The organism is Tunturibacter psychrotolerans (assembly GCF_040359615.1).
Taxonomy (GTDB): domain Bacteria; phylum Acidobacteriota; class Terriglobia; order Terriglobales; family Acidobacteriaceae; genus Edaphobacter; species Edaphobacter psychrotolerans.
In genome coordinates this window covers 921,632-1,383,004 of record NZ_CP132942.1, presented here as the reverse complement: position 1 = coordinate 1,383,004, position 461,373 = coordinate 921,632, and the positions used below count along the sequence as shown (strand labels likewise).

Below are 461,373 nucleotides of genomic sequence, written 5' to 3'. Positions count from 1 at the left end.
CACATCAAGCGCAGCCGCCGCCTCGAAGAACGGCAGAAACCGCGCATCGTCGAAGAACCGCCCTTCCACCGTCCCATTCACCATCACCCCACGAAACCCGAGGACACTAACACACCGCTCCAGCTCCTTTACCGCCGCGCCAACATCCTTCATCCCCAACGTAGCGAACCCAGCCAGCCTCGTCGGATTCGCCTTCACCGCCGCAGCCAGCTCATCATTCACCGCCCGAGCCACAGCCGTCCCATCCGCCGCACTCAACCCCTCCAGCCCAAACGCAACCAGCGACATTACCTGCAGATCGATCCCAGCCTCATCCATCGCTGCGATCCGCCCCGCACCCAGGTCCAGCAGCTTCGCCTGCAAGTCAGGAAACTGCATCCCCGTCTTCACGGAATACTCCGCCGTCGCCCGCATATAAGTCTCAGTCAAAAAATGTTCTTCCAGCGTGATCGTCTTCATCCCGCGTTAGATGCCACCCACCCACCAGAGTTTCACTAGCTCAAATCACACCACCAACCCCGGCACCCAGGTCTGCCCCTCCATGCGAAACACCTCATCCTCCGTCTTCTTCAACGCAGCAAACTCCGCCCGATGCTCCGTCATCACCATCGCGGTCACCAACGCATCAAACGCATCCTCCGAAGCCCGCGCCTTCGCCATCACCAATCTCGAAAGCCCCGCATACATCGCACTCTCCTTCCGCTTCTTCGCAAGATAATCCGTCCGCGCCACCTCCGAACTCTTATTCACCGCCCCCGTCATCAGCCGCGTATAAATCTCCACCACCGTCGGCGCCCGCTTCACATCCGGCTCATCGTACGGCCAGATCCGAAACCCAGCCGCCCGCAACACCAGTAACCCCGGCATCCCGCGCAACGAAGCCGTCCCCACCGCCCCCGCCCCGCCAATCTGAAACACCGACTTCGGCGCAATCCCCGCAATCTTCGCCACCTGCAGCGGGTCCGTCATCTCCGCCCGCACCTTCAACACCGTCTCCGCCCTTCGCAACATCCTGTGTGCATGCTCCCCGGAAAACTCCGCAGGCTTCTTCCCATGCCGTTGCGAACCCGGCACGCCCCAAAACCGCACATCCTCACAGTCCCGATGCAGCCACTTTTCTCCCTGCCCATCCGCAACCAATCGCCAAAACTCCGGCGCCGACCCAATTCCCAACTCCTTCAAAAACCAAGCCGGATAGCTAAACGTAAAGTCAAACCCCACGACCATCCGGGGAGTCTCCTCGCCCATCTCAATCAGCCACGCAATCAACTCTTCCCGCGTTCTCCCACCCTCCAGCGTCACCCGCCCCGTAGAAGCCGTCCAAACTCCCGCCCAGATCTTCCTCCTCTGCCCCGACCCCTTGTCGCCCGACCAGTCCACCCCCACCACCCGCTGCAACCCGCGCTCAACCATCTTCCTATCATCCACCCGAGGGAACTTTTCCCCCAACCTAACCGTTTAACCTCAGTAGGAGAGAAACACGAATGCTCAATCTTTTGCTCTTCCTGATCCTCATGGTCGTCTGTTGGCCCCTCGCTCTCGCAGGGCTTCTCCTCTATCCGTTCATCTGGCTCATCCTTCTTCCGTTCCGGCTCGTCGGAATCGTTGTAGGAGGCACCTTCGAACTCATCGGCGCACTCTTCATGCTGCCCGACCGTCTCCTCCGCTCTGTCTAGGCATTTTCAAATCATCCGCATCAGCAGAAAATAGACTCATGACCGGCACGCGCATCGACAAGTGGCTCTGGGCAGCCCGCTTCTTCAAAACCCGCGAGCAAGCCTCCAAAGCCTGCGACATGAACCGCATCACCTCGAACAACGTCGCCGCCAAGCCTGCACGCGAAGTCCGCATAGGCGACATGCTGCACATCAAAAACGAAGGCGGTGAGTTTGAAATCGAAGTGCTGACCTTAAGCCAACAGCGCGGCTCCGCAGCCATCGCGCAAACTCTCTACCGCGAGACCGAGTCCAGCAAGGAAGCCCGCCGCAAAGCCGCCGAAGAGCGCAGACTCCTCGGCCCCATCGCCTTCACCGCTCCCTCTAAGCGGCCTAGCAAACGCGACCGGCGCCTCATCCACAGCTTCCGCGGGGACTATTAGATCATCGACACATGGCCTTCCGTTGGTCGGCGCCATCTCCCTTTCCGAGCATCGCGAGGACCACGCGAAGCAATCACGAGTCACGAAGTGACCGCCCTCCGCGTAGGAGGCCCGTCCGGCAGGACACCCAATCACTCATCCTCATTCTGCCGCGCATAACCATCCGAATCCCCAGCCCGCTCGTCCGGTTCCGCATAAGAATCCGAATCAACCCCACCCTCTTCCACCCCAGTCAACGCCTCCTCCGGCAGGTCCCAAGCCTTCAGCACCTTGAAGATCGCATTCGAAGAGAACCCAGCCCGCATCAGCCGATTCATCGTCCGCACGGTCTCCTTCTGCGCATTCTCCCCACTCGGTTTCTTCATCCGCTTCCGCGCAATATATTGCCGAGCCAGCGCCACCTCATCCACATCCTCATACGCCGTCTCCAGCGTCGAAGCCACCAGCTCTTTCCCCACGCCCTTCATCATCAAATCCTGCTGCACGCGTCTGCGCCCAAACTTCTCATGCTCCTTCCGCACCCGCGTGTAGTCTTCGGCAAACCGCGTATCGCTCAAATAATTCAACTCCTTCAAGCGCACAATCACCGCATCCATCGCGCGCTCTCCCGCATCACCCTCCTCCGCGCGAGCCTTCATCAACCGCCGCAGATCCCGCACCGTCCGCATCCTTCGCGCCAGCGTCCCCACCGCATACTCAAACAACCCAGCCTCACCCACCGGCTCCCGCTTCTTCGGCCGTGCAAACGCCATCACAATGTGCCCTCAATCCATTCTCACCCAAGGCCTGCGCCTCTGCTTCTCACACCCGTCCCGACTCAAACAAAAACAAGACCCACGCAACCCCCTCACGCTCGAAAGCAACTGCGTGACTCTCCTCACCCGTGAACAATGAAATCGCTTCCTGCCAAAATCGCCGCGCTGCATCGTTTTTCTGCATCACGCGAACCTCCCATCGCCCCGGAAACCGCCGCCACACCTCATGTGCCACCTGCATCCCAATCCTGCGTCTCCGGTATCCGCGAACCACAAAAAACTCTGCCATATCCCACACCGCTTCCTCTCCAGAGATCCCCAAGCCTCTCCGCACCAGGACTAGCCCCGCAAGCCTGCCACCCACCCTGACTAGAAATGGAAATCTTCCTGGCTCCGTCCAATAAAGCGGTAGAGCTCCATAGCCGAACCTTCCATCTTCACCAATATCCAGATCTCGCAGTTCACTGAAGTCGTGGGCATACAGCTCCAGCAAATTCGCCAAAATGGGCTCCTGCTCTCGCGCAGCCAACAGAACTTCGACCCGCGAATCTGTCTCCCAACGAGGTTGGCTCATCATCTACGTCCAGGACGACTCTGGCCTCTAGCATTCACGGCACACTTCACGCGATCACTAAGGCACGACATTTATCGTAAGCTCATTCGACCGGACCACCTTGCCCGTCTTCGGATCCTTTCGAAACACTCGCACCGTGTACCGCCCAGGCCGATTCAAACTCACCAACTTCGCCACATGCGCCGTCTGCAGCGCGGCCTTCCCCGGCTGCACATACTCCACCATCCGGCTCTCCTCCTGCTGATGCTGTAGCGCCTCACGTCCATACGCAGTCGACTCCATCACATGCCCTGCCGCATCCTTCACTTCGATCCTGTACGAGAACTCAGGATTATTCGCACCCGGCCGATGCGCAAACGCAATCTGGTGATCCGACACATTCCTCAAGGCAATGGTCACCTTTGCATCGCCTCCCACGCGCACCTCATCCTCCGGCGCACTAATCGCAATCGTAAAGTCCTCTTCTCCCACAGCCTCTTGCGGTGTCTCCTCCACATTCTGCGGAGCACCCACGTTCGATGGCGCAACCGGCGACGACACCACCGGAGATGGAGCCGCGACCCCCGAAGCAGCAGCAGGAGCAACTGGCCGCTTAGCCTTCGTCGATGCTTTCGGTTCACCCGCACCCGGCGCCGTCTTATTCACCGCTACCGCCGCATACAGATTCGTCTTCGTCCACCGGTCGCACCAATCCCCCACCGTCTCATACCAGAGCTTGGAGTTCTGCGGCTTCAAAACCCAATGTCCTTCATCCGGAAAATAGAGCATCTTGCTCGGCACATTCAGCCGCTGCAACGCCGTAAAAAGTTGAAACCCCTCCGACACATCCAGCCGATAGTCCTTCTGCGAATGCACCACCAGCGTAGGCGTCTTCGCATTCTGTATCGAAAGCATCGGCGACCACTTCCTGAACGGATCATTCGCAACCGGCCCTGCTTCATACCTCCACGGCTGCCCCGGCGCTACGTCCCCACTCCGCCGAAACTCCCACTCGTTAAACCAAATCTCCTCAGTCGTTCCATACGCGCTCGCAGGATTGAACATCCCATCATGCGTCACAATGCAGGCAAAACGATCCGTATGCGTCAGAATCCAGTTCGCCATAAACCCACCGTAGCTCGCTCCCAGCGCACACTCCCGCCTCTTGTCGATGAACGGAAATTTCGTCTCCGCAAAATCCAAGCCCTTCATCAGATCGACATAAGCCTTCCCGCCCCAGTCGCCATTCACACCATCAATAAACGCCTGCCCGTACCCCGTCGACCCACGCGGATTCACCATCACCACCACATATCCACTCGCCGCCATCAGCTCCGCGTTCCACCGATAGCTCCACGCATTACCCCAGGCCCCTTGTGGCCCACCGTGAATCAAAAACTTCAGCGGATACTTCTTCGCGCTATCGAACTTCGGCGGCGGAATCATAAAGCCCTGTACCTGTGCACCTTCTGCACCACTGAACGTGAAGCTGGTCATCTTCGGCAAGTCGAGATGCTGCTCCAGATCATCGTTCAAATGCGTCAACCTCACCTCGCTCGTCAGAATATGGCTTGAGACCGTTCCAATGTCCCCGGCGCGAAACAGCGCTACCACCGCAGCTGGCGACTCAGCCGTCATCTTTGTCGCCACCAACTCATAACCAACATCCTTCAACGCCGCAAACTGTAGCTCTCCATACTCTCCTGTCCACGGCAGCGTAGACAGCGAATCGGCAATATTTGGATTGGTGCAGAAGATCCGCTCCTCGCCATCATCCGCTGTCGTCAAACAGATCTCCGGATTCACCGGGTTCCATACAAACTCATCCACCCAACGATCCATCTTCGGCAGCAACTCCTTGGTCGTACCCGCAAGCCGATCGAACAGCATCAACCGAAAACGATCGCTCTCATACCCGGCCCGCGCCTGCGAACGAAACGCAAGATATTTTCCATCAGGCGAGTAAGCCGGGGCATCGTCGCTCCCCATCGACGTCGAAACCTTGCGCGGCTTCGCCCCCGAATCATCCAGCAGCAGCGTAAACACATCGTTATTCGTGCTCGCCGCAGCAACAAGATCAACATTGGTTACAAATGCAATCTCCTCCGACCCCGGCGCCCACGCATACCCCACCGGACCACCCAGCGTAAACGTCGGGGCCTCCGAATCCCCAATATCTCTCCTAGGAGTCAGGTCCCGCACCGCATTTCCATCCGTCGCCGACACCACCAGTACATGACTCCGCTTCGGCCCGATATAGCTGTTCCAGTGTCGGTACAGCAGATGTTCAAACACCTGCGCCTTCACCGGATTCGCCGCAGCCGCATCATCCTTCTTCTTGTTGCAAAGATCCTCATCCGTCCAGGAGGCTTCATCGCTGCACTCCGGGTAGATCCGCGACGCAAACAGAATCCGCTTTGAGTTCGGTGACCACACCGCCCCATCGGCCTCCGTACTCACATTCGTCAACCGCTTCGGAGTCCCCATCGTCCCCGCGCCATCGTCCCACGCCGCAAGAAAGATCTGCGACAGCTCCGTCGCGCTATCGGTCGCCACAAACGCAACCTGCTTCCCATCCGGCGAGAACCGTCCCCCCGACTCGCCGTCCTTCCAGAACGTCAACTGTCGTTCCTTCACACTCGAAGCCGTCCCCGGTGCAGCACTTTGCCCAGCCACTAACGGCGGAGTCGCCATCGGCACCACCCAAAGATGATTCACCTTCGAGTTCTTCTCAAGATCAACATCGGTCGCTGAAAACATCACCCATTTGCCACTCGGCGAAACCTGCGGGTCGCTCACCCTCTTCATCCGCTGGAGATCGGCAAACGTCATCGGCCGTCTTCCCGCCGCGCCGCCAGACAAAGCATCCGAATCAGGACCGAACTCCTGCGCCCGCATGCTGCTGGCCGCTCCGCCCCAAACACCGGCCGCCACCAGCGCCAGCACACCTGCCCGAATCGCGCAGTTCTTCATCGCGCCAGTCTAACTCCGCAACTCGAAGATCGAACCGGAATAGGAATCAGACAAGAAAATGGCTGCCAAAGCTTTTCACGGCCCGCTGCGCGCGGAGCGGTCACTTCGTGACGGGTATACCGGCTTCGCCCTGGGCCTCCCGATGGTCGGCGGAAAGATTTTTGATCGCGACCAACGGGAGCGCCAACCGAAGGGGTATACCCGTCACGAAGTGACCGCCGCCCGCGCAGGGCACACCAAGGCAACTAAAAAAGGAGCTCTTTCCCAACCACAAAAATTCACCACGCAAAAAACCACGATTACCACGCATCCCACCACGTTCAACACCACAAAAAACTGCAGAAGACAACCCATCCTCAAACAGTTACGCGACGCCCCGACCCCTCCACCCCAGGAGAATTTTTTTCTGCAGCACGCATCACCGGCAACTCCACCGCCACCGCCGCCCCATGCGGATGCAGGTTGAATGCACTGATCTCTCCCCCATGCTCCTGCACAATCGAATAACAAAGACTCAGCCCCATCCCCACGCTATCGCCCGAATCCTGCAGCGTATGAAACGGATCGAACATCCTCCCCGGCTCACGAAAACCCGGCCCCGTATCGCTCACAATCAAGTGAACTCTCCGCCCATCTCTACCCCATGCGCCATCCGACCCACTCCCCAAACTACTCAGCGACATCCGAATCACCATCTCCTCCGCAGTCTTCACCCCACGCACTCCTGTCAACGCCTGCGCCGCATTATTCAGTAGATGCTCCAGCAACTGCCGAAGCCTATGCCTATTCCCACTCACCCCGGGCACTTCGCCATCGGTCTGCACCACCAGCCGAATCCCGCGACCCTCCAACTTCTCCCCACACTCCACCGCCAGCTCGCGCACCATATCAACTAAATCGACAAACCCATCGCCCTGCCCCACGGGCCTCCGGAACTCCAGCAGCGTCTCCACCGTCTGCCGCATCCTCAACGCCTCTCGCACAATAATCTCCGCATCCGCCTTCACCCGCGGCTCGCCCGTCGAGCCGGCAATCAACTCCGCGAATCCAAGCACTGCCGTCAGCGGATTACTCAACGCATGCGCCATCCCTCCAGCCAGCATTCCCAGCCCCGCAAGCCTCTCGGCCCGCATCAGCCGCTCCGCCAGAGCAGCATTTTCCATCGCCCGCGCCACCTTTACCCCCAGCGCCTCCAGCGGCCACAAAGCCTCTTCAAGCTCCCTCTGCCGTACGCTCAGCAACCCATCCGCGCCCACCGCCAGAGCCCCCATCATTCGCCCTGCGGTCGTCCACAGCGGAATCACAATCGCCCCCCGCGGCTCATCGTCTAGCCGCGTCCTCCCGAACACTACCGCAAACGCGTTGTTCTTCACCCTTCGCCCCAGGCCGCCCTCGTTCCGCCGCGTCCCAATCCCACCCTTCCGCTCGGCCTCAACAACCCCCACCGCCCATTGATTCAACGACTGCACCGTGATCTCTTCCATCCCCGCGCTGGCCGCTACCGAGAGCTCTCCGCCGGCATCCCGCACCAGCATCGCCGTTCTGCGAAACACGCTTTTCTCGGCCATCAACTGGCTCACCTGCCCCGCCAGCTCGACGACCTCAGCATCCGCCGCCAGCTTCACATCCAGCCCCGCATAGGCCCGCAGCTCCTCCTGTTCCCGCCTCTCCCGCCGACCCTCCGCCACACCCACCTGCACCCGGCACCAGATCGCCCACAGGCCTCCGCCCGCCAGCGACAACTCCAGCCAGCGCAGCCCGATCAACCCGCTCATCTCCCTCGCTCCAGGCCACATCACCAAACCTCCCCAAATCGCGTCTATTCTTAGTAGCGTGCGGGGCATTCGCAGCAACACAGCCCCGCCCATGGAGTTCTCCCAATGAAGCTCAGCCGCGCCTCTGCCTCCGCGACCGTCCTCGGACTATTCCTCCTGCTATCGGCCCCCGTCCCCCCAGCCATCGCCGCTGTCGCAAATCCAGACGGTGCCCCCGCGCAGGATCCCGCCGGCTTCGGCCCACTCGACTCCGCGCCCCCCGCCAACATGACCCCCCAGCAGATCATCGAAAAGTTCGCCGCCCGCGAGACCGTCTTCAACCTCGCCCGCCAGAACTACACCTTCCGCCAGACCGTCAAAGTGGACACCCTCGTCGAAGACACCAACCGCATCGACGGCGAGTACCAGCAGGTCACCGACATCACCTTCAACCGCGACGGCAAGCGCGAAGAGCACGTCGTCTTCGCCCCCCAGAACACCCTCGAGCGCGTCCAGATGACCCCCGCCGACTTCGACGAGATCGAGCACCGCCTCCCCTTTATCCTCACCACCGAAGACCTGCCCAAATACGACATCACCTACCTCGGCCGTCAGCACATCGACGAGCTCGACACCTACGTCTTCTCCGCCGCCCCCAAGACCTTCGAAAAAGGCAAGCGCTACTTCCAGGGCAAGGTTTGGGTCGACCAGCAGGACTTCCAGATTGTTCTCGTCAACGGCATCACCGTCCCCCAGGACAAGCGCAAAGGCCACGAAGACCTCTCTCCACCCTTCACCACCTACTACGAGCAGATTGACGGCAAGTACTGGTTCCCCACCTACACCAAAGCCGAAGGCAACCTCCACTTCGTCGCCCAGGAGGGCGCCCTCTCGCAGGACGTCCACATGCGCAACATCGTCAAATATTCCGACTACAAGCAGTACCACGCCACCGCGCGCATCATCTACAACGGCGAAGACATCACAGACAAGAAGGACACCACCCAGCCCCCATCTAACCCACCCCAAAACCCCAAACCATAGCACCGACCAACGGGAGGGCCCAGGGTGAAGCCGGTACACATGTCACGAAGTGACCGCCGCCCGCGCAGGACGCGCCGTCCGGCAGGATGGTATCTCCCAACCAGCCTCATCTTCGCGCAAGAATTTATCAAAGTTACCGAAGATTCGCTTGCCTGCGCCCACCCGCGAGTTTAGGATGACTTTGTTCCCGGTTCCACGGAATCACGGGCCCCTCAAGCGGAAGATCGTCGGGAACGATCGCACTCTCGGGAGGCCGCCGTGCTCACCAAATCTCTCTTTAAAGCTACTTGTCTCACCACCCTTACCCTTGGCTATGCCCTGGCCCAAGCCCCTGCGCCCGCGCCGGCTCCTGCGCCCGCAGCAGGTCCCGCCGACGGCATCACCATGGACATGATGCCCATCACCCAGGATCAACTCACCCAGTGCCGCCAGCAAGCCTCCGGCCAGCTCACCGACGAGCAGAAAGCCCTGCACGATCGCGAGCACGGCCAGGATAAAGACAAGATGGCCCAGGGCGGCATCACCGGAGCCACTGGAGTCGCCACCAGCGCCCTATCCCGCAAGAACAACTGGGGTTGGTGGGGCGGCGGCAACAATAACGGAGCCCAGACCGCAGCCGCCACCGGCGCCACCCAGCGCACAAACCGCAACAGTGCCGACGTCGCCAGCACCACCGCCACCAGCCAGACCGTCGGCGTCGACGCCTACCAGCAGTGCGTCAATGGCATCAAGGGACCCGAGTACGTCCACTTCCGCCAGACCGGCCAGATGACCGCCTTCACCGGCGCACCGCTCGCCAGCTCCGCCGCCGCTCCCGCGCCAGCCCCCGGTCCCGCACCCGTAGCCACCGTGGCCCCCGCACCGATGCCGACCAAGTCCCCCGTACAGGATGAAGGCGACGGCAAACACTTCGTCCTCACCGCACCCGGCCAGACCGACGCCCGAGAGGTCACCCTCGTCCCCGGCAGCAAGAACTCCTACATCGAGGACGCCACCGGAGACAAATACATCGTCATGCCCGACGGCTCGGTCAACCGCATCCCGCACGTCAAAAAGACCGCAACCAAATAACTCAGGCTCTCTGGCTCAACACGCTATCGCTTCAAAGGCACTTGTCCCACGTCCCGGAGGTCTGCACGTGAGTCCTATGTGCGCTCCGGGTCACTGTTGTCATCCTTCGCCGCAGGCGGAATCTTCTGTTGCCTTATCTCTCGCAAAAAATCCGAGCCTCTAAAACCGTCGCGGAGCTGTCGAGTTTGGCAGTTCCGCGAAGTCGCATCTGAGACTATGCTTCCCCCACAGGAGTTCTCCATGAACCGATCGAACGCAAGCTCCGTCTCGTACGCCTTCAAGAGCGCCTTCCTTTCTACAGCGCTGTTCACCTGTGCCTTCCTCACACCCCCCCGTGCCAGCGGTCAGGCAGGAGGCGATCTGCAGGCAAAAGTAGCTGCCCTCAAACAATCAGTCGCCGCAAACCAGCAGAAACTGCACCAGTACCGCTGGCTCGAGACCACCCAACTCACCCTCAACGGCAACGCCAAACCCGGCACCGAATTCATGTGTCAGTACGGTCCCGACGGAAAAGTGCAAAAAACGCCAATGGGCGCTCCACAGGCGCAGCAGGCCCCCAGTGGCGGCCGCTTCAAACAAAGGATCATCGAGAAAAAGAAAGAAGAGGTGAAGGACTACATGGGTCAGGTCAAAACCCTGCTAGCCCTGTACGTGCCGCCGAATCCCCAGCGCATGCAAGAGGCCTTCCAGCAACACAAAGTCTCTATCACCCCAGGCGGTGATTCAGGCGTCGCACAGATCGTATTCAAGGACTACGCTCAACCCGGCGACCAGATGACCATCTCCTTCAACAGCGCCGAAAAAAAGATCAGCGCGTTAAACGTCAACACCTACATGGACAATCCCCAGGACGTCGTCACCCTCGCCGTCCACTTTGCCAGCCTGCCCGACTCCACCAACTACGTCAACGACTCCGTACTCAACGCCACAGCGAAAAAGCTCGTAGTCAACACCACCAACTCCAACTACCAGCCAATAGCCCAGTAGCCGGCTTCGCTTTTTGTAGTTGACCTTGTCTTTCTCGTTGCCATCCCCAAGGGATTTGCTGTCGTCTTTGTCGCCGCCGTTGTCTTCTCTTTTGTCGTCATGCTGACACTGAGCGTAGTCGAAGGGGAAGGATCCCTGTATTTCGCCCTTGCTTTTTGGCTTTTCATTCACCGCGAAACTGCCAAAGCCTAAGTCAACTCAGCCGAGAAAGCACACCATTACTTCGTCTCGCAGTGCGAATCCGGCTCCGCATGCTGCTGTGTCATCCACCGATCCATCAACGTCCCTGCACATCGGGCGCCACAGAGATGCTTCACTCCAGCCGAGTGCGCATGATGATGCTGCCATCGCGTCAATTTGATCAGAGGCTGATCCTCCTCCGGCTTCTCCCCCGGAAAACAATCCACCCAGGCCAGCCACCAATCCCCGCCTTCGCCCTTCTTATCGCCGCACACGTCGCACTGGTAACTCTCGATATAAGACATTCGATCTCCTGCCGCTGAAAATATCACATTCGAGTTTCAACTTGCAGCCCTCAAGGAGAAGAATACGCGGCCTTTGTCTTTGTTGTTGTCATCCCCGAAGAGAATCTGCTGTCGTCTTTGTCTCTGCCGCTGTCTGTTCTTTTTGTCGTCATTCCGCAGCGCAACGAAGGACTCCCGCATTTCGCTTTTGCAGTTGCCTTCGTCTTTCTTGTTGGCATCCCCGAAGGGGATCTGCTGTCGTCTTTCTCTTCCGCCAACAACAAGATCATCATTTCGACCTGGCTCCGCACAACCGCCTTGGATCGGGGCAATCACTGGTAACCGGGCGCCTCCAAGTGATAGCTCATCACCGCATTCATGGAGTACACTGCCAAGCCAACCGATTAATTTCTTAAAATCGGGCAATCTGGATCTTGTTGCAGCACGTTCCTCTCGTAAGGAGGACACGCAATGGACAAAAAGTCCGCTCCATTTTTCCCGCACCGGCGCATGGCGGATGGCAGCCTGCAATCGATATGCCTGACATGTTTGAGAACCGTCGGCGTGAGCACCTCCGAGGCAGAGCTGAGTGAACGGGATAAAGCCCACAAGTGCAAGGCAGTACCGTACTCCGCGCGCGTCCCGCGCCACAACCGAATCGGAAATCATCCCGATTGGACAGACGCACAGGAGTAAAAACGAAACCGCTTCACCCTTTCGAACCGCAGAAAACTCCAACGAACAAAGCTGTCAAGCCCTAAAATCCTGCAACTCGTTACAAAAAAACCACTTCTGCGTGGCGTATCAGTTACCTCCAAACCGCTACACTGGAATCAAGAGATAAAAAGCCTCCGACCACACCCCGGGGCTCAAGTACGTTCTGCGACATAAATAATTTAGTTTCAATATTTTATCCGTAAACCACCTATTATCAATATTTTACAGACACTCACCCTCTGTAAGTCACTGATTATAAGTATTTTACGTACAAAATACCCCCACCGGGGGGAGGGGGTATCGCACCATAAGCGTTCTCGGACAGAAAATATCAGGCCGCCGGTTCAGCCTCGAAGTAAAGATACTTCCGCCAGGCCGCATCCGCGCTCCCGATCATCCGCATGATGTGCCGGGATGTATGCAAAGAAAACGGCCTCGGCTCCCGCTGCAGTTTCATATCGGTCAACTCGTGCAGCATCTGGTTGCCCTTGCGCCGATTGCAGTTATGGCAGCAGGCGACGAGATTCTCCCACGTCGACAGCCCGCCACGAGACCGCGGAATGACATGATCCAGCGTCAGCTCCCCCGCGGTCAGGATGACGCTGCAGTACTGGCACGAGTTTCGATCGCGCAAAAGAATGTTTTTACGGCTCAGCGCCCGAGTCTGATGCGGAATCCTGCGGTACTCGAGCAGCCGGATCACACTCGGCATCGCCACCCGCATCCGCGCCGCATGCAGCACCGCGCCCTGCTCCTCCTCGGTCCGGGCGACACCCTTCAGCACCAGCACCAGCGCTCGCCTCGCACCGCAGATGTTGATCGGCTCATACGACGCATTCAGCACAAGCACCGGAGTCTGCATCGCCGGCTGCCGAAACACGCCTACCCGGACTTCGCGCTCCGTCGTTACACGGCCCGCGCCATGTCCCCCATGCCCCGCGTGTCTCTTTCCACTCAGCCCTTGCTTCCGCATCTTCCCCGATTGCATCTCAAAGCCCTCCGGTTCCAACCACTGTTAGCACTCCGCGCCAAGCTCTTCCATCACTCCAAACTCACTAACCAGCATCCCAGGCAGCAACACGCGAGCCAGCATCACGCAACGCCGAATCATCCCAGGCCGCGATCATCTCCGGCTGAGCCCGCGAAGCCGTCGCCACCCAAACCTTCGCCGCCCCGGCCCGTCGCAACACCTGCGCACAAGCGCGAGCCGTAGCCCCCGTCGTATAAATGTCATCCACCAACAAAATTTCGCGCCCAGGCAGCGCCGCGCGATCACTGACAGCAAATGCACCCTGCAGGTTCCGTCGACGTCCCTTAGGAGTCAGCTCAAACTGACTCCGCGTATCCTTCACCCGGCGAATCACTCCATGCGCCGCCGTCAGCTTCCACTCCGGACGACTCCGCTTCAACTCCGCCAAAGCAGCATCCGACAGCAGCACCGCCTGGTTATAGCCGCGCTCTCGCTCCTTCGACGGAAACAGCGGCACCGCAACCACCAGCAGATCTCCACCAGCCTCACCCTCAAGCATCCGGATCGCCCGCGCCAGAAATCTCCCCAGCGGCTTCGCCACCGAGCGCATCCGCTCATACTTCAGCAGGTGGATCATCTCCCGCAGCTCATCCTGATACACCGCATAGGCCACAGCCCGCTCGAACTCCGGAGGAGCCATCCTGCAAGGCGAACATACCAGCCCGTCCACCGGAAACTGCCCCGCGAACCGCACGCCTTCCATATCCAGCGCCTCACCACAACGCACGCACAGCGTCATGGACTGCTCCACAACTCCATCCACACAGCTGTCACATACAGGAGAGAGCCCAGCTCTCAGCAGCGGCCCACCACAAGCCCTGCAATCAGTCGGATAAAACGTAGTAACCAGGTCATCCAGAGCAGCCCGAACAACCCGTCCCGGTCCCTGCCACCAGCGGGACATCGCAGACCCGTCGCCCACCCCACCAGGCGGAGCACCGGGTGGCCCCCCGGAATCAATACCGAGCGAATTGTCATTCAAGCAATCGCTGAAGACTCACCTCACTCGCTGGCGCTCCAGGTCGGTCGGACCGCGCCATTTCCCGCAGTATAGCCCCTTAGCCACTCCCGCCACAAACAATTCTGCACCAAAAAAGATGCGCCTATGCTACATCTAGGCCATGCTGAGAGTTATCACCTGGTGCGCCAAGTGCCTGTTTCTGTACTGCCTCGTCGCGGTCGCCGCAATCCGATTCTCGTGGGTTTTCACGACGCCTGTGTGGCAGCTCGCAACAAGAATGCACTGGACGAACCTGAATCGCATCAGCTACGTCCTCAGTTACTTCCTGCCGATCTACGCAGTTGCCGGATTTCTCCTTGGCCTGATTCCCTTCGGCAAACTAGGCGAAGCAATCAGAGACCTGCTTCGATCGCTCTCTAACTCCCCATCTACCGAACTTGTATCGGAGTCCGATGCCGTACCCCCTATCCTGTGGGCCTGGCTGCCCGTCACTCTCGCTTTCCTGATTCGCTTTGTGAGTTGGAGGTCTACAACGTCGAGCGTCTTCGACGCGCATCGATCAACCGGCCGTTTAGAACGCTTCTTCGGCCCTCTCTACGGACAAAACGCGGGCCTACTCGACGACAAGTGGATCACCGACCGCTTCCTCTTCACCGGCCCCATGCTCTTCCTCATCGCCTGCGCCGTTGCAGCCCTTCTCCGCTCCAAACTCACTGCCCCGCGCAAATCGCATCAGGAGCCCTTCACCCCCGACTCAGAGTGATACCTTGGAAAACACTTCCAAACAGGTCCTCTCATGCGCCAACCCAAAATCCTGATATCGCTCCTCGCGCTCATCTCCTCAGCTGCGTACGCGCAACTACCGGCAGGCATGCCCGACCCCACACGCCAGCAGACCTACACGCTCCATCGCTCCTCAAGCCGCGAATCCACCGGCGCCAACGCCGACGCACGCACCGTCACTCCAGGCCAGACCCTCACCATCCTCGACGTCGATGGCCCCGGCATGATCTCGCACATCTGGTTCACCCTCGACGACGCCGAACCATATGCTCTCAAACGCATCGTCCTCCGCATGTACTGGGATGGCGAGACCACACCTAGCGTTGAAACTCCCATCGGCGATTTCTTCGGCCTCGGCAACGGGATCTACTACCACTGGGAGTCGCTCATGCTCTCCGCCGGTGCCGACAAGGCACTCAACAGCTACTTCCCCATGCCCTACGCGCATCATGCCCGCATCACCATCACCGACGAAGGCAAGATGTCCGTCAATCATCTCTACTGGAACATTGACTATCGCGTGAACGCTCAGCCTCTGCCCGAAGACACCCTCTACTTCCATGCGGAGTACCGTCAGGCGCAACCCAACAAAGGCTGGACCGGAGATTGGTACGAGAACGGCGACCCCATCGTGAATTATCACCGCAACCTCGACGGCAAAGACAACTACGAGTGGTTCGAAGCCAAAGGCCACGGCCAGTTCGTCGGCGTTACCTTCTCCATCCTCCAGAATCAGGACGGCTGGTGGGGTGAAGGCAACGACATGTTTCAGATCGACGGCGACACCCCAACCATAGTAGGCACAGGCGGAGAAGACTACTTCCTCGGCGCCTGGGCCTACGGCGGCCCACAGGACTATATGCTTCACGGCGCACCCGTAGTCGGCAAAGAGCTCGCAGGCGAGCGCTCCAGCATGTATCGCTTCCACTTCGACTCGCCCATTCCGTTCACCAAATCCATGCGTGCGAGCATCGAGCACGGCCACGCCAATCACCGCTCCGACAACTTTTACTCTGTCGCCTACTGGTATCAGTCCGAACCGCATCTGCCGTTCCTACCTCTACCCGATGTCGATCAGCGAATCCCAACTCTGCAGTTCGTAGGCGGACCCGGCAACGCCAAAGGCCCATACGATCCCAACAGTCTCCACCCGCGCTGATCGCTCGGTAGACTGACCCCACATCCCCGCTGATACACTCCATCGAAGCCGAAACACAGCTCGACCAAGCGGGAGACGCACCACCATGGCAACATCCACACCGACCAAACCAACCTTCAAATCCTTTGTCCCCGCCACCGAGACCCGCCCCGAGCTCTCCGCCCGAGCTCTCATCCTCGGGGCAATCTTCGGTGTCCTATTCGGTGCAGTGACTGTCTATGTAGGTCTCCGTGCTGGTCTCACGGTTGCCGCGTCCATTCCAATCTCAGTCCTTTCCATCTCCATCCTGCGAGCCTTCGGCAAAGCCAGCATCCTCGAAAACAACATCGTTCAAAGCACCGGCAACGCTGGCCAATCCATCGCGTCCGGTGTCATCTTCACACTTCCCGCTCTTATCTTCCTCGGCTTCGATCTTGAAGCGTCCCGCATCTTCGCACTCGCTCTCTTCGGCGGATGGCTCGGCGTTCTCTTCATGATCCCGCTTCGCCGCCAACTCATCGTCGAAGAGCATGACAACCTCATCTACCCCGAAGGCACCGCCTGCGCCGATGTCCTCATCGCTGGCGAACGCGGCGGCTCATTCGCCTCACGCGTCTTCCTTGGTCTCGGCCTCGGCGGCATCTACACCCTCTTCCAGAACGACAACCTCTTCGCCCTCTGGCCCAGCCAACCCGACTACCAGCCCGACCTCGGCACGCAACATCTCCTCAAAGGCTCTGCCATCCGCGCCGACTGTACCCCGGAGTATCTCGGCGTCGGCTACATCATCGGCATTCGCGTCGCCGCCATCATGCTCGCTGGTGGCGTCTTCTCATGGCTGGTCCTTATGCCTGCCATTTACTTCTTCGGCTCGCATCTCTCCAGCCCCCTCTACCCTGGCACCGTCCTCATCACGCAGATGTCGCCGTCCGACCTCTGGCGAACCTACGTCCGTCCAATGGGCGCAGGTGGAGTCGCAGCCGCCGGTCTCATCACCTTGCTCCGCACGCTTCCCACCATCGTCGGTGCACTCACACAGGGCTTCAAGAAGACTGGCTCTGGCAAATCGGCCGCGACACAAGTCTCGCGTACGGAAAATGATCTTCCCCCCATCGTCGTCTTTGGCGGCTCTCTTCTTCTCATCCTGCTGATGTTCCTCTTCCTTCAGTTCAAGCCGATCCCCGGAGCGCAGGTCGGTCCACTCGCCAACATCGCCGCTGCTCTTCTCGTCGTCGTCTTCGGCTTTCTCTTCGTCACCGTCAGCGCGCGCATCGTCGGTATAGTCGGCTCCTCCGCCTCGCCCGTCTCAGGCATGACCATCGCAACTCTGATGGCAACCGCCGCCATCTTCCTCGTCAAAGGCTGGACAGCACCTGCCTTCGGTGCGCTCGCCATCACCATTGGCGGAGTCGTCTGCATCGCTGCTTCAAACGCAGGAGACACCTCACAAGATCTCAAAACCGGCTACCTCATCGGCGCAACTCCATGGAAGCAGCAGATCGCCATCATGATCGGCGTCATCATCTCGATCTTCTCGATCGGCGCCACGCTCAACGCAATGAACAAAGGCCTCGAAACCTTTCAGCGCCTTCCCAAACCAATCACCTTCTCTCTCGACAAGCTTCCCGACGGCGTTCAGAACAACGGCCACTTCACGGGCAACGACAGGATCACCCTCACCTCTCACAACGCTGACCACGCCAAAGAAGAACTCTCCAACGCCCGCCAGTATGTGTTGTTGAATGCCATCGGATCCACCACGCTCGATGACGGCAAATACCTATACAACACCACTACCGGCGAGATTGAAGTGCAGTGGATTCAGGGAATCGGCAGCGAAAAAGCCGCAGCCCCTCAAGGCCGGCTCATGGCCACTGTCATCAACGGAATCCTCAGCCGAAAACTTCCGTGGGCACTCGTACTGCTCGGTGTCGCAATCGTGGTGGTTGTGGAACTGCTCGGTGTTCGCTCCCTGACCTTCGCTGTCGGAGCCTACCTCAGCATCGCCACCACCCTCGCAATCTTCGTCGGAGGCGTCATGCGCTGGATGGTCGACCGCGCCTTACATCGTCAGGCATTGAAGAACATCCACCTCGAACACGAAGCTTCGTTGGCACTGTGGCACTCCGACCGCAGTGCCTGGCTCGCGCAGCATCCTGACTTCGACCCCACCGATCCTACTCATGCCGACTCCACTGGAATTCCGCTTCCCAACACTATTACTGCTCGCGACGCTACGATCGAATCGGAGGTATCGCCTGGCTCGCTCTATGCTTCGGGACTTATCGCCGCGGGTGGTATCGTCGGCCTGCTGGGCGTCTGCGTCAAGCTCTACGAGGCCGCCACCGACCGCTCCATCCCACGATTCAGCGAACACAACCCGCTTCATCACGACCCGGTGAGTGTCGTTATGTTTGCCCTGCTTGCCTTCTCGCTCTACTACTTCGCGAGGAAACCTCTGAAGAGCGAAGGTTGATTTTTCTAAGTTTTGCAAAAAAAATGCCGGCGTGATGGGAGGTGCGTTTTTCTGGGGGTTTTTGCGATTTTAGGGGTGTTTGTTGATGGTAAATCGTGGTGAAGTTGTGGTGATTTGTGTGGCTAGCGTGGTGTTTTAGCCGTCACTTTTTCGGGCGCTAAAAATGCGCCAGGTTTTTGAAGTTTATTTTTAGTCGAGTGCCGTCAGTTCGATTTTTTTCGGGTTCGAGAAGGAGTTGGAGCAGTTGATGGTGTTTCTGATGGCGCTGGTGGCGGCTATTGCGATCGCTAAGGAGATTTCAGATGAGTCACGTGCTGGTTGTCTTTCAGGCCGATACGGAGCAGACCGAACAGTTGGCTCTCGCTGCGGGAGTGGGTGCGGTTGAGTCGGAGGCGGGCATTCGATTGCGCCGTCTGAGGGTACCCGGGGCTGTGGAGGTTGGACACAAGGGTTATGGAACGCTGAGGGAGGCAGATCTGCTCTGGGCCGATACCGTGATTGTTGGGCTGGAGGGTGAAAGGGCAGGAACCGAGGAGCTGGATGGGCTCCTTACTGTTCTGAAAGAGTTGGATCCGATCCAAATGAAGGGGAAGAGGGCCTGGACGTTTGGTCCGGAGGGTACTGCTTCGGGAAAAACAGAGGCTCAGAAGATTGTGGAGGAGTCTTTGCTGGCGGCTGGAATAACACCTTTGCCTTCGGTGGCCTCAGATGCGAGCGATGCCACAGAAAGAATGAAAGATGTTGGACGCCAGCTTGGACGGGAGCGGATTTGAGGACTGGCTAAGGTTGTGACGGTGGGAGCAGCCTGACAACCTGTGTACCCTCCGGGACTGTCGCTGGAACCAAGATGGCGCGGGTCATACTGCCGCGAAGCATATCGATTTGCCTGGTGTAGTCCGAGTCTTGAGCGAGATTGATTCCGTAGACCGTAAAGGTCTGGAACCCTGGCGACTGAACGCTCAGCGAGTAGGTTCCAACGGGAAGCTGGCGAAACTCGTAGCTTCCTTTGCAGTTGGTGCGTGTTCGGAAGATAGCCTCCGTCCCTTGGTTGGTGAGGACAACTTTGGCTCCGTTGATTATTGATCCCTCGGGGTTGTCGACCGTTCCCCGGATGGATGGGGAGAGATTTTGTGCACTTGTAGACGGGGCAGCGCCGAGCGAAAGGAGGAACGCGAGAGCCGGAAAACCCAAGATAATCCACAGGTTGTACCGTCTTTTGATCGTCGGGGAGGGGATCGACACGAGGATAGCGAGAGCCACGCAGAGGCGATAGAGAGACGCGTGAATGGAGTGCGAGGAAGCAAGATGAGGAACGACGGATTCCTCTGCAGCACTGCGGAAGGACAAGAAGAGAGCGCACCAAGGCAAGGATGGTACCAACGGCAGTAGCAGGGCCGACGATAACAGAACGAGTATAGGCACCGGCAAAGCGAGCAGCGACAGGAACGGTGAATGCAACGGTGAGCCTCCCCTGGCGGCTTCAGGGAGTACCTGAGACTGCCGCCTCGATAGATCCTTGAGTGACGCTAAGGCCCACCCGGCTTAAATCCAAGGGCCACCCTAAAGAACCTTCATATAGCCACACCAAATCGCAGATGTTCGTCCCCGGGCATTGGTACCGTGTCATGAGGCCAGAACAGGTAAAAGCCAAATAACTGGAAAATAATGGGATAGCAGAAGGTCTGAAGGTTTTGAATCTTATCTCGGTGTCGAGATATCTTATGTCGTAGGAGTTGGGAGGGTTGAGATGGCAGATGAGCAAAATATCATTTCGGCGCCCCGGCTCTGGTTGGTCCTGGCTCGGGCCCACGGTTCGATGGTGGATTTCATTGAGCGTTCCATCAATGCGCAGGGACTGGGAATCAGCGACTTCATGGTGCTGGAGGTTTTGCTGCACAAAGGGCCGCTGACGATCTCGGTGATCGGGGAGAAGGTGCTGTTGGCCAGCGCTTCGATGACTTCGGCGATCGACCGGTTGGAGAAGCGGGGGCTGGTGCTGCGAAGGAGTTGCAACTCGGACCGGCGGATTCGTCTGGTAGAGCTGACGGCCGAGGGAAACGGCTTTATTGAAGAGATCTACGCGCGGCATGAGAAGGATCTGGAGTTTCTGATGGCCGGGCTCCCCGAGGATCAACGCAAGACGATGTACGAGGGTTTGAAGAAGATCGGGCTGGCGGCGAAGGTCGCGGTTCCGACGGAGAAGTGTAAGACCGCTTGACGCAGCAAGTTTGAGGAAGGACACGCGGCCCTAAGCAATGAGCCGGTGAGGCAGTAAGAGAGGACGCATTATGTTGACTGTTCGCAAGAGTAACGAGAGAGGCCATGCCGACCATGGATGGCTGGATTCGCACCATACGTTCTCGTTTGCCAACTATCATGATCCGAAGCACATGGGATATCGTTCGCTGCGCGTGATCAATGAAGACCGTGTGGCGGAAGGGCGTGGGTTTGGAGCGCATGCGCACCGCGATATGGAGATTCTGAGTTACGTGCTGAAAGGCAAGCTTGCCCATAAGGACAGCATGGGCCACGTAGAGGTCTTGGGGCCGAACGAGATTCAGAAGATGTCGGCCGGCACGGGCGTGGTGCATAGCGAGTTCAATGGGTCAGAGACGGAGCCGGTTCACTTTCTGCAGATCTGGATTGAGCCGAAGAGCCGGGGCACGACACCGAGCTACGAGCAGTTGAAGTTCGAGGCGGAGGAGAAGCTGGACCGCTTCAAGCTGCTGGCTTCACCGACACAGACGGCCGGAGCGGCAACGATCAACCAGGACACGAAGGTGTCGGTTGCAGAGTTGACACCGGGAAAACAGATTACCTATCCACTGGGCGACAAGCGCCATGCGTGGCTGCATGTGATTCACGGAGAGGTGACAGTGAACGGCAAAGCGCTGGAGACGGGGGATGCTGTCGCAGTCGATGACGAGCAGGCGCTTGAAGTGAGCGCGCAAGGAAAGACGAATAGCGAAATACTGTTGTTCGATCTTGCCTGAACCAACTTTACCGCTGTAGTAATGGGCTCTACGAGTTTTCACACAATTGCAACGGTGACCGGCACATATTTTGAGTCGGTCACTACACGAACGACATCTCACAGCAGACCCAAAAATTTCCGAGGAGAACGAACTATGAACCGTCGCATCTTTACCGCATCACTCTCTGCTCTGCTCCTAACCGGAGTAAGTGCATTCGCCCAGAGCTCGGCATCAACTTGGACGATCGACCCTAACCACTCGCAGGTGAACTTCGCGATCAAGCATATCCAGGTGAGCACGGTGCGTGGTTCGATCAGTGGCGTAACCGGGAATGTGATCTGGGACGATAAGGATCCCACCAAGTCCAGCGTGGAAGCCACGATTAATACGACGACGGTTACGACAAATAATGAAAAGCGCGATGGTCACCTGAAGTCGCCTGATTTTTTCAACGTTGAGAAATTTCCGACGATGACGTTCAAGTCGACTGCAGTGACGGGTGTGAGCGGCAAGCTACAGGTTGTAGGCGACCTGACGTTGGGTGGCGTGACCAAGAGTGTGACGCTGGATGTGGACGGCCCGACGCCTCCGCAGAAGAGTATGGGCGGCAAGCTGGCTTCGGGCTTCTCTGCGACTGGCAAACTGAAGCGCAGCGACTTCAACTTCGGTCAGAAGTTTACCGAGCCTTCGCTAGGCGATGAGGTTCAGTTCACGCTCGACATCGAAGCGTTGAAATAAACGGGAAGTAACATGGCCCTCCCTTACGCGAAAGATCGCGGAGAGGAGGGCCTTTTGTTTTGGTCGAATCAGGAGAGCTTTTCGCGGCTGAGTTGTTCGTTGCGCTTTTCAATTTCGGCAGACGCTTCTGGCTTAATGCTGCGGAGGATTTCGAGAAGCTTTGCCGGGTCGAAGGATTCGAGCTGGTAATCGGCGGCAGGACAGCCCCCGAAGCCCGGAGTGGTGATTACGATGATTGGAACCATCGGTTGAAGAAGTTTTATTTTCTCGGCGACTTCGCCGCAGGGAACATCGTCGAGACCACCGTCGAGGACGATGCCGCTGACGGCCGGGAAGCGGGTGAAGATTTCGATCGCCTCCTTGCCGCTGTACGCTGTGATGACGTTGAACTTAGCAGTTTCAATCACGAGCTTGCGGGTGGAGATACTGCCGGGGAATTCCCGGTCGATGACTAGAAAGCAGGGCCTGATCATGGCAGCATTAGACACTAAAAGTGCTGCGCGGGGCGATCCTGCGGGGTTTTGCAAGCCTGGGGTCGGGGCTAGTTGCCGTGGGCGCGCTTGATGCGATCCTTGTTATCGCGAACGAGGCGAAGGAAGTTCTGCTGGATTGGATCTTCGTTCTGCGGGTTCCATGCGACGGCCAACCCCATGTGAAGGTTTTGCGGCACAAGTGGGGAGAATATGACTCCGGTTGGGCGGAGGTAACGGACTCCTGAGGGAACCAGGGCTACGCCTTCTCCGGATTCGACCAGAGTGAGGACGCTGGACCAGGTTGCGGCGGTGTTGACGATGTTTGGGGAGAAGCCTGCCGCGGAGCAGAGAGCCACGATGCCGTCGTAGAGCGCGGGCGTCATCTGGCGATCGCAGAGAACGAGGCGCTCGGTGACGAGGGAGTCGATTGAGACGGGCTTGCCGGCGAGTGGGTGGTCGCGGGGAAAGACGGCGACTACAGGATCCTGGTAGAGAAGCTCGGCTCGGAGGGTCTGGTCGAAGGGTGGCTCGAGGGGACGGGCGAAGGCGATGTCGATCTTGCCGGCGGTGAGCGCCTCCATCTGTTCGGGAGTGCGCATCTCGTAGAGGGAGAGCTTGATGCCGGGGAAGAGCTTCCGGTAGTCGCGGATGATGCGGGCGAAGAAGCCACCAGCGCCCCAGAGGAAGAAGCCGATACTGAGAGAGCCGACCTGGCCGAGGAGGGAGCGCTGGGTGACTTCGAGGGCGCGGTCGGCGGCTGCGAGGGTCTTGCGCGCCTCGGCGAGAAAGAGCTGGCCTTGTGGTGTGAGGCGGGTTCGGCCTGAGTTGCGGTAGAGAAGCGGGCCACCGACTTCGCGCTCGAGATCGGCGATCTGCTCGCTGATGGCGGACTGCGAGATGTGGAGGCGGCGACCGGCTTCGCTGAAGGTGGTGTGCTCGGCAACGGCGCAGAGGTAGCGCAGGTGTCTTAATTCCATGAAGATTCCATATGTTTTAGGATATCGGTTTTTCCGATGGCGCCTCGCGGAAATAACTGTAGATACCTTCACGAGGCAAGAATGTCTTACTCTATAGAAAGATTTACCCGAAGCGGAAGAGGGTTCTTCGTATGTGGATCGTAAAAGTAGCTCTGAGCCGACCGTATACCTTCATCGTGCTGGCAATCCTGATTTTGATTGCTGCGCCTGTGGTCATCTCGAGCACGCCGACCGATATTTTTCCGAATATCAACATTCCAGTGGTGTCGGTTGCGTGGCAATATACGGGATTGAATCCGGAGGAGCTCGAAGGACGCCTGACGACGCCGTACGAGAAGGCGCTGACGGTGCTTGTGGACAACATTCAGCACGTCGAGTCGACCACGTTTGCGGGGCAGGTGATTGTGAAAATTTACCTGCAGCCGGGAGCGAGTCTGGATACGGCGAACTCGCAGGTGTCGGCTGCGTCGGAGTTTCAGCTACGAAGTCTTCCGCCTGGGATTCTGCCGCCGCAGATTATCAACTTCAGTGCGTCAAGCGTGCCGATTATTCAACTCGGGTTGTCAGGCGAGGGGTTGAGCGAGCAGCAACTCAATGACCTCGGTGCGAATTTCGTTCGGCCACAACTGATCTCGGTGCCGGGCGCTGTGATTCCGAATATCTATGGGGGCAAGCAACGGTCGATCATGCTGAATATCGACCCGAAGCTGATGCAGGCCAAAGGGCTGTCGCCGGTCGATGTGCTGAACGCGGTGTCGCAACAGAACGTGGTGCAGCCGGGCGGAACGGCGAAGATCGGTGAGGACGAGTATGACATTCACATCAACTCGTCTCCAGTGACGCTTGAGGGCATCAGCAATCTCCCAATTAAGCAGGTGAACGGCACTACGATTTATTTGCGTGACGTTGCGAGTGTGGCTGACGGGAGCATTCCGCAGACGAATATTGTGCGACAGGACGGCCGTCGTGGTGCGCTGATGGTGATTTTGAAGTCCGGAACCGCGTCGACGTTGAACGTCGTGAGTGGTATACGGAATATCCTGCCGAGGGTGAAACTGACGGTGCCACCGGAGCTGAAGATCACGCCGATCGGCGACCAGTCTGTTTTCGTTCGGGGATCGGTGCAGGGGGTGATCCGTGAAGCCGTGATTGCGGCGATGCTGACGGGGCTGATGATCCTTTTGTTCCTTGGAAGCTGGCGCAGCACCATCATCATCGCGGTTTCAATTCCGCTGTCGATCCTGAGCTCGATTATTATCCTCGGGCTCCTTGGAGAGACGATCAACATCATGACGCTGGGCGGACTGGCGTTGGCGGTCGGCATCCTGGTGGATGATGCAACGGTGACGATTGAGAATATCGAGCGGTACCTCGAGGAGGGGAGAGAGCTGCACGACGCCATCCTCGAAGGCGCAGCGCAGATCTCGGTGCCGGCGCTGGTATCGACTCTTTGTATCTGCATCGTATTTCTTCCGATGTTCTTTTTGAGTGGAGTTGCTCGTTATCTTTTTGTACCGCTCGCTGAAGCTGTGGTCTTCGCGATGTTGGCCTCGTACGTCCTTTCTCGTACCTTGGTGCCGACGCTCGCGATGTACCTGCTCAAGGCAAAGGATCATCATGCTGCTCCCTCAAGGAATATTCTTGCGAGATTTCAACGCGGGTTCGAGCGGCTCTTCGAGAAGCTACGCACCGGCTACCAGGATTTACTCGGCCGGCTTGTGGCAGCGCGAATCTTCTTCGTTCCCATTTTTTTGCTTCTCTGTTTGTGTGCCTTCGCGCTCGTGCCCTTTCTCGGACAGAACTTCTTTCCGAGCACAGATAACGGATCCTTCATTCTTCACGTTCGCGGCAAGAGCGGTATACGTATCGAGGAGACCGCGAAGCTGTGCGATCTGATCGAACAGGATATTCGGAAGACGGTGCCGGCCGCTGAGATGGATAATATCCTGGACAACATTGGACTGCCGTACAGCACGCTGAATACACAGCATGCAACCTCGGGGTTAATCGGTGCGGGAGACGCGGATATTCTGGTTTCCCTGAAGGAAGACCACCATCCGACCGCCAACTATGTCGAGAAGCTGCGAAAGGATCTTCCGCGCGCGTTTCCTGAAGCCACGTTTTACTTTCTGCCGTCCGATATCGTTACGCAGATTTTGAACTTCGGACTGCCTGCGCCAATCGATATACAGTTTGAGGGATCGGATATTGCAGCGAACCGCAAAGTCGCGAACCAGGTATTGAGCGAGCTGCACCATGTTCCGGGTCTGGTGGACCTACGCATCCAGCAACCCGATGACTATCCCGTATTGGACGTTACCGTGGATCGCACGAAAGCGGCGCAGGGCGGCTATACCGAGCGCGATGTGGGTAGCAGCCTGCTGAACATACTCGGCGGTAGTACACAGTTGAATCCACTGTTCTACCTGAACTGGAAGAATGGCAATACGTACAACATTGTGGAGCAGACGCCGCAGTATCAGATCAGCTCTTTGAACTCGCTCGAGAATATTCCGATTTCGTCTGCAACTGCCAAACAACCCGAAATTTTGACGGACGTCGCGAAGATCACCCGCAGTAGCGAGATGGAAGTGGTGACGCACTACAACGTCCGACGGACGCTCGATATCTATGGAAACGTTCAGGGACGTGATCTTGGTTCTGTGGGAAGAGACATCAACGAGATTGTGGCGAGGAATGAAAAGTCCCTGGTACGCGGCAGCTTTGTAAGAGTTCGCGGACAGATAGAGACGATGAACAGCTCATACTTCGGACTGCTTGCAGGACTGGCGTTCGCAATCGTGCTGGTCTACCTGTTGATCGTTGTCAACTTCCAATCGTGGCTCGATCCCTTCATCATCATTACGGCTCTACCTGCTGCACTGGCGGGTATTGTGCTCTTCCTGTTTACGACGAGGACAACGCTGAGCGTTCCGGCGCTGATGGGCGCGATTATGTGCATGGGAGTTGCTACGGCAAACAGCATTCTGGTGGTGTCCTTTGCGAAAGAACGGTTGTTGCACCATGGGGATGCAATTGAGGCAGCGATCGAAGCGGGAGCGACCCGGTTCCGACCTGTGATGATGACGGCTCTAGCGATGATCATCGGCATGATTCCAATGGCGCTGGGTGCGGGTGAGGGCGGAGAGCAGAATGCTCCGCTGGGTCGGGCGGTAATCGGCGGACTATGCTGCGCGACGGTCGCAACCCTCATCTTCGTTCCCTCTGTATTCGCTCTGCTACACAGTTCGAATAAGAAGAAATCGCCCGCCCCCAGTGTGAGCCCCGAGCATCGATTGACGGCCGGAGCTAGAGAGGTTTTATGAAAATTGAAGGAGAACCAATGACGAGTGGGACAAAGGTCGAGACCAGGACGGATGAGGATAAGACCACGGCTTCCGGAGAGTTCTCAGAGGGCGAGACAGAGGTTCGGGAGCCCCGACTGACGAAGGGTACGTGGATCGGACTAGCGGTGATTGCGGTGATCGTGGCACTGGTGGTGATCTTCGGGATTGCTGCGCGTCGCAAGTCGGAGAGCACGCTTGAGACTGATACAAAGGCTGCATCGATTCCATCTGTAAATGTGATTCATCCTGTCAGCTCTGTCTTGTCTTCAGGACTGGCGTTGCCGGGAAACACGCAGGCGTATGTCGACACACCGATCTATGCCCGTACGAGCGGTTATCTGAAGAGCTGGCACTTCGACATAGGCGCGCATGTTCGTAAAGGACAGCTGATGGCTGTCATCGAGACGCCAGAGCTGGATGAACAGCTGCAGGTGGCGCAGGCTGATCTGAAGAGTGCTGAGGCTAATCTCAACCTGGCGAATACGACCTCGGCGCGTTACCAGAATCTACTGACGACTAACTCGGTGTCGAAGCAGGAGACCGATGTTGCGGTGAGCGATGCGGCCGCAAAGAAGGCGGCGGTAGATGCGTCCAATGCCGCTGTACGCAGGCTGCAACAGTTGCAGTCGTTCGAGAAGATTTACGCGCCCTTCGATGGAATTGTGACGGCGCGCAATATCGATATCGGCGGGCTGATTCAGGCTGGGGAGAATCTAACGCCGAAAGAGCTGTTCCATCTGGCAGCTATTCAAAAGATTCGCGTGTTCGTTTCGGTTCCGGAGGCTTACTCAACTTCTATTAAGTCAGGCGGAAAGGCGACCTTGACTCTAGATGAGTATCCGGACAGGGAGTTTGAAGGCACGATTGCGCGGAACTCGAACGCAATCGATTCTGCAACGCGCACGCTGAACGTCGAAGTTGACGTTGACAATCCGAAGGGCGAGTTGCTTCCGGGGGCTTATGTCTTCGTTCACTTCAAGGTTCCGCAACGCTCGTCGAATTTGATGATTCCATCGAATACGCTTCTGTTCCGCGCGCAAGGCCTGCAGGTGGGAGTTGTACGTGATGGCCGTGTGCAACTGGTGCCAGTGACGATCAGTAAAGATCTTGGCGCCAATGTTGAGGTTGCTTCGGGCCTGACTGCTAACGATGCCGTGGTTCTCGATCCGTCCGACTCGCTTGCCAATGGGCAGGAGGTGCAGGTGAAGAGCCATCTGAGTGAGACCGCCAAGCAGATGCAGAAGAAAGAAGGGGATCAGTGACGCTACGACCTGCGGTTCTGGCTGGCGCAACAGTGTTTCTGCTTTGCGGGTGCATGGTGGGGCCGAAGTATGTGAAGCCATCGGTCCCCATGGCTCCTGGATATAAGGAAGCAGGTCCGGACGCCTACAAGGAGAACTCAAATTGGCAGGTCGCTCAGCCGTCCGATGCGGCGCAACGCGGGGATTGGTGGACGATCTTCGGCGATACGGAGCTGAACATTCTTGAGCCGCAGGTTGCGGAGAATAATCAGAATCTAAAGGCAGCGGATGCTCGTTTCCGCGAAGCACGTGCTTTGATTCGGTTCAATCACGCGTCGCTCTTCCCGACCGTAGGAGTAGCTCCGTTTGCAGGGGGCGAACGCGAATCGTCAAACCAGCCCTACTTCAATCTGAACAATGCCCAGGGGAACGGTACTGGGGTGATTCAGCTGCCTGTGGATTTGAACTACGAGATTGATGTGTGGGGACGAGTTCGCCGCACCGTGAGTGCTGCGCGCGAGGAGGCACAGGCGAGCGCGGGGGATAGACAGACGGTGCTGCTGAGCTTGCAGGCTGAGCTTGCGATCGACTACTTCGAAGCTCGCAGCGCAGATGCCCAGGAGAAGCTACTGAACGATACAGTGAAAGACTTCGAAGAGGCCTTTCGGATCACGACGAATCGCTTTGAAGGAGGGGTCGCACCGAAGTCGGACGTCGACCAGGCGCAGACACAGCTTGAAGCAGCGAAGGTGCTGGCGCGTGATATTACCTTGCAACGAGCGCAGTTTGAGCATGCAATAGCAATTCTTCTTGGTAAACCTCCAGCGTCGTTCGCTCTGCTAACCGCTCCTCTTGATGCGCGTCCGCCGATGATTCCGACCGGGCTGCCGTCGGAGTTGCTGGAACGACGCCCGGACATTGCGGCTGCGGAACGGCGGGTTGCGGAGGCGAACGACCGCATCGGCATTGCGCGGGCTGCTTTTTATCCGACGATTTCGTTGAGCGGATCCATCGGGGTAGAGGGAACCTCGTTTGCGAATCTGTTCGATCCGGCCAGCCTGCTGTGGTCGCTTGGACCCACGCTATCGCAGACGGTGTTCGATGCGGGACGACGAGCCTCTGTGTCAGAACAAGCCAATGCCAGCTACGACGAGACTGTTGCCAACTATAGACAGACTACTTTGACTGCGTTTCAACAGGTCGAAGACAATCTTGTCGCTCTCCGCGTTCTCGATCAGGAGGCTGGGCATCAGCATCAGGCTACGATGGCAGCGCAGTCGGCAGAGCAGATATTCAACAACAGATATGTGGGCGGCCTCGACACCTATCTTCAAGTTGTAACTGCGCAGACGACCGAGCTGAATAACGAACGCAACGATATCGACATTATGCGCCGGCAGATGGATGCGAGCGTTCTTTTGATCAAAGCGCTGGGTGGTGGATGGAACGTGGCCAACCTGCCGAAGCTGTAGTCTTAACGGCCCGAAAGGTTGAGGGGCAGGTAGAACGAGAAGACCGACCCCTGCGACGGCTGGCTGGTTACGTCGATGGAGCCGCCGTGGGCTTCGACGATTGCCTTCGCAATGGCAAGTCCCATGCCTGTGCCCTGCACGCGATAACGTTGTCCCTGACCCCGATAAAACTTGTCGAAGATCATCATCTTCTCGAGGTCGTCGACCCCGGCGCCACGATCGGCAACACTGGTGACGAGTTGATCTTTGGAGACCTCAGCGCTGACGAAGATAGGGCTTCCCTCCGGGGAATATTTTGCGGCGTTCTCCAATAGATGCTGGAGGACCTTGGCGATGCGCTCCAGGTCTATTAGTACTGGAGGTAGCGTGTCGGGCAGACGAAGTTCGAGAGGATGATTCTTGAGCGGCCCCTGTACGGCTTCAAGCGCTAAATCAACGGCCTCTCGCATCGAATGAAGGCGGAGGTCAAGTTTGATGTCGTTCGCATCGAGCTCCGCCATCTCCATGGCTTGGCCTACGAGCCGATCTAGCCGGGCGGCCTCCTCCTCGATCACCTGGAGCATCTCTCCGCTTTGCTCTGCGTCGAGAGAGGGTTCGCTACGCAGGGTAGTGACAGCGGCAGTGATGGAGGTCAAAGGCGTTCGCAGCTCGTGCGCGACGGAATCGAGGAGAGCGTTGCGCAGACGTTCGCTTTCGCGCGAGGCCTGGACGCGGGTCAGGGTTTCCACTGCGCCGGCGCGCTCTATGGCGATGGCGGCCAGGCCGCAGACGGCATCGAGCGCCTCGGGCGAAGTCCTGTTGCCAGTGATACCAACTGCGCCGATGGGCCGGGTTCCGAGGAGGATGGGGACTAGAGTGACGGCGCGAGCTTCGTCATAATGATGATCGCGGGTGAATGCGGCATCGCGCAGCTCGGCAGCGGTCACGTCCATGTAGTTTGGGCTTGAACGATAGATGCGATCTCTTTCGCGAAGGTAAACAGCGGCCCCGGTCAGATTGAAGGTCACCGCAATCATCTGCGGCAGGACGTTGAGAAGGTCGATCACATTTCCGGTGACCAGCATCTGCTGGCTGAACTCGTACAGCCTTTCCGCCTCGAGCTGGCGGCGGCGCGAGATCTTTGCTTCGCGGCGTGCACGCTCTGCGAGTTGGCTGGCGACGATACCTGTCACGAGGAATGCCAGTAGTGCGACCCAGTTGCGGCCATCCCCGACAGTGAAGGTGAGGACCGGGGGAAGGAAGAAGAAGTTGAACGCTGCGGCTGAGAGGATGGACAGGTAAATCGAGTGGCGGAGACCCCAGTTTGCCGCTACGAGAAGGATGCCTATCAGGAACGTTAAGGCTACGGTGGTTTCGTTGACATGCAGCCGGAGAAAGTAGACGGCTACAATGACAGCTGCGCTCGCTGTAGAGATACTGTAGCGGACGATACTGCGTATAAGCTTTCGCTGCACTCCTTTATCTTATCCTTATGGGCACTCGCGATAACTCGAATCCGACGCTGAAGAGCCCGGAAGAATGGCTGGAAAAGGTCGCACCAGAGAAGATGCGAGGAACCTTCAAGCTTTTCCTCGGCTACGCACCCGGCGTTGGCAAGACGTACAACATGTTGAGTGAGGCGATCCGCCGGCATCAGCGCGGTGAGGATATTGTGATCGGGGTAGTCGAGACCCACGGCAGACCGCGTACTGCGGAGTTGGCCGGGCAACTGGAGCAGATTCCGCGAAAGAAAATTGAATATAAGGGCGTCGTATTCGAGGAGATGGACCTCGATGGAATACTTACGCGGCGGCCCCAGATCGTCCTTATCGATGAGCTGGCGCACAGCAACATTGAAGGGAGCAAACATCGCAAACGCTTCGAGGATGTTCTCGACGTTCTGGCAGCGAATATCGACGTGCTGGCCACGATGAATGTGCAGCACATCGAGAGCGTCGCGCCAACTGTGCAGAGTGTCACTGGCGTGATCATTCGCGAAACAGTTCCCGACTGGCTGGTGCAGCGCGCGGACGAGATCGTAATGGCCGATCTAACCCCGGAAGCACTGCAAACACGAATGCGGCGCGGAGATATCTACGGAACTGACCGCGCTGAGAAGGCTCTGGCAAACTTCTTTCGCCGGGGAAACCTGATTGCGCTCCGTGAACTGGCGTTGCAGCATGTAACCAAGGCGGTCGATCGTACGCTGACCGCCTACATGGATGCGAAACGCATCGAGGCGCATTGGGCCGTACGCGAGCGGATTGCCGTCTGTATCAGCTCCAGCAGTTCCTCGCAGATGCTGATCGCACGCGGTGCGCGGGTAGCGGAAGGCGTCGGAGGCGAGTTATTCGTTCTGCATGTCGACGCCGATGAAGACTTGCCTGAAGAAGAAAAAAGCACGCTCGCAGCCAACATACAGTTTGCACGCAATCTCGGTGCGCAGGTCTTCACCGTGAAAGGAAAAAGCATTGCGCACGCCGCAGCCAGCTTCGTTCGCGAAAAACGCATCACTCACATCGTCTTCGGCCGCGCCGCGGTTCACGGCTTTCGCAAATACCTTTACTACTGGGCGATTCAGCACTTTCTCAAGGAGTCGCCGAATGTGGACGTACACATCGTTACGCAACATCCGGAGCGCGAATGAAGCAGACCCTGCACGACCACCAACAGGCGAAGATACTTATCGTCGATGACGAACCTCAGATTACTCGCGTGCTTCGCACGGCACTTTCAACCCAGGGTTATTCGTTGCGTATCGCTGCGAATGGCGTTGAGGGAATGGAGGCTGTACACGCGTGGAAGCCGGATCTCGTCGTCACGGATGTTTCCATGCCAGAGATGAATGGGATTGAGCTTTGCCGTGAGATTCGTGCCGTATCCGAGGTACCGATCATCGTTCTTTCGGTCCGCAATCAAGAGGCTATGAAGATCGAGGCGCTGGACGCCGGGGCGGACGATTATGTGACGAAACCGTTCAGTATTCAGGAGCTGCAGGCTCGCGTCCGCGCCCAACTGCGCCGTAGTTTGTCGGCCGAGTCCGAGACTCCGCAGATTATCTCAGCCGGTGATTTCTATATCGACATTCCACAACATCGTGTCGTGGTTCGAGGGCAAGATACACACCTGACACCGAAACAATTCGACCTACTCGTCTGCCTGGCGCAGCACCCGGGACAGGTCCTCACGCATCGAGCGTTGCTCCATGCGGTGTGGGGGACCAACGCCGACCAGCCAGAGTACCTGCGAGTCAACATTGGACAGTTGCGCAAGAAGATCGAACTCACAGATGAGCCAGCGTATATCGTTACCGAGCCGTGGATTGGCTACCGCTTTCGACCGACCGGCAACGATGATTTTTAACTGGGGGCACGATTCTGACGAGATGGAATGCCTAGGTCATTCTCTCTGCCAAGTTGTTTTTCGGCATTAATAACAAAACTGCTTGAGGTATGAGCCGGACCGACATCGGCAGATTCCCAACCCACTCCCCGTCGAGTTCGGCGTGAGTGCGATGATTCGTCTCGATAGGCGTGCAGAGAAACTCGGAGACACGAACCTCCTCCAGCCATGGATTTTGCGAGTTCAATCCAATGCGACTGAGTGCAAACCAGGCAGGTAAACCGACTCTTGCCGGGGGCTTTACGATGGACAAGAGGAGGTCGCTCTCGAGCGGGGAACTCCCGCTTCCCAGCCGACTGAATATGCCCCCGAGACTTACGACACGAGAACACATAACGCTGACACCGCGCTGCTCCACCCACTTGCCGGAGTCGCTTGTTCGATATTTCACCTGAAACGCCGGAAATTTTCGCATGAGGAAGAGCCTTAGAGCATGGGCATAGTAGGCGCTTCGACCGAGCTTTGATCTCTTGCCTGCAAGCAGCCGATAGACGAGCGCGCCGTCGGGGCCGGCTCCTGCCATGACGGTGAAATACCTGGTCACTTCGGATTCTCCGGTGATATATCGCGCCTCGCCTACTGAAATCGCGCGTGGTTCAAAGTTGAGCTGCTGTTCAAGAGCTTTTATTGGGTTGAGCGACAAATGCAGGTTACGCGCAAAGACGTTTGCCGTGCCGAGCGGCACGACTCCGAGCGCGGCCGTTGTGCCCACAAGGCCTTGCAGAACCTCGTGAACGGTGCCGTCGCCACCGCAGGCAAAGACTGCATCACTTTTGTTGGCGGCAGCGGCGGCAATCGATTGCGCCTCTCCGGCCGCTGTCGTTAACACTGCGGTCGCCTGCACGCCGCTTTGTTCAAGAGCCTGCGTCAAGGCATGGACCAGCATCTGCAGATCTTTCCTTCGCCCTGCTGACGCGTTTACGACCAAAGTGGCTCGATGCACACTGCAAGACTCTCATATTCTGAATCCAAGGGAACAGAATCGCGACATCGGGCCGGGCCTCCGAATCTGATTGTGTGAAACTGCCAGTCCATGATTTGATCGAGTCTGCAGTGCGTTGCAGTCCTCTAACCTTAGGAGCTTTGCATGACCTACCAGGTTTCACGCAATGGGCAGATGTACGGACCGTATACCGTCGAAGATCTCCAGCGCTATGTGGCGTCGGGAAACGTTCTGCTGACCGACATGGCCAAGAGTGACACGATGCCCGATTGGGTCCCCGTCGCTCAAGTTCTCGGATCGACTGGCGTCCCGGCAACACCGGCCTACGCGGCTCCTGTTGCGTATCCGCAGGCAGGCGGGATCTATCCTGATCCACCCAATTTGAACTGGGTCCTCGAGCTGCTGCTGGGCTTTCTGACCTGTACGCTCTTCGTGGTGGTTTGGAATCTGGTCATTGCCGGATGGGCAAACCGAGTGCAGCCGGCGAGCAAGGCCTTGATGTTTTACATCATCGCCACTGTGCTGGTTGTGCTCAACCTCGGCAGCTCCTGGGGAGTGGTGATCTCGATGAGCCATCATCAACAGCCGCATCAAAACTTCGTCGGAGGATTTATCGGCATCGCCTCCTGGGTAGCTCGGCTCATCGCTCGCTTTACACTGCGAGACACGCTTGAACAACATTTCAATGGTCCCGAGCCGCTCGGCCTGCGCCTGAATCCCGTCATGACATTCTTCTTCGGCGGCATTTATTTTCAGTACAAACTCAACGAGATCAACCAACTGAAGCAGAACCTTCGCTACCAGAACGTAGCGCGATGATTTCGATGGCCCGCGGCCGCTTCGCGGAGATCGTGCGCATGGCTGCGCCACCGACATTGGTCGTGACGAGTACTTGTGTTCTGTTGCGCTTTCCGCCAGCAGAAAACAGCTTCTATCCGGAATGTCCCATTTACAGATTGCTTCATCTGCTATGCCCGGGGTGCGGAGCGACACGTGCTCTCGCAGCACTGCTGCATGGGCACTTCAGTGAAGCAATGTACCTCAACGGCCTTACCACGGTCTTGCTCCCAATTGCGGTGATCGGTGGTGTCCGTTGGTATTGCCGTTATGTGAGGCGGGAACCCGGTCACTGGCCGCAACTGTCAAGCGCGGCGATCTATGCCACACTTGCTGCCGCCATGATTTTTGCAGTGGTTCGCAATCTTCCGCTTGGCCCGTTCAGATAAAAAGCAAAACGGTCCCCATGATTAGCAGGACCGTTTTGATCAGAAGCGAACGGAGTTGAAGAAGAGTTATGCCTCGACCGCAACTGGCTCGGCTGCTGCGGGGGTTGCACTACCGCCCTTCAGGTCGGTGCCACCCGGCTTGCGGATATCGATGCCACCCTTAAAGAACGCGCCATCTTCAATCGAGATACGTGCTGCGATCACATCGCCGGTGAGCGATCCTTCGCTGCGAATATCCACGCGATCGCTGGCCTGGCAGTTACCGCGAACTTTACCCAGCACAACGATCTCGCGTGCAACGATATTTGCTGCGACCTGCCCGTTGCGACCAACAGTGACGCGGTTGCCAGGGAGGTTGATTGCGCCTTCGACTTTGCCATCGATATACAGTGACTCAGAGCCTGTCAGCTCACCCTTGACGATCAGGGACTTGCCGATGGTGGCCTGCTCGCCGGTTGGTACAGCGGCTGCTGCATTGCCAGCGCCAACGGTCGCGGGACGGGTGGGGCTCGCCTCGAAGTTCGTCGCTGGAGTCGACGGACGCACCGGTTCTGGAGTCGAGGGAGTGTTGCTTCCAGTCTGATTCGGTTTCCACATGTTCGTTTGTATCCTTTCGTACTGCTTCAAAATGATCCGCCGCGGTCTGTCGCACGCGCTACCACGACGGCAGCACGCATACTTTCCACGATACTACTCTGCAAAGGCCCACGGATTGCCCAGTATTCACAATCTATTCCACAACGTCTGAACCTTTTCCGTTACCTATGGAGTTCTTACCGGCTTTACTGAAGTTTCTTCCGTATCTCCTCCTTTTCTACCACCCCAAAAGTGTTATGTGTCCCAGAGCCCGTACCGCATAGAAAAGACTGTGCGTCAGGTAGCATGACAACAACTGAAAATCCCCTGTGAGAGCCCTATCCCTTGAGTTCGACTCCCCGTACGACACGCGTCAGGCGGCAAATAGTTCCTCTTCTGCCGACCTTCTTTTTTTTGGCTTTGCCGGCGATTTTTTTGGGAAATTCGTTGCTTGCGGCCGGTCCAAAGGTTCATACGGTGACGCTTGGGCCGTATCACAAGGTCCCCTACACCCAGCCTGACGCCACTCCAGACACAAAAGTGGATGAGACCAGCAGCCTGAAGGTGCGTCCTCTCTTTGTCGACGACCGCCAGAAGGAGTGGACGACTGGCGAGATTCATGACGTCACCGACCGCACTTTCACTGTCCGTCGCGCGCTTCGACTCAACGACGCTCTGCCCAACGATGCTGCACCACATTGGATCTGGCAGCCTGGTCCATGGCTCTCGGTTGATCGCGTCACCGGCCACATTACAGTGCTTCATCTGCCTGACTTCGACTTCACCGTCTCGGATGTGGTCTGGTTCCGCGATTATGCGGCCTACTGCGGCATCTCCACGACAGCCAAGGGCGGCCTCTTTGCCGTCGTGGCCCAGCTGGGAGCGCGTAGGCCTGTGGTCCAGAAGCAGATCGGCAAATGGCCGGAGGCAGACCACTTCATTCCCGTCTGTCAGCCTGCCCAGTGGCAGCGATTGCCTACGCGGGTCACGTTGAAGCCGACTGGCGGCGAGTCCGCCACTTACGATGTGGTCGGCACCGTTTCCCTGTTGGAAGAGGGCGATAGCTCGGACGAACAGTAGTGTGGGCGAGCAGGGATAGCCTGACAATGGCTCCTGAGAAGATTCTGGTTGCTTCGCTGATCGTTCGTCCCGGTCAAAATCCGGTATTTGGTTTAGCATCAACGTCTACTTGCAATTCGACAGCTGCGAAGCTGTAAATTTGCACTGCTTGCCGTGCAGGAGTCTTCGATTTGCTGAATCTGTTCCAAGGCATCAGGCCGTTGAAGCGAGGTGGCGCCTTACGAGACGCGTTCGCCGGGGTCGCATTTGCGGCGATGAACATTCCCCAAGCGCTCGGATACACACGGATCGCGGGGATGCCGGTCGTAACCGGCCTCTACTCCCTTCTACTGCCGATGCTTGCATTTGCGACCTTCGGTTCGTCGCGGTTTCTGGTCGTCGCTGCCGACTCGGCGACGGCAGCGATTCTTCGCGGCGGGCTAGTCGGTATGGCGCCAACAGCAAGCACGCGGTACGTTGCTCTGGCAGGCCTGGTTGCGTTGCTCACGGCTGCTTTCCTGCTACTCGGACGTTTGCTTAAATTGGGCTTCGTCTCAGACTTTCTCTCGCAGACGGTGCTTGTCGGCTTCCTGACGGGAATCGGGTTTCAGGTCGGCATCGCGGTTCTGGGCCAAATGCTTGGCATTCAGGTCACCTCGCATCGATCGATTCTCCAGCTCGCGGAGATCGGCCGCGGCCTCCCCAAGGTTCATCTGCCAACGCTGGCGGTGACCCTCGCGGTGCTTGCGTTTGTCTTTGCTCTCCGTTGGTCTGCACCTAAAGTGCCGGGTCCAATGCTGGCCGTCATTCTGGCCATTGCAGCCAGCGCGTTTTGGAACTTTGCCGGACACGGCATTGCCATCATTGGCCCGGTCGTGGGCGGCCTGCCGCACTTTGCGATGCCCGACATCAGCTGGAGGGACATTTCTCCGCTACTCTCTATCGCAGCGTCGTGCGCGGTTATGATTCTCACCCAGAGCGCTGCGACCTCTCGTGTCTATGCAGCGCGTCATCACCAGCGACTGGATGAGAATCAGGACCTGGTCGGCCTCTCCGCGGCCAATGCCGCCGCTGCCTTCAGCGGGACCTTCGTCGTCAACGGCAGCCCCACGCAGACCGCGATGGTCGAAGGCGCGGGAAGTCAGAGTCAGGTCGCTCAGGTCACCACGGCTGTCGTGGTCGCCCTCGTCCTGCTGTTTCTAACCAAACCGCTCCAGTTTCTTCCTCAATGTGTACTCGGTACCCTGGTTTTTCTGGTGGCGATCCGCCTGATCAAACTGCGCAGCCTCGCCAGCATCCGCCGCGAGAGCCCGGGCGAGTTTGCGCTCGCGGTGACCACCACCATCGTTGTGATTGCGGCGGGGGTGGAGCAGGGCATCATTCTGGCGATGGTCCTTTCTTTGCTTCGCATCGTGCACCACATCTATCATCCGCGCACCGGCGTCATGGTCCCGGATGAGACCAGCATATGGAAGCTGATTCCCCCCGATCCGGGCGCCGCTACCGCGCCGGGACTTGTGATGTATCGATTTGGAGCCGCAATTTTTTACGCAAACGCAAGCCGTTTTTGCGACGAAATTCTCAGGCTGGTGGGCCCGTCCCCGACGACCGTGCGCTGGGTCATTATCGATGGCGAGGCGATCACAAATGTGGACTTCAGTGCGGCGCGCGCGGTTGAAGAGTTGAAGAAAAATTTGGCGAGCATGGGCGTCCAGTTCGGATTCGCTCGGCTACCGTGGAACACACGGGCCGACTTCGACCGCCATCATCTCACCGTGGCCATCGGTCCTTCGTGGATCTTCAACCGGCTTCACGACGCGGTCGATGCCTTTGAAGCGCTAGGGCCAGCCGCATCTATCCCGATAGTGCAATCATTCCCTACGTCGTAGCCGCGCCCGAAATGTAGGCTTCGAGATGCCGGATCGTCATCTCCTGATCGCTGATGACCGAGTTCACCAGGTCGCCGATCGAGACGACGCCGACGACGGCGTTGCCTTCCACCACCGGCAGGTGCCGGATGCGATTCTTTGTGATGATTCGCATGCACTCGCCAACCGTGTGCTTTGGCGAAACGGAGATCACCGGACTGCTCATGATCTCTGCAACCTGGGTCTCTTTTGACGAGCGCCCTTGCAGGATGACCTTCCGCGCGTAGTCGCGTTCGGAGATGATCCCCAGCAGCGATTGATGCTCCATCACCAGCAGTGCGCCAACCTGCCGATCGGCCATCATTTCGACTGCCTGATACACGGAGGCGTCGGGCGCGATCGCCGCAACTGCCCCGGACTTCTGCTTGAGTACCATACCGATTGTCGTTGCAAATTCAGCCATGGAGCACCTCGGGCCTCGAATAGTACCCCGGGGGCACAACTACGTGCAAATGCAAAAAAACAGCCGTCCTTCGCTAGCAGTATCATCAAGATATGCAATCTTTTGACGCTCTTCTTCACGAAGCCGAGATCGCCCACGGCCACCTATGCGCCGGGCAGATTCTCGGGGTCCGACTGGCGATGCTTGGTTGCGAACGGCTCGGCATCGAAGATCCCAAGGGGGCCGACCGCAAGCGCTTGGTGACCTTCATCGAGATCGACCGTTGCGCCACCGACGCTATTGGAGTCGTGACCGGCTGCCGCCTGGGCAAGCGCGCCATAAAATTTCGCGACTGGGGGAAAATGGCCGCTACCTTCGTCGACCTCAACTCGCCTCTCGCACCGCAAGACAGTACTCCCGTCTTCAAAGCCGTTCGCATTGCTGCGCTTGAATCTTCCAAACAACGTGCTCGTGAACTCTTTCCGCATATCGAGAATAAAAATCAACAGCAGATGCTTGCTTATCGCGAGCTTCCGAATGGTGACCTCTTCCATGAAGAGTGGGTGGCAGTCCCGATTCATCCTCGCGAGATGCCTGGCTACAAGTCGGCACGCATCACCTGCGCACAGTGCGGCGAAGGCATCAACTATGATCGGGAGCACCTCAGCGATGAACGAACACTTTGCCAAGCTTGTGCCTTTCCGGAGACCCGATATTACAGGCCGCTCACAGAAAGGGAGTTTGGGACCAACAGCGAGGCCGGCGCGGAAACCTCTCCGCAACCGGCCTGCGAACATTGTTAGTTAGGCGCTACCAGAAGCAGCATCTCGCGTTGATTACCAGCGTCCGCGATGGTCGTAGTGATAGCGCTGATATTCGTGGGCTCGTACCCACTCCGCGTGCCGACGCTCCCGCTCGAAGCGCAGCCTAGCGTAGTAGTCCGGTCCATAGTAGCCGTAGTAGCCCGGATAGCCGACCCGGACGCCCACGGCAAGCTGCTGTGCGTCAGCCTTCGCCGGTGCAGCCAACGCGACCGCACCTGCGAGTAGAGTAACCGTTACAGCCTTTGCAACCATCGCTTTTACGTTTGTAATCTTCATAACAACCTCCTGCCTACACCAAATGAAACACGCCTTCGTAATAGCGGTTGCGCGCAACTATCATGGTGATCCGGTGTCGCGAAACCCGAGTCGGAAGATTCTGCATCTGTAAAACAAGGTGTCCTAATGCCGCGACCAGTCGTCACATTTCTCCGTCACTCTCTGGCTTTGAAGGCCGCAATGGCCGATTGCCTCGACGATCCGAAGCCAGAAGCCGTTCACAAACTTCGTTCCAGCACTCGCCGCCTGGAAGCCGTGCTCGAAGTATTGATTTCCTCTGCCGATCTGCCCACACTGCCGAAGAGATCCGAGGCCTTCAGGCGTTCCCTCCGCCAGATTCGCAGGAGCTCCGGAGGAGTACGCGATGTGGATGTTCACCGTGAACTTCTCAGCTCTTACCAGGCGATAAGTGGTGCGGCTGAGTTAGACAAGGAGCTACAAGCGCTGAGAAAGAAGAAGGTGAAAAAACTGCATCGGCAGATCCTCGCGGATGAAGATGAAATCCGCCTTACCCTCGACAGGCTCGAAGCAACTGTTGCGGGACTCACCGATCTCAACCTCAGCGGAGGAAACCTGGTCGACGCAGCGCGAAGCTGGCTGACCCCGGCGTTGCGCGGTCTTAATCCTCATGAGGATGAAGACCTCCACTCGATCCGCAAGGCCTGCAAGACAGCACGGTACATCGCAGAGATCGGCGGGGAATCCTCTAAACTTGCAGCGAAGTTTGCAAAGCGTCTGGAAAACGTCCAGCAAACTACGGGAGAATGGCACGATTGTCTCCTTTTGTTGCACCAGGCCCATGCCAGCCTTCCGGGCAAAAGTCCCTTCACTGAGAGGCTTTACGCAAAGACGGGACTACTGCGGCGCCGGGCTGAGTCCAAAGCGGCTCATCTGCTGAGGGCCTGAGTCAGGAATCGCTCGGCCGAATGGTGTACACTTCATCTCAACATGACGGTCCTCCGCCAATTCGCGACCCTGCACCTCATGCCTACTCGCTGTTGTTGTAGCTAGTCCCGTCTACGTACCATCCCCTTTCTAAAAAATTGATGTTGTAGCTCACGTCTTTTGTCGGCCACAACGCTTCTTCCAAGGAGATCTCTCCATGTCCACCCCTCGCACCCGTCTCTCTTTTTCTACTGATACCTGGGCAATTGTGCTGTCTCTTGCTCTCGCCGTCATCGTTCGCTTAGGGCTGCTCAAAACCGTCGTCTGGTAAGCATCGAAGTCCGCGCCCCCAACAAATTCTGCACCAAGGAGAACTTATGGCCGCTTCAGTCGATCTACCCGATCTTCGCAGAGAATACCCTCCGCACGCCCCGGACCGCGTTCCCGCTGAGCGCTCCTCGCTTCTCGGCTTGCTTCCGGGCATTGCGCTTCTGGCGGTCGTCGGCTACGCGGGCAAGTTCGTCGAGCACTTCATCAATACCTATGGGAAGGCCCACCACTACGTGCTCCCTAACATCGAGTATGTCCTCTGGGCCATACTCTTTGGCATTCTAATCGCCAATACCGTCGGCCTTCCCCGAATCTTCCGGGCTGGCGTTGCTACCTACGAGTTCTGGCTGAAGGCAGGCATTATCCTGCTCGGCGCACGATTCATTCTCGGGGATATCCTTAAACTCGGCGGAATCTCGCTGGCGCTGGTCTTTGTGGCGTTCGCCTTCTCGCTGACATTTATGACCTGGCTAGGCCGTACCTTCAAACTCGGTCCCCAACTCACCACGCTTCTGGCCGTTGGCTCCAGTGTCTGCGGTGTTTCTGCCATAATCGCCACTCAGGGCGCAATCGACGCAGACGAAGAGGACTCCTCCACTGCTATCGCTGCGATCCTGGCACTCGGCGCAATCTCGCTGTTCACCTTCCCCCTTATCGGTCATGCACTGCACATGAGCGACCGCGCCTATGGTCTTTGGGCTGGTCTCGCCGTCGACAATACTGCCGAAGCCACTGCCGCCGGAGCCCTCTATTCCGATGCTGCAGGCAAGTTCGCGGTGCTTGCTAAGACCTGCCGCAACGCTCTTATTGGCTTCGTTGTGCTGGGCTACGCGATCCAGTGGGCGCGCAAAGGCCTCGCCAGCCGGGCAGCCACGGCACAACTGGAGAACAAGGCGGCGTTTCTATGGAAAAAGTTCCCCAAGTTCGTCCTCGGTTTTCTCTTTATCTCGCTTCTTGCGACGCTCGGGTCTTCGACGAACCCACATATCGCCGCGTTGGGCTTTTCGAAGCCTCAACTTGCAGTACTGGGAAACCTGAGCCGTTGGGCCTTTCTGCTTACCTTTGCCGGCGTAGGACTGCGTACGAACCTGAAGGACCTATTCAAACAAGGAGCCAGGCCTTTCATCGTCGGAGCCCTCGGCGAGGTCGCTATCGCCGCAATTACCCTGTTGCTGGTTTTAGGGGCTAACCACTTCTTCCATCTCTAAACCGACGGATCCGGGAGGGTGCCGCTTCGACTCTTTGCAGCGCGGGTCAAACGTCAAATGAAGGTCGAAAGTTGTCACCCTTTCGTCATCGCCTTATGACAGGGGGGCGGGCTATGGTAGCCTCCTGCAAGGGGTTGCATTATTGAAGTTCCGCAGCCCTGAACCGTCACCGATGCCTGTAATCCACTCAAAGTCTGGTCGATCTCTCTTTTTCGCAGTGTTGCTCCTGCTTGGGATCGGTCAGTCGCACGCACAAAGTGCCCCAATACAACCGGACTCGCCGAACGCGGTTACGGCAGGCAGCTCTAGTTCCCTGCCCGATGCACCGTCACCACAGGCCAGCTCCGGATCTTCCTCCGGCGCAGCCGTCGACCCGACCGACCGGCCGGACGTCACCTTTACCGGCACCCCGAAGCGGCTTCTGCTCGATCAAAAGGCCATCTGGACCAGCCCGCTACACGTGCGGCCGAGCGATGCAGTCTGGCTGCTGCCGCTAGGCACGGCAACGGGCTTGTTGATAGGCAGCGATCAACACACCATGACATCGTTGATCAACATCAACGCAAACGATAGAAGCACGTTTAATACCCTGTCGGACGCTGGTGTTATTACGCTTGGCGCGGTGCCTGCGAGCATGTACCTATGGAGTCTATTCAACTATGCTCCACAGGCCCGCGAGACGGGCCTGCTGGCCGGCGAAGCAGTGGCAGACAGCCTGGCCGTTAGCGAAGTGGGCAAATTTGTCTCCCTGCGTGATCGTCCACTCGTAAACAACGCCAAAGGCGACTTCTTCAGTTCGAGCCCCACCGAGTCGTCGTTTCCTTCGAATCACGCGACCGCGGCATGGGCCCTGGCGGCAGTAATCGGAGATGAATATCCTGGCTGGATTACACGCACTGCGGTCTATGGGCTGGCGACCGGGGTGAGCGCAAGTCGTGTGCTTTCGGAACAACACTTCCCGTCGGATGTCCTGATCGGAAGCGTGACTGGATGGCTGATCGGGCACTACGTCTATCGGGCGCACCACAACTTTAGCTTGAACCCCTTCGATTCCACGCCAATGCCAGGAGATTTCGGGGTTCCACGGACACACAAGACACAGCAGGCAGGCGCGCCATCGCAGCCGGTGCCCGTCGCTCATCATCCCCCGCGGCTTTTTACGGAAGAGGATGATCCAGACACCATCGGATCAACGAATGTACCAATGGATAGCTGGGTTTATCCTGCTCTTGAAAGACTCGCTGCGATGGGGTTCATTCCCGGCCAAAGCGTCTCGATCCGCCCATGGACAAGGCAGGAGTGCCTGCGACAACTGAGAGTGGCAGAGGATTTGGCCGATCGGGAGGACTACAGCAGTCCGAGCCTACTTAGAGAAGCTCGACTGCTTATCGCGGATCTTCACGCTGAATTCGAAACCGGACCGACCTACTACGAGGTGGCGAGTCTTGAATCGGTCTACGGGCGATTCGGAACGATTGCGGGCCCAGCACTGGCAGACAGTTTCCACTTTGGCCAGACTTGGTGGAACGATTTCGGCCGCCCGCTCGGCCGTGGCAGCAGCGCAATACTCGGGTATTCGGTGCGCGCGCGTTACGGGCGACTGTTCTTCTACGACCGTCAGGAACTGCAGCATGGTCCGGGCAATCCGGCGGAATCGGAGGAGAGGAATCAACTGATCAACGAACTGGATCAGATACAGCCCGAATTCGATCCACACATAGAGCCGATACCTGAGAGATCGGCCTACACCCGCCAGCGCCCAATCGAACTTTATGGAGGAATCGCGTTCGCGGGCAATGAGGTTTCGTTCGGCAAACAGGAGCTCTACTGGGGACCGACAAATATCGGGCCGCTTGCTTTTTCCAGCAACGCGGAGCCGACTTACAACCTGCGCTTTGTATCGACGAGGCCCCACCCCTTCCCGTTGGTTCCATCCCTCGGCACGTATCGTTTCGATGTCGTGCTGGGAAAGCTGTCCGGACATAGTTATCCAGCACGTCCCTGGTATAACGGGCAAAAGATGGATCTCAACTTCGGGGATAACCTTGAAATGAGCTTCACACGCTGGTCTATCTTTTGGGGAGTCGGACATCCGATCACATTCCACAGTTTTAAAGATAATGTCTTCAGCTTCAACTCAACTGGTACCGGCGCGTATGGAGATCGGACTGATCCAGGCGATCGTAAGAGCAACTTCGACTTCAGCTACCGACTTCCTTTTTTGAGTCGGATCGTCACGCTTTACGCGGACGCATACTCCGACGACGATCCTAGCCCGATTGCCGCGCCGCGTAGAGCCGTCTGGAGTCCGGGCATTTACTTTGCACGGTTGCCCTTCCTACCGCACATGGATCTGCGCGTGGAGGCCGTAAGCTCCACCGGGCTCGCCACCAACTTCGGCGGCCAGCACTACTTCATCAACAATCAATATCTGGACGGAAATACAAACAAGGGCTTCCTGCTGGGCAATGCCGTGGGTCGCGACGGGCGCGCGATCGAAGGTCGCAGCGGCTACTGGTTTTCAGCGCGAACAAGACTTGAACTGGGCTATCGCCAGAACAAGATAGGAAACGACTACCTACCCAACGGCGGTACGATAACGGACGGCTTCCTAAACGGCTCCTATGCATTCAACCGCCATTGGCAAGCGCAAATCTTCACACAGTACGAGCGATTCCTGGTTCCCTCTTACATGCATGGATCGCAGCACAACACAAGCGGATGGCTGCAGATTGCGTGGACTCCAGAGCTTCATCTCCACAAATAGCACCCGGCGTTCGCGCTGACATTCTTTGGCGCTTACAGGAACAATATGGTCAAAATCGGAAAGGAGCGCCCTTTCGGCTGGCGTCCCTTTCCGATCGCTCTAGTCTGTTCGGGCTCGTTAGTCTTTCTTATAGACGTGCTTGTTCTCAACAATTCCCTTCTTGAACACGGTTCGAACCGCTTGGCGGAGAGCGATATCACCCTGCAAGACGAGGTCGCGCACTGGCTGCTCCGGACGACCGCGAAAAGAGGTGACATGAAAGTATTCGTGATCCTCAAGAGGCTTCGCAGAGAAGTAATAGTTCGACACGCAACAACGCGAACGATCTACCACTACCTGGCTCACCGAGTGCCACGATTTTTCGTGCGTCGCCATGATCGCAAGCCGATTGAACAGCGCTGCAATTACCCGTTGCGGCTCTTTGGGCCCGTTGTCCCATAGTTCCAGATTGCCGCCATATTCCTCGCGCCAGTCTGGCGTCACGTAATAGAGGAGATTTATTACTCGATACATCTGACGGTTCTTGTCGTGAGAGTTGTCCAAGTGAGGATTTAGAAAATTATCCTTGGCCATCAAACTGATTCCGCCAGCATAAAGATTCTCGTCTGGAACCATCCCCTGGATACCGGTTATCTCTTCGATTACTTTTAGAACCCTTGGGTCCTGGAACGCGTAAACGATTTCCTCGAGGGCAGAAGAGTATTTGTTCATCTGCGCAGCGACATACTTATTTTCACGAAGGCTCTTCTTGAGCATCATCGTGTCTTTATCAGGGAACGCTTTGAAAATATTGACGACCTCTTCTTCCGGCAAGAGGTGATCGATCGCGCAACTCTGAACGATATGCTCCTGAAAATCGCTGCGCATACGTTCACGTTCTTCAATAAGTCTCTTTTCAATAATCGCTGCGTATTGGCTGCGATCCATATCCTATACCTCTGTCATTCCTGTTTTGTACTCTCAAACTACTTCCCTCGGCGATCTGAAATTGAGGGCTCAAAACGATAAGGCTTCGCATTAATTAGTAATCGTCACTTCCAGAATCCCGAATTCATACTGAGTCTGCGTTTCCATTCCAGACTCAGTTTCCTTTCCAAACGGCCAAGCCTATAGCCCAACAGCTTGAGTGCGGTCCGACCGAGTGCTGAGGGAATGAACAGTTTCGATGATGGCCAAAGATATTTGAACTCCGATCGCACATAACGGCCGCCTTCGCCGGACGCACCTCCGAATTCGTCCAACATCCAACTCTCCTTCGCGTGCAACACTCCAATATCGAAGTAGCGTTTGAACTCCTGTATCCAAGTATAACTATGGGAGTGGTAGACCTGTGCATCCGCCACATAAGCTATCTTCCATCCCGCCAGCAGCAGTCTGGCGGCTGTAATCGTATCTTCTCCGAAGATGACGTCGCATGGAAAGCCACCAACGGCTATGAGCGCGTCTCGCCGATAAGCCGCAAAGGCATTTGAGATGAAGATAGCTTTAAACCCGAGTTGCTCTCGGCTAGCCAGCGTGCGAGTACTGGACTGCGCAGGGTAGTTGTAGAAGCGAGCATGCGATTCAATGTGGGTCGCGTTCAAACGCGGGAGCTGACGCCCATAGGCAGCGGCAACCATTGGATCGACAAACGCCCTGAGCAAACAACTCATAGCGTCTGGTCCCGTCACTTCTATATCTTGTGTTAGAAACACGAGTATTTCAGCATCGGGCAATAGCTTCAGCGCAAGCTGTCTTGTTCCGCCGTGATTGAAATCCGATCGAGGAATTACATGCAACCGGAAGCCAGCAGTCGTCGCCAGAGTCGCTGTTCCATCGACGGAAGACGAATCAAGTATTAGTACCCGGTCCGCTGGAATACATGCCAAAAGCGGTGTCGTAAGGCGAGGCCAGTCTTTGGCGGCATTCAGAGTCGGTACAACGACGAAAAAATTCACCGTTTAGAGCGTATCACTATCGAACAGCCTCTCTGACGCGAGTGGTTTCGGTCAATCTGGTTGGCAATCGAGAATATTGAAGCATCTTCTCAACCTAACGCTTTTCTAGAAGACAACGTTAGCCGCCGCAATTGCGAGTCCGAACTGACCGACGATCTGTGCAATATCAACGATCAGCCGTATCGTATTGCCCCTTGTCAGATTCAGAGGAACTACAACCGTGTCGCCCGGGTACAAGTGCAACGAATCGAAGTTGTTCCCTCGCAGCGACGAACTATATTGCTTACTGATCACAGATCCGCTCGCACGGATAACATAAGCCCGGCTCTTGTCGGCATCTCGGTTTGATCCGCCGGCCAGTCTTATGTAACCTCCGAGCCGACGCTCCTGATCATAAGCAAAGGAATTCTGGTTATATACGGCTCCATCCACACTTACGGTGGATGGAACACGTGGCACGATGAAACGATCTCCATCTTCAAGCGGAAGATCAGGCAACTGACTCAAGTCGTGGCTATCGGGTTTCAAATCCAGAACAATACGGCCGGTCGCCCGCGCTTGCCGCAGGCTATTGACGATGTTTTGGTTCTGCTCCTGAGCAGCGGCCGCAGCGGCACTGTCCTGAGCGCTTATCGATCGGCCTGCGTTATTCGATGCGTTTGTACTTACCTGAAGTGCGATCTCATCGACATATTGATTGAGACGCTGTTGTTGAACTCGGCGTGTAGACTCCCGCGTAAACTCGGAACCGTATAGGTACGCTTCCGAAGTGAAACCACCGGCACGCTCCACTAACTGCCGTAGGGTCTCTCCGGGCAGCACGCTATAAACGCCCGAAGAAACGAACTCTCCCTCGAGTCGTACAAAGCGAGTCTGCTGCTCTTGCGGAACACGAATATCTGCCTTCGAGAAGATCGTAACCACGTCTCCCGGTAGCAGCTCAAAATCCTGCGTGGTATCTCCCCCTAAGACAACTTTTCCAAGGTTGAATGGAAGAAGAGACGTCGTGAGGTTCACTTTACTCTGCCGCTCGATGACGGCGTAGCTCCAATCGATATCCGGTTCACTCAGCTTGACGTTGTTCCGCGGGCGAAATTCACCTGCCGACGCGCTTGCCGCGGTTAAACCCAAACTTGCACTTGCAGCGCTCACCCGATTTTGCGGTGGAGGATTCGATTGAGAGCCATTTTGCAACAACCCAGAGGCATTCGAGTTGCCGTTCGTGTTGGCGTTTTGATTATTTGTGGAATTTGAAGAATTGGCCGCATTTGCTGCCGCAGATGGTGTGTATCGATCGTTGATTCCACTCAAAGCCGTCTGAGATGCAGAGATTTTGGCACAATCGAGTCCGCCGTCTGTCGCAGCCTCTGTCTCGGCGTCCCTGTCGCCGGTCGGGATTTGATAGTTGCTTCCCTCTTCGCTTCCAAAAGCTAGCCCAATCAGATTTGGGTTTCTCGTAGACGAGTATCTCCAGTTGGGATTCAATCCTTCCTCTCCAACCGGAATTCCGTATCTCAAGTTTGGAATCCCGAAGGGAGTCTGCGGCGGACATGTCGGAATATAGGTCAACGTCGGCTGACCGAGCTGACTTCGCTTCAGCCAGTACTCTCGGGTGATCAACGCGTCCTTATCTGGCAGCAGGTCATGAACGCGCATCCCTGGCTTCCAGGTGTAACGTCCTGGGTTAGCCACATTACCGCGAAGCGTAACTGCATCTTTGTACTGACTGACCACGGCCTTCAATTCCAACAGGTCGCCATCCTGCATCACCGTCGCTCGTCCCTGCGCGTCCAGAGTTATCTCAATCATGCTGCGTCTGCGGCGCTCGTCTACTCGCTCTAGGCGAACCCTCTGGCCCGAAGCAACACTTGTCAAACCTGCAGCCAACTCAAGAACTTCACCGACGGTCGTATCGCCTTGAGACCTAAGCTCGTAAATCGCGGGCTCGTTGACGCTGCCTGCAACAGCCACCTGCGGACCAACAGGCGGAATATAGATGACATCGCCCGGCAGCAGCTGCTCGTCCTTCGACTTATCGCCTCGTTGTAACAGGTCATATAAATCGAAATCAACGACAACTTTCCCTCCTCGTTTCAACTGGATATGCCGCAGACTACCCTGTGGAGTTGGGCCTCCCGTTGCGAACAGAGCGTTCGTCAATGTGCTCAATGAGCTAATCGTATAGCTGCCGGGCCTCCGTGCCTGCCCGACCACAAAAACCTGGATTGAACGTAGTTGCCCCAAATTCACGTTGAGGTCAAAGTTGCGGAAAATTCTGCCAACTTGACCCTTCAAAAAGTCGTGCATCTGCTCAAACTTCACTCCGGCAACGTGAACTGAGCCCACCTGTGGAACGAAGATGCTTCCTGATCGATCCACCAGAAAGCGACCATTTAAATTGACCTGGCCCCACATCTGGATAAGCAACTCATCTCCCGGACCGACAACATAATCCGGCGTCACTGGAACCAGGTTGAGGGGTGCAAAGGTCGACGGCAGGTTGCGAAATAGGTCTACTCCGTAGAGAGGCAGCATCTTGCCGATAGAATTCGCAACCAACTGTTGAAATTCGGTCGGCGAATTCAACGGAAGAGGAATTTGCAGATTGGGGTTCTGCAATTGATTCCGGTTGTTATTCTGCGGGTTGGTCTGAGTCTCCGGTTGCCCGGGCAGGATGATCTGTTGACTTAGTGGTTGTTGTTGTTGCTGGTTGACCGAGGGAGCGCGTACCTGAGGGTTGGTCTGATCGCTTGACGATTGGCAGGTTGGATCATTCGGGTCACAGGATTGCTGCTGTCCAAGTTGTCCTCCCAGCGCCTGACCTAATTGATCAAACTGAGCCGATGACGTAAGCGTACCGAACACGGTGAACAGAAGCACATATCCAAACCTGCATACTCTGGGGGAACTACCAAACTGCATCTGCTCTAATCCTCGTAACCTTATTTGCCTGTACCGTTCATCATACAATCAGCGCCCGATAACTCGTTGAAATGAGTTATCGAACAGTTAACGCTGGCTTGGCTGTCGCAACGAACAATCTCATTGACTTCTGCATTCGCGATGCATCCGGCGCGATCTTCAAACGAACCCATCAGAGCACTGCACTGACGAGCACGCGTTAGTTGCCCAACCTATTGCGCATGCTGCTTTTCGACGGCCTGCCCGACGCGCAGCATAGTAGCTTCATCGAAGTGCTTGGCCATGATCTGCACCCCTATCGGCAAACCTTCCTTCGTTCGCCCACACGGTACGGAGACACCGCAGATTCCCGCCAGACTCGCCGCCACCGAGTAAATGTCTTCCAAATACATCTGGACGGGATCGTCTGTTTTTTCGCCAAGTTTGAACGCCGGGGTCGGAGTTATTGGAGCTACCAGCACATCCACATCAGCAAATGCCGTCACAAAGTCGCGCGTGAGTAGAGTTCGAACCTGCTGCGCTTTTCGGTAGTAGGCATCGTAATAGCCTGCGCTGAGTGCATAGGTGCCCAGCAGGATCCGTCGCTTCACTTCGGCGCCGAAACCCTGGTCTCGGGTCTTCCTGAACATTGCTGACAGAGTGTTCGCCTCTTCCGCCCTCAGCCCAAACCTAACCCCATCGAACCGGGAAAGGTTTGATGAAGCCTCAGCCGTAGCGATGACGTAGTAGGTAGAAATCGCATATCTAGTGTGGGGTAAACTCACCGGCTTTACCACGCACCCCACCATCTTCAGACCATCAATTGTGGCATCAATCGCACGCCGAATCTCCGAATCCAATCCCTCACCGAAGTACTCCTTCGGCACCCCGATCCGTAGCCCCTCTACCGGTTTCATCAGGTCGCCGACATAGTCGTCAACTGGCCTGCCCGATGAAGTCGCGTCCATAACATCTTTGCCTGCAATCACCTGCAGCACTCTCGCAGCGTCTTTCACGGTCTTCGTCAACGGTCCAACACGGTCCAAAGAGGAGGCGAATGCAATCAGTCCATATCGGCTGACCCTTCCGTAGGTCGGCAAGACGCCTACGACTCCGCAGAAGGCCGCTGGCTGCCGAATCGACCCACCGGTATCGGTACCCAGTGTCGCCGTGGCGAAATCAGCCGCAACAGCCGCCGCAGAACCGCCACTCGAGCCGCCCGGAACCCTACTCAAGTCCTTTGGATTCAGCACCGGTCCGTATGCAGAGTTTTCATTCGACGATCCCATCGCGAACTCGTCGCAGTTCAGCTTCCCCAGGAGTATCGCTCCAGCCGCTTCCAGCTTTGAGACTACTGTTGCGTCATACGGTGGCCGGTACCCCTTCAAGATCAGTGAGCCAGCCGTTGCCGGAGCACCCTGCATTACCAGGACATCTTTGATCCCCACCGGCACTCCGGCCAATGGCGGCAACGCTTCACCCTTCGCGGCCATCTCGTCAATCTTCTGAGCCTGCGTCATCGCTCGCACCCGACTTAGCGCCAGAAAACTATTGATCTCGCCATCCCGAGTGGCGATGCGGTCGTAATGCAGCTCCGTAAGCGCTGTTGCCGTCGTCTCTCGCGAAGCTACCGCCTCCCGCGCTACGTCGATTGTCAGATTTTTCAAGTCCACTACCTTTACACTCACCTTTCAATAACCTTCGGAACCTTGAAAAACCGACCATCGGTCTCCGGGGCCGCTGACATCACCTCAGAGCGATCCAGCGACGGGCGTACTTCGTCCATCCGCAATACCTCTCCGCGACCGAGCAAAGTGCCGCCCAACATCTCACCTACTTGGGTCATCGGGGGAACTCCAGTGGTATCTAGCTCATTTAGTTGATCAATATGGCCGAGGATGGCGTTCAGGTCTCTCTGCATCCTCGGCTCTTCCGCCGCTGTTAGCTCCAAATTTGCCAACTCTGCCACCCGCCGAACATCGTCCAAGGTTACGCCCGCATGTTCGTTCATCGCTTGTAGTTCCTCTTCTCAAAGTGTATCTCTCTCACAGTCACCCCTGAAATTCGAGCCAACTCTCCGGCGAGTTGTCGACGCGTACTGAACATCTGCTGCAGCCATATACCGTCTTCCACCTCCACTCGAACTACACCGTTTTCAAATCCCACGATTTGTCCCCGCTCAGCCATTGCCTTGCCGCATGCCACCGGCCATGCCGCCGACAATCTGTCCTCCGCCTGCAGCGCTTGCAGGCTTCTCCCTAAGGACCCTCTCAGCATGTCTCGCATTCCTTCTAAAGACATCAGAAAAAACTCCAATAAAGTTGTCACTCAGGAGATCACGGGCCTAGTTCTAAGGATTTTCTGTGCCGGATCCGCCAGATGCCAATCGAACGCCAGTCAGTTTGAATCTCGGCAGACCATGGAAGAGGTTTTTGCCCTAGATGAAGAACTCGCGGACGCGAAGTCAAGAGACGACCTTTTTGGACGAAGAAATCGCATCGTTAGTCAATAATGTCCATGCAATTTCTGATCACAGCGCTGCCTGTCCTACGATGAATCGTCAGCCTAATAGGCTCCGTCCTGGTTCACAACTGACGCAAAGGTCTTCGTCAGAATCCAAATATCTCGCATCAGAGACCATCTCTCGACGTATTCACAATCAAGAGCGACACGTCTTTCGTAACTCAATGCACTTCGTCCTGATACTTGCCACAGACCAGTCAACCCGGGCTTGACGCGGCAGTAGCAGTCGAAGCATTCACCGTACTTCTCGACTTCTGCGGCTACAATCGGCCGTGGCCCTACAAGGCTCATCTGTCCAGCGAGCACATTCCAAAGTTGCGGCAGCTCGTCGAGACTGTATCTCCGGAGAAAAAGCCCCAGAGGAGTAATTCGCGGATCGTTTCGAAGTTTGTGGGTTCTGTTCCATTCCGCGCGGGCCTTTGGATATCGCGCCAGATGCGCCTCCAGAACTTCAGCTGAGTTAATACACATCGTGCGAAACTTCCACATCGAGAAAAAAGACCCGCTCTTACGAATCCGCCGATGCGAATAAAAGATGGGTCCTGGCGAACTTAGTTTTACAGTCGCCGCTACTAGGCCCAACAAGAGGAGAACCACTGGCATCGAAATCAGAACCAACGCAATGTCGACACAGCGTTTGATCACCCGATATCGGAAAAACTGAGACGGAGTTTCGTATGCTCGATGTGAGCTATCCAACGAGCTGCCGACTGACTCCGGATACGAATAAGAACCTTCAATAGCCGCTGTCCGCGACTCGGGAGATTGATATTCAGCCTGCATTCGAATCCTGTATCTGTCCGACTCGTATGTTCGCATCTTCTGCATCACATCAGTCGGACTGGTTCCTGTTACACGCCTTGTGTCGCGGTACTTTCTCTAAATCCGCTTCCGAAATTAAGCCCGGAGACGACCGCGCTTCCAAATCACTTCCACCTGATTGCTTCATGCTACCCGCTCATGGACCTTACGATGGTCTCTCTGCTAAACCGGGTTGGACCAAGCCGACGACTGGGAATCAAAGCGCATTTGTGCAACTGCTCCATTCTACCCGACCGCATTCTGAAAGCGGAGCTTACGTTTACCAGATTCGCCTTTTATTCGTTCCACTTTGGGACGATCGGGCAAGACTGTTTTCCTGTACGCTTTATGGCCACTACACTACACGAATGCAAGTTCTGGAAACACCTCTACGTGACGTTAAGCTAATTCAACCCCAACGCTTCGGAGATAGTCGCGGTTGGTTTGCAGAGGTATTCAATCAATCAACTTTTGCGGCTGCCGGATTATCGGCGCACTTCGTACAAGACAACCAGTCTTTTTCGGTAAAAGGAGTGCTTCGGGGCCTCCACTATCAACTCGGAAAACCCCAGGGCAAGCTTGTCCGTGTTCTCTCCGGTCATATCTGGGACGTCGCGGTCGATCTGCGGCGTGAATCTCCCGACTTCGGCAAATGGGCTGGATTCTACCTAAAAACCGAATCCTCGGCCGACCATCTTCAGCTGCTCTGGATTCCCGAACGGTTTGCGCACGGCTTTCTTGTTCTCTCAGACACCGCGGAAGTCCTGTACAAGACCACGAACATCTATCACCCGCAGGGAGAGCGCTCCATTCTCTGGAACGACTCCACCCTCGCCATTGATTGGCCTTTGGAAGCGCTTAATGGTATCCCACCCTCTGTCAGCGCCAAGGATGCTTTGGGCAGGCACTTCCTCGAAGCCGAACTCCCGCCCGTTGAGGTACCCCATTTGGTTTAGAGATTTCCGTCGCGGTTCACAGGTGGACCATCCTGGTGAGAGTCATTGTTCAGCAGATTTTGGATCGCGCCGCAGTACAGCCTTGAGCGAGGTTGACAGTTACCCCTGTGCGAGCAGCCAACGTTCTACTTCGGCCAAGGAATCCACCTTCAGATGTTCGCCATCACACCCGGCTGTCTCAGTTCCACAGACCAAAAAAGCTTGCCGCAATCCAGCCGCATTGGCAGCCGCTATATCCGAGCACCGGTCCCCAACCATCACACTTTCGCTTAGCTCTACCCCAAATTCAGCAACTCCTCGTCGCAGCATCCCAGTGCCGGGCTTTCGATCCTCGTGCTCACGCTTGTATACCCCTACCCCGTGCACGGGATGGTAAGGGCAAAAATAAACGGCATCGAGCTCAACGCTTTGCGTACGGAGTTCTGCTCGCATGAAAGTCATCAGCGCGTGAAAATCGGCCTCGGAATAATAGCCACGCGCGATTCCCGCCTGATTCGTGACAACGATCAGCCGATATCCGAGCCCCACCGCGGTCCTACAAAGCGAAAAAATTCCATCGACAAACCGCACTTCCTCAGATCGATGCAGATATCCCACCTCTTCATTTACTACCCCATCCCGATCGAGAAATAACGCTCTCTGCTTCATAACTCTGACAGTACCTCGCGCAACGAGTCCCGCCAATCCATCATGGTCCACCCAAATCGTTCCGTCAGCTTGCTGCAGTTCAACCGTGAGTTTGATGGCCGCTTCGCAGGGGTCGGATATTGAGCGGTCTGTATCGCTTCGACCGCGGCAAACCGCACTCCGGCTTCTCTTTTACGCTGCAATTGAACCGCTTCTGTAGCAAATCCAAACCAGGTAGTCTCCCCACTTCCAGCTGCATGGTAGATCCCACCTGCATCCGAAAGCGCGGCCTTCAATCCTTTGTCTCGTGCCGCCGTCTCACAATCTTGAATTACCTGCGTAGTCATTCTCGCTAAGTCACGGCTCCAAGTTGGTGCACCGTGCTGATCGGCCACTATTTTCAGGGTCTCGCGTTCCTGCGCCAGTTTTAGAATCGTCAACAGGAAATTCTTCCCTTTTGCTCCGTAGACCCAACTGGTGCGGAAGATCATGTTCCCTGCGTCGCTCTCAGAAAGCGCCTTCTCGCCCGCGAGTTTGCTCGCGCCGTAGACGCTCACAGGTCCAACCGCATCAGTCTCAGAGTAAGGTTCATTCCCAGAACCATCAAAAACATAGTCCGTAGAGAAGTGGATGACGCCAGCACCAAGGGCATGCGCCTCTTCTCCAATTGTCTTTACAGCCTCAGCATTAATCGCATAAGCCAGCTGCGGCTCACTCTCTGCTTTATCAACCGCTGTATAAGCACCGGAATTCACGATCCACCTCGGCCGTATTGCGCGAATCGTCTCCCGAATCGAGTCCGAATTCGCGAGATCCATCGTCACGCGATCCGGAGCGACCACGTCCCCCACCAACTTCAGAGTTTTCGATAACTCGCCCCCGACCTGGCCCGTAGCCCCCGTCAGCAGGATCTTCTCCCCCAACGGCAACTTCCCAACCATCATCAGTACACCGTCTCTTCCAGCACCCGCAGTAGGTATTGCCCATAGGTGCCCTTTGCGATCTTCGATGCCAGTGTTCGCAGCTGATCAGCATTTATGTAACCGAGTCGATACACAATCTCTTCGGGGCAAGCTACCTTCAGGCCTTGCCGCTTCTCAATCGTATGGATAAATGTCGCCGCCTCGAGCAGCGAATCGTGTGTACCGGTATCGAGCCACGCGATTCCCCGTCCCAGTACCTGCGTCCGCAATTTCCCATGTTCCAGATACCAACGATTCACATCGGTGATCTCAAGTTCACCGCGCTGCGATGGCTTTAGACCCTCCGCAATGCCGACAACCTGCGCGTCATAAAAGTAGATTCCCGTCACTGCATAGCGTGACTTTGGCTTCAACGGCTTCTCTTCAATCGAGATCGCACGTCGGTGTTCGTCGAACTCAACGACTCCATATCTCTCAGGATCAAGGACAGGGTAAGCAAAAACCGTCGCTCCTGGACCGCCTTCGGCAGCATCGCGTAATGTCTTCGCGAAATCATGCCCGTAGAAGATATTGTCCCCAAGCACCAGGCAACAACCCTCTCCCGCGAGGAAATCCTTCCCAATTAAGAACGCCTGCGCCAGACCGCCTGGAGACGGTTGTACAGCATACTTCAGAGCGATACCCCATTGCTCACCAGTCCCAAGCAGTTGCTCGAAGCGCGGCGTGTCCTCTGGCGTCGAAATTACCAAGATGTCGCGAACACCAGCCAACAATAACGCCGAAAGCGGGTAGTAGATCATTGGTTTGTCGTAAACCGGAAGCAGTTGTTTCGAAATTACCTGCGTCACTGGGTGAAGTCTGGTCCCAGAGCCCCCGGCGAGAATAATTCCCTTCATCGAGTCCTCTCGCCAGCTGCAACTTTTTCTCCGCGCCCAGAGTAGTTCTGCGTCATCCACTGGTGATACGCTCCGCTAGTCACGTTCTCCACCCACGATGCGTTCCTCAAGTACCACACCACCGTCTTCCTCAATCCGGTCTCGAAGCTCTCCTGCGCTCGCCATCCGAGTTCTGCCTCGAGTTTGCGGGCGTCGATCGCATATCGACGATCATGTCCCGGCCGGTCTGTCACATATTTCACCAGTTGCAGATGCGGTTTGAACTTTGACTCAGGGACCAATTCGTCGAGTAGCGCACAAACCGTCTTCACCACTTCGAGATTGCTCCGTTGGTTGCCTCCGCCGACGTTGTAGGTCTCACCCACACGTCCCCGCTCAAGGACTGTGCGCAGCGCACTCGCATGGTCTCCGACATATAGCCAGTCTCTAACCTGTTGTCCGTCTCCGTACACCGGCAGGGACTTGCCTTGCAAAGCATTCGCAATCATCAGCGGAATCAGCTTTTCCGGGAACTGATACGGTCCATAGTTGTTCGAACAGTTAGTAATGATGGCGGGCAGACCGTACGTGTGCAGCCACGCCCTCACCAGATGATCTGACGCTGCCTTCGATGCCGCGTAAGGACTATTCGGGGCATAGGGCGTCTCTTCATGGAAAGCCGGCGCTTCCGGCGTCAACGTACCATACACCTCATCGGTCGACACGTGGAGAAACCGAAACCTTTCCTGATCTGCGCTTGCCAGACTGCCGTAATATGCGCGTGCCGCCTGCAGCAAGGTAAACGTGCCATCTATATTAGTTCGCAGAAATGCTTCGGGGCCTACAATAGAACGGTCAACGTGGCTTTCCGCGGCGAAGTGAACAATTGCACGTGGCTTGTGCTTTTGCAGAAGACTGGTAACTAGTTCTGCATCGCAGATATCACCCTGCACAAATCTATAGGCCGCGCTGTTCTCGACAGATGCCAGATTCTCTGGATTCCCCGCATACGTCAACTTGTCTAAATTGACTATTGCCCCACAACCAGCAGCCAACCAATCCAGCACGAAGTTGCTTCCTATAAATCCAGCTCCACCAGTCACCAGAATGGAGTCGCTGCATGTAATTTCTTCTGTCGTCCCCGCTAATCTCATGTTGCTGCCGGATCCTCCGCTTACTGCTTCCAATCATTAATATAGGCCAAATACAGTTGCATTCATGCTGCGCATCGGAAACAGAGCCTCCGAAGACTGTTGCAGCTTAGGTGTCTGCCGTCCGGTCTCAACTTCACGTGGAAGCAGGCAACTTCAATCGCCATCCCTTCTCTCCAATGACCATTGAGAATCGAAAGGTGACCACATGTCCACGAATGATCAACAATCGAATCAAATCCGCTACCAGAATCCTCGGATTGACGCAAAACACGCAGTTGAACCCTCGGGCCCGAAGGGGGATGACCCTTCCACCGCTGGCCCAGGACCTACGAAGGTTAGCTCCAACACTCCTGAAAACAACCTGGGTCACATCAATCCGTCTGCTCCTGAAGATGCCAACACAACCCCCGGCAGCACAGGCAAGAAATAAGATTGTTCTGTTCAATGTGTTCCATCCGTGATATCTCCTGAAAGGGCTTAAGACGTCACTCTCTCGACTGACCTAGTGTCAATCGGGTTTCCGCTTCCCCACGTCGCGACGCGGTAGGGTCCTACATGGGATAACAACAGGAGCGAGCCACTTCGCTGGTCATACGCAGCAAACGGTCGAGAGCTTATTGCCGTCCGAGCAGCCAATTGAAGGAGCAGTTCCATGGAAATCGAAAGCAGTCTCCATCTGCAACAGCAAATCGCGCGGCTACAGGCCCTGCTCGACACGACCCACAGAATCCATAGCACCATCGAATTGGACAGTGTTCTCCGCAGTGTTCTGCAGATCACAGTGCGCGAACTTGAGATGGCGGGTGCGTTTTTCACGACCTTTCCCTTTTCTTATGGAGATATTCCGCCGCGATTCCTCTTACATCCGCCATCCTCCGATCCGAGGCGCGGCTGTTACCGCTTCCCTTTGTTGGACCGCCACGGTTCGACCCTGACCGAGATGGTCGTCATCACGCGTGATGGAGCGCCACTATCCCTCTACGAGCAGGACTTTCTAGAGCATCTAGCGATCCAAGCCGCGGTCGCCATCGAAAATGCCCGATATCACGAACAAACGCTGGATATGGAGCGGGTGAAGCAGGATCTCTCGTGCGCCCGTGACATCCAACGAAGCCTACTTCCGCAGGTCTTTCCAGACATCCCGGGTTACAGTATCGACGGGCGTTCGCAGACTTGCTATGAAGTTGGCGGCGATTATCTCGATCTCATTAAACTTCCATCGGGAGAGCTGATGGTCGTAGTGGCCGATGTCGCCGGCAAAGGCCTCGCCTCAGCGTTGGTCGGCAGCTCGTTTCGGGCAGCGTTGCGAGCCATGGCAAACTCCGAGATGCCGCTCGTCGACATGGCAACAAACATGAACCTTCTTCATTACAAAGAGGGTGAAGAGTCGCGTCGCCGTTATGTCACGGCTATGTTTCTAAGGCTCGACCCAAAGACGCATACTGTCGAAGTAGTAAACGCCGGACACAATCCAGCCTTTCTCCTCAATGGCAGCGATGTGCCTGAGTTGATTGAAGCCAGTGGCACGCCGGTTGGGATGTTGCCTTTCTCTAGCTACACCGCAGAAAATTATGTACTGTCCGACAAGGCGAAGCTGCTAATCTACACCGACGGAATGACTGAGGTGTTTCAAGGTGACGAAGAATTCGGTCAGGACCGCCTCATGGAGGCATTCCGTGCCTCCCGCCACACTGACGCGACTGGAACACTGAACTCGATCTGGCGGACCCTGGATGCCTTCTCCAACCAGGAAAATCAGTCAGACGATATGACCGCACTTGTAATTGGACGGAAGCCGTAGGAGGGGAATTGGAAGGTAAGAACAACATTATCGAACTTCGGCTCCCTTCGCGTCTCGGCTTTGAAAAGATTGCAATGAGTACAGCGTCCAGCGTCGCGAAGCTGATGGGATTCGCTCCGGATCGCGTGGAAGACCTCAAAACCGCCGTCGCCGAGGCCTGTATCAATGCGATGGAGCATGGGAATAAACTCGACGAGTCCCTCATCGTAGGTGTCATTCTCTCCATGGATGAGACTTCATTGGAAGTTAAGGTACTCGATACCGGTACTGGCCCCCCCAGCGGTGTCCACACCCCGGATATGGATAAGAAGATGCACGGAGAAGAGGCCAGTCGCGGTATGGGAATGTTTCTGATTCAGTCCTTGGTGGACGAGGCAGAGTGGGTCAGTTCACCTCCCGCTGGCAGTTACGCGCGACTCGTCATACGCTTAAACAAGACAGAGGATTGAAGGAGACACCATGGCGGAGTTTAGTACTAAGGTCAAAATGGAGCAGGTCAAGTGCGCCTCAGGCGATCCCATCACAGTGCTCCGTTTCGCCGGCGATATTACAAGTTCGTCTGAGCCTGCAGTCTTGGGAACCTACAACGGCCTGTCACCCGAAACGTCGAAACGCATCCTGCTCGACTTCTCCAAGGTGGAGTATCTCAACTCCAGCGGTATCGCGTTGATCATTCAACTGCTCTACGCCGCCAGCCAGAAGGGACAGAAGGTGCAGACGTTCGGCCTAACCCCGCACTTCCAAAAGGTCTTCACCATGGTAGGTATTACGAAGTACACGAAGCTCTACCCCGACGAAGCCGCCGCCTGCGCGGGCTTCGAATAAATCCTCTTACCTCTCCATAACTGTCAAATTTCTTGCTGAATCAGCTCGTTAAGTCACCGCAAGAACGACTTTCTCATCAGGAACATTTCCAGGCGTTTGCAGACGCTGAATTCGTAGTACAAGAATGTCATCCTCCTGACCAAAATCCTGGGCAGCGGACGCCAACTCTGCCGCCGAAATCGGCCGTTGCAGCATCTGCTGAATGCGTTCAAACCCAAACAGCTGCTTCTGTTGATCCTGTGCCTCTGCGACTCCGTCGGACATTAGCATCAACGTGTCTCCAGGCGCCAACGTGAAATGCGAGACAAAGAACTCTGCGCCGGGCACGACACCAATGGGAAGCGAGCCTCCCATCTCGATCTCTACGCCATTCCGGTAAGGTGGCAGATGTCCGGCGTTTGCCAGAGTCACGTGCCCGTCGGGGCAGATCTGGAGGATGAGGCAAGTAGCACTTGCCCGTCCCCGACCCCACAGCCGATCGTTCAGGCTGTTCATCAGGACTAAAGGATCGGAATCGTATTGCACTGCGGTCCGTATCGCACCGACGATCAGCGCGACAAGCATTCCAGCCTGCAGGCCCTTCCCAGTGACGTCACCAACCACAATCAATACGTTGCCATCCTCCTGCACGGGGAGGATCTGGAAGAAGTCTCCCCCAACCTCACGTGCCGGACGATATTCACTCTCGATAGCAAGGCCAGGTATTTTGGGTAGCTGTTCTGGAATCAGCACGTGTTGAATCTGTCGCGCCTGCTCGATCTCCGCCTTCCACTGCTCGCGTATCCGCTGAGTGTGCAGAAATCGCCGAACCAACATGACCGTAATCAGGAAGAGGGAAAAAATCGTCGAGATGGTTCCCAACCCCACGGCGAATCCGAGTACGTCAAACGCTGTCTTTATATGGAGAATACGGAGCTGGGACTGAAAGAGAGCAATCGCAACTAAAAGCACTGCCGAGAAAGCCAGCCAGCCCTCGGTCTTTTGCTTCCGGATGCCTTGAACGGTGATTGCGCATAAGAGCATTCCAAAGCTTAGTCTCAGCGCAAGCAAAATAGGCGTCAGATAAACGGCCGCATGCACAGGAACATGCTCGCCGTAGATCGGAGCACTAATCATGGCGGTTCCGACTATCGTAAGAGCAACCAATCCCCACACTATGCGGTGAATCCATTGCATCTGGCCAATCCGAAACCAGTAACCCCAGAAGATGACCCAAAGCCCGATTCGGATCGGACTAATGATGACGAACTGTAAAACTATCCCGGCCGTCAGGGCAATCCACGGCACGAAGCTGACGATCAGAACGACGCCATTCTCCAAAATTGTGACCGCACAGACGAGGCTTAGCCACAGATACGAAGGCTCCGTGCGGTCCATCGAGAGAAGGCTAACCGCCACCATCCACGCAAGGAGCAGAATCAGCATCTCGAGAAAACCGCTGCCGACAACATGCGCCGTGTCGTCCCAGTCCAGCTGAATCAGTGTTCCAATCACACCGGCGTGACCAAGAACCGGAGGTTCGTGCATCCCTCCGGCGTCAGGTGCAAGGAAAATCGACGCACTATCCATCCACGTCCGAACTGCAATGGTGATTGGCCCATTGCGAAGCTCTCTTGGTAGCTTGAACGCTCGGGGAAGCGTACTGAAAGCCGTTGCCTTGTGCTCGCCAAACCTGCCGAGCTCCCCAAGTAGTTGACCATTTACGTAGAGCTGATACGCATCGTCAACTTGGTTCGGCATCTTGATGGCAAGCCTGCCGTGGGAACTCTGAACGTTAACTCGGAGCCGATACCATGCGAAGCCTGTATGTTTAGGATAACCGTTCGCTGTCCAGCCAGGAATGTACCCACTGCTGCCCAGCTCAGGATTTGCGGATCCGGCGGGTGGCGTCAGATCTTGAGTTCCCCAATTCGAGTCGTCGAAGTCCTGCCCCGCCCAGGCCATATCATCGCCGATATGAAACTTCCAGAGGCCGGAAAGCTCAACAGTGCCATCGCCCAGCGTAGCCTCAAGCTGCGCTCTTGGCGCAGGAGGGACCGCCAAGGGCTTCTGTCCCCGCAGTCCGGTCGCAAAACCAAAGAGCAGCAACAACACAACCGAAGTTCCCGCGTAGCGCATAGATGCAACTCTCAAGATCTGGTAATGAAATCCATCAGCTGGTCACTTCGTCTTATTAATGGCAGAGCGTGAAGTTGAAATTGCTTAAAGCCACAAATTCTCGCCGTCTTATTCGTTTGAAGACAGATACGCGGCTCACTACTTCGGGCTGCACCACAATTCCCCATGATCGCCCTCACGGCCAACTTCTTATTCTGAGTGACGTCTGTTGGGGCTTTGTGGAAGCCTCTCTCAATGAACGCCAAGCAGAGAAATTCTGGGTGAGGGGGTTGGAGCCCAAGGGGATGCCTGATCCGCAGGTTACGCAAATCGACGCCCTACTGTCAACGTCATCCTTCTGACACGATGAGACTTTTGGGCAGACAATTGTTGAATCCCCGCAGGTTCACGGCGCGCTCATTCCGGCGCGAGAGCAGCGGTCAATCCAGACTTTCGGGCTCTCTTCCGACAAGAAAGCCCGGACATAGTCCGGGCTTCTCCGATTGTCCTGTTCAAAGTTTCTCCGATTCGACTCCGCTTGCTTCAGCGGGTCTCGCCGGCCGACTTTCTGGTCGTCCAGATCCGGCGTGACATGTACATGCCAGCCATCATGACGCCAGTCGAGAAAAGCAGCAGAGAGTCAGGTTCGGGGGTAACGCCGATCGTGGCGGAGCCTCCCTGAAAATCGTTGGGATTTTCTCCCTGTTCAAAGACGATAAGAGCGTTCCCAGGAGCAACACCCGCGCCACCCGCAAAATTCAGAGCGTAGTCCAGAGGGCTACTGGGATCCGGTGCACAGCTCACAACGTTTAGTGCGCTCGCGATAAAGTTGCCCTGATTACCAGTCTGACCACCATTGTCACAACTTGGAGTGGTAACAAGAGATGCAATAAGGAAGCCAAGCTCGATCGAGTCGATAGTTGAACCCGATTCATTGTCCACAACAAAGCATCCGTAGGTGCCTGGAGTGAGGCCCGAGGGGCCGATTCCGGCCCCGTTGCAAGCAGCCTGCGAAACGTTAACAGGGGAGATATCTCCACCAGTGAAGATTGTGCAATTAGTATTGCCCGGAGATCCAGCGGGAACTCCAGCAGGATTGCAAACGGCTTCCGCCGGAGGGTCAAGGACTGTCATGCGAAAGTCGATGCCGTCTGCATGGGCCAAGCTTGAACCGCCGCAGAGCAGGGCTACGACAAAAAGGACGCGAAGAAGATATTTCATTTTCTGTATTCCTCCAGAAAAAACTCTCTAACTGATCTGCAATCTCGTTGAATCAAGAAACTGCGCCGGAAGCCCTTGTACTGACTTTTGTGACTCTTAGCTGCAAGGCAAATAAGCACGCGTGGTGCCAAAGGAAAACTTCAAAGATTCAGGCGAATCATCGATCTGGCGCCTCGCAATGCGCAAAAAAATGCACATCAAACGGAAGTATTAGTACCCCCGAGGAACATCGCGAAGAGTGTTGTAAACCATAGAAAGGCCGGGTCATGGAGAGTCAGCGAGTTTGGGTGCGTGACTTGGGCGAGGCGACTGCCGATGCGTTTACAATCATGAAGCTGGCCGGTCATATCCAGCGTGAAAGTCATTCAGCGTCAAATGCTTTGTGACGCCAAAGTCTGAGGAGACGCTGAATCGTAGACACTGGACGGTCGAGTGGCACACAAATTCACCGCACACACCGTCTCATTTGTGTCGAAGGGGCCTGTAGCTCAACGGTTAGAGCAGGGGACTCATAATCCCTTGGTTGGGGGTTCAAATCCCTCCGGGCCCACCAGATTTCCTGATCTTGGAATCGGAATTAGTCTTTTATATGTATGAGTTACAACACATAGCTGTTTCGGCTGACCAACCGTCCCACCGTAGAGCAAACTGTACCGTCGGTCTCGTCGTTTTTACGGAGATTCGCAGAAGGATGCCTTTGGAGTAATGAGAACGCCCTCAATTATCCGTGAATCACCTAGAGAATCGATATTCCGGCCTTCGACTCAGCGAAATCAGAAATCCAGCACTAACCGCATAAGAGCTCGCCGACTAATCCGGATCGTGTTGGCACCGGGAGTTTAGGGCGCCCATTCCCATACAATCATCTCCCCATTCTGGCCAAATGTGCGGGTATTCATGTGAAAGTTTCAAACCGAAGTTCGCCGTCTGGAGCGCTGGTGTCCAGGTGAAGGCTAAGAGAAACCTAACAAGTGGACGAGTTCTAATTAGGGCTTTTGACCAAATTTCCGATCACGGCTATCGGCATTGGTATTCCGATAGCCGTCTATGAGAGAAACTCCAAATCGCAAGCAAGCTTAGTCAACTTCGCATAAGTGAGTCGTAAAAGGTTATTAACCTCAGGATATGGTGATCAAACCCTGGAAGCGATTGGTCTTCGACTTCAATCCACAGTTTCTAGCTCTTTCGCGAAACCCATAGGCGCTGCCGCATACTGAGAAGGAAAGAGAGGCGCGAGGAGAAATCTCCTCGCCTCCCCGAAAGCGGGCAATCGAATCAAAAGTCGATTCTGAGCGCCGCCTGTCCCGTACGATTTCCCGCGTTCTCCGCTGTTTGCGGTCCAGTCAGCTGCCCGAATAGCGAGTTGTCGATCGCCGTCACGGGAGGCGCAAAGTTGGTGTGGTTCAGAACGTTCGTGAAGGTCGTCTCGAACCGCGCATGGACCTTCTCGGTGATTGCGAACCGCTTTGCCACACCAAGGCTCACCGTTGCCGTGCCAGGGCCCTGAATGATGCCAACTCCTGCATTCCCGAAGCGACCTGCTCCCGCCGGGGTCGCTAGGAATGACAGATTGTTGTAGGTCACATCTCCGGCAGTACCCTTCGGCACCCTATCCGGACGTAGCACAGCGCTACGATTGACGACGTTCGTGTTCGACTGATCGGCAGAACCGCTGATGCTGGGCGTTAGCCAGGGGCCGGTCTCAAGCAGGGTGACGGTTGTCAGATCCCAGCCACCGAGAAATATGTCTTTGGCTGTGCTGGTACTCATGTATTGTCGGCCCTTGCCAAAAGGCAGCTGATACATCCCCGTGAGCAGCATACGGTTGCGACGAGTGCCAGAAACATTGCCGAGGTTCTGTTTGATATGAAAGCGATCGGCAATGGGAAGTCCGTAATTGACCTCACCGGCGAACGCGCTTGGCGCATCACCCTGATTGTCAGCCTCACTTTTTGCATAGGTGTAGTTTGCATCCACATAGAGTCCACGCTCCAAACGATGCGTCGCCTGCAGTTCGAACGCGTGATAGTTTGCCTCACCTGCATTGAACGTGCTGAGCAGCGTCGTCCAATTCTGATACGGCGCCCGGGAATCCACGAAAGCCCCGGCCGTTGCTCCCGTGTTGTACGGAGTCGTGCTGGAGGGAATCTGGTTAAGATCCTCGGTGATGCTCAACCGGTAGGTATGCATGCCGACGTAGCTCGCACGAAGTGATGTTGCGTCGGTTAGTTGGCGTTCTACGGTCACGTTCCATTGGTTTGACTGGGGGTCGCGGAAGTTGGGATCAACGCCTTGGTCTAGCCCGCCACCGCCATAGGTTGGGCCCCCGGAGCTCGCAGGAGCGGTATTCGGAAAGACAATCTGTGGCGTATTAGGTCCGGCACTGTTGGTGTTGGAATACGTGTGCAGATTCGAGGTTGGGTTGCCACTGTTGTTGAACGAAAGCGGTCCAAGGTTGGTCATCGTATAGATGCCAAATCCGGCACGCACCACCGTCTTGGTGTCGTTGAACGGACGATAGGCAATCGCGATGCGTGGTTGGAAGTCTCCTTTATAGGTCTGGCGCAGACTCTGCGGCAATCCATCCTGACTGGCCGTAATATATCCGGTGCACGGTATCCCGTGAACAGCCGATCCGGCAGTCGTGCCGGACGGGCACGCATTAAAGGACTGCTGGAAAGCGACATTGGAAGAGGTGATGTTCTGACTGGTGAGGTATCCTGCCAAAGCATCAGGAACGACAATCGAGTTATTCCGTTGATCGAAGTTTGCCAGATTGCCGCCGTCCTCCTGGAAGCCGGGGAGAATCTGCCAGCGAAGACCGTAGCTGAGCGTCAGGCGACTGTTAACCTGGAATTCGTCCTGCGCGAAGAAACTATATTGCGTGGCGGTTCCTCCAACATCTGGGCTGGAGACAGCGAAGTAAAGTGTGGTTGGCGCCCCTTCGAGGAAGTCGCCAAAGGCATTACCCGTAAATTGATCACCGGGGGCGTTTCCATACGATGGTTGAAATATGAAAGCCCCAAAGTCATCTGAGGCGAACTGTGGGGCAAAGCTCTCCAGATCGAAGTACCGAACGCGACGGATATCGATCCCACCCTTAACAGTGTGCCTGCTGAAGCTATAAGTCAGGTTATCGCTGAACTGGGTCGTCTTCGACTGCGTGACCCCTGCCTTGTCTCTTCCAATCACTGGAAACGGAGTGCCCGCGCTGAAATTGAAGGTCGGGAATGCGTGGGTCAGCGGATGCTGACTGATATCTACACCAGTCAGATCCAACTGACTCAACGCAGTGGAACCTTGAATCGGGAAGTTGACGCTGGTCGTGACATTCGTGAAGCCGTAGCGAAACTCATTCAGCAGCTTTGGGGTAATCGTGTAGGTGTGCGAAATCAACAAGCTCCGATTGTGAATGGAATCCGAATCATCCGGCAGAAAGAGATTCGCGAAGTCCGAAGTGATGTTCTTGCGGCTAAAGCGCGCGTAAATCGATTGCTTGGACGAGATCGTCTGATCGACCCGGACGTCCGCACCGTCAGTGCGTGCCGGAGTCGCTTGAAAATTTTGATAGTTTATGGTTTGCGTCTGGTTAAGGGCGCCAGCAACATTCGGCAATGGATAATAGGCGAGCAGCGCCTTTGCTGTCTGGCTGATATGGGTAGATGGGATCGTAGGCCCACCTATATCTGAGAGGTTACCGTTCCTGTCCGCTACGGTCGGAACTACATATTGCTGGAACACAGCAGTGCTACGCCGGTTGCCCTCATAGTCCGCAAAGAAAAACGTCTTGCTGTGCCCGTCATACAGGTGCGGAATCACGATCGGCCCGCTCAACGAGAAGCCAAACGTATTGAACTTCTTGGGCGCTTTTCCGCCGGAGCCATACGGGTCGGCATCGAGCGCCTGATTTTGCAGATACTCGAAGACACTCCCGTGATACTGGCTTGTCCCATTCTTGGTTGTAAATGTCACATCGCCAACCTGGGAAAATTCCGCACTGTTGTTGAATGCGGTCACTTTGACTGCTGCGATTCCCTCCTGCGAAGGATAGGCGTCTTGCAGCGCTCCATTCTGCCTCACGTTGGCAGTTGAAATGCCATCAACGGAGAAATTCACCATCGAGGAACTCGCCCCGCCCAGGGCAATATTTCCGGAACTATCCGTCTGAACGTTGGGAGATAGGCCAAGTGCGCCTAACGGACTCGTAGTGGTCGCGCGGTTATTTAGGGGCAACTGTGTCATTTCGATATTCGTCTTCGAATCGCTGATCGTTCCATTTTCCGTATTGATCTGGTCGGCTGATCCCGATACCTCCACGGTTGTCATCTGTGCCGCAACATTGAGCGTGGTTTCAAGTCTCAAGTCCTGTCGCGCTTCGACTGAGATTCCCGACACAACAGTGTCTGCAAAGCCATCGCGATGTGCACGCAATGAGTATTTACCTGCCTTTACATTCTCAAAGATGAAGCCGCCTGAACTATCGGTATCGACTGTGCGCTCTGTATTTTCATCTGTACTATGCAGCACAATCTGCGCGTTTGGAATCGCCGAGCCGCTAGCGTCCTGTACATTGCCCCTGACACTCCCAAACGTCGACTGCGCATGCGCCAGCGGCTCCGCGGCAGACAACAGACCACAAATAATCAGGGAGACGATGCCACATGAAACGCGTCTCAGAACGCTTTGCCCCCCCCACCTGTGAGTGTGCTGAACCTCGTTCTGCTGTTGAAGGGACACGACCATATCCTCTATAAGGGACGTTTGTGCTGCTCTGTCTAGTGAAAGAAGGCCTCTAAATAAGTTCATGTCGAATCACCTCATATGTCGGAAAAGAGCGACACTTTCAGTGAACCGTGTACACCGTTAGCAATGCATAAGCTTCTTCTTAACGGTTTGTTTATGCCTCAATCGCTATAGTTCCGGCAGGGGCGACGGAATGATTGCCAGACCAATCCAGGTGGTCCTACGCAGGATTGCGGGCGGCTGTGCCGCTGGAATGCTGTTGACGCTTCTCTCCTACCGCCTTCACTTTAATCTCTCCGCAGCCACCTCCGTACACCTTTTTCTGGTGGTGGTCATTGCGCTTCGTTGGGGTTTATTTGAAGCGAGCGTCGTTTCAATTCTGTCCGTTGCCTGCCTCGACTACTTCTTCACCCAACCTTTGTTCCACTTCTACATCACAGATTCGCACGATTGGATCGCTCTCCTCGTCTTTGAAGCAACGGCCCTGATCGTCAGCAGCCTCTCCGACCGAGTGGGCCACCACGCTCGAGAGTTAGAGCGGCGTCAAGTTCAACAGCAGAAGCTTTACGAACTCAGCCAGCATATTCTGCTCCTCAATCGGGAAGCGGCGGTCGATCAACAACTCGTCGACCTCTTACGCTCAAGCCTAGGGGTGAAAGGAATAGCCCTTTGGAAGGCCCATGAGATGCATCAGTGGCAGAGTGGAGATTGTGATATCTCCGATGACGAGATACGCTCCGCTTGCTTGCTCGAAACAAATGAGGATGACTCGGGCACTGGTATTTCCAAGCGCGTCCTTCGGCTAGGAACCCGGCCTATAGGATCTCTCTTCCTCTGCGAGCACTCGCTCGACCCAGCCTCAATTGACGCAGCCTCTTCGCTTGCCGCGGTTGCAATCGAAAGGGCGCGCTCGTTCTCAATCGAAGCAAATGCAGTAGCGGCAAAACAAAGTGAGCAACTGCGCTCGGCCATATTGGACGGCCTAGCACATGCGTTCAAGAGCCCGCTTACGACGATCAGAGCCTCAAGCTCCGGTCTTCTCGCGATGAACACCCTGTCGGGCACTGAAGAAAAACTAGTCGCCTTGATTGACCGCCATGCGGGACACCTTAGCGACCTCGCCAATCATCTTCTCCTTACTGCGAAGCTGGATGGTGGCGATCTGAAGGTCAAGCGTGAGCAAGTCGACCTGGCTCAGTTGATAGAACGCACCATCACGGGATCATCACATGAACTGGATGGGCATTCCATTGACTTCCAGATGAGCTCGGGCCACAACGCCATATTTGGAGATGGAAAGCTTCTTCAAATGGCCCTTTTCCAGGTCCTCGACAATGCTGCAAAGTATGGTCGTCCCAACTCTCAGGTGGCCATCGCGATTCAGGAAGAAGAAGCGGAACTGGTCATCAGGATTAAAAACGAGGGCTCGTTTATTCCGGATGACGAAAAAGAGAAGGTATTTCAACGCTTTTATCGTTGCTCGGGTTCGGTGAAGACGATTTCCGGCACCGGGATCGGTCTCTCCGTAGTTAGGCGCATCGCTGAAGCGCACAGCGGGCGAACTTGGGTTGAAAGCGATCCAGTGAATGGAACGACATTCGCTATCGCACTACCCCGCATGGCAAAGGAGAAAGCGTGAATCACAAAAGCAAGGTGCTCGTCGTTGAAGACGATGCGGGAATACGCCAGAGCCTATTCGAGACATTGGGAGCGCTAGGATTTGCGGTCGGGGAGGCTCATAACGGGGAGGAGGCCCTCGTGCAATTGCGCATGGTCAGCTATGACGCGGTCCTCCTCGATATCAACATGCCAGGTATGGGAGGCAAGGAGACGTGCCGAAGAATTTGTCAGACCTTTCCCGGTCTGCCGATTATTATGCTCACTGTTCGTGACGATGAAGAGGATATCGTCGAGTCGTTGGACTCGGGCGCATTTGACTATGTCACGAAGCCGTTTCAGATTCGTGAGCTCACCGCAAGGGTACGATCAGTTATCCGGCGTCGTCACGCCCCGATGGGCGAACCAGATCTGATCAGCATAGTAGGCGACATCACGCTCGATGCGAATCGCCGCCTCGTGGAGAAAAAGGGGGAACAGATTCACCTCGCTCCAAAAGAATACGAGACCCTCCGTTGTTTGATGGAGCATTCCGGCAGACCTGTCAAACACGAGAATCTGCTGCGATCCATTTGGGGTCCGTCCTACAGCAACGAGCGCGAATATCTGCGAGTTGTCATCAATCAACTGCGAAAAAAAATTGAAGACGACCCTGCTCACCCAGTTTATATATTGACCGAGAGCCATATCGGCTATCGCTTCCGTGAAGAATAAAGGACCGCGATTGCTACGTGCGTGCTCAGACACGAGATGACAGAGCAGCGAATCGTCAGGTTCTGTCATTGCAACCAGACAATAGAGCGAACTCGAACATGCGGTTTCTAAGGACCATGATGAATCAACTTACCCAGATTGTCTCCACCCCTGCCGGTACATTCGCCGTTCTTGTCCTCGCAGCGTATCTCGAGGTCCAAGGCGATGCTTGTTTTCAATCTGGTCTTTACCATGCCTCAGGAATGAGACGCGCCATGTGGTTTCTTGCAGGCGTGGCAGTGTTCGTGTGCTACAGCTTATTCCTGAACTCCTCGAAAGTTGATTTCGGGAAGCTCCTTGGCATCTATGTTGTGCTGTTCTTTCTTGTCGCTCAAATCATGGCGAAGCTGCAATTTCATCAATCACCGACGAAGCCGATTTATCTTGGCGGAGCCTTTATCGTCGTTGGCGGATTGATCATGACTCTCTGGAAACCCTAACGACAGATTTTTGCTGGTCGGCCCCGCTGAAGCAGAACCCAATAACGCGACAATCAAGCTCCGCAACCTTAGAGCGCTATCAGGACCGGTGTCAAAGAAGTCATCAGAAGTGCACATCCGTTTAGAGGTTGAGGAGATCGTTTCCCGCGAGTTCCGGGTCGATTTTTTAACAGAAAGGAATGAGGCTATGTCCCTGTACACGAGGCATCTTTCACGACCCCTGCATCAAAGGTGAAAGGCGGCAGCAAGGAACTTTGTTTCCTGTGACGCTTGATGATTTTGTTCCTGCAGATCATGTATGCCGCGTGATTGACGCATTTGTCGAAATGCTTGCGATGTCTGATCTGGCTTCGGCCGCGCTCAGGCCGCGGAGATTGGACGACCTGGTTACGATCCACGTGATTTGTTGAAGCTTTATCTGCATGGCTATCAACTGTACTCGGATGGGTTTCTAGATTGAGCTCACCACGCAGGCCGCTGGCGTCGAGATAGTTCTTCCTTAGAGATAGGAACGAGGCACAAATATCTCGAGGAGTTAGCGAAGTTGTACAACCGTTAGGCCTAGCGGAGCGACGTTCGCGCTGATTGAATGCGAAGATATTTGGACTGAATGTTTGTCGCCGAGCAGCAGCTTACTTCTAGTGCAATCTTCCATTGCAGTTTCGTTCATATCGATAGTTAGCTTCCTGGTGGTATCGGACTTGTTTGCAAGAACAAGAACTCTGTCTTGGCCTGCGGCACATCCGTGTTCCAGGTTTAGCCCGCGCACATAAGCAATCGTATCCTCATCGGACTGAACCAATTGTTGCTTTCCTAGCTGCAACGCTTTAACGCTATTTCGCACTGCCAAAAGCCGCTTGACGGCGTTGTGAACGTTCGCCTCGTCGGTGCTCCTTCGAGCGGAAAGGAATGCGTTGGCCGAGGATTCTTCTGGTTCAAAACCACCGGGGAAGTCCCTCCGATTATCGGGGTCTTCGCCGCCGGCCATGCCAATCTCGTCTCCCGAATATATGACGGGGGTGCCACGGGCGGTAAGAAGAATGCCGAACGCCAACAATAGTTTTTCGGGCGTCGCTCCCGGTTCGCTCATGAACCGTTTCGTGTCGTGACTGCCTAGGAGAGTTACTAACCGGTCAGGATGAGGGTACATGCTGTCTTGCCGGAACAAATTTGCCAGACCTGTCATCGGCGCGTTCCGAACAGTGACATCTCGTATGACTGAAAAAAATGGGTAGTCGAAAGGGGTGTAGAGACCTGTGTCGATATCAGTCGTGCCACCGCTGCGGACAGCGCCTCCAGCAAAGAAAGAGTTGAGCATGGGAGGCATGGCAAATGTTCCGTTGAATACCTCGCCTACGGTTGTCAGATGTGGAAAGATCGTGATAAGTTTTGCGTGAAAATCATGCCAGAATTGACGTCCCACATACGGGAAAGTATCCAATCTGAGGCCATCGGCTGAGGTCTCCTGTACCCACCATATTGTGTTTTGTATCAAATATTGAGCCACAAGCGGATTCTCCTGATTCATATCCGGCAGGAGATCGACGAACCAGCCATCGAGAACGTCTTTTCGATCGCGCGAGGAAGCATTAGGATCCATGAGAGCGCGGAAGTTGCCTTGAGCGAGTCGATGTTGCGCTTTCGTTCCGTGGAACCAATCGGGAGTGGGCGAATCCTCCACCCACGGATGGGCCGGACCGACGTGGTTCGGAACGATATCCAAGACCAGCTTCATGCCTCGAGCGTGGAGGTCGTTGGCAAGTGCGGTGAGATCGGCGAGCGTACCAAAGTGTTCATCCACTTTGTACATATCGGTCGTACCGTAGCCGTGATAGCTGTCTGTCTCGCGATTCTGATCGACTGGGGTGATCCAAACGGTAGTTACACCCAGGTCCTGAAGGTAGTCGAGGTGCTGTTGAATCCCACGAAGATCGCCGCCATGCCAAGCGTGAGGATCATTGCGGTCATATGTCATGCCTGGTTGACGATTGTTGTCAGGATCGCCGTCTGCAAAACGGTCGGTCATGATGAGGTACATCGCGTCTTGCGATGAAAATCCTCGTGGGTCTGCGGCGGGCTTCTCGCGGGTGGTGAGGGCGTAGGGAATTGACGTGGCCCCCGCGGAGTTTCGTGCTTCGAGGAGGAATGAGCCCGGTTTTGCCGACTTGATGTCAAGCTTTAGGAACGCCCAATGACCATTGGGAGAAGTACGTACGAGATCGATGGTTGTGTCTGAATTTTTGATGGAAAACTGTGTGCCTTGCAGATGTTCTCCCTGGACCAACAGCACCGGATCTGGCAACTCTGTCCACCAATTGGGAGGATCTATTTTTGAAAAGACTGGCGCCTGGGAAAATCCGGATGGTCCCACGGCACAGAACAAAAAGATCAGCGCGAGTGAGAGCATGTAATTCGACGTAAGATGCTTTCCTCCAATCGATGAATCGTCGATTTCGCTTGCGATATGACGTGAACAATCCATCTACGATCTCCTTCAGAAGGCGACATCTATTTCGAGCCTGTGAGTCGGGTTGCCTAATCGAGGTCTGAAATTACCGCTGCATTGGCTGCGAGATGGACTGTAAGTGTGCCGGTCTTTATAGAGATTGAGCCGGGCGAGCCTAAGAGGACCGTGCTTCTCTGCGCGTTCTGAATCTCTGTCTCGTCGGTCTTGATAACCACATCTGACGCTTCGCTGCTTTTGTTTACGGCAACTAGAGTTCGCTCGATTCCGTGGGTTGAGGTGGTAAGTGTGCGAACGAACACGAGAGTGTTTTTGTCGGCGTGGAGCAGTTGCTCGGTTCCAGTCTGAAGGGCCGGGTGCGAGCTGCGAAGAGCGAGAAGCGTCTGAAGTGATGAGAATGCTCTTTGTTGATCGGGAGAGCGTCCTGCTGAGTTGAAGGCACCATCTTGCGTGGAACCAAAGCCTCCGGGAAAATCGTGGCGGTTGTCTGGGTCTGCTCCTCCGCGCATGGCGATTTCGTCGCCAGAGTATATCTGTGGCAATCCTCGCATGGTGGTGAGAACTGTAAAGGCCAGCTCAAGAGTATTCAGTGAAGTGGCGCCGTCGAAAAAACGGGTGGTGTCGTGGTTTCCAAGGAAAGGAACGAGGCGCTCAGGGTGGGGATATAGATTGTCGAGCCGGAGAACGTCGGCGAGTCTGGTCATCGGCGCATCTTTGAGGAAGACATCGCGCAGAGCAAAGTACGTGGGAAAGTCGAAGGGTGTGTCGAGACCTGTGTCTACTCCAGTGCGGGTGACCCCGCCGGCGAAGGTAGAAGTAATAGTGGCGTCGCTGTTGAATACTTCTCCCACGGTGGTGAAGTGCGGGTAGAGCGAGTGGAGCTGCGCGTGGAAGCTCTGCCAGAAGGCGCGACCGACGTAAGGGAATGTGTCAATGCGCAGACCGTCGAGACCAGCCTGTTCCGTCCACCAGACCGCATTTTGAATCAGGTAGCAGGAGACGGCGGGATCCTCCTGGTTGAGATCGGGAAGAGTATTAGCGAACCACCCCTGAGTCACATTGCTTTGGTCGCGCCAAGGGGCGTGGGGATCTGTGAGCGGAGCGAAGTCTCCCTGCGCGATAGTGTGATTTTCAAGCGTGCCGTGGAACCATGTGGGATCAGGACTGTCGCGGACCCATGGGTGGTTTGGGCCGACGTGGTTTGGAACCGTGTCAAGAACGAGCTTCATGTGTCGAGCATGAAGTGCGGTGGAGAGATCTTTCAAATCGGTAAGATCGCCGAAGTGTTCGTCGACGGCGTACATGTCGGTTGCTCCGTAGCCGTGATAGCTCTGGTTGCCGTGATTTTGATAGACAGGCGTGATCCAGATGGTCGTGATGCCGAGCTGCTGAAGGTAGTCGAGGTGCTGAGTAATGCCGCGGAGATCGCCGCCGTGCCAACCGCGGGGTTTGGCCAGTTCGGCATCGTGATCAGGTCCATCGTTGGAAGGGTCACCATCGGCGAATCGATCGATCATGATGAGATACATCACGTCTTTAGAGGAAAACCCGGCGAAGCCGTCGGATGATCTTCGGCGGAGGGCGAACGTGTAGGGGATGGTGGTTGTGCCCTTCGAGTTTCGGGCGGTAATTCGGATTGTTTCCATTCGGGTGGGCGACGCCGTTAACCAGATTTGGGCGTAGCGGCCGTTATCAGAGATGACCGTTTTTTTGATGTGTAAGGTGGCATCGCTCAAGGTGAAGCGTGCGTCGCTCAGGTTCTCCCCCTTTGCGAGGAGCATGGGGGCAGGCATCGCGGCCCACCAGTTTGGAGGATCTACTTTGTCGATTTGAGGAGACTGCGCGAGCGCGGAGATGGAGCACGCGAAGACAAGAAGTAGGCGGCGCATGGAAACAGATCCTCAGGAAAATTCGCGACGGTGCGATGATTGAATTTAATGAAGACAAGCGGCACCAGAGAGACGTGCTCACAGGTGCCGCTTTAATGGAAGCAGTTAGAAGTTGATGTGAGCCGCGAGCTCTAACTGGCGTTCGGTGTTGAGGCGAATGCTGTTAATGCTCCCAAACCCGTTGTCTGCTCCACTGCCGTTAGCACCGGTGGTAAAGACGGTGTTAGATCCGGGGATGTTGGTCCCGTCGTGGAGGTTGGTGTCCGGATTTCCGAATTGTGGGGTGTTGAACAGGTTGTAGGCTTGAGCGCGGAACTCAGCGTTGACCCGTTCGGTAATGTGGAATCCCTTGAAGATTCCAAGGTCCACCGTTTTATAGCCTGGGCCGGAAAATGCATTGCGTTGCAGATTTCCAGGACGGGTGAAGATGCCGGACGAGTTGATAGGGGGAAGGCCGAAGACGCCGGTAAAGAACGTGCGGTTATTGGAGTTGTTCGATCCGCCAACGAGCTGACGCTTCACTTTGCTAAAGCTGATGAGGTCCGGCCGGTTGTCGATCGTTCCGGGACTTCCTGTGGTGCTGAAGTCGATTGGCGTGCCGCTGTCGAGTGTGACGATGGTGTTGAGCTGCCACCCACCGAGGAGTTCATCGAGGCCGCGATTCATGTTTGCGCCAAACGTCTTGCCGCGACCGACGGGAAGCGAGTAGACGGCGCTTGCGACAAAGACGTTTCGCTGGTCCTGATCGGAGTTGCCGTAGTTGGCGTTCAGGTCCGGACCGTCCGGGGTGATGAAGATACGTCCGCTTGAGCTTGCCCCGGTGCCTGAGCTGAAGGCCCCGTTTGAATTGTCGCGCGAATGCGACCAGGTGTACGCGACGGTCGCGAGCAGGCTCGACCCAACACTGCGGTTGAGATAGACCTGCAAGCCGTCATACTTGGAGGAGCCGCCCGCGAGACCTTCCGTGATCGTTCCGCGATTCGGATAGAGGCCGGCGGTGGTGCCGTCGAGAACGGGTGAGTTGGCATTGAACCAGGTCATGAGGTGATCCGACTTGTTGCCAACATACGCGACGTTCACCGAAGTAGCGTGGTCGAGTTGTTGTTGAATTTGCAGGTTGTACTGCGTGACTGCACCGTTCTGATTGTTTACCGGCACAGAGATGACGGTCGCGTTAGCGAGGTTGATTGTGTTGACGGCTCCGGGCCCGAATGCGGGTATGGGAAGAGCAGCGGTGGCAGTGGCAGCATTGTTCGGAGTGGTGGGGCTTTGGCCAGTGAACGTAATGCGGTAGCCATTGGTGGCGGTGTACTGATTGACACCGTTAAAACCTGGTTGGTTGGACAGCTGGTTGCCCACGCCACCCCGGTCGAGGAAGTAGAAGATGCCATAGCCGCCGCGGAGTGAAGTCTTTCCGTTTCCGTAGAGGTCATATGCGAAACCGACGCGAGGTGCGAAGTTGTTCTTATCGGTGTTGATGAGCGAGCGCGAGTTTCCATTGACCCCGGCGACCTGGAGGGTACCGGTCGAGATGTCGTAGTTCGCCTGATTATTGTTCTGCTCGTAGGGGTAGGTGTAAAGGTCGTAGCGGATACCCAGGTTGAGAGTCAGGCGACGATTTACTTTCCAGTCGTCCTGTACAAAGTAACCAGTCTCGTAGTTGAACGTCTTGAAGAAGGTGCTTGACGCTCCAATCTCGTAGTCCGAGAAACCGGCAAGGACCTCTGAGGTTTCGTAGCCGGTGAAGCGTCCAGTCCCAGGAAAATTGACGCCACCAAGGACAAAGTAGCCCTTCGAGTCATTTCCCTGGAAGAAGTCGACTTCACGGCGGATGATATTCGCGCCAGCTTTCATGGTGTGTTTGCCATGAGTGTAGCTAACACTGTCAAGGTACTGAAATGTCTTTTCAGGAACAGAGTACGGGCCGCCGTCGCCCGTGTACTCGATTTGGGTGTTGCTTCCGCCAATTAGAGCGCCGCCCCCCAAGAGCGAGTTGCGATTGGCGTTGACGATGCCCAGATTGGCAGAGATCGGTATGCCCTGGTCGGGATTCACATATGCGAACTCAGGACGAATATAGCCGAAGCGGAACTCGTTGACGAGGTTCGAGGTGAAGACGTGGGTGTAACCAGCCGCTCCGCCTCGTGGGTGATTTACGTTTCCACCCGAAGCAAAGCCTGCTGGCAGGTGCGTAAAGAGACTATTGACGTCGAGGTTGTCCTGACCATAGCTGTAGCGTACGAAGACCGAGTCCTTTTGCGAGACATGGTAGTCGAGGCGGACGTCGAAGTCGTTGAAGTTCTGGATGGCCTTTCGCACAGCAAAGTAGTTATTCAGGACGCCCGGCCGGGTGGGTGCGTCGAAGGCATTCAGATAGTTCAGCCCCGCCGAATTGATGCGATCCTTAGGAATGATGTTGCCTGCGAATGGCTGGCACGTGGTCGGATCATAGATCGCCCCAACGACAAGCGTGGCTCCAGCGGCAGGCTCCGGGCAGCCGGTAGCCGAGGCGAAGGCTCCGGGATTGCTGGTCACGTTCTGACCAAGAAGCTCGGAGAAGTTCCCTTGACGCATAAGAGGAGTCGGCACGGTGTAAAAGCCCGTGTCCTTCGGTTGTTTCTGACGTAGAGCCTGGTAGTCACCGAAGATAAAGATCTTGTCTTTCCAGAGCGGACCACCGACCGCGCCGCCGAACTGCTTCCGCTGGAATGCGGGAGCAGGGTTGCCGGGGTTGAAATAAAGAGGGTTTGCATCGAAGATCTGATCGCGGAAGTATCCGAACGCCGAACCGTGGATACTATTGGTCCCCGACTTTACGGAGTTTTGCAGTATGGCTCCTCCGGCACGGCCGAACTCGGCAGGAGCGACCGAGGTCGTAACGCGGAACTCTTGAATTGCCTCGGGAGGCGTAAAGAATACGATGGAGTTGACGAGGGATTCATTGTTATCGACGCCATCGAGGATGAAGTTGTTGGACTGCTGACGAAGTCCGTTCACCGCAAGCGCACCGCCACCTGAGTCGGAGTAGCGAAAGGTTTCGACGTTGCCATTTCGGCCGCTTGCGTCTGAGTTGAACGCTCCACGTGTGACGCCGGGGATGAGATTCGCGAGTGATGTGAAGTTGCGACCATTGAGCGGCAGGTCAGTGACCTGCTTTCCTTCGATGACCGAGCCGGTGGAAGAAGTCGAGAGGTCTACCACCGGTGCCGCGTCATTAACCTCGACGGTCTCGCTGGAGGCACCCACGGGCATCTTGAACTCGACCGTCTGGACTTGGGAGACCTGAAGCACGAAGGCCTGATTCACACTCTGAAAGCCGGCATGGCTGGCTTCAACCTTATAGTTGCCTCGAGGCACGGCGGAAAAGGTGAAGTTGCCGTCGCTGCCCGCGGTAAGAATCTGGGTTGCTCCGGTATCTGTGTTGGTGAGCTTCACCGTGGTGTCTGGCACCACTGCGCCGGTTGGATCCGTGACAATCCCGGTGACGCGTCCGGTGTCGGTCTGCGCTCGTAAGCTCAAGCCTGAGACTAGGAGTAAGCAGACTATAGATAGCAACAGATTTTTAATGAGAGATCGATAACCCGAGGTGTGTGTGTTCACGGTGAAGCCTCCTGAAAGACAACTCAACTGAAATAGTTCTTTGAACTGTTCATGTTGCGGCTAGAACATTGTCGGTTCGCTGCCGATCAACGCCATCGCCCGGACGTCTTTTATGAGCCATCTTTTCGTCAACAGATAAGTTGTTGATTCTTAGACGATTAAATTTGCGCGATCAACAGCCAAAACGGAACCTCACCTGCTCTACGTGCTAGACTTAGGCTTTAGGGCCGTGTGATGCCGTCTCCCAGCGATACAATCTCGAAGGTCAGTTTTGGAGTATTTGAGGCCGATCTGCAAACGGGAGAGCTTTGGAAGGCGGGTCGCAGGGTCAAGCTGCAAAGCCAGCCGTTTAGGGTGCTTACTTGCCTTATCGAGCGGGCCGGCGAGGTCGTTAGCCGGGACGAACTTCAGCAACGAGTGTGGGGCCCTGACACCGTCGTCGATTTCGATCATTCCATCGGCACAGCTATCAACAAGATCAGGGATGCACTGGGCGACACCGCGGACAATCCACGGTTTGTGGAAACACTAGCCAAGCGCGGTTATAGATTTATTGCGCCAGTCGCGATTCGGACAGCGGCACTTGAAACAAGCACCTCTGGGGAAGGCTATGTGTCGGATAGCGTCGATGTCCATGTTGTTCCGGGAGTGCCCACGACAGGCGACGCAGAATCAACTTCTACGCATCAAGACTTGCCGGTTCGGGGTTCGGCTCTGGCTCCGCCGAAGAGTGGAGTCTGGGTGGCAGCGGCCTGTCTGGCGGCTCTTCTGGCTGGTATCGGCGGTTTTTTTGCTGGGTCAAGGCGAACCGGCCCGCTGCCACGCATCGAACGGCTTACGAGGACTGACTGGATAGCTCCGGGTACGCCGGCAACTGAGAGTTTGCCCGCATCAGCGACGGATGGACTAAGAATTTTTATCCCCGTAATCTCGGGCGGCAGGTCAGTCTTGGCACAGGTAGACGTACGTACAGGTGAGGTTCAAAAGCTCCCCCTGCCAAGCGAGATCTCCTCACCTACTCTTGGTGATCTGTCGCCCGATGGCTCAACGCTGCTTCTACGCAACCACCTGTCTCCTGAATCTGAGCAACCGCTATGGACATTTTCGACGGGTGGGGGCACCGCGCTGCGACTGGCCAATGTCATAGCGCACGACGCTACCTGGATGCCTGACGGTAAAAGAGTTCTGTATGCGGCGGGGAATCGATTGTTCATCAGCAGACTGGAGGATGGGGTATCTACACCCTTTGCCACGCTCCCAGGTCGAGCCTTCTGGCTGCGCTGGTCACCCGATGGACAGATCCTCCGATTTACCTTGATGGATCCCGTGGACCACACTCTTGGTCTCTGGGAGACCAGCAGGGACGGTCGGTCGTTGCGGCCTATCCTGAGTAATTGGACAAAGCCCTCTTCTGAGTGCTGCGGTATCTGGACGGGTGACGGTAAATACTTCGTCTTCCAATCTGATAGAGGTGGCAGCAGTGATCTGTGGCGGCTTGACGGAAAGCAGATCGTGAACCCTGCGCGCGTGACGAACGGTCCGTTGAGTTTTGCTGGTCCTGTCACCTCGCGCATTGGGCACCAGATCTATTTTCAAGGCGTTGAAACCCAGTCTTTGCTGCAACGTTATGATGCGGGACGGCGTGAGTTCGTGCCCGCCCCCGGCTTTTTGTCCGACGCCAACAGGATCGAATACTCACGTGACCGCCAATGGGTTACTTGGACTGATCTTCAGGGACGCCAGTGGAGGGCAAAGTCCGACGGCACCGAGCTCATCCAGGTCACACCAGACTCGCTTCAGGTGTTCCATGCACACTGGTCACCCGACGGCAAAAAGCTCGCTTTGATGGCTCGCGAACCCGGCAAGGCATGGCAGATCTACACGGTCGCTGCAGATGGCGGAACTCTTGAGCAACCCCTTCACGAGAACCGGAACGCCGCCGACCCATCTTGGTCCGACGATGGGCAGTCGATCGTCTTTGGGCGGATACCAGACATCATGGGCAAGGAAGACGGTCCCAGAGCTTTGCAGATCCTTGACCTTCGAACGCACAAACAAACACAACTTCCAGGCTCTGAAGGGCTCTTCAGTCCGCGATGGTCTCCCGATGGACGATATATCGCCGCGATCTCACTGGACCAGCGCAGGCTCCTGCTCTTCGACGTAGCAACACGTAGTTGGCGGACGTTAGCAGATACGACCGCTGCGGACCCGGTATGGGCCTCGGACAGCAAGGCCATCTTCTTTCATGCCTCTTCCGCGGACATGCAGCCCATCTATCGAGCCTCAATCTCTGATGGCCGGCTTGAACAAATTGCGAATCTTTCCGACTTCAGCGGAGGTGACACAGAAGACTACTTTTTCTGTGGCCTCACAATCGACAACGTCCCTATTGTGCGATCAAGAACCGGAACAGGAAATCTCTACTCGGTCAATCTCGACAGCCAATAGCAATTTGGTCTCTATGATATGAAGCGATCGCCGAAGGCACCGAACTGGGAGCGTCCTTTGAACGCCCACCATGTGCCCGATCATGTGGATAGGAGTTGCGATGTAAGTAAGGAAAGGCTGATCATCGGATTTCTCCAGGTACTTCAGCGCTTCTTCAGATTAGCGAGGGTGAACTCATTGCGATCCGTATCTGGTTCTATATTGCGGTATCGCGAATCAATGGCAGCGGCTGCATGTCGTCGCTCCATGGCACGCACAGGTAGGTATCAAAGCCGCGATATGTTGGAAGATATCCCGCCTCATCTCCAAGGTGCCATTTACCGATAGCCTCCCTCAAGCGCGGCGCGGCGTCGAAGCAAGGGGTAACGCATATGGATGGCAACCTGAACTTCAACCATGTGCGAATTGCGATTATGCCCAACTTCGAAAGGGCTGGCCGTGTCATTCTTATCGGAGCTACGAGTGCAGAGGCGCTGGAGGCAGCTGGTGGGTATCTTCTCTTGGATAAAGCAGTTCGTGAACTACTAAATAAGTTTCATGTCGAGATCTGTGGCTGAGTTGCCACCGCTGGAGTTTCTTCTGAAAGTACGCGGACTCGACTCCGTCTTTAGAAGTCATCGTCTCGCCGCGGGACTAACTGTCCAGCAGTAGCGCAACTGCGTTGCCATTGGCGAGAGTCTGTATGTGCCTTTAAGCCCGGCCATATGAATCATTCTCTTCCAAAATTGACGTGGCCGGCAGCGCCAAATGCCATGTCTAGAACATCTCGAATGCCGTTCTCGCGTTTCAAAATCTTGTTCGAGAGGTCTTCAGTCACCGCGAGCGCCCTCCTCCCTCTTGACGATTGTCCCGATAGGCCAGTTTCCAACCACCTCCTGATCTCCAGCTTCTAGCGCAAAATTCAATCGAGCTCGCCATTCAAGATGAGACGTCAGGCTCAACAAGGACCCACACAACCGCATCTCGATGTTCTTCTGTCGATCCTTCCCGTCCGTCGATTTCTCTTCTTCAATTTGCACGCGGGCACGGAGTTCTTCAGCATGCAAATTCCACGACGAGAGCTGTTCAGCCACTTCCCCTTCGATCGCATTGGCTAAACTGCGGAGCACACTGGAAGCTTGCTCTTCCACTTCTCGAACAAACGCGTCTGGTTCCTTCGCTGTCAGATTTCTGTGCTGCAGAAGTCCAGTCTTCACGAATAGAAAAGCTCGCAATTCTGGCGAGAGCGTCCGAATGCTACGGTTCACAAGGCTTTCGTACGGCTTTTTGGGGAAAGACTCAAAAGCGTACATATCCGCCAGATCCCGCAGTTTGTCGAAATCGCGGTTGATCCTGGAACTCGCCGCGGCCAACCGTTGATTAGCCTCTTGAGGAGTCTCCGCCGCGACCGCCTTGAAGTCCGCCAGGTTCCGCAGCGTGCCCAGGAGCAAGCCACGGACAGATGCGCTGGAGTTCTCTGCCCAGAGATGATCAAACACAAGCCACATTGCTACAACGCCCAGCATGATACCCAGAAGCGCGTCGCGAGAGGGCACGAGGGAGGTATTGATCGTGAACCTATTGAGGTTGACTAGGTTGTAGGCCAGCACAATCTGAAACCCAGCGTATGCAATCCGCGGGCCGGAGGTCGCTACCCATGACCCAACTGCAACGACCGACGCGAAGAGAAAAGCGTATTGCATGAGACTGTTTATTTGAGGAAGAATCAATGCCTCAGTTCCTAGTCCAATGACGCCAGCTCCCACAATGAACCCGGCAAATCGGAGACTTTGTCGATGGCGGCTGGCACCAGTAAATCGACGAGCCGTAAGAGTACACGTTATGATCGACGCGCCCAAACCCATCCAGCCCGTGCTCATATAGAACACATAGCAGAGTAGAGCGGAGAGAGTGCCGCGCACCGCAAATCTGTAATGCTCCTTGTTTCGAAGAGCATCAACAGCAAATGCACCTATCGACACTGTTGGTTCCGCTGCAGGTAGGAGCCGGTGGACCGCAAGGTTTTCATCAGAAAAACTCTGAGCAATCAGATCCACTGTGCGTTCAATTTCTACCAATATTGGATTCACGGTGCGATTTGCCAGTGGTAGATCGATCCAGTTCGTAATGCTTTTGCATAAGAGGCAATACCGAATAGCAGATAGGTTCCGCGCAATCGCTAGACAACGCTCCCGGTCATCAATGGATAAGATTCGGTCGGATTCGGAGAGATTCGACCCGAGCTCTACCAGTTGTCTAGTGAGGGCGATCACAGTAGCGAGCAAATCGCGAAAGCCCGGTTCATAGGGAGAGTGCGCGAGTAACTCCGACAGATCGTCCATACCTTTGGCAGCAGAGCGACTGAGTTGGATCCTCAACGCCGAGGGAGGAAACTCTTCCGTTTGCGCTTGACTCAATAGTGTCTCAATCAAACCTAAGCGATGATTGATTCCGTCCAGAATTGCGTCAGGCGATTGCTTTTTCGCGAATAAGCTCTCAATCAGCGCAGTGATTGCACACGCTATCAGAATCGCAAGCAATGTGTAGAGCGTACGCTCAACGCGTACTTCCGTACGGACTGGCAAGTCCCATACTTGAATCGCAACCGCGATTGTAACGCTGGCGGTGAGGGACGGATTTATAAAGTTCAAGCTACTGATTGCAAAAAATGCAACGAAGAGAATTGCAATCACCCAGATCACATGAAGAAATGGAGAGCCGCTCGTCAGTACTCCTCCCAGAATTACTGCCGCAGTTGCGATTGAGCACGCCAAGCCAATGTTAAACGCGGATTTCCTCGCCGCCTTGGGACTTTCGCGCGAGATCAATATCGGGAAACCGGCGCCCAATGCCGCACCAGGAATCCGAAAGATGAACGCGAGCAACATCACACTCGTACACGCCAGTACGATTCTTCCCACCAGCGCAGTCCGCCCCGGATGCCACGCCAGCTCGGCGCGCAGCATCTCGACGGGCTTCCAGACTGGCGGTTTGTATTCCCCGTATATTGGCATGACTGACCTCAACCCTGACGATGGGGAGGTCGCATCACGACGATTGCGACCTGACCAACACGAAATATCCCCGGGGGCGGATCGACAATTTTGATGCGTACCGGATATCGCGACGCTAGACGCACCCAATTTAGTGTTCGCTGCACCTCCGGCAAACCCTCTGAAAGCTTTCCCACGACATCCGGGTCAGGAGTCACACCAAAGCTCGCGCTTTCGACAACGCCGCGATATTTTGTAGTTCTATCGGACATGATAAAGACGTCTACCAGCGTTCCGGGTTGAACATGTCCGATTTGCGTTTCTCTGAAATTCGCGAGCACCCACCAATTTCTATTGTCAATAAGGGTGAACAATTGCTTGCCCACCTTGGCGTATTCGCCTTCGGATATCGTGAGGTTTGTAACGCGGGCATCGAATGGCGCCAGCACGCTGCATTGCTCATAATTGTATTGAGCCAGCCGAACTGCCGAAGCGCGGCTCTCACGCTGCGCAAGCAAGGGTGCTAGAACCAGAACAGAGTGTGCCGATTCTTTGACCTGAGCCTGGCTTTGTGAAATCTCTGCGACGGCTTGCTGTTTTTGAGCGGAAGCAGAGAGCAAACTCGCTTTCGCCAATAGCAACTGAGACTGCGCCTGTTCCACCGCTGCCGCCTTCGCCTCGGATGTCGAGCGCGCCTTGTGAACATCGTCCTCCGTGACGAAGCCCTTGGCCAAAAGAGGCTGGATGCGATGAAAATTTGCTGTGGCGTAGTTTTCGTCAGCCTGCGCCTGTTTTAGCGCAGCTTCCGATCGCGCAACTGCAGCTTTCGCAATTTCAATTTCATCAGTCGCTCTTGTCTCGTTCGCCAGTGCGCTCTGCTCGCCCGCATGCGCCACGTCGATCCCGTTGACCTGGGATGAAATTCGACGGGATTCATTCTCGATCTCGCCCTCCAGTGCCGCCTGGGCAGCGAGTGCACTCTGCAAGGCATAGAGGTAAGGCCGATCATCAATTTTGTAGAGGAGAGTCCCCTTTTTGATGAATTCGTTGTCATGAATTGGCAACTCCATCACTGGGCCTTCAACCACGGGAGCGATGCCGATGAAGTTCGCTGTCACTTCCGCATCGTCAGTACGCGGATACAACACCACCTCGCGGACTACTAAACCTGCGGAGACAAGGGCACCCGCGACGATGCACGCGCTAATGATCGATCCTTTGCGCAATATCGCCGATTGTGAGTTCGTTATCTGCAAGATGTTTTCCTCTCTACCGGAACAAAATCAGCCATAGCGTGCAACTGAAAAGACAAAGGAGCGCCGAGTAGACAATTGGTAATGGCCAAAGTTGCTCCGTAAGTTTTTTCTTGGTGGCGTACACGTGAGCCAAAAACGTCAACGCAATCGCAATTGCGAGACATACAAGCCATGACGGAAAGTACGATCCCAGGATGTTGAACTCTGGTGATCCCGAGCACCCGACAGTTGCCAGCAAGAGCGGGCTGATTGCAAAGCTTATCCAGCTCTGACGTTTGTTCGTCGGGCGCCAAAGATGCTGGTGATTAGGGCTCATGGATTGTTACCCTTCGGATGATTTGCCAGCAGATCCCCTGTCCGGAAGTCAAGATCGGTGAAGGTCCTGAGCACTTGGGTGCGAGCCGTAACGTCGATAGCGCGGGCCTGTGCCAAGGCATCTTCCGCCGCCAGCACATCAAGGAAATTGCGGACACCTTCTTTGTACGACTCCAACGCCGCTGAATAGGACTCCTGAGCAGCAGTTAGTAAGGCCGTCGCCGCCTGCCTTTGTTGCAGGGCTGTCGCCGCATTTGAGTAGGATGTCCACACTTGATTTGTAATTTCGTCCTGACGGTTGTGAACCTCATCAGTCGCTACCTTCTCTTCTGCCTTCGCCTCCGCTATCCGATTCTCCCGAAGGAGTCCGTCAAATACCGTCCATTTCAACTCGAGCGTGGCGTCATAGACGGGGGCCTGGGCATAGAAGCCGGGCGATCCTTGTTGCTCTCCGAAGGCACGAAGCCAGCCTTTTGAACCTTCAAATGTTAGCGATGGGTAGTAAGCCGAGGTAGCATGCTTCACCTCAGCATGCGCGGCGCTTACGTGCGCTTCGTCAGCTTGCAGGTCGGGCCGAGCCGTGAACGCCATTTCTACGGCGTGTTGAACTGATTGGTCCAGCTTGTCTGGAATTCTCAGCTGATCCAGCGCTTCCACTTTCAGTGGTTTCAGTGGGCTGGCGGTAATTGCCGTGGCCAGATCTCCGATTTCCACTTGCTCAGCCCCAAGCGCACTCTGCAATTGGTAGTTTGCTCTTGCGGTCGCGGCCTTAGCCTCCAGCACTTCCGGCACTGTAGCGAGTCCGTTATTACGTCGTTCTTGGGCCGCGGCCTCTGACGTCTTGGCGTCGTTGAGGGAGACCTCCGCCGCTTCCCGCAGCCCTTTCGCTTCGAGCAAACCGAAATACGATTGACTGACTTGCCGGATAAGGACCAGATGTTCATTGTTGAATGAAAGGTTTGTAGCAACGAGCCGCGCTTGAGCCGCCGTAATCTCTGTTCGACGCGCACCGAAGTCCACGAGGGTATAGGCCAGATGAACAGCGGTATCGAAGTAGCCGATGTCCTGTACAGCCCAGGTCATACTGTAGAGCTGTGCGTTGACATAGGTTCTTCCAGCCGCTATCGCAATAATTGTCGGATACAGTTCGCTCTTCGCAATCCCAACGGTAGCGGCTGTCACCTTGGCTCGATTCCACGCCGCTTGTGTCGCGGGACTGTTCGACTCAGCAATGTCGATTAGTTCACCCAGACTGTAGACGTGGGCATCATCCAATGCCGCTTCATGAACAGGAACTGCAGTTGAGTGGCGCTCCAACGTGTGATGGTCGGGAAGCCACGGCTGATTCGGCGTAGTCGGAGGCTTTTGACCGAATGCACCAATCGACAGAAACGATATCATCGTCACTGTAGCCGCGAGCAGCTTTAAGACGGTTGCGCCCGGCTGAGTGTCTTTGGCTTGATAACCCGATCTCATATCGAGAAACTTTCCATCATTCGCTCGCCCCACGGCTTGTACAAGTTCGCTATGCCTGGTGCTCCATCGAGATGCCTGCTAGGACCGCACATGCAACCCCTTACTAAACGAAGAGTACCACCCTACAACCCTGAGGCTAAGGACCGCTGTCCGCGATCCGCGTGGGCAGGTCCACCGTTCTTGCCCGAACATATCGAATGGCGTCACGCAACTCCTTTTCTCGTGCAATGAGCAATTTGAATGCGGGGCTTTATTGATCAGGAATCGACTAATGCGAGTGGTTCAGATCCAAACACACACAGCTGCGATTAAGCCAGAAGAAGGAACTAGGATGTATTGGACGAAGGTATTGATCGATACCTTATTAACAGACCGCAGGAGCAAATAGTGGGCCAGGAATCTATGGAGCGACATGCCTTCCTGCAACTGCAGGGTCCGGCATTCATCAGGAACACTACGCGCTTTTCAAATGGATTACAACGCTGCCGGAGCCCCCGCCCGCATCGAACGTCCACTGTTTGAGCGGGGCGCTGATGCCAGAGCGGCTGCTCATCAGCAGCGTCGGGACCGTCACGTGCTCTGGAACTCGGGGCAGACACTTCCTCAATGATACCAGCTCAATTGACCAGATAGTCAGTTATCCGTATAGTTCATACGGAAACAAACATGAAATCCATCAAACCTATCGTAAAAGTGCCCCCTCGTACCCAAAAACGAGACAGAGACGTGACCATACCAGCCATTCTGGCAGCAGCCGAGATTGAGTTTGCCGCAAATGGTTTTGCCGCAGCGCGCACTGAGAGTATTGCGGCGCGGGCAAATGTAGTAAAGGGTCTGATCTTTCACTATTTCAAGAGCAAAGAAGGGCTCTATGAGGCGGTTCTGGTGCAGGCCTACCAGCCAGTCAGCGAAGCGCTCGATGAGTCTCTCGATCAAAACCTCAGCGCCACGGACGCTTTGCTGACCTTTGTCGAGAGATTGCTCGCCACATGGACGGAGCACCCCTTGTCGCCCGTTATCTTTATCTTGGAGAGCATTCAAGGCGGGGGTGAGCACGTCCGCAAGTTGGGAATGCCTTCGCTCTATAGCCAGGTCGAAGTCTTGCTGAAGAACGGGATTGCGTCGGGAGAGTTCAGGCAAATGGACCCCGGACATGGCGCCATCAACATCATTGGCCTGTGCGGCTTCTATTTTTGTGCTGCTAACAACATCTCTCATATTCCAGGCAGAAGCCGTAATTCCTTGAGCAAACAGTCGTTGGCCAGACACACCGCAGAAGTGATCGCATTTGTGAAAAAAGCCACCGCCCCGACCCGCTAAAAATGTGGGTCTTTGTCGACGTTAAAGCATCTTTATTATTGACTGACTGAATAGTCAATTAGCAATCATAAGAAGACCGCCACGATTTTACGAACCCTGAAAATCGGACAAACAAGAAATAGGAGAATCTATGACAGCCACAGTAGCAACAATGAAAGCCGCCCAGGCTACCGCGGCTGGAGCTAGACTCACGATCGTTGAGTTGCCGATCCCCGAGCCAGGCCCAGGACAGGTGCGAATCAAAGTTCAGGCGTGTGGTGTGTGCTACAGCGACTCAATCGTCGTCGAAGGCCGTCGGCCAGGAATCGCCTATCCGCGCGTTCCGGGGCATGAAGTGGCCGGCGTAGTGGATGCGCTCGGGACCGGAGTGACTGAATGGCGAACAGGTCAGCGTGTTGGCGTTGGCTGGCATGGCGGCCATTGCGGCACCTGCCCCGAGTGTCGGCGGGGAGATTTTAGAAACTGCCGCAATGAGAAGAATCCCGGTCTCAGTTATGACGGCGGCTATCAGGAGTATATGTTGGCGCCGGTCGAAGCATTGGTTTCAATCCCGGACAGTCTCGACGATGTCGAAGCGGCGCCGTTGCTTTGCGCTGGAGTTGCCACCTTCGACTCCCTGCGGCATGCGGGCGCACTGCCAGGCGACCTTGTCGCGGTGCAGGGGATCGGTGGACTCGGCCACCTCGGAATTCAATTTGCCAACAAGTTTGGCTACAAGGTGGCTGCAATCGGGCGCGGCTCTCAAATCGAATCGTTGGCAATGAAACTCGGTGCCGATGTGTATATCGACAGCAAAGTGAAGAACGCTGCCGAGGAACTACAAAAGCTGGGCGGTGCGAAAGTCATTGTCGCGACAGCACCAGACTCCAAGGCAATGACCGAACTGATTGGAGGTTTGGGTCCGAACGGCAAGCTTCTGCTGATCGGCGTAACCTCCGATCCGATGGAGGTGTCTCCGGTTCAAATCATCAGGGGTAGCAAGACAATTGAAGGGTGGGGAGGGGTAACGCCGGCAGATTCGGATGACACACTCCGCTTCGCCGAACTACGCGGTGTCCGCGCCATGGTCGAAACCTATCCTCTGGAGAAGGCCGCTGAAGCCTATGACCGCATGATGAGCGGTGACGCAGAGTTTCGCGTTGTGCTGACGATGTGATTGCGGCCTCTTGCGACGAAGAGAGGCCGCATCTAAGAATAGATAATTCTGCTCATTCACACACGCGCGTTGAACAGATCAATCGCCCAGTCACTACGAGGAGGCGCCTGCAGCGAGTAAAGGAAGAGTCGATAAAATTCAACGATTTCCCCGGGGATTCTGCGGAATGACTCCGCTCGAATCTTTGCACTTGCTGCGTTCATCCAAACAGACGTGGTAATTGTGGAGATGAGATAGCGTGGCTGCTTTTTGCGGATGCTGTGGATCAGAGATCACTTTGAAAGCCGAGGCGTGCCCTGTATGTGGCACTCCTAAACACGGAATGGCACAACCTAATTTACTGCTTACATTAGATGAAAGCACGGAATCGCCTCAAGAGGACATCAGGACTAGTCCCAAGCTGAGTAGGTGGCTAACTCGGAAGCGGGGGTGAATGAGCATCAAGTCGTTTAAGTCTCCTGATTTGAACTCACCTTGCAACTCGTACTTCCAAAGAACGTGTCACAGAGCAGCATTTCAAGATCTTCCAAAGAGTGGTACATATGTCTTCAATCGCAAACATCCTCTATCCAGCGGATTTCTCGCACTCCTGCGTTTCGATGGCTACTTACGTGAAGAGAGCAGCGGCATTGCTTGGCGCGAGGATTTCACTCATTCATACTGCCGATCCCGGCGGCTGCAACGGCTTGCAACTTTTACGTGAGACGGATCACCGAGGTTTTAGAGGAGCATCTGAGCATTTGCCGGGAGAGCTTCAATTTTTTCCTGACGGGAGAGTTCCCGATGGCGGAGTGTCCCAGAATTCTGATTTCGCAGGATGCAGCGACCGAGATCGCTCGAGTCGCGAGAGAAGATAGATTCGATCTCATCATCATGCCCACACGGCAAATTCCGGGAGATGCTGCTTGGCTCAACAACTGCCAAGGTGATTAACGATGCGGACTATCCGGTATTTGACGAGCCGGCATGCTGAGACAATCGCTCCCAGGTCTTTGGAGCTTCGTTATGCCAGCCAAATGGCGGTACAAACGCACAGCAATCTCTCGATTATTCAGGCGGTCCAAGCCAGAGATACGGACCTGACGATTCATCTCGACTTGCGAAAGAGATCCATTCTGCCGATTCGCAGGAGGCGAGACGGCGCATCGCAGAGCTTCAGCAGATGGTTGGTACGGATGTTCCGGTGCGTGTTCAAGTCGCCTCAGTTAAAGAGGCGCTCCTTGCTGCTGCTCTGGAGTCTGATGCCGACGTGCTCACCTGATGCTCGCGAATGTCGCTTGTTCTGTTCTTCAGGACGAGCGGAGATTGCGCGCATTCGGATTTTAGTGATCAACGCTTCTGAATTCGCCTTCGATTGTTGGAACCCTTCCCTGTCGGGTTAATACCGTTGTGCATATCGGCAACCCGTCGCTGCTCGCGTTGGACGATTGAAGTGGGTGGCGTGTAATCTTTCTCCAGCAGAAGGAGAGTCTATGTTGCGTCGTGACTTTGTGCGCGCTGTCGTGTCGGTAGGACTACTACCAAAGGCACTCCTTGCCCAGCAGACAGCAAGTCCCGCCCCGCCTCCGCCGGCTCCCGTGCCATGGACACTGGGACTAAATCCTAAGACGCCTTTGCCTGTTACTGAAGCGGCCGAGGGTATTGCGGAGACAGAGGCGAGTTTTTTTACCTCGACCCAACTTGCGACGTTTACGCGACTCTGCGATTTACTGCTGCCATCGCTCGATGGCAAGCCAAGCGCGCTCCAGGCAGGGACACCCTTGTTCCTCGACTTTCTGATCGGCAGTTCGCCCGCGGCGCGCAAGAAGGTATATAGCGGCGGTCTGGATTGGCTCGACGCAGAAGCAAAGACCAAATATAAGCTGCCGTTCGCTCAGTTAAACGCAACTCAGGCAGATGCGGTCGTCAAGCCCTGGCTGCGCACCTGGATGACGGATCATCCCCCGAACGAACAGCACGCTGACTTCATCAACATTGCGCACGAAGACATCCGAATTGCGACGATGAACTCGAAGGCCTGGGACGATGCCGGCGTGGCCGCTGGGCAGGACCGGGTAACGGGCGGACTCTACTGGTCTCCGATCGAGCCGGACATGGCAGGCCTGGGCGCGACCTCCACGCATCTACCACCGCACGTGATGGCTGTTCCTAAGGCCCCACATACCATCCCATCCTACCCACGCTAGAAGTGAGCGACTCCCCACAGATAATGACAGAGACAACCTACGATGTACTGATTATTGGGTCGGGCCATGCCGGTGGAATGGCTGCGAAGATTTTGACCGAAAAGGGCATCCACTGCCTGATGTTAAACGCGGGCCCGGTAGCCGATGTAGCCAGAGACGCGCAACGCAAACCGGCGTACGAGCTTCCCTATCGCGGCTTCAAACCACCAGGGCGTCTCGAGCACGTCTTCCAGGCCAGCGAGTTCAACGCAAACGTTTGGGTGGATGAGGAGGAGGTTCCGTATACCTTCGATCCTTCCACTCCGTATAACTGGGTGCGGGTCCGTCTGTTCGGAGGCCGATCGCTGTTCTGGTCGCGGCAGTCGTTCCGTTTGAGCGACTACGAGTTCAAAGGTAAATCGCATGATGGGTTCGGCGAAGACTGGCCCATCAGCCTCTCGGATCTGGCGCCTTATTATTCACGAGTGGAAGAGATCTTCCAGGTGGAGGGCGCGCAGGACGGTCCGCCGCAGATGCCGAATGGTAACTTCGTTCCCGTCAACGAGGTGTGGTCGGAGTCGATGCGGCGGTTTATCACGGCTTCACAGCCATACAACATGGCAGTCTGCAAGCAGCGCCGCGCGCTGGGCCGCGATGGCCTGGCGAGTTCGGTGAATCTTCTGCTGCCGGATGCGGAGCGAACCGGCAAGTTGACTTCAATTGCCAATGCAGTGGTGCGACAGATTACGGTCGATAAGAACACCGGCCAGCCGGATGGATGCCTCTTCGTCGATCGGCTGTCCCGGCGAGAGATGCATGTGAAGGCCCGCGTGGTGGTATTGGCCGCGGGGACGCTTGAGAGCACGCGCCTACTGTTGAACTCCAACCTCGGCAACTCGAGCGGCATGATAGGTCACTATCTGATGGACCAGATCTACGGGCCAGGGGTCACCTGCTCAGTGCCTGAGGCGCGCAATGGTAACGCAACAGAACAGTTGATGGGTGGCGGGGCAATTGTGCCGCGCTTTCGGAACATTACGACGAAGTATGACAAGTTCCTGCGCGGCTACGCGTTGAATGTAACCAGCCGCATGGGTGCGATCGAACCGCGAAATTTTGCGGCATATGGCGCGGAGTTGCAGCAGAAGTTGCACGAATACAACGGGAGCGCCTTCCACGTCACCGTGATGGGAGAGGTGCTCGGGCGCTACGAAAACCACGTCCGCATCGACAAGGAGAAGGTGGACGCATGGAATATTCCTGTGCTTAACATCCAGACCAGGTATACCGACAACGAATTCAATATGGCGAAAGACGCCGTGGAAGTTGGTTGTGCTGTGGCGGACGCGGCTGGATTCGAAGGGCTCTCGAAGAATGATGTTCCCAATCCTCCGGGCTATAGTATTCATGAAGTCGGAACTTGCCGTATGGGCGATGATCCCAAGAAGAGTGTGCTAAATAAGTGGTGCCAGAGCCACGATCATAAGAATCTGTTCGTTGTCGATGGAGCGAGCTTTGTGAGTGCCGGTTGGCAAAATCCAACGATGACCATCCTGGCGCTCTCGATGCGCGCTTCCGAATATCTCGCCGGCGAGATGAGCAAACAAAATGTCTGACAGGGACACGTTGATAAAGATTTCCCGCAGAGAAGCGGTAATTTGTAAGAATAAAAATGCGCTGACGCGGCCAACCAAATTTAGAGCAGTGATGATCCCCTAACAGGAGTTGTCCGCAGAACGGGTTATCGGCACACATAACCGGGCAAAGATCGAGAGTACGTGCGGTCAAGTGTCCGATCTTGGGGCGTTGGGTGGAGAATGACGGGGTCGCGCCAGCTTTAAAGCTGATGGATACGGTCACCCAGGCGAGGGTGACGAAGACCTTCTCCATCGATATTCCGGGCGCAATAGAAGCGAGCCAAGCGTGGGTTGGGCTCACGGCCGGCCCTGGAAGGCTGTCCGCGGTGCAGAGCATCCTGGGATGGAACTGTTCGTACTAAGAATCCTTTGATCGAAGCAAGCGTCTGACATGCTCTTACATCTCCGCCCAGCGCCGCAGCAGGTTGTGATATACCCCAGTCAACTGGATTCCAGCAGTATTTTCGGGAGCCTCTTTAGCCAGCCGCTGGATTGTTGTATCCAGGTCGTACAGTAAGGTGCGATCCGCATCGTTGCGAATTATGCTTTGTATCCAGAAGAATGAAGCCACCCGTGCGCCCGCGTAACCGGATTCACTCGATGCAGACTTGTCGCCGGATACAACACCATCTGCCCAGCCGGTAGCTTCACACTATGCATTCCATAGGTATCTTCGACCAATAGTTCTCCGCCTTCATACTCCTCAGGGGCCGATAGAAATAGAGTCGCGGAGACGTCTGTTCTAATCCTCTGTCCCGTGTTGGAGTTGGCACGGATCGCAGTATCCACATGCGTTCCGAAGTGTCCGCCCCCTGTGTAACGATTGAACATCGGTGGAAATACACGCAACGGCAGTGCAGCCGTCATAAACAACGGTGACCGCGCTAGTGCTGCCAGCACCATCTCTCCCAGCTTCACCGCCACCGGATGTCCCTCGGGCAATTGAAGATTCTCTTTTACGCTTTGGGCTTGGCAGCCAGCGGTGACCTTGCCGTCCACCCATTGCGCCGGATCGAGCAGTGCACGTGATTCTGCAACTTCAACCACACTTAGAACATCTGCAATCGTAATCAACATTAAAGTACTCCTAAGGTTACAAATAAGATTTGCCCGGTCGAAACGCCGGGAAAATCGCTAAACGTCCTTTGTTAGAACCGGAAGTTCATACCGATCAGTGCGCTCGCACCAGCTCCCGGAACCAGGTGGCTCGGATGCGGCAGATCGATGTAGTAGCGGTTTAGCACGTTATATACGTTTGCCTGCAGTTCCAGTCTGTCTGTCAGGGTCGTTTGACCATCGCGTTGAACACCCAATAACCCGGTACCTGTTTCATCGCCACACTCGTCACGACGAAGCCTGGTCCGTTTGGATTCACGGCGTATCCTGTCGGTACATAGGGTACGGTCGAACTCGCTGTTCTGCTTGCCACATAATTCCCCCCAGACCTGCATTTAGCCGCCAGGCCAACCGGTGTGTCACGAAGAGATTGAATGTCTGCTTGGGCACATTAGCCAGCTGATATCCCACCGACGCGGGAAAGAACTTCGAAAAGATGACGTCACTATCCAGGTATGCGTAGCCCGAAACTACGTCCATTCCCTGCGGCAAGCGTCCCACTACGCTGAATTGGACTCCTTTCACGAACTGGTTTCCAGCCGCCACGATGTTGTTAGAGTTCGTCGGGTCGGTCTCTCGTGCATTATCTTTCTCTGTGCGGAACCACGATCCTTCCAGAAGCAGGCGCTCGTTTCATAGGATTCATTCTCTTCGGGTGCGGCTGAGCCATTTGCCAATCCGATGCTCAAACTCAAAGATTCTGCCGCCGGGTTGAAGCTAGTTCCATAGTCGAAGTACACGCTGCCATGGCTCGAAGGCTTGAAGACCAGGGCTGCTCGATAGGTCGGTTGCTCATCTATTCTGCTGATCGGAGCGACTGGAGCGGTTACGGTCCCTCCCGCCGGCGGAGTCGGCTGGTAGAGGTTGTATCCAGTATCGAAGCGGTCCCAACGCACGCCGCCGCTTAGTTCAAACAGTCTGCCCAGCTTCAAGGTGTCCACGAAGTAGAGCCCAACGCTCTCGACTTGGTGTGAACGATCGAAGTGATATAACCCGTCCCAGCCGAATGGCTGATCTACATTCGGGTCCAACAGATTCGCCGAGGGCACCGTGTTGATCTTACTAATTGTGTAACTGGTTCTGATCGGATTTGAAATCTCCTGGCCACCTTCGACTCCGGCTGCAGGTGCGTGCCTCACGCCGAAGGTTTTGAATCTAGCCACTATCTCAGTCTGATCCCAGAGATCACCCTCCACACTCTTTACCTGGATCTGGTTCCGGTTCGCGACCATGGTGCTGGGATCAGTCCCGGCTGTATACGCACAGGGGAGCGCAGTATTTACAGCAGAGGTCGGCAGGTTAGCTACGATGCCGCCACCCGCACACTTGCCGGGGCATTCGAGCAGATCTGCGGTTCGGTAATCTGCGCGCTACGAGGATAATTTGCCGCTCGGGCGAGCGTACGCAGATTCACTTCCGGCGAGAACTCGTGATCGGCTCTCAGCGTCATAATATCGTCGTTTGTCTTCAGATAGTTCTCTTCGGGAAATCCGTAGTAATTATGACGGATCGATCCTGACGCTACCGAATTGTTAAACCATGGCAGTCCGTAGTCCGGAGTGTCGTTCTCGGTGAGGTGCAAATAACTCAGGGTCGCGTGGGTTTTGGTATCCAGGCCGATCGAGACTGACGGAGCTATCCCAAAGCGCCTTATCTCCGCATTCGGACGGCCTGCAACGCCTCCTTCCTGCGCCATTATGTTCGTCCGGAAGGCTGTTCCACCCACTACATCATCCACAGGCTCATTGACGTCTGCTGTGATCCTTCGCGTCAATTCTGTGCCGAACTGAGCCTGTACATTCACAAACTGCCTCATCTCCGGGACCTTGCTCTCCTGGCTGATGACTCCGCCTGTCGACCCGCGACCGAACTGGATTCCTGCCGGTCCCTCAAGTGCGTCAACCTGTTCGTAATTAAACGAGTCGCGGTAGTAGCTTCCGAAGTCCCGTATACCATCCAGGAAGATGTCGTTGCGCGCCGTGAAGCCTCGGATTGTCAGATTGTCACCCTGTGCTCCTGCTTCACCAGCCGCTAAGCTGATTCCTGGAACGTTTCGCAGCGCATCCCGCAGCGTGGACACTCCTTGATCTTGCAATACAAACTGGGGAACAACATCGATACTTTGCGGGGTGTCGAGCAGCGGCTCTGTAAACTTCGCCATCGAAACTGAGTCAATCGCCAGAGCCTCCACGGACACAGTGTCCTTCGCCTGCACCCCGACTACCATTGTTGTTGCGTCTTCCACGCGATAGTTTAGCCCTGTGCCATCGAGCAGCTGACGCAAAGCCTCATCCTCACGGTAGAGCCCGGTTACCCCATTAGAGTTGAATCCGGCAACAGTTCCAGACGGCAGCACTATATTTACTGTCAGACCAGTCGTCTTCTCGTAGGCCTTGAGGGCCGCATCCAGTGGGCCTGCCGGGATGTCGAAGCGTTTGAGAGGAAGCGTTGCATCCCCGCCGGAGGCTCCCGTTAGCGCCGTCTCCTTCACGGCTGCCAAAGTCTGTCTACCGCTACCCACCACGGCGTACGCTGCCAGAGTGCCTGCAGCAAGCCATCCTCGTGTCCCCCGGAACATCGCCCCGCCGCTCGCCTTTTTATTCCTCGCCTATGACTTCAGACCGTTGCGGGTATGCTTTGTCCACTTCATAATCTCTCCTTGCTTTCATGTCTTTTTCCGGCCTTCCGAAGCACAACACCTGTGCCTGCGGCCTGCGTCATCGCGCCAAAAGGCACACGGAAACCCGAAGCCCACCGGGCGGTTAGCCAGCGGCAGAGCTGCGTGATCTACGAACATCGGTCAAAATGAGTTTGGAATCAGCGAGACGCGCGCCTCAGATTCAATGGCTTGGAACGACCACGCGCTAATCTCGAGCCGGGCATTTACAATGCAGACACCTGCAGTCCTTACCGGCTGTAGCCCCAGACTCTCGCGAACTTGTTCGCGAATTCAATCAAGTGCTAACCGGTGTCCCAGGAATTAGGCGCGATCAGTAGCGCCCGGGGCTTTCTGGCGGTTGCTCATAGTGTCCAGTGGAAGATGTCATAGTTACTCTGTACGCAGCGCTTTCATCGGATCTATGCGTGTTGCCCGTCGCGCCGGAAGATAGCATGAGGATAGAGCGACTGCCATCATCAACGCAGTCACCCCAATGAACGTCCATGGATCATAGGCCCGCACGCCATAGACCAACGACGAGCCAGCGATTGCTTGACTTAGAACCAGCGCAGCTAACAACCCACAGCCGGCACCGATCAACGCAAGCCTGCTGCCACGCCTTAGCACCCACCTGAGCACCTCTCCACGGTTCGCGCCCAACGCCATCCGTATCCCTATGTCGCGGGCGCGTTGCCCCACGATATAAGAGATGACGCCATACATTCCAATGCTGGCTAGAACTAGTGCGGTGCAGGCAAACACGGCCAGCAGTATCATGGCAAAACGCCGAGACGAGAGCGTCTCCGAGACAACGTCATCCATCGCCTCGGGGTTATAGACTACTTGCTCGTGATTCATTTTAGTTACCGAACTCTCGATACTCTTGAAGCTCGGCACAGCTCCAGACTTTGAACGAGCGAGCGCGTCCATGCCAAAGGCGACCAGACTCAACTGTTGCTCCGGCAACTGCATCAGAGATTGATAAGTCTCAGCGCGCAACGGATTAACCGCGTCATTATCAAGCCCCCATTGGTTCACATGCCCGACGACACCTATGACCATCGCTGCATCGTCAAACTGGTCCAGATGGATACGTTTGCCAATCGGGTCAGCATCGCCGAAGAACTTCTTAGCAAATACTTCATCGGTCACAATCACTCGCGGCGCGTGGTCATCATCGGTCTCCGACAGGAATCTTCCCTTGAGCAGTGGAATGCCCATGACTCGCAGATAGTCTGCTCCGACCAGATAGCGTATCGACGATCGCATAGCATTTTGGTTGCCGGGCTTAGGTTCTCCGTCGAGCCAGAATGATTGCTCGTCGTCTGACATCATCGGCAGGGCGGCCCATGAAAAGCAGACCGCATCAATATCGGGAGCCATCGCGATTTTTCGTTGCGCCTCGCGTAGATAGGCTCTGATCGCATCGGGGCCTGCGCCACTCATCGCCGGAGGCGCTTCCAGACCGAACGTCAGTACACCTTTTGAGTGGAAACCCGGATCAACGTTCGATAGCTTGACCATGCTTCGAATCATCAACCCCGCACCGATCAACAAGACCAGTGCCAAAGCCATCTGAAAGACGACCAACGAATCCTGCGTGCGATTGTTCGCACTGCCGATGCTACGGCCTCCCGATCTCAGGGTGCTCTGGACATCTCGCTTGAACATTTTCAGTGCGGGAGCAAAGCCGAAGAAGATTCCTGACGCAAGCGAGATGAGGGTGGTGAAGCAAAGTACTAACGAGTCGATATGAATCCCAGTCGCTCGCGGCAGGTCCGGCGGCAACATCTTGACGATGATGCGCGTTCCCAACGCAGCCAACGTTAGGCCTAATACGCCACCGAGCACAGACAGAGTCAGACTTTCAGTCAGCAACTGCCGCAGCAAACGAGCACGACTGGCTCCCAAAGCTGACCGCACTGCAAACTCCTGCGTGCGGGCATTCGCCCTCGCCAGTAGCAAATTCGCAACATTGATACACGCAATCAGAAGCACAAAGCCGACTGCACCCATCAGCACCAACAGAAGTGGACGGGCATCGCGCACCAACGATTCCTTGAACGGCACGAGCCTGGCGTGAATTCCTTGATCATCTGCCGGGAACGTCGTCTCAAGATTTCGAGAGACTCTTTCCATATCTGCCTGTGCCTGCTTGAGCGTCACTCCAGGCCGGAGTCGGGCGATACCGTGAATCCCCAACCCCGCGCTACGATCATTTAGAGCGGGATTTTGAAATTGACCAATTGGCACATAAATATCACTCGCGCGAAAGTTGCTGATCGCAAGATTGAAGGTCGCAGGCAGCACGCCGACGACCGTGTAGTCGTGTCCATCGAGCGTGAGAGGCTTTCCGATTACATCGGGTCGCGCTCCGAATTTCCGCTTCCAGAACCCCGAGCTGATCATCGCTACGGGCTCCTCGCCAATCTCATCCTCATGGGAGGCGAATAACCGCCCCTCTACAGGCTTCACCCCAAGGAGAGGAAAAAAATCCGAAGAAACGAGTTCTCCTCGCACCTCTTCCGAAGCCCCTGTTCCAGTCAGGATGTATCCAGTGCCTCGCGAGACGGCGAGCGCAGCCAGAGCCTTGTTATCCCGCTGCCAATCGCGAAAATTCAGATAGGAGATTGAGCCTTCATTGAAGTTCTGCTTAGCCGCATGAACTGTTATTAGCTCCTCCGCATGAGGATAAGGAAGCGGGTTCAGAAGAACTGCATTGAGGACAGAAAACAGAGCGGTATTTGCACCGATGCCAAGCCCTAGCGTGAGCACGGCCACAACAGTAAATCCTCGACTCTTCAGTAGCATTCGGAGTCCGAACCGAACGTCCTGACACAACGTCTCCAGGCCAGGAAGCCCCTGTCGCTCGCGATAGGCCTCTCTGGTTTGTTCCAGACCGCCGAGGTGAATCAACGCATGTCGTCGCGCCTCAGCTTCGGGCATCCCCGAACGGACGTTGTCTTCAATATGCATCAGGAGATGACTTTCAAGTTCCTCGTCCAGCTCCATAGCTTCTCGTTTGTTGCCGAAAGTTCCGCAGATCCGAATCCAAAGCGCACGCAAGCTTCGCATCAAGCCTCCTGCCTGGGAGCGAAAAAGCGCGCGAGGATCGCAGTCGTCTGCTCCCAATCCTGGGTTTCTCTCTCCAACTGCTTCTTGCCGAAGCGACTCAGCTTGTAGAACTTTGCCCGTCGGTTATTCTCCGATACGCCCCATTCAGAGACTATGGCTCCCTCCTGCTCCAACTTCAGCAGTGCAGGATAGAGAGTTCCATAGTTCAACGACAAAAGATCGCCGCTCGTTTGCTCTATACGCCGGGCGATGCCATAGCCATGAAGCGATCCCATTGATTCCAGAGTCTTAAGTGCCATCAACGCCAAGGTGCCTTGCCAAATGTCCGTCTTACTGCCCACGCCGCTCTCCTATTGCCATCCAATACATACTCACATAGCTACGTATGGGATCGCAATAGGTATTTTAGATATTGATCCCATATTGAAACCCCAGGGCGTATTAAACACGAGCTTTGGACCCTATCTTTCTCGAACAATCCAAGAGGGTTTGATTGCCGGGAAGTCGATTTCAGGTAGTCGGGCAAGTGCAGACCGTTCGCGACCAACTACATCTTTGCTCGCCGGCTCGTTCTCGATGGTCAGATGATCAAGATTCGCAATGATCATGGTCTCTCGTTCACACCCGTTCCCACGAACGCATGCAGCCGTTCCGCGGTCCAACTCTTAGGCGCTTCAGTACTAACCCTATCTTTATTGGCCTGTAGCGGCGGTAGCAGCTCGGGTCCAAACCCGCCGCCGTCAAACCAGATCACAGTATCTCTGCTTAACCCGCCTCCTTCATCTCTCAACGTCAGCACCAGTATGGGTCTGATAGCTTCCGTGACGAATGACAGCAGCAATGCCGGAGTAACATGGAGGGCCACATGCAGAAGCGCTTGTTGAAGCCGACTGGCCTTACTTCAGTCGACTTCTCTGCGGGCGGAGGTTTCGGTTACAACCCTATCGACAGCAACAAGAGTATTGGCCATCGAAGTCTCACATAAATATCCCGGATACGAAGACAATGCGACAGTTCGGTGACTTATATGACGCGCAATCGCCCATTTGTCCAACGACATCCATGAGTGCGAGGACGGAGCGGACGCCTTGAAAAAGCTTATTCGGAATTTCAACCGATCTTGTATTCCCGGATAACAATTGGTGCGCAAATGCTCTTTGCCCTATGGGTTCAATCTTCGGAGTGGAGCGCAGCGACAGCCGAGGTTAGGCCCAGAATCGTCCCGGAATGAAGGATTTCATCTGCATATAAAAGATCGGTCTTGTCCGAGCGCTGAAGACATTAGCGAATACCCCCGAGATCGCATATGAAACGACTGTAGCGATTGCGGCTCCCATGGCAGAATATTTCGGTATCAAATAGAGGTTCATCAGCACATTGATCACGGCACCCGCGACGGTTCGATAAAGCGAGAGCGTTAAAAGGTTCTTGGTTATATCCCAAGGGGACTGCGCGACCCCAAGGAAGACAAAGACGGAAGCCCAGATGTGCACCATCAATACTGGAGCAGCTCCGCTGAAGTCGTTTGAATACAGAGTTCGGATGATCACGTGCGAGGCGAGTGCGACGATGGAGCCAATGGCGCAGGCTAAAAGAGTCATCAGCGAGAACAACTTGCGAAGCCGGCTATGTAGAAGCTCCGGGTCATCCTTTGCTTTCATAATGGCAGGCGATACGGAGGACGCGATGGCCATAGGAACGAAATACCAGACCTCCGATACCTTAGTAGCCGCGGAATATAGGCCGACCGCAAAGTCACCCTGCATCAGCTTTAGCATCACCATGTCCAAACGCATATATACCATGATGGCCATTCCCGAAAAGAGCGCCGGCCAGCTTTGCTGAAGCAACTGCACCGCTCTCTTTTTGCTGCTTTTCCAAGAGATCATCCTGCCGCCCGACAGCTGATAGCCGAGCACCAGACCGGCAGCTCCGAGCGCAAACTCCCCGGTATTGGCCGCGGCAAACGTCCAAAGGGGCGCTTTAATGTTGATCAGCGAAACACGGATGACAGCGAAGACTAAGAAGGCACCGTTCTTCGCCCACACTGTGAACTTCGAGCGCACCTGCGACTGAAAGAGATAGTCGATGGCGTCGAACGCCTGAAAGATCAACGTCAGAGAGATAATGCTCACCAAAATCAGAGCTTCCCTGTCGTGGGGTTGAATCAACCTTAGAGTAGCAATAGACAGACATACTGCTATCAGACTACCGGCGCTCCGGAGCGCGAGCGAAGTCCCGAGAATCTCGTGGGTATCCTCAGGATGGTGCAGAAGTTCGCGGATAACAATGCCGTCCAGCCCAAGCGTCGTCATCGTCGCGAATAGAGCGACGAACGCCAACGCGAAGTTCAGGCTGCCAAACTGCACCGGGCCTAGATACCGTGCGACCCACACCCCGACGAACAGGCCCGTACCCATGCGGACGACGCGGTCGACCATCAACCAGCCCAGGTTTCCCACAATCTTGCGGAGGCCGGGCCCAATCTTGTCTAACTCTCCTGCTATCAGTATCCCAAGCGCTGACTGCTTCAAAGTTCCGTTCCTTTGCCTAACCTGCAGATGGAAGGGACAACTGCAGATCTTCGATTCTCCCTGTGCGACGACGCTCTTGCCTTAGACACGGCTTCCTCATCCAAAGATCCCTCCGATCGTCGCAACGGCCTGCCATGTCCAATCTGTAGACTATAGCAAGCGGTAACGGACAAGGAGGCTCGCCTGATCCGGCATCATTCGGTTCAGGCAGGTAGATCACATTCATGCAGACAGAGGCATTGCAAACGCCCGTGGCGTTGTTCGTTTTCAAGAGGCCCGAGACCACACGCCGCGTGTTTGAGGTAATCTCCAAGGTCCAGCCTGCAAAGTTGCTGCTCGTCGCAGATGGACCGCGACGAGATCATGACGGCGAAGCTGAAGCGTGCCAGGAGGTGCGTGACATCGTTACCCGGATCGACTGGCCGTGCGACGTCTCCACGAACTTCGCCACGAGCAACCTGGGCTGCCAAGAAAGGGTAATCAGCGGATTGGATTGGGTCTTTAGCTTGGTCGAAGAGGCCATTATTTTGGAGGACGACTGTCTACCAGACTCGTCCTTTTTCCCGTTTTGCCAGGAATTGCTTGAAAGATACCGCGGAGATAGCAGAATCTCGTCGATAGCGGGGACCAACTTAACGCAGAGATACGTGAACACCAAGTCCAGCTATTATTTCTCGGAGCTTGGCGGCATTTGGGGATGGGCAACATGGAGAGCGGAATGGCAAAAATATGACAGACACCTCACGGACTGGCCGAAGCTGAAGAACGAAAAAATGCTATCTGAAATTTTTGATCATCCGAAGGCCGTCGCCTACTGGACAGCGATCTTTGATGCCGTGCACATAAACCAAGCCCCGACCACGTGGGATTATCAATGGCTGTATACGCGTCTCAAAAATAATGCCTTGACGGTTGTTCCTCGGAGCAATCTAATCGCGAACATCGGCTTTGGATGTGATGCAACGAACACTTCTGTCGCGGACGCGAGGTTCACTCCCCCTTTGACTACGATGAAGTTTCCGCTTCAGCACCCTTCCAGTTTCGTTCCTTCACGAAGCATCGATGTGCGCCTCCAAGGTCTATTTACAACGTCGCTTGCACATCGAATTCCACGAAAGCTACGCCGGATCTCTACGAGGTTGTTCAAAGATCGATCACTGAGAGAAATACCGGCCATTACGAACAACGACTAAACGAAAGAGCGTAGATGAGCACTCTTTTTAAGTTAGCTCACAAGGTTTATGGGGCATTCTCTCGGCTAATAGAGAAAGCGGAATTTCTTCACAAAAAAGAGAGTTGCATTCTTGAACAGGGCGCACATTTATACCCCTCAAGCCGGATCGAGAACAATCAAGCGAAAAGGGAGTCCATAGTGATCGCCGCTCACTCTCAGATATTGGGGCAACTTCTCGTGCTCGGCCACGGTGGAACAATCAAAATTGGGGAGTCCTGTTTTGTTGGAGAAAATTCCAGAATCTGGTCTGCGGAGTCAATCGCGATCGGGAACAGGGTGCTAATCTCCCACAATGTAAACATCCATGACCACAATGCTCATTCGTTATCCGCCGAAAGGCGAAGTCTGCATATCAAGAAGATTTTCTCAACAGGCCATCCTACCCACCTCGAAGATGTTGCTTCTGCCCCCATCGTGATCGAAGACGACGCTTGGATCGGTTTCAACTCCTCAATTCTCAAGGGAGTGAGAATTGGCCGGGGCGCTATAGTGGGAGCAGCAACCGTCGTGACAAAAGACGTTCCCGCCTATGCGATTGTCGCCGGTAATCCGGCAAAAATAATCGGCAATGCGACCCCCTGATTGTCATCAAGTAGTTCAACAAGCTATCGGCCACTTTCGGAAGCAGAGGAATAAGGCGCTCCGGTACAATCGTAAGTGACTTCCGCTCGACGATTCCGAAGTAATCTAGATTTTTCGTTACGGCCGGAGATCATCCTGAGCGCTTCTTTAGATTTATAAATGAAGGTATATTGAATGTTTTTTTCCGCTTTGAAATCCTTCACGGGGCGCCTTCGCTCCATTGAAGACCGCAACAAAAAGATACAGGAAGCGCTGGGAAGGATCGAGACGAGGCAACTACAGGATCTCCCAGTCCGGGACATTCAGGGAGCCGAATTCAGGACATATTCTCAGTGGGGTGAAGATGGCATCTTGCAGCATCTTCTGCGACACATCGCAGTCTCGAGGAAGGTTTTTGTCGAGTTCGGGGTAGAGAATTACACGGAATCGAACACGCGTTTTCTACTGACCAACCACAACTGGGCCGGATTAGTGATAGACGGGAGCGCCAAGCACGTTGATTACATAAAGAGCGACGACATCTATTGGCGTTTCAATCTCAAAGCAGAAAACTCATTCATCACTAAAGACAACATCAACAGTCTTATTCGCCGTAACGGTATTGAAGGTCCGATCGGGCTGTTGTCAGTCGACCTTGATGGCAATGACTACTGGGTCTGGGAAGCCATCGATGTCGTCACCCCGAGCGTGGTGGTATTGGAATATAACTCGCGCTTCGGTCCCGAGAGATCCGTGACCGTACCATACGATCCTAGTTTTGTAAGAACCACCGCACACCCTTCAAACATCTACTATGGCGCGTCGCTCACCGCCCTATGCTCGCTGAGCAAGCGCAAGGGATATTCATTCGTTGGGTGTAATACGGCTGGCAACAATGCCTTCTTCGTGCGGAGTGAGTTGAAACCGCCAAACCTTCGAGAGCTTATACCAATGGAGGGCTTTGTGAGGTCCCAATTCCGTGAGTCTCGTGATCCCGACGGCACGATTGTTGCCCTTAGCGACTCAGAGGAGCTTGCTATTATCGATCAACTCCCGTTAGTCGAGGTGTCCTGAGATGGGCGAGCACAAAGTGCTCGTTACCGGGGCGAACGGATTCCTCGGCCGCCATGTGGCTCGCTTCTTCGCGCGGAACGGTCACACTGTGGTCGGGATGGGTCATGGTAGTTGGTCGCCGGATGAGTGGAGATCATGGGGACTAAGCGAGTGGAGACGCGCCGACGTGAGTCTCGCCACCCTTAAGGAGTACTCCGAAGTTCCATCGGCAATCATTCATTGTGCCGGCGGCGGATCTGTCGCCTTTTCCATTGAGGACCCAATCGCTGACTTCGTGCGTACAGTAGAAACAACCGCACACGTGCTTGAATATATCCGCACAGTTGCACCCTCGTGTCGCATAGTCTATCCCTCCAGCGCAAGCGTCTACGGCACAGTGGACCGGCTTCCCATTACGGAAGACTGCCGCACGGCCCCCATCTCCCAGTATGGCGTGCATAAGCTGATGGCCGAACTGATGGTCGCCTCCTATGCTCGTCAGTTTGGAACCTCTGCAACCATTGTGCGGCTCTTCTCTGTCTATGGCTGCGGTCTGCAAAAACAGTTGTTGTGGGATGCATGCCGCAAGTTCAGTAAGAACGACGCTACTTTCATGGGCACAGGAGATGAATTGCGAGACTGGTTGCACGTGGAGGATGCTGCCGAGCTGATGTTTGCTGCAGTAGAAAACGCCTCGATCGAATGTCCTGTCGTCAACGGAGCGAGTGGCGAAGGGACCACCGTGCGGGAGATCCTCATCCACCTCATCAGTAGCCTCTCCCGAACAGATACAAAGCTGACTTTCACTGGTACGCAGCGAAGTGGCGATCCGAGCCGTTACGTAGCGGACATCGAGAACGCGAAGCGATGGGGTTGGAGTCCCAAGCGCCGATGGAGAGAAGGCGTCGAGGAATATGCGACGTGGTGGAGAAATACTTCACTGTGAACACCGGAAAAAACATTCGGGTTGCCTTCCTGCTTCTTCCCGGTCACTGGCTCGGCGGCAAGAACTATCTGAGAAATCTGTTCACCGCCATCCGCAGCGTACCTGGCAGTACGGTCACCCCCGTGATCTTCACTGGCGAGCGGCAAGCCGGCGAGTTGTCTAACTTCCCCGGCATGGAAGTAGTGACGGACCCGATGTTCGATCCCAGAACTCCATCTTGGTTCGCCCGCAGAGTCGCAATGAAGTCCATCTCCCAGGATCTTCTCTTGCGAAGACTTCTCCGAAGACACAAAATCTCTGTCCTCTCACACTCGTTTCACCTAGGCCGGCAAGATGAGATCAAAACCATCGGTTGGATTCCTGATTTTCAGCACATCCATCTTCCGGAGTTCTTCACACAGGAAGAGCGTGCCCATCGCAGTCGCGAGTTCATGAACATCTGCAGAAACTCTGACACGTTGGTCGTGAGCAGTGAATGCGCCCGTAACGACCTCGTGTCCTTTGCCCCGCAATACGCTCACAAAGCACAATTGCTTCGATTTGTCGCCAGTCCGATGCCTTTGGCCGATGCCGCGAGCCTGCCGGACCTGATGCAGCTCTACGACTTCACTGGACCTTATTTTTTGCTGCCCAATCAATTCTGGGCCCACAAAAATCACCGCATCGTCATCAAGGCTTTGCAAAAGCTGAAACTGCAAAACAGAAAGATTCAGGTTCTCGCCACAGGTTCATCGAAGGACTACCGTAACCCGTCCTTTTTTCCCTCGCTGATGCAGTATGCAGCCGATTCCGAGGTGCTAGACAGTTTTCGCGTCCTTGGCGAAATTCCCTTCAACCACCTTTCTGGCCTGATGCAACATGCGACAGCCTTTCTCAATCCCTCACTGTTCGAAGGATGGAGTACTAGTGTCGAGGAGGGGAAGTCGATGGGAAAGCAGATCGTTCTTTCTGACATTCCCGTGCATAGAGAACAGGCGCCGAAGCGGGGGATCTTTTTTAACCCGGAAGATTCGGATGGCTTGGCTGAAGCGATGGCTACCGCGTTTGACGGATTTGACGGACACCAAGACGCCGCGATGCAGGAGAGAGCCCTCGCTGACTTTCCATTGCGGCAACGAGAGTTCGGCGAGGTCTATCAAGCGATTGTGAGGAAGACGGTAGTGGTCTAATTGACCACGCTGACGGCCTCTATAGCTAAAAGAGCCCCAGCCTTGCCTTGAGGCCACGCCATTTGCACAGAAACCACGCTACGGGGAGATAGTGTCGTCCGTAATTTTTCTCGATCACGCCGAAGAACTCAGAATCGATAACCGGATCGGATATGGCGGAGATCCCTCCTCTTGTGTGGAGAGCCACCACTTGATCGAACACTTCCATCTCCGCTCCGCGAATAGCAAGGCGCTGATTTACATCGAAGTCCCCAAATACCTTGTACTTCGGGTCATAAGCAGGAAATGTTTCTCTTCGAAAGAATGTCCCTTGGTGGTGCAGAGTGTTGTTCAACCTGAGCGCGATACCCCGAGACGGTTCAAATTCGAAGTGTCCGTCGATGGATACGCGGAAAGCGACAACCTCAATATTCTTCAATGCTGCCTGTTCAAGCTCCCGATGAGGAATAGAGAGAAGCCTGTCCCCGGCATTGAGATGTAGCAGGAACGTTCCTCGTGCGGCCGCGACACCTTTGTTCATTGCGTCGTAGATGCCGCCATCCGGTTCGCTAACCCAGTAGTCGATCTGGGAGTCATATTCGCGTAGCAGCTCGCATGTTCCGTCGGCAGAGCCGCCATCCACAACGATCAACTCCACGCTGTCGTCCTTGAGCCTGATGATGCTGTCAAGCAGCCCGGGAAGATCCTGTCGGGCTCGAAACACTACGGTAATAATGGAAACCAGGGGATGTGAAGTCTGATCGGTTTGCTTCAGCCGACGGCCGCCCTTCGATCCTGTAATCATAAAAAAAATAGCCTTTAGAATCTTTGCAAAACAAAAGTCCGTTTCGAATCAAATCCAACCTCCATGATACCTGCATAGGGATAGGCAACAGCTATCCCCGACCTCAGGGACCTGTCAGAGGGGGGTTGACTGGACAGGAAGTAACGGAGTCGCCTGTGATCTCCGGGGGACGGGTCGAAGCGCAACCAGAGAAGTTGCAGCCAACCTGAGTAGATACCGACATCTCGGTCGCGCCCGGGGCAGTACTCTGGTTGTTGGACAACATGCATTTGTTTCCATTGTTCAAGTCTGTTACGTCCGACACAACCTTGTTGTCCACGATGCTAGTCGACGTGCACTGCTGAACTAGAGTGATCCCAATATGCGCTCCTGAAGAGCTATCCGGAATCGTATTGTTGGCAATGTGGTTGTTGTTTGGAATTGTGCTCGTCGCACCGTTAATCAGAATATTGTATTTTTTGTTGTCCCAGAGCACATTTTGATCGACCTGGAAGCCGCTACTGCCATTGTCTATCCCCAGGCCAGACAGCGGGAAGGAATCGCCCTGACCACCGATTAGCGCCTGAGTATCGTGCAGCCAATTATGGTGGATCCTGGTGCCAGCAGCAACTTGATTACAACATGCGTAAATCTCTCCGCCGTCTCTGCTCAGTAGCATCCCATTGAAGATATTGTTGTAGCTTATGTCCTCATTCATGACGCCCTGGATGTAAATACCCTGTCGGCCAACAGTAAGAATTGTGTTGTATTGGACAGTGTTATTGTCGCCATCCATATCAATTCCAGAAGCGTAATCGCCAACGTAATCGACATTTTCGATCAGGTTATTTCTTAGCACATTTCCCTTACCGGAAAGTGCGATGCCACTGCCCGCACTATAGGCAATCTTACTATTCTGTATTGTGTTGCCCGTGCCATTGACCATGATCCCGGTATCCTTACGATGGACATCGAGGATACTGAAGGATGCCCCGTTGAGGTCGTCGGCCGCCGGTGGTAGATCCGTAAACTGAGAGACATACATCGCGTTGATGCGGTCCACCATGTTCTGTGAACTCGCCTCGTCCGTGATAATCGTGCTGGCAAAGATGGTGATGTTTGCAACAGTCACACCCGTCTTTCCCCGAAGATCAAAAGCGTAAGATCGCTGCTTGCTACGAACATCGATCTGATTCGGATCGGCTCCTCCGGGCGCAAAAAAGTAGAGGGTCGTCGAGTCCGCATCATAAAACCACTCACGTTCGGCATCCAAAGCGTTAAGAGTGCCATAGAGGTAGTAATATCCCTTTTCCGCAGGGCAGATGAAAGGGCAAGTACCAGCCTGGCCTACGTCGATGCCGATCCGGCCTGTACCAGAGGACGTTACCTTACCGGTCTGGTTCCCGAAGGGATCTTGGCCACTCCATAGGTGCACCTTCGCTCCGGTCCAATCTACCTTCGGCAGCTTTGGATCAATAATCTGGCTGCCGGTCGTCCCCTTCGCAGCTGTGGCCCAGTTGACGTAAAAAAGATCGTCCCCATTGGGCCAGCGAGCTTCTGTCATCATGTCACTACCTACGAAGACCTGATTGGTGTCATCTGAATTTAGGATGACCTTTGCCTTATAGACCGATCCATGATCGAGTGCCCATCCAGTCACCGGGTCAGATCCGTCGACAACGACTGTCTCGAAGTGGTAAGCACTGATCGTGATATTGGAGTTCGGAACAACTGTCTCCCGATACGTTCCTGCGCGAACCTCACAGGTTCCGCCTTGTCCGATGGTCGAGGCGCAGTGCTGAATGGTCTGATACGGCTGATCGATCGTGCCTGCATTGAGGTCGTTGCCAGAAGGAGCCACAAAGCGCACCTCGATCGAAGCGGCCGGTACGACCGTCAGAGTCGCGGGGCTGCTGGCAACCTGTCCAAGATAGTTGGACACGGAGACACTAAAGGAAGATCCGGAATCTCCCGTCGAAGACGGCGGGCTGATATAGGTCGCCTGTGTCGCCCCGGAGATTGGTGCCCCATTCTTGAGCCATTGATATGCCTGCGCACCGGCTGCGGCGACAGTGAAAATGGCAGGTTCTCCCAATGCGACTGTCTGATTTGCTGGTTGCCCCGTAATCGAAGCGGCATTGCGGCACGAGACGCTCGAACAACCCGAAATAAAAATGACAAGAAGGAGCGTAATTAGCCGCGCGTGCAACTGCGCCAATCGATCCAGTGCTGGCAATCCGGCACTTAGTGCGGGAAGAAAACAATCGTTTATCTTTCGGGCTTTCTCTATACCGTGCAGCAACTTAGAAAACACATATCTCTCAGCCATTTGACAAAGGAGTGCTCTCCGGTGACTATCTAAACCGTTTCTCTATAACTTTAACACGCAAATGTCCTATGAAAATAAAGATTCCACTAGAGACGAAATGCAGATCGCAAGTCTTCGAGTTTTTGTGCCTGCTCTGGCACGAGCTTCATTCTCTCGAAGGCAGCAACAGCGAAGCTCCACAGGGAAGCCATGAGGAAACCCAAAAATGTACACCCGATTGTTATCAAAGTTCGGGGAGGTCCGGACTTTTTATCTGGAGGAACTGCACGATCAACCACTTGGATGACTGGGGCTGATTTCGCCTCATCCAGTCTAGCCGCTTCAGCCTGACGCGCCAGCAGCTCAAAAAGCGTCTCGTGATATTTCAGATCTCGAACCTGTCGCTCATATTGGAGCGCCGCATCCGGTACTTGACCGGCAGGTAGTTGGATGTCGCCCGGCTGAAGCGCCCGTTGATTATTCTCGAGATTTATCAGATTGGAACGGAGCGCCGCAATCTCTTCCTGCAAACGAATGGTCTCTGGGTTTTCCTCCGTTGCGAATGTCCGCATGGATTGCAACTCCACTTCACGGCTGGCCAGTTGCGCGCGCGCTTGTGCTATCGAACCGATGATTGCCGCAGCTTGTCCGCTTAGTTGAATCAGACCAGTCTTCTTTTGCATATTTCGCATCGAAACCTCAGCATCAGCAAGTGCGGCTTTCTCATCCGTTAGGCGCTGCTCATAAAATGCGCGCCGTTGAAAGGCCTCACTGACCACTAAGTCTGAATTCATGCTATAGAGTTGATCGAGATAGCTGTTTGCGATTTCACTCGCCCGATTGGGGTCGCGATCTTTAACGGTGAGATGTATGAGAGTATCTTTACCGGAAGTAAACTCAACATGTTTTTTTAGCGCCGCCCGCGTATCTACAAGAGTCCTGGTCTTGTAGACTTCCTTCAAATGGCAAGTCGCAATCACACTGTCAGCGATGGTACGACTTTGCAGTATCCCAATGTACATGTCTGCAGGACTTTTGAGACCAAGCCCTCCACCCAAGCTGGCAGCACCACCCGTAAGCGCCCCGAGTTGACCTAGCATTGACGAGACTGACGATGAAGCCTGCTGGGGGGGGACAATCGTGGCTTCGGCCGTGAACGTCGGTTTCAGTAAGAAACTGATGACCGCTCCCAGAAGCGTTGCTCCAAATGTCGCAGCGAGAATAAACCTCCGCCTGCGGGCCAATATTAGAAACGCTGCCAAGATGTCAACGTTTTCCTCGGAAGTTGTACTTGGGTTTTGCGGTGCGTGGGTGGGCTGCTTTGCTCTCTCTACTTCTGTTTCCATAGTTGGGATTGTCCGAATCGCGTCTGTTATCCTAGCATAAAGCCGATTTGAGTGATATGCTACAGTGTTCCATTGGCGATCTATGTATCTAGAACACGCGGCCACTTCATTAACAACATACATCGCCCGAAGCTTGTTGGGCAGTACTGCAGTTCGGATTGTCGCTTCTTGGGCGGCTTCAAAACATGCTTACACCTCGCCGAGAAGAGAGACATATAGATGTGGCTACCTCCGCTAGCAATAGAAAACTTAAGGTGTGAAGCTGTGGTGAGGAAGAAGCTAGTACATTTCACTTCACTAAACGATGCCTCAAGCGATTTTTCCGCGGAGCAGATCGAGAAATGGGCTCTCCGATACACCAAACGTCGGTATGACCTCTCGTCGTCGTATTGCGGGATCTCACATGACGAATAAAAGTCGTTTACTGCACCCAGTTCTAATTTTTAACGTTGTCTGGCTTGGGGTAATGACCCTGTTCCTCATGCGCTTCAGCAAGGTGCTAAACGCAACGAACCGACAGATCACGTCTGCGGTTGGCCTCATCCTCATCCCGTACACTCTCACACTAGGAGTAAGTGCGCTTTACTTCCGTCTAGTTCCTAAACTTAAAGCAGATAGAAACCACCTTCTCTGCGACATGAGCCAAATGGAAGAACTGTCGATCCTCACGGGTCGGCTAAAATGGTGGATATTTTTCTGGGCTGTATTTAGCTTTGCAGAGATTCTTGCAAGCGGCGGAGTACCTCTAGTTTGGGCTGTTACGGGAAATTCCAAAACGTATTTCGATTTCGGAATTCAATCGCTCCACGGCCTTCTTAATTCATTGATTCTTGCGATAGGGCTTACTTACACAGGAATTTTCGTCAGATATGGTGGCCGGCGTTATCTTCTTGGCCCACTGGGCGTTCTTGCCTGGTCAATCCTCCTAATAACTAGAAGCATGATGATTGTAGATCTTCTACAGAGCGCCATGGTGGTTGTTCTGTATAAAGGAATCTCGAAAAAAATTGCGACAAGGCTAGTGGTGGCCGTGATTCTGGTCACGGTCGGCTTTGGTGCAATTGGAGATCTCAGAACAGGTGCAATCAATTTTCGGACTCTGGCTCAACCGACCGATGCGTATCCTGATTGGCTGCCCTCCGGATTCTTATGGGTTTATATCTATGTCACTACGCCGCTGAACAATCTTGCCTACACAATTGCCTCAAGTCATCCAGTTGACAACATATTGTTCCCCAATACGGCAGCCCCGCTGTTTCCACATATTGTTCGTGACGCTATCTACGGTGACTCGCTGGCAACTTCTCTTTCCGGAGAACTTGTAGACTCCGCCTTCAATGTTAGTACTGCTTATGTGGGACCATTCCAGGACTACGGAAGCTTGGGCATTGTGTCTTTTAGTGTTCTGATTGCTGCCTTCGCGGGATTCTACTGGCGGCGCTCGAACTTCCGGGACCAACTGATTTATGTTGTCATCGGCCAATGTCTATTCATGACAATCTTCTATAATCATTTCTTTAGCCTTCCGGTCATCACCCAAATCATTTGGATATATCTGTTTTTTCTCAAAAGCAGAAGCAAAAATCCATCAGAGACTGCAGTCGGAGGCCGCGAGAACTTCTCTTTGAATACGCACTCTTTAGGTGCGTAAATGCCTCGAAAGTGGAAACTTCTTTGCAAAAAGTCGCTATCAATATAGTTCGCTTTAACCAAGACCTAGCACTCCTCGAAAAATGTATAGGTGCCGCTCTCAATCAAAGCCTGGATGATTATTCCGTAACGCTGACAGAAAACGGATCGAACGATTCTATCGAGAGTGCGATAGTAACTCGGTTTGGAACAAATCCGAAATTTCGGTTCGTCAACAACGAAAAAAATCTAGGCTTTGCTGGAGCCAACAATAGATTTTTCCGCAATGCTAACTCTGAGTTTGTAATGCCGCTGAATCCAGACACAGTAATGCCTCCCGATTATCTAAAGACTTTGCTCGCAGTCTTTATCGATCCCAGCGTCGCGGCTGCGGAGGGGAAGATGCTCAAGCCGGATCCTCTTCCCGATAATTCTTGGTTGTTGGACGGTACTGGCATGACCATCTCCCGGGCAAGAAGAGCACGGGAAAGAGGACAATTGGAGGTGGACAGGGGTCAATATGATGCAGCTCAAGACGTCTTCGGAGTCTCTGCTACCGCAGCTGCCTACCGGATGAGTTCCCTCGAGAAGGTCAAGCTCGGGCAATCCGAGTATTTTGACGAGGATTTCTTTACCTACTGGGAGGATCTTGACCTGTCCTGGCGACTACGCCTCGCCGGCTTTCGCTGTTCTTACGTGCCGCACGCAGTGATCTACCACTCTCGATTCGCGGGCCAGAGTAAGCACGGCTTCCTGAAGCCGGCTGAGTTCACCCGGCACATAAAAAGCTTACCCTCGCGTGTAGTTTATTGGGATTGGCGGAATCATCTCTTTTCGATCATCAAGAATGATTTCGGCTGGAGCTTCGTGCGTGACTTACCCTTCATCGCCACAAGAGAACTTCTTTTGTTCGGTTATCTTCTGATCATCGAACCTAAATTGGTGGCAGGGCTTCCTGATTTCGTTAGACTGCTCCCTCGCATTCTAAAGAAGAGGAAGCTGATACAGAAGTGCAGAGTAGCAACTTCGAGCGAGATGCAACGATGGTTCGACGAAAGATAGATGCAAAGATCACGAAGTCATGAGAAGCTCAGACTACTCAATTGACTTCAAGGAATAAGACGGATTTAAGTTCAAACAGATCGAAGCGTCCTGAGTCGCTCGCGCAAACGTTGGGGAAAGCCGTTGTCAAAACGCCCACGGATCCCATCCATGTTCGCCTTCGCTAATATTTTGATTCTCAGCCAACGATGGTCTACATCAAACGCTAGTACAGCAGCCGCAAAGCAAAGAAACCTTATGATCAAAAGCGGATAGCGAACAATTGGATTCTTACGATAGTTCTGTTCTATCCAGGCGGTATTGCGGTGGCGATAATAATCAAAACAATACCCTTCGATGTCCTTCTGATAAAAGACATGCGAGAAAATTTGTCTGCTCTTTTGCCGGCGGGCAACTTCCTTATGGGCTACTACACTTTCACGCGCGAGCGCGATATCTCCAATAGAACGAAGACGCATGCAGTATTCGGTGTCATCGCGGTGAATAAAAAAGTCCGAGATCGGAAGGCCGATCTTATCAATAGAGCAGCATCGAATAAGCAGACCTACAAATGACGAAAATCGAACCTTGGCATAGGGTGTCGGATTCGATCTCGACATGAGCCTAAGCCCGTCAGCGGTTTCGTTCCCAAGACGATCTACCTTAAGATTAGCGATCGCAACGACTTCATCATAACGCTTCAGCCGCTCCATTATTTCTAGAGAATCTAGATAAGGCTCCGTATCGTCGTCCATCACCCACACCCAATCGAATCCGGCTTTATGTGCGGCATCCATTCCGACATGGAACCCTCCGGCGCCGCCGAGGTTTTGAGATAGTTCGATATAACGGATAAGCGGATTCTCTAGGTAACCCCGCTCCTGCAAGTACGGCTTCGTGCCATCCGAACTGGCATTGTCCACAATAAAGACTGCGTTCAGCGGCAGGCTTTGGTGCAAGAGCGCATCCACGCACTCCGTGAGGAGTTGTTTCCGATTGAAAGTAACAACGACGGCGGCATTTGTACTTGAAGTCATCTGGGATTATTAAGGAGTTTGCTGCTGAGGAGCAAAGCGGCAGCGACAACCTGGTCCATATTGTAGTAACGATATTCCGCTAAGCGGCCAATGAAAAAAGTTCCGGATTCAGCATCAGCCAACTTTTTATAACTTTGATAAAGAGCCTGATTCTCCGACGTCGGGACCGGATAATACGGATCGCCAGTCGTCTCAGGAAACTCGCGAACAATCGATGTCCCAGAATGGCTCTGACCAGTGAGATGCTTAAACTCCGTAATCCGGGTGTATTCATAGTCGTTAGGATAGTTCACCGTCCCGACCGGCTGATATTGCTCTTTTTGAGCAAAATGTTCATGACGGAAGGACAGGGACCGATAGGGTAATTTACCAAAACAAAAATCGAAATATGCATCGAGAGGGCCACTATAAAAAGTCTGTGTTGCATCAACCTTGTTCCGAACATTTCGAAAATCGGTATTTAGTTCTATCCGAATATTCGGGTGGTCCAACATGCGTTCGAACATCCGCGTGTAGCCTTCCGCTGGCATGCTCTGAAAGTTATCAGTGAAATAGCGGTCGTCGCTGTTGGTGCGTACGGGAATCCTTCCGGCGACTGCTGGACTTAGCTCGGAGAGATCGAGACCCCACTGCTTTCGTGTGTAGTTTCTAAAAAACTTGTCGCATAGATCGCGGCCAACATTGTTGAGCACAATGTCTTCGCTGTTACGAATGGGCGTGCGCTTCTCTCGAACATTTTCAAAAAATGCCGCTACACCCTCTTCGTCCAACGAAAGACTGTAAAGTTGGTTTATCGTTTGCAGGTTTATCGGTACTGGATAGAGATTTCCCTCGACAGAAGAAAGAACTCTATGCTCGTATCTTCTCCATTCAGTGAACTGGGAGAGATACTCTTCGACATGTGGCGCATTCGTGTGAAAGATGTGAGGTCCATATCGATGCACCAATACTCCGGCACTGTCCAACTCGTCGAAGGCGTTGCCGCCGATATGGGAGCGCTTGTCGATGACAAGAACAGATTTCCCATGCGACGCGAATCGTTCCGCAATTACTGCGCCGGCGAATCCTGCGCCCACCACTAATATGTCCGTCTTCATCCGTGAGTTTTCAGTTGAGGAATAGCCTCTCCCTCGCGTCCCAATTCTTAAGTGTAACCCGTCTGGAGCTAAAGCGTCAGGGATAGAATAGCGTATTACCAGGGGTGCCTCCCTGCAGCACGCGCAAAGGAAACCTTGGCCTCATCCACTATCAAAGAATGAACTGTCTTCCAACCACATATATTACGACCTTGCTTGCCAGCGAAGACCTTCGCTTGACCCTCAACAAGTACAGCTTTGGAATGGGCTGCAGATCAGTGAAGTTGCTCGAAATCAACGAGCCAAATCACGCATGAGGAAGAGATGACCCAGCGGCGGTTTCTCTCGATAGCCTCCGCCCTTGGAGTGACGACAATCTGCTGTTTATGGATTGTCGGTCCGCTTGTATCGCCTGCCCACTACACTGTCTACCATTGGACCGGACCCGCGAGGACGCTCTTCATCCCCGCATTTCTGAATTTCATCGCGGTATGGACGATATTCACAATTCTCATGCTCGCTGCTCAAGGATCCAGTCGAAAATCGATTGCAGTTTGGGCAGGCATCGTTCTTGTCTTGCCATGGGCATTTCTGAAAAACTGGGCTCTTCTTACTGATTGGTACTTTCCCCACTGGTTAAGCCGGAGCATACTTGGCCTAAGCCTGGCGGCCTTTATAGTTCTTATGGCTCGCTGGCGGCCAACTCGCCAGCCCATATTTGAGCGCGCCCAGAGATTTGCGGTCTCAGTGTTGTGTTCGATTGCCGTCTGCGGAGCCTTGATTCTCGTCGAATTGGCGTGGTTTGGATGGCAGGCACGCTCTCTCAATGCACCACGCCCTCTTCACCGCAGGACGAACTTACCCCAGACGCTGCAAGCCACCCACCCTCGCATCATTTGGATTATCCTCGATGAACTGTCGTACCAGCAGATTTATGGAAAGAGATTTCAAGGCCTCAGCCTTCCAGAGTTCGACTCTCTCGCCACCCAGACGACTGTATTCACGCATGCCGTGCCAGCCGGCAACAGGACAGAAATTGTCGTGCCATCGTTTATGTCGGGTCTGGCGATCGACAAGATCCGCCCCCGCGCGGATGGAAGTCTGATGATCCATCTCTCGAGCGAGAACAGATGGGAGAACTTAAACCAACACGCTACAGTCTTCCAGGATGCTCTCGATGCCGGTTACAGCACCGCGGTAGCCGGCTGGTATAACCCATACTGCCGCATCCTCCCAGACGTGCTTGATCAATGCAACTGGATATTGAATGGATTAGCTCAAAACAGATCGATGCCTCAAGCTTCTATCCTCAGGAACACCTTCCAGCCCATTCTCACAAGTTTCATCCTCGTGGATCGTCTGCATACCGCACTCACCCACGAACCCAAGGCCACGGACCTTTATGCCACACTTCACATCGCCGACTATCAGGAGCTTTCCGCCTCAGCGGATCGCCTCCTTCAAGATATCTCGGCTGACTTTATCCTGCTCCACATGCCCATACCCCATCCGGGCGGCATCTACAACCGCACAACACGAAGCTTCACCGTGGGAGACTCGAGCTACATCGACAACTTAGCTCTCGCAGACTTCTATCTGGGACATCTGCGGTCCGTCCTTGAATCGCGCGGCGAGTGGGACTCTTCTGCCATAGTCATCATGGGAGACCACTCCTGGCGGACCACCTCCTGGTCTATCGCTCCAGACTGGACTCCGGAAGAGCAGGTCGCAAGCGATGGAGCGACTTTCGACGACCGTCCGGCATACATTGTGAAGGTGCCTTACCAAAAAACAGGCGCGCGGATCGATCTACCATTCGCCGCTGTCGACACCCGACTACTGTTGGACGCATTTATAAAACGGCAGATCGTTTCGGCCGAGTCACTTTCCAAGTGGGTCGAAGATCTCGACAAGAAGCACTCCAAATAACTCCTGTCTAGAACGTATTGCGGACTGCATCCCAGGTGAGACCAATTCCCTGTTCCAAACTAGTCGTATGGTGCCAGCCAAGCTTGTGTAAGCGGCTGACATCCATCAGCTTCCGCGGCGTGCCATCAGGCTTGGTGATGTCAAAGACCAGTTGGCCTGAGAAGCCGAGAACCCGAGCGACGGTTTCGGCGAGTTCGCGCACGGTGACATCTTCGCCCGTACCGATGTTAATAAGCGGAGGAGAGTCTTCGACAAGGAGAGACTGAAAACCGGCTTCATCAAGATTCATGAGGAAGATACATGCCTCGGCCAGATCGCTGGAATAGAGAAGTTCGCGGCGGGGAGTTCCGGTACCCCAAACGGTAATCTCTCTTGCCCCTGCCTTGATAGCTTCGAAGGTCTTGCGAATGAGCGCGGGAAGGACATGCGACGTGTTGAGGTCGAAGTTATCGTTGGGACCGTAGATATTTGTCGGCATCGCCGCGAGGTAACGGGTACCGTACTGACGGTTATAGCTCCAGCACATCTCGATGCCGGCGATCTTGGCAAGAGCATACGGGCGGTTTGTAGGTTCAAGAGGACCGGTGAGCAGTGAAGACTCAGGCATTGGCTGGGGAGCAAGCCTCGGATAGATACAAGAAGAGCCCAAAAAAAGAAGCCGGGCAACATCGACTTTGCGGGCCGATTCGATGATGTTTGACTGAATGACGAGATTGTCGCGGATGAAGTCGGCTGGATAAGTGCTGTTCGCGAGGATCCCCCCGACTTTCGCTGCTGCGAGGAAGACGTACTCTGGCTTCGTCTCCGCGAAAAACTGAGTCACCGAAGCGGTATCGAGAAGGTCAAGTTCATCGCGAGTACGCGTAAGTATATTGGTGTAGCCGCCCTGCTCGAGACCACGACGAATAGCTGATCCGACGAGGCCCCGGTGACCGGCGATGTAGATGCGGGAGTCTTTTTTCATAAAAACAACCTCCGGTCACTCGTGGAACTTGCGGCACTGAAGCCGGAGGGGTCTACGGCAACTGAGGTAAATTTCACGAGAACCAGTATTCAAACGACGCAAAATTCAATCGCAGCAATCTCTAGGTCTCGCGAACGTTATAAGCGTCAAAACCGTGTTCACGAACTAATGCATCTCGTTGGGCGGCTTTGAAATCTGCATCGACCATCTCACGGACTAGTTCATCAAAGCTGGTTCGCGGAGTCCAGCCCAGCTCACGTTTCGCTTTGCTAGGGTCACCGAGCAGAGTCTCCACCTCGGTCGGTCGGAAGTAGCGAGGATCCACCGCGACAACTATATTCCCCTTCGAATCGACAGCCTTCTCGTCGATGCCGCTTCCCTGCCAGGTCAAGCCCATATCGAGAAGTTTCGCGCAGCGTGTAACGAACTCTCGGACGCTGAATTGCTCGCCGGTGGCGATGACGTAGTCCTGCGGTTTCTCTTGCTGGAGCATAAGCCACTGCATCTCGATGTAATCTCGCGCGTGACCCCAGTCACGTTTTGCGCTCAGATTGCCCAGGAAAACTTGCTGCTGAAGTCCCACCTTGACGCGGGCCAGGCCGCGAGTGATCTTACGGGTAACGAAGGTCTCACCGCGCAGCGGCGACTCGTGATTGAAGAGAACTCCATTGCAGGCGTAGATTCCATACGCTTCGCGGTAATTGATGCAAATCCAGTAAGCGTACAGCTTGGCTACCGCGTAAGGGCTCCGAGGATAAAAAGGGGTGGTTTCCTTTTGTGGAATCTCCTGGACCAGCCCGTAGAGTTCCGAGGTGCTGGCTTGATAAAACTTCGTCTTCTTTTCCAGGCCCAGGATGCGGATTGCTTCTAGAAGCCGAAGCGGTCCAAGCGCATCGGCATCGGCAGTGTACTCTGGCTGCTCGAAGGACACTTGAACATGAGATTGGGCGCCTAGGTTATAGATCTCGTCAGGCTGGACTTTCTGAACGATATGAATGAGAGACGAGGAGTCCGTCAGGTCGCCGTAGTGGAGGATAAAGTGCGGCGAAGGATTGTGGGGATCCTCATAGATATGGTCAATGCGAGCCGTGTTGAAAAGTGAGCTGCGACGCTTAATCCCGTGAACTTCATAACCTTTGGCAAGGAGGAATTGGGCAAGGTAGGCTCCGTCCTGGCCAGTGACTCCTGTGATGAGGGCTTTCTTCAAAAAACCAGGTACTCCTTAGTTAGCCGAGTGGCTTTAGTGATTGTACTTTAGAGCCACAGAGATAACCTGCCACGTACCTCTTCGCGAATTTAGTCGTACTGAAGCATGTGCGGCGCCGGTTCGGTCAACGTTCCATCCTTGCGCTCATACCACATGAACAGCTTGTGATCCCCGTTCACGCGCACTGCGACAATGATCCCGCTTCCAAACGCTCCTGTCCCATCCGTCTTCGAAATATCGACATGATGCGAACGAATCGGTTCGCCGACCGGACTCGCCGTCGTCCAATCTTCGGTAAACCGCTGCAGCGGATAGTCCTTATGCCGCTCGGGATGCTGCTGCCAGTCCGGATCGTTTGTATAAATCGCGAATGCCTTGCCGTAGTCCTTCGCTTCGAGGGCACTAAAGAAGTTACTAACTTTGTGCTCGGCCGGAAGATTCGAAAGGAACCACCCATGACCCAGCAGATAACCGCCCACCCCTATCACAACCGCCAGCGCAACAAGAACGCCAAAAGCAATCAATAAATTACGGTTTCGCGTTTCGCGGCGGCTATCAAACTCCGGTGCATTCAGCAGCGTCATTGCTTCTCATCCTCACAGATCTAAATCCGCCAACATAGTCGATCAACCTATTAAACACCGGCTCACCTTTTCAAGGTTGCTAATCACCAACCCCGATCCTCACCGCTTCCCAATCCATGCCTGCATCAACCGCAGGTGATGCTGCATATGTGCGATGTAGTCCTCAATCAGAAATCCCAGCGTCAGAGAAGCGCCCGCCACTGAACCAATATTTCCCAGCCGTCCTCTTTCAATATGACCAATCGTCCACGCCACCTGCTCATTCAGCGCAAACCAAAGCGCCAGGACCTGCGCCCATTCGCGTTCCGCATAATGCTGCAGATCCACCCATTCCATCTGCTCGTACCCAGGGAAACTCTGCCCAGGCTCAATCTGCAGCCGAACAATGCGTCCCAGATTGTTGACCGCCGAATCGATAAGATGCCCGATCACCTGCTTCGCGCTCCACTTCCCCGGGTGCTCCGGCACGCTCGCCTCAGCTTCAGAGATCGTTACCAGCCACGGCATCGCACCACGCAGCACCTCCGACAGGCGATCGCTTAACGCTGTCGAATCCAGCAGCGCAACATCCGACACCTGCGCGTACATCACCATCCAAAGGCTCCTCGATACAGCGCGAACTCAACTCCAGATGGCAGCAAGTATACCGACACCACGTCGAACCTGACCGGTACCTCCGCCCTCAACTTCTCCGGGAACCCCCTCAGGTACGCGCGCGCCATCCTCCGCAGCATGTCTCGTTTGTCACTGTCCACAGCCGACTCAGCCGGCATCGAATCCCTTCCGCTCCGCGTCTTCACCTCGATAAAACACAATGTCGGCCCATCCCAACCCACCAGGTCGATATCGCCCCACAACTTCGCACTCTTCCACCTCCGCGCCACGATCGTATACCCCAGCTTCCGCAGATGAAACAGCGCCTCCCGTTCCCCTTGCTCACCCGTAGCAAGGTGTGCCGGTCCGCTATTCCCGCTAGCCCACCGCGCCGCCAGCGAGTCCATCCCCCGCATCGCCCACGCCTGAAGATCAATCCACTTCGCAGCTATCATTTGTTCTCTCGTATATCATTCATCCACAATCTCCCGAGTAGAATACGTGGCATCGGCGCAGCTGTCTTCAAACAGTGCGTCCCCGCGTAACTCTCAGGCCGGCCCTTAAAAAATCAGAGGTGATGTCACTCATGCCAACCGCATCGAGAGTAGTGATCCTAGTCCTCGGAGCCTTCCTGGCTTCGGCAGTATCTTCGGCCGGACCTCAAGCAGCCGCGCAAACCAAATCTGCAGCGTCAGCCAAAGACAGCCAACAGTCGACGGCCCCAGGTGAAGCCCCCGACGACGCAGACACTCAGGACACACCAGACGACGAGCTCGACACCGCTGCCGTCACTCTCGATGTATCGCACACTTCGCCGCTGATTCAAAAGCTCTACCAGGCCACCCGGGAGACCAAAGAGCAACCCATCCTCGACCGGCTCACCGAAGCCAAGAAACTAATCGCGGACGGGGCCGACGTAAAGGCCACCGACCAGTACGGCCGCACCGCACTTCATTGGACCATCTTCGGCTCCAGCTACAGCACCAAGCCAAAGGTCATCGTCGCATACGAGGGAATCGCAGACCAACTCATTCAACGCGGCGTCGATATCAACCACGAAGACATCTACAACGACACCGCTCTCGACTACCTCCTCTACTCTCCCAACTTCGAGATCCAGACCCTCCTGATCGAAAACGGCGCGACCAGCGGGTTTCTCACAGCATTCTTTCACTTCTTCAACCAGGAAAACGGAGACATGCCGCATACCATTGCGGCCAGCGTCGCACAATCAAGAAAAGCCGACCTCGCCCCAGGCCAAACCCTCAGTATCCGCCTCAACGGCCCCGTCTATAGCGAACACTCACGCACCGGCGACCCCGTCGAAGCCACCGTCACCTATCCCCTCTGCAAGAGCGGAGAAAACATCACCTGCCCTAAAGATGAGCTGGTACTTGCACCCGGCACGAAAGTACAGGCAACCATCCTCTTTGCCCAGAAGGCGCCGGACAAATACTCGCGCCCACGCCTGGTGCTCGACTTCTCCAACATCATTCATGCCGACGGCACGCGCTCGCCGCTCTACGCTCGCGTCATCGATGTGGACAATGCTCGCGAGACCGTCCGAAACAATGAAATCCTCGGCATCGTCCAGCCTCACGCATCCACCAAGGCTTCCGTCGCCCTCGCAGCTCTCGGCATGTCCAATCCAATCGCGGGGTACACCATCAAAGGTGTCTCCGCCGTCTACGGTCTGTCCATTCGCCGCGAGATCCTTTTTCCAGCAGGAACAGACCTGCAAATTCAGATCGTGCGACCGTCCATGTTGAAGACTCGTGACACATGGTCAGGCTGGCCTGTGTTGCCCGTCGATGAAAAGCTGAAAGCAATCGCTGCAGCGGCACCTCTCCGCGTCCACACCAAAGACAACAAACCCTCCGACCTGACCAACCTCATATTCATCGGCTCACAACAACAGCTCATGGCAGCGTTCCAGGAAGCCGGTTGGTTCGAAGCAGACTCCCTCAGCATGGGCTCTGCGTTGAAATCCGTTCAGGCGACCATTCGCGGCAGCGGCTATACCAGTGCTCCTGTCTCTCTTCTCATGATCGATGGCAAACCGCCCGATCTCATCTTCCAGAAATCTCTCGACACCTTCGCCAAGCGCCATCACATTCGTATCTGGAAGCTGCCTGAAACCTACCAGGGCCACGAGGTCTGGATCGGGGCCGCCACACACGATATCGCAATCTCAACCGAAAAAAAAGGCACCAAATGGTCTCATCGCATCGACCCACACATCGATCGCGAGCGCGAATGGATTGAGACCGATCTCCTCTACAAAGGCACGGCAACCTCCTACGCCCTCGTCGACCGGCCACACGCCCCGAAGAAGACCGCCAACGCGACCGGAGATGAGCTTCTCACCGACGGCCGCGTATCAATCGTCGAACTCGGCCCCACAAAGCCGAACATCCTCAATCCGCCGTCCCCTGTCCTGCAATCGCGCGAGTAAATCGGTTACACCTCTCTCAATCTGGCTGTAGCATGAAATCAGCATGGCTCGTCGAGCAATATCACGGCGAGCCATGCCGGACCAACACTTGCGCGACGTTTCAACTGAGGGCAAACGGATGAACGTAATTCTCTTCGGCGCAACCGGCATGGTCGGCCAGGCCGCTCTGCGCGAATGCCTTCTCGATCACGAGGTAACGCAGGTTCTCTCCATCGTCCGCAATCCAACCGGCCAGCACGACGCCAAGCTGCGAGAACTCGTTCACAGCGATCTCTTCGACTACTCCGGCATCCAGACCGATCTCACCGGCTTCGACGCCTGTTTCTTCTGCATCGGCGTCACCTCCGCCGGTATGTCCGAAGCCCAATACACTCACGTCACACACGACCTTACCCTCGCCGCTGCAACCACCCTCGCAAAGCTTAACCCCTCCATGACATTTATCTACGTCTCCGGAGCCGGAACCGACAGCACCGAGCACGGCCGCAGCATGTGGGCTCGCGTCAAGGGCAAAACAGAAAACGATATCCTCAAACTCCCCTTCAAAGCGGCCTACATGTTCCGGCCTGGATTCATACAGCCGCTTCACGGCATCGTCTCAAAAACAACGTCGTACCGAATCTTCTACTCAGCCATAAAACCAATTCTCCCCCTCGTGAAGAAGATCTTTCCCACCCAGATAGGCACCACAGAGCAGATCGGCCGCGCTATGCTCCTGGTCGTCAAACACGGCTTCCCGCGCCCTGTTCTCGAATCAAAAGACATCAACACGCTCCAGCCCTCTTGAAAATAACCAGGAATCAGACCGCAACGACAAAAACCCTACAAACTAAACGAGCTCAGTTGAATCAAATGCTGAAGCCCTCTTCGAGACGATCCGTCGAAGATGATCCCTTGATCGGACCAATGGGTGATTGTGGAATTCACAATCAATAAGCCAAGATTCAACACGTCGGCGCAATCGGCTCCTCACATCGTGCTTCCCATGAGGCTCCCTGCATGAACATCTACAATTAGAAACGTAGCCGATATGGATGGTTTGCGAAATCCGGGCCCTTTTCTCCTGACCCTCCTACTGTGCTCAATGCTCAGTACGTATGCACACGCGCAGACGCTTCCCGCTCCATCCGACGCCAATCCGATCACACCGACGTCACTAGGCACAACCCAGCAGGTCGCAACATTGGAACCCGTCGACATCGAACTGCCCGACGCACCGGGACCACAGTCTTCCAGCTTCATGCCGCCCGACCAGCAAATCACCGGGACCATCAGCGGCACGGTACTCGACCCCAGCGGAGCCCAGGTCGAAGGCGCCCTCGTCTCCATCCAATTTCTTGACTCCCGGCCTCAGCGCACGATCGCAACCGATTCAGCGGGCACCTTCAACTTCACTGCAGTCAACGCCGGCACCTTCAAACTGGAAGTCATATCGCCCGGCTTTGCCAGCTGGGTCTCCTCCGCCCTCGTACTTCTGAAAGGCCAGCATTATGAGCTGCCGACGGTCACCCTGCAAGTCTCCTCCGCCACGACAAACGTCGACGTAAACTTCACGCGGCACGACATCGCAGAGGAGCAGGTGTCGCTCCAGGAGAAACAGCGCGTACTCGGAGTCTTCCCCAACTTCTACGTCTCCTATACCTGGAATGCCGTCCCTCTCAGTTCCGGCCAGAAGTTCCGCTTGGCGTTGAGAGACGCATACGATCCCGTCTCCTTCGCCATCCCCGCCATCATCGCGGGCATCGAGCAATCGCAAAACAGCTTCAGCGGCTACGGTCAGGGCGCATCCGGCTACTTCAAGCGATACGCGGCCTCCTACGGCGACGGCTTCATCGGCAGCATGATCGGCAACGCGATCCTTCCGTCGATCCTTCATCAGGACCCGCGCTACTTCTACAAAGGCACCGGAACCATTCGCTCCCGCGCCCTCTACGCCATGTCGACCGCCTTCATCTGCAAAGGTGACAACGGCCATTGGCAACCGAACTACTCATTCATCCTCGGCAACTTCGCCTCAGCCGGCATTTCAAACCTCTACTACCCCTCCAGCGATCGCAACGGAGCAGGGCTGACGATTTCCAACGCGCTGATCGATACAGCCTCCGGCGCAGCCTCCTCCCTCCTCCAGGAATTCCTGATTAAGAAAATCTCCCGTGGCATCCCGCACGATCCTCATCCCTGAAGAAAACCCTGCAACAGTCAAGATTCAAGTCGTCAGATCTCAAAAAATCTGATGACCCAACCTGACTTCCTTCCGAAAAGTCAACCCATTGCTTCCCGGCCCGGACCCTGCGATACTTAACCGTGCCCATCCTGCACAAATTTCAAATACATCTAAAGAGGTCGCGGACATGTCTGCAAAGTACATCTTCGTAACTGGCGGAGTCGTGTCTTCGCTCGGCAAGGGTCTCGCCGCAGCCTCGATTGGCTGCCTGCTCGAGGCCCGTGGCATCAAGGTCAATCTCATGAAGTTTGACCCCTATCTCAACGTCGATCCCGGCACCATGTCGCCCTTCCAGCACGGCGAGGTCTTCGTCACCGACGACGGCGCCGAGACCGACCTCGACCTCGGCCACTACGAGCGCTTCACCCACGCCAAGCTCACGCGCGACAACAACCTCACCACCGGCCGCATCTACGAGCAGATCATCACCAAAGAGCGCCGCGGCGACTATCTCGGCAAGACCGTCCAGGTCATCCCCCACGTCACCAACGAGATCAAAAACGCCATGCGCAAAGTCGCGGCGGACTGCGAAGTAGCCATCGTCGAAATCGGCGGCACAGTAGGCGACATCGAATCGCTTCCCTTCCTCGAAGCCATCCGCCAGATGCGCCAGGACCTCGGTCGCGAAAACACCTGCTTCGTCCACGTCACCCTTATCCCCTGGATCGCCGCCGCACAGGAGCTCAAAACCAAGCCCACCCAGCACTCCGTCAAGGAGATGCTCTCCATCGGTATCCAGCCCGACATCCTCCTTTGCCGCTCCGACCGCGCCGTCCCACGCGAGATGCGCAACAAAATCGCCCTCTTCTGCAACGTCGAAGAGGCCGCCGTAATCGCCGCCCGCGACGTCCCCAGCATCTACGAGGTCCCCCTCACCTTCGCCGCCGAAGGCGTAGACACCCTCGCACTCAAATACCTTCGCATCGAAACCAAAGCCCCCGACCTCTCCCGCTGGCAGGACATCGTTCGTCGCGCCTACAACCCCAAAGACGAAGTCTCCATCGGCATCGTAGGCAAATACGTCGAGTACGAAGACTCCTACAAGTCCCTGAAAGAAGCTCTCGTCCACGGCGCCCTGGCCCACAACCTCAAACTTCGCGTCACCTGGCTCGAAGCCGAAGGCCTCGAAGTCCCCGATTACGCCGAACAGCTTCGGAACTTCGACGGCATCCTCGTCCCCGGCGGCTTCGGCAAGCGCGGTATCGAAGGCATGCTCAACGCCATTCGCTACGCCCGCGAAGAGGCAGTTCCCTACTTCGGCATCTGCCTCGGCATGCAGACCGCCTGCATCGAATACGCCCGCAACGTCTGCGGCCTCAAGGACGCCAACTCCGGCGAGTTCGACCCAGCCACCCCTTACCGCATCATCTACAAACTCCGCGAACTCACTGGCGTCGAAGAGATGGGCGGCACCATGCGCCTCGGAGCATGGGACTGCGTCATGGAGCCCGACTCCCTAGCCGCCCACGCCTACGGCAAGACCGAGATCAGCGAACGCCACCGCCACCGTTACGAGTTCAACCGCGAATACGAAGCCATCCTCACCGGCGCCGGCCTCCGCCTCACCGGCACCACGCCTGACGCAACCTACGTCGAGATCGTGGAGATCCCCACGCACCCCTTCTTCCTGGGCTGCCAGTTCCACCCCGAGTTCAAATCCAAGCCACTCGAGCCGCACCCGCTCTTCCGCGACTTCATCGCCGCAAGCTACCAGAACCGCCTCGCCATGCAGCACGAGGTCTCCAGATCCTCCAGCATGGAAACTCTGTAGTCGCCAGCGACGTAACTTCGTTCCGATTCCCATTGACGCTAACGTAGGCGACCATTACGGCGCTGCCTCGCCATTTGTTGGGCGCCAGAGTAGCATTGTCGAACGATGTTCCAGCATCTGTCGTATACAGGCGTATTGGGACAATTCAATACTTCGGTTGAACGACGTGCTGGCTGACCTGTGGCCTACCTTCACCAGGAACTCCCATAGACCGGACAATGATGACAACTCTCGCTTTCGGTTCGCTTGGGTCCGTTATGTGGGGCGGCATTACGTTTTTGGCAGGTATCGCAAGCAAGGGCATTGTCGATTCATACCTTCGTCGCAGAGATGACACACACAAATTCCTGCTTGATAAACGCGTCCACTTCCTTGAAGAGCAGCTGTCAAAGTTCTATTGGCCGACGTATCTTCATCTGCAAAAGGAAAACTTACTGTGGGATCGACTCAGAGACAGAGACGAGGATCCAGACAGTCCTCAAAGCAGACTTAGTGTCCAGATTGAGTTAGCCGGAATTCTACGAAATCACAGAGACGCCCTTGCGGTGATTGAAGACCACCTGCATCTGGCAGGCGATACGGCCATTGTTGAGGCCTCGTTACGTTACGTAAGACATGTAAAGGTCTATGAGATGCTACGGGAAGCGGGTCTTAAGGACGATCCCGTGAGTCACGGGGAGCCGTATCCGAACGACTATTTTCCACTGATCGAAAAGCGTGTCAAAGCGCTCCAGACTGAATACGACCAATTGATCTTCAGGCTCAGGCCGGCGGAACGAGACTGAGCGCAAAGGCAGCGTTAACAAGGCATCTTTGACGCGACGACCACTGCCTGTAAACTCAAGCCAATCACATGCCTCGCTTCCTGCGTTCCGCCCTTCTGCTCTATCTCTCCGCCGTCACGACTCTCGCCCAAACCCCAGCCGCGACCGACCCAGGTATCCGCACCATCCCCGACGCGAACAAAAATCTCACCGGCCGCGCCCCCCACGGCATCGACTGGAGCCCCGACGGCAAGCTCCTCACCTTCATCGTCGACGAGCCCGAAGCCACCACTCCCGGTAAAGCCGGCGACATCGTCCAGATCGACGCCGCTACCGGCCGCGTCAGCGTCCTCGCCACAGCCGAGCAGCTCAGCAAACTCACGTCCGCAGCCGTCAACGAGAAAGACGCCGACCACCGCTCCCGCTACGGCATGTCCGCCTACATCTGGGCCGCCGACTCCAAACATCTCCTCATCGACAACGGTGGCCACCTCTGGCTCTACGACATCGCCGCCGGCACCGGCACCCTCATCGTCGACACCCACGAGGGCTCCGGCGACGATCCCAAATTTTCCCCCGACGCCGCCAACGTCTCCTACCTTCACGACCACAACCTCTACATCCACCCCGTATCCGCCACCGGCAAAGAGACAGCCCTCACCCACGACACCACCGACACTCTCCTCAATGGAGAAGTCGACTGGGTCTATCTCGAAGAGCTCGACGTCCGCAGCAACTACTTCTGGTCGCCTGACTCCAAATCCATCGCCTACCTCCAGATGAACGAGGCCAAGGTCCCCCAGTACCCCATCACCGACTGGATCCCCACCCACGCCACCATCGACAACCAGCGCTACCCGCAACCCGGCGACCCTAATCCCGCCGTCCGCGTCGGCATCGTCTCCACCAAAGGCGGCAAGACCAAATTCATCGAAGTCCCCTTCAGCCCCAATAACGATTACATCCCCCGCTTCGGCTGGGTCGACGCCAACACTGTCTACATCGAAGTCCTCACTCGCGACCAGCAGCACCTCAACCTCTACTTCGCCGACACCAAATCCGGCAAAACCCGTCTCGTCTACACCGACACCGACTCCAAATACCTCGACTTCAGCACGGACCTCAACATCCTCCCCGGCGGACGCTTCGTCATCAGTAGCTGGCGCGACGGCCACGCCCACCTCTACCTCTACAGCTTTGACGAGCATCATCCCCTCGCCGCCGACGCCACACTCACCCGCCAGCTAACCCAGGGCGACTACGAAGTCGAGACCGTAGACAGCATCGACGCCAAATCCAACACCGTCTTCTACGCCTCCAATGAAGGCTCCCCGCTCGAAGACAATCTCTGGTCCATCAAACTTGACGGCACCGCGAAGCAGCAGCTCACAACCGGCCGGGGCACCCACGGCACCAGCACCTCGCCCGACGGCGTTCATTTCACCGACTACTACAGCGACGCCACAACGCCCCCGGTCCTCAGCCTCTGCACCATCAGCCAAACCTGCACTCCCATCTGGAAGTCCAAACCCATCGCCCGCGCAACCGGCGTCACCAGCTCCATCGTCACCGTCACCGCCGCCGACGGAAAGACCAAACTCTACGGCCGCCTCACCACGCCATCCTCAACCACCCCGGCAACAGTCCCCCTAATCCTCAACCCGTACAACGGACCCACCCCGGTCAGCAGCATCCGCAACTCATGGAGCGGATCCCAGATCTTCAACGAGATCCTCGCCCAACACGGCTTCGCAGTCCTCGACATCGACACCCGCGGCAGCGGCGGTCGTGGACGCGACTTCCAGCAAGCCGCCTACCGCAACTTCGGCCCCGTCCAGTTCTCCGATCAGATGGCAGCGCTCGATCAGGTCCTCACCCAATATCCGCAGCTCGACTCCAAACGCATCGGCTGGTGGGGGTGGAGCTGGGGCGGCTACTTCACCCTCTACGCCATGACCCACACCGACCGCATCCTCGCAGGCGTAGCCGTGGCCCCCGTCACCGACTGGCGCAACTACGACTCCATCTACACCGAACGCTACCTCGGCCTCCCCTCCCCAAACTCGACGCCAGACCCGAACAACATCTACGCGGTAGACTCGCCCATCACCGACGCCGCCAAACTAAAAGGCCGAATCCTCATCGCGCAGGGCACCGGCGACGACAACGTCCACATGGCCAACACCATTCAATTCATACAACCCCTCATCGACGCCGGAATCCCCTACGACCTCCAGCTCTTCCCGCGCAAAACCCACTCCATCGCAGGCCCCACCGCACGCGACGAGCTCTTCAACCGCATCCTCTGGCACTTCGAAACCTACCTGAAACCCTAACCGCGAAAACATTCCTTCTTCCTGAATCAGGAACAATTGCAAACAGAGGCTGGGACTCACCTCCCAGCCTCTCCGCGAAGTAGTAGCATCCAAACAACAATGACTACCCAATACGGCTCATACGGCCCAGGTCGCAGATCCTCCGGAACGTTCTTCGTCGTCCTGCTCTCGCTCATCCTAGGAGCCGCTGCGTTGGCCCTCTTCATCCGCCACGCAACCTCCGGCGTCCTGGCCCGAGTCGCCACCGCGATCACAGGCCGAACCACCGCCTTCGACACGTCGGTCCCCGCAGTCGTCCAGCGCATCCAACGCCTCAACCGCCTCGAAACAGTCGTCTACTCCATCGACACCGTCGTCGAAGGCTCGAAATCCAGCGCCGTCCTGCCCGACCTCCTCGCCGGCGACCGTCTCCTCCTCGTAGTCCACGGCCAATCCATCGCCGGCATCGATCTCTCGCAACTCAAGCCCGAAGACGTCCGCGTCGACAACAACGGCCAGTCCATCCACGTCACCCTGCCCGCCTCGCAGCTCTTCATCACCACGCTCGACAACCAGCACACCCGCGTCTACGCCCGCTCCACCGGCCTCCTCGTTCCCGTCGACCAGAACCTCGAATCCGACACTCGCGCCAAAGCAGAACAGCAGCTCCAGGCATCCGCGCTCGCCGACGGCATCCTGGACACCGCCCGCAAAAACGCCCGCGCCACCGTCACCACTCTCCTCTACAGCCTCGGCTTCCACCAGGTCGACGTTACCTAGGATCGTTCCTTTCATCGAACCCTAACCTCATCCACGGCAACCTTATCTGCCGCATTGCGTCCAACTGTTCAATGCCACTGAAGGAGTACCTCTCCAGCTTCGATTCTCCCAACCTTCTTCGAACCTGCGCTAAAATCCAAAGCATGATGTTCCGTTCCAAACCTCGGACTGAAGACACCACAACCGAGGAGATCCCCACCACCGCCGCCCTCCCATTCCCCAGCCTCGAACGCAACGGAAACAACGGGGAAGAGGATCAGGAGACCACTCTCATCAAGACAGTCGGCTGGATCTCCGCAGGCCTGGGCGCCGTTGCTCTTGGCCTCTTCGTTGGCCGCGAACTCCGCCAGCGCTACAAGTTCAACCGCCGCACCCCCTACGACTTCTACGCTCACTCCGGCGACGAGCAGGACGTGGACGCAGGCCTCGGCATCTAGCTGCTTCTCCCAAAATCGGAAAGATAAGTCCTGCGGACGGCCCACTGCGCGTGGAGCGGTCACTTCGTGACTTTTGTACCTATGTGGGCGCGACAAAATGCACCGGGCCTCGCGTTGCTTCGGCTTCTGATTCCGACCAACGGGAGGACAACCGCAGCGAATCAACCCAGAAAAGATACACACGCCACGAAGTGGCCGCCCCACGCGTAGTGGGCCCGTCCGGCAGGACCGCTCCCTGATTTATCATCGACCTCGACATGAAAATAGCGTTCCTCTTCCCCGGCCAAGGCTCGCAATCCGTAGGCATGGGCCGCGATCTCTACGACAACTTCCCCACCGCCCGCGCCATCTTCGACGAAGCCGACGAAGCCCTCGGCTTCCCTCTCTCGAAGCTCATCTTCGAGGGCCCTGAAGACCAGCTCAAACTCACCGAGCACACCCAACCCGCCATCCTCACCGTCTCGGTCGCCGCCGCCCGCATCCTCGCAGAGAAAGGCATCACCCCCGCCTTCGCCGCCGGCCACTCCCTCGGCGAGTACTCCGCCCACGTCGCCGCCGGCACCTTCTCCTTCGCCGAAGCCGTCCGCACCGTCCGCTCCCGCGGCCAATTCATGCAGCAAGCCGTCCCCGCAGGAGAAGGTGCCATGGCCGCCATTCTGGGCCTCTCCTCGATCCTCATCTCCGAGGTCTGTTCCCAGGTCACCGACCAGCTCACCCCGCTCCCCACCATGCCCGACGCCAAAACCTTCAACGCAGCTCTGGCCGTGGTCTCCCCCGCCAACCTCAACTCCCCCGACCAGACCGTCATCTCCGGAGCCGAAGGAGCCGTTCATCTCGCCGCCGACCTCTGCAAAGCTGCCGGGGCCAAGCGCACCGTGATGCTCCACGTCAGCGCACCCTTCCACTGCGCCCTCATGCAGCCCGCGCAGGACGCCCTCGCCACCACCCTCGAAGCCGTCAGCTTCCACGACCCGGCCTTCCCCATCGCCGCCAACGTCGACGCCCGCCTCCTCCATCGCCGCGCCGAAGTACCCGACTGCCTCATCCGCCAGGTCACCGGCTCCGTCCGCTGGGTCGAGTGCATCCAGCTCCTCATCGCCCAGGGCGCAACCCACTTCATCGAAGTAGGCCCCGGCAAAGTCCTCTCTGGCCTCATGCGCCAAATCGACCGCACCCAAAAAACCTCCCATGTAGAAGACTCCGCCTCCCTAGAAAAAACCCTCACGTTCTTGACATCAACAGAGAGCTAAAGCAACTTCATCATCTGCAAGTCGTCATCCTGAACGCAGTGAAGGATCCCTGTATTCCTTCAACCGTTTGTACGGTCTTCTATTTCAAGCCAAACCAGCCGACCTCCAACCCAAGGTTTAGAATCGGGAGCCATGAAGACACCGAGGATACGTTTGGTTTTGTCTATCTCAGCAGCAATTGCGGCCGCATTCCTGACTGCCCCACTACACGCCACTACACCAGAAGAGCAGGCAGTCCTAGCCCCCGTTACAGCGATGTTCGACGGCATGGCAAAGCGCGACGCAGCAGCCATCAAGGAACCAACACTCCCCGGCGGCACAATGGTCCTCATGCGAGACGGCAAGCCGACCCAGATGACATTCGAGGACTTCGCAAACCGCGTAGGAAAACCCGGCACCACCAAGATAGAAGAACGCATCCACGATCCCCTCATACGCATCGACAACGACCTCGCAGTCGTATGGGCCCCCTTCGAGTTTCTAGTTGACGGCAAAGTGGACCACTGCGGAACCGACCTATTCAATCTCGTCCACAAGGATGGCAAATGGTTGATCGCCGGTGTTACAGACACCGGACGGAAAGATTGTTTAGTGAAGTGACGAAGCGCCCATTTCTCTCCGCCAGCCTCACCGCGCACGACTTCGCATCCTGGTACTGGCTCAAAGAGGAACTAGTCGCCTTCTGCCGCGAGCATCAGATCTCTACCTCGGGCTCAAAGCTCCAACTGCAGTCCAGAATCACTGATTATCTAAGCGGAAAGAGTCCAGTCAGGCATCCCTCTCCGCAACGAAGCTCGACTCGCATGCCTGCCCACTTCACCATGGACACGATCATCGGAGAAGGCTGGCGCTGCAATCCCTCCCTTGGAGCCTTCTTCAAACAGAACCTGGGCCCCGGCTTCCACTTCAACGCCCCTACGCGCGACTTCATTCACACCAAACCCGGTAAAACGCTCGCTGACGCAGCCATCTGCTACCAGACAAGCGTGCGCCCCGGCACAAAGAAAACTCGCATCCCCCAACAGCTCGAATACAACCAGCACTTCCGAGACTTCTTCCGCGACAATCCCGGCTCTTCCCGCCAACAAGCCATCGATGCATGGTGGCTCAAACGAGGCAAGCGCAAAGATGCACCCTAACCCTCTGAGCGAAGGCTAGCCCAGCACTTTAATAGCAGAGAAAGAAACCCATCGTCTCCACGCAAATCCTCGTGCCGCCAGGAAATCTTCTAAGATAAAACCAACACGAAGAACATCTCCTGAAACGCGAAGAGGAATCACGGTGCAGATCAACGACAAAGTAGAAAACTTCACCCTCCAAAACCAAGACGGCAAAGAAGTCTCCCTAACCGACTTCAAAGGCAAGCCCGTAGTCCTCTTCTTCTACCCTCGCGCCGACACTCCAGGCTGCACCATCGAATCGTGCGGCTTCCGCGACGCCTTCGAAAAATTCCAGAAGCAAGGCATCGTCGTCCTCGGCATCTCCCGCGACACCGTCAAAGACCAGAAGAAGTTCAAAGACAAATACGACCTCCCCTACGACCTCCTAGCCGACCCCGACATGGAGCTCATCAACCGCTACGACCTCGTCAAGCCGAAAAACATGTACGGCAAGCTAGTCAAAGGCGTCAAGCGCACCACATACCTGATCGGCCCTGACCAGCGCCTCATCCACATCTTCGAAGAGGTAAAACCCGAAGGCCACGCCGAAGAGGTCCTCACCCTGCTCAAAGCCCACGCAAAGAAATAACACCACCCCAGCAGCAATCACCTACGACTCCGCATCGAACCAGCAGAGACCTAACAATGAACACTTACCAGGTACGATTCAAGATCCACCCCGACCCGACCCACCCCGGCGGACTCATCATGCAGTACGAGCGCGTCGGCGACATCACCCACGAAGCCAGCCCTCTGCGAGTCACCTACGCCGACAAGGTAAAACTCCAGGGAGCCTTCCTCAAGGCCGGCCTCTACCTTCACTCCTTCGGAAAGTCCGACACTGGCAGAGACGTCATGCCCGACCCCGATCAGGACTACGAAGTAACCGATGAGATGATGCGGCATCTAGGATTCGATATCCCCGCCTGAGCTTCGCCTTCATGGCTCCATGAAGGCCGTTCCATCCAATAAAATCTTTTCCGCAATAAGTTGATTTCCAGGGTACCGGCGTCATTCCTAACCCCCTGTTCACACTCGATTTACAGCACGTTAATCAGCACCCCTAAAACTTAGGGCTATGCGAAAAAAAAGATTTTGTTCTGCATCCAACCTTGCGGTGGCCTTCTGTATTTTCTTCCTGTGCTCCCATCTGTACGCCCAGTATGAAAACGGCAGCCTCGTAGGAACCATCCATGATGCAACCGGAGCCGGCGTCTCAGGCGCATCCGTTTCTATCACCAATAACGCGACCTCCATCACCGCAAAAGCCACCTCCAACAGCTCAGGCGACTACGAAGTCCCCTCCCTCCGCGTCGGTGTCTACACCATCTCTGCCAGCGCTCCCGGCTTCTCAGACGCAGTCGCAAAAAACATCACCGTCTCCGTCGGAGTACGCGAGCGCATCGACCTCTCCCTCCAGGTAGGCTCCACCCAGACCACCGTTGAAGTCTCCGACGTCGCCCTCCAGATCGAAACCGAGACCAGCCAGCGCGGCCAGACCATCACGCAATACCAGAGCGAGGCCTTCCCGCTCGTCTCCCGCAACTACTCTGACCTCCTCGGCCTCGTCACCGGCTCCCGCCAGGCGCCCACAGCCGCCACCACCAGCTCCATCAGCTCGCTCGTCCGCGCCGGAGCCTACAACATCAACGGCCAGCGAAGCGTCTTCAACAACTTCCTCCTCGACGGCATGGACAACAACGCCTACGGCGAGAGCAACCAGGGCTTCGACAACCAGATCATCGCCATCCCGCCCGACTCCGTAGCCCAGTTCCAGATCGTCACCAACAACGAGAGCGCAGAGTACGGCCGCTCCTCCGGCGCCACCATCAACGTCGCCTCCAACAGCGGAACCAATCGCTTCCACGCCACTGTCTACGAGTTCATCCGCAACACTGACCTCAACGCCGCCGGCTACTTCAAGCCCACCCTCGTCGGCAGCAGCGGAAACGTCGTCCCCTTCCAGAAGCCGACCTTCAACCGCAACCAGTTCGGCGTCAACTTCGGCGGTCCCATCGTCAAGGACAAGCTCTTCTACTTCGTAGATTACGAAGGCTTCCGCCAGGTTCTCAAGCCACTCAGCGTCAACACCGTCCCGACCACCAACGAACTCAACGGCAAGCTCGTCGTAGCGGTGCAGAATCCACTCACCGGCCAGGTCTATCCCGCCGGCACTGCCATCCCCACCTCCGCCATCAACCCCGTCTCGCAACAGATCATCGGCTTCTTCAAGCAGATTCCCACCACCGGCACCGGCCTCGCATCCAGCGGCCTCGCCCAGGACAACTACGCCACCCAGGTCCCCTTCACCGACAACTCCGACAAGGGCGACCTCCGTCTCGACTACCAACAAAACCCCACCAGCTCCTGGTTCCTCCGCGTCAGCGATCGCAAGGAGACCGGCTTCAACGCTCCCATCTTCCCGCTTCCTCTCGACGGCCAGACCAACGGCACCATCCGCGTCCTCGACCAGCAGGTAGCCCTCGGATACACGCACCTAATCGGCGCCAACAAGGTCATCGATGCGCGCATCGGCCTCTCCAAAACCAAGGCGGGCAAGTTCTCGCCCTCCATCGGCGATAACGCCATCTCCATCCCCGGCCTCCCATCCGACCCAGTCGTCGCCGGCGGCCTACCCTCCACCAGCCTCGGTGGCGGCTTCACCGCCTTTGGCCGTCAAAGCACCAATCCCCAATGGCAGAACCCGTCCCTGCTCGATCCCAAGGTCAACTTCACCTGGATCAAGGGCCACCACTCTCTCAAGTTCGGCTATGAGTACGAGCACATCTGGATGGCCGTCAACGACAACAACCCCCTCTACGGCTCCTTCAGCTACTCTGGCGGCTTCAGCCTCTGCCCCAGCACCACCGTCGCCGGCGTCAAGACCGCGACCAACCCCAACTGCCCCAACATCAGCGGCGCCGTCGCCGACAACTACTGGGCCGACTTCCTCTTCGGCACCACCAACAACTACTCTGTCGCCAACCTCTTCGTCGCCCACCTCCGCCAGACCCTGCAAAGCACCTACGCACAGGACGACTGGAAGGTCGATCCCAAGCTGACCCTCAACCTCGGTCTCCGCTGGGAGTACGGATCGCCCTACTCTGAGCAGCACAACTTCATCTCGAACTTCGACCCCACCACCCAGACCGTCCTCACCCTCACCCCTGGCGCAGTCGCAGGCAACGGCATCACTCCAACCTCCGGCAGCGGCGTCTACGGCAACACCCTCGTCAACCCTGACCTCAACGACTTCGCCCCACGACTCGGCTTTGCCTACGCAGCCACTCCGCGCACCTCCATTCGCGGCGGCTACGGCACCAGCTACGTCCACTACACCCGCGCAGGCTCAGGCGACATCCTCGCCATCAACGCCCCGCAAGCCCAGTTCGTCTCCGTCACCCAGAAGACGCCAAGCACCACCAACCACTGCCCCACAGGCGGAGCCGCTGCAAGCTGCTACGTCACCGCCGACCAGGGCTTCCCCACCGGCATCGCCACCACCTTCAACAAGGCCACCGACAACATCACCTACGTCCCCAAGGACACCCGCGACAGCTACGTCCAGAGCTACTTCCTCAGCGTGCAGCAAGAGCTCGCCAAGAACACGCTCCTCGACATCGCCTACGTCGGCAACCACGGCAGCAAGCTCCAGGGCTTCCTCAACGGCAACCAAAAAAATCCCGCCAACGGATTCGCCCGCCCCTACGGCAACTGGCCCAGCGACATCACCGAAGCCCTCAACGAGTTCTACTCGCACTACGACGCCCTTCAGGTTCGTTACGAGCAGCGCTTCGTCGCCGGTCTCACCCTCCTCAACTCCTTCACCTGGTCGCACTCGCTCGACAACGCCAGCGCCTCACTCGAAGGCAACAGCCCCTCGCCGCAGGACGCCAACAACATCAAGGCCGACTACGCGCAGTCTGACTACAATCTGCCCATCAGCAACGTCACCAGCCTCGTCTACGATCTTCCCTTCGGACGCGGTCGCCACTTCATGAACACCGCCAACGGCTTCACCGACACCGTCCTCGGCGGCTGGCAGATCAGCGCCATCAACACCATGCAGGCCGGCACCGTCTTCAACGTCGGCTACTCTCCCAACTCCGCCAACGCCGTCTCCCCTCAGATCCCCGCAACCTATCGCGGAGCCAACGAGTATCGTCCCAATGTCGTCGCCGGTCAGAAAGCCATCAATAAAACCAAGCTGAGCAACGGCTTCATTCAATACATCAACCTCGCCGCCTACACCCTGCCCGAGACAAAGGATGGCAGCGGAAACCTCGTCAGCCCCTTCGGCAACGCCTCCAGAAACCCCGGCCGTTCGCCAGCCTTCTACCAGACCGACGTCGCCCTCAATAAGACCTTCACCACTCCAATCGAGAGCCTTCGAGTACAGTTCCGTGCCGAGTCTTACAACCTCTTCAACCACACCAACTTCTACATTCCCGGCAGCGGTCTTGGTGGAAACCTCAGCACTCCAGCTACCGCGACCTCACCGGCAGTCCTCAACAACCCCACTACCGGCGGTCAGATCACAAGCACCTTCGAGCCGCGCATCTTTCAATTCGGCCTGAAGATCCTCTACTAACCTCAACCCGCACCAAAGCAAAAGCCCTGCGCCAACCAGCGCAGGGCTTTTGCTTTAAGCATCCATACCCCAAACAACTAAGGCTTCGGGGTCCAGAAGTCCGGCTCAGCCTGCACCAACGCCGGTGGCGGATAACTCATCTTCGGTGCGATCCGGAACAGATTGGACTCTCTCGACACGACGCACGAAGCCTCCAACGCCTCCAGCTTCTTCAACCCATCTGGTCCTAATGCCTCGATGAACTTCGGATCCTTGGCAAAGTCAGCGTCGATCTCCTCTCCGGACCTTAGCGTCGTAATCACCAGGTACGTGCCGCCCCCGCCATAAACCAGCTCGTAGGTTCCCCAGTGAGCATCCGGAACACCCTTCTTGTACGCGGCGATCACCAGTTTCACCAACTCATCCCACTCACCAGTGTGGCCCGGGCGAACCACGAACTGCGTCAGCTCCTCATACCGAGCCCCCACCCGAAATCCCTGGTTCAAACTAAGATCGTCCCTTCGCACCCACATGCTGGAGTTCGTCTCCGCCAGCAGATCGCCATCGGCTTCATTCGCGCGATCAAGCTCCGCCGAAAGCGACGCATTGCCATTCACCTTCTTGCGCTCGGCTTCAATGTCCGCAAAGCTCGGATAGGCGCTTAGAAACAGTACCCTCGGCCGACCCGAAAGAGAGGACAACGCATAGTAGTAGTCCGTAGCCTTCGCCCCAGCCATCGCCTGTGCAAACGCAGCCTCGCTCTTTTCATGGGCCGCACCTTCCTTGCCTGGCTTGGTGAACTCGCGCTGAATCGTCAATATCTTTTGACTCGCAATCGTCTTATCCTGCGCCGAGACCGTGAGAGTCACGCTGCTTACGAAACCAACAAGCAACAGAGGGAGCACAATACATTTGCAACCAATTGGCAGATTCATAACAGTCTTTCTCCTTGATTCGAACGTGAGAGAAGCGACGGAGTAAGCAGGGCGAAGCCATCGGCGGTTTTCCGCGCGATAGATCCGCTGCAGGACGGACCTGAAGGCATGATTGGCCCATCAGCCTGCGTGCCCGGGAACGAGTATTCCCCAAGGGTTGAATTGATTCGGGAATAGTAGGCATCCGAAGCCTATAAAGCAAGCCATTTCCGCAAGATACAAAGTCAAACCAGTGCTGTCCCCACGCAAACTCACACCAGTCAAAGGTTGCGGCCTCCCTATAATGGAGCCAGTGAGCCTTGGCATGACACAGACACAATACACCGCTGCCGCGCTCCTCGCTGCGACCGCCGCCGCAGGAACCCTCACCTACGCCGCCCTCTCCGCGCAGTCCCAGCTCTTCGGCAAACTTCTCATCGCCCCCCAAAACCCCAACGAAATAGCTCTCACCTACGACGACGGCCCCAACGACGTCGCCACCGAACGTCTCCTCGAAGTCCTCGCCCGCAACAACACCCGTGCCACCTTCTTCCTCATCGGCCGCTACGTTCAGCAACGCCCCGCCATCGCTCGCGCCATCGCAGCCGCCGGACACCTCATCGGCAACCACACCATGACCCACCCGTGGCTAGCGTGGCAATCCACCGCACGCATCCGCGAAGAACTCACCCACTGCAACGCCACAATCGAAGACACTCTCGGCGCTCCCGTCCGCTACTTCCGCGCCCCCCACGGTGCACGCCGTCCCGCGGTCTTTCGCATCGCGCACGAGCTAGGCCTCACCCCCGTCCAGTGGAACCTCCTCCCCGGCGACTGGAAGCCCATCAGCGCTCGAGAAATCGCAGACCGCACCCTAAGCGGAATTCTCCGCAACCAGCGACAAAATCGCTCATCCAATATCGTGCTACACGACGGCGGACAGGCAGGTCTTGGCCAGCCGCGTCTGCCCAGCGTCGAGGCCACATCCCTGATTCTTCAGCATTATAAAAATCAACCAGAGATCCGGTTCGTTACGGTCGATTCCTGGAACTAATTCAAGATCTGATTCTTGGAACTGACTCCACCCAATCCCGTACTATTTAGCATCACCCAAAAGGAATCCCGATGAGCACAACCGCAAACCCCACCGCGGCCCAGCAGAATCCCGTCATCGATCCCGAACTCCCCGCCCCGTTATCCATGGGCGATGTCCTGCGCGTCCCCATGATGCGCCGTCTCTGGTACGCGCAGATCATCTCCGTCTTCGGCGACTTCCTCGCCCTCTTCGCCGTCATCAACGTCATCACCTTCAAGTTGCACGCCAACGCCCAGCAGGTCACCGGCGTCCAGATCGCCTACATGCTCCCCATCGCGGTCCTCGGCATCCTGGCCGGAGTCTTCGTCGACCGCTGGCCGCTCAAGCCCACCATGGTCTCAAGCGACTCTATCCGCGCGGGCCTCTGCCTCCTGCTCATCTTCGCCACGCAGATCTGGCACTTCTACGCGATCCTCGCCGCCATCAGCGTCATCTCCAGCTTCTTCGGCCCGGCCCAGGGAGTCGCCATCCGCTCCGCAGTCCCACTACACGGCCTCCGCTCCGCCAACGCGCTCATGCAGCAGGTCATGTTCGGCATGCGCATCATCGGCCCTGCCATCGCCGGCCTCATGGTCTCCTATCTCGGAGCCCGCAGCTGCTACGCCTTCGACTCCGTCAGCTTCGTCGGCTCCGCCTTGCTGATCGCCTCCGTCACCTTCCTGGCCCCCGGACCAAAAGCAGCCGCGCCAACAACCGATGCAGCAGGCAGCTCCGCAATCGGCAAAGTGTGGCTCGACATGAAACAAGGCATCGACTTCATCGTGCACCACGCAGCCCTGCTCTTCGTCATCCTAGCCATGGCAGCGGGCATGTTCGTTCTCGGCTGCTTCGGCCCGCTCATCGCAATCTACGTGCGCGACTCCCTCCACGCATCCACCAAGTCCTTCGCCATCGCCTCCGCCATGATCGGCCTCGGAATGCTCATCGGCATCAACGGCCTCAACACCTTCGGCAAAAAATTAAAGGACACGCTCCTCGTCTACTCCGGCCTATGCGGCATCGCCGTCGGTCTCGTCATCCTCACGCTGCTGCCTCACCTCTGGTCGACCATCCTCGGCAACCTCATCATCGGCTTCTCAGTCGCAGGAATCATCGTTCCCTCGCAAACTCTCTTCCAGAAAGCCACGCCCCCAGAGCTGATGGGCCGCGTAGGCTCCACCTTCATGTCCATCATCTTCACCGCGCAGATCTCAGGCCTTGTCCTCTCCGGCATTCTCACCCATTACATCGGCGTGCGTCCGGTCTTCGCCCTCTGCGCCGCCATGCTCGTAGTCCTGATGACAGTCGGAAAGATCTGGATGGAACCAAAACCCGCAGCCACACAGTCTGCCTGAACTTACTTTGCACCAAGCAAGACCGGTTCGGTTTCGATCAGCCGCAACGACTTGACCATATGGGCAGTCTCGCTCTTATATTTTTTGAAATGATCAGACTGCAGGTGCGCCTGATAAGCACCCGTATTTGCGTAAATCTCAAAGAGCCTAATCTGGTTTGACTGATCCTTCACAGCTACCGCGTAAAGCGCCAGAACGCCAGCCTCTTTTTGAATGGAAGCCGCAATCTCTTGTCGTAACGCGGCTTTATAAGCATCCAAATGTGCGGGATCGATCTCCAGCTCCGCGATTCGCACCACCCGTTCGTTGCTTTGCTGTGCAGACATATTCGGTCCACTCAAAAACATCGTCCCTAAACAAAGCGCCCCAGCAAAAAAAGTCACAAGCTTTCTTATCTTCACATTTAGCTCCTGATAAGGAGGACGGTCCTCGCAACACAGCATCTTCCAAACTATAAAATGTGATCCTAAAACTCTACGCTTCTATGATCGATGAGTATGCTTGAAGACCACATCATCGACCTGTATGAAAAACACGCCGAGACGTGGGTCCAAGCTCGCCTGCGGGAACGGAGTTTCCCTGAGAAGAGCTGGCTCGACCGCTTCTGTGCTCTAGTCCCGTCGCCCGCAAACATCCTTGATTGTGGATGCGGTGCCGGAGAGCCTATCGCCACCTACCTCACCGCGCAGGGGCACTCGATAACAGGCGTCGATTCGTCTGAGAAGATGGTGCGCATGTTTCGGGACCGGCTTCCCAACCAGCGTGCGCTCGTACAAGATATGCGAAAGCTCTCTCTCGCTGAGACCTTCGACGGCATTCTGGCATGGGACAGCTTCTTCCATCTCAACCACGACGATCAAAGACGGATGTTCCCCATCTTCCGCGCACACGCCAAATCAGGCACTGCTCTTATGTTTACCTCTGGCTCTTCCCACGCCGAGGCCATCGGTGTGTTTCAGGGAGAACCGCTCTACCATGCCAGTCTCGATTCCGCCGAATACCGAAACCTTCTTGAAGATCATGGATTTCATGTCACAGAGAACGTTGATGAAGATCGAAACTGCGGTGGCCGCACTATTTGGCTAGCGCAGTCGCATCAACCTTCTACCGGCTAGTCAGTAACGAATATCTTCGGTCACATCGATGCTTGATTCACTGCATCTTGCTGAGGGCTTTGAAGGTGATCTTTCCTGGCTCTAGAAGCAGCATGATAAGGAGATAAACAATCACGACCAACACGATCAGGACAAATCCATCTGACGTCGCCAGCGTATACGCCTGCGCCCGCACCTGCAGGCCAAGAACAGTTGCTGCACGTTGCAGAGCCTCTTGCTTACCAGTGGATTGCGGCAGTGCTCCGCCTGCCAGCATTAGCAGCCGGTGATTGGTAAGCCAGCTGCCCTTTTGCACATAAAGTCCCAGCATATTGGAGTGAAACTGCTCCCGCACCGCAATGAAGTGAGTCAAAGCAGCTACGCCGACCTGGCCGCCAAAGAGTCGCATCAGGTGCATGAATCCGGAGAACGTAGCGGCGTTGGCGGCGCTTGTCAAAGCGCCCGCTTCGAGCGCCTCCAGCACAATGCTGCTCACCAATCCGATGTATGCGCCTGCCAATCCGAGAGAGAACAGAAGCTCCACGATTTCGAAACTACTCCCAGACCACGAAGTATCCACGTGTGACCAAAGCCAGCAGCATACCGCTCCCACGGTTAGTCCAAGCGCCAGGACCAGCCGCGAGTTCCCGTGGATGATGATTGTGGCCACCAGCCACACCACCGCGAACATCGGCAGGGCCACCCAGGCAAGCGTGTGTCCGGTCTCCAGCGGACGGTAGTGTTGAATGTTGCTGAGGAACCCTGGTACGAGCACAATCGCAGCCAGGTGCATGAACTTGAACACGAAGATGGACAGGGCCAGGATGATGATGTTCCGAGTGCACAGAAACTTGAGGTTCACCTCTGGATTGGGCTGCACCATGCGTCTCACGATGGTCGCCCCAAACAGAAAGAGTCCCGCAACAACCATCGCGACGATAGTGCCGGAGTTCAGCCAGTCCAGCCGCTGTCCTTGATCCAGTGCCCCGTACAAAAGAGCAAGGCTCAAGCTGAAGTAAGTAAACCCGCGCCAATTCAGCCTGGGTTCTGTATTGATCCGGCGCGGAATTCCGAAATAGATACATACCATCATCACTGGGGTGAATAGCGCGGCCGTCCAGAAGATCCAGTGCCAGGAAAGATGATCGACGTACCATCCCTCGAGCAGTGTCGCAATGTTACTGACGAACACAATGTCCGCTGCATACGCCGCGATCCCGAAGATGATCAGCCGCTTCGGAAGGTTGGTCAACACGAAGGTCATCGTAAGCGAGTAGAACGTGCCGGACGCGAGACCTGCGACGATCAACAGCGCCAACATCACCTGGTAGTTCGGCGCAAACGGCAGCAGGAAAGATGCGGCCGTGAAGGTCGCGGCAGCCGGTAGCAGAATTCTGCGCGGACCCCAAAAAGCGTTCAGGAAGACGACAAATACCCCACTGAAGATCGTCGCCATGTTGAACGCGGTCGGAAGCCAGGAGGCATCATCGAAACTGATGCCAAGGGCGCCTCGCAGATCGGGGAGACCGACGCTAAGTAATCGGCTGCTCAGCGTAGCGAGCCCCGCACCCAAAAAGACCGCAAAAATTCCCACGTATGGATTCGTGGTGGATGGGGGCGGAACGGATTTTGAGGGCGTAGATTGACCTGTGGTCTCTATAGTCTCTGAGGTCGTCATTTATTTAGGAGGTCTCCGTCACAGATCAGCTCCATTTTACGAACATTTACGTCCTTAGATCCAGGATGCCGTCGTTCCGATCCCTAGATTGTTCAACGGTCCCTTTTCTGCGCATCTCACGTTAAAAGTAGCGGCAACTACAAAGAAAGACTGGCAGAAGCCTCGTAAGCGCGGGCTCGATTTCCGCGATCGCGGGGTGATTTGGACTGCAAAAGCTACGATTTCACCATTGCGTCACATCTATTCTTGAGGCTCCTTGCCTCTGTCGCGACGAGATCACGAATCTTTTTGGAAAGCAGTGTGGTCGCAATATTGGTCAAAAGTCCTTTCGAAGAAAAAGAGAGTTCGACCTGAGTCGCGCCGTCTCTGGTCTCGATTCTGTGTGCGGCCACCAATTCGCCTCCAAGCAGTTTCTGAACCCACGTGAAGGCCACATTTGGCGTGCAGTCCGTAACTTCATACACTCCCGGCTGCAATCCAGGCTGTGTCACGCGGTATCGAGCGCCGACCCGTAATCCTCCGTCCGTTAGCGGCTTAACTTCCAGAATTGTTGGCGTCCAGTCCATCCAATGCTCGACGTCTGCGAGAAGCAGCCAGACCGTCTTTGCGGGTGCCGACGTAACGATTCTTTCGACTGTCTCCATACTGCTGCTCCTCCTCCGCGGTCTTCGTGAGACCACCTACCGAATTCGCATTCGGTGGCCAGCACAAATCCGTCATCGACAAGCGTCCGAAGCCAAATCTCCAGCTCAACCAAAAATAATTCTCAAAAAGTTGGCGTATTTTTCGAAACCGAAAAGTGTGGTGCTAAAACTCCACATCCACCACGCATCTCACCACGTTTTCACCATCAAAAAACCACATCCAAACACCCAATTTTCCCGCAACCCCCTTCAAAAACACCAGCAAATCCACACCTTCGCGCCCAAACACCACAGTAGAAAAAAATCTGCTCACCACAGAAAAAATCCACCAACTTTTTTTGAAATTATTCTGCCCACGCCTCACGAAAACGACTTACGAGCAGCTTCGAGAACCATCCCTATCTCCGCTTCTCCATGCGCCGTCGAAACAAACGCAGCCTCGAACTGGCTAGGCGGCAACCACACCCCCGCATCCAGCATAGCCCGATGAAACCGCCCAAAAGCCACCGTATCCGACGTAGCCGCACTCGCAAAATCAGTAACAGGCTTATCCGTAAAAAACCAAGTAAACATTGACCCAACACGATTCATCGTCAACGAAATGCCCGCCTCCCGCGCCACCCCCGCAACTCCTTCAGCGATGCGACCAGTAGTGCTCTCGAGGCCGTTATAAATCTCTTCTTCATGCCGAATAAGATGGCTCACAGTGGCGATTCCTGCAGCCATAGCAAGCGGATTCCCACTCAACGTTCCAGCCTGATACACAGGCCCCAGCGGAGCCAAAAACTCCATCACATCCGCGCGCCCGCCAAACGCCCCGCAAGGCAAGCCTCCGCCAATAATCTTGCCCAGCGTCGTGAGATCCGGTGTAACTCCATAAACTTGCTGCGCGCCTCCAAGCGATAGACGAAACCCAGTCATCACCTCGTCAAGTATCAGCAAAGCCCCGTACTGCGCCGTAATCTGCCGCAATCCCTGCAGGTACTCCGCCGCAGGAGCGATAGTGCCCGCGTTGCCCACGACCGGCTCCACTATCACGCAGGCAATCTCCTCCGGCCGCGCCGCAAACGCCGCTCTCACCGCATCAAGATCGTTGTAAGGCAGCGCGAGTGTATGCATCGCGGTCTCTGCCGGCACTCCCGCAGACCCAGGAATTCCCAGCGTGGCCACGCCGCTACCCGCCTTTACCAACATTGCGTCCGAGTGCCCGTGGTAGCAGCCCTCGAACTTAATCACAAAATTGCGTCCAGTGAAGCCGCGAGCCAACCGAACGGCTGACATACACGCCTCTGTGCCGGAGCTGACGAAACGCAGTTTTTCGACCGAAGGAAAGCATCGCGTCACCAGTTCCGCCAAATCTGCTTCTGCCGCAGTAGAGGCACCGAAGCTCGCCCCCTGCGAAGCAGCCTTCTGAATCGCCTCGACGACCGAAGGAAAGGCGTGTCCGAGGATCATCGGACCCCACGAACCAAAGAAGTCGAGGTATTTATTTCCATCCGCATCAAATAGATAGGCGCCCTCGGCATGGGTAACGAACGGCGGATCTCCTCCCACAGCGCGAAACGCCCGCACCGGTGAGTCCACACCTCCAGGCAAAAATCTTTCTGCACGAAGCTGCAACTGACGGGAGCGAGTGAGCGAACGGGACATAGCAACAGTATAAAGAGGCATATCATAAGGACATGACCGAGCCAGAACGTGCAGAGATTGAGGGCCGGGCGTTATTGCTGTACGACGGCGTCTGCGCTCTATGCAACGGCGTGGTGCAGTTCCTGCTCAAACACGATCAGCAAGAGAAGCTCCGCTACGCACCCCTTCAAAGCTCCCTTGGTCGCGAGATTCTTGGTCGCTTCGAAATACGCACCTTCCCCGACGGAGTCGTGCTGCTGACAGACGCCCTGAAGCCGCAGGAACGGCTCTACAAGCGTTCCGATGCGGTCGCTGGAGCCCTGCGGCTACTCCCGACGCCCTGGAGGCTTCTAGGGCAGCTGCTATCACTCGTGCCGAGAACTCTCCGCGAGTTCGGCTACGGGATCGTCGCTCGTCTCCGCTACCGGATCCTGGGCCGCTATGATACCTGTCCGCTACCACCTTTGGATCAGCGACGAAAACTTTTGGGCGTGTACGAATAACGGCACTTTACGATACTTTGATTATCGCCCTGCTAGACTAAACTTCTTCTTTTCAAGCACTACGATATGGAGCATTACCTTGCCGGATGAGACCTCCCCGCCGCCTGATTCAATCGCCACGCACCGACCCACGTCCGAACACGACACACCCACCGGAACCTCTCCGCGGCCGTCTGCAATTGCAGAGAAAAAGGCTTCTGGCTTGAAGAGATCCTCAGAAGAAAAGACCAAGAGCACGGTGAAAAAGAGCATCAGCTATGCAGATGCCGGCGTCGACATCACCTCGGGAGACCGCAGCAAACAGCGCATCAAGATGCTGGCGCGGAAGACCTTCAACAAACAGGTGCTGAGCGAGATCGGCGGCTTCGGGGGCTTATTTGCGTTGGATCTCGAAAAGTTTCCCAACCCCGTACTGGTCTCGAGCGCCGACGGAGTGGGAACAAAGCTGAAGGTCGCATTTGACCTGGGCATTCACCATACCGTTGGGCAGGATCTTGTGAATCACTGCGTAAACGACATTGCAGTGCAAGGTGCAACGCCGTTGTTCTTCCTCGATTACCTGGCCACCGGAAAGCTCGAAGACATGGTTATCGAGAGGGTGGTGCAGGGCATCAGCGAGGCTTGCAAAGCCAATGGCTGCGCTTTGATCGGCGGCGAGACGGCTCAGATGCCAGGCTTCTATGCGGACGGCGAATATGACCTTGCGGGCACAATCATCGGTGCAGTTAGTCGCGACAAGATCATCACCGGAGAGCAAATTCAGATCGGGGATGTTCTGGTCGGTCTACCTTCAAACGGCCTGCATACGAACGGATATTCGCTGGCACGGAAGCTGCTGTTTGAAGTTGCAAAGTATGGCCCGGAGCAGTACATCAACGAGCTGAAAGATAAGACCGGCGCCGCCTTGATGCGAACCCACCGCAGTTATCTGTCGGTGATCAAGAAACTGACCGGAGCCGACGTGGTAAGCGGCATGGCGCACATCACCGGAGGTGGAATCACAGAGAATCTGCCGCGCATTCTGCCGAAGGGCATGGGTGCGTTGGTCGACCGCGCATCTTGGACCGTGCCACCGCTGTTTGAGCACCTGCAACAGCTTGGAAATGTGGAGGAGGACGAGATGCTGCGGACCTTCAACATGGGAATCGGGCTGATCGCTGTGATTCCAGCGGAGAAGATCAAAAAAGCCAAGGCGATTCTGAACCGCGCGAACGAACGGCACTGCCTGATTGGCCGAATCGTGCGCGGCGAACGCAAGGTCAGCTACAACTAGAGAACTAGCGCAGCCCGCTGATCACTGCATCTTCGCAAGTGGTCAGCGGGTTTTTGCGTAATGCCGATTATCTCCGCGGCTGAACTCTTCAAGCAGTCGCATAGGTTGACGGGCGTTGCGGACGGCTGCGACGAAAAAAGAAGTAGATGATGACGCTGACGACCGCAGCGTAGGCGCACCAGACCGAAGTGAAGGCGTATCGTTTGACCACCATCACCACCAGCAGGCCGACGAGATTGAGCCATGCAAGCGTGACCAGATCAGTGTAGCCAGAGAAGAAAAGCGAACCGCAGGTCGCAATGACGTAAAGAATCGCGATGAGCGTAGTAGTGCTGATTGCGTTGACGTATACGATGCTGTTGTCCTGCACAGAGACCTGGAGCGGATAAGCGATGAGTCCCCAGAGAATATAGAGCGAAAGCGCGGCACCCAAAATAGCGAATGGCAGCATTTGACGACGCTGCTTTCGAGTCGGTTCCAGCAGCAGAACGCTAAGTGGAAGCAGGAACGGCAGTAGGCCCTGTGCGTACAGGACGTAAGCGGCACCGGCGTCGTGGGTCACAGTTGGCGAGAGAGTTCCACCTAGTCCGAGCCAGACAAAGCCTTCGACAAACTGATGGAATGCGAAGAGACAAGGCATCGCCGCGAAGAGCAATTCGCGCCGGTGTTTCACCTCGGTCAGGGTGACTACGCCAATCGCGCCCAGGACGGCGCTGCCGACAAAGTTCGCGGTTGCAGAAAAACACATGGAGTCCTCACGGTTCAGGCCATCATACTTCAGAGCCCGCCGCCAACCCTTGCGTGTTTTCTAGAAATGAATTGACTCGAACAATATGCCCGACGAAGACATAGAGCGCGGGCCTCGCCTAAAATCGAAGTAAGGGATCCTTCATGCACCGACTTGGCATTCTTCTCTCCGGCAGAGGCTCGAACTTTCTTGCGATCGCGAAGGCTATTCACGAACGACGTTTGCTCGGCGCAGAGATTGCGGTCGTGTTGTCGAACGTAGAAGATGCTCCAGGGCTAGCGGCGGCACGCGAGCTGAATCTGCCCGCCTTCGCGATCCCCTCGGCTGGCCACAAGCGTGCCGAGCATGACGCGGAGATGATTGCGCGTCTTCATCAACACAAGGTCGATCTGGTCTGCCTGGCGGGATACATGCGCATCATCTCGCCCGTATTTGTCGAGGCGTTTCCGAACCGCATACTCAACGTACACCCCTCGCTGCTGCCAGCCTTTCCAGGGCTCGACGCACAAGGGCAAGCTCTGAAGTATGGAGCCAAAGTGGCTGGTTGCACGGTGCACTTTGTCGATGAGGCGGTGGATCACGGCGTCATCATTCTGCAAAAGACGGTGCCGGTTCATGACGACGACACCGAGGCAACTCTCTCGGCTCGCATCCTCGAGCAGGAGCACCGCACCTATCCGGAGGCGATCTCCACGGTGCTGAGCGGAGGGTATGTCATTGCAGATCGCCGCTATATCCGACGCAAATCCTGACGGAGTTAGAACCGCCGCATCGTCTCAGGCATAAGGCCCATCAGCGCTCCCAGAAGAAATAACAAAAGGGTGTAGCGAATCATCGTCGCGCTGCTCGGACTTTCAGGAGCCGTGCCCGTGAAGAGCCGCCACGCCATACCCGCTGCGATGAAGAGAAAGACTCCTTCATGCAGAGATGCAAAGAAGAGAATGGCAGCAGCCAGGATCAGGCCACGCTGCATACGATTGAGCGCATGCGTTGCCTGCGCGCCGTCGAGACCCAGCACCGGAACCAGGTTGATGAGGTTCAGCCACGCGCCTGCATGGGCCAGCGCAGACCAAAACTCGACTTTCGTTTGATAGTAGATGGCCGCGCACGCTACGGCCGCCAGCAACCCGGCGAACGGCCCTGCGAGCGCGATGCTCGAGAGCGAGTCGAGCGAGATCCCCATGCTGTACCACCGCACGTAAGCCCCCAGCCCAGGCAGGAACACAGGCAGATCCGCCTTCAGCCCACGCCGCCGCGCCGCGATGTAGTGGCCGAGCTCGTGGATCAAGATGGACACAGCGAAACCCAGGCCGAATCTCCACCCAAACAGCGCCCAGTACAGCCCAAAGAAAGCGAAGAAGCTCAGGAGAAATTTGAACTTTAGCAGAGCGAACAAAAACGTCTTCGCCTTCAGCAGAAAGAACGCAACCGGAGCCAGCGGCCCCAGCCTCTTTTTCCACGTCGCAGTACGTTGCTCACCCCCCTGAATGCGCTCGTCGATCGTCGCTAGGTGAGCTACCACCTTCTGACTTTGCTCGGTGCCCGCAGGCAACCACTGAAGCATCTGCTGCCATGTCTCACGCGCCCGCGGCCAGGCCTGCTCCCGCTCCTGCGACATCGCCAGCTGCCCCAGCCCTCTCAGGTGACCCGCATAGACGATCGTGTGACATTCGGGGCAAGCGAGCGTCATCGGCGGCAGCCACAGACTGCACTCGGGACAGTTATGGATCGGGTCAGGGGTACCAGCCGAAGGATTGGTTTCAATCACTACAGGATCAGCCATAGAAGCATCTACTATTTTATCCGTTCAACGACGCCCGCGTTCAGAGCACCTAGGTCTCGCGACCAGCTTGTCCCTTCTGCTCCGTCGCGTCGTTCAGCTTCACTTTGACGTCGAGCCGCTTATGTCCGCGGAAGACCGTGAGAGTCACCTCATCTCCTGCCTTATGCGAGTTCATCGCCCCCGATAAATCCTGTGCATTCGTGATCTCCTGGCCGTCGATTGCGACGATCAGATCGCCGCCCAGCATCACCGGCACATTTCCCTGGTAGGCCTGTTGAGTTCCTCCATGCAGGCCGGCCTTCTCCGCAGCGCCACCCGGCAGGACGCGTTCGATCAACAGACCATAGTCGGCAGCCAAACCGATCTGTCCTGCTACCTCTGGGCCAACCTCGAGAGTGGCTATATCGAGCGTGGGACGGCGCACGCGCCCATACTTTGCAAAGTCCGCGATAACCGCCTTCGCCGTATTCACAGGAATAGCAAACCCGATTCCCGACGATTGGTCCGCGCCGTTGTTTGCGATCAGCGTGGTAATTCCGATTACTTCGCCGCGAGAGTTCAACAGCGGACCACCCGAGTTTCCAGGATTCACCGCAGCATCGGTCTGGATCGCGTCTTCGATAGGGTTGTTGTTCGGGCCACGAATCGACCGGATCGCCGAAATGATTCCACGGGTCATTGTGCCGGACAAGCCGAACGGATTGCCGATCGCATAGACCCGCTGGCCAACGGTCAGGCTCTGGGACTCAGCCAGAGTCGCCGGCTGCAGGTTCGGTGCGTTGTTGATCAGCAGCAACGCTAGATCATGCCCCTTATCGACGCCAACCACCGTCGCCTTGTACTTATGCTTATCCGAGAGCGTGACCTCAACCCGCTGCGCGTTGTCGATCACGTGGTTGTTGGTGAGGATGTGTCCCTGCTTGTCCAGAATGAATCCGGAGCCTTGCCCCTGCTGCGGAACAGGCCCATAAAAGAAGTCGAACGCCACCGCTGTCGAGGTGATGTTTACCACCGACGGAAGAGCTTTCTTGTAGACGGCAATATTCTGCTGCTCCTCGGTGTCGTACGCAGGCGCCGCATTGGCCTCGGTCAGTTCAAAGTTCCCCATCGGCCCGGTCAAGGTCGAAGCTCTTGTCGCAGTAACCGGCGCAGTTGGCACAGCACGATGCAGCCACGGGGAGACCGCTCCCGTCGACCAGACATGGGTCGTCAGATAGTAAAAGCCGCAAAGAAGAAGGACCACAAGCAGAACGGGGCGCAATTTCATCGTGAGCACGACCTGAACTTTCAAATAGCCGGTTGTAAAAACCGACTAATCAATTGTATCGAGCCGCGCGCTCTGCCGCTCAGACGCGGGGTACGCCGTCGCTCCCGTCAAGAGTGACCACCGGGTAAGTCCGAAGGGTGCTGCAGCGGGACCAGATTCGTCCCGCCTTTTTGAAGATCAGAGCCTTGTAGATTGTTACGCTTCCAGCACATCTTCCGGAGGGACTGAGCCTGTATTTACTTACACCATTCGCTGCAGCCGATTGAGTGCGGACGGCTTGATACGGGGAGCGTGGAGAAAATTCTCGCGTTCGGGCTGACGTTTGGCCGGTGCCTCCCACGACTCCTCTTTGACCCGCACCGGACCAGCCCAGGACTCGGCATCGAGGTCTGCGCTGGCGACGTTTGCGCGACCCACCAGAGAGCGGTCCGTGCGATCGAGCCGATCCGTGCGTTCAGTCTTTTCGACGCGCTCGGAGCGTTCGGCACGGTTGATCACCTCTACCTCTTCGCCCTTTGACACAAGATCCAAACCCTCCAAAGCCGCCTCGGCGTCCTGCTCGTTGTTGTGAACGGTCGCCATCAGCGAAGCCATGAAGTTCGCCATCATGCGCTGTGCACACTTCTGTCCACACAGGTGCTTAGCACCCTTGCGAGAGTTCTGTGGCGACTCCCAACCGCGGAGCTTCAGCTCGCCGCCCTGTTCGTAGGCAACGAACCAGTAGTTACTCGTCTGCTTCTCTGCTGCACAGATATCGCAATTGATCGCTTGCCGGATCATCTGCCCGTCTCCTTGTCCTTCGATAAAGTGTGCTTGTCTGACACAGTCCCTTCATCGGCAGAAGACTGAAATGCATCATCCCGGGACATTTAATTATTTAGGAGTTTCAATCCAGCATGTTCCTGGTCAGGCGCTCGTCGACGCCGCAGCTTCGAGGATCGGCCAAAGCTGATCGACCTGCCACTCCAACTCGGTCACAGCGCCACCATTAGTCAACACGTAGTCGGACAGGGCGCTCTTCTGGTCGTCGGAGATCTGCTGCGCCAGCCTGCGCCGAGCTTCCTCTTCGAGTTCGGTGCGTTGCTGTTCGCTGATAGCCTTGCCAGCCGAGGAGCGAACTACAAATCGTGCAATCTTCACCTCTTCCGGAGCCGTCACCATAATGATCCTGTCAAAGCGGCCCTGCCATCGCGCGTTGTCTACAGTCCCATAGTTCGTCTCGAAGATCAGCGCCGACTCCACCATCACGACAGCGTGAGGCTCTCGCCGAAAGATCTGCTCGGTCAACGCCATCTGGCGCGCGATCACCAGCGGATGCGCGATTGCGTTCAACTCTTCGACGCGACCCTCCGTGAACGCGATGCGTGCCAGTGCGGCGCGATCAAGCGTTCCATCGGCCCGGACCACACCGGCCCCAAAGTGCGCGACCATCCCGTCGTAGATCGGCTGGCCAGGCTCCATCAGCTCGCGCCCGATCGCATCCGACTGCAACACGTGCGCCCCAAGCGCGGCGAACAACCTCGCTGCGGTAGACTTTCCGCTTCCCAGGCCGCCGGTGAGGCCAACGCGCAACATGTAGGCTACTTGTTCCCCAGCGAAATCCCGCGCCGCAGCTTCGCCGCCGTTACCGTGTTCTGCATCAGCATCGCAATCGTCAACGCGCCGACGCCACCCGGCACTGGCGTATACGCTCCCGCCAAAGCGAATGCAGCCGGATGAATATCGCCGACGACGACCGATCCGCGCTTGGCGAAGGTCGCCGCCCGATCCTCGTCGCCGGGGAAAAACTCATCGACCTCTTCGGCGTCGGTGATGCGGTTGATCCCGACATCGATCAGCGTTGCGCCAGGCTTGATCATCTCCGCGGTCACGAATCCCGGCCTGCCCATCGCCGCCACCAGAAGATCGGCTTTACGAGTCACGCTGCCAAGATCGACGGTCTTGCTGTGGCACACCGTCACTGTGGCGGAGGCGTTGAGCAACATCATCGCCGCGGGCTTGCCGACAATATCCGAGCGCCCCACGATGACCGCATTCTGACCGGCAACGGGCAAGTCGCTCCTTCGCAGAATCTCCATAATCCCCGCCGGCGTACAAGGAGCCAACGCTGGCTGACCACTCTGCAGTCGACCCACATTCATGGGATGAAATCCATCCACATCCTTGTCCGGCGATACGGCCTCGAGCAGCCGCTTGGTGTTTACGTGCTTTGGAAGAGGAAGCTGAATTAAAATCCCGTCGATGTCTTCGCGAGCGTTCAGCGTCGCTATCAACTCCAACATCTCCTCGGTCGTAATGGTCTCCGGCGGCGTAAGCATCTCGCTGAAGATTCTCAACTCGCCGCAGGTCTTCACCTTGCTGCGAACGTAAATCTGCGACGCGGGCACCTCTCCGACCAGAATCACCGCCAGACCGGGAGTGATTCCGCGAGCCACAAGCGCTTGAACTTCGACTGCAACCTCGGCCTTAATCTGCCCCGCAATCGCAATGCCATCTAAGATTCTGGGAGTTCTTTTCATCTCACTCATATCTGTTCCATGGTATCGCGCTCTCCGCATCTTCTGCCGGTAAGATAAGGATATGAGCGCTGAATCCCTACCGGCCACGGATCTTCGATGGGTCGTCTGTCCGGTCTGCCATCAGCCGCTCGAAAGCGTCGGCAATATCATCTCTTGCCAGGGCTGCGGACGACGTTATCCTGTTCTCGATGGAATTCCCGTGCTGCTTGCGGACCGCGTACTCTGATTGAGCTCCTTCAAGGAAACTTTCCGGGCCATCTCTTCGTAAAGTTCTCGGGCGACGCAATCTATCGGGCCAATGGATGAGTTCCAACGCGACCTCGGTTGACCCAGGACGTCTAATATCAAGGGCAGGCCGAGGGCGGACACACGCCGAGCAGGAGAAGTGTAGATGACAAAGGCAAAGGGTGCCCATGTCGAGAAGTTTGCCGAGGCCGATCTCTCGGGTCTGCGAGAGGATCTGATGAAGTCGGGCCTCGACTCCTGGCAGGCAGCCGATCTTATCAGCAGTTTTCTGGCCACGCGCGGCTACGGCGTCTCGACACAGGACGCACGCAAAGCAGCCTTCCGCATGGAATCCATCAGCTGCTCGCTACCCTGCCTGCAGGAGGAGTTGGAAAAGATCGCGCAATTGATGTGAAATACCCTCCTCTTGGCGGCATCACCAAGCCGAAAAAAATCTGTCGCACTTCAACGTCGTCGACTACCCTATCGCCATGCCTGCCACCTTCCGCCGCTCTGTCCTGCTCACGCTGACGCTCGCTTTCCTTGGAATCGCGTCGGCATTTGGCGAAGAACAAGCCGCGGAGCAACCAGACCATCCGCAACTCGTAAAGACGACTCTCGCCGACGGAATCGATCGAATCGCCGGACAGGAACCCACTTCGCGCATCCAGTACATTCGCCTGGCCCTGCCAGGGACTCTTCGTCTCCCCACTACTGGAGACTCTCCCGCGCCGTCACTCTCACCCACACTGATCGCCCAATGCACTCTGCGCCCAAACGGAAAGTCTTATTTCGAGCTCTTCGCAAACTTTGGACGCGCCACCGATCTGACCTTCTATCCCCCCTGGACACGTACCTCAGACAGCGACCTATTCCCTCCGCCCACTGAAAAAGTCATGATGACGATGGACTTCCTCGGCTACACCCATGTAAAACCCGTCCGCCGCCAATGGGAGATTCCCGTCCAGACACCGGGCCAGTATCGTTACAACCCGCCCGGCTCCGGCTCTTCGAATCTTGAAGAGATCGCCTACTATCTCCGCTATCTGCTTGCTCTCCCCACGCTCCGTCTCTCGCTCGGCAACAACTCTGCCGACTTTCTCACCACTCCGCTGCTCAACGAGATCCGCAAAGAACCCCTCTGCCGCGCCGCCTCTCTTTGAAAACGGAGGAAAGCCAATGAGAACCGTCAAGCTTCTCTCCTGGCACGAAGACATTGCCACAAAAGCCGCTGCGCTAAAAAATCGCGGCGTGAAGATAGACGCTTCTCCTCTGATCAGAACATCGGGGCTCATCGGCGAGCTGGCCCATCTCAACCCCTCCGTGCTCGTCCTCGATCTGGACAAACTACCGTCGAAATCGCGGGAAATCGCTGAGATCCTCCGCTCCAGCAAGTCCGCACACCACATACCGATTCTTTTCACTGGCGGCCAGTCCGAAAGACGGAACGCCTTCGCAGCGAAAATCCGAACGCTAGCTATGCCACATGGGCCGAAGCTCCACGCGCCCTCGACCGTCTCCTCAAGTATCCGCCTTCCGCTCCCGCCTCTGTACCACCGCGCAACTTTTTATCAACGCCCCTGCCGAAAAAGCTCGGAATCAAAGCAAATATGGAGATAGCTCTCATCGCCGCTCCTGACGCATTTGCAGAACTCCTCGGAGATCTCCCCGAGAACACCGTCTTTACCTCACGCATCCAGCCGACCACCAACCTCGCGCTCTGTTTCATCCGCTCACTTGCGGACCTCGCCGCCACCCTCGACCTGCTGACACTTCGTCTACCTGGACAAGTCTCCGTCTGGATCGTTCATCCCAAGCGAACCGCAAGACATCCCGTCGACTTCAACCAGAACCACGTTCGCGATCAATCCCTCGCCGCCGGCTTGGTCGACTACAAAGTCTGCTCCATCGACAACAACTGGTCCGCGCTCAAATTTTCGTGGCGCAAGCGTTAGTTTGCTTGTAACGAAATAGCAATCGTCTGGTCGGGCACTTTCCAAGGCGAAGATAACCACGCTACCCGTCGCCCTCCGACAAGGCATAATCAAAGGATGCCGTCCCTTTGGTCTCCAACCGACTGGCCCCAGCGACTCGCCGAACTACAGGCCCCCACCGGCGAGCTCAAAGAAGCTCCCTTGCGCCGCGACGTTCGCTCGCTCGGCATGCTACTCGGCGAAGTCTTGCGTGAACAGGCCGGCGAGCCGATCTACGAAGCCGTCGAAGCTCTTCGCCGCATCGCCATCGCCCGCCGCGAAGCCGAAGCGCCACAGATCGGAGCTGCCGATCAGGAAACCGCCACCGCCCACCTCCAACAGGCTCTCGCCCGCGTCCACACCCTCGATCTGCCCGCGGCCTACCAGCTCACACGGGCCTTTGGCTTCTACTTCGAACTCATCAATCTCGCCGAAACCAACCATCGCAAGCGTCGCCGCCTCTCCCTCCAACTGAATCAGAACTCCAGCTCAGGTTCCATTCAACGCGGCGACCTGCGAGGAACACTCCGCCGTCTCCGCGAAGCCAATTTCACCGCCGAGCAGGTTCACGCCTTGTTGGACCGCATCTGCGTCTCCCCCGTCTTCACCGCGCACCCAACCGAGGTCGCCCGCCGCAGCGTCATGTTCAAGCGCCGCCGCATCTCCGATCTGCTCGAGCAACTCGACCGCATCCCAGTACCCGAGCACGACCTCGAGTCCCTCGAGCACGACCTGCTGGCCGAGATCACCGCGCTCTGGCAGACCGACGACGTTCGCAGCGCCCGCCCCACCGTGCTCGACGAGATCCGCATGGCCCTCGACTACTACGAGTCAAGCCTCTTCGACACCCTCCCCGTCCTCTACTCCGAGATCGCCACCGCGCTCGGCGCTGAGTATCCCAACAAAAGCTCTAATCCAGTTACAAATAAATCTGAGGATTCACGACCCTCCACGACTCCCTGCATCGCCGATCTCCCTCAGCTCATCACCTTCGGTTCCTGGATCGGCGGCGACCGCGACGGCAATCCCTTCGTCACTCCGCAAGCCACTCGCGACGCACTCGCGATGGCCCGCTCTCTACTGTTCACACACTACCGCCGCCGCCTGCAAAATATCTTCGAGCAACTCGCAAGTTCTATCCAACAGGTCCCCGTCTCCGCCGAGCTGACCGCTTTGCTCGACCGCTACCTCAGCCAACTCCGCACCGCCGGCCAGAATGCTCTCGGAGAGCGCTTCCCACACGAGTCCATACGACTGCTCATAGCCTGCACAATGATGCGCCTCGGAGCCACCCCACAGTCTGCCGTTCCCGTTCCAGCCAACCCCGCGCTCAAGCCCTACACCCGCGCCGCCGAGATGCTCTCCGATCTCACCACCCTCCGCGACTCGCTGATCAAAAATAGCGGCCCACGCCTCGCCGAGATGCTCATCGATCCCCTCCTGATCGAAGTCCGCACCTACGGCCTGCATCTGCAGACCCTCGACATTCGCCAGCACGCCCGCGTCCACGCCGCTGCCGTCGCCGAGGTCTCCGCCTGGTGCCCCTCAAGCTCTCCCGATTCGCTCAATCTTCCCTCCGCCTTGAGCGAACAAACCGCCGAAGTCCTTGACACCTTCCGCACCATCGCCGAGCTCAAACAAACCTACTCCCCCGAGTCCATCCGGCAGTACGTCATCAGCGGCGCAACCAGCGCGGAGGACGTCCTCCAGGTCATATGGTTAGCGCGCCTCGGCGGAGTCAGCGTGGAAGCCACGCGACCAGACGCAGACGGGAGAATCGACGATCCCGGCCTTCAACCTGTCCCGCTCTTCGAGTCCATCGAGGATCTTCAAAACGCCCCCGCCATCATGCGCAAGCTCTGGACTAGCGACATCTATAAGCCCCTGCTCGCAAGCTGGAACCGCCACCAGGAGGTCATGCTTGGCTACTCCGACTCGAACAAAGATGGCGGCATGATCACTAGCACATGGGAGATCTGGAAGGCCCACCGCGCACTCCACGAAGTAGCCCGCGAATGCAATGTAACACTGCGTCTCTTTCATGGCCGCGGCGGCACAGTCGGACGTGGCGGCGGTCCCACGCACCGCGCCATCTTCGCTCAACCCGTCGACAGCTTCACCGGCGAACTTCGCATCACCGAGCAAGGCGAAGTCCTTAACTGGAAGTACTCCGACGTGGTCCTCGCCGAGCGCAACCTCGAGTTGATGATCGCCGCAAGCCTCGACGCCCTCGCCCGCCCCGATGCAGCACTGCAACACGACGCGAAGATCCCTCACCTCACCGGCGAGATCCTTCCCGCATGGGAGGCCGCGCTCGACCAGCTCTCCGCCACTTCCTACGAGTTCTACCGCCAACACATCGTCGACAACCCCGACACCTTCACCTACTTCGAACAAGCAACGCCCGTGGCCGAGTTGGAACACGCGCGCCTAGGCTCACGCCCTGCCAAACGCAGCGGCAAAAAATCCATGGCTGATCTTCGCGCCATCCCCTGGGTCTTCGGCTGGATGCAGTCGCGCCAGCTCGTCCCAGCCTACTTCGGCGTCGGTCACGCGCTCCATCACTTCATCCAATCCAATCCCGAAGGCCCAGAGTCCGGCTTGGCGCAGCTCCGAACCATGGCCCGCGACTTCCCCCTCTTTCTCGACATCATTCGCAACGTCGAGATGGCCCTCGCCAAGGCCGACTTCGGAATCGCTCGCCTCTACGCATCGTTGGTCGAAGACGAAGCACTCCGCGACCGAGTCTTCACCACCCTCGAAGACGAATTTAATCTCACGCACCGCATGATCCTAGAGATCACTAAACAAAAATCGCTCCTGCAGACCAACCCCGTCCTCGAGCGCTCAATCCGCCTGCGCAATCCTTACGTCGATCCAATGTCCCTCATCCAGGTCGAGCTGATGCGCCGCAAACGCGCTGCTCAGGCAAAGGGAGACCTCGACTCGCCGGAACTCGACCGCGCCATCTCCGCCACCATCAACGGAATCAGCGCCGGCCTCCGCAACACCGGCTGAAGCCTCAGTACTACGCATATCAATTTTACGGTTTCGGCAAACTTAGTTTTCGTCTAGATTCAAACTCATGCTCGCGATCCTGCGCTTTTCTCGCTCCCATTACATATTTGCGTACATGTTCGTCTGTTCCCTGATTCCTGCTCTTCATGCGCAGTCAACCGAAGCCGACATTAAAGCCAAGCTGAAAAACAAGCCCTTCTATTTACGTGGACTCTGGCGAGAAGACAAATTGCAGTTCGATTCCGAAGGCAAACTGATCGGAAATCCCAGCACCGTCACTTTTACTGTCTGCGGCTTCGACCTGAAGTCGGCAAAATTAAAAGCAGACAAACTCATCCTTGAGGGCCCCCGCGTCGGCCTCGAACTAGCAAACGACAAGCAAAAGCGCGTTCCGCTTGACTCTTCCGTGCATATCGAGATCGCCGCAAGCCCGAGTGGTGACTATGGATCTGCCATTGATGCTGTATTTGTCGATGGTCTCGATAAACTGGTTCCATCCATGCCCTTTTACTGGAAAAGCTATGCGGAAAAGAACTTTCTGCCACCTTCCAGCGCCCCATTAGCAAACTCCGACTCACCGTCCCCAAGCTCAAAACCTAAAAAGATCACCAGTGCGATCACCCCACCAAAGCTTGTGAGTTCCGTCGAGCCCAACTACAACAGTGTGGCAAAAGATAAAAAGTACAGTGGCACCGTCCTCATTAACTTATGGGTAGGAAGTGATGGCAAGATAAGTCGTCTCAGTGTTCGTCGACCGCTTGGCCTCGGTATGGATGAAGATGTGATGGCCGCCGTGGCTCGATATGTCTTCACGCCCGCAATGGAAGATGGAAAACCAGTCACATTCGAACTCAATGTCGAAACTGCCTTCTCAATACAATAGCTTCACCAGCCGGAACAGTCGCTAATTCGGCTGGTATGCAGAATTGGCTAAGTCTTCCGCCTAAGCAACATCAATACCCCTGGTCCGCCCGAAACGCCGTCACCTTGTTCTTCACAAAAGTCACAGCCATCGGCTTGCCAAGATTCGCAAACACCACCATGCGATCTCCATAGGTGTTGCTCGTACTCTTGCTCACCTGCCCCAGCGCAAGCTCCACCTGCCGCTCGTTCATTCCGAGAATGACTTGGTGCGCATCTACAGCCTTCCAGATCTCCGGCCCCCAATGCTTGTACAGGTCATGCGGATCGTCATAGAAAAAAATCTCATCCGTATAAAACGTATACTCGCCCCCCTGCCGATATCCCGCCGGCACCGCGTACTCCTTCGTATCGCCCGCAACATCGGGCCGCGTAAACACCATCAGCACTTGCTTGTCGCCACCTGGAATCCGAAATGTCGCCGCCTTCGGAGCCACCTGTTCGATCGCGTCTTTCACCACCAGCGGCTCGGCACCCAACAGAGTTCCAGCAGCCTTCCCATACTGCGCCGAGTGCCCAACGAAAGGATAATATTCAACCTGGCCGCCAGCCGATACCCAGACCGTCGTTCCCGCCAGATCCTTGATGTCCTTCAGCGAATCAGGCCGCTTCTTCTTCAGAAAAACAAGATCGTCCTCAGGAATCACCTCGCGCGCCGGTGCCTTCACCGAGTTGTCCGGGGCATTCCGCTCCCGGTAGATCAAACCCACCCGAATCCCCACCGCCAGCAACAACACAACAGTTGCCCCGATCGCCGCCTTAGCCCCATTCTGCATCGACTCTCCTCAAGAACCCAATCACAGCACTCTAATCTACCGGCTCCGCGACACTCAACTCCAAATCCTTCCGCATCAATGCCTCCGCCGACAGGGCGTCCGCATTGCGCAGTTCAGGAAACAGCCCAGCCGCAGAAGCCGTCACCAGCATCGACCCGATTCCACCAATCACCACCGCTCGCACCGCGCCCCACCACTGCGCCGTCACGCCGCTTTCAAACTCGCCAAACTCGTTCGACGCTCCGATGAACAACCAGTTCACCGCACTCACCCGCCCACGCATCTCGGGCGGCGTCGCCAACTGCAGCACGCTCGACCGAACCACCACACTCACCATGTCGCTCGCGCCGACAATCACCAGCGCAGCCGCACTCAGGTAGATACTCTTCGACAACCCGAACACCACCGTCGCAGCGCCGAAGATTCCGACGCACACCAGCATTGTCAATCCGGCCTTACGCTTAATCGGCCGCACCACCATCAACAGAGAAACTGCCAGCGCCCCAACCGAAGGCATCGCACGCAACAGTCCAAGCCCCCGCGGTCCAGCATGAAGAATATCGGTAGCAAAGATCGGCAACAGCGCCGTTGCACCACCCAACAGTACAGCAAACAGATCCAGCGAGATCGACCCCAGCAGCAGCTTCGCGCGCCAAACGTATTCAAGCCCAGCCAACACCGTCTTCATGCTGAAGGCCTTCTTTTCGGTCGTCACCATCTTCGCCCGAATCATGCTGACCAACACGATGAATCCCAGCAGCATCAGCAGCGTGAAGCTATAGACCAGCGGAGCGCCATTACACACCGCCGCGACACCGGCCAGCGGCAAGGTAAATAAGAGTCCCCCCACCGCAGGCCCCGACATATTCGCAATCTGGAAGACCGTCGCGCCCCACGTCACCGCGTTCACAAAATCTTCCTTCGGCACCAGGCTCGGAAGCATAGCGCTCGCCGCCGGCCCGCTGAACGCCCTGCCCAATCCAATCCCCACCAGTACCGCATAGATCGGCCACACCCGCCCATGCTGCAACGCCGTCGCACTTAAAGACAGCCACAACAGCACACCCGTACAACAAGCCTGTAACCCATAACAGAGCAGGATGATCTTCCGCCGGTCATACCGGTCCGCAGCATGCCCCGCAGCAAGCATCACAAACAACCCTGGCAGAAAGAGCGCCAGCCCCGTATACCCAAGATCCAATGCCGAGTGCGTCAGCGCGTACACCTGCCACGCCACCGCGACCGACTGCGCCTCCGCCCCCAGAATGACCATCAAACGCGCTGTCTGATAAAGCCGAAAGTCCCGCGACTTAAACGCTGAGCGATAATCCTTCTTGACCGCCAGCCCCCCTCGTTCCGAACCATCCGCCATAGCCTATGTTTTCACACTTCGCCGCGAACGTGTCTCACCAACGCAGACTTCCCCACCGGTCTTTCCCACTCCGCAACAATCAGTTCGAAGTTCCCGAAGGCGGTTCACCCCAATTGTCCGATCGGATCGCCTTTGAGCCACTCCAATCGATGTGTTCTGGAGTGTTCGCAACCGGCTTGGTCGCGTTCACAAGGTTCATCAGCATTTGCAATGGCGCAATCAAGAAACAGAACAACGCAGCATGTCCGGATCCATGATCCGTTACGACAATGCCAATACCTAGCAGGAACAACGCAACCGATACCCCAACCCATACTGGGTTTCGTGTCCGTCGACGTAAAGTCTCTAGCTCCGGCTCCGTCCAGACCTTTCTCTTGACGCCGTCACGCAGCCTCATCACCGCCATCACCGCCATGCAGAACCCAACCAGCGCAGGCCCCAAGCGAAGCAGCCTCGAAGGCCAAGCTTCGCCTGAACTACCCTCATAAGCTAGAAAATGCGAATGTTTTAAAAGCGCAAAGAGCGCAGGACTCACCATGAGCAGACTACCCAGCGCAGCGCACGCTGCCCATCGCGTCGGCGGCAAATGCGCCACGTTTTTCATGCGGAGAATCCTAACACCGGCCGATCGGTGCAGTCCTACCCGCCCACTATTATCGGCCCAGATAAACCTTATACTGCGACTCCACCACGCCGGTATTCCGCGCCAGCCGCAGCTTCGACTGGTTGTACTGATAAAGCGTATTCACCAGCGTGCTCTGCGCCTGCGCCAACGTCGCCTGAGCCTCCACAACCGGCAGGTTGTCATCTACGCCAGCCGAGAAACGATCGGTCGCATCCTGCAACTCCTGCGTCGCGAGATCTACGTTGCTCTTGGCCACCTTCACCAGATCGTTCGACGACTGAACGTCCAGCATCGCTGACCGTATCTGCTGCTCAATCGTCACGCGCAACGACTCGATCTGATGCCTTAGCCCGATCATCTGCGCATCCGCCACCTCACTCTCGCCGCGAAGCTGCCCTTCCTGGAACACCGGCACGCTCACCTTACCTGTCGCCGTAAACACACCGTGATAAAGCGACCCGATCTCACCGAGCACGCCATAGTACCCGTCGAAAGAAAGCACCGGCAGCCGCTCAGCCCGCACCGCCTTTCGCGCCTTCACCGCAACCTCGAGCTGCGCCTGAAGACTCAGCAGATCCTTCCGCCGCTCATACGCCAGCTTCTTTGCATCCTCCAGCGGCAACTGCGCAAACTCCCCATAAGGCGCAGTATCCGTGAGCGTAATGTCTTGATCGGCCGGCAACGCTATCAACCGATTCAGTGCAATCTTGTCCTTCGCAAACGCGTTTTCGTCATTGATAAGCGCCTGTTGCTGCGTCTGCAGCTGAACCCGGGCACGCAGCTCATCCAGATTGGTCCCAACGCCCGCTTCGTGCGAAGCTTTCGCCTGCTCATACGCCACTTCGTCAGCCTTCTCCAAAGCCTGCGCATTCGCAATCTGCGAAGCATCCGCCAGCGCCAGCAGATACTGCGTGCCCACCGAAAGGACCACGCTATCCTCTTGGTTCAGCGTCGTAAGATTCGCCGCCTTCGAAGCCTGCTGAGCCGACCGGTAGAGATAATAGGCCGGCACATTGAAGAGCTGCTGATTCAGGCTCATCTGTGCCGAAGCTGTATTCACCTTGACAATCGTACTGAAGGACCCCGGCAAAATCCCGAACTCCTCCAGAGCGGAAGCCTTGAATCCCTGGGCCGCAAGGTTAATCTCCTGCGCCTCGATGTTCCCCTTGGCCGTCAAGCTCGGCAGCAAACTATTCTCGGCGGTCAGCACCTGGCCCCGCACACTTCGCTCATTCTGTACCGCCAGCAGCATCTGCAGGTTGCGCTTCTCTCCGCGGGCGATCGCATCATCAAGGCTCAGCGGCAGCGCCCCCGGCGTCCCCTGCTCGACCAACACCCCACCCGGAAACTTCACGGCGTTGGGCGTAGGAGCCGAAGGCAGATCCGCACTCTGAGTCTGCGCGCCAGCTAGTGGACCGCACAAGATCAGCGCCAGAGGCCACGCCTTCGCTTCTCTCAATCTTCTAGTAAGGGATTTCATGCTCTTCTATTAGAGTGCCACACTCCCCTCCCGATGCAGAAATTCGAGGAAAACCGTCCAACCCCCGCCGTCAGCTAAAATACAAAAGATAATCTTATGCGTCTTATACCAATGAACCGCATCCTTCTCGCAGCAGCCCTGTTCCTCGCCCTTCCGGCCAGCATTCCGACCTTTGCTCAGGGCTTCAAAGACACGTCCATGCTCCGCGCCCCTAAGGGCTCCCCCGTCGCCATCTACGAGTTTGAAGACCTCGAATGCCCCGCCTGCGCCCACGCCTTCCCCATCGTGCACGCGGCTGTCGACAAATACAAAATTCCCCTCGTCCGCCACGACTTCCCCCTCCGCATGCACATCTGGAGCTTCGACGCCGCCGTCACGGCCCGCTATATGCAGGACAAGATCTCCCCCCAGTTCGCTGAGGACTATCGTCGCGCTGTCTTCGCCAACCAGATGTCCATCGCCTCGAAGGAAGATCTCAACGCCTTCACGCAAAAATATTTCCAATCTCACGGTAAGGTAATGCCATTCGTCATTGACCCCAACGGCCTCTTCGCCGCCGAGGTTCACGCCGACCAAACCCTGGGCGAGCGCGTCGGCCTCACCAAGACACCGACCATCTTCATCGTTACCCAGAAGGGATATACCGAGGTCAGCGACGTCACCCAGCTCTACGCCATGCTCGACACCGCAATCGCGGAAAATCCCGCCCCCGCGGCAGCGGCCAAACCAAAGACCACCACAGCCAAGCGATAGATCGATGACCAGAGCTCAGCGTCTTCTCTCGGGCCTGCTGCTCACAGCGATTGTCACTGCAACTAACGCCCAACAGAGCTCTCCAGAGTTCATTCAGCCCACTCGGCCGGTGCCAACTGGCCTCGCGCCCCACATGCAGGTGAAGCTGGTAAGCCAGCAAAAGGGCGAACGTACCTTCGCTGTGATCTTCGGCAAAGGCGACGAAGTCCTCAGCGGCCTTACCGACTTCGCCAAGCAATATCACGTCGGCGACGCACATTTCACTGGCATCGGCGCGGTCTCGAGCGCCCTCACCGCATGGTTCGATCTCGACCGCAAACTCTACCATCCCCTGCCGGTCAACGAGCAGGTCGAGGTCGTCTCCATGATCGGCGACATTGCCACCTTCCAGTCCAAACCGATCATTCACACCCACGTCGTGCTCAGTAGACGAGACGGAACCACCGCAGGCGGTCATCTCTTTGAAGCCTGGGTCAACCCGACGCTCGAGGTGTTCGTCACCGCCGAGGACACACCCCTCAACAAGCGCGACGATCCAAGCGGCCTTAGACTCATCGACCCGACAAAATAATTCACGAGCGCTGCCTTCTCCGTTTTACCGAAGCCGCCCGCTCTACCGGACCTGAAAGATCAGGAAATAATCTTCCTTGTCCGCCTTCGTAAAATCGAAGGTCCCCACCAGCTTGTACCCAGCCTCACCCATCTCTGTCACTACGACATCCTGGTTCAATCCATGATCCGCTCCGTTGCCATTGCGGTCGATGATCCCCACCTTCGCCCCCTGCCGTAGCGCCTTCTGCAGCACCTTCATCGTCGGCACCGGATGCGCAATCTCGTGATACACCTTCAGCATCAGCACCGCGTCCACGCTCCCCGTTGGCAGCCGCGGATCATCAGCACTCCCCAGGACCGTCCGCACATTCGACAGATTCTCCTTCACAGCTCTCTTCCCGATGTATTCAATCGCCAGCGGATTGATATCCTCTGCGAGCACCGCGCCCGTCGGTCCCACCCTGCGCGCCGCACGCACCGTAAACCAGCCCGAGCCCGCACCGATATCCGCGACGTTCTTCCCCTGCACAATCCCCAGGAGATCCATCACGCGATCGATCTGCAGCTTCTTATCCCTGTCCGGATACTCAAAGATGGAAAGGTCGCCCGAGTAAGGTGTGCTCGTCGGCCGCTGCGTCACACCCTGTGTGCCCGTCTGCCCACCAGCAGGCAAGCCCACTCCAACCACCAAAGCAAACCCAAGAAAAAATCGACCTAGCCCAAGCCGCCCCGAATCCATCATCCCAACAGCATCCGCCAATTTACGAACTGAGGCAATCGCCAGATGTTGTCAGTTACAACCTCACCAACAACTCCACCCACACGATCAACTAATCTGCACCAGCTCGCTATTGCCCGAAGCTCCCGGTGTCACCGACGAAGTCTGCGGAGCGCGCCAGTGATCGATGTAGCTCACTTGGTGCACGCAACTGATCGTGCAGCTCGGAGCGCAGCTCTTCTCCGTCAAAAACTCCCGCTTCACATCAGCCGTCTGGTACTGAGCCAGCGGCACCGCAGGATACCCACGCTGCTGGCTGCAATAGTGCACCAGCCCGTTCTCGCAGATATACAAATACCTACCGCCCGCACGGCATCGCCAATCGTTCGTCTTCCCGTTGGCAATCGCCTCCTGAAAGTGATTGAACCGCGAATAGCTTCGCCGCGTCAGGTTCCGCACCTTGTCCCAAACACTGCGCTCCGCATCGCCCAGCGGCTTCAACTGCCCGCTGCCATCGTGAATAATCCCGATGGTCGAGCTGAACCCAAGCGCCAGCGCGCGCTCGCTCACCGTCAGTGCATCGTTCGGATTCGCGATACCGCCACCGACCACCGAATTGATATTCACATGAAAGTCAGCGTGTTCAGCCAGCATCTGCAGCTTCTTATCCAACACCTTCAGACTCTTCTTCGAAACTTCATCCGGCATCACGTTATCGATCGAAATCTGCATATGATCGAGCCCGGCCTTGTTTAGCCGCTCGATCCGATCCGGCATCAGCAGATAGCCATTCGTGATCATTCCGGCAATCGCGCCCGTCTTCCTGATCCGCGCAATAATCTGATCCAGCTCCGGATGCAGCAACGGCTCACCACCCGAGATCGTGATCACCGAAGTCCCCAGCCGCCCCAGATGGTCGATGCGGCGCAGCATCTCGTCCAGCGGAACCGGGGGCGAGTGATCGTCATACTCGTTGCAGTACGTACAAGCCAGGTTGCACCGCCGCATCGGCACAATGTGCGCCATATACGGGTGCCCGGTCGACATCATCGCAGAACCGATTGAACTCAGCTCGCGCAGCTTGCGCGTCACTGCCTTCAAGCGGCGCTTGGCACCCATCGGACGTCTGCCATTCACAGCGGCAGTTGTAGAAGCAGAAGACATATCACTTTCAAGTATATCGAAATGCAGCCAAACGTCTTCTCTTGCCAACAACTAGAACCTCAAACCTCATCCAACTTGCGTGTCATTTGCTTTCAGTGGCAAGCTCGTCACAAGCTGTTCGCAAAGCCAACCTACCCTCCTTGTTGTAGTTACAAATAAAAACGCCTGCGGTATCATCTCCCTCATGCAACCAATGAAGCAGCAACTCCTGCGATTTGTGGGACGTCAACATTGGCTTCGCGGTCGCGACAGAATCCTCCGGACGTTTTCGCACCCCGACCATCAAAAATCGCATCAGTTCGACACTGATTTCTTTGGTAAATCCTACTCCGGCAACATGGCCAACTTCATCGACTGGTCCGTCTTCTACTACGGAGCCTTTCAGCTGCACGAAGTTCGTCTCCTCGCCGCCATCGCCGACGCGCTCCGCGCCACCGGCAAGCCAGTAAACTTCTTCGACGTGGGCGCCAACATCGGCCACCACTCCCTGTTCATGTCCAGTCATGCCGACCGTGTCTTTTCGTTCGAGCCCTTCTCCGTAGTGCGCGCCGAGATGGAACGCAAGCTCAACCATGCCAGGGTCGACAACGTAACTATCTTTCCCGTTGCTCTCGGCGACCAGAACGAAAGCGGCACCTTCCACCCTCCCACCGGCGCCAACCAAGGTACTGGAACACTCGGCAACAATCTCCCCGACAACGCCTCCACCGACGTCATCTCCGTGCCGGTTGTCCGGGGCGATGACTTCTTCGCAGCCAACAACCTGCCTCCCATATCGCTTCTCAAGATGGACGTCGAAGGCTACGAAGCCAAGGCGCTCGCAGGGATGCGCGAAACGATTCGCAGAGACCGCCCGCCCATCTTCGTTGAGATCCAGCACGATCAATACACCGGCTCCGCCACGCACAAAGGAGCAACCGTAAAAGAACTCCTCTATCCCGATCACCTCATCTTCGAGGTCGGGGTATCCCACGGCCACTACGAACTCAAGCCCTTCATGACGGGAAATACCGAGGAGGCGCTCGTACTGCCAATCGAGCTAGCCGGACTGATCGAAGGAACCGGGGCGCACTAAGGAAACGCCGTCCCCACCACGCTACAGCTTCGCCAGCAACTCGCGCGTGTACTGGCCTGTTTCACCAAAGAACTCTTCCAACCCAAACCCCGGACTCACGCTTGAACGCTTCTTTCCATCCGGCGTCAGCGTGAGCGTCTCCTCATGCTTGTCGCGGATCACCACCACCGGCACAGGCCGCCCCTTGTTGTCATGCACCGTCTTGGTCCAGTCGGTTCCACTTGAAACCGGGATAGAGTTCACCCTCACCACCACATCTCCCGCCTTCAGGCCGGCCTCCTCCGCCGGGCTGTTGCTGTCGACGCTCCGCACCAGCAACCCCGCTCCACCCTCCGCACCAAAAAAACCGGCCAGCTGCGGTCCCATCACCTCAAGCTGCGCACCCGTGTACGACGAACTCAGAATCATGTTCACCGCCAGCACCTCTCGATGGCCCTTCGGAATCGCTGTAGTTCCGGACGATGTCGAGGCCCCCATAAAAGTATTTCCACGCACCGATCCCGAAATCGTATCGCCAGGAGCCGGGACCGAATAGTGTTTCTCCCACGCCTGCTGTCCCACCGTCTGCCGGTCTGCCATCTGCATGGTCATCGTCTGCGTCTGCCCGTCGCGACTCACGACAAAACTCACCGTCCGTCCCACCGGCTGATCGCGAAGCAACCGCTTGAACTGCTCCTGGCCATCAACCGCCTGGCCGTTCATTTGCAGAATCACATCGTGCATGCGCATCCCAGCTTTGCACGCAGGTCCATCGTGATCGAGACTCACAATCTCCGCTCCCCGCGCCTCTTTCAGTTTCAGTGCACCAAGTTGGTCCTCGCTCACATCGCGCGCCTCCACCCCAAGGTACCCCTGCGGCAGATATTTGTGTGAGCCTTCCCCCATCGCTCCTACTACCAACTGCGGCCCAAACCAAACCTCAATGCTTTGTCCCGCGAACGCGCTCTGTCCTCCACCAAGAACAGCCGTGCCCGCCACCAGCGCCACAACTCCAAACGACCTGCGGTATTTCATCTGCATAAATTTATCCGCTTAGCTCTCGCACCTTCGTATTCGAGAGAACTCTATTTCCCAGTGGATGACCTCTATTGAATATCTGCGAAGTTCTGCAACGCGTTATAGGAGGCGGTCCGAATGTAAGGATTAGCGTCCTGCGTCGAAACCGTCCGCAGCACCTGCCGTACACTCGAGTCCGACCGCACCGGCTCCAGTAGCCCGATCGCAGTCCTCCGAATCCCGGCATCAGGATCATGCATCACGGCTTCCAACACTGCGTCCCGCACATGCTGGTCCTGCCCTACATATTGCTGCAAGCCTTCGAGCGCCGTCATACGCACTCCCGCATCCTGGTCATATCGCAGCGAAACCAACAGCGTATGACGAATGCCCTTACCGTCAGGTGTCGGCTGGCACTCATGGCCGGCCTTGCATTCATTCGCCAGCGAGGAGACGATATCCTGCCGCACTACGTTGGTCGCAGCAGCATTGGTCCCGACCATCAGCAACTTCCGAATCTCCGGACTATCCAGCGAGCCTTCCATCGTCTCCGGAACAACCCGGTTGTACTTCACCTGCACCAGCTCCGAGTTCGGCATCTGCACAATCCCGGTCACATTCCCAACCACACCCCGCTCTTCCGTGGTCACCACACTTTGCGGCTTCGGAGCATGCGCTACCTGATAGCGCAAAGTGAAGTTCCCTCCCAGAAAGCCCACGCCCAGCAGCAACGTCGCCAGCGCCGGCGCGCTCTGCACATGTCCGCACCATCGATAAAAATTAACTCTCAGTTGAGTAAGAAACCCATGTGGCGGAATCATATCCAGCGCATCATCCAGCCGCATCCGCGATTGCGCCAGAAGATTCGGAGTAGGCTCCAGCACCGGCAGCAATGCCAGCCGCTCTTCGAACAACCGGATCGCCTCGAGCTCCGCGCGGCAACCTTCGCATTCGGTCAGATGCTGTTCCAGCCCCCCAGCGAGTTCATCCGGCAACTCGCCATAGTTCAACAAAACGATACAATCTTTTGCGCTCTCACACTTCATTGTCCTACCTCAACCAGCCTCAAATTCTGCACTTCCGCTGGGCTCTACGTGCACCCTTGTCCAATCATTCCGTACGAACTTCTACTTCCCCGACCGCAAACCTTATCGAAGCTCCGCCAGATTAGCCCGCAGCTTTCGCGTGGCCCGGAACAACGTATTCTTGGCCGTCTCCTCCGTCGTGCTCAACATCTCACCAATCGTCCGCAGCTTCAGCCCCTGGTAGTGCTTCAGCTCGAACACCGTTCTTTCCCTCGGAGTCAGCTTGCTCAAAGCATCGCTGATCCGTTCACTCATCACCTTCCGGTCCAGCTCCCGGCCCGGGTTCGCCATCGCCCGGTCGTCCGTGATGTTGGCCATCAGATCCATCTCATCGCCACTGGCATCCAACACCGTCGCCGGATCTTCCCTGCGGCTCTTGCGCCGCCTCAACTGGTCCAGGCAAAGGTTCGTCACAATCCGATAAAGCCACGTATAAAAGCTGCATTCGAACCGGAAGTTCCCCAGGTGTCGATAAGCCTTGATGAAGGCCTCCTGGTGAACATCCTGCGCATCCTGCTCATTCCCAAGCATATGCAGCGCCAGCCGAAGCACAGACTGGTCATATCGCCGCACCAGAGCATCGAATGCAGTCCGCTGGCCCTTCTGCGCCTCGCGAATCAGTTCATCATCTTCGGTCCGTTGTTGTGCCCGCGCGTCCAGCTGCGCCTGCGTCAGCTTGCCGCTGTTCCGGGTTCCGGGTTGAGCCGCTGCCTTTGCCATCGCTGGCAACGATTCTACCCCTGTTGGGCCTATCAGTCCCGCAGCAAACGGACTAGCGTGCCGTTTTCGGAGCCCCACAGCGAGCGGAGAAGACAACTCTCCGCCAGGATTCAATCCAGCGACTTCTACATTCATCGTTCTGACTCCGGAGTCAGGAAATCGAGTACACCGGATAGACCCACAAACTTCCGAAAGGTGAGCACCACCAGATACCACAAAAGGGGGAGCTGTCCGGTAAACTCACCCAATGCCTCCCCGCCCGACCGCAGCCCCCAGCCTCTTCCCCGAAACCCCCACCTCCAATCCGCCCGCAACAAAAAAGACCGACTGGATCAACGCCCACTGCGACGGTGGAGCCCGCGGCAACCCCGGCCCCGCCGGCTACGGAGCCCTCATCCAGGACAACGAAGGCACCGTCCTCGCCGAACTCTCCGAGTTCCTCGGCATGCGCACCAACAACTACGCCGAGTACTCCGGCCTCCTCGGCTGCCTCCAGTACGCGCTCGATCACCACCACCCCCGCCTCCGCGTCGTCTCCGACTCCGAGCTGATGGTCAAGCAGATCCAGGGCAAGTACAAGGTCAACTCACCGGACCTCAAACCCCTCTGGCAGGAGGCCAAAAACCGCATCGCCAAGCTCGAAGCCTTCGAGATCACCCACGCCCTCCGCCACAAAAACAAGGACGCCGACCGCCTAGCCAACGAAGCGATGGACCGCGGAATGCGCCGAGGCCCCGCCACTGGCTCAAGCTCCGGCCAGCCCGCCGCCCCACCCATCATCAAAGCCAATCCCTACCCCACCAAATCCGAAGCCCCACCCAACCCCTACGCCAAAGCCGACGCCATGCTCCGAGGCTTCACCAAAGACGGCGTAGTCCACATCCTCGGCGGCGCCACCCTCCCCGACGGCGTCTTCGTAAAGATCATCCGCGAATAACTATTTGCTCAAGTCATCGACACCGGAGTCGTTCGCGTACTCAATCCTGAAGTCGATCTTCGCAGCCTTCTCCAGCATCTTCGAAACCGAGCAGTACTTATTTTTCGAGAGGTCAACCGCGTCTTCCGCAGCCTTCTTTGAGACAGCACCGCCAATCCGGTAAGTCAGCAAAATCTTTGTAAACACCCGGGGCGGCGCAGCGGACTGTTCAGCGGTTGCAGACACAGTAAGGCTGGTCAGAGGCTCACGCTTTTTTTTGAGAATCGAAACAACATCAACCGACGTGCAACTGCAAAGCGCCATCAGCACTGCCTCCATTGGTGAGGGACCGTTGACGTGCCCGGCGCCGGCATCGAAAACGACGCTATGGCCACTCTCGGAGCGCCCCTCAAATTCCATCTCCTTAGTCCAAACTGTCTCGGCAATCATTCGTCTCTCTCCTGCATTCCCCGGCCACTCGATCAACGCCGGTCCCTCTTATTATCGACTTAGAAATAAGCTTAGCGTCCGGCAGCAGCGATCCGAGCACAAAGCTCCTCCACCGCCGCCATCTGCGCCAACATCGTCTCCAACTTCTGCGCCCCCACACCATCCTCGAATCGCTTCTGCATCCGATCCAGAATCCCCATCACCCTCACCGCTCGCCTCTTGCCCAGCGGCTTGAGCAGCAACTGCACCGCCCGAGCATCTTCCGGATCGATCCTCCGCTCCACCAGACCCTTCGCCTCAAGCGACGAGATGCAGTGACTCACATTACTCCGCGTCGTCTCAAACGCCTCCGCCAGCGCCGAAGGCTTGATCTGCCCTCGCTTCTCAAAGAAGATCGCCGCCAATACCATCGCCTCAAACGCAGTCACCTCCTCATCTTCGAGCACGAGGTTCAGCGAAGCATCCATCCTCCGCGCAATCCGGCTAGCCTGAAACACAGGGCTCTGCCGCAAAAAAGCTTCAATCCGCATCCCGATCTCACCTCTAACTCGAAGGAGCAGCTGGCGTAGAGCCTGCCGTGCTCTTTTCTTGTCATTTCCGAAGGGAATCTGCTGTTGTCTTCCTTCACACCAATTTAGTTAAACAATTCAACTATTTATAACAAAACAAAACTACTCCCAACCCAATATCATTTCAGCGGATGATGGAAGTAGAACTCAATCGCATGAAAATCCATCCCCACATTTGTCTCCCACTCCTCGCCTGCGGACTGTCCGTCGCGCAGCAGCCTACATCGCCAGCCACAAACAAACCCGCCGCCATCACCGAAAACATCTCCGTCACCACCACTCTCGAACCCCTACCCCTCGCCGAGAGCGACCGCGCCGTCAATCTCATCTCCCCCCGCGACCAACCCCTCGTCTCAGACTCCGTCGTAGACCTCCTCCGCCAGGACCCCTCCCTCAACCTTCAAGCCCGCGCCGCCAACGGCGTCCAGGCCGACCTCTCCCTCCGCGGCACCACCTTCGAGCAGTCCCTCATCCTCCTCAACGGCCTCCGCATCAACGACCCCGAGACCGGCCACCTCAACCTCGACATCCCCGTCCCTCTCGACGCAGTCACCCGCATCGACATCCTCCACGGCTCCGGCTCCACCTTCTACGGCTCCGACGCCATCGGCGGCGCCGTCAATCTCCTCACCCAGCCCCCACCCTCCGGCCTCACCATCATCGGCAGCGCGGGCAGCGGCAGTTACTCCTCCATCGAGCAGCACCTCCGCGCCTCCTACACCCAGGGCCCCATCGCGACCCAACTCACCGGAAGCCGCGACACCTCCGACGGCTTCATCCCCGACCGCAACTACTCTTCGAACGCCCTGGCCTCCGAGACCTGGCTCAACCTCAAGCCCGGCACCACCGACATCCTCCTCGCCGCCAGCGACCGCCCCTACGGAGCCAACCTCTTCTACGGCCCCTACGACTCATGGGAGCGCACCAAAGGCTGGTTCGCGAGCATCCAGCAACAGCTGGGCCAGAAGACCGCCGCCAGCTACGGCTACCGCCGCCACTCCGACCTCTTCGTCCTCTTCGCCGACCAGCCCCAAATCTACGAAAACAACCACATCACCACGAGCTACGAAGCCGCCCTGCGCCGCGCCGAAACCCTCACCCCCAACACCACCCTCTCTTACGGCCTCGAAGCCGACGGCGACTCCATTCACTCAAACTCATTAGGCGAACACGCCCGCAACCAGAGCGCGGGCTACGCCAACCTAAGCCTCCGTGCCCTCGGTCGCTTCTCCCTCTCCCTCGGAGCCCGCGACGAAGTCCTCTCCAGCAACGGAAACGTCTTCTCCCCCAGCATCGCCGCCGCCTACACCCTCACCCACACCACCCGCCTCCGAGCGTCCGCAGGCCACGGCTTCCGTCTGCCCACCTACGTCGACCTCTACTACTCCGACCCCACCACCATCGGAAACCCCAACCTCAAACCCGAGTCCTCCTGGAGCTACGAAGCCGGCCTCGACTGGACACCCACAAACGGCCGCCTGACCCTCACCGCCACAGGCTTCCGTCTCCAACAAAAAGACACCATCGACTACTCCAAACTCGCACTCGCCACCCCGGCTCTCACCTTCGCCGAACCCTACCAAGCCGTCAACATCCAGAACCTCAACATCACCGGAGCCGAAACCACCCTCCGCCTCCGACTCACCACCACCCAGCAGCTGCAGTTCAGCTACACCGCCGCCCACGCAGCATCCCCACCACCCAACCTCATCTCCGAGTACGCCTACAACTACGCCGCGCAAAACGCCATCTTCGCCTGGAACGGAACCCTCCCAGGCAGCATTGGCCACCAGATCAACGCCCACACCCAGGTCAACGTCGTCCAACGAACCCAGCACACCGCGTACCCACTCTGGGACGTAGCCCTCTCCCGCAACACCGGCCACCTGCGCCCCTACCTGCGCCTGCTCAACCTCAGCAATACCGGCTATCAGGAGATCCCACAAGTCCCCCTGCAAGGCCGCACCATCATCGCCGGCACCGAGTTCAACTGGTCCCGCCGTTAGCCCAACGAACTCAACTCATCACAAATGATGAAACGTATGCCAATGCGAAGTCTCTTCCACCGCGACCAGCACCAGCGTCACCACCGATAACGCAAGCTGCACCCGCTCCGCCCTCAACTTTCTCGGCGTCAAGGGCCTCAACCGCCACTGCGCCGCTGGCCGTCTCCGCAGATGCCGCACATGCAGCAACACCGTCAGGTTCAACAGCGCTCCAACCACCGCCAGCGCAGTCATCGGCACCCGAATCCAGTCCGCATGCAGTCGATCCCACTGCTGGCCCGCGCTGACAACACTAGCCAGCGCACCCACCCCAATCAAAAGACGCAGCCCATCCAACGCAACAAAGAAACTGCAAACGCTCTGCAGCACCGCGAACAGCAGGCTCGACCACCCGATCACACCCTGAGCCTTCCCGAATTCACTCGGCATCACGCGCGACAAAGCTTCCTCAGATTCCCCAAGCTCTGCCGGAGCATCCACCATCGGAGCGGAACTCCTTACGAAAATTGATTCGGGCACCAACTCACCAGTCCAATCGAAAACCTAATCCTGCTTCGCCAACTCTGCCTTCACAATCTCGCTAACCAGCTTCCCATCCGCCCAAAGCCCGCTCGCCATAATCCGCTGCTTGGTCACGTTCATGATCGGCCCAATATCCTTCGGCCCTGGCCTCACTCCCCCGGCATCCTTCTGCAGATACTCAATCGCGCCATGCACAATCTGCCGAATCTCCGCCTCTTCGGCAGCCTTCGGCAGATAGCCTTCGATCATCCCGATCTCTGCCTGCTCCTTCTCCGCCAGCTCCGTTCGTCCACCCTTGGTAAACGACTCCACCGACTCCTTCCGCTGCTTGATCAGCGTCGTCAGAATCTGTTGCTCTTCCGCGTCCGTCAGATTCTCGCGCTTATCGATCTCTTTGTTCTTCAGCGAAGACTTCACCATCCGCAGCGTCGTCAGCCTGTGCTCATCCTTCGCCTTCATCGCCACCACAATATCCGCCTGAATCTTCTCGCCAATCGTCATCGCATCTCCCATCAAATCCCCATTATAAGTAAGCCGAGCAACGCGAGGCCAAGGCCGCCCGCATCACCGAAACAAGGTACACACGCCACGAAGTGGCCGCACTCCGCGCAGGAGGCCCGTCCGGCAGGACCCCGCTACAATAAACTCATGATCCGCAAAACGCGCCTCTTCACCCCTGGTCCGACCCCTCTCCTCCCCGCCGCCCAGTTCGCCATGGCTGCGGCCGATATCCACCACCGCACTCCCGAGTTCCGCGCGATGTATACCCGCGTCCTCTCCCAGCTCAAGGAGTTCGTCGGCACCAAAAACGACGTCATCATCCTCTCCAGCTCAGGTTCCGGAGCCATGGAAGCCGCAGTCTCCAACCTGACGTCACCGGGAGATCGTGTGCTGGTTCTGACAGCCGGCAAGTTCGGCGAGCGCTGGACCGGCATCACCAAAGCCTTCGGCTGCCACGTCGACGTCGTCAGCGCCCCCTACGGCAGCACCTTCTCCCTCGACGAAGTCAAAGCCAACCTCCACCTCGAAACCCGCGCCGTCTTCGTCCAGGCCACCGAGTCCTCCACCGGCGTCCGCCACGACATCGAAGCCATCGCCAAGCTCCTCAAATCCGAGAACTCCGAAGCTCTCCTCATCGTCGACGGCATCACCGGCCTCGGCACCTCGCACCTCGACATGGACGGCTGGGGCATCGACGTCCTCATCGGCGGCTCGCAAAAAGCCGTCATGATTCCCCCCGGCCTCAGCTACCTCGCCGTCAGCGCCCGCGCCTGGGACCGCATGGAGGCCACCTACAACCCGCGCTACTACTTCGACCTCCGCAAGGAGCGCAAGAACGCCGCCAAGGGCGAATCCGCCTACACGCCGCCCGTCGCGCTCATCGCCGCACTAGGCGCAGCGTTGAACTACATCGCCGCCCAGGCCGCCACCCCCGAAAAACCCGAGGGCGACCTAGCCGAAGGCCGCAAGAAGTTAGTCGACAACGCGATCACCTGCGCCGCCATGACCCGCGCCGCAGCCACCGCACTCGGCCTCAAACTCTTCGCGCCCGCAGGCTACGAAGCCGCCGCAGCCACCGCCATCGTAGCCCCCGAAGGCACCGACTCCGGCACCCTCGTCAAAGGCCTCAAATCGCAGTTTGCCGCCATCGTCACCGACGGTCAGGGCGAGATGAAGGGTCAGCTCTTCCGCATCGCCCACATCGGCTTCTTCGACTACATGGACACCATCGCCATCATCGGTGCCCTCGAACAAGTCATCCACAAAACCAAATTCCCCGCCCCCAATTTCACCTTCGGCAAAGGCCTGGTCGCCGCCCAAACCTTCTTCGCCGAACACGCCAAATAACACGCTGGATATGACCTACGGTCGACGATGTCCTCGCATTTACGGGGACATCGTCTCACATTTTCTCGACTAAATCGCACCTGCGTCAATCGCTAGGCGCAGCTCGTCACGCTTGGACAGATACTCGTCGGATTCATTTCCAACATTCGTCTTCCGGTAGGTCCTGTTGGTAAATCCATGTACCATGTCGTCAGCGACCTGCGCCGAGGCTGAGCTACCAGCGGGTACGGAGACTACCACTCGTCGCCAACCTCGAAAAGAAATCCAAACAACTTGCAAATCAGCTCTGCACCATAGGAGACGACCATGCCGTTTGCTCGTATCGACCTGCTCAAAGGGAAGACTTCCGAATATCGCGCCATTTTGGCCGACGTCGTGTACCGAGGGATTGTCGATGTCTTGAAGGCTCCGGATGGGGATCGCTTCGTGGTCGTCGGCGAGCATTCACCCGACAATCTAATCTACGATCCCCACTTTCTCGGTTGGGAGCGATCGCCTGACTTCATCTTGATCCAGGTGACCAGTACAGTCGGAAATAATAAAGAGTCGAAGCTGGCCTTCTACCGATACATAGCCGACGAACTGAAGAGCAAGCTATCTGTTCGCCCCGATGACATCATGATCAACATGGTTTTTGTCGACCGTTCAGATTGGTCGTTCGGCAACGGCGAACCGTGGACCTAGCCGGCAAGAGTCGACACAATTCGACAGCAAGTCGATAGGTCGCCGCAGCCATATAGATTGTTGTTCCTGAGAACTCGGCTTCACGATAGTGAGTTTCACTCAATCCCGCAAAGTGGATAGCAGACTCTGATGTCCCCCCAAAAACTATTCGCGACAAAGGTCATTCTTGCTTTAGCCCTACTCGTCGCCGACTGCGCAGCCGCCCCCGTCTACACCTACAAAATCGTCGCAAAGTATCCGCACTCCACCGACAGCTACACCGAAGGCTTCTTCTTCCTCAACGGCCTTTTCTACGAAGGCATCGGCCTGAACGGCCACTCCGGCATAGTGGTGACGCAGCCCGAAACCGGCACCCCCGTGCAGCGTTTCGATCTACCCTCAAAGTATTTCGGCGAAGGCATCATCGATTGGGGACCAAACCTCCTGCAATGGACCTGGCAATCCCACACCGGCTTCGTGCTTGATCGCTTCTCCCTCCGCATCGTGAGTCAGTTTCACTACAGCGGCGAAGGCTGGGGCATCACACGCACCGCAAAGGAACTCATCACCAGCGACGGCACCGCCACCCTCCGCTTCCGCAATCCCAACACCTTCGCCGAAACCCACCACATCGTCGTCAAAGAAGGCTCCAAAACCATCGACCAGCTAAACGAACTCGAGTACATCAAAGGCGAAATCTACGCCAACGTCTGGCACTCCGACCGCATCGCACGCATCTCGCCCACCGACGGTCACGTCATCGCCTGGATCGACCTCACAGGTCTCCTCCCCGCCAACCAGCGCGTCAACGAAGAGTCTGTCCTGAACGGCATCGCATACGACGCAAAGAAAGGTCGGCTCTTCGTCACCGGCAAGCAGTGGCCCGCGGTCTTCGAAATCAAGATCATGCCGAAATCAAATAGGTCTGCGCTTCGGCAAAAAATCTCTGTCAAGCCCCCAAATTCCCTAAAGCCATATCAAACAACAACTTCCCCGTGACACATGAGTTTCACTCAATCCCGTAAAATAGAATCAGCGTTGAAAAATTAGCGTTTCGCAAGCCAACGGCGAGGAGACCCGCCCTAACTCCTTTCATTGGACGAATTTAGCCGTAACCCATTTAGATAGACGAATTTAGCAGCCAACCTCTTCTCCATCTAAATGAAAACAAACAACTTGTGAGTGGGTATGGGGGAGGGGGGCACCCCCTTCAACGCCAGTCGCAGTGAACAGACACCGAACGCAGAGGTCAATTTTGAAGATCGTTCTCGCCGAAAAAGTCTCTCCCGCCACACTCGCAGTCTTCCAACAAGAACCGGGCTGGCAAATAGTCACCCCGGACCAGATCAAAAACGGCCTCGCCGCCGAGCTAGCCGACGCCGACGCCCTCGTCGTCCGCTCCGCCGTCCAGGCCGACGCCAAACTCCTCGAGTCCGCCCCCAAACTACGCGTCATCGGTCGCGCCGGCGTAGGCGTCGACAACATCGACACTGACGCCGCCACCCATCGCGGCATCGTCGTCATGAACACCCCCGGAGCCAACGCCGTCGCCGTAGCCGAGCTCACTCTCGGCCTCATGATCTCCCTCGCCCGCGCGATCCCCCGCGCCAACTCCACCATGCACGCCGGCAAATGGGACAAAAAATCCCTCCAGGGCCAAGAGCTACGCGGCAAGACCCTCGGCATCGTAGGCCTCGGCCGCATCGGCCTCGAAGTCGCCCGCCGCGCCGCCAGCTTCGGCATGAACATCATCGGCTACGATCCCTTCGTCGCCCCCGTCATCGCCCGCGAGAACAACGTCACCCTCGTCCCCATCGACGACATCTTCAAGGCCTCCGACTACCTCACTCTCCACGTCGGCCTCACCACCCAGACCGAAGGACTCATCAACGCCACCTCCATCAAGATCATGAAGAAGGGCATCCGCATCATCAACTGCGCCCGCGGCGAACTCATCGTCGAGCAAGCTCTCGCCGATGCGATCAAATCCGGCCACGTCGGCGGCGCCGCCCTCGATGTTTTCCATCAGGAACCGCTCAAAGAGTCGCCCTTCTACAACCTCGACAACGTCATCCTCTCTCCACACATCGCCGGAGCAACCGACGAAGCGCAGGAAGCCATCGGCATCCAACTAGCGATGCAGGTTCGCGACTACCTCAAGCTCGGTGTCGTCCAGAACGCGGTCAACCTCCCCTCGCTCTCCCACGAAGAGTACAAAGAGATCGCCCCCTACATCGAGATGGCAGAGCGCCTGGGTCTATTCCTCGCCCACGCCACACCCGGCAACCTTGAAAACATCCAGATCTCCTACACCGGCCGCATCGCCGCCGGCAAAACCGATCTCATCCGCAACGCCGCGATCGCGGGCATCTTCTCGGGAGCAGACGGCGGAAGCACCGCCAACCGCATCAACGCGGCGGCAATCGCAGCCGAGCGCGGCATCCGTATCCAAGAGGACAAAAAAGAGTTCACCCCAGGCGGCGCAGGTTCGGTCCTCAAGATCGTCCTCCACTCCTCCGATGGCGACGCCAGCGCCTCCGCCACCGTCCTCCACGGCAACTCACCCCGCCTGCTCAGCTACGACGGCATCGACATCGAAGCCCCGCTCCACGGCACCCTCGTCGCCATTCGCAACCACGACGTCCCCGGCGTCGTCGGCCGTATCGGCACCATCCTCGGCGAGCAATCGGTCAACATCGCCAACTTCGCTCTGGGCCGCGCTCACTCAACGCAAAGCCAGCGCGTACCCCACGGCCAGGCGCTCGCCGTCGTCCAGATCGATGTTCCCAAAGCAGCTTCCGCCACCGCAGCCGTGGACGCTCTGCGCAAAGTAGAAGCCATCGCGAGCGTTCGACTCATCGAACTCGGAAAACTTTAACGCTCCAACAAACGGACGAGGCCTGAAGGCGCATCTTCAAGCCTCGTCCCGCATCCCATTAAGTAAGAGACAGAGAAAGAAGCCATGCCGCTCTACGAATACGAATGCACCACCTGCCACAAACACACTGAAAAGATCCAGAAGTTCTCCGACCCCGAGATCACCGTCTGCCCACACTGCGGCGGCCACCTCGAGCGCGTCCTCTCCGCGCCTGCTATCAGCTTCAAAGGCGGCGGCTGGTACGCCGACGGCTACGGCAACGCCAAACCGAAGTCCTCCGGAGACAGCAACGGCTCAGGAGCAAGCACCGGCGACTCCAAGTCCGGGGACTCCAAGTCTGGCGATTCGAAGTCCGGCGACTCAAAGTCTGGTGCCTCAAAGCCGAGCGCGGACTCCAACTCCTCGGGCAGCAGCTCCCCGGCCTCCGCTCCGTCTACCCCAGCGGCAGCGCCCGCAGCAGCCTCCTCGTCGTCCGACAAAAAGTAGTCGCGCAGGCGCTCCGAGCTTCGGTCTATGGCAGTGGCTTCAGTTGAATCTCGCGAACCAGTTCGCTCGAAACCGTCTCCGTGCTCTCCGCCCGCATCTTGACCACCTCTGCTCTCTTTTCGGGCGAACCATAAACCTTGGCAATAATCGGTTCGGCCAGATCCCCGGACGTATCAAGCACGGCCATGTTCTTGAAATGGAGCACATACATCACGTCCCACTTATCCGGCCCCTCGAAGTTAACTGAAGCGAAAATCTGATAGCCCGTGATGATCCCTGCTGCTTTCTCGGCCTCAAAAACCTTTGGCGCATAAGCAAACGCTTCGTAAAACTCCTTCGTCTTCCCCGGCAATATTCGGAGCTTCACAGCCCGAGTGACTCCAACATTGCTGTAATACTGTTGAGCCAACCCGCTAAGCGGAGCAGCAGTAAGTACCAAAGCGACGAAACAACGTGCGAACGCCTTCATGGTCGTACCTCATCAATTTTCTTGTATTTGGAGCCGCGCGAAAGATTACACCACTTGTCAAACTCCCGAACACTTGAAATTCATCCACTTCCTGCGTTGAATTCGTCCTGAAATCCCATCATCTCTAGCAAATCAATCACTGCCATCAATTAGCCACTTCACCCTCTTCTTGAGACCTAAGAAGATACCGCTTCGCGCTTAGCCCATCTTCAGCTATTCTCTGTCTAAATCCCATTCATCGCTCCACTCAGCCGACAGCTTTGCCTCAGGCATTTAGCATCCGCATCTTCATCGCCGTTGCATCGCGAAAGAAGGGTTCAAGCAATGGAGCAAACAGTCGAAACCATCGCCGATTCCAAAGCTCCATCAGGCCTGCGCGTCAACATCCTCTCGCCAACAGAAACACTCGCTCAATCCATCTCCACGATTGCACCCACAACGACTCCGACGATGACGATCCCACTCGTCTTCGCCCTCGCAGGCAACGGAACTTGGCTCGCTTACCTTCTCGCGACCGTCGCCGTGCTGCTCATCGCCCTCTGCATCAGCCGGTTCGCCCGCTACTCCTCCTGCTCAGGAGCTCTCTACACCTACGCAACCTCAGGCCTTCCACCCTTCGTCAGCAGCATCGCCGGTTGGGCTCTCCTTCTCGCCTACATAGCCACAGGAGCAGCCGTCGCCGGAGGCTTCATCAACTATGCCAACGTTTTCCTCACTGCCCTCTTCGGCCGCACAGCTCCGACAACCATCCTTGGATTGCTCTGCGTCGCCGCAGCCACAGCCATCGCCTATCGCGACGTCCAGGTCTCCGCACGCCTCATGCTCTGGATCGAAGCCCTCTCCGTTCTCTCCATCGCCATCGTCCTCGCTCTCCTCCTCTGGCACAACGGCCTCCACGTCGACCGCCCGCAACTCCACCTCACCGGAGTCTCTCCCTCCGCCGTCCGCCTCGGAGTCGTCTTAGCCCTCTTCAGCTTCGTCGGCTTTGAGAGCGCCACAACGCTCGGCCACGAGGCCGTCAACCCACTCCGCACCATCCCCCGCGCTGTCATCCAATCCGCCATCTTCTGCGGCCTGTTCTTCATCCTCTGCGCTTACCTGGAATCGCTAGGCATGTCCGCAGCCCATCAGGATCTTGGCACCTCAACCGCGCCCCTCAGCGTCCTTGCAAACCTCGTCGGCGTGAGACCACTCGGCCCGCTCATCGACTTCGGTGCGCTCGTCAGCATGTTCGCCTGCACTCTCGCCTGCATCACCGCGGCCGCCCGCGTGCTGATGCGCATGGCCCACAACGGACTCGCCCACCACCGCCTCAGTACTGCTCACCAGAAGAAGGCCACCCCCAGCTCCGCCGTACTCCTCACCGGCCTCTTCACAGCGCTTCCGGTCGGCGCACTCGCCGCACACGGCATCTCAGGCATCGACATCTACGGCTGGATGGGTTCGCTCTCGGTTTACGGCTTTATGACCACCTACGGCCTCGCCGCAATTGCGCTCCCCATATACCTCGAGCGCAACCGTTCCCTCACCCCCGGCACCATCGCACTCTCCATCGCCGCCACCCTCGCCACCCTACTTGCGCTCGCAGGAACACTCTATCCCGTCCCCGCCCCTCCACTAAGCTGGCTCCCCTACTTCTACCTCGCCTACCTTCTCTGCGGAATCGCATGGTATTTCATCACCCGCAACCGCAACCCTCAACCCTTACCTAACTAGCCCGAGCGGACCTACTCCTCGCCGATATCTTCATTCCAGATCTCCGGCTTCTCCGCGATAAAACTCGTGAGTAGATCCGAACACTCCTGCGAATCCAGATCGATCACTTTCACTCCAAGCTCTTTCAGCCATTCCACCCCGCCGGCAAAGTTTCTGCTCTCCCCCACCACCAAAGTACTAATCCCAAACTGCCGAATCAATCCGCTGCAGTACCAGCACGGCGCCAGCGTCGTCACCATGATCTTGTCCTTGTAAGACCGCTGCCTTCCCGCCCGACGAAACGCATCCGTCTCTCCATGTACCGACGGATCGTCCTGCTGCACCCTTCGATTTCTTCCCGAAGCCAGCAGCGTCCCATCCCCATCAAACAACGCCGCACCGATCGGAACCCCACCCTCACTCCGGCCGGTGCGAGCCTCCTGCAACGCGACCTCAAGCATCGCCTGATACCTTGCAACCTCAGTCATTCCTATCCTTTCTTCGGGGGCGGCGGAACCTTCTTGCCAGCCCTCCGCGCTTCAGACAAACCAATTGCAATCGCCTGCTTCCGACTGGTCACCTTTTTACCACTGCGACCACTCTTCAAGGTACCCTTCTTCATCTTTCGCATCTCAGTCTCAACGTTCTTGCTCGCCGAAGGACTGTACTTCCGTGTCGAACTCTTGTTCGCTGCCGTCTTCTTCGCTGCCTTTTTCGCCGGAGCTTTCTTAGCCGATGCCTTTTTCGTCGCTGCCCTATTACTCGATGCCTTCTTAGCCACAATCTTTTTCGTTGCCATGGTTTTGCCTCCTCATGGTAAGAGGCGACAACACTGCACCAACGTTGCATCAACAGATCTCATCGAATCCGAAACATTCTTCCCTCAAATTATTGTCTACGTCTTCGTCTCCACAACACGATTCCCGCGAGCACTATCAGTGCCGTCACACCCACAAGCCGCAACGTCATCTTCCGTATCCAGGAAGACGTCCGCTCTAACGAACCTTCCTGCCACGCCGCATGCACCGCCTCAAGGTCCGCAGCTTGCCCAGGAATCGTAATCAAGTTAAAGTCTGTAACCGGCAACGATCCAAAGATCCTCGCTGGAGAAGGCGGCGCTCCACTCCGGTCCTTCGGGATCGCAAGCATCATCGCATTCGCTTCGGCATCACGAGGATCATCAAACAGCTCTGCATCCGCCGTATTCGGAAACAGCGTGTCATGTCCGGTCATCTTCTTCTCAATCGCAGCCACGCCATCCTGACAGACCCCGAGCGGATAGTACCCACCAAACGGAAGATCGGGCCGTGACAGATGCTGATGCACGTACATTATCAGCAACTTCCCAACCAGCCGCGTCACCTCAACCGCATCCGCATCGCGATACTCATGTGCATGACGCCCCAGCACCCACGCCTGATCCAGCGTGTCCATCGTTCGAAACTCCGCCTTGCCATCGATGCCGAAGTACCAGCTCACATCCGCATTCACCTTCGGTCCGCGAATCTCCCACTCATACTCCGCATGGCTCACCGGCACCAGCAGCGATCGCCTGGTCCCCGGAATCGCAATCTGCGAGTTCACAAAAAACGGCATCATCACATCCTGCCCTTTGAAATGAAAGTGACCGAAGTTCGCGAAATACCGCGAATCAAACACCGTCACGGTATGACCTGTCCGCATCAAAACCTGCATCAACGCCTGTGGAGTTGTCGCCGTCTCACCGCTGACCTCAGCAGTCACCGTCGCAGCACCATCCAACGCATTTAGCCCCAGACGATTCAACACATCCGCTAGCCGTTGGCTGTCAGCATGCATCGGGGCGAGTTTTGGATTCGCCACATCCCCACGCACCACGCCTGCACCTAACTCAGTCACCAGTGTCGCGTTCGAAAGCTCCGGCAGCGTCGACGGCTTATCAAGACTCACTGTTTCCGCCTTCTCAGGCGGGTAGGCCCCTAAATCGAGATACTCCGCAATCACACCCTTATCGACACCATTTCGCCAGGTCTCCGTCGGCGCACCCGAAGGCGTTCCCGGTGGCGTGTCTGGATGCTTCACTGCGCGCGAGATCACCCCGACCGTCGGATTGACCTCCTGCATCGTCCATCCCGGAAAACGATCGAGCCCCTGCCAATCCTTACCTAGAATCAGCTCACGCAGCTTCTTGATCAGCGCCGGCGTCATCAGCGCAGGCCCCTTCTTGCCCCCCTTATCCAACTGCGCCAGCAGCGCATCGGTGAATCCAGGCGTAGCCGACAACTCCCGCATCATCTGGGACAACAGCACAGTGTTCGCCGGCATCGGCCCCTCCGGCACAACATATGGAGCCTCGCTCCTGCACCCGATCAGAGCCAGAAAAACGCTCACAAGCACTCCACGACAGAGATTCCTGGAAGACGAGAGACGTACGCGCATCCGGCCATTAAACGCTAGCCGCGCCACCGCGCGCATTTTTCTTTTCAACGCAAAGCTTCAATTAGAACGCGGTGCCACTAGGCTCTGTCTGCCAACAGGCAAACTCATGATCCGCCTTACCTGACTCCCAATGATTGTTAATCTTGAACTCGCTTTTCGTTAGAAAGAGAGTACCTGCCCTAATCGAATATGTGTTTCGTCGCAGTAGATCGAAGTTTCGGGTGAACTGTGTGGCGTCGCGAGCTTCTTCTTCCGTACGAAAGAAATCGCTTTGTTCATATCCAATTGCAAATTCGATTATCGCCTGATACTCGTTCTGAGCACGATTAACGTCCTTCGTGTTAACAACAGTTATCCGCGATGGACGACGCCACACCAACTTCATGTGGATCGGGGCTGGTGAGAGCTTATAAATTTCGGGACACTGACCCAGCCGAAGCGACTCGGCAACGACAATTTTTTGCACCTCTGGATTAGTCTGTGCTATCGCGGTCAAAGATAGAAGTAGAACTCCTACCAACAAAAACTTCATAGCGGACCCAGCGCATCCAGCTTCTTCGTCACCAACTCATTCAGCAACGCCGGATTCGCCTGTCCCTTCGACAGCTTCATCACCTGCCCAACAAAGAACGCAGCCACGGTCTTCTTCCCGCCGCGATATTGCTCCACCTGCTTCGCATTCCCGGCGATCACCTCATCGATCATCGCCTCAATCGCGCTCGTATCCGAGATCTGCTGCGGCTTCTCCCGCTCATACACAACGGGAAAATCCTCGCCTTTCTCAAACGCCGAATCCAGCAACTGCTTCAGCATCTTGCTTGACAGCTCACCCGACTCCGCCAGATCAGCTGCCATCACAACGCCTTCCATCGATACCGGCGACCGATCCAACTCCAATCCCGCTGCACGCAGTCGCATCGTCAATTCACTCGTCAGCAGCGCCGCAACGCGGCGAGGACTCTGCGCCTTTTTCGCCGCCACCTCAAACCGGTCCGCAAACTCCCGCGTCGCCGTCAGGGTAGCCGCATCCTGCGCAGAGATCTCATACTCGGCAATCATCCGCGCCCGCCGCGCCTCCGGCAGTTCAGGCAGCATCTTCAAAATCTCCGCCTGCCACTCCGCACCAACGATTAGCGGCGGCAGATCCGGTTCCGGGAAATACCGGTAGTCATGCGCCTGCTCCTTACTCCGCATCGAGTAGGTTCGCCCCTCAGCGTTATTCCAGAGCCGCGACTCCTGCACCACCCGCCCACCGTCCTCCAACACGCCAATCTGTCGTTCGATCTCGTACTCCACTGCCGCGCGAATGTAACGGAAGCTGTTGACGTTCTTCACCTCAGCCTTCGTCCCAAACTCTTTCGCACCTTTCAGCATCACGCTCACATTCGCATCACAGCGCAGCGAGCCCTCTTCCATATTGCAATCGCTCACGCCGGTATAGAGCAGAATCTCCTTCAGCTTTGTCAGGTACTCGAACACCTCATCCGCCGTGCGCAGATCAGGCTCACTCACAATCTCCACCAGTGGCGTCCCGCAACGATTCAAGTCGATATAAGTCTTCGACACCGAATCTGCGAACCCATCATGAATACTCTTCCCCGCATCCTCTTCCATGTGAAGCCGAGTCACGCCAATCCGCTTCGTCACCGCTGCGCCCGCAGCGTCAAACGCAGGCACCTCAATCCATCCATGCTCCGCGATCGGTTTATCGAACTGCGAGATCTGATACCCCTTCGGCGAATCAGGATAAAAATAGTTCTTACGTGAAAAAATACTCGTCTCGCGAATCTCGCAATTGATCGCCTTCGCCGCCAGCACGGCAAACTCCACCGCCCTGCGATTCAAAACCGGCAGTGCGCCCGGCAACCCTAAACAAGTCGGACAAATATGCGTATTCGGCTCGCCACCATACTTATTCACGCAGCCGCAAAAAGCCTTCGACGCCGTCAAAAGCTGAACATGAACCTCCAACCCAATCACAGGCTGGTACTTGGCAAGAATCTCAGGCGTAATCTGCGTCAAAGTAGGCATTTTCACCTTTGATTCTAACAAGCGCCAGCAACTCTCGCTGCCCATGTCTTCTACGGCCACCGACAAGCTAACATCACAGCAGACATGGAACCCATCACTCACTTCATGACCGGCGCCGTACTCGCCCGCTCAGGCTTCAACCGCAAAGCCGCCTACGCCACACTCGCGATGACCCTCGCCGCCGAAGCTCCCGACCTCGACACTCTATGGTCAATCCGCGGCCCCATCGCGTCCTTCCAGCATCATCGCGGCTGGACCCATACCTTCCTCGGCCTGCCGTTTGAAGCAGCAATGATCGTAGGTCTCGTGTGGCTCTTCCATCGTTGGCGTTTACGTGGCAAAGATCCCGAAACCAGTCAGCAACCCATCCATCCACGCAAGCAGACTGCTCCCATTCGTTGGGTTCTACTCTATTGCTTCTGCCTCATCGCTCTGCTCAGCCACATTCTGCTCGACTGGACCAACACCTACGGCGTCCGTCCCTTCTTCCCCTTCGACCCCCATTGGTATGCCGGCTCCATCGTATTCATCTTCGAACCCATCATCTTTCTCCTCCTGCTCACCGCCCTCATTGCCCCGTCCCTCTTCGGCCTTATCAATAGTGAAGTCGGTGTCCGCAAACCGGCATTTCGGGGACGTGGCTGGGCCATCTTCGCTCTCCTAGCCATCGTCGCCCTCTGGACACTTCGCTTCGTCGAACACGCCAAGGCCCTCCAACTCGCCCAAACCACCGACTACAACGCCGCCCCAGTCTCCCGCGTCTTCGCCAGCCCATTCCCCACTAATCCATTTCACTGGGAGACCATCGCGGAAACCCCGCAGTTTTACCAGCTCGCCTCGGTCGACACCCGCAACAACCTCGTCACCACCAGCACCCAGGCCGACGTCATCTACAAGCCCCCCACCACCCTCGCCACTCTGGTCGCCAAACGCAGCTGGCTCGGCGAAGCATACCTCGACTGGTCACAATATCCGATTGTCACCGACACCGGCACCAACGAAGAAGGCCTCACCACCGTCACCTTCCGCGACCTGCGCTTCTTCTACGACACGCCCTTCCTAACCGGCCGCGAAAAACCGCCACTCTCAGGCGCAGTCTTTCTCAACGACGATCGTCGCATCGTTCGTATGGAAATGGACAACCACGTCCAGCACTAGCTAACGCACCCCTAGTTCTCCTCGACTGGAAGACTGGTTCCCCTTCGCCGATCGAACACCTTCCGCAACACGTACACCAGCAACAGCACAATCAGGATTCCGCTGAACCCAAGCACATAGCTAAGGTGCTGGTGGATCATATGCGTAATCGTATGCAGAATCGCTGGCCCATACGTAATCGTGATCAAGGCCCAGATCAAAAACCGTATGAACTTACCGATGAAGATCGCGGAAAAAAACCAGAACACCTTCATCTCGAAGACGCCCGCGGCAAACTCAAACAGTTTCACCGGAGTCGGCGGTGGCATCATCGCCGGAATCATAATTGCGAGAAACTCCTGCTTCGCAAACCGGTCACGCATCTGCTCATACCGTTGCCGGTTGATCCGCTTCAGCAGAAACAGCTCTCCGCCCGCGCGCCCGAGATAATACGGCAACAAACTACCGACCGCCGAACCCAGCGCAGCCATAAAACAATAAAGCAGAAAACGCGGCTTATCATGCACCACGTAGTCGATCAGCAGTGCATCGATCGGCACCGGAATCGCCGCCGAATCGATCACCGCCAGCGCGCCGATACCCCACACGCCAAGCGGCTTCAGTGCCGCAAGCATTACGACATTCAATTTATGTAGCAGTGCAACGGGAGAGATCTTCACGGGGTCCTTCTCATTTTACCTGTCTATCTGTCTTCAGCCCTTCCATGTTGATCGCTCTCCGTGAACCCCCGATGAGCCGTGCGCCCTGCCAGCAGATCCAGCGCATGCGGCAGCACCGGCAGAATCGACGCCAGCGAACTCCTCGCCCCCGACGGACTTCCCGGCAGATTCACAATCAAAGCATCTCCCAGCGTCCCACATACGGCGCGGCTCAGGGCGGCAAGCGGCGTCTCCAGTAGCCCATCGGCCCTCATCCGCTCCGACAACCCCTCAACCAACCGCTCACACACCATCCGTGTAGCCTCCGGCGTCACATCCCGCTTCGCCAGCCCGGTACCTCCGGTCGTCACAACCAGGTCTACAACTTTAGCGTTACGTCTCAACGCCTCCGCGATCTGGTCGATCTCGTCCGGCAGTATCTCGCTCAACACCTGACCGATTCCTGCATCTTCCAGCAGCTCACAAACGGCAGGCCCCGAGAGATCTATCTGTTCCCCGCGAGAACAGCGGTCGCTGATCGTCAGCACAACGGCACGAACATCCGGCGCAAATCTTAGAGTCACCCTCCCAGTCTACGGTTTCACTCCCATCTCCGGAAATTCGTACCCACTCTTCTTTCCCAATACGAGCGTCAAAGGTGAGAAAATAGGAGGGACTATGCAAACCGGTGCAGCCCACCGGGGACCACGATCCGTTCCGCCCGCGAAACTTTCGCCTCCCGCAGCCGTCAGACCACATAGCCCATGCCCTCACTCGAGACTCCGCCCAAATCCGCACCTCCCGATCAGCCCCTCAAGGTGCGCACCGGCCGCTACGGCGAACTCGAAGAGCACGAGCTCATTCACCTGCTCGACTCACTCGACGACGAGCGCTCCAAAGCGCGCTTCCGCGAGTCCATCTACATCTCGGTCATCATCTACCTGGCCATCTTGTGGTTCCTCTTCTACGGCCCTCGCGTCCTCTTCCATCAGCCGCGCCTCATCAGTCCCGCGCAGGTACTCAAAGATCGCGAGCAGCAGCTAACCCGCCTCGATGATCCAACGAATCTTCCTAGAACCAGAGCTCCCAAGTCTCCCCCGCCGCGCCCAGTCGTCGACCAGAAGATGCTGAAGCAGCTCCAGGCTATGCGCAAAGCTGCTCCACCAACTCCGGCCGCCCCCCCTCCGCCAACTCCCACGCCCCCCTTGACGCAACCGGCGCCTCCACAACAGGCGACTCCGCTCCCTCCTGCCCCGCAACCCCAGCCGACCCAGCAGCCAGCCCAGCAGGCACTCGTCGAGGCACCGAAACCAGTCCCTACCCGCCCAAACTTCGGCAATCCTAACCAGACCGCCGGCGACGCCATCCGTCAGGCCGCCCAGGGCGCAGCCCGTGACCACGGAAGCGCTGGTGACTCCGGTGGACAAACGAGCGGACGAGGCGGCATGGGAACCGGCGCCGAGATCCTCTCCGACACCCAGGGCGTCGACTTCGGCCCGTATATTCGCCGCATCCTTCAAGACATCAAACGCAACTGGTACCCCCTCATCCCTGAAGAAGCCCGTCCACCCCTCAACAAGCAGGGCGAAACCCTCGTCCGCTTCACCATCCTCCCCGACGGCCGCATCGCCGCCATGAACCTCGACGGCAGCAGCCAGGACCAATCGATCGACAGAGCTTGTTGGGGCGCCATCACCGGCGAAGGCCAGTTTCCCCCGCTCCCGGCAAGCTTCCACGGCCCGAACCTCGAGCTCCGTATAGACTTCCTCACCAACAAGCCCCTACCATAACCAGCCTGTCGCAGAAGAACTGAACCTCTCACCTCAGGCGATCAACCTCACTCTGCTCCGCCATCGGTTCAACGTTTTTCAAAACCCGCAGCAGAAGCCGAGTCAAAGTCTCCACCTCTCGCTCGCTAAATCCTTCGAGCGCCAGCTTATTCCCCTCGCGCAAAACCTCCCGCGCGGCAGGAAGCTTCTTCACGGCAAGTGATGTCAGCGATACAAGGCTACTGCGTTTATCTTCAGGGTTCGCCGTCCGCCGAATCAGCCCATCCCGTTCCATCCGGCCCAGCAGTTGCGCCATCGTTGGCTGCTCAATGTGAGCCATCCTCGCCAACTCCGTCTGTGTCGAAGTCACCCCGTCTTTGAGCGCATATAACACCGGCATCTGCGCCGCCGCAAGCCCAATCCGTTGAAGCCGTTCGTCCGCCCATCGCAACGACAGCTTCGAAAGACGATTGATCAGATGTCCGGGCGTTCGAAAAAGATTTGCGTCCACACTTGTCTCCAAGTAGATAGTATCCTATGCTAATTACATAGGTACCTATGCAATTAAATCTTATGGAGTAACAATGAATAAAAATGTCCAGATCGCCATCGTAGGAGCAGGCCCCGGCGGTCTAACCCTCGCTCGCATTCTGCATCTTCACGGCATCCCTGCAACCGTATTCGAGCGCGAGGCCTTCTCCGCCGCCCGGTCCCAGGGCGGCTCACTCGATATGCATGCCGACACTGGCCAGTTCGCAATCCAAACCGCCGGCCTCACGACCGAGTTCAAACGCATCGCCCGCTATGAAGATCAGGAGGGGCGAATCTACGACAAGCACGGCAAGCTGCGGTTTCTCGATGTCGACACTTCAGCCAAGGATCGACCCGAGGTAGACCGCGGACACCTTCGCCAGATGCTGCTCGATTCGCTTCCACAAAGTGTCGTCCAATGGAACCACGAGCTCAGCTCCGCGACACAAAACGACGACGGAACGTTCGAACTCGTATTCGGGAACGGAAACCGCAAATCCTTCGACCTCGTCGTCGGCGCCGATGGCGCATGGTCTCGCATACGTCCTTTGGTATCGCCGGCCCGGCCCATCTACAGCGGTGTCATGTTCGTTGAGCTGGGCATTGACGATGCCGACAAGCGTTATACAGAGTTAGCCCAACTCGTCGGACGCGGCTTGATGTTTGCCCTTGGCGACTCTAAAACGCTGATGGGTCATCGAGACGCCAACGCGCACCTCGGCATCTACACCGCGATGCGCGTCCCCGAAGACTGGGTGCAGACAAGCGGGCTCGATTGGTCGTCAAACGAAGCTGCGAAAGCCAGCCTCGCCGCCCACTTCGCCGATTGGTCCAAGGAGTTGCTGCAACTCATCCACAAATCGAGCGCCAACGGCGAGAAAATCGCACCGCGACCCATCTACGCCCTGCCCGTCGGCCACCGGTGGCCACATCAAAGCGGCGTAACCCTCATCGGCGACGCCGCTCACCTGATGTCTCCCTTCGGTGGCGACGGAGCAAATCTAGCCATGCGCGACGCAACAGATCTGGCCCTCGCGCTCATAGAAGAGAGCGACTGGAAGACAGCTATTCAAAGAGCCGAGGTCGCGATGTGGACCCGCGCAGAACCCGCAGCAGAGGCTGCGTCGGATGCAATCCAGGACACCTTCTCGGAAGATGGTTTGGCCCACACTCTTCAAGTCATGGAAGAACACAGCGGAGTACAACGCCTCAGCTCATAGCTCACGATTCAACGAACGTAAGAAAACGTGCCGCACAAATCTGCCGAGTTCGCGATCGCATTCAACGTGAACTCCGGCACGTTTGGCCCTGAGAAAAACGCCACCTTCAGGCTGCGTCCCGCAACGTAAGTGGCCATCCACTGCGTATCCTCAGTGCCACAGAGAGTGTTGTGATGCATGAACTTTTTCGATGACGGAATATTAAGCCGGTAGAGATTACCGCTCCCGCCGGCTGCGCTGTCTGTATCAAACACCGCGCTCACCTCGCCAGGTTCGAGACGACGTATCTGCGCAATCACAAAACCGGTGAAGTTGATCGATATTTTTTCGCCAGAGATCGCTATATCACCCGTAATTGACTGGGCAGTTGAACTCTCCGCTCTCCACATCCCCTTCTCCTGCGCCCCAGCAAACACACCGCAAACCAACACCGATCCCAAAACCGCGCACAACAATATCTCACACTTCATACCTTAAGGATCACACTCAACCGGTCTTTGGGCAACTTTCACCCGCTCACGGACGGTCATGCTTCGACCAGGCCCCGTCATCTATCATCAAGGAAAGGCATCAGAGGCAACACACCGGCTACCACCATCGCACATCAAACCCCATCGAAGCCCCTCGGGACCGAACGCCGCCGACAGATTCGCGGCCTTCTCCTGCTTGCGTTGGCCGTCTTCCTCTTTACTCTCCTCCGAGCCGACACACACGCCATCTTCCATCAAGGCTGGTGGCGTCTATGGTGAAGGCCCCCGAGCACCCACTCATCGTTCTGGTCGGCCCGACCGCCAGCGGCAAAACCTCCCTCGCCATTCATCTAGCCCAGCACTCCAACGGCGAGATCGTCAGCTGCGACTCGGTCGCCGTCTATCGCGAGATGGAAATCGGCACCGCCAAACCCTCACACGAAGAGCGCGTCCTCGTCCCTCATCACATGATCGACATCGCATGGCCAGACGAGCCCTGCACCGCCGGCGACTACAGCCGCCAGGCCCGCGAAGCCCTCGCCGGCATCACCGAACGCGGCAACCTACCCATCATCGCCGGAGGTACTGGCCTCTACCTCCGCGCCTTAGTCGACGGCCTCTTCCCCGCCCCGCCACCAAAGCCCGGACAACGCGACCGCCTTCGCAACATCGCCTCCACCCGCGGTCCCGCCTACCTCCACCGCATCCTCGCACGCCTCGATAAAGCCGCTGCCGCCGCCATCCACGCCAACGACGTTCCCAAGGTTGTCCGCGCAATTGAGGTCTCCATAGCAACGAGCCAGAGCCTCCACCAAAACAAGCGCACGCCCATGACGGTCCAATGGCAGCAGGGTCGCGACGCGCTCACGGGCTATAGCATCCTGCGCCTCGGGCTCAACCCACCGCGCCCTCTCCTCTACGAACGCATCAATCAACGTGCCGCCGCCATGTTTGACCGCGGCCTCATCGAAGAAACCGAGCGCCTCATCGCCCGCTATGGCGAAGCCTGCCGACCCCTCACCTCGCTCGGCTATGCTGAAGCCGCCGCCGTCCTGCGCAACAACCTCACCCGCGACCAGGCCATCGCCCAGGCCCAACAGGGCCATCGCAACTACGCCAAGCGCCAACTCACCTGGTTTCGCCGCGATCCCGAAATCCACTGGCTAGCCGGCTGCGGCGGCGATATGGACGTCACAAACCAGTCCCACCGGCTGGTCTCCGCACATCTTCACAAACAAGAAAAAGCCCACCCGCAAGGATGAGCTTTTCTTCAACAATCAGCAAAATCAAGAAGGCTGAATCACCAGATTATCCGCCAGCTTGAACCGCACAATCGACTCAGCAGGTATCTCGATATCCCGATTTCCGGTCAACCCACTCAGCAATGTTCCACCGCCACCACCAACCAGCCCACCGACCAGCAGCCCAACGCCGCCCGTAGCTATGCCGCCAATCAACATCCCGGCTCCAGCACCGCCGCCAATAATCGCAGCGGATCGCTTACCCTTCCCTTTCTTCGTTTGCGTCAAATCCGCGGTATCCAGGGCATATCGCGTCCCATTCAACGTGATATAGGTAAGCCGCAACTCCAGAATCGAAGATCCTTTGAAGTGTCCCCTTCGGTGTGAAGTCACAACGACTCCGTTCACCGGAGCACCCTTCGGAATCACCACACGATCTCCCTTCCCCACGACTGGCTCGACGACCTCTCCAGTAAATCGATCTCCCGCATGACTGGTCTTCACGCTGATGTGCTGATTGATGCGAATCGTCAGATTCGTCCCTGCCGCAACCCTCACATCCGCGGGCCGCACAATCGGCGCTGCCCCCGGAGCGGGCGCCATCACAGGTTGCCCAGAGGCATCCGTCTGCCCCGCCGTCACAGGCTCCCCAGTGGCCGTCTGTCCCGCATCAGGCGGCACAGTTCCAGGCGCAGTAGCAGGCGTATTCGCCGCCACAGGAGCTACTGAAGCTGCTGGTGTCGTTGTCGTCGTCACCGCCTGGGTCGTCTGTCCCGGAGCTGGTGGCTGCACTGTGGTTGTAGTCACGTTGCCATTCCCATCGGTCGAAACCACCTGTTGCGCCTGTCCCGTGGCTGCGGCCTGCTTCTTAGCCTGATCAACCGCGGCATCCTGCTTCGACTTGCAGCCGCCCAACATCACCAGCGCTAACATCAATGGACCAGCAAGTTTTCTCGCATATCTAAAATTCTTCATCGCGTCCTCGTCCTGAAATCGAAAGGTTTTGCCATCGCGAACGACTCTTCGCAAGCGGCTCATTTCATAGGATGCTGATCCCGTTCCAGAGACCGCCCAGCCACAAAAGGATTAAGATATATTCATGACCACCGCAGCCGCCAAACGCCCCCAGCTTGCCCATCTCACCGCTCAACTCGACGACCTCCGCGAGCGCGGTACCTTCTTCAAGCTGCGCGTGCTCGACGACCAGCAGGCCCCCGTCTGCACCTACGACGGCAAACGCGTCATCAACCTCGCCTCCAACAACTACCTCGGTCTCTGCAACCATCCCAAGCTCGAAGAAGCCGCCATCGCCGCCACAAAGAAATACGGCGTAGGCTCCGGCGCCGTCCGCACCATCGCCGGCACCATGCACATCCACATGGAGCTCGAAGAAAAGATCGCCGCCTTCAAAGGAGTCGAAGCCTGCGTCGTCTTCCAGTCAGGATTTGCCGCCAACGCCGGCACTGTCTCAAGCATCCTCGGCAAAGAAGACTTCATCCTCTCCGACGAGCTCAATCACGCCAGCATCATCGACGGAGCCCGCCTCTCCAAAGCAAAAATCAAAGTCTTCCGCCACAAAGACATCGCCCACGCCGAGCAGCTCCTCCAGGAAGTCCAGAACGAGCCCGGCCGCAAGCTCCTCATCACCGACGGCGTCTTCTCCATGGACGGCGACATCGGCCCTGTCGACAAGCTCGCAGACCTCTGCGAAAAGTACGGCGCCATCATGATGGTCGACGACGCCCACGCTTCAGGCGTTCTCGGTCGCAACGGACGCGGCTCCGTCGATCACTTTCACGCCACCGACAAAGTCGACGTACAGGTCGGCACCCTCTCCAAAGCTATCGGAGCCCTCGGCGGCTACGTCTGCGGCAGCCGCGACCTCATCGACTACCTCTACCACCGCGCGCGCCCCTTCTTGTTCTCCACCTCGCATCCACCCTCAGTCGCCGCCACCTGCATCGCAGCCTTCGACATCCTCGAAAACGAGCCCGATCGCATCCAGCGCCTCTGGGACAACACCGCCTACTTCAAGCAACAACTCACCGACGCGGGCTTCGACGTAGGTGGCAACACCACCCCCAAGAGCGAAACCCCCATCACCCCCATCATCATCGGCGACGGCCGCCGCACCATGGACTTCTCCCGCGCCCTCTTCGACGCCGGCGTCATGGCCACGGGCATCGCCTTCCCCACCGTCCCCGAAGGCAAAGCCCGCATTCGCACCATCATGACCAGCGAACACACCCGCGAACAGATCGATCAGGCGCTCGAAACATTTCGCTCTGTCGCTAGGAAAACAGGGCTCTTACAGTCATAATCTCCCTCCGCATCACCACTCACCCAATGGATAGTGCAGTATCGAAGCAGACGCCTGTCCGCAAAACGGCCCTATTTTCACCAAATCTCCATCTTTTCGAGACTATTCAGATAAATATGCGTCTTAACAGTATGCCCTGTAATCTTTGTCAACCCAGGCTAACCGGCCTGCTGGTTGGCGCAGCACTCTTAATCAGCCTTCTTGGGGCATCTCGTAGCCTTCACGCTCAGCAGCCACTCCCTGCCAACCCCCTCGCCGTCTCCGCCACCGAATCCTCCAGCCTCGTCTCCGACGACGCGGACACTCCGGCAGCCAAAGCCCCCACCCCAGCAGATGCTCCAGTCACCCTCGCCTCTGCCGATCTTCCCGATGCACCCAGCGCTCTGCTCTACCCGCAAATCACTCCGCAGCAGCCCGTAGAAACGAGCAATCCCGACGCCGTCAGCGCCAACGGTACCCAGCAGACGAAGCGCATCCTCGGGATCATGCCCAACTTTCGCTCCGTCTCTGCCGACGTAAAACTTCCGCCCCTCAGCGGAAAGGATAAATTCATCATCGCCGGCAAAGACACCTTCGACTACTCCTCCTTCTTCATCGCCGGCATCCAGGCTGGCTTCGCCATGAATGGAAACTCTTACCCCGAGTTTCATCAGGGGCTCAAAGGCTACGGCCGCTACTACTGGCACACACTCGCAGATACCATCGACGAAAACTTCATGGTCGGCGGCCTCGGCCCCATCGTCTTCAAACAAGACAACCGTTTCTACACCCTCGGCCACGGCGGCTTTCCCAAACGCGCTGTCTACGCCTTCAGTCGCGTCCTCATCTCTCGCCAGGACGACGGAGACGCCACCTTCAACTTCTCCGAAGTCATCGGCTCCGGCGCAGCCGCTGGCGTCTCCACGCTCTACTACCCCACCAAGTACCGCACCTGGACCAAAGTCGGCCAGAAGTGGCTAACAAGCGACCTCATTGATGGCGCCAACTTCCTGCTCAAAGAGTTCTGGCCCGACATCAACAAGGCCGTCTTCCACACCCACTAAGCCAGATCGTCTTTTTACTTTCTACCAACCCCAACTGCGTCATCTCGACCGAAGCCGCTCACAGATTCGCCCGTGAGCGGTGCAGTTCAAAGACAGCATCTCCCCTTCGCAGTCCCCTTCACCGCAAGTTCCTGTCAAAGAACTTCACCGCCATCTCAGACACTGTCGTATGCGCCTTCTCGCGATCCACTCCCGCAGCATCCCCGCAATACACCGGAAGCTTCGTCTTCCCCGCATCGGTACAAGTATCTAAGAACGTGTAATGCGCCACACCGCCCGGCAACACCGTCAGGTGCGCATTCGGCATCAACGCCAGAAATCTTCCCGCATTGGTCGCCACCGGAGCTATCCGGTCCGCTGATCCCACCACCATCGACACCGGAATCGTCACCTCGCTAAACCCATCTGCATCGAACGCCTGTCCCACAGCCGGAGCAATCGCAAACACCGCACGAACGCGCTGGTCCCGATAGCTCGCACCTCCACGCGCCATCGACTCAGCGCTGCTCGCTCGTACCTTCGCCAGCATCCGCTCCGGGTCACCCATGTTCTTCATCTCGGGCACCACACACTTGTGCAGCGTAGGGTCAGTCTCGCAAGCCTTCAGAAACCGCTCCTGATCCGTGCGCGCACCCGCCAGCTCCAGCACCGTATATCCGCCAATCGAGAACCCCGCCGCCCCAATCCGGCCCTCGTCCACATGCGGCCCGAACGTCGAATCGCTCAGCAACGCATCCAGCGCATCGCTGATATCGGTCGCCCTCTCCCACCACAACACAAACCCCTCCGCGGTATAAGGCTCAAGCGCATTATTCCCAGGATGATTCACCCCAACCGCAATATACCCGTGACGCGCCAGCACCGTACCCAGCCAGGCCAACTGCAGCGCCGACCCACCCGTCCCATGTGACAGCATCACCACCGGAAACTTTGCAGGCGCTGCCGCAATCGGAGCATCCACCGCCGCACTCCCGGCCAAAAATAACGGATTCCCCGGCGGCCCAATCGCCGACGGCTCTTCATGAACCGCCGCATCCACACTCACCGGATACCAGATCGTCGTAATCAGCGCCTCGGTCGTCGCCCCTCGCCAGTTCCGCGCATGCGCAGGTTTAAAAACCCGCGAACTCGTCCCCACCTCATACGTCGTCGCACCAAACCCGGCCCGCGCAACCACCACCGTCAAAACAAGAATCAGCGTCGCCGCCCACCGCAAAGTTCTCATGCGTCACTATACGAAATTGCTCTCACTCCGTTCCAAGCTTCTCGTCTTTTCACAACCCCCTTTCGATCGCTCGTTCTCTATCGCATCCCGTAAACCAGCAAAGGAGTCCGTTATTGCAGCCGTCCATCCCTATGATTTCGTTGACCAAGCCACCATCCCGTTTTATGTTGAATCTGTCCCTCGCGAGGCCGGATCCGCCGGTCTCTACCTGCCCCGCTAACCACTTCGCGGCGGAGCGGATGGAGGAGTCAGCGACGCGCATCTCCCTGAGGACAATCATGCCTAACTTAAAAATCGTCTACCTCGAGCTACCAGCTCAAGAGCTGGCTGCAAGCCGGGACTTCTACGCCAACCTCTTCGGCTGGTCCTTCCAGGCCTACGGCCCCACTTATGCCGCGTTCTCTGAGAGCGGCACCGAAGGAGGCTTCAACGCCGACCCCGCCGAACGCACCAAAGCCCCGCTACCTGTCATCGAATCGCAAAATCTCGAAGAGACCGAGCAGAGCATCCTGAAAGCCGGCGGCAAGATCACCCTCCCCATCTTCAGCTTCCCCGGCGGTCGCCGCTTCCACTTCATCGACCCCGCCGGCAACGAACTAGCGATCATGCAGCGCGAATAAAGTATCCCGCGGCACAACGCGGCCTTCCGCATACTTGCCGTGGAGGCCGCGAAAAAAAGTCATCTCATGGTTTGAGAAGGCGTTTCAATCTGCTTGAGTATCTGTGCTCGTTCTGCATTCAACACATCGATTCGGTCAACCTCATCGAGCCCCGGATACTTTTTGGAGGTTTCGTAGGACAGAGCTTCGAGATACCTATCCTTTTCAGGATCGAACTTATAGGCCTTCACTACATATCGATGTTCGGAAAAATGCGTCTCGCCTTCAGCCCAGTCGAAGTCAGCAGTCACCAGAATCGGAAAATTCGAAACGGTCGCAATCTGCCAAACAGCTCTGTCGCTCTGGTTCGTCACTCCGACGTACGGCAGCAAATTCACAATCCTCCCATCTGCTCCATATCGCAAAATGGCGAGACGATCCAACGTGCCGCTTCCCCCGCCTGAGAAATGCGCCGAAAACAAAACCACTGATCCGCCGCCGGTGACAGGAACCTTCTCTCCAATAGGGTCGAGACCGAACTCATACGTCACAGAACCGCCGGAGTATCCGTTGTTCGATGGCATTTGAAAACAGGTCCCTACCGCTTTCAAAAGACAAAGCTTCGCACCCGAAGTTGGGAAACCATCCGAATCGGTCGCACCTGAAAGGAGTTTGAAACTCGGAAAATCCGCGTTTCGTACCTGATGCGAGGGCTGCGCGTAAGAAGCCGCGAGCAACATCGCGCCCGCCAAAACTCCGATTGAACTCCGCATAAAACGAAGCATCTATCCTCGGTATACGAGAGTGCCTTCGCTAATCGTTGCCACGACCCGACCCAGCATCGGCGCGCCGTCAAACGGAGTATTACGCGACTTCGACCTGGACTTCACCGCCTCAAAATTCCACTCCGCCGCCGGATCGAACACCACCACATCCGCAAAGCTATCCACTCTCAGCGTCCCACGCCCGTCGAGCGAAACAACCCTGGCCGGATGCGCACTCATCAACTCAATCACACGCGAGATCGACATCCCCTGGCCCTTGTGCAACACCCGCAACGCCAGCCCTAGCGCCGTCTCCAGCCCCGTAATTCCATTCGGCGCACGCTCAAACTCCTGCTCCTTCTCAAACAGCGCATGCGGAGCATGATCGGTCGCAATACAATCCACCGTCCCATCCATCAACCCGGCAATCATCGCCAACCTGTCCGCGTCATTCCGCAGCGGAGGATTCATCTTCGCATTCGTGTCGTATTCCCCAATCGCCTCATCCGTCAGCGTAAAGTGATGCGGCGCCACCTCGCACGTCACATGCAACCCTTCACGCTTCGCCTGACGAATCGCCTCCATTGCCTTCGCCGTCGATACATGCTGCACGTGCAAATGCGGCCGCAACCCATCATGCTGCTCGATATCCTTCAACAAGCGAACATCCCGCTCCACAATCTTCGACTCCGCCTCCACCGTCATCCCGCGCAGCCCCAGCCGAAATGCCACCGGCCCTGCGTTCATGCTGCATCCGCCCGTCAGCCGCGTATCCTCCGCATGCTGCGACACCGGCACACCAATCCCCGCCGCAGCCACCAGCGCCGCACGCATCACACGATCAACCAGCACCGGCTTCCCATCGTCAGTGAACCCCACAGCCCCCGCCCGCTGCAGCTGATGAAAATCCGTGATCTCCTCCCCCAGACTTCCGAACGTCGCCGCCGGCATCGCAAACAGCTTCACGCAAGCCCCACGCGCGGCATCCAACATCCACTCCAGCCTCGCAACCGTATCATTCACCGGCACAGTATTCGGCATCGCCACCACGCTCGTAAACCCACCCGCAGCAGCGGCCGCCGTCCCCGTCTTGATCGACTCCTTATAAGTCTGCCCCGGCTCCCGCAAATGCACATGTACATCCACCAGCCCCGGCGCAACGATCATCCCCTTCGCGTCAATCGTCTCCTTCGCCTTCGCCACCCGCAGAGCCCCTGGCATCTCCACCGCAGCCACCCGCCCATGCCGCAGCAGCACATCCCGCTCCGCATCCAGGCCACTCGACGGATCCACCACCCGCCCATTCAAAATCAATATGTCACTCATACCGTTACACTCTCAAATCCGCCCACGCCCAGCGCCCTCACCAGCAACGCCGTCCTCACCGCCAGCCCATGCCGCACCTGATCCTCAATCGCGGAGTTAGGCCCATCCGCCACCTCACCCGCGATCTCCAGCCCACGAATCATCGGCCCCGGATGCATCACCAGAGCCTCCGGCGACCGCGCCGCCAACCGCTCCTCATCCAACTGATACCGCGAAATATAGTCCCCCAGATCCAGCTCCAGCCCCGCCAGCCGCTCCCGCTGAATCCGCAGCATCATCACAACCTGCGCCTGCTTCAACGCCTTATCAAAATCCCGCTCAATCACCACGCAGCCACTCGCCCCATGGACGCCCAACCCCAGCGCATCCTCCGGCAACAACTCCTTCGGCCCGCACAACACCACCTTCGCTCCCAGCCGCGGCAGCAACATCGCATTCGATCGCGCCACCCGGCTATGCAGAATATCCCCCGTAATCACCACCGTCACGCCATCCAGCGTCTTCCCGTTCACCAGCCGCCCACCCACACCCGACAGCCGCGCCAGCATCGTCCGCAGATCCAGCAGCGCCTGCGAAGGATGCTCATGCATCCCATCCCCGGCATTCAACACCGGCAGCCCCGTCGCCTTAGCCAACAAATACGGCGCCCCAGAGTTCGCATGCCGAAGCACAATGCACTCCGCCCCCAGCGCCCTCAGCGTCAACCCCGTATCCTTCAGGCTCTCGCCCTTCTCAATCGAAGAAGACTTATCGCTCACCAGCGTCGTCATCGCCCCCAGCGACTTCGCCGCCAGCTCAAACGAAGTCCTCGTCCGCGTGCTCGACTCATAAAACAGCAGCGCAATCCGCCGCCCCGCCAGAATCCTCGCCCGCTCCGCCGCAGCCATGCGTTCCAGCCGGTCCGTCGCCGCCAGAATCGCCGCCACATCCTCCACCGACAGGTTCGCCACCGTCAGCAAAGAACCCGCAGCATACTCAGAACTCTTCATCACACGAGAGCTTTCCACTGCCGTCCTCGAAGCCACCCGTCAATCCACCACTTCAACCAGCAGCACCTGCTCCTGCCCATCGACCTCGTTCAGCTTCACCTCGATAATCTCCCGCTTCGATGTAGGAATAAGCCGCCCCACGTACGTCGCCTCAATCGGCAACTCACGATGCCCGCGATCGATCAACACCAGCAACCGCACGCTCTTCGGCCGGCCATAATCAAACAAAGCATCCAGCGCCGCCCGAATCGTCCGCCCGGTATACAGCACGTCATCCATCAAAACGATGTCGCGCCCTGTCACATCGAACCCGATCGCCCCAGGCGTCACCTTCGGCCTCGGCCCATCGGTCGAAAGATCGTCGCGATAAAAGCTGATATCCAGCACCCCCACATCCACCGGATGCTTCTCAATCTTCTCGATCAGCTTGCCCAACCTCTCCGCCAGCGGAACCCCTCTCCGCTTGATCCCCACCAGGCCGACATTCTTGCTGCCGCCATGTTTTTCCACGATCTCATGCGCCAGCCGCACCAGCGTACGCTCGATCTCTGAGGCCGACATCAGCCTGCCCTTTTCACGAAACTTCGGCTTCCGAACTTCAGTATCTTCACTCATACGATTGCGCTTGATGATATCAGCCCACCCACCCAAAAGAACAACCAGCCACCCAACCAATCCGTCGTTACCACTAAGCGCTGCGGCTCCAGCGCTTCCGACAAGCCGCCTTCTAAGAATCATCACGCCGAGTTGATTCTGGCCCTCAGTGGGAGTACATTTTCTTGGTATTTCCCGTTATTAGTTACCGTCCTCGATCTCATACTATTTGCCGTGCATATCTCCGAGTCGCCCAGCAAATCTGTGCCGCTCCGTCTTAAGTAAGGCTGTCATCGGCCAGAAAGAGGAATCGCACGTTATGAAGACAGATGTTCTCATTGCAGGAGCAGGGCCAGTCGGGCTCACGATGGCATCCGAGTTGTCCCGTTATGGCTTATCCGTTCGTCTTGTCGACAAAAACACGCAGCGTACCGATAAATCGAAGGCCATTGTCTTGTGGGCTCGCACACTGGAGCTCATCAATCGGATGTCCCCGAACTGCGCGGATCGCTTCATCGAGACCGGACTCAAAACCGAGTCAGTCAATATCCTCTCCGGCAGCGAACATATCGGTCACGCCGACATGAAGGAAGTTGACTCCAAGTACAAGTTCGTTGTGATGATTCCTCAGAGCGATACAGAGCGCCTGCTGGAAGAGCATCTTGCCACCTTCAACATAAAAGCGGAGCGGCAGACTGAGCTGACAGATTTCAAGGAGACTTCCGATGGTGTGACTTATGTGCTGAAACACGCCGACGGCAGCGAAGAGACCGCAGAGGCCTCGTGGCTCATCGGCGCCGACGGTGCTCACAGCATCGTAAGGCACAAACTCAACAAGGAGTTTCACGGCAGCACCCTTCTCAGCGACTGGATGCTGGCCGACATCTATCTCACCGGAGTACAGGGAACTCCCGCCATCAACATCTATTGGCATGCTGATGGAATTCTCGCGCTCTTTCCGCTCCAGGGAACGAGGCACCGCATCATCGCAAATGTGGGAGAGTCTTCCGGCCCGATCGGCGAAGGCAACCGCCCTGCTCCTACAGTCGAAGATATCCAGCGTGTTCTCGACACGCGCGGCCCTGGCGGAATCAAGGCCGAGGATTCCGTGTGGCGGTCGAACTTCAGCATCAACGAGCGCAAGGTTGACGACTACCGGTCCGGCCGCGTCTTTGTCGCCGGCGATGCTGCGCACGTCCACAGCCCCGCGGGCGGTCAGGGGATGAACACCGGTATGCAGGATGCATTCAATCTCACCTGGAAGCTGGCGCTGGTGTCGCGCGGCATCTGCCAGCCTGAGCCATTGCTGAGCAGCTATAGCGCCGAGCGTAGCCCAGTCGCAAAAGTGCTCCTTGAATTCACCGGCAGAGCCACGGAGGCGGCACTGCTTCGCGGCGGCGTCAAGCAGTCTATCCGCAACCATGTAGCGTCTCTTGTCTTAGGCTTCGCGCCTGTCACGCACACAATGGCGAATTTGCTCTCGGAGATATCGATTGGGTATTCAGACAGTCCTTTGAACGCGCACACACAGCACCCGCGCCATGGCGTCAAACCAGGTAAGCGGGCTCTGATTCGTGAAAATGAGCCGCCTGTCGGCTTCGGCGATGCTCCGCGATTTGCTCTCTTCGCGGAATCCAACAACTTGCCCTCAGCCCTGCTACTAAAATACAGCGCTCTCCTTGAGGCCACGCCACGCGCTCCTTTATCTCCCGATAGTCTTTCGCTGGTTCGTCCTGACGGATACGTCGCTCTTGCCACAAAGAGCGGTGATTGGAACGCCGTTGATGCTTACCTCAATCAGTTTTTGCCGAAGGCAAGTTGACTGGCCTCCATGTCAGGTGTCACTTCAAATCAAAATGAGACGGCAAGGGGCTTGTGAAGCTTCTCCGGTTCTCTTACTACGCCGAAACCTTCCGCCGCATCCGCATAAACCCACCCAGCGCCCCGCCAACGGTCGACAGCACCAGCAGGACTCCCGAAACCATCGAGAACCCCGCCAGCATAATTCCCGCCCTCACCTCAGGCGAATACAGAAACCGCACCATCTCGGGCGGTTGCGGCGCAGCTGCAGCGGCCTTCTCAACCTGAGTATGCAGCGTCTGCGTCAGTTCCGCATCGAACCCCGCCATGCTATGCAGCCCAAACCTCGCCACCAACCCCGCGCCCGCCATCGCAACCGCAAGACAGGAGACCAGCGCCAACCCAACCACCACGCCGATCCGCGCACCCACTCCCGCATCCATCCACGCCAGCGGTCTCCGCTTCTGATACAGCGCCAGCGTAATCATCGACCCACTGATCGTCCAAAGCCAGCTTATCGGCGACACCAGCTGCACCTTTGCCGAAATGACACTCAGCACCCCCGCCACTCCCGCGACTAACAGCGCACAACGAATCGCCGTCTTCCACTCGACCTGTTGCGGGCTGGGCGGTGGCGCGGCGCCCGTAGTGCTTCCCTCGGCGCCGTTGTTCTGCTCCTCGTAGTCCTGCAGATAGATCTGCGGCGAACCGCAATGGGGGCAGAATGGCGACTCGCCCACACTGGCCGAAAGCTCGCCTCCGCAACGATGACAATACTCATGCATATCTTATGAAGCTACCCCACCCAACAAAGCGCGGCAAGCGCCGGGAATGTATCCCAGCTTCTAAATGCATCACGCGATTTTCTCATTGCGACCAACGGGAGCGGCAACCGGAGGGGTACATAAGTCACGAAGTGACCGCCCCGCGCGCAGCGGGAGCACCGTCACTGCTTGCTAGAGTCCTCGTCGTCGCCAACCGACACACGCCCCGGCAGATCCAGCGCCACCATCCCGATCTTCGTCCCACTCCCATCCGGATCGATCCCGACGATATGCTGGTGCTGCTTCGACCCAGCCTTCAGCTCCAACTTGCCCGACAGATCGTTATCCACTTTGATGTGATTCTTCTGATCGTCCGCGCAGGTCAACCCCTCTGCCGTTCGCGTCTGCGAACTCACCGGCTTGTCGTTCTGGCACTGAATCACATCGCCATACCGCCCCAGCGCCTTGCGATAAAACGCCGTCACCAGGTCTGGACTATCGGGCGTCGTATAACTGGCCGCCTTCACCTTCAGCGTAAAACTGCCAAAGCTCAAATTGATATCGGCCGCCCCGTCGTTCTTATCCTTCTTCTTCACCATCACCGCTCCCGGATACACCGGCAGCCCAATCCCCTCAACACCAGCCGCTTCGTTCGTCTTCACCGACATCCCGCCAAACGGAGTGGCGATCTTCACATTATCGGCATCGCCGTGTTTATCGTTCTCGATCCGGCAGCCGTTCATCAGCATCGTCGACGCCGCGATCGCCGCTAACAACATCGCTGCCGCAACACCTTGGTTCACCCGCATCTCAGCCTCCATCGGTCAGGAAACAATACGCCTTCTCGAACCTTCTGGTTCCGTTCTTCAAATTATCCGAAAAAATGTGAAATTGATGGCGTATTTTTCAACCTTCAAAATCTCGCGGTCTGCGCACCACGTTCACCACGCATTCCACCACATCTTCACCACAAAAAGACCACAAAAATCTCCACCTTTTCCCGAAACCCCTCCCAAAAACCTTCAAAAGACCCACAGGAAAAATTTAATTGGCCGTGCGAAGTTCCTCCAGCCACATCCACCGAGCATTCAACTACATCTAAAAGTCGTGACCCAGCCAACCGACCATCTCTTCGCCCCCCTCAAGCTCCGCAGCCTCACTCTGCCCAACCGCATCGCCGTCTCCCCCATGTGCGAATACTCCTCCATCGACGGATTCGCCAACGAATGGCATCTCGTCCACCTCGGAAGCCGCGCCGTCGGCGGCGCCGGCCTCATCATCACAGAGGCCGCAGCGGTAAACTCCGAAGGCCGCATCACCCCAGCCGACCTCGGCATCTGGAAAGACGAGCACATCCCCGAACTCAAGCGCATCACCACCTTCCTGCACCAGCACGGCACCTACGCCGGCATCCAGCTCGCCCACGCCGGCCGCAAAGCTAGCATGTCCGTCCCATGGGAGCCCACCCGCACCATGCCCGCCTCTGAAGGCGGCTGGCAGCCCGTCGCCCCCTCCGCCATCCGCTTCGACGAGCCCTACCCGCTCCCCACCGCACTCGATCGCGCCGGCATGGACAAGATCGTCGCCGACTTCCTCGCAGCTGCCCATCGTGCCCTCGCCGCCGGCTTCGACCTCGTTGAGATCCACTCCGCCCACGGCTATCTCCTCCACCAGTTCCTCTCTCCGCTCTCCAACCACCGCACCGACGAGTACGGCGGCAGCTTCGAAAACCGCACCCGCTTCCCCCTCGAAGTCGTCAAAGCCGTCCGCGCCGCCTGGCCCAAACACCTGCCGCTTTTCGTCCGCATCTCCGCCACCGACTGGGCTCCCGAGTCCCTCGGTGCAAGCTGGGATCTCCCCCAATCCGTCGCCTTCTCCAAACTCCTCAAACAGGCAGATGTCGATCTCGTAGACGTCTCCACCGGTGGCAACCACCCCGCCCAGCAGATTCCCGTCGGCTCCGGCTATCAGGTCCACCACTCCGACACCATCCACCGCGAGGCCCAGATCCCCACCGCTGCCGTCGGAATGATCACCGAACCAGCCCAGGCCGACCAGATCGTTCGCACCGGCCAAGCCGACCTCATCCTGCTCGCGCGAGAGCTCCTCCGCAACCCCTACTGGCCTCTTCACGCCGCCGCCGTCCTCCACCAGTCCACCACCTGGCCCGTCCAGTACCTCCGCAGCGCCCGCGGCAAAACCGAGCCACGCCAACCCGTCTTCACCCCAGGTGCCTGAAAATTCAACAGTCCTAACCAGGGAAAATTACAAACCGTGCCATCGCGAGTGGCCTATACTGGCAGCAGCCGGACCATAGGCCACCCCCGCCGGAAAGGCGGCCCTCGGAGCTTCCTGGCATGGCGCAGCACCAGCCAATCCGCAAAACCACCCCAACCTCCGGGTCCGACATCCCGGACAAGCTCTACTTCCGCATCGGCGAGGTCGCCAAGCTCTGCGACGTCCCCGCCTACGTCCTCCGTTTTTGGGAGAGCGAGTTTCCTCAACTCAAGCCGCACAAGGGCGGCACCGGCCAGCGTCTCTACCGCCGCCGCGACGTTGAAATGGCCCTGCGAATCAAGAGCCTCCTCTACAACGAGGGCTACACCATCCCCGGCGCCCGCCAAGTCTTCAAAAGTGAGCTCAAACATCGAGAGCCGCAGCTGGCCCTGACCATCGAAGGCACCACCCCCAGCGTCGACTCGCGCCAGCTCCAGAAACTGCACAAAGATCTCCGCGACCTTCACTCCCTGCTCTCCAAGTCGCCATCTCGCCCCACCATTCACCCCATCCGCGCCCCCCGCACGCCCAGTATCTCGCGTCGGACTCCGCAAAAGCTGTTCGATCTCCCACTTCTTCCCGAAGACAATAAAAGTTGAAGATGAAATTCAGCACCGATAACAGCAACAGCTCCCGCCGCAGACGTCATTCTTCTCACGAACGCGAACCATTCTTCGGAGTCGATCCTCAAAACGGGGCCCCCATCCGATGCCAGTTCTGCACCGGCCAAAGCTTCCGTCGCTCCAGCCTGCGCTCTCAAGATCTCACCGAAATCCTCCTCATGCGATACCCCGTCCGTTGCCTTCGCTGCAGCCAGCGGCAACTTGTCAGCTTCACCGTAGCCAGCCTTTCGATCTCCTCCAGCATCAAAATCAATAAGCGCCGCCATCGGAGCGGCCTACCCGAACACTGGAAGGATCCCTTCAAAGACGGCGGCAGCAAGCAACCCCAAGCCACATCGAATCAACAAGACCACTAAACAAGATCCAGCCGATTCGCGCACACACCAGTGGCAGTGAGGTGCCAGAAAAAGCTGAAGCCCCTTTTATCGATTTTGAGAGATAAGCCTTAGCTTGATCCTTACACTCACATTAGGGATCCGCTAGTTCCTCACAGCGAAATCCACCCCACATGGATCGCCCACAGCGACAAGCTCGCCACCACAATCCAAAGCGTGATCCCCTGCACCATCGGCCTTACGCCTACCTCCTTCAGCGTCTCTCGCGTAATGCCTGTCCCAATCAGAAACAGCACAACCGTCAACGCCGCACGTCCCAGTCGGTTCAACGCTGAAAACAACGGCACCATCTGCGGCATATACCGCGGCAGATAACTCGCCGCCACCGCCGCGAAGCAGAAGTACAAGATGAACCAAGGCCAAGCTACCTTCGCCTTGCTCTTCTTCAACATCGCCGTAGCAATCGCCAACGGCACAATCCACAACGCCCTGGCCAGCTTCACCGTCGTCCCCACTGCCAGCGCCGTTGGCCCATACTTCGCGCCTGCGCCCACCACCGAGCTCGTGTCATGAATCGCCAGCGCCGACCACAACCCAAACTGCGTCTGCGAAAAATTCATCAGGTGTCCAATCAATGGAAACAGCAGCAGCGCCACAGAGTTCAGCACAAATACCGTCCCCAGCGAGACAGCCATCTCCTCTTCATTGGCATTCAGCACCGGCCCCATCGCCGCAATCGCGCTCCCTCCGCAGATCGCCGTCCCAAAGCTGATCAGCAACGACTGCGTCTTGCCCACCTGTAACAACTTACCCAACGCAACTCCCAGGCACAGTGCAAACGTAATGCTGATCGCCGTATACATAAACCCCGACGCACCCGCGTGCACGACCTCCTTCAGATTCATCCCGAATCCCAGGCAAACCACCGCGGCCTGCAACAAAAACTTGGAAAGACACCGGCTCTCCCCGTGAAACGTATGAACCGTACTCAAACCAAACGCGAGACCCGCTGCCAACGCAAGGGGAGGCCCGATCAATCCGCTCGCTGAAACAATGATCCCGATATAAAAGAGATTCTTCTTCCACATGCTTAAAGCATGCGCGTCCCCCACACCCACCGTCGAGACGTACTTTCCAATCGCCGATAAGTATTACTTATCGAGCCGATCAGCTAATTGCACTCTTTGCGCCCATCGCAAACCGCTGGAACGCAGCCGCAGCCCCTGTCATCTCAGCTCCCGCCAGCCTCACAAAGCTGAAATCCCGTCGAATCTCCAGCCCCTTCACCGCAACCACCCTTACCGTCCCCAGCCGCAGGACCTTTCCGACCGCCCACCGCGAAACAAAGCCCACCCCAAGCTCCGCCTCCACGCCCGAGATAATCGCCTCCGTCGAATCCAGCTCCATCGCCACCTGCAGCGACCGCAACGGCAGCCCTACCTTCTTCAACGCCCGCTCCACCACCCGCCGCGACCCAGACCCCCTCTCGCGCAACAACAGCGGCACCTTCGCCAGCTCTTTCTGTTCAATCTCTCCGCCCTTCCGCGCGGCCCACGCATGGTTCGGGCTAACAATCAGCACCATCTCATCCTGTGTCATCGGCTCGGTCTTCACCTCTCTCCGCATCGCCGGCCCTTCAATAATCCCCAGCGCCACCTTCTTCTCCGTCACCGCCTCCACAATCTGTTCTGTATTCCCACTCACCAGCGAAAGCTTCACCTGCGGATACTGCTTCAAGAATGCCCCCAGAATCCTCGGCAACAGATACTGTGCCACCGTCGTCGAAGCCCCCAACCGCAACGGACCAACCGTCTCATCATTCAGAGCCGCCAGCGCCCGCCGCGCCTCCACCATCGTCTCCGCCGCACGATCGGCATACCCCAGCAACACCCGTCCCGCCTCAGTCAACGAGATCTGGCTCCCATGTCCACCACCTCGAGCCCGATCGAACAACTGCACGCCAGCCTCTTCCTCGAGCGCATGAACGTGCTGACTCACCGCCGGCTGGCTCAGATGCAGAACCTCCGCCGCCTTGCGAAAGCTCAACTCCTCCGCCACCGCCCGAAACACCCTCAGCCGAAAGTTCTCCAAACTCTCTCCCTTCCCGAACGAACCAGCCCCGCCACCCATCAGCATAAGCCCACCCGATAAAATCAAATCAACCCGTGTCCATCAACGAAGATCCCAATCCGGCCGTCAACCCTCTCGAATCCGCTACCCTCGAGCCCCTCATCGCAGCCCCCGACACCGCACGCAACCCTCGCCGCAGCCTCTTCGCCATCTTGCGCCCTTCCTCTCAGTCAGCCTTCTCCGCCACGCTTCTACTGATGGTGTCCACGTTCCTCTCCGGGGTCCTGGGCCTGGTCCGCACCTACTACATCAACCGCATCTTCGGAGCCAGCCCCGAAACGGATGCCTACAACGCCGCCTTCCAGCTCCCAGACATGCTCGCCTACTTCCTCGTCGGCGGCGTCGTCTCCATCTCGCTGGTCACCATCCTCAGCCGCTACCGCGCACAGAACGACGAAACCGGTGCAGACCGAGCCCTCTCCATCATCCTCACCGCAATGGCGACAGTGCTCCTCATCGGCATTGTCCTCGCTGAAATCTTCGCCCCCTACTACACCCACATCGCCTTCCGCGGCTTCGACCCCCATCGCGCCGCCCTCTGCACCACCCTCACCCGTCTCCTGCTCCCCGCACAGTTCTTCTTCTTCTTCGGCGGAGTCATCGGCTCCCGCCTTCTCGTCCGCAAGATCTTCCTCTACCAGGCCATCAGCCCGCTCATCTACAACTCCGGCATCATCCTCGGCGCCATCTTTCTCCATCAACGCTTCGGCATCTACTCGCTCGCCATCGGCGTTCTTGCCGGAGTAGTCCTAGGCCCCGCCACCCTCAACCTCTTCGGCGCACTTCGCGACGGACTCCGCTACACCCCCATCCTCAACCTCCGCCACCCGGCCTTTCTCGAGTGGCTCCGCCTCACCTTCCCCCTCATGATCGGCGTCTCCCTCGTCACAGCCGACAAGTGGATCCTCAGCTACTTCGCGTCGAACGACGTAGGCGGCATCTCCCTCCTCACCGTCGCCAAAACCCTCTTCACCGCCCCCATGGGCATCCTCGGCCAGGCCGCCGGCGCAGCCTCCCTCCCCTTCTTCTCCGCTCTATACAGCCAGCGCCGCTTCGACGATTTCGCGTCAGCCGTCAACCGCTCCGTCTCCCGAGTCATCGCCGCATCCTTCCTTCTCGGCGCATGGATGATCGCCCTCGCCAACCCGATCGTCAATCTCTTGCGCGGCTCCTTCACCCCCGCAGAAACCCACGCCACGGCGCTCTACTTCACCCTCTTCACCCTCTCCATCGCCTTCTGGGCCGCACAGGGAATCTACGCCCGCTCCTTCTACGCCGCCGGCAACACCATCACCCCAGCCACTGCTGGCTGGATCGTCACCCTCGTCTCCATCCCCATCTACGCTCTTCTCTTCCGCTCTCTTGGACTCAAAGGCCTTACCATCGCCTCCGACATCGGTATCGTCATCCAGACCCTCACCCTCGCGCTCCTCCTAAACCGACGCAAGCTAGTCCGCCTGTCCGGCCTCGAACTGCGCGAGTTATCCGGCGCCCTGCTCGCCGCCGTCATCAGCTTCGCCGGAGCCGCCGCCGTCGTCCACTTCATCCCTTTGCGCCACGGCCACGTCAGAGATCTACTCATCATCGCAGCCGCCACACTGGTTTGGGCCGCGCTCTGCTTCGCAACCCTCCACCTCACCGGCTCAAAACTCCTTCATCAAATCCGCTCCCGCATCGCCTGACTGCAGTCAAAGACTGCCTACTTCGCATCCTCATACTCTTCATTCCACGCCGTCTGAATCGCCTCCAGAATCCCCTCATTCGACTTAGCCGGATCTCCCGCAAATCCCGGCAACCCCGTCACATACTTGTGCAAATCCGTAAACCGCACAGAATACGGCTCAATCTCCGGATACTTCTCCTGCAACTGAATTCCAATCTCTTCTGCATCGGTCCAATCAAACTCAAACGCCATAACATCCCCCGATAAAATAATTTTCGAGCAGCTACAGCCGCTGCCACACAAAGACTACAAGAAATCGGCTACAGTTTTATGACTCAAAACCCTCTAAGCGCTCCAGCCCGCTGGTCAGCGTCACTCCTTCGCCGCGACCTGAACGCTCGCGCCCAACATCTCGCCCTCACCGGCAAACTCCTGCACGAGCAAACCACCGGCTCCGAGCCCAGCATCATCTTTGGCCGCGATGAACAAGCCGAGCAAGCACGCCACGGCAACTTCCATCTCGCCAGCTACACCGCCATCTGCGCCAACTCCGAATGGTCCCGCCGCCTCACCAAAGCGCACACCGCCCACCGCCGCGTGCGCGCAAGGGCCGACTGGCAATGGATGGAGCTGGACTGCGCCAACAGTTCAGACGCGCTTCTGATGAACATCTTCTGCCATCCCGATGTCTTCTCCAACAACCGCCTCAACCCCACTGTCGCAAACCTTCTAGGCATCCCTTCAGACACCCAACCAAACTTCGGCATCCACCCCGGCGTTCCACTAAAAAAATCCACAGCCAGCCGCAGAAAAAAAGCAACACGCTCCACCCAACAAAAGTCCACAGCATCTATCTTCAACAAACCCCACGTCCCCACACAACCAGAAGAACCAGATCTCCTCAAAGACCGCACCGAGATTGACCTCCAACTCGGCAATCTCTTCCTCGAAGCCAAGCTCACCGAATCCAACTTCCAGACCGCCAGCCAACGTCTCATAGAACGCTACCGCGATCTCGAAACCATCTTCGACATCGAACGCCTACCGAAGAAGACCATCACGTCAGCTCCAACGCACCCGCCCACCGAAGACTTCGCCGACCTCGAAGAGCCCACCAGCACAACTTCAGGCACACCCACTCCAGCACGATCCCGCACAGTAATCCAGGGCTACCAGCTCATCCGCAACGTCCTCGCCGCCTTCGACTCCGACGCATCTTTCTGCGTCCTCTGCGACACCCGCCGCCACGACCTCATCGAGACTTGGTACTCGATCCTCGCCGCGGTCCATTACCCCAGCTTCGCCTGGCGCCTCAAGCTCCTCACCTGGCAGGAACTAAACACCGCGCTCCCCGAAGATCTGCAAAACTTCCTCGAAGCAAAGTACGGAATCCTTCCCGCCTGAAGATCCACTCTAAGAGTGAACCTTATTACGCCCCGGGCCCATGCGAGGGCTTGCCTTCCTGCACATAGTTCCGATTCCACTTCGGAATCTCAACCACATAAGTCCCCGGCTTCTCAATCACCGCCTGGCATCCCAGTCGTGAGTTCAGCTGAATATCCGCCGCCGTCTCCATCCGATCCAACTCCAGATCCTCCGCCTCGCTGAGCCCCTGTGCGCCTTCCTTCACATGGATATGGCACGTCGTGCACGCACACACACCACCACACGCATGATCGAGAAAAATATCGTAGTTTTCCGCCACATCCAAAAACGACATCGGCAATCCATGCCCTTCATACGGGAGCGTATCGAACGGGAACTCCACCGTTCTGCCTTCAGGCAAAAACGTCACGCGAACCATTCCCTCACCCGCAGGCTTCGACAAATCCACTACATCTTCAATCTTCTTCGTCTCACTCATCATTCAATCTTCCGTCGACTCTCCGGCCGTAGCCTCATCGTAAATGGATTCTTCAATCCTCTTCGTCTCAGCATCCGCATCAGCATGCGAGCTGCTTACCTGCGCCTTTGCAAAAGGATGCGGCGCCGTAGGCCCCTCTCCTATGCTCTCACCTGCGGCCTCCATCGTCTTGCCCTGCATCGCGCCCGACACTGCGTTATCCATCATCAACTCTGCAAACCGCCGCGTCGCCGCATCAAGCCGCTCGATCCCCGTGCGAATCACCTTGTACTCGCCACCCTGCACCGCCGCCTCTAGAAAAGAAGTAGCCTGTCCTATCTTTTCAATCTCTTCACTCGTCAACATCTGCCACGCAGCATGGCTCTTTCCCTTCTTCACTGCAGTCAGAATCGTGTCTGCCTCGTTCTTCGCTTCAATCGTCTGCCGCTCCTGAATATCGATCTCGGCGTTATCGAACGAGTCCAGAATCATCGTCTCCACCTGCTCATCCGTCAGCCCATACGTCGGCTTCACCTCTACCTCAGCCTCTTTCCCACTCCTCTGCTCGCGGGCACTCACATGCAGAATCCCATTCGCATCGATCAGAAACTTAACTTCAATCCGAGGCAGCCCAGCCACCATCGGTGGAATCCCCTTTAGCTCAAACCGCGCCAGCGAACGGCAGTCTTTCGCCATCTCACGTTCTCCCTGCACCACATGGATCGCAACATTCGTCTGCCCATCCACACCCGTCGTAAAGTGTTCCGTCGCGCTCGCAGGAATCGTAGAGTTCCGCTGGATGATCTTCGCCACCACACCACCCAGCGCCTCAATCCCCAACGAAAGCGGCGTCACATCCAGCAACAACAAATCCTCCGTCGCAGCTGACCCTCCCGCCAAAATCTGCGCCTGCACCGCCGCGCCAAGCGCCACCACCTCATCCGGATTCAACTCCGTATGCGGCTTCTTCCCGCGAGCGTTCATCTCGAACAAATCATCCACCAAGGCCCGCACCCCAGGTATCCGCGTCGATCCGCCCACCAGCACCACCTCATCGATTTGTGCCGCAGACAGACCCGCATCCTTCAGCGCCTGCTTGCAAGGAGCGGCAGTCCGCGCAATCACTCCCGCAATCAAACCCTCAAACTGCTCCCGCGAAATCTGTCGCAAATATCTCTTCCCACTCGGCAGCTCCACATTCAACGTAGCGTTGTGCGCACTCGAAAGCAGAATCTTCGCTTCGATCACCGCCTTGCGCACCGCTTGCACCGCTTCGCCATTCCCGCGAACGTCCTCACCCAGGTCACCAGCAATATCGTCGAGCGCAATCGCAATGATCAGGTTGTCGATATCATCCCCGCCCAGATGTGTATCCCCACCCGTCGCGATAACCTCAAAGATCCCCTCATGCAGCTTCAGAATCGAAACATCGAACGTCCCGCCACCAAAGTCATACACCGCAATCAAGCCATCTTTGTTTTTATCCAGCCCATAAGCCAGCGCCGCCGCCGTAGGCTCGTTCACCAGCCGCAGTACCTCCAGCCCCGCAATCCGCCCCGCATCCTTCGTAGCCTGCCGCTGCGCATCATTGAAGTAAGCGGGAACCGTAATCACTGCCTTCGTCACCGGCCCACCAAAAAATCTCTCAGCATTCTTCTTCAACTGCTGCAGTACGTACGCCGAAATTTCCGGCGGCGTCAGCATCAACCCGCCCACGCTCACCTTCAGCACCTCATTCGGCTTCAACCCCTCCGCCAGCTTGAACGGAAACAGCTTCAGTTCCCCTTGCACGTCCTCAATGTCTCGTCCCATCAGCCTCTTAGCCGAATAAACCGCGCTTGCCGAGTCGGCCATCAACGTTCCGCGCGCCGCATTCCCCACCACCACGCCGTTATCAGTCCACGCCACCACCGATGGCACCAGTCGCTCACCATCCTCGCCGGGTATCACCACTGGCGTACCCCCCTCCATAAACGCCACCAACGAATTCGTCGTACCCAAATCGATCCCTACAACCCGGTCATCCGCCATCGCTTCAAATCCCCTATTAGTCCATCTTCTATTGTCCTACAATCGCATCACGAACACCGCCACCCACGCGCATCTCCTTCAGATGTGCTCCAACCCGAGGCCGATGCATGCTCTATTTGGAGCACCCCCCCCAACCCGCTCTCGCACCCTTCATCAAAGCTCTCTGGTATGTCCGCGACCCCCACGCCGTCCATCGTCACGAACGAGTCCTCCCCACGGGCCGCGCTCAAATCGTCCTCTCTCTCGCACGCGACCACCTCACCGACGCCAACAACTTCATCAACCCACTCTCACGCACCCCCGCAGCGATCTTCCTCGGCATCTTCTCCCGCTACCAGCAGATCGACGCCATCGACTTCACCGAACTCATCGGCGTCGTCTTCCATCCCGGCGGCACCGTGCCCTTCTTCCCCGACAACGCCAGCATCTTCACCAACCGCGAAACCGCTCTCGATGACCTCTGGGGCCGCGCCTCCCTCAACCTCCGCAACGACCTCCGCGAAGCCCCCACACCCGAGCGAAAATTTTCACTCCTCGAATTCGCCCTCCTCACGCGCCTATCCCTCAGCAAACACCAGCGTCGCGATCCCGTTCTCGACTACGCCCTCACCCATCTCCACGCCTCACCCGGCACCACGACCATTGCCGAGCTCACCCGCACCACCGGCCTCAGCCCTCGACGCCTCTCCGAGCGCTTCAACGAGCAAGTCGGCATCTCTCCCAAGCTCTACTGCCGCATCCAACGCTTCCAGCAAGCTCTCCAACTCATGCACCGCGGCGCCGACGTCCCCTGGGCCGAACTCGCCCTCACCTGCGGCTACTACGACCAGTCCCACTTCGCCAACGACTTCCGCGCCTTCTCCGGCCTCAGCGCCACCGACTACTCCACCACTAACCGCATCTGGGCCAACCACATCCCCCTCGACTAGCATGGATCTCATTGCGACCAACGGAAGCACCACCCGAAGGGAAACACACGTCACGAAGTGACCGCACTCCGCGCAGGAGGCCCGTCCGGCAGGACATTTCTCTTCACGCACGCCGATTTTTCCAAGACCACCCCTCTACCCCCATGGCATCCTTCCAACCATGAACACTCAAATGACCACCAACGGATCAACCGTCATCCCCAGCCTCCGCTACCGCGACGCGCTCGCCGCCATCGATTGGCTCATCGCCGCCTTCGGATTCAAAAAACAAGCCGTCTTCGTCGCACCCGACAACAAAACCGTACAACACGCCCAACTCACACTCGGCCCCGGCATGATCATGATCGGCTCCGTCGACAACGGCGGCGAAGCCGGCAAGTTCATGGTCCAACCCGACGAAATCGGCTTCCGCGAGACCAAGGGTGCCTACCTCGTAGTCCCCGACGCCGACGCCGTCTACGCCTCCGCAAAGGCAGCCGGCGCCGAGATGATCATCGACATCCGCGACATGGACTATGGTGGACGCCACTTCTCGTGCCGCGACCTCGAAGGCCACATGTGGGGCGTCGGCACCTACGACCCCTGGGCTCCCGAACCCTCACAGCAAAACTCCACCTCAACAAAAGAACCGTCCAGGAAAGCGCAGGGAGATGACTGACGAAGAATACGAATTAGTCGAAGCCACACCATCCTCAGACGACTACCGACGCCTCCGCATCGCCGCCGGTTTGAGCCCAAAGAGCGCAGAGGCCGCAGTAGCCGGACTACCAAACACGATCTACGCCGTCGTCATCCGCAAGGACGGCGAAGCCATCGGCATGGGCCGCATCATCGGCGATCGCGGCCTCTTCTTCCAAATCGTCGACATCGCCGTCGACCCGAAACATCAGAAGCGCGGCCTCGGCAAGCGAATCGTCGGCGCGCTCGTCGAGCACCTCCACAAAACCGCCCTGCCCGGCGCCTACATCAGCCTCATCGCCGACGGCGAAGCCCATCGTCTCTACTCACTCTTTGGCTTCAAGCCCACCGCACCACGCTCCATTGGAATGTATCTACACTTCAAATAAAAGTCACGGCGATCACTGAGTGCAGCCAGGGCCCTCCAACGAGCTCTAGCCTTCCCCCCTACCCCTCGTGATACCGTCTCCAGATGGAATTAAACCCATACGCCAAATACCTCGACAATCAGGACCCACTCCCCGTCCTCACCGGCACCTCCGGGCGCCTCCACGCTCTCACCACCGGCCTCACCGACGCGCAGCTGAACGCCCCACCCGCCCCCGGCAAATGGAGCATCACGAACATCATCACCCACCTCGCCGACACCGAAACCGTCTTCGGCTTCCGTCTCCGCCAGACCCTCGCCACCCCAACCGACCAGCCCCACCACATCATCCAACCCTTCGACCAGAAGGATTGGGCCGACCGCTACGCCGTCTACCCCATCGAGCCTGCACTCGCGCTCTTCGAGGCCATGCGCAACTGGAATCTCCTTTTCCTCGCCACCATCTCCGGCGACGAACGCCATCGCCCCGCCACCCATCCCGAACGCGGCACCATGACTCTCTGGACCATCGTCGAAACCATGGCCGGCCACGACATCAACCACCTCCAACAACTAGAACGCCTCACCGCCAAACCCAGCTAACTCAAGTGCCGTCGCAGATCCTCCGGGTGATAGCAGTGCGCGAACGCCGTCTCACGCGAGATCCTGTACGCCCTCACAAGCTCCGCCAGCGATTGCTCCATCGTCAACATTCCGTCCGCGCGTCCAGTCTCGATGTTCGCGCGCAATTGATGATCATCTCCCCGCCGAATTAAATTCCGCGTAGCGCCGTTCGCCACCAAAATTTCAACCGCCGGGTATCGTCCTGCACCATCTGCAGCCGCCAGTAGTTGTTGCGAAATCACAGCAAGCAACGCCAGGGAAAGCTGCTGTCGAATCTGCGACTGATACCCTGAAGGAAAAGTATCCAGAATGCGCGAGACCGTCTGCGCTGCATCGTTCGTATGTAACGACGACAAAACCAGATGACCCGTCTCTGCCGCAGTCAAGGCCGCCGCCATCGTCTCGCTGTCGCGCATCTCCCCAATCATGATCACATCCGGGTCCTGCCGCAGGACCGACCGCACCGCCTGCGCGAAGTCTGGCGTATCACGCCCGAGTTCTATCTGCTCCACCAGAGAGCTGCGATTCAGGTGTTGATACTCGATCGGATCTTCGATCGTAATAATGTGGTCGCGCCGCAGAGTATTCACCCGATCTACCAGCGCCGCCAGCGTTGAAGTCTTTCCGCACCCCGTCGGCCCCGTGAGCAGCACCAGCCCTTGCCTTCGCTCCGTCAACATCGCCAGTCCGGCAGGCAGATGCAGCGACTCCAGCGAGGGCACCTGCTCCGGCAGCACGCGAATCGCCGCTGCCAGCGTGCCACGCTGATAATGAAAGTTCGCGCGAAATCTTCCAATCGAAGGCCGCACAAAACAGAAATCCAGCGACTTATGCTCCTGCAGCTCAGCCAGTCGCTCCGCAGAAAGCAACGACTGCAGCATCCCCCTAACCTCTTCGGACGAGAGGGCTGCTCCCACATCCGGCGTCAATGCGCCATTCACCCGCAGGGTCACTGGCGAACCGGCAACCAGAAGAATATCGGACGCATGCCGCTGAAACGCCGTGCTAAGAATTTGATCAAGCGTTCTCTTCTCGCCCGATCTCGAATTGTTCGCCGAACGATTAAGCTGGTCTACCAGCCTCGACAGCTCGCTCTCTGTCTCACCCATGCAGCAATACTTCCATAAGAGTCTCTCTCCGGAGCGCGAAGTCAATCCATCATCTTTCAAATGAAGATCCATCGCAATTCCAAGTGAAGATCAGACGCACATCCTCCACAAACGTCGCTATCTGCTCCAACGCATTCGTTGGAGCGCTGGGGCAAGACCCGCACCTTAGCGTCCCACGTGGTTAGAAGTACGAACGGAACGAGTACTCACGCCCGCATAATCACTCGACGACGGCGCGCCGATGGACGCAATATACCCATCCGGACGAATCAAAATCCGCCCCTCAGGCGTCTCCAACTCCGTCGCATGAGTACCCCCCATTTGCGCGAACAACCGGCCACCATCCTCTAGCCGCACATCCGGCATTCGATCGCCAGCCTGCAAGCCTCCAAGCGACCCACCCAACGAAAGCGCACTCGATCGATAGTGCAGTGCAAGCTGATTCGTCGCATCTCCACGCTTGATCGACCGCGTCTGGAGCAGCCTCTTGCTCAACCCAAGCACTGCCGCCGCAATCGGCAAACGTTCCGCTTCATAACTATCGAGCAGCGAATCCAGGCCGCCACGCACAACATGCGCAAGCTTCCATCCGAGGTTATACGCATCCTGCACCCCCGTATTCAACCCCTGCCCACCCGCCGGCGGATGCACATGCGCCGCATCTCCCGCCAGCAACACACGCTCCATCCGATAGCGACCGACCATACGGACCGAGGGCTGGTAGATCGATCTCCAGGCAACTCGCGCGACGCGATACCCCGTTGCCCTCCGCACTACGCCCTCGATATCGTCTCCCAAAACATCCGCCCTCCCCGTCAGCTGAAATAGCCCTGTCTTTGGCAACGAACACAGTCCAATCACGCCGCCTTTAGCAAAGGGCCAAAGATGCCAGTCCGCTCGATCCAGGCCCTCGACCTCAACATCCGCCACCAGCATCGGCTCTTCATCGAGACCCTCCCCCTCCAACCGCAGCCCCAATGCCTTCCGCACCGCACTGCGTCCGCCATCGCACCCCACCAGATACTGCGCCCGCACCACCTCCCCGTCGCCCAGCGTGACCTCGACGCCTCGCTCATTCTGCGTAAACGACGCGAACGCCTTACCAAACTCAACCTCACCTCCAAGCTCACACAGCCGCTCACGCAGAATGGCCTCAGTACGCGCCTGCGGCACCATCCAGAGGTTCGGATAGGGCACGCTCTCCGTCGCCTGTTTCCCTGAACCCAGCGAACCCATCCGAAGCGACAAGCTTCCAAAATGAGTCCGAAACTTCGGATAGGTCGCCCCCGCCGCAAGCATCGCATCGATGACGCCAAGATCCTCAAAGATCTCCAGCGTGCGCGGTTGTATCCCCTTCCCCCGCGACCCTTCGAAGGGTATGGAAGCAGCTTCAAATAGACGGAACGAGACGCCCCGCCGCGCAAGATCGACCGCAAGGGTCAACCCAGTGGGACCAGCTCCAGCGATGATGATCGTTGTTTCGTACATTGTACGAAACAAACATAATGGTACAGTGTACGAATGTCAAGGAAAAATACAAACCTCAGCCGCGAAACCATCGCCGCCGCAGCCCTCGAGATCGCTGACAAGGAAGGTTTCGACGCCGTCTCCATGCGCCGGATCGCCCAGGAGCTTAACGTCGGCACCATGAGCCTCTACTACTACGTCAAAACCAAAGACGACCTTATCGCCGTCATGGACGACGCACTCCTCGGCGAAGCTCTCCTGCCCAAAGTGCCGAAAGGCTGGCAGGAAGCAATGATGGAGATCGCCAGACACACTCACGCGCTCTTCCTCCGCCACCCCTGGGCTCTGGTCTCGATGCTCTCCGCGCCCCCCGGCCTCAATGCCATGCGCCACATGGAGCAATGTCTCGAAGCGCTCGCCGAAATTCACATGACCAACAGCGAAAAACTCGCCCTCCTCGCCACCGTCGACGACTTCGTCTTCGGCCACGCACTCCGCGAAACCGCCAACGACACAGCAATCGACACCGAGTTCGCCGCCGCCCAACTAGCCACCGGCGCCTTTCCCCGAATCGCAAAGATATTTGCCAAAGGCCGCATCGAAACCCGCAAAGGCCGCTTCGAACAAGGTCTCCAGGCGTTGCTCAATGGGCTGCCACACCCCGACAGTGCCAAAAAAAAATCCAGGAAGAAAAAAGAATGAAAACGACCTCAGCCGCGCGATCAAAATTTCGACGGCTTTTCTCTCAGCAGTTTGACGCAACAGAAATAAGGACATGTGAGGTCTAAGATGCACTCCCCTAAACCACCGCTAAAAGCTCTGCTTCTCCTCACGTCGCTCTTATCAACGTGCACGCCTTCGCCCGCAGCGGCGCAGTCATGCGGATCAACAGGATTAGCCGTACAGGTCCTCGGCTCCGGCGGTCCCGAGTCCCAGGATAAGCGCGCCTCCACCAGCTATCTCGTCTGGGATCACGGCAACGCCCGCGTCATCCTCGACGCCGGAGGAGGCAGTGCCCTTCGCTTCGGAGAGAGTGGAGCGCGGATGTCCCAGCCCGACGTCTTCCTCTTCAGTCACTTTCACGTCGATCACAGCAGCGACTTCCCAGCTCTCATCTTTTCTTCCTGGTTCGAAGACCGCAAGCGCCCTCTCCCGGTCTACGGCCCCACAGGAAACGATTTCATGCCCTCCACCACAGAGTTCGTGCACGAGCTCTTCGCCGATCCTCACGGAGCCTGGCGCTATCTCAGCGAACTCGTAGAGCCAGGCCAGGGAAGCTACCAACTCCAACCGCATAACGTCGCGCCGAGCTCAACCCCTGTTCTCATCTTCCGCAACGCCAACATGGCCATCTACGCAGTCACTGTCATTCATGGCCAGGTTCCCACCTTGGCCTGGCGCATCGAAATTGGTGGCAAGCGAATCGTCTTTAGCGGAGATACAAACGGAGAAGGCGAAGGCCTCACTCAACTCGCGTCGAACGCAGACCTATTCGTCGCCCACAACGCCGTACCGGAGGGTGCCACCGGAGTAGAACGACGCCTCCACATGCCGCCCTCAGTCATCGGAGCAACCGCTGCCAACGCTCACGTCAAACAACTGGTTCTCTCTCATCGAATGCTGCGGACCTTGGGAAAAGAGAACGAGACCCAAACCGAAATCAAGCGCCGATATTCAGGCCCAATCCAATTCGCCAACGACCTTGACTGTTTTCCGATCAAATGACCGCTGAGATTTACGCATCATTCGAAGCACAGCGGTATCAAATGTGGAAAGCGCAACTTGCCATCAAGCCACTTTAGGTTTTATCTCGACACAAGGGTTGTTGACTTCACTTTGGAGGAGCAGATTCGACATGCGCCGCAAAACTTCGATCATCGCCCCTCGGTTTGTAGTAGCTCTCATTGTCGCCTGCGGTATTGCGCTGATTGCTCCCCGCGCCGCGTTGGCGCATGCGATCTTAGTGAGCTCTCAGCCAGCAGCGAACAGCACGGTCTCCGGTCCGGATGTCGCCGTCCTCCTCAAATACAGTTCAAGGGTTGATCTCGAGCATTCCACCCTCACATTGCTCGACCCTGATGGCAAAGTCGAGAAGATCACGATCAACAGCGAAACCTCGCCCGGATCTCTATCGGCGAAGTTGACCGGGCTCGTCAAAGGAGGGTATGTGCTACGCTGGCAGATCCTGGCCATGGATGGACACATCACTCGTGGCACGATTCCCTTCCTAGTAAAGTAGAGCCGAGAATAAAGATGATCTGGTTCCTCAAGGATATCGATCTCCTGACCGTTCTCCTACGCGCGGCAACGCTGGCATTCGAGGCGTTGCTCCTGGGAGGCGTCGCCTATCTTCTGGCCGTAGCGTTGCCCGCGGCGGCAAGCCAGGCCGTCGAGGACTTTTGTCGCCGTGGCATCCGGATGGCCGCACTTGCTCTGGTGGTAGGCGAAGTTGCACTGGTGACAGCATCCGCCGCCCTCCTGATGAGCGGCTCTGATTTGACGCTCAAGGATGTGACCACCACAAACTTTTTCCGCGCCTACTCTGTTTCAATCCTCTGTGCGATTGGACTCTGGATTTGCGCACGTCTGAAGAGCAGACCGGCAACGGTCGCTATGCTCCCTTTGAGTCTCCTGGTGATAGCAGCTATGGTCTCCGTCAGCCATGCGGCGGCACGCATCAACTACCGCGTACCGCTGGCGATTCTCACCGCAGCACATCACCTCGGTACAGCCGCCTGGCTTGGCGCAATGCCCTATCTGTGGATCTCCTTAGGCCGCGCCGCAAACGTGGATGAGGCGCGGCGTATGAGCCAGCGCTACTCCCGCATGGCGTTGCTTGGCGCGGCCACGCTTATCTCAGCCGGAGTGGCAATGGCTGTGTTCTATATGGGAACGTGGAACGCCGTATACACCACCACGTATGGCGTTATGATCGTTGCCAAAATCTACCTTGTATTGGCGATCGCTACGTTGGGCGCCGGAAATTGGTGGCTGGTGCGGCGTCTGGCCAGCGATCCTAAACCTTTGCTCGCCCGACTGCGCCGCGTTGCTGAGGCGGAGATTTGCCTGGGATTCGCCGCAGTATTGACAGCCGCTTCGCTCACCGCCCAGGCCCCTGCCGTCGATGTCACCGCTCAGGATAGGCTGACATCTCAGGAGATTTACGCGCGCATGCATCCGGTGCCTCCGCGCATGACCAGTCCTCCCTTGGCCGCGTTGGCTCCTCCTATTTCACTCGAAGCCGCGGTCAAGGCCAACGAGTTCGCGCCAGTCATCAACAGCGACGCGAATGACAACGCATGGTCCGAGTACAACCATCATTGGGCTGGGCTGATCGTGCTAGTCGCAGGTCTGCTGGCGCTGCTCAGCCGTCACCCCACCATGCGGTGGGCTCGCTTCTGGCCAGTGACCTTCGCTGGTTTAGCCGTATTCATCCTGCTGCGCGCCGACCCGGAGAACTGGCCTCTCGGGCCGCGTCCCTTCTGGCAAAGTTTCACCGCACCCGAAATCGTGCAACATCGTTTCGGGGCGCTCTTGATCGTAGTCTTCGCGGTCTTCGAGTGTGCCGTGCAGGCAGGCAAATTGAAGGCGCGCTGGGCCAGTTACGTCTTTCCTGCAATGTGTGTTCTCGGCGCCGCGACCCTGCTTACACACGAGCACGCCGCCAAGGTGAAAGAAGCGCTGCTCGCAGAGATGAGCCACACCCCTATCGCACTCCTTGGCGTTTCGGCAGGCTGTACCCGATGGTTGGAGCTCCGTCTCCCCAAGAGCCGCATGGCCACAATCGCCGGCTATCTCTGGCCGCTGTGCCTGGCCCTCGTCGGCTTGATCCTCCTGAACTATCGCGAATCGGCGTAACAAAAGAAGCTTGAATTCTAAGCTTTGCTCCTCGATGTAGCTGACCATCGTCGCGAAGCATAACCACGCTGCGTGGCAGTCCCTACGCTCAGTAGCGTAAATTCACCCGACGGGGCTCTGCCGATGCTCCATAGCGGCAGTCCGGCGTAATACCGGAACCAGCTCCACTGCTCCAGGCGGGATCATGAACGCGACGAAGATTCTGGTCAAAGAGCGTCACATCCTCAAAAGTGATGCTCCGATCCGGAGGATAGTCGTCGCAGCGAACCACATAATAAGCTTCGAGGACACCGCCGAACGCCCAATTGAACACTTGCCCGTCGCTGGGAGTATTGGCCAGGGCGGTACTCTGTCCAGTTGAGAGATCGACGGAAAGCACATTCCACATGGCACAACTCGACGTGCCGGTCCCGCACGTGTTCGTCATCGATCCATAGATTCTGTCACCCGGTTCGACGTTCACGGCTGGACTGGAGACCACAATACCGCTCAGGCAGCAGTTCCAACTCGCGATCGTCCATTGCCCGCCATACAAACCGAGGACAGGTTGAAGAATACTCTGCGTCTCGTTGATGTCTTCCAATCCAGGGAAAAAGAACAGAACCTGACCATCCTCGGCAAGCGGATGAGGCGGCACCGTCCACCTCGCGACCAGCGCCCCATACGAACTGGACGGCGAGCCGGTGGTGACGTTCGAGTTCTCCACCCAACCATTCACTTCCGGAGAAGTTGCCGTGTTGGTCTTGCTCTTCTGCGAAACAGTAGCGTTCACCGGTGTCCCCGTCGGCGTGAAATGACTATAGGCGCAGGTGGCGGCACTAGCTTCGATGGAGCCGTCGGCACGTTGAATTCGGTGGTCAGGTAACAGATGTTCGCCCGCCTTGAGAACTTCAACGCACGAGGAGTGAAAGTAACCGAACGGAGTGATCACATAGCCGGCCGGTACATTTGCGGCTCTAGCCGCCCCGGCAAGGGGAAGACGCAGGGTAGAAACAGTTTCGTTGCCCTGACCGGCAGCCGAAACACTAAGCATTGCGATAGTTACCAGCAATGCCAGAAAGCTCTGCATGTGTTGGATGAACCTGCCTGAAGGAAAGCTCACGGGACCTCCTTGAAGTGCACCTAGGCTCAGCGTGGGGGATGAATCTTCCGAGGGGACTTGGGGCCGACCGGTTATGGGGGAAACGAAACCGTAGCACAAGTTGAGAAGCTTGAGAAGCCTCTTTGGCATTGCCGCCAAAAAAATCATACAAAGCGTCTGCCAATCCCTGACATTCTGAAGATCGACGACGATGGGGTGACGCACTCAAAAGACACGAGGCTCATCGCGTTAGTTACGGACACTCTGGCCGCGCGGGTACATCACTTTCCCTCCGGGTGTTCCGAGACACTCAGAGTGTTCCCATCCGGGTCTTTGAACCAGGCGACTCTGGCTCCAGTGGGCGAAGTCCAAATTCCAGAGTCATCCTGCTTCAAGAACTCATAGAGTTCGAAGCGGATCCCAGCCGTCTTCAGATTTTGGACGACTGACTCTATGTCGGTAACTTGCCAACCTAACACCGTGCCTGATGCCGGCGGCAGTTCCTTGCCCATGCCCAGACGAATCATGATGCCATTTGCATCGAAGACGAGAGCAAATGGCGGCTCTTCGCTTATCAGACGCAGCCCAAGTGTTTCGCCATAAAAGCTCTTCGCTCGATCCACGTCGACGATGGTTGCAAATCCAATGATGTTGTACTCGCTGAGTCCGACTTGTTTAGTCATGCAGCCATAATGAGCGAATATTTTGGATGGCGCAAGAATGGCAGTATGCCAAAATATATCGATAATGCGCCACAACAAAATTCTGAGAGAGTTTGATCCGAAGCGCGGCGTTTCGGTAGCAACGCTAGCCTATGAATACTCTGCAGGCTTTCACGTTCCGGAACATGCGCACGGGGCCGATCAACTTATCTATGCCGTCCGCGGAGTCATGGAAGTATTTTCCGGTCAAAGTATGTGGTTGGTTCCTCCACGTTTTGCACTCTGGGTTCCCGCAAAAACATACCACCACATCCACATGCCGGGCGCTGTTTCGATGCGGACCTTGTACTTCCGACCGGGTCTTGTCCGTATGCGGTCCTCCGGTACGACCGTACTTCACGTGACACCATTGTTACGCGAACTTACGCTGGAGACCGTGCGCATTGGGGAACTTCGAATGAAGCAGCACCACGAACGAGCGCTCCGCGACCTGGTTATTCTTCATCTGGAAGTCGCATCTCCGGTTCCGACGTTCGTGGCTCTCCCAGGAGACGAGCGAGCATTGCACGTTGCTCAGGCTGTGCTGTCAGCGCCTGAGCAAACCAAGTCTCTCGCTGCTATCTGTAGTGATGCCGGAGTCAGCGTCAGAACGATTCAGAGGGTATTTCGCAAGGACACTGGCACCAGCTTTGAGCTGTGGCGGCGGCAGGTTCGACTGACGAAAGCTGTGGAACTCCTCGTTCAAGGCCGCTCCGTCAAGGAGATCGCCTTCTGCATCGGGTACAGGCAACCGAGCGCCTTTGTAGAAATCTTTCGACGGACATTCGGCATGCCGCCCAAAGCATGGGCCGCGCGGCTGGAGAAACTGAACCCGGAAAGCTAGGCGGCTCGCATCGCGGTATTCCTCCAGCGACTGCTGGTTGCAACGGTCATGCCGCCACCCGGTGCAACGGGTAAGCCGCCACTAGCGACGAAGCGCTGTCGAACGCGTTGTTGCATGTCTTTTGCCCGTCGTGGGTGAAACCGCATCAGTGTCGGAAAGTTGATTGTCCATCTTTATTGAAAAGTAACTTGCCAAATCTTTCGGTATAAGAGTATTTTTCATTGGCGCAAGTTAACTCTCACTATTGAAAACTCAAAATGAGGGCTGGCGCGTGCAAATATTCGCAATGGGAGACCCGAATGCAGAGAAAACCTCTTTCCTGGATGCAAAAGGTCGTGAAATCTCGCCTTTTACTTGCCACAGCGCTCATAGCCTATGCAACCGGAAGTCACGCGCAGGTGAATGGAGTGGGCCAACGACCATATCTTGGCTGGAGCACCTACAGCCAACAGACAATCACTCCCACCCAGACCTTCCTCACCCAGGACAGCATCATCGCGCAGTCCGACGCCCTGCGGAACTCCGGCCTGCAGCCGCACGGATACATCTATATCAACGTCGATGCCGGCTGGACCGGGGCCTCTGACGCCTATGGCCGTACGCTGTTCGACACCACCCGCTTCCCCGACGTCGTCGCGATGATCCAGCATATTCATGCGAACGGGCAGAAGTTCGGTATGTACCTGAACCCTGGCGTCGGCACCGATCAGGTCGCAGCCAACAAGCCTATCCTCGGTACCCCCTATCACCTGCAGGACATCATCGTGACCCCGGCAACCATCGCCAACGCCTTCGGCGGAGGCGACAAGATCGACTACACTAAGCCGGGAGCGCAGGAGTACATCAACTCCGTTGTCGACCTTTACGCTTCGTGGGGAGCGGACTTCATAAAACTCGACGCTGTCACGCCAGGCTCCTATAACGACAACACCAACATCGACAATCGCCCGGACGTAGCCGCATTTTCAAAGGCAATTGCGCAGAGCGGACGTCCAATCTGGCTGACAATATCGTGGGCGCTAGATCAGGATTACATCGCAGACTGGCAGGCTACCAGCAATTCCCGCCGCATCGAAGGCGACGTAGAGTGCGAGGGAGATTGCCCCTTCCTTACGGAGTGGAATCGTATCCAGGTACGCTTCCTCGATCTTCCGAGTTGGGAATCGGCTGCGGGATCCACCCTCGGATGGAACGATCTTGACTCTCTTGAGATCGGTAACGACGCAACCGATGGCATCACCCCGCAGGAGCAGCAAACGGCGATGAGCTTCTGGGCCATGGCCAACGCTCCGCTCTCCATTGGTGGCGATTTAACGAAGATGTCAGCGACAGGCAAGAAGATTCTCGGCAACGACGAGGTGATCGCCGTCGATCAGTCGGGTCATCCCGCGACGCAGATTCGCGCAGGCTTTACGCCGATATGGGCGTCGAATCTGGGCAATGGCGAGTATTACGTTGCTCTCTTTAACCTAAACTCCTTTCCCACGCGCGTGAGCCTGCCGTGGAACGATCTCGGTTTCGCCGCCACGCTTACCACGCGGGATCTGTGGAGCCACACAGAGCTTGGGCAGTCGTTGCTTGGATACTCGACCGTTGTTCCGGGTCATGGCGTTCGTCTGCTAAAGGTGCGCGGTGTACTGAACGTCCCTCCGGCCAAGTCCACCAGCTATGAGGCGTACCAGGCCACGCTCACCGGATCGGCCCAGGTCGCCGATTGTCCGCTGTGCTCGGAGGGCAAGAAAGTTGGATTCATCGGCATCGGCCCGAACAACAACGTCTTCTTCGACGACGTAAAGGTCGATCGCGACGGCGTCTACAACATGGAAGTCGACTCGGCTACGAACGGTACCCGCTCTTACATCATCAATGTCAATGGAGGCCCCGCAATCACTCTCAACTCGAGCGGTGGAAGCGGCAACGTTCCCTCGAAGCTGACCATCCCCGTGAAGTTGAAAAAAGGCGACAACAGCATCGAGTTCGGAAACCCGATCAGTTATCCCCCCGATCTCGACCGTATCGTGATCAGTGGAAACGGGGCCGCGCCCTATCCTGAGACGCAGACTTACGAAGCGGAGCTGGCAACGCTCAGCGGCTCTGCAAGCGCTGGGTTCAACGGCAACGCCTCCGGTCTGGCCAAGGCCGGCAACATCGGTGGAGGGCCCGGAAATAGTGTGACCTTCGCGGATGTCGAGGTGCCATCCGCTGGCACCTACAACCTTGAAATCGATTACTTCACGCAAGGGCCGCGGTCGTTCTTCGTCACCGTAAACGATCAGCCGGCCAAAGAGGTCGACCTCAATGGATACAGCTTTGGCACGCCGACGAGCACTGTTATCCAGGTCCAGCTTGCGGCCGGCAAGAATCAGATCGTGTTCGATAACCCCTCGAACTACGCTCCTGATTTAGACTCAATCACCATTTCGCCACTTGTCTTCTAGTCGTTATTCAACGCTTCGGGCCTCTTCGAAAATAGAAGGGGCCTTTTTTCCGTTCGCATCGAGAGCAGCTCAGCTAGCGAGACTTCGTCATTTTACGAAGTGGACGGCCTGTCGATTGACGAACGATAAGTTCAACGGGAATGTAGAGCTGCCTGCCGAGACCGTTTCGCCCGACCCGCATCTCCTCCAACGCTCCGTGACAGCTTTGGGCGATAAGCTTACGAGAAACACTCATGGTTGTCAGACTCGGCGATACCAGATCATCCAGTTCGATGCCATCGAACCCGACTATCGAGACCTCATTTGGGACGGAGATATTCAAGGTACGTGCCGCCCGAAGAGCTCCCAGCGCAGTCAAATCATTGACTCCAATGACAGCAGTTGGCCTGTCCGCCAGGAGCATGAGGTTGCGCAACTCACGGTCTCCTCCGTCCGCACGATAGTTTCCATAGCGGACATACTCATGGCGGACTGTAATTTCGTGCATCTTTAGGGAGGCTTGAAAGGCATCCAATCTCAACTTCGAGATCGTGAGCCCCGGTGAGCCCCCGATGAAAGCGATCTTTCGGTGTCCAAGGTCTTTCAAATAGCCCACCGCCTGTCTCATCCCCTCCTCATGCATCAAACTCACGTCACTGAAGCTAGGGCCGGTTCGGCGGCTATCAATCGCCACGGTTGGTACCTTGCGAAGCGTCAGCAGTTGATATGGCTCCAGTTCGTCTAGCGATGGTAAAACCACCACGCCGTCGACAAGTCTCATTAGCAATTGACGGACCGATGTAAGAGCCCCACCGACACTAGCCTCCGCGTTCGCCAGCAGAACAACCTGCCCGTTGGCTGAGGCCAGCGCCTCAAATTCTCGAAGAAATTCTGAAAAGAATGGGTTTGTCAGGTCTGGAACGATAACGCCGATAGCATGGCTCTGCCCATACTTTAATGTGCGCGCTGAGATGTTTGGGACAAAATTAAGTTTCGCTACCGCACGTCGCACCGCGAGTGCGGTCTCCTCTGTCACCAGCGAAGAGCCGTCCAAAGCGCGCGAGACCGTGGCTACTGACACTCCTGCGTGGCTCGCCACATCGCGCATCGTCGCGGGCTTTTTAGAACCTGATTTCTCGGCATTGTGGCGCATGGACTCCGTCTCCGCGACTGAGAAATCTATTGCTGAAACCTCAAATCGATACGATCAATCTCCCGCTCAGTCTACGCGATTGTCGAGAGCAATCGGATGAATCGATCCATAAAGAACGCTTTGCAAAGTTGACACACTTCAAAGTGCGGCTATATTGTGAGTTTGCATGTAACCGGATACATTTTAGGACGAAAAAACAATCGTCAAGGTGACTGCCCTAATGTTTTAGCTGCAATCTGGGCGGTCGCAGACCTCTTTTTTGAGAGCTTTCATGATTCTGAAGCTGAATCGAACTTCCGCCGCATCATTAGTCTTCGCTCTTACTCTCGCGTGTGCGGTGACCAATTGCATTCGCGCGGAGAGCTCTAACCTGTCCAACGCGAAACCTGTCGCGGTGAACGTCGATTCTGCAACGGGAGAGATCACCCTGCGATGGCGGAACGGAAGCGAGTTACATGGGATCACATCAAATGTAACTCTGACCGACGGACGTCTGCTTACCAGTGACGCCTACACAGGGCATCAAGTCATCAGCGGCACACATGAGATCACGATCGAACATACTAAGGTCGGGCTACCCACACTGATTCAGCATGTCTATATCCCAGCCGGAAAGCCGTGGGTGGAGATCCAAGCTGAAGTGGATTCCTTGACCACACCTGTTGCAACCAATCGCTTCGTCGCCGTGCGGGTACAGGGGGAAGAAGCATTCCAAATCGCGCATGAGGACGCACTGCGTGTGCTCCACGTACCGTATGACAATGATATGTGGTTTCGCTTCAATGCTGTAGCGCTACAGCAACCCGACCAACGCATCACAAGCAACGAGGTGACAACGATCTACGACAACGCAAGCCGCCGCGGCTTTGTGTTCGGATCGTTGACGCATGATGTCTGGAAGACCTCGTTGAGTGTGCATGCGCAGAATGAGTCGTTGAAAGACCTCGAGGTCTTTGGCGGTTTACAGGGGCAGCTTGGCGAACGGAGCGATACGCACGACTTTGTTGCTCATGGTGTTGTGAGCGGCATGAAAGTGCTGTCTCCCCGCGTGATGGTGGGAGAGTTCAGTGATTGGCGCATTGGCATGGAAGCTTACGGCAAACGGAACGCCGAACTGCATCCGCCGCTCGGCTGGGCCGGTCCGCGTCCATTGGGCTGGAATAGTTGGGCGGCATACGCAGACAAGATCAATCGCCAACGTTTCATCGCCTCCGCACAGTTCGTCCACGACAAGCTGAGCCCTGAAGGATTCTCGCGGAAGGTGGTCTACATCAACTTCGATGCGTTCTGGTCCAGTCTCGACGGGGTAGCGCTCGAAGATGCGATGGCCACCGTGAAATCAATGAAATCGAGCGACGGCACTGTTTTCGAACCCGGTATCTATTGGACGCCATTTGCTGCCTGGGGCGGCGATCTCGACGCATTCGTAGAGGGCACAAATGGAAAGTACCGGTATCGCGACATTCTGCTTAAAGGGCCTGACGGCGCGTTTTTGCCGACGGTCGACGGCGGCAAGCCTATTGATCCAACCGCGCCTGGCACACGACTGCGGACGCAGTTTTATATCGACACACTTGCGAAGATGGGCTTCAAATATCTCAAGCTCGACTTTCTCAGTCACGGCGCATTGGAAGGCGTACACGCTGATCCTGCGATTCAGACCGGAACCGAGGCTTACAACCTGGGCATGCAGGACGTCGTGAAGGCGAACGCCGGACGCATGTTCCTGAGCCTCTCCATTGCCCCACTGTTCCCTTCCGGTTATGGCCACGCGAGAAGACTCTCTTGCGATACCAAAGGTCACATCAGCGGTAAAGATCAATCGACGGAATATATGTTGAATGCGTTGACCTATGCCTGGTGGACGAACGAAAGCTTGTACCTCATCGATCCCGACCACATTCCATTAGGGACTAAGGCCGATGAGGGTTCACGCAATCTCGTGGAAGCTCAAAGCCGCCTTCTATCGACGATCATCAGTGGGGGCATGATTCTGGATAGTACGCGGCTGGCGGACGATCCCGACGGGCAAGCAATGGCGTTGCAGGTATACAGCAATCGCGCCCTAATGAAGGTGGCCGATGAAGGGGAGGTCTTTCGTCCCGTGGAAGGCGACACGGGAGATGCTGCCGCAAAGATCTTCGCGCGACAATCCGCTCACGGCTACTACATTGCCGTCTTCAACTACGACGACAAGGAGAAACATACCATCCAAGTGAGTCTCGATCGCATCGATCCCGAATTCAAGGGCTCCGTCGCACGCGATGTTGCCTCCGGTGCCTCCGCACCAATGTCAGGAAGCAACATTGCAGTCGATCTAGCACCCTCCGAGTCGCGCCTGATCGAGGTATCCGGCTCGAACGAGGGGATGCGAAATGAGAGCAGAGCGCGAAGAGCGAAGTGAGATAAGCATGAAGCGGGAGTGCAGCAGAGAGATGTTCCGTATGTCTCGTGAGCGAGCGATCAGCCGTCGCGAGTTCTTGCGCTCAGCCGCCGGAACTGGCACCGCTACAGCGATGTTCTTTGCATCGCCGTTGCGAGCGGCAGCCCTTCCTCCTACGCCTAAGACAATCGTTGTGACCTTTGGTGGCGGAGCACGAGATGAAGAGACGTTCGCTCCTGGAGGTCAACGTTACATTCCTCGTTTGCTCGAAGAGCTTATACCGCAGGCTACGTTCTACACACAGGTAGTCAATCGGGGAATTCTAGGCCACTATGTTGCCAACGCCGGCCTTGCAACCGGTTGTTACGAAACTTTCGACAACTTCATGCCGATTGCTCCGAGCAACCCGACGATCTTCGAATACTACAGAAGGGATCGGCAGCGATCAGCATCGGACGTTTGGGTAATTGCTCCCAGCAACGGCTTTGATTGCATCGGCGAGAGCAATCACACGCTCTATGGGCACGGGCTCGGCGCAACAGTTGTGCTGCCCAAGCAACTGCTCACCCTCGCCAACCACCGCGCAGTTGCGGACTATGACCAGCTCCTTCGAGACAACTACGAGTCGCCTATCGTTTCACCGCTTACGGCCAAACGTCAAGATTCGCTGCATGGAATGGCTGAGTTGATGAAGCTTTCGATGGATGATTTTCTCGCACACGCGCGCAAGTCACAAAGCCCTGATGAGTTGTCGCTGTATATCGCGCAGCACGTAATGCAGACAGTAGCGCCTAGCCTGCTTTGGATCACCCTCCATGACATAGACATTGCCCATTCCGGAGCCTTCTCGCTGTACACCGAAGCGATCACACGCACTGATAGCATCTGCGCGGATCTGTGGAAGAGTGTTCAGAGCAACCCCGAGTATGCGGGCAAGACAAATCTGTTCCTACTGCCGGATTTCGGCCGCGACTCGGACATGAGCCCTGGCGGCAATGGGTTTCAGCATCACCGTACCGGCGACGCACTCTCTCGTACCACCTGGCTTATGGCAATGGGCCCAAACATCCGCCAGGGTGTTACAGTCGACCGTCCTGTGCAGTCTGTGGACCTGGTGCCTACACTCGCACATTTACTTGGATGCAACGCGCGATTCAGCAGCGGAAGTCCGCTAACTGAGGTTCTATGATCGCCTCTTCAGCTTCGCTGCAGTCGTCCGACTTCGCGCAGTACCCGCCGCAGGCGCGTGATCTTGCTCGACGATACCTGCCAACGTTGACGAGCTTGCCGGTTGCCTTTCTTGCTGTGTTTCTTCGAGAGCTGATGGGCTATGACTGGCAGTTCCCTGTCGAGCGCGCTGAAACGGAGGCGCAGCTGCATACGTTCCGAAACAGGGGCGACCTTCCCAATCTTCAGCAGACTCTGGCTCGCTTCGATTCACTCCCGCTCGCCCCGTGTTTTCAACGCGCTGGATGGGCCGCGCAGCCTTCGCGCGCGGTGGAAGAGATGACAGCGTTTCTATGGAGCGCGGGGGCCATGGATGCCTTTCATGCGGCCGGATCAGCTTACGGCGATCAACTCGCGCAGATCCGTGCGCAGCAGGAGAAGGTCCGGGATCGACTCTGCATCGTCATTGTCGGCCGGGATGCGCCCGGCGAAGGAGATCTGTTTCGTCATCTGCGTCCGCATGGCACCTGCTTCGAAAATGTCCGTGCTGCAGGCGGCCTGAAGGCAGTCATGTCGCTTCTGGAGAAGCGTGCACAGGCTGACCCTGTTCCTTATGCCCACTGGTATGTAGACGGCGGAGAGACACACGATAGTGGCGCCCGAGCAGGTGTCAGCTCCATCTCATACGGAGGCCTCGCGCTAACGCGGCGCAACTTGCTTCAATACATGGTCACTGCACGCTCGTTAGGGTCGGTTGGTCCGGAAGAGCTGCGTAGCAAGATGATGCAGATGGGGCCAGCACAACTCGGCAACTTGCAGGGCGGTTCAGACGAAGTCCTTCGCCGCTTCGAATTGAGCGTACTGACCGAAGGGGCCGGCACACAGATCTTCAGCACGACGTTTGTGCAGTGGACGGCTCGCGAGTTGCTGCGACGTGCACGTCCGGACACATTGGTCCTGCGCTATGCGCCACGGCAGGCAGACCGACCGATGAATGAGCTGATTTCCGTCGAAGATGGCGAACAGGAGCTCGACCCGCGCGGATCCCTGGTTGACGCTGAGATGGGGGCCTACTACACCTGGATCAACCTGAACCGACTGCATGGTGAGGAAAACTGCCGTTTCATTGCATGGCATGAGTCAGGCACAACCGCCATCGCGGTGTCTCCGGCTCTTGCGAAAGGGACAGTTTCGACGCAGACCTGCGATGTTGAGCAACTTCTTCGTTGGTCGTTGGGATAAACCACCTAACAATCTTTTTCCGAAAGCCGCATCACTTCCGCAGAGCCGTGCGAATCGCGTCGGCGGCCTGATCGCCCATGAGGGCCGCGCCTGAGGGTCCAAAATGTACTGTGTCCTCATAGGTGTCCAGGTGCTTCATCATGAGTGAATGCTGATCATCAATCGTGATTCCAAGCGAAGAGAACAACGCTTGAGCAATCTGGTTACGCTCGTTGATTCGCTCATTCGTGGCGCCGTTGAAGGCCTGGATCTGCACGGGCGTGATCGTCGCCCAGACCAACGCATGGTGACTCGGAGCGATCTGCTCAACACTGTGCAGCAGATCAGGCAACGCAGCTTTGTACTGTGCCTCCGAGTAATCCCAGCCATGCATACCATTGTTGAAGTGAACCACCCGGAAAGTGACATTCTCCATAGCTGCGAACTCCTCAATTTGTCGCGGAAGCCGCGGATCCCCCACTGAAGTGGACACGGCCATGAGGTAGACATTCGCAACCCCTTTCAAGTCCTTCGTAACTTCAGGAAAGTAGTTGCGCGTGATGGAGTCTCCGAGCAGCAGTACGTTGGGAAGAGCTGGATCTGCGTGCGATGGCCGCACTTCCCACGTCCACTCAATCTCCTCCGGAATGGAAGTCTGTTTCTGAGCCTCGCCGAGCAGCGTCGCGCAGGCGAGCAATGCGGCTATCACAATGGACCAGTAAAGAGCTTTGTGGTTGCTATAGTGAGTCAGGTTGCGTAAACGCGTGGACGCGTGCAAATTATCCTCCTGATGCTTACCTGTTCTGAACCTAGCGCATGAGCGCTCATGATTACTTCGTCCGGGTCAAGGTGAATGCCAGCGCCTGAAAATCGCCGCGGAGTTTGAGATCAAGCCCATGATGCATCCAGTATGAGCCAGAAGCAGTGATGGGCGTTCCGTCGTCAACGTTTCCGGCGATCATGGATAGGGTGTAGGTTGAGTTCTCTTCGAGTCCGCGCAACTGCACGAGTGGAAATGGATAGAGCTCGCGGCTGGAATGAAGGAAGGCAAACGTGACAGCTTGTTTGCCATCCCGTGAGACGGTCTCCGTGACGGATTGCTCGCTGTTGTTCTCCGGAGCAATCAGCCGGTAGAGAGAACCGCGCTGGACCGTTTCACGAATGGATTTGTACGCAGCTACCATCGTCCGGGCCTCGTCCAGATCTTCGTTCGTCCATTTGTTCAGGTTGGCTCCTATGCCAAGCGCCCCCTGCATGGACGACAAGAAACGATATTCGAGTGAAAGCGACCGGCTGTTCACCCAGGTGGGTGAATCCGTCACCCAGGCGGCCATGACTCCGGGCGAGTATGCATAGGTGAAGCCGTTCTGGATGAACAGTCGGTCGTAAGCATCGGTGTTGTCCGAAGGCCAGACTTCATCGGTATAGCGCATGACACCAAGGTCTACGCGGCTACCGCCACCAGAGCAGGACTCGATCTCCACATTCGGATGTTTCTGCCGCAACTCGACGAGAATGGAGTAGAAGTTATTTGTGAAGTCGACGTAGACGTTCTTCTCTGAGTTGGACGCAGCCGCGGGCCAGCCGGGTTCGGACCAGTTACGGTTGTAGTCCCACTTGAGAAAGGCAATGTCATTCTCTGTTAGCAACTTGTCGAGAAAACTATAGACATACGCCCGCACATCGGGCCGGGCGAGGTTGAGCACCAACTGGTTGCGCCCCTCCGTACGCGGACGTCCCGGAAAATTCAATACCCAGTCAGGATGTTTGCGATAAAGATCGCTGTTTGGGTTCACCATTTCAGGCTCAACCCACAGGCCGAAGTCCATGCCTAACGAGTGCACCTTATCGATGAGCGGCTTGAGACCGTGGGGGAATTTTTGCTGGTTCACGTACCAGTCGCCGAGGCCGGAATGATCGTTCTTGCGTTCGCCGAACCATCCGTCATCCATCACAAAGCGCTCGACGCCGATGCTTGCCGCTTTTTCTGCGAGCGCCATCTGGCCAGCCTCATTTACATCGAATCCAGTTGCCTCCCACGAGTTATAGACGACGGGTCGCAGGTTTGGCGCGGGATGGCGGGGCAAGATCGAGTCGATTTCGTAACGATGCATTAGCCGGGACGCGCCACCGATGCCGTGGCTGGAATAGCCTCCATAGAAGTCGGGCGTGGTGAGTTTTTCGTGAGGCTTCAACAGATAGGCGAAATCGAAGGCATTCGGGCCGCCAGTAACGCGGACTTGCTGGAGTTGATCCTGCTCCACAGATATCTGCCACGACCCGCTCCAACCGAGCGCCCCGAACCATACCTCACCTTGATCTTGATCGCCTGCGCCTTCGCGGTCGATGGCAAACCACGGGTTGTTTTGTGCTCCGGTAGTGCCGCGGCGGCTCTCCAGCACAGTTTTACCCGGCTCGATATGTCTCTCCTGCACGTTCCACTCCCCTGCCCAGCGGCCGGTGAGATAGCGAAGCCGATAATCTGTGCCACGTGGGAGACTCCAGGTACCCGCCGCAATCTGCTCCACCGTGAACGGAACGCCGGTGCGATTCTCTACTGTCGCGGAACGGCGAAGGATTCCGGTCTCCCCATCCGCCTGGTAGTTAAGAGTGACGTATATGTCGCGCGAGATGTCTTTCATCACGATGGAGAGACTATCTCCATCGATACGATTCGAGACGTATTTCAGTGCAAGATCCCGATTGCCATCCGGAAAGGTGATCTTCAGGTCCGGGTCGACATAGAGTCCACCTCCCCACCCTACGTACTCCTGTGGCGTCACAGTCAATGACGGGTCGAACGATGAAACTTCCGGCAAACTGTGTGCAGTGGCGAAATGATCACTTGCAGCGAGATGTCCACCCCAGTACAAGTTCTGGAGCCCCTGTACTTCATTAACACCGAACACATAGGTGCTGTCAGCGGCATCGATGCGAAACACACCGGAGGTGGAATCGAACTGGATGGTCGCCGGCGTGGTTTGGGCGCTCACGTTGACGGGGAAACAACCAGACAAAGCAAGCACCAAAATTGCAATACGTAGATGAAGATCCGAAATAACCGTACAACACTGCATGAATACAAACTCCTACGTTTGGGTGCGAGAGCCGGCGACGTCGAGCGCTTTGTCGAGAAAGCTCTGTGGTCCCAATCGGACCTGTTGGCCGGCTTGCAGATGAAGGTGAGTGACTCGGTCGCGATAGCGGATCGGGATTGACCCGCTTCCTCTCGCGCTGATGGTAGCTGAGCTAAGTTCGCCATTGCGCCATTTCACGGCTACCACGTAACTACCTCGTGCACAGAGACCACGGAAGGACCCATTTCGCCACATTGCCGGCAACGCAGGTAGTAACTCGATCTCGCCTGCGTGGGACTGCAACAGCATCTCGGCAATCCCAGCGCTTCCAGCTGTATTGCCGTCAATCGCGAAGATATTCGAATCGGCTCCGGCTACGCCTGCACTGGAGTAGGTCATTAAATTGTCGTCTGCTGCCTTCGCGATAAGACCTACGAGATGCCGGTGAGCTTCTTCACCCTTGAGCAATCGCGAGTAGTAGACGACTAGGTTCGCTCGGCCCCATTCGCTCTGTTCCCAGTGCGGCGCGCTCATTCGACGCTGGATAGTGACTTCAGCTGCACGGGCTAACGCAGGAGTGGTGCGCGGCGAGATCTGATGCTCGGGATAGAGTGACATGAGATGTGAGGTATGCCGATGGTTCGGCTCGGCGTCCTCAAAGTCTTCCATCCACTCCTGCAACTGCCCGTGACGGCCGATCCGCAGCGGCGGCAGCTTCGCACGGGCTGCCTCCGCCCGCGAGCGCAGATCGGCGTCGATCGATAACGTAGCGCAGGCCTCCACGACCATGCTGAATAAGGCGTGGACGAATACGCGGTCGATCGTACTTCCCATTGACTCCGAGGCGTGTTGCCCGGACGGAGTGATGTACCAATTTTCTGGTGAGTCAGAAGGTCCAGTCACCAGCCAGCCATGCTTCGGCTCCTCCACCATGTAAGCGAGAAAGAACTCAGCGGCTTCACGGAGTACTGGATACACCCGGGCGCGGAGAAATTCTGTATCACGTGTGAACTCGTAGTGTTGCCACATCTGCGTGGAGATCCAAAGGCCGGCCGTCACTACGATGCCCCATCCCGTGCCGCCCGGGGCGGTGTAGCCCCACGGATTGGTGACCGTATGCGCGACCCAGCCGGGTGAGCCGTACATCTCCCTTGCAGTCGCCTTGCCCGCAGAGGCAAGACCCTCAATGAGCCCGAACAGTGGAGCATGACACTCCGAAAGATTGCAGACCTCTGTGGGCCAGTAGTTTTGTTGAGTGTTGATGTCTAGATGGAAGTCGTCGGTCCACCCCATGCTGCTGGCTAGCCCATCATTCCAGATACCCTGCAGTGCAAGCGGGAGGACTGAGTCTGCGCGGGATCCCGCAATCGTAAGATAGCGACCGTACTGAAAGAAGAGACTAACCAGCTCCGGATCGTCGCCACCATCCTCAAGAGCCTTACGGCGTGCATCTGTTGGTTGCAGCCGCGCGCTTTGGGGGCTTGGTCCAAGGTCCAGCGACACGCGGCGATACAGAGGACGGTAGTCATCAAGATGCGCCTGGCGAAGTTGCGGGAACGACTTGGCTGAGGCTTTTCGCAGAACCTCTCGAGATGTCTTATCCGGGTTGTCTCCGCGAAAGCTCGTGCCGGTAGCAAGCAGAATCGTTACGGCGTCCGCGCCTGAGACAGAGATACCCTGACCCATCGCGGACGTCGTACCCCCCTGCGCGACCACTTGGGCTCGAATCTGGATTGCCACCCCGTCATGACCGCTGCTGTGCTTATGCTCGAAGCAGTTTCCGTGGAGTACTAGTGTGTCTTGATCCTCTGCGCTAACCGTATTTGGGATCTGGCCCTGACTAAAGGTCATGCGAAAATAAATCGCACCTCGCTGGTTGGCGGTCAGACGTATTGCGAGCACCCTATTAGCATGCGTTGCGAAGATCTCGCGCATGAACTGAACACCGCCGCATTGAAACCGAACTGCAGCGATAGCGTCGTCCAGACTGAGCGACCGCCTGTACTCCACCGGCTGGTCAACGTGCTCGAATGCAAGTTGCAAATCCGGCAGCGGCAGGTTCGTACCGAAGTTCTTCATGCGGCCAGGAAGGTACTTGCTGCATAGCGCCTGCGCCTCGTCGTACTTGCCTGCGAAGAAGAGCTCACGTATCTCGCGGATGTGCGGGAGCGCTCCCGGATTAACCTCACCTGTTGCGGGCCCGCCGGACCACGCTGTCGAATCCGATAATGAGATCCTCTCTTCTTGGACGCCGCCGAAGACCATGCCTCCAAGGCGGCCATTGCCAACAGGCAGCGCCTCGAGCCAGCGCTTTGCCGGCTGCTTGTACCAGAGTTCTTCGGCGGCTGCCGTAGAGCCCTTCTCCGAAAGAGCGGTGGACGTGTGCTGCAGGGCAACCAGAGCCAGACCGCCTTGCATGAAGCTGCGCCTGTCGATACTCAACCACCTATCCTCATCTGTTCGACTCCGCTTCATCCCAAGAGATGCCGACATCTCCAACCGTCGGAGGGTGCCAAGTTGGAAAACCATTGACTCCGTAAAGAATCAAGAAACCAGGAGGGCCGTACAGTGGACCGGCCCTCCCAGCGAGCTAGAATGCGTACTTCAGCGAGAGCTGAAGAAAGCGAGCATCAGGTGTGTTGTTCTGGAAAAACTTCGTTCCCGTGATCTGGCCGGCCTGTGGTCCGATACCAGTGTTCGCAGGATTTCCATCTGTTGGGTGGTTGAGCAGATTGAAGGCGTCGACGCGGAATTGCAACGCTTGTTCACGGAAAGTGGGGAAAGTCTTGAACAACGACATGTCCACCCGCGAATAGCCGGGGCCATAAATCTGGTTCGAGCGACCGCCAAGGAAGGCGACAGCGGACGAGTAATCCGTGACTACGTTTGAACCCGTAATGAGGTTTCCGGGCAACGGGTTTACGAAGGCACATGGGTTATACCAGTTCGTCCGTGTTTTGACCTCTGTCGGACAAGACGTCAAGCTGGGATTATTGGCCAGGTTTGGAGTTCCTCCCCCCTTGAACGGATCACCAACGAGCAACGCACGCGCGCTGCCACCGTTAGCAGTGGAGATGCTCGGCGAAACAGTAAAAGGAGTACCTGTTTGCACCGCAAAGACCACACTTGTGGACCAGCCTCCAACGGTATATTCGGCGAGACGGGAGTTGTTCAGGAACGCGCGTCCCTTCCCGAACGGCAATACATAATTTCCGTTCAACGTGAAGCGGTGACGAATGTCATACGGCGAGTTCGTCCACTCCTGGTTGTACGGAATTAGCGCCATGTTGCGGTCCCCGATTGCGGTCGAGAGTCCGCCCGCGTCGCTTGTGTCATCGAGCGAGTGCGCATAGGTGTACGTTGCGAGGAACGTCAGGCCATGCGACGTACGCTTCTCCAGCTTGGTCTGAAGTGAGTTGTAGTTGCTGTCGCCGCCGAAGTGGATCGTTCCGATGCCACTGAGGTCCGGAAATGGTTGGAACTGCTGCGTTGATACTCCGGGAGCAAATAGACCGCGTATTGTGTTCGGATCGTAGTAAGTCGAGAGGTGCCTGGACGAATTGGCGACGTAGCTGACGGTCGCCGCAAGGTTCGGAGTAATGGAACGCTCGACCGTGAGGCTGTAGTTGATGGTGTAGGGCGTTTTGATGTTTGGGTCGATACCGTGCAAACCAGGAAAGGACACGAAGTTCTGCAGTCCAACTCCGGTAGCTGCTACCAGACCATTCTCCAGCGAGATGCCCTGCGACAACAGCGATGGGCAGGCACCTGAAGCGCAGTCCGGGGTTGGGAGATTGGCTCCGTTCGCCCAGGGGAAGTTCGTACCCAGGTTGGTATTGCCCTGGCTCTGCAAGCCACCGTAGAAAAGTCCGAAGCCAGCGCGGACGACGGTCTTCTCATCAGTGCGGAACGAAGCACCGAGACGTGGTGCGAAGTTAAAGCTTTGTCCCGATGCCAACCGATCATTATCGTTGTACTGCAGTGCGACGTGATCCTTGGCCAGCACGGCGAGGAACGGTGCACCGAGATCCTGATTGCGTGATCGGCTGGGAAGTTCATAGATGCCGGCTCCAGTACCGATGCCCAGGTTGCCTGTTGAGATAAAGTTCGCCTGGTTGCCGGCGTTCTCCTTGTATGGCTCATAGTGGTCATACCGAATGCCAAGGTTCAGCGTCAGCCGCGGCGTGACCTTCCAGTCATCCTGCAAATAGGCCGCGTTGTACCACTGTGAATCATTGATGGGAGGGCTATTCGCAATGCTAGCGGAGTTCATCTGTCCAAGCAGAAAGTCCGCCGGACCTGCGCCCGTCGTGATGGAACTTCCCACCTTGCCCGTGTACTGGCCGTTGAAATAGTACTGGCCAATTGGGTTTGGAGCGTAGCGATCGAAGACGCGAATCGATTGAAACGACACGCCCGCCTTCAGAGAATGGTTCCCAATAGTACGCGTGACGTTGTCCAGAATTTGATAGACGTTCTGGGCCTCGTCCTGTGTCCCAACAGAGCCCCACTGGTTGATCTGAATCGGGCCATAGCCGAAGTAGCCTAGTGGGATGCCACCCAGCCCGGGACCGTTGTTGGGAATGCCACCCAGCCCAAGCGATGCCGCCAGAGAGTAGTCATTGGCGTTGGGTTGGTGATACTGCGAGACAATCCAGTTGTAGCCAAAGCGCAACTCGTTGACGAGGTTTGATGTGAAGGCATGGGATTCGCTAAGCATGAAGTTCTCAGCCAGATTCGTATCGTTCGCACCGCCGAAGCCGCCGCCATCCAGTACCGGACCAAGAGGCAGACCGTTTGTCTTGATCTCGTGCGCGTAGCTGAAACGCACGTAGGCCTGATCCTTCGCGCTTATATTCCAGTCCAGTCGCTGATCCCACTGTACCGTGTTATCCGTCCGAGCGAGGTTCACGCGATAGTTGTTGTACGTCAGTCCCTGTACGCCGAGGTTTGGCTGTGGATACAGGTTAATGATTTTCTGCGCAACAGGATCGATCTGGTTGGGACAAAGGGCATTGTTGACACCTGCACAGGAAAGCGTCGTCGCACCGCCCGAGTTCGGCGCATAGAGCTGAACCGGAACACCCTGGTTGTTCAGGCTGGGGTTTAGCAGTTCAGAGAAGTTGCCAGTGCGCATCAACGCTGTTGGAACCGTGGTCGTGGTGGGCAAAGCTATCGAGATTCGGTTGGCCTCGACGTCGCCGAAGTAGAACAAGTGATTCTTCCAGAAGGGTAGACCGATCGTTCCGCCGAATTGGTTCTGGTGATAAGGCGAAATGGTGCTTGCATCCCAGTCCTTCGAATCGAGATTGGTATTGCGGAGATACTCCCATATATCGCCGTGAATAGCGTTTGTTCCAGACTTTATGCTGGCGTTCATGACGGCGCCGGCGGAGTGACCAAACTCGGCGCTGAAGTTGCTTGTCTGAATGCTGAACTCGGCGAGCGCATCCGGCGGCGGCCGCATTACAAAGCTCGAACCATTGAGGAAGTCGATCAGATTGGTGTTATTGTCGACGCCATCCAGGACAAAGTTGTTTTGCTCAGCGCGCTGGCCGTTCGCAACGAAGTCGCCTGTACCACTACCGCGGGTACCTCCGAACGGAGGGGCAACGCCAGCCGTCAACTGCGCGATGTAGACCCAGTTGCGGCCATTCAGTGGCGTGTTGTTGATCGTCTCGGTGCTGATGACCTGGCCCACTGCCGCTTCCTGCGTCTCCAGGAGAGGGGCACCAGTCGTCACCGTGACCGTCTCGCTTGTCGCGCCCAGTTGTAGCTTCAGGTCTACGTTCAGGCGCTGCTGAATGTCGACGTGCAGGTTCTCGTGCTTCGTGGTCGAAAACCCGGGAGCAGAGGCACTCAACGTATAGTCGCCGATTTTGATCGGAGAAAAAACATAGACACCGCTCTCATTGGATTGGCGTTGCAGCGCCAATCCTGTTTCCGGGCTTGTAAGCGTAACCCTCGCATTAGGGATGGCCGCACCGGAAGAGTCCTGCACGACACCTGTGATAGCTCCCTGATCCACCTGGGCATGTGCTAAACCGCATAGGGATAGAAGAAGCAGCAGCCAAACCATTGGCCATGACTTCCCTTTCACCAGAAGACACTTTTCAGATTCTAGAACCACGTTTTCGCCTCGCATAAAATATCTGCCTCCAGACTGCGCCGTAGATTATGAAACCGGCACTTTGTTCCTGACTTGAGTAATTCCTGAGACCCCTGTCACTGAGCCGCTGATAGCCTCTCGAGAGGTTTGAATTGCATAAATCGACATCTTTAGATCACAAAATGAATCCGGTTACATTTACGACGAGAAAAATACAGAACCTCAATCTCGTTTGTCAATGAAAACTTAAAAGCATAGGTGAAAATGCACTAACCCCTTGCAACCCCACGTCTTCAACTTCACCCCTGAGGCTTCTGCTATCCTTCGCCGGAAGCAGATTGACGCTTGAGGTGTGAAGCAAATGTTGAGGTCAGCGTGCCGCGGGTTGATCGATATTGCGTCCATTCTCCAGTTTATAGATGCTCTAAACATACGGAAAGCTCGAACCATCCTGGAACTGCTTTTGCCCGGATACCTCATAGCATCGCTTCTGATCGGATGGGCCGCGAGGCACAGATTTCGAGCGGCGAACTCTTATCTCAACGCGACTCGATCCCTGCCTTCGGGTATTGTCGCGCTCTCTTATGTCGCAGCTAACTGTGGAGCATTCGAGGTCATAGCGCTAAGCGCTGTGGCAGCGCAGTACGGGGTAGTAGCGTTTCACTTCTATCTGATTGGGGCGATCCCAGCGATCCTGTTTTCGGCACTCCGATTTCTGCCACTCTACCGTGCCCTTTCAATCCGGAGTATGCCGCAGCTTCTGGAGATGCGCTACGGGCCGCAGATGCGCCTCCTGAACGCTTGCGTTGTCGCCAGTTCCCTGCTCCTGCTCGCTGGCGTGTCGCTTTTCGCTGTCGCCCAATTTCTCGAGGTGGTCGCCGGCTGGAGCTTCATCACCGGAGCCGCCACCACTGCTACTGTCGTGCTGGCTTATATCCTATTAGGCGGACTCCGCGCGACGATCTACAACGAAATACTGCAGCTGACCGTTGTGCTTCTCGGGCTTGTCCCCATTGGCTTTCTAAGTGTTCGTTACCTGCTGGTCAATACCAGAACAAATCACCACGTACTTGGCCACCTATGGATGGGTCTGCCGACCGCGTCTGTGCGCAGCCCATTTGATGTTCTTGGGCTAACCGTGGGACTGGGATTCGTTCTCGGGTTCGGATACTGGTGTACCGATTTCGTGCTGATGCAACGCGCTTTCACTGCCCGCACCGAGTTGGCAGCACAACAAGTACCTCTGTGGAGCGGGTTTGCGAAGCTCTTCTTTGCCCTGCTCGTCGTTTGTCCGGGATTAGTTGCAGCCCGTCTCTTTACTCAACTGGGCACCACGGCAAGATACGAGCAGGCTATCCCGCTGCTCATGCAAAGCGCATACGGTCCCGTCATGCTGAGCATCGGATGTACGGCTCTTGCCGCCAGCCTCCTGTCAGGGGTCGCAGCTAACGTGGCGGCATTCGCTTCCATATGGACGGAGGACATCTATCGCACGCGGTTACGTCCGGGCCGTCGTGAAGAGCACTACCTGTTCGTCAGCCGGTGCGCAATTGCTTTTGCTGCCACTCTCGCAGTATTCGATTCCTCCATCACGTTCTACTTCAGCTCCATCATGGAGCAGGTGCAGCTGATCTTTACCATCTTCGGCACCCCGCTCTGGGCAATTTTTCTGATTGGCATCGTCTCTCCCCGCATCACAACCCGCGGCGCTTTCGCTGGCTTCTTTGCTGGAATGAGCGCCTCCATATTGCACCTGATCCTTTCTGTCTCAGGCTTTCTGCGCTATGGAACGATGATGAGCGCCAGCTTTCATTCCGCCATATACGCCTTCCTGACAACCTGCCTTGTCGCAGTTTGCGTCAGTGTATCTGTACAGTCGGATTGCGAATCTGGAGATGGTTCTGCGCGGTGGACAAAGTTGCAGTCAGATCACCGGGTGTATCGGTCCACGTGGGTACTCGCGACCATACTTATGGTCCTTTTGCTCGGACTCAACTGGCTTCTCCGCTAAAGAGATGCGCTTGCGGCGAGCGCCCTCGTCAAGCGCATCGTTACGCAGCCTTCAAATCGCCGGAGGTTTCCCGCCGATAGCATAAGTAATCTCCAGGCAAGCCTGCTTCAGGATCTTACTTGTCTCGGGAAGCCCTACTTTGGACTCGTTGTATTGAATGTAAGGAACTGTCAAAGCTCCGATTGCCGAGGAACGCTCATCGAAGATCGGGCAGCTGATATTAACGACGCCGCGAACCAAGTAACTCGGTTGGGTCTCATGCCCCTGCCGGCGAATCCGGGAAAGATGTTTCTTGAGATCTTCGGGAACCTTCTTGCCGGTGATGCTCTTCCATTCAGTCAGAGCGCGTTCAAGATCATCTTCTCTGAGGTGGGAAAGAATGACGTAACCAGATGCCGCCTCCATCAAGTCCACCGTCGAGCCGAGCTTGACGTAAAACCCCACAGGCGTCGGTGCATTCGCCTGCGCAAGAATCGTCACCTGGGCACCTTCGATAATGCCCATGTGACACGATTGATTCATTTGTTGCGTGACACGATGGATCACCGGCAGAGCCTCGGTGATCAACCGCTCCGTCGGTGGATGTTCTTGCACCAGCGAGAAAAGTTTTAACGTGAGCGCATAGCGATCTCCATCGCTTTGTGCAATGTATCCTCGCTTTTCCAGGCACACCAACATGCGAAATATTTCAGACACGGTGCGATTGAGATGGCGTGAAATGTCGCTTTTGCTTAGGCCACTCGGCTGGTGTGCGAGCAGTTCGATGACATCCAGGCCCTTTTCCAGGGCAGGCGTAGCATAAGTATTTTTGGATGGTTTAGACGCAGTCTTCGCGATTTTTCCAGATGCCATATAGGAAGGTTCGAGAACGCACTCAGAATAGCAGACTCTTTTGCAATCTATGCCAAGTGGCCAGCCAGCTCTTCTGACCAATAGGTTCCATGCGGAAACGCATACGTCTGCAGCGAGTCAGGTTTGATCTCGATGCTATAGCCTGGTGTCTCCGGCATATAGTATCGTCCCCGTCTTACGTCGACCGGGGTCACAAAATGCTCGTGCAAGTGGTCGACAAATTCAATGACCCGCTCGTGCATCGTTCCTGAAACATATAGGAAGTCGAACGCTGAGAGGTGCTGCACATATTCGCAGAGCCCAACACCTCCCGCATGTGGACACACGGGAATGCCAAACTTCTTGGCCATCAGAATGATCGCCAGGTTCTCATTCACGCCTGCCACGCGGCAGCTATCGATCTGACATACATCAATCGCCTGCGCTTGCATCAACTGTTTGAACATCACCTTGTTGTGGCAATGCTCACCAGTCGCAATGCGTGTGGGCTTTGTCTCCCGGCGGATCCGCGCGTGCCCAAGAATATCGTCCGGACTGGTCGGTTCCTCCATCCACCACGGTTGAAGCTCCTGCAAGGCACGAATGCGTACGATGGACTCTTCCACTCCCCACTTCTGATTCGCATCGATCATTAGTCGGTTCTCCCAACCGATCGTCTCTCGCACAATGCGGCCACGCCGAAGATCGTCTTCTGGGTCTCCTCCGACTTTCAGTTTGAAGTATGTCCAACCGTCAGCCAGCGCTTCTTGTGCAAGCCGACGAATCTTCTCATCACTAAACCCGAACCATCCCACGGAGGTTGTATATGCCTGATAGCCGTCTGAGCGGAGCAACTTCAAACGATCCGGCATTGTCTGCTTCGCAGCGCAAAGAATTTCGAGTGCCTCATCTGGCGAAAGAGCATCGTCGATATAACGGAAGTCAATCGCAGACACGATCTGCGCCGGCATCATATCGGCTAACAGTAGCCAAAGGGGCTTCCCTTCCACCTTGGAATAAAGATCCCACACCGCATTAATCACGGCAGCAGCAGCCAGATGAATAACACCCTTCTCTGGTCCGAGCCAACGGAACTGGCTATCTTCGAGCAGTTGACGCGAAAATGCCGCGAAGTTCTCTGTAATCTCGCTCAGGCGACGGCCAACGACGAAGCGCGAAAGATATTCGATCGCCATGACACACAGTTCTGTTCCTCGGCCAAGCGTGAACGTGAGGCCATGTCCACGAAGATCGCCGTCCGTCTCCAGAATGCAATACGCAGCAGAGTAGTCTGGGTCTTTATTGACAGCATCGGAGCCGATACTGTACTTCGAAGTAGGAAACCGAAGGTCAATTGTGTGGACCTGAGTGATACGAGGATCGCTAACGTTCATGCTGCTGTCCACCCTCCATCGATTGCAACAACGGCACCGTTGATAAACCCGGCTTCTTCCGAACAGAGATAGCGCACCAAAGACGCCACATCCTCAGGAGTGCCTAGGCGACCAATCGGTTGGCGAGACACGAGTTGCTCGCGAATCTTCTCTTTTTCGTGTGAGTGATACTTCTCCAGATAACCTTCGACGAATGGTGTCTGCACGGTCCCCGGAGCGACAGCATTCACCCGCAGTTCCTTCGGGTAATCCACTGCGAGCTGCCGCGTCATTGCGAGCACCGCTCCCTTGCTGGCGCAGTACGCAAAACGTTGCTTCACCCCAACCATTCCAGCGACCGATCCGATATTCACAATGCTCCCATGAGCTTGCAGAATTAGAGGCAACATCGCCTGCGTTACCAGAAAGATGGAGTAGACATTCACCTTCATCAAGCGGTCGAAATCCTGGTAGCTCACATCTGCAACAGTTCCCACATTACCGATGCCGGCGTTGTTTACCAGAATGTCGAGCTTCGACAAGCTGGCAGCAGCGGCTTTCACGCTGACCTCGTCGGTGACATCAATGTGCAGTGCTGTCCCCTGCTTCAATTGGTCAGCAAGCGACTTTGCGGCCTCAAAATTCAGATCTGCAACTACCACCTCTGCCCCTGCACGATCCAGTTCACGGCAGGTTGCGGCTCCAATGCCACTTGCTCCGCCAGTCACTAACGCTGTTTTCTTAGTCAAACCAAATGCTTCTGCCACGTTGTCTCCTAGGTATGTGGTGAAGGATTAAACCTCGGCGCGCGTCCTGTTACGAAGCTCACCTAGCCCTGCGATCGTAATCACCATCTCTTCTTTATCGCGCAGCCATCGCTGCGGAGTGCGTCCGAGCCCCACTCCCTGCGGAGTCCCTGTGCTGATGATGTCGCCGGCCTCGAGTGGAGTGAGCGAAGAGATGTATTCAATGAGCTGAGGAATACGGAAGATCAGATCTCTTGTGTTGGAGCTCTGTAGCACCTCACCATCAATCGCAAGGTGAATATCGAGCACATGAGGATCGACAAGCTCATCACGTGTAACCACTGCAGGTCCTAACGGAGTGAAGGTAGGAAAGCTCTTTCCCAGCGTCCACTGCGAGGTCGCAAGCTGCACGTCGCGGGCACTGACATCATTCAGAATGGTATAGCCGAAGACATGCTGTTCCCAGTCTCGCGCGGCAATCCGATATCCAGGCTTGCCAATCACGACAGCGAGCTCTGCCTCATAGTCAGGCTTCGCAGAGTTCTTCGGCAGGATCACCTCGCTATCCGGTCCGGTCACTGACGACGAGAGCTTCATAAAAACCGTCGGAACCGCCTGAACCGTCATCTTCGACTCAGCGGCATGCTCACGGTAGTTCAGGCCAACAGCAAAGATGCGAGGCGGTCGCAGAATTGGAGCTAACAGATGGATCTCGTCGAGTGCGTATGACATCATGCTACTCGCGAAGCTGTGGATACGCTTGAGTGCATCTGCGCCGCCCTCGATCAACTCCAGCGTGCTTCGGAAACCATATTCCGACAGATCATAGACTCTTTCGGCTCTAAGCACCCCTGTCAGAGGGGGTCTGTTTCCCTGCTTGAACGTGACTACTCTCATGACGCTCCTCTAATTCGATTCGACTGCTTTCGCCCGATCGCTAGCGCAGTTCGCAGGATAAGCGGCTCTCAAACGATAGGGTTCACGCGATATTGAGCGAGGACCAGAATAGGCCAAATTATATACGGAAATATATTTTTACTAGTAAATGATATTCTGTCCAGCGCCTAAGCTTGTCCAAAGATCGAGTCGCGAAAAGCTTGGCGCATAAAATGGAGTCACTACCGTGCGCATCGACAGTCATCACCATCTTTGGCGATATAACTCGGCTGAGTACGGCTGGATCTCGGATGACATGTCAGACCTCCGCCGCGACTTCCTGGATGCGGAGCTTCGCTCGCAGCTTAACGAAGCAAAGGTGGATGGAAGCGTTGTCGTTCAGGCACGCCAAAGCCTGAAAGAGACGCAATGGCTCCTCGAAATGGCGCAGGAGACCCCTATCCTCGGCGTTATCGGATGGGCGCCGATCGCGGCAAAAGACTTCCCTACGATTCTTGACGATCTGAGGCAGAATCCTCTACTGAAGGGCTTGCGCCACGTCGTTCAGGCCGAGCCTTCTCAGTTTCTGACACGTGTTGACTTCCAGAGAGGAATTCATCATCTCGCAGGGACCGGCCTTGTCTACGATCTTCTTGTCTATGCTCATCAGCTCCCCGAGGCCATTGCGTTCGTCGATCAGTTTCAGGCTCATAGCTTCGTTCTCGACCACATGGGCAAACCTGCCATTGCGCAACATGAAAGAGATCTCTGGAGTCGCAATGTCCGCGAACTTGCCCAACGACCAAACGTCACCTGCAAGGTATCTGGGCTAGTCACCGAGGCGAACCCAGCAACGTGGACACCGGAGTTGCTACGGCCTTATTTCGATGTGGTGCTTGAGAGCTTTGGCCCAGAGCGCCTAATGATTGGAACAGACTGGCCAGTCTGCACCATCGGTAGCAGCTACTCGCAATGGTGGAATATCGTCGAAGGTTGGACAGAATCGCTATCGCCTTTCGAGCAGGCCGCCATTCTCGGCGGAACAGCAACTCGTGTCTATCGACTGACTGGAGCGAGCGCCTGATGCATCTTCCTCTCCCTGTCGAAACCGCTGAGAACAGGGAGAGCTCGTCCTTTCTTCCAAAACGCCAAATGCGCCCCTTTATTTTGGTTACGGGCCTGTTCTTTCTCTGGGGTGTCCCCAACAATCTGAACGACGTTCTCATTCGCCAGTTCATGAAGTCGTTCGCCATAAGCCGATTCCAAGCCGGGTTGGTGCAATCCGCTTTCTATCTAGGCTACTTTCTTCTAGCCCTGCCTGCTGGATTGCTCATCAAACGGCACGGTTACAAATCGGGCTTTATCACCGGCCTCCTATGTTTCGGCCTGGGCTGTATGCTCTTCTGGCCGGCGGCCATGACCAGCAGTTATACCTTCTTTCTCAGCGCACTCTTCATCGTGGCAAGTGGCCTTGCCTTTCTGGAGACTGCAGCGAATCCCTTCATCGCGCAGCTAGGTCCAGCCGCCAGCGCAGAGCGCCGACTGAATTTCTCACAGGCTTTCAATCCCATTGGTGCAATCAGCGGCGTCCTTATCGGGACACGTTTCATCTTTTCCGGGATCGAGCTGACACCACCGCAAAAAGCATCCATGCTCAGCAGTGGCACATACGTTGCATATCTCCATCACGAAACCCAGCGAGTTGTCACTCCATACTTAGTGCTTGGTATCATCGCTTTGGCCTGGGCAACGCTGATTGCTATCACCCATTTTCCGCGCATTCCACGAGTAATTGAAGCCGCCGCTCCATCATCCGGTTCGTGGAAACGACTGTTTCGTCATCGTCTCCTGCTCTACGCCATCGCCGCACAGTTTTTCTACGTGGGCGCTCAAGTTGGTACATGGAGCTACTTCATCCCATACGCCCAGGAGTACACCCACGTCTCAGAGCGCACCGCCGGACTTCTGCTGACTGGAACCCTTGTGGCCTTCGGCATCGGCAGGTTCGGCTCGGCCTATATCATGCAATGGCTAGCTCCAGCAAAGCTAATGACGGCCTATGCCATCCTGAACGTTTTACTACTCGCTATTGGAATCTTCGCCTCCGGCTGGTATGGCCTGTTCGCAATTCTTATGACTAGCTTCTTTATGTCGATCATGTATCCCACCATCTTTGCCATTGGCATTCGCGATATGGGAGAAGAGACAAATCTCGCCGGGTCACTAATCGTCATGGCCATCCTCGGTGGCGCTATCTTGACCCCCGTGATGGGACTCATCTCCGAATATTCTCACAGCATGGCTGCTGCGTATCTCGTCCCCGCCGTCTGCTACCTCGTAATTGCGGCGTTCTCATCACGGACCCCCACCGCCGAGACTACCGCATGATCCGAGACTCAGTCCTCTCCGCGATTAGGGCGCACGCTTTGCCGCCAATGCCCAAACAAAAGCGCCCTATCGTTATCATCGGAGCGGGAGGCATCGTTCGGTCCGCACATCTGCCTGCTTACGAAAAGGGCAAGTTCTCGGTCATCGGTTTGATGGATCAGGATCTTGAACGAGCAGACTTATTGGCTAAGAGTCACGCCATCGCTCGCACCTTTGACAATATCGACAGCGTCGTCCAGTTCGCTCCCAACGATGTCGTCTACGATATCGCCGTACCTGCCTCGCAACTCTCGCATATTCTTCCTCACATTCCTGATGGGTCCGCCGTCTTGATGCAGAAGCCTATGGGAGAGACAATTGAAGAGGCGCGTGTTATTCGCGATCTCTGCCGGGCCAAAAGCCTCACGGCCTCAGTCAACTTCTCCCTACGTTATTCCCCTAACAATCTGGCGATCTCAGCCCTGGCAAGGGCCGGTTTGCTTGGAGATCTCCATGATCTTCAGGTTCAAACGACTACCTACACGCCCTGGGACCTCTGGACCTTCCTCGCCACCGCGCCGAGAGTTGAGGTTTTGTATCACAGCATCCATTACTTCGACTTGATTCGCTCCTGGCTCGGAAATCCAAACAGCGTCTACGCGAAAACCGTAAACAACCCTCACACGGCTAACTTGGCCGCGACCAAGACCATCGCAATCCTGGACTACGGCAGTAACATGCGGGTCTTCGTTGCAAGTAATCATCATCACAACTTTGGCCAGAAGCATCAGCACAGCTTCGTGCAATGGGAAGGTACTCGTGGTGCGGCTCGCATCAGCATGGGCATGAATCTGGACTACCCCATAGGAATTCCCGACACAGCCGAGTTTGCCGAGCGGGGATGCACCGACGACTGCTGGGAGTCACTTCCAGTTGCGGGAGCTAACATTCCCGACGGCTTTATCGGGACGATGGGAGCTCTTCAGGCCTTCGTGGAAGGCTCAACCTCCAACCTGCCGACCCACTACGAAGACGCCTTCCAAACCATGGCGCTTGTGGAAGCGCTCTACCGCTCCAGCGCCCAAAGCGGAGAGGTTCTCCAGCTCGGTGACTGACGCAGATCCTCTACAACTTGGGGAAGATCAAGCGACGGACCATCTCATTAGCGGGGTTATAGGAAACTTCGATCTCGAACTTGCCGCAAGTATGACTTTACGGGAACTAGAAGCCTTGCATGCGGATATTTCACAACTTTAGAGTGGGTGGCATGTTGTTACGCGACATCTTCAAAGCCCTGCCTCCCGGGCTGATCATCTGCCTGAGTGCAGCCTCTTTACACGCGCAAGCTTTTCATGGACATGTCAGCCAGCAGCTCTCAGTTGATACAGCATCGGCTCGGTACTGCTCTGGGATAAAACTGACCCGCGCCTCGCACAAGATCTCAACATCGACCCATCGACGATTTCTGAACTTTACCGGGGAGATCTGAAGTTCGGAAAGGCTCAAGCTTTGGATTTCGGCGCTGCACTCTGCTTGCTCAAGGATGGCGAGAAAGTCTTCTTCGTCGACCTCCACAGTGGCGGCGGCGCACTACGGAATCCCACGCGTATTCCGTTGACCGGCCCGTCGCAGCCTTACCATTCAGCGGAGGCGCGTTTCAACATTCCCCTTCGAACAGGACCGTTTCGCACTGCACCAGCCTACGTTGCCCTGCCAAAGAGCACTGAAGGGTATCCCCTCAAGCCCAATCAAGCCATGCTTATCGTCGGGGACAGATCCTATGTGACGGGAGATGCCAAGCTTCCAAACCGCAAGCTGCAAGTCCGATTCTCTTTTGACCCCGATACAGGCACCACTGATCTAAAGCACGCAACCGAATGGTTCGATACCAATGGTGATGGGAAATTCGATGCCACACCAGGAAGCGCGGAGGTCGGCATCCCCTCAACCACTCTGCCCACCTTTCACGTAGATGATCTTTGGTTGCAGACAGCAAGTCTTGACCTGAACACGCGCAAACTGGTTCTGAAGGTTGTTTCAGCCGACAAGCAGCGCATTGAGCTGGTCGTCGACGGGAAAGTTCCAAACTTCAACTACCGGGATTTCTCCGGCGAGACGCACCAGCTTTCTGACATCAAGGCAAAGTACATACTGCTTGATTTCTGGGCCACCTGGTGCGTCCCCTGCGTAGCCGACCTTCCCTCCAGGAAGGAGGCGTACGATCGATTTCACGTCAAGGGTTTCGAAATACTCGGAATGAATGCCGACGCAGAGGTTGATAAGCCGAAGAAGTTGATGCAAAAGCTCAATGCCTCGTGGCCTGAAGCAAAGCCGGATCAAGATATGCTCCAAAATCTTTTTCACATTACGGCGTGGCCCACTTTGGTTCTCATCGACGGCAACGGAACAATTGTTTCGACCTCACAAACGGATCATCTTCCACTATCAGGACAGAATTTAGATATCACGCTCGGCAATCTTTTGCCCTAACCCCCGCTGCTTTGCCCGGGGAAGTGACTGTATCGAGACCGCAATGGAACGGTATTAGTCTGGTGACCGTAAACTGGAAGGCGAAGCCGCTTAAGAAAGGCGACACGATTTGGCATTGATTGACGAACAGAATACTGCTGAGCCTCCGGTAGAGGTCGAGGTTCGGGAGTCGCTCCTTGAATCGATTGCCAGTATGAGCGTTGTACTCGTCATCGGGCTGTTCGTGATGACATTTATCTTTCAAAATTTCGAGATTCCCTCTGCTTCCATGGTGAAGACCCTGGTTATTGGTGACCATGTTTTGGTTGATCGCACCACGCTGGCTCCGCAGACAAAGTGGATGCCACTGGTTCGTTACCGGTCAGCGAAGCGCGGTGACGTCATCGTCTTCCTTAAGCCCCACCCAGAAACGCCTGGCCTTATCCTTGTCAAACGCTTGATCGGCATCGCTGGAGATCGCATTCACCTCCGCAATGGAGTTCTCTACCTCAACGGGGTTGCGCAGAACGAAGCCTATGCCGCCATGCCCGCATACGATGGCGATCCAAACCACGTTTATCAGTCGTATCGCGATGACTTCCCTCAGGACTTAGAGGGCATCAGTGCTCAAGCATCTGCCAACCATGCCGCCACATGGGCCGCCGAGCTTCCAAGTCACATTCAAGACAATGACCTGGTCGTTCCCGACGGTATGGGATTCGCCATGGGTGACAACCGTCTTGCCTCCCTTGACAGCCGCTTCTGGGGTTTCGTTCCGACTGAGAACATCCTCGGACGTCCTCTCTTCGTCTACTGGTCCTTCGATACTCCGGCACACCAGATCGACAAGCAATCGATCGGTGAACGCTTAGGGTTCATCGGGCACGTCGTGCTTCATATCTTCGACGGAACCCGCTGGAAACGCACATTGCATATCGTGAGCTAAGTGGTAATCCATGGCGCACAAACATAGTTGTTGAAGCTGAATCCGTTCCCCGGGTCATCCTGCTCTACACCCCAGTATCACTGTTCAATAGAGTACTAGTGCACGAAAAACGGGGTTATGAGCAAGTTCGAATGAATTTACCTCACACGCCTCCGGGGCGGATGATAGTTTTGTTACCCTCGCTCTGCAATCAATTCAGTGGCGGAATATTGCTGTACCGAGTGGCGGCATAACCTTGCATTGGGTGGCGGCAAATCGTTGTGCTGGTGGCGGAATTGATTGTAACCAGCGCAGTGGCGACAACCCGATGCGCTCGTTGGCATCTACTGCGCGTTAGGGCTTCTCACAAGCGTCAAATTTTCACCTCGATACACAAACCTACATGGCCAAAATTTCTGTCAAGCCCTTGAACGACGAAAATCCGCGCCAATCCTGATCATTCGCGTGGCGTATGAGTTATCTTCAAACCGCTATAATGAATACAGAAGAGAAAAAGCCTCGGCCGCTGCCGGGGCTTTTCTGTTGTTCGCAGCTAAGCCCTTTATTTGGACGAATTTGACTGTAAGTCTATTAGAATGACGAATTTGAAAAAATGGCACTTCGCAAGTCGTTCATATAAAGGAATTTACAGATTCATATATGGGGGGGGGTACCTCCGGAGAGGGGAAGAGCATATGACGAATCAGCAGACCAGCGGCTTAGACTCCCAAGGCCTCATTGACGTCCCGCACCAGGTTCCGCAGGTAGCTTCGCTTGTTCAACAACACCACCATTGCATCCTTCGCGCGAGTCTTCGCCGCCTCATCCCCGGCATCCACCCCAGCGTCCCACACCGACCACAGCCCTTCCAACTCCGCCTGGATGTCCACCATCTTCGCGTCGAATGTATCTTTCGCAGTCATCAGATCGCGCCGCAACTCAGGCTCATCCTCGCCCATCTTGTTAGCCGCGCGCATCTCTTGCAACTGCATGTTCAGCTCGAAGACCTCTTCCAGCAACTCCGGAGGGACAATCTGTTTCTTCTGCTCACCCGTTGCCCGCGCTGCATCCGTCGCCGCCTTCGACTGCTCCTCAAGCTCCACACCCTCGAGCGTCAGCATATACTGCGTTCGCGCAATCGGGTCCTTCAGAGTTCGGTAAGCATCGTTCAACAGCGAACTCTTCGCCAGCGCCGCCTCCTGCTCTGCAACCGGCTTCGAAGCGAACCTGTCCGGGTGCAGCTTACGGCTCAGGACATAAAACTGCTTCTCCAACGCGCTCACGTCAAGATTCAAATGCTGAGGAAGTTGAAAAAAAGTGAAGTAACTGTTGTATGCGTCGTGGCTCATCTGTATTGGATCACTCGCCTACGCCGTAAAGCTCGAACCACACCCGCAGCTCTTGGTCGAATTCGGGTTGATGAAATTGAACCCCTGCCGCATCAGCGTCTCTTCAAAATCGAGCACCATGCCATGCAGATAAATAAAGCTCTTCGGATCAACAAAGATCCGTATCGCCTTACCATCGGTAGGATCGCCCACAGTAGCCAACCCCTCACCAAACGCATACACACGATCTCGTTCACGGGGCTGCGTATCGAAGCGAATGTTATAGCTCAACCCCGAGCAGCCGCCGCCCTGAATCCCTACCCGCAGCCCACCCTGCTCTGGCGAAACACTTTCCTTGGCCATCGCGACACGGATTCGCTTCAGCGCCTTTTCGGTAATCTGGATGCCCTTCTGACCCGGTTCCTGTCCCTGCGCAGTCAGCACATTCATCCCCGCCAGCGGATTCTTTGACTCACCCGATGCAGCAGCCTTCTGGGCCGCCTCCATCTCCGCCGCGGTTTGTAGTGTCACCATCGCCATATCGCCGTCCTTGCCAATACCACTCAAGCCCAACAGACAACGGTAGCGACGCGACTGAAATATGCGCCGCTACCGTTATCTCAACCCAATAGCCGTTGCTCTAAACTTAGTGAGCAACCGCAACCGCCGCCGTCTCGGCAACGTTATTCTTCTTCTTCCAGTCGCCGATAGCCGCACGGATCGCATCTTCCGCGAGCACCGAGCAGTGAATCTTCACCGGAGGAAGCGCAAGCTCCTTCACAATGTCCGTGTTCGTGATCGCCATCGCCTCGTCGATCGTCTTGCCCTTCACCCACTCAGTCGCGAGAGAGGAAGAAGCAATCGCCGAACCGCAACCGAAGGTCTTGAACTTGGCATCTTCAATCACGTTCGTCTCGGGATTCACGCGGATCTGCAACCGCATCACGTCACCGCACTCCGGCGCGCCTACAAGCCCGGTACCAACCTCGGCAGCACTCTTATCCAGCGTGCCAACATTCCGTGGATGATTGTAGTGGTCTACGACCTTATCGCTATAAGCCATCTTGTTCTCCTATCTCTTCTTACAAATCCCTAAGCACGAAGCCTTTAGACTTAGTGCGCTGCCCATTCAATCTTCGAAAGATCGATGCCTTCTTTCACCATCTCATACAGCGGCGAAAGCTCCCGCAGCTTCGAAACCACATCGATCACCTTGTCTGAAACATAGTCGACATCAGCCTTCGTATTGAAGCGGCCAAGACCGAAGCGGATCGAGCTGTGTGCTACATCATCGCCCAGACCCAAAGCCTTCAATACATAAGATGGCTCAAGGGTCGCTGAGGTGCAAGCAGAACCGGAAGAAACTGCAATATCGTTGATTCCCATCAAAAGGCTCTCGCCCTCGACGTAGACAAAGCTCATATTCAGGTTACCCGGCAGATGATGGTCCATATTGCCGTTCACATGCACATAATCCAACGCCTTCTCGAACTTGGCCCTCATGTAGTCGCGCAACTCCTTCTCGCGCTTCCCTTCAGCCTCCATCTCCTGACCTGAGATCTCGCAAGCCATCCCCAGCCCGACAATCCCAGGAACGTTCAGTGTCCCCGACCGCATTCCGCGCTCGTGTCCTCCGCCATTGATCTGCTCCGAAATCTGGACCCGCGGGTTACGCCGACGAACATACAACGCGCCTACGCCCTTCGGTCCATAGATCTTGTGTCCCGAAAGCGAGAGCACATCGATATTGTCCTTCTGCACATCGACCGGAATTTTACCCACCGCCTGAACAGCATCGGTATGGAAGATCACGCCTTTTTCATGGCAGAGCTTGCCGATCGCGGCAACGGGCTGAATCACGCCGATCTCATTGTTCGCATACATGATCGAAACCAGGATCGTCTTGTCATCGATTGCGCGCTTCAGATCCTCAAGGTCGATCAGTCCGTCTGCCTGCACCGGCAGATAGGTGACGCGATAGCCCTGTTTCTCAAGCTTCTTGCAAGTATCCAGAACGGCTTTATGCTCAGTCACCTGCGTGATGATGTGGTTGCCGCGTTCGCGATACATCTCGGCAATTCCCTTGATCGCGAGATTATTCGACTCGGTCGCTCCACTGGTAAAGATAATCTCCTTCGCGGTCGCACCAATCAGCTTGGCAATCTGTTCGCGCGCCTTCTCAACTGCCTGTTCCGCCTCCCAGCCAAATACGTGGTTGCGGCTCGCAGCATTGCCAAACACCTTGCCGAAGTAGGGCAGCATCGCATCCAGAACTCGCGGGTCGATCGGTGTCGTCGCGTGATTGTCCATATAGATCGGCAGCGTAACGCCAGCCGGTAATGGTGCTGATGATTCGCTAACCACCACGCCGTTATTACTTATCTCGTTGCTCATCGTCTCTCCCGAACGTCACTTCTGATTCTTCACTGATCTTGCCTGACTAAAGCGCGATGCTCACCAGACCGCCACCCACCGGGGCTCCCGATGCACCCTGCTCCGTATCCCCGGTTTCGATCAAATCCGCGATACTTAGTCCGCTCAACAAATCCTTGATGCTGTCATTCACCTTACGCAGTGGTTCTTTGATGGTGCAATGGCCCGCCAGGTCGCAAGTTCCGTGAATCGTAATGCAACTTGTAATAAAAAGCGGTCCGTCGATCGCCCGGATCACCTCGAACGCCGTAATCTCCGACGCGCTCTTGGACAGTGCGTAGCCGCCATTGGTCCCGGCATGCGAAACCAGCAGCCCCGCCTTCGCTAAAGTCTGTAGAATCTTCGCCAACAACTGTGGCGGGATATGGTACGCCTCTGCGATATCCTTTGCGCTGTGGGCACTACCGTTCTGCTGCTCTGCTAGATACTTCAGAGCCATCAGCCCATAGTCGGCTTTTTTGGTCAGACGCAGCATGTCAGATTTGTGCTCCCGCTACCGGAGAAGTCGAAAATCAGACAATTCCAGTCCTAGATAGTGTACGTCCAAAATTCCCGGTGCGCAACAGAGGATCGGACCCCTCCGGCACCAGTCCTGCAACCTGCTTTTAGCAGATAGAAAATCCGGAAATCCAGGTTGACAAGGGGTCTGCAGACGGGCAAAATCCATACCATTCACGTTTTTACTCCCCAAATGACCGCCATCTGCAAACATCCCATTGTCAAAATCGTTGCCCGAGAGGATGACGCCGAATTCGTTGAGTGCCAGAAGTGCGGAGAAGTCTTCGACTCAGCCGAATATAGCGACATCGCCATCGAAGAAGAAAACGCCCTCGCCGAGACCCCGTCCGACGACTAGACCGTCTGTTCCGGCGGTGAACTCATCCTGCGAAGCACAATCCAAGCATACTGCGCCGCGGAAAGCGGTGCCAATACGGCAATCGAGCGCACTAGAATATCTCGAAACGTCGCCAGCTCCGTCGACAAAAACAGCTTCTGACAAAGTACCGCAATCAGAGCGACGATCTGTACAAATGTGTTCAGCTTCCCGAATACACTCGGCCTGAAGTCGCGCAGAGTCCCGGTCACAAACAGAAGTGTCGAAATCAGGAGAATCCCCACATCTCTGCTGAAGACCAGAACCGTCACGTACAGCGGAATCAACCCTACATGCGTCAACACGACAAATAACGAACTCAACAAGAGTTTGTCCGCAATAGGGTCGAGATATTGCCCCAGAGTCGTCTTCTGACTCAACCATCGCGCCAACAATCCATCCAGCGCATCACTGATTCCGGCAAGCATAAACAACGCGAACGCGATGCCATAATGCCCATCCAGAATCTCGATCAAAAGGAAGGGGATAATAAAGAGCCGCATCAGCGTAAGCAGGTTCGGTGCGGCGCGAAATTGGCTTAGGAAGGGCACGTCGCAGGATCAATCCATCCTAACCCAACCCGCGAAGGTTGCCCCAGCATCAATCTCCGTTTAGACTGAAAGAACGCACAGGCGCGTAGCTCAGTTGGTTAGAGCGCTACCTTGACACGGTAGAGGTCAGCGGTTCGAATCCGCTCGTGCCTACCATTCCCTTTAATAGCGAAGATGGATGCCCGCGAAACTTCTCGCCTGCTGAATCTCACCTGCCTCGATCTACCCATCATTCTTATCTCTGCCACCGCACGGTTCAGAAGACGGTCATCGCTCGGAGTATTGCCTTGACATCAAACCAAGCAGACGAACCCATGGGTGCGATCAAGACACCAGAAAAAATCGATCATGAGCGCCGCCGCTTTTTTGGAGCTGTGGCCATGACCATAGCCGCCGCGCAGTTCGGCATCCTCGGTTTCGCAGCCGCCCAATCCAGCAAAGCGAACTCGGCAATTGTGCTCGCCATTAAGCCCGGAACGAACACGTCGTTCGCCTCACTCAAGCAGATCGATGCCGGCGTCTTGAATGTTGGATAAGCTGAAGCTGGGGCCCCCGACGGCCCTGCGGTAATTCTTCTCCACGGCTGGCCCTACGACATTCACAACTTCGTTGATGTCGCCCCTTTGCTGGCATCGGCTGGCTATCACGTAATCGTCCCGTATCTGCGCGGCTATGGCACGACGAAGTTTCTTTCCGCCGATCCCATGCGCAACGGTCAGCAATCCGCAGTCGCTCTCGACATCATCGCTTTAATGGACGCGCTCAAGGTCCAGAAGGCAACCGTCGCCGGCTTCGATTGGGGAGCGCGCACTGCAGACATCATGGCGGTCCTCTGGCCCGAACGCTGCAAAGCGATCATCTCCGTCAGCGGTATCTGATCGGCAACCCAGCAGCCAGCAAGATGCCGTTGGCGCCGAAATTTACGCTCGCGTTTTGGTACCAGTACTATTTCGCCACTGACATCGGGCAGGCCGGATACGAGAAATACCTGCACGATTTCGCGAAGTTCATCTGGCAGACCGCTTCGCCAAAGTGGGACTTCGACGATGCAACGTTCGAGCGATCCGCGGCGGCACTCAACAACCCTGACCACGTCGCTATCACGATCCAAAACTACCGCTGGCGCATCGGACTGGCCGACGCGAGCGGAAATACGACGACCTGGAAAAGCGATTGGCCGTTGCTTCGCCCGTCAGTGTGCCCGCCATCACCATGGAAGGCGACTCCAACGGTGCAATCCATCTCTACAGCGCAGCACATCGCAACAAGTTCTCGGGCAACTATGAACACCGTCTCATCACTGGCGGCGTCGGCCACAACCTGCCGCAAGAAGCTCCGCAAGCCTTCGCCAAAGCTGTCATCGACGTTGATGGCTTTTGAGACTGTGCGTAGACACTGTAGACCGCCAACAGAATCCGCAGGGAAGATACCCGACACCTCCTTTCCGATCTGAATATGTCGGCAAGGAAGAGCGCGTCTGCGCATATTTCGCCGTTGTGCGGAGCCGCGCACCGCTGGCTGAACAGTGCCTACTGACCTTATTGCTCCTATGATATGTTTTCCCTGCTGAACATTTTCACGTGAACTGCATCACTCCTACCTGGACAGGTTGCAGGGAAGGCCCTTCAGTGGAATGCAGGCCATGCATTGAAAAAGCTCGGAGAGAGGTGATCGCGGGTTTCTTCGCGCTTCGGGCGATCCGGGCTGACCTCTTCAGGTCGCAAGTCGAAGGCCGCTTCCAGTTGTCGAAAGATGCAACAGGCTTCTACGCTACCAGACAGCAGAGACATGTGCGCGTCACGGAGGAGTTATGAGCACTCGGGCGAACATCGCCGGTCCATCGCGCACTGTGGCGGTCGTCCTCTGCCTTCTGTTGTTCGCTGCTGTTTTATGTAAAGACGGACTCGGCCAATCCGCTCCCGTTTCGCCCCCTCAACCCATTTCTCTCACACTGAAGGACGCCGTGAAGCTGGCGTTGAAGCAGAACCCGCAGGTTGTGGCCTTGCGGCTGCTCTCTCTGGAAAGCGACCGCGAACGCCAGATCTCGCGCTCACCGTTACTGCCGCAGGCCAATCTCACAGGCCTCGGAGTGGTCAGGCAGTACAACTTGGCCTCGGTCGTGCGTACGGCCACGCGCAGCACGGGCGGCCCCTTTCAATTTATCCAGGCCGGCCCCGCCTTTTCGCAGTCGCTTTTTAATCTTCCCTTATTTCGCAATTACCAGATCTCCAGCGAAGGCGTTCGCGAAGCACACGCGCAAGAGAACATAACTCGAGAAGACGTTACCGCCTCAGTCGTAACTCAATACATCCTGGTACTCCGTGCCTTTGCGACTTATGACGCCGCAAAGGTCCGCGTCGCTCTCGCCGAGCGTCTTTACGAGCAAGCGTCAAGTTTGCAGAAGACGGGAATCGGCCTGAACATCGACACTACTCGCGCTCAGGTCGAGTTGCAGAACGAACGGCAGAACCTAATCGACGCGGAGACTGCGACTCACACCACGAACTACGTTTTGGCCGAACTGCTCGATCTTCCGCGCGATCAGGAACCGGTAGTCACAGATAAACTGCAGTTCTTCGATCTGCCCCAGTTTGAAGAAACAGCAGCCATCAACACAGCATTCGTGAGTCGTCCCGAGATGCAAGTGCAAGCGTCGCAAGAGCGCATCACCAATCTGGAACGGAAATCTGCGTTGGATGAGCGCGCCCCACAGATCGATTTCACTGGAATTTGGGTTTACCAGGGTTCGCGCTTCGACAACGGCATTCCCGCGTACAGATATCAGATCGCCTTCAACATGCCACTCTTCACCGGCGGCCGCATCCATGCCGAAGTTGCCCGCGCAGACCTGGAGCAAAAGCGTATCGCGCAGAACCGCCAACTACTCGAAGCGCGCATCGTTCGCGAAGTGAAGTCGGCGATCGTCGAACTCGACGCCGCGCGCAAAAACGTCGACGTCGCGAACCTGGGACTTCAACTAGCGAACGACGAAGTCGCGCAGGCCCAACGACGCTTCTCTGCCGGAGTTACCACCAATATCGAAGTTGTCACCGCGCAGGACGCACTAGCACGCGCAAACTCAAACCAAATCGACGCGCTCTATCGTTTCAACCAGTCCAGAGTCAATCTGGCCCAGGCAATGGGCGAGGTACAGAATACATATGCCAAGTAACGAGGCTTCCGAAAGAGAATCGCATCGATGAGCTCGACACCTACACCATCCGCTCCGCCGCCAGAATCTCCACCGGCACCGACGCCAGAAACGACGCCTTCCTTTCTGACGACGGCCGGCAAAGCGATTCGCGAGCTTCCTCGCCTGGGAAAACTCGCCCTGATCGCGCTCCTGCTTATCCTGCTTGTCGGCTGGTATATCTGGATGGGACAAGTCACCACGGAGGACGCGCAGGTCGACGCCCACATCACGGCTGTCGCATCCCAGGTCTCTGGTTACGTCGTCGCGCTGCCGATCAACGACAACGTAGACGTCAAAACAGGAGATGTACTGGTACAGATCGATCCCCGCGAATACAAAGCGGAGGCCGATCAGGCAAAAGCCGCCTACGATCTTGCCGAAGCCGAAGCGATGGCGGCCAAACTTCAGATCGGCCTGACGCGTGGCACCACAACACATAGCACCGGCGGTGCCGTGGCACAGAGCGAATCGGATACCGCCGACTATGCGATGGCGCAAACCCAACTGGAACGTGCTGCTACCGCAAACCTGCTTCAGGCGAAGGCAGAAGTCGCCGCCAAAAAGGCAACCAACGAGCGAGCTCAGGCCGACCTCGAACGCTACAAGCCACTCGTCGCAACCAACGACGTCTCCAAGTTTCAATTCGATGCCGTCGACGCAGCAGCACGCGTCGCGAAAAGCGACCTTGCAGCCGCCGAACAGCAAGTCGTCGCAGCGGAGCAGAATGTAGAGATCGCGAAGGCCACCTTGAGCTCGTCAAAAGCAAAGGTAGCGCGCTCGCAATCTCTCCTGCTGGAATCGAAAGCCCGCGAGCAACAAATCCCGATCACCGAATCGACATACAAATCTGCACTTGCAGGCGTCGAACGCGCCAAAGCCGTGTGGGACCAGGCTCTCCTCAATCTTGGTTACACCACCATCATCGCGCCGATCGCGGGCCAGGTAACCCAGCTGACCGTTCACCTCGGACAATACGTTTTGCCAGGAAATCTGCTTTTCACGTTGGTGCCGCTCGATAAGGTGTACATCACTGCAAACTTCAAAGAAACACAGATGGCTCACGTACATCCCGGTCAACGTGCGAAGATTCACGTCGACACCTACAACCGCGACTTCGAGGGCATCGTAGATTCCATTGCAGGTGCCGCCGGCTCCCGGCAGGCGCTGCTGCCTCCGCAGAATGCCACCGGCAACTTCATCAAAGTAGTGCAACGCCTTCCAGTAAAAATTCTCGTGAACCAAAGCCAGGACTCGCGCTTTGTCCTGCGACCGGGAATGAACGTCGAAGCTACCATCTACACTCGCTGAAGTGGCGGAGGGTCATGAGCTATCTTGCTGGCGGCAGTCTCGGGGGCCTCGAATCATGGGAAGAGGAATTCAGCCAACGGCTCAGCCAATCACTCATCCAACTGTCTCAGAGACACCGACTGATCATTCTGTTCAGTGTCGGCCTCGTGACCGCAATCGAAATCTCGAACCGACTCTCCATCAATGTTCTACTTCCGGACTTGCAGGGCAATGTCGCAGGCACTTCGGACGAAGTCAGTTGGGTAGTCATTCTCTACAATCTCGGCTTTTTGTGTTCCATGGCTATCAGTTATTGGATGACGCGCGTTCTCGGCTCACGCCGCCACCTGCTCCTCAGCATTGCGTTGTATGCTACTGGGGCTATCGGATGTTTTTCGAGCCCGCATAGCCTCAAGCTCTTGCTTATCTCGCGAGTCGTCATGGGCTTTGGCGGTGGGGCGTTTCTGGTTCGCACCGTTATCCTTATCCGTCTGATGTTCCCCGGCAAGGCCGGCATCTTCGCCGTATCTTGTCTTTACATAGAGCTTTGTGCTTTCGAAGCGGTCTACCCCGTCGCCATGGGTTGGATCTCCGATACGTTGCGTTGGAACTACGCCTTCCTGTTGGATTTTCCCTTCCTCGCTATTGGCACATTTCTGATCTGGAAATACTTGCCTTGGGGACATCTTTCCTTGCGAAGCGAAAAGTCTTACTTCGACGCTTGGGGCGGTGGCCTGCTGATTGCGGCGCTCGGGTCCATGCAGATTGCGCTCAGTAGAGGAGAGCGTGACCTATGGTTTCAATCGCCTTTCATCGTGTGTTTCCTGGTCATAGCAGTCGTTTGCTTCGCGGGTTTTCTTTGGTGGGACTGGAGACCTGAAAATCCCGCACCTGTTTTGCACCTGCGCACCATTTGGCGGCAGGCTTCACTACGAACCTACATATTGATCGTGGCTATCGTCGGCGCGATGTTGGGCGCCGGGCTTTACGTTCTGCCTCAATATCTGCGTTTCGTGCAAGACTACAGCGCAGCTCAGACAGGCGGCTTCATCTCGACCTACACAATCGGGTTGGGAATCGGTTTGCTGATGACAGTGCGTTACGGACTGCCGCGGCTTGGCGGAGTCAAAGTGGTCGCCGTCGGCGCGTCGATGATGACCGCTGCCTGCACCAACTTCATCTACATCTGGACGCCAACCACGCCAACCTGGCTTCTCGTGCTATCAATCTTCGCGCTCGGATTGTCGATGGGTCCGCTAGTCTCGGGTGCTTCCAACATTGCCACAAGCCAGGCAGCATCCTTCGACTTGAACGACGTCTCCACAAGTTACTTTTTTATTCGGCAGTTGGGAAACACATTTGGCGTCACCGCTGCAACAGTCATGTTTGACCGTCGCCAGACATTGCACTCTGCACGTCTTGTCGACGTGGCCAACCGTCTCGACCCAACGCTGCAGTCAACCCTAGCGCAATACTCGAGTCTGATCGAGCGCGATGGCGGGGCAGCCAGCAACCCGGCGCTCGGTGCCATCCAAATCTTTCAGTCGAACGTGATCACTCAGAGCCGGTTGCTCTCCTACATCGACATATACTTCGGTCTCGCCGTTCTCGGTGTGGTCGTGCTGATCTTGCTGCTCGTCGCACACCCAAAGAATGCAGCCGCCCCAGCACGCCCTCACTTCCACTTGTGGTGAGGGACCACCGAATCCTCACTTTGCCGAAATCATCGGCAGCCCCGTCACAGGCCAGTGCTCCACGAGTGCTTCAACATTAGCTTCAATCCCGGCCCCTGCCGACGTCCCAGCCACCACTCCAACGTTCCATCCATCCACCACCACCAACGCATCTTCTCCTTTTAGGTCCGAAGTCGCCGCTTCCATCGTGATCGTCTTCGTCTCATTCGGCAGCAGCGAAATGTAGTTATCGCTGTAATATACCGGCAGCACGCGCTCACCCGAGCGCTTCCGGCGCAACTGCAGATGCGTCATCAGCGCAACCTCCTTGCCGGGATTATGCAGCGTCACCGAGATCACGCTTTTTCCGTCAGTGTCGCTTCGGCTCACCTTCGCATCAAGCGTGATCGTCGACAGGCTGTCCAGCAGCTCTAGATCATCCTGATGATCCGGCAGCCCACGCCAGTAAAAGTTCTCCGAAATCACCTTCCCCGTCGCGTCCTTCAACTGCAGTTTCACAAAGTGAACTGGTGAAAGATTTGCAGGCCAAGCCACCGATCCAAGCGTTGTCGCCACGCTCGCGCCAGCAGACACATCAAAGTCGTGCTCATACTGCAACGAACCATCCAGGTTGTAAATCGCAAGATGAGCGTGGGCATTCTCCAATGACGTGTTCAGATTATTGATCACCTGAACCTCGCCAGTCGCTTCATTCAACTGAATATGAATCGGCTCCGCGGCTTTCTTCACTGCGAACAACGCGGAATTCGGTTCAAGATCATGATGATAAAGCTGCCACACAAAGCTCGGCTGCGCAGGATTGCTCATCCACGTAATCACGCCGGTCGTTGGATGAAACAGCTTCGCATTGCGTCCTTCATACATCGCCCGAAACGCCTCATAGTTCGCAAGCTGCGACTTCCGCACAAAATCCGCGAGATTCGCCACCTTGCCGTATCGATCCGCGATCATCGCCGGATATTTATCTCCATCCGCTGCGCCCTTGGCGAAGTCATGCTCCGCCCAGTCGTCATTGATCGTCTCCCAGTCTTTCTCCGGCATCATGCCGTGAATTGACTCAAGCGTCGGCACCGACACGCTTCCAATCTCAGTCTTGAAAGCTTCATCGTAGACATAAAACTCCCGAGGTGTTCGCCAGTGATAAGGGCCATGCGAATTGACCCCGCGACCATCAGCCGAGTTCGCCTGGTACAACCGAGTCGGTTCCAACTCTGTCATCAAAACCCGCAGCGCATCGTCGATCTTCTTCGGCGGATATCCTTCATTCCGCGCACACCACAACACGATCGAAGCATGGTTCCGAAACCGCAGAATTTTATCCCGCACATTCGCCATGTACGTGTCGAAGTCGTCGGGGTCAGGTCCATCCGAAGGATTTGGTTGAAAAAACTCATCCCACACCAGGATCCCGTACTTATCACACAGCTCATAGAAATCTTCGCTTGTGCTTTGCCCCACCCAGTTGCGAATCAAGTTCATATTCGCAATCTGGTGCATCCGAATCTGCGCCTCCAGCCGCTCCCGCGGATTGCGCTTCATCGCCTCATCCAAGCCCCAATTGCCTCCGCGAATAAACACACGAACGCCATTCACCGAGATCGTCAAATTTTCCGAGTCAGGCACCGCATACGTAAACTTGCGAACTCCAAAGCTCACATCCTTGCTATCCGAAGCCTTCCCATCCATCTCGAAGCTCAGGTGCAGCTTGTAAAGATTCTGTGGCCCATAGCCATTCGGCCACCAAAGCTTCGGATGCTCCACATGCATCGCCGGCGTACTCTTCGGGTCCACGGTAACCACCTGCGAACTATGCGGCGCCACCTCGACGTTCTGCGCAAAATTTACATCGCCGAAGCTTCCCTTCAACACGCCCTTCTGCGGCGTGTCCGTCACATTCTCCACCCTCGCCTGCAACGATATATCCGCCGAGTCCACCTTCGGCAGTGGAAGATCAGTCGTTACCAGCGGATCTTTAATCACGACCGGCCCACTCGCCGAAATAAAAACCTTCTGCCAAATCCCCGTATCCCGATCGCGAATCGCAGGAATCCAATCCCAGCCAATCGTCGAAAGAAACGTCGGTCCATCGATCGCTGTAATGCCGCCATTCTTGCCTACGCCGTCGCGAATCGTATGTTCATGCGGATCGCCAGGATGAGGTTGCGGCGACACCAGCACCGCAAGCACCGCCTCCTTCCCCGCTTTCACGTCTGGAGAAATTTCGAAGATCCCGCGCCGAAACGCGCCTTTCATCGCCCCAACCTGCCTTCCGTTCACCCACACCTGAGCGGAAAAATTGATCCCTTCGAGATTCAGCCAAACATGCTTGCCAGCGTACGCCTTTGGCACTTCAAAGACCGTGCGATACCAGTACGGAGTACGAGCTAGACTCTCGGGAATCTTGTCGGGACGATTATTCTCACCATACAGAGGCTCTGGGTAAACACCAGCATTCACCAGGCTTGTCAGCACCGTTCCCGGCACGATCGCCGAGTACCAACCCTGCGGCCTGAAGCTTGTAGAACTGACCGCGTCCCCAGTCTGCGTCACCTTCGCCGCATCCTGCAGCTGCCAACTAGCCGCGAGTGTTACCGGATCCGCAATAGATGAATCAGCCGCCCAAGCCACTGAACCCAACCCCATCGATCCAGCAACAAACAACAAAACTGACGCCAATCTCCAAACTCGCATTCGCATTCAACACACGCCTCTGATTTATTGATCTCTAGACTCGCCGAAATTTGTGACGCGTAAAGTTACACCGCGGCAGATATAGAAAACCCTACACGATCCTCGAGCAAAGGTCACCGCGGCGTCAACGCTGAACCGTTGTCTCCGCCTTCGTGAGTTTTTGCGATACCTGCGCCGGAGTAGGCAGTTGCGAGCGATCCCATCCTCCGCCCAACGCCTCAATCAGCTGAACCGAAGACGTCATCTCCTGCACTCGCAGGGTCGCCACCGCCTGTCTGTCGGTCAGCAGAGTCGTCTGTGCCGTCACCACATCGACGTATGGATCAATGCCCGTCTGATACCGAGCCGTCTCCAGCGTTACAAACTCTTCAGCCGACGTTACCGCCTGCTGCTGCTGAATCAGTTGCTGCGAAAGAATCCGAACCGAAGCGAGCGCATCCTCCACCTGCTGAAACCCCGTAAGAACAGTCTGCCGATAACTGGCGACGTCGGCGTTATAAACCTCCACAAACTGACGCACCGTCGCCCGACGCAATCCAGCATCGAAGACCGTCTCACTGACCGTTGGCCCAATGGACCAGAACCTGCTCGGCCAGTCGAACAGATGCTTGAACGTCGAGCTCTCGAATCCTCCTGATGCGCTCAACGCGACATCCGGATAGTACGCCGCCGTTGCGATGCCGATCTCGGCGTTTGCAGCCGCCATGTTTCGCTCCGAGGCAGCAATGTCAGGACGTCGTTCCAACAGCGCCGAAGGAAGACCGATCGGAATCGGCGGCGGAGTTACGCTCACAGGCTTAACTGGAATAGAAAAGTCTGATGCGTTGGCTCCTACAAGCATCGCGATCGCATGTTCGAACTGTGCTCGCGCCACACCAAGATTGATCGCTTGCGCCTGCACATTCTGCAGCGTGTTCTGCGCTTCCACCACTGAAATACGATCGCCGACCCCGGTATCATACTGCGCCTGCGTCAACTCCAGCGCCTTCTTATCCGCCTCCACCGTGTCATTCAAAATCGCCTGCAGCGCATCCTGACCGCGTATCTCGAAGAAGAACGTAGCGAGACTAGCCTGTTCTGTTAGTCGCTCATTCTCGAGATCCGCAGCACTCAACTGCGCGTTGTACTGCTCCTCGTGAATCGTGCTCCGTACTCTACCCCAGAGATCCGGCTCCCACGAAACCGTCGCTGGTAGAGAGCCCACAGAACTTTGCCGTCCGGGATTCGCAACACTGGAGGTTCCCAGATTTGACGACGTCTTGGCGCGTTGGTACGAAGGACCCACAGATGCGGTCGGATAAAGCTGCGATCGTGCCTGCGCGATCAGGGTCCGAGCCTCCATGAAGTTCGCGAAAAACTGCTTGATGTTCTGGTTATCGATGTTCAGTCGCTCTTCCAGCGTATTCAACTCGGGATCGTTGTAGATCTCCCACCACTTCCCATGCAGCATCGCGTCCTGCGGCTGCGCCACCTTCCAGCCATCCGTATCCTGAAACTGTGCCGGCGACTCTTTGTAAGTCGCAGGAGGCGCCTGAGCCACCGCCGGCGGCGTATGGTACTTCGGCCCGACCATGCATCCAGTCATCAGAAGCATCGCAAGTGTCGGGCATATCGCAAAGGTGAATTGAAGATTATTCATAGTTTTAGACATCCAATCTACTCCGTCGCTGCGGCAGCCGTGCCGTTTCCAGGATGAAACGTATCGCGCTTCCTTCCGAGTGCACGCAGGCGCAAACGGTCCAGCGTGAGGTAAACAACAGGAGTGGTGTAGAGCGTAAGCAGCTGACTCACGATCAAGCCTCCAACAATTGTGATGCCAAGCGGCCGGCGCAACTCAGACCCTGTCCCCGTACCAAAAGCCAGTGGCAACGCGCCAAAGAGGGCGGCCATCGTAGTCATCAAAATAGGACGAAAGCGCAGCATACAAGCCTCAAAGATCGCATCTTCTGTATTCAGACCGCCGTCCCGCTCGGCCTGCAAAGCAAAATCGATCATCATAATCGCGTTCTTCTTCACGATGCCGATCAACAGCACAATGCCAATAATTGAGATGACGTTCAAATCTACTTTGAAGAGCATCAGTGCAAGCATCGCGCCCACGCTCGCAGAGGGCAGCGTCGAAAGAATCGTCAGCGGATGAACCAGGCTTTCATACAAGACTCCAAGGACGATATAAACCGCGAGCAACGCAGTCAAAACCAAAAGCGGCTCGGTCCCCAGTGACTGCTGATATGCCAGCAGTGTTCCTGCGAAAAAGCCATGCACCGTAGTCGGCGTACCCAGCCTCTGTTGCATCTGTGTGATGGCAAGTGTGGCATCGCTCAGCGAAACACCCGGCGCAAGATTGAACGATACGGTAACCGAGGGAAAAAGTCCTGTGTGATTCAGTGCTAGAGGCGTCGTGTTTGTCTGATTCGTTGCCATCGTGACCAATGGCACATTGCCGCTGGCTGTCGCACTGCTCGTGCCTGATGGATGGAAATAGATGTTTTTCAGGCCTGCGGGCGTCTGCCAGTACTCTGGCGCAACCTCAAGCACAACGTAGTACTGATTCAACTGCGTATAGATAATCGAAACTTCCGATTGTCCAAACGCACTGTACAACCCTTGATCGAGTGACTGCGCCGTCTGGCCCAACTTCGCCGCGGTCACACGGTCATAGTTCAGCATCTCGTCAAGTCCGCCATTTTGTTGGTCCGTATTCACATCCTGCAATCCGGGCAGCTTCTTCATCTCACCCAGAAGCCTCGGTCCCCACGTCTTCAGGTCGGCCAGATTGTCTGCCTGAATCGTGTACTGATACAGCGCGTTACTGGATCTGCCTCCAATGCGAAGATCCTGCGACGCCTGAAGAAAAGCGGAAGCCACCGGAAGCCTGTTCAACTTTGGCCGCAGCCGATTGATAATATCCGGCGCACCGATCTTCCGCACATTCAGCGGCTTCAACGCGACGAAGATATTACCCGAGTTGCTGGTGCCCTGCCCCCCGGTAAACGCAATCACGTTTTGCACGGCAGTATCTTCTTTTATGACCTTTCCGATCTGAATAATCGAATCATTCATTGCAGGAAACGACGAGTCCTGCGGACCCTGAACTCCGCCTGCGAGCGAACCCGTATCCTGCTGCGGAAAAAATCCCTTGGGAATTTTGATCACCAGCACAACGTTCAACGCAATCGTTAGGAACAGCACAGTCAGCGTAAGTCCAGGATTTTCTAGCACCCAGTGAAGACTCCGCCGATAGACCGATAGAATCCAGTCGAAGAATCTCTCCGTCGCCATATAAATGCGTCCATGCTTCTGCGAGTGCTCATCTCGCAGCAAGTACGCGCACATCATTGGCGTCGTCGTAAGTGAGATCACCATCGATACAAGAATCGCCGTCGACAACGTCACCGCGAACTCACGAAACAACCGCCCAACGATCCCGCCCATCAAAAGGAGAGGAATAAATACGGCGATCAGCGAGATGCTGATCGACACCACCGTAAAACCGATCTCTTTCGCACCTCTCAACGCAGCGGCAAACGGCGACATTCCATCTTCAAGATGCCGAGTGATGTTTTCCATCACTACAATCGCGTCATCGACCACAAAGCCCGTCGAGATCGTGAGCGCCATCAACGACAGATTATCGATGCTGTACCCAAAGAGATACATCACTGCAAACGTCCCAATCAATGACACCGGAACAGCCACTGCAGGAATCAGAGTCGCTCTTCCATTGCGCAGGAAGATAAACACCACCGCGATCACGAGCGCGATGGATAGCATCAGCGTCCGCTCCACGTCGCTCACCGACGCGCGAATCGTCGTCGTCCGATCCAGCACAATCGTCGTATCGATCCCCGACGGAATCGAGGCAACCACCGCGGGGAGCTCAGAACGAATCCGATCCACCGTATCGATAATGTTCGCGCCGGGCTGCCGGAAGATAATCAACACCACGGCCCTCTTGCCGTTCAGATATCCCGCCGTTCGAATATTCTGCACGGAGTCAACCACATCCGCCACATCCGACAACCGCACCGCCGAGCCATTGTTGTAACCAATGACGATCGGCTTATAGTCCTCCGCATGCGAGATCTGATCGTTGGCGATGATATCCGCCGAAACGTCCCCGTTCGTGATCTGTCCCTTCGCCAGGTTCGAGTTCTGCAGACTCACCACTGCCTGCACGTCCGACATTGCCATCCCAAAGCTCGCAAGCTTCGTCGGATTCACTTCGATGCGAACGGAAGGCAACGCACCGCCGCCCGGACTGACCTGCCCCACTCCCTGAATCTGCGATAGCTTCTGCTGAATCACCGTCGAAGCTTCGTCATACAACTTGTCCGGCCCATACTTATCCGAAGTCAAACCGAGAATCATAATCGGCGCATCAGCCGGATTCACCTTGCGATAGGTGGGATTCGCCGGAAGATTGGCAGGCAGATAAGTCCGCGCAGCATTGATTGCCGCCTCGACGTCACGCGCGGCTCCATCAATATTCCGGCTCAGGTCAAACTGGATCGTAATCGACGTCGTACCCAGACTGCTCGCTGACGTCATCTCCGTCACCCCAGCGATATGCCCAAACTGCCGCTCCAACGGAGTCGCCACTGACGACGCCATAATCTCGGCGCTCCCTCCCGGCAAACTCGCAGCCACAGAGATCGTCGGAAAATCCACCTGCGGCAGCGGAGACACCGGGAGAACATTGAACGCAATAGCTCCCGCAATCGCGATCGCCACCGTCAGCAGCGTAGTCGCCACAGGCCGATGAATAAAGGGTGCAGATATGTTCATGACTGCTCCGCTGCCTCTAACTCACCGCCGCTGCCTGCCTTCTTCGACTTTCGTGAAAATCGGTGCGAGAGATTATCGAAGAAGATGTAGATGACCGGCGTCGTATACAGCGTCAGCACCTGGCTCACAAGCAGTCCACCCACCATCGCGATCCCAAGCGGCCTGCGCAACTCCGAACCAATACCGTGGCCAAACGCAAGCGGCAGCCCACCAAGCAGCGCCGCCATCGTCGTCATCATAATCGGCCGGAACCGAAGCAAGCACGCTTCATAAATCGCATCGGTGGAGCTAAGCCCTCGATTCCTCTCCGCATCCAGCGCGAAGTCGACCATCATAATGCCGTTCTTCTTAACGATACCGATCAGCAGAACCAGACCGATGATCGCAACCACGCTCAAATCCTGATGGAAGAGAATCAACGAGAGAAACGCCCCGACACCTGCTGAAGGCAGCGTGGAAAGAATCGTCACCGGATGAATGAAGCTTTCGTACAGAACACCGAGAACGATGTACACCGTAACCAACGCAGCCAGAATCAGCAGCGGCATACCCGAGAGCGAATTTCGAAACGATGCCGCGGTCCCTTGAAAATCCGCCTGCAAACTTGCAGGCATATGCATATCCTTCTGCACCTTCGTAATCTCACTAATCGCCCCTCCAAGCGCAGCATTCGGAGCAAGATTGAACGACACCGTGATAGCTGGGAATTGTCCCTGATGGGCAATCGACAACGCCTCCGTCGTTGTTTCGAAGTGTGAGAACGCGCTGAACGGCACAGCATTGTTGAAGGTCGAGCTCGTCGTGCCAGCCGAAGTCGCTCCCTTGCTAGAGTTCGAATTCACAGTGCTCGGTGTCAGTGCATTGATCGGAGGATTCAACGTATTCGCCGACGCCGTGAACAAAACGGAACTAGTCAGAGCATTCGACCCTGCCGACGTCGAACCATTCCCCGACGACGTAGTCGCCGCAGCGCCCGTCGTCCCTGAAGCTGACCCAGAACGAATATAGAGATGGTTCAGCTTGTTCGGATCGATCTGGAACTGCGGCTCTGCTTCAAGAATCACGTGGTATTGATTCAACTGCGTGTACATCGTATTGATCTGACGCTGGCCAAAGGCGTCATAAAGCGTATTGTCGATCGTCGTCGGAGCCACGCCCAATCGCGAAGCAGTTGCACGGTCGATCACCAGCGACACCGCCAGTCCACCCAGTTGTTGGTCCGTGGCAACGTCTTCCAGCTCAGGCAGCTGCTTCAGACGAGTTACAAACCGGCTCGTCCAATCGTTCAACTCGTTCTGATCCGGATCCTCCAGCGTGTACTGATACTGAGTGCGGCTCACCCGGTCGTCGACCGTAATGTTCTGCACCGGTTGCATGAAGATCTGTATATCCTGCGTATCTTTCAGCTTCGACTGAAGCCGCCGAATCACATCCGCAGCGCTCAGATCGCGATCTTCCAAGGGCTTTAGATTGATCGACATTCTGCCGCTATTTGTCGTCACATTCGTTCCATCCGCGCCAATGAACGAAGAGAGGCTTTCAACGGCAGGATCTTCGAGAATTACCTTCGCGACCTCTTGCTGCTTGATCGCCATTGCTTTTGAGCCAATCGTCTGCGGAGCCTGCGTAATTCCCTGGATCACGCCCGTATCCTGCACCGGAAAAAACCCTTTGGGAATGATGATGTAGAGAAAAATCGTCAGCATCAGAGTCGCAAGAGCGACCAGCAGTGTAATCGTCTGGTAACGAAGCACCACCTTCAGCGTGCGTCCGTAAAACGCGATCATCCGCTCAAAAACATGTTCTGAAGCACGATAAAATCGGCCCTGCTCCGCTTCCGGATTGTGTTTCAAGATGCGCGAAGCCATCATCGGTGTCAGTGTCAGCGAAACCACCGCAGACACAACGATCGTCACCGCCAAGGTCACTGCAAATTCACGAAAGAGACGACCGACGACATCACCCATGAACAACAGCGGTATCAGCACTGCAATCAGAGAAACGGTGAGTGACAGAATGGTGAACCCAATCTGCTCGGCGCCCTTTAGAGCCGCCTCCATCGGCGTTTCGCCCTCTTCGAGATACCGCGAGATGTTCTCCACCATCACGATCGCGTCATCTACGACGAATCCCGTCGAGATCGTCAACGCCATCAGCGACAGGTTATCCAGGCTGTAACCAAGCGCGTACATCGCTGCAAAAGTTCCAACCAGCGACAGCGGCACGGCAACGCTTGGAATGATCGTCGCATAGAGACTTCGCAGGAACAGGAAGATGACCAGCACAACCAGCCCAATGGTCAGCATCAGTTCGAACTCGACGTCGCTCACCGACGCCTGAATCGGCGTCGTAAGGTCGGTAAGAGTCGTAACTTCGATCCCTCGCGGAAGATTCGCTTCAAGCTGCGGAAGCAGCTTCTTGATGCTCTTCACCACGCTGATCGTGTTTCCGCCCGGCTGACGCTGCACATTCAAAATTACCGCGGGAGTCTGGTTCATCCATGCAGCCTGGGTCGAGTTCTCCACCCCGTCAACAATGTGAGCAACATCGGTCAACATCACCGGCGCCCCATTGCGATAGGCAACGACAACGCTCCTGTAGTCCTGGCTCGTCACTAGCTGATCGTTCGCATCGATCTGGTAGTCCTGCCGAGGCCCGTCGAAGTTTCCCTTCGCAGCATTCACGCTGCTCTGTGTCACAGCCGTACGCAGATCCTCAAGATTGATGCCATACGAAGAAAGCGCAGTCGGATTAGCCTGAATCCGCACTGCAGGCTTCTGTCCGCCGCTGATGCTCACCAGTCCGACGCCGCTCAACTGCGAGATCTTCGGCGCCAACCGCGTATCCACCAAGTCCTCAACCTGAGACAACGGCATCGTCTTCGACGTAATAGCCAGTGTCAGCACCGGAGCATCTGCCGGATTCGTCTTGCTATAGATCGGCGGCGCCGGCAGGTTAGCTGGCAAAAAACTCTGCGCCGCATTGATCGCAGACTGAACCTCTTCTTCAGCAATATCGATGTTCAGGCTGAGATTGAACTGCAACACCACCACTGAGGTCCCACCCGAGCTGCTCGAGGTCATCTGACTCAGCCCCTGCAGCTGGCCAAACTGGCGCTCCAGCGGAGCCGTCACCGTCGTCGCCATCACCTGCGGACTCGCACCCGGATAAAACGTCAGCACCTGGATCGTCGGATAGTCGACCTCAGGCAACGCCGACACCGGCAGCTGTGTGTAACTCACGATACCGACTAGCAAGATCGCGGCCATCAGTAACGAGGTCGCGACAGGTCGCAGAATAAACGGACGGGATGGACTCAAGGAGCGCTACTCCCGGCCGTTGCCGCGGGAATCGGCTTAGTCGACACAATAACCTTCGCATTGTCCTGCAACTTATCGAAGCTGCTATTGGCAACCACATCCCCTGGATTGATCCCCGTTACCTGTGTCGTCTGCCCTTCCATTACCCCCGGCTTCACCGAGCGCATGTGGGCCGTATCGTTCGTGAGCACATAAACAAACGACGCCGCACCATTGTGCTGAATCGCAGACGTGGGAATCAGCGTCGCTCCTTGCAGCGTATTCACCAGCAGTCTCGCGTTCACAAACTCATTCGGAAACAGCGACGCGTCCTTGTTATCAAACGTCGCTCGAGCTTTGACCGTTCCGGTCGTTGTGTCGATCTGGTTGTCCAGCGTCAACAGCGTCCCTGTCGCAATCTGTTTCAGCGCCGCCCGATCATATGCATCCACAGCCAACTTTGCCTGTTGACGAAGCCGCGGCTGAATCTGCCCCAGATAGTCCTCAGCCACGGTGAAAATCACTGTGATCGGTTGGATCTGCGTAATCACCGCGAGCGTCGTCGTTCCGGAATTCTGCACCACGTTCCCTGGATCGACCAGCCGCAGTCCGACCCTTCCCGCGATCGGCGCCCGGATATGGCAGTAATCCACCTGTATCTGGTCGAACTTCACAGTTCCTTGGTCGTTCTTCACCGTGCCCGCGTCCTGCAACACCAGCTTCTCCTGGTCATCCAGCGTCTGCTTCGGAATCGCGTTCCTCGCCCAGGCCTCGCGATATCGGTCGCGATCCATCGTCGCCTGCGCCAGCACTGCCTGATCCCGCTCGAGCACACCTTGAGCCTGCAACAGTGTGGCTTCAAACGGCCGCGGATCAATTTCAATCAGCGGGTCGCCTTTCCGAACGATCTGCCCCTCTTTGAACCGCACCGCAATCACCGGCCCGGTCACCTGGCTCGTAATCGAAGCCGTGTAAACCGGCGTGACTGTTCCAATCGAATCCAGGTAAACGCCAATATTTCCCTTTTGCGCCGTAGCCGTCGTCAGCGTTACCGGTCCACCACCAGGACCCCGTCGAGGCGCTGCACTCTTGGTCGTATCATCGTGGTGCCGCAACACCAGATAGAAACCAAGAGCAAAGACAAGCAGTAAAACGACCCACACAACAGCCCGAACCAGCTTGCTGCGGGACGATGGTGGAGGCGGGGCCGGGAGCTGATGATCAGGCCCGATGACTGAGTGTTGTTGCTTTGATTCGTCTGACAATACGTCTCCTCGTCACATCAGAGATCTTCTGGACAGGTGTGCGAAACAGGTCCGTCTCCTATCGACGGATGAGCCGGTACTTAAAGACTCAACTTAGCCTCGGAAGCGTCAAACTTTTGTGGTGTGTATAGGCCCAATAAGCGGTGACCCCTCAATAAGATGCCTATCCTCTGACACGCGATGCCCTCCTCTACCCTCCTCGATCGGCCATTCATTGAGCCCACCGCCTCCCACGTGGTATCATTACGAATCGGCAGACTACCCTTCACCTGGGTAGCGGTCAGGAGCCAACGCTCCTCGTACCACCATTCCCCGGCACTGTTTTGAGGCTTCTTTCACTCAGGCGCACGCCCAGGGAATCTTCTGCGACTCAGGATTGGAGCACTTCGTCATGGCACAAAAATGTGATCTTTGCGGCAAAGGTCCGCAGTTCGGCAATAACATCTCTCACGCCCACAACACCACCCGTCGTCGTTGGAACGTGAACCTCCAGCCCGTCAAAGCCCAGGTCAACGGCGCCAGCAAGCGCATGCGCGTCTGCACCAGCTGCATCAAGACCGGCAAAGTCGTCAAAGGCTAACAGCCTCCAACCTCCAGAAACAGAACGCCCCAGCCGCGTTGTAGCCGGCTGGGGCTTTTCCTGTTTTTCTACGCGACTTACTTCTTCTCAAATCCCAGCGAAGCGCTGTTGATGCAATACCGCAACCCTGTAGGTGTTGGTCCATCCGGGAAAACATGCCCAAGGTGAGCTCCGCAGGTCGCGCACTGCACCTCGACCCGCCTCATTCCCAGAGAATTATCTTCAATTGAAACAATTGCATCGGGCGAAACGGGATTCCAGAAACTGGGCCATCCGCTCCCGGACTCGAACTTCTTATCCGAGGTAAACAGTGGCGCATTACACGCCCCGCAGTGATAAATCCCGTCCTCGTGGTTATTCACCAGCGCCCCGGTAAAAGGCCGCTCCGTTCCACCCTCACGCATCACATGAAACTGCTCCGGAGTCAGCAGCTCGCGCCACTCTGCCTCCGTCTTATGAACCTTCTGTACCTTTGTCGCTTCGGCCATCACTCAAACCTCCTGATCTGTTGATTAGATCCCCAGCCGCCCTGTAAGTTTCATGCTCCACCCTTGGCGATCACTTCGATCTCCACCAGGGCATCCTTCGGCAACCCGGCCGCTGCCACCGTCGACCGTGCCGGCGCGACCACCCCCTCCGGCGCCAGATACTTCGCATAAATCTCGTTCATCACCGCGAAGTCGCCCATCGACTTCAGAAACACGGTCGTCTTCACCACGTGGCTCAAATCCAGTCCAGCCTGCGCCAACACTGCCTTCACGTTCTCCAGCACCCGAACCGTCTGTTCCGTAATCCCACCGGCGACCATCTGCCCGGTGGCCGGATCAAGCCCAACCTGCCCAGACGCAAACAACATATCGCCCACCCGCACCGCCTGAGAATAAGGCCCAATCGCGGCGGGAGCCTCTTTAGTAGAAATTGCAGTCTTCTTCTGATCGCTCATGCCGCTAAGTCTATCCCGTTCCTTGGCTCGTTGAAAAACATCCGTGCGCATTGTGTAGGATGTCTGCCATGCGCCTTCTTCTACGCTCTTCCGCCATCGCCGTGGCTCTTGCTCTCGCGCTCGCGACTCTCTCTGCCCCGGCCCACGCTGCCGACAAACTAAACGGCTTTTACGTCGGCAGCGGTGGCCTCTCACAGGAGGTCCATCGCGTCCTCCTCATCGAATTCGCCGCCGACGGCACCGCCATCCTCCAGCAGAAGTGGCACGACAAGGACCCGCAGACCTGGCACGCCCACTGGAAGCGCGACAAAAAGACGGTCACCCTCACCTACGACGACAAGCCCACCCCCGAACCTCTGGTCTTCACCTTCAAACACGGCGCGCTCACCGCAACCTCGTGGGACACCCCCACCCTTGGTGTGCTCGGACCGCCCAAGCTAACCACCTTCGGCGGCAAAACCCCGCAAGTCACCAGCGTCGCCAGCTGTCAGGCGCTCAACACAACCGACCCCACAAAGAACTGCATCACCTGGGACTCCCGCCGCTAGAAAACATCGAGATCAATCTATTGATGGATATTCGACCGAACTTCAAAACGATATGCTCCCCCGTATGGCGATCCCCACTGAACCCATCGGCAGCATCCCCCGTCCAGCTGCACTCATCGAAACCATCATCGCCTTCCACACCAAGAAAACAACGAGCGAGGCGCTCGAAGCCGCCAACGCCGAGGCACTGCGCGATACGATCCAGCGATTTGAGCAGACCGGATCCCCCATCATCACGGACGGCGAGCAGACCAAACCCAGTTTCGCGACGTATCCTCTCTCCGGACTCACCAATCTCGCCCCAGACGGAGTAACCATCCCCTTCGCCGACGGGCACGTCCGCCAGCTTCCTCGCCTCACATCAGGTCCCTTCCGCTACGGCGTCCACGCTGCTGGCTACCTCAACGCGGCTCGTCATTACACCCGCTCGCCCATCAAACAAGCCGTCATCTCGGCCTCAGCCCTGAGCCTGCTCTACCCCTCAACAGGCATCCCTGGCTATCCTCGTGAAGAGTTTCTGGCTGACCTCATCGATGAAGCTGCAGCCGACATCCGCGGCGCCCTTCAGGCCGGCGCAGACTCCGTCCAGATCGACTTCACCGAAGCCAGGCTCTCCCTGAAACTCGATCCGTCAGCCGGCTTACTGCGCAGCTTCATCGCCATCAACAATCAGGTCCTCGAACGATTTACTTCGGAAGAGCGACGTCGCATCGGCGTTCACGTCTGCCCCGGAGGCGATCAAGACTCCACCCACAGCGCCGACGTCGACTATTCGAAGCTGTTGCCTGACCTCTTCCAGTTGAACGTCGGGCGCTTCTACCTCCAGATGGCCAGCGAACCCGACAGAAAACGAATCCTCCAACAGGTAAAACAGCTCCTTCAACCAAATCAAACCATCTTCATCGGCGTCATCGATCCTATCGATCCGAAGGTTGAAACTCCGGCTCAAGTGCGTGACCGCGTCCTCGAAGCCGCTTCCATCCTCCCCATTGCGCAGCTCGGAACCACAGATGACTGCGGTTTCGCTCCCTTCGCCGACGACACCTCAACGGCTCGAGACATAGCCTTCAGCAAAATCCAGGCCCGCGTCGAGGGCACCTCACTTGCCGCTCGCGAGCTCGGCATCTCGTAGTCTCATCGACAACAAGCAAGCTGCATTACTTTTCAATCACATAAGAAATTGATAAATATTTCCCCCTCGGCGTCGCACTCAATAGAAATCAGTCATATATTGGGTGCGAGGTGAACAACATGGGAATTATGGACATGATTCAGTCACTCGCCGGTCAGACTGGCGCTGCTGCTGGTACCGACCAGGCAAAGGTTGCGGGCGGCTTCATTGAAGCTCTCACCCAGCATCCTGAAGGCATTCAGGGCGTTCTCGACGCCTTCAAGAACAACGGAATGGCCGAGCACGTCGGCAACTGGGCTGCCGGCCAAGGCACCACAGCCACTCCCGAACAGGTCCAGCAGGGCCTCGGCGGAACGGGCCTCATCGAAAAAACAGCAGAAAAGGCTGGCGTCTCTCCTCAGGTCGTTCAGGTAGCTCTCGCCACCGTCCTGCCGATGGTCATCCAGCACTTCGCCCCCAATGGGCAAGCCACGCCGACCAGCTCCATGGGCAGCATGGCGCAGAGCCTTCTCAGCAAATTCGTCTGACCCGTCGTCAATCGCGGGCATGATCTCCAAAGAGCGCACGGGCCCCCGCGTTCTCCCTTTAAATTGCATCACACAACAGTCAGTCAAACTGACAAAGGAGAGCTACGCCATGGCAGATCTCGAAGCCCTGAAACAGAAGTACGCCGGTGTCATTGATGCCCTGCAGAAGTTCGCCCCCTACGGCGCCACCCTCGATGCAGTCGATCTCGACGGAGAACAACTCCACATCAAAGGCTCCGTTCCCTCCCGCGTCATCCTTGAGCGCGTCTGGGACAATATCAAAAAGGCTGACCCCACCTACTCCGACCTCCACCACGAGATCGCCAACACGGGCGGCGACACCCAGGCCTACACCGTCAAATCCGGCGACACCCTCTCAGCCATCAGCCTGCTCTTCTATGCCAACGCCAACAAGTACCCCGAGATCGCCAAAGCCAACAACATCGCCGACCCCAACAAAGTCTCAGTCGGCACCACCCTCCAGCTTCCCGTCATCACCTAGCGAACTTATCAAACACGCGACAAAAGCATGGCAAACGCGATTGTCTTTCTAGAGGAAAAGAAGACATTCGTGATCGGGCGCAAAACCTGTCAAGGCCCTGCACAAGGAAAACCCGCGCAAATCCTGCAGATTCGAGTGGCGTATCAGTTATGCCCCGCGCACTATAATGGAAAGAACGAGCAAATGGAGCCCCGGAGAATCTCCGGGGCTCTCCTGTTTAAATTTGAAGTCGCGATTCAGAAGGGGGAAGAGTACGTAAACAAAAACCGGTTTTATCCACGGAGGAGTGTGCTTCCGTCGCCACAATAGCCAATAACTCTTTTATTTGTAATATTTTGCAGGTAAACCTCATGAAATCAATATTTTACAGGCACCATGTGTCGCCAAAGTATTGATTACAAATAGCTTACGCGCAAAATACCCTAAGGGGAGGGGGGGAGGGGTCAATTAGCCAACGATCGTCGAAGCCGAAGCCACCTCAACCCGGTTCCTTCCGGCTGACTTCGCGAGGTAGAGCGCCTGATCCGCCGCCTCCACTAGCACGGTCGAAACGGCGTCATGTCCGAGAGCACGGGTAGCACACCCGATGCTCACCGTTACCATTCCGTGCGAATTGTCCGAATGTGGCAGGCCGAGCATTTCCACAGCCGCCCGAATCTGCTCGGCGACCAACTGAGCGCCATTGCTGTCCGTATTCGGCAGCACCACCACAAACTCTTCGCCCCCATATCGGGCGAACAGGTCCGAAGACCGGTGAATCACCCCTTGCGCCGCCTCTGCAATCTGGCGCAAACAGCTATCCCCCAGCACGTGACCGTAGAGATCGTTGTAAGGCTTGAAGAGATCGACATCGATCATCAAAACCGAGAGCAGCGATCCATCACGCATCGCCCTGCGCCACTCCTCGTCCATCTTCTCCTCAAACCGCCGACGGTTGGCGATCCCGGTCAAACCATCCACCACCGCCAGATTCTCCACCAGCCGGAAAGTACGGTTCAGCTCCTCTTCCGCAGCCTTCCGCCCAGAAACATCCCGCACGACGTTGACGAAACCGATAGGCTCCCCACTCCTCTCGTCATGGTAAAGCCGCAGATTCGCCTCCATCCAAACGTAGCCGCCATCCTTCCTGACGCACCGATAGGTCAACGTCTCAACCGGCTTCCCCTCACGACAGGCCCTCATCAAAGCCTCGACCGCCCCGACGTCATCGGGATGGACGATCTGCCGACGGGTGGGGCCCACCAGTTCCTGAGGCTCCCAACCCAACACCGTGGTCACGGCCGGTGAAACATATCGACGCTCGCCGGAAAGATCTGCCAGAACGATGACATCGTTCGACGCCTCGGCCAGAAGACGAAACAGCGTCTCGCTGGCCTTTAAATTGATCTGCAGCCGCTCACGCTCAGTAATCACAACATCGCCGACATAGAGCACCAGCATCGAGAACGCAACGAAGACCTGCAGAAGAAGATCGTGAGTCGCGGTGGAACCCGAGCGCATCAGCGACACCGGGCCGCGTCCTCGAATCGTCAGATAGCCGCCGATAATGGACACAATCAACAGCCCAAGCGCAGATCCCGCCAATCGTAGACGAATACCAAGCAGCAGCAGCACCGGAAGAAGAAGGAACAAGAGAGGAAACCGTGTCTGCCAGAAGATTCCAACGGTGACAACGACCAGCATCGCCAAAAGTCCGACTACCTCAAGCCGAGACCGGCCTGGAAACTGCTCCCGCTTCTGGAACGACAGGTAAAGCGGCGTCATTACCGCCATACCAAGTGCATCGGCCACAAACCAGTGTCTCGCTGCAGCAAATCTCGGCACCAGATCGAGGTTGGACGTGCTCAGCTGAGCCAGTACCGACGCGATCGCCGGCGCGAGTACGACACCGTAAAGTAGCAGGCTCATCAGCTGCTTGCGCTCGGTCAGATCCGGATTCGGCGAGACCGTCCGATACATCAACGCAGCTGCAATGCCGACCTCCAGCATGTTGCAGCCGGCAAGATAACCAGAGATCCCGGGTGCAAACCCCATCGCCACATTGATCCCGAGATCGACGGCAAAACCCACCGCGAAGTAGGCCGGCCAATGTCTTCGCCGGCAGCACAACAATATCCCCAGAAGAAGACCGTTCGAGGGCCACAGGATCGTAACGCCGCCGTTATCCCAGCTACGCACGTTCAGTAAGAACGCAGCAAATCCCAGACACACCAGCGCAAGCGCGGCTATCGCAAGACGCCGAAGGGACGGTAAGCGGTCATCCACGGTCTCATCCAGAGAACCAGTAACCATAGCCAGCCTGGAGTCACTTCATCGGCAAACACGACGATCTGCTTTATCGCCTAGCCTCTGACTCCTGAAATCCTCCCTTCCTGAAAGCGGCACCGACCAACGAATATATCTCAGCCCCCCTTGTCCCAGCCACGGGTCGAGTTTCAGTTGACGTTTGCCGCACTGGAATCTAACTCGCCGGCGAAATAACTTTCGCGAAAGCGAACCCGCGCATCAGGATAATCCGGAATATGGACGCGTATCCTGTGCATCCCTGACGCAGGCTCCCCGTTCGCCTCTGCGTGGGGCTGAAAGCTCAGCAGATAGTAGTTATGCACATGATTGGAGAGCTGGTGGAGACCTTCGTCGAAGCCTTTTTGCGTGGTGAAGTTGATGTATTCGCCACCGGATAGCGCAGCCAGCTCATGCGCCGCGTTCTTCTTCAGCGCGTTTACTGCCATCACCAAGAGCCCAATCGGTCCGCTTCCGCCGCCGTACTTCAGATCGCTCATCACCTCCGTCTTTCCGGGGCCAAATGCGACGGAGTCGACCACAGTGTTTGTTCGCCCCAGCGCTGCAACAACCTCTGCCGGTTTGGCTGTGCTGCCGTGGTCGCGGGTCTCGCTGATCAGCAGGATCGCGTGACGAAAGTGGTTCTGGCGTGCTTCGAGCAGCCTGGTCGCATACGCAACGGCATCGAGCGTTGAGGCTTCGGGGTCGTCGCAGGGCTCGAGCTGCGCGAGCGCACGTGCCATGGCGTCGACGCTGTTGGAGAACTTGCCCAGCAGAAGAGGCGCGGAGCCGTAGGTGACAATGGCAACCTCACGTGGAGCGTCCCCTGCAATGCCGTCGATCATGGCCCCGAGGCCACCCAGCTTGGGATATTCGTAGCCTGCGGCACGACTGCATTGAACGACCACCACAAGAGAAAGGCCAAGGGAGTCGGTGTCTTCGTCGACGTGGACGGTCTGCGGAACGCCGTTGTCTTCTACGACGAACTGCTCTGGTTTGAGCTCGTAGATCATGTCGCCGTGTTTGGTCTGGACGGTGGTGGGAACGAGTACGACGTTTGACTGGGTTTTAAGCGTGTAGCTTTGATCGTCCGTCGCTGAAGGGGTCTGGGCCAGTACTGGGAGAGTGGCGCAGAACAGAAGGACGGGGAGTAGGGTCCGCATGCTTCAAGTCTAACCGGATGGAATTTGAGGCTTGTTTGGAGAAAAAAATATCCGTGGTGGAGTTGTGGTTTTGTAAGGGGATTTTTGAATTTTGGGGTGTTTTGTGATGGTGAAATTGTGGTGACAACATGGTGAATTGTGTGGCTGGCGTGGTGTTTTAACCGTCACTTTTTGAACGTTGAAAAATGTGTCATGTTTCTTAACTTTATTTCACTTCCCGATGGGAAGAGGGCAAGCTTTCCCATTTTGTTGGCGAGACGGACACAATATCGCCTTGTGCGCGACTTACTTCGCGTTCACTCATCTAAGCTATAGTCCGACGGTGAGACGTCGCGTCTGCCAATGTGACCCGAAAGTTGACCTGATGAATATGATCTCTGCAGTTGCACCGCTCTCCTCTGAAACGACCCCAGCTCTTACCTATCCGACCGCTCGCAGAGTCGAGCATACCGACGATTACTTTGGCACTACGGTCAGCGATCCCTACCGCTGGATGGAGGATGTCGATTCGGCCGAGTTGAAGACATGGGTCGACGCCGAGAACGAGCTGACACAAAGCTATCTTGCTGAGGTTTCCTCTCGCGAGACGATGCAGAAGCGGCTGATGGAGCTGATCAACTTCGAGCGATACACGGCTCCCGCGCGACGTGGCACCAGGTACTTCTACTCGCACAACAGCGGGTTGCAGAATCAGAACGTCATCTACTGGCAGGAGGGGCTTGACGGCGATCCGAAAGTGCTGCTCGATCCGAACACTTTCTCCGCTGATGGCACGGTTGCGATCAGCGGCCTCAGCATCACCGACGACGGGTCGCTAGCCGCCTATTCGATTGCGGATGCGGGCAGTGATTGGGTGAAGTGGCACGTGCGCGATGTTGCGTCCGGCAAGGATCTGCCTGATGTCGTCGAGTGGTCAAAGTTTAGCGGAGCAGCGTGGTTGAAGGATGGCAGCGGCTTCTTTTACCAGGGCTACGACGCGCCCGAATCCGAAGCGCTGAAGGCCGCAAATTACTTTCACAAGGTGTTCTTTCATAAGCTCGGCACGCCGCAGAGCGAAGACAAGCTGATCTTCGACCGTCCCGACGACAAGGAATTGAATGTTGGTGCGAATGTAACCGACGACGGGCGATACCTGGTGCTGTATCAGTCGAAGGGCACCAGCCCCAACAATGAAATTGCGGTCAAGGATCTTCAGGAATCTGAATCGCCGATCGTACGATTGATCCCTACTGCCGACGCGACGTACTCTCCAATCAACAATCACGGCAGTCTTTTCTGGTTCCTTACGACACTCGACGCGCCCAGCGGCAAGGTCATCTCAATCGATCTGAATCATCCCGAGCGCGAACACTGGAAGACCCTTATCCCCGAGAGCAAAAACAAACTCAGCGATATCTCGATCATCGACAACACCTTCATCGCCAGCTACCTTGCGGATGCGCAGAGCTTGATCGAGCTTCGCAGTCTTGATGGTCAGTTGATCGAGCGGCTGAAGCTGCCGGCGATTGGTACGGCCTATGGCTTCGGGGGCCTGCGAGAGGATACCGAGACCTTCTACCAGTTCACCAATTTCACGACTCCGGGCACTATCTATCGGCTCAATATGAAGACGCGGCAGTCGACGTTGTTTCGGCAACCGAAGCTGTTGTTCGATCCGGCGCTCTATGAAACGACGCAGATCTTCTACAACAGCAAAGACGGCACGCGCGTCCCCATGTTTGTGAGCCATAAGAAGGGTCTTGTTCTCGATGGCTCAGCGCCGGCTCTTCTCTATGCGTATGGCGGCTTCAATGTACCGTTGCTTCCGGAGTTTTCTTCTGCACACGTGATGTGGATGGAGATGGGCGGCATCTATGCGCAGCCCAGCCTGCGCGGCGGTGGAGAGTATGGCGAGGCGTGGCATGAAGCTGGAACACGCGTGAAGAAGCAGAACGTCTTCGACGACTTCATCGCTGCGGCTGAATGGTTGATCGCAAACAAGTACACCTCGGCAAAAAAACTCGCTATCTCCGGAGGAAGCAACGGCGGTCTTCTGGTGGCGGCGTGTGAGTTGCAACGACCAGATCTCTTCGGCGCAGTCGTCGCGCAAGTGGGCGTGATGGATATGCTGCGCTTCGATAAGTTCACGATCGGATGGGCGTGGAAGGAGGAGTACGGTTCACCGTCAGAGAATGCAGAGGAGTTCTCTGCGATCTACAAATATTCTCCGTTACACAATATTCATGCTGGCAGCGCGTATCCGCCGACACTGATCACAACAGGCGATCACGACGATCGCGTGTACCCTGCGCACAGCTTCAAGTACACGGCAGCTCTGCAGGCGGCACAGGGCGGTACAAATCCGATCCTGATTCGCGTGGAGACTCGAGCCGGCCATGGTGCTGGTATGCCGCTCAGCAAACGGATTGAAGCCACTGTCGATCAGTACGCTTTTCTAGTGAAGGAGTTGAAGGCAGGGACGCCGCAAGACTAATAACCAGTTGCGCAATAAAGCTGCAGGCACCTTTCAAACAAAGTTCACGAGACCCCAGTTGTTTTGCTGCGACACTGGGAGTGATTCCGCTTTCGTTGTATGTTCATAGACCCTGCTTTTGGTGTTGACCCGCAGTGGAAATATGAATCCGGAAGCGGTCTCTACGCGTCCTATATATGCGTAGAAAGGTTGCCTCATGAAACCCAAAATCTTTATCGCATTGCTTCTTGCTCTTACTCCTGCATTAGCTTCCGCACGGCCAAGGACAACGAGTGCACACCAGCGTCCATCGATGATTCACGACCGCGCTCCGAAGGCTCACGTTCAGCATTCGTTTGCACACCACGCCTAAGCTCTAGTATCAGCGCTCGAGCTCAGATCGAGTCAACCTTCGACTCCCTGGCCTTCCTGATAAACGCAGCGAGTTTTTCAGGGCTCTTCCGGCCGGGCTCAGACTCCACACCACTTGCGACATCTACTCCCCAGGGATTGAGTCTCTGTATAGCTTCTGCCACGTTTTCTGGGCGGAGGCCGCCTGCAACGATCAGTTTAAGTTCAGGTGCGACCTCAGCCAGAGTGGTTCGCGCTGCGTCCCAGTCGAAGGAGATACCGGTGCCTCCCAGCTTCGTCCCCACCTTTGAATCGATCAGGACACGGCTTACGAAACCGTCTGCCGCGATCCTTCGCAGCTGCGCGGCTACGATGGCGGTGTCCGCTCCGTCGGCATCGACCTGCCAGTGAATGGTCTGGATCAACGAGACCTGTCCGGCGAAGAGTTTATGCAGTCGCTGCAGGAGCGCGAAGTCGACGCCGCTATGAAGTTGAACTGCGGTGAGACCAGCTTCGTGGGAGGCGCGAGCGATCTCGTACGCATCGAGCGACTGGAAGACGCCTACGCGTTCGACGTTCGCTGGAAGATGCGGCGTGATCTTTGCGACCTCTGCGGAGGTGACACGGCGTGGGCTGGCCGCAAAGACGAATCCGAGCGCATCGGCGCCGAGGTCGGCGGCCAACTTCGCGTCGTCAAGATTCGTGTTGGCGCAGATTTTGATCCACATGATGGTGTCGCCCGCTGACGCGCTTATGGATTAGATGTCGGAGGAGTACTCGCGATCCAGAAGGGTTGCGAGTGCAGCCGCCGGGTCGGGTTGCCGCATCAGCGTCTCGCCGATGAGGAAGGCATCGTATCCAGCGGCTCGCAGCGTGGCGATGTCCTCGGCAGTGCGTATGCCGCTCTCGGCCACGGTGACGACTTCTTTCGGCGTCGATGCAGCGAGTTCGAGGAAGACTTCGGTGCGTACGGAAAAGGTGCGCAGATCGCGGCTGTTGACGCCGATCAGATCAAAGCCGAGATCAATGGCGCGATCCATCTCTTCGCGGTTGTGCGTCTCGCAGAGGACGTCAAGTCCTCGAGAGTTCGCCTCGTCACGCAGATCGCTGAGCGCGGTATCGGTGTGCGCGGAGACGATGAGCAGAATCGCATCGGCACCGTAGGCGCGGGCTTCAAGGATCTGAAAAGGATCGAGGATGAAGTCCTTGCGGAGGCAGGGGATTTTTACGACTCCTGAGGCCTGTTGCAAATAAGCGAGCGAGCCTTGGAAGAACTCCTCGTCGGTGAGGATGGAGAGAGCGGCGGCGCCTGAAGCCTCGAAGGTCTTCGCGAGCGTGACGGGATGGAAGTCGCTGCGAATGAGGCCCTTTGAGGGAGAAGCTTTTTTGATCTCGGCGATGATGGCGGGCCCACTCTTTGCCGCGGCCTGAAGGCCGGCACGGAAGCCGCGTGGGGTGTGGGCAGCAGCCATGCTCTCGAGCAATCCGAAGTCCGCGACCGCCTTGCGAGCCCTTACCTCGAGAAGCGTGTGCGCAAGGATCTGATCAAGCTGAGTGGGCATAGTCCCTTTGTATCTTGCGCCTCTTAGGCTTGCTGGGTTTTACCCGCACCCGATCGCAGTTGGCAGCTACAAACTGCCTGCATGCGATCGAGATTGAAACTTTGGTGCCGAAGGGGGGACTCGAACCCCCACACCCTTGCGAGTACATGGACCTGAACCATGCGCGTCTGCCAATTCCGCCACTACGGCACGGTGTCATTCGCTCCGCCTGGGATGGCCGGAACACGCTAACCGCGAGCTTTTAGTTTTACAAACGCAGACGCCGATGTCAATGTGCGCACGGTCGCGGCGAATTCCATTTAGCGGAACGCGGATACCTATGCGAGGAGGGTTTTGTGCATCTAATGTTTGAGCAGCAAAACGAGATTGCGAATCTTCTCCCCAAGAAGCGCGTCTAGACCTGAAAGAAGGGCTGACACTCTTATCATGGACGAACTGAAGATCTCCTCACCAGGCGCGAACGTAGACAGAATTCCTGAAGACATCTCGGTCGAGATGCGTAAAATCGCTCACGACCTGAGCAATGCGCTCGAGGTCATCGTGCAGACGAGTTATCTACTCGGCACGGCAGATCTGAAGGAGCCTGCGTCGGAGTGGCTGCGCATGCTCGATGGCGGCGTGGAAAAGGCGATGAAGCTGAATCAAGAGCTGCGCAGCTACATCAAAGACAATTCCTCACATTAGTCGGAGAGCGCGCGGATCTACTGATCCAGGATCATGTGCGGCGGCGTGCCGGCTTGGACTTGAGGGCGGTCTTCGTCACTTTTTTTACGATAGCTTTCTTTGCGACAGGCTTCTTCTTCAGGGCTGCCTTCGCGGGCGCCAGCTTCTTGGGCAGCGTCCGTTTGACTGCCTTCTTGGCGACAGTTTTCTTGACGACCGCTTTCTTCTTCGCGGCCGGTTTAGCTGGCGGTTTCGCGGCGGTAGTCGGCAAGCCGAGGTCAGCCAGTTTTCTCTCGTGTGAGGCGATCAGGTCTTCGATCTGCTGGAGGAGGATGCGAGTGTGCATGGGCTTGACGAGGAGTTTGTCAGCGCCCATCTCCTGCCAGTCCTCTTCGGCCACAGGGAAGGCTGTCAAGAGCGCGACCGCCGGATGATAGTTTGCAGCACGCGCCGCTTTGATGACCTCGACACCGGCGACGTCGTGCTCCATGCGCATATCGGTGATCAGCATCTGATACTCGCGGGTGTGCAGCTTCGAGACGCCCTCGCGTGCTGAGGCTGCGGTATCCACATCAAAGCCGCTGATCTCCAAAACGGCCTTCAGGGTCAGCAGGACGGGCACTTCATCATCGACCAAAAGAATACGGCGTCTCATTCGGTTCCTTTCTGATGCTTCGGAGCAAACATACATGATTGGAGGGTCGATTCCAAAGTTGGCCGTCAATCGGGCAACGAAGACCCGCTCGGAGGGGCCAAATCCGCGTCGCCGGCTTCGGGGACTTCATGTGTGAGGTGGTATACTTCACGTTGCAGTGCAACCTTTCTTGAGATTTGCATCTAAACCCTAAACAACGCATAGCGGGTGAGAAGATCCGCTGTGGAGGCGACTTATTCCACCGATTGATAAACGTTCCGCCAAGTCTTTTATCCGCACAAACGAACGCATCCGCGCCCGCGAGATTCGCGTCATCGACGAAAATGGCGAACAGCTCGGCGTCATGGCTCCCTTTGACGCTCTCAAGATGGCCAGGGAACGCTCCCTCGACCTGGTAGAGATCTCCCCCAACGCCGTCCCCCCCGTCTGCAAGATCCAGGACTACGGCAAGTACCTTTACGAGAAGGACAAGAGCGAGCGCGCTGCCCGGAAGAAGCAAAAGGTCATCGTCATCAAAGAGGTCAAATTCTCTGTGACGGTCGATGAGCACGACTACCAGACCAAGAAGAACCAGGCAGTACGCTTCCTGGGAGAGGGCGACAAGGTCAAGGCGTCGCTGCGATTCAAAGGCCGCCAGATGGCCCATCGCGACCTCGGTTACAAGATTATCAACCGTCTCATCCTCGACATCGGTGACGCTGGGTTGGTTGAGTTCATGCCCCGTATGGAAGGCACAACACTTCACGCGATTTTGGCGCCATCGAAAAAAGTAGAGGCAGCTCCCAAGAAGGCTGCTACTTCAGCCCCTCCGGCTGCGGGAACCAAACCCACCGAACCTGCAGTTCCCACCCCTGCTCAGGCCTGATAAAGCACCCATTTCGCTTCATTTTTAAGACGAGGTGGGTGCGCAAAACATTTCTACACGACTAGGCATGCCAGGAATTAGGGCGGCGATCTTTCTGCCTGCCATGCCCCTTGTTCTAGCTGTCTATTTTGGGGAGAGTTCTATGCGCGGGCCTTTTGCCGGCGCCTACCCAAATTCCCCTAATCATTGCAATACCCTCAGGTTGCAGCTTCCAGCTCATATCGCATTTTGGCCAAGCTGCACCTAAGTAAGCGCGTCTTCCCGAAGGCTGGCTTCGTCTGAATGTATGTCAGGTTTTCGGATCTTGACCCGCGCCATTACCCATTTGCGCGAGTAGAACTATTACTTTAGTAATATAAACTGTTTGATACTTCTGTATATCACTGATTACATTAGACTTAGTCCAGTTTGTATCCTATTGTTACATCATCTGGTTTGTCCAGAGAAATCTTTTTACATAAATACAACTTTGGGGGTATCTCGTTATGAAACATATGGTTCGCGCGTTTGTCGTAGTCCTCGTCCTCACCGGTGCAGTCGCTTCAACTCAAGCTTCCAACGCCTCCGCCAAGAATAAAATTGTCGCCGCTCGCACCAGCCTACTACCAGTTCCTACCTGCGCGCCAAACGATCCCAACGCATGCGGTATGGGCCACAACCGGTAACGGAAACGCATCGAGCGGTATAACAGACTATTTTACAACTACTTAAACCCCAAAGAGGCCATTCCTATGAAGCACATTGTACGCATCTTCGTCCTCGCCCTAGTCGTAACTGGCGCAGCCGCCACCACCCAGACCTCCAACGCCTCCGCCAAGAATAAGATCGTCGCCGCCCGCACCAGCCTGCTACCAGTTCCTACCTGCGCGCCCAACGATCCCAACGCATGCGGTATGGGACACGGCCGGTAACGGAAACGTCCGCAGCGATCTAACCGGTTAATTTACAGATACTTACCCCGAAAGAGGCCACTCCTATGAAACACATCGTACGCATCTTCGTCCTAGTCCTAGTAGTTACAGGCGCAGCCGCCACCACCCAGACCTCTAACGCCTCCGCCAAGAACAAGGTCGTCGCCGCCCGAACCAGCCTGCTGCCAGTTCCCACCTGTGCTCCAGACGATCCTAATGCTTGCGGCATGGGCCACGGTCGCTAGGCCATTACGCAAACTTTTGCATGTTAATTAGCTAATAAGTTGTTGTATCCGCTCTTGGAATAGGCTAGGCTTGTTTTTGCTTCCTACGGGTACGACAACCATGAATAGCTTCTCACAGAACCTCCTTGAGACGATCGGATACTTGGACCCCATTCTTTCCGGCCTGTTGATCTATTTTCTGATCCGCAGCAAAGTAATTGGCCAGTTCAAATATCTCGTTGCGCTGCTCTGCGTAAGGTTTACGTGCTCGATCATCTGCCTGCCGCTCCTTTATCTAAGCGGCCGGAGTATGGAGAAGCACCTCGCTTATCACGTGTATTTCTATGTTTACTGGGCGAGTTATGCGATGGAGGCTATCCTTTCGCTTCTGGTGATCTACAGCATCTTTAAACTGGCGATGGCTCCTCTAAAGGGTTTACAGACCTTGGGCATGCTGGTTTTCCGATGGGTTGCAGCCATTTCCGTAGCGGTCGCTATCGGCGTAGCGGTAACGCCCCATGTCTCTGGTATCAATTTCATGGTCGCCATGATTACGCAGCTCCAGCAGACATCCAGCATTCTTACCCTTTGCCTCCTCCTTTTTGTATGCTTCGCCATTCGCCCGATGGGTCTCTCTTACCGTAGCCGTATCTTTGGCGTGAGTCTGGGACTCGGTTTACTGGCGACCATCAATCTGGTCAACTCAGCATGGATCGCCCATAATCCAAGCATGTACTCGTTGTTTAGCGTAATTAACGGGCTTGCGGTTGGACTGACACTTATTATCTGGTCAGCTTACTTTGCCTTTCCTGAGCCAAAGCGTCGCATTATTACGCTTCCCACAACCTCGCCGTTCCTTCGTTGGAATCAGATTTCAATGGCTTTGGGTGACGATCCTGGGCATGTAGCAGTTGGTGGAATCCCACCCGAACTCTTTGCCCCGGCTGAGCTCGAGGTCATGCGTCGCGCCTCTGCGAAGATGGCTGAGGGATCAATTGACGCGCCTGCTTCTATGCATTCCCTCTCCGCATAGAAGAACTAGCTGAGCGTCTTGCCCGAGTATCTTTAGATTGGAAGATACATAAAGTAAAAAGGCCATCCCGAACCGGGATGGCCTTTTACTTTGCTTTCTTCGAGCTTAGTCGCGCTCAGACTCAGAGCGCTTCCAGTTGATCAGGTCGCCCAGCGTGGTGCTGCTGCTGTTGCCCGAGGATGAAGACGAAGACGAACCCGAGTTATTGCCCTTAGGCGACTTCTCGCGCTCCTTATAGCTCTCGACTTCTGCGCGGCTGGCTTCTTCGCCGACTGCACGGATGCTGAGACCGACCTTCTTCTCTTCCTGGTTCATCTTGACGATCTTGAACTCGTGCTCCGAGTCCACATCCATCGAGACTGGCTTACCCTCGGCATCGATCGCCTCGGAGACGTGGCAGAGGCCCTCGACTCCTTCCGCAATCTCAACGAAGGCACCGAACTGAGCCGTACGCAGGATCTTGCCCTTGATGACATCGCCAACACGGTGCTGGGCGAAGAACGTATCCCAAACATCAGGCTGAAGCTGCTTGACGCCAAGCGACAGGCGGCGGTTCTCAGGCTCGACGCCCAGAACGATCGCACGAACCTTCTCGCCCTTCTTCAGGACTTCCGAAGGATGCTTGATGCGCTTGGTCCAGCTCAGGTTCGAGACGTGAACGAGTCCGTCAATGCCATCCTCGATTTCGATGAAGGCACCAAAGTCGGTGAGGTTGCGAACGCGTCCCTCGATGATGGCACCCGTCGGGTATTTATCTTCGAGCTGCTCCCAGGGATTGTCCTGCAGCTGCTTCATGCCGAGCGAAATGCGGCGATCGTTCGGGTTGACGCTGAGGATGATGGTGTCGACCTCGTCGCCGGGCTTGACCATCTTCGACGGATGCTTCATCCGCTTGGACCAGGTCATCTCGGAGACGTGAACGAGACCTTCGATTCCCTGCTCGAGCTCAACGAACGCGCCGTAGTCGGTGACCGACAGAACGCGGCCGCGAACCTGCGCACCGATCGGGTAACGCTCGGTTGCATCGAGCCACGGGTCAGGCGTCAGCTGCTTGAAGCCAAGCGAAACGCGCTGTTTATCCTTGTCGAACTTCAACACCTTCACTTGGATCTCGTCGCCAACATTGACGAGGTCGCGGGGGTGGGTGAGGCGACCCCAGCTCATATCGGTGATGTGGAGCAGGCCATCGAGGCCGCCCATATCGACGAATGCGCCGTAGTCGGTGAGGTTCTTCACGGTGCCAGTAAGGACACTGCCTTCTTCCAGAGTGGCGAGAGTGACAGACTTCTTGGCGTTCTGGTCTTCTTCAAGAAGCTCTTTGCGGCTGATAACAACGTTGCCGCGCTTCTTGTTCAGCTTGATGACGCGAACTTCGATCTCGGTGCCTATGTAGCCGTCGAGATTGCGGACGGGACGGACTTCGACCTGAGAGCCAGGCAGGAACGCCTTGATGCCGATATCGACGGTGAGACCGCCCTTGACGCGGCTGAGAACCATGCCTTTAACAGGGGTCTTGTCGTTCGCCGCTGCCTCGAGCTTGTCCCAGACCTTGTGACGGAGAGCCTTGTCATAGCTGACCAGGTAACCGCCTTCGGCTTCTTCGCGCTCTACCACAACTTCAACAGTGTCACCGGTCTGGAACTTCGAGACACCATTGATGTCTAGAACCTGCTCCAGAGGGATGAGACCTTCAGACTTGAGCCCGATGTCGACAACAACATGCTTGTCGGTGATCTTGACGACGGTGCCGGTAACGATGACCTCTTCTGCGGTCAGGTTCTGGGCAGCGGCAGACTCGGCAGCTTGCTCGCGATCAAAACTCGCAAGGGCGGCAGCAAAGTCAGCTGCGTCGTAGTTCAAATCATCGTCAGACTCGTCGGCTGCAGCGGTCACCGTTGCTACGGTTCCGTGGTCTGCAATTTCGTGAGCGGCGGCAGCGGGTACAACATGCTGTGCAGCTACACTTGACGCGTCGTGGGCGGTCTCATGCTGTTGGGTTGAGGTGGATTCAGAAGACAGGTCTGTGTGAGCCGCTGTCGCTTCGGGCGCTAGGACTTCCGTTTCGGTGGTCAGGGGTTTGCTCTCGTTGTGGTCAGGATTATGGTTTTCTACCATGGTGAATGCGGACTCCGGGATCCAAGAGATTTCTTCCTCTAGAGCGGCGCTTGGGCGGGAGCAATCAGCGAATCCGGGAGGGGAGGCTGGCTGCTTTCTCTATCCCCGCGACAGCTTCGGCAGGATGGAAGGAATCAGGTCTTGCGAAGTAGCTATTGCACTTGGGTCCCACACGCAATAGCTCACTCCTAAAGCATAGAACTTTGCATACGGTACGTCAACAAAAGCTAGGCTCGGCGCCTGCATTTTCATCACCATGTCATGCTCGTAGGCGGACAAAATTTTCATGGATCGTACATATTTAGATGCAGGCCAACCCCCTAAGTATGCAAATTGTGGCAGAGAACGTAGGTTCCAAGAGGCGCGTCCTCCGTGGGATCGCTTTGGGCGTGTCTAAAACCGTTTTGAAGCCGCGCTATACTCGCCGAATGGATCGCCTCTGGACGCCTTGGCGCTACAGCTACATCACCCGCTCAGATCCCCAGGCCAGAAGCGGGGTTCCGGCCGCCCTCAGCGCCTGGCCACCCACCGAGGCGGAGGACAAACACTGCGTCTTTTGCAATATGATCGCCGCGGTTGACTACGCCGTCGATCACGGGCTCGAGCGGGAGACCGCCGAAAAGGCTGCCCACATCGTTTACCGGGGGCAGTACTGCTTTATCTGCCTCAACGCCTTTCCCTACTCCACCGGACACCTGTTGCTTCTGCCCTACCAACATCTCGATACGCTGGCGGCGCTTCCAGTTGACGTTGCCCATGAGTTGATGACTCTCGCCCAGCGTTCTGAGCTGGCTCTTCGGGAGGTCTATCTTCCGGGAGGAATCAACATGGGTCTCAATCTGGGGGAGGCAGCAGGTGCCGGCATCGCCGACCACATGCACGTTCATGCGCTTCCGCGATGGAGCGGAGATACCAACTTTATGACGGTGACCGCGGAGACTCGCGTCCTTCCTGAAGCGCTCGACGTGACGTGGGAGAGGCTTCGCGCTGTCTTCAAGAATTGATACAACTAATAATTCTCGCCTTTCATCCAACCTTACAATAGACAAAGGCATCGTCTTTAGTCTCTCGAGGGCCCCATGTCAAGCTTCTCGCAGACCTTTCCAGCATCCTTACGATCTCGCGCCGTCCCCTCGCCGGAAAGTGGCGGTGCGCCCGTACCAGATCGTCGTCCTCACCTTATTCCGGTTCCACCTCGCAAACCCGCAGCATCGACTCGCCAATATATCTCCCTATTTCCTCACGAATCGGAGGATGCACGCCTGACCGGCGCGACTCGCTCCCTGTACCGTAGACTTCTGGCACTCAATCTGCCTCGCCCGGCGGCGAGCTCTCTCGAGCCCGGGTCTTCCCCACGGGAAGCAAAGCTGCCCACAGTCGGCGCACCCAAAATCGCCTGAGGACAGCCATCAGCTGCCCCAAAGTCGCACTACATCATGGACCCTGCCTTGAGCAGGGTCTTTTTCGTTAACCTGCCCAAGAAAAAATTGATGATACGTATGAGTTGATTACAACGATGGCCCGGTTATAGGCGTGCCACTGGCTGCCTTGGGCCCGGATGCGTCGCGATTACCCGACTCCCTCGATCCCGGCACCCGCGTTGCTTCGAAGCTTGTGATCTTCCATGCTCCTGAAGGCAGCCTTTGATAGACGCGCGTGTAGCGGAAGGTTCCCTGAACCGGCGCGCCTTCATTGGTTCCTTCTACCTCGGCACGCGAGGTCACAATCGCGATGGAACCGACCAGCTTCACCTGCATCTCGCCCAGTTGAAGCTTGGTCAGTACGAACTTGTGAGACCGCATGCGGTCCAGTTGTTGCATCTTGGTGTTGACCTGTCCGGTCACCGAAATACCGATGTAATCGTCGGAGAGGAGCTTATCCATCGTGGCGACGTCGCCAGAGAGCTGGGCCTGCCGCCACTGCTCTTCAAGCGCTTCGACCTGCTTCTTGGCGTCGTGCTTTTTCTCGTGCAGAGGCTGCATGTGAAGAGCAAATGCGATCGACGCAGGCCATCCCATTACTATGGCCGCAAGCAACACGGCAGAGCCCACCAGCGACCTACGAATTGGACGACCACATAAGCCCATAAGCGTACCGGATGGTAGACCGATTTACCGCGTTGAGTCAAAACTACTTAAGTCGTACGAGCAACTCCACACATAGGACGATCAAACTGCGCAAAGAGCCTCAAAGAAAGTTCTAACAAACAGCCGTCAGATTTTCGACCTGACGCTCTTTCATCTTCTGGTACAGGCCTCCAACCGCGTACTGATGAAAATGCGGTGTCCCTCTATGATGCTCCAACGCCGCGTCGTCGACGTACTGTTCGTAGATTAGAACAGTACAGGCCTCCCCTTCGACGAGATGTGGAATATAGCTCGCGCATCCCGACTCCTTTCGGGAAGCAGCGGTCAGGTGGCACAGGATCTCGGTAATCTCGTCGCGGTCGGTCTGGTCGAAGGTCATTCTCACCGTAAAACTAAGCATAATCCGCCTTTTCTCTACGCCTTCAACGCATCTTCAAACGCAGGCAACGTCATCGTCTGGTCGCGGTCTGGGCCTGTGGAAACCATTCCAATCTTCGCGCCGGATTCCTGCTCAATAAATTTCAGATAATCCTGAGCCAACTTCGGCAGCTTGTCGAACTCCGTAATCCCCTCTGTCGAACTGTTCCAGCCCTTCAACTTGGTGTAAATCGGCTCGATCGCGTTGTAACCCGGCATATCCGCAGGGATCAGGTCGGTCAGCTTGCCGTTAACCTTGTACCCGGTACAGACGGGAATCTCGGCGCACTCGTCCATCACATCCATCTTTGTGACCACCAGCCACTCGGTTCCGTTGATCATGTTGCTGTAGCGCAGCAACGGAAGATCGAGCCAGCCGCAACGTCGCGGACGCCCCGTGACTGCACCATACTCCTGCCCACGGGCGCGCAACAGATCGCTGGTCGAATCGTGAATCTCGGTCGGGAACGGCCCTTCGCCCACTCGCGTCACATAAGCCTTGGTGACTCCGATCACGGTGCCGATCCTGGTCGGACCAACTCCAGTACCGGTCACCGCACCACCCGCCGTAGAGGACGAAGAGGTCACAAAGGGATACGTTCCGTGGTCGATGTCGAGCAACGCACCCTGCGCGCCTTCGAACATCACCTTTTCGCCGTTGTCGATCGCGTGGTTCAGCATCACCGCCGTATCGGTCACAAATGGCGCGATCTGCTCCGCCGCACGAGAATATTCCTCGTACATCGTTTTGGGGTCCAGTGGCTCGGTGCCGAACAGAGCGTGAGCGATCGTGTTCTTCTCGTGGCATGCATTCTCGATGTGCGTCCGCAACAGCGCCGAGTTCAGCAGATCCACAACACGCAGCCCGCTGCGATGCATCTTGTCTTCGTAGGCCGGCCCGATGCCGCGGCTGGTCGTTCCGATCTTCGTCCGCCCCGGCGCATTCTCCGCAGCCAGCTCGATCATCCGGTGATACGGCAGAATCACCTGCGCGCGATTCGACACGAAGAGCTGCCCATCCACCGGCAGGCCGGAGTCTTTCAGCTTCTTCACCTCATTCAAAAAAGCCATCGGGTCCAGCACAACGCCATTGCCGATGACACCCTTGCACTCCGGGCGCAGAACACCGCATGGAATCAGCTGCAGCACAAACTTCTTGCCCTTGATGATGACCGTGTGGCCGGCATTGTGGCCGCCTGCGTAGCGGGCGACGACGGAGAATTTCTCCGACAGTACATCCACGATCTTGCCTTTGCCCTCATCGCCCCACTGGGCACCCAAAATAACCGCTGATTTGCGTTGATTCACGACGGATGTGTTCTCCAAGGATGGTTGTTGGCCGGAAGACGCGCACCGCACCAGGCGAATGCACACATACATCTATCATATAGCGTCGCGCGGGTTCAGTGTTCTGCGCCCGCCAACGCATGGCCTGTCAATCAAATCGCCTGCGAACAGGGGGTCAAGGCTGCCCGTAAAACACGCTCCGTGTTCGCGCCGTCAATCCCGGCGTCTCCACCTTCACGTCAACAGTGTGCAGCTCATTTGGCCGGTCAGAGGGCACTGGGTCGATCGTCACGGTGTAAAACGCGTCGGCATCCGCGACGCAGCGGTTTACCAGCTCCGTAATGTCGTTGCTGGAGTTCAGTGCTTGCCCCCCGCTCTGCCGGGCGAGTACCTGCAACGATAGATTCCCCGCCTGCGCATTCTTCGGCGTCGCTAGCGGCTTCAAAAACTCCTCATAATAAGTGAGACGATTCGTCGCTGCATCGTCCACCCCAAGCGGGTCGACACTGTACAGCGTAATCCGAGCCTGACGGAGCGCATTGGCGAGCCAGACAACCGACGAAAACAGGCCCTGTTCCTGTTTCGTAGTGAGTGTAATGTTTGGTCCGCTCAGAATCGGCCAGCCCGGACTAATCCAGATCACAAGCTTTCTCCCCGGCAGTCTCGCCTCGGCGGCAGCGAGCATTCCCAGATTCTTCTGCGAAAGACTGAAGCGCTCTTCGGCACCATAAAAGCCCGTCGAACGCCTGATCGTTCTCAGCTTGGTTTCATGTTCATCGAACGAAGCCAGCAACGCCTTTCCATCGGTCGAGGCGTCGGGCTGCAGTTCGGTTCCCGTGTCGGTGAAGAAGCCCAGCGACACTGGGTGCGTCAGCTGTCCGCCATTCTGCAGCAGAAATTTTCTCAATTGGTCACGCTCATACGCGACGCGGGTGAAGGTGGTATTCACCTCATCGACCATGAGGATGATCTTGACTGGCGGCTCAGCGACCCCGTCAACCGCGCGGAACGACAGGATCTTTCGCGGCTGCCCATTGTCACGCACAACAAAATCATTTTGAGTCAGGCCGGTTCGGGGTTTTCCCGTACGGTCCGCCACCACAACGTCCAGCACAAGGCGAGAATCCTGTGCTTCTGAAAGCGGCGTTACGTTCCCGGGTACTTGGTCCTGCGGGGGTGCCTGCACCGAGTGTTGCGCGAATGACGAGGCAGAAAATCCAAAAAAGCACAGTAGAAACAGCGTGGCCCGACTCTGCGTACCCATACTCACCTCGAGGTCTTTACCGCAACATCAATGAGCTAGATAGCTTCTACAAGCTCAACCTGCCATTTGACGCGTCACCACTCTAGCAGCAAGACGTCGCGGCCCGGACAGTAGTTTCAGCTACTCGGCTTTTTAGTCCTCGCAAAAATCTCCCGCCTATCCTTTTCGATGGCGCGAGCTACAAATCTCCCGATATCCTCCTCCTGCGCTCCGGTGGACTGAATCGCGATCGATCAAGATCAAGAACGAACACACCACTCCGAAACCGCGCATCATGGGAGACTCAGACAACCAAATGCCAGCCCCACGCCTGCTCTACGGCATCACCATCTTCCTCGGCGCCCTCCTGCTCTTCTTCGTAGAGCCGATGGCCGCAAAACAACTGCTGCCCATTCTTGGCGGCTCCTCCGCGGTCTGGCTCACATGCCTGGTTTTCTTTCAGACCACCCTGCTCCTCGGCTATCTCTATGCCCACTGGATCACCCGTTGCCAGGCGACTACCTGGCGCCGCCATGTCTATCTGGTCACTCTCGCCGCAGCTGTCGTCTTGCTGATCGCGCAAAAGATCTTTCCCCCTGAGATCGGTCAGGGCTTCGATCACCCCGTCACCACGATCTTCGCAACACTCGCCTTCACCATCGGACTGCCGTTCCTCTTGCTCAGCGCCACCAGCCCTCTGCTGCAAGTCTGGTTCCAGCGCACAAAGGGCGGCACCATCCCTTATCGTCTCTTCGCACTCTCGAACTTCGGCTCTCTTCTCGCACTCATCTCGTACCCATTCCTGGTCGAACCGCACCTCACACTCAAGCTCCAGCGCACTCTCTGGTCAGTTGGCTTCCTTATCTACGCAGTGTTCTGCGCCATCCTCGCACGCCAACTCCATCCCGCCTCGTCACCAGCCGACGAGCCAGAACCCGCACCCAAAGCGCCGAGCCGAGCCAAGTGGCTCTGGTTTCTCCTCCCCATGGCCGCCGCCATGCAGCTGAGCGCCGTCACCAGCCATCTCACCGTCAACATCGCAGCGATCCCTCTGCTCTGGATGCTTCCGCTTGCCGCCTATCTGCTCACCTTCATCTTTGCGTTCGAGTTTCCAACCCTCTATCACCGCGGCATCGTCGTGCGTTTGCTCGTCGTCATGCTGGCAAGCCTCGGCTACGCCATCTCGAAGACCGACGTTAGCCTACCAATCGGCATCGCCATTCTCTTCTTCCTTGCGGAGTGTTTTCTCGCCGGACTCTTCTGCCACGCCGAGACCTACGCTCTCCGCCCTCAGCGCCCCGCGGAAACAACGCTCTTCTACCTGCTAATCGCAGCCGGAGGAGCGGCGGGAACCTTCTTCATCGGCATAGCCAGTGCGCTCATCTTCTCCGCCAACTACGACCTCGCCATCTCCTTCTTCGTCACTGCCGCCCTCGCCATCGCCGTCACCTGGAACGACGGATGGCCGCAGCGTCTTCTCTGGTCTACCGCCACCGCACTGCTCCTCTTCTTCACCATCATGCTGCACACCGCCTACGCCCGCGAGGCCATCCTCGAAGTTCGCAACTTCTACGGAAGCATCCGCGTGAAGGAACGCACCGGCCCCCACGGCGGCACCGAGCGCATGCTGCTCAACGGCACCATCCAGCACGGCACGCAACTCTTCGCCCCCGGCCTCACGCGCACTCCCACCACCTACTATGCCGACGACTCCGGTATCGGAGTTGCGCTCCACCACTGCTGCGACGCGCGCCCACGCAACATCGGCGTCATCGGCCTCGGCACCGGCACCATCGCAACTTACGGCACAGCGAACGACCGCATTCGCTTCTACGAGATCAACCCGCTCGTCCGTCCCATCGCGCAAAATCTCTTCACCTATCTGCGCGACTCTCCCGCACAGATCTCATTCGCCGAGGGCGACGCCCGCACCTCATTGACGCGCGAATCCCCGCAGAACTTCGACGTCCTCGCTATCGACGCATTTTCCGGCGACGCCATTCCCATCCACCTGCTCACGATCCAGGCAATCGAGCTCTACAAAAAACACCTCGCGCCGGGCGGCATCATCGCCTTTCACGTCTCCAACCAATATCTCAACCTTCCACCGGAGCTCGCGGCCCTGGCCGACGCGGCAAACATGCAGTCCAGGCTGATCGAAAGCCAGCCCGACGATTCACTCGGGGCCTACCGCGCAACGTGGATTCTGCTCAGCTCGAATACCGCGTTCTTTGATCAGCCCGAGGTCGCAGCCGTTGCCGGCACCGTCCCCACAGACGCAAGCCTCCGTGCCTGGACCGACGACTACTCCAGCATCCTGCCCATCCTGCAACTGTCGCACCACTAAACACCGACGAAGCCGCGCACGCTCCTATACTTAAACAGCCATGCCTGAACTTCCCGAAGTCGAAACCGTTGCCAATGGCGTCCACGCCCGCATTCACGGTCAAACCATCCGCTCCGTCTGGACCAGCAACAAACCTCAGACCTTCAAGTCCTCCCCCGACGACATCGTCGAAACTCTCACCGGCAGCCGCATAGACCGCGTCCACCGCGTCGGAAAAACGATCGTTGTCGATCTGACGCGATCGAAAGAACAAGGGAAGAAGGCCGCACAATTCCTCGTCCACCTTGGCATGACCGGCCGTCTGCTGGTTTCAACGCCCGACACTCCGATCCCATCGCACACTCACGCCATCCTGACTCTAAGCAGTGGAAAGGAACTTCGCTTCGTCGATGCTCGCCGCTTCGGCCGCCTGTCTGTGATGGAAGCAGTTACGCCAGAGCAGAAATATGCCGGCCCCGGCGCCGAACCTCTCACCATAGCGCTTGAAGATTTCATCGCGCTCTTCCATGGCCGCAAAACCCCCATCAAAGCCGCGCTATTGAATCAGTCTCTGCTCCACGGCGTAGGGAACATCTATGCCGACGAAAGTCTCTTCCACGCTGGCATTCGCCCCACACGCCACGCAGGACGCCTCACCCGGGCCGAACTGACTCGCCTCCACGCAGCGTTGATCAAGGTGCTCGCTGAAGCGATCAAGCTGGGCGGCTCGTCGGTCTCCGACTACGTAGACGCAGACGGAGTCGCAGGCTTCTTCCAATTGCACCACCACGTCTACTCGCGCACAGGCCAGCCTTGCCGCATCTGCGGCACACCGATCAAACGCGTCGTAGTCGGCGGCCGCAGCACCCACTACTGCACCACCTGCCAGAAATAGCTGGGAGACTGCCGTCTACCGGGCGGCAGCAGCCTGCTCGGCCGAGACGGCGGCCCCGATAACCCGTACTTCCGGAGTATCTTCGACAATCTCCAGCGAGTAGCCCTGCAACGGGCTCATCTTCACCATCTGGGCCAAGTAGTCCTTCAGCATCGACATATCCAGAAACCGTGTGTTGAATCCGGAGATGAAGATCTTCCCGGGCCCTGCCATGTGAATCGTCGTAGACGACGCCGCAGCCAAAGCTTTATGCCAAAGCCGCTTGAAGTCCAGGCAGCGCGCATCGCCCTGCTTGGCCGCTTCGAAGACCTCTTCCGGTTCCATGTCGAGGAACCGCAGCCGCATCGCGCGATGCCCCATGATCCCTTCCATGTGCCCACGGCCACCGCATCCGCAGAAGCGTTCCTTTTCGTCGAGGGTCACCACAGAATGTCCGCCCTCCCACGCGCCGGGAGCAAACGGATAACGCCCATAGCCGATTCCAACGCCGAGAGTCCACACCCGGATCATGCTGTCCAGCTTGCCATGCAGCGAAGCCAGACCCGCCGCCATGCCATCGGCATCGTTCACCGCCGTAACGCTCACGTCGAGCCCGTGACTGCGCAACTGTCCGACAAGCAGCTCCTGAATCTTTGCACCCTTCAACTGCGGCAGATTCGGCGCCTCTGCGACCACGCCGTCCTTTACCAGCCCGGGCAAAGCCACTCCAACCGCCGTGAAATCCTTCGCCCCATCGGCTGCGAGGAGCACCTGATTTGCAATTGTCTGCACCAGCGCTTCGGTATGCTGCTCCACCAGTGCATCTTCGTCGTCGTGATCTTCAGGAAAGCGTCGCACCGGCCCTACAAGCTTGTGATCCACCACCAGCCCGGCAGAAATTCGTTCCGAAAGTATTACCCCAATTGTCTTTGCCATTACCCTGTCCGCCTCGTCCTGGGGTGCCGCATTTCTACTCAAATTTGCTGACGCGGTTCAACCCGTTGAAAGCCGCAACTTTATAACATTCTGCGAGAGTTGGATAGTTGAAGACGGTATCCACGAAATAATCCAGCTTTCCGCCCAACGCCATCACCGCCTGACCGATGTGCAGTAACTCGCTCGCACCCTCGCCAATGATGTGCACTCCGAGAATCAAGTGGTTCATCCGGTGAAAGATAATCTTCAGCCGGCCCGTCGTATCGCCGCGAATCTGGCCACGCGCAATCTCGCGATAATAGGCCACGCCCACCTCGTACGGCACGTCTTCTTCGGTCAGCTGCTCTTCGGTCTTGCCGATAAAGCTGATCTCCGGAATCGTATAAATCCCGTACGGATACAGCCCCGGGTTCGACAGCACCTGCTCGTCGCCAAACGCCCGAGCCGACGCCACCCGACCCTGCTCCATCGACACCGAAGCCAGCGACGGGAATCCAATCACGTCACCCACGGCGAAGATGTGCGGCACCTTCGTTCTGAAATCCTTATCAACCGGAATACGCCCACGCGAATCAGATTCGATGCCCACGGCAGCCAGGTTCAGCTCATCCACATTGCCCTGTCGGCCAACCGCATACAGCAGCGCATCACCCTGAACCTTTTTCTTGCTCTCGAGATTCGCCACGACCGTCCCGTCCGGCATCTCTTCGACCGACTCCACCTCTTCGTTCAGCCTCATCGTCACCCGCGAGTCCCGCAGATGGTAGCTCAGCGCCTCGATAATCTCCTGGTCGGCAAACTCCAGAAGCCGCGGTCTCCGCTCAATGAGCGTCACCCGCACTCCGAGGGCTGAGAACATACAGGTGTACTCCACCCCGATGACGCCGCCACCGACGATAATCATCGTCTTCGGCAGGTTAACCAACTCCAGCACCAGGTCCGAGTTGATGATGCTGCGCCCGTTGATCGGCACCTTCGGCGACGACGCCGGCTTGGTCCCGGTTCCAATCAGAATGTTCTTCGCTTCATACACCGTCGAGCCGCGCGAGTTCGTCACCTTCACGTGCGTCTCGTCTTCAAAGCTCGCCACACCCACCAACATCTCGATGTTATTGCGCGAAAGCTGCGCCTCGGTCACGTCGATCTCGGTCTTGATCACGTGCTGCACCCGAAACGCCAAGTCCGCCATCGTGATCCGTTCCTTCACCCGATAGTTCATCCCGTAGATGGATTTGTAGTTGTACCCGGAGAGGTGAAGAACCGCCTCGCGCATGGTCTTCGAAGGAATGGTGCCGGTGCTAATGCAGGCGCCCCCGACCACCTCGCGCATCTCCACCAGCGCGACTTTTTTTCCCAGCTTGGATGCGTAAATTGCAGCTCGTTGCCCGGCCGGTCCGGACCCGATGACAATCAGATCGTAAACACTACTCATAGTGGCACATACTCATGGACATACACTCCAACGCTAGGCTGGTTCTTGTCCCGTTATCGGCCCCTGCGTGGCGATCGTGAGGGGCCAGTTGCTAAACCGTGGCGCGTTCGCCTTACTGCCTTGAAACTACCACACCAACATCACAGACTGCACTTAGGGGGCCTTGGCACCATACACTGATTTGACCATGATTCGCTACGCCATCACCAGCCGCGCTCTCTACCCCGGCAGCGAACACGACAAGCAAATCGCTCTCCTCGCCGAAGCCTCCCACTGGATCGCCGACCACATCGACTTCATCCAGCTTCGCGAAAAAGATCTCCCCGCCGCATCCCTGACCGTCATAGCGCGTAAACTCCTCCAAACCATCCACTTGACCTCCAGCCCAACGCGCCTGCTCATCAACTCCCGCCCCGACATCGCCCTCGCCACCAACGCCCACGGCGTCCACGTCTCCTCATCGCCCGACGAACTCACCCCGACCCAGGTCCGCGATCTCCACACCTCCGCCAACCAACCCGTACCCATCATCACAACCTCCTGCCACACCCTCGCCGACATTCAGCGCGCGCATCTCCACCAAGTCGACGCCATCCTCTTCGCCCCCGTCTTCGAAAAGCCTCTCCCCAACCAGCAGACGATCCCTGGCCAGGGCCTCGACGAACTTCGCGCAGCCTGTCTTGCAGCCGCCCCTATCCCCGTCTACGCGCTGGGCGGCGTCACCCTCGAAAACGCCCCCTCCTGCCTCGAAGCTGGAGCCGCCGGAGTCGCCGGAATCCGCCTCTTTCATCGCTCCCCCGAACATCTATCCTGATATCCCCTAAAGACCTCATGCCATAATCGTCACACTCGAATGCCGCTCGCCCTCTTCACCTCGCTGGTCTTCGCAGGGTCGCTCGCAGCCGGCCTTCTAGGAGCCATGACCGGCCTCGGCGGCGGCGTCGTCCTAGTTCCCCTCCTCACCCTCGCCTTCCACGTCGACATCCGCTACGCCATCGGCGCCTCCCTCATCTCCGTCATCGCCACCTCCTCCGGATCAGCCGCCGCCTACGTCCGCGAAGGCTTCTCCAACGTCCGCATCGGCATGTTCCTCGAGGTCGCCACCACCCTCGGAGCCATCTTCGGAGCCTTCCTCGCCACCCGCATGCCCACTCACGCCCTGGCGATCGTCTTCGGCCTCGTTCTGCTCTACTCGGCGTGGCTCTCCTGGCAACAAACCCACCACCCCGAGACCGCCCCGCACCCCAAAAATCCCTGGTCCGACCGTCTCCGCATGTCCGGCTCCTACCCCGACGGCAATGGCGGCCAGCGCGACTACACCGTCGACCGCATCCCCGCCGGCTTCGCCACCATGTTCGGTGCCGGAACTCTCTCCGGCCTTCTCGGCATCGGCTCGGGCGCCGTCAAGGTCCTCGCCATGGACCGCATCATGCGCATCCCCTTCAAGGTCTCGACCACCACCAGCAACTTCATGATCGGCGTCACTGCGGCCGCCAGCGCCGGCATCTATCTCCAACGCGGCTACATCAACCCCGGCCTGGCCTTTCCGGTCATGATCGGCGTCCTCGCAGGTTCTCTCCTCGGAGCGCACCTTCTCGTCAAAGCGCGCGTCTCCCTCCTGCGAACCATCTTCACCTTCGTCATCCTCGCCCTCGGCGTCGAGATGATCGTCAACGGCTGGCTGGGCAGATCATGACAGAACAACAAAAACCCGCAATCCCCAACGCATCACCCACGCCGACATTCGACGACCATCGCCTTGAAATGCTCATGGGTCGCCTCCTCCAGACCGGCGTCCTCCTCGCCTCCATCACCGTTCTGATAGGCGGAGTTCTCTTCCTCATCACACACGCAAACCAAACCGCAAACTACCGCACCTTCTCCGCAGAGTCCGCCAACCTTCGCCACCCCTCTCACCTTCTCCCTCTACTCGCTGCCGGAGACCCAACTGCGATCATCCAGCTAGGCATCCTCCTGCTGATCGCCACTCCCATTGCCCGCGTGGCCTTCGGAGTCATCGGCTTCGGCATAGAGCGCGACCGCCTGTACACCGCAGTCAGCGTAGCCGTCCTCACAATCCTCATCATCAGCCTCTTCCGCTGAGTGGAACAAAAGATCTTGTAGGGTCATCATCCCCGAATGGTTCTCCTGTCTTCTCTTGCCGTTGCCTGTCTTTTGGTCGTCATCCACGAGGGGGATCTGCTTCTGTCGTGCCCCCTGTCGTTCCTCCTGGCCGCTACTTCGGACAAGTAGAATCAGACATCGGTAAACAGAAGCCGACTTATGGGTACACAAACGCCGTTCTCCGGAAGTCTAATAGCGACTGCTGTCCACCAACGCGGGCGATGGCCAACGAGAGCGATCGCGCAATCAGTCTTGCTGCGGAAGTAGCTAGGCCTTACACGAAACGAGAACCACAACAGGCTCGTCTTCTGTCACTGAGGGTCGGGATGAAACTTTACGCAGTCAACATGGTGGTGTTTCTGGTTTTCGCCGTCTCGGCCCTTCATGGACAAACATCGACACCGACCAACACGGGGCCATTGTGCAAGCCTGCTGATATCGACGCCACATTCTCCTTCGCCGACGCTCCCGCAGGCGAACAAACAATCGTCATTCATCTGCACAATGTGACTTCACAGCCTTGCAGGCTCCGAGGCGAACTCGCTCCCAGCTTCGCTGTCGATGGGCATGGCGCCACCATCGAAACCTGCTGGCTTTGTGCACGGGATGGCCGCCCTGACGCTGAGGCCATCCGGCGCAATAATGACTTCGTTATTCCCGGCGACGGCTATACCCAGGTGGCCTATCGGTGGTCTTCAGTTGGCGATAAGTGCCAGAAGGTCGACTGGGCAACCATCGGAGTCGAATGGGACGGTCGGGCAAATCTTCTCTTTCAGAACATGCACTGGAAGCCTCATGTCTGCTCCATCATGCAAATCTCCGGCTATAAATCCGACGTAATAGCCGCGACTCGACCGACAACCAGCGCGGAGACTACTCTGAAAGTCACTCCTCCGCCAGTGCCGATCTACGCGGACGAGTTCATACAGCTGAATCTTGAACTGAGATCTTCGCAGAATGTCGTCGGTCCTACCGGACGTTGCCCCGAACTATACGCAGTATATGAGAATGGCTCCGGCGCTACCCGCTTCGAAGCCATTCTCCCCGACGGTTACGGAACTCTCGTCCTCAATGCGACAGACGAGCCCAATTTGTTTATTTCGGGTTACTCCGATGAGTTGCCTGCACAGTTTAAGGGCTACATGCGACTCTGCGAAACGGCTGGAAAGCGCACAACCACGACCGTTACGCTGCCGGCGTCTTTGGAAGCACCTATTCATGTCGTCCCACAAGCCAATCTGAACAGCGTACGCCACATCGTGTGGCGTGCTGAGAACTCAAGCACGCATGAGCCAGTGTTCGTCACTGCAGACGTCCACTTCGATATCCTCGATCCGGATACCCTGCCACAAAATTGGGGACCACAGGTCGAAGGCATCGGTGCAGGCCTTTCCGTCGACAAAACAACGTTCACTCTTGGCGAAACGATCCCGCTGCACCTTCGTTGGGAAAACTTCTCCGCGAGTAAAAAACTGGGGGTTGGAGAGTGTGGGGGTCCTCAGCCTCGGGTGGAAATACAGGATGCATTGCATCGTGTCCTGGGGACGCTCATCGATTACGATATGGGTTGTATGGGTCATGGTTGGGGACCATTCTCGGTCGAGCTTGGAAAACAGCACAGTAACTTTGCAAGTCTCAGATATTCCAAGATGGGATATTTCATTTCGAGTGATGCGAAGCCAATTACCGAGCCTGGCGTTTATTACCTTCTTGCGGTGTGGTCGCCCCCAACGCTTGAAGAAAGGACCGACCAGACTGAATCTCAATTCCCAGGTGCAAAATATACCTTTGGAGAGCGCTATGCCACAGCACGCTCACTACCCGTCCGCATCGACATATTGCCGGGCAAGAATTGATTTCACAATTTGGACAAAAAGTCGTCCTCTCAGACAAGTGGCGCTGCGCGGGGCGGTCCTGGAATCGGCCTCTGTCTGAAATACCAGTCAGAAAAGGCCAGATTATCGCCGTCTCGTCTTTCCATAATTCCTGTCAAGCCCCCTGCACACGAAAACCCGCGCCAATCCTGAACAATCGCGTGGCGTATGAGTTATCACCAAACCGCTATACTTAATCCAGAGCAAACAAATGGCCTCGAGGGGAGTACTCAACCTCGGAGGCCATTCTTCTTTGCAATGAGAGATTTAGCCGTAACCACTTTGTTATGACGAATTTGACTATAAATACTTTGTTATGACGAATTTGCAAGGAGCAATTTTCTCAAGTCGCTCATAATGAATCGTTTAAGCAGGGGTATGGGGGAGGGGGTGGGGGGTGCTGAGAGACCGGAAAGGAAGTCTAAGATGACCGGAGCGAAGACTCAATCCCGGAGTTCACCTCGGCCTGCGCAAACTCCGCAGCCACACGAATGCCGTTCATAATCGCCTTCTCGTTCGACGACCCATGCCCGATGATGCAAACGCCGCGTACGCCGAGAAGAACAGCCCCGCCATATTCGGAATAGTCCAGCCGCTTTTTGAACTCCGCGAACGCCTTCCGCGAGAGCAGGGCGCCAACCTGCGAGGTCACAGTCGACTTCAAAGACTCCCGCAGCGATGCACTCAACAACTGTGCCGTTCCTTCAATCGACTTCAGCGCGACGTTTCCGACAAAGCCATCGCAGACCGCGACATCGGTATGGCCGTTGAACAGATCGCGTCCTTCCACGTTGCCGGTGAAGTTGATGCTCGTCAAAGCCCGCAGCAGCGGCAGCGTATCGCGGGTAAGAGAGTTTCCTTTCAAATCCTCTTCGCCGATCGAAAGCAGGCCGACCTTAGGGTTATGAATCTTCAGCACGTTCTTCGCGTACATGTAACCCATCACCGCAAACTGAACAAGGTTATCCGGGTCGCAGTCCACATTCGCACCTACATCGAGCAGCAACGACGGCACGCCTTTGATCGTCGGCAGAATCGTAGCCAGAGCAGGACGGTCAACTCCCGAAAGCATCCCCAGGACCATCTTGGCCGTAGCCATCGCCGCGCCTGTATTGCCGCCAGTAAAGAACCCTGCGGCACGCCCTTCGCGGACCATCTTCAGCCCCACCCGCATGGTGGAATCGCGCTTGGACCGGACTGCCTGCGCAGCCTTGTCATCCATCGTGATCCACTCGCTGGCCGGCACAATGAAGACCGGCAGTCGCTGCCCACGCAACGCCTGCCGCAGAATCGGACGAAGCCTGTCCTCCGGCCCAACCAGATGCACGCGAACGTCATATTGGCGCGCAGCAAGGACGGCCCCGCGAACCTCAGGTTCGGGGGCCTTGTCGGAACCCATTGCGTCTACAACGATGTCAGTCGGCATCAGCAGGGAAGAGCAGGGTTTGAGGAAGAGATGTTAGCTGGCTTCTTTAGTCACAAGCACGTCGCGACCCTTGTACGTGCCACACTTGCGGCAGGCACGATGGGGAAGCTTGCGCTCGTGGCAGTTGGGGCACTCGGAGAGGCCGGTGGGGGTCAAAAAGTCGTGGCTGCGGCGTTTGGCAGTCCGTTGCTTGGAGTGGCGCCGTTTTGGATTAGGCATTGCAGTATCCCTTTCAATCGGCCGCGGCAATCACGCAAAAAAACACGCAGTCGACGAGGCAAAAACTTGATTAGTGCTTCAACTCGAGCTTGTCCGCCAGACCCGCAAGCGCATTCCAACGCGGATCAGCCGGAGCCTCATCGCAGGAGCATTTCGCTTGATTCAGATTCTGACCACAGCGCGGGCAAAGCCCTTTGCAGTCTGCCGTACAGAGAGTGCGACTCGGCAGGGAGAGTAACACCTGCTCGCGCACCACATCCTCCAGCAAAAGACCGCTCTCTTGATAATACCCGATTTCGGTCTCGTCCGCAGTAATAGAACGCTCCCCGGCATCCGCATCGGCCGCTTCGGGACGGAAAATGAGGTCAAAATCGCCCGAAAGTGGCACCTTCACCGGATCAACGCACCGGGCACACAGAATCTCGAAGTCCGCACTATAGTTCGCACGCAGCCGAATGTCGTTGACATGCGAACTCGAGCTGCGATGCTCGATCAACAGATCCGCTACCCCATTCACTGGCAGCGGTCCAACCTGCCGGATATCGGGGGCATAGTCGAGTTGTCCCTGAGGGATCACTTCATTGAATTCAAGCGGTTCATCGACGAGTTGGAGCGGAGTAATAAGCACAATATTAAGCGTAGCAGGTTCCCAGCAGAGATCAAATGGCCCTGAAAAGACGCAGCATCCGCCTCTTCCGAAACGGAAGGCCGCTCCCCTTCCCTAGCTCGCAGGAGCAGATCTTCGACGCCGCCCACTGATCAGATAAATCGCCGCCCGAAGCTCCAACAGAGGATCGTCTGAAGGTTCGATTCCATCAACCCGCGGAATGGGATCGAAGATAATCTGCTTCTGCTCGCGCGCACTATCAGCAACCGGCGCAGTCAGAGTGAGTGTGCCAAGTTCCAGAACCTTGCGATCTTCCGGCCAATGAATCGTCGCATCATCGACCACATCGCCATCGTTCGCGATCTGCACCATGATCTTGAACTTGACCGGCCCTTTTCCAACCCGCTCCACTATCTCGGCCATCAGGTAGTCGGGGTCCTTCGCTGCCGTTGTGGCATCGTCAAGATGATCATTCCCTGCCTCAGGAACGATGCGATAACGACCGAAGCGACTGACTCCATCCTTATTGGTGAACTTCATCGCGGTCACGCCAAAGTAGCTCTCGCGAGCGAAGCTCGAAGGCGGGGGTTTGGGAGCCTGTACAAACGCCAACGCCTTCGGATGCGAGCCAAGAAACGCCTCCAGCGGAGTTCCAGCGAGGTTCCTGGGATCGCTCGTAGCCAACGCCGTGAGAAGCTCCAGAAACTCTTGTCCTGTCCTCGTGGGAAAGCCATCGGTCGAGTGACTAACAATATCGGTGTGAACGTGCTCGGCAAGGTTGAAGCGAATCGCGAATCCACGAGGATTCGCATTAGGATCGTTATCCGGAACGAGGGGAATGCCGGTAGAGTCCGAGAACCGCACGGTCACCGGCGTCGACGCCCGAACGATGTGCGGCGCCTTCGTCAGAGTGGCGGCCTCCGCAGATGGAGTGAACGTGCCAGTCAGCATGACGCCCTTGGCATGGGCTGGACGAAAGCCAGGGTTTAGTCCAAAGATCGTGTCGAACTGTTGCAGAAGCTGCTCGCTAAGCGCAATAAGTTTTTCATCGGTAGGAAGCGGCATATTTTTTCTCCTCCTCCAATCTACTGCACTCTGATTCAGCCCAGGTTACAACCGATTCTTAGCTCGATTAAATTGTTCGCGCATGGAGAAGCGTCTCCGCCACAAGGAAATAAATAGTTCGCATCCGTGCCCGCCTCTCCTTACGTCCAATACCGATGAACAAAAAGTGGCAAGCATCGGACATTCCATCGCTCACAGGCAAGCGTGTTCTCATTACCGGCGCGAACAGCGGTATCGGCTACCACACAGCTTTGAAGCTTGCTCGCAAAGGAGCTCATGTCATCTTCGCCTGCCGCGACCGGCAACGAGGCGAGGCAGCCCTCGCGCGCATGGAAGCCGATTCGCCGGGCACACATGCCGAGCTGGCACTCCTCGATCTCGCTTCTCTAGCCTCGATCCACAATTTTGCCGCCACAGAGCTTGCACAGAATCGCCCTCTGCATCTGCTGATCAACAACGCCGGCGTTATGACCCCGCCACGCCGCATGGAAACGGTCGATGGATTCGAGTTGCAATTCGGCACCAACGTCATCGGCCATTTCGCGCTTACTGCGCTCCTTATGCCAGCCCTTGAGCGGGCCGATGCTGGATCTTCGTCTGCAGCAGCCGGAAGAACTCGCGTGGTAACCATTGCGTCGATTGCGCATAAACGGGGACGCATCAACTTTGATGATCTGCAGTCCGCGCGAAACTACTCTCCGTTGGGCGCCTATCAGCAATCAAAGCTAGCCAACCTTCTAATCGCTTTCGAACTCGACCGCCGATTGCGCGTTGCGAAATCAGGCATTATGAGTGTCGCCGCTCATCCCGGCGTCGCTAACACCAACCTCTTCCAGTCGGGCCAATACTCTGCAATTGAAAACAGCTTTCGCAACCTGCTTGGTCATGCCATCGGCATTGTGCTCAACACCGATTCAGAAGGAGCCCTACCGACGCTCTATGCCGCAACCGCTCTCGACGCACAAGACGCTGGCTACTATGGCCCACAGGGCTTCCAGGAGATGCGTGGTGAAGAAGTGGGACCAGCAAAACTAGCTCCACAAGCACATGACACTGCCACCGCCACTCGGCTTTGGCAGACCTGCGAAGAGCTCACAGGAATCAAATTGCTGTAGCGCTGTGTTAGGGCAATTTTGCGACTACAGGATAGTGGTCGTGTTGGGCAATACAACCGTGGGATGTGGAACTGAGATCCACATCCTCTCGGCGGCAGAGGAATGGTCGGCCTTGGTGGTTGTCGTGAAATGGAAGGCCCAGGCGTAAGGAAAGCAAAAGTTTTCTCTAGGCAGTTTCGGCGACGACAGCTACGATGAAAAAGCTTTCCCGAAGAGTTGAGCGGTCAAGGACCCATTGTTTGCCTGTCTACAGGTGCAAGTACCTTCACTGGTTGTTCCCGGGAACGACTTGTTTCTTTGGAGGACTCGTGCGTCACAGCTCTCTGCTTTTGGTAGGTTCGATTCTTTCTCTTTCTTTGCTCTCCGGTTGCAGCGGTGGTTCTAACCCGAACGGGAACTCCAACCCGCCGGCTCCGCCCACTTCCACAGTGAATCCAGCACCGACCATCTCATCCATCTCTCCCGGAAGCATCGTCGCTGGCTCGCCTTCGCAGACAGTAACCTTCACCGGAACGGGCTATCTTGCGTCTACAGCTGCGGCTCTGAATGGCACTGTGCTACAGACAAAATACGTCAGCGCTACGAGCCTGCAAGTAGCTGTGCCTGCGTCTGCGTTGGCTTCCGGACAGATAGTGAGCTTTGTTGCCTCAAATCCTTCGCCGGGAGGAGGCAACTCTGCAGCAGCGAGTTTCTCGATCGTGAGCCCGAAGCCTATCCTTACCAGCCTTTCGCCGCAGACAGTACCTCAGGGCGCTGCGGCAACAGTCACGGTGAACGGCAGGGGTTTTGAGGCAAACTCCGTTGTTATGTGGAACGGCATGGCTCGGCCTACGGTCTTCGTCAACGGCACGACGTTGCAGGTGTCATTAACAGCTCTGGATTTGCAGAGCTATGGCACGGGGCAAATCACTATCAACAATCCGGGGCCAGGCGGCAGCACGACAACTCCCACTGAGCTTGTCGTGGCCGCAAACTTGCCCACAATCTTTTCTCTCAGCCCGTCGAGTGTGGCGGTGAATGCCTCCTCGGGCGTGCCGGTATCGGTCAACATTTCCGGAAGTGGTTTTGCGGCAAACGCGACGGTTCAGGCCAATGGCCAGTTCGTTCCAGTATCTAGTCAGAGTGCTACGAACATTAGTATCTCGATTCCACCGACGTTCTTTACGTCCGCAGGCTCGATCCAGATTGTAGTGAGTAATCCTGGTTCGCCTGCGGTTCAATCGAACTCCGCAACGATGACTGTAGCAACGCCCACTGTTAGCTTCAGCGTCACGCCCAACTCGGTCCCAGCCGGTAGTCCAGACACGCAGATCACTATCTATGGAAGCGGCTTTTTCCAAGACTCCGTAGTCGAATGGAATACCACACCGCTCAGCACCACCTATGTAAGCTCCAGTCAACTGACGGCAGTTATTCCGGCCTCGTTGATCTCGGGCTTTGCGCAGGCCAGTATTCAGGTTTCGACGCCGGAGTTTCAGGGCCAGCCCCTGCCGCCGCAGCCGTTTACGACGTTTCTAGCGCTGCCAATCAACGACATCGTCTACAACGCGGTCGATGGTCTCATCTACGCCTCGATTGCGGGTTCGGCGGGCGAGGGCCTTGGCAACAGCATCGCAGGCATCGACCCCAACACTGGCGTCATTCTCAAGACAATCTTCGTCGGCAGTGAGCCAACTCGTATCGCGCTCTCGAGTGATGGTACCCAGTTATTTGCTGGTCTCAACGGCGCCGGCGCCGTACGTCAAGTAAATCTGACTACAGCCACTGCGGGTGTTCAATTTTCGCTTGGCGGCGGACCAGGAATCTACAACGCGCCATACGTCGCATCGGGTCTCGCTGCACTTCCTGGTCAACCTAACTCAGTCGCGGTTTACGGGAACAACGGCATAGTAACCATCTTTGACTCGGGCGTAGCCAGGGCTAAGAGCAGCTCAGGTCTCAGCACCTATTTCAACCAAAACTACGGCGGGCTCGCCTTCGGCAGTTCTGCGTCAACTCTCTATCTCAACTCGCAATCTATCGGATCGAACCTCTATACACTCACCATCGACGCGACAGGCGTAACAGCGGCAGCTCAACTAGGCAGTGGCAACGCTGGTGGCACGACGGTGCAATACGACAACGGCCGTCTCTACCTTTCATCCGGTGCTGTGGTTGATGCAGGCACTGGTCATCAGCTTGGCCAGTTTTCTACGACCAGCGCCAGCTCTACCACTCCGACTGCGGTCTCAGGGCCCGTCGTCTCGGACTCAACACTGGGACGCTCATGGATCGTACCTACGTCGGTGCTGGAGAACACCAACCAGATTCTTGCCTTCGATGAGAGCACGTTCAATCCGACCGGAAGCCTTCCGGTGACCGGCATCGGCTCATACCCGTCGAACTCCTTCACTTCAACTCCAGCGGATCTGGTCCGATGGGGTCAGGACGGACTGGCATTCCATACCTCCTCGCAACTCTATGTCCTTCATGGCCCAATCGTGAAAGACACCTCTACTTCGCCTGCTGATTTATCCATCAGCATCCAGGCACCAGCATCCGCACCCACGGGCGTAGCCTTTACTTACACCGTGCAAGTTGCCAATCTCGGCCAAAATGCCGCGTCGGGCGTAACCCTTCACACCGTCCTGCCGGCGTCTGCCGTCAATGGAATTGTTACTCCCTCGCAAGGCACCTGCAGCGGCGACAGCTCACTCGACTGCGATCTTGGAATGATCGCGAACGGCAGCTCGGCCAATATCACGATCTCAGTGACGCCGACTATCTCGGGATCGCTTGGGATGACCGCAACTACTTCTTCAGTCAGCTTTGATCCGGTCTCCTCTAACAATCACACGACCGCGACTACGACAGTCACGGGCAATCCTTTCAACCCATCGCCCACCATCACTCAACTGTCTCCCGCGCTGGTTGCCGCCGGCAGTTCTACCCTGACTCTGACTGTGGATGGAACTGGTTTCACCGCCGCCTCCAGCGTGTTGTGGAACGGACAATCTCTGCCAACCACGATTGTGAGTAACGGCCAGATGACCGCGACCGTCGACTCTTCTCTGGTCCAGCAGCTCGGCTGGGCTCAAGTCTCAGTGACCACGCCCATACCGGGAGGCGGACAGTCCACCGCGTTGCCGCTGCACATCTATCAATTGCTAAATGTGCCTGCAAATGCCATCAACTTTGATCCCTTTACGCGGAAGATCTATGCTGTCCTGCCGAGTAGTTCGACGACAATTACCGGCAATAGCCTGGTTGTCATCGACCCGGCAAACGGAAGTGTAGGTTCACCAATCCAGGTTGGCAGTGAGCCAAATCTGCTCTCTGAAACCAGCGATGGCAACTATCTTTACATCGGCCTCAGCGGCGCCAAGAGCCTGGGTCGCTTCAACCTCCTCAATCAGACGCTCGATCTTACAGTTCCAATCATCTCCACTTCAGTTTATGCAAGCGGGAACGTTGCAGCATCGGCCATCGCCACAGTACCGGGCTCGGACTCGAGCCTTGCCGTGGAACTCGGTTATGCCACAGGCATAGGCATCTTGGATATCTCCGGCAGTATTGGAACTTTCCGAAATAATCTGACGCAGATCTACGCCGGAGACAACCCCGTTTTTGCCGACGCGACCCACTTCTACGCCTATGATTCAGAAACCACTGGCGCAGAGTTCTACCGTTACAGCATCGACGCGACCGGAGCAACATTGGTCGATGGAACTACGTTGAACGGGCTAGGCGGCTTCGGAGGTACGTTCGCCCTGGATGGCGGCTTAGTTTTTGGTACGGGTGGCGGCATCATCAATCCCAGCACTACTCCACCCTCGCAAGTGGCAGTCCTCCCTCTTGGAAATGGCCCGTATTCAACCGGTCTGGTCGGAGGTGGCGTGGTTCCGTATCAAGCGGAATCCAAGGCCTTTGTCGTCGGCGTCAACGATGCGGGTACAGCTGCCTACTTCCTGGAGCGGTTCGATACGCAGCACTTTACACTCGAGCAGCAAATCCAACTGCCAGGGAACTCGATCTCGGCGCTGAGCGGAACGCGTTTCGGTCAGGACGGGCTAGCTTACCTGGTGCCTAACGCAGCAACTTCTCAGACGCCTCAGATCTTCCTGATCCGCGGACCATTCGTACTTCCTGCGGAGTCCACCACCAACGCACCACCGACTCTAACCAATGCCAATCAAAGCACCATCGCTGTTGGCAACGGCAATCTGTACCTCACGGTCACAGGCACCGGATTTCTCCCTGGCGCAGTGGCTCTTTGGAATGGATCGCCCCGTACGACAACCTTCATCGATAGCGCTCATCTGCAAGTGGCCATACCCGCATCTGACCTTGCGATTGCACAAACCATCACGCTCGGCAGCCAGAACCCTGGCTCTGGGAGTTCCAATTCCTTATCCATCACTATCCAATGAGAGCAACATGATTTGACAAGAGGCGACTGCACGCTTGGTCGCCTCTTTTATTTTATGGAATCTGAATTACTTGAACAGTGTGAGTTGTGGCACGATCGCCTACGAGAGACGCTGTCAGAGGGACGCGGCCGCTTCACGAGAGGAACTTTCACAAACTCGCGTTGGTTGCTAATCTAACGATCTCGACCTCGACCAGAATTATGGAAAGTCTTAGCGCTCTAGCGACTCTCCATCTTGGATTACAGAAAGTGTTGGTCGGGACGACTAGATTCGAACTAGCGACCTCACCCACCCCAAGGGTGCGCTCTACCAGGCTGAGCCACGTCCCGACTATTGTTTGCACGTCAACCCAGGCGGGCGACGGCGGGGTATCCTGCAGTTCTAAGTGTACACGAGCCGCCATCTTTACGAGAATTCAGACGGCTTCTATCTACGTCGTAGGCGCCACATATTCCTTCGGCAACGAACCACCTTCACCAAAGAAGAACTCGTTCATCTGCTCGACTAAAAACTCCTGTGCCTCGCGTGTCCAAGGTTGTAGACGGTACTCATTCAAGAGCATCTTCTGCCGCTCTACCCACTCGCCCCACGACTTCTTCGAGACGTTTTTGAATATCTTCTGGCCAAAGTCCGAATCGAACGGCGGCTCATCCAGCCCTTCCATCTCAATCTTGAATCGTGTGTCGAAAACCATGTGTGCCATTCTTTTGAACTCCTTGGAACTTTTATTTTACGATGCCGTACGAATTATTACGCCTCATCCCACGACATGATGCCCATTGCCTATGACATAGCGACCGTAACCCTTGCAGCAACAATGGTAGGAAACGAGTTCGCAGTTGCCGCCTTCATCCATCCGCAGATAAGAAAATTAAACAACAGTACTCACGCCCAAACTGCCGCTCCGCTCGCCGCAGTACTCGGCAAGGCGATGCCCCTCTGGTACGGCCTGGTCTTGATGCTCCTTGGAGGTGCAGCCTTTGAACATCGTCCGGTATCGAGGGGCCCAGGCTTGCTCCTTGCATTCGCGGTCTCTATTTGGGCCGCGACGATAGTCTTCACCATCACGATGCTGGTCCCGATCAACAATCGAATCGCCAAGATGAACACAGAAAACCCTTACACAGGCTGGTTAAAAGATCGCGCTCGCTGGGATTGGCTCCATCAAATCCGTGTGGTGTTACTCTCCGTAACCCTTGTTCTACTCCTCGCCGGGCTCCTCAGGTAAATACGAGTCTCAAGTTTTATTTTCGCTTGCCCTTCGATTTCTTATTTCGCTCCCGCGCCTTTGCTTTTGTCTTCCCTCTCTTGCCCGAGCGATTCGGACTGGAGTGCGGGCGTTCTCCACTCGCTGTCGCCGCGGTCTTCGACCTCCGCAGCGATCTTGGCACAACCACAACATCCTCGTCTGATGGCAGCAATGCAAACTGCAGTCGCCGTTGTTGTCGGTCGATTCGATCCAGCAGCACATGCACCTGCTGCCCCATCTTGAACACCCTCCCGTTACGCGTTCCGACGATCTGGCGATCTGTATCGCGAAACATATAACGGTCATCCTGCAGCGAAGTCAGAGGCACCAGCCCTTCAATGAACAGACCGTTCAATTCGACGAAGAACCCATACTTCGTACATGAAAGAATGATGGCGTCGAAGTCTTCGCCCACCCGGTCTTGCATGAATTTGATCTTCTTCCACTCGATCAGCTCGCGCTCAGCATCATCGGCTCGTCGCTCCGATTGGCTCGACTCAGCTGCAATCGCTCCCAACTCCGCCTCTGGAATCGGTCCCTCCACAGGGGTTCGCTCAACGTGCTCCGGCCGTCTTTTGCCAACAGGTTTCTCCCCCCATGGCTGCGGCCCATCCGACAAAATCGCCGCACCCGCTGGGTCCGCGCCACTCTGAATCAGCTCTCGCAACAGACGATGCACAATCAAATCCGGATACCGCCGAATCGGCGACGTAAAGTGCGTATAACTGGGACTCGCCAACGCAAAGTGTCCAACATTCTTCTCGCTATATCGCGCCTGCTTTAGGGAACGCAGCATTAGGTATGACAGAATCCTTTCCTCTGCCTTCCCTGCGATCTTTGCCGTCAACTTCTGATACATCTGCGGCGTTACCGGAATTGACTCTGCTACTTCGTGCGTCTTGGCCTGCCTGTTGGTCCCACGTGAATCACGCCGATCGCCCTTCGTTTGAATTCGCTTCACCGGTAGGGTGCTGAATCTAAGCGAATAACCAAATTGGCTTGCCGTTTCTTCGAAATCGACAATCCGTTTCGGATCTGGAATCTCGTGAATTCTATACACGCTCGCCACATCCTGCGACTCGATCCAGGTAGCAACGCATTCGTTCGCGGACAACATAAACTCTTCGATCAAACGATGCGCCCATCCTCGCTGCGACCGCACGATGGCTTCCATGTTTCCGTCCGGATCGAATTGAATCACTGGTTCAGGGAGATCGAAATCGATCGATCCGCGGCGATGCCGTTTCGCGTTCAGCTTCAGCGCCAGCTCATACATTCGCTCGAACTCTGGCACCAGTTTGGCGAATTCCTGCCGCGTCTCGACATTTCCGTCCAGGACGCCCTGGATCTGCGTGTACGTCATTCGTTTCGCGCTCCGGATGATGCCCTCACAGACCTCGAACCCAAGCACTTCGCCACGTCCGTCTATCTCCATGATGCAGCTCAACACCAGCCGGTCTTCGTCTGGCCGCAGGCTGCACATGCCGCTCGAAAGCTGTGGCGGCAACATTGGGATAGCACGATCCGGAAAATAAACCGATGTCCCACGCAGTCGCGCCTCGAGATCCAGCGCCGTCCCTGGTCCAACGTAATAGCTGACATCAGCGATGTGAACCTGCAGCTCCCAATTCCCGTTCGGCAGGGGCGTCACCAGCACTGCGTCATCAAAGTCTCTCGCACTCTCGCCATCGATTGTGACAATATTCAAGCCACGAAAGTCTCTGCGCCGCCCGATCTCTTCCGCATCCAGAGTTGCGACGGTCTGTCCGGCCGACGCCGTGGCTTCGGCCAGTACATTCGCCGGAAATGCGTGCGGCAGATGATGCTTGCGAATGATGATTTCGACATCAACCCCAAAAGCGTCCGGTGGTCCTAGCACCTCAATCACGCGCCCGCGCGCCGGCCTTCCGACCGTCGGAAAATCCGTAATCTCCACGTCAACGGCGAGCCCTTCAAGTGGTTTGTGCTGATCCAACTCTGCCGACCAGTGAGATTGCTGCGCCTGTGCTTCCTCACCGAGAACACGGTGAGGCGTCTGCTCCGGCGTCGACGGAACCTCAGCACCCTCCGGAATCAAGATCGCTTGCGTCATCCGTTCGTCTAGAGGCGTAACGTAGTTGCCGTTGATCATGGGAGCGTTTTCCCAAGGACTTCCTCCCCGGTGTGTCCTCGCGTAATGAAAGATCCCCACAACAGTTGGGTTCCTTCGATTCAGCACTCGCGCAATCCGACCGGATCGACGCCCATCCCGCCCCGGCGGCGCTTCATCCACTAGCACTTCATCGCCCTGCATCGCTCCGTTCAGCTCGTGCGGAGGGATGAAGAGGTCATCGTCTCGATTCACGCTGCCATTCGGTCGAACAAAACCATAGCCGTCCCGATGCAGATCCAATCGACCGGCAAGTAGTCTGTCCCGCGTCGCTCGATGCTCCTCGGGCATCTCGACAGCACCGCGCTTCACCCGCTTTGTCTTCTCCGGCGTGGCCGTCGGCAAACTCCACTGCTCACTATCGACCTTGACCAACTCGCCCCGAGCGGTGATCCTGGCGAGTTGCTCCAGCAGCAACCTACGCTCACGCCCGCCGCCCAACCCAAGTTCGCGAATTAACTGCTTATAGCCAGCGCGATGCCCAGGTGAGCGCTCGATGAGCCGCATCAATTCACGATCAGTTTGCGGATAGGGAGTATGTGCCATCGTCTCCGAGCATACAGCGAGCGGCCGTTCCTTTTTTACTTCAGCGGTTTCGACATCTCCGCCGCCTGCTCCAGCGTGGTTCCATGCGGCACTTCAACGAAATCAGTCTGTACCTCATCCTGTTGTTGGCCAATGTTCTTAAAGAACAGAACCTTTCCCTCAATATGCACATGGGTTTCTACGATCTGCCACAAACCCGGCGCGACCTCTCTGCGTTCTACACGAAACGTCCCACCCTGACGCAGCCGACCGAGAAGCCCCCAACCGATTGTCACGTCTTCCGTCAGCTTTCCACTGATAGTAACGATCCTGTTTTGTCCTTTATCTACCACCAACTCGCCGGCCATCTGGCCTAATACGCGCCCCTGCATATCTGGCGGACTGAATTTTGAATTCGGCTCAAAATGCAGGGTGATATTTTTCTCGTCTTCGCTCTGCACCTTCCAGGTAAAAGCATCCGGAAGCATCCTCAGTAACTCTTCGGCGTTCTTTCCATCCTGCAAACCGTCCCGCTTCTGCTTGGCGAGTTGGCTCGGATCGTGAATAAACGTCTGCACGCGCGCGTCCTCGATCCTTGCCTCTGAGTCGCTCAGCGGTCGCCCCCACCTGCTGATCAAGCGCTTCACTGCCCCGCGATCGGTTTCCACCACAATCGAAACTGTATCAATGCCGTCTTTCTGCGAATCGCGATACTTCCATCGCGAGTGGTCGTTCAGATCCGCCGAAAGCTCGGCTTCCATGGCAGAACGAACGATCTGTCTCGGCTCTTGAAGAGCCTGCGCGTGCAACGGGAGCAACCCCGCGAGTAAAAAGACACTCAACACGCCCATACGCAAAGTAGACTTCAAGTTCTTCATAGACCCACGATACTTGGATGCAGACTCTCCGACGGAGCCTTGTTTCTAGACTCTATCAAACACCTGTTCTGCGAAGAATTCTTCAGACGGAACCCCGACGCACACAAAATTAGTTCATCCACTCGACACGCACACTCTTTTTACCCAGCCGCAGCGTGGGCGAGTCGCCAAGCATCTCAAGCTTTATCACTTTTTCGGCAAACTTTTCGCCATTCACACTGACTGCATTCTCAGCCAGTTTGCGCGTTGCTTCGCCTGTAGAGCTCGCCAAACCCGAAAGTTGCAGAAGCTTCGTCATCTTGACTGACGTCCCAAACGGCCCATTTACCAAGACTAGATCCTCAGCGGCTTTTGACACCTTCACCACACGCACATCGTCGCTTACCCCGCGCTGCTGAAACATCTTCGCCCAGCCGTCCGCTGCGGCATCTGCTTCTTCCTTAGAGTGAAAGTCGCGCGTGATCGCCCAAGCCAGATTCTTTTTCGCGTGCATCGGATGGAGCGCACCAGCAGCGACATCGGCCTGCATCTGCGTAATCTCCGAACTTCGCAGATCCGTCAGAAGTGTCCAGTACTTCCACATCAGCTCATCTGATACCGACATCAACTTGCCATACATCTCCGCCGCGGGCTCATGAATACCAATCGCGTTACCCAGCGACTTCGACATCTTCTGCAGGCCATCGAGCCCCTCCATGATGGAGGTCATCAGCACAACCTGTTGCGGCTGGCCGAAATGCTTCTGCAAATCCCGCCCACGCATCAAATTGAACTTCTGATCCGTGCCGCCAAGCTCTACATCGCACTTGAGCGCCACAGAGTCATAACCTTGCGCGATCGGATAGATCAACTCATGGAGTGCAATCGGCTGCTCCTCGTTGAACCGTTTATGGAAGTCCTCGCGCTCGAGCATCTGCGACACGGTGAACTGCGCCATCAGCTTGACCATGTCGTAGTAGCTCAGTTTATCCAGCCACTCGGAGTTGTAACGAACCTCGGTTTTCTCGGGATCGAGAATCTTAAACACCTGCTCCTTGTAGGTCTCTGCATTCGCTGCGATCTGCTCCGGCGTCAGCGGTTTGCGCGTCACGTTTCGACCGGTCGGATCGCCGATCAGCGCCGTTGAATCGCCGATTAGAAAGATTACGGTATGCCCCAACGACTGAAAGTGTTTCAGCTTCCGCAACAGGACGGTATGTCCCAAATGCAGGTCAGGCGCCGTAGGGTCGAACCCCGCCTTTATCCGCATCGGCGTGCCTGTGGCGATCGATTTCGTGATGCGCTCTTTCAGCGCCTCCAGCGGAACAATCTCCGCAGCACCTTTAATTATCAAATCCAGCTGGTCTTCAAGCGAAGCGAACGTAGGCATATTCCTCAAGTATAAAGATCAAACTCATCGTCCAACTCCGGCTATACGTTGAATTTGAAGAAGAGAATGTCACCATCTCTAACGACGTACTCTTTGCCTTCGGAGCGGAGTAAGCCCTTTTCCTTAACGGCCTGCTCACTGCCATATTTGAAGAGATCGTCAGAGGCATAGCAGTCGGCTTTGATGAATCCCTTTTCAAAATCGGAATGGATGACGCCCGCTGCGCCAGGAGCCTTGGTACCGCGACGAATGGTCCAGGCGCGAACCTCCTGCACGCCCGCAGTGAAATAGGTGATGAGGTCGAGAAGGCGGTAGGCAGAGTGGATCAGACGGTTAAGGCCAGGCTCGGTGAGGCCCATATCCTTCAGAAACTCGTCGCGCTCAGCCGGTTCTAGCTGCGCGATCTCCGATTCAAGTGCCCCGCAGATCCGAACAACCTGGCTCCCTTCTTCCTCGGCGCGCTTCTCAACGGCGGTGGTATAGGCGTTGCCTTGGATAAGGCCAGCTTCATCGACATTCGCCACATAGAGTTGAGGTTTAGCGGTGATGAGGAAGAGTTCGCGCGAAAGGATCTTCTCTTCTTCAGTGAGATCCGCGGTGCGAGCGGGCTTGCCAGCATTCAGAGCTGTCAAAAGCTTCTGCAGCATGGCGTGCTCGGCCTTGATCTTCCCGTCGCTCGATGCTTTCGCCGCACGCTCGACCTTAGTATTGCGCTTTTCAACCGTATCGAGGTCGGCGAGGAGGAGTTCCGTGTTGATGATGTCGATGTCGTGGAGTGGGTTGACGCCGCCTGCGACGTGGATCACCTCGGGGTCGTCGAAGCAGCGGACGACGTGCGCTACGGCATCGGTCGCGCGGATGTGACCGAGAAACTGATTGCCCAAGCCTTCGCCTTTGGAAGCACCCTCGACGAGACCAGCGATGTCAATGAACTCCATAGTCGTTGGGACGAGAGACTTGGGCTTGATAAGGTCAGAGATTTTGGTGAGGCGCTCATCGGGCACGGTAACGACGCCGGTGTTGGGATCGATCGTGCAGAAGGGATAGTTCGCAGCTTGCGCCTTGGCCGAGGTGAGGGCGTTGAAGATCGTTGATTTTCCTACGTTGGGCAAACCAACGATTCCGCAGTTCAATGGCATTGTTCTGTTTTCCTTCTTGCGAGCTTGTACGAGGCTTGTTTCGGCATCGTGGATGGTCTCTTACAGGATAGTTCATTGGTGGCCTGAACCCTTCCGACGAGGTCGTTTCTCGGCTCGCTTGCAATTCCGCGCAGACTCTTAGGTTCCTTATAGAAATTACAGGGTGTTGACAAATATTTTTCAGGCTCGACGTGGGGCCGGGTTACGCTTGGAGGTGCGAGGTGACAAGGATGCAGCAGATGCGTGTGATGTGTGTGGTTGCGGGGTTGATGGTTTCGGGTGTGGCATTGGGTCAGGCGCCGGCGGCTCCTACTGGGCCAAGCGGGCCCGCGGCCGAAGTGCAGAGAAGTTATGCAACGCAGAAGGGCAACATCTTGAAATCCGCCGATAAGATGCCCGCGGAGGACTACCAGTTCAAGCCCACGCCCGACATCCGAACTTATGCGCGTGTGGTGAATCATGTCACCGAAGCACAACTGAAGACATGCGGTGCGATAAATCGGACAGCGCCAAACGATCTTGCGAAGGTGCCGGCAGATACTGCGGACAAGGCAGCCATCATTGATGGACTGAAGGCCTCGTTTGCCGAGTGCGATAAAGCGTTCGCCTCCGTGACGGATGCGAATCTCGCAGATACGTTCGACGTCTTCAACGCGAAGCGGTCCCGCATCGGAATCCTGTGGGGGACGGTCTCACATGACAACGAACAGTACACGACGCTTGCCCTCTATCTGCGATTGAAGGGTCTGGTGCCGCCGACCAGCGAGAAATAACTTCTGGGGGGTGCCCCCCAGGGGTTACCCCACTTAAGTCTCGTCGATACAACGAGTTACGATTTTTACCCCCTGTAAATTCTTCATTCCACGGGGGTTACGGCTAAATTCGTCTAAACAAAGAAGAAAGCCTCGGGGTTGCAGTCCCGAGGCTTTTTTCTTCGCTTCTGTATCAAGTATAGCTGAGCGGAGATAACTCATACGTCACGCGAATCTGCTTGTCTGGTGCGGGTTTTCGACTGTTTGGGGCTTGACAACATGTTTGAGCGCCGCGAAGTTCTTTTTCTTTTGTGATTCGGGGTGGTCTAACACGCGCCGTAGAATGATCTCGTCAAACGGGCCCCTAAAAAATGAGTTTATCGAGTGCGGAGGAGATTTCTTATGAGGCGAGTTGTGTTTGGGCTGGTGATGTTTGTTGTGATTTCGTCTGGTTTTGCGATGGCACAACAGGAGAAGCCGATGACGTTGAAGGCTGTTCTGCTGGAGCAGCTGCGATCGACACATAACAAGGCAGAGTGGTTTGTGCCGGCGAATACTGCAGTGGCGGGGTTGACACCGGCGCAGGCGAGTTGGACCGACAAGAGTGGCAATCACTCAGTGGGGCAATTGGCCAATCATTTGGTTTTCTGGGATCGCGATATGTTGGCGAAGTTCAAGGGAGAGACACCGGCGAAGTTCGACGGCAGCAATGACGAGACGTTCAACAACTTCGACGCGAAGAGCTGGGACACGACGGTGAAGCAGCTTGATCAGGTGATGACGGATTGGGAGAACGCGGTGGAGGCGGCCGATGATGCGAAGGTCTCGCTGTGGGCTTCGAGGATCGCGCACGTAGGGACGCACAACGCTTATCACATTGGGCAGATGGTCTATGTGAGGAAGCTGCAGGGTGTCTGGGATCCGAATAAAGGTGTGAAGTAGAGAAAGTGACCGAGGTTTGCGCCTCGGCCACTTTTTTCTAGCCGATGACTCTATAGCCGAGTTGGAAGGGGTTGGCGGCGAGACTGGCAATGAGGTACCAGCCGGTGGCGCCGATGTGGAGGGATGGGCCATAGGTGAAGCCAAAGCCGGTGTCGAGGACGCTGGAGGATGCGACGACCCCTAGGCCACTGGGAATGACTTTGCCTCCTGCGGTTTGACCTACGCCCAGAATCTGCTGCGCGTGCTCGCAGTCCTTGAGGAGTTGAACGGCTCGCGAGATATCGGTCAGAAGAGACAGGATCGGGTCGCCTCCGCGCAGAACCCTTGCGGTGAGCGCAGCTGCGGTGTGGGCTGTGCCTTCGAGCCATACTGCGTGTGGGTCATTGGTTGGTGTGACCAGACTTGCAGTGGAGAATGTCATTCCGCTGACGGTTTGGGTTCCGGTGAGGTTGGAGTTCGGCGAAGACGCGGTATCTGTGGTCTGGAGATTTGCGAGCGCCCAGTCGATGGTGCCGCGAGAACGTGCGTCGAGGAATGCGAGAAAGGACCAGGTCTGACAATCTTCGGGGATCGGTGAAGGGTTGATGGTGACCTGATCGGGAAGCGTGCCGGTGTAGAAGAACGGCCCCTGCGCGTTGAACATGGCGAATACGAATTGGAAGGCGTGTTGCGCGAGCGCTGCCCACGTCATGCCGTTGTTGGCGCTGCCGCCGTTGGTAAGTGTGTGGAGCATGGTGAAGAAGGCATAGGTGTCGAGATTGCCCTCGGTGGATTTGCCGTTGGGCGAAGGTTGCGACTGGTTGAACTGATTGATGATGGTGCCGTAGGAGTAGCCGCCGGGACCCTGAGTGTTGTAGGTGTTGGTGACGATCCAGTTTGCAACTAAGAGGGCGCCGGTGAGGTATTGCGGATCGCGGGTGCGGCGATAGAGCTGCGCGAGGGCCATGCCTGCCCAGGCTTGATCGCCTACGGAGCTGCCGTAGAAGAAGAACGGAAAAGCTGCGGGTGTGATGAAGGCACCGCTCGCGTCGGGCGCGTTGACGAAGTAAGCCTGGGCGAAGCGGCCGTCGGCGACGGGGAAGTTAGTAGCTTGAGCGTGCAGGAGGCCGAGGCCGAGAGTCTTCGCGCGGGCGAGGTCGCCCTGCTGGCCGCGTGAGAGATAGGCGTGGATGGCGACAGCGTTGTCGTAGGTGAAGCCGGTAGCCTGGAGGGCTGCGTCGCTGTAGCTCTGAGAGAGGCGGATGGTTGAGCCGGAGGTGTAGGCGTCCATCATGAGGTTCTGGAAGCTGAAGGCGCGATTGATTGAGGCCGCGAAATCTTGTGCGGTAGCGAGGGGATTTGCCTGGCCAAGCTGTGCGTGGGCCGACGGGGAGGCGAAGAGAGATGGCATTGCGCCCGCAACTGCAGCAGTGGAGACCATGCCGAAAAGACTGCGGCGCGTGATGTTTGAAGACATGTGGGGAGCCCTCCTTTTTGGGCACCGCCACTCTACGCTCGGGTTTGGAAGAGGCGCAAGGCTGGGAGGACGATTCGCCAGCGATAGTTTTTATGAGGTGGTAGAGCCGTTTCTACGAAGGTGAGGGGACGATGCCTCGACCGCGCTTGGAGGATAATTCAAGTGCGGAACTGCAGTGGGTTTGAGATAAATGAGGTGACGTGAACAGATGGCCCCCGGACAAGATGTTTACGATTTGCAGCGATTCCTAGAAGCGCAGGCTGGGGTGTACGAGCAGGCATGTGCTGAGTTGCGTGCGGGGAGGAAGCGGAGCCACTGGATGTGGTTTGTGTTTCCGCAGATTCATGGGCTCGGGAGCAGTCCGATGGCGGTGCGGTATGCGATCTCTTCGCTGGACGAGGCTCGGGCTTACCTCGAGCATGTTGTTCTGGGATCGAGGCTGCGGGGGTCTGTGGGGATTGTGGTGGGGGTGCAGGGAAAGACGGTGGGAGAGATCTTTGGGTCTCCGGACGATATGAAGTTTCATTCGAGCATGACGTTATTTGCGAAAGCCGCGACGCCGTCTGCGAAGGCTGCAGAAGGTTTGGGTGATGTGTTTGGAGAGGCTTTGGCAAAGTACTTTGGTGGGGCGATGGATCAGGGGACCATGCGTCGGATTTGATGAAAATCGAGGAGATCATGAGGTGTCTCTGCAACTGCATGCTTGCGGATGGCATCTCCCTGTGATGGGCTCTGTCTCATAAGGTGCGCAGATGAACCGAGTTTTGAGGGTCGCGGTAGCGCTGGTTGGGTTAGCAGCGCCGATGCTGGCTTCGGGGTGCGGGAAGCATGAGACGGCACAGGCGACCGCTGCTCCGGCACCGGCGATGAAGCCCGCGCCGCCGACTCCGATTGATACGAAGAAGGCAGAGGTGGGTGGGTCGACGTGGGACCCGGAGTGGGACAAGATTGTGGAGCTGGCGCTGCCGCCCGCGATGCTGTCGGGGCAGGTGCCGCATGATGTGAGGCGATTCTGTCCGCGGTTCTACACGATGGCCGAGGATGATAAGCGGGCGTTCTGGGCCTACTTCTTTCAGGCACTGGCGGGGGCAGAGGCAGGACTGGAGCCGACGGTTCAGGCAAAGCATGCGCAGCCGGAGATGGATGTAAAAGATGAGGTGACGGGTCGGGCAGGGCATACATCGGGGCTGCTGCAGCTTACGTATGAAGACCAGAAGCGGTACGGGTGCGACTTCGATTGGGATCGGGATAAAAAGCTGCCAGTGAAGGATCCTTCGAGGACGATTCTGCAACCGAAGAACAATCTTGAGTGCGGGGTGAAGATTCTGGATCATCAGTTGATCGAGAAACACAAACCGCTGCTGTCGGGCTCGGGATATTGGTCGACGCTGCGGCCGGGAACGATGAGCTATCGGGTGTTTGCGAAGCAGATGACGAATGTTCCGGCGGCTTGCAGGGGTGGTATGGAGAAAAACCTGCCCGGGACGAGATGAAGAGATGGACAAACATTCTTCGCGGAACGCTCGTCAGGGCGGATTTTGCTAAGATTGCGGCGTTCGGTAATTCATATAAGGCAGTGTAGAGAGAGGACAAATTATGAGGGCAAGCACGAAAGTTTTTCTGCTGATGGCTGCTGGTTTTTTCTTTACGCTCGCTGGATATTCTCAAACAGTGGTTGTTGATTGGGACCACAGCGCCGGGAACTTTTCGCAGTTCAAAACTTATGCGTGGGTGAAACCGACTCGGCCAACCCCGAATCCATTGATGGACCAGCGCATTGTTGCGGCGATCGACAGCCAGTTGGCAGCGAAGGGGATGAGGAAGGCGGATGACTCTCCGGATGTGTTTGTGACTTACGGCGCCGGGATCTCGCAGCAGACTCAGACTGTCGCGACGGGAACGGGTGGCGGTTGGAGATGGGGCGGAGGCATGGCAACGGTGAACCAGTATGTGACCAGAGTGGGAACGCTGGTGGTGGATATCGACGATGGAAAGACGAAGCAGCTGCTTTGGCGCGGTGCGGCGAAAGACACGCTGTCGGACAAGCCGGATAAGAACAGCCAGAAGATCGATAAGGCTGTAGCGAAGATGTTCCAGAAATATCCACCAACCGGCAAGTAGATCATTGCTAGGCGACTGCCAAGTCCACTTGGCGGCGCAGCAGATTCAGAAGAGCGATCTCTTGGTGTTGTAAATCAGGCGATTGCGAACCCTTGTCCTGCACGCGGCGTTTAACTGTTTCGAGCATGGCGCCGCTTATGTATGAGTCGAGAACGGCAGGGTGCACGTAGCATTTTCTGCAGACCGACGGGGTGTTTCCCAGGCGTGCGGCTACCGATTTTATCGCCTGCACTACATTCCGTTTGGCCTGCGTCTCGGAGTCGAATGCTTCGAACTCGCGCAGCATCTCGCAGGCGAGAACGGATCCGGCCCAGGTGCGAAAGTCCTTTGCGGTGAAGTCCTGTCCTGAGATCTCGCGGAGGTATTCGTTGACGTCGGCGGAGTCGATCGAGTGCTGGGTGCCATCCTTGTCGACGTACTGGAAGAGCTCGTAGCCGGGGATGTCCTGGCAGCGTTGCACAATCTTGGCGATGCGCCGGTCGGTGATGTCGACTGTATGTTTGACTCCGCTTTTGCCCTGGAAGTTGAAGGTTACGGTAGAACCGTCTATCTCGACGTGTTTGTTCCGCATCGTCGTGAGTCCGTAGGAGTGATTTTGACGTGCGTACTCCTCGTTGCCGACGCGGATGAGTGTGGTTTCCATGAGGCGAATGATGGTTGCGAGGACTTTGGGGCGAGGCAGATTGGGAAGCGAGAGATCATGCTCGACGCGCTCGCGGATGATCGGCAGAGCTGCGCCAAAGATCATCATCCGCTCGTACTTGGTCTCGTCGCGCACCTCGCGCCAGCGCGGATGATAGCGGCTCTGCTTTCTGCCTCGTGCATCTCGGCCTGTGACTTGAAGGTGGCCCTTAGGGTTTGGACAGATCCAGACTTCGGTCCAGGCTGGAGGGATGACAAGAGACTTGATCCGCCCCAGTGTCTCTTCGTCGCGGACTGCGACTCCGCTCGGATCGAGGTAGCGAAAGCTCTTGCGCCACGGCTTACGTTGGATGCCGGGTTTCGTGTCGGTGACATAACGCAACCCGGCGGCTTTTGCGGACTCGGCAGGATCAATGACTATTTCTAAGCGTTTCTTTCGCGGCATGACTTCTTCCCAGTAGATACACCTGAGAGGCTTGGATGCGGTCGCGAGCTTCCGCGGGAGTTAGTTCCTGCGGCGGCCACCCATGAGTTGAAGAACAGCGAGGAAGATGTTGATCGCGTCGAGATAGATGGAGAGGGAGAGCGAAACGGCGGAGCGGCCGTCTCCGCCAGCGCGGATGCGGGCGAAGTCGCCTACGGTAAGCAGACCGAAGATACCGAGCGTCAGCCAGGAGTAGGTGTCCGGCGAGAGGAAGTGGAAGAACATGCTGGCGATTCCAGCGATGATCAGCAGAAGAAGCGCGGCGAAGCCGATGCCGGCGATGCGGCGGTAGTTGATGTTGAAGAGATACGCGACGCAGCCCATGACGGCCATGCCAGCGCCAGTGGTGGCGGCGGCATTGAAGACGATGCCGGAGCCGAAGTTGTGGATGTAGCGCTGGATGAGGGGACCGATCTCCCAGCCCATGAAGTAGGTGAGGGTGAGGAAGAGTCCGAGCGCGACGGCAGGATTCGCCTTACGGGTGAAGTTGATGGCGAATACGAGGCCCAGAACGACGATGAAGCCGACGAACGTGCCCCAGGGCGGCGCAGTAGCGACGCCGAGGGCGGTGACGAAAAAGCCGAACGAGGTGATGGCAAGCACCTTGGCAAGCAGGGAGGACGTCTCCTCGCGGGGGACATCGATGATGCCGGTATAGGTGTTCGTGTTGTAGTCGTTCAATGCCATGGTTCGCTCCTGCTACGTTCTTTGGACGCCAGTGATTTCGGCTCCAACACTATGAGACGCTTTTCCGGGTAGTTTGTCATGTGAATGTTGTAGGAAGTTAGTTCGGGAGCGACCCTCCTGCGATGACGCAGATGAATCACCTCACGAAGTTCTGCAAAGCGTCGGTTTCCGAGCTCGTTTTCTACCTTGGACCTCTGGCATGTACGATTCTGCGAGAGGTGAAACATTGAGTAGCGCCTTAAGGATTACGTCAGTAAGATTTTCTCGCTACAAAGCATTTCGTGAATTTTCAGTTTCGCTAGAAAATTTCAACATCTTGGTTGGCGCAAACAACGCAGGCAAATCGACAATACTTAGTGCGTTCCGCATTCTGGCGGAGGCGTTAAGGCGCGCGAAAGCCAAATCCCCAAGTTTCGTCCAAGGCCCAGATGGGACCACTCGAGGCTATCAAGTAAATATGGGCAACGTGCCAGTTGCAACCGAAAATATCTTTCATGAATATAACGACGCCCTCCCTGCCAGCGTGAAGTTCAGAGTGTCTACTGGCGATTTCTTGATCCTCTTCTTTCCTGAGCGTGGAGTCTGCAACCTCATCTGTGAGACCGCGGGACGAGTAATCACGTCTCCATCGGCCTTCAGAAAGCACTTCAACCTTGAGATTGGTTTTGTTCCCACCCTTGGGCCTGTCGAGCATGAAGAGCCGTTATATCAGCAAGAGGCTGCCCGGGAAGCCTTACTTACACATAGAGCATCCCGAAACTTCAGGAACATATGGCATCACCGCCCAGAATTTTTCCCCGAGTTTCGCCAACTGATTAATGACACATGGCCGGGAATGGATATAAAGCTACCGGAGATTGACCGGACTCATGACAAACCATTGCTCCGTATGTTTTGTCCAGAAGATCGTATCGACCGGGAGATTTTTTGGGCGGGTTTTGGGTTTCAGGTTTGGTGTCAGATGCTGACATTTATCGTAGCCAATTGATCTGCCTCCCTATTTCTTATTGACGAACCTGATATTTATCTTCATTCGGATCTTCAGCGGCAACTAGTCGGTCTGCTGAGATCCCTAGGTCCGGATATTCTTCTCGCTACCCACTCCACAGAAATCATGATGGAAGCCGAGCACAGCGATATTCTGATCGTTTCAAGGGAATTTCAAGCTGCGAAACGCCTAAAGAATCAAGGCCAACTGCAGTCCGTCTTTAGCAACTTGGGGTCCAGCATAAGACCGGTCCTTACACAAATAGGTCGGACAAAAAAACTCGTATTTGTTGAAGGTAAGGACTTCCGTGTCATATCTCAGTTCGCCACCAAGCTCGGCTCGACTGTGGTGGCAAACAGATCTAAGTTCGCAGTGATCCCGGCCGGAGGTTTTAACCCCGCTCGTGCGAAGTCTTTTAAGGAAGGTGTTGAGGAGACACTCGGCGCTAAAATAACCGCCGCACTGATCTTTGATCGGGATTACCGATCCGAGGAAGAGGTAATTGAACAGCTCGTAGCATCTAGGAAATTTTGCGACTACGCCCATATACATTCGCGGAAGGAGTTAGAAAATTTTATGCTCGTTCCTGACGCCATCGATCGGGCGATTGCCTCTCGAATTCTTCAACGAAACGGACGAACGGGTGAAGTTGTGACCTACTCCGGGTCTGTCCGCGAGGAGCTAGAAGCCATAACAGACGGGATGAAACATCACCTTCTTGAGCAAATACTCACTAGGAAACCTACCCCAGAAGAAAAGCTGAAGCAGGAAAGTCACAAATCAGCTATTGCCACCGCTACACTCGATCAATTCGAAAAGGAATGGGTAAATCTTGACTCTCGTCTCATGATCGTTCATGGAAAGGAAGTATTGGCTAGCCTGAATGAGTTCCTGCAGAGATGGCAGGTCAGCATAACGGCCACTCAGATAATTGACGCTATGTCGCCTAATGAGATTCCCGATGAAATGAGAGATATAGTTTCGTCCCTCACTGAGTTCTGCTCATTACCCGGCACCAAGGTCGTTTCCGTCAGTTCCAATCACGGATAAATCCTGTTCAGCGTGCGGGCGAAGGGGATGGTTTCGCGGACGTGGTCGAGGCCGCAGATCCAGGCTACGGCGCGCTCGATGCCCATACCGAAGCCGGCGTGGGGGACGCTGCCGTATTTGCGCAGGTCGAGGTACCACTGGAAGGCGTCGAGCGGGAGGTGGTGCTCTTCGATGCGGGACTTGAGAAGGTCGTAGCTGTCGATGCGCTGGGAGCCGCCGATGATTTCGCCGTAGCCCTCGGGGGCGAGGACGTCGACGCAGAGAGCCTTGGTGGGGTCGAGCGGGTCGGGCTGCATGTAGAAGGCCTTGAAGGCGGCGGGATAGCGATGAATCATGACGGGCTTATCGAACTGGCTGGAGATGTAGGTCTCGTCGGGGCTGCCGAAGTCGTCGCCGTATTTGTGAGGAGCTTCGATCTTGCCGGCTTTGTGGGCTTCATCGAGCATGGCGTGGGCTTCGTCGTAGCTTAGGCGGGGGAAGGTGCCGACGACGGCTTCGAGCTTGGCGATGTCTTTGCCGATGACCTTGAGGTCGGTGCGGTGCGACTCGAGAACGCGAGTGACGATGTGGGTGATGAAACCTTCGGCGAGGTTCATGAGGCCGTCGAGCTCGAGGAAGGCGACCTCGGGTTCGATCATCCAGAACTCGGTGAGGTGGCGGCGGGTTTTGGATTTTTCAGCACGGAAGGTGGGGCCGAAGCTGTAAACCTTGCCGAGTGCGAGGGCCGTGGCTTCGATGTAGAGCTGGCCGGACTGGGTGAGGTAGGCCTTGTCGTCGTCGAAGTAGTCCATCTCGAAGAGCTCGGAGGTGCCTTCGCAGGCGTTGGGGGTGAGGATGGGTGGGTCGGTGCGGATGAAGCCGTTGGTGTCAAAGTGCTCGGCTGCGGCGCGCATGATGGTGGCGCGGACGCGGAGGATGGCGGACTGGCGCGGGGTGCGGAGCCAGAGGTGGCGGTGCTCCATGAGGAAGTCGACGCCGTGCTCTTTGAGGGTGATGGGGAAGGGAGTGTCTTCGGGGACGCGCTGGAGGACTTCGATGCTTTCGACGTCGAGCTCGTAGCCGGAGGGAGCGCGGGAGTCGGCGCGGACTTTGCCGGTGACGGTGAGAGAGGATTCGAGGGTGAGGTTCTTAAGGGTTTCGAAGACCTCTTCGGAGACGGCGGCTTTGGGGACGATGCCCTGGATGGTGCCGGTGCCGTCGCGGAAGATGGGAAAGAGGAGCTTGCCCGAGGCGCGGAGGTTGTAGAGCCAGCCGCGGAGGGTGATGGTCTGGCCTTCGTGCTGGGACAGGGAGGCGATTGTGGCGAGGGGGGCGGCGGCAGTTGCGAATTCTGACATGACTTAATGAGTTTACTCGTACGCCATCTTTTCAGGTCGGATCTGCTCCGCCGAGGAACCTCGTCGAGTTGGAAGACGGTTCACTTTCGCGCGAATGCTCCACTCACGCGATAAGGCCGCATGAAGGAAGCATCCGCGTTGGAGTCTATTCAGTTAGAGGCCGTTGCTGCCTCCCTTTTTCTTGCGGCGCGCGTCGGGAGGGGTGGTCGATTTGCCCGTTTTTGGATTGCCGCAGTCGTTGTGGAGGACATTTGAGGGATCGGGAGAGCTCTCGAGGCATGGGATTGCGCTCAGGTACTCGTAGATGGCCTCCAGATGATGGTCGGTCATGTTGTGGAATGTGGGCCACGGCATGACCTGAAGAAGAGCGCCATCGACGGGAGGCGGAATGCAGTTTGTCGGGGTAGGAACCGGAGCAGGAGAGGTGCAGGTGGGGTGGAGCTTGTCGAAGTCGATGCCGGTCTTCATTATTTTTTTGAAGTCTGCGAGGGTGTGGCCGCCTTCGGGCAGGCCAGTCTTGTCCGGCGTCAGATTGCGGGCGATGATGTCGGGACCGACGTAGTCTCCGTAGGCCGCGGGTGGGTAGACACCGGGGATTGGCGGAACGGCTGGGCCGAAGTCAGAGCCCCCTTCGAGGTAGGTGGTGGGATCGACTTTGGCGGGTTGTCCAAAGTAAGGGTTTCCGCCTGCGGCGTAGTTGAAGTTTGGGGGACCGCCGCCGGTGTGGCAACCGTTGCAGTCACCAACCGCGTTGACCAGATAACTGCCTAATCCCACGAGTTCCTTATCCTTGCCTCGAAGGTTGAGCGGGACGGGAGCGATCTGGAATCCGATTCTGACTAGGGAGTCCTCGTTGGCCCAGTTGTTTTGCGCTTGAACGGGACGTGCGGTTCTCCACGTTCCTGCGAAAAGAACAATGACTACCGTGGCGGCAGTAGCCGCGGCGATTCTGATTAAATTGTGCGATTTCACTTCAATTCTCCCTTCTTGCGTCGATTGACCAGAAAGGCCTGTCCAGCCGCGATTCCCGGGTTGGAATCTGGTGGATATTTCAGGTTGGGGGGACCCGTTTGCGGAAAGCCTATACCTGCGGTACGGGAGTGTCAAAGAGGCACGAGGTCGCGCAGGATGACGCTTCGGATGTGATGGCAGGAGGCGCTTTAGAAGAAGACGCAGAGAATTGGGCACAGCAAAAAGCAGGTTCCCGCAGGGACCACATGCAAGAACGACAAAACAAACGGCAACCCGCAGGTTTCTCCACTCCACTGCTCGCAAAGTGCGCGAGCAGCACCGGTCGAGATGACAGTTCTGGAGTGGGCACAGAAAAGACAACAGCAACTGCAACGACCACAGTAGATTTTTCGCCCGCGCTCAGGATGAAAACTACTTATGAGGATTGGAGTTGTTCGGTGGTTCGCTTGAGGAGGTCGAAGGCTTGCGTGGCTTTGGTGGTGACAGATTCGGGGGTTTCTTCCAGCTCGTGGGCGACTTCCAAGATGCCCGGAGTGTTAGCCGGGAGAGCGGCGATGTGTTTGGCGATGTTGTGCCAGTCGATGCCTGCGGTGCCGGGCCAGAGATGGTCGTCCTTGGCGCCGAGGTTGTCGTGGATGTGGAGCTCGGCGATGCGGGGCTTGAGGAGCTCAAAGGCTTCGTCGATGCCTTTGTTGGCGTCGGGGGCAGCTAGGTGAGCATGGCCTATGTCGAGGGTGACGCCGACGCGGTCGAAGTGGCCGACCTTGAGGATTTCGAGGAGGTGCTCGGGGGTGGTGATGTCGTTTTGGAGATTTTCAAGCAGGATGCGGACGCCGAGTGGGTGCGCGAAGGCCTTGAGGTGCTCGATGGCGGTGAGGGAGTTCTCGAGAGCGCGGAGGTTCCAGGCATCGTCCTTGTGGCCAAGGTGGAGGGTACAGGCGGAGATGGGGATCTGCTCGGCGGATTCGAGAGCGCGCTTGACCTCGTCCATGGCGGAGATGCGGCGGGATTTTTCGGGGTCGATCAGATTGAGGTTTGGTGCGACATGGCGGGACCACTGGGCGTCGGCGCGATCGCTGAGGTAGAGAGGCTGGTGGAGCGTGGCTCCTACGCCGGCGGAGTTGAACCAGGTGGCGATGTCCCGGACGGCAGCGCGGTCGGTGTAATCGAAGTGGTGGCGGGCGGCAAAGAGTTCGATGACCTGAGCGCCGGATCGGTGAAGAGCGTCGAGCAGGCCGGGGTGCAGGCGCTGCGGGAGGAAGACGTGGGTAGAGAGTCCGGGTTGCATCACCTCTTAAGGTACAGCAGAGAGGCTGCTTAAGGGTTCTCCAGAGAGCGGACGCTAATGTCTCACCCCTCAAAAGTGAGCCGGCTCTCCGAATCGAAGAGCCGGCTGGAAGACGGCAGTAATCTGTTATTTCAGGCGAGGAACCGACGCTTACCTAGGTGAGTAGACCTAAAAGGCCGGTACCAACCAAGGCCAAGGTGTCGGGTTCGGGGACGGCCGGAGGCGGTGTAGGTGCCCCGACGAGGCCGATGGTGAAGCCATTCCAGAACTCGGGATTTTGGGCGGTGAAGGAGAGCGAGGTAACAGGGCCGCCAGTGAAGAGGATGGTTCCATCACTCTCATTGCCGATCAGCGTGTCGCCGCTCTTCGAAATGCAGCCGCCACCGTAGATGATGTTGGGGCCGCAGGCTTCGATACTAAATCCCTGATCGAAGGTGTACTGGGTTGCGATGGTTGGTTGTCCCAGACTGACCTCGGAGAGCACGATTCCAGAGACTGCAGTAGAAAAGTTGAAGGTATCCGTGTTACCCGGAGCGCCGGTGATCGCGATCAGGCCTCCGTTGGTAGCAGCATTTCCGACGACTCCGCCAACGTAAGAGCCTATGGGTTGAAAGTAGTTGAAGTTGCCGACGTTCGAGGCATTGACGAACGAGATCTCACCCGAGTAAGTGACGCCGACCGTGCCAATGGTTCCGGTAACAACACCTTTGGTGGGCGCGTTCCAGTCGGCCCACGTTACGGTGTCTGCGAAGGCCGCAGGAGCAGCGGCCAAAAGAAGCGAGCTTACTACGAGACTCAAAGAGGGAAAGCGCATCCAGGTACCGTCGGAAGTGGATTTACAGGGGCCCAGTGCCCGCTATTAAGCAGTTTGTGTACCGAAACTCTCTGGGCGACAGATACTTCTGCAAGAAAGGCTTACCTCATCCGCGTGAAGTTGGCTTGTTAAGGTATGTTGCATTTTATTGCACATTTTATGCGGCCCGGTGCTCCACAATTGTTCCTTCGGTAACCGTATGTTAGAGATTCGTTACACGGATGGACAGTTACAATCGGACGCAAAGAATCAAGAACGGCGGAGGTTTCGATGCGAGATCTGACGCGAGTTTCTGCGGTCGGGTGGGTGATTTTTGGGTTTGTCATCGCGTGTGGGCAGATGCGAGGTCAAAGCGCAGTCAACCAGACGCCTGCACCCGCTGCCACGGCCCCGCAGGTCACTTCTCCGGCTCCGGTATCGCCGGTTCTCACACCAGAGGAGGAGACGGCGAAGCAGATCGCTACGATGGAGACGAAACTGGCGGACTGGCCGCAACTGGGACGATATCGAGCCGACAACGCAGCGCTGGCTTCGGCGATGGAGGGCACGCAGAGGGTGGTATTTTATGGAGACTCGATCACGGATAGCTGGGGGCGGCGCGCGGGTACGGGGGAGTTCTTTCCAGAGAAGTCGTATGTAAATCGCGGGATCAGCGGGCAGACCACGCCTCAGATGGTGGTGCGGTTTCGGCAGGATGTGATCGATCTGCGTCCGGCAGCGGTGGTGATTTTGGCGGGAACCAACGACATCGCAGGGAATACGGGGCCGATGACGCCGCAGATGACCGAGGACAACTTCCGGTCAATGATCGATCTGGCGAAGGCGAATGGGATTCGGGTGATTGTCGCGTCGATTTTGCCGGTAGCGGACTATCCGTGGAAGCCGGGACTGGCTCCCGCGCCGAAGATCAGGACACTAAATGATTGGCTGAAAGGGTACTGTGTGGTCCACTCGGTGACGTACCTCGATTACTACTCGTCGATGGTGGGGCAGGATGGCGGTATGAAGGCCGGCATCAGCTTCGACGGAGTGCACCCGAATGCGCAAGGGTACGCGATTATGTCGCCGCTGGCGCAGGCAGCGATCGATAAGACGTTGGTTGGCAAATAGAGTGGTCAGCTAGCTAAGAAATGCTTGAGGCATTGGGCGTTTCCGAATGCCGCTCCGAAGACAGTGTTGTCGAAGATGCACCAGATCTCTTTTGTTGGGTGAGCCGCGAAGCTGGCAGCGAGACTCCGAAGATATCCTTCGGGGTAAGGTGAGTAGTAAATACGAGGGCTGCCGTGAAGGCGGCAGTAGATTAGTTCGCCCCAGCCAGCGGCGTATGCGGCTTGAGGGACACGGGCGGGGTCGGCGGCAACTCTTGCGATCCGAAAACTCTGCAGGAGATCATCGACGTCGGGAGTGAACCAAGTGGCGTGGCGGGGTTCTATGACACAATTCCGCGAATATAGATCGCGAAGCATGGTGAAGAACGTCTTGGCGGTGGTTGGGTTGAAGATAGAGTTCGGCGGAAGTTGAAAGAGGATCGTACCTAGCTTGTCGCCAAGAGCGTTCGCTTCGGTCAGGAAGTTTTGTAACTGCGCCTGGGTGCAAGCTAGCTTGGCTTCGTGAGTGATCGTCTTCGGCGCCTTGACGGAGAAGCAAAAGTCGTTTGGAACCGAGTTCGCCCATTTCTTCCAGGTAGAGAGGCGGTGAGAGCGGTTGAAAGAGGAGTTGATCTCGGCACAGTTAAAGATTTCGGAGTAGCGGACCAGATGGGTTCCGTGCGGTGCGGTGGCTGGAAATTGTTTCGGAATACTCCAGCCAGCCGTACCGATTCGGAGGGACCTCATAAAGCGATTCGATGCAAAATGCTCCGATCTAGTAATTTCCGTGACTTTCGCGGTGCGTCATCGAGAGAATTGCATTTCCACTGTCCAGGAAACGCCAGCGGGCGCCCAATAAAAGATCCCAAGGGACAGCGCCGACATAGGGCCAGGCCAGAAGGTTTCGCAAGAAACCATGAACCGCTGCGATACTGGTAGGCGTCTAACTTTCTAGGCCAATGGCAACCACCAATCTCCCCAAGCCGAGCTCGTTCGACCGTACGCTGGCCAGCGCGCGGTCTACGATGATGTTCAGCGAGGTCGCAAGGCTTGCGGTTGATAGCTTCCGCGCCAGCAAGACGCGGTTTCTGCTCACCATGCTGGGTATGGTCATCGGTTCTGCGTCGATCATTCTTGTCGCGACGCTTGGGTCGACAGGCAAGCAGTATGCCCTGGATCAGCTGACGAGCATCGGACCGAACAAGATTGAGCTGCAGTATGGCGGCGGCAACATCAGTGGCCCCGAGAACACCAGCACGCCCGACTACATGACGACAGACGACATGCGTGCCGTCCTCGACCAGGTTCCGGGAATCGTCGCATCGTCGCCGATGCTGGAGTATCACGATAACGTGAGTCTTGGCGGAGGCATTACGAAGCAGACGACGCTGCTGGGCGTCTCTCCTCAGTACCGGGTCGTGCGCAATCTAGTCGTGGTTTCAGGACGCTTCTTCGACGATCAGGACGAGCTTGCCCATGAGAAGGTCGCGGTAATCGTGAAGCCTTTCGCGGAGGAACTTTACGGCAACTCCAGAGAAGCGGTCGGAAAAACAATCAGCATCAAGGGCATACCGTTCGTTATCATCGGGGTCTTCCGGGAGGCCTTCGATACCTACGGGACTTCTGAGATCAGCGATCACACCATGCTTGTGCCTTACCCGGTGGTGCGCTACTTCACCGGAACCAATACGCTGAAAGAGATCTTTTTCACGATGCGTAGTGCCTCGATGGTGGTGCCAGCCAGTAACCGCATTCTTGAAATCGTCCGGTCCCGCCACTATGCGGGTTCGGTCTACACGGCTGCGACGCTCACCGATATTCTCACCAGCATGGCAAAGATTGCAGACATGCTGACCATCGTTCTCACGCTTGGAGCGGGTATCACGATGATTGTCAGCGGCGTCGGCATTATGAACAGCATGCTCGCCAATGTTCAGTCGCGGCTGAAAGAGATTGGGATACGGAAGGCATTGGGTGCGACAAGCCGCGAGATCAGGCTGCAGTTTCTCACTGAGTCGGTCTTCCTTTCGCTAAGCGGTGGGGTCATCGGCACAATCATTGGTCTGGCGCTGCCATTGACCCTCGGCTTGCTTACGCCGTTTAGCATCCCCGTCAATCCATGGTCGCCAGTCTTCGCGCTTGGTAGTTCAGTACTCGTTGGCGTTCTCTTTGGGACGCTTCCGGCGAACCGCGCCGCACGGCTCGATCCTGTTCAGACGCTGAAGTACGAGTAAGGCGTCTTTTCATTCGAACACTGCCCGTTACAAAATAGAACGCATCGACCCTCGCGCAGATTTCGCGAAGGCCGATGCGTTTTTGATGTTTCGAAGCTGATCGATTAAGCGGTGGTGGTGACCGCTTCGGCTTCGGGCTGATCGCCCTTGACAGTCACCTTCACGTGACTGGTGACCTCGCGGTGTAGCTTAACTGGAACGTGGTATTCGCCGATCGTCTTCAGGGGCTCCTCGAGGGAGATCTTGCGGCGATCGATGGTGAAGCCCTTGGCTTCGAGCTGTTGCGCGATGTCGCCCGAGGTGACCGAGCCGAACAGATGCTCGTTCTCACCAACCTTGCGCTCGAACACGAGCTCGACCTCAGAGAGCTGCGTGGCCAACTGCTCGGCTCCGGTCTTCTCCTTGGCGGACTTGCGAACAGCAGAGGCCTTCATCTGCTCAATGACTGCCTTATTTGCGAGAGTCGCTTCGATCGCGAGCTTCTCGGGCAGCAGGTAGTTGCGCCCGTAACCGTCAGCGACCTTGACCACGTCGCCACGATGTCCGAGCTTGTTTACGTCTTCCTTCAGAATGACTTCCATTGCATTTCTCCGATTTCGTCTCTGGCTTCAGTGCCGCCAGTCTTGCGTATCCAGTAGTTCCGCCGCAGCGGAAGAAGTTAGAAGCGTGCAGCGAAGGCGAGCAGAGCGATGTTTCGCGACTGCTTGATTGCCAGGCTGAGCTTGCGCTGGTGGCGGGTGCAAACGCCGGTCAGGCGGCGCGGAACGATCTTGCCACGCTCGGCAACGAACCCCTGAAGCAGACGAACGTCGCGGTAGGAGATGGCGTCGATCTTCTCGGTGCAGAACTTGCAGACCTTCTTGCGGCGGAAGAACTTGCGGCCGCCAGGACCACCGCCGGGTGCGCCTGCGGGGCGTGGAGTGCGAGGACCCGCGCCGGGGCCAGAGTGCGCCGGGCGGGATGTTGGTGCGTGCTGCTCAGTGGATTGCGTTTCGTCAGCCATGATATTTCCCTCTCAGGTACGTTGTGCCTCTCCTCGCTCCAGGTTCGCGTTGGAGCCTCTGAACAATCGGCGAAGTGCAGTCGATTGGAAGCGAAGATCGGTGTTCGTAGTGCGTTGTGCGATGCGCGATGCGGTTTGAGCATCATCGCGAATGTTTAGGCGAAGGCGGAAGTTAGACCGCGGTGGAGACAGTCTCGGCTGGCGCCTCGGCGACAGGGGCTGCTGCAACTGGCTTCTTCTCTTCTTCTGGGTCAGTCGCTGCCGCTGCCTGGACAGGAGCTGCGATCGGCTGCGCGCTGCGCTTCACCTTGGTGTCGCGGATGGCCTTGACCTTCGCGAGACGCTTCTCTTCTTCATCCATGCGAACCGTAATGAACTTGATGACCTGCTCGGAGACGCGGAGGCGGCGCTCGATCTCAGTGATCAGCGAACCGGCTGCGGCAACGTTCAGCAGGATGTAGAAACCGTCATTGAACTTGCGGACGGTGTAGGCGAGCCGACGGCGGCCCATCTTCTCGACGCTCTTCACTTCGCCGCCACCATTGGTGACGTTCGCGGAAAATCCTTCAATCAGCTTGTCGAGTTCGGCTTCTTCAACGTCCGGCCGGACGATGAACATGATTTCGTAGGTACGATTCATTCGATTACTTCTTTCTGCGAAGTTCTGCTTCGCACCGTGCTGACGTCTGTTCTGCCAACCCGGTTTGGAATTTCGACTGCGTCTAGTTTCCGTAACAACACTTTGCTGCTGCTTTACTTCTCCTTCAGCGCATCCGATCCATTCTCAGGATCGTCTGGCCGACGGTTGAATCTGTTCATCGCGGCACTGACCCCTTCGGTTAGCACCGCCTCGACAGCGTCTTCCACTCTGTCAAGCACTTCATCCAGCACCGCAAGCTCCTGCTTGCGAAACTGCGACAGCAGATAATCCCTGCCGCCGGCTTTAATCTCTCTCCCATCCGCCAACGCTGGTTTCCCGACGCCGATGCGAATGCGCAACCACTCTTCCGTTCCAAGCGCACCGGAGATGGACCTCACTCCGTTGTGCCCGTTCGCCCTGCCGTTCGCGCTGATGCGTAGCCTGCCCAGCGGAAATGCAAGCTCGTCATAGAGGACGATCAGATCCTCCGACGGAATTTGCAGCTCAAGCTCCTGAACCAGGGCGGCCACAGAAAGCCCGCTCAGATTCATGAACGTCTCAGGTTTAGCCAGCAGAACTTCGTGTCCTGCAAGCCTGGCCTTTGCCGTAAGAGCCCGTCCCCGGCGATTCGAGAGGACCACACCGCAGTCATCCGCGATGCGATCCACAGCGAGAAAGCCTGCGTTGTGCGGCGTGAACTGATACTCGATACCGGGGTTGCCGAGACCGACAATCAACTTCACGCTTTGTTTCCCTTTCCAGCAAACTCAGGCGGCCTGCAGATCTCGAAAGACTCGCAGGCCGCGTAAAACTACTTCTTCTTCGCGTCTTTGGCATCGGCAGCAGGAGCAGCGGCCGGAGCGGCTGCATCTGTCTTGCCCTTCTTGGCAACTTCCGGCTCGGTCGGCGCAGCAGCGACCGCATCGGCGGCTGGAGCCTCTTCCTTGATGATGGTGACGTGTGCAACCGTCGCGTTCTCATCGCCGAGGAACTTGATGCTGCCAGAGTGCGGCAGATCGGAGATGTGGATGATGCCGTGCAGCTCGAGGTTGGAGACGTCCACATCGAGGTGGCTCGGAATGTCGCCCGGCAAGCACTCAATCTCAACTTCGCGAATGACGTGCTCAAGGATGCCACCCTGCGACTTCACGCCGACAGGAACGCCAACCAGCTGGATCGGCACCGAAACGATCATCGCCTTGTCCATCGCGATGCGCTTCAGGTCGATGTGTAATAGGTGACCCTTGATGGGCTCATGCTGCCAGTCGACGATCATGGCCTTGACCACGGTCGATCCCTCGACGTTGAGGTCGAAGATGGTGTTGTGACCGGAGTCGGAGTGCAGAATCCTGGTGATGACCTTGGGGTCGACCGCAACGGCGACTGCGTCCTGGCCCGCGCCGTAGACAACGGCGGGAATCTTGCCGGCGACACGAACGCGACGAGCTGCATTCTTGTTGAACTTGCCCTCGCGGGGCGTTGCGACGACTGCTTCTGTGTTGGTTGTTGCCATGATGAATCTTCCTTTCGGGCACAGAGTTGAGCTCTGCTCCCTTTGCTACCTGGGTTGTGCCAGGCCGCCTGTAGCTGGTTGCGACCTAGTTGAACAGCGTACTGACGCTGGTCTCCATGTGAATACTCTCGATCGCGCGGCCAAGCAGACCGGCAATCGAAAGCACTTTGATCTTCTCCACCTTCAACGCGTCTTCGCGAAGAGGGATGGTATTCGTCACGATCAACTGCTCCAACCGCGACGCTGCGATGCGCTCGACCGCCGGGCCCGAAAGCACCGGATGCGTTGCGCACGCATAAACTTTTTCCGCGCCCTCTGCCAGCAGCGCATCCACCGTCTTCACCAAAGTTCCGGCGGTGTCGATAATGTCGTCGAGGATCAAGCACGTCCGGCCCTGCACATCGCCGATCACGTTCATCACCTCGGTGACATTGATGTCGGTCCGCCGCTTGTCGACGATGGCCAACGGTACATCAAGTTTCTTGGCGAAGAATCTCGCCCTCTCCACGCCGCCAGCATCCGGCGAAACCACCGTCAGATTGGGCAGCTCCAGCTTCCGGAAGTAGCTCACCAGCACCGGGCTGGCGAATAAATGATCTACCGGAATATTGAAGAAGCCTTGAATCTGGGCTGCATGCAGATCGACGAGCAGAGCGCGGTTTGCACCGGCGGTGGTCAGAAGATCGGCAACCAGCTTCGACGTGATGGCAACGCGCGGACGGTCTTTTCTGTCCTGCCGGGCGTAGCCATAGTAAGGAATAACAACCGTGATTCGTCCGGCTGAGGCGCGCTTCAGCGCGTCCATCATGATCAGCAGTTCGACAAGATGCTGATCGACCGGAAAACACGTAGGCTGCACGAGAAATACATCCGCACCGCGAACGTTCTCGAGCAGCTGAAAATGAACCTCGCCGTCGGAGAATCTCTGCAACCGGGTCTCGCCCAGCGGCACACCGACGAACTTGCAGATCTCTTCAGCCAGAGGCTTATTGGAAGACCCGCAAAAAATCTTGATGCGCTTATCATCTGCCAGCCTGCCGGGGCGCTTTTCTTCCGGGGCCGTCTTGTCCGTTCCAGATGTTTTTGGCTTCCCGTCCAAAATTCCGTTGGAGGAGAGCGCCGGTGCAGTCTGAGAGATTGTTTCTGTCTCTTCAGACTGCCCTGAGATAGGGGAAAGAACCGCAGTCGTGTTTCGTTCGTTCACGTGAAACCCTCCAGGCTGGTTGACCTTGAATGTTCCTGCTGCATTGTCTTCGGAGGCCTTGTTGCGGCCCCGTTACTTCTTCTGAAATCCTTGTTGCGGACTACTCAAAAAAACTAAAAGACTTCGGCTCTTCTCTTCGTACATCTTTCTTCGCGCTGTTTTCCGCGAAGTCCAAATCGTCTTACTGCTGCGGCAAGTTGTTGCTGCCGCCTAAGATCCCTAATCCGTCTCGTCGCATCTGGCGTCGACTTGTTGGTTGGGCGACTAGGATTCGAACCTAGACAAAGTGCTCCAAAGGCACTTGACCTACCGTTAGTCGATCGCCCAGTTCATCGCCGGATGTAGTTTCATTTTACTTGACCGGCGAGGTCACTCCGCGAACATTCTGTCCCAGTACTCTGACCGGGGCAAGGTTTCCGTCAGGAAGACCTGTACCGCGATCCCCTCGTCAGACGAATCGACAGAGGACTGGACGCGCTGTTGAGCAGCCTTGGCATCCCGCTCAGACCAGTAAAGTCCAAACAGTGCAGAGCCAGAACCTGATAGAGCCGCATATATAGCGGAACCATCCAAATCACTACCCATCAATTGACGCTTGGTTATTCGCAAGGAGGGATACTGAGGAAAGACGACCTCTTCAAAATCGTTCTGAAGACCGTCGCTTCCAATCCCGGTGCGGACAAGCGCGAGAAGGGTATTCTCGGCCAGATCGTTCATCGCGTCAGCCTGGCTTTCACCAGGTAAATCCCGTTTTTTCTCAGGATTAGGATCGCGAACGATACCGGAGGTGCCGGGCCTACTATCTTCTGTCTTTCCTTTGAGGCTAACGCCTGTCGGGGTAGAGAGGGATGAGTAAGCAAGACTCAACTCCTGTAGCTTATCAACCCGGGGCCCGGAAGTCAAGTCAACGGCACGCGTTACGCCGTGACCCTCCCCCAGCTCTCCCTCTTCGGACTCTCCTCCGACCACGTCTCCCACAGACTTCTGCGGTCCCGAGTCATTCGCTTTAGGGCGAGGCTCCCGGCTGGCCGCCTCCGCCGCCCGCCGCGCATCCCAATCCTTGAACGCCGCCGGCGTCGATACCCCCACCGACGGAACCGCCACCACGCACCAGGTCTTCGGCAGATCCGGCATAGGAACAACCTGTTCTCCACGTCCCAAGCCAAGAACCGCCCCACCCAACAGAAACAAAGGGACATCCGAGCCGATTTCAGCTGCCAGCTTCAGCCGCTCCACACCCGGCAGAGCCTCGCCAAGCTCCTTTTCAAGGGCCAGCAGCGCTGCCGCGGCATTCGCCGAACCGGCTCCCATCCCTCCCTGCACCGGCAGCCTCTTTTCGATATGAATCTCGACGACGGCGGCTACGCCTAGCCGAGCCAAACACCGCTCCACCATCCTCCATGCCGTGTTTCGCCCATCGCGCGGAACAAAGGGGTGATTCGTCGTCAGCGAGATCCGGGTCGTGCCAGCGCGTTTCGCCGTGACCGTCACCAGATCATGCAGGTCGAGCGTCTGATAGAGCGTCGTCAGCCCATGAAACCCATCCGGCCGCGTAGGCCCGATCGCCAGCCCAAGATTGATCTTCGAATACGAACGAACACGCGTAGACATAGCCTTTGATTCTATCGTCCACAGTCTTGGAGAGTCGCACGCAATGCGGACGATGCAAAACTTCGGACGATCCGCGATATGCTGTCCTCTCCACATCCGAAAGAAACATCAATGGAGAACGTCCTTGCCTCTCGCCTCCCCTAGACCGAATCCTTGCCTCGCAATGACTCTCTGCTGTCTCTTCTTCTCTCGAGGGACGCTGCTCCATGCACAGACCGCAATCTCCGAGGAGCCTGTTCGCGCTAAGCACGCCATGGTCGTCACCATTCACCATGACGCTACCGACGCCGGCCTCGCGATCCTGAAGCAGGGCGGCAACGCGATCGACGCGGCCGTCGCCGTCGCCTTCACCCTCGCTGTCGTACATCCGCAGGACGGCAATCTCGGCGGTGGAGGCTTCATGCTCATCCGCACGAACCACGGCAAAACTCACTTCCTCGACTATCGCGAGAAGGCTCCGGCCGCCGCAACCCGCAATATGTATCTCGATGAACAGAAGAACGTCGTCCCGGAGCTCTCTACCGTTGGTTACAAGGCCTCGGGCGTCCCCGGCACCGTCGCCGGGCTCGTCTATGCGCAGAGCCACTTCGGCAAGCTAACCCTTCAGCAGGACATGGCTCCCGCGATCCACTTCGCGACCGACGGTTACGTTCTCTCCGCCGAAGAAGCGCAGAGTCTCCACAACAAATCGCTCTCCCGCTTCCCAACCTCCGCGCACATATTTCAGCGCGATGGCGACTTCTATAAAGAGGGCGACACCTTCAAACAGCCTCTGCTGGCTGCAACTCTCACACGTATTGCGGCGAATCCCGAAGAATTCTACAAAGGCGAGATGGCGAAGCAGATCGCCTCGTTTGAACAGGCTGGTGGTGGCCTGATCACTGCTGCGGATCTCGCCGCTTACCAGGTGAAAGATCGCGAGCCAGTAAAAGGTGCCTACCACGGTTACAAAATAATTACTGCGCCGCCACCTTCTTCCGGCGGCATCGTCCTGGTCGAGATTCTCAACATACTCTCCACCTATAACCTGCCCAAGCTAGGCCCTGATCGTTCCGCTCCGCAAGTCCATGTCATCACCGAAGCCTTTCGTCGTGCCTATATGGATCGCGCCGATTATCTCGGCGATCCCGACTTCACGCCGCAGCCAATCAAAGAGATGGCGAACCCTGCCTATGCTGCCGCGTGGCGCAGCTCCATTCAACCCAACTCACCCACGCCGTCGAAAGACCTAGTCCGTCCCGCAGGATTCATGCCGCCTCCTCCGCAGCTTCAACCTCCCGCGCATGAATCCACGCAGACCACACACTTCTCCATCGTCGATGCCGACGGAAATGCGGTCGGAAACACTTTTACGCTGAACAATACCTTCGGTTCAGGAGTAACCGTCGATGGCCTAGGCTTCCTGATGAACGACGAGATGGACGACTTCGCCTCAAAGATGGGCGTCCCCAACATGTACGGCCTCATTCAAGGCCCTGCCAACTCAATCGGCCCCTGCAAACGCCCGCTCTCAGCCATGACCCCCACCATCATCACCACGAAGGGCAGCCTCTTCCATCACCCCAAGCTTGCCTTCATACTCGGCACCCCGGGTGGTTCCACCATCATAACCACGGTAGCGAACGACTTCCTCAGCGTCGCCGACAATGGCCTCAACATCCAGCAGGCCGCCGACGCCCCTCGCTTCCATCACCAGTACCTGCCCGACCGCCTCGAGCTCGAAAAGAAGTTCTCGCCTGAGGTCGCCGACCAACTCAGAGTGATGGGCTATACCGTGAATCGACTCGCCGTCGCGGACGGGCATAACCCCGGCACCTGGGGCGACAGCGAACTAATTGCAGTAGATCCTAAAACCCACGAGCTGTTAGGCGGGCATGATAACCGCCGCAACTACGGCAAAGCAGCGGGCTATTGATAACGCAGTACGTCTTTTCGCCTCGCCAATCGCACTCAGTTGCTAGCGATCGAAAACCTGTAGCTTCCTGAACCTATCTCGCGCACCATCGATCCTTCTTTGTAAGGAATCGTCACAGGTTCTCCATCCTGTTTCACGACGCTGGTCGAAGTTGCGGGAAGGAAGACTGTCGCGGTGGTGTTGGCCGGCACCTTCACGCTCAGTTGGAGTTGCCCATTCGGGTCTTTGGTCCAGTCCGTCATAATCGTTCCGTACACAGAATCATACTCGGTGTGCGTATGGGATAGGCCGGGCTCGACGTGTGGGCTAATCACAATATGATGGAAGCCCGGCATCGCAGGATCTGCGTCGATGCCCGACACACGTCGAAAGACCCACGCCATCACGGAGCCGAACGCATAGTGGTTGTAGGAGTTCATTGCAGGATCGCCGGTGTCACCATTCCAGCGTTCCCACCATGTCGTCGCACCCTTGTCGACCATGTATCCCCAAGACGGATAGGTGGTCGTCAGAAGCAGTTTGTACGCTACATCTGAGCGGCCTTCAGCTTCCAACACTGAAAGCAGGAACGGCGTACCCAGAAAGCCTGTCGTCAGGTGTGTCTGGCGAGCCTGAATGTCGCGCACCAGGCGATCGGTCATCGACTTCTCAAGCTCTTTTGGAGCGAGCCCCGTATAGAGCGTCAACACATAGGCTGATTGCGTGTCTCCCGCGACTGATCCGTCAGAGTGAACATATTTTTTCTGATACGCCGACTGAATATGAGAGATCAGCGTTGCATACTTTTCGGCATCTGCAGTGCGGCCAAGCGCGACCGCCATCGTCTGCATCTGTCGCGCGATGATCACCCAGTATGCCGTCGCAACAAGGTCAGAGGGCGTACGTGGATCAGGCGCGAGCCAGTCCGCAAAGTTGTTTCCAAGCTCTTTTTCTCGAATGTAGTTTGGATTTGTGCGCAGGATGAAGTCCATCCATCGCTCCATATCCGGCCAGTCTTTTTCGATCAACGACGCGTCTCCATACTGCAACCAGGTTGCGTACGGGACCAACACGCCCGCATCTCCCCAACCAGGCGCGCCCGGATGGTCGCTGCTACCCAGCATAAGATCCGGCGAGATATTCGAGAATGCGCCATCGGCAGTCTGCGCATCGGTTACATCCAGCATGAACTTATGTGAGAACGCATCGATATCGAAGTTGTACGAGCCTGTGCGCCAGAAGGCGCCCGCATCGCCCATCCATCCCATGCGCTCGTCACGTTGCGGACAGTCAGTGGGGATAGAAAGGAAGTTGCCGCGCTGTCCCCACAAGCCGAGCTGGCTCATCTTGTTAAGAGGCTCGCTGGAACTTTCAAAGCGAATTGAGGGTGAAGCAGGAAGGCTGTTCAACACCTCACCCTGCAAAGTCGATAGCGGAGGCTTTCCGCTATAGCCCGACATCTGCACATAACGAAAGCCATGGAAAGTAAACACCGGAGTCCACGTCTCGTCTCCGTTGCCGCTGAGTGTGTAGTAGTCCGTCGCATCGGCGTCGCGCAGATTTTCCGTATACACAGTTCCATCTGGATTCAGCCGCTCCGCGAAGCGCAACTTTACAGTAGTTCCTCGCGCGCCTCGCACATGAAGCCTCACGACGCCGACCATATTCTGTCCCATGTCGAAGACGGCATCCTGTGCACTACCGGATCCGACCATTGTTACGTTGAGCGGGGTAATCGTCTCCCTGGGTTGAACCGGCGTGTCTGGTTGAGCCGTCACGAGAATCTTCGTGTTCGCATCATCGACGACCACCGGCGTCCAGCTCAAGGGATCGCGCGTTGCAGAGGTGTTCCAACCTTTCACTTCAAGCCGGGCATCGTACGCTTCTCCGCCGTAGATCTCGGAGGAGACTATAGGCGACGCGGCCGTCTGCCAGCTTGAGTCTGTCGCGATCATTTGATGAGTGCCGTCCGCGAAAGTTAGCTCCAGCTGAGCGCGTAGACGATCCGGCCCAGGAAACAACCGCGAGCCCGACCACAACAGCGGACTACCATGCCACCCTGCCCCCAGAATAGCCGCAACAGTGTTGTGTCCCGATACGAGGAGCGAAGTGACGTCGTACGTTTGGTATAAAACACGCTTTCGATAGTCAGTAAAGCCAGGCGTAAGTCTAAAATCGCTGACTCGCTTTCCATTCAGAAAGGCCTCATAACTTCCGAGCGCAGTGATATAAAGCCGCGCCGACGCCACCTTGTGCTCTGAAGTGAATTGCTTGCGGAATAGTGCAGTGCCTGAATCGATTCTGTCAGGATTGGGAGCCGGTGACTCGCGATCCGTGTAGACGCCAAAGTGGAGATCCGCAAGGGCCCCCAGCCTTCTTGCGGGCGACCACTCCTTGCCTTGCGCTGGTTTGATCGATCGAGCCTCCCATGTATCGTCGCTTTCGATCCAGCTCGTTTTGCCTGAATCGTCTGTAAGTTGTAGAGCCGCGGCCAGGGCAGCGCGGAATGTTTTGTTCGCATCATTCGACTTCGGAGTTTCTATATGAATGACGATCTGGTTGTCGCCTGCATGAAGCTGGTCGCGTATATCCTCGCGATCGAAAGATCCCCATTGATCCTTATGGCCGGTGACGACGCCATTCACCCGCGTCGTGAAGATCCCACCTGCGAAGACGTGAAGACTTGCTGAGGCGGGTACTTTGCTCAGATGCAGGTTGTAACGGAACTCCGCCTCCGCACCCTGCGGGACGTGCTGCGCATCTCCATTCGGCAACCAAATCCACGCGATCTTTTTCAGTATTGCGGTCTCGTCGTCATCACTGCGGCGGATCCACTGGGCCTGCCAGTCAGACGGTTGCAGCAGACCCATCTCCCACCACGCGGCCTCGGTGGAGCGCTCTTCTTTCCCCTTGGCGTCCCAGGTGCGAACGGCCCAGTAGCACCGTTGATGCGACTTCAACGCAGGCCCGGCATACTCCACATTTACCGACTCCGATGAAACCTGCCTCCCGCTGTCCCAAACGTCTGCATGTTCGGCTCGCAGCCCGGCGGGTGAACTTGCAACAAGAATCCTGTACGCAGACTGAGTCCAGTTGCGAGCAGTGGAATCACTCTGCCAGGACAGCGTGGGCGCAGCCGAATCGATGCCAAGCGGATCAACCTGTTGATCAACCCGAAGATGGACTGGTGCCGCGAAGCATTGTGCTACGCAAAGAGAGAAGACCGGAGCAACTAACAGAGTACGCGCGACGGAGGCGAGCGGAGAGATTGCGGGGCGCAGAATTTTCATGAGTTTGGTTTGACCGAACACTTGCACACTACCAAAGTTGGAACCACTAACTTCAAACTTGTTTTGCTCGAGGGGCGGGCAGACTACCGATCCACGGCAGTCCGCCCAGACTCATCACGCCATTGCCGTCACTGCCGGATAGCAGGTGAACTCTTCCTCCGAGATCTGCCAGTAGGGCATGAACTTTTGACCCGTATTTCCACGGACAGAGAAGTGAAGTGGTGCTCCATCGACAGGCTCCAGATGATTTGCCAGATGCTCTGCTTCCTTGCCTTTGTCCACCGTAATATTTGCTGTTGGAGCTCCCACGGCAGCAAGAAGAATTGGACCGTACTCGACCGAGTACCTCTTCTTGCCCGCAACCTGGTCGTCGCCGTTGTAGCGCTTCACTCGAATCTCTGCAGGAAGCACAAACTCGATGACATCTCCGTCGCTCCACTTACGATCGACCGCGAGATACGAGCCAGGCTTGCCTGAACCTGTCACCTTTCCGTTGACCGATACCGCCATCTCCTTCGCGGCCCAGGAAGGAACACGAATCCGCAGGTTAGCTTGTGTAGGTGCCGACACCTTTACCGCAGCGCTCACATGCGGGTCGTAGGGAAAGCGCGTCTTTAACTTGAGCTCCATCGGTTGCCCAGCCTGCTGCCAACGAATCGTCGAGGGTTCATAGAGATTCACATAGATTCCATCCGGCGCAATGGAGTAGATGTGTTCCGGCAGAGTCCCAAGCAGCCGTGTCCCCTGTCCTTCGCAACACGTGTTCTCGTGCGTGGACTTCTCTTTCTTGCCTTCCATGATCGTGTGGTAGCGAAGACCTACGCCGCCGTCCTGATTTGCCATGCCAACGTTGTAAATCGACTTCTCGATCTCAGTGGCATAGCGTTCTTCATCAGGATTCAGAAGTTGGAAACGCTGGCTCAGGAAGACCCAGAAGCTGCTGCCGCACAACTCCCCAAGCTTCTGGCGCAGATAGTTGCTGTTCGGCGGATCTTTCTCGAACTCGATAATCGAGATGCTTCCGCCCGCCTGTTGCCAGTGTGCGCGATAGAGTTCCCACGCGCCCAGCACACCATCGCGATACCGCACATCGCCCGTGGCAAGATACATATCCAGGTATGCTTCGAGATTGGTCAGAAGATAGCAATGCGGGCGGTCATACGGATACTGCCACACTTGCTCTTTCTCCTGCTTTGCCAGCCCTTCCATCCAGCCATCTTCCTGGTAGTAGCGCTGAATCACCTGAGCATCCGCTGGTTTTCCAACTGGGCTTGTGCACACACGCGTATTCGCCACCATGCCCTGGCCGCCTTGAATCGCTCCGCGCAGCATGACTGGCAGGAAGGATTGCTGGTTGAACCAGTCGTAGTATCCGCGCAGCATCGGCAGGGCTTTCGGGTTGCCGGCATATCCAGCTTCCAACAGACCATGCGTGAGCCATGCGCGAGTGTACGCTGCACGCTCCGAATAAAAAATCGTGTCTTCGGGATATGCCATGATGTATCCGTTCGACTGACGGCACTTTTCGATACCGTCGACCACAACGTTGAGACGGCGCCGCAACTCAGGGTCGTCTATCCAGCGCACCGTGTTGCCCGCGCCCATCAAAAAACGGCCTGCGTTTGAACCCGCAAGATCTTCCTCCCAGAAGACCTGCGAGCCGGTAGGCTTGAAGTTTTTGATCTTGCCTGTCCGCTCGTAAAACTGGCGAAGAAGATCGTCGGTTGTATAAGAGTTCAGCAAATACTGAATGTTGTTTTGCATCGCAGCCTGAAAGACGCCGCCGTCCAACGTTACTCCCGTCTTCGGAGCTTCCGCTTTATACTTTGCTGGTTTCCAGGTTGCAGCATCGGTCACTGCATAGGGATTGTCTACGCGAATGCCTTCTCCATCTTGCCGTGGAGGCCGCGTGAGCTGCGCGACAAGCTCGTTGTTTCCATACTTCTCATCTGCTGTTACTTTGCATCCCACCGCAACATCATGGCCGCCGGACAAAACAGCCATCTTCGCAACCATCAGGGTGTAGTCGGGGCTATCCTTCGGCTCTTTGCCCAACGGCGTGCCGTCGGTATCAGGTGCCTTGACGGGCCGAAGTCGGGTGGCCGTCAACCGCACATATCGCCCGTGAACATCATGCGCTGCGTACTGCGTAATGTTGTCTTTCAAATCCGGGAAGTCAAATTGAGTGAAGTCTGCAATGGTCTCAGCCTTCGCAAAGCTGGCATCGTCGGAAGCCTCCAGTTTGAAACGCAGAGGGAATCCTTCACCACCGTAATATTGATCGCGGCCCGGATACATCCGCTCGGAGGCGGGAAATAGCTGAATAGCGGAGATGGGAACGCTTTTCTTCAAGTCCACCTGTACCCAGGTTGTGACATCTGGTGTCGCAGACACCTTGGAGCGATACGCACGGTAGTTCGTCGCAGGCGTTGCGGCCATCCTGATTCCAGTCAGATATGGAGCCATATCTTTTTCGCCTGTTTGCGCCAGTAGGACCACTGGCTTCATTGCACCGATTACGGCAAACCCCGCTCCTGCGTACGTGGAGTTCAATAGAAACTTACGTCGTGTCACAGCCATGACCAATCTCCAATGCTTTCTTTTCGATATTGCAAGCAAGTAAAGCGGAACGAATTTCGTCGAGCAATCCTAAGCTGAGAGGGGTCAGAAGGGAAACCTCTGACCCCTGTGGTTAGACGACAATGCGATTTAGAAGGCATAACGCAAAGCGAGTTGCAGCACTCGTTGACCAACCGGTTCAGTTGTAAGCAGACCGGCGGCTGGATTCGTAATGCTGGTGCTTCCGGTGCCAAAGTTCGGGTGATTGAAGACGCTGAACGCCTCCGCGCGGAACTGGAGCTGTTGCCGCTCGGTAATCGCGAACGCCTTCTGTATGCTCAGATTGGTCGTATCGATGCCCGGCTGACGCGGTCCGCTTCTGGCTGTTCCATATTGACCCGTCGCTGGCTGTACGTAGCAGGAAGGATCGAAGAACTGTAAGCGAGGATGACCCGATGGAGGATTGCCAGTGCAGATCCGATTTGCGTAGACGCTATGAACGGAACTGGTGTCGGCATTGTTGTTAGCTGTGATTTGGATTGGCTGCCCGGTGGAGAACACCTGAATTCCGGAGAGTTGCCAACCGCCAATAATTTCGCGATTGAGCAGGTTGTTTGAGTTCAGGAACTTCTTCCCGGGGCCAAAAGGCAACTCATACACTCCGCTGAAGATGAAATTGTGAGTGCGGTCGAAGCCCGCGGGCCCGTAGGTCAGCCCAGGGTTATAGAGATTTTGAATGTCTGCATTGTCGCCATCCAAAATATCCATTGTCTTCGAGTAGGTATAGGCGCCCAGGAACTGCAGGCCGTTGGTGTATGTCGCTCTAACTTGATCGCGAGGGCGTTGTAGTTCGCCGAAACGGCATTGAGTTGGCCATCAGTCGTTCCAACGTTCGTGTTCGGTCTCAGGTCAAGAATGCCGCTCGTGTTCCCGGGCGTCAATCCAAAGGGTTGATTGAGATCGGCGCGCGCGGACTGATGACGGGTCACATTGCCTATGTAGCCAAGGGTGAGAAGCGTGTTGTTGCTGAGCGACCGTTCGATGTTGAAGTTCCAGTCCTGCACTGACGTGTCTTTCAAGGTCTTTGTCAGTGTGTAGTTCTGCTGTCCAGCCAAAGATGGGTTAGGGACAAACAGATCTTGAATATCTACCGGAGTAGCCACGTTGAACGAGTACGACTGATTTACAAAGTTCGGCGAGTACAACAGTTGGAATTGGAGATTGTTATAGAGAATTGGTGCGTAGTAAATTCCATAGCCGCCACGGACGACCGTGCGATCGTTCGCCTGGTAAGAGAATCCAAACCGCGGTGCCCAGTCGTTGTAGTTCGTCTTCCACGTACCGGGAATAACCCGATTGGATGCGACATCGAACTGTCCGCCATGGCCGTTTTTGTCGTTCGGCGGATTGTCGAAGTCATATCGCAGTCCGATATTGAAGGTCAGCCGAGGCAGCACCTTCCAGTCATCCTGCACGTAGCCCGAGACATCGGTGCCGCGAAACGCGCCAAGGGTTACGCCATTGGCAGCATTGGCGGTCCGAGGGAATCCGAGTTCCATATCAGCGAAAGAGTTACCCTGGTCGGTCGAGCTCCGCACACCGTTTATGTATGCTGAGGTCGCGCTTCCGTCGAAGTTATAGATGCCGTTGTTGCCGACGACCCAGTTTCCATCAAACTGTGTTTTGACATAATCGCCACCGAACACAAACGTGTGATTCCCAAGCTTCCAGCTCACCTCGTCCGTGTACTGGAAGCGGTTCTGAATCGCGCCTTGCGGAGAGTACGGGTCTCCGAGCGAGGTGTAGTTCGTCAGGTTAATCGCTGGAGGAGTCCACTGCGCTGGTGCAGGATTGACGTTTTCCAGACCGTAAGCCTCAGCATAGTTCAGAGCACCTTCGCCCTGCTGCGTACGAAATAGATTGCTTCGGTTGTAACCAACCTTGAACACATTCACGATATTCGAATTGAACACGTGGGTTTCAGCGACCGAGATATTGGTGCCCTTCAGCGCGATGAAGATGCCAAAGAGCCCAGGCGTAATACTGTTCTGGCCCGCCTGGCTGTCGAGCCTCGCCACGGTTCCGAACAGGAGGTCCCGTGGCGAGATGTTGAAGTCCACGCGGCCAAGGTATTCGTCGTAGTTACTAATCTGGGGCAGGTTTACAACGTAGTTGACGTTGCTCGCGTCCAGCGCCTGATTTGGCTCGGGATAGTTCTTCAACCAGAGCTGAGCGAAGGGGCTGATCGATGTAAGCTTGTTGCCTGCAAATGGCTGGCTGGTACCGGTGATGGGGTCGTAGGTTGAAGGATCGTAGAGAGTCAGGTTGTCAGCGGAGAAGTCCCCGCCGCGTTCGGCGTCGGTCGGAACTCGGTCGCGGTTGACCACCCCCGTGTGGCTGCGCAGGCCCGAATAGTCGAAGAAAGCGAACAGCTTGCTCTTCCACAACGGAGCTCCGATGTTGCCTCCAAACTGGTTGAAGCGCTTTGCGGGTTTCGACGTAGCAAACCAGTTCTGAGCGTCGAAGTCATCGTTCTGCAAGAAGTCATACGCCGTTCCGTGAATCTGATTCGATCCACTCTTGGTGATGACGTTGATGATCGAAGGCTGGCTGAAACGCGCCGGGGCTCCGTTCAGAATCGTTGTTACCTCCTGCGTCGCTTCGACCGACGAAAGAATGTTGACCGTCTGCGTCAACAGGTTGGTATTGTCCACGCCGTCCTGAAGAAAGGCCGTATGGGCATTACCAAGTCCTGAGATGATGACCGAGTTTGCCGTCTGCCCGTAAAAACCTTCATCTCCACCATCCACGCCGACATCGGTACCCTGCTGCGACGAAGGCCCTAGAGTCGCGACGTTCAGGATGCTTCTGGTGTTGTTCGGCAGGTTGACCAATTGAGTCGGCGAAACCGTTGTTACCAACTCGTGGTTATCCGTCTGCAAACTTACCGAGCCCGACTCGGAAGTGACCGTCACCTCCTGCTGCACATTCCCCACAGAGAGTTGAAGATTAGCGGTCGTACCGTTCGTGGTCACGTCAACATTCGTCACTAGATGTTTAAATCCAGGCGCAGTGGCCGAGACTGTGTAAGGCCCCACCGTAAGCGAGGGAACGTTGAAGTAGCCGTTTTGGTCCGATGTGACGGTGCGCGTTGTCGCTGTTCTCGAGTTTTTGACCTCGATCTGACAGTTCGGAACCACAGCGTCAGCGGCATCCCGAACTGTTCCGGAGATGAAGCCAAGATCGGTCTGAGCCAACGTCGCCTTTTGCGGACCAACGCCCGCAACGATCATCAGCAAAAGGATGGTTTGAACTGCCCTGGAAAATCTGGTCTTCAGAAAACCGGTCGAGTAGGTAAAGTCTCTGCGCTGTGTCCCGCCGTTCTTGGTCGACTCTGAAGGAGCGCTGGTCTTGCGTAGGTGTGCCATGAAATCTCCGCCTCCCTGTAACGCCCGCAAGTCGAACAGAGGCGTTAACCCATTGTCAAGGGGAAAATTATTTCAATTGGAGAAATTGACTTCAATTTCAGAACGCCGCCAACGATTTTCTCAAAATGTTTCCCTATCGGAATGATCTGTCGCTACCGTCATAAAACCCGTGTAAGACGGTCCTATCCGCAGAACCCTCACTTGAAAACCAGTTCGCTCTCGAACGGCAAGTTCGAGCTGTGTGGAAGTTTGAAGCAAGCCCTTTGGGAATCCAGAAAACGGCCGTCACGGCGACCTTTTCGCTTTGTATGTGGCTTATACAACCCACATACAATTCGACGCTTTCCCATTGCCAGCAAACACATACAGCTCAATCTGCATCTGCCTATGAGGAGTTCCGGTCAGTTCCGATAGCGACGTTTGAAGCGCGGCCTGTCGGACTACTATAGGTACGAAAGCGAGTCATAAGATCTGAGTGAGTATGAAACCTATTGAAGGCCGCAAACGTGTCGTTATTGAAGAGGTCGAACCACAAGTCGACTGTGGACGTTATCCAGCAAAGCGAATCCTGGGCGACACCGTAACCGTAACTGCTGCGGTCTTTGGCGATGGTCACGACCATGTCTCCGGACGCCTGCTCTATCGCCACTCGAGCGAGGCCGATTGGCGATCCGCTCCCCTCTCCCCGCTTACCAATGATCTCTGGTCTGCCAGCTTCACAGTCGATGCGCTCGGCGACTGGCTCTACACCCTTGAGGCGTGGGTTGATCATTTCGATACCTGGTCTGCAGATCTGCAAAAGCGGCTCGAAGCGCAACCCGTTCCCGGAGGCACAAATCCCGCAGCCGCCCCACAGGATATTCCGCTCGCTTTACGTTCCGGCGCACTCCTCTTGGAACACGCGGCAAAACGCGCAGAGGGGGCCGACAGCAAACATCTGGCCGACGAAGCCGCACGCCTGCTCAAACTGGCAAAGGCAAAATCTGATGTCTACGAGAATCCGCTGACGGACGAGATCGTCGCTCTGGTCGCGCGATATCCTGACCTCGGGTTCGCCACGCGCTACGCAAGAGAATTTCATCTCTGGGTCGACCGCGAGCGAGCGCGCTACTCCACCTGGTACGAACTTTTTCCGCGATCCACTTCGCCCGACCCAACACGCCACGGCACCTTCGCCGATGTGATAGCGCTTCTGCCAGACGTCGCAGCGATGGGCTTCGATGTTCTGTATATGCCACCCATCCATCCCATCGGCAAAGCGTTTCGCAAAGGCCCCAACAACAGCGTTACCTCAACGGAAAACGATCCTGGCAGCCCCTGGGCTATCGGCGCAAAGGAGGGCGGCCACAAGGCCATCCATGCTCCTCTCGGAACTCTGCGCGACTTCGACGCGCTCGTCGCCGCGACCCGCGAACACGGCATGGAGGTCGCTCTCGACATCGCCTTTCAATGTTCGCCCGATCACCCATGGGTCGCTGAGCACCCCGACTGGTTCAACATCCGCCCTGACGGTTCAATCCAATACGCGGAGAATCCTCCCAAAAAATATCAGGACATCTATCCCCTCAACTTCGAATCGCCCGATTGGCGCGGGCTCTGGGAGGCCCTGCGTGATGTCTTCACCTATTGGATCAAGCGCGACGTGAAAATTTTCCGCGTCGACAATCCGCACACGAAAGCCATTCCCTTCTGGGAGTGGTGCATCGGCGAAGTTCATAAAAAATATCCCGATGTGATCTTTCTCGCCGAAGCCTTCACCCGTCCCCACGTCATGTACTCGCTCGCCAAGGCCGGCTTCAGCCAGTCCTACACCTACTTCACTTGGCGCAACACGAAGGACGAGCTGCAGCAGTACTTCGAAGAGATCACGAAGCCGCCAGTGACCGACTTTTTTCATCCCAACCTCTGGCCCAACACTCCCGACATCCTGCATGCCACACTGCAAAATGGTGGCCGTCCCGCCTTCATGCAACGCCTCATCCTCGCGGCGACGTTAGGCGCAAACTACGGCATGTACGGCCCCGCCTTCGAACTCTGCGAAAACGTTCCTGCCAAACCGAGCAGCGAAGAATACCTCAACAGTGAGAAGTACGAGATCCGTCACTGGAATCGCAGTGCGAACAACAGCCTCGCGCCTCTGGTCACACTCGTCAATCAAATCCGAAGAAATAACCCGGCACTCCACTCTGACGGCTCTCTCCACTTCCACCACGTCGACAACTCAAACATCATCGCCTACAGCAAATCGAGCGGAGACAACCGGATTCTCGTGGCCGTCAACCTCGATCCGACCCAGGAGCAAGCGGGATGGATCGATCTCGACCTAAAACAACTAGCGGTCCCGCACAACGAAACCTTCGAGATTGAAGATCTACTCACCGGCACACGCTATCAATGGCATGACCGCAGTAACTACGTCGCGCTGCGACCGGACGTGATGCCCGCGCACATCTTCCGTCTGCTCCGTAAACCTACCGTCGAAATACCACCCACGCCATAAATAACGATTCGATAAATCAGCTTCCAGCACGAGGACGAAGAGTGAAAAAAGCCGGCAGCGCCACCGACCCGCTTTGGTATAAGGACGCGATCATCTACGAGATTCACGTCCGAGCCTTTATGGACTCGAACGCGGATGGCATCGGCGATTTTCCCGGCCTCATGTCGAAGCTCGACTATCTGCAGGATCTGGGTGTCACTTGCCTCTGGCTGCTTCCCTTCTTCCCCTCACCGCTGCGTGACGACGGCTACGACATAGCTAACTACGTCGAGGTCAATTCCAGCTACGGCACACTCAACGACTTCAAACAGTTCCTCGACGCCGCTCATCTGCGCGGCATGCAGGTCATGATCGAGCTGGTCATCAACCACACCAGCGACCAGCACCCCTGGTTCAAAGCAGCGCGTCTCGCGCCCAAAGGCTCGCCCGAGCGCGACATGTACGTCTGGAGCGATACGGACAAGCTCTTCGAAGGCGTCCGCATCATCTTCGTCGACACTGAAAAGTCCAACTGGACCTGGGACGAAGTCGCGCAGCAGTACTACTGGCATCGCTTCTTCTCGCATCAGCCCGACCTGAACTTTGACAACCCGCGTGTGATGCAAGAGGTTCTCAAGGCGATGCGGTTCTGGTTGGACATGGGCGTCGATGCCCTCCGTCTGGATGCAATTCCCTATCTCATCGAACGCGACGGCACAAGCTGCGAGAACGTGCCCGAAACCCACGTCAAGATTAAAGAGATCCGTGCCGTCATCGATGCCGAGTACGACAATCGCCTCGTGCTAGCCGAAGCCAACATGTGGCCCGCCGACGTTCGTCCCTACTTCGGCGACGGCGACGAGTGCAACATGGCCTTTCACTTCCCGCTGATGCCGCGCATCTACATGGCGCTTCGCCAGGAAGACCGTCTCCCCATCACCGACATCATGGCGCAGACTCCCGCCATTCCCGACAACTGCCAGTGGGGTCTATTCCTCCGCAACCACGACGAACTCACGCTCGAGATGGTCACCGACGACGAGCGCGACTACATGTACCTGGCCTACTCGGCTGACCCGCGCATGCGCATCAACGTAGGCATTCGCCGACGCCTCGCGCCACTGGTTGACAACAACCGCCGCCGCATCGAGCTACTCAACTCGCTCCTCCTCAGCTTCCCCGGAACACCCATCCTCTACTACGGCGACGAGATCGGCATGGGCGACAACATCTATCTCGGCGATCGCAACGGGGTCCGCACGCCGATGCAGTGGAACTCCGACCGCAACGCAGGCTTCTCCAAAGCGGTTCCGGCTCAGCTCTACTTTCCCGTCATCATGGACCCCATCTGGGGCTATCAATCCATCAACGTCGAGGCGCAGCAGTCCGATCAATCGTCGCTTCTGCACTGGACGCGCAACATGATCGCCCTGCGCAAGCTCTTCCACGTCTTCGGACGAGGCACGCAGGAGTTTCTCAGTCCGGAGAATCGAAAGATCCTCGCCTATATTCGTCAATATGAAGAAGGCGACCACTGCGAAACAGTCCTCTGCGTTGCGAACCTTTCACGCTTCTCGCAACCCGTATCGCTCGATCTGTCCAAATTCTCGGGGATGATTCCCGTCGAGATGCTCGGCTACGTAACCTTCCCAACCATTACCGCAAATCCCTATCCGCTTACGCTCGCCCCATACTCTTTTCTCTGGCTGGAACTCCAATCTGCGCCTTCATCGCCTGAGCCGGTCGAGGTCCCCGTCGACGAACCCATCGTCAGCATGTTGAGCCACGGCATCGAGGGCATCCTTACAGGAGCTGAATTAGCCTCGTTGCAGCAGCTTCTCGTAAGCTTCCTTCCACATCAGCGCTGGTTCGGAGCAAAGACCCGAACCATCAAGTCAGTCGATATCCTCGACTCCGCGCTGCTCCCCGGCCTCAACGCAGCTCTACTCTTCCTTCATCTCATCTATGAGGACGACAGCACCGATGTCTATCAGCTCGCTCTGACGATCAGTACGGGTGACGCAGCAGAGATGGTTCGCGGCTCAGATCCCGCAAGCATTGTCGCCACCGTTACAACCGGCGACGGTCCCGCAGTCCTGCATGATGCGGTCGCGCGAGAAGACGTCCGGCAGGCAATCCTCCAACTCATCGAGACCGAGGAAAGCTTATCGACTCAGAATGGAACACTGCACGGACGCAAGAGCAGTGCGTATACCGCGGCTCGTGGCACCGATCCACTGCCCGCCCGTACAGGATCGGCTGAACAATCGAACACATCCATCCTCTACGATGCGAAGCTCATCATGAAGCTCTTCCGTCGCCTCCAACCCGGAGAGAATCCCGACACTGAGATCGGACGTTTTCTCACCGAAACCGCGCACTTCCCTCGCATCGCTCCCTTTCTTGGCGACATTACACTTCGTACGAAAAACGGCACGCCCACCACCATCGCGATGCTCCAAGGTCTCGTCGAAAACGAGGGCGACGGCTGGCAGTGGACCCTCGACGAACTCTCGCACTACTACGAAAGCGTCGCCATTCTGCCAGCTCTCCAGGACGTCGGCACGCCCGCTTCGTTCTTTACAGAGAGCGAATCACCGGCACTCGCGCGCGAACATGCCGGCCTCTATCTCGACGCGGCCGCGCTGCTGGGCCGCCGTACCGCCGAGATGCATCTCGCGCTCGCCACCCCTACTCACGACCCAGCCTTCGCAGCTGAAGACTTCACCACAGCCGACCTCGTCGCCGACGCCGACCGCATCGACGCCCAACTGTCACTCACCCTCGAAGCTCTTAAACGCGGCATGTCCCAGCTCACCGAGACCACCGCCGACAACGCCGCGCTCGTACTCAGCCGCCGCATCGAACTCTTCGCCCGCGCGCGTGCCATCGCCTCCGCAACGCCCGCCCTTGCTGGCCAGAGTATTCGCATTCATGGCGACTATCACCTCGGCCAGGTCCTCCGCTCCCGCGGCGACTACGTCATCCTCGACTTCGAAGGCGAACCCGCGCGCAGCCTCGCCCAACGTCGCGCTAAACAATCCCCCCTGCGAGACGTAGCGGGTATGCTGCGCTCCTTCAGTTACGCCGCTCACGCCGCACACAATGCCTTCGCGCAACGTCGCCCAGACGACGCGAAGTATCTCGAGCCGTGGGCCACCCTTTGGCAGAACTCCGTCTCCACAGAGTTTCTCCGCACCTATCACACGACCGTCCGGGCCAAAGATCCAGCGTTGATCCCTCAACCTGCGCAGGCACAAATCCTGCTCAACGCCTACCTGCTCGAAAAGTCTCTCTACGAACTCCTGTACGAACTCAACAATCGCCCCGCGTGGGTCAGAATCCCACTCGCAGGCATACTCTCTCTACAGTCATAGAAGTTTCCACGTCCGAATTACCGACGCGCGAAACTCATCATTTTTGCGCTTGCCGAAGATAGATTCCGCGATAGTCTGAATTATGCCTCCAGTGAAGCTGATCGCTGTCGTTGCCGCATGTCTTGCGCTGCCAGCGGCCGACTCTCCTTCGGGCGGTCATCTTCTCTTGACCGAGCGCAGCTCGAATTCGGACCTCGAGATCGCCGGCTTGGCAGCAGACATCTCGCCCGGCACCGTCCGCTACATCTCGTACGAGCAACTCCTGACGTTCCCTCAGACAACGGTCACCGTCACAGGCGACGACAACTTTCGCGAACTCCCTCAGCAAAAGCTGACCGTAACCGGCGTCTACCTCGATGTACTCGAGCGCTCCCTCGGCGCTCTTCCTGAAGCAGATCTACTGACCGCCCTTTGCTCCGACGGTTATCGCGCGACGTACACCCGCGAATATGTGAAGGCGCACCATCCCATCCTCGCGCTGAAGATTAACGGCCTGCCCGTCGAAACCTGGGTAGCCCAGTCGAAAAACGACGACCCTGGAAATTACTTCGTCACCCACGCGGACTTCACTCCTTCCTTCAGCGTTCTCTCCTTTCAGGAGATTCCAAAAATTCCGGCGAAAGTAACTCGGGTGGAGTTTGGTACGGCGCAGCAAGTCTATGGCGCCATTGCGCCTCATAAAAGAGATGCGTCCAACCTGCAGGTCATCGAGGGCTTTCGGATCGCCCAGCAACATTGCTACCGCTGCCACAACATGGGCCACTACGGCGGCACCAAGGCCGGCAGACCATGGCAAACCCTGGGCAACTACGCGGCCGCTTCGCCATCGACCTTCGAGCGCTACATTCGCGATCCAAAATCCATTGATCCAAACTCGGCCATGCCGCCGAATCCGACACTCGACGTATCTACCGCGAAAGCACTACAAGCCTACTTCCAGACCTTCGCCACAAAGATCCACTGATCATTGATTTCCGCGTCTGACTCATCACGGTCCCAAACCATGACAAACGCCTCCTCTCCGCTCACCCTCCTACGCGATGCCCTCGCCTCCGCAGCAACCGACCCCGTCACCATCGCCACTGAGGCTGCCGGCAGGGCCAACAGCAACGCCTCACACAACACGTACCTGACCCTCACCACCACCGAATCGCTCCATCGCGCCGAATTACTCCCGACCATCTTCTCCCACGCTCAAAATCGCCCACCTCTTTATGGAATTCCAATCTCGATCAAAGACTGCTTCGACGTGGTCGGCACTACAACAAGCTGCGGCTCCCACTACTATGCGCAGCTCAACCCCAATGCCCGAAAAAGCTCCTGGGTCGCCCAGCGCTTATTGGACGCAGGCGCAATCATCCCCGGAAAAACTCATCTCCACCAACTCGCCTACGGAATCACTGGCGAAAACGCCGACTACGGCGACTCTGTCCAACCCCGCGACGCAACTCTACTTACAGGCGGCTCCTCGAGCGGCGCAGCCGCGAGCGTACAGGAAGGGTCCGCGCTCGCAGCCATCGGCACCGACACCGGCGGCTCAGTCCGCGTCCCAGCCGCACTCTGCGGACTCACTGGCTACCGTGCCTCTCTCGGCGTCAGCCGTGGCGAAGAACGCTGGGCCGGTGCCTTCCATCTAGCGCCATCCTTCGATACCCTCGGCCTGCTCTTCCGCGATCTCCGCGACGGCCCCGCACTGGCCAGCGCCATCTACGACATCCCCGCGGCCCCCACACCCACCCAACTCCGAATCGGCTACGCCGGGGACGATTTCACTCACGACTGCGAGCCCGAGGTCCTCTCCGCATTCGCTGCATGGAAGCAGCACCTCACCCATCACGGCTCAACCCTGACTCCAATCGACACTGCCTTCTGGGCCGACAGCTTGGAGATATTCAGCACCATACAGGCCAGCGAAGCAGCCCAAATCCACCGGAACCGCTATCAACACTTCGAGCCCGCAATCGCAGATCGCCTCGCATGGGGAGCGTCCATCACGACAACCCAACTCGAAACCCTCCACCATCGCCTGGATATCTTCCGCACTCAAATCTCGTCGCTCTTCCAACAAGTCGACCTCCTGCTCGTTCCATGCGCCCCGGTTAACAAACTCATCGCGGGCAAAGACCAATCTCACATCCGCGGAGCGATTCTGCGCTACACCACACCTGCCAGTCTCGCGGGCCTGCCCACCGTCACTCTCGCTGGAGAAGCTATCGGCGCACCCTTCGGCACAGGCATGCAGCTCATCGCCGCCCCCATGCAGGACGCCGTGCTCCTGGCCTTCGCAGCCTCGCTCTAAACCCGCCGACACTAGGCCGTATGAACCTATTCGGCATGAAACTACCCGCTACGCGCGGTGCGGTCACTTCGTGACAGGTATACCCCTTCGGTTGACGCTCCCGCTGGTCGCGATGAGAATTTTCCGCCGACCATCGGGAGGCCCCGGGCGAAGCCGGCATACATGTCACGAAGTGACCGCCGCCCGCGCAGGGCAGCTTTACAGACGCACTCCCATTGACGATGATGTTAGGGCCGGACGAAACCCTCCGGCAGTCACGAGGAATAAACAATGAGCACAGGCACCAGCGTCCTACGCGAAGTACTCGGCAAGATCATCGGCACCGACCGCACCGAACACCTCTTCAAGCTGCTCGTCATCCATCCCGAGATCGCCGCCGCCCCCGGCCCGCAGGTCTCCCGCGCCGTCCTTGCGCAAGCACTCAACATGCTCCTCTTCGAAGACCTTCTTCGGCGCGTCCCCACCGCGAAGACCTACGCCGACTACACCCTAGGCAAGGGCCGCCAGATCCTCCACGATCACGGCGCTGTCCGCACCGTCGCACTCGAAGGCATGGGCGGCCTCCCCGCCGGACAGGAGGCCATCACCCGCATCCTTCGCCCTCTCGGTTACGCACTCAACGGCGTCTACCCGCTCGAGCGCCTCAAGATGACCGGCCGCTCCCACGCCCAGGCCGACTACTCCGAGGAGATCGCCCAGTTCTTCCTCAGCGAGCTTCACCCCGAGCGCTTCTCCCCCGAGTTCCAGGCAGCCGTCCGCCGCGTCACCGCGAGTTCGAAAGACCCGATCACTCCGCAGGCGAAATCGCTCCTCGACAAACTCGAATCCACCGGCTCTCTCACCATCGACGAGTCCGTCGCACTTCTCCCCGTCCTCGCCTCCGTCTTCGAGCGCCAGCACACCGAGCCCACCCTCGCCGACTACGAGATCCTTCTCGCCGAATCCCCCGAGATGGCTTGGATCTCCACCGAAGGCAACGCCTTCAACCACGCCACCGACCGCGTCCCCGACGTCGATCAACTCGCCGAAGAACAGAAAGCCCTCGGCCAGCCCATGAAGGCCGCCGTCGAAACTTCACAATCCGGCCGCGTCCGCCAGACCGCCTTCCTCGCCGCCAAGGTTCAGCGCAAGTTCCACACCCCCGAAGGTGCTCTCGTCTCCAAAGAGGTCAACGGCTCCTTCTACGAGTTCATCACCCGCCTCCCGCTCCCCGAAGAAGACGGCAAACAAAAACTCGATCTCGGCTTCGACAGCTCCAACGCACAAGCCATCTTCAAAATGACCGCAACGGGTAAAGCCTAGCTCCTGACGTAGATCGAAGCATCGAAAAATAAACCAGAGACTCAAGAGATTCCATAAAGATGAGCTACAAACCACCCTTCGCTGCGCTCAATCGCTGGAGTCTCAAAGGTTCGACCGTATGCTGCATTGCACTTATCTCGTTTGCCGCCGGATCGCTCTTCACAGCCCGCTTGACGCACCTGCAGCAAGTGGAGGCCGACAGCAATCGCGTCTTCGAGCTCGATATCTATCACGCTGTACCGGGCAAGGTGCCCGCTCTTGAGTCACGTTTTAGCGACGCAGCAAAGCTACTCGCCAAGCACGATCTCGACGTCGTCGGTTACTGGGTACCCAACGGAGATCCTGCGTGGAACAACACCTTCATCTACCTCGTCGCTCATTCGAGTCGGGAGGCGGCAGAAAAGAACTGGAACGCATTCCACACTGACCCGGCGTTTCAAAAATATCGAAAGTCCGAGAACGCCGAAAAGTTGATAGAAAACGTCGACGAGATCTATATGCGTCCAACAAATTATTCGCCTATGAAGTAACACTCGAATCTGCTGGTCGCTTTACCATATAGCGTTCAACACTGGGAGAACTCCATTTTCATGAATGAACTGCGGAGCTTTGCACTCGTTTGCTTTCTTCTATTCGCCTCCCAGGTTGCCGACGCACAACGAAACACCTGGGTCGCCACTTGGACAGCTAGCCCGCAATCAGCAAGCCCCGATCCAGACGAACCGCTGCTCAAGATCGAAGACCAGACGGTGCGGGAGCGCATGCGTGTATCCGTTGGTGGAACCAGTATTCGCCTTCGCCTCTCGAACGAATTCGGCCTCACTCCTCTCGTCATCGGTTCGGCGACCGTCGCATTACCGACCAGTCCGGCGAGTGTCAGCACAAGCTCGATTCACACTATTACTTTCAATGGCAGCAACTCGGTAACGATCCCTGCAGGCGCACCAATCCTCAGTGACCCGGTAACTCTTCCCATCACCCAAGAAGGAGAAATCACTCTCAGCCTCTACTTTCCCAAACGCGTCGCCACTCCGACGATCCATGGGCTGGCGCTCAAACACGCGGTGGTGTCACAACGTGGCGACTACACTCACGCAGAGACGATAGAAGGCGGGGCTCAAACCGAGTCGTCAATCCTGGTCAGTGCCGTGCTCGTTCCGGCGCAGCCGTCCCAGCGCCTACTGGTAGCGTTCGGCGACTCAGTGACTGACGGCGATGGATCTACCGTTGATGCGGACCACAACTGGCCAGACGATCTCGCTCGTCGCCTCGGAAGCTTGCCCTCGAGCCCGAAGCTGGCTGTCGTCAACGAAGGCATCGCAGGGAACCGCCTGTTGAGCGACGACTTCGGCGTCAGTGCCCTCGCTCGCTTTGATCGCGACGCTCTGGCTCTGCCAGGGATCACCCACATCGTGCTTCTCGAAGGGATGAATGACATCTGCTTTCCCGGCGCAAAGCTCGGCGGGGAATACCTCGCTGATCCCGCGGACATTCGCACCGCAGATGACGTCATCGGCGCATACCGACAACTCATCGCCCGCGCCCACGCCCGCGGCATCCGGCTGATTGGAGCCACTCTCACCCCATTCGAAGGCGTCGTTCTTCCTGGCTACTACTCGGATTCGAAGGAGACGATGAGGCAAGCGATAAATAAATGGATCAGGACCAGCGGCTCGTTCGACGCCGTCATCGACTTCGACACCGTAGTGCGCGACCCGGAACATCCCAGCAGACTGTCGCCGCGCTTTGCCTCAAAAGACCATCTCCATCCCAACGATGCCGGATACAAGGCGATGGCTGACTCGATCGACCTGCGTCTGATTCAATAAACTGCGCAGATAAAGTCTGGCTCAAGCCAAAGCCGCAAAAGCATTGTCGCCGCCTGTTCAACGTTTCTATCTTCCTTCAAAGTCCACTGTTTGCCGACGTATAGTTAAGCCCTATGTCCACCTCCCCATTCGTCGTCCTGCCGAGCTCCCACGCCCGCGCACACGACACCTTCCCCGACGCCGACGAACTCGCCTCACTCCTCCGCGAGCAGATCCGCGGCGAAGTCCGCTTCGACCCCGCCTCCAAGGCCCTCTACTCCACTGACGCCTCCAACTATCGCCACATCCCCATCGGCGTCGTCATCCCCCGCGACGAAGCCGACGTCATCACCACCGTCGCTCTCTGCCGCCGCTTCAACGCGCCCGTCCTCACCCGCGGAGCAGGAACCTCGCTTGCCGGCCAGGGCTGCAACGCCGCGGTCATCCTCGACTTCTCCAAATACATGAACGGCATGGGCGAGATCGACGTGCAGAACCGCACCGTTCAGGTCCAGCCCGGCATCGTGCTCGATCGCGTTCGCGACGCCGCAGAAAAACTCCACCTCACCTTCGCCCCCGACCCCGCCACCCACAGCCGATGCACCATAGGCGGCATGATCGGCAACAACTCCTGCGGCGTTCACGGTCTTATGGGCGGCAAGACCGTCGACAACATCGCATCCCTCGACCTACTCCTCTACGACGGCACCCGCCTCACCGTAGGCCCCACCACCGAAGCCGAGCTCGCCGCCAACATCGCAGCCGGCGGCCGCGTCGGCGAGATCTACGCCACTCTGAAATCCCTCCGCGACACCTACGCGAACCAGGTCCGCGAGAAGTTCCCCAACATCCCCCGCCGAGTCTCCGGCTTCAACCTCGACGAGCTCCTCCCCGAAAACTCCTTCAACGTAGCCCGCGCCATGGTCGGCAGCGAAGGCACCTGCGCCATCATCCTCGGCGCAACATTGGAGCTCGTCCAATCTCCACCCTGCCGCACCCTCGTCGGCGTCGGCTTCCCCGACATCTTCCTCGGCGCCGACTACGTCCCACAGATCCTCGAGCACAAACCTATCGGCTTCGAAGGCATGGACGGTCTCCTCCTCGATGCCATGCGCCGCAAGCAGAAGTTCGCCGAAGAGCTCACTCTCCTCCCGGAAGGCAACGGCTTCCTCATCGTCGAGTTCGGCGCCGACACCCAACCCGAGGCCAACGCTAAGGCTCGCGCTCTCGCCGCCTACCTCAAAACCATTCCCGCCGAAGCAACCACACGCATCTACACCTCCGCCGAAGCCAAGAGTGTCTGGCGCGTTCGCGAGTCCGCCCTCGGCGCCACCGCCTTCATCCCCGGCGTCGGTACCGGATGGGAGGGTTGGGAAGACGCCGCCGTCGATCCCCACCAACTCGGCAGCTATCTCCGCGCCATCTTCGCGCTCATGAACGAATACGGCTACCGCAGCCCCATGTACGGCCACTTCGGCCAAGGCTGCGTCCACATGCGCCACAACTTCGACCTCGAAACTCCCGAAGGCATCCTCAAATTCCGTCAATTCATGGACAGCGCCGCCGACATCGCTCTCGCCCACGGCGGCTCTCTCTCCGGCGAGCACGGCGACGGCCAGGCGCGCGGCGCTCTCCTCCCCAAGATGTTCGGCCCCGAACTCATGCAGGCCTTCCGCACCTTCAAGCGCCTCTTCGACCCCACCAACCGCCTTAACCCCGGCAAGCTCATCGACGCCCACGAGCCGCACGAAGACCTCCGCCTCGGCGCCGACTACAACCCCTGGCATCCCAAGACTCACTTCGCCTACGCCGAAAACAACGGCTCCTTCGCCGACGCCAATCTCCGCTGCGTCGGCGTGGGAGCCTGCCGCAAGACCGACGCCGGCACCATGTGCCCAAGCTTCATGGCCACCGGCGAAGAACTCCACTCCACCCGCGGCCGCGCCCATCTCCTCTGGGAGCTGATGCAGGGCGAAGTCCTCCCCGACCAATGGAAGAACAAGCAGGTCAAAGAGTCCCTCGACCTCTGCCTCGCCTGCAAAGCCTGCAAGTCCGAGTGCCCTGTCTCGGTCGACATGGCCACCTACAAATCCGAGTTTCTCGCCCACCACTACGAAGGCGAGTCGCGCCCGCTCTCTCACTACGCCTTCGGCCGAATCGATCTCTTCGCCCGCCTCGCCTCCTACGCACCACACCTCGTCAACACCATCAACCACACCCCACTCATCAGCGCCGTCATGAAGAAACTCCTCCACATCCACCCGAAGCGCACCTTCCCCCGCTTCTCCAAACCCTTCACTCCCGATCGCCGCCTCGCCCGCGATCCTCAACGCCGCCGCGACCGCCGCATCCCACTCCCCGCCGAAGCCCCCGAGGTCTTCCTCTGGGCCGACACCTTCAACAACTACTTCCACCCCGCAGCCATGCGTGCCGCGCACAACGTCCTCACCACCGCCGGCTTCCGCGTCACGCTGCCCACGCAACACCTATGCTGCGGCCGCCCCCTCTACGACTTCGGCATGCTCGACACTGCCAAAGACTATCTCCTCAAAACCCTCAACGCCCTTACCGCGCAGCTACAAGCCGGCACCCCCATCGTCGTGCTCGAACCCTCCTGCGCCTCCGTCTTCCGCGACGAGCTCACCAACCTCCTCCCCCACGACCCCCGCGCGCAAAAACTCCGCGACCAGACCTTCCTCCTCAGCGAGTTCCTCGTCAAACACGCCCCGCATTACAGACCACCGCAACTCGACGAGAAGATCCTCGTCCACGGCCACTGCCATCACCGCGCAACCATGGGCATGCACGACGAGATCGCCCTCCTCCGCCTCACCGGCGCCGACGTCGAACTCCTCGACTCCGGCTGCTGCGGCATGGCCGGCCCCTTCGGCTTCGAAAAAGAAAAGTACACCGTCTCGCAAACGCTAGCCAACCGCGTCCTTCTCCCCGCCGTCCGCAACAAAGCCGCCAACACCATCCTCGTCACCGACGGCTTCAGCTGCGCCGAGCAAGTCACGCAAAACACCAACACAAAACCCATGCACCTCGCCGAAGTCCTCGCCCAACCTCAAAAACCGTGACGAAATAAAATGCGGCTTTAACCTGTGGGTGTTACAAATCCAACTTATACGCGGAGAAATTGGATGCGGGCCAGAACGAAGTCGTTTGTGTCTATCTTCACAGTCATAGCGTCACTCAACTTCACGGGCTGCAGTGGTGGCGGTCCTACAACTCCGAACTCAACTCCTTCTATCCACAATCAGTGGACGTGGGTAGGTGGTGCGAACGTTCCCGACCAGAGTAGTGTCTACGGGACGCAAGGATCAGCGGCTCCCGGCAACATCCCCGGTGCGCGCGAACAAGGTGTCAGCTGGACAGATAACTCCGGAAACTTCTGGCTCTTCGGTGGATGGGGCAGTGCGGCCTCCCCCTCGCAAACCTCCAGCAACATTCTGGTATTAGACGGCTACGGCTTGCTGAATGACCTCTGGAAGTACAGCGGCGGTCAATGGACATGGGTAGGTGGCTCCGAGCTTTTTGATCAACCCGGCACTTACGGCATCCAGGGAACCCCCTCACCAAACAACGTCCCCACTGGTCGATGAGCGTACTTCGCACTTCCGTTACAAAACAGACCGGAGACATGGTTTACAGCGGAGCGCGACGGCTACGAATACTCAGCATTTGGGCGTATACGACGATGTTGTATGCCCTGGAAAGAGATCCGGATCATGGATCAACGCCTGCAGTTTTTGTCGAGTTATCAGAAGGAAGAGATGTCGGTAGCGGACCTGTGTCGCGCCTATGGGATCTCGCGTCCCACAGCCTACCGTTGGATCAACCGCTACAACGAGACGGGGCCGGAGGGACTCGTGGATCGCAGCAGCCGGCCACACAGTTGTTCGCACGCGACGCTTGAGCCGATCGAGAACACCATCCTTGTGCTTCGGGCCAAGCATCCGTCCTGGGGTGCGCGCAAGCTCAAGGCAAGGCTGGAGATGCTGCAGCCAGACATGGTCTGGCCTGCTGCTAGCACCTTCGGCAACATCCTGAGCCGCGCGGGTCTGACCAGTCCTCAAAAGAAGAGAAAGCGGACGACGCCATGCTCAGAGCCGTTCTCTCTGGTCACGGGTCCGAATCAGCTGTGGTGCATGGATTTCAAGGGTTACTTCGCCACCGGCGACGGCAAGCGTTGCGATCCGTTCACCATCACGGACGCGCATAGCCGTTATTTGATTCGCTGCCAGATCGTCTCGCGCATAGATCTAAGCCAGGTCCAGGCGATCTGCGAAGCAGCGATGCGGGAGTATGGGATGCCGGCGCGGATCAGAACAGACAACGGCGCACCGTTTGCGGGCACCGGGCTCTTGGGGCTGTCGAAGCTCTCGCTCGGATGGATGAAGCTCGGGATCGTGCACGAGGGCATTCAAGCAGGTCGGCCGCAACAAAACGGCCGCCACGAGCGGATGCATCGCACTTTGAAGGAGGACACGACCAAACCACCTGCGGCATCCCTTCGAGCACAGCAGAGCCGCTTTGACAACTTCCGCTACGTGTTCAACAACGAGCGCCCGCATGAGGGGCTAAACAACCAAGTTCCCGCAACTCTTTACATGCCCAGCGCGATACGACTGCCGCGCAAGTTGCTGGAGTTCACGTACCCGAAGGGGCTCCAGTTGCAACGAGTCAATAATAGCGGGGACATTAGCTGGCACAAGAACAGAATCTTCATCAGCGAAGTATTCCGCTTCGAAGAGTTGGGAGTCGAGTTGATCACACCGGGGCTTTATAGAGTCTTCTTTCGAGATATGGAGATAGGAGAACTCAATTCCGAAGAGCTTCGTTTCAGAGCTGTGCGTAGAGTGGTCTGAGCCTGCCAATGAGTGCATTGGTCTGATATCACCAAGTGACCCGAGAACTTGCCGAAAATACGGGCAATTCACCTATCAGCAGCAGCCAGCAATGCGCTCTGGACGCTCCAAACATCCGTCGAAAAAGCGAGTCATTTACGTTCGAACTTTCGGGTGAAATTGCCTTTCTCATGAATCAAGATTTATTGTGAGTACTATCAATCATGACTGAATGAACGAAGGGTGAGAGAACAGTGATCATCTTCCTCAGGGCCTTCCGTTCGCCTCGGTCCCGCAGATACATCTACATGGTCCTCCTCCTGGCCGGAGTGCACAAGCTCAATGCACAGGATCCACTCAAGCTGATTCAGTTCAATCACACGTCATGGACCGCTCGGGAGGGCGCTCCTTCAGAGATTGCCGGGCTTGGACAGACGACCGACGGAGTGCTCTGGATTGGTAGTGGAAGTGGGCTGTACCGATTCGACGGCATAAGTTTCTCTCTCTTTCGACCCGCTTCGGGAGAGCCTCCGTTGCCGCGAATCTCGATCAGAACGCTTTGCGTGGCTCGTGACGGGACGGTGTGGGTAGGATTCAGACCCGCTGGGGTTGCTGCAATCAGGAATGGCCATGTCAAACTCTACGGAGTACAGGAAGGCCTTCCACCAGATACAACCTATCAGCTGCTTCAAGCAAATAATGGAACGATGTGGGCCATAGCCGGTCTACACCTTTGGCAACTACGCGGAGAACGGTGGCAACGAGAGTCACCGAGCGAACCGTTCTCATCCGAACGCGTTTATAAGATGTTCTTCGATAAAGCGGGAACACAATGGGTGGGAACTAACAAATGGATTTACCGACGAGAACCCAACCAGGATAAGTTTGAAGCGACAGACGAGGTCGGCGGGGAGTTGATACAGTTCGCCGAGTCGCCAGATGGCAGCCTTTGGGTTGGTGGCGAAGAGGGAGCGGAGACATCTATCCCAACCGTAAGACGCCTCGACGTGGAGGGTCATCGATCCCCATATCCGGTCCGGTTGCACGTACTATCGGATACCCTCCTCTTCGATCCGGAAGGGCAGCTATGGTTTGCATCGGTCTATGGTCTTTTGAAGGGCAACCCACGAGAGATCGCAGAAGCCCCGACTTCCATAGCGGTGGATCAGGACAAACAGTTCAAATGGTTTGGGCACGATCAGGGATTGAGTACAGATAGTGCCACCGCAATGTTCAAAGATGCCTCAGGAGATATCTGGGTAGGAACCATGCGTGGCCTGGATCGATTCGAGCAGCCCAAGCTGATTCAACCCGAAAACGTCCCGATATCAGACCGGCGCATGATGGTCACGAGTTGTTCGGACGGCGAAGTGTGGATAGGAGTGCCTCTTGCTCCACTGATTTCGATCCGCGACGGACAGACGATCACTCGCATAAAGAAAACATATGAGATGGACTCCGTCTACTGCGGCCCCAGCGGCGTCATCTGGTTCACCGATGATCAAGGAATCGGAAGGTTTGATCGTAAAACAACCACACACATCCCCCTCCCCGAAGGGATGCGGCCATCCTCGGCTAAGCAAGTTATAGAAACAAGTGATGGATCCATCTTCGTTACCTTTCGCAATGCCGTGGACCTCTGGCGATGGCAACGTGGAACATGGTCTCAAGTCGCCGTTCCTGCGATTCAGAAGGAGGGACGGAATGTTATCTTCAGGGATCGGGCAGGAAGACTCTGGGCAGGCTATGCCAACGGCGCCATCACTGAGCTCGAAGGTAATTCCGGACGTGACTTCCAAGCTCCGGGCCTGGGCGACGTCACAGCTTTCGCTGAAACCAGTCATGGCTTTCTTTCTGGCGGCATGAATGGCATAGCAGTGCAGCGCGGAGACACCTTTGAACATTTACTTTTGGAAGACGAACTTCACGTGCGTGGAATTTCGGGTCTGGTTGAGGCGGACAGTGGCGATTTATGGCTGAACGTCGCCTACGGCGTGGTGAGAATTCCGAAAGCTGAATTTCTCAAAGCCCTCGACTCCCCCGCCTACCGAATGAAGTCGCAACTTATCACTGAAGGTAGTGTCATTGGGCCGGCACCTCTCAGCTACGCCCTGCCATCAGCCGTTCGCGGTGCCCGCGGAACAATCTGGTTCGCTAACTCCAGCACCGCGTTCTACGTAGATCCAAGCCGACTACCCCAGAATCAGATCCCTCCCGTACTAACCATCTCGGCGGTCGCTGCGGACGGAGTGACTCTTACCGATTACCGTCAAATTCGACCTGGGGTGAACACATTAGTTATCAAATATGCAGGGATTAATCTTCCTGCCCCAGAAAGGGTGACCTATCGCTACCGGCTCGAAGGAAGTGATAGTACTTGGCAGGAAGTCGGATCAAGAACGGAAGCTGTTTATACAAAACTGCGCCCAGGCCGCTATACATTTGACGTGCTCGCCTCAAATGGTGAGGGAATCTGGAGTCAGCCCTCCAGTACTCGCTTTCAAGTTCTGCCGGCTTTTTACCAAACTGTGTGGTTCTTCCTCGCATGTTTCGCTCTTACAGCCGCTGTGGTTTGGCTCATACTCATGCTGCGAATCCAACGCGTAACCGAAACAGTGCGAATCAGGGCTGAAGAGCGCGCAGACGAACGGGTACGGATTGCGCGCGATCTGCATGACACCCTCCTGCAGGGAGTACAGGGACTTATGCTTCGCTTTGATGTCGCCTCCCAGGAAGTCCCTGAAGGGGGACGCGCCCGCAGGATGCTTGAGGATGCACTCAAATCGGCAGACACGATTTTATTAGAAGGGAGGGACCGGGTCAGAAGTCTCCGATCCGACACATTCAAGGATCTAACGCTCGCTGAAGCCCTCGCCGCGGTCGGCACTCATCTCACGCGCTATAGCGAAATTAGATTTCATGTTCAAACCGAGGGACCGATGGTTGTCGTCGATCCGATCGTTCTCGAAGAAGTCTTCTGCATCGGACGCGAAGCCATTACGAATGCTTTTCAGCATGCGGATCCTTCCGTTGTTGAGGTCAGGATCACCTATAGTAAAAAGGCGTTCGTTGTCTCCTGCGAGGACGACGGCAAAGGGATAGATCCGATTCTTCTCACTGATGGAAGATCGGGCCACTGGGGGATGAGCGGGATGAAAGAACGTTCGACTAAGATTGGCGCTAAATTTGAATGTACAAGTTCAACCGGTAATGGAACCAAAATTACAGTCACTGTACCGGCCAATCGGGCATATGGAGTTAGATCTCCGATCATGCGTCTACTTTTTAGATATCTGCCTCTGTCGCGTGTACTGCATGACAGGTAAGCTTCATAACGTTGCGGCGCTGTAGGTCGGCATCACGGTCCGCAGGCTCGCGGCAAGAGGCAGGCCGGGTTTTTCTCCTTCCTGCTGTGACAGCTTCGAGGCTGCGAGATGCCTGTGAATGTCGGAGACCACGACGGACCCTTCTCCGACCGCGGAGGCGACGCGTTTGACCGAACCACAGCGCACATCTCCCACGGCGTAGACCCCTTCGACGTTGGTGCCGAAGAAGGCGCTCGAGGAAGCGCTGCTGCCGGTGAAGATGAAACCTTTGTCGTCCATGGCAAGCATGTCGCGGAGCCAGGCAGTGTTTGGACTGGCGCCGATCATGACGAAGACATGCGAGATCTTGAGTGTCTTGGATGTGTGGTGCACATTATCGCGAACCGTTACGGTGCCAAGGCGATCAGCTCCATCCATGCCAACGATCTCGGCCTGCAGATGCACGGCAATCTGGCTGGAGGCAAGGATGCGCTGGACGAGATAGTCCGACATGGTGGCCTGCAAGCTGCGACCGCGAACGATCAGATGAACATGCTTCGCGGTTTGCGCAAGGAAGAGAGCCGCTTGTCCGGCTGAGTTGCCTGCGCCCACAACGACGATCTCTTCGTTGTGGCAGAGACCGGCTTCCATCGCCGTAGCCGCGTAGTGAATTCCCTGGTACTCGAAGCGGTGATAGTTCGGGACGTCGAGTTTGCGGTAACGAGCGCCGGTAGCGATGACGACGGTGCGTGCACTGACAGCGGGAGCGTCTTCTATCTCCAGACGATAGATGCCGTCGGACTTGCTCATGCTGAGCACCTCGCGCGAGATGGAGAAGTGTGCCCCGAACTTTTGCGCTTGTACGAGCGAGCGCTCCGACAGTTCCTGACCGGAGACACCAGTAGGGAAGCCGAGGTAGTTCTCGATGCGGGAGCTGGTACCGGCTTGTCCACCCGGAGCGGCGCCTTCGATGACGATGGTTGCTAGGCCTTCAGACGCGGCGTAGACGGCTGCGGCGAGACCGGCAGGACCCGCGCCGACGATCGCGACATCGTAGACGACGGCGCTGTCTCGCAGGTCGGTGAGGCCGAGCTCATCGGCGAGCATGGTGATCGAGGGATTGCGCAGGACGCGTCCGTCAGGCAGAAGAGCGACGGGCAGGCCGGCCTGCGTAAGCTCGAAGGTCCGGATGAGGACCTCCGCGTCCCGATCCAGCTCGGCGTCGATGATGCGATAGGGATAGCCGTTGCGCGTAAGAAATCGCTGCAGACGGATCGTGTCGAGGCTGTATACGTGGCCGAGCAGTATGACGCCGCTGGTGGCCTGCTGAACAAGATTGAACCTGCGGCTGATGGAAGCCTGCATGATGAGGTTGGCGATCTCAGTCTCTGAACGCATGATCCGCGCCAGCGATGCACGGCATATACGCAGCAACCATGTGGGCTGGACAGCGCGGCAGTTGACCAGGTTCTGCCGGTTGTCGAGGAGATCCAGTTCGCCGGTAAACTGGCCGTCGGTCAGGCGGGAGACGATGTTCTCTTTGCGGCCATTGCCGCCGCCTTCGAAGACTTCGACGGCGCCATCGAGGATGACGAACCAGTCGACGTCACGCTCGCCGCGGATGAAGAGGCTCGAGGATTCGGAGACAAACTCCTCGTCGCCATAGCACCTCAGGCGGTCGAGCAGAGCGGGGGCGAGGACAGGGTGGAAGATGCCGGCGGACTGAGAGCTGCTCGAATTTGCTTCAGAAAAAGTCAGCGTAGATGTCATGGCGCACTCCAGCGAAAGTAGCGGTGACGGGAGGCGGGACGCTGTTGCGAGCGTCCCGCGACCTCTAGTGGCCTAGCTCCTAAGAAACTCGAGCAAGTCCTTGTTGATGACATCAGCGTGCGTGATGGGCATACCGTGCGGGAAGCCGGCATAGACCTTCAGTGTCGCATCCGGAACCAGCTTGGCGGTAAGCGCGCCGGCATCCGGGAACGGCACGATCTGATCGTCGTCTCCATGCATGACCAGCGTCGGGACGTCGATCTTCTTCAGGTCTTCGGTGAAGTCGGTTTCAGAGAAGGCCTTGATGCAGTCGTACGAGCCCTTGACGCCACTCTGCATTCCTTCGAACCAGAAGTTCTCGCGCACGCCTTCGGAGATCGCCGCGCCCGGCCGGTTGTAGCCGAAAAACGGGAGTGAGAGGTCCTTGTAAAACTGAGAACGATCATTGACGACGCCGTCGCGAATCGCATTGAGCGCCTCAATCGGAGTGCCGATGGGGTTCTGTTCGGACTTCACCATGATCGGCGGCACAGCGCTGATGAGGACAGCTTTTGCGACGCGACTCGAACCATGGCGCGAGATGTAGCGTGCTACCTCGCCTCCGCCAGTGGAGTGGCCCACCATGATTGCACCCTTCAGGTCCAGCGCATCGAACAACTCGGCCAGATCGTCGGCGTAGGTGTCCATCTCGTTGCCATCCCAGGTCTGGCTGGAGCGGCCGTGGCTGCGGCGATCGTGGGCGATGACGCGATAGCCGAGGTTGCCGAAGAACAGCATCTGGGCATCCCAGGCGTCTGCATTCAGCGGCCAGCCGTGAGAGAAGGTGATTGGCTGACCGGTGCCCCAGTCCTTGTAGTAAATGGTAGTTCCGTCTTTCAAAGTAAGTGTGCTCATGATCTCCTCGATTCTTGCGGTGACTGGTGCGTTTGTCTGGAGACTCGGCTTTGTTGATACTGAGTCGGTTTCTTCTTTCTGAAAGTGATTCTGGCCCCGCTCGCGTGGTACGAACACCTCACCAAGGGGGTTTTGCAAGCTACTCGTTCGGGTGGTTGTTGAGCGCGTTCCTGGCCGCCTGATCGATGATGGCTGCCACTTCCACTGGCGCCTGCTGAATGACCATGTGGCAACTATCGATAGACACGGTAACGGCGCCCATTCTCTTCGCCATCATGGCTTCCATCGCAGGCGCCAGCATCTGGTCCTGGGTGGAGATGAGAGCCCAGTTAGGCTTCGTCTTCCACGCAGCAACCGTCAGCTTCTCGTCGAACATGGGGCCGTAGCTCTGGCCCTGGGTTGCTAGCGCAAGCAAACGTTCTTCCATGGGCAGGCCTTCGGTAACGTAGTTCAGCATGCCCTCGGTGGTCAGTGTGGCGAACTTGTCCGCGGTGAGACGAATCTGTTTCTGCCCGGAGGTCCAGCCGTACGGGGTCCCTGCATCATTCGAAGATTCTCCGACCTCGGGCGCGTAAGCCGTGATGTAGACGAGCCCGGCGACTTTTGGATCGTCGCCGGCTTGCGTGATCACAGCACCACCCCAAGAGTGGGCCACGAGAATGAGTGGGCCGTCTTGAAGCGCGATGATTCGCTTCGTAAAGGTGACTTCATCCGCCAGGGAGGTCATTGGGTTTTGCACGGTGACGACGTGGTAATCCATCTTTTGCAAGAGCGGGATCACCTTCGACCAGCTTGATCCGTCTGCAAATGCACCGTGCACCAGAACGATGTTCTTGACGTGTGTCGAAGAGGACGCTTTGGCTTCTGCATCGGTGTTGAGTGGTTGGCTTGACATGGCAGTTCTCCTTTGCAGGTTGTGGCGTTATTTGCGCAACGCGGTCTTTGCAGCCTGATCGATCACCGCAGCTACTTCGACTGGCTGCTGGAGCATCGCGAGGTGGCAGGTTGGGAGGGTCGTCGTAGTGGCGCCCAGACGCTGCGCTGAAGCCTCTTCCATTGCCGGCGGAAGCATCTGATCATCCGCCGCGATGACGACCCATGAGGGCCTCGTCTGCCATGCGGCGACGGTGAGCTTCTCGTCAAACATGGGGCCATAGCTCTGTCCCTGAACGGCAAGCACTACGCGGCGCTCTTCCATGGGAAGCCCTTGCGCGAAGTGGTTGAGAATACCGTCCGAGGTCATGTAGGCGAACTTCTCGCTGTCGACGCGAATAGCTTTCTGTCCTTCGGTGACGCCAAAGGGAGTGCTCGCCTGGTTGGCTGATTCGCCGACATTAGGCGCGTAAGCCGCGACGTAGACGAGACCTGCAACCTTGGGATCGTCGCCTGCCTGCGTGATGACCGCACCGCCCCAGGAGTGGCCGACCAAAATGACAGGACCATCCTGCAGCGCGATCGCGCGCCGCGTGGCGGCCACATCATCGGCGAGCGAGGTGAGAGGGTTTTGGACGGAGACGACGTGATAGCCCTCGGATTCGAGGATAGGAATGATCTTGGACCAGCTCGTCCCATCGGCGAAGGCGCCATGGACGAGGACGACGTTCTTTACCGCGGGGGTAGGCGTCTGTGCGATGTGAACGTTTTCGTTGAGCATGCTGTTCTCCTTTTGAGGTTGTGGATCAGTGAGTGAGCTCATGCCGATGCGAGCATTCGACACGAGGGATCGGTATTGCTGCGGTGCTGACTTGGGTCAGCTCGTAGTGGAGTATGGCCGGATTCCACGCAACACGGGCCACCCGGAAGTAGTGAAAAGTGACTACCTCATGGGGTGAAGCAACCGGTATCGCCTCACACAAAAAATCGGCGGAAGACCACCCCATCGGGTGGTGACGGGCGGGAGCTGCAGAGATAACTTGGAATGAATATTCGCTCGGTCGATAGCCGGCACAATGCGCGCGAAGAAAGAAGCAAGAGATTGATGGCAGCTTATGACGCAATCATCGTTGGTGCCGGGCAAGCAGGTCCTGCGCTCGCCGGAAGGCTTACAGCCGCCGGTTGGACAGTTGCGCTGGTGGAGAGGAAGCTATTCGGCGGAACCTGCGTGAACACCGGCTGCACGCCTACCAAGGCGCTGGTTGCGAGCGCTTATGCAGCGCACTTGAACCGGCGTGCCGAAGACTTCGGGGTTGTCCCGAGCATCGCGGTGATGATGGATATGCGACGCGTCCGACAGCGCATAGAGGCCATTGTCACGGAGTCGCGAGAGGGTGTGCAGCAATGCCTACGCCAGATGGAGCGTTGCACGATCTACCAGGGCGCCGCGCGCTTCGTCTCCCCATCTCAGCTTCGGGTTGGAGACGAACTGCTCACCGCGCCACATATCTTTCTTAACGTCGGCTCGCGGCCTGCCATTCCCAACCTGCCCGGTATCGATACGGTTCCCTACCTGACAAGCTCGACGATCCTGGCGCTCGACTCACTACCACCTAAGCTGGCCGTCGTAGGCGGAGGTTACGCAGGGCTCGAGTTTGCGCAAATATACCGGCGCTTCGGATCCGAGGTCACAGTCATTGAACGCGCGGCACGACTCGTCGCCGATGAGGACGAGGATGTTTCGAACGCGGTGCAAGGGATACTGGAAGCGGAAGGGATTGAAGTGCGTCTTAACGCGGATTGCATTTCACTGCGCTTCGATGGCGAAGACGTCTCGGTGGGCGTCAACAGCATTGACGGTGAGCTGGAGGTTCCGGCATCGCACATTCTGCTGGCGATGGGACGTACGCCGAACACAGACGACCTCGGTTTGGAAGCTGCCGGCATCGCTGTTGACGAACACGGCTACATTCCGGTCGACGACCAGCTCCAAACCGCCGTCCCGGGAATATGGGCGCTTGGCGACTGCAACGGACGCGGCGGGTTTACTCACACTGCCTGCAATGACGCCGAGGTTGTCGCGGCAAACCTTCTCGATAACGATGCGCGCAACGTGAGCGATCGCATTCCGGCGCATGCGCTGTACATTGATCCGCCGTTAGCGCAAGTCGGCATGACCGAACGTCAAGTACGGCAGCGCGGACGAGCTGCGTTGATCGGAATAAGGCCGATGACCAAGGTGAGCCGCGCCATCGAGAAGAGTGAGACGCACGGATTCATCAAGCTACTGGTCGACGCGGAGAGCAAGGAGATTCTGGGTGCGTCCATCCTGGGGACCGGAGGCGACGAAGCGATCCATTGCATTCTTACCGCAATGTACTCTGGCATGCCTACCTCACTGCTCCAGCGCGCGATGCACATTCACCCTACAGTCGCTGAACTGATCCCGACGGTACTTGGGAACTTGAAGCCGCTCGTCTAAACTCAGCCCTCGAGGAAGCCGCGCTTCATCGCGATCATGACGGCGTGGGTACGATCATTCGCCTGCAGCTTGGCAAGGATGCTTTTCATGTGTCCCTTCACCGTATCTTCGGAGATAAAAAGCTTGTCTGCGACGATCTTGTTCGAGCATCCGGATGCAACCACGCGCAGCACTTCAATCTCTCGGTCGGAGAGCGCGTCGGCGCTGTAGTGCTCTGCAATCTCCGAAGCGATCTCGGGTGGAATTCGCCGGTGGCCTGCGTGCACGGAGCGGATGGTATCAATTAGCTCGGTGCGCAACATGCCCTTGAGCAAGTAGCCGACGGCCCCCAGTTTGAGCGCGCGCGAAGCCTGGATATCTCCAGAATAAGTAGTGAGGATGACAATGCGCGCATTGGGAAACTCGCTGCGAATGGCAGCCGTCGCATCGATCCCGCTCATCTGCGGCATCTGCAGGTCCATCAAGGTCACGTCTGGACGGTGCTGTCGAAACGCCGCGATCGCGTCGATCCCGTTCTTTGCCTGCGCCACGAGTTCCATGTCGCTCTGCTGCTGCAGCGCGAATGCGATGCCATCGCGAACAAGCGGATGATCGTCAACGCAGAGCACCCTGATTTTTCCTGAAGCTGCCATAACCGCCTAACTGAAATCTACATCATCTATGCACTGAAGATACCACTCGTCGCCGCGCCGTCCGCCACCCGAAAAAGTGGTTTTCATGAGCACCAGATACCACCGGCCGCCTACGCTAAACCAAGCCATCATTCGAGGTAGGGGCGTGGAAGATGTAAGTGTCGGGTTAGAGGTTCATGTGGGCCGCTTCGGTGCGGGTTCGTTTTCACCCAATTTGCCAACAATCTGTGTTGGGCTGGATCGGTTCGTAAATCCAACTGCACAAAATACTGGCTTTTCGGCAACTACGAATAGTTGTGATTCCTCCCGCAGCAAGGTCAAATGGTGGGAAATCGCCAATGCACTCATTGATAACCGATCACGATAAGCGGTCATGGCGGGTGCGGTGTATTGCGCCAGGTGGCGTAGCTGATTTATCTGGGTCGCCGGGCAAACAGGCCATGGAAATGGCAGAGTATGGAAAGCATGGAAAGCCATGAATCCGGCTTCCCACCCTTGTATGTTGCGATTTGAGGCGTGACGATAGGTTCACGTTTCGGCGGAGAGGCCGCTCCCACCCGAGGCCAGTTTTGTCTGAGCCTGATGGCGAAGAGAGGCCCCCGCCCCTCTCTTTTTACGCCGTGGAGAATCGGAGGCCTTAGAGCCTGCATGTTCAAGGGCGGCGCGAAGAGTAAGCCCGTTGACGCGGACAGGGGCGGCAGCCGAGACAGATCGTACCTTCAAGGAGCTTTATGAGCAAGCCGAATCCATCCAAACAGTCCACCGTATTTTGCGGCATCGATGTGAGTGCCGCGACTCTTACCGCAGTCGTTCATCAGGAAGATCAACGGTTCGAGCAACGCGTTTTCAACAACAACGCCAGCGGACACAAGGCCCTGATCGCCTGGCTGCACAAGCGCAAGGCGCGGGTGAGAGTATCGCTGGAAGCAACCGGCATCTACTCGCTGGACTTGGCTATGGCGCTGGATCGGGCGGATGGCATCGAGGTCGCAGTGCTGAACCCGAAGCTGGTCCATCGCTTCGCGCAGACACTGCGACGGTCGAAGACCGACTCAGCGGATGCGCAGGCGTTGGCCGAATATAGCCGACGTATGCCCTTTACGCCGTGGCGCGCCCCGAGTCTGAATAGCTTGCAACTGCGCACCATCAGCCGCCATCTCCTCGGTCTGACAGCAGAATACACACGGCAAAACAACCGCCTCCACGCCGCAGAGAAATCAGCGGCGACACCGCGCTGCGTGGTGAACGACCTGAAGCGCTCCATGGCTTCGCTCAATCGGCGCATCCTGCGGTTCCGCCGCGAGGCGAGAGAACTGGTTCGCAGCGATGAAACGATCCGGAAGCGGTTCGAGCTGCTCATCGGCATCCCAGGAATCGCCGAGATCAGCGCGGTTCAGTTGCTGGGCGAACTCTCATCGCTCTCACCGGAGATGTCGGTGCGGCAGTGGGTGGCGCACAGCGGCCTGGACCCGGTACATCAGATCTCGGGAACCTCGGTGCACAAGCCCTCCCGCATGAGTCGGGCTGGCAATCGGTATCTGCGTCGCGCGCTCTACATGCCTGCCCTGGTTGCCGTTCGTCTCGATCCCCACCTGAAGGCGTTCTACGAAACACTCCTGAGTCGTCACAAGGCCAAGCTGTAGGCGATCATCGCCGTCGCTCGCAAGCTGCTCCATGCCATTTACGGGATGCTTCGCAGTGAAACACCCTACGACGGAAGCAAACTCTTCCCCGCGCTCCTGCCCGCCATCATCCCTGGCTAAAAGAGAAATATCCCCTCTGGACACCCCTAAAGAGAAAAAAATGCTTGAAGTGCGAGAGAGAATCTTCCCACACTCTTTGGAAATCCCTTCGGGATTCCCACATTCCCACGGCCTCGACGACTGGATATATGTCTTCCGATGCCCTCAAGTCGAACCATCACCACCGCAAGGGGCTTGTAACGGATGTCTCAGGTCCACAACGTAACGCATGTCCCGGTACACTCATCGATATGGAGCGACTCGATGGGTCGATACTTCCGGAAAACTCTGGCTCTTTGGTGGCGCAAGCTACGCCTTCAACGGCTCAACACCGAACTTCAGCGTTCTAGACCACCTCAACGATCTCTGGAAGTACACCGCCGGACAATGGACATGGGTGCAAGGTTCCAATGTTGGCAACGAATCAGGGAACTACGGCACACTTGGTCCCACCGGAGACTTCTGGCTCTTCGGTGGAGATGCTCTCGACTCCACCGGAACACCGGGATATCTCAATGACCTCTGGAAGTACAGCGCGGGACAATGGACATGGATGCAAGGATCGAACGTGGGTCTCCAATCCGGAGTCTATGGCACTCAGGGCACCGCCAGCCCGACCAATGTTCCCGGAGGGCGAGAACAGTCTACCTGGACGGATGCCTCCGGAAACTTCTGGCTCTTCGGCGGAAACGGCTACGACTCCCAGGGCAACCGCGGCTTCCTCAACGATCTCTGGAAGTTCAGCAACGGCCAATGGACCTGGATCTCCGGGTCAAACCTGATCAACCAGCCAGGTGTCTACGGAAACCAGGGCATCGCTTCACCCGGCAACGTCCCACGCGCCAGAAACAGTGGTGTCAGTTGGGTCGACGCCTCGGGAAACCTCTGGCTCTTCGGCGGCGGCGCCTATAACTCCTCCGGCTCTACCGACTACCGCGACGACGTGTGGAAGTTCAGTGCTGGCCAATGGACTTGGGTTGCCGGATCAAGCGCTGCAGACCAAGCGGGGACATACGGAATCCTGGGAACGCCCGCAGCCAGTAACACTCCGGAAGCGCGCTTCCACGAAGTTAGCTGGACCGATGCAGCCGGTAAACTCTGGCTCTTCGGCGGAAACACACCCACTACAACCGCCGCCCAGCAGGCAGAGGGGCTAGGGTACTTCCAAAACGACATGTGGACCTATCAACCTTGAAGAGAGTGCATCCAAAGTCGAGACCAATCCAACCTTCGCTTCTTCGACGTTCTTGAATCTCCTCATCACGAAATGATCGTCGGCGCCAAGCTAACACTCACCTACGCCGGAGCCTCTGCCACGCAGAACCGGCGTAGGTTCTTCGTGGCTCAAATAAAGAACAATCTTCGCCCCCTCATCCGAGCAATGAACCAGAAACGTCGTGCGCAGCGTAAGGTCTTCGCCCGTCCCGCTCTTGCCTTCAAACCTCATCAGCCACTCCGTCTGCAACAGCACGTACCGATCATCCAGCTTCGTCTCCTTCACCGAAGCCAGCGTCGTAGCACCGTATCCCGAGCTTTCAAACATCTTCTTCCTCTGCGGAATCGCCATCCGCAATGCCGAAGACGACACAGGATGAGTGCCACCCGGATCCGCCTTCAAAAAGACATCCGCAAACTGAGCAACGACATCATCGACATCGCCTGAGTTCGCATTCCTCTCAAACCGCTCGAGAAAATCCCTCATCCCTTTGCCAAAGTTCTCCATCTCATCTCCTCAAAACGTCGGAAGTGCCACTGTCATCGTCACGATAAAGTAGCCTTTAGTATTATATCACACTTTTGGTTACAAATCAAGCGAATCGCCCCACTCGCAGCGAATCCAGCCCCGCCAAAGCATAGAATTCCCCCATGCCACCCCTCGCCAAAGACACGGAAGACAACAGAGAAAATCGCCTAACCCGCAATCTCCTCGCGCTTCTTCTCCTCCTATACGCGGTGGGGCGGATCCTCCAGCTCTATGCGGACAGAGTTCCCACTCTCCTCATCGTCGTCCTCCACGTACTCCCTCCCGCAGCCTTCGCGCTGCTCCATGGAGGTTTCCTCTATCGCTTGCGTGGCATCCTGATCTTCGCGACACTCTGTCTCGGCAGCGGGACATTCTTCGAAAGCCTCAGCCTGAGAACCGGCTTCCCCTTCGGCCACTATTACTTCACCGATCTCATGGGCCCAAAGCTCTTCCAGCTCCCCATCCTCCTGGCCCTCGCCTATCTCGGGATGGGCTATCTGTCATGGATCCTCGCTCTTGCCATTCTCGGCCACAAAACCGAACAACCGCGTGGCTTCCGCATCGTCCTTCTCCCATTGATCGCAAGCAGCATCATGGTGGCATGGGATCTCTCCATGGACCCCGTCTGGGCCAACATCGACCATGCCTGGCTATGGAAGCAGGGAGGCTCCTACTTCGGCGTACCGATCAGCAACTTCCTCGGCTGGTCTCTCACAACCTACGTCTTCTATCAAGCTTTCGCGCTCTACCTGCGAAGACAACCCACCCAGCCGCTCCCGTCCCAACTCTGGCGTCTCCCCGTGCTCTTCTACGCCGCAGCCGCAATCGGAAACATTCTCCTCATCGCTCAACCCGGAACTCCAGCCGCAATCACCGATCCCTCAGGCAGACAATGGCTAACCTCAGACATCCTCCGCGCCAACGTTCTCGTCTCCGTCTTCGTCATGGGAGGCTTCGCTCTGATCGCCTGGATCCAACTCCGCAGCCCAACAGAACCTTCGCAGCTCATCAACGCGAGCGTCACGCAAACCGATCTCAACTGCCAGTGAGTATCTCCCGACCCTCGACGCAATCAAAAATGCCCATCACTCTGTGCGATCAAACATCGATTTGCTACGCTAACCACAGTGAATCTCGACGAGGTCCCTTCCGTGATCGATGTGCACCCTCCCCATGAACCAATTCATGGCTGGCGAGACTTTCTGCTTCATCTCCTCACCATCACCATCGGCCTTCTCATCGCTCTCAGCCTCGAAGGTCTCGTCGAGTGGCAACACCATCGCCACCTCGTCCACGAGGCCGAAGCCAGCCTGCACACCGAGATCGAGAACAACGCCAAAGGGCTGGCCGAATCCATCACCGCTTTACACAAGAACCAGGACGACCTCAAACACGATGTCATTGTCCTCAAATACATCATCAAAAATCACAAGGCCCCCGATAAGAACAACATGACGCTCGGCTTAGGCATCCGCACCTTCGACGACGTAAGTTGGAAGACCGTTCAGTCAACCACCGCTCTCTCCTACATGCCCTACTCTCAGGCCGAAGAGTACTCCAACATCTACAGCACCCAGACTGAACTGAACGACGCAGAACACCAGGCCGCACGCGACGCCATCATCAGCCTCGCTCCCTTCATGAACATCAGCAACGACGATCCCGACCCAACCGAAGGCCAGGCCAACGACATCAAGCAGAAGATCGAAGTCCTCCAGGGCCAACTCACCCTCGTCGACTCCCTCATGAACTCCCTCGACCGCGAGTACAAAAAATTCCTCGCCGCCCACCCAGGTTAGCGCTGTATAGGAATCGCCAAATGTCGGTATCCCTGTCGTCGCGTCGCCAAAAACCGCGTCTACACGTGTGAGTCTTGCACCTGCTCACAAGAGGGACATGAAGAATCCAACCGCATTCAGTCGCCGCACATTCCTCACCAACACAATCGCCCTCGCGACAACCCTTGAACTGCAGCGCGCAGCCTTTGCCCTGGGCCTTCTGCAAAACTCCGACGTCTGCAAGCTCACACCCGAGCAGGAAGTCGGCCCCTACTACGTCGCCGACGAACTGCTCCGCTCAAACATCGTCGAAGACCGCCAAGGCATCCCCCTCCAACTTCGCATCGCAGTCCTCGACGCCCGCACCTGCAAACCACTCACCAACGCTGCCGTCGATATCTGGCACTGCGACGCCCTCGGCCTCTACTCCGGCTACACCACCCAGAACCCCATGGGCCCAGGAGGCCCCCCAGGCGGACCTCCCGACGGACAACCGCCCGGCCCACCGCCGAACTTCGACCCCACCCACCCACACAATCGCCCAGGCCCGCGCGAAGGCTTCGGCCCGCCGCCCGAAAACCATCCCACCGACAAGCTCACCTTCCTCCGCGGCATTCAAGTCACCGCGCCAGACGGCTCCGTCAACTTTCGCACCGTCTTCCCCGGCTTCTACATGGGCCGCACCAACCATATCCACTTCAAAGTCCGCATCGACGGCCACGAAGCAAACAACACCTACGCCGCCGGTCACACCTCGCACGTCGGCCAGGTCTTCTTCCCCGAAGAGATCGCAACCCAACTCATGCAGCTCGAGCCCTACACCCACCACAAGATCCATCGCACCACCCAGGCCGAGGACCACGTCTTCAACGATCAAAACGGCCAACTCCAGCTTGCGAACCTCACGCCGCTACACACCGGCGACTTCTCCAAAGGCCTTCGCGCCGAACTCATCGCAGCAGTTGATCCCACGGCAACGCCACCCGCGCAGCGAATAGATGGCCCACCTTCTGGCGAGCCCGCCGTTGCAAAGATGCTAAGTCCACATCTCTTCGAATAAAATCTCCGCTGTAGAAGTGGTGATGCAGAGGTCGACGAGTCCATGGACCAACGGCTACAGCAGACCGTACAGAAGAGAAGCCAACCGCAACGTTCCCAAAGAAAGATTTTCAGCGCTATCGCTCTCTTATTTCTGCTCGCTGCAATCAGCAGCCACGCGCAATCGCAAACCCCAACCGCCCAACCGGCACAATCTCCAACACCCGCAACTCCCTCCGCTCCCACCCTTCGCGTCTACACCAATCTCAAGCAAGTCTCCGTCCTCGTCCTATCTCACGACTACGAGCGAATAAAGCCGATCGACCCATCCGGCTTCCGCATCAGCCTCGACTCGGGGCCGCTGTTTCGCCCAACCTACGTTCGCCAGCAGGGTGATGACCCAATCTCCCTGGCAATCCTCATCGACGCAAGCAAACCTTACCCCGAACTTCTGCCGTCACTCATGGAAGCCCTCGCTGCGCTCCCGCCCGATTTTCTCCATCCCCAGGATCGTGTCTCGGTCTACGCCATCGATTGCACCCTCATCCGCACGATCTACGACACCGGGGCAAATCCGGCGGCGGTCGCCGAAGGGGTTAAGAAAGCCATGGCGCCATGGCAGATTCGTCAAACGCAAAACGAAAAGCTGAAGAAAGAGAATAAGATCCCTCAGCCATACTGCAGAGCCGGACTGCCGTTATGGGACTCTATGTCCGAGGTGCTCAAAGACCTCGACCAGCAACCAGGCAGACGCATACTCCTGGCCATCACCGATGGCGGAGACGACGGCAGCAAGACCCTCTGGAAAGACGTCATGTTCCATGCACAGATCCACTCCGAGACTGTCTTCGGTCTACTGTCGACCAAAAATCCGCCCTCCTCCGGTGACGCCGAGGACAAGTTCAAACAGATATGCGTGAACAGCGGTGGCGTCGAGTTGCAAGCCAACGAGCACACTACCATTCTCCGACTCAAGGAGTTCACGCAGATGTTGCGGGAGCGCTACATCCTCGAGTACCCGCGTGTGCCAAACGAAAAGCCAGGTGTCCACATAATCGCGGTGTCTTACAAGAAGAAGAGCAATCTCTTTATCACGGCCACTGGAATCACTGTTCCGGTTGCGAGTGAAGACGAAAAAGAAAGCAGGAAAACCATTCAAGCAGACCCGTCGCGAACGCCGGAGTTTGGTAGTCGGACGGTGCTGCCAAAGTTCTGATCTCCAAATGCTATGCAGGCTCCACGGATGCAATCCTCAGCATCGGCCCCATGCTGAATACATCCGGGAACGAAGATCCCACACCGGACGACGCTCCAACGATGAAAGATCACATCGAAGTCATTCAAGGCAGCTGCTGTTAGTTGAGACCCTTATCACCGGCCTCGATGCCGAATACAAAAAGTTCCTCGCGGCCCACCCAGCGTGAACGTCCTCCCTGGCAACTCATCAACCCTCTTTCATTCTCCTATAGAATGATCGCTGTCGAGAGAGACGTCGCGGAGGTCGAACAGACCGTGAGCAGAGAGGTTCAGCGGATGATCTCAAAAAGAAAGAGGCCGTCAGGCCTGGCTCGGATGCCTGCCTGCATCATCGCTCTGGTCCTCACACTAACTGCAACTTGCTTCAGCGCCCAGTCAAATCCCGAAGCAACGCCTGCCGCGCAGCCCCCAGCATCTTCCACAGCAACTCCCCCCACTCCCACACTCCGCGTCTACACCAATCTCAAGCAGGTCCCCGTCCTCGTCCTCTCTCACGACTACGATCGAATGAAGCCGATCGACCCATCGGGATTCCGCATCAGCCTCGACTCCGGGCCGCTGTTTCGCCCAACCTACGTTCGCCGGGAGGGCGATGATCCAATCTCCCTGGCAATCCTTATCGACGCAAGCAAACCCGGCAACGAACTACTGCCGTCGCTCATCACAGCCATCGCTGCGCTCCCGCCTGATTTCCTCCATTCCCAGGATCGCGTCTCGGTCTACGCCATTGATTGCAACCTGATCCGCACGATCTACGGCACCGGGGCAAATCCGGCCGCGCTCGCCGACGGGGTTACGAGAGCCATGGCGCCATGGAAGATTCGTCAAACGCAAAACGAAGAGCTAAAGAGAGAGAAGAAAATCCCTCCGCCATACTGCAGGACCACCCTGCCATTATGGGACTCTATGTCAGAGGTGCTCAAAGACCTCGACAAGCAACCAGGCAGACGCGTACTCCTGGCCATCACCGATGGCGAAGACACCGGCAGCAAGACCCTCTGGAAAGACGTCATGTTCCATGCACAGATCCGCTCCGAGACTGTCTTCGGTCTTCTGCCGACCATAATGACCGTCTTGAAGCTTGAGAAACCAACAGGTGAAACAACAGAGATACGTCACATAAGATCGCCCTCCTTCGGTGGCCCCGAGGACAAGTTCGAACAGATATGCGTGAACAGCGGTGGAATCGAGTTGCAAGCCAGCGAGCACACCACCATCTTCCGGCTTAAGGAGTTCACGCAAATGTTGCGGGAGCGCTACATCCTCGAGTTCCCACGTGGGACAAACGAAGAGGCTGGCGTTCACACCATCGCTGTGTCGTATAGAAAGAAGAGCAATCTCTATATCGCGGCCACTGGAATCACTGTTCCGGTTGCGAGCGCAGACGAAAGAGAAAGTACGAAAACCATTCAAGCAGACCCGTCGCGAACGCCCGAGGTCGGTAGTCGGAAAGCGCTGCCAAAGCCGTGATTTCATATAACTGTCTAACCGGATAAATGGTTGTCAATCCCCTCAGTCGCGAAAACCCGCGTCAATCCAGCGCATTCGCGTGGCGTATTAGTTCCCCTCCAATCGCTATACTGGTATCAGAGTTGGAAAAGCCCCGATCTAATTGGGGCTTTTTCTATTGCAAACCCGTAACCCCTTTGCTTGGACGAATTTGCATATAAGCCCTTTGTTATGACGATTTTGCGAGGCGACGTCGGTTTTAAACTACTGATTCAAAGGTATTTACGCGAATCATATAGGGGGGGTACCCCCCTGCCGGCAACTTGCCACCCTTGACCCGAACCAACTACGCTAGCCCACGAGAACAATCCAGACAAACCATGACGATCAGAAAAGAAGTCGAAGCCATCCTCGCGCACCTCGGAGTCCCCGCCACCACCGGCAACCTCACCGTCCGCACCCCCATCACCGGCGAGGTCATCGCCCAGATCGCCACCATCACGCCCGAGGCCGCCAACAAAGCCATCGCCCAGGCCCACGCCGCCTACCTCGAGTGGCGCAACGTCCCCGCCCCCAAACGCGGCGAACTGATCCGCCTCCTCGGCGAAGAGCTCCGCACCAACCTCGAACCCCTCGGCCGCCTAGTCACCATCGAAACCGGCAAGCTCCTCTCCGAAGGCCACGGCGAAGTCCAGGAGATGATCGACATCTGCACCTACGCCGCCGGTCTTTCCCGCCAGCTAGCCGGACTCACCGTCCCCTCCGAGCGCGCCAAGCACCGCATGATGGAGACCTGGCACCCCCTCGGCGTCGTCGGCATCATCTCCGCCTTCAACTTCCCCGTCGCCGTCTGGAGCTGGAACGCCGCGCTCGCCCTCGTCTCGGGTGACGCCGTCGTCTGGAAGCCCAGCGAAAAAACTCCCCTCACCGCCCTCGCCACCCAGGCCATCTTCGAGCGAGCCGCGAAAAAGTTTGGCGGCGTTCCCACAGGCCTCGCCACTCTCCTCATCGGCGACGCCAAGGTAGGCGAGCAACTCGTCGACAGCCCGCTCATCCCCCTCGTCTCCGCCACCGGATCGACCGCCATGGGCCGCGCCGTAGCCCCGAAGCTCGCCGCACGCTTCGCCAAAGCCATCCTAGAGCTAGGTGGCAACAACGCAGCCATCGTCGCCCCCACCGCCGACCTCGACCTGACCCTCCGCGCCATCGCCTTCTCCGCCATGGGCACCGCAGGCCAGCGCTGCACGACGCTCCGCCGCCTCATCGTCCACGCTGATGTCTACGACAAGCTCATTCCACAGCTCAAAAAGGTCTACGGCTCCGTCGTCATCGGCGACCCCGGCGCACAAGGCACCCTCGTAGGCCCGCTCATCGACGAGCGCTCCTACAACGCCATGCAGAAGTCCCTCGAAGAGGCCCGCACCTCCGGAGCAGCCGTCACCGGCGGAGACCGAGTCCCCACCACGAACGACGAAGCCTTCTATGTCCGCCCCGCCCTCGTCGAGATCGGCTCCCAGACCGACACCGTCAAGCGCGAAACCTTCGCCCCCATCCTCTACGTCCTCAAATACTCCGACTTCGCCGACGCCCTCGCCCTCCACAACGACGTTCCCCAGGGCCTCTCCTCGTCGATCTTCACCATGAACCTTCGCGAAGCCGAGCTCTTCCTCTCCGCCACCGGCTCCGACTGCGGCATCGCCAACGTCAACATCGGAACCTCGGGCGCAGAGATCGGCGGAGCCTTCGGCGGCGAAAAAGAAACCGGCGGAGGACGCGAGTCCGGCTCCGACGCATGGAAGCAGTACATGCGCCGCGCCACCAACACCATCAACTACGGTACCGACCTGCCCCTCGCACAAGGAGTCAGCTTCGACATCGACTAAACGTGCTGAACCTAGGCCGCAAGCCCCAGCGTAGAGTTGACCGTAGCCAGCGCCGCCTTCTCCTCATCGGAGACCAGAGTCCCTCCGAAGCCGAGAAAGCCGCCTTCCTTGGTCGCCTCCGCGGTCGCCTTCGCAACTCCGGCCAGCCACTGCTTCAACTCGGTCGCTTCTTCCGGCGTAGCCTTCTGCGCCAGCAGATCCGAAGTCCGCTTCAGGATCTCGGTAGCCGCACCCTGCACCTGTGCAGGGGTGGCTCCAGCCGGAGGCTTGGGGATCGACATCTTCTGCGTCAGATCTGAAGCAAGATCCTTCAGTAGAGGCGTCTGCGCAGTCGAAGCAGCGGTCAAAATCATCTTGCCCGCAGCGGTCGACTCCTGAACGAGGCCAATCGGTCCGCTCGGGCTGGCCGCCACCACCAGAATGCTTGCCATAAACGGAGAGGAACGCAGGAGGTCCCACTCATCAACGCTGAAATCAGCTCGTGTGCTCATATGTCCAGTCTTCCGCCCCATCGCATCGCGTGCATCGCCGACGAGGGCTCTTGGGATTCGGACAGCAAAAAGATTGGCCCACCAATCACTGCCGAACTTCGAGGCTATCGAGCCTGCCCTGCCCTGTCAATCGAAGCACCATGAATTTTCAAGAGAACACAGGCCTCAGCCCACACTGAGACATGTACGATGACTCCGACGAAAGGACCGCAACTCCAGATGAATCGAAGCAAGCGACTAGCAGCAATCTGCACAATCCTCTTCACCTGCGCGCTGACCATCCAGGCTCAAACCGCACCAACTCGTCCCAAGATACTCGGCATCTCGCACGTCGGCTTCTTCGTCTCAGATCTACCCAGAGCCCTTGAGTTCTGGCACGGCCTCCTCGGCTACGACGAATCCGCTGAACACAAGAATCCAGATGGCTCCATCACTAACGCTATCCTCAAGATCAACGACCACCAGTTCGTCGAGCTCTTGAACCTGCAGCCACGCGCAGGCTCCGGCCGCCTGGGTCACATCGCCTTCACCGTCTCCAGCGCCGAACGGATGCGCCGCTACCTCATCTCCCGTGGCGTCCAAGTCGCCTCACCGGTTCTCAAAAATGTAACAACCGGCGACCTCACTCTGACGATCAAAGATCCAGACGGCAATCTCGTCGAATTCGACGAGCCGCAACCAGACGGTCTCGAAGCTCGCACCGCCGGCAAGTCTCTTCCTGCCACGAACATCTCCGACTCCATCTACCATCTCGGCTTTCTCGTCGGCAACAGCGAGAAGTCCATCAAGTTCTACGGCGATCTTCTCGGCTTCCACGAGTTCTGGCGTGGCAGCTCCAACGGCACGCAGCTAAGCTGGATCGACATGCAGGTGCCCGACGGCAAAGACTACGTAGAGTTCATGCTCTACCGCGATCTTCCGCCACCCGACAAACGCGGCGGCCAGGAGCACATCTCCCTCCTCGTGCCCGACGTGGCAAAGTCCATCAGTACCCTCGAATCTCGCCGCGCCTTCCAAACCTACGGCAAACCAATAGCTCCTCACACCGGCGTCAACGGCAAACGCCAGGTCAATCTCTTCGATCCCGACGGCACACGAGTCGAACTCATGGAGTCAGAAACGGCAAATGGCAAGCCAGTACCACCGTCCACCGCTCCGCCACCGAACTAAACAAAAATGGCTGTAGCGGAGCGTCCACTACAGCCATTCGCTTCTAAAAACTACTTCGCAGCAGCAGCATTCTTCCCAGCCAGCCGCCCATCCATATCGGCCAGCACATACGTCACTACCGCCAACATCGCAGCGTTCTTCCGGAACTCCTTCGGATCGACCTTATCCAAGGTATCCGCATCCGTATGGTGCCAGTCGAAGTAGTGCTGATCGTCAGTCCGCGGAGCCAGCGCAGGCACTCCATCATCAGTCAGCGGCTCGATATCCGATCCACCCCCACCCGGCAGCACCCGATCCGCACCAATCGGTCCCAGCAGAGAAGCGATATCCTGCAACGCAGCATACGACTGCTGCTGATCCGGCGGGAGTTTATTCAGATCAAACGGCGCCGCACCCGGCATCATCGACTCGAACCCACCGTACCCCATCCCCAACGGCTTCTCCGCCCCTTCATCCATCTCAATCGCCGCGACTTGATCCTTAATCTTCTCGCCGACCATCTTGCGATAAGCTACTCCGCCCGCTCCGCCATTCTCTTCATTCACCCAAAACACCAGGCGAATCGTCCGTTTCGGCTTCAGTCCCAGCTTGTGAATCAGCGTAACCGCCTGGAACGCCCCCATGATTCCCGATCCATCGTCCTGCGCGCCTTGCCCAACATCCCACGAATCGATATGGCCGCCAATCACCACCACCTGCTCAGGATGCTCACTTCCCACAATCTCGCCGATCACATTACCGGCCTTCACCTCCGGTTCCATATGCGCATCCATCTGCAGATGCACCTTCACCGGTCCTTCCTTGCACAACCGCTCGATCATTAGCGCATCTTCCACCGAGATCGCAGCCGCCGGAATCTTCGGCACCTTCTCGTCATACCGCAGCGCACCCGTATGCGGCGTCTGCATCGCGAGGCCCGTCGCCGAACGCACCAACACCCCAACAGCGCCCTTCGCCGCAGCCTTCGACGGTCCGAGTCCGCGATACATCACATTGAACCCATAACCATGCCAGCCAGGATTGAACACCACAATCTTTCCCTTCACCTGCTCCGCAGACATCGCATCCAGCGCAGCAAAGCTCGGCACAAACACCACCTCCGCTGTGATCCCTTCCTTCGGCGTACCCACGCTCATCCCCAGCCCCAGCATATGCAGCGGCTTCGTCACGGGAGCGACAATCGCACCCGACTCGCTCCCCCTCACCCAATGGGGCACCATAACCGGCTGCACCGTCACATTCTGCAACCCAGCCTTGCGCATCAACTCCGCGCCCCACTCCACCGCAGTGTTCAGCTGTGGCGATCCGCTCAGCCTCTTGCCGATGTGGTCGCATAGGTAGGTCAGCGCAACATATCCATCGTCCTCGGTCTCAGACGCCTTCAGAATTCGATCTGCATCTACGCGATACTTTGCAGCCAGGGGCCCCGCAAAAGCCTGCATTGAAACCGGCGGCGGAGTATCTGGTGCGCCCATCTGAGCCAACCCCGTCTGAACAAACAACAACGCAGCCCCCACACCAAAAGCGGCAATACCTCTCATGTGCAAATCTCCTTTTTCGCTGGATCGGATTCATTGACCATAAAACCTCGCCTCTCCAAACACAAGGAATGAGCAAATTTATGCGCGACGAGCCCATCTCATACTCCGCTCATCCGTCGTCATCCCCATGTCTCGGGTAGCATCACAATAACGAACGCATGATCAACCTCCGTCGAACGCCCCTCATTCTCTCCCTCTGCATTCTGACCGCGACCATTCCCTCGGCTCGATCCCAAACCCTCGCGCGACCCGGCTGGGTAGGCTCTGGCATCACCACCGATATCTGGTGGAAGCGAGCCATCATCTACGAGGTGAACCCCGCCAACTTCAACCCCACCGGTAGCAGCGATCTGCACGGCGTCAGCCAACGCCTCGACTACATTCACTCCCTCGGCGCCGACGCCATCCTCCTCACCCCGCTCCAACCCGACGCGACCCACGCACAGGAGATCGCCCCAGGCCTCGGCACCCTGGACGACTTCGATGATCTTCTCCGAGAAGCCAGCAGCCGCCATCTCCGCGTCCTCCTTGATCTCGACCCCGCGATCCCCGCCGCCGACCTGCCCAACGTCGCGCGCTTCTGGCTCAACCGCGGCATCGCCGGCTTCCACGTCTCCGGCACCAATGACGCTGCCCGTACCCAGGCCGCAACTCTTCGCACCGCGAACACCAGCTATCTGGGCCAGCGAATCATCATCGCTGACGCCGACCCCAACCTGACCGCAGCCTCACAGCCTCAGCCGAGGGCACAACCAGCGTCACGCGGTCGTCATCATGCGCACGCCCGCTCACAACGAAAGCCACCCACTGGCGCCACAGCCCCCGCCTTCACGGTGCTGGATACCCAATCCCCACAACTCCTCCTCGACAACAGTCTCGCCGCCACCACGACCCTCAACGCCGCCGTGATCCGCCCCATCATCGAACGTCTCCAGGACATCCAGCAAGCCGGACACAGCCTGCCTCTTCTCGCCACTGACGGCCCCACCTTCACTCGCAGCATGAGCCGCTACGCCGACGGCCAACACGATCTCGCCATCGCCAAGCTCGTAGCTACCCTGCTCTTCACCACTCGCGCCGAGTCACTCCTCTACTACGGCCAGGAACTGGGTGTGCGTGCGTCGTCCGCATCAGCCGCGACGACTCCGCTCATCATTTGGGACGCCCCACCACCGCCCGCAAAGGGCCAGCTCATTTCCCCACCTGAACCTTCAGCCCTAGATACCACACCGAATGAAGCTCTTGAGGATGCGAACCCCAACTCTCTCCTAAACTGGTACCGCCAGCTCAGCGCCCTCCATCACGGCAACGCCACTTTGGCCACCGGCGCCAGCCTCACCATCAACCGCGACGACCAGAACGTTCTCGTCCTCGTCCGCAAGGCAAAAGTCGTCTCTGCCGGCTCCCCCGTTCTGGTCCTGTTATTCAACCTCACCGCACGACCTGTCCAACTCTCTCTAAAGAGCGACCTAACAAAACTCGGCCTTCGCGGCAGCTTCCTCCGCACCATCCTGCGCTCAGACGAGGCTATGGGGACCATGCATCTCGACGAGATGACACTCGCGCCTTACTGCGCCTACGTAGGCGAACTACGCTACTAGAGGGTCGTAATACTGACGTTTCCGTCAGATGCGTGAATGCTGAACGGAACTCCGCCACTATTCAAATGCCCATGCAGATGATGGCCGCTAGACTCTCCGCTGTTGTAGTGGTCCATCGTAAGCGGGAGCGTGCAAATAAGGTGTCCATCCCCGGTAGCTACATCCACGTCTGCAGAGAGAGTCTGCGGCAGCCGGATCGAAACTCGTCCATCAGAACTCTCAATCGATGAAGCAGCGGTCAGCTGCGAACCAGGAGCAAGCGTAAAGTCAAGGCTACCATCGCTCGTCTCAAGCCGAACCATCGTGAACTGCCCATCGATCTTCATATTGCCGTCCGAGCCTCGCGCATCAAGCGTGCCGACAACGTTATGCAGGCTGATGCTGCCGTCCGAAGCAACCAGGTACACATCGCCTTGAATGTCATCAAGCGACACCGCTCCGTCGCCAGAATGAACCTGAAAACTGCCGGTCAGGTCTCGCGCAGACAGATTACCGTCCGCCACTCGGGCATCAAGATTCAGCTTCCTCGGAGTCTCCACCGTCACCTTCGTCCTTCTGCTCTCATTCCATTGAATGCGGATGCCAGCACGAGGCTTCTCATCGATCCTGAAAGAAACATGATCCCCTTCCTGGCGCTCCTCGATGGAATACTCACTTAGATTCCGAGTGGACACCACATGGACTCTGATCTCCTTGCACTCGCCGCAGGAGCGGATCTCAAGACCGCTATCGCCTGTCTCCACTGTGAGTGAAGCACTCCCGCCGCTCACGGCATATACCTTCTGCCAATCCTTGTCGGAGCTCTGAGCAAGCGCAGCCGAAGATGCAAAAGAAAGAGCAACCGCCGCAACCAAAGCGGCGGATCCTGTTGAGCTATTTCCTAAAAACGACATAGTGATCTCCTGTTTGCAAGGGTTGGCGAAGGTTGTTACGCAAAAGAAACCCGACAGGTTCCACGATCCTGGATAAATCGACCCGAGCCGATCAAAAACGACTTTCCTATGCTCTTCTTCGCGAACGTGCGCCCGGACGGAGATAAATAATTGCTTCCGTCATCGTCGAAACCCACTACGCCAGCTCGCCGACTTTCAACTCAGCCCCGCGCACCCGTAGCGCCGTCTCATAGCCTGCATAGACCCGGTCGAACACCGCGTCCCAGCTACACCCCAACGCATACTGCCGTGCCTTCAGCCGCATTCCTTCCAGCCGTTGCCGATCTCTCACCAACTCCGCGACCGCGACCGCAAAATGATCATCATTAGTTACAAATCCAGTCTCGCCATCCCGCACGATAAACTTCGGTCCACCGTCAGGGGTCACCACCGCCGGCACCCCGCTTGCAAGCGCTTCCAGGACTACATTTCCAAACGTGTCCGTATGCGACGGAAACACTAGAACATCCATATTCGCGTATGCCTGTGCCAGCGCAGCTCCCCGGAGCACCCCGGCAAACTCCGCATCCGCCAACTCCCGCCGCAGCTCTGTTTCGTCGCTCCCATGTCCGACAATCAGAAACCTCACTCCGTCCACTCCCGCCACCGCGAGTTCCTTCTGCACCCGCGCCAGCAGGTTCACATTCTTCTCAATCGAAAGCCTCCCCACATACCCCAGCACCACCGTCGACTCACCCGCCTCGCGTGTCCTGTGCAAGGGCGAAAACCACTCCGTATCCACACCTCGCTGCATAAGGTAGCAGGGTCTTCCTGTCGTTCTCTCCAGCATCTGGCAAAGCTCTTCATTCGGCGCAAACAAAACCTTCGCCAACCGATAGAACCGCGACGCTGCCCACAAGGCCCCCGCCTCCACCCCGCGCTCAGTAGTCGCACCCGCCTGCTCCGACATCCTTCCCGTCAGCCAGCCCATCCGTCGCGCTGCGTACTCATGAACATTCGTATGCCACGACGCAGCCAGCGGAATCCCCATCTCCCACGCAAAGTACGCGCCAAAGATCCCCAACTCACTCGGCCCTGTGATGTGGATCACATCCGCCCGAAACCGCTCCAACTGCCGTCGAATCGCTCTGCCGTGTCGCCAGAACAGCGTGTCGAACTCAAGATCCTTTTCCATTCGCACCGACGTACGACTGCGCCCCAGCTCCAACGTCCTCAGTTCGTCCCGTTGTTCGAAAGCCTCCGCCCGCCCGCCCGCACGCACGCAAAGAAACGGCAGCCCTTGCCGCCCCGCATAGGCCACAAAGTTGCGACTCGTATGCGCCACCCCGTTCACTTCATGGAAGGAGTCCGGAAAGTAGGCAACCCGCGGCACCCGCATCGCTCTAGACTACCCCGCGCGCTTCTCCTGCGGAAACAAGTATCTCCGCAATCGAACGAAGAGATTAAATCGGACCAAAAAACGGTCACACATCGATTCTGCTGACTTCGCTCCTCAGGCATCCAGCTTTGCCAGTGTGGTCTGCATCTCGACGCTGTCGTTCCACGCCATCCTAAGGCCACCCGACAACGGCGCTGCGCCCATCAACCTCACCATCGACAGAACCGCCTGTATCGGGCGCGGCGCATAGCCCTTGGGCCAAAGCTCAGACACGGGACGAATCTCTCCGTTGGCGTCCGGATGATAGACCCGCTGATCCCAGCGGCGCGAGCCCTCCGGAAAGTGCGGGTAGTTGCGGATCGCATCCAATGTCGACTGCAGAATCCGGTGCTTCCACGGCTCGGCATACTGCGGCATAAAGAGTACATGGCTCTGCCGCTCACGTCGCACCTCGTGTACGAACTCAGTGAAGCTCCCCGCCCGCGTCAGGTTCACATTCGCATTCGGTTCCACACCGTGCCGATCGCCGCCACTGATCACAAGCTGATTCCATTTCCCAGCCAGAGTCGCCGCCTCGCGGTTCTCTTTCCAGTCACGCAAACCGTTCAGCTCGAGCGCGTGCACATATTGCCCATACAGCGCCAGAAACTCGTTCACCAGAACGTCGTGCTTCTCCTTGCCCACCCGATAAAGGTCCCACAGCGGATGATTGAAAATCACAAGGACGCCCGGAATCTCATCAAGTTCAGCCAGAACTTCCCGCAGCAGCTCAGGCTCACGAGTCGCCACCGGAAGCGCAGTAAACGCAGCGAGACGCTCCATCCATGCCGCGCCCGTCGCGCTTGGCAGATTGTGAACGCCGATATGAAACGCCGTGTTGCCAAAAGGCACCGTCCACTCAACCGACACCGGAATATGCCGTGACGAAGGCACCGATCGCAGCAGCATCGGCGCATTGATGTCATCGTGATCGGTGATCGAAACAAGAGCCTGCATCTGCAGCTTCTCTTCGATCTGCCGCCGCTCCAGGTCAAACGCGAGACTTGGTGTCAGCGGAGGAGTCCAGTAGCCTCGGGCATAGTTCAGGTCAATGCTCTGCCGCCGCTTGCACCGTCGTTCTGCCCACCGCATCACCGGCTGCAGCACGCTCCAGTCCTTGGACATCTCCGAGATGAAATCCAACGTCTCTTTTGACTGGTTCGTGTGACTATGCAGCGAGACCCCGGTTTCAAACCCCTTCGCCGCCTCCGGTTCCCGCCACAGGTACGAAACACTCGACTGGCTCATCGGGTCACCCCCAGGTTCTCAGGCTGCTTACGAGTGCAGTATGGGTTCCAAATGTGACGAGGGTGTAACTGCACCAACAATGCAGCTTCAAAATCCGTAAACCTATTATCTACAATGATTCCCCGAAGGTTGTAGGTCTCATTCGATCGCCAGAATCGGGCAAGTCAGTGCCACACACTCCGATTGCGAGCCAGCGGCGCGGTGGGTACGAAGCCCCCTCGTCTCAAGGCTCCTAAACACAGACAATCTAGTTAGGCTTGCCGTTCGACCCTCGGTTCGATGGTGGCCGCGACCCCGACGACTGCCCCCCTGAGGGCCGAGACTGTTGCGCTGGCCTGCTCTGGTTCGTAGGACGAGATTGCGGACTAGGACGGCTCTGCGTAGGACGCGGTTGTTGCGTAGGACGATTCGGTTGCGCCGGCCGCGTAGTTGGACGGGGCTGCGGTGTCGGTCTTCCACCCTGCCCCGGCTGCGGTGTCGGTCTTCCGCCCTGTCCAGGCTGCGACGGACGACCTCCGCCCTGACCACCTCCTGGTCGATTTCCATTTCCCGGCTTTCCAGGATTTCCCGGACCTGTCCCCGGGCGATTTCCGTTCCCAGGAGTTCCCGGTCTGTTTCCGTTTCCCGGAGTTCCAGGTTTATTCCCATTCCCCGGACCGGTTCCCGGGCGATTTCCATTCCCAGGAGTTCCTGGACGGTTCCCGTTTCCCGGCCCACCCGGTCGATATCCCGGAGTCCCAGGACGCGACCCTCCCGGTTGCCCACCCGGACGCCCATTGTTTGGACCACCCGGCGATCCTCCGGGACGGCCCGGACGGTAACCCGGCTGACCATAGCCAGGACGGCTGTACCCCGGCCGATTCGCCGACATCGGCGGCCGGTAGTTCGGCGGACGATATCCCCAGTTGCCGCCATATCCTGGACGGTTGCCATATGGCACCGGCCGTGGACGATAGTACGGCCGCGGCGGATAGTACCCACCATGCCATCCACCCCAAGGGCCATGGTTGTAGTAGATGCTGCGCCCACCCCAGTTCCATCCCCAGCCACCCCAACCCCAAGGCTGGTTGTTCACCAGCAGCGCACCAATCCCGATCCCCACCCCAAAGCCAATCAGCGAAGCCGCCACCACACTACTGGTGCTCGGCGCCACGTAAACGACCGTCGGATTATATTGCGGCACATACACCACCTGCGGATTCGCCGGCTGAATCACATAGATCGGTTGTCCCGAACTCTGCTGCACCTCAACCTGTTGCTGCGGCGTGCTGCGCAACGTTCCTGCCGCGTAGGCCTGCGAACGCAGCCGCTGAATCGACGCCACCACCTCCTGCTGATTCGAAGAGACGGCCGTCCCAAGCGCAGCGTAGTCGTCGATATTCTCGGCCATCATCTCGATCACGGAAGGAAAGTTGGTGAGCGCGATAAAAGCCGGGTCGAAACCCTGCTTCTGCGCCGCATCCGTCAACGCCGTTCCGCTCAGGCCCTTATTCAGCGCCAGCCAGTTATCGACATCAAGAATCTCCTGAGGATTCGTCGAAGCCGTTGTAATCTGCGCCAGCAATGAGTCGGGATAGAGCGCTATCGGCGCGAGCAACTGATCGAGCTCCGCAGGCGTAGGAGGCGGTGGCGGCGCAGCGGCCGCTTGAGCCAGAAGCATCGCCCCAAAGCTCTGAAACATCAACACTACGACAAGAAAGAGTGCGGCAAGGACACTTGGTTTCCGTTGCATGCAAGACCTCAAAAAAAGATGGGTGCCGCGAACGATCTAACTACTTTCGAGCGTGCCAGAACGAGAATCCTATCAGAAGGCGTGACTTGACAGCCTCCCACGCAAGACTCAGACCATCGACTCTCTCGATGTCATCCTTCTGACACACCTTCCAAGATCATTACAGACGAGCAGTCCGAGTCATATAGATCACGCTAACGTCATCCTCCTGTCCAAACTCCTGCGCAGCACTCGCAATCTCCGCAGCGGTACCTGCCGTCTCTAAAAGTTTTGCCACCCGCTCGAATCCAAATAGCCGCTTATTCGCGTCGGTGGCCTCGACAACACCGTCCGAAATCAACACCAGCGTGTCGCCCTCAACCAGTTGAAATCGCATGACGGAAGGCTCTGCGCCATCGACCATCCCAAGCGGCAAAGCCCCCTCCATCGCAATCGCCTCTTTGTTTCGATACGGAGGCACATGCCCGGCATTGGCCAACACCACTTCGCCGTCTTTTGCGATGGTGAGCGCAAGGCAGGTAGCCTGAGCCTGGCTACGGCCTAATAGTCTCTTATTCAAAGTACGAAGGATCAGATCCGGATCCGTACAAACCTCAGCCGCCGTCCGAATCGCCCCAACCAGCAGCGCCACCAGCATGCCAGCCTTCAAACCTTTGCCGGTTACGTCACCGGCAACGATCAGCAAGCTTCCATCTGCTCCATTCGGAATGATCTGAAAGAAGTCTCCACCCACCTCGCGCGCAGGCCGGTACTCGCTCTCGATCACAAGGCCCGGCAATACCAGCCGTGACTCTGGCAGGACTACCTGCTGCACCTCCTGTGCCTGCTTCACGTCGAGTGCCATCAAACGCTGCCGTTCCAATGACCGTAACAACCGCCGGAGCAAAAGCAACGTGAGAGTCACTACCAGGGCAACATCTATGACTTGCCACATCGTGAAGCCCACGCCATAGGGGTACCAAAAGAAAGGAACGTTCAAACTAACCAACTCGGGTGCCCAAAGCCCAACCCCGAAGAGGATCACGGCGGGCAAGACCAGCCAGCCCTCGACGCCCTGTCGTCGAATCCCCTGAACAACGATCCAGATCAGAGTTGAGAATAAGAGTAGCCGAGAAATAACATCCGCGACGTAGAAGGCGGCTGTAACCGAGGTGGGTGCGGAAATAACCGATGTCGGTCCGGCATATAAGGTCGCAATCAGATTCAGCGCTGCCAAACCAAACACTGCGAACCGTAACCAGGCAGGTCGGGGCCGCCCAAACCAAACCCACCAGACCATCAGCCATCCGGCATAGATCAGTGAATTAAGAACATCAGTCATCCAGGTCCACGTGATGCCGTTGAGGTCGATCCAGCTCACCGCACTATGCAGCGCTTCAACGACCGCTCGGAGGAGAAATACACTTCCAATCCAGAGATAGACCGAGTCGGAGCGGTCAACCAATCTAAGACTGAATAGCAGCAGCGCCAGCGCGACGAATCCGACAGCGAAGGCGGCATTGGATCCAGTCGAAAGTACCCGTGCCAGCCAATCTAACTTGTACACATCCCAAACGGCGTCCTCACTGCCTAATACGGGCGCGGTGTGAAAACCACCCGCATCGGATGAGCCGACCAGAGTCGTGGGGTCCATCCACATCCGAAAGGCAAGCACAAGGGAGGTTGCGGGTGTGCCGGAGATCCCCACCTGTGGCAAAGAGTCCTGCGGGATAGAAAAGAACATCGGCTTGGCAACGCCGACTGTCGGCGTCTTTCCGCTAAAGTCGCCGAAACTGCCTATCAGTGCGCCGTTGGCGAAAAGCTGGTAACCATCGTCCACAGCGGGGGGCCCGGCAAGAGCCACTCGCGTCTCGGGCGGTTCAATCAGGCCAACGTGTATGCGATACCACGCGTAACCCGCATACCCTGGATGTCCTCTCACAGTCCAGCCCGGCACTGAGTTTGGCGATCCAACTATTGAAGGAGGCGTTCCCGGCTTGTGCCTGAGATTCACCGTCTCCCACTGCGAATCGTCAAATCCAGGCTCCGCCCAAAGTGGCTTACCCGTCACAGGATCAAGCGGCGAATCGCCAATCTGAAACTTCCACGGCCCGTACAACGGCACCTTGGCTCGGCCCAAAGAGATGCTCGCAACATCGTCTCGCTCAGTCGGTGGATTCATCGGATGATGCCGAGATGCACTGATCTCGGCCGAAGCCGTGACGGCGAGAGCCCACATCGCTGAAAGGCAGATCAAGGTGCGGAATGAACGAATCAACTATGACCTCGTTCGAAGTGCAGACACTGCACGCACTATACCAAGCGTGCCCCGGACCCTGACATCTCTTTAGCTGACAGCAAATGAGGTCATTGGGCAGCCCGCACCCGTCAACCATTGAACCCGGCAGCCACCACTACCGCGTCTTCGCGATATCCGGCCCCATCATCTCCTGCACGCTCGGCGCCGGATGATCGGGAATCTCTTCCTTCTCCAGCCTAGCCTGCTCCCGCTCGTAGTCGGACTCCAGGTGATTCTCCGTCAACCCCGCCTTCAACAGCGCGAACGCCTCCTCCGGTGTATCCGCAAACTGAAACAGCTCCAGATCCGCCGTCGCAATGGCACCCTTCTCGGCCAGCAGCTCAAGGTTGATCACTTTCTTCCAATACTCCGACCCGTAGATCACCACCGTGATCTTCTTCGCCAGCTTCCTCGTCTGCGCCAGCGTCAACAGCTCGAACATCTCATCCAGCGTCCCAAACCCGCCCGGAAACACCACCAACGCCTTCGCCAGATAAGCGAACCAATACTTCCGCATGAAGAAGTAGTGAAAGTCAAAGCTGAGCGCAGGTGTAATGTACGGGTTCGGATGCTGCTCAAACGGCAGCTTGATGTTCAGCCCGATCGTCTTGCACCCAGCCTCATACGCCCCGCGATTGGCCGCCTCCATAATCCCCGGTCCACCACCGGAGGTCACCACGAAACGGTGCCGCCTCCCAGGCAGGGTCTTCGCCCACGAAGCCATCATCCCCGCCAGCCGTCGCGCGTCCTCATAGTACTGAGCCATCTCCACCGCAGCTTCGGCCAGCTTCAACTTCTGCGCGCTCGCCTCGCCACTCTCTATCTCCTCTGGGCTCGCCGGTTGCTCCTCCTTCGGCGCAGGCTGGGCCGACCCCGTATTTGCCAGCAGCTCCAGCTCCGAGTTCGCCACATCCAGCGCCCGAAACCGGGCCGACCCGAAGAACACTACCGTGTCCTGAATCCGCTCACGCCGAAACCGCGCCATCGGCTCCTGGTACTCCGCCAGAATCCTCAGCATTCGCCCCTCGGGCGAGTTCAAAAAATCAGCATTCTCATACGCCAGCGGAGCCTGCTCCAGCGTATCCGGCACCTTAGGGTTCATAGTCTCTCTATCCACATGTTAGAAAACCGGCAGTCGATCGCCCATCATCCCCGGTAGTCGCGGTAGTGCACCGCCTCGGAGACACCGATCCATATATCCAGCAGCCCCAGCCCGGAGATCATCCCCCGCACCGCGCCATTATGCAACACCGCAGCAAGCCACGGCCGGGCCAGGATGAACTCATTGCGGTCCCATATCCGCGTCCACCATGGCAACACCATCACCAGCACGCCCAGGTACACGCAGAACAGCACCAGCACAAACAGCGACAGCCGCTGCAGCCACACCGGCGCTGTTCTCTTTACAGGTTCAACCTTATTTACCGCCGCATCTTCAACGGTCGGTTCAGGGTTCGGGAAAAGTTGTGGCTGTCCGGACATCAAACTCCGCATCAAATCGTTCTACACAAACCTCTTCGGCTCGAATAACTCTCAAGTCTGACACTAGCAGAGCGCTTCGCGATTGTCTCTCCGACCAAAGCACCATCCAGGGCTCCCCTTTCCCAAACTCTCTCATTTTGCAGGGGTTGGAAGCTTGGCCGGCGCCCGCGTATCGTGCGGAAAATCCAGGCGCAAGTCATACGTCGACCGCGTCCCCGTCACCTTGATCGGCAACTCAACCCCAGCCCCATTCTTCTTCAGCAGCTTGTCGAACGGCGTCAGCAACATACTCTTCCACCCCGTCGTCATCTGCGAAGCCGTCGCCTCGGTCCTCACCTTTCCATGAAACTCGTAGGTGCTCTCAATCAACTCGATCTGTCCATTCATCGTCACCTGCGCCCCCGGCATCTGGTAGTTCAGCTCCGGTATCTGCATCACCGCATCGGCCTGCGAGAACGTACCCGACATCGACGATCCCACCACCGCGGCATCCTGCGCATTCGCCAGCTTCGGCTTCCCCTGCGCCCTTTCGCTCATCGCATCCAGTTGCTGCTGCATCTTCACGTTGTTCAGTAGCGCGTCGTGAATCGCAAACGTTCCATCCAGCTTCACCTTCTTCGAAACGCTCACCGTCCCCGGCGGCACCACGACATGCACCTTCGTCGCCAGCGCCCCCCGCATCAGCGCGGGATTTCCCTTCATCGCCAGCGCCAGCATGTCTTCAATTCTGCCCTTCTCCATCACCACATGCAGATCCGTCGTATGCCCCTGGGCGCCCGCCGCCCTTGTCACCGACCCCGTAGCCGTCAACTCCGACCGCCCCACCCGCGTCTTCACCTGTTCAAGCCGCACATCACCCGTCGTCCCATCCACCACCGCATTGAACTCGGTCCGCATCGGCAGCGAATGATCACTGATATCAAGCCGGAACTCCGGCACCTCCGCCGTTCCATCCACCGCAATCGCCCCCAGCGTCCCCTCGTACTTACCCGTCGACGCCAAAATCCCCCCCAGCCCATGAATCGACGACAGGTCCGCATGCGTGAACTCATAATCCCCATCGATCGGCGTATCCCGCGGATTATCCTTCTGCCACGGCCCAAAGTGCCCGGTCGAGCGAATATCTCCCACTGGCTTCGGATTTCGCAGCACCGCCGTAAAGTTCAACGGCTTCTTCGCCCCAACATCGGTCAACACCACGCTGCTGATCTCGAACTCCAGCGGCTTCTTCCCCGGCTTACGCGTCTCCAGCGTTATCTTCGCGTCCGTACACTCAATCCGGTCCACCGTAATTCCCAGCGCCGACTGTCCTTTCTGCTTCGGATCATCCTGCATCAACGGTCCACGCTCCTCCTTCGGCGGAATATTCACCGTCAGCCCATGCACCTTGACCCCTACGATGCGCGTCGTCGGCCGCAGCAGCTCTCTCCAGTTCGTACCGAACTCGAAGCTATCCACAACCACCATCGGCGGCGCATTCGGACGAGCATCCGGTTTCGTCGGCCCCGCTAGATAAAGAATCCGCAGCCCCCCACCCCGCACGATCACGCCCTTACGCATCGACAGCTCGAACCGATCCAACTCCACCGGGCTATGGAACCGTGCCGAAAGCGTCTCCACCACCTTTCGCCGCAACATCGGCTGCAACTGCCGCAATCCCCACTGCACCATCAACGCCCCCACAATCGCCACCAGAACAAAAACCGCACCTGTCCAGAGAACCCAACGCCGACGCCACCAGCGTTGTAGCTCCGCGGGCGCCACTGTATCAATACTTATCTGGTTCAAAAGATCCCTCTGTCGATTGGACGCGTCTATCCGGTCAAATGCCGTAGCAAGCCTTTAAAATACCTGCAGACAAGACTCGACAAGCGCGGCTCTGCCACGTCGACGGCTACTCCGACCCCGTAATTCCCGCGCCCCAATAGCTAAAAGAGATCCGGCGCCTTCACCTGCGACAACCTCTTCTCCCGCTTCTTCCACTCGTCAGAGGAAAACAAGCGCGGCCCCACCTCAATCAGCCGTGGCATCATGTTAAACACCGCCACCCTGTTCCACGGCCCACCATTCCGCATACGAAACCCCTTTTCATTCAAATCGCTAACGATGCTCGCATACGAGAAGTCCTGTCCCAACAGATCCATCATCAACATCAGCGTCTGATTCTCCCTCGGATGGACCTCAAGCCTCATGCAGTCCTCCGAGATTTGCAGCCCATAAGGAATCTCCTCGCCAAACGCTCCCTCTGTCGGAGTCTCCTGATCTGGCAGCTCCCGCCTCCACTCAATCGACACCAGTTGCCATCCCGCAGCCGTACGCTGCGCCATAATTTCAGGACTAAACGGCCCCGATACCACATCGCGAACCCGCTCAAAATAAGCCATCACAGCCTCCGAAAGTGAGAATCTAGTAATGGAAATGTGCAATTCCCCTGCCAAAAGCACATGCCACAAGAACGTCCGTAACTACAATCTCAAGAAGACATAAGCGATATCCGACCGACAACGCCCACACCCTTCACTGTTCAATCTCACAAAACACTGTTCGCTTTCGGACTCCCACTAGCCGACAGAAGATCTTCGTCTGCGACCAACGGGAGCACCATCCGAAGGGGTATAAAAGTCACGAAGTGACCGCACCGCGCGCAGCGGTCCCGGCCGGAAGGCCACATCGCCTAACGCTGTGCCTGGAGCTGCGCCCGCTGAATCTTCCCCCGAACCTCTTCCCCGCGAAAGATCGGCGACGAACAAGCCTGCGCCGTGCAAAGAAAGAGCGCAGCTCTCTTCAACGGAGGGTACGTAACGCTTGTAGGCAGCGGAGCAGGATCGGCCGGATCGCGCACCTCGATCAACTCATGCGACGTAATCGCACGCAACGCAGCAGTGTGGAGCGCAACCACATCAGCATTCGACGCGGCCCCTAACACCGTAACGTGAATCGGAGCCTCCGTCATATCCTCATTAGCAAGCAGCACGCCAGCGGATAACGGCCGCAACGCTATCGACTCCGCCGCCAGATACCGCATCGCCTCCACGGCAGCAGCCCGATACCGCTCCTCCCCCGAAGCCAGCGCAAGTCCCGAAGCAAACCGCACCAACGCAACATTCTCATCTCGATCAGGGTGCGGCCGATACGCAGCATCCGTAGCCGTCTGTGCCGTAACAAATCCTCCGCCCACCGCCGCAGGCGCAAAGTGACCCGCAATATAGTCCGCCGCCGCACCAGCAGCCTTCAAATCCCCACGATCGCCGGTAACGTTATACAGCGCAAGAAAAGCCTGCCCCATCGCCAGCGTATCGCCAAGATAAGGCCCGGCGGGATCAACATCGTCGTGCCGAAATCCCCCACCAGGCAAACTGCGATGCACAACAATCCATCCCGCAGCCTTCCGCGCCTGCGCCAATGCAGTAACATCGTCGCTCGCAGCGTAATAATCGCAAAGCGCAGCGATCATCCACCCATTCTCGCGTGCATAAACATGCGTATCGACACGCGGTATCCCTTGCGCCCGCCGCCCCTGATCCGAAAGCTTGAAATAAGCCTCGTTCTCCTGCCCATCATGCAGATCCGCATCCTGCGACACAAAAAAAACACCCGCAGCAGGAGCAGTCAGAAAATTTGTAACATAGCGATGCACAGATTGCGCCGCATTCAAATCCTCAGGATTTCGCGTCTCCGCAAAGGCAAGCGAATACTCCCGCAGCGCATCCGCCTGAATCGAGATCAGCTTCTCAAAGTGCGGCTCCGTCCAATGCCGCCCCACCGAATACTGGTACATCCCGCCCCAAACCGGATCAAGCAGGTTCGTAGCATCATGCAGCGTATCCCCCGCACGCTTCGCATACTCCGCATTCCCCCGAGCCCCCTGCCGCATCGCATACTCCACCGATTCTTCATCGAGATACTTATGCACAAACCCCCACCCACCAATTGGCTTGTCATATTGCTTCTCGTACTGCGCCTCGATCCGCGCCAGCAATGCAGACTTGATCACCGAATCCGATGCCGGACGAAACGCAGCCTCGCTCTCAATGCTCGGCCCCGGAGAAGGATCGTCAATAATCGCCTGCAACATCGATGACATTAGCTTCGGCGGCAGATACCCTTGCCGCTTCACAATCTCCGATCCATCCGCCGCAAACACCACCGTAGCCGGCCACCCATAGTCCTGATACCGATTCGAAATATCCGGTCGCGAATCCTGATCCACCTTCACCAGCACATATCTCTGATTCAGCAACCTCACCACCGCCGGATCGCGATACGTCACGTCGTCCATCACATGGCACCAGTGACACCACACCGCCTCGAGATCCAGTAGCACAAACTTATGCTCTGCCCGAGCCTGCGCGAACGCTCCATCCGACCAAGCCTGCCAATGCAAAGCTGCTGGCGCCACAGCTGGCGAAGCGAAGCCCGAAACAGCAAACCCAAACAAACAGACAAGCATTGCAAAACGTGATCGCATAACACTCCAAGTACGAACCTCACCCTGCAAACGGATTCCTTTTGACTTCATCGGGAAAGCGCCCTACGCGGGCAGCGGTCACTTCGTGACGTGTGTACCCCTTTGGTTGGTGCTCCCGTTGGTCGCAAACAAAAAATCAAGCCGACCAACGGGAGGCCTCTCGCAGCTAACCCGCCAAGACCGGGACACAAGTCACGAAGTGACCGCTGCCCGCGCAGGGCGCCGTCCGGCAGGACACGCTTTTCCCCCCGCAATGAGAAAATAGAAGAAGAATGCTCCAACTCTCCTCAGCCGGCAAACGCTTCGGCCAAAAACTCCTCTTCGAAGACGCGAACTGGCTCATCAATCCAGACGAGCGCACCGGTCTGGTCGGCGGCAACGGCACCGGCAAGTCCACCCTTCTCAAAATCATCGGCGGCATCGAGTCCCTCGACTACGGCACCATCACCCGCAACAAGGGCGTCACCCTCGGCTATCTCCCGCAGGATGGCCTCGCCCTACGCGGCCGCACCGTCTTCGCCGAGTGCCTCTCCGTCTTCGATCACCTACACGAGCTAGAGCGCGAATCCATCGAACTCACCACCACACTCTCCGAGGCCGACCCCAAATCCAAGCAGTACCTCGCAGCAGCCGAGCGCTACTCCGACATCGCCGACCAGCTGCACGTCCACGACATCTATAACCTCGACTCGCAAGTAGGCGCAGTCCTCGGCGGCCTGGGCTTCTCCAAAGAAGACTGGGACCGCAACACCGAAGAGTTCTCCGGCGGCTGGCAGATGCGCATCGCGCTAGCCAAGCTTCTCCTGCAAAAGCCCTCACTCCTCCTCCTCGACGAGCCCACCAACCACCTCGACATCGAATCCCGCAACTGGCTCGAAACCTATCTCCACGATTATCCCAACGCCTACATCCTCATCTCGCACGACCGCTACTTCCTCGACGTCACCGTCAACAAAACCGTCGAACTCTGGAACAAGCGCATGCACACCTATCACGGCAACTACGAGAAGTACGTCGTGCAAAAAGATGAGCGCCGCACCCAACTGATGAACGCCTACAAAAACCAGCGCGACCGCATCGACGCCCTCGAAGCCTTCATCAACCGCTTCCGCTACCAGGCCACCAAAGCCAAACAGGTCCAGTCCCGCATCAAAGAACTCGAAAAGATCGAGCGTATCGAGGTCCCCGAAGACGAGTCCACCATCCACTTCTCCATCCCGCAGCCACCGGCCAGCGGACGCACTGTCCTCGAAGTCACCAACCTCAAAAAGATCTACCCCACGCCAACCGGCGGCGAAAAACTCATCCTCGACGACCTAAGCTTCACCATCGAGCGCGGCGACCGCATCGCCCTCGTAGGCGCGAACGGAGCAGGCAAGTCCACACTCATCCGCCTCCTCAGCCGTCAGGAAGAGCCCACCGCAGGCACCATCCGCGAAGGCCACAACGTCCTCTCAGACTTCTTCGCGCAGGACCAGTACAAAATCCTCGACCCCGCCGCCGGCATGCTCGACGACATCAGCGGCGCCGCCCCCAAGGTCCCCGTCGTCGAACTCCGCTCCCTCCTCGGCTGCTTCATGTTCTCCGGCGACGATGTCTTCAAAAAACTAGGCGTACTCTCCGGCGGCGAACGCAACCGTTACGCGATGGCCAAGATGCTCGTCTCGCCCTCCAACTTCCTACTCTTGGACGAGCCCACCAACCACCTCGACCTCCGCGCCAAAGACGTCCTCCTCGACGCCATCCGCAACTTCACCGGCACCGTCCTCTTCGTCTCGCACGATCGCTACTTCATCGACGGCCTCGCCACCCGCGTCTTCGAAGTAGAAGACCGCCGCCTCCACATCTACCCCGGCAACTACGAGGACTACCTCTGGCGCAAACAGGGCGGCCCTGAAAAAGTAACCGAACAGATCACAAATTCCTTGACCTCAGCCCCAATCGCGCCAGCGCCCATCGTCGCAGCACCCGCACCACCACCAGACGCGCCAGCCAACGCAATCAAACGCCTCAATCCCATCAAACTCAAACAACTCGAAGACCGTCTCCGCTTCGCCGAAGAAGAGATCCCCCACCTGGAATCCCTCATCGCCGAAGCAGAGGCCCGCTTAGGCAACTTCACCTCAGCCGAGCAGTCCCAAAAAGACGCCGCCGAACTCGACGAACTCCGCGCGAAGCGCACAACCCTCCTTGCCGAATGGGAGGAACTTTCCCTAACCCTCGAGGAGCAGCAAACTGCCTAACCCAGGTCATCAGGGCGAGCATACAATTGCAGGACGGGGACACCGATATGATTTATCGAAGGATCAACCTGGAACTGATCGTCATCGAAGATGAAGCCGAGGCGGTAGTCGAACAGTTGAACGCAGCGCTCGATCGCCTTGAAGAGGGGCACACGATCTTCGGCGGGGAGATCGAAACTTCTCCTGTCGAAGAACCGAAAACACCACGGAGATCAGCGCTCACACACACCATGGCGGCGGGTGAAACGGCGGCTTCCGCCGTCAAGATGGCAGGCGAAAAGGTCGTCAACGCGCTCCGAAAAGTGATCTGATCGAAACCTCGGCCAACCCTGCACCCAGCCACAAAACCTTCACAAGACTGGGAAAAAATCTCCGTAACACGCGAGGAGCGACAAACCTCCTAAGCTGCAAAGTCAACCTCTTCTGCGGTCGCAACCCTCTCGTATTTCTCGCACACCATAGTCGCGCTGAAAGTGACTAGAGAATTGTCGAGTGTTAGCGGTATATCCTTCTCGGAGTTCTTGATTTGGAGAGTGCCGATGTTTCTTCGCAAAGCTGTCTTAATCCCAATCGTTCTTCTTTGTATCGGGCAGTCTTCAAACCTGCGCGCCCAGTCCACTCTCGCCGCAACTCCTCCAATGGGTTGGAATAGCTGGAACCACTTCGCGGAACATGTTACCGACGCCGACGTGCGCACCGCAGCCGATCTCATGGTCTCCACCGGCATGCGCGACGCTGGCTACATCTACGTCAACGTCGACGACACTTGGCAGGGCACCCGCGACGCCAACGGAGAGCTCCACACCAACAACCGCTTCCCCGACATGAAAGCGCTCGGCGACTACATCCACTCCAGGGGCCTCAAATTCGGCATCTACTCCTCACCCGGACCAAAGACCTGCGGAGGCTTCGAAGGCAGTCTCGGCCATGAAGTGCAGGACGCGCAGATGTACGCCCGCTGGGGTGTCGACTTCCTCAAGTACGACCTCTGCTCCATGCAGGACCCCATGCGCGAGCTCACCGCAAAGAACAACGGCAACACTGACGCTGCCTTCAAGATGATGATCGACGCCTATCGAAAGATGGGAGACGCACTCAAAGCAACCAACCGTCCAATCTTCTACAGCCTCTGCCAGTACGGCATCGCCGAACCTTGGAAGTGGGGGCCAAGCGTTGGCGCACAGATGTGGCGAACCACCGACGACATCAACGACACCTGGGGCCGCATGGCCGTCATCGGCCTCGAACAGGCCGATCTCGCCCCCTTCGCCGGACCCGGCCACTGGAACGATCCCGACATGCTCGAAGTCGGTAACGGCCACATGACCACAGACGAGTATCGAACCCACATGAGCCTCTGGGCTCTCCTCGCCGCGCCTCTGCTGGCTGGCAACGATCTCAGCAAAATGTCCCCCGAAGACAAAAATATTCTCCTCAACAAAGAAGTGATCTCCATCGATCAGGACTCACTCGGAAAGCAAGCGACCCGCCTCTACCAGCGCGGAGATTTCTCGGTATGGATCAAGCCACTCGTCGACGGAAGAGTCGCAGTCGGCATGTTCAACACCGCTCTCGACTCGCGTGACGTAAGCTTTGACCTATCGCAGATAGGCTTCGCTCAGGGAGCAACTCTCCATGACGTATGGGAAGGCAAAGATCTAGGAAGACGTACCGGAATCTACTCCCACAACATCTCCAAGCACGGAGTCACCTTACTCATCCTGAGCAAATAACACTCCCGTGGGTTGGCCGTCGCAATCACGAAGGTGATCAGAATGATTCTGAAACAGTACTACCTGGGCTGTTTGGCCCACGCCTCCTATCTCATCGGAGACGAGGCAAGCTCAACGGCTATCATCGTCGACCCGCAGCGCGACATTCAGCAATACCTAGCCGACGCAGAAAAGTTCGGCCTACAGATCCGCGCCGTATTCCTAACCCACTTCCACGCAGACTTCATCGCCGGCCACCTCGAGCTGCGAGACAGCTGCGGCGCAACCATCTACCTCGGCTCTCGCGCAGAAGCCGAATATCCCTTCGTAGCAGTCAAAGACGACGACACCCTCGACTACCCCGGACTGCGTCTACAGATCCTCGAAACCCCGGGCCACACCATCGAATCCATCTCGATCCTCGTCTTCGACCTCAATAAAGATCAGGAAAAACCTCACGCAGTCCTCACCGGCGACACCCTCTTCATCGGCGACGTTGGACGGCCCGACCTGCGCGCATCCCTCGGCTGGACCGCAAACCAGCTCGGCGGCCACCTCTACGACTCCCTCCACAACAAACTGATGACGCTGCCCGACGAAACCCTCGTCTACCCGGCGCATGGTGCAGGTTCGCTCTGCGGTAAAAACCTCTCCTCCGACACCGTCTCCTCCCTTGGCGATCAACGACGCTTCAACTACGCCCTCCAGCCCATGTCGAAGCGCGAGTTCATTCGCATCGTCACCGCCGACCAGCCCGACGCCCCGGCATACTTCATCTACGACGCAATCCTCAACACCCGCGAGCACGCAACACTCGACAAGAATCTCCAAAAGGTTCTCCAACCCATCGATCTCAACGAAGTTCTTGCAATGGGTGACGCCGGCGCCCACATCCTGGACGTTCGTGACTCCGCCGAATACGCCAAGGGACATCTTCCCGGAAGCATCAACATCGGTCTCGGCGGACAATATGCAACCTGGGCAGGCACAATTCTCGGCCGCACCAAACCCATCGTCATCGTCGCCGAACCGGGACGAGAACAGGAAGCCGCCTTACGACTGGGTCGTATTGGTTTCGATCACGTCAAAGGCTACTTGTCAGGCGGCATGGAAGCGCTCGCAACCAGACCGGATTTGGTTTGGCCAACAGAACGCGTCAGCGCCCAGATAGCAGCAGAAGAACTCGCTACAACAGATCCGCCTGTAGTGCTCGATATCAGAAGCCCTCGAGAGTGGATCGGCAAGCATATCGCTGGCAGCGTGAACATTCCGCTCGGTCACTTGCAAGAACGCATCGGCGAAATTCCCCGCGACCGTCGCATCGCAGTCCACTGCGCCGGCGGCTACCGTTCCTCAATTGCCGCCAGCATCCTGCACCAGCACGGGATCACGAATCTAATCGAGGTAGCAGGCGGTCTCGCCGCCTGGGAAGCCGCCAAACTGCCAGTGGTTTCGGAAGCTTAGAGCATCTTCAGAAGCCCTAAGTAACAACTCGACAACCTTTACGTTGCACTCTCGTAAAGGCGTGTCGCAGAACCGTTTTCAGATTAAAACCCATCTTTGGCCACAGGTATAGAATTGCCCACCCCGGGAACAACAATCTAAACCCAAACGAAAGATGAGGTCTCCTCATGTTAAAAGAACTGATCGTCGAAGCCACAAGTAAGAGATCAGCAAGGCGTGTCCTTTCAGTCGACCCCCCTGCGACAGAGGTCTCGTTTGAAGACAGCGGCCACCTTCTCGGTATTCCAACCACCGGAGTCGGCACCTATACTGCCACCATCCGCCCCGATGGCTCCATCTTTGGCCATGGCCAGGGACTCCACACGACCCAGGACGGAGACGCCATCACATGGTCGGGAACGGGTGTAGGCCACTTCGGCCCAGGCGGTTCAATAAGCTACAGGGGCATGTTGTTCTTCCGGACAGCGTCCCAAAAGCTCGCCCGAATCAATAACGCCTGCGGTGCCTTTGAATTCGAGGTAGATGGATCCGGTGCCGGCGTCTCAAAGGTCTGGGAGTGGAAGTAGGGCCGGAGTCGTCAGAGCTGATTCGTCCCTTTGTACCGATCGTTATCTCCATCCCAACGACTCATAATCCCATCGTGATGTCGCCGAGGCGAGACCTCGCATTTCGCTCTTGCTGAGTTCGCACCCACAATCTCCAAGATGGGCTTTCGCTAAACTTCATTCCATCCATAAACCTTGAAAACATCCAATTGCTGGTATAACGTTGCACGTGATCGACGCCTGTCTCGGTCGTTGTACCGACCGACTGCTCAAACTGAGCTCTGCAACCAAACTTCCCTGCCCTGGATTTTGGTTCTTGAAGCAAAGGGCAAATCAGGAGGGACGGATCATGAACCCATTTGAAAAGAACCTGACGCAGACACCCGATTGGCGTGGATCCACGGTCCTCGCCACAGTTCTACTTTTGGCAAGCTGCCTTCTCACCCCTGGATTTGGCACATCCCAATTGCTCCTCGCTCGGATCCCCACTCAAACGAACCAGGCCCCAGCCGGTTGGTCTCTAGCCGGAAGTAACCCTACAAGCTACCGAACCGGCGTAGATAGAGCGACAGCCTACGAAGGAAGACCAAGTGCCTATCTGCAATCAAACGCATCTGCCCTCAATGGTTTCGGAACCTTGATGCAGTCGATCGATGCGGCGAACTACGCCGGAAAACGAGTTCGCCTGCGTGCGTCGGTCGAATCACAAGACGTGACCAGTTGGGCCGGCATGTGGATGCGAGTCGATAAGCAGAAGACCACCGTCGCCTTCGACAACATGCAGGACCGCGCCATCAAGGGAACCCATCCCTGGAACACCTATGATGTCGTTCTCGACGTTCCAGAGGATGCAACAAGCATCTCGTTCGGAATCCTGCTGATGGGAGGTGGCCAGGTATGGATCAACCACGTAACCCTCGAACCCGTAAGCGATGAGATAAAGGCCACAGCCCCGTCACAAAACCAGAAGCCCCTATCGAAAGCGCCCGTAAACCTGAACTTCAGCGAATAGCGACTCATCCCGACGCAAGTGCTCCGATCACAAGCGAAGGGGCGACCACGTCTCTAAAAAATAAAGTTGAAAAATCTGGCGTGTTTTTCGCCACCACAAAAGTGCGTGTTAATTCACCACGTTTACCACGCAATTCACCACGTTCTCACCACCCAAAAACCACGTTTTGCGCCCACAATTTCGCAAAACCCACCCAAAAACCAGCACCAAAACAATTATCTTCCCTCACGCAGCCGAGCCGCCAGCCGCTCCGGTAACCCCGCCATCAGAATCCTTCCCTGCGCCGCTGTCAGGTCATACGGCACGCGATGATAAACAATCTCCCTCGCCTCCGAGTCATAGATCACAAACGCCGCCCGCCAGTCGCAATCCCGCGGCTGCCCCACAGACCCCGGATTGATCAGATGCCGCGTCCCCTCTGGAATCGCCATCTTCCAGCTCTCCGCCACATTCTTCGTCCTGCACTGCGTCTTGACCTCATGCCACTCATGGCCTTTCTGCGAGAACCCACCCTGCAGATGCGTGTGCCCAAAGAACGTCAGTGCTGTCGCCGCCTGCTGCAGCGGTGCCCACGCATCCCGCATGTTCAAAATATATTGATCCTCATTCAACGGCGACCCATGCACACAGGTCACGCCCGGCTCCTCCGGAACCACCGGCCCCTGTGGCATCGCCTTCAGCCACGCGAGATTCTCCTCGGTCAATTCCTTCTTCGTCCACTCTGCAGCGGCCCGAGCCACCGGGTTGAACCCCACCGCCGAAGTCAGTCCACAGCAAACGCGATCATGATTGCCACGCACATTCACCTGCGCCTTAGCCCGCATCAAGTCCACGACCCCATTCGGGCTTCCGCCATACCCCACGACATCGCCCAGGTTCCATAGCGCGTCATACGGCTCTGCTGCGGCAAGAACTGCGTTCAATGCTTCGAGGTTCCCGTGAATGTCTGAGATAACGAGCGCGCGCATGCAGTCAGATAGGCCCCAAATGACATAAGGCCCAATCATTGAGTTTATATACATTTACACAATCAGGGAAATCAGGCACTTGCCAAACACCCGATCAAACCGAAGCCAACGGCGCTCTCCTGTCCGTCTTCATCGTCGGAGCCGAAGCCAACAGCCTGCGCGTATAAGCATGTTGCGGCTCACGAAATAGCCTCCCTGTCTCCGCCTGTTCCACAATCTCCCCGTGCTGCATCACTGCCACCCGGTCCGCCACCTGCGACACCACCGCAAGATCGTGTGAGATAAACAACATCGCCAGCCCATGCTCCCGCCGCAGCGCCTTCAACAGCTCCAATATCTGCGCCTGCACCGTCACATCCAGCGCCGTCGTCGGCTCATCTGCAATCAGCAGTCTCGGCCGATTCACAATCGCCATCGCAATCAAGACCCTCTGCCGCTGCCCTCCAGAAAACTGATGCGGATAGTCCTTCGCCCTACGCTCAGCCTCCGGCAACCCAACCTCCTCCATCGCCTCAAGCACCCGCGACCTCACCGCTCTCCGCACCATCTCCGGATGATGCGCCGCCACCGCCTCTGCAATCTGCGCCCCCACTGGCATCACCGGATTCAGCGCCGTCATCGGCTCCTGAAAGATCATCGCGATCTCGCGACCCCTCCGTCTCCGCATCGCCTCCTCCGGCAGCGCCAGCAAATCCTCCCCATCAAACCGTATCGCCCCGCCCACCCGCGCACTCTCCGGCAACAACCGCAGCACGGCCAGCGAAGTCGCCGACTTCCCCGACCCAGACTCCCCCACCAGCCCCAGCGTCTCCCCAGCCTTGATCTCAAACGAGATCCCTCTCACAGCCTCATGCGACCCAAACCCAACCGTCAGACCACTCACCTCAAGCAACACCGCAGCATCCATACCCTGCATGTTAGCGAACATCCTCACCCGCCACGCAAGCGAAAGGTCGGCAGAGAAATCTTCTCGCGACCAACGGGAGCGCCAACCAAAGGGGTATACCCGTCACGAAGTGACCGCATCGCGCGCAGCGGGCCCGGCCGGCAGGCCAAAGAGCTTCCACATCAGAGAACAGGCCGATAGGACTTTGGCCACCAAATAGCGTCTAATCTCGATGACAGGCCTATGAGACACACCAACCATCGCATCCTCTTTGCCGCCCTGATTCTCTCCTGCTCCTCCACCTGGGCTCAGATGCACAAGGTCGCCAAGCCCGAGCAGGTGGTCCGCGCCATCGGCGTCTACGAGTGGACCGGCGACTTCGCCAAGCCCGCTGCCAGCCGTCTCATCCCCGTCTCTCTCTTCATCGACGGCAAACTCGAAGACGCCGGCATCTACGTCGCCCGCCCCGTTCCCTTTGCCCTGCTCAGCGGAAACGTCTACGAACTCCAGACCGCAGGCATAGACAAAGGCTATCTCGACCTCTCCTTCGCTCGCCATCTCGAAGCCACCACCTCCACCGGCGACCTCGCCTTCGACGATGGCTGGTTCGGCTACGGAACCGTCAAACCTCTCGCCGCCCCAAGAAAAATCGCCGCTCTGAAACCCTCCAAGACCCTGCCCGTCCTCCACAGCTCCGCATCAGAAAACGCTAAGCCCCAAAGCAGCACCAACTCCACAACAAGCACTGCCTCCAACGACGATCCAGACCGCCCCACCATGAAACGTCGCTCCTCCGACACCTCAAGCCCCGGCACAACCACCCCATCAACGACATCCCCGACCACGCCCACATCATCAACAACCTCGGACGACCCCGATCGCCCAACCATGAAGCGCAGGTCAGACAGCTCGACAACCGACAGCAGTTCCGGGACCACCACCGCATCAACCGGAAGCACCCCCGATGACGACCCTGACCGGCCCATCATGAAGCGCAAATCCGACACCTCCGACTCCTCCACAACCGGCAACACCGACACGACGAGCACACCAGCCGACGACCCCAACCGGCCCACCATGCAGCGGCACACCTCCGACACCTCGACCCCCACCGACCCCGCATCGACAACCACCAGCTCCACCCCTTCCGACGATCCCGACCGCCCCACCCTGAAGCGGCACTCCGCCGAGGACGCCAAGCGAGCTCACGACACCAACTCCGTCGTCGGCACCGGAGCCTTGAACGACGACCCTGACCGTCCCAACCTGCATCGCGGCAAGCCAACCAGCGCCATGACCGACTCCGACCTCCCCAAGCTCTCAGGACTCCCGCAAAACCTCCACCAGATGGTCGCTGTCTCTGACGCAGCCAATCGCGACCCCCATCCCTTCACCCTCGAATGGGACGATCCCACCCAGCACGCCGCCGTCCTCGAAAAGATGCAGACCATGGCCCGCGCCCAACTCACCGCCTACACCTCAACTCCCGGTACCAAAGCCCCCGCTCCCACCCCAACCGTAAAGAAAACCACAACCACCACTTCCACAACCCACCCACATCGCACCACCACCGCACCCGCCCCCACGCCTCTGCTCGATGAAGAGCTCAAGGCCTATACGCTCAGCTACGGCGGCGCCGCGACTTACATCTATTCCGCCCACACCGCAGGTACCGGGGCCGACCTTCGCTACGTCACCATCGTCGCGCAGGACAACGGCCTCGGCGAAATCAAACCCGCCATCCAGAACGTCACCGACGCGGCCCATCTCGACCGCACCCCACACATGCGCTTCGTCGATGTAGTCGACGTCGAGGCCAGCAACCGCGCCAGCCTCCTCTTCGAGCTACGCGGCCAAAACGCCCGCCAGTTCGGCCTCTACCGCGTCATCGCCGCCCACTCCGAGCAAATCTTCCTCACCGGAACAACGCAATAGTATTCATGCGGCCGCACTCATTCCCAACATCTTCGCTCACCGCTTGAACACCTCACCGTCAGAAGAGTAACGTTTGACCAACAGCGTTTAGCAACACAGGAGTTTCGTATGCACCGCCTCTTCCCTGCTCTCATGCTCCTCCCCGTCACAGTTTTGCTCGCTCAGTCTCCCGCCGTCCCCCGCACCAACTCCTCCGCCGTACTCAGAAGCATCCCCGTAGGAACCGAGTGTCCCATCGGCTTCCGCGCGAACCGCCAGGCCACGCCACAGATCCTCTCGGCAGGCGACGCTCAAAAGAACACCCCAGCCCTGGGACTTCACCTCACCCTCGACCACCAAACCGCACCCGCAATCGAAAGCGTCGAGATCACCGTCTACGGTGTCTCCCCCAAAGGGCAAGTCCTCCCAACAACTCAATGGGCCGCCGACACAGACACTGGCAACGTCATCTCCAAGTCCTTCCAGCTTCAACGCAGCGCCGGCAATGAAACCCTCAACAACGCCGATATTTGGATGCACCAGGTCGGTGCTCTTCGTTGGGTAGACCTGAACGAGATCCGCTACACGGACGGCACCAACTGGCGCCCGTCAGGCTCCGCAAAGTGCCGAGCCATCCCCAGCAACCTCATCCTCGTAGGCCAAAAGTAAACGGTTTATAAACAGCCTAAAGCGGAATATTGCCATGCTTCTTGGCAGGATTCTTCTCCCGCTTAGTCGCCAGCATATCCAGCGCGGAGTTCAACCGCCTGCGCGTCTCCCGCGGTGCGATCACAGCATCAACGTATCCCCGCTCCGCCGCCACATAAGGATTCGCGAACCGCTCACGAAACTCCTCCACCTTGTCCTTCCGAGCCTCAGCAAGAACCGCAAGCTTCTCCTCTTCCGTAAACGCCTTCCCTTGGGGCCACATCGCCTCCGCGCGACGCACCGTCAAATCCAGTTCGCGCTTATACACAATGTTCACCGCACCCTCCGGCCCCATCACCGCAATCTCCGCCGTAGGCCAGGCCAGATTCAAATCCGTCCGCAGATGCTTCGAGCTCATGACACAATACGCCCCACCATATGCCTTACGCGTAATCACCGTAAGCTTCGGCACCGTAGCCTCCGCAAACGCATACAGCAGCTTCGCTCCATGCCGAATGATGCCGCCATGCTCCTGCTGAATCCCCGGCATGAACCCCGGCACATCCTCAAACGTGATCAGCGGAATATTGAACGCATCGCAGAACCGCACAAACCGCGCTCCCTTCACACTGGCGTTGATATCCAACACCCCCGCAAGAAACGCCGGTTGATTCGCAACGATCCCCACCGGCCGCCCCGCCATCCGCGCAAACCCCACCACAATATTCCGCGCAAAGTGCTCATGCACCTGAAAGAAATAACCATCATCCACAACACGCGAGATCACATCCACCATGTCGTAAGGCTGATTACTCTCCTCCGGGATAATCGTGTCGAGCGCAGCATCCGCACGCGCCGCATCATCCTGCGTCGCCCGTCGCGGCGCGTCATCGAGATTATTCGACGGCAGAAAACTCAACAGCTCCCGCACCGTCGCCAGACACTCCTGATCGTCATGCGCCATAAAGTGCGCCACGCCGGAGATCTCATTATGCGTCACCGCGCCGCCCAGCGCCTCTTTCGTCACATCCTCATGCGTCACCGTCTTGATCACATCCGGCCCCGTCACGAACATGTAACTCGTCTTCTCGGTCATCACCGTGAAGTCCGTAATCGCCGGCGAATAAACCGCACCCCCTGCGCACGGCCCCAGAATCGCCGAGATCTGCGGTATCACTCCACTGGCCAGCGTGTTTCGCAGAAAGATATCCGTATACCCAGCGAGTGAAACCACGCCCTCCTGAATCCGCGCCCCGCCCGAGTCGTTCAATCCAATCAACGGCGCGCCCACCCGCATCGCCATATCCATAATCTTCACAATCTTCGCCGCGTTCGCCTCCGACAGCGACCCACCAAACACGGTAAAGTCCTGCGCAAACACAAACACCACTCGCCCATGCACCCGCCCATACCCGGTAATAAACCCATCCCCAGGCACACGCTGCTCGGCCATTCCAAAGTCGGTCGCCCGATGCGTAACGAACTTATCGGTCTCCTCGAACGTGCCCTCATCGAGGAGAAAATCAATCCGCTCCCTGGCCGAAAGCTTGCCCGACTTCCGCTCACGCTCGCGCCTCTCCTCGCCGCCGCCCTCTTCCGCAATGGCGTGGCGCGCTGCAAGCTCCGCGAGTTTGCGTTGATGATTGAGTGACTTCGCCACAGGAATGTCTGATTGAACCGGATGCTCCGCTGCTGCCATAGAACGGAATTCTAGCAGCGCGACTCCAACACAGTCTTTTTGTCGCGAAATACCGTAGTGGTAAGATTTTGCGAGTGTCTAACTATAGGGGAATACAGGCTTTAAGAGGAGTTGCTGCCTGCATGGTGGTTGTTACTCATGCTCTTCAACTACGGAATAAAAACTTTGGTGGTCCGCTTTGGGAGAACGGCGGCGCTGGTGTAGATATTTTCTTCGTGGTGAGCGGATTCGTTATGGCAATCGGGAGGCAGAAAAGCGCCTCAGAATTCATCAAACGCCGACTTTTCAGGATTGTCCCGCTCTACTGGCTGTTCACGGGCATAATGCTCGTCAAACTATTCATTATTGGCCTTCAGCCGTCGATTGAGGTATATGCGGAGCACGTCAAAACTCCGCTGTCCTACATCGCGGCTTCATTGCTGTTTATTCCCTATAGAAATTCGCTGGGAATCGTTTTGCCTATTTTGGTGGTTGGATGGACCCTCTCTTTCGAGATGTTCTTTTATCTGCTGATGGCCGCCGGGATCGCACTCCAAGTAAGCATGCCGATGTTTCTGTCGACAGTGCTGATTTCGCTATCCGCGGGGTCGATTTTCCGCAATGACAACTGGCCAGCCATTACCGTTCTGCTCAACCCTATCTTGCTTGAGTTTCTCGCTGGCTACCTTCTTGGCCTGGCAGTAAAAAGAGGACTGACGATAAATCGAGTCTTGTCCGCGACACTCGGCATCATCGGCTTCGCTGGTATCTTCGCGTTTTCTAGCCGACTGGAGTGGGGTGTGTGCGCTTTTCTCATCGTCCAGGCGGCGATACCGCTTGAAGGATTTCCCAAACTCGTTCTTGACTTGGGAGACTCGTCTTATTCTTTGTATCTATCTCATATGCTTACACTTAGCATATTGGCTAGAGTTATAATCAGGGTTGGGATCAGGCCATCCGTGTTGGCTTACATAACACTTCAATTGGTCGCTTCTGCTGCGGTGGCACTTGCTGTTTACAGATTCGTTGAATTTCCAATGAAGGAGGCGTCTAGCCCATCCACTCGACCATTACCCGAAATACGCTGGACAGCTTCCACCTGAAAGTGATTACATCGACATCCTATTCGACTGCGGAGGTACCCGGTATGTTCCATCCAGCCGACTGTGTCGCCATCCATCTGCAAGACATCACGGCAGCCGAAAACTTCTACACCAACGTGATGAAGTTCACCCTCGTGAACCGCTCCGAAATTCATCTCGAATACGACACCGGCCAGTTCCGCCTCTGCATCGACAAAGAACTCAACACACTTCCGCCGCTCCCGAACTTTACTGTTCCGGACATCAGCGCCACCAAGTCAGGTTTGCTCGCAAACGGCTGCGTCATCCTTCGCGAAAGTCACAACTCCCTCAACTTCAGCGACCCATTCGGCATCACCTACGCCATCGTTCAGAAGTAGCAGCGGAAGCAAATAAAAGGCGAATATAATCTCCAGTACGAGCCGTGTCCGCCCCCGCCCAACCCGACCGCTTCCACTTCCTGCACATCGACCTCAACAGCTTCTTCGCGTCGGTCGAACAACAACTTCATCCTGAATATCGTGGCCGCCCCCTCGCAGTCGTCCCCACCATGGCCGACACCACCTCCTGCATCGCCGCCAGTTATGAGGCCAAAGCCCTCGGCATCAGAACCGGCACTCAGGTAGGCGAAGCCAAGCGAATCTGTCCCGACATCATCCTCATCGCCGGCAACCACGCCGAATACGCCAAATACTCGCACGAGATCGCCAAAGCCGTCGAGCTCGCCTGCCCCGTCTCCCACACTCCCTCCATCGACGAGATGGTCTGCGAGCTCATCGGCCGCGAACAGGAACCACCACGCGCCCGCAAGATCGCCCTCGAGATAAAACAGTCCATCTACAAAAACGCAGGCGAAGCTCTCCGCTGCTCCATCGGCATGGCCCCAAACCGCTACCTCGCCAAGATCGCCAGCGACATGCAGAAACCTGACGGTCTCATCGGCCTGCTCCCCTCACAACTCCCACGAGCCATCGCCCATCTCGACCTCCGCGATCTCCCCGGCGTAGGCGCTCGCACCGAAGTCCGCCTCAACGCCAAGGGCATCACCACCATGGAGCAGCTCCTCGCCCTCGACCGCAACGGCATGCACAAGCTCTGGGACTCGGTCTGGGGCGACCGCCTCTACCACTGGCTCCGCGGCGCCGACAGCGGCGACGACGGCGCACCCGTCTCCTCCGGCATTCAGAAATCTCTCGGCCACTCCCACGTCCTCGGCCCCGAACACCGCTCGCACGAAGGCTCCTGGGCCGTCGCACACAAGCTTCTCCACAAAGCCGCCATGCGCCTCCGAATGGAGAAGTTCTACACCAACTCCCTCACCGTCACCATCCGTTTCGCCCTCACCAAAGAACAAACCGAGCGCATCAAATCCAAACGCCATACCAGCGGCATCAATCACTCCGGCTGGGCCATGGAAGCCCGCTTTCGCGAGTGCCAGGACACCCTCACCCTCCTCGAAGCCCTTCGCGGCGTATGGGCCCAGCGTCCACAGGGCCCCGACTTCACTAAGCCCTTCTTCGTCGGCGTCACCCTGCGTAACCTCATCCCCGAAGACGAGCATCAACCCGAGCTCTTCGCCGACCCCAACAACCGCGCCGACCTCTCCACCACTATGGACAAGCTGAATCTGAAGTACGGCCACACCACGCTGCACTTCGCCGGCATGCTTCCCGCCCGCGAATCCGCCCCCACCCGCATCGCCTTCACCCAAATCCCCGTCCAATACGGCGTCGACTACATGTAACTCAAAAAGTCACAAATGGCGCCGAAGGCGCGTCAGCCTCGATGGCAGATCGCGCCGTGCGCGCAGCACGCCTTTAAGCCTCTAACCAAAATCAACGCGCAGCATCCGGCTTCTTAGCAGTAGTAATCATCACCACGCTGACCAGAATGCAAGCAGTCCCCAGAACCGTCCTCAACCCAAGAGCCTCACCACCCAGAAAATATCCCAGCACCACCGCCACCACCGGATTCACATAAGCATATGTCCCCACCTTCGTAGGCGACTCATGATGAATCAACCAAACATAAGCCGTATACCCAATGATCGACCCCGCAACAATCAAATACACCAAAGCAAACCAGGCCCCACGCGAAACGCTCCCCGGATGAAAGTTGCGAAACTCCCCGAACCCAGCCGCCACTAGAGTCAGCATCAGCCCGCCACTCAGCATCTGCGCACCAGAGCTCAATACCTTAGACTCCGGCAGTGGCATCACACGCGAAAACACCGAAGCCGCCGCCCAGCTCAGCGATCCCACGATCAACGCAATCGCCCCCGTCGTCTCAATCGCCGCAGCCCCCAGACCAATCGAGTGGCTCATCAGCACTGCCACGCCACCAATGCCCACCAGTAAAGCCAAGCCCAGACGAACTGTAAGCCTCTGCGTCCTCAAAAAAATAATCTCTGCCAGAGCCATAAACACCGGAATCAGCGCCAGCATCACCGCCGCAATCCCGGAAGCCACCCTCTGCTCTGACCAGAACAGCAACCCGTAGTCGCACACAAAGATCACAAACGCGATCAAAAGTATCGAACCCCACTGCCGTCCATTCGGCAGGCGTTCGCCCTTCGCCATCGTCCATCCAAAGAGCACAAGTCCCGCAGCCACAAACCGCATCGCCGCAAACAAAAACGGCGGAACCTCATGCACGCCGACGCGAATCGCCAGAAACGTCGATCCCCACACAAAATAGATAATCGCGAAAGCCAACAAGGTCTTCCACGCAGGACGATCGGTAATGGCTTCCATGCCAATTTCTATCACGCGGTCGCGCTCAAAACTGTCAGCAGTCTTCTGGAGACCATTCCCGCCCTCTTTTGCGACCCAGAGCATGACATCTGTCACCTCCAACTCCTGACGTCCCACACTACTGCCGCCGCGCAAACCATCGCATCATCGTCCTATAAGCCAACACAGGAGACCGATCATGCCGCTGACCGCCATCGCCTACGAGACCCCACCGCACTCCAGCAACGGCCCCCGCATCGCGTCGAAACAGCCCATCGCCACCCTCACCTCCGTCACCAAGCGATACGGCAGCGCGCTCGCCGGCAGCCTCGCATTAGACGGCCTCACCGTCGCCCTCCATCCCGGCGAGATCGTCGCTCTCCTCGGCCCCAACGGGGCCGGAAAATCCACCGCCATCAAACTCCTCCTTGGCCTCATCGCCCCCACCTCCGGCACCACCCGCGTCTTCGGCAGCGACCCGCGACAAGCCATCACGCGCACCCGCGTCGGAGCCATGCTGCAAGTCTCCCGCATTACCGAAATGCTCAAAGTCCGCGAGCACCTCGACCTCTTCCGCAGCTACTATCCCAACCCGCTCCCCATCCCCGACATCCTCCGCATCGCTCAACTCCAGGGCATCGAAGAGCGCCTCTTCGGCCAACTCAGCGGCGGCCAAAAGCAGCGCGTCCTCTTCGCCCTCGCTCTCTGCGGCAATCCCGATCTCATCTTCCTCGACGAGCCCACCGTAGGCATGGACATCGAAGCCCGTCGCGGTCTATGGGCAGAGATCCGCGTCCTCGCCGCACTCGGCAAGACAGTCCTCCTCACCACCCACTACCTCGAAGAGGCCGACGCCCTCGCCGACCGCATCATCGTCATCAACAAAGGCCGCGTCATCTGCGAAGGCACCCCGTCCGAGATCAAACGTAACAGCGGTGGCCGCCGCATCCGATGCAACACAAGCCTCTCGGTCGCGGTCCTGCAAAGCTTGGATTCCGTAACCAACGTCGAACAAAACGGCGAAGCCACCATCGTCACAGCCACTCACGCAGAAAACGTTGTTCGCGAAATGTTGCGCCGCGACGAAACCCTCAGCGGCCTGGAGATTGCAAGCCCAGCCCTCGAAGACGCCTTCCTGGCCCTCACAAAAAACTAAAGCTCATCCCCCGAAGACACGCAAGAACATCCGCCAAGGAGAACATCATGTCCACCTCCGCCATCACCCTTCCCACGACAGCAAACCCCGCGCGCATCTACGGCAAAGAAGCCAAGTACGAATTCGTAAAACTCATCCGCACCCGCACCTTTTCACTCGCCACCATCGGCTTCCCAGTCATGTTCTACATCATCTTCGGGCTCGCCAACCGTCACGCCTTCGACGGCAGCGTTCACATGGCCAAATACATGCTCGCCGGATACGCCTGCTTCGGCCTCATCGGCTCCGCGCTCTTCGGCATCGGCGTCGGTCTCTCCTCCGACCTCGCCGCCGGATGGCTCGAACTCAAACGCTCAAGCCCCATGCCCGTCGCCGCCTACCTCTTCGCAAAGTGCGCCTCGGCAGCAGCATTCGGGATCATCATCGTAACTATCCTCACCATAATCGGCGTCAGCTTCGGCGACGTTCATCTCACACCCACTGAGGTCGTAAAGATGCTTGGCGTCACCCTCGCCGGCTCCATCAGCTTCGCCAGCATGGGTCTGCTCATCGCACTCCTCGTCCCCGCCAACGCAGCCCCCGGCATCATCAACCTCATCTATCTCCCCATGTCTTTCCTCAGCGGCTTGTGGGTACCCATCAAGTTCATGCCCCACTGGTTGCAGGGCATCGCGCCTCTGCTGCCCACCTATCATCTCTCGCAGCTCATGCTTCACATCTTTCACTACGGCGACACCATGGCTCTCTCGATCCATTGGAACGCACTCATCGGCTTCACGTTGATAATGCTCGGATTCAGCCGCCTCATCTTCCATCGCAAAGAACAGAATTCGTGACAACGAAAGCGGTACACTTTCGGCATCGCACGAGCAAGCAAGACAGAAGCAGCGAAGCCGGAAAGGAACTATCCATGATCTTCGGCGCACACGCAGTCATACACAGCAAGAACGCAGAGGCCGACCGCGTCTTCCTGCGCGACGTCCTTGGTTTTGCTTCCGTAGACGCCGGTCACGGATGGTTGATCTTCGCACTGCCTCCGTCCGAAGTCGCGGTCCATCCCGCCGAACAAAATAACCGGCACGAACTCTATTTCATGTGCAACGACCTCAACGCAGAGATCGCGGCCCTCAAAGAAAAGTCTGTCCAGTGTTCGCAACCCCACGAAGAACGATGGGGTTCAATCGTCAACATCCAGCTTCCCGGCGGAGGCCACATCGGCCTCTATCAACCAAAACATCCAGCCGCATTCGACGACCTATCCGACTAACGCCGCAACCACACGAGCGTAAACTGGCACTCAACACCGGGACCACATCTATGAAATCCCCCGACATCATCACAGAGAAGCGCAATCAAAGGTGGGCCTGGCTTTGGCTCTCCTACTCCGGCTTTCTCTTCATCAAGCCAATCCTCGAGCCTAGTCGGTTCGCGTGGATAGGCACCCTCATCGTCTTCGCGATTTTCGTCGTCATCTTCGCCGTCTACATCAACGACAGAAACGACGACCGCCCAATTCGCTACTGGCTGATCGGCGCCATCTTTCTCCTTGGGCTCGCAACCTTTCCCTGGAACGGCGGCGGATCCACCCTCTTCGTATACGCCGCAGCTTTTCTGCCCTTCGTTATCGAATCCACCCCCAAAGTTCTCTCTTTCTTTTTCGTCGAATCACTCTTCGTCGTTGCCGAAGGCTACGTCTTCAACACTCCAGGCCACCTCCTCTACGTCGGATGGCCCAACGTCTTCATCGCCATCTTCCTTCTCGTGCTAATCGGCGCCGGCAACATCTTCTTTGCAGAACAGAGGCGTGCCGAATGCAAGCTCCGTCTCGCCCAGCAGGAAAACGTCGCCCTGGCAGCCGTAGCAGAACGCGAGCGCATCGCCCGCGACCTCCACGACGTTCTCGGACACACGCTCTCCGTCATCGTGCTCAAAGCTGAACTCGCCGGCCGCCTCCTCCAGCTCGACCCCGAACGCGCCGCGCAGGAGATCGCCGACGTAGAAAAGACCGCCCGCACCGCCCTCAGCGAAGTCCGCGAAGCCATCGGCGGCTATCGCTCCCAAGGCCTCACGGCCGAGATGGAGCAAGCCCGCAAAACCCTCCAATCCGCAGGCGTAGTTCTCTCCTGCGAATCGCCCATCCCGCAACTCAACGCAGCCGAAGAGACCGTCCTCTGCCTTGCCGTACGCGAAGCCATTACCAACATCGTCCGCCACGCTCAGGCCGCGCACTGCCGCATGGCTTTCACTACCTCTGACGACGGCTTCTACACACTCCTCATCACCGATGACGGCGGCCGCGCAAACCTTCAGGAAGGCAACGGCCTCCGCGGCATGCGCGAACGCGTCCAATCTCTCGGCGGCCGCCTCTCCATCACCGCCGATCCCGGCGTCACCCTTCGCATCGAACTTCCCCCATCCTCCACATCGCGCGCAGTCGAAGGATCTCTCGCCACCCTATGAATCGCAGTCTCAATCCCACTTACAAAAGTCGTCATCCTGAATCGACCAGTCGTCATCCCGAACGCAGTGAAGGATCCCTGTATTTGTCTTTTCATTCAGCTCATTCACAAAACACCATGCCAGAAGGCACTTCCAGACCTACCTTATGAGCCCCTCCATCCGTGTCGTCCTCGCCGAAGACCAAGCCATGGTGCTTGGCGCCCTCTCTGCGCTCCTCGAGCTCGAAGCCGACATCTCCGTCATCGCCACCACAGCCAACGGCCGTGACGCAGCCGAAGCCGTAGCGCGCCTCAAACCAGACGTCCTCGTCACCGACATCGAGATGCCCCAGATGACCGGCCTCGAGCTCGCAGCAACCCTCCGCACCAACCACCCCAACGTCCGCACCATTATCCTCACCACCTTCGCCCGCCCCGGCTACCTCCGCCGCGCCCTCGACGCCGGCGCCCGCGGCTATCTCCTCAAAGACCGCCCCGCCAAAGAGCTGGCCGACGCCGTCCGTCGCGTCCACCGCGGCATGCGCGTCGTCGATCCCGCCCTCGCCGCAGAAGCCTGGAACGCAGAACTCGATCCCCTCACCGACCGCGAGCGCCAGATCCTCCAACGTGCAGGCGACGGCCGCAGCAGCACCGAAATCGCCACCGAACTCCACCTCTCGGAAGGCACTGTTCGCAACTACCTCTCCGAAGCCATCGCCAAACTCGGAGCCTCCAACCGCGTAGACGCCGCCCGCATAGCTCGCACCAAAGGCTGGCTCTAGCAACTCTCTTACTCCCTGCCTGACCTTCCTTGTCACACAGTCCCAGTTGCAGATGCCGTTGCCGTGGCCTTCTGGTTGTCATCTCCGAAAGGGATCTGCTGTTGCCTTTGCTTTTTGTTGTCACCCCGCAGGGAATCTGCTCCTCCCACCCTCCCAACAAACCCAGCCAAAATCCACCATCCAGGCAACCTTTCCCCAATAAAACACCAGACACCTCTCCTGCATCCCACATCCTGAACAGGAGATCTACATGAGCATGCCGTCCATCCGCACCACCCTCCGCACAGCCGCCCTCTGCGGCGCGGCCCTCGCACTCGCCACCGGCTGCAACAAAAAAGCCGACAACACCCTCAACTTCACCAGCGCCATCAACACCTACTACAGCGCCCATCCCGCCTGCCTCTGGTCCGACCCCATTAAATTCCCCGTCCAGGCCGACACCTCCGACAACAGCAAGACCTCCGGCTACGATGCCCTCGTCGATCAGGGCCTCCTCGTCCGCACCACCGCCGAAAAGAAAAAGTTCATCCTCGGCAGCAAGCAGGTCAACAACTATGACCTCTCCGACAAGGGCCGCGCTGCCTGGACCGCCGACACCACCCAGCCCGGCTACGGAAACTTCTGCTACGGCCACCGCAAAGTCTCCACCATCGACAGCTCCACCCCCACCACCGACGACGTAGGCGCCACCACCCAGATCGCCTACCACTACACCCTCGCCGACGCGCCCTCCTGGGCCACCGCCGCAGAAACCCAGACCGCGTACCCGCAACTTCAATCCGACCTCGCCGCCCCGCAAAACTCCCAGGCTACGCTGACCAACACCAGCAACGGATGGCAGGTCTCCTCCGCCAAATCACTCACCAACACCTCAACCAACGCAGGCAAGATCGTCGAATAACCCAGAACAAATAATGAGCCGGCAGAGCACACATCTGCTCTGCCGGCTCCCTGTTCAAGTCGAAGTTACTGAGCCTCACCCTCATCAGGCCCGGAGTTCATCGCAGCCGTCGCCGCAGCATAAGACTTCATCTCGTACTCATGCGGCGGCACATTCCCGGCAAGATTCTTCACAAAATAGTCCCACCTCCGCCGCGTCATGTACTGCGAAGCCTCCCCATACGCATGCGCCGCATTCGGAATAATCAGCAGATCGAAATCCTTGTTCGCCTTGATCAGCGCATCCACCACCAGCAGCGTATTATTCAGCGGCACATTGTTATCCATCGACCCATGCGCCAGCAGCAGCTTCCCCTTCAAATTCTTCGCAACATACTGGTTCGACTGGCTATCGTAGTTCGTGGTCCCATCCGAGTTCGTCACCAGCAGCCCGTTCCACTTCTCCGCCCAATCATCTTCATAGTCCCTCTGGTCATGATTGCCACTCTCCGCAATCCCCACCTTGAAGAAGTCCGGATAATGAAACATCGCCGCAGCCGTAGCATTCCCGCCGCCCGAGTGCCCATACATCCCAACCTTATCGATGTCGATCCACGGATACTTCGCCGCCAACTCCTTCATCCCCGCAACCTGATCCGGAATCGTGTTGTCCCCTAAATCCCCAAAGTAAAACTCGTGAAACGCCTTCGACCTCCACGGCGTTCCCATCCCATCGATGCAAACAACCACAAATCCCAACTCCGCCAGCGACTGCCAATCCCGATGCGCCGCCTCGAACCCTCTCCCGCCGCACGAGCCAGTCTGCGGCCCCGGGTACACAGAGTTCACAATCGGATACTTCTTCGACGCATCGAAGTCCGTCGGCTTGAACATGTAACCGTACAAGTCCGTCTTCCCATCCCGCGCCTTCACCACAATCGGCTCCGGAGCCACCCATCCCGCAGCCACCAGCTTCGTAATATCCTGCTTGGCCACATCCATCACGACCTTGCCCTCGTCATCCCGAACCACCGCCGTCTTCGGCTGCGTCACCGTCGAGGACACATCGACAAAATATCTTCCATCCTGCGACATCGTCACCGCATGATCCGCATTCTCCGGTGTCAGCAGCTTCAAATCCTTCCCGGTAAACTTCACACTGTAGAAGTGCGAAAAGTAAGGATCGCGCCCAGTCTCCTTGCCCACCGCGAGAAAATAAATCGTCCGGCTCTTCTCATCGACATGCAGCACCTGCGTCACATTGCCATCCCCGCGCGTAATCATGTTCTTCAGAAGGCCGTTCGTGGCATCGTACAAATACAGCTGCCCCCACCCATCTCGCTCGCTGAACCACAACAGCTCGTTCGTCTTCGAAAGATACTTCCAGTTCACCTTCCCATTGCCACTCTCAAAGAACTTCTCCGCAGTCTCACTCAGCATATCCAGCACTTCGCCACTCGCAACATCCGCAATCCGCACCCACTCCTGTTTGTGATCGCGCGAGGTCGAAACAAACACCAGCTGTTTCCCATCGTCGCTCCACTGCACATCATCCCACCCACTCCCACCGCGGCAACTCACGTCATCGCACAACGTCGAGCGATGCTGATCAGGCGCCATCTTCAACCGCATCACCTTCGCCTTATCCACATCGATGATCACTCGCTCAATCATCGTCACATCTTTATCCCCCACCAGCGGATACTTCCACGCCTTCAGCTCAGGATGCCCATTCGTCACTGGAACCATGTACATCTCGCCCGTCTTACGCTGATCCTGCTGAAACGTCGCAATCTTCTTCCCATCCGGCGACCACACCAGAATCGCCTTATCGCTCATCGTCCAGCCGGCGTTATCGGTCGCATAGCCAAAGTCCTTCACACCATCCGTCGTCAGCTGCGTCTCTTTACCGGTCGCGACATCGCGCACCCAAAGATTCCAGTCGCGAATAAACGCGGCCCTCGTCTTATCCGGAGAAAGCACACCCTGATCGCCACCCTTGCCTCCCGGCACGATCACCTCAGTACACACTCCAGCGCCGCTCAAGTCGCAGCGAAACTTACGCGTCCCATTCCCCACGACAACCGTCTTGTCGCCATCCGAAAACACAATCTCCGAGATCACCAGGTGCTGTGCATCGGCCTTCATCTTGCCGCCCGTCGCCGCAGTCAGCGCAGCCGCCAGCTTCGCCTGATCGAACGCCGCCGCTTTCGTCCCCTTCGCAGGATCGACCACCATGAACGTAATTCCATCCGGCCCATTGTCGCGATACCAGAACCGCCCATCCGCCATCCACGTAGGCCGCGACACGCCGTGATACACCAGCGAGTTCACGTTGTATCCCATGAACTTCTCTGCCCGCGCATAATCCTCTTTCGTAAGCTGCCTCCCCTGCGCCATCCCACTCACAGTCAAACCGCATCCCACCACAATCCCCGCGACCAACGACAATCGATTCTTCACAAACACGCTTTATCCTCCGGACGCGCCCACTGAACTGGCTACGAATAACGCCAGTCTACAGCTCACACATGTTTCGGTGATATATGAAATCGCGTCTGCCCACTCGCACGGTAGTCCGGAGATACTCTCTCGCTCTCCCCCAAGATCGCGAGCTTGCTGAGGGATATGATTAGTCTCGATAGAAACCGGAAGCTCATGAACTACTATCTGACCCACATCACTTATCCCATCCTGTTTGTTGCTGTATTTGCGCGCCAGCTCTCTCTTCCTGTCCCCGCACTCCTTTTTCTCCTCAGCGGAGGAGCCCTGGCCGGCGCTGGCAAACTGAATTTTATTGGGGTCCTGCTGGTCGCCGTGCTCGGATGCCTGTTGGCCGACCAGGTCTGGTTTGAAGCGGGCCGTCTACGTGGCAAGCGTGTCTTGCGATTGCTGTGCGCTCTGACGCGCGATCCCAGCTTCTGCATCCGTCGGGGAAAGGAGGTCTTTGCAAAAAAAGGTCTCCGCCTTCTGTTGATTGCCAAGTTTGTGCCTGGCCTGGACGGCATCTGTCCTCCGTTAGCGGGCATGCTCGGGGCCTCGCGCGGCGCTTTCCTTCTGCACGATGCCGTCGGGGCCTCCCTTTGGGCGGGCGCGTACATCGGTTGCGGCTTTCTTTTCGCGCAGCAGTTGAATAAGGTGGCACAGAGCATATCGGCTGTTGCCACTGCGGTGGTCTTGATATTCGGTGTGCCGCTTCTCATCTTCTTCGTCTTGAAACTCGCGCAGCTCGTGCTGATGATCCGATTGCTTCGACCGCTGAAGATCCGTCCGGAACTGTTGAAGTCGCGGTTGGATTCGGGGGAGAAATTTGGTGTCATCGATCTGTTGCGCTTTGAGGAGGATCCTGAAGGCGTAGCCGCAATTCCAGGAGCGGTACGCCTCGATCCGCTCGAAATTCGACGCAAGAAGCGTATCGTCGTTCCCGAAGACGTCAATTTGGTTCTCTACTGCAGATCCGGGAACTCTTTTGTGAGTGCGCGCGTGGCGATGGCCATGAGAAAACACGGGATCCGTAACGTCCAGATATTGGAGGGAGGCCTGGAAGCGTGGAAGCGGCTCGGCTTTCCGCTTACTGAACAATTCGCAGATATCGAAGCGGAAGTTGCCCGGCTCGGTATGGAGGTCTCTCCGCCCTGGAAAAGCATCCCCGCTCTAAAGCCGTAAGCACCCCTTCCCCGCGCAGAAGTTGAGTCTCAACTCGCGCTATCAGGCCAATGCACGTTTCCACATTCTTGCTGGAAAGCGATTTGGCAGTCGGTGACGAAACTTTTGGCACCACTTCCGAGAACAGCGTTTATCGGTACTGATCTGGAATTGCCGAAAATGCGACTTTTCTGGCAGTTCGGCAAGGGATAGCGTTCACGTAGAGACTCTGTCTGACATCTTCCTCGACATTCGGGAATGATCGACCTGTTCACGGCTAGAATAAAGCGCATGACGATGCAGAAGAAACAACCCAGCGCTCCACAGGACAGTAAGCGACAGCCTCGCGAAGAGACTTATCTCGAAGGGCTGGCTTCCATCACAAGCATGATCATCATCTGGTCTTTTGTCATGGGCTTCGTACTTCAAAACTTCGTCATTCCGTCCGCTTCCATGGCCAGCACCCTACTCGTTGGCGACCACGTAATCGTAGAGCGCGCAACCCTGGCGCCCGCTAGCACGTGGACGAACCTTATCCCGTACCGCGAACTCCGGCGTGACGAACCCGTCGTCTTCTTCCGTCCGGCACCTAATCCCGAGGGTCAGCACGATATACTTGTAAAGCGCGTCATTGGCATCCCCGGCGATCGCATCCACCTCCGCGGCGGCATCGTTTACCGCAACGGTGTCTCCCTGGACGAGCCGTACGCAGCCAAGCCCACCTCGGTTAATTACGATCCCTACAAAGACGAATTCCCCGCTATCTCACCAGCAAAAGGGCGCGAAGTCACCGCCGAGTGGTCGCTTGACCTTCTCGCCCACATCGAGGGTGAAGATCTCGTCGTTCCACCCGGCATGTACTTCGTCATGGGCGACAACCGTACCAACAGCTACGACAGCCGCTACTGGGGCCTGGTCCCCCGAGCCAACCTCATCGGCCGTCCACTTTTCGTCTACTGGTCTTTCGAAACACCCGAAGACGATATGTACAAAACTTCCGCGTCAGAAAGAGCCAGTTCCACGCTCCACACCGTGCTCCATTTCTTTGACGAGACCCGCTGGAGCCGGACCTTCCACCGCGTGAACTAAACTGCCCTCCAAAGAAAGTGGCCACCCAGATCGGCCTGATCAAGGCGCTCGAATGACCAATGCAAACTAATCCCCAGTTCCCGGGAAACGGGGTTTTCGGAAGCTGTGAGAATCACTAACGATAAGTCGGCTTGTGTTAACAAATTCCGACTTCGATTTGGCGCTAACAGGCCAACGCGCTCATTGATGTCCATTGCACGTCAGGGCTTATCACAAAACACCGAAACAGCAGCCTCACTCCGAATCAGAAGATCCCTCCCGCACCTTCCACAACACTTGCCGCAAGATCCCCATCCAAACCGGAGCATCCCCTGCCGACACACTCATCCGCAAAACCAGCCGGCGAATCTGTGCCTCATCGCAGTTAGCAGGATGCCGCTTCGTATATCCGGTCTTCTCCAACATCTCGGTCAACAACACCGTCAGCCGCTCCACCTCACCGGCACTAGCCGGAACACCAACCCCACCCGCAACAACCGAACTCTCCCCCCGCACCAGCTCATACAAACAAACCGCCACGGCCTGCCCAAGATTCATCGAAGGGTGCCGAACCTCCTCATGCTTCTCCATCGGAATCGTCAACAACCAATGGCAGTAGCTCAGCTCATCATTACTAAGCCCGGTCTTCTCCGAGCCAAACAGCAGCGCAACTCTCCCTTCACCCCCCAGTTCCGCGCCGATCTTCTCCCCCGCCTCAGCCAACGCATACACAGGGTGCTGCAGCGCCCGCTCGCCCACCGCAGTCGTCCCCACCACCAGCGTGCAATCTGCAACTGCCTCCGCAACACTGGCAAACACCGCCGCCCCGGCCAGCACCTCCGAAGCATCCACCGCCGACCGCGCCGTCTCGAACGGCACCGCATACTCATTCACAATCCGCAGATGCCGAAATCCAAAATCATGCATCGCCCGCGCCACCGCGCCGATGTTATTCGGGTTCCGCGCACGCACCAGCACCACCACCACCCGATTCAGCTCTTCGCTTCCCATCCCTACAATTTTAGGCGCATAAAAAAGCGGCCGGCGAAGACATCCGCCGGCCGCTGTATTTCTCCTCAGCAACTACCTCTTCGGTTCGTGACCGCCGCCGCCGCCATGCTCTTCCGCATGCGGATGTTCCTGCGTGTTGGCGTTGTGCTTGTCGTTATTGATCGACCTGCTGACGTTGTCCTGCCGTTGGTTGATCTGCTGATGCTCCTGCGCCGTCAAATGCCCGCCGTTGGCTGCCCGGTCGTTCGCAACCTGGTGATTGATACTCGCCTCGCGGTTCTCAACGTTGCGAGTCTCACCCGCCGTCATCTGACCTGAGCGAACCCCCTGGGCAACGCGCTGCTGCTGGTTGTCAGCCCGCACCCCAGGACGAGAGTAGGCCGCGTACTGCGGATGGCCGCCGTTGACCGATGCAAAGTTGCTGCGGTCCGCATGCGCCATCTGTACATGGTTCTGCTGCTCAGCGGTCGGCGCGATATGGTTCTCTCTCGCGAACGAAGCCTCCTGGGCATTCGGACGAGCCTGGATGCCGCCGGTCCCGCCGTTGAAGCTTGTACGGCTATAAACCGTCGTGTGGTTGATCACAGTGTTGTCGATGTATGTGTTGTGGATCACGGTCCGATTCACGTTAACGACCGCGGTGTTATACGCAAAGTGCCCGCCCTCCCAGCGCCCGCCGCCAAAACCAACGCCGCCGTAGCCGAACCCATAGTTCACACCACCATAGAAGCCAACGTGCGGCCCCCAATAACCCGCGTGAAAGAGATAAGCGCTACCACCCCATCCCCAATAGCCGGGCGTCCACAGCAGACCAACCTGCGGGGGCCTAACCCACACACCCGGAATCCAGTAATAACCCTCAGGACCGTAAGCCCAATAGCCGGGATTCCACAGATACCCATCACCCGGGCAGATCGGCTGCGTATAAACCGGCAATACCGGAGGTGCAATACCGACCGAAATGAACACACCGGCAAAAGAAGCGGCCGGCAAAAGCGCAAGAGCCGCACCCACTACAAACTTACGAGCTAAATTCGTCAATCCCATACATCCATCCTTTGGTTGGCCTCACGGCGTCGTCGCCGCAGCACATAGGTTGTTGAATAGCCCACGATCTCAACGACTATTCACTCTCTTCCCACCGTACAGACACAATCCCTCAACAGAAGTTCCGCACGATGTACGGTAAGCTCCTGCCAGAATGAGCAGATATCCCTCGATGGTTGTACGAGAGGCGCAGAAATCATCCTCAATCGAACCTCAGCCTTTGTCTTTCTGGTTGTCATCCCCGAAGGGGATCTGCTGTTCGCCGCTGCATCTTGGCTGTCATCCCGCAGAGGATTTGCATTTCCACCTATCTCTCCAAAATCACTCCCCCGCACCCGCCTTGCTCACAGGATCAATCTGCCACAACTTTCATCCTAAGGTACGTTCGACCTCGCTGCATCTCGCCTGCCTCTCGATCAGACGACTGCTCTCTCGTCTCAAGCTCTCTTGGTCCGACTATGTTGGTCAGACCAAAAATAAAGTTAAAATTCGTGGCGTATTTTTTTGCTGCGAAAATCTCACGTCTTCTTCACCACGTTTACCATGCAAACCACCACGTTCTCACCATCAAAAAACCATCACCAGAAACTCATATTTCTCAAAACACCACTCAAAAACTCCAGCAAATACCTCACAGCCACGATCCGCACCACGACCAAAAAAAATTCTCCGTCTAAACTCATATTCAGGCAATTAAAAACTCCATCACCTCCCATAACCTCCGATTGAACGCCGCGCAACACCATGTCCGACAACTTTGCACAAACCGTAAAGCAGCAGGCAGACATCGTCCGCATCATTGGCGACTACATCAAGCTGCGCAAATCCGGCGCCCAGAACTACACCGGCCTCTGCCCCTTTCACAAAGAAAAGACAGGCTCTTTCTCCGTCAACGCCACGCACAACTACTTCTACTGCTTCGGCTGCCACGAGAAAGGTGACGTCTTCACCTTCGTCATGAAGCTTGAAAACATCAGCTTTCCCGAGGCCATCCGTGTCGTAGCCACCAGGTGCGGAATCCCTCTCCCCAAGCGCGAATTCAGCTCTCCCGAAGAGGCCCGCGAAGCCGGCACTCGCCGCCAGCTCATCGACATCCACGAAGCCGCCACGCAGTACTTCGAAGCCGCACTCAAAGCCCCTGAAGCCGCCCGCGCCCGCGAATACCTCACTGGCCGCGGCGTCACCGCCGACACCATCGCAAAGTTCCGCATCGGCTACGCCCCCGACGACTTCAACCACATGCGCGAGCAACTGGCCAAACACTTCCCAGACGAAGTCCTCCGCACCAGCGGACTCTTCAGCGCAAAAGAACAAAGCGACGGCGGACAAGGCCAACTCTACGCCCGCTTCCGCAAACGCATCACCTTCCCCATCGCCAATGAACAAGGCAAAACCATCGCCTTCACCGCACGAGCCCTCGACGCTGAAGACGAAAAGGGCCGCCCCATCGCGAAGTACCTCAACTCTCCCGAAACCGCGCTCTACAGTAAAGGCCAAGTCCTTTTCAACCTAGACAAAGCGAAAGCCGACATCCGCGCCCTCGGCTTTGCGCTACTCGTCGAAGGCCAGATGGACTGCATCTCCGTCTACATGGCTGGAATCAAAGGCGTCCTCGCCACCTCCGGCACTGCCTTCACCGAGATGCAAATCCGTCTCCTCAGCCGCTTCACCAAACGTGTCATCGTCAACTTCGACCCCGACACTGCCGGCACCACCGCGACAGAAAAATCCATCGCCCTCCTCACCGAAGAGGACTTCGAAGTAAAGATCGTCACTCTCGAAGGCGGACTCGACCCTGACCGCTACATCCGCGAGCAAGGCGTCCAGCAGTACATGGCAGCTCTGCGCAACGCCAAACGCCACTCCGACTACCTCATCGACCGCGCCCGCGAACAGTTCCCCGGCCGCACCTCCGACGCGAAGGTCAAAGCTCTCAACTTCCTCCTCCCCCACATTCGCCGCATGCCCAACCGCATTCAGCGTGACGAATTCGCCGCCGACGCCGCACAAAAACTAGCCATCGACTCCGCCATGCTCCGTCAAGAGCTCAAACAAGCCGCCGCCCAGCGCATTGAAAGCGTTCGCTCCCACACCCACGACCCCGCCAGCGAAACCGAACGTGTCCTCATCCGCGCCCTTGTGTTGCCCGAAACCGACCCCGCCCGCACCCTGGCCGCCGAGCAACTCGTACAGCATCCGGAGTGGTATGACAGTCTCCCCGCCGCCACGCTGCTCGAGTCTCTCGCTAGCGCCCCGGCTCCGCCCAATCCGCTCGACGCAGCGCCCGACCAAGCCAGCCGAATTCTCTTAGCGCGCACCCTTCAGGACACAGAAGACCCCGACACAGCCTCCTCCAACGCGCAATCCATGACTGAGCGCGTAAAAAATGCACTCGAAACTCTCAGGTATCGTCAGCTCGAACGCCGCCAGCGCGAGCTTCGCAGCCTAATGAACGAAGCGGCTCGTCGAGGCGACCATGAAATGCTGACCACCCTCACCGAAGAACAACGTCAGACGGCTCGAAAACTTCGCGAACAATCGACCTAGGTCGATTTGTGGAACTCCTGCCTGACCAAAGGGTTATAAGAAAGTAGACTTGCTCTGTATCTAAGAAAATAAACATCAGCTATGACTATGGACGTCTCCACAAAGCGAAGACTGATGCTCGGCTTCCTGACCAACTGGATTGGGAAACTCTCGTCCACAGTCATTCAGTTCGTGCAGATCCCAGTCTTCCTCCACTTTTGGAGCGTCCCTCTCTACGGCGAATGGATGATCGTCAACTCCATTCCCGCCTATCTCAGCTTCAGCAACGTAGGCTTCGGCTCCGTCGCAGGCAACGAAATGACCATGCTGGTCGCCCGCGATGACCGCGCCGCCGCGCTCCGCGTCTTCCAGAGCTGCTGGTGGTTGATTGCCATCATCTGCACCGCAACCATCATCCTGCTCTCCGGAACGCTCTACTATCTTCCAGCCTCCCACCTCCTCCGGCTAACCACCTTGGGCGAATCCGATACCAAGTGGATCATCTTCTACCTCGGCGTCTCCGTCCTGCTAGGCCAGCTCGAGCAACTACTGCAGTCGGCCTACCGAGCCATTGGCCGCTATCCCTACGGTACCTTCCTCAAGAACATGTTCTCCCTGTTCGCCTTTGGCTGCATGATCGGCGCCGTCATTCTAGGCGCAGGCGCACGAACGACGGCGCTGGTCTTTGCCACGGTCAACGTGGCCATCACCATTTTTTTCTGCATCCTTGTTCGCCGCGACATCCCCTGGATCGAATACGGATGGCAGCACGCGAGCATCGCTGAGATTCGCAAGCTTGCGCGCCCCGCCTTCGCCTATATGGGATTTCCCCTCGGCAATGCACTCAGTCTTCAAGGCAGTCTGCTCGCAGTCGGATATGCTCTCGGACCCACTGAGGTCGTCATCTTCAGCACCGCCCGCACCGTCTCCCGCGTTGCAATCCAGATGGTCCAGATGGTCAACAACACCTTCGAACCGGAGATGTCGATCGCCTTCGGAGCAGGAAACTACGAACTCACTCGCATTCTCCTCCGCCGCGCCTGCCAGTTAGCCCTTCTCGTCGCCCTCGTCGTGGTTCTCGTCATGCTGAGTTTCGGCCCGTGGTTCCTCGTGCATTGGACCGGTGGCCACGTGCCCCCGAGTCGTCCCCTCCTGACCATTCTTCTGACCGTTGTCGTCCTCTACGCTCTGTGGTCCACCTGCGGCACATTGATGACCTCCACCAACCAGCACCAGCGCCTTGCCACCTACTACATTCTCGGTACAAGCGTCGCGTGCGGCCTTTGCTATGTCCTCGCGCGAGCTTACGGCCTCTACGGGGCGGCCGCATCCCTTCTGATTAACGAGATCGTGATGAACCTTTACGTCGTTCCGGCCTGCCTGCGCATCGCTCACGACACCCTGCCGGACTTCCTGGCGAGTATGTTCCACTACCCACCGTCACTCCGCCCCGCCTCCCTCTTGGCGCGAATTCGCCGCTCAAAACCTGGTTTTGAAAGCTAGGTGTATCGGTCACGACCAGCAACATCGTTGGCAAGTCAAACAAACTGCGCGATTTATTCTCCCACCCGACAAGATGACCACTTTTCAGAGCACCACCCCCGGATACAGGAACAAACACGGCCAAATCGTCATCTCACGAACCGGATTTCCGTCAGAGTCCTTCCCCGGCCAAATCATCTACCATTTACGTTGTAGCCACTGCCACCATGATTACGGCTCTGCCGGTAAAGACATTCACTTGCGCCGCTGTCCCCGCCATCAAAATGGCATCAAAGGAGAGCCACTTCGCGCAGCTCCGCCGAATCTTTTTCCCTCAGAAAACGTCTAAGTATTGTGGTATCCTGTGATTCGCTGGGGACGTGTGCCTTCGAATGCCCAGACTCTTTGTAGAGTCAATCGGGCTTGCCAAAGCGGTCTACACCGCGATCTGCTCCCTGCCCATTACGTTACAACCAAGGGATCAATCCGCTTGAATACCACAATTACCACCAGCGGCATCCCAATTACCAGAATCTTTCGCAGGAGTGCGCACAGCCGTGGCTGAAGAAATTGACAAGTACGAAGACGATATAGACAAGCTCATCGACACCGGGAAAGAAAAGGGCTATCTCACCTATGGCGAGGTCAACGACCTCCTCCCAGGCGATATCACCACCCCTGACGACCTCGATGACCTTCTCACCACCATCAACACCCAGGGCATCGACGTGCTCTCAGGGGAAGAGCGCGCCAGCGGCCGCGATAAATACGAGCCCGAAGCCGGTGAAGAGTCCGACGACGTAGAGCTCGACCTCTCGCCCGGAACGCTCGAGAAGACCAACGACCCTGTCCGCATGTACCTCCGCGAGATGGGTACCGTTCCCCTGCTCACCCGTGAGGGCGAAGTCGAGATCGCTAAGCGCATAGAGCGCGGCCAACTCCGCGTCATGAAGGCCATCTCGCGCTCGCCCATCGTGATCCGCGAGATCGTCGGCCTCGGCGAAGACCTTCGCCGTGGCGTCCGCAACATCAAGGAAGTCGTTACCTTCGATGAAGAAGAGCTCACCGAAGAGATCCTGCAGGCCCGCGTGCGCGCCACTGCTGGTCGCATCGACGTCATCGTCAAGCATCAGAAGAAGCTGCACGCACTCGAAGAAAAGCTCGAGGCTCCCGCTGGCAAGGACGCCAAGGCCAAAGCCAAAGAGATCCGCAAGACCCGCTGGCTCATCGGCCGCGAGCACGTCTACATCAATCGCATCGTCCGCGAGCTGAAGTACACCAACGGTGAGAAGAAGCGCCTGCTCGACAAGGTCAACAAGACCGTCGATGCCATGCGCACGCTCGAGCGTCAGATCAAGACCCTTGAGACCAAGCATGAAGCCTCGAAGTCCGAAGAGCTGCGCAAAGAGTATCGCCGCCAGCAGAAGAACTGCCGCACCGACCTCGAGCGCGTCGAAGCCGACGCCGGCATCTCTCTCGCCGATCTCAAGCGCACTCAGCGGGAGATGATCCAGGGCGATATGGACGCCGAGCGCGCCAAGCGCGAGCTCATCGAGGCCAACCTTCGCCTCGTCGTCTCCATCGCGAAGAAGTACACCAACCGCGGCCTCCAGTTCCTCGACCTCATTCAGGAGGGCAACATCGGCCTCATGAAGGCCGTCGACAAGTTCGAGTACCGTCGCGGTTACAAATTTTCGACCTACGCCACCTGGTGGATCCGTCAGGCCATCACCCGCGCCATCGCCGACCAGGCCCGCACCATCCGTATCCCGGTCCACATGATCGAGACCATCAATAAGCTCATTCGCACCAGCCGTCAGCTCGTGCAGGAGCTTGGCCGCGAAGCGTCTTCCGAAGAGATCGCCCGCCGAATGGACATCCCGGTCGCGAAGGTCCGCAAGGTCCTCAAGATCGCCCAGGAACCCATCTCCCTCGAGACACCCATCGGAGAAGAGGAAGACTCGCACCTTGGAGACTTCATCGAAGACCGTATGGCCGTCTCCCCGGCTGACGCCGTCATCAGCGTCAACCTGAAGGAGTACACCTCGCAGGTCCTCCGCACCTTGACCCCGCGCGAAGAGCGTGTGATCAAGATGCGTTTCGGCCTCGAAGACGGCTCCGAGCACACTCTCGAAGAGGTCGGACAGTCCTTCCAGGTCACTCGCGAGCGCATCCGCCAGATAGAGGCCAAGGCACTCCGCAAGCTCCGTCACCCTAGCCGCAGCCGCAAGCTGAAGGCCTTCGTCGACGGCGTCAAAGACATGTAGCCGAGGCAAGTAACAGGCGTACTGAACAAATAAAACGCGATGGCTCCGGCTGTCGCGTTTTTTATTGTTTCTATTAATGTACGGTTAGGGTAAGTCCACGGCTGTAAAGCTCGCCGTGATAATAGGTCACCACACCGTTCCGTACGAGAGGTGCAAAATGGCATTCCAAAGGCCTGTTCATAATCAGAACTGCCGGAATCCCGGGGTCTACCTGAGGGCCGTAGCCCTCACCTGTGAGTTTGCCGTCTTCATTTACTGAAATGTGGGTAGCCGCGATGCCTTCAATAGAAGGCATCACGGAAACAAGCTGCGCATTACAACCGCTGATCTGCTTGAGCAACTCCGCGCCTCGAAGGACCGGTAGCGGGTCAGCTATCTTCGAAGTGAAGTGCAGTACGAGTGGCATTTCCATCTGCACGGCAACGCCGTTGACTATAAGCGGGTTGAATTTGTAGCGCAAAGCTTGTTCCATCCCAAAGCTCTCAAGCCCCGGCTGGTCCGAATTATGCTTTGCCGTCTCTCGCACCTGACCTGTGCGGTCCGTTCTGGCATAGACAATCATGTAACCATCTGTTTTTCCTTCGCGGACTATAGGCCAGTCAATCTTCGGAGCATCTTCAAGCAAACTTTCCTCCTTCAACGTGGAGACGAAGGACGTCCTGATCTGCTGTTCAGAAGGAGTGGGTTGCGTCACTAAGAACAGTTCCTCTGAGGCTCCTCGCAACTCTTCTAAGGTCGTCAAGGAAGCAGCAACCTCCTTATAGTCAAGCACCGACGTCTTATACTTTCGAGCGATCTGTTTATGCCCGAAGCTCTTCCACCCCTCGAAATTCATGTCGTAGTTCATGGTCAGCACCGACTGCAAGCGTGGCTCCGATCCGCTAAAGCAAATCATTCCCCAGGTCGCCTGATCCGTGATGCCGCCCGGACGGTCATCTCGATTGATGCAGCTATTGGTAATAGAAGAGCCAACCATAACAGTCCCACGTCGGCCTCGAAAGTTCTCGATCATTGGAACCGGATCAAGAATTGCATCAACGAAATCTTCAAGCCAGCGAGGGTAGTAATCCCCGGAGTTGGTCTCCATCGCCTGTGTGCCGTTTACGATCCGAGTCTGGCTGAAAGTTGGCGACGTTATGATGGTTTTATACTTCTGCGGTCCCGCCCACCATGCTTCCACCCGACCTCGATAAGGCGATCCGGCATCCCCAATCTCCAGGACAGCGTGAAACGGTTTGCCCGCTTCTATTAGTGAAGAGTTCTTCAGAGCTCTGTTGATCGCCACATCGGAGTCAACACGTTCACCTTGGATCTGAGGAAAGTTTACAAACTGCGCCCACAGGGGAGCCAATCCGCTCAATCCACAGAAGAGCATTATCATTCTGATTTGTCGCACTGCGGCATAATACATGGTCAAGAACTCAAGTCATCGCTGACAGCATAGGCTGCGGCCCGTTGTAGTTTGCATTCTGCCACAGAAGTAACAGTCGTTCAGCCGCACCCATCTGCGATGATGGATACATCCACACCGGAGGACCTCCCCACCGCATGACACTCCCAACGCCGGAGTCCAACCGTCTCCCCTACTGGCTGCGTCGTCTTTGGCCCATCTACTGCTTTCTCGCCGCACTCGTCACCTTCGGCTACGCCCTTTACGACCCCTACCAGATCGACGGCGACGCGGTCTCCTACATGGACATTGGCGACCTCATCCGCGCACACAACTGGCACGCCGTCATCAACGGCTACTGGAACCCCCTCTACCCAGCCGCCCTCTCGCTCGGCCACACGCTCTTCCATTCCACACGCTACAACGAGCTCCACGCCTACTACATGGTCAACTTCGGCATCTTCCTCCTGGAGATGCTCGCCATCGTCGCCTTCACCGACGCACTCGTCCAACTGCGTGAGCTCCGCGAAGACTCCACCTCAAGCCTCGCGTCTTTTCTCCTCGACCGCTACACCC

The 461,373-nt window shown here is 57.0% G+C and carries 395 protein-coding genes, 5 tRNA genes and 2 pseudogenes (2 of these 402 only partly in view); 204 read left to right on the top strand and 198 right to left on the bottom strand.

The features are described from left to right. A protein-coding gene (locus RBB77_RS05710) for an amidohydrolase family protein (protein ID WP_353065443.1) crosses the window boundary here: on the bottom strand, positions 1–459 show its beginning. It extends 513 nt beyond the left edge of the window; the window shows 459 of its 972 coding nt (coding positions 1–459); it begins with the start codon at positions 457–459; its stop codon lies off the left edge, out of view. Positions 460–504: 45 nt separating this feature from the next. Next, positions 505–1,413, bottom strand: a complete 909-nt coding sequence (locus RBB77_RS05705) for a hypothetical protein (RefSeq protein WP_353065441.1) — start codon at positions 1,411–1,413, stop codon at positions 505–507. Positions 1,414–1,484: 71 nt separating this feature from the next. Between RBB77_RS05705 and RBB77_RS05700 the strand changes: the two genes are divergently transcribed. After that, a complete protein-coding gene (locus RBB77_RS05700; protein ID WP_353065439.1) occupies positions 1,485–1,676 on the top strand; it encodes a hypothetical protein in 192 nt (63 codons plus the stop codon). A gap of 38 nt (positions 1,677–1,714) precedes the next feature. Continuing rightward, a complete protein-coding gene (locus RBB77_RS05695) occupies positions 1,715–2,098 on the top strand; it encodes an RNA-binding S4 domain-containing protein (RefSeq protein ID WP_353065437.1) in 384 nt (127 codons plus the stop codon). Positions 2,099–2,229: 131 nt separating this feature from the next. Here RBB77_RS05695 and RBB77_RS05690 read toward each other — a convergent pair whose 3' ends face one another. The 4 genes from RBB77_RS05690 to RBB77_RS05675 all read right to left on the bottom strand — a co-directional run bounded on the left by RBB77_RS05690 (position 2,230) and on the right by RBB77_RS05675 (position 8,154). After that, positions 2,230–2,850 (bottom strand): regulatory protein RecX, encoded by a 621-nt coding sequence (locus tag RBB77_RS05690; protein WP_353065435.1) that lies wholly within the window; start codon positions 2,848–2,850, stop codon positions 2,230–2,232. A 49-nt stretch (positions 2,851–2,899) separates the two neighbouring features. Further along, positions 2,900–3,430 (bottom strand): GNAT family N-acetyltransferase, encoded by a 531-nt coding sequence (locus tag RBB77_RS05685; protein WP_353065433.1) that lies wholly within the window; start codon positions 3,428–3,430, stop codon positions 2,900–2,902. A gap of 54 nt (positions 3,431–3,484) precedes the next feature. Continuing rightward, positions 3,485–6,379: a S9 family peptidase gene (locus RBB77_RS05680; protein WP_353065431.1), complete on the bottom strand. Its 2,895-nt coding sequence runs from the start codon at positions 6,377–6,379 to the stop codon at positions 3,485–3,487. A gap of 356 nt (positions 6,380–6,735) precedes the next feature. Further along, positions 6,736–8,154, bottom strand: coding sequence for a sensor histidine kinase (locus RBB77_RS05675; RefSeq protein WP_353065429.1), 1,419 nt, complete (start codon positions 8,152–8,154; stop codon positions 6,736–6,738). Positions 8,155–8,259: 105 nt separating this feature from the next. Between RBB77_RS05675 and RBB77_RS05670 the strand changes: the two genes are divergently transcribed. The 3 genes from RBB77_RS05670 (at position 8,260) to RBB77_RS05660 (ending at position 11,235) form a co-directional block, all read left to right on the top strand. Further along, a complete protein-coding gene (locus tag RBB77_RS05670) occupies positions 8,260–9,177 on the top strand; it encodes a hypothetical protein (RefSeq protein ID WP_353065427.1) in 918 nt (305 codons plus the stop codon). 258 nt (positions 9,178–9,435) lie between these two features. After that, entirely contained in the window at positions 9,436–10,248 is an 813-nt protein-coding gene (locus tag RBB77_RS05665; protein WP_353065426.1) for a hypothetical protein, read from the top strand. Positions 10,249–10,488: 240 nt separating this feature from the next. After that, complete coding sequence (locus RBB77_RS05660) at positions 10,489–11,235, top strand: hypothetical protein (RefSeq protein WP_353065424.1); 747 nt, start codon at positions 10,489–10,491, stop codon at positions 11,233–11,235. Between the two features lie 218 nt (positions 11,236–11,453). On the opposite strand, the gene RBB77_RS05655 is transcribed toward RBB77_RS05660, so the two are convergent. The 4 genes from RBB77_RS05655 to RBB77_RS05640 all read right to left on the bottom strand — a co-directional run bounded on the left by RBB77_RS05655 (position 11,454) and on the right by RBB77_RS05640 (position 14,428). After that, positions 11,454–11,720 carry a hypothetical protein gene (locus tag RBB77_RS05655; protein WP_353065422.1) on the bottom strand — a complete coding sequence of 89 codons (267 nt, stop codon included), beginning with the start codon at positions 11,718–11,720 and terminating at the stop codon, positions 11,454–11,456. A 36-nt stretch (positions 11,721–11,756) separates the two neighbouring features. Then, the gene (locus tag RBB77_RS05650; RefSeq protein WP_353065420.1) at positions 11,757–12,125 is read right to left on the bottom strand and encodes a hypothetical protein; all 369 of its coding nucleotides are present in this window, start codon (positions 12,123–12,125) and stop codon (positions 11,757–11,759) included. Between the two features lie 622 nt (positions 12,126–12,747). Next, complete coding sequence (locus RBB77_RS05645) at positions 12,748–13,404, bottom strand: HNH endonuclease (protein WP_353065418.1); 657 nt, start codon at positions 13,402–13,404, stop codon at positions 12,748–12,750. A gap of 67 nt (positions 13,405–13,471) precedes the next feature. Then, on the bottom strand, positions 13,472–14,428 hold the full coding sequence (locus RBB77_RS05640) for a ComF family protein (protein WP_353065416.1): 957 nt from the start codon (positions 14,426–14,428) through the stop codon (positions 13,472–13,474). Positions 14,429–14,567: 139 nt separating this feature from the next. Between RBB77_RS05640 and RBB77_RS05635 the strand changes: the two genes are divergently transcribed. The 4 genes from RBB77_RS05635 to RBB77_RS05620 all read left to right on the top strand — a co-directional run bounded on the left by RBB77_RS05635 (position 14,568) and on the right by RBB77_RS05620 (position 19,577). Next, on the top strand, positions 14,568–15,170 hold the full coding sequence (locus tag RBB77_RS05635) for a hypothetical protein (protein ID WP_353065414.1): 603 nt from the start codon (positions 14,568–14,570) through the stop codon (positions 15,168–15,170). 33 nt (positions 15,171–15,203) lie between these two features. Then, complete coding sequence (locus tag RBB77_RS05630; protein ID WP_353065412.1) at positions 15,204–16,349, top strand: glycoside hydrolase family 172 protein; 1,146 nt, start codon at positions 15,204–15,206, stop codon at positions 16,347–16,349. Between the two features lie 85 nt (positions 16,350–16,434). Then, positions 16,435–18,804 (top strand): OPT family oligopeptide transporter, encoded by a 2,370-nt coding sequence (locus RBB77_RS05625; RefSeq protein ID WP_353065410.1) that lies wholly within the window; start codon positions 16,435–16,437, stop codon positions 18,802–18,804. A gap of 302 nt (positions 18,805–19,106) precedes the next feature. Continuing rightward, entirely contained in the window at positions 19,107–19,577 is a 471-nt protein-coding gene (locus tag RBB77_RS05620; RefSeq protein ID WP_353065408.1) for a hypothetical protein, read from the top strand. A gap of 7 nt (positions 19,578–19,584) precedes the next feature. Here the strand turns inward: RBB77_RS05620 and RBB77_RS05615 are convergent, their stop codons facing one another. Then, on the bottom strand, positions 19,585–20,151 hold the full coding sequence (locus RBB77_RS05615; RefSeq protein ID WP_353065406.1) for a carboxypeptidase-like regulatory domain-containing protein: 567 nt from the start codon (positions 20,149–20,151) through the stop codon (positions 19,585–19,587). Positions 20,152–20,551: 400 nt separating this feature from the next. Here RBB77_RS05615 and RBB77_RS05610 point away from each other — a divergent pair, with 400 nt between their 5' ends. The 3 genes from RBB77_RS05610 to RBB77_RS05600 all read left to right on the top strand — a co-directional run bounded on the left by RBB77_RS05610 (position 20,552) and on the right by RBB77_RS05600 (position 22,517). Next, positions 20,552–21,022 (top strand): MarR family winged helix-turn-helix transcriptional regulator, encoded by a 471-nt coding sequence (locus tag RBB77_RS05610; RefSeq protein ID WP_353065404.1) that lies wholly within the window; start codon positions 20,552–20,554, stop codon positions 21,020–21,022. A gap of 70 nt (positions 21,023–21,092) precedes the next feature. Continuing rightward, the gene (locus RBB77_RS05605; protein ID WP_353065402.1) at positions 21,093–21,797 is read left to right on the top strand and encodes a pirin family protein; all 705 of its coding nucleotides are present in this window, start codon (positions 21,093–21,095) and stop codon (positions 21,795–21,797) included. A gap of 135 nt (positions 21,798–21,932) precedes the next feature. Continuing rightward, the gene (locus RBB77_RS05600) at positions 21,933–22,517 is read left to right on the top strand and encodes a YceI family protein (RefSeq protein WP_353065400.1); all 585 of its coding nucleotides are present in this window, start codon (positions 21,933–21,935) and stop codon (positions 22,515–22,517) included. Between the two features lie 68 nt (positions 22,518–22,585). Here RBB77_RS05600 and RBB77_RS05595 read toward each other — a convergent pair whose 3' ends face one another. Together RBB77_RS05595 and RBB77_RS05590 are read right to left on the bottom strand one after the other, a co-directional pair. After that, positions 22,586–22,990 (bottom strand): response regulator, encoded by a 405-nt coding sequence (locus RBB77_RS05595; protein ID WP_353065398.1) that lies wholly within the window; start codon positions 22,988–22,990, stop codon positions 22,586–22,588. A 68-nt stretch (positions 22,991–23,058) separates the two neighbouring features. After that, complete coding sequence (locus RBB77_RS05590; RefSeq protein ID WP_353065396.1) at positions 23,059–23,967, bottom strand: LysR family transcriptional regulator; 909 nt, start codon at positions 23,965–23,967, stop codon at positions 23,059–23,061. A gap of 131 nt (positions 23,968–24,098) precedes the next feature. On the opposite strand from RBB77_RS05590, the gene RBB77_RS05585 reads away from it, so the two are divergent. From RBB77_RS05585 to RBB77_RS05575, 3 genes are read left to right on the top strand one after another with little or no spacing between them, the layout of a single operon-like run. Then, a complete protein-coding gene (locus RBB77_RS05585; protein ID WP_353065394.1) occupies positions 24,099–27,293 on the top strand; it encodes an efflux RND transporter permease subunit in 3,195 nt (1,064 codons plus the stop codon). Between the two features lie 17 nt (positions 27,294–27,310). Beyond that, a complete protein-coding gene (locus RBB77_RS05580) occupies positions 27,311–28,576 on the top strand; it encodes an efflux RND transporter periplasmic adaptor subunit (RefSeq protein WP_353065392.1) in 1,266 nt (421 codons plus the stop codon). After that, entirely contained in the window at positions 28,573–30,027 is a 1,455-nt protein-coding gene (locus tag RBB77_RS05575; RefSeq protein ID WP_353065390.1) for an efflux transporter outer membrane subunit, read from the top strand. Before RBB77_RS05580 ends, RBB77_RS05575 begins: the two co-directional genes overlap by 4 nt. 2 nt (positions 30,028–30,029) lie before the next feature. On the opposite strand, the gene RBB77_RS05570 is transcribed toward RBB77_RS05575, so the two are convergent. After that, positions 30,030–31,481: an ATP-binding protein gene (locus RBB77_RS05570; protein WP_353065388.1), complete on the bottom strand. Its 1,452-nt coding sequence runs from the start codon at positions 31,479–31,481 to the stop codon at positions 30,030–30,032. A gap of 17 nt (positions 31,482–31,498) precedes the next feature. Between RBB77_RS05570 and RBB77_RS05565 the strand changes: the two genes are divergently transcribed. Together RBB77_RS05565 and RBB77_RS05560 are read left to right on the top strand one after the other, a co-directional pair. Next, positions 31,499–32,653 carry a histidine kinase gene (locus RBB77_RS05565; protein ID WP_353065386.1) on the top strand — a complete coding sequence of 385 codons (1,155 nt, stop codon included), beginning with the start codon at positions 31,499–31,501 and terminating at the stop codon, positions 32,651–32,653. Next, complete coding sequence (locus RBB77_RS05560; RefSeq protein ID WP_353065384.1) at positions 32,650–33,369, top strand: response regulator transcription factor; 720 nt, start codon at positions 32,650–32,652, stop codon at positions 33,367–33,369. Before RBB77_RS05565 ends, RBB77_RS05560 begins: the two co-directional genes overlap by 4 nt. A 31-nt stretch (positions 33,370–33,400) precedes the next feature. Here RBB77_RS05560 and RBB77_RS05555 read toward each other — a convergent pair whose 3' ends face one another. Then, positions 33,401–34,351, bottom strand: a complete 951-nt coding sequence (locus RBB77_RS05555; protein ID WP_353065382.1) for a diacylglycerol/lipid kinase family protein — start codon at positions 34,349–34,351, stop codon at positions 33,401–33,403. 144 nt (positions 34,352–34,495) lie between these two features. Between RBB77_RS05555 and RBB77_RS05550 the strand changes: the two genes are divergently transcribed. Both RBB77_RS05550 and RBB77_RS05545 read left to right on the top strand, forming a co-directional pair. Further along, positions 34,496–35,170 carry a DUF4339 domain-containing protein gene (locus tag RBB77_RS05550; protein WP_353065380.1) on the top strand — a complete coding sequence of 225 codons (675 nt, stop codon included), beginning with the start codon at positions 34,496–34,498 and terminating at the stop codon, positions 35,168–35,170. Continuing rightward, the gene (locus RBB77_RS05545; protein WP_353065378.1) at positions 35,167–35,577 is read left to right on the top strand and encodes a DUF2752 domain-containing protein; all 411 of its coding nucleotides are present in this window, start codon (positions 35,167–35,169) and stop codon (positions 35,575–35,577) included. The genes RBB77_RS05550 and RBB77_RS05545 overlap by 4 nt, the downstream gene beginning before the upstream one ends. A gap of 66 nt (positions 35,578–35,643) precedes the next feature. Here the strand turns inward: RBB77_RS05545 and RBB77_RS05540 are convergent, their stop codons facing one another. Then, on the bottom strand, positions 35,644–36,174 hold the full coding sequence (locus RBB77_RS05540) for a bactofilin family protein (RefSeq protein ID WP_353065376.1): 531 nt from the start codon (positions 36,172–36,174) through the stop codon (positions 35,644–35,646). A gap of 414 nt (positions 36,175–36,588) precedes the next feature. On the opposite strand from RBB77_RS05540, the gene RBB77_RS05535 reads away from it, so the two are divergent. Together RBB77_RS05535 and RBB77_RS05530 are read left to right on the top strand one after the other, a co-directional pair. Further along, entirely contained in the window at positions 36,589–37,233 is a 645-nt protein-coding gene (locus RBB77_RS05535) for a hypothetical protein (RefSeq protein WP_353065374.1), read from the top strand. A gap of 170 nt (positions 37,234–37,403) precedes the next feature. Continuing rightward, the gene (locus RBB77_RS05530) at positions 37,404–39,101 is read left to right on the top strand and encodes a SulP family inorganic anion transporter (RefSeq protein WP_353065372.1); all 1,698 of its coding nucleotides are present in this window, start codon (positions 37,404–37,406) and stop codon (positions 39,099–39,101) included. Here the strand turns inward: RBB77_RS05530 and RBB77_RS05525 are convergent. Then, positions 39,091–39,543, bottom strand: coding sequence for a CBS domain-containing protein (locus RBB77_RS05525; protein WP_353065370.1), 453 nt, complete (start codon positions 39,541–39,543; stop codon positions 39,091–39,093). The two genes, RBB77_RS05530 and RBB77_RS05525, sit on opposite strands and share 11 nt — an antisense overlap. A 92-nt stretch (positions 39,544–39,635) precedes the next feature. On the opposite strand from RBB77_RS05525, the gene RBB77_RS05520 reads away from it, so the two are divergent. Then, complete coding sequence (locus RBB77_RS05520; protein WP_353065368.1) at positions 39,636–40,325, top strand: FmdE family protein; 690 nt, start codon at positions 39,636–39,638, stop codon at positions 40,323–40,325. 33 nt (positions 40,326–40,358) lie between these two features. On the opposite strand, the gene RBB77_RS05515 is transcribed toward RBB77_RS05520, so the two are convergent. Next, positions 40,359–40,622, bottom strand: a complete 264-nt coding sequence (locus RBB77_RS05515; protein WP_353065366.1) for a hypothetical protein — start codon at positions 40,620–40,622, stop codon at positions 40,359–40,361. 126 nt (positions 40,623–40,748) lie between these two features. On the opposite strand from RBB77_RS05515, the gene RBB77_RS05510 reads away from it, so the two are divergent. The 3 genes from RBB77_RS05510 (at position 40,749) to RBB77_RS05500 (ending at position 45,812) form a co-directional block, all read left to right on the top strand. Continuing rightward, positions 40,749–41,528 carry a CHAD domain-containing protein gene (locus RBB77_RS05510; protein ID WP_353065364.1) on the top strand — a complete coding sequence of 260 codons (780 nt, stop codon included), beginning with the start codon at positions 40,749–40,751 and terminating at the stop codon, positions 41,526–41,528. Positions 41,529–41,884: 356 nt separating this feature from the next. Next, on the top strand, positions 41,885–43,045 hold the full coding sequence (locus RBB77_RS05505; RefSeq protein ID WP_353065362.1) for a YeiH family protein: 1,161 nt from the start codon (positions 41,885–41,887) through the stop codon (positions 43,043–43,045). Positions 43,046–43,262: 217 nt separating this feature from the next. Continuing rightward, positions 43,263–45,812: a capsule assembly Wzi family protein gene (locus tag RBB77_RS05500; protein ID WP_353065360.1), complete on the top strand. Its 2,550-nt coding sequence runs from the start codon at positions 43,263–43,265 to the stop codon at positions 45,810–45,812. Between the two features lie 117 nt (positions 45,813–45,929). Here the strand turns inward: RBB77_RS05500 and RBB77_RS05495 are convergent, their stop codons facing one another. The 7 genes from RBB77_RS05495 to RBB77_RS05465 all read right to left on the bottom strand — a co-directional run bounded on the left by RBB77_RS05495 (position 45,930) and on the right by RBB77_RS05465 (position 53,956). After that, positions 45,930–46,739: a 2OG-Fe(II) oxygenase gene (locus tag RBB77_RS05495; protein ID WP_353065359.1), complete on the bottom strand. Its 810-nt coding sequence runs from the start codon at positions 46,737–46,739 to the stop codon at positions 45,930–45,932. 104 nt (positions 46,740–46,843) lie between these two features. Then, positions 46,844–47,749 carry a glycosyltransferase family 2 protein gene (locus RBB77_RS05490; protein ID WP_353065358.1) on the bottom strand — a complete coding sequence of 302 codons (906 nt, stop codon included), beginning with the start codon at positions 47,747–47,749 and terminating at the stop codon, positions 46,844–46,846. Between the two features lie 105 nt (positions 47,750–47,854). Then, a complete protein-coding gene (locus tag RBB77_RS05485; RefSeq protein ID WP_353065356.1) occupies positions 47,855–50,671 on the bottom strand; it encodes an SLBB domain-containing protein in 2,817 nt (938 codons plus the stop codon). Positions 50,672–50,883: 212 nt separating this feature from the next. Then, complete coding sequence (gatA, locus tag RBB77_RS05480; RefSeq protein WP_353067581.1) at positions 50,884–52,323, bottom strand: Asp-tRNA(Asn)/Glu-tRNA(Gln) amidotransferase subunit GatA; 1,440 nt, start codon at positions 52,321–52,323, stop codon at positions 50,884–50,886. An 11-nt stretch (positions 52,324–52,334) separates the two neighbouring features. Continuing rightward, the gene (gatC, locus tag RBB77_RS05475) at positions 52,335–52,661 is read right to left on the bottom strand and encodes an Asp-tRNA(Asn)/Glu-tRNA(Gln) amidotransferase subunit GatC (RefSeq protein WP_353065354.1); all 327 of its coding nucleotides are present in this window, start codon (positions 52,659–52,661) and stop codon (positions 52,335–52,337) included. Continuing rightward, a complete protein-coding gene (locus RBB77_RS05470; RefSeq protein WP_353065353.1) occupies positions 52,658–52,927 on the bottom strand; it encodes a DciA family protein in 270 nt (89 codons plus the stop codon). Before RBB77_RS05470 ends, gatC begins: the two co-directional genes overlap by 4 nt. A gap of 288 nt (positions 52,928–53,215) precedes the next feature. Next, entirely contained in the window at positions 53,216–53,956 is a 741-nt protein-coding gene (locus RBB77_RS05465; protein WP_353065351.1) for a sugar transferase, read from the bottom strand. A gap of 26 nt (positions 53,957–53,982) precedes the next feature. Between RBB77_RS05465 and rfbC the strand changes: the two genes are divergently transcribed. Continuing rightward, positions 53,983–54,930, top strand: coding sequence for a dTDP-4-dehydrorhamnose 3,5-epimerase (gene rfbC / locus RBB77_RS05460; protein WP_353065349.1), 948 nt, complete (start codon positions 53,983–53,985; stop codon positions 54,928–54,930). 99 nt (positions 54,931–55,029) lie between these two features. Here the strand turns inward: rfbC and RBB77_RS05455 are convergent, their stop codons facing one another. From RBB77_RS05455 to rfbB, 4 genes are read right to left on the bottom strand one after another with little or no spacing between them, the layout of a single operon-like run. Continuing rightward, positions 55,030–55,578 carry a D-glycero-alpha-D-manno-heptose-1,7-bisphosphate 7-phosphatase gene (locus RBB77_RS05455; protein WP_353065347.1) on the bottom strand — a complete coding sequence of 183 codons (549 nt, stop codon included), beginning with the start codon at positions 55,576–55,578 and terminating at the stop codon, positions 55,030–55,032. Beyond that, complete coding sequence (gene rfbD, locus RBB77_RS05450) at positions 55,575–56,501, bottom strand: dTDP-4-dehydrorhamnose reductase (protein WP_353065345.1); 927 nt, start codon at positions 56,499–56,501, stop codon at positions 55,575–55,577. Before rfbD ends, RBB77_RS05455 begins: the two co-directional genes overlap by 4 nt. Continuing rightward, positions 56,501–57,376: a glucose-1-phosphate thymidylyltransferase RfbA gene (rfbA, locus tag RBB77_RS05445; RefSeq protein WP_353065343.1), complete on the bottom strand. Its 876-nt coding sequence runs from the start codon at positions 57,374–57,376 to the stop codon at positions 56,501–56,503. The genes rfbD and rfbA overlap by 1 nt, the downstream gene beginning before the upstream one ends. After that, on the bottom strand, positions 57,373–58,509 hold the full coding sequence (gene rfbB, locus RBB77_RS05440) for a dTDP-glucose 4,6-dehydratase (protein ID WP_353065341.1): 1,137 nt from the start codon (positions 58,507–58,509) through the stop codon (positions 57,373–57,375). The genes rfbA and rfbB overlap by 4 nt, the downstream gene beginning before the upstream one ends. Before the next feature lie 205 nt (positions 58,510–58,714). On the opposite strand from rfbB, the gene RBB77_RS05435 reads away from it, so the two are divergent. From RBB77_RS05435 to RBB77_RS05420, 4 genes are all read left to right on the top strand, one after another. After that, positions 58,715–58,939: a hypothetical protein gene (locus tag RBB77_RS05435; protein ID WP_353065339.1), complete on the top strand. Its 225-nt coding sequence runs from the start codon at positions 58,715–58,717 to the stop codon at positions 58,937–58,939. Between the two features lie 222 nt (positions 58,940–59,161). Beyond that, positions 59,162–60,310, top strand: coding sequence for a PP2C family protein-serine/threonine phosphatase (locus RBB77_RS05430; protein WP_353065338.1), 1,149 nt, complete (start codon positions 59,162–59,164; stop codon positions 60,308–60,310). 74 nt (positions 60,311–60,384) lie between these two features. Continuing rightward, positions 60,385–60,759: an ATP-binding protein gene (locus RBB77_RS05425; RefSeq protein ID WP_353065336.1), complete on the top strand. Its 375-nt coding sequence runs from the start codon at positions 60,385–60,387 to the stop codon at positions 60,757–60,759. A gap of 10 nt (positions 60,760–60,769) precedes the next feature. Next, the gene (locus RBB77_RS05420) at positions 60,770–61,135 is read left to right on the top strand and encodes an STAS domain-containing protein (RefSeq protein WP_353065334.1); all 366 of its coding nucleotides are present in this window, start codon (positions 60,770–60,772) and stop codon (positions 61,133–61,135) included. A 48-nt stretch (positions 61,136–61,183) separates the two neighbouring features. Here RBB77_RS05420 and RBB77_RS05415 read toward each other — a convergent pair whose 3' ends face one another. Next, positions 61,184–63,253, bottom strand: a complete 2,070-nt coding sequence (locus RBB77_RS05415; RefSeq protein ID WP_353065332.1) for a SpoIIE family protein phosphatase — start codon at positions 63,251–63,253, stop codon at positions 61,184–61,186. A 522-nt stretch (positions 63,254–63,775) separates the two neighbouring features. Continuing rightward, the gene (locus tag RBB77_RS05410; protein WP_353065330.1) at positions 63,776–64,453 is read right to left on the bottom strand and encodes a hypothetical protein; all 678 of its coding nucleotides are present in this window, start codon (positions 64,451–64,453) and stop codon (positions 63,776–63,778) included. Between the two features lie 477 nt (positions 64,454–64,930). On the opposite strand from RBB77_RS05410, the gene RBB77_RS05405 reads away from it, so the two are divergent. Continuing rightward, positions 64,931–65,006, top strand: a tRNA-Ile gene (locus RBB77_RS05405). A 722-nt stretch (positions 65,007–65,728) separates the two neighbouring features. On the opposite strand, the gene RBB77_RS05400 is transcribed toward RBB77_RS05405, so the two are convergent. Next, the gene (locus RBB77_RS05400; protein ID WP_353065328.1) at positions 65,729–69,190 is read right to left on the bottom strand and encodes a TonB-dependent receptor; all 3,462 of its coding nucleotides are present in this window, start codon (positions 69,188–69,190) and stop codon (positions 65,729–65,731) included. A gap of 199 nt (positions 69,191–69,389) precedes the next feature. Here RBB77_RS05400 and RBB77_RS05395 point away from each other — a divergent pair, with 199 nt between their 5' ends. The 3 genes from RBB77_RS05395 (at position 69,390) to RBB77_RS05385 (ending at position 72,006) form a co-directional block, all read left to right on the top strand. After that, entirely contained in the window at positions 69,390–70,835 is a 1,446-nt protein-coding gene (locus RBB77_RS05395; RefSeq protein ID WP_353065326.1) for a sensor histidine kinase, read from the top strand. Then, positions 70,832–71,527 carry a response regulator transcription factor gene (locus RBB77_RS05390; RefSeq protein WP_353065325.1) on the top strand — a complete coding sequence of 232 codons (696 nt, stop codon included), beginning with the start codon at positions 70,832–70,834 and terminating at the stop codon, positions 71,525–71,527. The genes RBB77_RS05395 and RBB77_RS05390 overlap by 4 nt, the downstream gene beginning before the upstream one ends. Before the next feature lie 98 nt (positions 71,528–71,625). Continuing rightward, positions 71,626–72,006, top strand: a complete 381-nt coding sequence (locus RBB77_RS05385) for a hypothetical protein (RefSeq protein WP_353065323.1) — start codon at positions 71,626–71,628, stop codon at positions 72,004–72,006. A gap of 535 nt (positions 72,007–72,541) precedes the next feature. Here RBB77_RS05385 and RBB77_RS05380 read toward each other — a convergent pair. The 3 genes from RBB77_RS05380 to RBB77_RS05370 all read right to left on the bottom strand — a co-directional run bounded on the left by RBB77_RS05380 (position 72,542) and on the right by RBB77_RS05370 (position 79,878). Beyond that, positions 72,542–74,488 carry an alpha-amylase family glycosyl hydrolase gene (locus RBB77_RS05380; protein WP_353065321.1) on the bottom strand — a complete coding sequence of 649 codons (1,947 nt, stop codon included), beginning with the start codon at positions 74,486–74,488 and terminating at the stop codon, positions 72,542–72,544. Positions 74,489–74,541: 53 nt separating this feature from the next. Next, the gene (locus tag RBB77_RS05375; RefSeq protein WP_353065319.1) at positions 74,542–76,359 is read right to left on the bottom strand and encodes an alpha-amylase family glycosyl hydrolase; all 1,818 of its coding nucleotides are present in this window, start codon (positions 76,357–76,359) and stop codon (positions 74,542–74,544) included. 105 nt (positions 76,360–76,464) lie between these two features. After that, positions 76,465–79,878, bottom strand: coding sequence for a TonB-dependent receptor (locus RBB77_RS05370; RefSeq protein WP_353065317.1), 3,414 nt, complete (start codon positions 79,876–79,878; stop codon positions 76,465–76,467). 315 nt (positions 79,879–80,193) lie between these two features. On the opposite strand from RBB77_RS05370, the gene RBB77_RS05365 reads away from it, so the two are divergent. Both RBB77_RS05365 and RBB77_RS05360 read left to right on the top strand, forming a co-directional pair. Further along, the gene (locus RBB77_RS05365; protein ID WP_353065315.1) at positions 80,194–82,410 is read left to right on the top strand and encodes a winged helix-turn-helix domain-containing protein; all 2,217 of its coding nucleotides are present in this window, start codon (positions 80,194–80,196) and stop codon (positions 82,408–82,410) included. A 371-nt stretch (positions 82,411–82,781) separates the two neighbouring features. Continuing rightward, positions 82,782–82,967 carry a hypothetical protein gene (locus RBB77_RS05360; protein WP_353065313.1) on the top strand — a complete coding sequence of 62 codons (186 nt, stop codon included), beginning with the start codon at positions 82,782–82,784 and terminating at the stop codon, positions 82,965–82,967. 252 nt (positions 82,968–83,219) lie between these two features. Here RBB77_RS05360 and RBB77_RS23700 read toward each other — a convergent pair whose 3' ends face one another. The 4 genes from RBB77_RS23700 to RBB77_RS05340 form a co-directional block, all read right to left on the bottom strand. Next, complete coding sequence (locus tag RBB77_RS23700; protein WP_434557103.1) at positions 83,220–83,999, bottom strand: hypothetical protein; 780 nt, start codon at positions 83,997–83,999, stop codon at positions 83,220–83,222. A gap of 1,412 nt (positions 84,000–85,411) precedes the next feature. Then, on the bottom strand, positions 85,412–86,638 hold the full coding sequence (locus RBB77_RS05350) for an HlyD family efflux transporter periplasmic adaptor subunit (protein ID WP_353065311.1): 1,227 nt from the start codon (positions 86,636–86,638) through the stop codon (positions 85,412–85,414). 13 nt (positions 86,639–86,651) lie between these two features. Continuing rightward, positions 86,652–86,954, bottom strand: coding sequence for a YtcA family lipoprotein (locus RBB77_RS05345; protein ID WP_353065309.1), 303 nt, complete (start codon positions 86,952–86,954; stop codon positions 86,652–86,654). After that, a complete protein-coding gene (locus tag RBB77_RS05340) occupies positions 86,951–88,429 on the bottom strand; it encodes a TolC family protein (RefSeq protein WP_353065307.1) in 1,479 nt (492 codons plus the stop codon). The genes RBB77_RS05345 and RBB77_RS05340 overlap by 4 nt, the downstream gene beginning before the upstream one ends. A gap of 726 nt (positions 88,430–89,155) precedes the next feature. On the opposite strand from RBB77_RS05340, the gene RBB77_RS05335 reads away from it, so the two are divergent. The 5 genes from RBB77_RS05335 to RBB77_RS05315 all read left to right on the top strand — a co-directional run bounded on the left by RBB77_RS05335 (position 89,156) and on the right by RBB77_RS05315 (position 95,069). After that, positions 89,156–89,749, top strand: a complete 594-nt coding sequence (locus RBB77_RS05335) for a TetR/AcrR family transcriptional regulator (RefSeq protein WP_353065305.1) — start codon at positions 89,156–89,158, stop codon at positions 89,747–89,749. 130 nt (positions 89,750–89,879) lie between these two features. Continuing rightward, the gene (locus RBB77_RS05330; protein WP_353065303.1) at positions 89,880–90,905 is read left to right on the top strand and encodes an alcohol dehydrogenase; all 1,026 of its coding nucleotides are present in this window, start codon (positions 89,880–89,882) and stop codon (positions 90,903–90,905) included. A gap of 1,472 nt (positions 90,906–92,377) precedes the next feature. Beyond that, on the top strand, positions 92,378–93,091 hold the full coding sequence (locus RBB77_RS05325) for a gluconate 2-dehydrogenase subunit 3 family protein (RefSeq protein WP_353065301.1): 714 nt from the start codon (positions 92,378–92,380) through the stop codon (positions 93,089–93,091). 23 nt (positions 93,092–93,114) lie between these two features. Further along, entirely contained in the window at positions 93,115–94,686 is a 1,572-nt protein-coding gene (locus RBB77_RS05320; RefSeq protein WP_353065299.1) for a GMC family oxidoreductase, read from the top strand. Positions 94,687–94,880: 194 nt separating this feature from the next. Then, entirely contained in the window at positions 94,881–95,069 is a 189-nt protein-coding gene (locus RBB77_RS05315) for a hypothetical protein (RefSeq protein ID WP_353065297.1), read from the top strand. Positions 95,070–95,104: 35 nt separating this feature from the next. Here RBB77_RS05315 and RBB77_RS23695 read toward each other — a convergent pair whose 3' ends face one another. The 8 genes and pseudogenes from RBB77_RS23695 to RBB77_RS05280 form a co-directional block, all read right to left on the bottom strand. Then, positions 95,105–95,278, bottom strand: coding sequence for a hypothetical protein (locus RBB77_RS23695; RefSeq protein ID WP_434557102.1), 174 nt, complete (start codon positions 95,276–95,278; stop codon positions 95,105–95,107). Further along, a complete protein-coding gene (locus RBB77_RS05310) occupies positions 95,248–95,784 on the bottom strand; it encodes a Fe2+-dependent dioxygenase (protein WP_434557101.1) in 537 nt (178 codons plus the stop codon). Before RBB77_RS05310 ends, RBB77_RS23695 begins: the two co-directional genes overlap by 31 nt. 294 nt (positions 95,785–96,078) lie before the next feature. After that, positions 96,079–97,055: pseudogene (locus RBB77_RS05305) on the bottom strand (TonB-dependent receptor). 71 nt (positions 97,056–97,126) lie between these two features. Then, on the bottom strand, positions 97,127–98,401 hold the full coding sequence (locus RBB77_RS05300; RefSeq protein WP_353065295.1) for a TonB-dependent receptor plug domain-containing protein: 1,275 nt from the start codon (positions 98,399–98,401) through the stop codon (positions 97,127–97,129). Between the two features lie 471 nt (positions 98,402–98,872). After that, positions 98,873–101,557 (bottom strand): ABC transporter permease, encoded by a 2,685-nt coding sequence (locus RBB77_RS05295; RefSeq protein WP_353065293.1) that lies wholly within the window; start codon positions 101,555–101,557, stop codon positions 98,873–98,875. Beyond that, on the bottom strand, positions 101,557–101,898 hold the full coding sequence (locus RBB77_RS05290) for a PadR family transcriptional regulator (RefSeq protein WP_353065291.1): 342 nt from the start codon (positions 101,896–101,898) through the stop codon (positions 101,557–101,559). Before RBB77_RS05290 ends, RBB77_RS05295 begins: the two co-directional genes overlap by 1 nt. Before the next feature lie 120 nt (positions 101,899–102,018). Beyond that, complete coding sequence (locus tag RBB77_RS05285; RefSeq protein WP_353065290.1) at positions 102,019–102,165, bottom strand: hypothetical protein; 147 nt, start codon at positions 102,163–102,165, stop codon at positions 102,019–102,021. Between the two features lie 597 nt (positions 102,166–102,762). Next, on the bottom strand, positions 102,763–104,019 hold the full coding sequence (locus RBB77_RS05280; protein ID WP_353065288.1) for a flippase: 1,257 nt from the start codon (positions 104,017–104,019) through the stop codon (positions 102,763–102,765). Between the two features lie 296 nt (positions 104,020–104,315). Between RBB77_RS05280 and RBB77_RS05275 the strand changes: the two genes are divergently transcribed. From RBB77_RS05275 to RBB77_RS05255, 5 genes are all read left to right on the top strand, one after another. After that, complete coding sequence (locus RBB77_RS05275; RefSeq protein ID WP_353065286.1) at positions 104,316–105,284, top strand: glycosyltransferase family 2 protein; 969 nt, start codon at positions 104,316–104,318, stop codon at positions 105,282–105,284. Between the two features lie 14 nt (positions 105,285–105,298). After that, positions 105,299–105,907, top strand: coding sequence for an acyltransferase (locus RBB77_RS05270; protein WP_353065284.1), 609 nt, complete (start codon positions 105,299–105,301; stop codon positions 105,905–105,907). Positions 105,908–106,081: 174 nt separating this feature from the next. Continuing rightward, positions 106,082–106,960 (top strand): hypothetical protein, encoded by an 879-nt coding sequence (locus tag RBB77_RS05265; RefSeq protein ID WP_353065282.1) that lies wholly within the window; start codon positions 106,082–106,084, stop codon positions 106,958–106,960. A gap of 1 nt (position 106,961) precedes the next feature. After that, positions 106,962–107,885: an NAD-dependent epimerase/dehydratase family protein gene (locus tag RBB77_RS05260; protein ID WP_353065280.1), complete on the top strand. Its 924-nt coding sequence runs from the start codon at positions 106,962–106,964 to the stop codon at positions 107,883–107,885. Further along, on the top strand, positions 107,882–109,054 hold the full coding sequence (locus RBB77_RS05255; protein WP_353065278.1) for a glycosyltransferase family 4 protein: 1,173 nt from the start codon (positions 107,882–107,884) through the stop codon (positions 109,052–109,054). The genes RBB77_RS05260 and RBB77_RS05255 overlap by 4 nt, the downstream gene beginning before the upstream one ends. A gap of 25 nt (positions 109,055–109,079) precedes the next feature. On the opposite strand, the gene RBB77_RS05250 is transcribed toward RBB77_RS05255, so the two are convergent. The 3 genes from RBB77_RS05250 to RBB77_RS05240 all read right to left on the bottom strand — a co-directional run bounded on the left by RBB77_RS05250 (position 109,080) and on the right by RBB77_RS05240 (position 113,471). Continuing rightward, on the bottom strand, positions 109,080–109,838 hold the full coding sequence (locus RBB77_RS05250) for a glycosyltransferase (RefSeq protein ID WP_353065276.1): 759 nt from the start codon (positions 109,836–109,838) through the stop codon (positions 109,080–109,082). A gap of 103 nt (positions 109,839–109,941) precedes the next feature. After that, positions 109,942–111,912 carry a right-handed parallel beta-helix repeat-containing protein gene (locus RBB77_RS05245; RefSeq protein WP_353065274.1) on the bottom strand — a complete coding sequence of 657 codons (1,971 nt, stop codon included), beginning with the start codon at positions 111,910–111,912 and terminating at the stop codon, positions 109,942–109,944. 320 nt (positions 111,913–112,232) lie between these two features. Continuing rightward, positions 112,233–113,471, bottom strand: coding sequence for a GumC family protein (locus RBB77_RS05240; RefSeq protein WP_353065272.1), 1,239 nt, complete (start codon positions 113,469–113,471; stop codon positions 112,233–112,235). A gap of 403 nt (positions 113,472–113,874) precedes the next feature. Between RBB77_RS05240 and RBB77_RS05235 the strand changes: the two genes are divergently transcribed. After that, on the top strand, positions 113,875–115,122 hold the full coding sequence (locus tag RBB77_RS05235) for an O-antigen polymerase (RefSeq protein WP_353065270.1): 1,248 nt from the start codon (positions 113,875–113,877) through the stop codon (positions 115,120–115,122). Positions 115,123–115,145: 23 nt separating this feature from the next. Continuing rightward, positions 115,146–116,162, top strand: coding sequence for a glycosyltransferase family 2 protein (locus RBB77_RS05230; protein ID WP_353065268.1), 1,017 nt, complete (start codon positions 115,146–115,148; stop codon positions 116,160–116,162). Positions 116,163–116,233: 71 nt separating this feature from the next. Here the strand turns inward: RBB77_RS05230 and RBB77_RS05225 are convergent, their stop codons facing one another. Further along, positions 116,234–117,178, bottom strand: a complete 945-nt coding sequence (locus RBB77_RS05225) for a glycosyltransferase family 2 protein (RefSeq protein WP_353065266.1) — start codon at positions 117,176–117,178, stop codon at positions 116,234–116,236. Then, positions 117,175–118,275, bottom strand: a complete 1,101-nt coding sequence (gene glf / locus RBB77_RS05220; RefSeq protein WP_353065264.1) for a UDP-galactopyranose mutase — start codon at positions 118,273–118,275, stop codon at positions 117,175–117,177. Before glf ends, RBB77_RS05225 begins: the two co-directional genes overlap by 4 nt. A 663-nt stretch (positions 118,276–118,938) precedes the next feature. On the opposite strand from glf, the gene RBB77_RS05215 reads away from it, so the two are divergent. After that, entirely contained in the window at positions 118,939–120,183 is a 1,245-nt protein-coding gene (locus RBB77_RS05215; RefSeq protein WP_353065262.1) for a sulfatase-like hydrolase/transferase, read from the top strand. Positions 120,184–120,190: 7 nt separating this feature from the next. On the opposite strand, the gene RBB77_RS05210 is transcribed toward RBB77_RS05215, so the two are convergent. From RBB77_RS05210 to RBB77_RS05190, 5 genes are all read right to left on the bottom strand, one after another. After that, complete coding sequence (locus RBB77_RS05210) at positions 120,191–121,147, bottom strand: GDP-L-fucose synthase family protein (protein WP_353065260.1); 957 nt, start codon at positions 121,145–121,147, stop codon at positions 120,191–120,193. Positions 121,148–121,268: 121 nt separating this feature from the next. Further along, complete coding sequence (gmd, locus tag RBB77_RS05205) at positions 121,269–122,354, bottom strand: GDP-mannose 4,6-dehydratase (protein ID WP_353065258.1); 1,086 nt, start codon at positions 122,352–122,354, stop codon at positions 121,269–121,271. Positions 122,355–122,443: 89 nt separating this feature from the next. Further along, the gene (locus RBB77_RS05200; RefSeq protein ID WP_353065257.1) at positions 122,444–122,938 is read right to left on the bottom strand and encodes a hypothetical protein; all 495 of its coding nucleotides are present in this window, start codon (positions 122,936–122,938) and stop codon (positions 122,444–122,446) included. Positions 122,939–123,037: 99 nt separating this feature from the next. Further along, a complete protein-coding gene (locus RBB77_RS05195; RefSeq protein WP_353065255.1) occupies positions 123,038–123,532 on the bottom strand; it encodes a DinB family protein in 495 nt (164 codons plus the stop codon). After that, the gene (locus RBB77_RS05190; RefSeq protein WP_353065253.1) at positions 123,526–123,987 is read right to left on the bottom strand and encodes a YraN family protein; all 462 of its coding nucleotides are present in this window, start codon (positions 123,985–123,987) and stop codon (positions 123,526–123,528) included. The genes RBB77_RS05195 and RBB77_RS05190 overlap by 7 nt, the downstream gene beginning before the upstream one ends. A 131-nt stretch (positions 123,988–124,118) precedes the next feature. Between RBB77_RS05190 and RBB77_RS05185 the strand changes: the two genes are divergently transcribed. From RBB77_RS05185 to RBB77_RS05120, 14 genes are all read left to right on the top strand, one after another. After that, complete coding sequence (locus tag RBB77_RS05185) at positions 124,119–125,987, top strand: LssY C-terminal domain-containing protein (protein ID WP_353065251.1); 1,869 nt, start codon at positions 124,119–124,121, stop codon at positions 125,985–125,987. A 118-nt stretch (positions 125,988–126,105) separates the two neighbouring features. Then, positions 126,106–126,774: an NAD(P)H-binding protein gene (locus RBB77_RS05180; protein ID WP_353065250.1), complete on the top strand. Its 669-nt coding sequence runs from the start codon at positions 126,106–126,108 to the stop codon at positions 126,772–126,774. A gap of 297 nt (positions 126,775–127,071) precedes the next feature. Next, positions 127,072–128,169 carry a carboxypeptidase-like regulatory domain-containing protein gene (locus RBB77_RS05175; protein WP_353065248.1) on the top strand — a complete coding sequence of 366 codons (1,098 nt, stop codon included), beginning with the start codon at positions 127,072–127,074 and terminating at the stop codon, positions 128,167–128,169. 169 nt (positions 128,170–128,338) lie between these two features. Further along, positions 128,339–129,982 (top strand): CTP synthase, encoded by a 1,644-nt coding sequence (locus tag RBB77_RS05170; RefSeq protein ID WP_353065246.1) that lies wholly within the window; start codon positions 128,339–128,341, stop codon positions 129,980–129,982. Positions 129,983–130,200: 218 nt separating this feature from the next. Continuing rightward, a complete protein-coding gene (locus tag RBB77_RS05165; RefSeq protein ID WP_353065244.1) occupies positions 130,201–130,767 on the top strand; it encodes a hypothetical protein in 567 nt (188 codons plus the stop codon). A gap of 68 nt (positions 130,768–130,835) precedes the next feature. After that, the gene (locus tag RBB77_RS05160) at positions 130,836–133,082 is read left to right on the top strand and encodes a DPP IV N-terminal domain-containing protein (RefSeq protein ID WP_353065242.1); all 2,247 of its coding nucleotides are present in this window, start codon (positions 130,836–130,838) and stop codon (positions 133,080–133,082) included. Between the two features lie 99 nt (positions 133,083–133,181). Next, positions 133,182–133,841 (top strand): DUF4230 domain-containing protein, encoded by a 660-nt coding sequence (locus RBB77_RS05155; RefSeq protein WP_353065240.1) that lies wholly within the window; start codon positions 133,182–133,184, stop codon positions 133,839–133,841. A 143-nt stretch (positions 133,842–133,984) separates the two neighbouring features. Further along, positions 133,985–134,278 carry a hypothetical protein gene (locus RBB77_RS05150; RefSeq protein WP_353065238.1) on the top strand — a complete coding sequence of 98 codons (294 nt, stop codon included), beginning with the start codon at positions 133,985–133,987 and terminating at the stop codon, positions 134,276–134,278. 257 nt (positions 134,279–134,535) lie between these two features. Then, a complete protein-coding gene (gene fabD, locus RBB77_RS05145) occupies positions 134,536–135,528 on the top strand; it encodes an ACP S-malonyltransferase (RefSeq protein ID WP_353065236.1) in 993 nt (330 codons plus the stop codon). Positions 135,529–135,687: 159 nt separating this feature from the next. Then, the gene (locus RBB77_RS05140) at positions 135,688–136,128 is read left to right on the top strand and encodes a nuclear transport factor 2 family protein (protein ID WP_353065234.1); all 441 of its coding nucleotides are present in this window, start codon (positions 135,688–135,690) and stop codon (positions 136,126–136,128) included. Continuing rightward, positions 136,125–136,667, top strand: a complete 543-nt coding sequence (locus RBB77_RS05135) for a DUF6434 domain-containing protein (protein ID WP_353065232.1) — start codon at positions 136,125–136,127, stop codon at positions 136,665–136,667. The genes RBB77_RS05140 and RBB77_RS05135 overlap by 4 nt, the downstream gene beginning before the upstream one ends. Before the next feature lie 142 nt (positions 136,668–136,809). After that, positions 136,810–137,277 carry a thioredoxin-dependent thiol peroxidase gene (bcp, locus tag RBB77_RS05130; protein WP_353065230.1) on the top strand — a complete coding sequence of 156 codons (468 nt, stop codon included), beginning with the start codon at positions 136,810–136,812 and terminating at the stop codon, positions 137,275–137,277. A gap of 56 nt (positions 137,278–137,333) precedes the next feature. Beyond that, positions 137,334–137,618, top strand: coding sequence for a hypothetical protein (locus tag RBB77_RS05125; protein ID WP_353065228.1), 285 nt, complete (start codon positions 137,334–137,336; stop codon positions 137,616–137,618). 148 nt (positions 137,619–137,766) lie between these two features. Further along, positions 137,767–141,279 (top strand): TonB-dependent receptor, encoded by a 3,513-nt coding sequence (locus tag RBB77_RS05120; RefSeq protein ID WP_353065226.1) that lies wholly within the window; start codon positions 137,767–137,769, stop codon positions 141,277–141,279. 77 nt (positions 141,280–141,356) lie between these two features. Here the strand turns inward: RBB77_RS05120 and RBB77_RS05115 are convergent, their stop codons facing one another. Beyond that, positions 141,357–142,193 (bottom strand): hypothetical protein, encoded by an 837-nt coding sequence (locus RBB77_RS05115; RefSeq protein ID WP_353065224.1) that lies wholly within the window; start codon positions 142,191–142,193, stop codon positions 141,357–141,359. Between the two features lie 304 nt (positions 142,194–142,497). Between RBB77_RS05115 and RBB77_RS05110 the strand changes: the two genes are divergently transcribed. Continuing rightward, a complete protein-coding gene (locus RBB77_RS05110) occupies positions 142,498–143,226 on the top strand; it encodes a polysaccharide deacetylase family protein (RefSeq protein WP_353065222.1) in 729 nt (242 codons plus the stop codon). 71 nt (positions 143,227–143,297) lie between these two features. Continuing rightward, positions 143,298–144,602 (top strand): MFS transporter, encoded by a 1,305-nt coding sequence (locus RBB77_RS05105; RefSeq protein WP_353065220.1) that lies wholly within the window; start codon positions 143,298–143,300, stop codon positions 144,600–144,602. 2 nt (positions 144,603–144,604) lie between these two features. Here RBB77_RS05105 and RBB77_RS05100 read toward each other — a convergent pair whose 3' ends face one another. Beyond that, positions 144,605–145,003, bottom strand: a complete 399-nt coding sequence (locus RBB77_RS05100; RefSeq protein WP_353065219.1) for a putative quinol monooxygenase — start codon at positions 145,001–145,003, stop codon at positions 144,605–144,607. A gap of 96 nt (positions 145,004–145,099) precedes the next feature. Here RBB77_RS05100 and RBB77_RS05095 point away from each other — a divergent pair, with 96 nt between their 5' ends. Next, on the top strand, positions 145,100–145,717 hold the full coding sequence (locus RBB77_RS05095) for a class I SAM-dependent DNA methyltransferase (protein ID WP_353065217.1): 618 nt from the start codon (positions 145,100–145,102) through the stop codon (positions 145,715–145,717). A 37-nt stretch (positions 145,718–145,754) separates the two neighbouring features. On the opposite strand, the gene RBB77_RS05090 is transcribed toward RBB77_RS05095, so the two are convergent. The 4 genes from RBB77_RS05090 to hemL all read right to left on the bottom strand — a co-directional run bounded on the left by RBB77_RS05090 (position 145,755) and on the right by hemL (position 149,668). After that, positions 145,755–147,374, bottom strand: a complete 1,620-nt coding sequence (locus RBB77_RS05090) for an MFS transporter (RefSeq protein ID WP_353065215.1) — start codon at positions 147,372–147,374, stop codon at positions 145,755–145,757. Between the two features lie 215 nt (positions 147,375–147,589). Next, positions 147,590–148,018: an SRPBCC family protein gene (locus RBB77_RS05085; RefSeq protein WP_353065213.1), complete on the bottom strand. Its 429-nt coding sequence runs from the start codon at positions 148,016–148,018 to the stop codon at positions 147,590–147,592. A 163-nt stretch (positions 148,019–148,181) separates the two neighbouring features. Then, complete coding sequence (locus RBB77_RS05080; RefSeq protein ID WP_353065211.1) at positions 148,182–148,331, bottom strand: hypothetical protein; 150 nt, start codon at positions 148,329–148,331, stop codon at positions 148,182–148,184. A 47-nt stretch (positions 148,332–148,378) separates the two neighbouring features. After that, on the bottom strand, positions 148,379–149,668 hold the full coding sequence (gene hemL / locus RBB77_RS05075) for a glutamate-1-semialdehyde 2,1-aminomutase (protein ID WP_353065209.1): 1,290 nt from the start codon (positions 149,666–149,668) through the stop codon (positions 148,379–148,381). A 32-nt stretch (positions 149,669–149,700) separates the two neighbouring features. On the opposite strand from hemL, the gene RBB77_RS05070 reads away from it, so the two are divergent. Then, positions 149,701–150,150 carry a thiol-disulfide oxidoreductase DCC family protein gene (locus RBB77_RS05070; protein ID WP_353065207.1) on the top strand — a complete coding sequence of 150 codons (450 nt, stop codon included), beginning with the start codon at positions 149,701–149,703 and terminating at the stop codon, positions 150,148–150,150. A 202-nt stretch (positions 150,151–150,352) separates the two neighbouring features. Continuing rightward, positions 150,353–151,423, top strand: coding sequence for a phosphoribosylformylglycinamidine cyclo-ligase (gene purM / locus RBB77_RS05065; protein ID WP_353065206.1), 1,071 nt, complete (start codon positions 150,353–150,355; stop codon positions 151,421–151,423). Between the two features lie 88 nt (positions 151,424–151,511). Here purM and RBB77_RS05060 read toward each other — a convergent pair whose 3' ends face one another. Continuing rightward, positions 151,512–152,171 (bottom strand): DUF6629 family protein, encoded by a 660-nt coding sequence (locus tag RBB77_RS05060; RefSeq protein WP_353065204.1) that lies wholly within the window; start codon positions 152,169–152,171, stop codon positions 151,512–151,514. A gap of 143 nt (positions 152,172–152,314) precedes the next feature. Here RBB77_RS05060 and purN point away from each other — a divergent pair, with 143 nt between their 5' ends. Continuing rightward, positions 152,315–152,923, top strand: coding sequence for a phosphoribosylglycinamide formyltransferase (gene purN / locus RBB77_RS05055; protein ID WP_353065202.1), 609 nt, complete (start codon positions 152,315–152,317; stop codon positions 152,921–152,923). Positions 152,924–152,928: 5 nt separating this feature from the next. Here the strand turns inward: purN and RBB77_RS05050 are convergent, their stop codons facing one another. From RBB77_RS05050 to RBB77_RS05030, 5 genes are all read right to left on the bottom strand, one after another. Next, positions 152,929–153,954: a site-2 protease family protein gene (locus tag RBB77_RS05050; protein ID WP_353065201.1), complete on the bottom strand. Its 1,026-nt coding sequence runs from the start codon at positions 153,952–153,954 to the stop codon at positions 152,929–152,931. 49 nt (positions 153,955–154,003) lie between these two features. Beyond that, the gene (locus RBB77_RS05045) at positions 154,004–155,221 is read right to left on the bottom strand and encodes a S1C family serine protease (RefSeq protein ID WP_353065199.1); all 1,218 of its coding nucleotides are present in this window, start codon (positions 155,219–155,221) and stop codon (positions 154,004–154,006) included. Between the two features lie 240 nt (positions 155,222–155,461). Next, positions 155,462–156,001: a hypothetical protein gene (locus tag RBB77_RS05040; RefSeq protein WP_353065197.1), complete on the bottom strand. Its 540-nt coding sequence runs from the start codon at positions 155,999–156,001 to the stop codon at positions 155,462–155,464. A 126-nt stretch (positions 156,002–156,127) separates the two neighbouring features. Beyond that, positions 156,128–156,796 carry a dephospho-CoA kinase gene (coaE, locus tag RBB77_RS05035; protein ID WP_353065195.1) on the bottom strand — a complete coding sequence of 223 codons (669 nt, stop codon included), beginning with the start codon at positions 156,794–156,796 and terminating at the stop codon, positions 156,128–156,130. Between the two features lie 5 nt (positions 156,797–156,801). After that, positions 156,802–157,749, bottom strand: a complete 948-nt coding sequence (locus RBB77_RS05030; RefSeq protein ID WP_353065193.1) for a bifunctional 5,10-methylenetetrahydrofolate dehydrogenase/5,10-methenyltetrahydrofolate cyclohydrolase — start codon at positions 157,747–157,749, stop codon at positions 156,802–156,804. A 52-nt stretch (positions 157,750–157,801) separates the two neighbouring features. On the opposite strand from RBB77_RS05030, the gene RBB77_RS05025 reads away from it, so the two are divergent. From RBB77_RS05025 to RBB77_RS05000, 6 genes are all read left to right on the top strand, one after another. After that, positions 157,802–157,966 carry a Trm112 family protein gene (locus RBB77_RS05025; RefSeq protein ID WP_353065191.1) on the top strand — a complete coding sequence of 55 codons (165 nt, stop codon included), beginning with the start codon at positions 157,802–157,804 and terminating at the stop codon, positions 157,964–157,966. Between the two features lie 165 nt (positions 157,967–158,131). Beyond that, positions 158,132–158,380: a hypothetical protein gene (locus RBB77_RS05020; protein WP_353065189.1), complete on the top strand. Its 249-nt coding sequence runs from the start codon at positions 158,132–158,134 to the stop codon at positions 158,378–158,380. A 76-nt stretch (positions 158,381–158,456) separates the two neighbouring features. Next, positions 158,457–159,128, top strand: a complete 672-nt coding sequence (locus RBB77_RS05015; RefSeq protein WP_353065187.1) for a hypothetical protein — start codon at positions 158,457–158,459, stop codon at positions 159,126–159,128. A 447-nt stretch (positions 159,129–159,575) separates the two neighbouring features. Continuing rightward, positions 159,576–159,920 (top strand): hypothetical protein, encoded by a 345-nt coding sequence (locus tag RBB77_RS05010; RefSeq protein WP_353065185.1) that lies wholly within the window; start codon positions 159,576–159,578, stop codon positions 159,918–159,920. 96 nt (positions 159,921–160,016) lie between these two features. After that, a complete protein-coding gene (gene ppc, locus RBB77_RS05005) occupies positions 160,017–162,956 on the top strand; it encodes a phosphoenolpyruvate carboxylase (RefSeq protein WP_353065183.1) in 2,940 nt (979 codons plus the stop codon). A 67-nt stretch (positions 162,957–163,023) separates the two neighbouring features. Then, positions 163,024–163,839: an energy transducer TonB gene (locus RBB77_RS05000; protein ID WP_353065181.1), complete on the top strand. Its 816-nt coding sequence runs from the start codon at positions 163,024–163,026 to the stop codon at positions 163,837–163,839. Positions 163,840–163,909: 70 nt separating this feature from the next. Here RBB77_RS05000 and RBB77_RS04995 read toward each other — a convergent pair whose 3' ends face one another. Together RBB77_RS04995 and RBB77_RS04990 are read right to left on the bottom strand one after the other, a co-directional pair. Next, positions 163,910–164,653: a hypothetical protein gene (locus RBB77_RS04995; RefSeq protein WP_353065179.1), complete on the bottom strand. Its 744-nt coding sequence runs from the start codon at positions 164,651–164,653 to the stop codon at positions 163,910–163,912. A gap of 31 nt (positions 164,654–164,684) precedes the next feature. Next, a complete protein-coding gene (locus RBB77_RS04990; RefSeq protein ID WP_353065177.1) occupies positions 164,685–166,025 on the bottom strand; it encodes an MFS transporter in 1,341 nt (446 codons plus the stop codon). Positions 166,026–166,294: 269 nt separating this feature from the next. Here RBB77_RS04990 and RBB77_RS04985 point away from each other — a divergent pair, with 269 nt between their 5' ends. Further along, on the top strand, positions 166,295–166,513 hold the full coding sequence (locus RBB77_RS04985) for a hypothetical protein (RefSeq protein ID WP_353065175.1): 219 nt from the start codon (positions 166,295–166,297) through the stop codon (positions 166,511–166,513). Between the two features lie 165 nt (positions 166,514–166,678). Here the strand turns inward: RBB77_RS04985 and RBB77_RS04980 are convergent, their stop codons facing one another. Then, the gene (locus RBB77_RS04980) at positions 166,679–168,130 is read right to left on the bottom strand and encodes a TolC family protein (RefSeq protein ID WP_353065173.1); all 1,452 of its coding nucleotides are present in this window, start codon (positions 168,128–168,130) and stop codon (positions 166,679–166,681) included. Between the two features lie 96 nt (positions 168,131–168,226). Here RBB77_RS04980 and RBB77_RS04975 point away from each other — a divergent pair, with 96 nt between their 5' ends. Together RBB77_RS04975 and RBB77_RS04970 are read left to right on the top strand one after the other, a co-directional pair. Continuing rightward, the gene (locus tag RBB77_RS04975) at positions 168,227–168,883 is read left to right on the top strand and encodes a DsbA family protein (protein WP_353065172.1); all 657 of its coding nucleotides are present in this window, start codon (positions 168,227–168,229) and stop codon (positions 168,881–168,883) included. Between the two features lie 4 nt (positions 168,884–168,887). Next, positions 168,888–169,454, top strand: coding sequence for a PPC domain-containing DNA-binding protein (locus tag RBB77_RS04970; protein ID WP_353065170.1), 567 nt, complete (start codon positions 168,888–168,890; stop codon positions 169,452–169,454). A 42-nt stretch (positions 169,455–169,496) separates the two neighbouring features. Here RBB77_RS04970 and RBB77_RS04965 read toward each other — a convergent pair whose 3' ends face one another. After that, the gene (locus RBB77_RS04965; RefSeq protein ID WP_353065168.1) at positions 169,497–170,177 is read right to left on the bottom strand and encodes a class I SAM-dependent methyltransferase; all 681 of its coding nucleotides are present in this window, start codon (positions 170,175–170,177) and stop codon (positions 169,497–169,499) included. Between the two features lie 84 nt (positions 170,178–170,261). Next, on the bottom strand, positions 170,262–171,317 hold the full coding sequence (locus tag RBB77_RS04960; RefSeq protein ID WP_353065166.1) for a radical SAM protein: 1,056 nt from the start codon (positions 171,315–171,317) through the stop codon (positions 170,262–170,264). A gap of 193 nt (positions 171,318–171,510) precedes the next feature. On the opposite strand from RBB77_RS04960, the gene RBB77_RS04955 reads away from it, so the two are divergent. Continuing rightward, entirely contained in the window at positions 171,511–172,392 is an 882-nt protein-coding gene (locus RBB77_RS04955) for an FkbM family methyltransferase (RefSeq protein ID WP_353065164.1), read from the top strand. A gap of 21 nt (positions 172,393–172,413) precedes the next feature. Here the strand turns inward: RBB77_RS04955 and RBB77_RS04950 are convergent, their stop codons facing one another. The 3 genes from RBB77_RS04950 to RBB77_RS04940 all read right to left on the bottom strand — a co-directional run bounded on the left by RBB77_RS04950 (position 172,414) and on the right by RBB77_RS04940 (position 175,328). Then, the gene (locus RBB77_RS04950) at positions 172,414–173,412 is read right to left on the bottom strand and encodes a PDZ domain-containing protein (RefSeq protein ID WP_353065162.1); all 999 of its coding nucleotides are present in this window, start codon (positions 173,410–173,412) and stop codon (positions 172,414–172,416) included. A gap of 65 nt (positions 173,413–173,477) precedes the next feature. After that, on the bottom strand, positions 173,478–174,434 hold the full coding sequence (locus tag RBB77_RS04945) for a HEAT repeat domain-containing protein (protein WP_353065160.1): 957 nt from the start codon (positions 174,432–174,434) through the stop codon (positions 173,478–173,480). A gap of 102 nt (positions 174,435–174,536) precedes the next feature. After that, positions 174,537–175,328, bottom strand: coding sequence for an RNA polymerase sigma factor (locus tag RBB77_RS04940; protein ID WP_353065158.1), 792 nt, complete (start codon positions 175,326–175,328; stop codon positions 174,537–174,539). Between the two features lie 112 nt (positions 175,329–175,440). On the opposite strand from RBB77_RS04940, the gene RBB77_RS04935 reads away from it, so the two are divergent. After that, a complete protein-coding gene (locus RBB77_RS04935) occupies positions 175,441–176,130 on the top strand; it encodes a ribonuclease HI family protein (RefSeq protein ID WP_353065156.1) in 690 nt (229 codons plus the stop codon). On the opposite strand, the gene RBB77_RS04930 is transcribed toward RBB77_RS04935, so the two are convergent. After that, complete coding sequence (locus RBB77_RS04930; RefSeq protein ID WP_353065154.1) at positions 176,131–176,559, bottom strand: OsmC family protein; 429 nt, start codon at positions 176,557–176,559, stop codon at positions 176,131–176,133. A 71-nt stretch (positions 176,560–176,630) separates the two neighbouring features. Then, entirely contained in the window at positions 176,631–177,089 is a 459-nt protein-coding gene (locus RBB77_RS04925; protein ID WP_353065152.1) for a MarR family winged helix-turn-helix transcriptional regulator, read from the bottom strand. 194 nt (positions 177,090–177,283) lie between these two features. On the opposite strand from RBB77_RS04925, the gene RBB77_RS04920 reads away from it, so the two are divergent. Beyond that, entirely contained in the window at positions 177,284–179,134 is a 1,851-nt protein-coding gene (locus RBB77_RS04920) for a TonB-dependent receptor plug domain-containing protein (RefSeq protein ID WP_353065150.1), read from the top strand. A gap of 18 nt (positions 179,135–179,152) precedes the next feature. Here the strand turns inward: RBB77_RS04920 and RBB77_RS04915 are convergent, their stop codons facing one another. Beyond that, the gene (locus RBB77_RS04915; protein ID WP_353065148.1) at positions 179,153–179,563 is read right to left on the bottom strand and encodes a hypothetical protein; all 411 of its coding nucleotides are present in this window, start codon (positions 179,561–179,563) and stop codon (positions 179,153–179,155) included. Between the two features lie 114 nt (positions 179,564–179,677). Continuing rightward, a complete protein-coding gene (locus RBB77_RS04910; protein WP_434557100.1) occupies positions 179,678–180,169 on the bottom strand; it encodes a GatB/YqeY domain-containing protein in 492 nt (163 codons plus the stop codon). Between the two features lie 135 nt (positions 180,170–180,304). Here RBB77_RS04910 and RBB77_RS04905 point away from each other — a divergent pair, with 135 nt between their 5' ends. From RBB77_RS04905 to RBB77_RS04885, 5 genes are all read left to right on the top strand, one after another. Then, positions 180,305–181,504 carry a pyridoxal-phosphate-dependent aminotransferase family protein gene (locus RBB77_RS04905; RefSeq protein WP_353065146.1) on the top strand — a complete coding sequence of 400 codons (1,200 nt, stop codon included), beginning with the start codon at positions 180,305–180,307 and terminating at the stop codon, positions 181,502–181,504. A gap of 306 nt (positions 181,505–181,810) precedes the next feature. Then, a complete protein-coding gene (locus tag RBB77_RS04900) occupies positions 181,811–182,188 on the top strand; it encodes a tautomerase family protein (RefSeq protein WP_353065144.1) in 378 nt (125 codons plus the stop codon). Positions 182,189–182,317: 129 nt separating this feature from the next. Beyond that, on the top strand, positions 182,318–183,166 hold the full coding sequence (locus RBB77_RS04895; protein ID WP_353065142.1) for a glutaminyl-peptide cyclotransferase: 849 nt from the start codon (positions 182,318–182,320) through the stop codon (positions 183,164–183,166). A gap of 256 nt (positions 183,167–183,422) precedes the next feature. After that, complete coding sequence (serA, locus tag RBB77_RS04890; protein ID WP_353065140.1) at positions 183,423–185,045, top strand: phosphoglycerate dehydrogenase; 1,623 nt, start codon at positions 183,423–183,425, stop codon at positions 185,043–185,045. An 84-nt stretch (positions 185,046–185,129) separates the two neighbouring features. Beyond that, the gene (locus RBB77_RS04885) at positions 185,130–185,531 is read left to right on the top strand and encodes an FmdB family zinc ribbon protein (RefSeq protein WP_353065138.1); all 402 of its coding nucleotides are present in this window, start codon (positions 185,130–185,132) and stop codon (positions 185,529–185,531) included. Between the two features lie 25 nt (positions 185,532–185,556). Here the strand turns inward: RBB77_RS04885 and RBB77_RS04880 are convergent, their stop codons facing one another. Next, complete coding sequence (locus tag RBB77_RS04880; protein WP_353065136.1) at positions 185,557–186,000, bottom strand: hypothetical protein; 444 nt, start codon at positions 185,998–186,000, stop codon at positions 185,557–185,559. Positions 186,001–186,324: 324 nt separating this feature from the next. On the opposite strand from RBB77_RS04880, the gene RBB77_RS04875 reads away from it, so the two are divergent. Next, positions 186,325–187,716, top strand: a complete 1,392-nt coding sequence (locus RBB77_RS04875; RefSeq protein ID WP_353065134.1) for an APC family permease — start codon at positions 186,325–186,327, stop codon at positions 187,714–187,716. Positions 187,717–187,727: 11 nt separating this feature from the next. On the opposite strand, the gene RBB77_RS04870 is transcribed toward RBB77_RS04875, so the two are convergent. The 4 genes from RBB77_RS04870 to gatB form a co-directional block, all read right to left on the bottom strand. After that, positions 187,728–188,183, bottom strand: a complete 456-nt coding sequence (locus RBB77_RS04870) for a nucleoside deaminase (RefSeq protein ID WP_353065132.1) — start codon at positions 188,181–188,183, stop codon at positions 187,728–187,730. A gap of 2 nt (positions 188,184–188,185) precedes the next feature. Then, on the bottom strand, positions 188,186–188,494 hold the full coding sequence (locus RBB77_RS04865; RefSeq protein WP_353065130.1) for a DUF6496 domain-containing protein: 309 nt from the start codon (positions 188,492–188,494) through the stop codon (positions 188,186–188,188). Between the two features lie 89 nt (positions 188,495–188,583). Next, the gene (locus RBB77_RS04860) at positions 188,584–190,065 is read right to left on the bottom strand and encodes a hypothetical protein (RefSeq protein ID WP_353065129.1); all 1,482 of its coding nucleotides are present in this window, start codon (positions 190,063–190,065) and stop codon (positions 188,584–188,586) included. A 576-nt stretch (positions 190,066–190,641) separates the two neighbouring features. Next, complete coding sequence (gene gatB, locus RBB77_RS04855) at positions 190,642–192,144, bottom strand: Asp-tRNA(Asn)/Glu-tRNA(Gln) amidotransferase subunit GatB (RefSeq protein ID WP_353065127.1); 1,503 nt, start codon at positions 192,142–192,144, stop codon at positions 190,642–190,644. 84 nt (positions 192,145–192,228) lie between these two features. Between gatB and RBB77_RS04850 the strand changes: the two genes are divergently transcribed. After that, complete coding sequence (locus RBB77_RS04850) at positions 192,229–193,302, top strand: metal-dependent hydrolase (RefSeq protein ID WP_353065125.1); 1,074 nt, start codon at positions 192,229–192,231, stop codon at positions 193,300–193,302. An 11-nt stretch (positions 193,303–193,313) separates the two neighbouring features. Here RBB77_RS04850 and RBB77_RS04845 read toward each other — a convergent pair whose 3' ends face one another. Both RBB77_RS04845 and RBB77_RS04840 read right to left on the bottom strand, forming a co-directional pair. Further along, positions 193,314–193,961 (bottom strand): YqaA family protein, encoded by a 648-nt coding sequence (locus RBB77_RS04845; RefSeq protein ID WP_353065123.1) that lies wholly within the window; start codon positions 193,959–193,961, stop codon positions 193,314–193,316. A 23-nt stretch (positions 193,962–193,984) separates the two neighbouring features. Then, the gene (locus tag RBB77_RS04840) at positions 193,985–194,524 is read right to left on the bottom strand and encodes a MogA/MoaB family molybdenum cofactor biosynthesis protein (RefSeq protein ID WP_353065121.1); all 540 of its coding nucleotides are present in this window, start codon (positions 194,522–194,524) and stop codon (positions 193,985–193,987) included. A gap of 180 nt (positions 194,525–194,704) precedes the next feature. Here RBB77_RS04840 and RBB77_RS04835 point away from each other — a divergent pair, with 180 nt between their 5' ends. After that, positions 194,705–195,730, top strand: a complete 1,026-nt coding sequence (locus RBB77_RS04835) for a cell envelope integrity protein TolA (protein WP_353065119.1) — start codon at positions 194,705–194,707, stop codon at positions 195,728–195,730. Between the two features lie 28 nt (positions 195,731–195,758). Here the strand turns inward: RBB77_RS04835 and RBB77_RS04830 are convergent, their stop codons facing one another. Then, positions 195,759–196,220, bottom strand: a complete 462-nt coding sequence (locus RBB77_RS04830) for a MarR family winged helix-turn-helix transcriptional regulator (RefSeq protein ID WP_353065117.1) — start codon at positions 196,218–196,220, stop codon at positions 195,759–195,761. A 73-nt stretch (positions 196,221–196,293) separates the two neighbouring features. Here RBB77_RS04830 and RBB77_RS04825 point away from each other — a divergent pair, with 73 nt between their 5' ends. Next, positions 196,294–197,460: an FAD-dependent oxidoreductase gene (locus RBB77_RS04825; protein ID WP_353065115.1), complete on the top strand. Its 1,167-nt coding sequence runs from the start codon at positions 196,294–196,296 to the stop codon at positions 197,458–197,460. A gap of 8 nt (positions 197,461–197,468) precedes the next feature. Here RBB77_RS04825 and RBB77_RS04820 read toward each other — a convergent pair whose 3' ends face one another. Then, positions 197,469–197,930 carry a hypothetical protein gene (locus RBB77_RS04820; protein WP_353065113.1) on the bottom strand — a complete coding sequence of 154 codons (462 nt, stop codon included), beginning with the start codon at positions 197,928–197,930 and terminating at the stop codon, positions 197,469–197,471. A gap of 272 nt (positions 197,931–198,202) precedes the next feature. Here RBB77_RS04820 and miaA point away from each other — a divergent pair, with 272 nt between their 5' ends. After that, positions 198,203–199,192 carry a tRNA (adenosine(37)-N6)-dimethylallyltransferase MiaA gene (gene miaA, locus RBB77_RS04815; RefSeq protein WP_353065110.1) on the top strand — a complete coding sequence of 330 codons (990 nt, stop codon included), beginning with the start codon at positions 198,203–198,205 and terminating at the stop codon, positions 199,190–199,192. A gap of 24 nt (positions 199,193–199,216) precedes the next feature. Here the strand turns inward: miaA and RBB77_RS04810 are convergent, their stop codons facing one another. After that, positions 199,217–200,146: a hypothetical protein gene (locus RBB77_RS04810; protein ID WP_353065108.1), complete on the bottom strand. Its 930-nt coding sequence runs from the start codon at positions 200,144–200,146 to the stop codon at positions 199,217–199,219. A 124-nt stretch (positions 200,147–200,270) separates the two neighbouring features. Here RBB77_RS04810 and RBB77_RS04805 point away from each other — a divergent pair, with 124 nt between their 5' ends. Further along, a complete protein-coding gene (locus RBB77_RS04805) occupies positions 200,271–201,491 on the top strand; it encodes a glycine C-acetyltransferase (RefSeq protein ID WP_353065106.1) in 1,221 nt (406 codons plus the stop codon). Between the two features lie 131 nt (positions 201,492–201,622). Further along, positions 201,623–202,534, top strand: coding sequence for a hypothetical protein (locus RBB77_RS04800; protein ID WP_353065105.1), 912 nt, complete (start codon positions 201,623–201,625; stop codon positions 202,532–202,534). 118 nt (positions 202,535–202,652) lie between these two features. Here RBB77_RS04800 and RBB77_RS04795 read toward each other — a convergent pair whose 3' ends face one another. Then, positions 202,653–203,759 (bottom strand): alpha/beta hydrolase family protein, encoded by a 1,107-nt coding sequence (locus RBB77_RS04795; protein WP_353065103.1) that lies wholly within the window; start codon positions 203,757–203,759, stop codon positions 202,653–202,655. A 278-nt stretch (positions 203,760–204,037) separates the two neighbouring features. On the opposite strand from RBB77_RS04795, the gene RBB77_RS04790 reads away from it, so the two are divergent. Continuing rightward, entirely contained in the window at positions 204,038–204,379 is a 342-nt protein-coding gene (locus RBB77_RS04790; RefSeq protein ID WP_353065101.1) for a VOC family protein, read from the top strand. Positions 204,380–204,438: 59 nt separating this feature from the next. Here RBB77_RS04790 and RBB77_RS04785 read toward each other — a convergent pair whose 3' ends face one another. From RBB77_RS04785 to pyrR, 4 genes are all read right to left on the bottom strand, one after another. Beyond that, positions 204,439–204,942, bottom strand: a complete 504-nt coding sequence (locus RBB77_RS04785) for a hypothetical protein (RefSeq protein WP_353065099.1) — start codon at positions 204,940–204,942, stop codon at positions 204,439–204,441. Positions 204,943–205,143: 201 nt separating this feature from the next. Continuing rightward, positions 205,144–206,448 (bottom strand): dihydroorotase, encoded by a 1,305-nt coding sequence (locus RBB77_RS04780; RefSeq protein WP_353065097.1) that lies wholly within the window; start codon positions 206,446–206,448, stop codon positions 205,144–205,146. Then, the gene (locus RBB77_RS04775) at positions 206,445–207,437 is read right to left on the bottom strand and encodes an aspartate carbamoyltransferase catalytic subunit (RefSeq protein WP_353065095.1); all 993 of its coding nucleotides are present in this window, start codon (positions 207,435–207,437) and stop codon (positions 206,445–206,447) included. Before RBB77_RS04775 ends, RBB77_RS04780 begins: the two co-directional genes overlap by 4 nt. A 39-nt stretch (positions 207,438–207,476) precedes the next feature. Continuing rightward, positions 207,477–208,052 (bottom strand): bifunctional pyr operon transcriptional regulator/uracil phosphoribosyltransferase PyrR, encoded by a 576-nt coding sequence (gene pyrR, locus RBB77_RS04770; RefSeq protein WP_353067578.1) that lies wholly within the window; start codon positions 208,050–208,052, stop codon positions 207,477–207,479. A 298-nt stretch (positions 208,053–208,350) separates the two neighbouring features. Here pyrR and RBB77_RS04765 point away from each other — a divergent pair, with 298 nt between their 5' ends. Next, entirely contained in the window at positions 208,351–209,853 is a 1,503-nt protein-coding gene (locus RBB77_RS04765; protein WP_353065093.1) for an FAD-dependent monooxygenase, read from the top strand. 76 nt (positions 209,854–209,929) lie between these two features. Here RBB77_RS04765 and RBB77_RS04760 read toward each other — a convergent pair whose 3' ends face one another. Both RBB77_RS04760 and RBB77_RS04755 read right to left on the bottom strand, forming a co-directional pair. Next, the gene (locus RBB77_RS04760) at positions 209,930–210,616 is read right to left on the bottom strand and encodes a hypothetical protein (protein ID WP_353065091.1); all 687 of its coding nucleotides are present in this window, start codon (positions 210,614–210,616) and stop codon (positions 209,930–209,932) included. 161 nt (positions 210,617–210,777) lie between these two features. Then, positions 210,778–211,404 (bottom strand): hypothetical protein, encoded by a 627-nt coding sequence (locus tag RBB77_RS04755; RefSeq protein WP_353065089.1) that lies wholly within the window; start codon positions 211,402–211,404, stop codon positions 210,778–210,780. Between the two features lie 298 nt (positions 211,405–211,702). Between RBB77_RS04755 and RBB77_RS04750 the strand changes: the two genes are divergently transcribed. The 3 genes from RBB77_RS04750 to RBB77_RS04740 all read left to right on the top strand — a co-directional run bounded on the left by RBB77_RS04750 (position 211,703) and on the right by RBB77_RS04740 (position 213,851). After that, positions 211,703–212,833, top strand: coding sequence for an NADH:flavin oxidoreductase/NADH oxidase (locus RBB77_RS04750; protein ID WP_353065087.1), 1,131 nt, complete (start codon positions 211,703–211,705; stop codon positions 212,831–212,833). Positions 212,834–212,952: 119 nt separating this feature from the next. Beyond that, entirely contained in the window at positions 212,953–213,471 is a 519-nt protein-coding gene (locus tag RBB77_RS04745; protein ID WP_353065085.1) for a MerR family transcriptional regulator, read from the top strand. Between the two features lie 2 nt (positions 213,472–213,473). Next, entirely contained in the window at positions 213,474–213,851 is a 378-nt protein-coding gene (locus tag RBB77_RS04740; protein ID WP_353065083.1) for a hypothetical protein, read from the top strand. Between the two features lie 131 nt (positions 213,852–213,982). Here RBB77_RS04740 and RBB77_RS04735 read toward each other — a convergent pair whose 3' ends face one another. Then, the gene (locus tag RBB77_RS04735; protein WP_353065081.1) at positions 213,983–214,918 is read right to left on the bottom strand and encodes a YeiH family protein; all 936 of its coding nucleotides are present in this window, start codon (positions 214,916–214,918) and stop codon (positions 213,983–213,985) included. Between the two features lie 79 nt (positions 214,919–214,997). Continuing rightward, positions 214,998–215,921, bottom strand: a complete 924-nt coding sequence (locus RBB77_RS04730) for a LysR substrate-binding domain-containing protein (RefSeq protein ID WP_353065079.1) — start codon at positions 215,919–215,921, stop codon at positions 214,998–215,000. 74 nt (positions 215,922–215,995) lie between these two features. Between RBB77_RS04730 and murJ the strand changes: the two genes are divergently transcribed. Beyond that, positions 215,996–217,642: a murein biosynthesis integral membrane protein MurJ gene (murJ, locus tag RBB77_RS04725; RefSeq protein ID WP_353065076.1), complete on the top strand. Its 1,647-nt coding sequence runs from the start codon at positions 215,996–215,998 to the stop codon at positions 217,640–217,642. Between the two features lie 17 nt (positions 217,643–217,659). Here murJ and iscX read toward each other — a convergent pair whose 3' ends face one another. After that, positions 217,660–217,875, bottom strand: a complete 216-nt coding sequence (gene iscX / locus RBB77_RS04720; protein WP_353065074.1) for a Fe-S cluster assembly protein IscX — start codon at positions 217,873–217,875, stop codon at positions 217,660–217,662. Positions 217,876–217,953: 78 nt separating this feature from the next. On the opposite strand from iscX, the gene RBB77_RS04715 reads away from it, so the two are divergent. Beyond that, positions 217,954–219,027: a PGN_0703 family putative restriction endonuclease gene (locus RBB77_RS04715; RefSeq protein WP_353065072.1), complete on the top strand. Its 1,074-nt coding sequence runs from the start codon at positions 217,954–217,956 to the stop codon at positions 219,025–219,027. A 25-nt stretch (positions 219,028–219,052) separates the two neighbouring features. Here RBB77_RS04715 and RBB77_RS04710 read toward each other — a convergent pair whose 3' ends face one another. Together RBB77_RS04710 and hscA are read right to left on the bottom strand one after the other, a co-directional pair. Continuing rightward, positions 219,053–219,487, bottom strand: coding sequence for a 2Fe-2S iron-sulfur cluster-binding protein (locus RBB77_RS04710; protein WP_353067577.1), 435 nt, complete (start codon positions 219,485–219,487; stop codon positions 219,053–219,055). A gap of 3 nt (positions 219,488–219,490) precedes the next feature. Then, entirely contained in the window at positions 219,491–221,497 is a 2,007-nt protein-coding gene (gene hscA, locus RBB77_RS04705; RefSeq protein WP_353065070.1) for a Fe-S protein assembly chaperone HscA, read from the bottom strand. Positions 221,498–221,604: 107 nt separating this feature from the next. On the opposite strand from hscA, the gene RBB77_RS04700 reads away from it, so the two are divergent. The 4 genes from RBB77_RS04700 (at position 221,605) to RBB77_RS04685 (ending at position 224,074) form a co-directional block, all read left to right on the top strand. Further along, positions 221,605–222,426 (top strand): helix-turn-helix domain-containing protein, encoded by an 822-nt coding sequence (locus RBB77_RS04700; protein ID WP_353065068.1) that lies wholly within the window; start codon positions 221,605–221,607, stop codon positions 222,424–222,426. A gap of 172 nt (positions 222,427–222,598) precedes the next feature. Beyond that, entirely contained in the window at positions 222,599–223,084 is a 486-nt protein-coding gene (locus tag RBB77_RS04695) for a VOC family protein (RefSeq protein ID WP_353065066.1), read from the top strand. Then, entirely contained in the window at positions 223,077–223,493 is a 417-nt protein-coding gene (locus tag RBB77_RS04690) for a GNAT family N-acetyltransferase (RefSeq protein WP_353065064.1), read from the top strand. Before RBB77_RS04695 ends, RBB77_RS04690 begins: the two co-directional genes overlap by 8 nt. A gap of 83 nt (positions 223,494–223,576) precedes the next feature. After that, positions 223,577–224,074, top strand: a complete 498-nt coding sequence (locus RBB77_RS04685; RefSeq protein ID WP_353065062.1) for a DinB family protein — start codon at positions 223,577–223,579, stop codon at positions 224,072–224,074. Here the strand turns inward: RBB77_RS04685 and RBB77_RS04680 are convergent. Both RBB77_RS04680 and RBB77_RS04675 read right to left on the bottom strand, forming a co-directional pair. Continuing rightward, positions 224,071–225,204 carry a type IV pilus twitching motility protein PilT gene (locus RBB77_RS04680; RefSeq protein ID WP_353065061.1) on the bottom strand — a complete coding sequence of 378 codons (1,134 nt, stop codon included), beginning with the start codon at positions 225,202–225,204 and terminating at the stop codon, positions 224,071–224,073. The two genes, RBB77_RS04685 and RBB77_RS04680, sit on opposite strands and share 4 nt — an antisense overlap. A 165-nt stretch (positions 225,205–225,369) precedes the next feature. Beyond that, positions 225,370–226,692: an FAD-dependent monooxygenase gene (locus RBB77_RS04675; protein ID WP_353065059.1), complete on the bottom strand. Its 1,323-nt coding sequence runs from the start codon at positions 226,690–226,692 to the stop codon at positions 225,370–225,372. A gap of 33 nt (positions 226,693–226,725) precedes the next feature. On the opposite strand from RBB77_RS04675, the gene RBB77_RS04670 reads away from it, so the two are divergent. The 4 genes from RBB77_RS04670 to RBB77_RS04655 all read left to right on the top strand — a co-directional run bounded on the left by RBB77_RS04670 (position 226,726) and on the right by RBB77_RS04655 (position 230,529). Further along, positions 226,726–227,373, top strand: coding sequence for a TetR/AcrR family transcriptional regulator (locus tag RBB77_RS04670; protein WP_353065057.1), 648 nt, complete (start codon positions 226,726–226,728; stop codon positions 227,371–227,373). An 87-nt stretch (positions 227,374–227,460) separates the two neighbouring features. Next, positions 227,461–228,396: an MBL fold metallo-hydrolase gene (locus tag RBB77_RS04665; RefSeq protein WP_353065055.1), complete on the top strand. Its 936-nt coding sequence runs from the start codon at positions 227,461–227,463 to the stop codon at positions 228,394–228,396. A gap of 130 nt (positions 228,397–228,526) precedes the next feature. Continuing rightward, entirely contained in the window at positions 228,527–228,910 is a 384-nt protein-coding gene (locus tag RBB77_RS04660) for a copper resistance CopC family protein (protein WP_353065053.1), read from the top strand. A gap of 14 nt (positions 228,911–228,924) precedes the next feature. Further along, complete coding sequence (locus RBB77_RS04655) at positions 228,925–230,529, top strand: copper resistance D family protein (protein WP_353065051.1); 1,605 nt, start codon at positions 228,925–228,927, stop codon at positions 230,527–230,529. 88 nt (positions 230,530–230,617) lie between these two features. Here the strand turns inward: RBB77_RS04655 and RBB77_RS04650 are convergent, their stop codons facing one another. Together RBB77_RS04650 and RBB77_RS04645 are read right to left on the bottom strand one after the other, a co-directional pair. Then, complete coding sequence (locus tag RBB77_RS04650) at positions 230,618–231,631, bottom strand: hypothetical protein (protein ID WP_353065049.1); 1,014 nt, start codon at positions 231,629–231,631, stop codon at positions 230,618–230,620. A 260-nt stretch (positions 231,632–231,891) separates the two neighbouring features. Next, a complete protein-coding gene (locus tag RBB77_RS04645) occupies positions 231,892–232,293 on the bottom strand; it encodes a VOC family protein (RefSeq protein WP_353065047.1) in 402 nt (133 codons plus the stop codon). 64 nt (positions 232,294–232,357) lie between these two features. Between RBB77_RS04645 and RBB77_RS04640 the strand changes: the two genes are divergently transcribed. Next, positions 232,358–233,155 carry an AraC family transcriptional regulator gene (locus tag RBB77_RS04640; RefSeq protein ID WP_353065045.1) on the top strand — a complete coding sequence of 266 codons (798 nt, stop codon included), beginning with the start codon at positions 232,358–232,360 and terminating at the stop codon, positions 233,153–233,155. 299 nt (positions 233,156–233,454) lie between these two features. Continuing rightward, positions 233,455–235,593, top strand: coding sequence for an alpha-galactosidase D (locus RBB77_RS04635; protein ID WP_353065043.1), 2,139 nt, complete (start codon positions 233,455–233,457; stop codon positions 235,591–235,593). Between the two features lie 73 nt (positions 235,594–235,666). On the opposite strand, the gene RBB77_RS04630 is transcribed toward RBB77_RS04635, so the two are convergent. Then, complete coding sequence (locus RBB77_RS04630; protein WP_353065041.1) at positions 235,667–236,725, bottom strand: LacI family DNA-binding transcriptional regulator; 1,059 nt, start codon at positions 236,723–236,725, stop codon at positions 235,667–235,669. Between the two features lie 271 nt (positions 236,726–236,996). Between RBB77_RS04630 and RBB77_RS04625 the strand changes: the two genes are divergently transcribed. Genes RBB77_RS04625 through RBB77_RS04615 form a run of 3 tightly spaced genes read left to right on the top strand, consistent with a single transcriptional unit; the run spans position 236,997 to position 241,517 of the window. Beyond that, on the top strand, positions 236,997–239,129 hold the full coding sequence (locus RBB77_RS04625; protein ID WP_353065039.1) for a hypothetical protein: 2,133 nt from the start codon (positions 236,997–236,999) through the stop codon (positions 239,127–239,129). Between the two features lie 40 nt (positions 239,130–239,169). Then, complete coding sequence (locus RBB77_RS04620) at positions 239,170–240,297, top strand: hypothetical protein (protein ID WP_353065037.1); 1,128 nt, start codon at positions 239,170–239,172, stop codon at positions 240,295–240,297. Continuing rightward, positions 240,294–241,517, top strand: a complete 1,224-nt coding sequence (locus RBB77_RS04615; protein WP_353065035.1) for a hypothetical protein — start codon at positions 240,294–240,296, stop codon at positions 241,515–241,517. The genes RBB77_RS04620 and RBB77_RS04615 overlap by 4 nt, the downstream gene beginning before the upstream one ends. Before the next feature lie 31 nt (positions 241,518–241,548). On the opposite strand, the gene RBB77_RS04610 is transcribed toward RBB77_RS04615, so the two are convergent. The 4 genes from RBB77_RS04610 to RBB77_RS04595 all read right to left on the bottom strand — a co-directional run bounded on the left by RBB77_RS04610 (position 241,549) and on the right by RBB77_RS04595 (position 250,652). Then, the gene (locus RBB77_RS04610) at positions 241,549–242,274 is read right to left on the bottom strand and encodes an SGNH/GDSL hydrolase family protein (protein WP_353065033.1); all 726 of its coding nucleotides are present in this window, start codon (positions 242,272–242,274) and stop codon (positions 241,549–241,551) included. Positions 242,275–242,326: 52 nt separating this feature from the next. Next, a complete protein-coding gene (locus RBB77_RS04605; protein ID WP_353065032.1) occupies positions 242,327–244,573 on the bottom strand; it encodes an alpha-galactosidase in 2,247 nt (748 codons plus the stop codon). 12 nt (positions 244,574–244,585) lie between these two features. Beyond that, positions 244,586–247,015 (bottom strand): glycoside hydrolase family 95 protein, encoded by a 2,430-nt coding sequence (locus RBB77_RS04600; protein WP_353065030.1) that lies wholly within the window; start codon positions 247,013–247,015, stop codon positions 244,586–244,588. Between the two features lie 148 nt (positions 247,016–247,163). Further along, positions 247,164–250,652 (bottom strand): TonB-dependent receptor, encoded by a 3,489-nt coding sequence (locus tag RBB77_RS04595; RefSeq protein WP_353065028.1) that lies wholly within the window; start codon positions 250,650–250,652, stop codon positions 247,164–247,166. A 493-nt stretch (positions 250,653–251,145) separates the two neighbouring features. Between RBB77_RS04595 and RBB77_RS04590 the strand changes: the two genes are divergently transcribed. Then, positions 251,146–252,693, top strand: a complete 1,548-nt coding sequence (locus RBB77_RS04590; RefSeq protein WP_353065026.1) for a sodium:solute symporter family transporter — start codon at positions 251,146–251,148, stop codon at positions 252,691–252,693. Positions 252,694–252,744: 51 nt separating this feature from the next. Here RBB77_RS04590 and RBB77_RS04585 read toward each other — a convergent pair whose 3' ends face one another. From RBB77_RS04585 to RBB77_RS04570, 4 genes are read right to left on the bottom strand one after another with little or no spacing between them, the layout of a single operon-like run. Beyond that, complete coding sequence (locus RBB77_RS04585) at positions 252,745–253,545, bottom strand: IclR family transcriptional regulator (RefSeq protein ID WP_353065024.1); 801 nt, start codon at positions 253,543–253,545, stop codon at positions 252,745–252,747. Between the two features lie 47 nt (positions 253,546–253,592). Next, positions 253,593–254,918, bottom strand: a complete 1,326-nt coding sequence (locus tag RBB77_RS04580; protein ID WP_353065022.1) for an enolase C-terminal domain-like protein — start codon at positions 254,916–254,918, stop codon at positions 253,593–253,595. Further along, positions 254,915–255,664: an SDR family NAD(P)-dependent oxidoreductase gene (locus RBB77_RS04575; protein WP_353065021.1), complete on the bottom strand. Its 750-nt coding sequence runs from the start codon at positions 255,662–255,664 to the stop codon at positions 254,915–254,917. The genes RBB77_RS04580 and RBB77_RS04575 overlap by 4 nt, the downstream gene beginning before the upstream one ends. A 27-nt stretch (positions 255,665–255,691) precedes the next feature. Continuing rightward, positions 255,692–256,540 (bottom strand): fumarylacetoacetate hydrolase family protein, encoded by an 849-nt coding sequence (locus RBB77_RS04570; protein ID WP_353065019.1) that lies wholly within the window; start codon positions 256,538–256,540, stop codon positions 255,692–255,694. Positions 256,541–256,766: 226 nt separating this feature from the next. Here RBB77_RS04570 and RBB77_RS04565 point away from each other — a divergent pair, with 226 nt between their 5' ends. From RBB77_RS04565 to lepB (RBB77_RS04545), 5 genes are all read left to right on the top strand, one after another. Further along, complete coding sequence (locus tag RBB77_RS04565) at positions 256,767–257,603, top strand: amidohydrolase family protein (protein WP_353065017.1); 837 nt, start codon at positions 256,767–256,769, stop codon at positions 257,601–257,603. After that, positions 257,603–258,907, top strand: coding sequence for an L-fucose:H+ symporter permease (gene fucP, locus RBB77_RS04560; RefSeq protein ID WP_353065015.1), 1,305 nt, complete (start codon positions 257,603–257,605; stop codon positions 258,905–258,907). The genes RBB77_RS04565 and fucP overlap by 1 nt, the downstream gene beginning before the upstream one ends. Beyond that, a complete protein-coding gene (locus tag RBB77_RS04555; RefSeq protein WP_353065013.1) occupies positions 258,904–260,001 on the top strand; it encodes a Gfo/Idh/MocA family oxidoreductase in 1,098 nt (365 codons plus the stop codon). The genes fucP and RBB77_RS04555 overlap by 4 nt, the downstream gene beginning before the upstream one ends. 394 nt (positions 260,002–260,395) lie before the next feature. Then, positions 260,396–261,376 carry a TlpA family protein disulfide reductase gene (locus RBB77_RS04550; protein WP_353065011.1) on the top strand — a complete coding sequence of 327 codons (981 nt, stop codon included), beginning with the start codon at positions 260,396–260,398 and terminating at the stop codon, positions 261,374–261,376. A gap of 109 nt (positions 261,377–261,485) precedes the next feature. Then, positions 261,486–262,301, top strand: a complete 816-nt coding sequence (gene lepB / locus RBB77_RS04545; RefSeq protein WP_353065009.1) for a signal peptidase I — start codon at positions 261,486–261,488, stop codon at positions 262,299–262,301. Positions 262,302–262,999: 698 nt separating this feature from the next. Here lepB (RBB77_RS04545) and hscB read toward each other — a convergent pair. From hscB to RBB77_RS04520, 5 genes are all read right to left on the bottom strand, one after another. Then, entirely contained in the window at positions 263,000–263,629 is a 630-nt protein-coding gene (gene hscB / locus RBB77_RS04540) for a Fe-S protein assembly co-chaperone HscB (protein WP_353065007.1), read from the bottom strand. Between the two features lie 18 nt (positions 263,630–263,647). Beyond that, on the bottom strand, positions 263,648–264,148 hold the full coding sequence (locus tag RBB77_RS04535; RefSeq protein ID WP_353065005.1) for a HesB/IscA family protein: 501 nt from the start codon (positions 264,146–264,148) through the stop codon (positions 263,648–263,650). A 106-nt stretch (positions 264,149–264,254) separates the two neighbouring features. Then, positions 264,255–264,671, bottom strand: a complete 417-nt coding sequence (gene iscU, locus RBB77_RS04530) for a Fe-S cluster assembly scaffold IscU (RefSeq protein ID WP_353065002.1) — start codon at positions 264,669–264,671, stop codon at positions 264,255–264,257. A 50-nt stretch (positions 264,672–264,721) separates the two neighbouring features. Then, positions 264,722–266,002: an IscS subfamily cysteine desulfurase gene (locus tag RBB77_RS04525; RefSeq protein WP_353065000.1), complete on the bottom strand. Its 1,281-nt coding sequence runs from the start codon at positions 266,000–266,002 to the stop codon at positions 264,722–264,724. A 46-nt stretch (positions 266,003–266,048) separates the two neighbouring features. Next, entirely contained in the window at positions 266,049–266,516 is a 468-nt protein-coding gene (locus RBB77_RS04520; RefSeq protein WP_353064998.1) for an RrF2 family transcriptional regulator, read from the bottom strand. 159 nt (positions 266,517–266,675) lie between these two features. Here RBB77_RS04520 and RBB77_RS04515 point away from each other — a divergent pair, with 159 nt between their 5' ends. Continuing rightward, entirely contained in the window at positions 266,676–266,897 is a 222-nt protein-coding gene (locus RBB77_RS04515) for a hypothetical protein (protein WP_353064996.1), read from the top strand. Here RBB77_RS04515 and RBB77_RS04510 read toward each other — a convergent pair. Continuing rightward, positions 266,894–267,466, bottom strand: a complete 573-nt coding sequence (locus RBB77_RS04510) for a CDP-alcohol phosphatidyltransferase family protein (RefSeq protein ID WP_353064994.1) — start codon at positions 267,464–267,466, stop codon at positions 266,894–266,896. The two genes, RBB77_RS04515 and RBB77_RS04510, sit on opposite strands and share 4 nt — an antisense overlap. 79 nt (positions 267,467–267,545) lie before the next feature. Here RBB77_RS04510 and RBB77_RS04505 point away from each other — a divergent pair. The 7 genes from RBB77_RS04505 (at position 267,546) to RBB77_RS04475 (ending at position 273,640) form a co-directional block, all read left to right on the top strand. Beyond that, positions 267,546–267,622: transfer RNA gene (locus RBB77_RS04505), tRNA-Val, on the top strand. A gap of 131 nt (positions 267,623–267,753) precedes the next feature. Further along, positions 267,754–268,002 carry a hypothetical protein gene (locus RBB77_RS04500; RefSeq protein ID WP_353064992.1) on the top strand — a complete coding sequence of 83 codons (249 nt, stop codon included), beginning with the start codon at positions 267,754–267,756 and terminating at the stop codon, positions 268,000–268,002. A gap of 33 nt (positions 268,003–268,035) precedes the next feature. Continuing rightward, positions 268,036–268,344: an alpha/beta fold hydrolase gene (locus RBB77_RS04495; protein WP_353067576.1), complete on the top strand. Its 309-nt coding sequence runs from the start codon at positions 268,036–268,038 to the stop codon at positions 268,342–268,344. A 295-nt stretch (positions 268,345–268,639) separates the two neighbouring features. Beyond that, positions 268,640–268,846, top strand: a complete 207-nt coding sequence (locus RBB77_RS04490) for a hypothetical protein (RefSeq protein WP_353064990.1) — start codon at positions 268,640–268,642, stop codon at positions 268,844–268,846. A 430-nt stretch (positions 268,847–269,276) separates the two neighbouring features. After that, entirely contained in the window at positions 269,277–270,638 is a 1,362-nt protein-coding gene (locus tag RBB77_RS04485; protein ID WP_353064988.1) for a TolC family protein, read from the top strand. Between the two features lie 27 nt (positions 270,639–270,665). Beyond that, positions 270,666–271,967, top strand: a complete 1,302-nt coding sequence (locus RBB77_RS04480; protein WP_353064987.1) for an HlyD family secretion protein — start codon at positions 270,666–270,668, stop codon at positions 271,965–271,967. 14 nt (positions 271,968–271,981) lie between these two features. Next, positions 271,982–273,640 carry an MFS transporter gene (locus tag RBB77_RS04475; RefSeq protein ID WP_353064985.1) on the top strand — a complete coding sequence of 553 codons (1,659 nt, stop codon included), beginning with the start codon at positions 271,982–271,984 and terminating at the stop codon, positions 273,638–273,640. Between the two features lie 15 nt (positions 273,641–273,655). Here the strand turns inward: RBB77_RS04475 and RBB77_RS04470 are convergent, their stop codons facing one another. The 5 genes from RBB77_RS04470 to RBB77_RS04450 all read right to left on the bottom strand — a co-directional run bounded on the left by RBB77_RS04470 (position 273,656) and on the right by RBB77_RS04450 (position 285,683). Further along, entirely contained in the window at positions 273,656–276,304 is a 2,649-nt protein-coding gene (locus tag RBB77_RS04470; RefSeq protein WP_353064983.1) for a glycoside hydrolase family 2 protein, read from the bottom strand. A 151-nt stretch (positions 276,305–276,455) separates the two neighbouring features. Beyond that, a complete protein-coding gene (locus tag RBB77_RS04465) occupies positions 276,456–277,970 on the bottom strand; it encodes an efflux transporter outer membrane subunit (RefSeq protein ID WP_353064980.1) in 1,515 nt (504 codons plus the stop codon). A gap of 17 nt (positions 277,971–277,987) precedes the next feature. Further along, a complete protein-coding gene (locus RBB77_RS04460; protein WP_353064978.1) occupies positions 277,988–281,119 on the bottom strand; it encodes an efflux RND transporter permease subunit in 3,132 nt (1,043 codons plus the stop codon). Beyond that, on the bottom strand, positions 281,116–284,439 hold the full coding sequence (locus tag RBB77_RS04455) for an efflux RND transporter permease subunit (RefSeq protein ID WP_353064976.1): 3,324 nt from the start codon (positions 284,437–284,439) through the stop codon (positions 281,116–281,118). Before RBB77_RS04455 ends, RBB77_RS04460 begins: the two co-directional genes overlap by 4 nt. Then, the gene (locus RBB77_RS04450) at positions 284,436–285,683 is read right to left on the bottom strand and encodes an efflux RND transporter periplasmic adaptor subunit (RefSeq protein WP_353064974.1); all 1,248 of its coding nucleotides are present in this window, start codon (positions 285,681–285,683) and stop codon (positions 284,436–284,438) included. Before RBB77_RS04450 ends, RBB77_RS04455 begins: the two co-directional genes overlap by 4 nt. Before the next feature lie 391 nt (positions 285,684–286,074). Here RBB77_RS04450 and rpmB point away from each other — a divergent pair, with 391 nt between their 5' ends. After that, positions 286,075–286,263 (top strand): 50S ribosomal protein L28, encoded by a 189-nt coding sequence (rpmB, locus tag RBB77_RS04445; RefSeq protein ID WP_179640086.1) that lies wholly within the window; start codon positions 286,075–286,077, stop codon positions 286,261–286,263. Between the two features lie 77 nt (positions 286,264–286,340). Here the strand turns inward: rpmB and msrB are convergent, their stop codons facing one another. Both msrB and RBB77_RS04435 read right to left on the bottom strand, forming a co-directional pair. Then, a complete protein-coding gene (msrB, locus tag RBB77_RS04440; protein ID WP_353064972.1) occupies positions 286,341–286,751 on the bottom strand; it encodes a peptide-methionine (R)-S-oxide reductase MsrB in 411 nt (136 codons plus the stop codon). A 50-nt stretch (positions 286,752–286,801) separates the two neighbouring features. Beyond that, a complete protein-coding gene (locus RBB77_RS04435; protein ID WP_353064970.1) occupies positions 286,802–287,206 on the bottom strand; it encodes a RidA family protein in 405 nt (134 codons plus the stop codon). Between the two features lie 68 nt (positions 287,207–287,274). Here RBB77_RS04435 and RBB77_RS04430 point away from each other — a divergent pair, with 68 nt between their 5' ends. The 4 genes from RBB77_RS04430 to RBB77_RS04415 all read left to right on the top strand — a co-directional run bounded on the left by RBB77_RS04430 (position 287,275) and on the right by RBB77_RS04415 (position 289,915). After that, positions 287,275–287,754 (top strand): hypothetical protein, encoded by a 480-nt coding sequence (locus tag RBB77_RS04430; RefSeq protein ID WP_353064969.1) that lies wholly within the window; start codon positions 287,275–287,277, stop codon positions 287,752–287,754. Between the two features lie 64 nt (positions 287,755–287,818). Further along, entirely contained in the window at positions 287,819–288,886 is a 1,068-nt protein-coding gene (locus RBB77_RS04425) for a 5-methyltetrahydropteroyltriglutamate--homocysteine methyltransferase (protein ID WP_353064968.1), read from the top strand. A 119-nt stretch (positions 288,887–289,005) separates the two neighbouring features. After that, complete coding sequence (locus tag RBB77_RS04420) at positions 289,006–289,413, top strand: YidB family protein (protein WP_353064967.1); 408 nt, start codon at positions 289,006–289,008, stop codon at positions 289,411–289,413. A 109-nt stretch (positions 289,414–289,522) separates the two neighbouring features. Beyond that, the gene (locus RBB77_RS04415) at positions 289,523–289,915 is read left to right on the top strand and encodes a LysM peptidoglycan-binding domain-containing protein (RefSeq protein ID WP_353064966.1); all 393 of its coding nucleotides are present in this window, start codon (positions 289,523–289,525) and stop codon (positions 289,913–289,915) included. A gap of 447 nt (positions 289,916–290,362) precedes the next feature. Here the strand turns inward: RBB77_RS04415 and RBB77_RS04410 are convergent, their stop codons facing one another. Further along, positions 290,363–292,180, bottom strand: a complete 1,818-nt coding sequence (locus RBB77_RS04410) for a bifunctional diguanylate cyclase/phosphodiesterase (RefSeq protein ID WP_353064965.1) — start codon at positions 292,178–292,180, stop codon at positions 290,363–290,365. 170 nt (positions 292,181–292,350) lie between these two features. Then, on the bottom strand, positions 292,351–293,361 hold the full coding sequence (locus RBB77_RS04405; protein WP_353064964.1) for a VWA domain-containing protein: 1,011 nt from the start codon (positions 293,359–293,361) through the stop codon (positions 292,351–292,353). Between the two features lie 364 nt (positions 293,362–293,725). On the opposite strand from RBB77_RS04405, the gene RBB77_RS04400 reads away from it, so the two are divergent. Further along, complete coding sequence (locus RBB77_RS04400) at positions 293,726–295,834, top strand: prolyl oligopeptidase family serine peptidase (protein WP_353064963.1); 2,109 nt, start codon at positions 293,726–293,728, stop codon at positions 295,832–295,834. A gap of 374 nt (positions 295,835–296,208) precedes the next feature. Here RBB77_RS04400 and RBB77_RS04395 read toward each other — a convergent pair whose 3' ends face one another. The 3 genes from RBB77_RS04395 to RBB77_RS04385 form a co-directional block, all read right to left on the bottom strand. Continuing rightward, complete coding sequence (locus RBB77_RS04395) at positions 296,209–296,892, bottom strand: phosphoribosylanthranilate isomerase (RefSeq protein ID WP_353064962.1); 684 nt, start codon at positions 296,890–296,892, stop codon at positions 296,209–296,211. A gap of 30 nt (positions 296,893–296,922) precedes the next feature. Then, positions 296,923–297,726 carry an indole-3-glycerol phosphate synthase TrpC gene (trpC, locus tag RBB77_RS04390; RefSeq protein WP_353064961.1) on the bottom strand — a complete coding sequence of 268 codons (804 nt, stop codon included), beginning with the start codon at positions 297,724–297,726 and terminating at the stop codon, positions 296,923–296,925. A 102-nt stretch (positions 297,727–297,828) separates the two neighbouring features. Then, positions 297,829–297,915, bottom strand: a tRNA-Leu gene (locus tag RBB77_RS04385). A 237-nt stretch (positions 297,916–298,152) separates the two neighbouring features. Between RBB77_RS04385 and RBB77_RS04380 the strand changes: the two genes are divergently transcribed. After that, the gene (locus RBB77_RS04380; protein ID WP_353064960.1) at positions 298,153–298,410 is read left to right on the top strand and encodes a hypothetical protein; all 258 of its coding nucleotides are present in this window, start codon (positions 298,153–298,155) and stop codon (positions 298,408–298,410) included. Between the two features lie 31 nt (positions 298,411–298,441). Here RBB77_RS04380 and RBB77_RS04375 read toward each other — a convergent pair whose 3' ends face one another. Beyond that, positions 298,442–299,044 (bottom strand): response regulator, encoded by a 603-nt coding sequence (locus RBB77_RS04375; protein ID WP_353064959.1) that lies wholly within the window; start codon positions 299,042–299,044, stop codon positions 298,442–298,444. Positions 299,045–299,264: 220 nt separating this feature from the next. Here RBB77_RS04375 and infC point away from each other — a divergent pair, with 220 nt between their 5' ends. The 5 genes from infC (at position 299,265) to RBB77_RS04350 (ending at position 302,077) form a co-directional block, all read left to right on the top strand. Continuing rightward, positions 299,265–299,909: a translation initiation factor IF-3 gene (gene infC / locus RBB77_RS04370; protein WP_434557111.1), complete on the top strand. Its 645-nt coding sequence runs from the start codon at positions 299,265–299,267 to the stop codon at positions 299,907–299,909. Between the two features lie 485 nt (positions 299,910–300,394). Continuing rightward, positions 300,395–300,574: a hypothetical protein gene (locus tag RBB77_RS04365; protein WP_353064958.1), complete on the top strand. Its 180-nt coding sequence runs from the start codon at positions 300,395–300,397 to the stop codon at positions 300,572–300,574. Between the two features lie 66 nt (positions 300,575–300,640). Then, the gene (locus tag RBB77_RS04360) at positions 300,641–300,820 is read left to right on the top strand and encodes a hypothetical protein (protein WP_353064957.1); all 180 of its coding nucleotides are present in this window, start codon (positions 300,641–300,643) and stop codon (positions 300,818–300,820) included. 65 nt (positions 300,821–300,885) lie between these two features. Continuing rightward, the gene (locus RBB77_RS04355; protein ID WP_353064956.1) at positions 300,886–301,065 is read left to right on the top strand and encodes a hypothetical protein; all 180 of its coding nucleotides are present in this window, start codon (positions 300,886–300,888) and stop codon (positions 301,063–301,065) included. A 142-nt stretch (positions 301,066–301,207) separates the two neighbouring features. Then, entirely contained in the window at positions 301,208–302,077 is an 870-nt protein-coding gene (locus RBB77_RS04350; RefSeq protein WP_353064955.1) for a hypothetical protein, read from the top strand. A 105-nt stretch (positions 302,078–302,182) separates the two neighbouring features. Here the strand turns inward: RBB77_RS04350 and RBB77_RS04345 are convergent, their stop codons facing one another. Continuing rightward, entirely contained in the window at positions 302,183–304,192 is a 2,010-nt protein-coding gene (locus RBB77_RS04345) for a 30S ribosomal protein S1 (RefSeq protein WP_353064954.1), read from the bottom strand. A gap of 389 nt (positions 304,193–304,581) precedes the next feature. On the opposite strand from RBB77_RS04345, the gene RBB77_RS04340 reads away from it, so the two are divergent. Further along, positions 304,582–305,196 carry an HIT family protein gene (locus tag RBB77_RS04340; protein ID WP_353064953.1) on the top strand — a complete coding sequence of 205 codons (615 nt, stop codon included), beginning with the start codon at positions 304,582–304,584 and terminating at the stop codon, positions 305,194–305,196. Between the two features lie 504 nt (positions 305,197–305,700). Here the strand turns inward: RBB77_RS04340 and RBB77_RS04335 are convergent. The 4 genes from RBB77_RS04335 to RBB77_RS04320 form a co-directional block, all read right to left on the bottom strand. Further along, positions 305,701–306,243 (bottom strand): nuclear transport factor 2 family protein, encoded by a 543-nt coding sequence (locus RBB77_RS04335; RefSeq protein ID WP_353064952.1) that lies wholly within the window; start codon positions 306,241–306,243, stop codon positions 305,701–305,703. 148 nt (positions 306,244–306,391) lie between these two features. Continuing rightward, positions 306,392–306,679, bottom strand: coding sequence for a putative quinol monooxygenase (locus RBB77_RS04330; protein WP_353064951.1), 288 nt, complete (start codon positions 306,677–306,679; stop codon positions 306,392–306,394). Positions 306,680–306,693: 14 nt separating this feature from the next. Next, positions 306,694–308,004, bottom strand: a complete 1,311-nt coding sequence (locus RBB77_RS04325; RefSeq protein WP_353064950.1) for an adenylosuccinate synthase — start codon at positions 308,002–308,004, stop codon at positions 306,694–306,696. Between the two features lie 154 nt (positions 308,005–308,158). Further along, positions 308,159–309,097 (bottom strand): VWA domain-containing protein, encoded by a 939-nt coding sequence (locus RBB77_RS04320; RefSeq protein WP_353064949.1) that lies wholly within the window; start codon positions 309,095–309,097, stop codon positions 308,159–308,161. Positions 309,098–309,542: 445 nt separating this feature from the next. Between RBB77_RS04320 and RBB77_RS04315 the strand changes: the two genes are divergently transcribed. Together RBB77_RS04315 and RBB77_RS04310 are read left to right on the top strand one after the other, a co-directional pair. Next, positions 309,543–311,573, top strand: coding sequence for a fused MFS/spermidine synthase (locus RBB77_RS04315; protein WP_353064948.1), 2,031 nt, complete (start codon positions 309,543–309,545; stop codon positions 311,571–311,573). 40 nt (positions 311,574–311,613) lie between these two features. Further along, complete coding sequence (locus tag RBB77_RS04310; protein WP_353064947.1) at positions 311,614–312,447, top strand: DNA-formamidopyrimidine glycosylase; 834 nt, start codon at positions 311,614–311,616, stop codon at positions 312,445–312,447. Positions 312,448–312,462: 15 nt separating this feature from the next. Here RBB77_RS04310 and RBB77_RS04305 read toward each other — a convergent pair whose 3' ends face one another. Continuing rightward, positions 312,463–313,362, bottom strand: a complete 900-nt coding sequence (locus tag RBB77_RS04305) for an ROK family protein (RefSeq protein WP_353064946.1) — start codon at positions 313,360–313,362, stop codon at positions 312,463–312,465. A gap of 34 nt (positions 313,363–313,396) precedes the next feature. Next, the gene (sthA, locus tag RBB77_RS04300) at positions 313,397–314,794 is read right to left on the bottom strand and encodes a Si-specific NAD(P)(+) transhydrogenase (protein ID WP_353064945.1); all 1,398 of its coding nucleotides are present in this window, start codon (positions 314,792–314,794) and stop codon (positions 313,397–313,399) included. Positions 314,795–314,981: 187 nt separating this feature from the next. On the opposite strand from sthA, the gene RBB77_RS04295 reads away from it, so the two are divergent. From RBB77_RS04295 to RBB77_RS04280, 4 genes are all read left to right on the top strand, one after another. Beyond that, entirely contained in the window at positions 314,982–315,608 is a 627-nt protein-coding gene (locus RBB77_RS04295) for a thiamine phosphate synthase (protein ID WP_353064944.1), read from the top strand. Positions 315,609–315,647: 39 nt separating this feature from the next. After that, positions 315,648–316,490, top strand: a complete 843-nt coding sequence (locus RBB77_RS04290) for a sulfite exporter TauE/SafE family protein (RefSeq protein ID WP_353064943.1) — start codon at positions 315,648–315,650, stop codon at positions 316,488–316,490. After that, positions 316,487–316,897: a DUF1634 domain-containing protein gene (locus RBB77_RS04285; protein WP_353064942.1), complete on the top strand. Its 411-nt coding sequence runs from the start codon at positions 316,487–316,489 to the stop codon at positions 316,895–316,897. The genes RBB77_RS04290 and RBB77_RS04285 overlap by 4 nt, the downstream gene beginning before the upstream one ends. A gap of 347 nt (positions 316,898–317,244) precedes the next feature. Continuing rightward, a complete protein-coding gene (locus tag RBB77_RS04280; protein ID WP_353064941.1) occupies positions 317,245–318,774 on the top strand; it encodes a hypothetical protein in 1,530 nt (509 codons plus the stop codon). Between the two features lie 439 nt (positions 318,775–319,213). On the opposite strand, the gene plsX is transcribed toward RBB77_RS04280, so the two are convergent. From plsX to RBB77_RS04260, 4 genes are all read right to left on the bottom strand, one after another. After that, positions 319,214–320,218 (bottom strand): phosphate acyltransferase PlsX, encoded by a 1,005-nt coding sequence (plsX, locus tag RBB77_RS04275; RefSeq protein ID WP_353064940.1) that lies wholly within the window; start codon positions 320,216–320,218, stop codon positions 319,214–319,216. Between the two features lie 33 nt (positions 320,219–320,251). Further along, positions 320,252–320,437 (bottom strand): 50S ribosomal protein L32, encoded by a 186-nt coding sequence (rpmF, locus tag RBB77_RS04270; RefSeq protein WP_125485089.1) that lies wholly within the window; start codon positions 320,435–320,437, stop codon positions 320,252–320,254. A 70-nt stretch (positions 320,438–320,507) separates the two neighbouring features. Beyond that, on the bottom strand, positions 320,508–321,065 hold the full coding sequence (locus RBB77_RS04265; RefSeq protein WP_353064939.1) for a YceD family protein: 558 nt from the start codon (positions 321,063–321,065) through the stop codon (positions 320,508–320,510). Positions 321,066–321,158: 93 nt separating this feature from the next. Next, entirely contained in the window at positions 321,159–322,109 is a 951-nt protein-coding gene (locus RBB77_RS04260; protein ID WP_353064938.1) for a catalase family peroxidase, read from the bottom strand. Positions 322,110–322,264: 155 nt separating this feature from the next. Here RBB77_RS04260 and RBB77_RS04255 point away from each other — a divergent pair, with 155 nt between their 5' ends. Further along, entirely contained in the window at positions 322,265–323,224 is a 960-nt protein-coding gene (locus RBB77_RS04255) for an oxidoreductase (RefSeq protein ID WP_353064937.1), read from the top strand. A 308-nt stretch (positions 323,225–323,532) separates the two neighbouring features. After that, positions 323,533–327,633, top strand: a complete 4,101-nt coding sequence (locus RBB77_RS04250) for an IPT/TIG domain-containing protein (RefSeq protein ID WP_353064936.1) — start codon at positions 323,533–323,535, stop codon at positions 327,631–327,633. A gap of 252 nt (positions 327,634–327,885) precedes the next feature. On the opposite strand, the gene RBB77_RS04245 is transcribed toward RBB77_RS04250, so the two are convergent. After that, positions 327,886–327,962, bottom strand: a tRNA-Pro gene (locus tag RBB77_RS04245). A gap of 101 nt (positions 327,963–328,063) precedes the next feature. Beyond that, positions 328,064–328,336 (bottom strand): oxidative damage protection protein, encoded by a 273-nt coding sequence (locus tag RBB77_RS04240; RefSeq protein WP_353064935.1) that lies wholly within the window; start codon positions 328,334–328,336, stop codon positions 328,064–328,066. Positions 328,337–328,402: 66 nt separating this feature from the next. On the opposite strand from RBB77_RS04240, the gene RBB77_RS04235 reads away from it, so the two are divergent. Then, positions 328,403–328,861, top strand: coding sequence for a DUF1772 domain-containing protein (locus tag RBB77_RS04235; protein WP_353064934.1), 459 nt, complete (start codon positions 328,403–328,405; stop codon positions 328,859–328,861). A 16-nt stretch (positions 328,862–328,877) separates the two neighbouring features. Here RBB77_RS04235 and RBB77_RS04230 read toward each other — a convergent pair whose 3' ends face one another. The 4 genes from RBB77_RS04230 to ychF all read right to left on the bottom strand — a co-directional run bounded on the left by RBB77_RS04230 (position 328,878) and on the right by ychF (position 334,942). Next, positions 328,878–331,577: a ribonuclease R family protein gene (locus RBB77_RS04230; protein ID WP_353064933.1), complete on the bottom strand. Its 2,700-nt coding sequence runs from the start codon at positions 331,575–331,577 to the stop codon at positions 328,878–328,880. 35 nt (positions 331,578–331,612) lie between these two features. Then, positions 331,613–332,434, bottom strand: coding sequence for a hypothetical protein (locus RBB77_RS04225; RefSeq protein WP_353064932.1), 822 nt, complete (start codon positions 332,432–332,434; stop codon positions 331,613–331,615). A 109-nt stretch (positions 332,435–332,543) separates the two neighbouring features. Then, positions 332,544–333,803: a tyrosine--tRNA ligase gene (gene tyrS / locus RBB77_RS04220; protein WP_353064931.1), complete on the bottom strand. Its 1,260-nt coding sequence runs from the start codon at positions 333,801–333,803 to the stop codon at positions 332,544–332,546. A gap of 41 nt (positions 333,804–333,844) precedes the next feature. After that, entirely contained in the window at positions 333,845–334,942 is a 1,098-nt protein-coding gene (gene ychF, locus RBB77_RS04215) for a redox-regulated ATPase YchF (protein ID WP_353064930.1), read from the bottom strand. 230 nt (positions 334,943–335,172) lie between these two features. Here ychF and RBB77_RS04210 point away from each other — a divergent pair, with 230 nt between their 5' ends. Together RBB77_RS04210 and RBB77_RS04205 are read left to right on the top strand one after the other, a co-directional pair. Next, the gene (locus tag RBB77_RS04210) at positions 335,173–335,715 is read left to right on the top strand and encodes a DinB family protein (RefSeq protein ID WP_353067574.1); all 543 of its coding nucleotides are present in this window, start codon (positions 335,173–335,175) and stop codon (positions 335,713–335,715) included. 381 nt (positions 335,716–336,096) lie between these two features. Next, positions 336,097–336,636: a DinB family protein gene (locus RBB77_RS04205; RefSeq protein ID WP_353064929.1), complete on the top strand. Its 540-nt coding sequence runs from the start codon at positions 336,097–336,099 to the stop codon at positions 336,634–336,636. Between the two features lie 37 nt (positions 336,637–336,673). Here RBB77_RS04205 and RBB77_RS04200 read toward each other — a convergent pair whose 3' ends face one another. Further along, positions 336,674–338,092: a hypothetical protein gene (locus RBB77_RS04200; RefSeq protein ID WP_353064928.1), complete on the bottom strand. Its 1,419-nt coding sequence runs from the start codon at positions 338,090–338,092 to the stop codon at positions 336,674–336,676. A 208-nt stretch (positions 338,093–338,300) separates the two neighbouring features. Between RBB77_RS04200 and RBB77_RS04195 the strand changes: the two genes are divergently transcribed. The 3 genes from RBB77_RS04195 (at position 338,301) to RBB77_RS04185 (ending at position 340,213) form a co-directional block, all read left to right on the top strand. Then, a complete protein-coding gene (locus RBB77_RS04195) occupies positions 338,301–338,753 on the top strand; it encodes a DUF1810 domain-containing protein (protein ID WP_353064927.1) in 453 nt (150 codons plus the stop codon). A gap of 91 nt (positions 338,754–338,844) precedes the next feature. Then, positions 338,845–339,585: a hypothetical protein gene (locus RBB77_RS04190; RefSeq protein WP_353064926.1), complete on the top strand. Its 741-nt coding sequence runs from the start codon at positions 338,845–338,847 to the stop codon at positions 339,583–339,585. Positions 339,586–339,688: 103 nt separating this feature from the next. Next, on the top strand, positions 339,689–340,213 hold the full coding sequence (locus RBB77_RS04185) for a DUF4136 domain-containing protein (protein ID WP_353064925.1): 525 nt from the start codon (positions 339,689–339,691) through the stop codon (positions 340,211–340,213). Between the two features lie 7 nt (positions 340,214–340,220). Here RBB77_RS04185 and RBB77_RS04180 read toward each other — a convergent pair whose 3' ends face one another. Beyond that, positions 340,221–341,300: a DNA topoisomerase IB gene (locus RBB77_RS04180; RefSeq protein WP_353064924.1), complete on the bottom strand. Its 1,080-nt coding sequence runs from the start codon at positions 341,298–341,300 to the stop codon at positions 340,221–340,223. A gap of 60 nt (positions 341,301–341,360) precedes the next feature. Continuing rightward, positions 341,361–342,026: a Bax inhibitor-1/YccA family protein gene (locus RBB77_RS04175; RefSeq protein ID WP_353064923.1), complete on the bottom strand. Its 666-nt coding sequence runs from the start codon at positions 342,024–342,026 to the stop codon at positions 341,361–341,363. 199 nt (positions 342,027–342,225) lie between these two features. Between RBB77_RS04175 and RBB77_RS04170 the strand changes: the two are divergent. Further along, positions 342,226–343,131, top strand: a pseudogene (locus RBB77_RS04170) (AAA family ATPase); the annotation flags it as partial. 9 nt (positions 343,132–343,140) lie between these two features. Next, on the top strand, positions 343,141–344,064 hold the full coding sequence (locus RBB77_RS04160) for a hypothetical protein (RefSeq protein WP_353064921.1): 924 nt from the start codon (positions 343,141–343,143) through the stop codon (positions 344,062–344,064). Here RBB77_RS04160 and asnS read toward each other — a convergent pair. From asnS to RBB77_RS04140, 4 genes are all read right to left on the bottom strand, one after another. After that, positions 344,055–345,401 carry an asparagine--tRNA ligase gene (gene asnS / locus RBB77_RS04155; RefSeq protein ID WP_353064920.1) on the bottom strand — a complete coding sequence of 449 codons (1,347 nt, stop codon included), beginning with the start codon at positions 345,399–345,401 and terminating at the stop codon, positions 344,055–344,057. The genes RBB77_RS04160 and asnS overlap by 10 nt on opposite strands. Before the next feature lie 153 nt (positions 345,402–345,554). Beyond that, the gene (locus tag RBB77_RS04150; RefSeq protein ID WP_353064919.1) at positions 345,555–346,373 is read right to left on the bottom strand and encodes a hypothetical protein; all 819 of its coding nucleotides are present in this window, start codon (positions 346,371–346,373) and stop codon (positions 345,555–345,557) included. Positions 346,374–346,788: 415 nt separating this feature from the next. Beyond that, positions 346,789–347,661 (bottom strand): sugar phosphate isomerase/epimerase family protein, encoded by an 873-nt coding sequence (locus RBB77_RS04145; RefSeq protein WP_353064918.1) that lies wholly within the window; start codon positions 347,659–347,661, stop codon positions 346,789–346,791. Between the two features lie 154 nt (positions 347,662–347,815). Further along, the gene (locus RBB77_RS04140) at positions 347,816–348,475 is read right to left on the bottom strand and encodes a PEP-CTERM sorting domain-containing protein (RefSeq protein WP_353064917.1); all 660 of its coding nucleotides are present in this window, start codon (positions 348,473–348,475) and stop codon (positions 347,816–347,818) included. A gap of 270 nt (positions 348,476–348,745) precedes the next feature. Between RBB77_RS04140 and RBB77_RS04135 the strand changes: the two genes are divergently transcribed. Then, positions 348,746–349,585, top strand: a complete 840-nt coding sequence (locus RBB77_RS04135; protein ID WP_353064916.1) for an SGNH/GDSL hydrolase family protein — start codon at positions 348,746–348,748, stop codon at positions 349,583–349,585. Between the two features lie 5 nt (positions 349,586–349,590). Here RBB77_RS04135 and RBB77_RS04130 read toward each other — a convergent pair whose 3' ends face one another. Beyond that, entirely contained in the window at positions 349,591–350,310 is a 720-nt protein-coding gene (locus tag RBB77_RS04130) for a DUF72 domain-containing protein (protein WP_353064915.1), read from the bottom strand. 212 nt (positions 350,311–350,522) lie between these two features. Here RBB77_RS04130 and RBB77_RS04125 point away from each other — a divergent pair, with 212 nt between their 5' ends. Next, positions 350,523–351,797, top strand: coding sequence for an ABC transporter permease (locus tag RBB77_RS04125; protein WP_353064914.1), 1,275 nt, complete (start codon positions 350,523–350,525; stop codon positions 351,795–351,797). 104 nt (positions 351,798–351,901) lie between these two features. Here the strand turns inward: RBB77_RS04125 and rplI are convergent, their stop codons facing one another. From rplI to ispE, 8 genes are all read right to left on the bottom strand, one after another. Beyond that, entirely contained in the window at positions 351,902–352,378 is a 477-nt protein-coding gene (rplI, locus tag RBB77_RS04120) for a 50S ribosomal protein L9 (RefSeq protein WP_353064913.1), read from the bottom strand. 77 nt (positions 352,379–352,455) lie between these two features. Further along, positions 352,456–352,800, bottom strand: a complete 345-nt coding sequence (gene rpsR, locus RBB77_RS04115) for a 30S ribosomal protein S18 (protein ID WP_353064912.1) — start codon at positions 352,798–352,800, stop codon at positions 352,456–352,458. Positions 352,801–352,972: 172 nt separating this feature from the next. Further along, positions 352,973–353,440, bottom strand: coding sequence for a 30S ribosomal protein S6 (rpsF, locus tag RBB77_RS04110; protein WP_353064911.1), 468 nt, complete (start codon positions 353,438–353,440; stop codon positions 352,973–352,975). A 113-nt stretch (positions 353,441–353,553) separates the two neighbouring features. Further along, positions 353,554–354,183 (bottom strand): aminoacyl-tRNA hydrolase, encoded by a 630-nt coding sequence (gene pth, locus RBB77_RS04105; RefSeq protein ID WP_353064910.1) that lies wholly within the window; start codon positions 354,181–354,183, stop codon positions 353,554–353,556. A 68-nt stretch (positions 354,184–354,251) separates the two neighbouring features. Beyond that, entirely contained in the window at positions 354,252–354,953 is a 702-nt protein-coding gene (locus RBB77_RS04100) for a 50S ribosomal protein L25 (protein WP_353064909.1), read from the bottom strand. A gap of 85 nt (positions 354,954–355,038) precedes the next feature. Beyond that, complete coding sequence (locus RBB77_RS04095; protein WP_434557110.1) at positions 355,039–356,055, bottom strand: ribose-phosphate diphosphokinase; 1,017 nt, start codon at positions 356,053–356,055, stop codon at positions 355,039–355,041. 355 nt (positions 356,056–356,410) lie between these two features. Further along, a tRNA-Gln gene (locus tag RBB77_RS04090) sits at positions 356,411–356,484 on the bottom strand. Between the two features lie 42 nt (positions 356,485–356,526). Beyond that, positions 356,527–357,768: a 4-(cytidine 5'-diphospho)-2-C-methyl-D-erythritol kinase gene (gene ispE, locus RBB77_RS04085; protein WP_353064908.1), complete on the bottom strand. Its 1,242-nt coding sequence runs from the start codon at positions 357,766–357,768 to the stop codon at positions 356,527–356,529. Between the two features lie 124 nt (positions 357,769–357,892). Here ispE and ggt point away from each other — a divergent pair, with 124 nt between their 5' ends. Continuing rightward, on the top strand, positions 357,893–359,683 hold the full coding sequence (gene ggt / locus RBB77_RS04080) for a gamma-glutamyltransferase (RefSeq protein ID WP_353064907.1): 1,791 nt from the start codon (positions 357,893–357,895) through the stop codon (positions 359,681–359,683). Between the two features lie 35 nt (positions 359,684–359,718). On the opposite strand, the gene RBB77_RS04075 is transcribed toward ggt, so the two are convergent. The 4 genes from RBB77_RS04075 to RBB77_RS04060 form a co-directional block, all read right to left on the bottom strand. Continuing rightward, on the bottom strand, positions 359,719–362,952 hold the full coding sequence (locus RBB77_RS04075) for an alpha-L-rhamnosidase (protein WP_353064906.1): 3,234 nt from the start codon (positions 362,950–362,952) through the stop codon (positions 359,719–359,721). 114 nt (positions 362,953–363,066) lie between these two features. Then, positions 363,067–365,532, bottom strand: coding sequence for a beta-L-arabinofuranosidase domain-containing protein (locus tag RBB77_RS04070; RefSeq protein WP_353064905.1), 2,466 nt, complete (start codon positions 365,530–365,532; stop codon positions 363,067–363,069). A 129-nt stretch (positions 365,533–365,661) separates the two neighbouring features. Further along, a complete protein-coding gene (locus RBB77_RS04065) occupies positions 365,662–366,279 on the bottom strand; it encodes a hypothetical protein (RefSeq protein ID WP_353064904.1) in 618 nt (205 codons plus the stop codon). After that, on the bottom strand, positions 366,222–368,939 hold the full coding sequence (locus RBB77_RS04060) for a TonB-dependent receptor (RefSeq protein ID WP_353064903.1): 2,718 nt from the start codon (positions 368,937–368,939) through the stop codon (positions 366,222–366,224). Before RBB77_RS04060 ends, RBB77_RS04065 begins: the two co-directional genes overlap by 58 nt. A 481-nt stretch (positions 368,940–369,420) precedes the next feature. Here RBB77_RS04060 and RBB77_RS04055 point away from each other — a divergent pair, with 481 nt between their 5' ends. The 11 genes from RBB77_RS04055 (at position 369,421) to RBB77_RS04005 (ending at position 388,380) form a co-directional block, all read left to right on the top strand. Beyond that, positions 369,421–371,439 (top strand): alpha-1,4-glucan--maltose-1-phosphate maltosyltransferase, encoded by a 2,019-nt coding sequence (locus RBB77_RS04055; protein ID WP_353064902.1) that lies wholly within the window; start codon positions 369,421–369,423, stop codon positions 371,437–371,439. Between the two features lie 41 nt (positions 371,440–371,480). Next, a complete protein-coding gene (treS, locus tag RBB77_RS04050) occupies positions 371,481–374,795 on the top strand; it encodes a maltose alpha-D-glucosyltransferase (RefSeq protein WP_353064901.1) in 3,315 nt (1,104 codons plus the stop codon). Positions 374,796–374,877: 82 nt separating this feature from the next. Further along, the gene (locus RBB77_RS04045) at positions 374,878–375,759 is read left to right on the top strand and encodes a hypothetical protein (RefSeq protein ID WP_353064900.1); all 882 of its coding nucleotides are present in this window, start codon (positions 374,878–374,880) and stop codon (positions 375,757–375,759) included. A gap of 39 nt (positions 375,760–375,798) precedes the next feature. Next, complete coding sequence (locus tag RBB77_RS04040; protein WP_353064899.1) at positions 375,799–377,094, top strand: amidase; 1,296 nt, start codon at positions 375,799–375,801, stop codon at positions 377,092–377,094. A 270-nt stretch (positions 377,095–377,364) separates the two neighbouring features. Beyond that, positions 377,365–378,396 (top strand): DUF1338 domain-containing protein, encoded by a 1,032-nt coding sequence (locus tag RBB77_RS04035; RefSeq protein ID WP_353064898.1) that lies wholly within the window; start codon positions 377,365–377,367, stop codon positions 378,394–378,396. A gap of 59 nt (positions 378,397–378,455) precedes the next feature. Beyond that, the gene (locus tag RBB77_RS04030) at positions 378,456–378,926 is read left to right on the top strand and encodes an NIPSNAP family protein (protein ID WP_353064897.1); all 471 of its coding nucleotides are present in this window, start codon (positions 378,456–378,458) and stop codon (positions 378,924–378,926) included. Positions 378,927–378,986: 60 nt separating this feature from the next. Next, on the top strand, positions 378,987–380,225 hold the full coding sequence (locus RBB77_RS04025) for an SGNH/GDSL hydrolase family protein (RefSeq protein ID WP_353064896.1): 1,239 nt from the start codon (positions 378,987–378,989) through the stop codon (positions 380,223–380,225). Between the two features lie 113 nt (positions 380,226–380,338). Next, complete coding sequence (locus tag RBB77_RS04020) at positions 380,339–383,284, top strand: FAD-binding and (Fe-S)-binding domain-containing protein (protein ID WP_353064895.1); 2,946 nt, start codon at positions 380,339–380,341, stop codon at positions 383,282–383,284. Between the two features lie 63 nt (positions 383,285–383,347). Further along, entirely contained in the window at positions 383,348–383,809 is a 462-nt protein-coding gene (locus RBB77_RS04015) for a hypothetical protein (protein ID WP_353064894.1), read from the top strand. 102 nt (positions 383,810–383,911) lie between these two features. Next, a complete protein-coding gene (locus RBB77_RS04010) occupies positions 383,912–385,075 on the top strand; it encodes an IS481 family transposase (protein ID WP_434557099.1) in 1,164 nt (387 codons plus the stop codon). A 233-nt stretch (positions 385,076–385,308) separates the two neighbouring features. Beyond that, positions 385,309–388,380, top strand: a complete 3,072-nt coding sequence (locus RBB77_RS04005; protein WP_353064892.1) for a sensor histidine kinase — start codon at positions 385,309–385,311, stop codon at positions 388,378–388,380. A gap of 3 nt (positions 388,381–388,383) precedes the next feature. Here RBB77_RS04005 and RBB77_RS04000 read toward each other — a convergent pair whose 3' ends face one another. The 4 genes from RBB77_RS04000 to RBB77_RS03985 all read right to left on the bottom strand — a co-directional run bounded on the left by RBB77_RS04000 (position 388,384) and on the right by RBB77_RS03985 (position 392,677). After that, on the bottom strand, positions 388,384–390,129 hold the full coding sequence (locus tag RBB77_RS04000; protein ID WP_353064891.1) for an FAD-dependent oxidoreductase: 1,746 nt from the start codon (positions 390,127–390,129) through the stop codon (positions 388,384–388,386). Between the two features lie 72 nt (positions 390,130–390,201). Continuing rightward, positions 390,202–391,023, bottom strand: coding sequence for an alpha/beta fold hydrolase (locus tag RBB77_RS03995; RefSeq protein ID WP_353064890.1), 822 nt, complete (start codon positions 391,021–391,023; stop codon positions 390,202–390,204). Positions 391,024–391,162: 139 nt separating this feature from the next. After that, the gene (locus tag RBB77_RS03990) at positions 391,163–391,918 is read right to left on the bottom strand and encodes an alpha/beta hydrolase (RefSeq protein WP_353064889.1); all 756 of its coding nucleotides are present in this window, start codon (positions 391,916–391,918) and stop codon (positions 391,163–391,165) included. 27 nt (positions 391,919–391,945) lie between these two features. Continuing rightward, positions 391,946–392,677 (bottom strand): alpha/beta fold hydrolase, encoded by a 732-nt coding sequence (locus RBB77_RS03985; protein WP_353064888.1) that lies wholly within the window; start codon positions 392,675–392,677, stop codon positions 391,946–391,948. A gap of 324 nt (positions 392,678–393,001) precedes the next feature. On the opposite strand from RBB77_RS03985, the gene RBB77_RS03980 reads away from it, so the two are divergent. After that, positions 393,002–394,378, top strand: coding sequence for an FAD-containing oxidoreductase (locus RBB77_RS03980; RefSeq protein WP_353064887.1), 1,377 nt, complete (start codon positions 393,002–393,004; stop codon positions 394,376–394,378). A gap of 2 nt (positions 394,379–394,380) precedes the next feature. On the opposite strand, the gene RBB77_RS03975 is transcribed toward RBB77_RS03980, so the two are convergent. Then, complete coding sequence (locus RBB77_RS03975) at positions 394,381–395,010, bottom strand: response regulator transcription factor (RefSeq protein ID WP_353064886.1); 630 nt, start codon at positions 395,008–395,010, stop codon at positions 394,381–394,383. Positions 395,011–395,741: 731 nt separating this feature from the next. Between RBB77_RS03975 and RBB77_RS03970 the strand changes: the two genes are divergently transcribed. Both RBB77_RS03970 and RBB77_RS03965 read left to right on the top strand, forming a co-directional pair. Further along, on the top strand, positions 395,742–396,653 hold the full coding sequence (locus RBB77_RS03970) for an IS110 family transposase (protein ID WP_353064885.1): 912 nt from the start codon (positions 395,742–395,744) through the stop codon (positions 396,651–396,653). A gap of 328 nt (positions 396,654–396,981) precedes the next feature. Beyond that, the gene (locus tag RBB77_RS03965) at positions 396,982–397,947 is read left to right on the top strand and encodes a hypothetical protein (protein WP_353064884.1); all 966 of its coding nucleotides are present in this window, start codon (positions 396,982–396,984) and stop codon (positions 397,945–397,947) included. A gap of 90 nt (positions 397,948–398,037) precedes the next feature. Here RBB77_RS03965 and RBB77_RS03960 read toward each other — a convergent pair whose 3' ends face one another. Further along, on the bottom strand, positions 398,038–398,475 hold the full coding sequence (locus tag RBB77_RS03960) for a hypothetical protein (protein WP_353064883.1): 438 nt from the start codon (positions 398,473–398,475) through the stop codon (positions 398,038–398,040). A 143-nt stretch (positions 398,476–398,618) separates the two neighbouring features. On the opposite strand from RBB77_RS03960, the gene RBB77_RS03955 reads away from it, so the two are divergent. The 6 genes from RBB77_RS03955 to amaB all read left to right on the top strand — a co-directional run bounded on the left by RBB77_RS03955 (position 398,619) and on the right by amaB (position 405,901). Next, positions 398,619–399,545: a carotenoid biosynthesis protein gene (locus tag RBB77_RS03955; protein WP_353064882.1), complete on the top strand. Its 927-nt coding sequence runs from the start codon at positions 398,619–398,621 to the stop codon at positions 399,543–399,545. Positions 399,546–399,647: 102 nt separating this feature from the next. Further along, a complete protein-coding gene (locus RBB77_RS03950) occupies positions 399,648–400,295 on the top strand; it encodes a hypothetical protein (RefSeq protein ID WP_353064881.1) in 648 nt (215 codons plus the stop codon). A gap of 97 nt (positions 400,296–400,392) precedes the next feature. Beyond that, positions 400,393–401,334 carry an intradiol ring-cleavage dioxygenase gene (locus RBB77_RS03945; RefSeq protein WP_353064880.1) on the top strand — a complete coding sequence of 314 codons (942 nt, stop codon included), beginning with the start codon at positions 400,393–400,395 and terminating at the stop codon, positions 401,332–401,334. 42 nt (positions 401,335–401,376) lie between these two features. Next, positions 401,377–402,528 carry a hypothetical protein gene (locus tag RBB77_RS03940; RefSeq protein ID WP_353064879.1) on the top strand — a complete coding sequence of 384 codons (1,152 nt, stop codon included), beginning with the start codon at positions 401,377–401,379 and terminating at the stop codon, positions 402,526–402,528. Between the two features lie 317 nt (positions 402,529–402,845). Then, positions 402,846–404,039 (top strand): hypothetical protein, encoded by a 1,194-nt coding sequence (locus RBB77_RS03935; RefSeq protein WP_353064878.1) that lies wholly within the window; start codon positions 402,846–402,848, stop codon positions 404,037–404,039. Positions 404,040–404,398: 359 nt separating this feature from the next. Next, positions 404,399–405,901, top strand: a complete 1,503-nt coding sequence (gene amaB / locus RBB77_RS03930) for an L-piperidine-6-carboxylate dehydrogenase (RefSeq protein WP_353064877.1) — start codon at positions 404,399–404,401, stop codon at positions 405,899–405,901. 11 nt (positions 405,902–405,912) lie between these two features. Here the strand turns inward: amaB and RBB77_RS03925 are convergent, their stop codons facing one another. After that, positions 405,913–406,392: a hypothetical protein gene (locus RBB77_RS03925; RefSeq protein ID WP_353064876.1), complete on the bottom strand. Its 480-nt coding sequence runs from the start codon at positions 406,390–406,392 to the stop codon at positions 405,913–405,915. A gap of 189 nt (positions 406,393–406,581) precedes the next feature. Between RBB77_RS03925 and RBB77_RS03920 the strand changes: the two genes are divergently transcribed. Beyond that, positions 406,582–407,562: a VOC family protein gene (locus RBB77_RS03920; protein WP_353064875.1), complete on the top strand. Its 981-nt coding sequence runs from the start codon at positions 406,582–406,584 to the stop codon at positions 407,560–407,562. Positions 407,563–407,612: 50 nt separating this feature from the next. On the opposite strand, the gene RBB77_RS03915 is transcribed toward RBB77_RS03920, so the two are convergent. Continuing rightward, complete coding sequence (locus RBB77_RS03915) at positions 407,613–409,103, bottom strand: M20/M25/M40 family metallo-hydrolase (RefSeq protein WP_353064874.1); 1,491 nt, start codon at positions 409,101–409,103, stop codon at positions 407,613–407,615. Positions 409,104–409,261: 158 nt separating this feature from the next. Between RBB77_RS03915 and RBB77_RS03910 the strand changes: the two genes are divergently transcribed. Beyond that, the gene (locus RBB77_RS03910; RefSeq protein WP_353064873.1) at positions 409,262–410,704 is read left to right on the top strand and encodes an alpha-amylase family glycosyl hydrolase; all 1,443 of its coding nucleotides are present in this window, start codon (positions 409,262–409,264) and stop codon (positions 410,702–410,704) included. On the opposite strand, the gene RBB77_RS03905 is transcribed toward RBB77_RS03910, so the two are convergent. The 10 genes from RBB77_RS03905 to RBB77_RS03860 all read right to left on the bottom strand — a co-directional run bounded on the left by RBB77_RS03905 (position 410,701) and on the right by RBB77_RS03860 (position 424,222). Further along, positions 410,701–411,597: a DUF4097 family beta strand repeat-containing protein gene (locus RBB77_RS03905; protein ID WP_353064872.1), complete on the bottom strand. Its 897-nt coding sequence runs from the start codon at positions 411,595–411,597 to the stop codon at positions 410,701–410,703. The two genes, RBB77_RS03910 and RBB77_RS03905, sit on opposite strands and share 4 nt — an antisense overlap. 175 nt (positions 411,598–411,772) lie before the next feature. Further along, the gene (locus RBB77_RS03900; protein ID WP_353064871.1) at positions 411,773–412,975 is read right to left on the bottom strand and encodes a glycosyltransferase; all 1,203 of its coding nucleotides are present in this window, start codon (positions 412,973–412,975) and stop codon (positions 411,773–411,775) included. Positions 412,976–413,089: 114 nt separating this feature from the next. Continuing rightward, positions 413,090–414,262 (bottom strand): PHP domain-containing protein, encoded by a 1,173-nt coding sequence (locus RBB77_RS03895; protein WP_353064870.1) that lies wholly within the window; start codon positions 414,260–414,262, stop codon positions 413,090–413,092. Between the two features lie 247 nt (positions 414,263–414,509). After that, positions 414,510–415,994 (bottom strand): DUF3300 domain-containing protein, encoded by a 1,485-nt coding sequence (locus tag RBB77_RS03890; protein WP_353064869.1) that lies wholly within the window; start codon positions 415,992–415,994, stop codon positions 414,510–414,512. Between the two features lie 160 nt (positions 415,995–416,154). Beyond that, the gene (locus tag RBB77_RS03885) at positions 416,155–418,251 is read right to left on the bottom strand and encodes a PP2C family protein-serine/threonine phosphatase (protein ID WP_353064868.1); all 2,097 of its coding nucleotides are present in this window, start codon (positions 418,249–418,251) and stop codon (positions 416,155–416,157) included. Between the two features lie 136 nt (positions 418,252–418,387). Next, positions 418,388–419,374 (bottom strand): TIGR00730 family Rossman fold protein, encoded by a 987-nt coding sequence (locus RBB77_RS03880; protein WP_353064867.1) that lies wholly within the window; start codon positions 419,372–419,374, stop codon positions 418,388–418,390. 44 nt (positions 419,375–419,418) lie between these two features. Then, a complete protein-coding gene (locus tag RBB77_RS03875; RefSeq protein ID WP_183973518.1) occupies positions 419,419–419,754 on the bottom strand; it encodes a hypothetical protein in 336 nt (111 codons plus the stop codon). 132 nt (positions 419,755–419,886) lie between these two features. Beyond that, the gene (locus tag RBB77_RS03870) at positions 419,887–421,542 is read right to left on the bottom strand and encodes an AsmA-like C-terminal region-containing protein (protein WP_353064866.1); all 1,656 of its coding nucleotides are present in this window, start codon (positions 421,540–421,542) and stop codon (positions 419,887–419,889) included. Between the two features lie 140 nt (positions 421,543–421,682). Further along, positions 421,683–422,138, bottom strand: a complete 456-nt coding sequence (locus RBB77_RS03865) for a recombinase family protein (protein WP_353064865.1) — start codon at positions 422,136–422,138, stop codon at positions 421,683–421,685. Positions 422,139–422,428: 290 nt separating this feature from the next. After that, a complete protein-coding gene (locus tag RBB77_RS03860; protein ID WP_353064864.1) occupies positions 422,429–424,222 on the bottom strand; it encodes a DUF255 domain-containing protein in 1,794 nt (597 codons plus the stop codon). A gap of 272 nt (positions 424,223–424,494) precedes the next feature. On the opposite strand from RBB77_RS03860, the gene RBB77_RS03855 reads away from it, so the two are divergent. The 6 genes from RBB77_RS03855 (at position 424,495) to RBB77_RS03830 (ending at position 431,198) form a co-directional block, all read left to right on the top strand. Then, a complete protein-coding gene (locus RBB77_RS03855; protein WP_353064863.1) occupies positions 424,495–426,465 on the top strand; it encodes an ABC-F family ATP-binding cassette domain-containing protein in 1,971 nt (656 codons plus the stop codon). A gap of 47 nt (positions 426,466–426,512) precedes the next feature. Then, positions 426,513–426,776, top strand: coding sequence for a hypothetical protein (locus RBB77_RS03850; RefSeq protein ID WP_353064862.1), 264 nt, complete (start codon positions 426,513–426,515; stop codon positions 426,774–426,776). Between the two features lie 228 nt (positions 426,777–427,004). After that, the gene (locus RBB77_RS03845) at positions 427,005–428,198 is read left to right on the top strand and encodes a glycoside hydrolase family 27 protein (RefSeq protein WP_353064861.1); all 1,194 of its coding nucleotides are present in this window, start codon (positions 427,005–427,007) and stop codon (positions 428,196–428,198) included. A 42-nt stretch (positions 428,199–428,240) separates the two neighbouring features. Next, complete coding sequence (locus tag RBB77_RS03840; RefSeq protein ID WP_353064860.1) at positions 428,241–429,641, top strand: MBL fold metallo-hydrolase; 1,401 nt, start codon at positions 428,241–428,243, stop codon at positions 429,639–429,641. A gap of 167 nt (positions 429,642–429,808) precedes the next feature. Next, complete coding sequence (locus RBB77_RS03835) at positions 429,809–430,207, top strand: hypothetical protein (protein WP_353064859.1); 399 nt, start codon at positions 429,809–429,811, stop codon at positions 430,205–430,207. A 328-nt stretch (positions 430,208–430,535) separates the two neighbouring features. Continuing rightward, positions 430,536–431,198, top strand: a complete 663-nt coding sequence (locus tag RBB77_RS03830) for a hypothetical protein (protein WP_353064858.1) — start codon at positions 430,536–430,538, stop codon at positions 431,196–431,198. Positions 431,199–431,413: 215 nt separating this feature from the next. On the opposite strand, the gene RBB77_RS03825 is transcribed toward RBB77_RS03830, so the two are convergent. Beyond that, positions 431,414–432,166, bottom strand: a complete 753-nt coding sequence (locus tag RBB77_RS03825) for a metallophosphoesterase family protein (RefSeq protein ID WP_353064857.1) — start codon at positions 432,164–432,166, stop codon at positions 431,414–431,416. 94 nt (positions 432,167–432,260) lie between these two features. Then, on the bottom strand, positions 432,261–433,094 hold the full coding sequence (locus RBB77_RS03820; protein WP_434557098.1) for an ATP-binding cassette domain-containing protein: 834 nt from the start codon (positions 433,092–433,094) through the stop codon (positions 432,261–432,263). A 201-nt stretch (positions 433,095–433,295) separates the two neighbouring features. Here RBB77_RS03820 and RBB77_RS03815 point away from each other — a divergent pair, with 201 nt between their 5' ends. Both RBB77_RS03815 and RBB77_RS03810 read left to right on the top strand, forming a co-directional pair. Next, entirely contained in the window at positions 433,296–434,987 is a 1,692-nt protein-coding gene (locus RBB77_RS03815; protein WP_353064856.1) for a hypothetical protein, read from the top strand. Between the two features lie 108 nt (positions 434,988–435,095). Continuing rightward, on the top strand, positions 435,096–435,635 hold the full coding sequence (locus tag RBB77_RS03810) for a hypothetical protein (protein ID WP_353064855.1): 540 nt from the start codon (positions 435,096–435,098) through the stop codon (positions 435,633–435,635). Between the two features lie 16 nt (positions 435,636–435,651). Here RBB77_RS03810 and RBB77_RS03805 read toward each other — a convergent pair whose 3' ends face one another. Further along, on the bottom strand, positions 435,652–437,313 hold the full coding sequence (locus tag RBB77_RS03805) for an acyl-CoA carboxylase subunit beta (protein WP_353064854.1): 1,662 nt from the start codon (positions 437,311–437,313) through the stop codon (positions 435,652–435,654). A gap of 74 nt (positions 437,314–437,387) precedes the next feature. On the opposite strand from RBB77_RS03805, the gene RBB77_RS03800 reads away from it, so the two are divergent. From RBB77_RS03800 to RBB77_RS03790, 3 genes are read left to right on the top strand one after another with little or no spacing between them, the layout of a single operon-like run. Beyond that, entirely contained in the window at positions 437,388–438,395 is a 1,008-nt protein-coding gene (locus RBB77_RS03800) for an acyltransferase family protein (protein ID WP_353064853.1), read from the top strand. A gap of 44 nt (positions 438,396–438,439) precedes the next feature. Then, positions 438,440–438,754, top strand: a complete 315-nt coding sequence (locus RBB77_RS03795; RefSeq protein ID WP_353064852.1) for a VOC family protein — start codon at positions 438,440–438,442, stop codon at positions 438,752–438,754. A gap of 44 nt (positions 438,755–438,798) precedes the next feature. Then, positions 438,799–440,118, top strand: coding sequence for a DinB/UmuC family translesion DNA polymerase (locus RBB77_RS03790; RefSeq protein ID WP_353064851.1), 1,320 nt, complete (start codon positions 438,799–438,801; stop codon positions 440,116–440,118). A gap of 91 nt (positions 440,119–440,209) precedes the next feature. On the opposite strand, the gene RBB77_RS03785 is transcribed toward RBB77_RS03790, so the two are convergent. Continuing rightward, positions 440,210–441,223 (bottom strand): EamA family transporter, encoded by a 1,014-nt coding sequence (locus RBB77_RS03785; protein WP_353064850.1) that lies wholly within the window; start codon positions 441,221–441,223, stop codon positions 440,210–440,212. Between the two features lie 82 nt (positions 441,224–441,305). Between RBB77_RS03785 and RBB77_RS03780 the strand changes: the two genes are divergently transcribed. The 6 genes from RBB77_RS03780 to RBB77_RS03755 all read left to right on the top strand — a co-directional run bounded on the left by RBB77_RS03780 (position 441,306) and on the right by RBB77_RS03755 (position 446,383). Then, positions 441,306–442,262: an ABC transporter ATP-binding protein gene (locus RBB77_RS03780; protein WP_353064849.1), complete on the top strand. Its 957-nt coding sequence runs from the start codon at positions 441,306–441,308 to the stop codon at positions 442,260–442,262. A gap of 47 nt (positions 442,263–442,309) precedes the next feature. After that, positions 442,310–443,098: an ABC transporter permease gene (locus RBB77_RS03775; protein WP_353064848.1), complete on the top strand. Its 789-nt coding sequence runs from the start codon at positions 442,310–442,312 to the stop codon at positions 443,096–443,098. 74 nt (positions 443,099–443,172) lie between these two features. Beyond that, entirely contained in the window at positions 443,173–443,529 is a 357-nt protein-coding gene (locus tag RBB77_RS03770; protein ID WP_353064847.1) for a VOC family protein, read from the top strand. Between the two features lie 50 nt (positions 443,530–443,579). Next, a complete protein-coding gene (locus tag RBB77_RS03765; RefSeq protein ID WP_353064846.1) occupies positions 443,580–444,722 on the top strand; it encodes a sensor histidine kinase in 1,143 nt (380 codons plus the stop codon). Positions 444,723–444,867: 145 nt separating this feature from the next. Beyond that, complete coding sequence (locus RBB77_RS03760) at positions 444,868–445,482, top strand: response regulator transcription factor (RefSeq protein ID WP_353064845.1); 615 nt, start codon at positions 444,868–444,870, stop codon at positions 445,480–445,482. Between the two features lie 250 nt (positions 445,483–445,732). Beyond that, positions 445,733–446,383, top strand: coding sequence for a hypothetical protein (locus tag RBB77_RS03755; RefSeq protein WP_353064844.1), 651 nt, complete (start codon positions 445,733–445,735; stop codon positions 446,381–446,383). A 65-nt stretch (positions 446,384–446,448) separates the two neighbouring features. On the opposite strand, the gene RBB77_RS03750 is transcribed toward RBB77_RS03755, so the two are convergent. Then, a complete protein-coding gene (locus RBB77_RS03750) occupies positions 446,449–448,824 on the bottom strand; it encodes a S9 family peptidase (protein WP_353064843.1) in 2,376 nt (791 codons plus the stop codon). A 195-nt stretch (positions 448,825–449,019) separates the two neighbouring features. Between RBB77_RS03750 and RBB77_RS03745 the strand changes: the two genes are divergently transcribed. Continuing rightward, positions 449,020–450,027: a VTT domain-containing protein gene (locus tag RBB77_RS03745; RefSeq protein ID WP_353064842.1), complete on the top strand. Its 1,008-nt coding sequence runs from the start codon at positions 449,020–449,022 to the stop codon at positions 450,025–450,027. Positions 450,028–450,297: 270 nt separating this feature from the next. Next, positions 450,298–451,095: a signal peptidase I gene (lepB, locus tag RBB77_RS03740; protein ID WP_353064841.1), complete on the top strand. Its 798-nt coding sequence runs from the start codon at positions 450,298–450,300 to the stop codon at positions 451,093–451,095. A gap of 234 nt (positions 451,096–451,329) precedes the next feature. Here lepB (RBB77_RS03740) and RBB77_RS03735 read toward each other — a convergent pair whose 3' ends face one another. Beyond that, complete coding sequence (locus tag RBB77_RS03735; RefSeq protein ID WP_353064840.1) at positions 451,330–452,085, bottom strand: RNA methyltransferase; 756 nt, start codon at positions 452,083–452,085, stop codon at positions 451,330–451,332. 72 nt (positions 452,086–452,157) lie between these two features. Further along, the gene (locus RBB77_RS03730; RefSeq protein WP_353064839.1) at positions 452,158–453,132 is read right to left on the bottom strand and encodes a YXWGXW repeat-containing protein; all 975 of its coding nucleotides are present in this window, start codon (positions 453,130–453,132) and stop codon (positions 452,158–452,160) included. Positions 453,133–453,876: 744 nt separating this feature from the next. On the opposite strand from RBB77_RS03730, the gene dnaG reads away from it, so the two are divergent. The 3 genes from dnaG to rpoD all read left to right on the top strand — a co-directional run bounded on the left by dnaG (position 453,877) and on the right by rpoD (position 459,407). Then, positions 453,877–455,679 carry a DNA primase gene (gene dnaG, locus RBB77_RS03725; protein ID WP_353064838.1) on the top strand — a complete coding sequence of 601 codons (1,803 nt, stop codon included), beginning with the start codon at positions 453,877–453,879 and terminating at the stop codon, positions 455,677–455,679. Positions 455,680–455,766: 87 nt separating this feature from the next. Continuing rightward, positions 455,767–457,161 (top strand): lipopolysaccharide biosynthesis protein, encoded by a 1,395-nt coding sequence (locus RBB77_RS03720; protein ID WP_353064837.1) that lies wholly within the window; start codon positions 455,767–455,769, stop codon positions 457,159–457,161. Between the two features lie 536 nt (positions 457,162–457,697). Further along, complete coding sequence (rpoD, locus tag RBB77_RS03715; RefSeq protein ID WP_353064836.1) at positions 457,698–459,407, top strand: RNA polymerase sigma factor RpoD; 1,710 nt, start codon at positions 457,698–457,700, stop codon at positions 459,405–459,407. A gap of 73 nt (positions 459,408–459,480) precedes the next feature. On the opposite strand, the gene RBB77_RS03710 is transcribed toward rpoD, so the two are convergent. Next, entirely contained in the window at positions 459,481–460,818 is a 1,338-nt protein-coding gene (locus RBB77_RS03710; protein ID WP_353064835.1) for a hypothetical protein, read from the bottom strand. Positions 460,819–460,955: 137 nt separating this feature from the next. Here RBB77_RS03710 and RBB77_RS03705 point away from each other — a divergent pair, with 137 nt between their 5' ends. Then, positions 460,956–461,373, top strand: partial view of a hypothetical protein gene (locus tag RBB77_RS03705; RefSeq protein ID WP_353064834.1) — the 5' end (the start) only. The gene runs 1,427 nt beyond the window's last position; only the first 418 of its 1,845 coding nucleotides appear in the window; its start codon is at positions 460,956–460,958; its stop codon lies off the right edge, out of view.

Bases quoted from the DNA above. Each gene is read 5' to 3' on its own strand.
- RBB77_RS04950 (WP_353065162.1), bottom strand. From the start codon at position 173,412: ATGCAGATGAAATACCGCAGGTCGTTTGGAGTTGTGGCGCTGGTGGCG.
- RBB77_RS04375 (WP_353064959.1), bottom strand. From the start codon at position 299,044: ATGAGACGCCGTATTCTTTTGGTCGATGATGAAGTGCCCGTCCTGCTG.
- RBB77_RS04130 (WP_353064915.1), bottom strand. From the start codon at position 350,310: ATGAGGTCCCTCCGAATCGGTACGGCTGGCTGGAGTATTCCGAAACAA.
- RBB77_RS05165 (WP_353065244.1), top strand. From the start codon at position 130,201: ATGATGACAACTCTCGCTTTCGGTTCGCTTGGGTCCGTTATGTGGGGC.
- RBB77_RS05695 (WP_353065437.1), top strand. From the start codon at position 1,715: ATGACCGGCACGCGCATCGACAAGTGGCTCTGGGCAGCCCGCTTCTTC.
- RBB77_RS03765 (WP_353064846.1), top strand. From the start codon at position 443,580: ATGAAATCCCCCGACATCATCACAGAGAAGCGCAATCAAAGGTGGGCC.
- RBB77_RS03860 (WP_353064864.1), bottom strand. From the start codon at position 424,222: ATGCGATCACGTTTTGCAATGCTTGTCTGTTTGTTTGGGTTTGCTGTT.
- RBB77_RS05240 (WP_353065272.1), bottom strand. From the start codon at position 113,471: ATGGAAACAGAAGTAGAGAGAGCAAAGCAGCCCACCCACGCACCGCAA.
- RBB77_RS05595 (WP_353065398.1), bottom strand. From the start codon at position 22,990: ATGATCAGGCCCTGCTTTCTAGTCATCGACCGGGAATTCCCCGGCAGT.
- RBB77_RS03970 (WP_353064885.1), top strand. From the start codon at position 395,742: ATGAGCAAGCCGAATCCATCCAAACAGTCCACCGTATTTTGCGGCATC.
- RBB77_RS05275 (WP_353065286.1), top strand. From the start codon at position 104,316: ATGCAGACAGAGGCATTGCAAACGCCCGTGGCGTTGTTCGTTTTCAAG.
- RBB77_RS03775 (WP_353064848.1), top strand. From the start codon at position 442,310: ATGTCCACCTCCGCCATCACCCTTCCCACGACAGCAAACCCCGCGCGC.
- fucP (WP_353065015.1), top strand. From the start codon at position 257,603: ATGCATCTTCCTCTCCCTGTCGAAACCGCTGAGAACAGGGAGAGCTCG.
- RBB77_RS05330 (WP_353065303.1), top strand. From the start codon at position 89,880: ATGACAGCCACAGTAGCAACAATGAAAGCCGCCCAGGCTACCGCGGCT.
- RBB77_RS04780 (WP_353065097.1), bottom strand. From the start codon at position 206,448: ATGAGTGACATATTGATTTTGAATGGGCGGGTGGTGGATCCGTCGAGT.
- RBB77_RS05375 (WP_353065319.1), bottom strand. From the start codon at position 76,359: ATGCGCCGCCTACTTCTTGTCTTCGCGTGCTCCATCTCCGCGCTCGCG.
- RBB77_RS03920 (WP_353064875.1), top strand. From the start codon at position 406,582: ATGACTCCGACGAAAGGACCGCAACTCCAGATGAATCGAAGCAAGCGA.
- RBB77_RS04955 (WP_353065164.1), top strand. From the start codon at position 171,511: ATGAAGCAGCAACTCCTGCGATTTGTGGGACGTCAACATTGGCTTCGC.
- RBB77_RS04240 (WP_353064935.1), bottom strand. From the start codon at position 328,336: ATGGCACACATGGTTTTCGACACACGATTCAAGATTGAGATGGAAGGG.
- RBB77_RS04210 (WP_353067574.1), top strand. From the start codon at position 335,173: ATGCAGCAGATGCGTGTGATGTGTGTGGTTGCGGGGTTGATGGTTTCG.
- RBB77_RS04620 (WP_353065037.1), top strand. From the start codon at position 239,170: ATGTCTCGTGAGCGAGCGATCAGCCGTCGCGAGTTCTTGCGCTCAGCC.
- RBB77_RS04690 (WP_353065064.1), top strand. From the start codon at position 223,077: ATGACTGACGAAGAATACGAATTAGTCGAAGCCACACCATCCTCAGAC.
- RBB77_RS03940 (WP_353064879.1), top strand. From the start codon at position 401,377: ATGGACCAACGGCTACAGCAGACCGTACAGAAGAGAAGCCAACCGCAA.
- RBB77_RS03720 (WP_353064837.1), top strand. From the start codon at position 455,767: ATGGACGTCTCCACAAAGCGAAGACTGATGCTCGGCTTCCTGACCAAC.
- RBB77_RS04305 (WP_353064946.1), bottom strand. From the start codon at position 313,362: ATGGCAAAGACAATTGGGGTAATACTTTCGGAACGAATTTCTGCCGGG.
- RBB77_RS04805 (WP_353065106.1), top strand. From the start codon at position 200,271: ATGACCACCGCAGCCGCCAAACGCCCCCAGCTTGCCCATCTCACCGCT.
- RBB77_RS04175 (WP_353064923.1), bottom strand. From the start codon at position 342,026: ATGGCATTGAACGACTACAACACGAACACCTATACCGGCATCATCGAT.
- purN (WP_353065202.1), top strand. From the start codon at position 152,315: ATGCACCGACTTGGCATTCTTCTCTCCGGCAGAGGCTCGAACTTTCTT.
- RBB77_RS03980 (WP_353064887.1), top strand. From the start codon at position 393,002: ATGGCAGCTTATGACGCAATCATCGTTGGTGCCGGGCAAGCAGGTCCT.
- RBB77_RS04785 (WP_353065099.1), bottom strand. From the start codon at position 204,942: ATGCCATCGAACAACGGATACTCCGGCGGTTCTGTGACGTATGAGTTC.
- RBB77_RS05470 (WP_353065353.1), bottom strand. From the start codon at position 52,927: ATGCTGAGAGGGTCCTTAGGGAGAAGCCTGCAAGCGCTGCAGGCGGAG.
- ispE (WP_353064908.1), bottom strand. From the start codon at position 357,768: ATGTCTACGCGTGTTCGTTCGTATTCGAAGATCAATCTTGGGCTGGCG.
- RBB77_RS04810 (WP_353065108.1), bottom strand. From the start codon at position 200,146: ATGAAGAATTTTAGATATGCGAGAAAACTTGCTGGTCCATTGATGTTA.
- RBB77_RS05565 (WP_353065386.1), top strand. From the start codon at position 31,499: ATGGGCACTCGCGATAACTCGAATCCGACGCTGAAGAGCCCGGAAGAA.
- RBB77_RS03960 (WP_353064883.1), bottom strand. From the start codon at position 398,475: ATGGAGAACTTTGGCAAAGGGATGAGGGATTTTCTCGAGCGGTTTGAG.
- RBB77_RS05050 (WP_353065201.1), bottom strand. From the start codon at position 153,954: ATGGCTGATCCTGTAGTGATTGAAACCAATCCTTCGGCTGGTACCCCT.
- rfbC (WP_353065349.1), top strand. From the start codon at position 53,983: ATGTTCGCATCTTCTGCATCACATCAGTCGGACTGGTTCCTGTTACAC.
- RBB77_RS04645 (WP_353065047.1), bottom strand. From the start codon at position 232,293: ATGACTAAACAAGTCGGACTCAGCGAGTACAACATCATTGGATTTGCA.
- RBB77_RS03865 (WP_353064865.1), bottom strand. From the start codon at position 422,138: ATGGCTTATTTTGAGCGGGTTCGCGATGTGGTATCGGGGCCGTTTAGT.
- RBB77_RS03975 (WP_353064886.1), bottom strand. From the start codon at position 395,010: ATGGCAGCTTCAGGAAAAATCAGGGTGCTCTGCGTTGACGATCATCCG.
- RBB77_RS05520 (WP_353065368.1), top strand. From the start codon at position 39,636: ATGCAATCTTTTGACGCTCTTCTTCACGAAGCCGAGATCGCCCACGGC.
- RBB77_RS05070 (WP_353065207.1), top strand. From the start codon at position 149,701: ATGACCGAGCCAGAACGTGCAGAGATTGAGGGCCGGGCGTTATTGCTG.
- RBB77_RS05030 (WP_353065193.1), bottom strand. From the start codon at position 157,749: ATGAGTGAGATGAAAAGAACTCCCAGAATCTTAGATGGCATTGCGATT.
- RBB77_RS04045 (WP_353064900.1), top strand. From the start codon at position 374,878: ATGCCTCCAGTGAAGCTGATCGCTGTCGTTGCCGCATGTCTTGCGCTG.
- RBB77_RS04760 (WP_353065091.1), bottom strand. From the start codon at position 210,616: ATGCATGAGTATTGTCATCGTTGCGGAGGCGAGCTTTCGGCCAGTGTG.
- RBB77_RS03840 (WP_353064860.1), top strand. From the start codon at position 428,241: ATGATTCTGAAACAGTACTACCTGGGCTGTTTGGCCCACGCCTCCTAT.
- RBB77_RS04190 (WP_353064926.1), top strand. From the start codon at position 338,845: ATGAACCGAGTTTTGAGGGTCGCGGTAGCGCTGGTTGGGTTAGCAGCG.
- miaA (WP_353065110.1), top strand. From the start codon at position 198,203: ATGGTGAAGGCCCCCGAGCACCCACTCATCGTTCTGGTCGGCCCGACC.
- sthA (WP_353064945.1), bottom strand. From the start codon at position 314,794: ATGAGTAGTGTTTACGATCTGATTGTCATCGGGTCCGGACCGGCCGGG.
- RBB77_RS04670 (WP_353065057.1), top strand. From the start codon at position 226,726: ATGTCAAGGAAAAATACAAACCTCAGCCGCGAAACCATCGCCGCCGCA.
- RBB77_RS04075 (WP_353064906.1), bottom strand. From the start codon at position 362,952: ATGAAAATTCTGCGCCCCGCAATCTCTCCGCTCGCCTCCGTCGCGCGT.
- RBB77_RS04330 (WP_353064951.1), bottom strand. From the start codon at position 306,679: ATGCTTAGTTTTACGGTGAGAATGACCTTCGACCAGACCGACCGCGAC.
- RBB77_RS04615 (WP_353065035.1), top strand. From the start codon at position 240,294: ATGATCGCCTCTTCAGCTTCGCTGCAGTCGTCCGACTTCGCGCAGTAC.
- RBB77_RS04700 (WP_353065068.1), top strand. From the start codon at position 221,605: ATGCTCTATTTGGAGCACCCCCCCCAACCCGCTCTCGCACCCTTCATC.
- RBB77_RS04255 (WP_353064937.1), top strand. From the start codon at position 322,265: ATGAACAAAAAGTGGCAAGCATCGGACATTCCATCGCTCACAGGCAAG.
- RBB77_RS05250 (WP_353065276.1), bottom strand. From the start codon at position 109,838: ATGATTACAGGATCGAAGGGCGGCCGTCGGCTGAAGCAAACCGATCAG.
- RBB77_RS05215 (WP_353065262.1), top strand. From the start codon at position 118,939: ATGGCTCGCTGGCGGCCAACTCGCCAGCCCATATTTGAGCGCGCCCAG.
- RBB77_RS03755 (WP_353064844.1), top strand. From the start codon at position 445,733: ATGAGCATGCCGTCCATCCGCACCACCCTCCGCACAGCCGCCCTCTGC.
- RBB77_RS04985 (WP_353065175.1), top strand. From the start codon at position 166,295: ATGCCAATACCTAGCAGGAACAACGCAACCGATACCCCAACCCATACT.
- RBB77_RS03915 (WP_353064874.1), bottom strand. From the start codon at position 409,103: ATGAGAGGTATTGCCGCTTTTGGTGTGGGGGCTGCGTTGTTGTTTGTT.
- RBB77_RS04710 (WP_353067577.1), bottom strand. From the start codon at position 219,487: ATGAGTGAGACGAAGAAGATTGAAGATGTAGTGGATTTGTCGAAGCCT.
- lepB (WP_353064841.1), top strand. From the start codon at position 450,298: ATGACGATGCAGAAGAAACAACCCAGCGCTCCACAGGACAGTAAGCGA.
- RBB77_RS04765 (WP_353065093.1), top strand. From the start codon at position 208,351: ATGAAGACAGATGTTCTCATTGCAGGAGCAGGGCCAGTCGGGCTCACG.
- RBB77_RS04880 (WP_353065136.1), bottom strand. From the start codon at position 186,000: ATGAAGGCGTTCGCACGTTGTTTCGTCGCTTTGGTACTTACTGCTGCT.
- RBB77_RS04865 (WP_353065130.1), bottom strand. From the start codon at position 188,494: ATGGCAACGAAAAAGATTGTGGCTAAGAAGGCATCGAGTAATAGGGCA.
- RBB77_RS03925 (WP_353064876.1), bottom strand. From the start codon at position 406,392: ATGAGCACACGAGCTGATTTCAGCGTTGATGAGTGGGACCTCCTGCGT.
- RBB77_RS04260 (WP_353064938.1), bottom strand. From the start codon at position 322,109: ATGCCGCTTCCTACCGATGAAAAACTTATTGCGCTTAGCGAGCAGCTT.
- RBB77_RS03770 (WP_353064847.1), top strand. From the start codon at position 443,173: ATGATCTTCGGCGCACACGCAGTCATACACAGCAAGAACGCAGAGGCC.
- RBB77_RS04685 (WP_353065062.1), top strand. From the start codon at position 223,577: ATGGAATTAAACCCATACGCCAAATACCTCGACAATCAGGACCCACTC.
- RBB77_RS04910 (WP_434557100.1), bottom strand. From the start codon at position 180,169: ATGGGAGATGCGATGACGATTGGCGAGAAGATTCAGGCGGATATTGTG.
- RBB77_RS04060 (WP_353064903.1), bottom strand. From the start codon at position 368,939: ATGGCACACCTACGCAAGACCAGCGCTCCTTCAGAGTCGACCAAGAAC.
- RBB77_RS03895 (WP_353064870.1), bottom strand. From the start codon at position 414,262: ATGAGCCAGTCGAGTGTTTCGTACCTGTGGCGGGAACCGGAGGCGGCG.
- RBB77_RS03990 (WP_353064889.1), bottom strand. From the start codon at position 391,918: ATGTCAAGCCAACCACTCAACACCGATGCAGAAGCCAAAGCGTCCTCT.
- tyrS (WP_353064931.1), bottom strand. From the start codon at position 333,803: ATGCCTACGTTCGCTTCGCTTGAAGACCAGCTGGATTTGATAATTAAA.
- RBB77_RS04290 (WP_353064943.1), top strand. From the start codon at position 315,648: ATGCCGCTCGCCCTCTTCACCTCGCTGGTCTTCGCAGGGTCGCTCGCA.
- gatB (WP_353065127.1), bottom strand. From the start codon at position 192,144: ATGCCTACTTTGACGCAGATTACGCCTGAGATTCTTGCCAAGTACCAG.
- RBB77_RS05590 (WP_353065396.1), bottom strand. From the start codon at position 23,967: ATGGAATTAAGACACCTGCGCTACCTCTGCGCCGTTGCCGAGCACACC.
- RBB77_RS04465 (WP_353064980.1), bottom strand. From the start codon at position 277,970: ATGAATAATCTTCAATTCACCTTTGCGATATGCCCGACACTTGCGATG.
- RBB77_RS03810 (WP_353064855.1), top strand. From the start codon at position 435,096: ATGCACCGCCTCTTCCCTGCTCTCATGCTCCTCCCCGTCACAGTTTTG.
- RBB77_RS05040 (WP_353065197.1), bottom strand. From the start codon at position 156,001: ATGATCCGGCAAGCGATCAATTGCGATATCTGTGCAGCAGAGAAGCAG.
- RBB77_RS04035 (WP_353064898.1), top strand. From the start codon at position 377,365: ATGAGCACAGGCACCAGCGTCCTACGCGAAGTACTCGGCAAGATCATC.
- RBB77_RS05465 (WP_353065351.1), bottom strand. From the start codon at position 53,956: ATGCAGGCTGAATATCAATCTCCCGAGTCGCGGACAGCGGCTATTGAA.
- RBB77_RS05060 (WP_353065204.1), bottom strand. From the start codon at position 152,171: ATGTGTTTTTCTGCAACCGCGAACTTTGTCGGCAGCGCCGTCCTGGGC.
- RBB77_RS03985 (WP_353064888.1), bottom strand. From the start codon at position 392,677: ATGCTCAACGAAAACGTTCACATCGCACAGACGCCTACCCCCGCGGTA.
- RBB77_RS05415 (WP_353065332.1), bottom strand. From the start codon at position 63,253: ATGCGCTACGCGGGAACTTCGGTTGTGTTGTTGCTGCTCTTTGGTTTT.
- RBB77_RS04200 (WP_353064928.1), bottom strand. From the start codon at position 338,092: ATGTCTTCAAACATCACGCGCCGCAGTCTTTTCGGCATGGTCTCCACT.
- RBB77_RS04580 (WP_353065022.1), bottom strand. From the start codon at position 254,918: ATGAACGTTAGCGATCCTCGTATCACTCAGGTCCACACAATTGACCTT.
- RBB77_RS04025 (WP_353064896.1), top strand. From the start codon at position 378,987: ATGAATGAACTGCGGAGCTTTGCACTCGTTTGCTTTCTTCTATTCGCC.
- RBB77_RS04295 (WP_353064944.1), top strand. From the start codon at position 314,982: ATGATTCGCTACGCCATCACCAGCCGCGCTCTCTACCCCGGCAGCGAA.
- RBB77_RS04065 (WP_353064904.1), bottom strand. From the start codon at position 366,279: ATGGATATTTTGGATGGCGACAATGCAGACATTCAAAATCTCTATAAC.
- RBB77_RS05585 (WP_353065394.1), top strand. From the start codon at position 24,099: ATGTGGATCGTAAAAGTAGCTCTGAGCCGACCGTATACCTTCATCGTG.
- RBB77_RS04485 (WP_353064988.1), top strand. From the start codon at position 269,277: ATGAGCACTCGGGCGAACATCGCCGGTCCATCGCGCACTGTGGCGGTC.
- RBB77_RS04460 (WP_353064978.1), bottom strand. From the start codon at position 281,119: ATGAACATATCTGCACCCTTTATTCATCGGCCTGTGGCGACTACGCTG.
- rpmF (WP_125485089.1), bottom strand. From the start codon at position 320,437: ATGCCTAATCCAAAACGGCGCCACTCCAAGCAACGGACTGCCAAACGC.
- RBB77_RS04140 (WP_353064917.1), bottom strand. From the start codon at position 348,475: ATGCGCTTTCCCTCTTTGAGTCTCGTAGTAAGCTCGCTTCTTTTGGCC.
- RBB77_RS03905 (WP_353064872.1), bottom strand. From the start codon at position 411,597: ATGTCGTTTTTAGGAAATAGCTCAACAGGATCCGCCGCTTTGGTTGCG.
- RBB77_RS04205 (WP_353064929.1), top strand. From the start codon at position 336,097: ATGAGGCGAGTTGTGTTTGGGCTGGTGATGTTTGTTGTGATTTCGTCT.
- RBB77_RS04285 (WP_353064942.1), top strand. From the start codon at position 316,487: ATGACAGAACAACAAAAACCCGCAATCCCCAACGCATCACCCACGCCG.
- RBB77_RS04630 (WP_353065041.1), bottom strand. From the start codon at position 236,725: ATGCGCCACAATGCCGAGAAATCAGGTTCTAAAAAGCCCGCGACGATG.
- iscX (WP_353065074.1), bottom strand. From the start codon at position 217,875: ATGGCGTTTGAGTTTGATTGGACCGATGCAGAAGAGATTGGAATTCAG.
- RBB77_RS05295 (WP_353065293.1), bottom strand. From the start codon at position 101,557: ATGCGAAGCTTGCGTGCGCTTTGGATTCGGATCTGCGGAACTTTCGGC.
- RBB77_RS04100 (WP_353064909.1), bottom strand. From the start codon at position 354,953: ATGGCAACAACCAACACAGAAGCAGTCGTCGCAACGCCCCGCGAGGGC.
- RBB77_RS04945 (WP_353065160.1), bottom strand. From the start codon at position 174,434: ATGAAGTGTGAGAGCGCAAAAGATTGTATCGTTTTGTTGAACTATGGC.
- RBB77_RS04040 (WP_353064899.1), top strand. From the start codon at position 375,799: ATGACAAACGCCTCCTCTCCGCTCACCCTCCTACGCGATGCCCTCGCC.
- RBB77_RS04570 (WP_353065019.1), bottom strand. From the start codon at position 256,540: ATGAGAGTAGTCACGTTCAAGCAGGGAAACAGACCCCCTCTGACAGGG.
- RBB77_RS04790 (WP_353065101.1), top strand. From the start codon at position 204,038: ATGCCTAACTTAAAAATCGTCTACCTCGAGCTACCAGCTCAAGAGCTG.
- RBB77_RS05680 (WP_353065431.1), bottom strand. From the start codon at position 6,379: ATGAAGAACTGCGCGATTCGGGCAGGTGTGCTGGCGCTGGTGGCGGCC.
- RBB77_RS04160 (WP_353064921.1), top strand. From the start codon at position 343,141: ATGATGGAAGCCGAGCACAGCGATATTCTGATCGTTTCAAGGGAATTT.
- pyrR (WP_353067578.1), bottom strand. From the start codon at position 208,052: ATGAGTGAAGATACTGAAGTTCGGAAGCCGAAGTTTCGTGAAAAGGGC.
- RBB77_RS04715 (WP_353065072.1), top strand. From the start codon at position 217,954: ATGACTCAAAACCCTCTAAGCGCTCCAGCCCGCTGGTCAGCGTCACTC.
- RBB77_RS03935 (WP_353064878.1), top strand. From the start codon at position 402,846: ATGATCTCAAAAAGAAAGAGGCCGTCAGGCCTGGCTCGGATGCCTGCC.
- rpsF (WP_353064911.1), bottom strand. From the start codon at position 353,440: ATGAATCGTACCTACGAAATCATGTTCATCGTCCGGCCGGACGTTGAA.
- msrB (WP_353064972.1), bottom strand. From the start codon at position 286,751: ATGGCCGAAGCGACAAAGGTACAGAAGGTTCATAAGACGGAGGCAGAG.
- RBB77_RS05605 (WP_353065402.1), top strand. From the start codon at position 21,093: ATGTTGACTGTTCGCAAGAGTAACGAGAGAGGCCATGCCGACCATGGA.
- RBB77_RS05580 (WP_353065392.1), top strand. From the start codon at position 27,311: ATGACGAGTGGGACAAAGGTCGAGACCAGGACGGATGAGGATAAGACC.
- RBB77_RS04345 (WP_353064954.1), bottom strand. From the start codon at position 304,192: ATGGTAGAAAACCATAATCCTGACCACAACGAGAGCAAACCCCTGACC.
- RBB77_RS03710 (WP_353064835.1), bottom strand. From the start codon at position 460,818: ATGTATTATGCCGCAGTGCGACAAATCAGAATGATAATGCTCTTCTGT.
- RBB77_RS04625 (WP_353065039.1), top strand. From the start codon at position 236,997: ATGATTCTGAAGCTGAATCGAACTTCCGCCGCATCATTAGTCTTCGCT.
- RBB77_RS05495 (WP_353065359.1), bottom strand. From the start codon at position 46,739: ATGGATCGCAGCCAATACGCAGCGATTATTGAAAAGAGACTTATTGAA.
- RBB77_RS04605 (WP_353065032.1), bottom strand. From the start codon at position 244,573: ATGCAGTGTTGTACGGTTATTTCGGATCTTCATCTACGTATTGCAATT.
- RBB77_RS04905 (WP_353065146.1), top strand. From the start codon at position 180,305: ATGATCCGCAAAACGCGCCTCTTCACCCCTGGTCCGACCCCTCTCCTC.
- RBB77_RS05510 (WP_353065364.1), top strand. From the start codon at position 40,749: ATGCCGCGACCAGTCGTCACATTTCTCCGTCACTCTCTGGCTTTGAAG.
- RBB77_RS05365 (WP_353065315.1), top strand. From the start codon at position 80,194: ATGCCGTCTCCCAGCGATACAATCTCGAAGGTCAGTTTTGGAGTATTT.
- RBB77_RS05095 (WP_353065217.1), top strand. From the start codon at position 145,100: ATGCTTGAAGACCACATCATCGACCTGTATGAAAAACACGCCGAGACG.
- RBB77_RS04000 (WP_353064891.1), bottom strand. From the start codon at position 390,129: ATGACATCTACGCTGACTTTTTCTGAAGCAAATTCGAGCAGCTCTCAG.
- RBB77_RS04235 (WP_353064934.1), top strand. From the start codon at position 328,403: ATGATGCCCATTGCCTATGACATAGCGACCGTAACCCTTGCAGCAACA.
- RBB77_RS05105 (WP_353065220.1), top strand. From the start codon at position 143,298: ATGAGCACAACCGCAAACCCCACCGCGGCCCAGCAGAATCCCGTCATC.
- RBB77_RS05015 (WP_353065187.1), top strand. From the start codon at position 158,457: ATGCCTGCCACCTTCCGCCGCTCTGTCCTGCTCACGCTGACGCTCGCT.
- RBB77_RS05195 (WP_353065255.1), bottom strand. From the start codon at position 123,532: ATGGTGATGTACGCGCAGGTGTCGGATGTTGCGCTGCTGGATTCGACA.
- RBB77_RS04795 (WP_353065103.1), bottom strand. From the start codon at position 203,759: ATGAGAACTTTGCGGTGGGCGGCGACGCTGATTCTTGTTTTGACGGTG.
- RBB77_RS05645 (WP_353065418.1), bottom strand. From the start codon at position 13,404: ATGCAATCGGGGAAGATGCGGAAGCAAGGGCTGAGTGGAAAGAGACAC.
- RBB77_RS05560 (WP_353065384.1), top strand. From the start codon at position 32,650: ATGAAGCAGACCCTGCACGACCACCAACAGGCGAAGATACTTATCGTC.
- RBB77_RS05125 (WP_353065228.1), top strand. From the start codon at position 137,334: ATGAACACTTACCAGGTACGATTCAAGATCCACCCCGACCCGACCCAC.
- RBB77_RS04660 (WP_353065053.1), top strand. From the start codon at position 228,527: ATGCGCCGCAAAACTTCGATCATCGCCCCTCGGTTTGTAGTAGCTCTC.
- RBB77_RS04055 (WP_353064902.1), top strand. From the start codon at position 369,421: ATGAAACCTATTGAAGGCCGCAAACGTGTCGTTATTGAAGAGGTCGAA.
- RBB77_RS03955 (WP_353064882.1), top strand. From the start codon at position 398,619: ATGCCACCCCTCGCCAAAGACACGGAAGACAACAGAGAAAATCGCCTA.
- RBB77_RS05185 (WP_353065251.1), top strand. From the start codon at position 124,119: ATGCCAACCGCATCGAGAGTAGTGATCCTAGTCCTCGGAGCCTTCCTG.
- RBB77_RS05670 (WP_353065427.1), top strand. From the start codon at position 8,260: ATGAAGCTCAGCCGCGCCTCTGCCTCCGCGACCGTCCTCGGACTATTC.
- RBB77_RS04675 (WP_353065059.1), bottom strand. From the start codon at position 226,692: ATGTACGAAACAACGATCATCATCGCTGGAGCTGGTCCCACTGGGTTG.
- rfbD (WP_353065345.1), bottom strand. From the start codon at position 56,501: ATGATGGTTGGGAAGTTGCCGTTGGGGGAGAAGATCCTGCTGACGGGG.
- RBB77_RS05265 (WP_353065282.1), top strand. From the start codon at position 106,082: ATGTTTTTTTCCGCTTTGAAATCCTTCACGGGGCGCCTTCGCTCCATT.
- RBB77_RS04930 (WP_353065154.1), bottom strand. From the start codon at position 176,559: ATGATTGCCGAGACAGTTTGGACTAAGGAGATGGAATTTGAGGGGCGC.
- RBB77_RS04745 (WP_353065085.1), top strand. From the start codon at position 212,953: ATGGCGCAGCACCAGCCAATCCGCAAAACCACCCCAACCTCCGGGTCC.
- RBB77_RS04680 (WP_353065061.1), bottom strand. From the start codon at position 225,204: ATGGGTGAGACAGAGAGCGAGCTGTCGAGGCTGGTAGACCAGCTTAAT.
- RBB77_RS03845 (WP_353064861.1), top strand. From the start codon at position 427,005: ATGTTTCTTCGCAAAGCTGTCTTAATCCCAATCGTTCTTCTTTGTATC.
- RBB77_RS04365 (WP_353064958.1), top strand. From the start codon at position 300,395: ATGAAACATATGGTTCGCGCGTTTGTCGTAGTCCTCGTCCTCACCGGT.
- rpmB (WP_179640086.1), top strand. From the start codon at position 286,075: ATGGCACAAAAATGTGATCTTTGCGGCAAAGGTCCGCAGTTCGGCAAT.
- RBB77_RS04920 (WP_353065150.1), top strand. From the start codon at position 177,284: ATGAAAATCCATCCCCACATTTGTCTCCCACTCCTCGCCTGCGGACTG.
- RBB77_RS04030 (WP_353064897.1), top strand. From the start codon at position 378,456: ATGAGCTACAAACCACCCTTCGCTGCGCTCAATCGCTGGAGTCTCAAA.
- RBB77_RS04915 (WP_353065148.1), bottom strand. From the start codon at position 179,563: ATGCCGAGTGAATTCGGGAAGGCTCAGGGTGTGATCGGGTGGTCGAGC.
- hemL (WP_353065209.1), bottom strand. From the start codon at position 149,668: ATGTCCCGTTCGCTCACTCGCTCCCGTCAGTTGCAGCTTCGTGCAGAA.
- RBB77_RS05235 (WP_353065270.1), top strand. From the start codon at position 113,875: ATGACGAATAAAAGTCGTTTACTGCACCCAGTTCTAATTTTTAACGTT.
- RBB77_RS05190 (WP_353065253.1), bottom strand. From the start codon at position 123,987: ATGATAGCTGCGAAGTGGATTGATCTTCAGGCGTGGGCGATGCGGGGG.
- RBB77_RS04225 (WP_353064932.1), bottom strand. From the start codon at position 332,434: ATGAAGAACTTGAAGTCTACTTTGCGTATGGGCGTGTTGAGTGTCTTT.
- RBB77_RS05200 (WP_353065257.1), bottom strand. From the start codon at position 122,938: ATGACGCTGCTGAATGCACCGGAGTTTGATAGCCGCCGCGAAACGCGA.
- RBB77_RS05210 (WP_353065260.1), bottom strand. From the start codon at position 121,147: ATGAAAAAAGACTCCCGCATCTACATCGCCGGTCACCGGGGCCTCGTC.
- RBB77_RS05690 (WP_353065435.1), bottom strand. From the start codon at position 2,850: ATGGCGTTTGCACGGCCGAAGAAGCGGGAGCCGGTGGGTGAGGCTGGG.
- RBB77_RS04525 (WP_353065000.1), bottom strand. From the start codon at position 266,002: ATGAGCAACGAGATAAGTAATAACGGCGTGGTGGTTAGCGAATCATCA.
- RBB77_RS05385 (WP_353065323.1), top strand. From the start codon at position 71,626: ATGCGGTTTCTAAGGACCATGATGAATCAACTTACCCAGATTGTCTCC.
- RBB77_RS03855 (WP_353064863.1), top strand. From the start codon at position 424,495: ATGCTCCAACTCTCCTCAGCCGGCAAACGCTTCGGCCAAAAACTCCTC.
- RBB77_RS05170 (WP_353065246.1), top strand. From the start codon at position 128,339: ATGTCTGCAAAGTACATCTTCGTAACTGGCGGAGTCGTGTCTTCGCTC.
- RBB77_RS03820 (WP_434557098.1), bottom strand. From the start codon at position 433,094: ATGTTCGCTAACATGCAGGGTATGGATGCTGCGGTGTTGCTTGAGGTG.
- RBB77_RS05545 (WP_353065378.1), top strand. From the start codon at position 35,167: ATGATTTCGATGGCCCGCGGCCGCTTCGCGGAGATCGTGCGCATGGCT.
- RBB77_RS05525 (WP_353065370.1), bottom strand. From the start codon at position 39,543: ATGGCTGAATTTGCAACGACAATCGGTATGGTACTCAAGCAGAAGTCC.
- RBB77_RS04145 (WP_353064918.1), bottom strand. From the start codon at position 347,661: ATGCAACCCGGACTCTCTACCCACGTCTTCCTCCCGCAGCGCCTGCAC.
- RBB77_RS04480 (WP_353064987.1), top strand. From the start codon at position 270,666: ATGAGCTCGACACCTACACCATCCGCTCCGCCGCCAGAATCTCCACCG.
- RBB77_RS05225 (WP_353065266.1), bottom strand. From the start codon at position 117,178: ATGACTTCAAGTACAAATGCCGCCGTCGTTGTTACTTTCAATCGGAAA.
- RBB77_RS05600 (WP_353065400.1), top strand. From the start codon at position 21,933: ATGAACCGTCGCATCTTTACCGCATCACTCTCTGCTCTGCTCCTAACC.
- plsX (WP_353064940.1), bottom strand. From the start codon at position 320,218: ATGCCGACTGACATCGTTGTAGACGCAATGGGTTCCGACAAGGCCCCC.
- RBB77_RS04475 (WP_353064985.1), top strand. From the start codon at position 271,982: ATGAGCTATCTTGCTGGCGGCAGTCTCGGGGGCCTCGAATCATGGGAA.
- RBB77_RS05175 (WP_353065248.1), top strand. From the start codon at position 127,072: ATGCTCAGTACGTATGCACACGCGCAGACGCTTCCCGCTCCATCCGAC.
- RBB77_RS05675 (WP_353065429.1), bottom strand. From the start codon at position 8,154: ATGAGCGGGTTGATCGGGCTGCGCTGGCTGGAGTTGTCGCTGGCGGGC.
- RBB77_RS05110 (WP_353065222.1), top strand. From the start codon at position 142,498: ATGACACAGACACAATACACCGCTGCCGCGCTCCTCGCTGCGACCGCC.
- RBB77_RS05010 (WP_353065185.1), top strand. From the start codon at position 159,576: ATGGAGATAGCTCTCATCGCCGCTCCTGACGCATTTGCAGAACTCCTC.
- RBB77_RS03830 (WP_353064858.1), top strand. From the start codon at position 430,536: ATGAACCCATTTGAAAAGAACCTGACGCAGACACCCGATTGGCGTGGA.
- RBB77_RS05025 (WP_353065191.1), top strand. From the start codon at position 157,802: ATGAGCGCTGAATCCCTACCGGCCACGGATCTTCGATGGGTCGTCTGT.
- RBB77_RS05345 (WP_353065309.1), bottom strand. From the start codon at position 86,954: ATGAGCCCTAATCACCAGCATCTTTGGCGCCCGACGAACAAACGTCAG.
- RBB77_RS05435 (WP_353065339.1), top strand. From the start codon at position 58,715: ATGTCCACGAATGATCAACAATCGAATCAAATCCGCTACCAGAATCCT.
- RBB77_RS05625 (WP_353065410.1), top strand. From the start codon at position 16,435: ATGGCAACATCCACACCGACCAAACCAACCTTCAAATCCTTTGTCCCC.
- RBB77_RS04360 (WP_353064957.1), top strand. From the start codon at position 300,641: ATGAAGCACATTGTACGCATCTTCGTCCTCGCCCTAGTCGTAACTGGC.
- RBB77_RS04415 (WP_353064966.1), top strand. From the start codon at position 289,523: ATGGCAGATCTCGAAGCCCTGAAACAGAAGTACGCCGGTGTCATTGAT.
- RBB77_RS03735 (WP_353064840.1), bottom strand. From the start codon at position 452,085: ATGGGAAGCGAAGAGCTGAATCGGGTGGTGGTGGTGCTGGTGCGTGCG.
- RBB77_RS05700 (WP_353065439.1), top strand. From the start codon at position 1,485: ATGCTCAATCTTTTGCTCTTCCTGATCCTCATGGTCGTCTGTTGGCCC.
- RBB77_RS05360 (WP_353065313.1), top strand. From the start codon at position 82,782: ATGGATGGCAACCTGAACTTCAACCATGTGCGAATTGCGATTATGCCC.
- RBB77_RS05180 (WP_353065250.1), top strand. From the start codon at position 126,106: ATGAACGTAATTCTCTTCGGCGCAACCGGCATGGTCGGCCAGGCCGCT.
- RBB77_RS05705 (WP_353065441.1), bottom strand. From the start codon at position 1,413: ATGGTTGAGCGCGGGTTGCAGCGGGTGGTGGGGGTGGACTGGTCGGGC.
- RBB77_RS04975 (WP_353065172.1), top strand. From the start codon at position 168,227: ATGCGTCTTATACCAATGAACCGCATCCTTCTCGCAGCAGCCCTGTTC.
- RBB77_RS04900 (WP_353065144.1), top strand. From the start codon at position 181,811: ATGCCGTTTGCTCGTATCGACCTGCTCAAAGGGAAGACTTCCGAATAT.
- RBB77_RS05150 (WP_353065238.1), top strand. From the start codon at position 133,985: ATGATGTTCCGTTCCAAACCTCGGACTGAAGACACCACAACCGAGGAG.
- RBB77_RS05395 (WP_353065326.1), top strand. From the start codon at position 69,390: ATGATTGCCAGACCAATCCAGGTGGTCCTACGCAGGATTGCGGGCGGC.
- RBB77_RS03965 (WP_353064884.1), top strand. From the start codon at position 396,982: ATGTCCCGGTACACTCATCGATATGGAGCGACTCGATGGGTCGATACT.
- RBB77_RS05455 (WP_353065347.1), bottom strand. From the start codon at position 55,578: ATGAAGCAGAGAGCGTTATTTCTCGATCGGGATGGGGTAGTAAATGAA.
- RBB77_RS04755 (WP_353065089.1), bottom strand. From the start codon at position 211,404: ATGCGGGTGAACCAAGGTGTTGCGGCAGCGATGTTGTTAGCGGCGATC.
- RBB77_RS04425 (WP_353064968.1), top strand. From the start codon at position 287,819: ATGGCGATCCCCACTGAACCCATCGGCAGCATCCCCCGTCCAGCTGCA.
- coaE (WP_353065195.1), bottom strand. From the start codon at position 156,796: ATGTTGCGCGTTGGCCTCACCGGCGGCCTGGGAAGCGGAAAGTCTACC.
- RBB77_RS04015 (WP_353064894.1), top strand. From the start codon at position 383,348: ATGCGGGCCAGAACGAAGTCGTTTGTGTCTATCTTCACAGTCATAGCG.
- RBB77_RS05550 (WP_353065380.1), top strand. From the start codon at position 34,496: ATGACCTACCAGGTTTCACGCAATGGGCAGATGTACGGACCGTATACC.
- fabD (WP_353065236.1), top strand. From the start codon at position 134,536: ATGAAAATAGCGTTCCTCTTCCCCGGCCAAGGCTCGCAATCCGTAGGC.
- RBB77_RS03825 (WP_353064857.1), bottom strand. From the start codon at position 432,166: ATGCGCGCGCTCGTTATCTCAGACATTCACGGGAACCTCGAAGCATTG.
- RBB77_RS03850 (WP_353064862.1), top strand. From the start codon at position 426,513: ATGATTTATCGAAGGATCAACCTGGAACTGATCGTCATCGAAGATGAA.
- RBB77_RS03995 (WP_353064890.1), bottom strand. From the start codon at position 391,023: ATGAGCACACTTACTTTGAAAGACGGAACTACCATTTACTACAAGGAC.
- RBB77_RS03730 (WP_353064839.1), bottom strand. From the start codon at position 453,132: ATGGGATTGACGAATTTAGCTCGTAAGTTTGTAGTGGGTGCGGCTCTT.
- hscB (WP_353065007.1), bottom strand. From the start codon at position 263,629: ATGAGCCACGACGCATACAACAGTTACTTCACTTTTTTTCAACTTCCT.
- RBB77_RS05115 (WP_353065224.1), bottom strand. From the start codon at position 142,193: ATGAATCTGCCAATTGGTTGCAAATGTATTGTGCTCCCTCTGTTGCTT.
- RBB77_RS05430 (WP_353065338.1), top strand. From the start codon at position 59,162: ATGGAAATCGAAAGCAGTCTCCATCTGCAACAGCAAATCGCGCGGCTA.
- RBB77_RS04665 (WP_353065055.1), top strand. From the start codon at position 227,461: ATGCACTCCCCTAAACCACCGCTAAAAGCTCTGCTTCTCCTCACGTCG.
- RBB77_RS04420 (WP_353064967.1), top strand. From the start codon at position 289,006: ATGGGAATTATGGACATGATTCAGTCACTCGCCGGTCAGACTGGCGCT.
- RBB77_RS04135 (WP_353064916.1), top strand. From the start codon at position 348,746: ATGCGAGATCTGACGCGAGTTTCTGCGGTCGGGTGGGTGATTTTTGGG.
- RBB77_RS04740 (WP_353065083.1), top strand. From the start codon at position 213,474: ATGAAATTCAGCACCGATAACAGCAACAGCTCCCGCCGCAGACGTCAT.
- amaB (WP_353064877.1), top strand. From the start codon at position 404,399: ATGACGATCAGAAAAGAAGTCGAAGCCATCCTCGCGCACCTCGGAGTC.
- ppc (WP_353065183.1), top strand. From the start codon at position 160,017: ATGCCGTCCCTTTGGTCTCCAACCGACTGGCCCCAGCGACTCGCCGAA.
- RBB77_RS05285 (WP_353065290.1), bottom strand. From the start codon at position 102,165: ATGATCATTGCGAATCTTGATCATCTGACCATCGAGAACGAGCCGGCG.
- RBB77_RS04430 (WP_353064969.1), top strand. From the start codon at position 287,275: ATGCGCCTTCTTCTACGCTCTTCCGCCATCGCCGTGGCTCTTGCTCTC.
- RBB77_RS04800 (WP_353065105.1), top strand. From the start codon at position 201,623: ATGCCCTGTAATCTTTGTCAACCCAGGCTAACCGGCCTGCTGGTTGGC.
- RBB77_RS03795 (WP_353064852.1), top strand. From the start codon at position 438,440: ATGTTCCATCCAGCCGACTGTGTCGCCATCCATCTGCAAGACATCACG.
- RBB77_RS04635 (WP_353065043.1), top strand. From the start codon at position 233,455: ATGCAGAGAAAACCTCTTTCCTGGATGCAAAAGGTCGTGAAATCTCGC.
- RBB77_RS04535 (WP_353065005.1), bottom strand. From the start codon at position 264,148: ATGGCGATGGTGACACTACAAACCGCGGCGGAGATGGAGGCGGCCCAG.
- RBB77_RS05485 (WP_353065356.1), bottom strand. From the start codon at position 50,671: ATGCAGTTTGGTAGTTCCCCCAGAGTATGCAGGTTTGGATATGTGCTT.
- RBB77_RS05655 (WP_353065422.1), bottom strand. From the start codon at position 11,720: ATGTCTTATATCGAGAGTTACCAGTGCGACGTGTGCGGCGATAAGAAG.
- RBB77_RS03875 (WP_183973518.1), bottom strand. From the start codon at position 419,754: ATGTCCGGACAGCCACAACTTTTCCCGAACCCTGAACCGACCGTTGAA.
- RBB77_RS04875 (WP_353065134.1), top strand. From the start codon at position 186,325: ATGGAGCAAACAGTCGAAACCATCGCCGATTCCAAAGCTCCATCAGGC.
- RBB77_RS04070 (WP_353064905.1), bottom strand. From the start codon at position 365,532: ATGGCTGTGACACGACGTAAGTTTCTATTGAACTCCACGTACGCAGGA.
- RBB77_RS05090 (WP_353065215.1), bottom strand. From the start codon at position 147,374: ATGACGACCTCAGAGACTATAGAGACCACAGGTCAATCTACGCCCTCA.
- trpC (WP_353064961.1), bottom strand. From the start codon at position 297,726: ATGCCCACTCAGCTTGATCAGATCCTTGCGCACACGCTTCTCGAGGTA.
- RBB77_RS04310 (WP_353064947.1), top strand. From the start codon at position 311,614: ATGCCTGAACTTCCCGAAGTCGAAACCGTTGCCAATGGCGTCCACGCC.
- RBB77_RS05685 (WP_353065433.1), bottom strand. From the start codon at position 3,430: ATGATGAGCCAACCTCGTTGGGAGACAGATTCGCGGGTCGAAGTTCTG.
- RBB77_RS04735 (WP_353065081.1), bottom strand. From the start codon at position 214,918: ATGTGGAAGAAGAATCTCTTTTATATCGGGATCATTGTTTCAGCGAGC.
- RBB77_RS05540 (WP_353065376.1), bottom strand. From the start codon at position 36,174: ATGTGGAAACCGAATCAGACTGGAAGCAACACTCCCTCGACTCCAGAA.
- RBB77_RS04940 (WP_353065158.1), bottom strand. From the start codon at position 175,328: ATGAATGTAGAAGTCGCTGGATTGAATCCTGGCGGAGAGTTGTCTTCT.
- RBB77_RS05085 (WP_353065213.1), bottom strand. From the start codon at position 148,018: ATGGAGACAGTCGAAAGAATCGTTACGTCGGCACCCGCAAAGACGGTC.
- RBB77_RS04180 (WP_353064924.1), bottom strand. From the start codon at position 341,300: ATGCCGCGAAAGAAACGCTTAGAAATAGTCATTGATCCTGCCGAGTCC.
- RBB77_RS05155 (WP_353065240.1), top strand. From the start codon at position 133,182: ATGACTACCCAATACGGCTCATACGGCCCAGGTCGCAGATCCTCCGGA.
- RBB77_RS05120 (WP_353065226.1), top strand. From the start codon at position 137,767: ATGCGAAAAAAAAGATTTTGTTCTGCATCCAACCTTGCGGTGGCCTTC.
- RBB77_RS05620 (WP_353065408.1), top strand. From the start codon at position 19,107: ATGAGTCACGTGCTGGTTGTCTTTCAGGCCGATACGGAGCAGACCGAA.
- RBB77_RS04850 (WP_353065125.1), top strand. From the start codon at position 192,229: ATGGAACCCATCACTCACTTCATGACCGGCGCCGTACTCGCCCGCTCA.
- RBB77_RS03945 (WP_353064880.1), top strand. From the start codon at position 400,393: ATGAAGAATCCAACCGCATTCAGTCGCCGCACATTCCTCACCAACACA.
- RBB77_RS05410 (WP_353065330.1), bottom strand. From the start codon at position 64,453: ATGAAATATCTTCTTCGCGTCCTTTTTGTCGTAGCCCTGCTCTGCGGC.
- RBB77_RS04640 (WP_353065045.1), top strand. From the start codon at position 232,358: ATGCGCCACAACAAAATTCTGAGAGAGTTTGATCCGAAGCGCGGCGTT.
- RBB77_RS04655 (WP_353065051.1), top strand. From the start codon at position 228,925: ATGATCTGGTTCCTCAAGGATATCGATCTCCTGACCGTTCTCCTACGC.
- RBB77_RS03760 (WP_353064845.1), top strand. From the start codon at position 444,868: ATGAGCCCCTCCATCCGTGTCGTCCTCGCCGAAGACCAAGCCATGGTG.
- RBB77_RS04820 (WP_353065113.1), bottom strand. From the start codon at position 197,930: ATGAAGTGTGAGATATTGTTGTGCGCGGTTTTGGGATCGGTGTTGGTT.
- RBB77_RS05660 (WP_353065424.1), top strand. From the start codon at position 10,489: ATGAACCGATCGAACGCAAGCTCCGTCTCGTACGCCTTCAAGAGCGCC.
- dnaG (WP_353064838.1), top strand. From the start codon at position 453,877: ATGTCCGACAACTTTGCACAAACCGTAAAGCAGCAGGCAGACATCGTC.
- RBB77_RS04520 (WP_353064998.1), bottom strand. From the start codon at position 266,516: ATGCTGCGTCTGACCAAAAAAGCCGACTATGGGCTGATGGCTCTGAAG.
- RBB77_RS04280 (WP_353064941.1), top strand. From the start codon at position 317,245: ATGAAACTTTACGCAGTCAACATGGTGGTGTTTCTGGTTTTCGCCGTC.
- glf (WP_353065264.1), bottom strand. From the start codon at position 118,275: ATGAAGACGGACATATTAGTGGTGGGCGCAGGATTCGCCGGCGCAGTA.
- RBB77_RS04965 (WP_353065168.1), bottom strand. From the start codon at position 170,177: ATGATGGATTCGGGGCGGCTTGGGCTAGGTCGATTTTTTCTTGGGTTT.
- RBB77_RS03745 (WP_353064842.1), top strand. From the start codon at position 449,020: ATGAACTACTATCTGACCCACATCACTTATCCCATCCTGTTTGTTGCT.
- iscU (WP_353065002.1), bottom strand. From the start codon at position 264,671: ATGGCTTATAGCGATAAGGTCGTAGACCACTACAATCATCCACGGAAT.
- RBB77_RS04355 (WP_353064956.1), top strand. From the start codon at position 300,886: ATGAAACACATCGTACGCATCTTCGTCCTAGTCCTAGTAGTTACAGGC.
- RBB77_RS04555 (WP_353065013.1), top strand. From the start codon at position 258,904: ATGATCCGAGACTCAGTCCTCTCCGCGATTAGGGCGCACGCTTTGCCG.
- RBB77_RS04695 (WP_353065066.1), top strand. From the start codon at position 222,599: ATGACCACCAACGGATCAACCGTCATCCCCAGCCTCCGCTACCGCGAC.
- RBB77_RS05260 (WP_353065280.1), top strand. From the start codon at position 106,962: ATGGGCGAGCACAAAGTGCTCGTTACCGGGGCGAACGGATTCCTCGGC.
- RBB77_RS04775 (WP_353065095.1), bottom strand. From the start codon at position 207,437: ATGAAGAGTTCTGAGTATGCTGCGGGTTCTTTGCTGACGGTGGCGAAC.
- RBB77_RS03900 (WP_353064871.1), bottom strand. From the start codon at position 412,975: ATGCGGGTGCCGCGGGTTGCCTACTTTCCGGACTCCTTCCATGAAGTG.
- rplI (WP_353064913.1), bottom strand. From the start codon at position 352,378: ATGGAAGTCATTCTGAAGGAAGACGTAAACAAGCTCGGACATCGTGGC.
- RBB77_RS04125 (WP_353064914.1), top strand. From the start codon at position 350,523: ATGGCAACCACCAATCTCCCCAAGCCGAGCTCGTTCGACCGTACGCTG.
- RBB77_RS03890 (WP_353064869.1), bottom strand. From the start codon at position 415,994: ATGCAACGGAAACCAAGTGTCCTTGCCGCACTCTTTCTTGTCGTAGTG.
- RBB77_RS05160 (WP_353065242.1), top strand. From the start codon at position 130,836: ATGCCTCGCTTCCTGCGTTCCGCCCTTCTGCTCTATCTCTCCGCCGTC.
- RBB77_RS04970 (WP_353065170.1), top strand. From the start codon at position 168,888: ATGACCAGAGCTCAGCGTCTTCTCTCGGGCCTGCTGCTCACAGCGATT.
- RBB77_RS05635 (WP_353065414.1), top strand. From the start codon at position 14,568: ATGCTGAGAGTTATCACCTGGTGCGCCAAGTGCCTGTTTCTGTACTGC.
- RBB77_RS04925 (WP_353065152.1), bottom strand. From the start codon at position 177,089: ATGCGGATTGAAGCTTTTTTGCGGCAGAGCCCTGTGTTTCAGGCTAGC.
- RBB77_RS05270 (WP_353065284.1), top strand. From the start codon at position 105,299: ATGAGCACTCTTTTTAAGTTAGCTCACAAGGTTTATGGGGCATTCTCT.
- RBB77_RS05380 (WP_353065321.1), bottom strand. From the start codon at position 74,488: ATGGATTGTTCACGTCATATCGCAAGCGAAATCGACGATTCATCGATT.
- rfbB (WP_353065341.1), bottom strand. From the start codon at position 58,509: ATGAGATTAGCGGGGACGACAGAAGAAATTACATGCAGCGACTCCATT.
- RBB77_RS05630 (WP_353065412.1), top strand. From the start codon at position 15,204: ATGCGCCAACCCAAAATCCTGATATCGCTCCTCGCGCTCATCTCCTCA.
- RBB77_RS04380 (WP_353064960.1), top strand. From the start codon at position 298,153: ATGGACGAACTGAAGATCTCCTCACCAGGCGCGAACGTAGACAGAATT.
- RBB77_RS05420 (WP_353065334.1), top strand. From the start codon at position 60,770: ATGGCGGAGTTTAGTACTAAGGTCAAAATGGAGCAGGTCAAGTGCGCC.
- RBB77_RS04990 (WP_353065177.1), bottom strand. From the start codon at position 166,025: ATGGCGGATGGTTCGGAACGAGGGGGGCTGGCGGTCAAGAAGGATTAT.
- RBB77_RS05425 (WP_353065336.1), top strand. From the start codon at position 60,385: ATGAGTACAGCGTCCAGCGTCGCGAAGCTGATGGGATTCGCTCCGGAT.
- RBB77_RS05320 (WP_353065299.1), top strand. From the start codon at position 93,115: ATGACAGAGACAACCTACGATGTACTGATTATTGGGTCGGGCCATGCC.
- RBB77_RS04395 (WP_353064962.1), bottom strand. From the start codon at position 296,892: ATGTGGATCAAAATCTGCGCCAACACGAATCTTGACGACGCGAAGTTG.
- RBB77_RS04960 (WP_353065166.1), bottom strand. From the start codon at position 171,317: ATGTCTTCTGCTTCTACAACTGCCGCTGTGAATGGCAGACGTCCGATG.
- ychF (WP_353064930.1), bottom strand. From the start codon at position 334,942: ATGCCATTGAACTGCGGAATCGTTGGTTTGCCCAACGTAGGAAAATCA.
- RBB77_RS04195 (WP_353064927.1), top strand. From the start codon at position 338,301: ATGGCCCCCGGACAAGATGTTTACGATTTGCAGCGATTCCTAGAAGCG.
- RBB77_RS03880 (WP_353064867.1), bottom strand. From the start codon at position 419,374: ATGAACCCTAAGGTGCCGGATACGCTGGAGCAGGCTCCGCTGGCGTAT.
- RBB77_RS05045 (WP_353065199.1), bottom strand. From the start codon at position 155,221: ATGAAATTGCGCCCCGTTCTGCTTGTGGTCCTTCTTCTTTGCGGCTTT.
- RBB77_RS05340 (WP_353065307.1), bottom strand. From the start codon at position 88,429: ATGAGATCGGGTTATCAAGCCAAAGACACTCAGCCGGGCGCAACCGTC.
- RBB77_RS03815 (WP_353064856.1), top strand. From the start codon at position 433,296: ATGAGACACACCAACCATCGCATCCTCTTTGCCGCCCTGATTCTCTCC.
- rpsR (WP_353064912.1), bottom strand. From the start codon at position 352,800: ATGGCTGACGAAACGCAATCCACTGAGCAGCACGCACCAACATCCCGC.
- RBB77_RS05020 (WP_353065189.1), top strand. From the start codon at position 158,132: ATGACAAAGGCAAAGGGTGCCCATGTCGAGAAGTTTGCCGAGGCCGAT.
- RBB77_RS03805 (WP_353064854.1), bottom strand. From the start codon at position 437,313: ATGGCAGCAGCGGAGCATCCGGTTCAATCAGACATTCCTGTGGCGAAG.
- RBB77_RS04895 (WP_353065142.1), top strand. From the start codon at position 182,318: ATGTCCCCCCAAAAACTATTCGCGACAAAGGTCATTCTTGCTTTAGCC.
- RBB77_RS04230 (WP_353064933.1), bottom strand. From the start codon at position 331,577: ATGGCACATACTCCCTATCCGCAAACTGATCGTGAATTGATGCGGCTC.
- RBB77_RS05300 (WP_353065295.1), bottom strand. From the start codon at position 98,401: ATGTTCCGGGGGACACGAGGATGGCTTGCTGCAGGCACTCTGGCAGCG.
- RBB77_RS04870 (WP_353065132.1), bottom strand. From the start codon at position 188,183: ATGACTGAGGTTGCAAGGTATCAGGCGATGCTTGAGGTCGCGTTGCAG.
- rfbA (WP_353065343.1), bottom strand. From the start codon at position 57,376: ATGAAGGGAATTATTCTCGCCGGGGGCTCTGGGACCAGACTTCACCCA.
- RBB77_RS04435 (WP_353064970.1), bottom strand. From the start codon at position 287,206: ATGAGCGATCAGAAGAAGACTGCAATTTCTACTAAAGAGGCTCCCGCC.
- RBB77_RS04400 (WP_353064963.1), top strand. From the start codon at position 293,726: ATGAATATGATCTCTGCAGTTGCACCGCTCTCCTCTGAAACGACCCCA.
- RBB77_RS04835 (WP_353065119.1), top strand. From the start codon at position 194,705: ATGCCCTCACTCGAGACTCCGCCCAAATCCGCACCTCCCGATCAGCCC.
- RBB77_RS04885 (WP_353065138.1), top strand. From the start codon at position 185,130: ATGCCGCTCTACGAATACGAATGCACCACCTGCCACAAACACACTGAA.
- RBB77_RS03835 (WP_353064859.1), top strand. From the start codon at position 429,809: ATGTTAAAAGAACTGATCGTCGAAGCCACAAGTAAGAGATCAGCAAGG.
- RBB77_RS05515 (WP_353065366.1), bottom strand. From the start codon at position 40,622: ATGAAGATTACAAACGTAAAAGCGATGGTTGCAAAGGCTGTAACGGTT.
- RBB77_RS04995 (WP_353065179.1), bottom strand. From the start codon at position 164,653: ATGCAGAATGGGGCTAAGGCGGCGATCGGGGCAACTGTTGTGTTGTTG.
- RBB77_RS05505 (WP_353065362.1), top strand. From the start codon at position 41,885: ATGGCCGCTTCAGTCGATCTACCCGATCTTCGCAGAGAATACCCTCCG.
- RBB77_RS04980 (WP_353065173.1), bottom strand. From the start codon at position 168,130: ATGAAATCCCTTACTAGAAGATTGAGAGAAGCGAAGGCGTGGCCTCTG.
- RBB77_RS05610 (WP_353065404.1), top strand. From the start codon at position 20,552: ATGGCAGATGAGCAAAATATCATTTCGGCGCCCCGGCTCTGGTTGGTC.
- RBB77_RS04010 (WP_434557099.1), top strand. From the start codon at position 383,912: ATGCCCTGGAAAGAGATCCGGATCATGGATCAACGCCTGCAGTTTTTG.
- RBB77_RS05325 (WP_353065301.1), top strand. From the start codon at position 92,378: ATGTTGCGTCGTGACTTTGTGCGCGCTGTCGTGTCGGTAGGACTACTA.
- RBB77_RS05000 (WP_353065181.1), top strand. From the start codon at position 163,024: ATGCTCGCGATCCTGCGCTTTTCTCGCTCCCATTACATATTTGCGTAC.
- RBB77_RS03910 (WP_353064873.1), top strand. From the start codon at position 409,262: ATGATCAACCTCCGTCGAACGCCCCTCATTCTCTCCCTCTGCATTCTG.
- RBB77_RS04825 (WP_353065115.1), top strand. From the start codon at position 196,294: ATGAATAAAAATGTCCAGATCGCCATCGTAGGAGCAGGCCCCGGCGGT.
- RBB77_RS04585 (WP_353065024.1), bottom strand. From the start codon at position 253,545: ATGGCATCTGGAAAAATCGCGAAGACTGCGTCTAAACCATCCAAAAAT.
- RBB77_RS04185 (WP_353064925.1), top strand. From the start codon at position 339,689: ATGAGGGCAAGCACGAAAGTTTTTCTGCTGATGGCTGCTGGTTTTTTC.
- hscA (WP_353065070.1), bottom strand. From the start codon at position 221,497: ATGGCGGATGACCGGGTTGTAGGGATCGATTTGGGTACGACGAATTCG.
- asnS (WP_353064920.1), bottom strand. From the start codon at position 345,401: ATGTCAGAATTCGCAACTGCCGCCGCCCCCCTCGCCACAATCGCCTCC.
- RBB77_RS04405 (WP_353064964.1), bottom strand. From the start codon at position 293,361: ATGCGGACCCTACTCCCCGTCCTTCTGTTCTGCGCCACTCTCCCAGTA.
- RBB77_RS03780 (WP_353064849.1), top strand. From the start codon at position 441,306: ATGCCGCTGACCGCCATCGCCTACGAGACCCCACCGCACTCCAGCAAC.
- RBB77_RS05310 (WP_434557101.1), bottom strand. From the start codon at position 95,784: ATGTTGATTACGATTGCAGATGTTCTAAGTGTGGTTGAAGTTGCAGAA.
- RBB77_RS04315 (WP_353064948.1), top strand. From the start codon at position 309,543: ATGCCAGCCCCACGCCTGCTCTACGGCATCACCATCTTCCTCGGCGCC.
- RBB77_RS04595 (WP_353065028.1), bottom strand. From the start codon at position 250,652: ATGGTTTGGCTGCTGCTTCTTCTATCCCTATGCGGTTTAGCACATGCC.
- RBB77_RS04020 (WP_353064895.1), top strand. From the start codon at position 380,339: ATGTCCACCTCCCCATTCGTCGTCCTGCCGAGCTCCCACGCCCGCGCA.
- RBB77_RS04935 (WP_353065156.1), top strand. From the start codon at position 175,441: ATGCCTCCCCGCCCGACCGCAGCCCCCAGCCTCTTCCCCGAAACCCCC.
- gatC (WP_353065354.1), bottom strand. From the start codon at position 52,661: ATGAACGAACATGCGGGCGTAACCTTGGACGATGTTCGGCGGGTGGCA.